We start from the raw sequence: 461,373 nt of genomic DNA, 5'->3' as shown, positions 1-461,373 counted from the left end.
AAACATCAGCTATTGTTTTAATTTTTGATTGAGGTAAATCACGACCACTTTTTTCAATTTTGTTTATTGATGAACGTGATTTATAACCTAATTTAAAAGCTAACTCCTCTTGTGACATGTTAAGATCTTTTCTTCTTTTTTTTATTCTTTCACCTATTTCCATTTAAGAATCTCCTTATATTATAAAAGTTTTGTCATTTGTATTAACCCCCTTTAAGTTTTAAATATGGGTTTATTTTCTTTGTGACTTTATAAACTTTATGTATTCAATAACTTTTTCTTGTTCTTCTTTAGTTAAATCTTCAGTAGCATGAGTAGCAATAGTATTAATTTCATTCTGCTTTGATGTTTCGTTATTTATATTTTCTTCCCAATCCATTAGGTATCCAGGTGAACAATCAAGAGCCGAAGCTAATAATGTAATTTTATCTTTTCTAACATTTTTTATTTCTCCACTCTCATATCTCTGTATTGTAGGAGTACTAACTCCAATTTTTTTAGCTAATTCTTGCATAGTCATATTTAATGCTGTACGTCTTTTTTTGATTTTATCTTTAAATTCCATTTGATGTTTTTGCTCACATATATTAACTGTGGAATGAGCTGCAATAGTTTTAGGTTTTTTATTAACGACATCTTTTTCCCAACCCATTATATATGCAGGTGAAACGCATAAAGCTTTAGCTAATATCTCTAATTTGTCTAATGGGATATTACCAATAGTTCCAGTTTCATAGCGTTGTAATGTAGATTTACTAAGTCCTGTTTTTTTGGCTAAATCCTGATAGGATAAACTAAGTTTAATTCTTCTATTTTTTATCCTTTTAATAATGTCTTTTTGAATTAATTCTTGTGTAACATAAGCTGGTACTATATGAATAGGTGATTCCCAACCCATTAATTTGTTTGGAGTAGTGTCTAGCAATGTACATAATAACTCTATTTTATCAACATCAGGTTTATTATTTCCACGTTCCCAATTAGAGATTACATTTTTAGATTTACCAATAGCTTTTGCAAGTTCTAATTGGCTCATTTTCTTTTTAGTTCTAGCAATTTTGATATTTTTACTCAATTCATTCATATTTATACCTCAGCTTATAATTAAAATTCCCGATAGTTGTACTATATTTATACTGGTAGTTATTTAGCTGTTTGTTGTTTGTAATATATAAAGCTTATTATTATTAATAATAAATTTATTTTCTTTGGGATTTAAGAAACTTAATATATTCAATAACTTTTTCTTGTTCTTCTTCTGTTAGATCTTTTGTTGCATGAGCTGCTAGTGTATTAGGTTTGTCAGTTTTTATGTGTTTAGGAACATCATAACCCATAAGCCATGCAGGATTTAAATTATATTTTAATGATAGTATTTCAATAGTTGTAATTTTAGGAACCATTTCACCGATAGTATATCTAGATATTGTTGCAGCACTTAGATGTAATGAATCACCCAAAGTATAAGTCGTTTCATTATTTTCTTCCATTATTTCTTTTAAACGTTGAGAAAATATTGTTTTATTTATTTGTTTTTTTGTGATTTCACTTGCAAATCCTGTATCATCTGTCCATCCCATTAGGTAAGAAGGAGTTGTTTGCAGCGCTTCTGCAAAATCTTTAATTTTTGACTGTGGAATATCATTTGCACCTGATTCAATTTTAGCTATGGTAGAACGAGATTTATAGCCCATTTTAGTTGCTAGTTCTTCTTGAGTCATTTTTAATTCTTCACGTCGATTTTTTATCCTCTCATATAATCCCATAATTTTACCTCTTTCTAAACTTTTGTTTATATAAAACAATCTAGCATATTGTAGATTAAAAGTCAACAAAAAATTAAAAACATAAAAAAATGTTGACAATTAATCACTAAGCATGTTAATATGTAAATGTGATTTTGAATCAACAAAATACAAGAGGGGTGAGTTAAATGACAAATACTATTGAGTTAGAAATTGCTATTAAAAGAAGTGGATTAACTAAAAGAGAAATAGCAAAACAACTAGGACTTTCAGAAATGGGTTTATATAAGAAGATTAAAAATATAACAGAGTTTAAAGCTAGTGAAATATTTTTATTATCAAAAATACTTGCTATTAATGATAAAGAAAAAATTTTTTTCTCAGAAAAAGTGATTTAAAATCATCAAAATAATGTTAAGCATAGTAGTAATAGGACAAAAATTACCTAACATAAATTATAAAGTAAAAGAAATGTTAATTAAATATTTATTGGAGGTGAGAAGATGGAGAAAGAGCTTAACGGTCAAAAGTATAAAGTAATACACATACTTAGAGATGGTACCGTTTTGGATTCTATTAAAGGGCATATGATAGGGGTTAACGAAAAGACAGAAACATTTTACAGGATGTTAGCAAACTTGGATGATGAAGAATTAGATAGATTAGAAAGATTAGGTAAAGAAAGGGTGAAAAATGAATCATTACAAAGTGTTCCAGAGTAAATTATTAAAATGGGAGGATGAATTAAATTTTCTAAAATACTAATCATTCGCCTCCTATTGTTAGCCTTTAACATGACTGGTACAAGCGATAAAAGAAAGGAGATAAACGATGTTTTTAAACGAAATGCATCAAATAAGGTTTAACCAATTACTAAGAAAAGACCAAACATATACAGGAGATACAGAAAGAAAAGCAGTATTTTTCATAATTGCTGGTAATAATGATCTATTTCTTAAGTCTGATTTTATTTATGACTTTGAAGAAAGAGTCATTTTACCTGAGAACTTAGCTAATGGAAAAGTTGACTTTTCACAAACTTCTAAGAATCTAATACGATTAGCATTCAATCTGTACAACTCATACGAAGGTGTATCTGTTATTGACACATTTTGCGGACTAGATGAAACCAACTTCGCACTTGCTCTTAATGCTATCAAAATGAGGTTCTATCAATATCAGTACCAGTAGGAGGAGATAACAATGATAAATATTAAGTTTTGCGAATACCGACATACTGTTACCAAAGAATTAGGATACATAGCACAATACAATGGACAAGTAGTTGCTGTTATAAATGGTACTAAGAAAATTACTAGAAATATGAGTAAGGCAAGACAGTTCATGGAGAAAAAAGGGTATGTCAAGAAAGCTGGTGCTGATGATGAACAAGCAGGATAAATCTTGTTCTAACTGTGCCAATAATACATCAGATGATAAATGCAAGGCACTTAATAGAAAAATAGAGGATAGCTGCTTTGCATGGGCTGATGAAAAGATTCTTAAGAAGAGACTTGAAGATATTCTTGATTATGGTAAGCATAATGCATCACATTATGAAGTAGACCTCAGGAATAAAGATTCCAAGTACTATAAAGCCAAAAAGGAACTAGAACAGCTTGAACTTAAATTAAAACAGAAAAAAAGCACGTCTTTAATGACGTACTAAATAATTTAACCAAGTTTATTATAATCCATTATTTATAATAAATCAACCAAATAATGAAAGGGTGTGAAAATATGGATAACATAGACTACTTTAATATTTCCAAGATGGCTCATGGTGCTCTTATAGAGCAGTTTGATGCAGAATTTGAGAAAGTGCTAGAAAACATCAGTGACCCAAATACATCTGATAAAGCAGCTAGAACTATACAGATTACTTTTAAGATAAAGCCTAATAAAAAGAGAAATTCTGCATCTATTGATTTTCAAACCAAATCAAAACTGGCTCCTGCAGATCCTCTTACAACAGAAATATTTATAGGTAAGGATTCTAATGGAAGATTAGTAGCAGAAGAATACACTGGTGGAATACCAGGTCAAATGTCAATTGAGGATATTGAAACTGAAACTGACAATGACAAAGTTACAATGTTGAATAAAAATGTTAAATAACAAATGAATCGGAGGAAAGATGAAATGATTAAACAAGCATTAGAATATTTAGTAGGTTTAGGAAAGACAGAGATTAAGGAAATAGATGGATTCAAGTATGCAACCAACAGTTGTACAAAATTAACTGATCCAGTAGTTAAAGAAAGTTTTCAACTGACAACTCTAACTGGTGTCATTGATTATGTGAAAAGTCAAATTGATGGGCATATTGTTGGAGAAGATTTAACCATACATATTAAGTCACCAAGTACTGTAAGGGTATACTCTAAGCTTAATAAAGACAGAAATAGAGAACAGCTGGTAGAAGCTAAGGCAATATTACCTCGTGTTGAGTTTAACAGTTTTTTGGATACAGAGGATTTCAATATCATGTTACAAAGTTGTTTTGAACCTAATACTGATATGCAGACCATGTTGAAAATCGTTGGTAACATAAAAGAAGAAACGGTTCAGAATACTGGTGATGATGGAGTGACACAAACAGTTACAGCAAGGACAGGCATTGCAAGAGTAGCAGACGTAGAATTACCTAATCCAGTGGAACTTGCACCTTTTAGAACATTCCCTGAACTACAACAACCTTATAGCAAATTTGTATTCAGAATGAGAACAGGTCCAGCAGCTGCATTATTTGAAGCAGGAGGAACAGGTTGGAGAGTCAATGCAATGGAAGCTATAAAAGAATACTTGAATGAAGCATTAGAAGATACCAAAGTGAAAATCATACTTTAAATATAAGAGGGCTATCATGCCCTCTATGATGACGTATTAAATAATTTAACTACTACTATATAAAAAAGATATATCTACTGAAAGTATATATGAATATGATATAACAATTTGAAACTATATGATATTCATATATGAAACAGTGAAAAGTATATATGATATTCATATTTATATTTAAACCTATATGAATATCATATACATACTATCAAAACTATATATGAATATCATATAAAAAACTTGATATATATTATATTCATATACTTAGGAGGAATAATTGGATGAAATATATTATATCAGTTGATGCTGGTAAAAGTGCTACCAAGGCATTAGGAAGAAAATTAATTGATTCAACAGATAGAGAAGTATTTTTCTTAACTAAATCCTATGATCTAGCAGATGGAGATATTGATGTTGAAGGTAACTCCTATAAAGTTAGTTATCAGGGTAAAAACTATATAATCGGTGAACAAGGAGAACACTACGATACTGATACAACAAAGACATCCTTAACACATCAATTAGCAATATACACAGCTATATGTAAAATTGCTGGAAGAGACACAACACCTTATGTAACATTAACGGTTGGTTGTCCTACTGCAATATTTAAAAACGTCAAACTCAAAGAGGAATTTAGAGAGTTTATTGCTCCTGAAACACCAGTTGAAATTGAAGTTAATGGAACAGATTATAAAATAACTTTTGAAAGAGTGATAATAAAACATGAAGGTAGTGGAATCACCTACCTTGAACCAGCAGTATTCAGAAATAACAGGGTAGTTGTTATTGACATAGGCAGACGTAACATGAATGTTGGTGTATACGATAATCTAGTACCAATACCAAGTACACTATTTTCTAATAACTACGGAGGTATTTTCCTAGAAACTATGGTAAGGGAAGAACTTAGTACATATTTTGGTGATGACTATGATCTGAAAACAGCAGCTAAAGCCATAGAGAATGGTGGAATAATCATTAATGGTAAACTGCAGGAAGAAAGTGCTGTAATTGTATGCAGTACCATAAACCGTTATATAAAAAATAACGTACTTACCAGTATCAAAGAAAAGAACATTAATCTCTCTATCATGCCAGTAATATGTGTTGGTGGTACAAGTAAGATAATATACGATTACTTCAAGAAGTCAGTTCCACATGTCCAATTACCTCAAACGGATGCTCAATGGGCTAATGCGAAAGGTTTCCAGATTGTTGGACTAGTAAAGGCTGGGGTTCTATGAGTAGACAAAAATTACTTAGCTTCAACAAGGAAAATCAGGACGTATTGGACATGATTAACAGTAAATCTAATGCTTCACAATATATTTGTGAAGCCATTAGGTTTTATGAAAGGAATAAGGACTTCATGAAAGACATGAGCAGAATTGAAGAGAAGATAGATGAAATTAATAATAAACTTGATAATGGTGATGTGAAGATGGATTGTGAAGTTATAGTACCGCCTATAAAACAATCCATAGAGATTGATTCAGACATAAGAAATTCAATACTAGGTGAGGATGATTAGAAGGGGGATAGATCATGGAAAGAGACTTTAAAGGCATATGGATACCAAAAGAAATATGGTTATCACAAAGCCTTACAACACAAGAAAAACTATTCTTAGTTGAAATTGATTCACTGGATAACAATGGAGGGTGTTATGCAATGAATGAACACTTCTCAAACTTTTTCAAGCTATCCAAGAATAGATGTTCAGAAGTGATTAAATCACTAGAGACTAAGGGTTTCATCAAGATAAATTATATCAAAGAGGGTAAGCAGATTATCAAGAGAGTCATAAATGTAATAAATAAGCAGAGATTACTTTCTGAAGATAATGAAGACCCCCTTCGAGATACCGAAGACCCCCTTCGACATGTCGACAGACCCCCTTCGGAAAACTTGGTAGAGAGTAATACAGTATCTAATAATACAGTTAGTAATATATATAGTAAAACCAATGAGCCTAATAAATCATTATCAAACGAAAAAAAGAAGATACCATATCAACAAATAGTTGATAAATACAATGAGATATGTGTTTCTCTACCAAAGGTTCAAAAACTGACAGATAAGCGTAAGAAATTTATTAGAGTATTATATAATTCTAATTTTATTAATAAAGATATCGAACGGATATATCAAATATTTGAACTGGCTGAAAAGAGTGATTTCCTATCAGGAAGAAATGGAAAATGGCTTGCTTGCAATTTTGATTGGTTAATAAAGAGTGACAATCCAGTTAAGATACTAGAGGGTACATATGCTAACAGAGCAAAACCTCAGTCAAAACAAAAGAAAAAGCCTGTCAGTGGTTTTATTAACTATGAGCAGACAGATGGTAAGCAGTACGAGATATTCCAAAAGAAGTTAGACTTAAAGGATTTGTTGGAATTAGGGAAAATAACTCCAGCTGAGTATCTTAAGAAGATACAAGAACTTGAATCTCAAGAGGAGTAGATTTGAACTAAAACTAAGTTTTGTAGAGGTAGGTGGAATATGTTAGAGATTAATAAAATTTACAATATGGATTGTAGAAAGGGTTTAAAACTCATAGATGATAATTCAATAGATTGCTGTATAACTTCACCACCATACTGGGGATTAAGAGATTATGGTGTTGATGGTCAAATAGGATTAGAAGATACCTTGCAAAAATACATAGAAAATATGGTCCAAGTATTTAGAGAAATAAAAAGAGTTCTAAAGAAAGATGGTACAGTTTGGCTTAATCTAGGTGATAGCTATGTTGGTACTGGTGGAGATAGAAAAAAGGCAGTATTAAATCCAGTATTCTATCAACAGCAGCAGCATAACCCCAAAGGTGGTAGGTATGAGAAAATTCAAGAATTAAAGAAGATAAACCTAAAACCTAAAGACTTAATAGGTATACCATGGAGAATTGCTTTTGCACTCCAGGATGATGGATGGTATTTAAGATCTGATATCATATGGAGTAAATCAAATTGCATGCCTGAAAGTGCAAAGGATAGACCAACCAAAGCACATGAGTATATATTTCTTTTATCGAAGTCAAGAAAGTACTATTATGACTATCAATCAATTATGGAACCTATAGCCGCATCTACAATTCAAAGATTATCACAAGACATTGAAAATCAAAAAGGCAGTGACAGAGCTAATGGTGGAAGTAAAAGAAATGGAGCGATGAAAGCTGTAATAGGAAAAGGAAATTCAAAAACATTTAGAGGTGGCGGCAGCTATACTAAGGGACAATCATTTAATAATTCCTCTACTTCAGAAAGAGAAAGCCATGGTAATGCAGTAAATGAAAATGGTGTGCGCAACAAAAGAACTGTATGGACCGTATCAACTAGCCAGTTTAAACAAGCACATTTCGCAACTTTCCCTGAAAAGCTAATTGAACCATGTGTATTCGCTGGATGTCCTAAAAACGGAATAGTATTAGACCCGTTCATGGGATCCGGAACAACTGCGTTAGTTGCATGGGAAAACAATCGTAATTACATAGGATTTGAATTGAATAATGACTATAAAGACATATCACAAAAACGATTAGGAACAGCAATATGTCAATATAAATTGGAAATATAGACTAAATATTAGTTTAGAATACTATATATAGATAATATTATTGCAAGCAAAATTAAGCATATATTAATTACCTTATAAATTTTATTGCATTTTCTATTGGGGTAGATATAAAAGTAATCCATAAAAGAGATAAAAGTAAGCAACCTAATAGAAAATGGATAGGTACTCATAGAAAGAAGTGTTATGTATATCAGTATTAAAATTAATTCAATCTTGTGTGTCTTCATAAAAATAAGCAATGAAACTCCTCCTAATAACTTAAATATTATAACATAGCTTATTTGAAGATTAAAGATATGATTTAGTGAAGGGAGAAAAAAGATGAATAAATTTGTAGAAGGTAAGGAAGTTGTAACTAATGGTGCTTATGGAAGAATCAAAAAAGGTTGCAGAAATATGGAGATTGTACATGGCGAAGTAACACTACAACGTAATATTTCAGATGAAGGAGATACCATTTTGTTTTTATAAGTAAACCAGAAAACCATAAAGATAACATAAATCTTATGCCGGTTTATGTTGTACCCACTAAAGCGTTAAGGGATGTTTTAAGTTAAAGGCAAATAATTAATTTTGTGAAGGGAGAAAGAAATGGAAGAATATAACGAACCAAAAGAAAAATGTAAAAGTTGTATACATTGTCTATGTGAAGGAAATGGAGATCAAGAATACGATGGAAGTTGGAGTAATATTTATTATGAATATTATTGCAGCTATGGATACTATAAGAAATATGAAAAAGGTGGCATTGACTGTAAACGATATGAAAAATTGAGCGTATAATCGGAAATATTGTGTTTAGAGAAGGGCTAAAGAGAAACATATAAGAAAAATCTTGAATGACTGCTAGAGGGAATAATCCTCTAGCGATGTATATATTATTGTTTGATTGTATCCTTTTCAGCTTTTAACTTCTCTTTGTCTGAAAGTACTTTAAGGATACTCAATAAAGCAGCAAATCCACAGAAAATAGCTAGTGATATGTTTGAAGACACAAAGTAATAAATACAACCAATGAAGTTAGCTATACTAACTAGTATAAAAAATATTGTGATAAGGTTCATTAAAATCACCTCCAATAAGATATTATATCACATTGTTTAGGTATGCAAATATAGGCACAAAGGCTTGGTTTAGTAAAGGGATACCTTACTTGATTAAAATAAATACAGGTATTCTAAATGTCATAATAATTAATAAAGCATAGAGGAACATAACCATGTATATAAGAATATTATATTATATTAAAGTTTTAAAGGGGATTAAGAATAATGGTTCGTACTACAGTTTGGGCACCACCTTCTTTAGCTGGCTTTGGAGCTTGGGGACCATGGGCATCTTTGCTTTCATACATAGGTACTGGGTGTTATCGAATTTCATATAGTGAAATAGGAGATGCTTTGGCTAAAGGAAGAGTTCGTTATACAGATTATCATACAAGAAAAACAGTTATCAAGGAGTTTTTAGAAAGTATAGATATTCATACTGCTGATGTTTATGGGATAATTAAAGTTAGCTTTATTTCATTTACTACTGGGGTTAGTGTTGAGGTAATTCTTCAAGCAATTGATTGTGAGCATATACAAAAACCAATAATTCCTGAAGAAGAGAAGTGTAGTGTGGTTCGTGAAGGAACACGAGAAGCCATTACCTATTGTGTCAACATAGGATTAAGTGATAAAGGTATACCTATTAATACTAAGGTTACAAGATTAAACCCTCTTGTAAAGCCTATATGGAAATCAATAAAGATAAAATTACTTTCTATTAATGTATGGTATAGTAAAACAGGTAAAAGATTGATAATAAAGGCACGGGTAAAAATCGAATTAGAGAGATATAGATCTGAATATAAAGAAATGCCTAATAATAAAGTAGAAATAACGGTACGACCCGAAGTATCGGAATGGTCTCTTTTTGAAGATCCCATTTTGGTGAACTTGGAGAATGTTGATCTACCTCTTAAACATGGAAGTAAGAAGTATAACATAAATAGTTTACTTACTTACAATGGAATGGAGATAGATAAAAAAACATCATTTACAGTAAATAAAAACTGGTAACAAAGTGTATGTTGAAGTGCAAAATTTAAAAATATATAACTACCTTAAAGGACTATTTAACAAAGGAAGAAGGCGATAATGTGAACATAATAGATGAATACAGAAGGATAACAGAACGTATAGCTGTACAGGAAAGTCAATTAATAACAGCAAAAAGGGATTTACAAAAGAATATGAAAATATATATTCCCTTAGAAGTAAAAGGTATTGACTATAGCCAAGATAAAATACAAACTTCTCTTTATCAACAAGATATATTTACTACAGCTAATAATATCAAAATATTGACTGGTTTTATAAAAGAATTAGAAGAGGAACTAGAAGAATTATATGGTCAAAGAAAAGGGTTAGAAAAAACAATTAATAGCTTAGCTGATATTAAAAAACAATACATAATGTATAAAATAAAAAATCCAAGAATGCCTAACTGGAAAATTGCAAATAAGATTCATATTTCTTTAAGTTCATTAGAGAAATATATAAAAAAAATAAAGGAAGAAACAGCAATATAAAATTTACGGTATTTTACGGTATTACACATGTTAATATGCTAGTAGTAAGATTTATATACTTTTAAGAAGCCTTGTTATACTACAGGGCTTTTTTCATGCCCAAATGAAGGAGGTGGAATATGAAGTGTCAAAAAAGAAGCCAGCAAAACCTATACCAGAAGAATCATATGATCGGTTCAAGTATAGGCTGGAAGAGAAGAGCAGCAAGTTCAAGGAAAGAAACATAACTCTATTTTTACTAGGAGTAGCTACAGGATATCGAATGCAAGATTTAGTCTGCTTAACAGTTGGCGATATCAGGGTAAGCTTAGAAAATGGTTTCTTTGAAATTCAAGAAAGTAAGCAGATTAAGGCATGGAGGACACATAAATTCAAACATCCTAATTCTACACAAAAAGAACCAAAGCCAAGAAAACATGAAATTGTTCCTTCTTTGGAAGTAATACTTAAGAAATTTGTTCAAGGTAGAAAAGCTTCAGAGTATGCATTCATCAGCAACAAAGGAAAAGGAAGTCAATATATTGGTGAAGATAGTTTTTCTGACATACTCAAAGAGGTTGCAAATGAACCAGATATCAACTTAAAGCAGATTACAGGTCATAGCCTTAGAAAAACATATGCTCGAAGAATATATGATGCTACAGGTTCATTGGAACACGTACGCATAGCATTAGGGCATAAAAGCATTGAAGTAACTAAGATATATTTAGGGCTTGAAGATGAAGCAAAAGAAAGTGCTGCTAAAATTGCTGGCAGTAGATTATAAATTTTACATTGGAATCCGTAAAAATGTCGAGGTTACTTATTTATGATAAGATGGAAAAATAACTTCTATATAATGCAACTTAAAAATATAATCCGTAATCCTATATGTTATTACTGATTTGCAGTTTAGTATAAAAAACGACCATGAAGCCAGTAATAATGGAGGGTTGAGCCATATTTTTATAGTTTATTTATTAATCATGAGATAAAAAGAGTTTTGTGCATTATTTTTTTTATCTCAAAAAAGTAATATTATTACTATTTGTTATTATTAGTTACTGTTCATAAAAAAATGGAATTTCAAATAAAACAACTCAACTAAATATATTTTGTCAATTATATATATAAGAATTACTAAGGTTTTGAGTACAGTATAAAAAGTACAGTTAAAACTTAAGGGGGGATAAAGTGGCAAAAGAAAAGAACCCTAATAGGTTAGCAGCATTTAAAATTTATAAAGAACATCATGGGAAGATAACCATAAAACAAATTGCTAATATACTTAATGAGAAGCCTAGAAATATTACATACTGGAAAAAGATAGACCAATGGAATGTAAAGTATAATCCAAAAGGTGGAGCACCACTAGGTAATCAGAACGCATTAGGTAATTTGGGTGGAGCACCTATACGTAATCAAAATGCTAGGACAGATGGATGGTACTCCAAATATTATCCAACAAAAACTAAGAGTATTGTCCAGGAATTAGAAGATGCTAATGCTGATCCAATAGAAATTATATGGGCACAGATAATTACTTTATGGGCAGCTATCATTAGATCACAAAAAGTAATGTTTGTTAATGATAAAGATGATATGACAAAAGAGTTAAAGAAAACAACTTGTAGTGACAAAATGAATAGTAAGGAATATGAAATACAATTCGCCTGGGATAAACAAGCGAACTTCTTAAATGCTCAAAGCAGAGCTATGACAACATTATCTGGTATGATTAAAAAATATGATGACATGCTTCATGCTAATTGGGAAATGACAACAGAAGAGCAACGATTAAGGGTTGATAAACTTAGAGTACAGATTACTAATCCAGAGTTGCAGCATAGAAAAGAAGTTAGTAAACAAAAGCTAAGAATGGAACAGGAAGTGCTAGATTTAAGAAAGAATTAGAGTTAAAGGAATGGTAACATGTGGAGTACATTAAAGAGCTTCTATGATTCTAAAGAGTGGAAGAAATTCAGAAAGATGATTATATTGCAACGTGGTCCTGTATGTGAAGATTGTGGAAAGATTATTACAGAGCATAAACAAATAGAGGTACATCATGAAGAAATCTTAACACTTAACAATGTCAATGATGCCATGGTATCTCTTAATTCAGATAAAGTTAAGGTGTTATGTAATGGCTGTCACAATAAAAGACATGATAGATTCCAAGGTGGACATAAGAAGAAAGACAAGAATGTTTACATTGTCTATGGACCACCATGTTCAGGTAAAACAACTTATGTACTTGAACATAAATCAGATAATGACATAGTAGTTGATATGGATAGACTATATGAAGCTGTCACTTTATTACCAAGATATGATAAACCTGATAAGTTATTATTTAATATCATCAGTGTTCAAAAGGCTTTGATAGATAATATAAAAACTAGATATGGTAAATGGAATAATGCCTGGGTAATAGGTGGTTATGCAGATAAGTACAAGAGAGACAGACTGGTAAAGGAACTAGGTGCAGAACTTATTTTAATTGATACAGACAAAGATGAATGTCTAAATAGATTAAAGACTAGTATTGATGGTAGAAGCATAAAGGAATATTCATCATACATAGATAAATGGTTTAGGAGTTATAAAGAATAATGAAGAGGTTGTGAGGATGGATAACAAAAAAGATTATTGATCCCCCCCATGAATAGTAATAGGGCAACACCGAAAGACCGTAGGGGGGAAGGTATTTCTCACAGCAACCAAAAAATTTGAAAATCGGTGGAGGTTTTTAGAAAAGTGGAAAAATCACAAGTATATAAAAAGGAGTATGAGAAATTATCCAACATCTTTAAAGATGTAGAAGATAATCAAAGAGAACTGGTGCAGGGTCTTATAGAAGATGCTGCTTTTTTATATGCTGAGAATCATGGGTTGAAAGAGATCATGAAAGAAACTGGTATGGTGAAAGTGCATCCTACCAATAAAAGCTTACAGAAAACATTTGAATCAAGTAAGCAATTCCTTAAAAATGTAAATTGTTATTCTGTAGTTATAAAAGTACTAAATAGTATCTTGAATAGAAATGCTATTGAGGATGATGATGCTTTTGACAAGTGGATAAAAGAAAAGCAGCAAGTGAAGTGATGAAATGGCAAATATAAATTTAAGTCTTAACACCATTGATGATGAACATTCATATTTACTTGAATACTACAATAAAGCCATAAAAGGTTTTGAATCCTTGAATTATGCACCTGTAGATATTAAGAACCTGATAAAAAAGGGTGAAATAGTAATTATAGGTAGGGAGCTGATGACCTGCCTTGAAAACTTAATAAATGACTTGGATAATCCTGATTACTACTATGATATTTCAGTTTCAGAACTAAGGACAGAGTTTATAGAAACATTCTGTAAACATACAAAGTCACCATTCTATGGGAAACCATTCATATTAGAATTATGGGAAAAGGCTTTAATAGAAGTCATATATTCATTCAGATGGTCTGACACAAAGTTGAGACGTTTCAAGAAAGTGATACTTCTCATTGGAAGAAAGAATGGAAAGTCAGCAATATGTGGAGCATTAAGTATGGCTGAATTCATGTGTGGTAATGGTGGTTCTGATTTGATATGTTCATCAAACGATGATAACCAGGCAAGTATCATCTATGATGAGATTAACACCATGAGGGAGATATTTGATCCTAAAGAGAAAAGGACCCATAAAAATCAGAAGGGTATGTTCAACCTGATTAACAGGTCCAGTATTAAAAAACTATCTGACAGGACTAGGAACAAAGAAGGAAGAAATATTGATTTTGCTATATTAGATGAAAGTCATGAGATGAAAGATAATATCATAGCCAAATCAATAGAGCAATCTCAATCAACAAAAGATGAACCATTATTTATTAATATAACCACAGAAGGATTCATTAATGACGGATACCTTGATGAAGAACTGAAATACGGAAGAGAAGTATTAAATGGTGAAAGAGAAGATCCTGATATCTTAGTTTGGTTATATACTCAGGATTCAGAAGAAGAAATATTTCAAGATGAAATAAGTTGGTATAAAGCAAATCCTAATCTTGGTGTATGTAAAAAAGAAGCTTACCTGGTATCACAAATAAGAAGTGCACAAGCTAAAAGATCAGATAGAGTCTTTGTACTAGCAAAAGACTTCAATGTTAAACAGACCAGTGCTGCCAAGTGGCTTGAAGAAGCAGACATAAGTAATGATGCAACATTTGACTATGAAGAGTTTAGAGGTTGCTTTGGTTTCAGCGGTACTGACTTATCAGAAACAACAGACTTAACAAGTTCCAAGGTCCTGATAATGAAACCTAACAGCAACAAGAAATACATAATATCAAAATACTTCATTCCTGAATCAAAATTAAATTCTAAAGAAGCACCTTATAAAGAATGGGTTGAAGCAGGATACATTACAAAAAGTGAAGGAAATGATATTGATTACTCCAAGATTACTCAGTGGCATGAAGAACTTTGGAAGAAATACAAGATAAGGATATTCAAAGCTGGATGTGATAAATGGAATGCTAAATACTGGCGTAAGGAAATGGATGAAAAGCTTGATATAGATGTTGAGAATGTACCAATGGACAAATACACATTATCTAATCCAATGAAGTCTGTAGAAGCTGATTTCAAAGACGGTCTAATAATATATAACAGTAATCCAGTTGATAGATGGTGCTTATTGAATACCTGTCTGAAAGTAGATAAAGAAGGATTGATATATCCCATAAAATCATCAGATGCTACACAAAGAATAGATGGTTCAGTAACATTGATAATCTTATATGTATTACTTAAAAGATATCGAACAGAATACATGAACATCATTTAGGAGGAGGTGAGGAAAGCTGGGACTAATTAATACACTAACAAAATTCAAGAACAAACGAAGGATAACAAGATACGCTAGATTCATGAATGGAAACGTGCCTATATTCTCACAGTTTGGAGAGAACATATATGCATCCGATATTGTACAAGATTGTATCAACTGCATTGCAACAGAGTGTAGTAAGCTGATGCCTAAACACATAAGAAATGATCCAAACGGTATGCAGGTAAGAGTAAATAGTGAACTTAACAGGTTATTCAAGTTTTCACCTAATGAACTAATGACAACAAAAGACTTCTTGGAAAAGATAGTTTGGCAGCTGTATTTAAATTACAACGTTTTCATATATCCTACGTATAAAGATGGAAAGTACACAGGATTTTATCCATTAGATCCTAAAGTGGTTACATTCAAGCAGGATGAAAGCAACAGGATGTTTGTAGAAATGAGATTCGCAAGTGGAGAGAATTACACACTTCCATATGAAAGCCTTATACACCTAAGACTAAGGTATTCAGTAAATGAAGTAATGGGTGGAGGTATGAATGGACAGCCTGACAATGAAGCCTTATTAAAGATACTACAAACTAATGATACCGTAATAGAAGGTTTGGATAAGGCAATAAAAACATCATTACAAATAAGAGGGGTGTATAAATATGGTTCTATGGTAGATGAGGAAAAGCTTATTCAAGAAAAGAATAAATTTGAAAAAAGAATATCTAGTGGAGAATCAGGAATATTACCCTTAGATGTAAAAGGTGAATACATACCATTACAAGTTGACCCTAAGATCATAGATAAAGATACCATGGGATTTTTGGAAATGAAAGTTCTTAAGTGGTTTGGAGTATCACTGCCTATCTTAACAGGAGATTTTACAGATGAACAATACCAGGCTTTTTATGAAAAAACTATTGAACCATTAGTAATCAGTTTGGGGCAGGCATTTTCAAAAACTATATTCAGTAAAGAAAAGCTGAACCATGGGAATGAAATAGTGTTCTATCCTCAAAAACTACTATTTACCAATGTTAAAAACAAAATAGCAGTTGCAGATATTCTAGGGAACAGAGGAGCATTGACAAACAATGCTTTATTAGAGTTATTTGGTTATCCTCCATACATAGGTGGGGATGAAAGATATATGAGCCTTAATTATGTTGATGTTAATATAGCTAATCAATATCAATTAAATAAAGCAAGAATGGAGGGAAAAGAAGATGGATAAAGAACAGATGCCTAAAAAGGACATAGAAGTCATAAGAAGTTTTGGCTTCCCAGACATCAGGGCAAGTGAAGAAGGAACTTACATAGACGGTCATGCAGCAGTATACAATCAAAGAACCAATATTGCCGACTGGTTCTATGAAGTCATTGAAAGAGGGGCATTTGATGATACTGATTTTGATGATGTACTCTTCAGTGCCAATCATGAATGGCATAAGATACCTTTAGCAAGAAGCAGGAAAGAAGAAGGAAACTCAACAATGCAGTTAAAGGTAGATGAAAAAGGCTTGTATGTAAAAGCCGACTTGGATGTAGATAACAACGTTGAAGCAAAAAGTTTATACAGTGCTGTAAAAAGAGGAGACATTAATGGAATGTCTTTTATTTTTTACGTTGAAGAAGAAAGATGGACTGATCTTGATAGTGATATGCCTACAAGATACATTTCAAAGATTGCAAAAGTAAGAGAAGTAAGTGCTGTCAATTACCCAGCTTATGAGGGTACTGATATAAATGCTCGTGACAAAAAAGCATTGGATAACGCTAAAGCCACTTTGGATAATGTAAAGTCAAAAGAGTTGGAGAACTCCAGAGCAGAACAAGAAGCAGAGGTATTGAGATTAAGAAACCAGAATGAAATTGATATCACGATAAGAAAGGTAAAAGGTGAATAATATGAAAGAGAAATTATTAGCATTATTAAAATTGAAAGAAGCTAGAATGCAGGAACTAGAAACAAAGAATAAAGAAGCTAAAGATGTAGTTGAACTAAGAAGCATAAACAATGAAATAAAAGAAATCAACAGAGATATAGCAGAGCTAAGAGGAATGATTGAGGAAATAGAAGAAACTGAATTAAATAATGAAACTAACATCGAAAAAAGAGAGCAGGAGAACATTGAAGAAAAAAGAAATGCATTACCAGTAGGAGGATTCAATCCATTAGCCACATACACAAAACCTGATGAAGAAAGAGCAGAAATAGAAAAGAAATATGAACAAAGAGGGCAAACCTTGAAAGATGGTAAAGCAGTAAAATTCAGTACTGATGAAATGCCAACTTTCAGAGCTGTATCACTAGGAAGTGGTAAGCTTGTCAATGAAGATAAATATAGTAGAGACATAAACAAAACATTCAATGAAGTATCAGGACTAATTGACAAGGTACATGCTGTACCACTACAGGGTGGAGAAAGCTATTCAAAGGCATTTGAGAAATCAAGTGGTGAAGGTGACTATACAACAGAAGATGGTGAGTACCATGATGCAGATCCAGAATTTGATTATGTATCCATAGGAAAAGCTAAAATAACAGCTTATACAGAGATTACAGATGAAGCCAAGAAATTACCTAATATTCAATATCAGACTTTAGTTAGAAATAGTATTGAAAAATCACTTAGAAAGAAAATAACTAAACAGATTGTATTAGGAGCAGGAGGTTCAAATGCAATAACAGGTATTTTCAATGCACCAGCAAAAGTCATTCCAGTAGGTGATGGAGAAGAAGTAGAAATATCTGAAATTGATAAAGATACATTAGATAAAATAGTATTCGGGTATGGTGGAGATGAAGATGTTGAAGGAGATGCTTATTTAATCTTAAATAAATTAGACCTTGCTAAATTTGCAGCTATAAGAGGAACAGACGATAAGAAACTTTATAAGATCGAGTTAAATGGAAACACTGGAACAATATCATCAGACGATAGTTTCAAAGTTCCTTTTATCATTAACAGTGGTTGTCCTGCACTCTCATCTACTAAAACAGCAGCAGATACTTTATGTATGGCATATGGAAAATTAGAAGGTTATGAAATGCCTGTATTCTCAGATATAGAAGTAGAAGAATCAAGAGATTATAAATTTAAAACTGGACAAATAGCTTATCGTGGCTCAGTATGGATAGGTGGTAATGTAGCAATGTATAAAGGTTTCGTAAGAGTCAAGAAGATAACTGCTTAAGGAGGGATGATAAATGCCTAATAAAAAGAAAACTAGTAAAAAGAAGATAGATGATAAAACAACTGAAAAAGAAACTATTACAAAAGATAAATCCGAAGTAGATAATAATGAGGTTGAAGTAATTATCGAAGAGGGCAAAGCAACTGAACAAGAGACTGTAACAAAAGATAAACCTGAAGAAGATAATAATGAGGTTGAAGTAATTATCAAAGAGGATAAAACAACTAAAAAGAAAACTGTTGCAAAAGATAAACCTGATATAGATAATGATGAAGTTGAAGTAATTAAAGAAGAGGGCAATACAATTATAGTAAAAGCTAAAAAAGGTTTGAGTATAGGACAGTTTGAATTATTATCACAAATGCTTAAATCAGAAAATAAAAAGACGGAATATGAAATTGTATTGATGCCATATTCCGTAGATACAGTTGACATTAAATAGAGAAGGTTGATTCCTTCTCTATTTTAGAATGGAGTGATAACCTTGATAGTTTCCCTTGAAGAGGTAAAACAACACCTTAGGATAGAAACAGATGAAGATGATATCAGCATACAAACAATGATTCATGCAGCAGAAAGTTTTATTAGATCATCTACAGATTCAGTTATTGATGATAAGGATAACCGGGCTAAAATGATATGTCTGTTTTTAATAGCTGACATGTATGAGAATAGAGGACTTGCCAGTGAAAAAGGAAACAGTGGTATAAGAGAAATTGCAAAGATGATGTTACTGCAGTTGTAAAGTGAGGGATGATTATGGACCCAGGAGAATTAAAAGATAGAATACCTTTTCTTAAGAAGAAAGACAGTGATGCATTAGATTTTACAGATGATGGATATAAGCAATATAAGACTATATGGGCTAAGGTTAAATATATGAGTACAAAAGAGACATTTAAGTCTGATGCCAGTAATGTACTTAAAGTAGTTAATCTCATAATTAGAGCAAGAAATGACATAACCAATAATATGAGATTCTTACTTGATGGAATGCAATATGAGATAAAAGGTATACGTCCATTTGATAAAAGAAAAATGTATCTTATAGTAACAGGGGAGCTGAATAAGAATGAGCGACCAGGTTAATATTTCTTTCAACTTTGATAATCTTATTAAGGAATTTGAAAACATGGGTAAGGATATAGAAAAGATTGAAAGAAGGACCACTCTTAAAGCAAGTAAAGTTGTTGCAGATAAGTTACAAGATAATGTTGTAAGGTCTGATGTTGAAAAAGAGGATTATATCCATATGAAAGACAATGTGAAGATATCTGGTCTGAAAAAAGATGATGAACTTAATAAAACCAGAAGTATTCACTTTGGTAAGCTTCAATACAAAGCAAAATGGAGAGAGTTTGGAACTAGTAAGCAGGACCCTGATTACTTGTTGAGTAGAACAGTAAAAGAGACAGAAGATGAAGTAAAACAAATAACAGATAATGATATCAAGAAGGCTTTAGGAATGTAGGTGATAATTTGGAGGATATACGAGACATAATAAAAAATGCATTGAATGATATAGCCAAGACTCAGTGGATGATTCGCCCAGGCGGTTTTCCTTCAATATCATTCAGGATAATCAGTGAAAAAGGTTCTGTTTTTACTACCAGTGGAGAAGTAGAAACAGAATTTTTTATTCAAGTGGATATATGGACCAAGAAGGATATAGACCATGTAAATATATCAAAACTAGTTAAACAGAAATTGATGTTCCTGGACTTTAGCAGACCTTCTGAGACAGAGGACTTTGAAAATGACACAAAGATATTTCATAGGATACAAAGATATTATTATCTAAAAGATAATGAAAGTGAGGTCATGACATGAAAAAACATGCAATACAGGATGTAAAAAACATCTATTATGCACTAGTGACAGCAGATGATAATGGTACTATTACATATGCTGTGCCAAAACTTTTATATGAAAGTGAGCAGATAGATATTAGTGTTAATACCAGCACCATTAAAAAATATACAACTGGAGGTACTGACGTAATCAATGATTTTGAAGGTGGACAGATTGTAATAAAAACATATGGTATGGATAATGTCACAGTGGCAGAAGTAGAAGGACATGAAATAGATAGTAATGGTGTAGTTATTGAAAAGAGTGATGATGATCCGCCATATGTTGCTATCGGTTTTGAAGCCATCAAAAGAAATGGAGAAAGTAGATTCGTATGGTTGTTATACTGCAAGAAAAAACATGATAACGAAGAATATGTAAAGAAAGCAGAAAAAACAGATCCAAAAAGTTCTACCCTTACATTTGAAGTAACAGAAAGAGCCGATAAACAATGGAAAAACGTAATTGATAGTGATGATACCAATGCACCAGATGATCTAAGGACTAAATGGTTTGAAAAAGTATATGATGGTACAGCTTGGGCTTAGTATATCTAAGTCCTTTCTTTTACCTTGAAAGGAGTGAGGTTTTTGAAAAAGATAAATGTCAGACCTATAGAAACTCTAGGTCTAGAATTTGAAGATGGAACAATAAAAGAATGTAAATTCAGTGCATATGCAATGATGATTCTTGATGAAGAATATGAGGGTTTCAGTAAAGTATTTGATGATGCAGAGAACAAACCTTTCTTGAGTGGAGCGAAATTATTATATGCAGGTATGAAAGCATGTGGGAATGATGTAACATTTCAAGATGCAAAAAATGTAGTATGCAATATGACAGTGGAAAGTATAATAGATTTATTTTACTTTGCAGCAAGTACTATTGAAATCAAAGATGAAAAAAAGTTGAAAGTCCCACAAGATCACAAAACAAAGAAAAAGACCAAGACCACGAACAAAAAGAAGAATTAGAACTTGATTGGGATTATCTGTATTATATGTATACTGTCAAATTACATAAAAGTGATGAAGAATTCTGGAACAGCTATTTATGCAAGATATTTTCATTAATAGATATTTATACAGAAGAAAAACAACATGATAAAGATATTGCAGAGGGCAGAAATAATATTCAAGGCAGTATAGAAGACATATTATAAGGGGGTGAACTATGAATAAAGAGTTCCAAACCATAATTAAAGTGGGAATGAATAGTACAGAATTCAATAAAAACAGTGCAGAGGTATCAAGGAGAATAAAACTCTTGGATACCTCTTTTCGTGAAGCATCAGCCAGAGCCAAGGCATTTGGCGAAACAACAGATACACTGAAACAGAAATACACTGCTTTATCTGAAAAAATTAATATACAGACATTACGAGTAAAAAACTTGAAAGACCAGTATGAAAAAAGTAAAAAGGAGACTGGTGAAAACAGCAAAGCCACTAGCGTATTAGCCATTAAATACAATAATGCAATAACCAGCCTCAGAAAAATGGAAGGGCAGTTAGAGAAAACAAACAAGGACATAAAAGCACAATCTAAAGCATTTACAGAAGCACAGAAAAAGTTAAAGGAATATGGGGAACGTGCTAAGAAAGTAGGACAGCAAGCTAAAGAGGTATCTAATGGAATGCTTAAGGTTGGTACTGCTGTTACAGCTATTGGAGTAGCAATAACTAAGTTTGGAGTAGACTTTGATACTTCCATGAGAAAAGTCAAGACCATAGCAGATGAAGCACAAGTGAGTAATGAAAAACTTAGTAAAAGTGTCTTGGAGTTAAGTAAAAAATATGGTGAATCCAGTACTGGAATAGCAGAAGCATTATATCAGACATTAAGTGCAGGAGTTGAAACGAGTAAATCCATAACATTCTTGGATGATGCAATAAAAAATAGCATAGGTGGTTTTACAGATGCTACAACCAGTGTCAATACATTAACTAATATACTTAATGCTTATGGATTAGAGACAGAAAAAGTAATGGAAATATCGGATAAACTTCTTGTATTACAGAAACTAGGTAAAACAACCATAGGAGAATTTGGAGATACTATCGGTAGGGTTGCACCTTTGGCAGCACAAGCAAATGTAAGTGTAGATGAATTATTATCCTCTATAACTGCATTGACAAAAGGCTCAATTAAAGACAAAGAAGCCATTACTGCAATGAAAGCCATCATAGCAAGTATAATAAAACCTACAGAAGAAGCCAGTAAAGAAGCTGAAAAATTAGGATTGAATTTTAGTGCCACAGGACTAAAAGCAAAAGGGTTCTCTAAATTCCTGGATTTGGTTATGAAAAGTACAGGTGGTAATACAGAAAGCTTGACGAAGCTGTTTGGTTCTGTAGAAGCCTTGAATGCTGTAATGTTATTAACTAGTTCTAAGGGTAATAAAGACTTTAAGGAAGCTTTAGATGCTATGGCTAATTCAGTAGGTACTACAGATGAAGCTGTACAAGATATGGATGGTACTGGTAGAACTTTAGCTAGGACTATAGAATCTGTAAAAACAAGTGCTATTAAAGCGTTCCAAGCATTAGAGCCAGCAATACAAGGTGTATTAGGATTTATTAAACTTGTATTTGGTAGTTTAGGGAATCTAAATCCTAAAGTATTACAGACCATTGCTATTTTCGGTGCACTTGTCTTTACACTAGGTATATTCGTGAAGATAGGTTCTTCCATAGCAACAATAAGTGGTGCTATATCTGCTGGTCTAGCAGCTGTTGGTGTTGCCAGTGGAGGGGCAAGTGTTGGTATGGGAGCTTTAGGTGCAGTCTCGGCTGCAAGTGTCAGCCCTATTCTTTTAGTAGTAGGAGCATTGGCAGCTTTGGCGGTTGTACTTGCTGTAATAATAGGAAGAAGTGGAGAGGTTACTGATAGCATAAATTCTATTGGTAATATGAAAATGCCACAAATAGAAGTACCTAAATTAGAAACACCTAAAGTTAAATATAATACTTATAGGGTTGATGGAATAAACGGTTACGATACAGGAACAAATCGTTTATCAAAAGATCAGCTGATTTATGCACATAAAGACGAAGCTATTGTTCCAGCAAAAGACAATCCTTTCAATCCTGATGCAACAACCAATGGTTTAGGTGGAGGGGATATATTCAATATCTACATAGATGCAAAAACAACAAAAGAATATAACGATCTAGTTTTATTAGCTAAGAGCATCAGAAGAACAAGAAGAGCGGGGGTGGCGTTTTAATGGCTCAACATAATGTTAATTATACTTTTGAAAAGTCGGCTTATTTATGTTCTTACGATAGTACAAGTAATTATAGTTCACAAGATTATCTGTTAACAGGAAATTATGGAGCTTATCCATCTGTAGAACAACGTATGGCTATTTTTGGCTATAACAGTCAAAGCATAAAGGATATACTTAAATATAAGAAAATTACAGCTGCAGTATTACACGTTTATTTATTAAGCTCTATCCCAAAACCTTCTCACCACTGGATTCAAACCAATGCTTATAACTTGTATAGGGAATGGGGAGAAAAAACAGTAACGTATGCTAATATGGCTTCACAATATGGTTCCATGACTTGGCATAATATAAATAATTCAGTCAGCTCAGGTTGGTTTGATTTTATTCTATATGGCTATGATGGATTAGAAAAGGGTATGGGATTTAAGCTTGAAGTACCTTTTGATACTCAGACAGCTCAGATGGCTTCTACTCGTGCAAGCAGTAATAAACCATATCTGACCATTACATATGAAGATGTTCCACCAGAGACACCTATTGTTAATCTGCCAGATGGAAATTATGTTGATAATTCATCAATAATAAAGTTTGAATGGAAACATAATGATTCAATGGGAGGAATACAGAAAAAGTTTGATTTACAATGGTCCAGTAATAATGGAGGCAGTTGGAATACCATATCACAAACAACATCAAACAACTATTACAATATGCCAGCCAATACATTACCTTCTGGGAATATACTATGGAGAGTCAGGACCTATAATGTATTCGGGGAAACAGGAAACTATTCACCAAGTACAGCATTTTACAGTGTTGGTATGCCAAAGAATCCAACTATACAAGATATTACTGGTAACGTGTCACGACCAACTATCAGCTGGGGTAGTGACGACCAGCAATTATATCAAGTACAGATATTACAAGAGGATAATTTAATCTATGATTCAGGAGTACAGCCATCAACAAGTGTTAAGAATCATATGGTTAATAAATTTTTATTAGATGGTATTTATACTGCACAGGTAAGGACAAAAAATCGGTATGATCTATGGAGTAATTGGACTCAAAGAAGTTTTAATATACAAACTACAAAACCTGTTAAACCTAACGTTACATTAGAATCCAATAATTATGGAGTAGCTATAGCAACGGATAATGAATCAGGTACTATTTATATCTTATATAGAAAAAAGCATAATGAATCATTTTATATACCTGTTTTCAAAGCAGTTGATGGAATAGTGAAAGATAATACTCTAGAAAATAATATAGACTATGATTATTTCATTAGAGCAGTCAAAAATGGTGCATTTAATGATAGTGATATTGTAAGAGGAAAATGCTTATTAAAACATTATCTTTTCAGTTCAATCAAAAATATGGATGATGTGGTTGAAATGAAATACAGTCTTCATAAGAATAACAAAGATTTCTCATTAGATAACTTATGTTCAGAAAACAATTATACTGGTAGGAAATATCCAGTGACGGAGTACTCCCCATTTGTCAAGGAAACATATAACTTGAAATTTTTTGCTAATACTTACATCAAGTTGCAGAAATTCATTGATCTGATAAATGAAAGAACCATTATATTATATAGAGACAAGTTCACCAAGAAATACGGTAACATATGTAATATAAGATGTAAGCAATATAAAAAAGGTTTTTCAATGGAGTTTACATTCAATGTAACAGATCATAGTGAAGAAATAGAGGTGTGACTATGCTTAGTTTAGAAAAGAACGGTTATACAGAACAACAGATTATAAAAGCATTACACTCTAATAGGGAGATTGATATAAGATATAATCTGTTAAACAAATTTGACATAAGAATAGGAGAGTTGACGTCACCTCAAAGCGGTAATAGTATAGAGATGAATAGTTTAGCAGAGATAAAACGTACAGCCACTTTCAATATCAAAGAAAATGAATTAAATGATATAGACTGGCTGAATGATAGGATTCAACCTATATTTTGTTTGAAGATGCCTAATGGATTTGCTGAGTGGTCATTAGGCATCTTCCTTATATCATCACCAACTAGACACGAAGAATATAGCCAGATATGGAGAACCATAGAAGCCTATGATTCAAGCTTAATTCTAAAAGAAGATAAGTTTGACAATAGATACAGGATTGTAGCTGGTACTAATTATGTAAACGCAATAATTGATATTCTTAATAGTGGGTTAATCAGAAAAATAAATATACCAGATAATAATTATTTAATATCCACAGACAAAGAGTTTGAGATTGGTACAACTAAACTAGAAGCTGTAAACAGCTTGTTGAAAGAGATAAACTTCAACTCATTATTTGTAGATGAAAATGGTATTTTTACTTCAGGACCATATATATTACCTACAAACAGACAAGTGGAATATAGTTATAGAGATAATGAGTTAAGTATTATATATCCTGGTGCAGTGGATGAACTTGATTTGTTCAACGTACCAAATAAATGGATAGTTGCATCAAGTAATCCAGAAAGACAGCCACTTATCAGTACTTATACAAATAACTCTCCTGTATCTGTAACAAGCGTATACAATAGGCAAAGAAATATAGTCAAGTACGTACAGCTAAATGATATTTTAGATCAGAACACATTGGATGATTATACAAAAAGATTAGTATTTCAGGATAGCCAAATCTATAAAAAGGCTATTATTGAAACTGCTTTAATGCCACATCATAGTTATGACAATTTATTATTTCTAGATCATTCTACTCTAGGTATAGCAACCAACTATATAGAAACCAGATGGAAAATGGATTTGAAAGTTGGAGGCAGGATGAAACACGAATGCAGGAAGGTGATAAATATATGAGTGAAATAATAACAGCTGAAGAAGTTGTAGAATCAGAAAAAAAAGAACAAGAAGAAATACAGCAGCCTTTTAAGTTAGGTATTGTAAAAGGTTTATTTGATAATAAAACTGCCAAAATACAATTTGATGGTGAAGAGGATGTAAGTGAAAAACAATACTCTTACTTAGCTGATTATAAACCAGCTGTTAATGATAGAGTATTGTTGGCTAGGGTTGCAGATACTTATATAGTAATCAATAAAATCAATTATAAAGTAGAGCCACCTGAACCACCAAAACCATCAAATACTTTTGATCTACTGTATGTTACTGGTACTGCTCGGATACGGACATTAGATGTTAACGGTAATGCTGAACTACAAGGGGCAAAATTTACTGGTGGTGTTGACTTTCACAATGGAGTTGACTTTCATAATAGTACAGTTTGTAAAAGTAGTTTTAGGACAGATGGCAATCTAGGATTTTTTAACAGAACACCAACATACAAACGTTCAGTCAGAAGTCTATATAGTTCTGATAACAGTAGCCTGAAAAATAAAATTAATGAAATGATAAACGTATTGAATCAATATGGTTTATTCTAATAGGGGGGATAATTTGAAACAAGAATACAGTATAAAAGTAGGTACACAAAAGAGATTACATTACATAGAAAACATCAATTTTGTTACTTTGGATACTAACATAATCAACATCAAACTATACGATGAAGAAGATAACATCATTGATCTAACGGATAGTAATATAAAAATAGACTATGAAGATGAACAAGGTAAAAAATATTATCAGGATGAAGATTCAGGATGCATTATTGAAGATGCTGTGAATGGATTGATACAAGTCACTATTGATAATGGTATATTCTTAAACCAAGGAAAAATAAAAGCTGAAATAGTAATCAAAACTGATAAAGATAGAATAACAACTAATCAATTTACATTTAACTCTAGAATACCAATAGACATAGATGGAGAAGCAGTAAAACCACAAGAGATTATACTATGGACAGAAAAGATAGAAGAGATAGAAGAGAACATCAAAGGAATAAAATCAAAGACCGACAAAATCAAGGTTAAAAGTGGCAATAACTATTTCATAGGTAATGTTGCCGGGGAATTTGCTACTGGTGGAATGAACAATATAGGTATTGGCTTTCAATCTTTTGCTTTCAATGAAAGAGGTAGTAATAATACAGCAATGGGAAGTGACTCACTATCAGCTAATAGAACAGGAAGCAATAATATAGCAGTGGGTTATGGTTCTCTCAAAGGTAATATAAGAGGTAATGATAATATCGGATTAGGTTTTCAAGCGTTATGTAGAAATACCTTAGGTTTTAGTAATATAGGTATTGGCTATAAAAGTTTATGGAGTAACACTACTGGTCAAGATAATATATCAATAGGTGCAAGTGCCTTAGAGTATAATACTACAGGCAATAATAATATAGGGATAGGAAGAGACAGTTTAAATTGTGTAGAAGAAACCAGTAGAAATATAGGGATAGGAAAAGAAAGTTTAGGTAGCTGTTATGATGGCAGAGATAATATAGGAATAGGCTATCAGTGTTTATATTATATTGAAGATGGCAGTGATAATATTGCATTAGGTGACTATTCCTCTTTGTATACAATAGAAGGTAATGATGTTATAAGTTACAACAATTCCATTGCAATAGGAACAAAAACATATTTAAGCAGCTCTGATCAAGTACGATTGGGGAATACAAATAATAATGTATATACATATGGAAGTGTTCATAACAGAGCAGATGAAAGGGATATAGCTGATCTAGAAGATACTAAATTAGGATTGGATTTCATACTGGGATTGAAACCAAGACAATTTAAGTTTAATTACAGAGAAGATTATATCCAACTAGCCGAAAATGGTCATATTACTAAATTACAGAAAGATGGTTCTAAGAAAAGGAATAGGATACATCAAGGTTTCAGTGGACAAGAGATAAAACAATTATTGGAAGATAAAAAAATAGATTTTGGTGGATATCAAGATCATAGCATCAATGGTGGAGAGGATGTATTAACAATAGGATATTCAGAATTTATAGCACCTTTAGTTAAAGCAGTACAAGAGCAGCAATGGATAATTGATGGTTTATTTCATAAAATAGAAGCAATAGAAAACAAATTAATTTAGAAGGTGTAGGGTGTGAATAATGAGTGATATAGTAACACAAAAAGAATTTTATGAAGCAATACAGAAAGTTACAAAAGAGACTAACGATCTAACAATAGCAATGACAGAAACTAAGACACTCATAAGAGACTACAACGGGTTAAGGCAGACTATAAATGATGTAGATGATAGAGTACAAAAGCTAGAAAATGACAAAGACAATAAAAAGAATTATAGAGAATACATAGCATGGCTAGTAGCGTTAGTAAATACGTTACTGGCTATTTTTATGGCAATTAATTGATATTAAAACAATTATAAAAAAAGAAATGGAGAGATAAATATGAGTATAGCAGTAGTAGGAAGTAAATTTAAAATTGAAGAACCAAATAATAACAAACCAGAATACATAATAATACACCATGCACTGGCGAAACATTGCACTATAGATGATATTCAAAGATGGCATTTAGAATTAGGTTGGTCTGGGATAGGGTATCATTACTTTATTAGTAAAGAAGGCTATATATTTGAAGGAAGAAAGGAAGAGCAAAGAGGAGGACATTGTAAACAGGGAGATATGAATAGTAGATCTATCGGTATATGTTTAGAGGGGTGCTACCAAGAGTATAAAAACCAAACAGATAAAGATGTACCAGCAAAGCAACTAAAGGCATTGTTTAATCTAACAAAGCACTTACAAAGAAAGTATAATATTCCAGTAAGTAATGTAAAAAGACATCATGATTTTGCACCTTATAAATTGTGTCCAGGTAATTACTTCCCTTGGGAAGAATTTATACTAACGCTTCAAGAAGAAAATATTTTGCCAGATATAGATAAACATTGGGCTAAAGATAATATTTATAAAGTGGTAGCAGCTGGAATAATGGAAGGTTTTCCAGATGGGGAATTTAAACCTAACTTAACAGTTACAAGAGCAGAATTGGCAACAGTAGTAGCGAATTTGTTAGATATAATGTAAGACTAAAGACTTGTTTAGTTAAGATGTAAATAATAATAGAAAAGATTGGAGAGATTAACATGGATTGGAACGCAATAATTAGTTTTGTAAGACCCGAATTATTTGGTTTAATAGTATTCTTATATTGTTTTGGATTATTCCTAAAGAAAGTACCAGCATTTAAAGCTGAATGGCTTATACCTATTATTTTATTAGGTGTAAGCTTATTTATTACTATTATTTATATGGGTGTAGTAGTAGAGGGTAAGTTTACACCAGTAGTAATTGTAACTGCAGTAATACAATCTGTAATTATTGCTGCTATAGCTGTATTTGGTAATGAGATTATAAAGCAATTAACTCAGAAAAAAATACTAGATAAGTAACGTTTTAGCCTACATACTATGAAAAAATAGTTTTGTAGGCTCTTTTTGTTGAATAAACATCAATGTTCTGATATTATAATAATGTAATAAAAAAATGTGTGAAAAATAAATAATGAGGTTAAATTTATGGCACTAGAAGATTTTATCAGTATGCAAGAAAAATTTTATAATTTAAGAAAGAATAAATCATATAATATACCAGAATTAAGAATAAGTGTTAAAAATGTGATAGACTTTAAAAATTTGTCTTTAGTAAATATAAATGGATGGATACTAGAAATATGCAATCTTAGTTATGAAATAAAAGTATGTTTAGCTTCATCTATTGCCTATGATACATTAATGAAACAGGAACCAAATTATGGGGAATTAGAGTTTCAAAGGTTAATCTATCTAAAAATAGTTTTAAACGATTTATTTTCATTTAAAGATAAAATAGGATATCTGTTTTATGAAGCTTTGGACAGAAAAGTAAATAAAAAGTATAAAAAAAAGTATGTTATTGTTGAGTATGATTGGATTAATTTTAAGATAGTATCAAGTTATCTTAAAAGAATAGAATACGAAGAAATTCAAGAACTTAAATACTTAAGTGAAGAAGAATTAAAATGTATAAAAAAATATTTTAAAAATATAGAACAAATTGGGAGTGAAATAAATCGTATTAGAAATAAATTTATTCATGCTTGTAGTGTTCCTATCGATTCATTTGGTACAGGAATATTCAAAAAAACAATTGAACCTAAGAATACTGTAGAAACAGCATATCAAATTATAAATAAATCTGCTAATAAATATTCCAGTTTACAGGATGTAAAAGAAGGACTTGAAAAATATAGAAATGCTAAATGGATGCAAATTGGTGGACTACAGGAAGAATCTTTAAAGTATGAAGACATCGTACAAAAAACTATAAAAATATGGAAAAAATATTGCCGATATACCGAAGAAGTAATAAAAAACATAGAGATATTAAGGAAGTGTACAGTTATAGATTAAACAATAAACAAGTAAGGTTAAAATGTGATTGATCGTATATAAAGATAATATTCAATGATTAAAAAACTAACGATTTTGGATGATTAAAATTAGGAGATGTTGATATGAATTTAGATTTAATATATGGATATAATTTCAATTATTTTAAAAATAGGAGAGAACCATTTAGAAGAATTGAGTGCTTATTAAATAGTGAAAAGATTTCCTCTATAATTGAAAAAGACGAATTGGATTACTTAAATATAAAGATAGAGAATAGTTGCTCAAAGCTTATAATGGCTATACATGCTGGTCAAAAAGCAATTGATAAAGAATTTAATTTTATTCTTTCTCAAAATAAAGAATGTCCAGCACTATTTGGAGAAGAAGAAATAGACATTGTATTTTATGCAGAGTCATTAATTTTATTTTCAAGAGCAGCATTAGACATATTAGCTACTTTTTTAGGGAAAATATTATTGGAACCTATTATGACTGTGAGAGTTGATAGCTTTAATAAGTTTATTAAATCTATTCATAAGATAGATAACAAGGCATTAAATGGATTCAAGAATTTATTTGACAAAGAGGATGAAAATCAATTTAGTTGGCTTAAAGTTCTATGTGGATCATCAAAAGGGCGTGCTGTTAGAGATCAAATTGTACATCAAAAGAATTTAAATGTTTATTATGCAGAATATAGAACAGATTCAGCAAAAGAAAAATGTTTTGTTGAATGTTTAGGGTATAAGCTATCATTGGATTATTTCATTAATTATATGATAGATTCATTACTTAATATAGTATACAGGATGGAAGATTTTATAATTGATGACTTTAAAGTTCTAAAAAAACTAAAAAAAGCAAAGTAAAATTAGTATATATAAAAGTTTGCTTACACGTTGATAATATATTATATGGTTTGTAAATAAAAAAAATGATACCGAATTAAAGTGTTTAAGATGGTGATAAAATGCTGGAGTTACTACTTATGGGTTCAATTATAGTTGGCTCTGTTCATAAGGTTATTAGTGAAAATAAAGAGAGAAAACTTATGAAAAAATTTGGTGTAATAGAGAGATTTGAATATATTAGAGGAAATAAATGTAACCGAACTCCCATGACATATAAAAGGCATTTAATTAAAAATGGTTTTGAAGTGCGCTTTGGTAAAGATAATAATGGTAGTGATGTTGTTAAACTTGCTTCAAGTGATATTATACTGATTAACTCAGAGGGTAAAATTAATAAAATGTTTACAAAAATAGAAGTAAAAAAGGGTAAATTTTATGGAAATTGTAAATCCAAAAAACTACATCGTTATAATTGTGAGTGGTTAATTAAATCAAATAAAATTGGATTTAAAGAATTTGAAACTATACAAGATGCTATTAGAGAAGGATATGAGTTATGTAAAGTCTGTTTGCGGCAGTAGATAATAATTAAAATAATTTTTGAACACTATACTAAAATAAGCTTTAGGACAAATTGTAGATAAAGAGCAGCAATATAATGAATTAATAGTAACAAATTATTAATAACCAACCTATGCCTATGAAAATAGACATAGGCTATTTTTATTGCATAAAATCTTAAAAATTGATGTTATATTATAAGATATTTTAATATCCTAAATAAATATATGTTATAATATATAAAGTTGATAATTACTTCTTATATTTTAATTAACGTTGGATGTGGAGTAGATGGAAAATCTGGTTACGGCAATAAATAATTTGGGGTAATATAACAAGATTAAGTATAATAAAAAATACTATGTTTTGTAATTATGAATGTTGTGTAAAAAATATAAAGTTTGTAAACAGAAAGGGGTAGTATATGAATATTTATAATAATTGGGGATTTAATAATCCACCATTTAATCATAAACCTTTAGGTCGTGATTTTTATGGAGAACGTTTATTGATTGGAAGAGAAAAAGAAATATGTAAGATTATTAGTCGTTTAAAGTATACAAATAAAATTGTTACAGTTGAAGGTGATGTTGGAATTGGCAAAACTAGTCTAGTCAATGTTGCTTTATTTAAAATGTATGATGAAATTAATAAAACTAATGAAGGTATTCAAGTGCCTTGTATAGATATATTTCAATTGTCATCTGATGAAGATATTAATACCTTCAGAAAGTCAGTGCTTTTAAAACTAGCTGAAACGATAGTATGTAATTGTGAGTTTGTTAATAATAAGATGAAACATACTATTGGGAAATTCTTTGATCCTGAGACGGTTACTTCAGTTAATGGTGGGTTATCTATACTTGGTTGTGGACTTGACACTGGCAGAAGTAAAGAATTGAATGATACACAGGTATTTAGTGAAGATGGATTTTATAGCTTAATAGTAAATTTTCTTGAAGACAGCTTTAGGGAGTTTGAGAATAGTGGAATTGTTTGTATTATAGATAATCTTGAGTTGATTAGAAGCGATGAAAAAGCAAGATACCTTTTAGAGCAAATGAGAGATACAGTTTTTAATATACCAGGAACAAAATGGGTTTTATGTGGAGCAAATAACATATTTAGAAGTCTTGTCAGATCTCAACGACTTCAAGGGTATATATACGATCCAATAAATGTAAATCCATTAAGTATTGAAGATATTCCAAAAGTATTAGATATAAGAATTGATGTTTTCTCAACTGACGATTATTATTTGCCATTTGAGGAAGAAGAATTTATTTCTTTATATAGAATACTAAAAGGAAATACTAGAGCAATTTTTGATATGATTGACAAATATTGTAATTGGGTATTTGAAAATGGTGATACACCTGATACAAGTGAAGATAAAGAAAGTCTATTTGGAGAATGGCTTAGAACTATTGCTATTAATGACTTAATGGACATAATTAGCTCGGAACGTAGTAATTACATAGAAATTTATTTTAACATATGTCAAAATGGTGAACGTATATCTAAAAAAGAGTATGAGGAATTAATTGGCATCTCTACAATTGCATTTCCTTCATATGTAGAGTTTTCAGAAAAATATGGGATAATGAAATTAGACGGTGATTATTTGAGACATCAAACAAAGGGTTCTTTTCTAAAGTACTATTTTGAGGAATTTGATAGTTATTCTGAGTTATGCATAGCAACAAAGGAGGAATTTGATATAGATTTAGAGGATGATTTATAGAGGTAAGTTATTAATACTTCACCTATATATAAGAGTTATATCTGTAATCCCTAAAAAACAATTCTAACAAAAAATATATTTAAGACATACATAATCACTGATTAGTAGTATATGAAATAAACAAGTATTATAATAGTTTTATATCTTGATCCCATTTTAATTATGGTACAGAAAAATACAATCAGGTACAAGTTACAGAAGGGACTATATAAGGCATAGAAAAAGCTTTAGGGCAAGTTAAAGGTAAGTTTTTATTATTTTATAATGATTTTCAGTATATAAGAGAGTAATACAAAGAATATAATATTGAGGAACGTAGAAAACACATAATTTACTTAATAAGTTTAAGGATAAAGAGCTGGTAATATACTAAACAAGCACTAGGACAGATTAAAGGTAAACTTTAACAGTATATTAAAAAAATATTTATATAGAGGTGGTATTTTGAAAAAAGAGGTTAAATGGGCAAATCCAGAAAATTTTTTTGCAATGTTTCGCTGCACTACAGTACAATATGCTGAAAGTTTTTTAAACAAAGGACAGATTAAATTCAATACGCCAGATTCTTGGGTTAAATATGCTATTGAAAATAGTGAGGGGCGTGGTGACAAATTTGAAGGTACAATGGCAATGTTTGATATGCTTTATGATTTGGAACATATCAAAGAACTTAATGAAAAATATATGAAATATTCAAAATTAAAACGTATGAAAATTGATAGGAGTATTTACTTAAAAAGTGAAAGGGATATGTTATTACCTTGTTTTTGTTTCTATATATTAAAAAATAAAATGTTTAAATGTCCTGACGTAGGAGGGACACATAGGTTAAGTACAATGGTACCAGCATCATATTTTAGAGATTTTATGGATAATTTAGAACCTTGCAAAGTGAAAAAATTAGATGAAAAAGATAAACCTGCTGTAATAGTTGTTTATAATTACAAAGAATTCGAAAACAGAATAATTAAAGCATTAATGCAATTAGGTTTAAAAAGAGAAGAAATAATTATTGCACGTGTTAGTTACTTGGATTTTAATTATAATACGTGGTGGGATTTTGGACAAATACCACCATTAGAATTAGCTATTAAAGATATAAGATTTAGTTCACAAAGTGAAGGTAGAATAATTATAAACACAGATGATATTAAAATTAAAAATATTCTAGAAGAACCCATTGAAATAGGTTCATTAGAAGATATAGCTTCAATAAGCAAGACATATCTTTATGAAGGAATGAAAATTGATTTAACTGTAGATTTATAATTATAAGTTTTATATTATTATGCTAGACTATGAGTCACTTTAAGTTGTCTAAAAGAAGAAGTAATTATTTTGTTTTTAAATATATAAATAATATTAGGATAATTAATTTAACAGAGGAGGAATTAGTTAAGGTAATTATCTACTTAAATTTACGAGCTAGAAATATGGTAGGAAGAGTATTGCAAGCATGAGAAAGTTATCAAAGCTAGAGATGACGAAAAATAATTATTGATTTTAGGTATATAGATATATAAAATTATACATTTGATTTAGAGTTAAAATGGTAATTTTAGTGGTTAATTACATGATTTGATTTTTTATTTTAGGAGAGGATATCTTATGGCAAAAAGTAATATTATTAAAGAGTTAGTTAATGAAGAAATTAATTTGGACAAAGCCTTCTATAGACTTTATTTAATAGCCAATGATATAGAAGATGATTGGCTTGTACAATGGACTGAAAAGGAGTTGGGAGGTTATAAATCGATAGATGAATTACCAAAATATAGAGTTATTAAGTCAGGGCATATTACATACTCAGGAATTAATGGTAGTTTTCAAGTAACAAATGTTCCACTACCACATCATTACTTGCCTGATGAAGCTAGAGAAAATGCTACGACCACCCATGTTTTAGATGGAGTAAAAACTATTGAATCTTTAGCCTGTACAGATGATAAAATGACAAAAGATATAACAACTTTAGCACCACTTGTTTATAAAAAAACTGGAATTCAATGTATAAGTATGAGAGTAATCTATGATTCAACTTCATATAAGGATATATTAAATGTATTGAAGACTAAAATAATAAAACTATTATTAAAGTTGGAAAAAGAATTTGGTCCTTTAGATGATTTAGATATACCATCACATAAATTAGAGACGATTAATTTAGATAAATTGTATAAAGAAATAAAACTAATTATTACAGATAACTCTATTACAATTGGTGATGGTAATACGATTAAAAGTTCTGATTTAAACACAAGGAGTGACAAAAATGGGGATTAGAATTGGGGATAATAATAAGATATCTAAAAGTGAAATAGTAGAAAGTAATGGTGAGAATTCTGAGAAAAAATCAAGTTCATTTTTATACATCATTATCACCCTTTTAGTGACTATAGTGGGGGGAGTAATTGTAGGATTGATTTTAGGTGGATTAGGTTTATAGATTTGAATGATATAATTTAACTAATTAACATTAAAATATACTAAATAAGTAGGATTATTACGACAATATTCATTTGTTATTGTAATAGCTTATATATTAACAAAATTACAGAACAAGTATATTGGTAATAATTAATACAAAAGCACTGATTAGTATATAGGAGCCTTAAATGGCTCTTTTAATTTGCCTAAAAGCAGAAATATATTATAATAGTACATAGCTATAATATAAATTACAGTGGAGGATATAGGTATGGATAAAAATATTATATGGTTAGCAAAGCGACTAAAAGATATTGCAGCAGACCTTGAGAAACTTACAGAGACAGAAAAAAGAGAAGTTGTTGAAAGACTTGACAGTATATCTTATAAAGCATCAAATCAGTTATATAATGTTTTAAATGAGTACATGAAATAAAACAAGTATTTGTCAAAGTCTATCTTAAGATAGACTTAAACATTATATAAATACCATATACAAGTCTTAACTTCATATCTAAGTTCGCATTCATATTTTTTTATTATTCCATTTAGTTATACAGCCGAATATATGTTGTGGATTACCAGCAATCTTATTGGTTGTATGATATAAAATCTGAATGTGACCATATGGTTTACCTTTAAAGTCAAATCTGATAGGCTCAATATTACCTTCTTTATTACTCCAAGCTAGACAATTGATCTTTTCTAAATACACTTTCAATTTTATCACCTGACATTATAATAACACGAACATATATTCACGTAAAGGGGAACGAAGAAAGCATTAGGGGTAAGGGAATACTATAGTCAATTAATAGGCAAAAATATTAATTAAATACATGTTTAGTGAAGATAGAATCACGAATTAAATGTTAGTTGACAAATTCAGAACATTATTAGTGGAATAAAAGAGATAATTTTAAAAGAGACTTTTGTAATAGAAATTTCTTTCTGTATTAGAAAAAACTCTTTTTTTTGTCGTGGTAATGTCGTAAAGGTAACTAGTAAAATGTAATTGAGGTAGATTAAGATGGAATTAGATACATATGTCAGATGAAGTTTAATTTAAATTCTTAAAGATGACTACTAGAACTATACAGGAGGTGATTACAATGAGAAGTTTTATAAGTTGGATGGGTGGTAAAAATAGCTTGAAGAAAGAAATAGTAAAAAGGTTTCCTGCAACAGAGTTCAATAGATATATAGAGGTTTTTGGGGGTGCTGGGTGGGTATTATTTCATTCAGAAAGACATGCAGAGACAGAGATATATAATGATTTTAATAGTGATCTTGTGAATTTATTTAAGTGTGTAAAATACCATTGTCCAGAAGTGGAAAGGGAACTAAAGTTCTTCTTGAATTCAAGAGAGTTATTTAATGATTTTAAAGATAGTTATAACACTGCAGGTATGACTGATATACAAAGAGCAGCCCGTTTTTTTATGCTGATTAAGACAAGTTATGGTTCTAAATTACATAGTTACGGATGTGTTAAGAAAGATATACCAACAGTGGTTAAATATCTTGAAATAGTACAAGAAAGATTATCTAAGGTGGTAATAGAAAACAGGGACTTTGAAGATGTGATAAAAACATATAATAAGCCTAAGTCATTTTTCTATCTTGATCCACCTTATTATGGAACTGAAAAATATTATCAGGTACAATTTTCAAAAGAGGATCATATAAGGCTTAGAAAAGTGTTAGAGCAGGTTAAAGGTAAATTTTTATTATCTTATAATGATTGTGAGTTTATAAGAGAGTTATATAAAGATTACAATATAGAAGAAGTTAGAAGACCTCATAATTTACATACTAAGTATAAAGATAAAGAGCAGGAATATAAAGAATTAATAGTAACAAATTACTAATATTAAGCCTATGCCTATTAAATAGCGTATAGGTTATTTTTTATTGCATAAAAACAGATAATTTGATATCATATTTTAGGATGGTGCAGTATATTTAGAAGATGGGAGTTTAAAATAAAGATTTTATTATATAAAAGATTTGCATAGTTTGTTTATAATATAAAATTTTAATTATTAGAAAAATGTAAAATGAGGAGATTATCATGAGACAACATAGTAAAAAAAACAAGTATACATATATAAATTATTCAATGCTATTAAAATCTTTTTTTGTTGGGGCTTTAATTTCTGAGCTTTTTATTTTAGTTACTGTAGTTGATAAGGTGTTTTGGGAATTCCCTTTTTTACCTAATAACGAATGTCTAATATGGATCATTAGAGTATTATATTATTTAATAATTATATGTTATCTTTACATGAGAAATTATTGCAAGAAAATGAAAGTACTTATAAAAAGTTTAAGGTTAGATTTGCTAATTTTTTTGGTTTGGGGAGGAATCCTAGTATTTGTTTTTGATGGTTTTGGTACGATTTCTTTTGAAAATTTACTTAGAACATTGGCTTTCCCACAACTTATGGCTTTGGTTTTGTTGCCTATTATTTTTTGCGTCTCATTTTTCTTAAGAAATCAACAAGTTAGTTTAGTAACGAAGCTTAATGAAAACTCACTTTTTATGAGTGACAAAGAAGTTGAAAGTAGAAGTGATGATAAATTTAATTTCTCAGATAAGGCTGATAATTTTTGTGAGAAAGTTTATAATGAAAACTCATCAGAAGGTTTGGTTTTTGGAATTGATGCTCCATGGGGAACAGGAAAATCAACATTTGTTAACCTTTGTAAAGAATATTGGAATAAAAAATACAAGGATGAGATAATAGTTTATACATTCAATCCTTTAAGATACGAAAATAAAGAAAAAATGTTAGATAAATTTATATTTGGGTTAATTAATGAAATCAAAAATCACATTTTTGTTCCTGAGATTGAGTGGCTTATTTCACAATATGCTAAAATAATAAAGGATTCTAAACCATCATTTTCTGTTATGGGATTAGGATTTAAACTTCCATCAGTAAATCAATCAATAGATGATATTTTTGAGAGATTGGAATCAGCGTTAAAAAATATAGATAAGAAAATAATAATAATAATTGATGATTTAGACAGATTAAATTTTTCGGCTATTAAAGAGATGCTTTTTGTAATAAAAAAAGCTTTTACCCTATCTAATATTTCTTATGTACTTTGTTATGATACAGAGAATATTGGTAAACTTGAAAAAACAAATTTTGATACAGAGAATGTAATGGAGTTCTTAGAGAAATTCATTAATGTAAAAACTAGTATTTTTTTAGATAATAAATTATTGCTAAAATATTTTATTGATAAAAAAGATGAAAGTTTATCAGAAAATATTATGGCTGATCCAGTTCTTATATCAAAAGCTATAGAAGGGGTTAAAGATATATTTGAGTCTAATGATTATTACCGTTATTTGCCTTTTATCGGTGATGCTAGAAAGCTTAAGAGACTAATAAATACAATTTTATTACTTAATATTGAAAAAACTGATTTTGATAATTGTGATTTCAACAAAAAAGATCTTACTAATTTATTATTAATTTATATCAATTATCCTAATATATTTAGAACTATTTATAATACTGAAACTGCAGGCAAAAATGGATTTTTTTCAGTTTTGGTTAAGGATAAGGAAAAATATAAAAATTCATCTTTGTACGAAAACTACTTAAGAAATCTTTCAGAAAATCAAAAATTTATTTTAGATGAAGTTTTTAATGTAACTCAAAGAATTAAGGATAAAACTATCAATCAAGAAATATTGACTTCATATGCTTGCTTTAATGGTTCAGAATGGAATGGAAACAATAGAAATTTAGAAAGATATCTGAATCTTATAATCAATACATCTTTTCCTGCTAAGATTGAACAGTATAGATTTTATGTTAATTGTGTACATGAATTATTATTAAATAAAACTATTGAAGATTTATTTAATAGTAAAGAATTTTCTCTTGAAAATGGTGAAGATACTCATGAACAATTCTGGAGAACTTTAGTTAATAATGTGTATGAAATAACTAATTATAAAAAAACAAAAGAGATAATTGGTTACGCTCTTAAGAACTTAAACAAATATTCATTGTTAAAAATTAGAAGTTTTAGAGAAACATTAATTATATTTATCGTTAAATTACTTAATGATATAGGCTGGATTGATAAAAATATAAAGCAGTATGATAATACAGATAAAAATATAGCTAAAATTGCAGAATGGATTTTTGGGGAAGGTGATTTTAAGGAAGAAGGGGTTTTAAACATTTTAGGAGAAGAAGAAAAAGGTGTTTTAGCGCTATATGATATATTGAATTTTCGTATTTCTTGTCATGAAAGTAGAGGATTAGATATATTTAATTTAACAAGGGCTTTAGTTAACCATATAAATCCTAAAATAAGTGTTAAAGATATTAATAAAGATTTTGTTAAAAATGAAATGCGTGAGATATCTCAAAATATTTTTATGACTTTTAAGTCTCGTTATATTGAGCAACAAAAAAATATTTTTGATGAAATAGATAAGCTTACACTGAATGATGTAGGTGGATATAATAGTTCTAATAAGATTAAAGGTGAAGGAATAAATAATGAATTTTCTTTGTTGAAATTTAAAATGAAATCTTTTATTATTTATCAATTAGGAAATACCATAAATGATGATACAGGAATTGGTTGCGGATACTATGATGTTAGTGGAAACAAAGATAGTAAAGGCATAAATAAAGAATTTAATGAGTATTTATTTGAAATTTGTTTTAAAGCAGAGAATAATAGTACAACTAACTATACGCATTTTTTAGATTATTTATTAGCACATTTGTCTAGAGATTATGTACTTGATATAAATTTGATATTAAATGTTTTAGATAAAAATTCACTCATAACTTATTGGAAACACAGAAGAAATGATATTAAAGCACTAAAATTTGAAAGTAAAAATATTCAAATAATAACAGGTAGCTATACTGCATCTTATGATAAACATTTAGTAGATATTTATAAAGTACTTGATGCATTATTACCATCAAATGAGTAGTATTACGGTGATTCATCTTGAGTAAAAGTATGGAAAAACTATTGATTATATTTGATGATATAAATAGATGTTTGAAATCTGAAAATATAAAAAGTGAAGTAATGTATTAAAAGAATTAAGCAGCCAAACATGAAATGAGGTGGAGATTTTGGCTAAGATTATACCTCAATATATTACAACTAATATGACTCCAGGAGAAAAAGAGCTTCTAAATTTCTTGCATAAATTGCCAGATGATTATATAGTCTATTATACAATAAATGTAAATAATAAAGAACCCGATTTTATTGTTGTTGGTAAAAAAATAGGGGTAATGGTGATTGAAGTAAAAGACTGGGACCTTGATTATATTAGAAGATTTGATAAGAAATCAGTCAATTTAAAGAATAGAAGTAATGTAAAAAACCCATTAGTTCAAGCCCAAGAGTACAGCAATGAACTATTAAACATTATTAAAGATAAATATATATATGGTTATCCAGTTAATAAAGTAGTTTGTTTTTGTAATATTACTTATTCTGAATATATGGAATTTAAAGATAATAGAGGTACGAAAATATCTGACATATTAAAACCCGAAGATATTATTTTTAAAGATGAATTGCAATCACTTAAAAGTAATACAAGAAGACGAAGAGATAAACAGGGTAAATATCATATACCTGATGCAAATAATGATTACATAAAATTATTACAAGACAAATTTTATCATACATTTACAAGAGATATGACTGATAAAGATGTTAAAATTTTTAGTAGTGCCATTTATCCTCAATTTATTATAGATGATGATGAACCAATTTTTAAAGCATTAGAATGGGATCAAATACTTATGGCAAAAAGTATTCCCACTGAGCATGAACTTATAAGAGGTAATGCAGGAACAGGTAAATCAATAGTACTTCAAACAAAAGCATTATACATAGCAAGCCATAAGCCTAATGCAAAGATACTTTTAATTTACTTTAACTCATGTATAAAATCTCATATTTATGCTAAAACAAAAGAATTAAAATATAATAAACAAATAGAATTAAACTATTATGAGAGTTGGAAGGAAAAAAAAGGTCAATATGACTATATTTTAGTTGATGAAGGTCAAGATTTTGACAATGGTATGTTGAAGGAACTTAAAGACTCTCTTAAGAAAGATGGAATAATTGTTATTGCTTCTGATGGAGCACAAAATGTATATGGAAGACAACATAATCTAGATCCAGATGGGGAAGATATTGTTATTGATATCAAAAAAAAAGTTGATCTATTAACTAGAAATTATCGTACAACAGAAGAAATCTTTGTATTTGCATATACTTTCCTGAAAAATGAAAAATTAAAAGCACAATTATCTGAGAATAAATATAACAGTAATTATAGTACAAAGATAAAAGAACACTTTAGAAGTGGTGAAATGCCTATATTAAAGGAAGCCAAAGACGATGATGACGAATATAACATAATTAAGGATCATATAGAGTATTTATTAGTGAGAGGAGAACTAGCAAATAATATAGCTATTATTATTAATCAAAATGAAGATATTGAAAAGTATGTAAAAAGATTTCAAGAAGATAAATATTCAAAAGTTAAGTTATATAGCGATAAAAAAGACTGTAAACCTGAGGATAATGAAGCTTTTATATATACAAGGCATAGTGCAAAGGGTTTAGAATTTAAACACGTTATCTTGTGTGGTATAAAAGACGATAAAGCATCCACTTATCATAAGTCTACATTTGTAGCTATGACTAGAGCTAAATATAGTCTGATGATTATATATAAAGAAGAAGCAAAGAAATATGATAATGTAAAAGTTATTAAACAAGTTTATCAGGAACTCAGCCGTGAATATAATATTGAAAAGGATTCGAAAAATCGTTATAAGCTATATGGTGAACAGCTTTTAAATAAGATGAAGACAATAGTTGGGATTAGAAAAATAACAGCTAATATGGATAAATATACTGCTCCTGAAGCGTTAGAAATAATAGATAGGCTAATAGATAACTCATTTAATGATGTTAGCAATTTTCAAAATAAAATTATTGAGAAAACAAATTCCACTAAAAATCAGACAAGAGTTAAAAATCAGCATATCAGATCAAGTGAAATTGTAAAACCAAGTGGAGAATATGAACGAGATATACAAGTGCTTAAAAAGAAGATAGAAGATGAAAAGAAAAAGACAATTGAGAAAGATAGAAAACTTAAAACTATTCAAAAGCAATATAAGAATAAGGTAGATGACCTCGAAAAAGAGCTGATTAAAAAAGACTTTACTATTACAAATTTAGAAACAGCAGCAACAAAACAAGATAATGTGAAAATGTATAATGAAAATATTTCTTATTTAAAAGATGATAGTATTTCTAATACTAGCATATTTAAAAGAGGATTATTAAAGAAAATTGTATTTATTACTATTGGAATATTAATATTCTTATGTTATCGTGATCCTATAAATATATTTAGAGAAGGACATACTATCGGTATAAGTGATGATTCAGCAGTAAAAAACAATAAGAAAACTATTTACTTAAAATCAACAATGATACCAGGTAAAGATGGGAATGGAGCAAAAGTAATCCAAAGCTATATTAATATATATATTGATGATGTCAAAATAGATGAGCTTTCAGGTTTTCATCAGAGTGATTCGATGATAAGTATTGAAGAAAGCGATTCAAGTACAGAATTAGTATTTAATGGTGAAATAAAACAAAATAGTAATAGTAAAAAGAAAAACTATGAAAGCTATAGTTTATCAATAACTAAATCAGTTAAGATTGTTTATTCTAATACCTATAATTCTATTATGATTAATGACAATTCCTTTGAGATGCACCAGTTAAAAGAGTTAAAAAATTGTATCCAGGGTATGGATAAGTTGGAGATAGGAAAGAAGAATAATCAGATTATCATAGAGTATAACAATTAAAAATTTTAGAAACATGGCTGGTAACGTTAATTAATACGTTACTGGCTATTTTTATGAATAATACATTACCGTGGTAGTAAATATATAAAATTATTTAAAAATTTTAACAAAATAAAATTGCAATATGTCGTGGTAATGTCGTAAAAGTATATGCTAATATTATATCAAGCCAATAAACATAGGCTTTACGTACGTATTATAGATAATTTATAAAAATGTTTTAATTTAGCTTTAATCATATATATATTAAATTATCTCTATTATTAATGTACTCGCGATTACAGAATTAAATTAATTAATGAAAGGAAGTTTTAAAATGGCAACAGGAAAAGTAATAAGTAAAACAGCAGTATATTATGGTCCAAGTACCTCTTATCCTTCAGATAACAGTTATGCAGGACCAAATGATTCAGTAACTATTTTATGGTCGGAAGGATCATGGTATTATATTGAATATCCAGCTGGTTCAAAAAGAAAAAGAATGTATATTAGAAAAAGTGCGGTTTCTCAAGTGTCAGGAAGTGTTTCAACGTATTATGTAAATAAACAGACAAGATATTGTAATCATGGAACAGACACTTATTGTGGTCCATCAAGTAGTAGATATGTAAATGCTGGATCAATAAGCAAAGGAGAAAAAGTTTACTATTTGTATTCAAAAAAGGAAAATAACTATGCTCTTATTGAATATAATGTAAGTGGGGGTAAACGAAAACGTGCATGGGTTGATTCCATGAAGTTATGTATTTCACCAGTAGAAATAAAATTCTATGATTACCTATCTAATGGTTGGACACAAACTCTAGCATGGAATGGTGTATCTACACAAGGAAATTATGGGCATTTGGGTAATGATTTAGTGAAATCTACTAAAGATGTAAAAGCAATCTATGATGGTGATGTGGTATTTTCAGGGTATACAACATGGAATGGGAATGTTGTTCAACTCAAGCATACATTAAATAGTAAGGTATTTTATTCATTTTATGCTCATTTAGATTCTAGGTTAGTAAGTAGCGGAAGCGTATCTGCTGGGCAAAGTATTGGTGTTATGGGAGGAACTGGAAACAACGGTAAGGGATATCGAGCCCATTTGCATCTTGGTATATATTTAGCAAAAACAAATGGGGCAGATACTCCAGGATATAATAAAGATAGTAATGGTAATAAACAATATTTTGAGCATGGTGTAGTGTATAAAGATTTCACATCTTTAAGTGGTTTTTCAGCAAGATATTTTGATCCAGAAAAGGTTATTAATTCTGAGGGACAGTGTATCTTAAATAACTATAAAGAGTTCTAGATAAAAGTGTTAAGAGATAAACTCCTTAGTAAACTCAGATGATGTTACTAAGGAGTTTAAATGTTATATTAATACTTTACTCTGTATATATTACCAAAGTCACCTAAAACTTTTTTGGACATATATAAATGAAAGTGCTTATCGTAAAAATCTATATAGCCAATATTAAAACCATCAATTTGTTTTTCTTTGAGTATCATATTATTATCTATTGAAAGTATAGAGATAGAGTTACTATTAGCAATTGCTAAAGTTAAATATTTACCATCTGACCAACAATAATTTCCTGTAAATTCATAAACTATTTTATCATTGATGATATCTAGTAGCACGGATTTGTTTACATAGTTCTTTTCATCAAAATAATTTAAAATAAAGTATTTATTTAGAGGAGAACATGATTCTAATATATAATTATCTTTAAAAATATGTGTTTCTTTAGTAGAAAGGTTATATTTTACAATTCTATTATTTTTGCCAATGTCTGATGTATCAAAATATAAATGATCTTCGTAGTCCCAAAAAATTTGAAAAATACTTGCTCCATATGGGGTGCCAGTTTCCCAATTGTGTGCTTGTTGATAGATTAGGCTCCATTTTTTGTTTGATATATCATAGATATAAACTTCCTCTATATTATCTTTGCCAGATAAAACATATGCTATTTTAGTATTTAATGTATTTATTCTATAGTTATTAATCCACTGATCTTTTTTAAGTATACCTGTAAAGTCAATATGTTCAATAGAATTATTATTAATATTTAATATATCCGTTCCTGAAAGTAGTACTCTACTATTGTCAATCCAAATCACACTTGTTTTATTTTCTTTATGTGTAGAATTCATGTATTCTTCATCTGAAATGTAATTATCTAAACTATTTAAATATAATTTTGTTTTAACGTGTCCGTGGTCAATAATTTCATCTGGATAGAATACTTCAAGAATAAAGTTATTTTTATCTGGAGAAAAAAATTTATATTCTGCATGTGTATTTTCTTTAATCAATTGTATTTGAATATCATCTTTACAATTATCATTATTATTTACATCATTAGCTTGATTGTCATCAGATTCTAATATGTTTGTTTCTGGTAGTTGATTATTTTTTGCATCATCTGTTTTCTTATTTTCATTAGTAATGTTAGTATTTTCTTCCTGTATATTATTTACTTGCTTAGAGCAGGCAGAAAATACTAATAAACATATCAATATTATTAATATTAAATATTTATTCTTCATTTTTCACACAACTTTCTATATAGATTATATTTAATGTTATTATACACAATTAGTAATTAATTGTATAGAAAAAAATATCAACAAAGAACTATATAAAAACAAAGATGTTACCTTAATTGGTAGGCTTAATGCTATACTTAATGCTATAGATCATAAAAAATTATGAATAAATTTTTTTGCAGTTTTAGTATAACCATACACATGGTCAATGCCTGCTTACCATGAGCACAACATTTCTTAAAAAAATAATCCAAATTAAAAGCTATCCTAGGTAGATATCCCAGATCTTCCAATAGAGTAAACAACGGAAAAAATATAGCCATAGGGGGTAGCATAACAGATATTACCCAGCCTAGAGTTCTGAACAATCCCAAAACAAGTACGTCATGGAGCCAAGAAGGAGCATTAATCCAGTTGAAGAACTCTGTCAGTTTTAATTCTGCATTGCAAAACATGTTTGATAGCAATGATGAAGGATAGTTAGCACCTATAATTGTTATCCAGAATATGATTCCAAGTAGTAAAAGCATTATTGGAATTCCAAGTGCTTTGGAAGTAATGACTTTATCAATTTTCCTATCAAAATCTCTATGTTGCTTTTTATGTTCTGTTATCACCTTATCGGCTATTTTCTCAGCTTTTTCAATTATACTAGATACAATTTTCTCTCTAAGATTATTAATATTCATGTGATGAACTACTTCAAGATCTTCTTTAATGGTTTCTATCTTATCCATGATTTCATTATGAGTGGATAAATCAATATCAAGATATTTTACTATGGATTGTATTATTGAATTATCTCCATCTAGTAATCTTAACGAAGTCCATCTCATATCTAAAACATCATCTTTGAGTATAGGAGATATAAGAGGACATATTTCATCAACAGCATCAGTTATCTGCTTATTATAATTAATAGATATAGGGGATAGAGTTTCTTTTGTTCTAATCATACTATGTAAACTATCTTTTAATACATCAAGACCTATACCCCTTCTAGCGTTAGTAGGAACAACTGGAATTCCAAGTTCTTCAGATAATTTTCTACAATCTATATCAATACCTTTTCTCTTGGATTCATCAATTAGGTTAACACATAGAATAACATTACTTGTAATTTCAAGTATCTGGATTACTAGATTGAGATTCCTTTCTAGGCATGTGCTGTCTGCAACCACTACTACAGCATGAGGTTTACCAAAGCATATAAAATCTCTGGCTATTTCTTCTTCAACAGAGTTTGATAAAAGGGAGTACGTACCTGGTAGGTCTACGAGGATATATTTTTGTTCCTTATGAGTAAATGTACCTCTAGCATTAGTGACTGTTTTTCCCGGCCAATTTCCGGTATGCTGTTTTAGTCCTGTTAGGGAGTTGAAAACTGTACTTTTGCCTGTATTAGGATTACCTGCCAAAGCAATGACTATATCATCTGGAGATTGCAGGTCTACATTAAAACTATCTCTTAGAGTTTTTAGACCAGTGGATTGATTAGTAAGTCCCATTAAATAGACTCCTCCTTCTTAGGAATATATTCTACTATTATCTTAGATGCTTCTTCTAAGCGTAATGCTATAACTGACCCTCTAATTTCATATGCTACAGGGTCTCCACAAGGGCTTTTATACAAAGCTTTTATAAAAGTATCTTTTACTAATCCTAAATCAAGTAATCTTCTTCTAGTGATCCCATCAGCTTGTAATCTTAATAACTTACAATTTTTTCCTATCATAAGTTTATCAAGTGACATTATGTTACTATTTATACAAATCACCTCAATCATAATTTTTATAGGGATATATTTATTAATTTGAACATAACTTATAAAGTTAGCCGTAAGAAACTTTTTTAACTCATTTAGAATAATATATTTTAATAAAACCTGTTTGGTGCAAGTACAAAAAAATTTTTTGCAATAATAACTATAACTTAAATTAATCACTAAAAAATAATATTGGAGATTGGAATGTATATATTGAAGAGGAATAAATCTAGTAAAAAAATAATAAATTAGACTTAGGGAGGCGATAACCATCAATTTATCAGAGTTCTATACATTTAGAGGTTATGAGATACTCAATAGAGAAAATAATTATCTAACCCCCAGCATGGAAGATTATCTGGAAATGATATATAGAATATGTAAAGAAGAAAATTATGTAAGAATGAATCAACTTGCTAGTAATCTCAATGTAAGACCTTCGTCATCAACCAAAATTGTTCAGAAACTTAATTCAATAGGATTAGTTAATTATGAAAAATACGGATTAATAAATCTCACTGAAAAAGGGGAGAAGATAGGAGAATTTCTATATCACAGACATATGGTCATAGAAAAATTTCTTAATATTATTGGAGTTGAAGATAGCATATTGAAGGATACAGAATTAATGGAACATTATGTTAGACCAATGGTTCTTAAAAATATTGAACAGTTCATCAAGTTCCTGGATTCTAACCCTGGTATCCTACAAAAATATTATGAATACCTTAAAAATAATAATCAGCAGTTTTAAACATGGACGTTTAATCTGCTGACGTAATATTACTTTTTTTAATTACCTTCAATTACATTCTGCATATCATACATACCTTCAGATTTTTGGCTTAAGAACTTAGCAGCATTCACAGCTCCAACAGCAAAAATGTCTTTTGATAAGGCACTGTGATTAAGTTCTACTATTTCATCTTTTCCAGCAAAAATAATTGAATGCTCACCAACGATTGTACCACCTCTAACAGCATGTATACCTATTTCTTTTGAATCACGTTTAACTCTTTCCTTAGATCTATCATAAGTATAGGAATATTCATTATTGAGAGAAGCATTGATTGAATCAGCAATAGCTAATGCTGTACCACTAGGAGCATCAATCTTTTGATTGTGATGTTTCTCGATGATCTCAATATCAAAATTTGCTGAGGTAAGGGTTTGAGCAGCTTTCTTTACTAAGTTAAGTATCAAATTAACTCCAAGTGACATATTAGCTGATAAAAGGATAGCAATCTCTTTACTAGCTTCATTAACTAAATTGATTTGTTCATCATTCAGACCAGTTGTACATAAAACAACAGGTATTTTTCTAGACTTTGCATAGTCGATTAATGAAGGTACAGCTTTGGCTGTGGAGAAGTCGATTATAACATCTCCTTCAACATCTAGAGTGTTAATATCAGTAAAAACAGGGTAGGGGTTATCAATATGATCAGATATATCAATACCTGCTACTATAGAGGCATCATTATCTTCTTCTACTATTTTAGAAATTACCTGTCCCATTTTCCCATTACAACCATGCATTATAATTCTAGTCATTGTAAAACTCCTTTCATTTTAAAAGCTTTCCACGAAAAAAAGTAGTTTTTTCCATAGTATATAAATAACCACTGAATACTGAATCAAAATGTATTCAGTGGTTTTAATGATTTAGATAGTTATTCCTAATTTTTTAATTGCATTCTCAACTCGTAATCTATTAGCTGGTTCCATATCTGTTAATGGTAAGCGACATGGGCCAGATGGAAGACCTAAATAATTCATAGCAGCTTTTACTGGTATCGGATTGACTTCACAGAAAAGTGATTTAATCAATTCATGTAATTTAAGTTGTAGATCAAGACTTCCTTTTACATCCCCAGTTAAAAACTTGGCTACTATGTCATGAGTTTCTTTTGGTAGAATGTTTGCTACTACGGAGATAACACCTTTACCACCTAGAGAGAGTAGAGGTACTATCTGATCATCATTACCAGAATATAGATCAAGATTACCTTCGCATCTAGCAACTAATTCAGTAATATGACCTATGTTTCCACTAGCTTCCTTTATAGCAACGATATTATCTACTTTTGATAATTCTACTGCAGTATCAACATCAATGTTAAGACCTGTTCTTGATGGTACATTATATAATACAACAGGGATATCAACGCTGTTGGCAATAGAAGAAAAGTGTCTAATCAATCCTTTTTGAGTAGTTTTATTATAATAAGGAGTCACTTGCAATAGACCGTCAGCACCAAGCTTTTCAGCTCTCTTAGATAATTCAATACCATGCTTAGTGTCATTGCTTCCAGTTCCAGCTATGACAGGTACTCTTTTATTAGTCCTGTCTATTGCCACTTTTATACATTCAAGATGTTCCTCATCATTAAGTGTTGATGATTCACCAGTTGTACCACAGATAACAATACAATCAGTTTTATTTTCTATTTGAAAATCAATTAATTTTTCTAACCCTTCAAAGTTAACACTCATATCATCGTTAAATGGTGTTACTATCGCTACACCAGATCCTGTAAAAATAGACATATAACAACCTCCTAAGATTTTATATACAAAATTATTTACCTACATCTATAAACTTTACATTTTATTATTACTTACTATTTTCCTTGAAATCTTTTACGTGACATAGTCACTCATGTTTATCTTATAGAAAAGTCCTATTTCTAAAGCATATGAAATGCTCAAAATAGCTTTTTATTCTACTTTAGTATATCTGTTTTTCACCAAAACATCAATATAAGGTAAGCAAATATTTACGATTTCATGTGGAAATTTATTTTTATGATTATCAGACCTCCTATTTCTATTACTTACTTAATATATTATATTGCTATTAACTAAAATAATTGAAATTTTTGTTTAATATTTCAGTAATTAGTGGAGGATAAGATTTAAATAAAAAACAGTCGGCGTTATGTGCCGACTGTGAAATAATCAAATAAAATGTCACAAGTAGCACCCCATATATAATAATATATATGACAGTTATATAGCTATTGACTATATACCCAGACAGAAAATAAAACAGGTATTTTCTTCTTCGGCACCTTACCCTTTCAATAATTATCACTTTTGCCTGAACAAATCAAATTACTTACTAATGTAAAATGCTCCTCTACCATACTAAACTATTAAATTTTGTATTATAATATCACTAATGTAGATATTTGTCAAATATTATCTACTCAAAATTTCCCACTTAATAATTAAAGGTGGGAAATTTGAGCTGTCTATTAAAGATTAGATTAATTTTTGAAGTATCTTATTACTTCTTTCAATGAATTTAGTCATTGCTTCAGGGGATAACTGCTTATGACTTATCATAGCTAAATCATAAATTTGATTACAGAATATATCAGTATTCTCGTTATCCTTATTATCAATGATATATTTAACTAACTTGTTTTTCTTGTTAAGTAGAAGACTTTCATTACTTGGCATAGCTGCGCTGTCCATTCCAAACATACCGTACATTTTGCTCATATCCTGCATTCTACGAGATTCTTCAGGTAATATTATCATAGCTGATATATCTTCTGATTTTAGATTCTCCATAGTTACAGTAAGATTTTCATTAGCAAGAGCTTTTCTGAATACAGTTTGAACTTCTTCACTAAGTTTTTTGTTGTCTTCTTCACTTGTACTGTCTTCATCTTTTAGACTATCAGTAAGGTCAGCATCTATTCTAGCGAATTTTATATTGTTTTCACTTTCCTTCATCTCAATATGTGAAATATAAGGTTGGTCAATAGTTGTATTCATTATGACAGCTTCCATACCATTATCTTTGAACATCTTGATGTATTGAGATTGAAGAGTTTCATCTGTTACATAATAAACTTTATTTTCATGTTTTTCTTTATTTCTATCTAAATACTCTTCAAGAGTTACATAATCGCCAGTTGTTGTTTTATATAAGATGATTCCCTTTGTTTTATCAAAGAACTTATCGTCTTTTAAGCATCCGAATTTAATGAATGGATGAATATCATCCCAGAATTTTTCATAGGATTCTTTTTCTTTCTTATATAATGAATTAAGTTTGTCAGCAACTTTTTTGGTGATGTAGTTAGAAATTTTCTTAACGAATCCATCATTTTGTAAGAAACTTCTTGATACATTAAGTGGAAGGTCAGGACAATCTAAAACACCTTTTAACAATAATAAGAATTCAGGAATAACCTCTTTGATATTATCAGCAACAAAAACTTGGTTATTATATAATTTGATTTGTCCTTCCATTGTATCAAATTGATTTCCAAGTTTAGGGAAATAGAGGATTCCTTTTAAGTTGAATGGATAGTCCATATTAAGGTGAATCCAGAATAAAGGTTCTTTGAAGTCCATAAAAATCTTTCTATAGAATTCTTTATACTCTTCATCAGTACACTCATTAGGTTTCTTCAAGTATAGAGGTGTAGTATCATTTAATGGTTTTGGTGCTTCTGGTTCTTTAACTTCACCATTTTCCTCTTCATTCTCTACTTTAGGTTCTTCCTTATTAGGATTGATAAGATAGATTTCTATAGGCATTAGAGAACAATATTTTTGGATAGTGCTTTTGACTGTCCATTCATTCAAGAAGTCTTTTCCATCTTCACCAATGCTTAATGTAATTTTGGTTCCTCTTTCAGTTCTATCACTATCGCTCATTTCGTATTCATTACCACCGTCACTTACCCAGCGTACAGCTTTTGCTCCTTCTTTATAAGAAAGAGTATCTATTGTAACTTTTTCTGCTACCATGAATGCAGAATAGAAACCAAGTCCAAAATGACCTATAATCTGATCTTCATTAGCCTTATCCTTATATTTATTAAGAAAATCTTCAGCACCAGAGAAAGCAATCTGGTTAATATATTGTTTAACCTCTTCATCAGTCATACCGATACCATTATCTATAAAAGTTAAAGTTTTCTCTTTGTCATCAACGATAACTTCAATCTTGAACTCATTATCTTCTGGTAGAGAAGTCTCTCCCATTGCATCCAATTTCTTTAATTTAGTTATAGCATCACACCCATTGGAAATAAGCTCTCTTACAAATATATCATGGTCAGAATATAACCATTTCTTAATTATTGGAAAAATATTTTCACTATGGATGGATAAATTCCCTTTTTCAGTACTCATTCTTAACTCCTCCTAACGTTTTTCATATGTGTTATTAAAACTTATATAAAATATAATAAATGTATTTTCAATAGATGTCAAGACAAAATTAGCACTCGTCTAAGAAGAGTGCTAACAAAAAGAAGCTTTAATGTTGTAAACTGTGTATTTTAGCCTTTAAACAGCTATACCATGTTTTTTGAAAAATGTTTTTACAGAGTTATCCCAATAATTTTCTAAGGTTTTATCTAAGGTGAATATGTTCATGGAGCTTCCAGTAGTACACTTTAGAACGTTATCTTCAAATAAGATATTGATGAATAATCCATTTACATTATCAGCTTTAATACTTAATTCATGTTTCTTAACCATGCTTTCTATTTTATCATGGGGTAGGGCAAAGACAATCTTCAGATATGAAGGGGTCTTATTTCCTTTTATCATATAAAAAGCAATATCCTTTATCTCTGACCATTTGACCAGTTTTCTATCTCCAAGTATCTCTATTTCATCTGACGATAGGTATTTTTTATTTAAATCACAGGATATATTAAACTTAGTAAAAGTATTAAGTTCTACACTTGATACTTCAAATTCATCAAACATATTTTCTCTTAATAGATTATTCATAAAAAGTTTTATATCAATTACGTTAAAAGATACCATTTAGCACCATTCCTTCCAAATTACCTATCTATATTATACTCTTAAAGTATATCATACAAAATAGAGGTAGAACTTTCAATACTTTTATTGTAATATTATTAAGTAAGTAGTATACCAATCAAAACACAGCATATTTTTAAAAACATGTATAGAAAGTAGAGTTGTTCACATATGAATAAGTTAAGTAGAGATTTCTATGAAAGAGATACTTTGATAGTTGCAAAAGAATTATTAGGTAAACATCTAGTATATAATGATAGCAATGAAGAGGTTGTAGTAAAAATAACTGAGGTTGAAGCATACAAAGGAATTGACGATAAAGCTTGTCACACTTATGGAGGGAGAAGAACGCCTAGAACCGAAGTGATGTGGGGTGAAGCTGGACATGCGTATATTTATATCATATATGGGATGTATTATTGCCTTAATGTAGTTACAGAAAATATTGATAATCCATGTGCTGTATTGATTAGAGGAGTAGAACCAGTTAAAAACATTACTAAAATGTCTTACAATAGATATAATAAAGCATATGAAGAGCTTAACAGTTATCAAAAGAAAAACTTTTCTAATGGACCTGGTAAGCTGTGCAAAGCCTTGGCACTTGATCGTACTCATAATGGGATGGATTTGCTTTCTGACAATTTATATATATGTGATAACAAAGAAAAAATCCTAGATATAAAAAAATCAAAACGAATCAATATTGATTATGCAGAAGAAGCAGCTGATTACTTATGGAGATTTTATATATAAGTATTTAAGTTGAATTAATCATAAAAAGAAAGGAAAAAGAATAATGAGAACAAGTATGAGTTATGCAAAAGATTTAATGACATTTATTAAAAACAGTCCTTCCCCATATCATGGAGTTATAGAGGGGAAGAAATTACTAGATAGAGCAGGATTCACAGAACTAAAAATGAAAGATGAGTGGCAGATGCAAAGAGGTGGAAAATATTATATTATCCCTTACTCATCAACAATAATAGCTTTTACAGTAGGAGAATTAGTTGATGATATGGGATACAAAATAATATTATCCCATACTGATAGTCCAAGTTTCAAGATAAAACCTATCTCTGAAATCAAAACAGAAAATTATATTACACTTAATACAGAAGTCTATGGAGGACCTATATATTATACATGGTTGGACAGACCTTTATCATTAGCAGGTAAGGTAGCATTGAAATCAGATAATCTCATGAAACCAACAATAAAATATATGGATTTCAAGAAATCTGTACTGACAATACCAAGTTTAGCGATTCATATGAATAGAGATGTCAATGAAGGTGTCAAGTTCAATCCTCAAAAAGATACTTTACCGCTAATTGGACAGATTAATGATGTACTGGAAAAAGATAATTACCTAGTATCACATATCGCAAAAGAACTTGATGTGGAAGTAGATGATATATTGGATTTTGAACTATTCCTTTACTTAATAGGCGAGGGGAATATTATTGGTATTAATGATGAATTTGCTCAATCTTCTAGATTGGATAATCTAGCTATGGTATACTCTAGTCTTTCAGCAATTGCAAGTACAGAAAATGAAAGCGGTATTAATATAGCTGCTTGTTTCGATAATGAAGAAATAGGAAGCAGAACTAAGCAAGGTGCAGATTCAGTTATGTTTGCTAACATATTAGACAGGATATCCTTGGGACTAAGTAGAACGAAAACAAAACACTATAGAATGTTAGATGAATCATTCATGATATCAGCAGATGCTGCCCATGCATTACATCCTAATGCTGTAGAGAAAAATGACCCAACTAACAAACCATTGATTAATGAAGGTATCGTCATAAAACTAAGTGCAAAACAAAGTTATGCTACTGATTGTGAATCAACTGGCGTAATACAGCAGTTATGTGACAATATAAATATTCCTTACCAAAAATACGTTAATAATTCAACTATACCAGGAGGAAAAACATTAGGACCTATTACTACATCTTATGTACCTATAAAAACAGTGGACGTAGGAGTACCTATGCTTGCAATGCATTCAGTCAATGAATTAGTTGGTGTAAAGGATTTATTGGATATGGATAAACTATTTAGTAAGTTCTATAGTTTATAGACATTAAAATATTGATATATTAAATAGAACTAAGTAATTGCTATAGAATCAGCATTTATTTAGTTCTATTTAGCTTATAGAATCCAGGGAAATATATTGAATTTATTGAATGGGCATTTAAATGTTGAAGTGTAATTTATATACATGGTATAAAATGTGAAGTTTTACGTAAAATAATTTATATCAATTAACTAAAAAGCTAAAAGAGCCTTTTAATATTTTTACATTTATGGTAATATTAAGTAGTATTAATAACTACATTGTGCAGTATAGATGTTGAGGAGGCTATTCATTGAATTTTAAAATCGTAGTAGACAGCAGTTGTGATTTAACTAAAGAGATGAAACAAGATATGAACGTAGAGATAACCCCACTTACCATAGAGCTAGAGGGTACAAGATACAGGGATGATGATTCATTTGATGTTGAGGAATTTGTTGCTCAAATGAATGCAAGTGCTAATGTGCCTAAAACTGCATGTCCTTCACCGGCGGACTATATTGATAGATTTGCGGGAGAAGAAGAAAACGTATTCGTTATAACATTATCAAGTAAATTGAGTGGAAGTTATAACAGTGCTGAAATTGCAAAAGACATTTATCTTAGTGAAAATGATAATAAGAATATACATGTTTTCGACTCACTTAGTGCATCAGCGGGTGAAGTACTATTAACATTGAAGATTGACTATCTTGCAAAGCTGGGAAAAACTTATTCACAAATAGTAGAGAGTATAGGTAACTATATCAAAGAAATGAAGACACTATTTGTACTGAATAAACTGGATAATCTTGTAAAAACAGGAAGAATGAGTCTAGTAAAAGCTGCTATAGCTAATGTACTTAATATAAAACCTGTATTAGCTTCTAATGGCAAAGGTGAAATAATTATGATAAACAAAGGTAGAGGTATTAACAAAGCTATCAGCAAAATGGTTGCAGCAATAGGTGAGACTAAAGTCAATCTAGAAGATAAGTTGTTGGTTATAGCACATTGTAATTGTTTCAAAAGGGCTAATACAATAAAAGATAAGGTTAATGATATGTATAATTTTAAGGATATATTTATTGTAGAAATGAAAGGGCTTTCTTCTACTTATGCTAATGATGGAGGAATAGTTATAGCTTTTTAAATATAGACTCTGTTTAGTGGTGTTAGTTACTAAACAGAGTCTTTTAATTATTCATTGAGCTTATTGACTTTTTTTTCTGCAAAAACAATGAGTTCATACAGTCCTGTTGCCAATAAAGCTAATATGATGATGCTCATCATTACCCAATCCATCTTGAGTACTTGACTACCATAAACAATTAACTGACCAAGACCTGCTCTTCCAGCTATGAACTCACCTATGATAACACCGATAAAAGATAGTCCTATATTAACTTTCATGGTACTGATGATATTGGAAAAGTTAGCTGGAATAATAACTTTTTTGAGTACATCTATTTTTTTGCCATTGAAAGTGTAGATAAGTTTAACTTTTTCTTTATCCACATTTACAAAGCCATTGAATACATTTATGATTGTAACTACTATAGCAACTGTTAAAGCAGTTATGATTATTGACCTTTTATTATGACCTAACCAAACAATAAAAATAGGAGCTAGTGCTGTTTTAGGCAGGCTATTGAATACTATGAGATAGGGTTCCAGTATTTTGGATATTTTTTTATTCCACCATAGGATAATAGCTATTATGATACCTAAAACACTTCCTAATGCAAAACTGATAATTGTTTCATATAGAGTTACCCATATGTGATATAACAGGGAGCCATCCATTAACATTTCTATAAAGGTTTTAACAATTCTAGATGGAGAGCTGAATATGAAAGAATCAATTATTCCATATACTGAGCATATTTCCCAGGTAATTATTAGTACTGCCAATATTATTATTTGATATAACAGAATGACTTTTCGTTCTTTATAAACTTTTCTTAAATATTTATTTTGCTCAGGTGACATATTATGATTATTCATTTTTATCTAGCTCCTTCCATATAGCATTGAAATAATCACGAAATTCAGGAGCACTTCTGGAATTAAAAGGTGTCTTATTATCTACAGTAAGTTTGATATCGAATATTTTCTTAATGGTAGCAGGGCGTTTGCTAAGAACCACAACTTTGTCACCCATGCTGATAGCTTCATCTATGTGTAATAAAAAGTTACTATAGATTATTAACGGGAAGAAGTTCGACTTCTAGTTTGTCACCATCCCATAGAATATCTTTAATGATTTTATTTATCAATATCTTTTTTTGTTCATTTGATAATAGATTATGTATACTGCCATTAGTCAAATAATTAAGATTATAATCTTTATCAGTATCGTTGGTAGTGGTAGCAATGAGCATTTTCAACTGTTTATTCAGTGATTGTAGTTTATCATCCATTTGTTCAATTTCATATATTATATATTTTGATGCTGAAGAAGTTTTACTTGATAATATCAGAGTCAATTGATAGATTGCATTCTTGGTTTCACTGATTTCCTTTTCTAATTTGATTATTTCTTCGTCTTTATCAAAATCAGTTTTGGTATTAATGTAGTTTTGTAATTTATCAATAAGCTTATCAACTGATAGATATTGTTCTATTGAGTCAAAAATTATTTCTTCACATAAGTTTCCTTTCAGGTTTTTTACGTGGCAGTCAGTATTATGAGTAGATTCTTTTACACGGCATTTATAATAGAAATGTTTCACATGTTTATCCTCGTATTTACTAATTATTTTTAGTGGTACTCTACAATTTTTACATTTGATAAGAGGTGTCAGAATTGCTGTCTTACTGCCTAAAGAGTAATTTCTATGTAAATTGCTTAACAATATATTTTGGATTTTTATCCAATTGGTTGATGTAACAATGGGGTGGTGAACACCGATGGAAATAATCCAACTGGACAGCTCATTTTTGTGAGGAGCATTCTTTTTCTCATTATTCTTATTGTAAGCCATAATTCCATGGGTTCCATCAAAATCTTGACTACTTAATTCTTTATTGATTAATGAATTATTTTCTAGGAAATAATTATAGGCTTCATTATCAGCAGCCATATAAACTGGATTAGTCAATATGTTCTTTAGAGAGCTGATATTAAAGTCTTTATTGTTTCTAGTCTTCAAGTTGTTTTTTAGCGTATATAGCTGTAATTTGGTAAGAGAGCCGAATTCTAAATACTTATTGAAGATTATTTCAACCAATTTACTTTCTTGGGGTACGTTAGAGAGTATGGATATTGATTTTCCAGTACTTTCATCTACTATTCTTGTTGATTTATAGCCTATAGGTGTTATGCCTCCCAGCCATCTACCTGTTTCAGCTAATTTGTACATGTTATCTTTGATTCTTTCAGCGATTGTTTCACGCTCCAACTGGGCAAAAACGCTTGCTATATACATCATAGCTCGCCCCATAGGGGTAGAAGTATCAAAATGGTCCCTTATACTGACAAATTCAATATTATGGGAGGTCAGCAGCTCTAATATATTGGAGAAATCCAACACATTCCTACTGACTCTATCTAATCTATAACATATGAGAACATCAAATTTTCTCTCTTTTGCGTTACTAAGCATTTCTTGATATTTGGGACGTTTGGTATTACCACCTGAAAAGCCTTCGTCTTCGTATATGTACAGATTGTTAACATTGAAATTATTATAAGCATATTCTTTACATAACTCTATCTGGTTTTTAATGGATTCGCCTGATTCGGTTATCTTGGATTTTCTTGAATAGATTCCTATATTCATTTAACTACTCCTTATATTTATTATATATAAGTATATGAATATAATTAGAGTTTAAGAGCAGAAAATTAATTCTGCTCTTAAGAGAGTGTAGAGTATGATATTATTAAATATCGATAAGGATATTCACATTCATAATTACTGCTTAGTAGGATTAACCTTATTCCGATGCATTTCTTCTGCAATTTCCCTTGCATGGATTAAGGTTTTTAAGATAATACTTCTTGTTTGTTCATCAATAAGTTCTCCATGGAATCTTAGACCATCAACTTCTTCCAATTTCTCGATAAAAGTATCAAGATCAACATCTATGGATTTATTATCGTCTAACTCCCTAATGGGAAGAGAGTTATTACTTCTCCCTAGCAGATAATCAGTGGTAGTATTTAAAGCTAAAGCAATTCTATTAATTATTTCGCCCTTAGGCTCTCGAAGGTTATTCTCATATCTTGACATTGTTGCTTCTGTAACATGAACTTTACCAGCTAATTCTTTTTGAGTAAGCTGCTTTTTTTTTCTAAGATTTAATATTCGATAACCAATAGAATTATTATCCATTATAAACACCACTTTAAATAATTATTTTTGTTATATATATACCCTTTGAGATATTTCATTAATAGTATAATACTTACTTACCAAAATTAAAATTAGTATTACCAAAAATACAAACTATTAGTTGACACTTACCAAATGGTATGGTACGATTTACTTGTTCGAATGGTAAGTGCTGGGAGGTGAATGTATGAATACTTATAGATTAAAATCTGCCAGAGCTTCTATGGGATACACACAGGTAGAAATGGCAAGAAAGCTATCCATAACACAAAAAACTTACAATAGAAAAGAACTTGGAATAGTCGATTTCAATTTACGTGAAGTAACTAAAATTATTGAAATTTTGAAGCTAGATGTTGATAATGTGTATGGTATTTTTTTCAATGATAAACTTACCAATTGTATACCAAATGAAGCTTCTAAAAATGCTTAGTCAGAAAAAAATATCACTATAATACATATATTAAAGCAAATATGTATTAAAAAGCAAATATATATTTATGTTTAATAATATATTCTTGGAAAGAGACACTTAAGCTACTAAACATTAAAGATTGTAATGTACAATAGATTTTTAGTTCATTTCTATTAAATTTAATGCATGATTAATACATTTACTTATAATATTATTGGCTTAATTAGAATAAATTATGTTAGAATTTTAATAAAAAATAATGATTTATGGATAATAGATGTTATAATCAATATTCAAGATCATAATTAAAAATATGTTGTTGATAAAGAAGGTAACCTCATTACATTGGTAGCCTTTTTTATTTTAGACAAAAACACCTTAATTTTACTTAAGGTGTTTTCAAGGAGTCGTATATAAGTAATTACGAGAGAAGGTTTATTGTAATAACTGAGGTAGGAATAACGATATTTGAGGAAAGTTTGTAATCAATAATACAATAATTATTTCCACAACTAGAAAAGCTATTATCTTACGACTTATGGCTTCAACTTTCAAGCCGGATATACCACATGCCACGAATAGATTAACTGCCATAGGAGGTGTAATCATACCCACAGAAGTATTAACAACGATTATAATACCTAATAATATAGGGCTTATACCTAATGAAGCGGTAAGTGGTAACAAAATAGGTGCTACTAACAATATGATTGCTTGTGTTTCTAGGAAGCTTCCTAAGAATAGTAGCATAATATTAATCAAAGTAGTGATAACAATAGGATTTGATGATAAACTCATCATGGCTGTTGTTACCTTTGCTGGTATTTGAGCACTTGTTATAATCCAGGAAAATGAAGCAGAGTTAGCAATAACAAATAGTACAACAGCAGTACTTATTGCACTTTTTAGAATTACTTGCCCTAGATCTTTCATCTTTAATTCCTTGTAAACGAAGACACTGACTATAAAGGAATATATAACAGCAACGGCTGCAGCCTCTGTTGGTGTAAATACTCCACCATATATTCCGCCTAAAATAATTACAGGCATCAATAATGCTAAAATAGCTTCTTTAAAGGTTACTAGAATATTTTTTAAGCTTGTAGGTTCACCTTTTGGGAGATTTAATTTTTTGGAGTAATAGAGAATTACACCTATCAAACTAAGCCCAATAAGAATACCAGGAACAATTCCTGCCGTAAATAATGTGCTGATTGAAACACCTGCTACAACTCCATATGTAATCATTGGGATACTAGGAGGAATGATTACTCCTAATGTACCACCTGCAGCTGCAATCGCAGAAGCAAAATCCTTTGGATATCCCGCCTTTATCATAGCTGGAATCATAATTCCACCAATAGCAGCTACTGTAGCAGGATTAGAACCGGATATAGCTCCAAAGAAAGCAGAAGCAATAATTGTTATAATTCCTAAACCTCCAATAGTATTTCCTACACATGCTTTGGCAAACTTAATTAATCGTACTGAGATTCCGCCTCTTTCCATTAATCCTCCAGCTAACATAAAGAAAGGAATTGCCATAAAAGGAAATGAATCCAGGGATGTAAACATTCTCTGTGCCACAACAAAAGATGGAGTAGGCATATCTCCAAAAGTCAACGCAATAATGGAGGATAATCCCAATGACACAGCAATAGGTATATTAAGTAAAAGTAATATTAACAAGCTTCCGAATAACAAAAGAACCATTAATTTCCATCCTTTCTTACAAGTATTTTTTCTAGTTCACAACTTGTTTATTTTGAAAAATAACCATCTGTATAGAGCGAATTATCATCAACAACGCACCTACTGGAATAGCAAGATATGCATACCATATAGGGATAGCCATTGCAGGTGAGAGTTGTCCCATATTCATTTGATGATTAATGATCTTGTAAGAAAATGAGATGATTAAAGCATTAAACAACAAAATAATGGCTACTCGAAAATATTTAGCAACTGATTTTAGACTTTTAGGTAATTTATTGACTAGGATTTCAACACCTAGATGTGCATTTTTCTTAATTCCCAAACTTGCTCCTATATAAGCAATCCATATCATCAAGTATCTTGCAAGTTCTTCTGACCATGGAATAGCTCCCAATTTAAAATATCTAAAAATGGTTGAGATAAACACAGTTATAGTCATAATTGGGAAAATTACAATTAGAATATATTCTTCTAAGTTATTTAGTATTTTTCTCAAAATATCTACCTCCTAAGATATTTGACGACTCTCATTGATCAAAGAGCCGCCATAATAATAAGATACTACTTGTTAAGTAATTGATTGATTAGATCTTCTCCAATTTCATCTTTGAATTTATCATAAACAGATTGTGTAGCTTCTTGGAAAGCTTTTTTGTCTGGATAAGTGATTTCCATTCCCTTTGATTTTAATGTTTCAACTAATTTTTCTTCTAGGTCAATACAATAATCTCTTTGCCATGTACGAGCTTCACTCTCAGCTTCATTTATGGCATCTTGTAATTCGGGAGCTAATCCATTGAAAAAGTCTTTGTTTATCATGAATACTGCTGGAGAATAGAAATGTCCAGTAATAGCTAGGTTATCTTGTACTTCATAGAATTTACTTGTATCAATAATTACTAATGGATTCTCTTGACCATCTACAGTTTTTTGTTGTAAAGCTGTAAATAACTCTCCAAAAGGCATTGGCACTGGTTGTGCGCCTAGAGCTTTGAAAGTTTCCATATGCACTGGATTTTCCATTAATCTTATCTTTAATCCTTTTACATCTTCAGGAGAATTTACTGGTCGATTACTATTAGTCAACATTCTGAATCCATTTTCCCAGAATCCCAATCCTCTTATACCTTTGCTATCTAATGAAGATAACATATCTGAACCTAATTGCCCGTCTAGAGCTTCAAAAGCAGTAGTTCTATCTTGAATTATGAATGGTAAGTCAAAAAGCATGAATTTCTTGGAGAAGTTAGCTAAAGGTCCAGTAGATGATAGTGTTGCTTCTAATGTTCCCATTGATACACCTTCAATTGCATCTCTTTCACTACCTAGCTGTGCACTATGAAATAATTGTACATCTATTTGATTATTAGTCTTTTCTTCTACTAGTTCTTTGAATTTCTCTAAACCTTTGTGATAATGTGATTCTGGAGATAGAGTATAAGCAATCCTTATAACTGTTGCTTTCTCATTGGACTTATCTTTTTTATCTGTTTGACTTGTATCCTTTTTTGTTGTATCACTATTATCTGTTTTTGTTTCATTACCTTTCCCACACCCTACAAATACAACGATCATTAAAACAATCATAAATAAACTAACTATTTTTTTCATGAAAAACCCTCCTTAAAAGTTTTAGTTATATTTAACATTAGAAAAATAACTCTTATAAGTTGATGATTGATTCAGCGGAATCATTAACTTGAATAATGGGTCACATCTAATGATTAAATCAATCTAGTAAACTGCAGCTGTAAAATTTGGAGCATATAAAGCGGCTAATCTAATAGCTTCTACCATACTGACTTCACTTGCTTTACCTGTTCCCGCAATGTCAAAAGCTGTTCCATGGTCAACAGAAGTTCTTAGAAATGGCATATTATTAGTAATTGATATAGTTCTTTCAAAGTCAACCATTTTGGTTGCAATATGTCCTTGGTCATGATATAGGGATAATACAGCATCATAACTTCCCTTAAGTGCAAAATAAAATACTGAATCAGCTGATACTGGACCTACTACATCAATACCAGTTTCTTGGGCTTTTACTATGGCTGGAGCAATCTCTGTGACTTCTTCATTTCCAAATAGTCCATGTTCACCACTATGTGGATTCAATCCTGCAACAGCCAATTTTCCATTTTTGATTCCTAATCTTGATAGAGCTTCTGAACATCTGATGATATAATCATAAACCCTTTCTTTGGTAGTGATCTCACAAGCTTCTTTAAGTGAAACATGGCGAGATAAAAAGAAAACTCTTAGATCATATACTTGAAACATAGTTAGTGGATCTTTACTATTAGTTAAGTCTTCTAGAACTTCTGTATGACCAATATAATTAATTCCACCAGCTTTAAAGGCTTCTTTATTGATTGGAGTAGTGGCTATGGCATCAACTTCTTGAGCAAGAGCTAATTCAACTGATTTCTTGATATAATCAAAAGCTGCTTTTCCTGCCATACCTTGAACTATTCCCATTTCTAATTGTTCAATCTCTACATTCTCCAGATCAATCAGATTAAGGATACCTTTTTGATAATTACCATTTTTGATGTCTTTTATTACATTAATCTCTAAATGTACATCACAAAATTTCATAGCTTGCTGTAAAGTTTTTTTGTCCCCAATTACAACTGGTTTTGCTGTATTATGTACTTCTTCATTAGCTAATGCTTTTACTACAATCTCAGGTCCAATCCCAGCAGGATCACCCATTGGAATGCCTATATAACTTCTGTGCATTTTCATCGTCCCTTTCTTTTGGTTAATTTGTATTTTTATGATATTCAGTAGATACTTTAGTTAATAAATAATCTACACACTTAGTAATGGCATGAATTTCTCCAATTAGACCACCTTTAGTAATAATAGGCATATTTTCATATTGTCCCTTAATAATTCTTCCGTAGACTGCGAGAGGTAGTACTTCATCTTTGACCTCTATTCCTGCGGATTGCAACTCCTTACACACAGCTACAGTGACATCACCACCACTAGTGAACAAACCTCCAATAACTCCTGAAGTCTTTTCCATAAGACGTCTTGTTATCTGTGCTAATCCACTTGAGATTCTTAATGAAACATCGTCTTCGGATATATCTAGTTCCTTAGCGATATGGTGTAAGTCTAATACTTCTGTTTCATCTGTAGTGGTTACAACACCTATAATATTGTAATCTTCCATTTTATTAATTAGATTTTCTACAATTGTACTTATTTCATTTTCACGGGTATTATCATAGATAAGAGCTTTTGGATTGACTCTTTCAAATAAACAATCATGTTTTACTTTTAGAGCTTCCAATTGTCTTCTTGTAAGGTTGCTTACACTTCCCACGGTAAGCATTACTTTTTGTCCTGGAATGATTCTAGGTTTATCAATAAATACTTTGGTCAATGCAGCAGTAAAGGGACCAGGGTCCACGGCAATAACTTTTAAACCTGTGCTTTTAACAGCTTGTGCTATTATTTCAATATCTTCATTGGTAGTAGCATCCATTACGATTATCTTATTGCCTTTTTCTTTGCTTTGAATGATATTTTTCTGTAAAGCATCTTCATCTTTTAAGATTTGACTTAGGGGAATATAATCTACATTATACTTGCTTTGTTCTTGAATCAATTTTGAAACATAAGAGGTGTAAACAGGAGTTTTAGGATCTTTTGCAACATCTGTATTTTCCAGAGGTACGGAATTGACCATTAGATATCCTCCAATAGTTATTCTACCTGAAGAAGGAAAGGCTGCTACTACTATAGCAATTGTATCGTCATCTAAATGATCTAGGACTGCATCAATTTCACTTCCTACATTTCCACGTAAAGTACTGTCAATACGTTTAGAAAATAGTTTCACATTTTTGTCTTGAAAGAATTCAGTTACCTGAGAGACTTGTTCATAGGCAATATCTTTTGATACACCTCTGCTGTCTGTACTTATGGAAATTATCTTGAAATCTCCATGTAACTGTTCATCATAAGCTTCCAATTTCAAAAATGTAGCTGCTCGATAGCCTGTTCTGGATAATAAAACACTTGTTGCATTAGCTCCTGTTAAATCATCTGCAATAATTACAACTTCGGGCATATTATCCTCCTTTCTGATTAAATTTTCTATATTAAATCTACTACAACTCCTAGTTGATTAAGTTGATCTAATGTGTGTTTATCAATTCCTTTATCAGTGATGATTCTATCTAATTGGTCTAGATAACAGATTTTTGCAAAACTCCTATTACCAAATTTCCAATGGTCTGTTACCAATATTACTTCATCAGCAGAGTTGATTATTTGTTGCTTTATTCTTTGCTTTTCTAGACTAGGAGTAGTAAGACCTTTATCAAAATCAACTGAGCTTGTACCTAAAAAAGCAATATCAACACATATTTTTCCTATAAAATCTATTGCTTCAGAACCTAAACATGATCCTGTAGTTCCTTGAATGAAACCACCTGTACAATATACTTGCATTCCTTGAAATTTTGAAAGGAATAGAGCAATCATGAGATCTGGTGTAATTACCTTAAGGTTTTTAATATGTTTAATACGTTTAGCAATTTCCATGTTGGTTGTTCCAGCATCTAATATAATAGTATGTCCTTCTTTTATTAATTCACTTGCAAATTTTGCGATTTTCTTTTTTTCTTCCAAATGGACAGAGGTTTTTTTATTGTAAGGTACTTCTTCGATGAGCATATCATGTAAAACAGCTCCACCGTGAGTTCTTTTGATGAACTCATTGTCCTCCAAATATTTTAAATCTCTTCTTATGGTCATTGGAGAAATATCTAAAGCCTTTGCTAATTCATCTACTATGACTGTTCCGTTTTCTTTTAAATATTGGATTATGTAATTTCTTCTTTCTGCTTTTAACATATTATTATCACCACTTTGTTATTATTTGTTCATTAATTTGTTTTTATTAGTTTTTATTTGATCGTTTATGTTTGTTTACAGTATACTCCCATTTTAGACCATTGTCAACAATTTTTGCGCTTGCTAATGTAAAAGCCTGTATTATTAAACTAAAATATTAAATAATCCTTTTAAAAGATAGGGATATATGGTAGAATGTAGCTATAATTTGATTTTTGAAAGGAGTGGTGTTACATGTTAAAAATGAATATGGTATTACACGTAACTAAACAATTGAAATTAAACTGCTCCCAGGGAAAAATTAATAATTAGAATGATTATTAGACCTAGAGCAGTGTCATTTATTGCCTAGGTTTTTATATTTATTGTCCAAGGGCTTTTCTTGTGGATTACATAGGGAAGGTCTGTGTATAAATATTATATAATTCTATACTTCTGTGGATAACTATAATCCTAGTGTGATGAATGAACGGTGCACTAGGATTTTTTTCTGGAGAGAAAAAGGAAGGTAATAATATTTATGATGATTGACATGTATGGATGGAATCAAGATTTGGAAGATAGTTTTAAGACTCATTATGAGAAGGGTTTAATACCTGCACGTATACTGGTTGAACATAGAGGATTGTATAAAGTCATAACAGAACATGGTGAACTTGATGGTATTAATTCAGGCAAGTTGTATTACGAGAATGATAAGGAGTCTTTACCTACAGTAGGTGATTGGGTGGCTGTGACACCTATTGACGGAGAAGATAAGGTAGTTATTCAGCACGTTCTACCTAGAAAAAGCAAATTCGTCAGAAAAATAGCTGGTACAACAACAGAAGGGCAAGTAGTTGCTGCTAATTTTGATTATGTATTTATCGTTGCATCCCTTAACAACAACTTTAACATCAATAGATTGGAAAGGTATTTGACTACAGCATGGGAGAGTGGTGCAGAGCCTGTTATAATATTAAGCAAAGCTGATTTGTGTGATAATACGGATGAGCGACTGATAGAAGTAGAGAATATCGCTTTTGGTGTGAGTACTTATGCGATTAGTTCCTTAGAAGGTATAGGTATTTCCGAGATCAAAAAATATTTTCAAGAGGGTAAGACTTCGGTTGTATTAGGTTCGTCTGGAGTAGGTAAGTCAACCCTCATAAATACTTTATGTGGAGAGGAAATATTGAAAGTCAATGAAGCAAGGGAAGGTGACGATAGAGGGAGACATACAACGACTCATAGGCAATTGATAATACTTGAAGATGGGGGTATGGTTATAGATACTCCAGGGATGAGAGAGCTTGGGTTATGGAGTGAAAGTGAAGAAGGGAATGCTCTATCGGATACTTTTACTGATATTGATGAGCTTGCGAAAAAATGTAGGTTTAGAGATTGTACTCATAGTAATGAACCAGGGTGTGCTGTTTTGGAGGCTATTGAATGTGGAGAGTTGGAGAGAGAGAGGCTTGATAATTTTAATAAATTAAAGAGAGAGTTGCGGTTTATTGAAGGTAAGAAGAATGCTAGGGTGAGGTTGGAAGAAAAGAAGAAGATGAAGGCTATGTTTAAAAAATATAGAAGATAGGTTGATTAGTTTTAGGTTGCTACAGTGTTTGATATGTAGTGACCTTTTTGTTTTGTTATGCGAAATTAGGATTAAGGGGTAATATGTTAAATGTGGAAATAGGGAGTAGAGGGTTTAGGTATAAAATGGTGGGTTCTGTGCAGGACGTCCGTGGATGTATAGGTATAGGAAATTCGTTCACGGTTAAATAATGGAAGAAAATCTAAGTTCGTTCCAAGGTATATTCCTAAAGCTTAAAAACTCCCTACGGTCAAACAATTAAGCTTTTTAACGGAATATACCTTTCCACTCACTAAGATTTTCTAACCATTATTTAAAAGTCACTCATTTCCTATACCTATACATCCACTAGAGTAGTGTAAGGGGCTACGGGTATTTCAAGTAAATAAGATATCTAATTATGATAGTGATATAAAAGATCTTAATATAAAGATATTAATATTAAGACTAGCTAATTCTGCATACTAAATATTGGCACGAAAGTAGTAAATGATATCTTTCTAATATTTCAACGTCAATATCAAAGTAAGGTCTTATAGGTGATACGGTGAGCGTGCCAGGACGGCTAAGCGCCTTTCCTCTAAACATGGACGTTTAGCGGAAAGGAATAGTATCACCTATAAGACCTTACAAAAGCCGATAGCCATAAGGAAAATATTAGGAAGATATCATTTACGGATGATACCAAAACGAAGTTTGTTATACAAAATCTGTATTAGCCATTAGTTGTAATGATAAGAAGAAAATGTGTTTTGTACTATATTGACGGGGACTACAAGCAAAATAGTATATGTATATGTGGAGCAGTGAGGCAGGACGCCGAACCCAGCTTTTAATCTGACAGCCCTACTGGACTGTCAGAAATAATAATGGACTCGATGTCCATTGTTATTTATCGAGCTCAGGACGAGCAAGTAGCTGGCGAAACATATACATATACTATTTTGCAAACTCCACGTCATAACAAAACTTTTTTTCTGACCGACTTCTACTGAAATTCAATTCCCGAAAAGTTTTATTGTTGAAGCGATTAATTAAATGGTATATAATTAATAAAAGTAGAATTGAAAATATGATTGAAACATATAAGTGATTAATAATTATGTGAATTGAGAAATAGAATATAATTATAGTAATTTTCATTCATATTTTAGAAGTTACATGGTATAATTACTCTAAGCTATATGGAGTTTTATTGTTGTTACATTGGTGTTAATAAGAGATATAAGGTGATATTATTGAAGATTGGTTTTTTTGATTCAGGTATAGGTGGAATAACAGTTTTAAGTGAAGCCCTTAAAATGTTGCCAAATGAAGAATACATATATTATGCGGATTCAATGAATGCTCCTTATGGGATTAAGCCAAAGGAAGTAGTTAAGAAATACATATATAATGTGGTTGAATTTCTTGTATCTGAGGATATTGATGTTTTAGTAATAGCTTGTAATACAGCTACTAGTATAGCGGTGAAGGAATTAAGGAAAATCTATGATATTCCTATAATTGGTATGGAGCCTGCTGTAAAATATGCTGTAGAACATGATAAAGATATGAGAGTTCTTGTGACAGCAACTGATTTGACTCTGAAGGAGGAGAAATATCAGAAGCTGGTGGAGAGGGTAGATAATGAGTCTAGGGTTGATTCGTTAGCGCTTCCAAAGCTAGTAGAATATGCAGAGGATTTCATATTTGAAAAGGAAGAAGTTGTATCTTATCTAAGAAAACAGTTGGAGCCGTTTGATTGGAGTAAGTATGGTTCTGTTGTGCTTGGGTGTACACATTTTCCTTATTACAAAGAATATTTTAGAGAAATTTTACCGGGGCATGTAGAGATATTGGATGGCAATGTAGGTACTATCAGGCATCTAAAAGATATATTAGATAAAAATAATAGGTCTTATGGTAGCGGCGATAGAAAAATGACATTCTATTATTCAGGTATAAAAGATGAGGATAACAGTATTTTGAAGAAATATCTTAACAAACTATAGAGTTATAGTTACAGTAATTTATTAAGATGAAGATTGGAGTAGAATAAATGGGTAAAAAAATATTAAAAGAAGTAAAAGATATTATTATATTTGCAGTTATAGTTGTTGTTAGTGTAGTAGTGATTCAGAGTTATGCGTTGGCATCAACTAAGGTTCAACAACATTCAATGGAAACGACTTTGATGGAAAATGACTTTTTATTTGCTGAGAAGATATCGTATATTTTTACAGATCCAGAAGTGGGAGATATCATAGTATTCTTGCAAGAGAGACCTGATGGTTTTTGGGGGAATCCAATAGGTATCTGTATTGAAGACACTCTAGGAAAATTCAAGAGGGATGATCCTAGGATGAGATATGTAAAAAGAGTAATAGGTTTATCAGGAGATAAAGTTGACATAAAAGATGGTAAGGTATTTGTTAATGGGGAGCAGTTAGAGGAATCCTATACAAAAGGTATGACAGATGCTAGGAATATTAAATTTCCTTTAGTGGTTCCAGAAGGACAATTATTTGTTCTTGGTGATAACCGAGAATATAGTTGTGACAGTAGAAATTTTGGATGTATAGATAAAGATAATATAGAAGGTAAAGTAGTTTTTAGACTATGGCCTCTTAATAAGATGAGAGCATTTTAAGAATATCAGCTTTATATAAGTAGAATTAAATAATTGCTATAGAGCCAGCAATTGTTTAGTTCTATTCAACTTATACAATCAAGGAAAATATATTGAACTTTTTTATTGGATGTATAGATAATATAGTTCAATATATAGAGTAACTTTTTATTAAATATAGCTTCTGCTATATCATGTGTTACTAATAAAGCTGTTTTATTTTCTTTTTTTATTATAGTACCGATTTCATCTCCAGCAGATAGCCTTGTCTGGTAATCAAGTGCGGCAAAAGGTTCGTCTAATAATAATATTTCAGGCTTTAATGCTAGAGTTCTGATAAGAGCTGCTCTTTGTCTCATTCCCCCTGAAAGTTGCGATGGTTTATAATTCTTGAACTCATGTAAACCATATTGTTTAAGTAAACTATCTATATATTCAAGATTCTCGGCATTTAGTTTATTATTTATTTCTAAGCCAAGCAATACATTTCTATACACTGTTCTCCATTCAAAAAGGTGGTCTTTTTGCAGCATATAACCAATGTAATGAGAATCGTTATTTATTAAAGACTTATCTAGGAAAACTTCTCCGATTGAAGGCTGTATCAGTCCAGATATAACTGATAATAGAGTGGATTTACCACAACCACTTGGACCTACAATACTAATAAATTCTCCTTTATTAATCATAAGGTTAATATTTTCTAAAGTCTTTGTTTCGCCTTTTGGGGTATGATACGTATAGGATAGATTTTGAATCTTAACTAAAGGAGACATATGGACCTCCAACTTATTTTTATATACTATATTGTATTAAAATTTATATTGTTTTGTGTAAGATAAAATATCAAATGGTATTGAACTTTTATATCCAATACCACTTTAATAGATGTTAATCTTCATAAGCTTGAACTGTTGATTTTATTCTATATTTACCTGATGGTATATTGCCAAATAAATATTTACCATCTAAATTAGTTTTGGTTATGTGTATTAGGGTTTCAATACTATCTTCAATAGAATAAAGTGCAACAACTGCATTATTGATTGGTTCTTTTGTATCACTATCACTTATTGTCCCGAATATTACCCCATTGTTAGCTGGATCAGGTATGAGCAATAGATCTATTGGTACATATTCTTTTCCAGCAATAGCTGTTGGTAGAGAATGAGTATCAAAATATCCTATTTTAGTTACTTTTGTAAGATAACTACCATCATCAAGATTGATAAAAAGATATTGTCCAGACTCATTTGTTACCGACATACCCATATAAATTTCTTCAGTTCCTTCAACTTTATATAGTTGAACAAATGCACTTTCTATAGGAGCAATATCTGATTTAATTATTCCAAAAATTATATTTTTATTAGAATCAGGATCAAAATCAATGATAATATCAATATCGGTTTTTTTGTTTTTTCTTACTGTTATTGAAATTGGATTTGATAATGTATAATCTTCTTTAGTTGCTGAAATTAAATAAGAACCTATTGGAATAGATGTTAGAGTAAATTTACCAACAACATTTGTAGTAGCATGAGTATAATCTTTAAAATCTGCAGTGGTTAGTTTAACAGTAGCATTAGAAACTGGTTCTCCAGTAGATGTTAATACTGTCCCAGTTATAACTCCAACATTTATATTGGTGTTTTCTACTAAGAAAATATCAATATGGTTTTCTTGAGCGCCTTCAGAAATAATTTCTTTACTGTGAGCAATTTGATATTTATCATAACTAGTCATAATTTCACTTTCACCTCTTTCTAAACTTGGATTTTATTTCATAGAAAACAATTTCATCATCATACGCTCTAATTATCAAGTTAAAATTGAATTTACAACTTTCTCTAATTTTATTTAACTTAAAGTTAATTTTACTAATGTTTTTTAAGTGCCTACATATTGTTTTTTGTTTATACTTAGGATGAGAAACTGTTATTATAAAATCACTATGTGGAATATTATATATTAGATATTGACCGCTCTTATTGGAACGAGTTGTTGCGATGATTTTACTAGGGTTATCTTTTGGTCTTACAGTGATTTTTGCATTAGAGATACATTTATTATTGTAGTTATTATAAATGGTACCATAGAGTAATACTTTTCTAGTAATTGGATTTTTATATAAATTAAAATCCAATCGTTTTATAGTATCTGGATATATCTTCACTTTTTTAATAGGAGATGTCAAAAAACGATCTTTAGTAGCCATTAATTGATATTTTCCAGGAGCTAATATATTTTTGAAGCTATATATTCCATATTTATTGCTTTGTGTACAGTATAACGGTTTACAATTACTATTCAATATTTGAATAGTAGCATTTCCAATTGGTATGTCTCTATATTTTATAGTTCCAGTCAACAAAGTTTTTGGTATACATAATTTATCTAATTTCAAATTTATTTTTTTCTGCTGAGAAGGAGATAAAATAAAAGTTTTACTTTCCTTAAGTTCATAAATATCTGTAATCCGCAAAATAATGTCTCCTTTACTTTATTTAAAATAATATCTATCTATAATAATATATGTTCCTTTGAAAATAAAAGTGACAGGTTGTCTAAGTAAAAAGTAATTCCTAGTAGAAGTATTTTTTATAATGTGATATCATATATAATAGTTAAACTATTATATATAAAAGTAAAGGTGAATATATGAAAAAATTTAGGCTGGATATCAAACAGAAGAATGTCTTTTTAATGTGTATCGCATTACGGAATATCTTTGAAGCAATAGCTATGCCAGGAAATCTAGTATTAACAAGTTTTATGATTTTTCTAGGGCTGGCTGATTACGAGATGGGATATATTCTAGGATTCATAGCTTTGACGAATGTATTTCAGTTGTTTTCACCAATGATATATGAAAAATTCAGAAGTCCCAAAAAGATGGTATTGGTTACGAGAACTCTAAGATTTGTTATATTTTATTTGATAATGTTATTACCTTTTTTAGAGAGTTCACGGTTTATCATTTTATTATTTATTATATTCACATCAGTGTCTTTTACATCTCTTATGGGAGGAACATTTTTAGCTTGGAATGATAGAATAATACCTATGGACAGGAAAGGAAGATATTACTCTACACGTAATTTGATAGGAAATGGTGTTGGAATAGTTATTCCATTATGTGTTGGTAGGATTCTTGACAGTTATGTACATACTACTAGGTTATTTATGATAATATTCATTGTAAGCATCATATTTGCAGTGGGAGAAATACTTATTATAGCTAAATTGGAAGACTATCCATTAGTAACTAAGGGTAAACTATCTTTGAAACAAACATTGACCTTGCCTTTAAAAGACGCTAAGTACAGACAGTTCATTATATTTTCGTTATTATGGATGTTCGCATGGAATTTCGGTAGACCATTTTTTAATATATATGCAATAAAATATGTGAAGCTTTCCTATGGTTTCATTGCTTTTGTTTCCAGCTTTACTGCTATAATAAAATTACTACTTGCAAAAGTCTGGGGAGCAGGAGTTGACCGTTACGGTTTCAAGAAGATTCTTAAGTATACAGGGTTATGTTTTATGGCAACTCATTTTCTATGGTTTTTTATTTCTGTAGATTGTCATATAATTTACTTTTTATTTTTCTTATTAAATGGTATATTTATGATAGGATTTAATATAGCTAAGTTCAATGTCAACTTAAAATTAACTGATCATGAACATAGACTTTCATATATGGCAGTCAATGCGGCTATAACAGCAGTATTTTCTTTTTTAAGTACTAACATAAGTACAATAGTCATTAGAGTGATTGATCCATCATGGAAAATATTTTCTTTAGATATTTTTCAATTGCTATTCGGCATAGCAGGTATATTATATTTGATTGCTCTGATTTACATAATCAAGAAAGATTTATAATACATAGAAAGGTATGGTGATAAAATGTCCTTAACACCAGCGCCAGCTTTAGAAAAAGGGCTAAAAATATTGGAAATAATAGCAAGGGAAGAACAAGTAAGTTTTAATCAGCTTCAATCCATGACGGGTTATAATGTAAGTAGTTTAAATCGTTATCTGCATACATTACGTTATCTTGACTATATACAGAAAAACTTGAACAACAAATATATAATAGGATTAAAATTTTTTAGTTTGGCAGAGAAGAGCAATAGATGGCATTTCCTTAAGGAAGTAGCTAAGAAGTATTTAGTTGATTTAAGTAACAGGTACGGTATCAGTTTACTGCTTATAGGATATTCTAACGACCAATTCATTGTTTTGACAAAGCAAGCACACAAGGATAACATTACAATGATGAGTGTTGATACTTGCCGTTATTATGAAGAATCTATCACATGGGCTTTGCCGTATATTGTCCATCTGGAAGAAGAAGAGCAAAAGCGTATAGAAGAAATATATGTGAACAAGAATAATAATATATTAGAACATATGAACCAATTAAAATCACATTTCTTGGAGAATGGATATGTTCTTGATAATGGGTTCGTTAATAAGAATATACTACGGATAGGAGTACCATTATATGCTGGTGAATCCAAACCTATTGCTGTGTTGGGAGCAGGAACATTCAAACAGCATCTGGAAGATAATGTAGATGATGTAATTGAAGCTATGAAGGATACAAGTACAAAGATAAGCGAGTTGGTTTTCTAGATACAATAATCTCTATTAATTTCACTTTTTAATATGAAAGGAGACATCATGTTACTAGAGTTGATAAAAAATCTGTTTGAAAAACTTGGGGTAATCATATTAGGTGCATTCATATTATCAAAATCTGAATTAGTTAAGAAGTTTTTGTTGAAAAAGGAATTAACAATATATGATAAGGTGTTCTTTTCTCTGGTATTTGGTGGAGTTGGAATTTTAGGGACATACTTTGGTTTTCCTGTTAGTGGAGCCCTTGCTAATTCACGTTCTATCGGTGTTATTATTGCAGGTTTATTTGGTGGTCCTTTTGTTGGAATAGGTGCAGGATTGATTGCTGGTATTCATAGGATGTTAATTCCTATAGGTGAGTTTACAGCTATAGCTTGTGGTATATCAACTATATTAGGAGGAGTACTAGCAGGATTCGCAAAAAGATTTATAGAAGATAAACCAAGAAAATGGGTTTCGGGAATAATAGTGGCGGCATTCATTGAAAGCTTACAGATGATAATTATTCTACTCATAGCTAAACCTTATAGTGAAGCTCTTCATTTGGTAAAAATAATTTTTATACCTATGACATTCATTAATTCAATGGGTACAGGTGTGTTTTTAGTATTAATAGAACAAATATATGATGAGTACGAGAAAGCTGGAACGGCAAAAGCTCAATTGGCTTTGCGTATCGCATCAAAAACTTTAGCCTACCTTAGACAAGGATTAAACGAATATTCGGCACAGAAGGTGGCGGAATTAATCTACAAAGAGGTTAAGGTAAGTGCTGTTTCATTAACTGATAGAGAATCTATATTAGCTTTTATAGGAGTTGGCAGTGACCATCATAAGAAGGGCGCTCCAATATATACGGAAATAACTAAAAAAGCTATAAGAGAAAAGCAATATATAATGGCACAAGAAAAAAAGGATATTGAGTGTTCTAATAAGAACTGTAAATTAAAAGGAGTAATAGTCGTACCTCTAACAATAAACAATAATGTAATTGGAACATTAAAATTATATAAGACACATGAGAATAGTATTAGTCTCTCTGATAAAGAATTAGCAACGGGACTAGGTCAATTATTTTCTACTCAACTGGAACTAAGCGAAATAGATTATCAGAAGCAATTACTAAATAAAGCAGAACTGAAAGCTTTACAAGCACAGATACAACCTCATTTCCTATTTAATACTCTTAATACAATCGTTTATTTTTGTAGAACAGATCCTGAAAAAGCTAGGGAATTATTGCTGAAATTAAGTTATTATCTAAGAAATAATTTCAAAACAACAGGTGATTTTATAAGCCTTAAAGAAGAAATATTATATGTAGAGTCTTATCTAACAATAGAGCAGGCAAGATTTCCAGAAAGGCTGAAAGTAGAATATGACATAGAAGAAGGTATACAGTGTAAAATACCACCTCTATTAATTCAGCCAATAGTAGAGAATGCAGTAAAGCATGGACTAATGGCAAAAAAAGCAGGAGGGAAGATTGTTATAAGTATCAAGCAGAGAGAAGAATACGTAGTAATAACTGTTTCTGATAACGGAGTCGGAATGACTGAAGAACAGCTTGAAAGATTATTTGATAATAATAAAAAACAAGGCATAGGTGTTAATAATGTTAATAATAGATTAAAGAGTATCTACAATACAAGCTTAAAAATAAAAAGCAAAGAGGGAGAAGGGACTACAATGATTATGGAAATACCTATAAGGGGGAAAAAACATGATTAGAGTTATTATAGTGGATGATGAACAACCAGCCATAGATGAACTTAATTATATATTATCAAAATATGATGAAATAGATGTAGTTGGAAAATTTGACGACCCCATACAAGCTCTTGAATATATTAAAAAACATCAAGTAGAAGTAGTTTTCTTGGATATTTCTATGCCAGAGATGGATGGATTCATGTTTGCACAGCAAATCATTAATTTGAATCTAAATATTAATGTAGTATTTGCAACGGCGTATAACGAATATGCTATAAAAGCCTTTGAAATAAATGCAATAGATTATATCCTTAAACCACTAGATGATGAAAGACTTGAAATGACCGTATTAAAAATAAAAGATAGGGTTGATAACAACCTAAAACAGGATAGTAGAAATATAGAAAAAGTAATTGAATGCCACAAGATAAAGCTGAAAAAATTTCCTGTATGGAAAGGAGAAAGGATCATATTAATGGATCCTGATGAAATATTATTCTGTTATGTTGAAAACAGTGAAACTTATATAGTTACGGAAAACGAATCCTATTATACAGCTGATACATTATGTAAGTTGGAAAAAACATTTGAGGATCACAGCTTTTTTAGATGTCATAGAAGTTATCTGATTAATTTAGAGAAAATAGAGGAAATCATACCTTGGTTTAATAAGACTTATGCAGTGAAATTCAAGAATTGTGAAAAAGAAATACCAATCAGCAGAAGACAATCTTGTCAGTTTAAAAAAATGTTTGATCTATAGATTGAAGTATAGTGAAAGGTGTTATGCTTATACTTTTTACCGTTTATAGTTAGATAATTACCGTTTAAGTTCTAAAATGTGCATTTAACGGCAAAATGCACAATAATAAGTGATGTCAGGTATAATAATTGTATATTATTATACATAGGGAGGCATTTTATATGATATCATTTTTATTATCTATAGTTGCTTTGGTTTTAGGATATGTTTTTTACGGTAAATTTGTAGAAAAAATATTTGGAATGGACGAAAACAGAAAAACTCCAGCTGTAACAATGAAAGATGGGGTGGATTATGTACCAATAGCCTGGAAAAAAGCATTTTTAGTACAATTTTTGAATATTGCAGGATTAGGACCTATATTTGGTGCGGTAGCAGGAGCTTTATGGGGACCTGTAGCATTTCTATGGATTGTACTTGGCTGTATTCTAGCAGGTGCTACACATGACTATTTCGCAGGTATGTTATCAGTTAGACACAACGGGGAAACTGTAGCTGAAATAGTAGGAAGATATTTAGGAACTTCAGCAAAAAATGCTATGCGTATATTCTCGGTAGTATTACTTCTTTTAGTTGGTGTAGTATTCGTTAATGGACCAGCGGGTATATTAGAGAACTTGACAGGAATTAACAAAATGATATGGGTTGGATTAATAATAGTTTATTATCTATGTGCCACAGTATTGCCAGTTGATAAGATTATAGCAAAGATCTATCCTATATTTGGTGCGGCTTTAATAATTATGGGTATTGGGATAATAATTGGGATATTTGTAAAAGGGTATTCTATACCAGAGATACAGCTTACTAACTTACATCCATCAGGTAAAGCAATCTTTCCATTTTTATTTATTACTATTGCTTGTGGTGCTATTAGTGGATTCCATGCTACGCAATCACCAATTATGGCAAGATGTATTACAAATGAAAAAGAGGGAAGAAAGATATTCTACGGTGCAATGATTGCTGAAGGTATAGTAGCCTTGATATGGGCAGCAGCAGCGATAGCATTCTTTGGTAATACACAGGCGTTATCTGAAGCAGGTACAGCAGGTGTTGTCGTTACAACAATATCTGTATCGTTACTTGGTACAGCAGGTGGAGCACTGGCATTGCTTGGAGTTGTGGCATGTCCTATCACATCAGGTGATACAGCTTTCAGAAGTGCAAGACTGGCTATTGCAGATGCTATTAGTCTGAAACAAGATAAATTCAAAAATAGATTTTTTATTGCAATTCCTTTATTTGTAATAGGTGTAGTTTTATGTTTTGTTGATTTTGGTATCATATGGAGATATTTTGCTTGGTCTAATCAAACACTTGCTACAATAATGTTATGGGCGGCAGCAAGTTATTTAGTAAAAGAAAACCGATTCCATTGGATATGTACTTTACCAGCAACATTCATGACGGCAGTAATAACAACTTATATAATAATTGCTCCTGAAGGATTAAAACTTTCAACTTCCATTGGATATCCAGTAGGTATAATAGCAGCTTTAGCATCTATTACATTATTCATATTCAAAGCCAATAAGCTAAGACAATCATAAATAATTAAAAGAGCTGTTTCCTCATAAATTGAACCTTGTTTAAAGGACATTTTATATAGGGACAGCTCTTATTATATACTTTTTACAATTTTATGTAATTTTACATAGTAGGTTTATTTTATCTGAAACCTAAAAAATAATTTGAACCACTGTTGTTATCCCAGTAGGTAACTCCATTTACTTCATAGTATACAGCGAATTGTACATTTTTTGGAGTAGTCTTTGTTTTATAATCATAATGCCAATACTCTATATTACTATTTTCTTGAGAAGAATGATATACAGCATCAATATCTGTATAAGTCTGCCAATTATCTTCAGTAATTCTAACTTTCACATTTTTTTCTGATGATAAATTCTTTAATGCAATATATCCATTGATTGATTGGATTCTATCATAGGTTTGATTAGCTTCATAGTGACTATTCAAATTTAATATTGAATCTTTAGCTAAAATCACATCTCTTGTTACAGTATAATTGTTTCCATTATTATTATCCCAATAAGTTTGACCATTTGCTTCACATTTAACAGCAAAGATACAAGGAGAATAATAATAACAAGGTGTTTCAAAATGCCATATTTCGTATCCATCTGAAGTTGTCTTAACATACTTTGCAGATACATCTTTCCAATTGTTTTGATTATACTCATAACAGTAATGAACAGTTACTTTTTTATTAGGGTCTAGATTTTTAACTGCAATATTTCCTTCATAATTACCTGTTGAACCGTCAGCAGAAAAGATATGGTATCTTGCATGACATAATTGGACTGGGTCTTCTGAGGCTTGTACATTGGTAGAGCCTGTAATTAAAACAGTAGTAGCAGTTATGATAAAACATATCATAAAACATAATGAATTTTTAAATAATTTCATATAATTCCTCCTAAAAATTTTATTTTAACCAAAAAGTATTATAGTTTATCTCAAAAAGATTGTCAATATATAAAGTGAATAAAAATTACATTAATATAATTAATTATAACAATATAGAAAATGGAGTAATGTAATTAGAATTAGTAATATATACCATACTTAATTTTGCTAAAACATTAATATATATATTATACACACAATAACATACGAAACATATATATTGAAGAGAATAATACTTGTATAATTTTTTGTTGGAATTATTTTGGAATAGATTTATTATTATGCATAATTATTTATTAAGATGTGCCAATTTAATTACAGTAGCAAAATGGAACCACCCGTTATACGGGTGGTCATGGTTATTCAATATTTTTAATTGCCTCTTCAGCAAATTCTGTTGTAATAATATTATCATATTCTACTCTTCTATCCAATTCACCAGCTGAATCAAGAATGTTTTGAAGTAGGTCAAGTCCTGTTTTTTCAAAGTAGGGGTCTTTTCTCCAAGTATCTTGGTCTTTATATCTTTGAACGATCTGAACAAGTAATTCCATATCAGTATCTTTGAATTGTGGTTTGATGACTTCAGCAATTTCTTCAGGTGTATGTTCATCAACCCAAAGTTGACTCTTATAGATGGCATTTGTAAACTTTTGTATAGTTTCTGGATTGGCTTTTATATAACTTTTTTCAGCCATGTATGCAGTATAAGGAACTAAACCGCTTTCTATACCTAGAGATGCAACTACATGACCTCTGCCTTCATTTTCGATTTTTGAAGCAGATGGCTCAAATTCTGCTGTATAATCTCCTGTACCGCCAATAAATGAACCAGCTGTAGCGGTGAAATCAATATTAGTAATAATCTCCACGTCTTCAAATGGTTTGATATTATTCTTTTTCAGAATGTATTCCAGAACCATCTGAGGCATTCCACCTGGACGACCTCCAATTATTGTTTTGCCTTTTAAGTCTTCCAGGTTGAATTCTTCATTAGTTCTTCCTATTAAAAAGTTCCCTGCTCTTTGGGTAAGTTGTGCGAAATTGATAACATAGTCCTCTTTGCCTTCATTGAAAACGTATATAGATGCCTCTGGTCCCATGAAAGCTATGTCTGCGTTATTTGATATTAGAGCTGTCATTGATTTATCTGCGCCCCATCCAGAGGAGTAGTTAGCTCAAAGTTTTTTGGGGATTTTATTAACTATTATTAGAGGTGAATTAATATAGATTAAGGACTGCCTATTATTAGACAGCCCTTAGAATGTAATTACATTAGTAGATTTATTCTACTTTGAATTTATCAGTTTTATCTTTTAAAGTATACGCAACGGTTTTTTGCTCTTCAATACTAGCCCCAATCTCTTCAAAGGAGCTTGCTTGTTCTTCAATGACGCTGTTGATCTGTTGAACGGAACTGGCATCCTCTTGGATTGATGATGACATCTGATCCATTGCTTTTGTCATTTCTTCAGCTACCAAGGTTTGCTGATTAGATGAATCTGATATCATTTCAATCTTATCATTTATGTTTTTGATTGAGTTCAATATATTTTTAAAATGGTCATGAATGACATTAGATTTATCAACACTGACTTCAACTAATTCTTGTCCTTGAGAGATAGCTGAACTAGCATTATCAGCCTTTATTTGTATTTCACCTATCAAGTTACTAATGCTTAATGCTGACTCTTTGCTTTCTTCTGCCAGGTTTCTAACTTCATCTGCAACTACTGCGAATCCTTTACCATGCTCACCAGCTCTTGCTGCTTCTATAGCTGCATTTAATGCAAGTAGGTTAGTCTGTTCGGAAATGTTTGTAATTATAGTTACTATTTCACCTATTTTATCAGATGATGCTTTTAAGTTGACAATAGCTTCGTATACTTGATCTGTTGATATTTTCACTTTATTGTTGGCATTAACTACTTGTTGAATATTATCAGCACCTTGATTAGCATATTCTAGAGCTGAATTACTATCTTCAAAAGCACTCTTGACTTCTATTGAAACCATATCAGCAGTACTTGCTAATTCTTGAATGCTTGCTGTTGCTTCTTCGATTACACTAACATTATTCTGAGAACTATCAGATACACTAGCTATACCGTTAGCTATCTCTTCCATACCTTGGTTGGAATGTTCCATCCCTAATGAAATCTCATTAGATGATACTGCTAGATTATCCGCATTAAGTTTTACTTGTGATATAAGATCATGTATATTGTCAACAAATAAATTGAAGTATTTTGCTAATTCGCCTAATTCATCCTTAGTAGATATATTAAGTCTCTTGGTCAAATCACCTTCACCTTCAGATATATCTTTTAACATGTTTATAGATTTTTTAATAGGCTTTCTGATTCCTCTTGATATAAGGATACCTAGAATAATTGCTACTACTACTCCAAAAATAATTGTTCCAAGTACTATTAACTTAGCTGCAGCGTAGGTCTCGATACCTTTGTCATTAGCTTTATCAGCCTCGTTCATATTAAGTACAATGATCTCATCAAGCATACTATCAACTTTTAAGAATAATTCTCTGTTGTTTAATGAGACTTGTCTTGAACGTTTGTCAATGTCTACTATTTTATCATCAGTAGCTGATAATCCTGATGCTATAAGCTTATCTTTTTGTTTGGATAAGTCTATTATTTGTTGATTTAGTTCTTTCCACTTATTCCATTCTGTTGTAAGTTTTTCCCAATTGACAGCTTCTTCTTCTGTCTGTGGGAGTGCTGAGTATACTTCCCATGCTTGATCAGCTCTGTCATAAGCACTTTGAATATAAGCATATTGATCATTTCTGAATTTGGTGTTGGATAAGTCATTATTAATTAATGCACGTTCTCCTGCGATGATTGCTGTGTGGGCTTCATTGATGACTAATATGGATTCTACACTTGGAAGACGTACGTCAGCAATCTCATATTGATCATCCATTATAAGATCCATTGCACGATAACCAACAAATCCTACAACACCCGTAATTAAAGAAACTAATAGGAATCCTGTTAAAATTTTTGTTGCGATTTTCAAATTCTTGAACCAATGCATGTTACTACCTCCGTTAAAAAAATGCTAGTTATATAGATAAGATGCATTATATCATTTTATGTTATATTTTGTCAAAATTATCCAAACGTATTTATGTAAAAATCTATATTATAGATTATATTTGTACAATAACTTTTTCAATAGAATTAATAGGACATATTATAGAAGGCATATTAATAGATATATGTTAATATGGGAGAAATTTAAGTGGAAAACGACAATATAACTAAGATAAAATATGTTAATGGTATTAAGGTTATATGTAATTACAAGGGGGAAGACAAGGAAAAAGAACAAGTGGAGGATAGAGTCTTCAATATATTAGTCGATATAGGTAGGAATGATTAGAGAAAACAATTCAACATATGTATACAGGGGGTGTTACTTATGTATCATAACATAAAGGGATTAAGAACTATAGCATTGTATAGGGTTAGTACAGATAAACAGGATGAAGCTATGCAGAAAAAAAGCTGTAGGGATTTTTGTGAAACCAACGGACTAAAAATAATAGATGAGTATACTGAAATTGATGTTTCAGGGTTCAAAACTCCTCTAAAAGATAGATATGAGTTGATTAAGATTCTTATGCGGGCTGAAAAAAAAGAATTTGATATATTATTAATCTATAATAATGATAGATTGACTAGGCGTTCAGACGAAGCACCTCACATTCTACAGGTTCTGTCTAATAATGAAATAAGAGTGTTTGAAACGTCTACAGATGCTGAAATCAAAACGGATTCCCACATGGACAAGTTAATCAATTTTTTTAATAGCTGGACTGCTGAATTTGAAAGTATCAAGACTTCTATGAGAGTCAAATCCTCTTTTGCAGATAAAAATGAAGAAGGAAAATTTTTGGGAGGGTTACCATTTGGATATAGATTAATTAATACTGATTTTAAAAATAAAAAAGGCAAGTGTATAAATAAGATGATTATTGATGAGAACGAAGCAAATATAGTAAGAAAGATATTTGATTTATACATTAATAAAAATATGGGTACAGTAAGAATAGCTAACTACTTAAATGAAAACAGTTATTTAACTAGAAAAAAGAAAGAGGCATTAGACCATAATATTGATATAAAGGAAAATCAGTATCTATGGAGAGCTTCAACCATAACAAGAATACTGAGAAATCCAGCATATATAGGTCAAAAAGCATATAATAAAACTAAATCAACCAGAGATAAGGTAGTCAAGAACAAAAGAGAAGAATATAAGTTGCAACCATATAACGAAGAGCTTAAGATAATCAGTAACGAAGATTTTTATCAAGCAGGGTTATTGTTGGAAAGACGCAAAAAAAGAAAAGATGTTAAGGTAAGTACGGCAACAATAAGTGATAATGCACTTTGTAGTGGACTGATTTACTGTAGATGTGGAGCAAAACTTAAAACAGGTTATTCTATAAGCAAGTATCACAGAAAGAAAGACAATAAGGATATACAGCTGAAAGTGTATTATTATTATTGCCCTAATTCTAAAGTTAACAAAGTTAAACATAAGGAGATTACAAATAAGAATATATACAGCGTACTAAGATATGATTCTATCATTGATAAAATAATACTATATGAATTAAGGACTTTTAATGATAGAAGATATAAACAAGTCTTTGATGAAAAGATAAGCAGCAATATTCATACAAAACAAAATGAACTCAATAACTTGATAATATTAAGAGATAAGCTTGAAAAATTAATCATAAAATATGAGATAGCAATAGATGAATGTTTTATTAACGGTGAAGAAGATAAAGTTGATATATATATTAATAATATCAATCGTAACAAGGCTAAACTTACAAAAATAGATGCGGAGATACAGAAATTATCGAATCATAATCTTGATGCTGACATAAAAATAAAAACAATAAATACTAAAAATCAGGACTTTAGTAGTTTAGAAGATAGATACAGCAATGCTTCCCTAAATGAGAAGAAAGCAATTCTAAGTAAAATCATTAAGAAGATTATTATTAGTGAAGATGAGATAATAATAGATTTTATGTACTGATGTACTCATTTCCCCATCCTGTAGTTAGTTCAATATCAAGCCCTTCATCTTCAAAGAAACCTTTTTCAATGGCTACATATTGAGGAGCATAGAATATTGAATGAACAACTTCGTTAAGTCTTACAGTTGTAAGATTACTTTTGTTATTACATCCACTGAGCATTGCAGATAATGCAACAATTATAAGTACTACTAAGCTAACCAATTTTCTTCTCACTAATAAACCTCCTTATTTTGTGATATAAACAACTGCTGGTTGGTTGCTTACTTTGGTATTAAATATACTATGCGAATTAGATTGTACCTGTTACATTTATTACCTATAGTAATAATCTTAAAATGATAATAGAATATTATAATTATTTTGGTAGATTTTTTCCTTTAAATATAACTGTTTATATGGTAAAATATGTTGAGTTTTGACGTAATAATTAAAAGGTGATTAATGATGAATAATTTTAAAGAGATTATTAAATATTACTTGGTATTTTTTAAGATAGGGTTATTTACTATCGGTGGAGGTTATGCAATGCTTCCTATAGTGGAAAAAGAGTTAGTAGAGAAATACAAATGGTCCACTGAAGAAGAAGTTCTTGATAGTTATGCATTAGCACAATCCATTCCAGGAGTAATAGCTGTAAATACTTCTGCATTACTTGGTATAAAAGGAAAAGGAGTCTGGGGTGCGGTAGCTGCATCTCTTGGAGTCATATCTCCTTCTATTATTATAATAGTTATTATATCAATATTTTTTAACAGGTTCAGAGAGATTACAGCAGTAGCAAATGCTTTTAAGGGAATAAGGATTGCAGTCTTAGCGTTATTGATACTATCAGTCTACAAAATGGTCAGAAAATCTGTTAAAGATATTTGGGGAGTAGTACTTCTTACGGCATCTTTTGTTTGTGTCTTGATTTTTAATATATCACCAATATATGTAATTGTAGGAGCTGCAATTATAAGTATATTCATTTACTATAGAAAGGAAAAAGATAATGATCCTAGCTAGGTTATTCTATGAGTTTTTTAAAATCGGTCTATTTACTTATGGTGGCGGTTTGGCTATGCTGCCTTTACTTCAAGAAAAAGCGACTGCCTATGGTTGGCTGACTAAAGAACAGTTTACTGATATGATAGCCATATCCCAATCAACACCGGGAGCTATTGCAATCAATATGGCTACTTTTGTAGGTTATGACCAGGCAGGGTTTTTAGGGTCACTAATATCGTCTATAGGAGTTATACTACCTGGATTCATAATTATAATTATTGTAGCAAAGTTTTTGAAGCATTTTAATGAGAAACCTGTTGTCAAGGCAATTTTTGTAGGACTTAGAGCGACTGTTATAGGTCTGATACTTACCGCTGTTATTAATGTAGCTATGGTTTCAGTTGTTAACATTGATTTATACAATGAAACTAAGATTATAGGCAATTTATTTGATGTGAAATCAATAATTCTATTTGCAGTTACTATGTTTGCAGTGATAAAATACAAGAAGCATCCTATTTATTATATTATTTCAGCAGGGATTATAGGGATTATTATATGGTAATAAGTGAAAGGATCTGATCTAATGGATTATATACTAGATGTTCACACTCATACAATAGTTAGTGGACATGCATACAGTACTATGCAAGAAGTGATTGAACAAGCTGCTAAGAAAGGTCTAGAGTTGGTAGCTATTACTGACCATGCACCTGCTATGCCAGGTTCAGCACATATGTTTTATTTTAGTAATCTAGGAGTGTTACCACAATATATTTATGGTGTAGAAGTGCTAAAAGGTATAGAAGCTAATATAATCAATTATAATGGAGATATTGATGTTAGTGAAGTAATACTTAAGCAATTGGATATAGTAATTGCAAGTCTACATCCACCATGTATTGATTTTGGTAACATAGAAGAGAATACAAATGCAATAATAGGAGCCATGAAGAATCCTTATGTCAATATAATCGGACATCCAGATGATGCAAGATATCCTCTTGATTATGATAAAATTGTGAAAGCGGCAAAAGAACATAATGTACTTTTAGAAGTAAACAACAGTTCCATGAATCCTAACGGGTTCAGAAAAGGTGCTGACAAGATAAAGATCATGCTTGAGAAATGCATGAAAGAAAATGTTTCTGTAGTTATTAATAGCGATGCCCATGTATCATTCGATGTTGGAAAATTCGATAGCGCAATTAAGCTAATTGAAGAAATCAATTTCCCGAAAGAACTGATAGTTAATACTTCTAAGGAAAAATTAAAAAGATTTTTGAAAGGATAAATTATTACTTTACTTTAATATTTTATCGTGGTAAAATTTGATTAAGGAGTCGGGCATAATAGTAAATGGGAAAAACCATTTGGTTTTATTATTATACCTTAAGAAAGGGAGAGGGATATAAATGAGCAAGAATATTAAATCGAATGAGTTGGATAAGCTTTTTGAGGCTATATTGAACTTGAAAAACCCTGAAGAGTGTTATTTATTTTTCGAAGATATCTGTACAGTTAATGAATTACAGTCACTTGCCCAGAGATTACAAGTAGCTAAGATGTTGAGGGAGCAACATACATACTTAGAGATTGCAGAAAAAACTGGGGCATCTACTGCAACTATAAGTAGGGTAAACAGGTCATTGAATTATGGCAATGACGGTTATGATATGGTATTTTCACGAATGAAAAGCTAACGTTAAAACGTTAGCTTATTTTATTTCCCTTTATTCTCTTTTGGATCAGAGCTTTGTTTGAAATATCTGTCTATCAATTTTTCTGCCAAGTGTTTCTGGGCTGTTGCTTGTAAAGTCAATAGATATATGATATTAAACAGCTCCAACATATCTTTGTCTTTACCTTCTATATCAGAATCTTTAAATGTATTAACTGCTACTTCAATAGTATTTTCTATATGCTGCTTAAATAATTTAAACTCATCTTTCTGGACATTCAATAATTTATCATAAAATTCTTCCAAAGAAAAATCTGAATTGTTTTCTAACATATCTTTTATAGGTGATAAAAGTTTTTGAATATCAGTTATGGAAAGCACATGTTTAGAATAATAAATGAATATTAGCATAATCATATGATCAGGCGAATATTTTTTCTTTATTGGTGGTGGCAGTATATGGTTTTTACTATAGTTGTTAATCATTGTCTTAGTTAATATTTTATCTTCATCCCTACGTTTTAGGGAGCCTAGATTATCATCCATAAATGTAGTTACTTGATCCATATACAGGCTTATATTAGGTATGTCCTTTGAATAAACATGATCCATGTTCTCCAGTTGGTTTAATAATTTTTTCATATACGTTAAATAATTCATTAATTTATCACCTCATTATATGATGAGTAGCACTTAAAAAAGATAACTAATCAATAATAAAAATGTCTATATATTGTATTTTATGCATTATATTTATTATATAGTATATAAAACTACTTAGCAAGAAGTTTGTTAAATTAAGTGTATTATATTGAGACGCAAATACTTTCGAATAGTCCTATTTTGCTCTAGCGAATTTATGTTCGATATGATATTATATTATGTATATGAAAAACTTTACTATAGGTGGTAATAGATATGGATAAAAGATATGACTCTTTGAATAAGGAACAGAAAAAAGCAGTATTACATACAGAGGGCCCCTTGCTTATATTAGCTGGAGCAGGATCAGGAAAAACAAGAGTATTGACACATAGGATAGCTTATCTCATAGAAGAGAAGAAAGTAGCTCCTTGGAATATTCTTGCAATCACTTTTACCAACAAAGCAGCTAAAGAGATGAGAGAAAGAGTAGACAACCTTGTGGGCTCTGGAAGTGAGGATATATGGGTAAGTACGTTCCACTCCACATGTGTTAAGATACTAAGACGTCATATTGATAAAATAGGATATGACCGATATTTTACTATATATGATACTGATGACCAGAAAAAATTAATCCGTGACTGCATGAAACAGCTTAATGTTGACCCTAAGCAGTTCAAAGAAAATAGTATTCTAAGCAGTATAAGTTCTGCAAAAGATAAATTGCTTACTCCTAAAAAATTTGAAAAACAAGCTTATGAATACAGGGATCAAGTAGTATCAAAAGTATATACAATGTATCAGGATAGGCTTAAGAAGAACAATGCACTTGATTTTGATGACCTGTTAGTAAAGACGGTTGAAGTCTTCAGGCTTTGCCCAGATGTACTATCATATTATCAGGATAAGTTTAAATACATAATGGTGGATGAATATCAAGATACCAACCATGTGCAATATATTTTTGTAGGTCTACTGGCAAGCAGATACAAAAATCTATGTGTTGTTGGTGATGATGACCAGTCTATCTACAGATTCCGTGGTGCTGATATTAGTAACATACTTGATTTTGAAAAAGATTTTAGAAACGCTGAAGTCATAAAACTTGAGCAGAACTATCGTTCTTCAAAAAATATTCTAGAAGCTGCTAATCAAGTAATCAGTAATAACTATGGCAGAAAAAATAAGACCCTCTATACAGATAATGAATCAGGAGATTTGATTAATTATAGATGCCTTCAGAATGAACAAGCTGAAGCAGAGTTCATGGCTGGTGAGATAATAAAAGGCATTGAATCAGAAGGCAGAGATTTCAAGGATTACGCAATCCTATATAGAACCAATGCTCAATCACGTGTTATTGAGGAAAGATTCATACTTAACAATATACCTTATAAAATCGTGGGTGGTACATCTTTCTATCAAAGAAAAGAAATAAAAGATATCTTAGCATATCTTAAAACTATAAATAACAGTACAGATGATATAGCTGTAAAAAGAATAATAAATGTTCCAAGAAGAGGAATTGGTACAACAACAATTAATAAAGTAGAAAATTATGCATATAATAATGATGTGAATTTCTTCGACGCACTTTGTGAAGTGAGCCAGATACCAAATATGACACGTTCTTCTAAGAAAGTGGAAGCATTTACCCATTTTATCAGAACATTAAGAGTTGAGATGGCAACCATGAGTCTAGTTGATTTAACCAATGAAGTTATTGAGAGGACAGGTTATGTCAAAGAGCTTGAAGCGGAAGGTACTGATGAGGCACATGGAAGAATTGACAATATTGGAGAATTGATTTCCAAGTTAACTGAATATGAGAATAACGAAGAGGAACCAACCTTAAATGGTTTCTTGGAGGAAGTAGCCCTTATAGCTGATATAGATAACTATAATGAAGAGACAAATGTTGTTGTTCTTATGACTATGCATAGCGCTAAAGGCTTAGAATTCCCTTGCGTTTTCATTTCTGGTATGGAAGATGGTCTGTTCCCTAGCTATATGAGCATATCTTCAGGACAACAAGAGGATATTGAAGAAGAAAGAAGATTATGCTATGTAGGTATTACAAGAGCTAAACAGAAACTATATCTCTTAGGTGCTAATTCTAGAATGATTAGAGGTATGACTCAATATAATCAAGTATCAAGATTCATTAGAGAGATAAATAATGAGCTATTTGATCTAGAGTACACAAAACCAATACAGGACATGCCTAATGAGAAAACCAGTTTTAGAAAAAATGCTCATAGTTTCTTGAAGTCCAATCCATATGTGGTTAAAAAGAACGCAAATAAGATGCCAGCTCCTGGAGACTTTACCCTTAACTATGAAGTAGGGGATTTAGTCAAACATATGAAATTTGGTATAGGTGAGGTACTTGCTATACAACCAGGAGGAGCAGACTACGAAGTTACAGTTAATTTTCCAAGTGCTGGTGTAAAAAAACTCATGGCTAGACTAGCAAATCTTAAAAAAGCTTAAAATATTAAGAGTTTAATAAAATTTTAATGAAAATAAGAATAAAATTGGTTTAAAAATGCTAAGAATAATGGTATAATTATACAAAATATTCAAAAGAAGGGTTGGTGTAAGTATGATTGAGAAATTTAACAAAGAAGAGTTCCTTAATATGATGCAGGTAAACGACTTGCTAAAGAAGTTTAAAGGTAATGATAAGGAAGACAAGGAACATAAAAGCAAGACATGGGTTTGGGTGGCACTTGGTGTAGTTACAGTTGCCGCAGGAGCTTTTGCATTATACAAGTTGCTAGCCCCAAATGAATTCGAAGATTTTGAAGACGAAGAGGATTTCGAGGAATTTGAGGAATTCGAAGATGAAGATTTTGAAGATATGGATTATGAAGAAAGTGACAATTACAGCTCAGACGAAACAGTAGAAGAGTCACAATCTGAAGAATAGTAAGAATTACAGCGGAGAAAGTATTCTCCGCTATTTTTAAGCAATAAAGAGTTAACGGTATATTAAATACTGTAATTATTATTATAACGGTACTATTGAGGAGACTTATATGAAGAAGAAAGATATTATTGAAGGTATTGTTGAGAAAGTTGAATTTCCTAATAAGGGAATTATAAATATAGATTCAGAGAAAGTTATTGTCAAGAATGTAATACCAGGACAGAAAATAAAAGCTGTAGTAACTAAGAAAAGAAAAAATAAAATAGTTGCTAGAGCATTAGATATATTAGAAAAATCACCTATGGAAGGTGAAGCTCCATGTAAGGTATTTGGCAAATGCGGAGGCTGTTTATATCAGTCTTTACCATATGAAGAGCAATTGAAGTTGAAGGAATCACAGGTTCTAGAGTTATTAGATACATTAGGTACCCATTATGAATATGAAGGTATAACTAAGAGTCCTATGGAGTTTAATTACCGTAATAAGATGGAGTATAGCTTTGGTGATGAGTATAAGGATGGACCTCTTGCATTAGGTATGCATAGAAAAGCGTCATTGTATGATATTGTTACAGTTGATGATTGTAAGATAGTTAGTGATGATTTTAATGTGATACTTAAGACTACTCTTGATTATTTTTCTGAGAGAGATATACCTTATTATTATAAGAGAACACATGAAGGTTATCTTAGATATTTGGTAGTTAGGAAAGCTGTTAATACACAAGAGATTCTTGTTAATCTGGTTACTTCTTCTCAGATGGATTTTGACCTTAGTGAATGGGTTGGTGAGTTGAATAATTGTAATCTGGATGGGAAAATAGTATCTATAATGCATACTATAAATGATAATCTAGCAGATGCAGTTAAGGTGGACGAGATCAGAAAGCTGTATGGCAGGGATTATTTTGTTGAGAAACTCCTTGGATTAGAATTTCGTATTTCATCTTTTTCATTTTTTCAGACTAATTCTCTAGGTGCAGAGAAACTGTATTCTGTAGTAAGGGATTATGTTGGTGAGACTAGGGATAAGGTTATATTTGACCTCTATAGTGGCACGGGGACTATTACTCAGATGTTAGCGCCTGTTGCAAAGAAGGCTGTAGGGGTTGAGATTGTTGAGGAAGCTGTTGAGGCGGCTAAGGAGAATGCTAAGTTGAATGGGCTTGGTAATTGTAAGTTCATAGCTGGGGATGTGTTGAAGGTTATTGATGAGCTTACGGATAAACCGGATATTATTGTATTAGATCCACCAAGAGATGGTATTCATCCTAAGGCTCTTGATAAGATTATTGATTATGGCGTGGAGCAGATTGTTTATGTTAGTTGTAAACCAACTTCTTTGGTTAGGGATTTGGAAGTGTTTTTGAGTAGAGGTTATAAGGTTGAGAGAGTTAGGTGTGTGGATATGTTTCCGCATACTGTTCATGTGGAGACTGTTTGTAAATTGTACCGATAAATGCAGGGTTTATAGTCATTATAGAAATAAAAAAATTAATTTGCCACCTTAATGCCACCGTCAGTACTTAGTCGGTGGCAAATTATTTTATTGTGTTTTCAAATATCTCAACAGTTTATTTTTTCATTTTTTTAGTTACATGTGAATAGGTATCCATAGTAGTAGAGAGTTTAGCATGTCCTAATCTATCTTGAATATCTTTAATATTTGCTCCAGCTTCTAGAAGCATAGTTGCATGTGTATGCCTTAATGAATGAAAATTAAAGTTGATACCTATTTCATAATTAACAACTCTACTAAGATATTTAATACTATCTGAAGTAATTAATTCCAATTAAATCCTTGCTTATAAAAGTTCAATAATACTGCAAAATTTATAAATGCCGCAAAAGTAGCATTTTGTACCAGTCTGTTAAATGATATACATTTTGCATATTAGTTTTTCATTTATTCACATTTTTTACATCTATTGAATTAAGATATAACTTATGATATTATGGTTTATATTTTAAACTGTAGGTGGCCAAAAAAGTATTTTGATTTTTTTATGAATGCAAAAATGAGTATTATGAAAATAATTAATCATCATCAGACTGAGGTTAATGGATTGATTTAGCTGATTTAGTACTATGTAGTAAATTAAAAGTGAATCAGGTAATAAAGGAATTAATTGTGAGTGGGTACGTGGTAATACTTAGAAAACGTGGAAAGTTATACCACAACCAATAAGGCAAAAATGATTTGAAACGTTACAAGGTGATGCACAAAATTGTATTCGGAAGGTGGATGTTTGTGATTCAGAAAAAAGATGCTTTGAATAGAAAAATATTTTCATTATTTTTAGTAACTTTATTTCTCGGAATAGCTTCTATGATAGGATACCTATTTCACAGATTAGAGTTCTCTGAGACCAACATAGTAATTGTGTATATATTATTTGTATTATTATCAGCTAGATTAACTTCAGGATATTCTTACGGAATTATATCATCTATAGCATCAACGTTTACCTATAATTATCTATTTACAGAACCTTATTTTACATTTCAGGTTAATGATCCAGGATATATTATGACATTCATTATTATGACAGTAACAGCTGTTATTACGAGTGCGTTGACATCCAGAGTGAAGCAAAATGCTATTGAATCATCTAGAAAAGAAACAGAAACCAGAGCTTTATACCAACTTACCAATCATTTAACGGATGCAATCGATATGCACGATATTGCAAAAATCACAGCAGAAGCGATAAGTGAAATCTTTTCTTATAAAATAGGATTTCTTTGCTTTGATGAGAATGGAGTACCTGAAAAATCATTTGTTCAGCAAATTTCAAAAGACAAACAAATTTATAGAGAAGTTGATGATGTCATGCAAATTAAATATAGAATTGAAGAATTGCGAACTGCATACTATATGAATGAGGAATTTTGTGATTGGCCAATCTATGGGAGGGAGACGATACTTGGTATTCTTCGGATTCCGAAAGAAATATCTGAAAATCTAAACGATTCACAGATTAAACTATTGCATACTATGTTAGAAAGTACAGCTCTGGCAATGGATCGTTTAATGGAATCGAAACAACGACTCAAATCAAAAGAGGAGATGGTTCAAGAACGTTATCGTGGGAATTTACTTCGAGCAATTTCTCATGACATCAGAACACCATTATCTGGAATTATGGGTACGGCTGAAATACTGATGGATATGACAAAAGAAAAAGAAGAAGAATTTGAATTAGTAACTGCCATATACAAGGATGCTGATTGGCTACGTTCATTAGTAGAGAATATATTGAATTTGACTAAGTTACAAGAAGGTAAATTGATTCTGAACAAACAGTTTGAGGCTTTGGAAGAATTGATTGGAAGTGCAATTGGACATTTTTCACGAAGAACATTAGATTTTGAAATTACAGTGGATCTGCCTGAAAAGATTATCTTGATACCAGTTGATGCAAAATTGATTATGCAAGTATTAATAAATCTTATAGATAATGCTATGAAACATTCAGAAGTAAATAGTGAAATTCGAATTAAAGTAATAGAAATAGAGTCGAAAAAAGAAGTAGAAGTATCTGTCATTGATAGTGGGGAAGGAATTACATACAAAGATTTACCTAATATATTTCAAATGTTTTACACTTCTAATTGCCGAATTACAGACGTGAAACATGGTATAGGTTTAGGTCTTAGTATATGTGAAGCTATTGTTCAGGCACATGGAGGGACTATAAAGGCTGAGAATAGACAAAATAATAATGGAGCAGTTTTTAGTTTCACCTTGCCAATGGAGGAAAAAACAAATGAGTAATTACAATGAAACAATTTTAATTGTAGAGGACGATCCTCAGATTCGTAAATTTATAAAATATACAATTGAGAAAGAAGGATACAAATTATTTAGTGCTGCTAATGCTCAAAATGCATTAAATATCTTTGTAACGGAAAAAATTGATTTAATTATTTTAGATTTAGGACTACCAGATTATGACGGAGTTGAAGTGATTGGAAAGGTTCGAGAATGGTCAGAAGCACCAATTATTGTCGTTTCAGCTAGAGATCAAGATAAAGAAAAGGTGCTAGCTCTTGATTCAGGAGCAGATGACTATATTACTAAACCTTTTTCTGCAATAGAGCTATTAGCGAGAATCAGGGTTGCAATTCGGCATTTGTATAAAAAAGGGATTAAGACAGTACAGACATGTTTTAAGGTAGGCGATTTAATGATAGATTTTGAAAGCCGTCTTGTTTCTATCGGAGGGGAGGAAATTCATTTAACACCAAATGAATATAGTTTGCTATCTTTACTATCAAAAAATGCAGGAAAAGTTATTACAACAGGAAGTATATTAAAGGAAATATGGGGTATGAATTATGGGTCTGATACACAAGTTCTTAGGGCTCTAATGGCTGGACTTAGAAGAAAAATTGAGAAAACACCTGCTAAACCAAGATACATAATTACTGAGGTTGGAGTAGGTTATAGATTAGTTGATGAATGAAAACTGCTTTGGAAACAAGGCAGTTTCTTTATGTTAAAATCTCACACAATTCTCACATGAATAAATGAATCCTCACACAAAACTCACAACTTATCTATTAGAATATAAGTAGATAAGAGGAGGTGTTCATTATGACACAACAAAACAAAAATAAAAGTGAATCCAATCATCAAACTTTATGTAATCAAGTAAGAGATTTAATACAAAGTGGTCAATATGATGATTGTTATAAAGTGATTGTAGAGGAAATGAAAAATTCACCTCATGCGCCAGAGCCTCATAATCTTTTAGGGATGCTCTTAGAAAGAAGAGGAAATCATCTTTTAGCCATGAAGCATTTTAGAGTGGCCTGGAATTTAGATCCGACCTATCTGCCTGCAAGGCTTAATCTCAATGTATTCGGAACATTCTTCTCTAAGGGAACTGGTGCTTATGATGAGAGTGATTGCCCTGTTTTGGAAGAGAAGAATCCATACACAGTGGAATATGACAAAAATAATATTGGGCATATAGTAAGGAGGAATACACATGAAAATGAATAATATAAAAGATGACTATCAGATAGTGATAATTGGTTGTGGTAGACTGGGAGCAAGTATTGCCAATACATTATCAAATAAAAACAGAAATGTAACTATTGTAGATATAAACAAGGATTCTTTTGGGAAGCTGTCACCATCTTTTAGCGGCTTGTTAATGGAAGGTGATGCAACAGATATTAAAGTACTAAAAAAAGCAGAAATAAATAAAGCAGATGTTCTAATAGCAGTTACAGATAATGACAATATAAACATTTTAATTGCACAGATGATGAAAAGTATTTTTAATATAAAGGAAGTAATTGCGAGATTATACGATCCTGAGAAGGAATGTGTTTATAAAGAGAGTCATATTCAGACCGTTTTCCCGGCTTTGCTATCGGCAGGTGAAGTTGGTCGTATTCTAGATAAGGAGGAAGACGATGAAAAATAAAGTATTACTAATAGGTGGATTCCATAAAGCAACAGCTTTAGCAAATTCACTCATTAACAGAGGATATTCCGTAACAATTATAAATGAGAATTATGCAGATTGTATGAGTCTTGCTGAAAACAATCAGTTAAAAGTAATTCATGGGGATGGTTCGAAACCATATGTATTAGATGATGCGGAAGCATATGAAAATGAAATAGCAATAGCACTCACACAGCATGATGAAGATAATCTTGTAATCTGCCAATTATGTAAGAAAAAATTTGGGATTAAGAAAACAGTATCATTAGTGAATGATCCCAAAAAGACAGATTTCTTTCATAAAATGGGGATTGATTCAGTGGTGTGTGCAATTAATACAATTACAGGAATTATTGAACAACAAGCATTTATGGATGAAATGGCTACTGTATTACCTATAGGACAGGGAAATATCAGTATTGCTGAGGTACCAATTTTACAGTCAGCACCAAGTGTAGGAAAGAAAATATGGGAAATTGATTTACCCAAGGAAGTCATTATCGGCTGTATTTTGAGAGGTGAAAGCAGTATGGTTCCAAGAGGAGATACAAGACTTTTATCTGGAGATATTCTCGTTTTAATCTCATCTAAAGAAAATCATATATCAGCAATTAGAGAGTTGACAGGAAGGTGAGTGCTATGAAAAAAATGGTTATTCATTCTGGAGATATTGGTAAGTTAATATTATTAGTTAGTTTATTCCTCATAATACCTTTATTAGTACTACCATTTTATCCGGAAAATGTGAAATATATTCCAGCATTTCTTATACCAGCCTTAATCTCTGCTATTTTCGGGATATTTATTTGTGCAGTGACACAAAGTTCCAATAATGATGAGGCATTTACAACAAAAAGAGGTAGTGTTACTGTCTTGTTTATTTGGCTCTATAGTTTTTTTATTGGAGCATTACCATTTGTATTAGGTGGACAACTGACTTTTGTACAAGCTTTATTTGAATCAGTAAGTGGTTGGACAACAACTGGATTATCTACAATGGATGTTAGAGAAGTACCAAAAATATATTTATTTTACAGAAGCTTTATGCAATATTGTGGTGGTCTTGGATTTGTAATGGTGATGGTAATGTTAATTCAAGGAAAACAGGCAATGAGTTTGTATAGTGCAGAAGGTCATTCAGATCAATTAGTACCTAATCTTGGAAGAACAGCAAGAACTATTTTTTTAATGTATATGACATACCTCTTAATAGGAACCAGTGTCTATGTTATCTTTGGAATGTCAGTATTTGATGCTGTAAATCATGCCATGTGTGCACTGTCCACAGGAGGGTTTTCTACACAATATGATAGCATTGGGGCATATGACAGTATTGCAATCGAAGCTGTTACTATATTTCTAATGATTATTGGAACGACTAATTTTGCAGTATTATTATTACTTTCAAAAAGAAAATTTAAGCGACTGGCAAAGGTAAGTGAAGTTAGATTTTTGTTTGTTCTTCTTTTCATAACAGTTCCGTTTGTTGCAGGGTCACTTGCTTCTGGCCTTTATATTAGTATTGCTAAAGGATTTAGATTATCAGTGTTTAATATTGTATCAGCACTATCAACAAGTGGGTTTTCAACTATGTCTTATGTACAATGGCCTGCATTTAGCATTGGAATGATGATACTGCTTATGATAATTGGTGGAGGAATAGGATCAACAGCAGGTGGTTTGAAATTGACCAGAGTATATTTAATGTACCGTATAACGAGAGAAAACATAAAAAAAAGATTATCAGCATCAAGAACAGTAAGCAACCCATATTTTTATCGAGCTCAAGGAAAGACTTTTATTGATAAATCTTTGGAGTCGGATACGGTTGGATTTATATTTCTTTATATTGTTATATTTGTTATTGGTTCACTATTAATAACTTTGACCGCATCTTGTTCCTTGAGTGATGCAATGTTTGAGTTTGCCTCATCACTCGGTACAGTTGGACTTTCTATTGGATTAACAGGACCTACAACGAACAATATGACACTTTTTATTGAAATGATAGGAATGTTATTAGGTAGATTAGAAATCTTTATAGTAATAATAGGTATTAATTCGAGCATAAAACAAGCATTTAACTTATGTAATAATAAGAATACTTGTTGTAAAAAATAAAATTAATTAAAGTGCTGTATTTGTGCTTAATAAAAACGTATATTTTTGATAAAGGTTTATCGTCATTATAGAAATAAAAAACATTAATTTGCCACCTTATTGCCATCGTCAGTACTTAGTCGGTGGCAAATTTTTGAAGATAGAGCACAAAGGAATAAATTTAAATTAAATGAAGAGATTTATACGATTGTTACAAGAGATTGAGCTAGAAATAGATGAAGATTAAAATTTAAAGACTATCTTTAGTAAAAAACACTAGGAGTATTTTTGCCGACAATACTGTGCATGAAAAGTCGAGTTAATAACCAATAATAATGTTACTCTTTTATTCAAAGGAGGTTAAGCGAATGAAATGGTTAGAAAAAATGAATAATGCAATAGACTATATTGAAGACAATATTACTAGTGATAATGATTATATTCATTTAGCTAGAACTACTGGCTGTTCCTTATATCATTTTCAAAGGATGTTTTCCTTTATTTTAGATAATATATCAGAAGAAGAAGGCCTATGAACTGGAGAATAGTCATATGAAAATAAAGCTGCTATTAAATTTAATTTAGGACTATATGGGTGAAGGAATATTAATTTTAAGGTACTTCTAAGTTCTTTTAGAACATATAGTAATATTTTAGTTGAAAACTCTACTATTTTGGTGTAAAATTTTATTAGTAGAACTTTCAACTAATATTCATATAAGAAAGGGGTTCTTGAATGTATAGTTTTAAAGATGATTACAGTGAAGGCGCACATTATAAAATTTTAGAAGCCTTAGTATCAACTAATCTTGTACAAGAAGACGGATATAGTATGGATTCTCATTGTAAAAGAGCAATAGAACTTTTAAAAGAAGCTACAGATGATTATTCTATTGATGTGCATTTTATTTCAGGTGGGACACAAACCAATCTTTTGACTATAAGCTCTTGTCTTAGACCTCATGAAGCATGCATATCAGCTAAAACTGGTCATATAGCTACTCATGAAGCAGGAGCAATAGAAGCCACTGGACATAAGATAATTACTATAGAAAATTCACAAGGTAAATTATCACCAGATTCAATCCAACATGTATTAAAGAAATATAGTTTCGAATATGCAGTAAAGCCTAGGGTAGTTTATATTTCTAATCCTACTGAGCTTGGAACAATTTATACAAAAGAGGAATTAAAGACGCTTTATAAATTTTGTAAATCAAATGGACTTTTACTTTATTTAGATGGGGCTAGACTTTCTTCTGCATTAGTTGTACCAGAAGCACATCTTTCACTTAAGGATATAAATAAGTACACAGATGCCTTCTTTTTTGGTGGTACAAAAAATGGTGCCCTTTTAGGAGAAGCACTTATATTTTCAAATGATGATTTTAAATTGGATTTTAGATATATGCTTAAGCAAAAAGGTGCTATGCTGGCTAAGGGACGAATACTTGGAATTCAATTTGAAACGCTTTTAGAAGAGAATTTATATTTAGATATAGCAAAACATGGGAGAAACTTAGCTCAAAAAGTGCAATCAAATCTTAAAGCTATAGGATTTAAGTTATTAGTAGAATCACCAACAAATCAGATATTTCCTATATTTTCTAATAATATGATTGAAAATTTGAGAAAAGATTTTGCTTTTCATACTTGGTCTTTTATAGATCAGGAAAATAGTTGTATTCGTTTAGTTTTTTCTTGGGCTACACCTATAGAAAAAGTAGATGAATTCTTAAATAGAGTAAACCAATTAAAGGAGAAAGGCTTATAATGAGTAATCCAAAGCATCTTATACTTAGAAGATTAGGATCTTTAACTAGAACGATACATGCTATAGTAGAGTCAGAATTTAATAAATATGGATTAAAAAGAGGTCAATTCATTTATATCATCAGAATTTGTGAAAATCCAGGTATTAATCAAATGACTCTTTCCAATATATTAAAAGTTGATAAAACAAGAACTGCTAAGAGTATAAAAAAATTAGTAGAGAATGAATTTATTACAAAAGAAAGAGATAAAAATGATGCTAGATCTTTTTTGCTTTATCCAACTGATAAGGGGCAAGAAGTCTATAAAAAAATCATTAAAGAAGAAAATAGGCAGATAGATATTTGTTTTAAGGGATTTAATGATTCGGAAAAAGAAATAATATCTGTTCTTCTTTCTAAAATGACTAATAATCTAGAAGAAGATTGGAAAAATCTTAAAAGGTAGATTAGAGTAAATAATACACATTGTGAAGATGGAGGAATTATATGAATAGGAATGAAGCTTTAGAATTATTAAAAGATCATGTAAAGTCAGAACAACTATACCGTCATAGTTTGGCTGTTGAAGCAGCTATGATTGCTTATGCAAAACATTTTGGAGAAGATGTAGAACTTTGGGGGAATTTAGGGCTTCTTCATGATATTGATTTTGAAAAATATCCAGAAGAACATCCCCAAATGGCTCCTAAACTCCTAGAACCAGCAGGTGTGGATCAAGATTTTATTGATGCTGTATTATCACATGGATTAGATGAAAAGGAGATGCGTACGAATACTATACGTAAGGCGTTAAGTGCTGTTGATCAGATGTCTAGCTTTATTATTGCTATAGCACTTATGCGTCCAACGCGCCTAGAAGGTTTAAAGGCAAAGTCAGTTAAGAAAAAAATGAAGGATAAAGCTTTTGCAAAAGCTATAGATCGTGCGTATCTTGAAGAAACAAGGGAAGATCTGGGAGTTGAATTTGCTGAACATGTAGATATTATAGTTAAGGGTTTAATCAATCAAGAAGAAAGATTAAATGCTGAAGGAGCTAGTTTACTGTGAGCCATACCCATTGTAGAAAGTGTGTTGAGATATGCCCATATGCATAAGATATATTAACAAATTGTGATTATAACAATATCTTTATAAAATACGATATAATATAGAAATTGTTGTGTGATAGTAACTTTTCTTTTATATATTAAGTATAACATTTATTAAATACTATAGAATAGGTGGTGTCGAAATGATTGAAGTTTGTTTTAGTGATTCAGAAAAGGGTTGTTTGAAGGTAGCGCAAAAAGAGGGCAAAGGATTAGGTAATAATTCAAAGGATGTTGTTGCAATTTTTGGTCTTGATATGCTAGAAATTAAATCAGGAGTAGTAAGTAAAAAGCGTAAAAAGTTGCTTTTTGATATGTTTAAATCTCCTTTTGATGATATTAAAAACTTTGATATTTGGTGGGAGAAGTATGTAAAAGATTTAAATATATTAATCGACAGTGCGCAAAGGGGTGAGGATATCCGTATTTGGTACAGTAATGCACCTTGTTCTATCTGTGGATTATACTTTGTGATGGCTCAAATAGAGAATTTTCAATGCAGGGTAACGGGTATTAAACTTCCCGCTATTGTGCAAAATGATAACGGTAAGATTATAGAATATTTGAGTTGGGGAGAATTAAGAGCAGAAAAGTTTTGTGAATTTCTTCATCTCGAATCTGAAATATCACAAATTGAACGTCAATTAATGGTGGCAAAATGGAGAAAATTAGAAGATGAAAATGCTACTCTTAGAGTTGTTATAAACGGAAAACTAACAAGTGTACCGAGTGACTTCTACGATTATTATATCCGTAAAGAAATTCCAGATGATCAGTTTATAATGGGACACCTTATAGGGAATGTACTTGGCAAATATCAATTTGGTATTGGTGATGATTGGATTGCTAAGCGCATAGAAAACATGATTTCAAGAGGAGAGTTACATGTAGTAAAGGATAATGAGCTAGGGTATAGAAGAATTTTAAAAAAGTGATTGAAATTCTCGAGTACTGATTAAAATGAGGAATAAAGAGTTTATACTCTGTGTTAATGATAATAAAAGAATAACGTGTTGTGGTAAAAATTACCACATACGTTATTCTTTTGTTTTCACAATAAAATCCAAATAAGGGATTCAAAAAATGAAAAACATATTAAAAAATTAGAAGAGCTTAATTATTTGATTAAAAAAGAAAGTGAATATAACATTGAACTCCACTATGAGTATTTAAGTGATATTGGATTAGTTTCCCCTTACAGATTACAAATAGAATATGCTAAAGAAATAAATTTAAAAATGTCATTTGTAAATGACCCACAAATGGTTAATGTAGCTGTTTCTCGAGCAATAAATCAGTTAATCCTTATCGCTGATACAGATGCATTCTACAAAAATGGAAATGAACTTGGAGACTTGATAAAGTACATAGAATACCATGATATAAAAAATATAGAGGAAGGACGAGTTATCTCTGTATTTGACTTACTCTACAAAGAGTATTCGCATAAATTATTAGTAAGAAAAGAAGCGCTGTCGCGAGTTAAAAAGAATATAAAATATGATAGTGAGAATAAAATGATTAGTTCTGTAAGAACTCATAGTGTCAAATTATAACTAAATGTATGCTACTCTTATACATGTTGGTTATTATTATATTTAAGTTTATATTAATATTAGTGATGTATCTAGTAGTTCTATATTTTATTAGATCTAAGATTTCCAATAATTAAAGCTTAGTAAATCATAGTTAAGGAAAAAGTATCCTAGAAAGAAAAAGGCTTGCAAATTTGCAAGTCTAAAATATACCTAATTTTCTTCTAACAATCGGTGAATATAACCAAGAACTTGTTTTCGTTGACTGTCAGTTAACTGAAGAAAGTATCTAATTGTTTGCTTATCAATTTCGTCAAGAGAATTTTGCATAGCAAGCTCGTCAATAAGCCTATCAGTTATATCATTAAAAATAATACCTTCACCAGTAGTAAACCAATTTTCGTTTACATTAAATTCTTTAATAATGGTATTCTTAACTCGAGTTGTTAACATAACAGTACCATTCTCAATATTAGCTAGGTTAGAGCGGCTCATATTAATTCTTTTGGCGAAGTCTATTTGATTTAGTTTAAGCAACTTTCTAAGTTCCTTTATACGTGATTGCATAATTAACACCTCCATAATTACATAGAATTTATATGATATTTACATTAACTACTCTTTTCTAAGAGGCGATGCATGTAGCCAAGAACTTGCTTGCGTTTATTATCATTCAAATTAATAAAATTACATATTATGTTTTTATCAATATCATCAAGAGAATTTTCAATGGATAGTCTATTGATGAGTTCTTCGGTAATATCATTAAATGCATTACCTTGTCCTGTTTCAAACCAATCAGGATTTACATTAAATTCTTTGAATATAGTATTTTTAACTCTATCAGTTAACATTATGGTACCATTTTCAATATTGGATAAATTTGATTGACTAATGTTAATTTTCTTAGAAAAAGATTCTTGAGTTAAATTTAACAATTTTCTAAGTTCTTTAATTCGTGAAATAGAGACCACCTCCCATTAGAAATAGTATATAATACCAATAAATGTTTGTCAATAATAAAAAACAGCCATTAAAAGTATTGGAACAAATAAATACTAATGTTAAAATGTTTGTAACAAATAAAAAGGAGTGGTTCGATGGATGGGCAAATAATTAAAGAATTAATAATATGCATGTCAAAACTTGATAAAGAAGAGAAACTAGAAATTCTTAATATGACTAAAGGTTTACTAATAAAAAATAATGATAATAAAAAAGACAACTATAATGTTCTATATAAATAAAAATATGATTAAGCTATGTAGGGAGAATCAAATGGAAGTAAAAAGACGTATGGATATACTTTTAAATCAACTTAATGAAGGAAAGCAGAATGATAGTGTTTTACAAGGATAATGAAATCTGTATTAGTACCTATTGATTATTTAATATAATTGATAGGTATTTTTACACATACAAGACAATCACCAGAACCATCAAACACGATTACAAGAAATACTAAGGAACCAAATAAGACAATAATAATGTAATATATAAGATGTAATACAATAGCAAAAAGCTCTTGTGAGGCAAATGCCCTTACAGGAGCTTTTTCATATTTACTTAACATTGTATTCAGTTATTAAAAAGAAAGAGGTGAAAGTAATGGATTTTTCAAAAGAGAAATTTAAGCATCTAGATCAGTTCTTTGCTAAGAATCCTGATATTTGCTTAAGAACTATGAACTTGTTGGACGAACAAGAGGTTTCTACCTTATGTTTTGACAGACTAAAAAAACATAAAGACCAGCTTATGCTTCTATTAAAAGCTTGGCAACGATTACTAAAGATATTACCTGAAAGTCAAGATGAAGTTACAGTCATTAAGAAGTTACTTAATAATAATCTACATTCAGCAGTGCAGATTGCATCCATACCTAAGAAACACTTTTTAAAAGAGTACGGGCATCTCTTTAATGATTTAGAAGAAGCAAATGCCATGTATCACAATGCCCAAATGGTGAGAAGTCAAATTGCTGTTAAATACATGAGGTTGAAGCAAAACCATGAACCTCATATTGAGGCTGCTAGATTTCGCCAACAATTATAATAAGAGAGGAGTGTAAAAGAATGAGTCAAGATAACAATACTGATTTTTCAAGTTATGAAAAAATATTTGGTGAAATAGATTTCAGAGAAGGCGATGATGCCAGATCTGTTCTATCACCAGCAGCTTATTTAGCTGATTTACTACAATTATATGAAGATGAATTTGATGAAGAAGCCGATAGCAGCTTATGGAATATGAGAAGAGAAGATATTCTTCATATACTTTTAGACGAAGAGAATACTTTTACTATGGTTCCTTATCTAGATATTGTCAATGAAATATTGGAAGGAAGAGTAGAAGGAGATACTTATGAGGTATTAAAAGGAGCTAAACATCCAATTAATCTTTCATTCAATCTAGAACATGAGAAGATAAAAAACTATTTAGCACATATGGAAATTACACAAGAACAATTATATAAACTCTTCTCTATAGATAGTAATGAGGAATTACGTAATAAGAGCAATAATATTATTGCAAGAGAATATTTAGGACTATCAGAGGAAGCTTATAATCATATCTGTAACAACACAACTGAGTTAGTATCACTCTATGGTATTACTCAAGGAGATATTGACGAAGAAGCAGATGTCTTAGAAGGAGACAATATAGATAACCTTTTAAAAGAAGATATTAATACTCTACTTACTAATGTAAAGAGGTTCATGAGAAAGACTAAGATTACATTTAAAGAGTTACTAGAATTACTATATGGAAATCTTAGTGACAATGAGTCGGAATATGCAGGAAGCTTCTACTTGAATAATAATTTATCAGGGTATGCTATATTAGATGAGGAACAAGAAAAAATTATAGGTATTGAAAATAATGATGATATGAGGATATGGTTAAGACGTGCATATCTTTTTATTTATCTAGCTAAGAAGACACAAGTATCATTTGTAGAATTAGATATGATTCTTAGGAGTTGTTGCAATAATATACTTAACGAAGAAGCTATTCTACATATGGCATATATTCTAAAATTACATAAAGATTATGAGTTGCCCATTGATATGACATGTGGACTACTTGTATCCATGAACACTCTAGGAACAGGTAATGAAGAGCAGCCTATTGATTTATTTAATAGAATATACAATGGTGATATTACTGCCATTGATAAAAATTACATCCAAGTGACAGATACTCTTCATCCTGAGTACGAGAACAGTGAATATACTAGAATCCTACCAGTTAATGAAGATGATCTCATGAGTGATGATAATATAGATTTTAGAGAAAGATTGTGTAAAGCCCTTAAGATGACTGAGGAAGATGTGGCAGCTTTTATAACCTGTTTCACTGATAGATCAGGGATTGAAGGCTTAAAAGTAACAAAGGACATGTTATTAACTAATTTAACCCTTCTCTATAGGGTAGCTACAGTAACAGAGTTCCTTGATATATCAGTAAAGGAACTATGCTATATATTAGACGTTATAAGTGATGACCCTATTATTAGAGTTCATAATGTTTTTGACAGGTTAATTGCTTATAATCCTAATATCAGGGATTGTTACACAATCTTTTCAAGTAACGATGTAACAAATAATATTTGGCTTATACAACTCATAGTATCTATCACTAAATGGATGCAGGAGAATGATTTCACTGGTGAAGAATTACGTCAGATAACATTACGTTTTCAAGCTTTTGAAGAGGATGAGCTAGAGGATGACGAAGAAACAGAAGAAATAAAAGCTCTGAAAGAAGAGAAGAAAGCTAAGATTGATTTCTTGAATAATCTTTATACTCAGTTCAAAACCCTACTATTTGAACCACAATTATTAACAACTGATGATTGTGATGATAGAACTTCAAGGGCTATTTATCGCTATATTATAGGGGGCGATAATAAAGTTGTTTCTAATAAGGATAAAGGTATTCTTCTTTGCAGTAAAGATAAGGATAGAGAGAGAGTTTCTGAAGTTGTATATGAAGCTGTTAATCATTTGGATCATCTAAGTATAGAGGATTTTACTAATACTGGATTAGAAGAGAAGATTCTTAATAAACTAAAAAATAATTTGGTTTATAGAGGTTATATTAATACAAAAGGTGATATCAATGAAAATGTTTTTCCAGAGAATGTAGAAGATTTCCAGATAACTACTGATTTTCGCGTAATGAAAGATGATGTTTTTGACATAATAGCTAATATCTATGAAGAAGCTTTAAGTGAAGAGGAATCTAGTGAAGATGTGTTAATGTCTTTATATCCATCTGATTTTGAGGAATTGAATCTATCAGAAGGTGAGCAGCAGGAACTATATGATAATCTATTATTCAACAATTATATAGATGAAGATAGTAATGTGATTGATCCTGAGTTCTTTGGATTCGTGGAGAACAAGGTATTATTTATGGTTAATGCTGATATAGTAGATTATGCTAAAGAAGTATATCAAGTTATTAAAGACAATATGCAGAAGTTTACAGATAAGGATATTGTTCTTGATAGTACTATCTTTTCACATTTACCTATAAGCGAACTTGATACAGAAAAGCTTATGACTAATCTACTATTCAACGATTATATAGATGATGAGCATGTTATTAGGGATAAAGAAGAATTGCTTAATACATCTATTGAGGATTTTAACTTAGCTATTGCTTATTATCCTTATCGTTTTGAAATACTGGATACTATTAAAAAACATATTATAGAAGTAAAAGACTATTTTTATAATGTGGATGATACTATGCTTAGAGGAGTATCAGGTTATATTGTAGCATTAGATATATACAAAAACTTAGAAGGAAGATACTTAAGAAATGGAAAGATGACTTTAGAAGGTTATAATTTCTTCAGTCAGAACTTCAACATTGAAAACTTCGAGCTTGGCGATTATTTCACTAATATCCATGAAGAAATCATTTTCAATCATATGAGTAAAATAGTAGAGGTAATTGACAGATACAGAGTTAAGCCTGCTACTTTAGAAGAATTAGGATTGAATGAGATGGAACGAGAAGAGCTTGTGGAAATGTTGGAAACCTGTGAGTATACCTATGACTATAAGCTTAATAGGGAAGAGATAGATTATTTCTTAAATGTGAATAATGCTCTTGTATTTAAAATAGAAAGATTTGATGATTACAATAAGGATATCTTCTTCTTATTACATGATATAGCTAAGGAAATGAAACAGGAGATTGATGATATTAGTCAGATTCTTATAGACCAGGCAATAATGCAGGAGGAGACATTACTTACTGCTTTACAAGATGTATATGGTATTGGAGCAGATGAGATCAGTGTTGTTATGAATAATATCATTGGAACCCATAATAGCTTAGTGGAACAATTTATGGGTCCTGTAATAGAAGCGGTTAATGTAAATGATAAGCTTATGTTAGAACCTAAGAGTACAAGATTCAACAACCTCTATCGTAGAGCGAAGCAGATTGCTATATTGATAGGAAAATTAGGTCTTACCACAGATCAGATAGAAGTAGCTTTTCATGACCAACAATTAACAGAGAAGTTTCCAGAGCATTTAATTTTACCAGAGGGTATTAAAACATTTGATGTCATCTTAGAAGGGGTAGGTTCTATAATATATCTCTTTACTAAAGATAATTATTACGCATATTCTGCTGATGATTATACCTATGTAAGAGATATGGCTGCTACAGTTAAGGTTATAGAGGAACAGGATGAAGAAGATGAGCTATATCAAGGTTTAACAGATATAGATAGATTCTATTATGAGTATAGTGAGCAAGGTGTGAACCCATTCTGTGTTGATGCTGCTTTTGTAGATTCATCAGGCACGATTCACATCATATCAGGAACTAACTACTATTGTAAAACTACCAATTCTGACCTATGGGAATTAAAAGAGAGACAATGGGGAAAAGTAGAAAATAACTTTTCTGATATTGACAAGATTGATGGAGCTTACGTAGATGAAGAAGGGAAAACTTATTTATTTTCAAAAGGTCAATATATTAGATATATATCCCATGTGAATATTAATGACCAGATTCAATATATGGATGAAGGCTATCCAAAAGATATTAATAAAAATTGGAAGGAAGAGTTTGGTAAAGAAATTCATCCATTTTTCCATAAGTCTATAGATGCTTCAATGGTGGGAATAGACCATAAAAGATATTTATTCAAGGATGATGTATATGTATCTTCAGATGACTATGTGCATCCAAAGATGATTTTAGACCGTTTTGGACATGTTAAAAATAATTTCAATAGAATGAGACATATTGATGCAGCTTTCACTATTGAAGATAAATACTATTTATTTGCTGGTGACCAAGTTATATGCTATAGGAATAATATAGAAAATAATGGAGTATATGTAGAAGAAGGTTATCCTCTTACTATTGATACATGGATGCCAGAATTACCTTATAATTTTAAAAAGAGAATAGATGCAGCTATTAACACAGACGATGGCATCTTCCTATTATCAGATGGTAAATCCATTAATATAACCTGTGATGACAAAGGATTCCATGTATCAGCCAGCGAGGAAGAGACATCTAAACAGTGGGGTATTGTCAAGAATAATATAATTGAAAATAATAAAGTAGATGCAGCATTTGTAGGATTAGATGGTAAGGCTTATGTGTTTAGTGGAGATCAGTATTATCGCTATTCTGGTGAAGATTATAAGGTTGTTGATTCTGGTTATCCAAGATTTATAGAATCTGATTGGGATTCACTATTAGAGGTAACAGCAGCATTTGTACTAGATGGCAAAACCTACTTATGTGGTATGACAGATGGTGAGTCCATGAAGTATGTTAGATATTCTACTAATGATTATACCGTAGTGGATGAAGGTTATCCAAAGACTTTAGATGATAACTGGTGGAATCTACCTTTTGCTTTGACGAAGACTGATATACCAGATACATATTTTGATACTATTGATGCTGTTTTTACTGACCAACAAGGACGTACTTATTTATTCTCTAGTAACAGATATATTTATTTTGACAATCAACATAGATGGTGGTCAGAACCAGCCTTGATGTCAGATACTTGGGGAGATATGCCATTCAAACATGTTGATGCAGCTTTTACAGGTAAGGATGGAAAAGTATATATCTTCTCTAATGAACATTACATAAGTTATAAGACTAATGATTATTCAAAAATAGATAGTAATGTACCAATTAGAATAATGGACTTTTGGGGTAATGTAAAAAATAATATTGCAGATACAGGATTAGTGGATGCTTCTATGACAGTGAGAACACCTGATAATGATGAACTTAAAGAACGTATTTACGTATTCTCCGGTAATCAATATCATAGATATACTCTACCTTTTAATATGAACAGATATGTAGATGAGGGTTATCCTAAAAACATAGCTGAAGAGCTATCTGAAGAACCAGGGTTTGAAAATCTGGATATAGATTTCTCTAATGGAATAGATTGTGCTATGGCTAATGGTAGGAATATGTACTTCTTCAAAGATGGTACTTGTACTATACTTGTAGAATCTGCATCACAAGTTCTGGATAAAACATATTCACTTATGGATGATGAAATACCTACATGTGTATTTACTCATGAAGGAAACATCTATATGCGTACTCAAAAGGATGGTAACTATAAACGCTGCAGTGATTTAGAAAGCTTGGCTGGTATAAAGTTAACTGATATTTTACCACCATTGCTTAGACCATTAGATGAAGATGGTGACGGTAAGCTTATAGAGGATAATAGGAGAATATCTTCCATTCTTGAGGGAACAGATGGTAACACATATGCTTTCTTTGATTTTAATAATCAAGATTCAGAAGATGATACAGGTAATATAGACGAAGATAATATGTATCATACCTGTTACAATTTCTTATCCAAGCAAGAGTACAGTATAGCAGAAGAATGGGGATATGTGGATAATAATATTATAAAGAATAATCATATTGATGCTGGATTAGTGGGTGTTGACGGTAATACCTATCTATTCAGTGGGGATCAACACGTTATGTATAATCATGAATCATCAAAGGAATATGGTTATATTGATAAAGTACCAAAAGTCATAGAAGAACATTTCGGACTAAGAAATGTGAATATTGCTTATGTCATAGAGGATAAAACTTTCCTATTAGAAAAGCCAGACGAACAAGGAAGATTTAGATATGTTCAGTATTCTGGTAACAATTATAGCAAACCTGATACAGGATTCCCTAAAACTGCTGATGAACATTGGTGGAATATACCTATACAGTTTGTTATAGAAGGCTTTGATCAAGTTGATGCAGTATATGTAGAAGATGATAACATCTACCTGATTCATGGGGATAAACAGCTGCAGTATAATTATTTAGAAGGAATATGGTCTTATCCAAAAGATATAAATAAGATGTGGAAGAATATACCTCTAGATAAGATTACTACTTTGTTTAAAGGTATAGACGATGCTATCTATTTCTTTGATGAAGACAAGTATTCTAAATCAGTAGATGGAGCCTTTGTCAATATCAACATAGACCCAGTGGAAGGTGAGAACAGACGGACAGATACATATGTAGAAAGTCTGAACAAGGTCTTTGGTAAGGTAGATAATAACATTGTTGAACTTAACAGAATAGATGCTTCTTTTGTTGATTCACATGGTATTACTTATTTATTCTGCGGTGATCAATATGTGCGTTATTCATCAAGTGATTATAGATATGTTGATTTTGGTTATCCAAAGAAAATCTATGAGAATCTACGTTTTGAAAAAGGTTTTGAAAATCTGGATCATAAGATTGGCAAGACAGATGATAATTATAATAAAGAAGTTATTATACAAGCAATAATAGCTAATCTAGGCACTATTTACATCTTTATAGAAGATAATTGTATAGCTTTGGCACAAGGAGAAATCAGGGAGTTGCCAATAGGTCACTTAGGAAGAATCAGAAATAATCTGCTGGAAGAAGAAAAAATAGATGCTGCTTTTGGAGATGAAAATAGAACATTCATTTTCTGTGGGGACCAATATATCCGCTATTCACAAAAAACATACGAATACGTAGATGAAGGTTATCCAAAATCAATCACAGCTATAGTTGACGAGGATTTGGGTATAGAAGCAGCTACATTCCAAGGAATATTTACTTATGATTTGGATGCAGCTCTATACAAAGATGAGAGATTATATCTTTTCAAGGGGGACAAGTATTTTTATAATAATCAGATAGCAGAAATAGCTACAGCTTGGGGTAAGATTAAGAATACCTTTAACCCAGATGAACATCTAGATGATATGGTTCAAGTAGATGCTGCGTTCTTAGATAGAGAGGGTAAACTATTTGTTTTTAAGGATAATCAGTATATTCGTTATAGTAACTTGGATAATGAATATGTAGATGAAGGCTATCCTAGAGATATTTGCAATAACTGGGGTAACATGCCTATTAAATTTGAAGAATCCATTGATGGCGCATTCATATTTGATAACAAAACTTATATGTTAAAAGGTCAAAATTATATACGATACTCAGACCCTGCTTATAAAAAGATGGATCTTATATATCCTCAATCAATAACTAACAGATGGGGAGAATATGCAGATTATCTATTAGCTGATATTAAGATTATCACTGATTATAAGTATATGGACCACATGTATATAGGAAATAATTATACTCTTACAGATTTTTTGCATCCACAGAAACATATTATAGAAGAATCCTATGAAGTATTAAGTGATATATTTAAGTGGGATGCAGAAGAAATAAAATGGCTCAAGAAAAAACACGCTTTCTTATTCAGTGGGTCACCTTATGAAGTAAATCTTAACATAGAATTACTTATAAAGATGCTATCCATTTTTAAAGTAACACAAGAAATAGACTCTACACCATCTAAGCTTTATAGATACGTATGGTCATATATCTATGGAGACAATAAGGATTTGGATGAGGCAGCTGGGTATCTGTACAAACAATTAGGACTAATGAATAGTCAGAAGGATTGGGCGATACTAAAAGAACAGATTCAAGACGAAGAAAATATTATGAAACGAGATGCATTAGTACCTTATCTCACATACGTAGAAAGTGATGTAAACAACAGTAGAGAATTGTATGAGAAGCTGTTGATTGATGTGGATATGGATAACTGTGCTAGAACCTCTAGAATCAAAGAAGCTTTAGCTTGTATGCAATTATACTTCCATAGATACTTTATGGACTTAGAAAAACCAGCGCTAGAGAATTTTGAAGATATGGATATAGTTAAAGACAAGTTGAAGTCCTATTGGGAGTGGATGAAGAATTATCGTGTTTGGGAAGCTAACCGTAAGGTATTTCTATATCCTGAAAACTATATTCGTCCTGAGCTTAGAGATACTAAGACAGAACAATTCAAGACTCTTGAAGATGAAGTTATGCAAGGAGAACTGACAGATACATTGGTTGAACAGGCTTACAAGAATTATTTGGATTCCTATGATGACGTATCCAGATTAACTGTAGCAGGTGGTTATCGCTATAACGATGATTCTACTAATGATGATAGAATCATTATTTTTGGACGCACAAAGACAGAACCAACAAAATACTATTATCGTACTGCTACATTTATTGATGGGGATACAGAGGCTGTTGAATGGGATTCATGGATTGATACTGAGCTTCAAATTGATTCCCAAAAGGTATACCCAGTATATGCCTTTGGTAAAACATTTGTTTTCTGGCCACAAGTAGAACTGGATAACAAAGAAAAAGAGAGTCAAAATGCAACAGCCAGTGAAAGTGGCGGAAAATATAATTTTAACAAGACCAAGAAAAATAATAAGGTCATAAAGATTAATTTTTCATACCTTAACTTAAATGGTAAGTGGGTTATACCTCAGACACTAGATCAAGAGATTAAGATATCAGATTTAGTAACTAAGTCCAATACAGAGGTTAAGAGTCCTGTAGGTGTAGAACTGTTTGTAAAGAAATCTGACAAATTAGATTCAGATACTCATGACAATATTGTAATCAACTGTAGTTATAGTCTTCTTGATAAGGATTTACTGAATTACAATATTTTCAAATCATTTGAAACAGGATATGAAAGAAAGAATAAGACCTTCCTATTGACACCAGAGCTATATACGGTAGTTAGCAATAACAATCCAGCTTATGAAAATATGGGACAATCAGTATTCAAAACCTTATTTGAGGAAAATATTGCTATGGAAAATGCTGTTGCTTTTAACATAGGAAAAGCACCTTGGTTTGCCTTTGATCATAAGGGTGGTAGTTTCTTATGTAAGCCATCAATGCACAATCTGGATGAAAATGAGTGGCCTAAGACTATAGATTATTCGAATCTAGGTGAAGATGTAACACATATTGATGCATCCTTCCAAGTAGATGGTACTACCTATCTTATAGTTGGGGAAAGCTACTTTGCATTTGATGGAGAGTTCATGGATGAAGAAGGAAATATACTTGATAATTATGTTAAAGGTCTTAACTATGAAAAATGGGGACATGCAGATCCTAATGATGAAAAAGTTAAAGCTGCATTTACCATAAATAATTATACGTATATCCTTAGAAACGATAATTATTTACGTTTTGAAAATGGTGAGTTCAGCCAGACACCAGTTAATTATCCAAAGAGTATTGATTTCTTGGAAACGGATATAAAATCTATCCTTGGTAATCAGGAATTCCATGTTAATTTAAATGAGATCAACATTGATTCAGCTTTTATGAAAGATGGTATTCTATATGTTATTGATGGAAAAGAAATCATAGTTGTTAATAGTGAATTAACAGCAGAAGAGTTATTGACACATGAATTTGTGCTACATCTAAAGACAGGTACAGCAATAGGGGCTGTCTCTTTATCAGATAGTGGTGTAATGGTATATAAACGAAATGATATGGTTGAATATAATTTCTACTTCTGTGAATATAACCTAAATACAAATAACTGGGATTCACATGGATTACTTATTACGGACCAAGATAATAACCCAGTAGATATTGATGCTAGCTTTAGATATAACAACGACCTATATTTGATTAAGGGTAATGAGGTTATGCAGCTTAATGATGCGCCTACATCAGATACTAGTTGGGGGACTACACAAACTATTGCTGTTAGTAGATTCTGTGATATGAGTAGTGTGGAATCAGCCACTGTAGTAGATAATAAATATCTGTATATGTTTAGTAGTGATTTATATATCCGTTATACATTGGTTAACGGCAAATTACCACAATACATGGATATAGGATACCCACAGCCTATTAGTCTAATACCTATACATGCTTCATTTACATTAGATTCAAAGAGTTATATCTTATATAAAGGCTACTATAAGAGATTAGCTATAGACAATGGACAAATTACCAATATCAATCTATATGGTTATAAAAATATGGCTGGAAGTTTATTAAACATACCAAGTGAATTTTTAAACGGTTTTGATGCAGGTGTTAATACAGGTAACTATTTGTATCTATTCAAAGATAATGCTTATGTAAAATATGACATTAATAGTGATATCAGACCTTATGAAGTGGAAGATGTACCTTATGATATCATCAGGCTCACATCAAGTACTTCTTATAAGTTAAGTACTAAGTTGTTTACTGAAGGTTTAGAAGCTTTCTTAGACCTAAGTACCCAGCAAATAGGTGAATTACCTAAGTTTGATGCTAATATAAGTAATACTACTACTATTAAGATAAACGAAGATAGAATCAAGATATATCCAATATCAGAAACTCTTGATTTTGATAGTGCTAATAGTAGTTATTATTGGGAATTATTCTTCCATGTACCATTCTTCTTGGCTCAGACATTAAATACAGCACAGTTGTTTGAAGAGGCTAAAAAGTGGTATGAATTCATATTTGATCCAACAGAGGCAGTTTGGTGGAAGTTCTTACCGTTTATAAATGCATCTACAGATGATCTATATGGAATAGAAGATGATGACGACCAAACTCAGATTAAGAAATATCTAGAAGACCCATTTGACCCTCATGCCATAGCTGCTTTACGTATTATTGCTTATGAAAAGGCTTTGGTAATGAACTATATTGATAATATTATTGATTGGGGAGATTTACTCTTTGGACAATACACAAGAGAATCTATCAATGAGGCACGTATGCTGTATATCCTAGCCTATGATTTGCTTGGTGAAAAACCGGAAATCTTAGGGGAGAGAGTATTAACTGATGATGTAGATTATGAGACACTTACAGAAGAAGTTACTAATAATGAGGATAGATACGAATTTTTATTAGACCTTGAGAATGCAAATAATCTTAGTCGTAATACTTTGATACATTTATTCTCAGGTGGTACAGTTAATGATAGCTTAGTTAATCCATATTTCTTTATACCTGAGAACTGGAATTTCATTAATTATTGGAATACTGTTGAGGATAGATTGTATAAGATTAGACATTGTATGAATATCATGGGAATCAATCAACCGTTACCATTATTCCAGCCACCTATTGACCCTATGGCTCTTGTACAGGCAGTAGCAGGAGGAATGAGTTTATCACAGGCAGTAGCTGTTAGTGATGGAAGTACTCCACACTATCGTTTCAGCTTCATGATAAATAAAGCTAACGAGTTAGCATCTAAGGTTAGCCAATTTGGTAATGACCTATTAGCTACCCTTGAGAAGAAGGATTCCGAAGAGCTTAGTCTTCTACAGCAAAAGCAGGAGAATACTATCTTGACTATGACTCGCAAGATTAAAGAAGATCAGTTACAAGAGGCTATAGAAAATACAAAATCATTAGAGGAGAGCCTAAAGAGTACTGAGAACACTATTAAACATTATAATGATTTAATAAATACAGGATTCATACCAGCAGAGATAGCTCAGATGAGTCTTATGTCTATGGGTGCTGCATTCATGACAACAGCTTCTATCGCCAAATTTGTTAATATGGGTGTTTCACTCATTCCTAAGGCTATAGTAGGAACGTTCACTTATGCAGAAGTTAATACAGATGGATTGCTGGAAAACTTCTCAGAAGCTACAGAAACCTCTGGTGAAAGCATTAATATGCTAGGTGAGATTGTAGGTATGAAAGCTAATCTGGAGCGTATGAAAGAAGATTGGCGATTACAACTTAAGATGGCGAAAAGTGAAAAGATACAATTACAGCATCAGATCAATGGTTCCAAATTATCAGAACGTGTGGCTCAGACAGAGATTGATATTCTAGAAGAAGAAATTAGACAAAACGATTCAGTTAATACATTTATGAAGAACAAGTTTACAAATAAAGAGTTATATAACTGGATGGCAGGCAAATTATCTACATTATATTTCAAGACTTATAAACTTGCACATAAAATGGCAAAATCTGCTCAAAAAGCATTCCAATACGAGAGAGGTATGAAGGAAAGTGAAGTAAATTATATCTCATCCATGTACTGGGATAGCTTAAGAAAAGGTCTGTTGGCAGGAGAGAGTTTGGGCTATGATTTAGACACAATGGAACAGGCATATATAGAAAGTAATAGTCGTGACTTGGAGATAGCCAAACCTATATCTCTACTAGAACTTGACCCATTTGCACTAGTTAGTCTTAAGGAAAAAGGAGTTTGTGAGTTTAATTTGACAGAATCTCTATTTGATTATGATTTCCAAGGACATTATGGTAGACAAGTTAAGACCATATCAGTTGTATTTGATATGGGAGAAGGTAAAGCACCTGTTAATGCTACTTTGACACAGTTAAGCCATAAGACCATTATTGAACCAGATGTGAAAGCCGTTAAGTACATGATTGACCCTAAAGATGTTCAGCCAACTTCTATTCGCTCAGATTGGAGAGTTAATCAGCAGATTGTCTTATCACCAAGAGGTGAGTATGAAGATAATAACGGATTATTCGAGCTTCGCTATGATGATGAACGTTATTTACCATTTGAAGGTACTGGTGCAGTATCAAGATGGCGATTAGAACTTAATGGGAAAAAGGTATCATATAATCCTAAGGACTTAAAAGATGTCATTGTCAACCTTAAGTATACAGCAAAACAAGGCGGACAAAGTTTTGGAGATGCTGTCAGAGGTATGTTAAAGCCATATCATGCTTTACATTTTATAAATATGGCAGAAACATTTGGTGATAGCTGGACTGATTTCCTACAAAGTGATGATGAGCTGGCTGTGACAATAACTAGAGATATGTTACCTAATATGGCAGGAAGCAAGATTGATGGTATCTACATGGTAGGTGACCTTTATGAAGAAGGTAAGTTAGGAATGATACTTGATAGTGGTAAAACATATAATCTGGAAAGTGGTAAGTATGTTGAGACAAGCGGTTTGAGTATCAGTAGTAGAGGTTCACAGTGGAGCTTTACTCTAAAAGGAGATAAGCACAATGTTAAAAATGTAGGACTCATTATAGGATATAAGGCTTCCGTATAATAGTTACTGACAAGAGAGAAAACTATCAAGTTTTTCTCTCTTGTTTTTTATAATAAAAGGAGAGTGAAATTATGCCAAACGAAGTATTTGATAGTTTATTAAGTTGGTTAGAGCAATGGATGCAAGTGGTAGACGGTAAATTTACTACAGAAGACGCTTATGCAAAGTATGATTATCATCGTAAGATTAAGGATATTTATAATCTTTACAAGGTGAATGTACCTGAGTATGATGAACCTAAAACATTGACAGATAGTGAGAAAGAAGCTTTCAAAAATCAAATGATAGCAGTTGAGTCCAAGTTCAAAGGACTTAGAATGTTTGGGCAAAGTTCAAAAACAACAATTAAAAAAGCCCTTAGAGATGGTGAAAAAGATTTTGCTTATTTTGTAAGAGATAAAAGAAGTAAAAAAATAGAACAGGGAAATGCTAGAACTACATTAAGTTTTGACCCTAAGAAAGCGAAAGAGGCATTTGAGTTATTGGCTAATTATATGGAGGATATAAAAAGATCTCCGGAAGCATCATATATTAGTGCCTTCAAAGTTTTAGGTCCTAATTATCAGGGAGAAAGAACTGATAGCGCAATTATGTACTTAACTACTAGTGACAAGAAAATAATAGATAAGATTGTCAAAGAACTAGATGGTAGATTCAAAAAAGCGGGTATAGAAATGTATGACCATGCACCTCTTGGAATGAAAAAATGGTCACCAGGATTTTCATTCTCGCAACAGGGTCCTTTTAGCTCAAGTCATGGCTTTGCTAGGTCAAAGATAATAAATGATGCTACAGATATTTTGGTCAATGATGCTGATTCTGATTTAAGTAAAGAAGCTATGAAAAAAGCGCTCCAAGAATCATTGAAAAAGAATGGCTATGATTCAGATAAACCAGAATTTCTTGATCTCATTAATTTTGTAGAAAATATTGAGACCACTGAAACAGATACTGAGACCAGACGTGATATTCTAAAACGTTATATACTCAATAATAAAGATAAAGGAGTTACTAAAATAATTTCTGCCAATAAAGAAATGTTTAAAAAAGAATTAAAGCAGTTGGATAAGAAATATAAGAAAGACGATAAGAAAAGTAACCCAGCTGAAGCTCATTATTCTGTTAATGACCAAGTTCTTAGTTTAGATGAAGATTTTGGTGATGATGGAGATGAAATTGATGTAAATAGTACTGTAGTTGAAAAAGATATCACAGATGCAATGGTATATGGTAAGATCATGAGATTCAGAGATTTATTTGGTGCCAATAAAGAAGTAGAAGATATATTGGAAAGCCATGTAAGGAATAAATGCGAAGAGCTTGAAAAAGATGATAGATTGTTTATGTTAGCAATGGAAAAAGCTTCTTTGTCTGTAAAAATGAATCGAGCAGCAGATATATGGCCGAAAGAAGAATCCGACAAGACTATAAAGGCATTAGAAAAACAGATGACTGCCATTGAAAAAGAAGTAAAAGAAATTAATGATCGTATGGTTGTTATGAAAAGGGAAAAAGAAGCAATAGATAAGAAGATTAAAAAAGTACGAGAAGACATAACTAAGAAACGACAACAACCAAGAATTCCTGTACAACACCCTCAAGACGATAGGATTAAAGAGGCAAATGCTGCTGATAATAAAAAGGATAGTGGTGATTCAGCTAGTGATGTTGGTGACGCTAATAGTTCTGATAGTGATAAAAAATCTAAGATACATAGACGTAGGAAAAGCAATGGTAAAAAGTAAAATATATCAATAGGAGGAGATTTTTATGAGTATGGAACAAGTATTACAAGTTATTCGTCCTGAATTATTAATAGTTGTGGTGGTATGTTATTGTTTAGGGTTATTCCTTAAGAATATTCCACATATAAAAGATTGGGTTATCCCATTTGCACTGCTAATAAGTTCTATCATCATGTGTGTATTATATATTGGACTAGTGATAGAGAAAACATGGAGTTTTGATATTATATTCATTGGTATCATGCAAGGTATTTTATGTGCTTCTGTATCGGTATTCGGTAATGAAATCTTAAAGCAGATCACCTACAAAAGAGATATTGACAAACGAAGATCATAAGAACTGAATGGAGGTGATTCAGTGAATATCATTGAAGATTTCATACCAAGAGATAGACCAAATAGACCAGGAGTCGCAATAACACCTACTAACATTACTGTACATAATACTGGGAATGCTCGTAGTGGTGCAGATGCAGCTATGCATGCCTCGTATATTAAATCAACCAATGACAAAGTATCTTGGCATTATACAGTAGATGATAATAAGATCATTCAACATATACCTATAGATGAGATGGCATGGCATGCAGGATGTAGAAAAGGTAATGAAAACAGTATAGGAATTGAGATATGCATGAATCAAGGTATCAATATGGAAATGGCAGAAAAAAATGCACAACAGCTTATTGCCTACCTAATGGCAAAAACATCAATTAATGACATAAAAAAACATCAGGACTGGACAGGTAAGTACTGTCCAGCCGTACTTCTTAAGGAAGGAAGATGGGAACAATTTATCCGTGGCTGTTTTTGTCTATTCGAAGAAAAGAAAACTATCAAAAAAGAACATTGGGCTAAGACATATTATCAACAACTTATTGACAGAGGATTGGTTATTCATGAAGAACGATTGGATGATCCAATAACTCGTGGAGAATTATTTGCTATATTATGTAGAATGTTAGAGTTATAACAAAAAGGCGCTATTTGTAATCGTTACAAATAGTGCCCTTTTTTTAGTTGGAATATTAATATTTAATATAGTTCAATTAAATGAATTGTTATCTTATTGTTATAATTATAGATTAAAATAGAATTATGACAGCTCTGGTTAGAAGAAATAATATAGTCTTGATATAAATTGGCTGTAAGTCATTCATTAATTAAGAGCGTGAGAATTTAATGCTTATCTTATCCTGGTAGACAATTATCTACAAATAATGGACAAAAAAAGGACAGATAAGAGAATTAAACAATAAAAATAAATGTTATTATTAAGAAAATAATGTATATTCTAAATAAACTATATACATTGTAATTAAAATGTTAACTAAATAACTAATTACTAAACGTGTACATGATTTGTAGGGTTAAATGAAGCATTAGTTTTTACAGCTTAAAAACAATATTTAGGGAGGTTGTAATTTGAAGTATATAAAATTAATCGAGGATCTACTCAAGAATTATGAGTACAATAAGGTAAGAGTGACATTCTTAAGGAATCAAATACAACGACTATCGAGTGAAGAGGAAAATGAATATATACGGTCAAAGATGCTTAAAGGGGGATATTCAGGTAAAGTTACACGTTTTGTTATTGAAAATGGTAAGGAGGTTGCTACACTAAATAATGTAGAAGCAACTGCTGATAATTATAAAGAAAAGATTGAAGAAGAATATAAAATGGTTCTTCGTGAAATAGAACAAGAGATAAAACAGTTAAGTTACGATATAAGTATTATTGATGACTCCTTGGAACTGATAAAAGGAATAAATGAAAAATATTATATTATACTCAAGCAGAACTATGTTCATAAATGTCCTATGGAGATTGTTGCAGAGAGTATGCATATGAGTAGAAGCAGATGTTACGAACTTAGAAAACAAGCAGTAGAGTTAATTGTAAAAATCGTATACGGTGAAAGATTATTATTACAACAAACAGCAGAAAATTAATACATAGAAATTGATATACTCCTTTTATAGCAGACAGTTGAAACAATAAAACTGTCTACTATAAAGGGAATTACTCCCTATAGTTGCTTATCATAATATTTTAATGAAAAAAATTCAATTGAATTTCTCAAACCGACGAATAATAAGCCGTAAGTTAAAGCTTTATCGAAGGTAAATGTTATTTGAATATCCTTAAATAACGTTACCGCTTCTCCCGCAGCCAAAAATAATATCAAGATATAGTTTGAATAATTGGCTGTATTATTTGCCTTGTTCTGAATTAATTGCCAACGTTCATCTTTTCTGTATTCGATTTCCTTCTTAGCCTTCCACACATAAAGTAAAAGTGTAATGCCAAGACCAAAAATAAGAAAAAGTAATAGAATAGTTTGTTCATTCATCCGTTTAACCCTCCTTGCGTTCAAAAACCTTATTGATTGAAACATTAAATACTTCTGCAATTTTGAAAGCCAATTCTAATGAAGGAGTATATTTATATCTCTCGATTGATATAACTGCTTGACGAGAAATACCTACCTTTTCAGCTAAATCAGCTTGTGTCCAATCACGTTCTGCCCTCAAAACCTTAATTCGATTCTGTACCAAGGTAATACCTCCTTAACAAAATGTAACTTGTTGTTTACATTAATAATGTAACACACTGATTACATTTTGTCAATACATGGTAACTTATTAATTTATTGCGTTCTATATATTTGATATCCAAACATATATAGAATATAATTAAGGCTAGCGATTATTAATAAAACTACTAAAAGGAGATAAACATCTTGAAAATTAAAGAGATAAGACTTGGAAATATCATCTTACCGAATAATGTTTTTATGGCACCATTAGCAGGTTATACTTGTTATCCTTTTAGAAACCTATGTTATGAATTAGGAGCAGGATTATGTTTTACTGAGATGGTGAATGTCAATTCGTTAAGATACAATGATATAGCAACGAAAAGATTACTATTAACAACCCAAAAAGAAAAGTATAAAGCAGTACAGTTGGTAGGTTCAGACCCTAGGGCTATTGAACAGATGGCCAAAAGCGACTATATTGCTGATTTTGATATTATAGATATAAATATGGGATGTCCAGTTCCAAACCTGGTCAAGAGTGGACAGGGAAGTGCATTACTAGGAGATTTGAAAAGGGCTTCACATATTATAAAGAAGTGTAGGAAAAGTGGCAAGACTGTAACAGTAAAAACAAGAATAGGCTTAAAAGAAGATAAATTAATAGCAGCTGAGTTTGCCAAAATGTGTGAGGATTCAGGTGCCAGTATGATTACTATTCATGGCAGAAGCAGAAATATGATGTATAAAGGGACACCTTATTTTGATCAAATAGAACAAGCAGTATCAGTAGTCAATATTCCTGTAATAGCTAATGGTGGTATATATTCAAAAGAAGATGCTGATATTATGATGAATTCAACAGGAGCGGATGGGGTCATGATTGCTAGATATGCTCTAGAGAACCCATTTATTTTTAGTGAGTTAACAAACAAAAAAGTAGATAAGTCATTTAAGAAAATCATAAATGAACAGATCAAAATTACTTCTAAGTACTACGATGAAGTATATACACTTGATTATATAAAAAGATTCATATCATTTTGTATGAGAACTCAAAAGGGAAGTAATAAATTAAAACAGTCATTATACAAATGTGGTAATATAGATGAGATTCAAAACATTATCGGACTAATTTTTAACAAAGAAGGTGAATGAAAATATGACAGAGGGATTAATAATTAATAATGGTATTTTAGAATTATGTAATATCAATATAGAAACAATCATAATACCTGATGCAGTCAAAATTATAGGTGATGATGCATTTAAAGGGTTAACTAATATTAAAAAAGTCGTATTACCAGATACAGTTACACATATTGGTGAGCGAGCATTTAAGGGGTGTAAGAATCTAGCCGAGATAATATTTCCTCAACACCTGGAATCTATAGGAGAGTATGCTTTTCATAGATGCCATTCAATTAAAAGCTTAGTTATACCTGAAACGATTAAAGAGATAAGTAATTGTGCTTTTTTGTACTGTGATTCTTTGGAATACGTTTCAATGGTTGGTGCGACTTATATTGGTAAACAAGCTTTTGTAAATAACTATAATCTTAAGAAAATAGTAGTATCATCAAAGCTTGACATAGACAATATTAGCGACGTTTTTACAGGGTGTAGCAAGATATCTAATATTACATTGACAGATGGTACTGTATGCGAATTGAAAAATATAATAGACGTTTTATCAGGTCAATATATAGAGAATGATATAATAAATGCAATTGCAGAAGATGTATATAGAATGATGTCTATTAAAGATGGTATATTATTGAAGATGTTAGCTAACGCTAAAGAATTAGAAATTCCTGAGGGTATCATCGGAATAGGTAAAAGCTGTTTTTTTGATAAGAAGGGGATTGTATCTATAAAATTACCTATAACATTAAGACATATCGGTAGTAGAGCTTTCAGAAATTGCATTAACCTAGAAAAAGTAGAATTTCAGAATAATGAAGTAAACATTGAGAAAGATGCTTTTAAAAATTGTACAACTCTTAAATATATTAAGTTGCCAAATGATAAAGTTTATAAAATTGAAGGTTGCATCAATAATTCTGATTATAAACCAAGTATCGTAGGGACTATACATAAGCAAATATTAAGTAATTTTAAGATATATGGTACAACATTGTACGAATACAAAGGCAATGAAGAGAGAGTAGTCGTTCCTAACGGTATTACAACCATTGCAGAAAGGGCTTTTGCTTGTAATGATAATATAGGAAGAGTAGTTTTGCCCGATTCAGTTAAAGAAATAGGGCAGGAGTGTTTTAAAGATTGTGTTACATTACAGACAGTAAAGATATCCAATGGATTAATCAGTATAGAAAAATCAGCTTTTGAGAACTGTCTAAAGTTAATCAGTGTAAGTATACCTGAAGGTGTAGAAGTACTTGAGGATTCAGTATTTAAAAGATGTATGAGCTTAAAAGAAGTAATACTTACTGAGGGAACAAGATTTATTGAATGTTGCGCTTTTTACGGATGTAAATCCCTTAAGAAAATAATATTACCTAAACAGTTAGAGTATATCGGGGATATGGCATTTTATAAATGTATGAAAATAAATAAAATTACATTACCAAAATCATTAAGAGAAATAGGTAGTAATGTTTTTACAGGGTCAAAATTACGATATGTGCAAGTAGAATGTGATTTAGAGGACTGTGGTAGTGATGTGTTTTCACAATGTCCTAAGTTAAAGAAAATAACATTCAGTGAGGATATAACATTTATAGGAGATAGATTTGCTTATCAATGTGAATCTCTTGAAGAAGTAGATCTTCCTAAAAATTTAATATATATTGGAAAGAATGCTTTTGATGGTTCAAAGTTTCTTGATAATATTGATCCATCAGGTATTCAAGATAATATTTTATTAGATGGTAGTAATTATGAGGGGGACGTTATTATAGAAGAAGGTATAACCACTATAGCAGGAGGGGCCTTCTATAATAATAATAAGATTACATCTGTTATAATACCACAATCTATTACTTCTATAGGTGCAAGAAGTTTTTGCGGTTGCAGTCAGTTAAAACAATGTGAACTTCCTAGTAAAGTTACTATTATAGAAGAAGGTACGTTTGCTTATTGTAATAATCTAGTTGAGGTTACTACTAATGGACGTATAGATATAGTCAACAATAATGCTTTTTATGGATGTGAGAATCTTATTAAAGTCCCAATAGGTAATGTTCAAACTATAGGAGCTAATGCGTATAATGGCTGTTATCGTTTGGATTTGGATTCAATAAATCCCATCTATGTAGGTTATAGTGCTTTTAGAAATACACATTTTTTGGAGGCAGCTAAAAAGATATCACCCCTTGTGATAGTTTCAAATATAGTTATTGATGGTGGAGAGTGCAAAGGTCAAGTTCATATTCCTGAAGGTGTTATAGGTATTAAGCCATATGCATTTGCTAGAAATACTGATATTACAAATATTAAACTACCTGAAACATTGGTTTACATTGACAAAGGAGCTTTTAGCGGATGTAAAGGATTAACAGAGGTTAATCTACCTAAGAGGACTAAGAACATTGGCAAAAATACATTTGAGAAATGTACAGGGTTAGTGAAGATAGAAGGTTATGCTGCTAAAATAGAGGAAGGAGCCTTCTCATATTGTACACAATTAAAGGAGATAGAACTAGAAGGAACAAGTTATTTAGGTAAAGAGGTTTTCTGCGGCTGTCAATCTCTAGAGAAAATTCAATGTAAGGATGTTAGAATAATAGGAAAAGGGTGCTTTAGTGATTGTCATTCAATAACAGACTTTGATTTTTCTAATATTGTTAGAGTCAAAAAATATGCATTTGATGGATGCAACTCATTAAGCTATATTGATTTGGGGCAAAGTACTTATGTAGAGAATTATGCATTTAAAGATTGTTGTAGAGTAAAATCAATAAAGGTAGATAGTGTTAAAACTGATTATGAATGTTTTGCTTTTTCAGGATGTACTGCAGTACAAAAAATATATATTAATGATGATATTTATAATATTGAGGCATGGGATAAGGTATTTATGAAAGAGATACCTGAGCAAGTTAAAGAAATCTATTTTAATGCTATGAGTTGCTATGATATTGATGACGAATTGTGTTTAGTGAAATACAAGAGTAATGCTATATCAGTTACTATACCTTTAGGGATACAAAAAATAGACCAAGAAGTATTCAAGGACAATCTTCAACTAGAAGATATATCTGTACCAGAAAGCGTGAAGTTTATTGGACAAAGAGCGTTTACTAATACACCATGGCTAGAGAGCAAAGGAGAAGAACAATCTTTAGTAGTAATTAATAATAACTTGATCTATGCAAATAACTGTCCTAAAAAAGTTATTATTCCAAGCTGTGTGAAACGCATATGTGGATGGGCTTTTGCTAATTGTTTTGAAGTAGAACATTTGGTATTTGAACAAGACATTATAATTGAACTATATGCTTTTCGTAACTGTATAAATATTAAAGACGTTGAGATAAAAGGGCAAGTATATAAATTAACCAGTATACAGGATAGGGATAATTCAGATTTACCCGATAATGTAAGACAGATTTTTAGTGATTGCCTTAATTGCTATAAGACTGATGAACAATACCGACTTATAGAGTGTACTGGTAATATAAGAGATATTAATCTTATATCTGGCTTTGGAATTATTGGAGATTCTAGTTTTCAAATGAGCAATTTACTAACAAATATTATATTGCCAGATGATATTAGTGTAATACAAAAGGGTGCTTTTGAACAATGTAAATGGCTTGAAACAGTGAAGAACATGAAAAATGTAAGAGTAATAGAGAAGCAAGCATTTTCAAGATGCTATTCTTTAGAGTCTGTTGATTTACCGGAGGAATTAGAATACTTAGGTGAAAAATCATTTGAATATTGTTCCAAACTAAAGAAAGTAGTTATTGGAGAAGGGGTTACAATAATACCTAAAAGGGCTTTCTATCGTTGTACCAATCTTGAGAGTGTGCAACTACCATCAACAGTACAATCAATTGAAGAAGAGGCTTTTGCATTTTGCTATAAATTAAAAGATATAAATATTACAGGTAGTATTACAAATGTTGGCGATAGAGCCTTTGAATGGTGTAATAATTTGACAGACATTATAGAAGGATAACGATATGAAATATAGAGAACTAGGAAATACAGGACTTACAGTATCAGAGATTTCATTTGGAACAATACCTATTCTGAGTGGGAATGTGAAGGTTTTGCCTGAATATTTTAGCCCAGGTGAAGATATGGCTATAAAACTTATGGAGTATGCATATAAATTAGGTTGTAATTTTTATGATACGGCTATTGTACCAGAGTATGGTGATGCAGAGATTAAGTTAGGCAAATTTGCTGAATACATTGGAAGAAAGAACATTATTATATCAAGTAAGGCAAGATTTTTTAATGGTAATGATATGTACAGAGCAGTAAACGAATCCTACAATAATTTAGGTACCTATGCCGATATTTATTTTGTTCATCAAGTGAATTCTGAAAGTGAAGACTCAACATTTGAGAAATATGGTGCCATTGATGCATTAACTCAATTAAAAAAAGAGGGGAAGATACTTTTCACAGGTATTGCTTCCCATTACTATGATATTCTATTAAGAGGAGCAAAAGATAGTAGAGTAGATGTATTGCAAGGAAGCGGTAATCTATTAGAAAGAGGTATGCTTAATAGAATCAATAAAGAACAAGCATTTAGGAATAAGGGATTTGTTTTAAATAAGGTATACGCAGCTGGTATTTTACCTGAGTTTTTTGATATACATACTCTGATTAATAATGTACTGTCATATTCAATTACAACTGCGTTGATAGGGCTTGGAACTATGGAGCAAGTAAAACAGGCGATGTGTTATGAAACATGTCCCGAACTGTTACCATTTTCACAAGTGATGGCAAGGCTTGAAAAGAGTTTTACTTCTATTAATTGTGATAGGTGTCAAAGATGTTACTGTATATACGGAACGGAGATTCATGTACTTTTCAGGCAGTATAATTATTATCATCTAGGGAAGGATTACTGGGCACTAAGAAAATTAAACCTTAATATTGAAGAGTGTGCTGATAGATGTAAGCAATGTACAGATATGACTTGTATGAATGATTGTCCAAAAGATATAAACATTCCAAAGAAGATTCAAGAGATTAGAGATTTCGTTAAAAGGCATTAATATGCCTACTCATTTTTTAATAGATGTAACTTTCTATAATCAGTCGGTGACATATTCATATGTTCATTAAACACCTTTGAAAAATAACTGGAACTGTTGAAACCAATCATTTCAGCAATTTGAGTCATAGAGTAATTTGTAGTTAATAGTAGTGAAAGACTAACTGAAATACGATATTTCATAAGATATTTTACGGGTGGTGTATGTATGATATTTTGAAAACATCTGGAACATTCTCTGGTACTGATACTAGCGAAATCAGCAATTTCTTTGATAGATAATGGTTCTGAATAGTTATCATGAATAAACTGCATCATGTGCTGAGTACGACTTTCTTGTAATGGGTTGATAGGCACACTCTTTAAATTTTTGTACATTATATCATTCAGGATGAACCGCCAAATACGTGAAAGATTTTCACATATAATCAATTCTTTACAGAATAGTTCTTTATTAAAAGCAGAGTAAATCTCTTTGATAGCTAAAATAATCTCGTTTTTCCATGTGGAGGTATTACAAAAAATATAGGTTGCTAACTCTGCATTGTCAAAAATGAGTGTAGTCATTTGATGATATAGTGAGGTACCTTTACCACCAGTAAAAATAGATGGCGAAAAAAGAATTGTGATTAATTCACAGCCTTCACCCTCTGCAACCTCCATTGAATGCAAAATATTCGAATTAACAAAAGCACCTTCATTTTCGTGGATTATATATTCCTGACTACCTAAAAGCATTCGTAGACAACCTTTTGTCACTACAAAAATTTCTATTTCTTCATGCCAATGCCACGGTACACTACCCAACGCATATTTTGCTATATCAGCAAAGAAAATTGCACAAGGGAAATCTTCAGCAACATATTCTAATATTTCCATACCTTTTTCGTTAATAGGAATAATATCTCTCTGCATAGTTATACACCTCTTTGTCTCAAATTTACAAAATATAGTCTTGAATATGATATAATATAACGCTGTTTGGCTATATAATTATATCATAACAAATTAGTATCAACTATAGGTAGAATGAATGATATAAATAGAAGATAAAAAGAAAGGATTATTTTATTGTGATAAAAGATGTTTTCGGTAAGCCATTTTCAGTCTTTTTTTATTTGGATATATGGTTGAGTATACGTTGCTACTATTAAATATAATTTTACCTAATACAAATATGCTTATCCGAGTTATCTCATTGATGTTGGGATTAATAATTATTAGCGCATCATCTTCGCTATATTTCACTGCCAATATGGGTGTATCAACATATGATGCAATGTCTTTGATTGCAGCAGATAAATCGCCGATTCCATTCCGTATATGCAGGATTGTTTCAGATGTCATTTGCGTCATTATAGGATTCGTTTTTAATGCCACCATTGGGATTGGAACTATTATAACTGCATTTTTCCTTGGTCCAGCAATTGATTTTTTTAACAAATATCTAGCCAAACCGTTACTATATGGAAAGTGTAATTGTGAAACAACAAATCATTTGAATAAAGATATGAAAGAGAACAGGGGGATTATATGAAAACGCAAGGTATTATATTTGATTTTAATGGTACTATGTTCTATGACGGCAAAATACAAGAAGAATCCTGGAAGACATTTTTGTATAAAAAAATAGGTAGAGAAATAACAAATGAAGAATTCCACAAATATGTACATGGATGTCATGCAGAGGTTTCATTTTCATATTTCTTAAAGAACCGATTAAGTAAAGAAGAAATTGACCAACTAGCAGAAGAAAAAGAAGTTGTATACAGGAAATTATGTCTTTCGGATAAGCAACAATATAGATTGGCTGATGGTTTAGTTGAGTTTTTGGATTACTTGAAAAAGCAACAGATACCTTTTACCATTGCAACAGCCTCAGGTCTAAATAATCTTAAATTCTTCTTTGAAAACTTAGATCTGGGAAAATGGGTTAACATGGAACAAGTAGTTTATGATAACGGACTTATACCAAGTAAACCTGAACCTGATATATATTTAAAAGCTGCTCAAAATATAGGTGTTTCGCCTAGTGATTGCATTGTATTTGAAGATGCTATGTCAGGTATTGAAGCTGCCAATAGAGCAGGAGTAAGTAAAATTATAGGAGTTGCATCTTCATTATCCAAGGAACAGCTCCGACAAATACCTGATATCTCTATGGTAATAGAAGATTATAGAGATGTAAAAAACTTGATTAATTTTATAGAATAGATGAATTTGCATTGTCTGTGTACCTAATAAAAGTAGATATGGTATAAATAAAAGGCAGGATTTAATTGTACTGATTAAATCCTGCCTTTTTACATATAATTAAAAATTGTACATTGTACTGACTTGACTTTACCCTTAGGGCAAGGTGTAAGATATAGGTAAACATGCAGGATATGCTGAAAGGAGGATAATCTATGTTATCTATTGGAGAGTTTTCAAATATATGTAAAGTATCTACAAAGACGCTTCGTTATTATGCAGAGATAGGGCTAATTCTACCTGCTGAGATTAACCCTGAGAATGGTTATAGATATTATTCTGTTGAACAATTAGAAACTATGCTATTTATCAATCGCTTAAAATCATACAAGTTTTCGTTGGAGGAAATAAAAACAATCCTAAAATCAGAAGAATTACTGGACGAAAAGCTTTACTTGGCACTTACCAAAAAGAAGAAAGAAATTGAAAAACAAGTACAGGAATCTAAAAAAAGTCTAAACCAATTAAATAATGATATATTGAATTTGAAACAAGGCAAATCAATTATGTCATATCTGGAAAGTATTGATGTTCAACTTGTAGAAGTACCAAAGATGTATCTTCTTTATTATCGAAAAATGGTTCATGAACAGGAATTTGCTGAAGAATATGGTAATAATTTTACGAAATTATTCAATAAAATCCAAGACGAGAAATTAACAATACTTGCTCCACCAATGGTACTTTTTCACAGTGCAGAATTTAGTCCATTCGGTTTAGATACTGAATTTGCTATTCCCATAAAAGAGTATGTTACAGGTACAAGAGATTTTCACCCAGGACTATGTATAAAAACAGTGTTGCATGGTTCTTATTCAAACCTTTCTTCTATATATACTAAGCAGCGTGAATGGGCAGAAAGGGAAGGTTATGAATCTAACAATGCCCTCTACGAAGTATATGTAACCGACCCTTCTCAAGTTCAAAAAGAGAGTGAGCTTATAACTGAAATTTATTATCCTGTCAAAAAGAAAGTGTAAAACTATCATATTAGCATATGAAATAAGAAAAGATCAGTAAGCTAAAAAGACAGTAAATGATAAAGGAGAAATTATATGAATCAAGAAAAAATCACAGAGTTGGAAAATAAAATAAATAATGATTATAGCAATATTACAGGTATGGTTGTATTAAAAGACGGTAAAACAGTATATGAAAATTACTTTAATGAATGTAATGATACTAGTCGAATCCATGTCTATTCAGTAACAAAAAGTATTATTTCCATATTGATAGGTATTGCAGTAGATAAAGGATATATCAAAAGTATCAACCAAAAGGTATTGGATTTTTTCCCAGATTATATAGTCAAGAAAAGAGAAAAAACAATACAGAATGTTACACTTAAGAATTTGCTGACAATGACAGCTCCGTATAAATATAAGGTGGTTGTACCCTACATAAAGTATTTTACCAGTGATGATTGGGTGAAATTTACACTTGATTTATTAGGGGGCAGGGGACAGATAGGAGAATTTAAATACACTCCCCTCATAGGACCAGATATTTTGTCAGGGATACTTGTAAAAGCAACTGGGCAATCTGTGTTAGATTTTGCAAGAGAAAATTTATTCTCACCATTAGGAATTACTGTCGAAAGTAATGTGATTTTTCATAGTAAAGAGGAACAACTGGAATTTAATAAATCTAAAAATATCAGCGGATGGGTTGCGGACGGGGCTGGAGTAAATGCAGGAGGATGGGGGCTTACGCTTTCTGCTATAGACATGGCAAAAATAGGTCAATTATACTTAGCTGGTGGAATGTGGAATGAAAAACAGATTGTATCCACAAGCTGGATAGACGAGAGTATAAAGGAACATAGCCGATGGGGAAAAATCAATCTTGCATATGGATATTTATGGTGGGTTATTGATGAAAAAGAACATACCTGTGCAGCTATAGGAGACGGAGGAAATGTAATTTATTTTAATGCAAAGGAAAAAATAGTAGTTTCTATTGTTGCTTTTTTTAGGCAAAATGTAAAAGATAGGATAGAATTTATAAAGGAATATATTGAGCCAATATTCAAAAAGGCATGACCAGTGTGAGCACTTGAATTTTTATTTAAGTGCTTGTTAGCATTTTCAATACTTAGGAACATAAAAATATTTTAGTAGCTAAAGAATATTGACAAATTTTTATACTCATGATATATTTTAGTTGCTAAAACATTAATGGATAAAACTGTAAGATTTTAAAGTAATGTGATTATCTAAATATCCAAATAGAAAGGGGGAGAAATTATAGAAATAATCAAATTGAAATTAAGTGCAACAATGTGTTATCTAATTCCTGTTAAGAATAAATATTTACTCATAGATACAGGCTATCAAAAAGATAAAGCATTGTTTTACAGGAATTTGTCAAATCTAAATATTAGCATCAAAGATATTGATTATATCTTATTGACCCATCACCATGATGACCATGCAGGTCTAATAAATGAAATTAAGACTTGTAATAAATCTTGTAAAATTATTATGCATGAAAAATGTGTAACTCTTGTTGCAAAGGGAAAAAACGATATGCCTTCTGGCTGCGGATATATTAACCGTAGAGTAAATATGATGATAAAAATATTTAAGAAGTTAAATAAAGAATGGGACTTTGCTTTTCCAGCTTATAGAGTAGACAATAATGATATTATAATTAATGAGGATACTACATTAAGAGAAATTGGAATAGATATTCCCGGTAAAATTATTTATACACCAGGGCATACAGTTGATTCAATTTCACTACTACTGGATGATGGGATTTGTATTGTAGGTGATGCAGCTGCAAATATGATGAATTTTATGGGAACAAGATATTGTGTCATTTTTATTACTGATTTAAAACAATACTATCAAAGCTGGGAGAAGCTTATTAAGGAAAATGTCAAGAATATATATCCAGCACATGGAGAAATTTTTGGAATAGAAAAACTTAAAAAGAACATTTACAAAAATAAAAAAGATAATATGGTAGAAGTGTGAGAAGACGAAGAAATAGGATTTGATTGGATTAATCAGATACCTATTTCTTTTAATACTTAACCAGATAGATTAAACGAAGATTTTTTTATTTACTAAAACTTGAATTTATGATAAAATATGGAAAATTCACAATAACTGGAGGTTTCATATGCTTAAAAAAATTACTAATAAAGTACATAGTAAAGTATCTAAAGGAAATGTATTAGAAATTGAATATAATGTAGAAAGTCAAATCGTTTTCTATTTTTTAATGAGTTTGCTAAGTACCATATTTGCAATTGTTATCATTGTTGGAATCAAAGATAATACTTTAATTGATCCTATTTGGGAAGACATTCGTAAATCTTTATCTACTTTTATTCTTTGTAACTGGGTAATTTTGTTTCTTCATTTTATCCCTATTGTGCGGTATAAGACACAACCATTAGTAGCGATAGGTAGTGGGGTCATGTCCTTTGTGGCGGCTAATATACCTTACCTATTTGTATTATTAGCACTGGACGACAGAGATTGTCAACAATACACTAACTTGGTAATTATAGCTATGGGTTTTAGCATTTTTCTTATATTGATTCATATACTTAGATGTATTGATGGAATTCAACAACGACCCTTCCTAATAAAGCTTAATAAAATATATACACGATTTATAAAATTAGCTACATATATTGCTGCTGTGGCTGTTCTTATAGTATTATTTGGACAATATATTTTGTTGTTGATTACACAGATTACTGTATTACATGGAATCTATCCTATTCTATATGCAATCTATCAAGGATCATTGGTATGTATTGGTATATATCTTAATATTATTTTCTTGGAAATGTCTAAGGTATTTTTAAAATTGGCTTATCAAGTATTCAGGAATCCATCTTATAAAAACTCCTATAAAAAACACCAAAAGGAAGAAAAATCGAACAAGAGGTATAAGAAAAATAATAATAAGAAGAAGATAAAGTCTGCTGACACAATAATTAAAATGTTTTTCCTTAAACCTTTTCAATATTTGCTTTATATGTTTAGTATGTTTTTTCTGGTTACGATTGGTCATTGTTTTGACAATGGTATGCCAATTGGAGCTATTGTAAGCTTAGTAATTTTTCTTGGCTATTCAGCATTGATTTTAAAGTGGCTTTTAAGTTATGAGATAGCTATGATTGGAAAATGGCTCATTGGTTCTTTCTTTGCTTTGGATGTTGATTATATTTTTATGGTAATTACAATGTTAATTTTTGGAGAAGAAAAACTTAGTGCCATGATGAATTCGCTACCGCCAGTAGTGGTTCTTGTAGTTGGGACTATTATACTTTGTTTACCATTTGCTTTCTTTCGCCCTGGGAAAAGGATGGACAAAATTATAGACTACTTAAGGAATTTCTTGAAAGTTGTACATTAAGACTACTAGGAAATATCATTTTGTTAATATATATCGGGAAATATGCTATAATCTAGATTATAGTAAATTTACGCATATATTTAATATAGGATAATATTTTAAGTGATGATGTGGTTTAAGGGGGTTTTAATGTTGAGATTGATTAAATATATTTCTAAAAATAAGATTTCATCTATTGTTATAGTTATTCTAAGTGCATTGGTAATAATATTAAGTTCAAAATATTATAAGTTGAAAAGTTATGTTGATTCTAATATTGTAATTGAATCATGGGGTTTTGCAGTAAATAATTTTGGAATCATTGGATTGTTAGAACAAGACAAAATACAAGAAGATCGGGACAAAAAAATATATAAGCTTAGTTTTGAAATGTATGATCAATACAACGAGATATGTAGAGCATATGGAATGTCAGGTTTTTCAGGTAAGAAAAATACATTTGATAATAGATTAGTTGAAATACTTCATGATGATTTAAAGGACGTTAATTACTCTGAAATTTTGATGATACACAAAATGATAGAAGAAGTATTGATAGAACATAAAATATGCTACAAAGATCTAGAAAATTATATGAATACAAATGAAGTAGACTACAATAGGTTGCTTGTTAAGGAATGGAAGGAAATAATAATTAAGTTGGATTCATTAAGATTCTAAACTCTGGTCACTTTCTTAAGAGTAAGTAACTAAGAAAAAAGTGCGTACTTGTACAGCTTTGCCATTACGCTATAATAAATAATATATTACATATGTAATTAAGTCTATATAATCCAGGGGTAATGTTTTAGTACAATATTGTATTATTTTAGGAGGTAAACTTGATGAAAAAATATCGTTTATATCAAATAGATTCATTTACCAAAGATAAGTTTACAGGTAATCCTGCTGGGGTAATAACTAACGCAGATGGTTTGACTGAAAACGATATGCAGAAAATAGCAAGAGAGTTAAACAATTCTGAAACAGCCTTTGTTTTTTCTTCAGATACAGCAGATTATAATGTTTATATACGTTATTTTACTCCTACTAAGGAGGTTCCAATATGTGGGCATGCTACTATAGCAGCACACTATGCATTGGCTGTTGAAAATAACCTTGATACTACATGAATTAAACAAAAGTCAGGAGCAGGGATTCTACCAGTTGATATAATCAAGAAAAATGATGATTATAAAATAGTTATGACACAGGGAAAAATAGAATTTGGTATGTATATTGAAGATGAAAATAAGAAAACTCTATTATCAGCTTTGGGAATTAATGAAAATGATCTATTGGAAAATTGTCCTATTCAAATTGTTTCAACAGGTCACTCAAAAGTTATGATAGGCATAAAGAGCAACACAATATTAAATCAACTGAAACCCAATTATAATGCACTCTCTCAGTTGAGCGAAATCATAGAATGTAATGGATATTATGTTTTTACCCAAGATTCAAAAGATGAAAATAAAGCAGTTACTGTATTTCAATCAGAATTAATAATATAATCTTAGTATTAAATGAGAAAATATATATTTTAAAGGGTAAGGTGACTCATAGCGGGTCATCTTTTTTTATGGAAAAATGGGTAATTTTTTGCTTTTGAGTATTTTATATAAAAAAATATGGTTGACTTATTGTTTATACTGTATAATAAAAGTATAGGGAAAGACTACACTAATTTACAAGAAAATAGATACACTTCGTGATGCATAGGAGGAATTATGGAATTAAAGCTATTTGGATTTATACATGATGTGACGAATTATTTAGAAGATAAAGCAGATGATTTGGAAATAGCATCAAATGAAATAAAAGTTTTTCTAAAAGAATTATTAGAGGTAAGTACCGATGGTTACTTGAACATCAATAGAAGAGTAAAATCAGTTCCTAGTTTAAAAGAAAAGATTATCAGAAATAATTCCTATAAGGAATATGATTCCCCAGAAGAATTTATATCCAATTTATCTGACTTGATTGGTATAAGAATAGAGTGCAGATTCATTGAAGACGAATATAAAATATATGAAATATTGAAGAGATGTTTTAGTATGTGCCACTCAGATGGATATTACTATAACTCCCTTAACAAAAACATTAGACTGGAACTGGATGGACCACAGCCCCAAAAACAAAAAAATGGTTTTGAAATATATAGGATAGATGGGGTCTATGAATATGATGATGAATTATTTAATTTTGAACTTCAAATAAAATCCCTTGTTAATGTGTTTTGGGGGGAAATAGAACACAAGATAATATATAAAAACAATAATTACACCATATGGGACAGTTTTTTCAAAGATATCATGGGGTCCATAAACGAAAATCTTTCTATGATAGATAAGCAATTACATATTATTGATGATCAATTTAAACAACTAAATACAATCAGTCCATCAGTTAGAAAAAATCAAATTGAAACTACTCTTGCAAAAATGATTTATGATATCTTTTCAATAAAGATAAAGAGTAGCATTGGTTTTATTGTGGATTTTAGAAAATCATGTGATACCATTATGAAATATATCTTCAGGTCCAATCATGCAGAAAACTTGGACGATTATAATAAGACACTGGTAAAAACATTTTCAAGACTCAATGATATAAGTGAGAATGAGATTGATTTTACTCATGAGATAGTATTTGAAAGAGAAATAGAATTAGAAGATGAATTCTCTAGAGTTATGGGAGAAACTATCATTGCTTCAATTAATAGTGATTTTCAATGGAATATCTTCTTTAGAGTATTATTTGAAATAGAGCTTGGTAATAATGTTGAGGATTTTGAAACATTCATCCAATTTATAAAGGAGAGGTTCAGTAAAAATAGAAGTCTATCAAAACTATATGTGTTATTTGAAGATAAACAAGCAGAGGAAATGATAGAGGATTTACTAGAAACCATTGTATATACTTTTAAGAAGATTGATTCCATAAAGTTCATTTACGATACAAGCATAGAGGAGATAAATCATACACTAAGGTATATAGTTGGACTTATATGTAAAAACATTCAAAACTATGAGGATTGGTTAGAATATAAAGAAATATATCTGGAATATTTTCAGGTTAAGATTCTATCCATATTTGATTATAAAATTGAAATGTCAAAAGTAAAGAGATTCTTGAAAAAAGCTAAGACGGAATCAAGTATAATAGGAATTAGTGAAGATATCTTAGGATATACCCATGAATTAGAATCACTATCTTTAATAGAAGCGGATAAAGCCTTGAAACTTTTCAAGTTATAACATGATAGAAATGTATAGTATAACATATTCTTATCTCAATAAAACGCCCTGATGGGCGTTTTTTAATATCTAATAATAAAAATCCACCATTTAGGTAAGTATTACTTATTTTAATATTGAAAATTATTACATATTTAAAATATGTATAATTAAATTATAATATTAAAGTTAGTACTATATTTAACATTAAAATGTATATTAATAATAGTATTTATACTAAAAATATTAAAAATAATACATTATTAACACAAATCTACAAATTATTTAAAAAATTAATTGTATAATGTATTAATGAAAGGGGTGATAGAAGATAAATGTAAAATGACATTTCTAGATACATTCAAGTTACAAGAATCAACATAAATTATGTTCACATATATATTAAGTTGAAATGTAACCGGCAACAAGTAGGTTATATTATAAAGTAATAATTAGAATAGGGAGGAAGAATGAATGAAAAAAATTTTAAGTCTATTATTAGCAGCATGTCTAGTTATATCTACTACAATAGTTAGTAATGCAAGTGATTTGGGTGTATATCTTTTAACTAAGGAGTGCCCTCAGAATATACATAATTATGTTAATAATAATATTAACAATTTCCTAAACTCTAAATCCAATGAAGGTGAAATTAGTTTAGAAGATATTACAATAGGACAGGTATTCAGTATAGAAAAAGAAAATGTATCCGATCTTGATGTGTTTTATTTTCCTGTATTTCAAAAAGGACATCTTAAATATACATTTAGAGTGTATGAAGTAGATGGAAATATTACAGGTATATTATCTCCTTATTTAGTAAAGGAACTTTTAAGTGTTAGTGGTAAAACAACAACAAATAGTCCTGCAAGATTAGCTATGAATAATGGAAATGTAGTAACAGTAATTAACGATAAGATTACTACAATTAAAAAGGACCCTCTAGGTAGAAGGGTTAACAATTACTCAATAAATAATGAAAACTATAGTAATATTACAGTAAACATAAATGAAAAAAATGATAAAAATATTATTAAAGGTTTACATACTTCAAAAAGACAATTATTCTCTTTGGATAGTGTATCTTCTAATAATCTATCTCTTGATTTAGCTGAGACTCAAGGGCAACAATCATGGTGTTCAGCTTTTGCTGGAGCTGCAATAATTAGATACAAGACTCATACTAATGTATTCGCAAAAGATATAATGAAATATTATCATCCAAATAGTGAAAAATTAGAAGACGAGTATATCACTAACTATCAACTTATCAGATATGCACAGAGGAAAGGTCTTTACCCAAGAAGGAGATCATATACATTATCACTTAGTTCAGTTGTATCACAAATAGACAACTCTCAGCCAATGTATATAGGATGCCAAGGAAGAGGAGATTACGAAGGAGCTAGACATGCATTAGTGCTTAGAGGTTATGATAAAACTAACAACACTTATTCAATATGGAATCCTTGGTATAAATACTATGAAACAATGCCAATGGATACAAAAGTATATACAGTAGATCCTTCAGCAAGTTTTAAGTGGGATACTACAATATATGATTGGAGCAAATTATAGATCCTAATGAATAATAAAGTAAAAGGTAAAAGTAAAATTGTTAAAAAACCATATGTAATGTATGACAGCAACCTATATGGTATATCTACAGAATTGCCAAAATCATATCCATATAATAATATGCTGGAATCAATAACATATGTAGGAACAATTAGTGAAACAATTAATAGTTGTGAAATGCCAACACAAAATTTTCAAGCAAATAAAGATGGATATAAGAATGCAAAAGTTTATGTAGATGAAGATGAGAGTAGAATCTATCTAAGATTCAACGAAGGTCTTGAAAATGATGAATTGGTAAGATTTGATAAAGATAATAAAGCAATATAGAATAGATAATTTATTAATAACTATTGTGTTCTTTGATTTTTGAAGGTATAATGTTAGTGACATACAAAGTAAGAAAATTAAAATTGAATATAAATATATTAAGGTGCCTTAGCAATAAGGAGAATAGGAAAGTCAGTTAAAGTCTGACACGGACCCACCACTGTAAGTAGTAATGATGTTATGTTTTATACTACGAGTCAGGAGACCTGCCTTAATATTGTTAGATTAGTCGAAAGGGGATAAAATTCGTACTTATCATTTTAGTTGCTTTTATAAATGGGTTAAAGGCTCTTAACGTTTGTTAAGGGCTTTTTTTATTAAAAGAATTAAATTGTTTTATATCCTCTTTCACCAAATTGTTTTAATGTGGAGTCTCTATATTAGGATAAGGAGTCCCATATAAAATATAAAAATAAGGAAGAGGAGAAAACAATGAAAAAAAGAGCAGTATTAGTAACTTTTTTGGTTCTCATTATGATGATTACAGGATGTAAGAATAATCAAGACATAAAGGCGGACCAAAATCTACAAGAAGAACAAAAATCAGGATCAGCAAATGTAGATAATGGTGCAGAAGATAACACAGATTCAGTGAAGCCGGTGAATGAAGAAGTGTTAATTGACCAATCCAAAGAGATTGTACTAGCAGGAACAAGGAATATTGCACCTGGAGAAAAAGATGCCTATTACTGTAGTTCTGCATTGATGGTATGGGAACCACTTATTACAAAAGGTTCAGATTATGGTCCTAAGCCAAAACTTGCAGCAAGTTATTCTGCAAACGAAGATTATACTGTATGGACATTCAAGTTAAGAGAAGATGTCAAGTTCCATGATGGAGAAGTGTTTAATGCAGATGCTGTCATTGCTAATTTTGATAGAATGAAACTAGGGAAAAAGTCTTCAAGTTTTTATGGGATGGATATTAACAGAACATATCCAGGGCTGCTTGAAGTGAATAAAAAAGATGATTATACAATAGAATTAGTCTTTGAAAATCCTTTGCCAACATTGGATTATTCAATGACTGATTTTGGTAGTGCTATGTTCAGCCCTAATAATTTTGATGAGGAAGGTAATTTCAATGGTTTTCCTATGGGAACTGGACCTTTCAAATTAACTGAAAATGTTCTTGATGAGTATTGTGTAATCGAGAAAAACAATGATTATTATGGTGAAAAAGCATTAGCTGAAAGAATTAAAATAAAAGTTATCCCATCACCTGATACACGATTTGCTGCATTAAAAGCAGAAGAGGTAATGGGTGTTATCGATCTTGGGGCTATTCAGCCTGTGATGGCTATGGAATTAATAAAAGACAATCGATTTGGCATATCACACACACCAAGTACAATTACCCATTACATACTTTTGAATGGTAACAAAGAGCCTTTTAATGATCTAAGGTTAAGACAGGCAGTCAGTTTATTAATTGATAGACAATTGATTATTGATAGTTTTTATGCAGGTTTAGGTGAACCTACAGTAAATGTACTTAATGCATGTACTCCTTTCTATAAAGAATTTGATATTGAACATGATGTTGAAAAGGCAAAAAAATTGGCAAAAGAAGTCCTTGGTGATGAAAGAGTGAAGGTTTCTTTCGTTTTAAGACAAGGTGAGCTGGATAGATACCCAAACAAAGAAGAAGCTCAGTTATTGCAGTCTCAACTTAGTGAACTGGGAATAGATGCTGAGATTACAATTCTTGAAAGTTCAGCATGGAATGATGTGGTTAAGGCTGGTGATTTTGATATCAGCTTAAAGATAAAAGGATTATCCAGTGCTGAGCCAAACACTCTGTTTAAAACTATGATGAAAACTGACAATGGATTAAATAAAAGATGGAATTTTGGCTATTCCAATAAAACAGTAGATACATTAATAACTGATGTTGAAAACGAAACAGATATGGATAAGCGTAAGGAAATATATAAAAAGATTCAAGGGTATTCAGTCAATGAATTTCCAGCTGTTCCATATTTTAATGATGTGAACTTAATTGCTTACAACAAAAAAATTGAAGGCTACGAAGCTATGTATTACGGCGTATCTCTTGAAAAGACAAAATGGGCTGAGTAATGGGTAGCTATATATTAAAGAAGATGCTAAATGTGATTCCTGTACTTATAGGTATCACATTAGCAGCTTTTCTACTAGGTGTATTGTCTCCAGGAGATCCTGCATATATTTCTCTTACAAGGGATGGTATAACAGAACCTAGTGATGAGGAAATAGAAGAGAAACAACATGAGCTTGGTTTGGATTTACCTGTACATAAACAATATTTTAATTGGTTAAAAAAAGTGATTAAACTTGATTTTGGACAAAGTATATATACTGGGGAATCCATTGGAGAAGAATTAGCGAGGAGATTACCTATTACTCTTAAGCTTGCAATGTATGGTTTTATACTTACAAGTATGTTTGGTATATTGATAGGTGTCATCATGACATTATTTAGAGGCAGTTTTATAGATAGTTCTTTAAGATTCTTTTGTACACTTATATCATCTATACCAAATTTTTGGCTTGCAATAATTCTTATTACCATATTTGCTGAGACATTACAAATTTTGCCAACAAGTGGTTATGAATCAGAGAAATCATTGATTTTACCTTCAATTGTTGTATCCCTTACAAGTATTGGTTTTATTGCAAGGCTTACAAGAGCCAGTTTTCTGAAAGTATTATCAAAAGAATTTATTGTACTTGCAAATGCTAAAGGGCTTAGAAGTTATACTATAGGAATCATCCATATATTTAAAAATGGAATTATACCAGTTTCTACTTATCTAGGCTTATATTTTGCAGCTATTCTAGGTGGTTCAAGTATTGTTGAAAGTATTTTTGCCCTTCCAGGAATAGGCAGTTATGCTATTGAATCCATCTATGCAAGGGACTACTATGTTATTCAGGCATATGTCATATTGACAGGAACCACCTATATACTCGTGAACTTAGGTCTTGACTTATTATATTTTGCTATAAATCCTAAAATAAAAGAAAGTGAGTGCTAATATGAAAATAAAAATACCTCTAAGTGTTTTGATACTGATTATTTTATTGAGTATATTAGCACCAATAATTGCTCCATACGACCCCTTGGCAGTAGATATGAAATCAAAATTGGAACCACCAAGCCAGACACATCTGCTGGGTACAGATTCTCTGGGGAGAGATACCTTTAGTAGAGTATTGTATGGTGGAAGACAATCCCTTTTACTGGCATTGATTGCAACCATATTATCTATGTGTCTTGGTATAATCATTGGCGCATTAGCAGGATATTATGGTGGTGCATTAGATTCATTCATTACATCTGTTTCAAATATATTCATGGGATTACCAGGGACAAGTATTATGATTGCTCTAGTAGGTATACTTGGACCATCCATGAGAAGTTTGATTATAGCCATTGTGGTCAATTCATGGGTATCATTTTCAAGGCTTATAAGAGTAGAAGTCATGAATGTTAAGAATGAGTACTTTATTGATAATCTCAAGAATATAGGAGGGTCTGATTCACTGATTATCTTAAAGCACATTTTGCCTAATATATCTGATAGCTTGATTATTGTTTTTGTATCAAAGATAGGCGGGGTTGTGTTAGGGGTTGCCGCTCTTAGCTATTTAGGATTAGGTCTAAGTCCCCCACAACCTGATTGGGCTATTATGATTAATGATGCAAGACCATATTTTAGAAGTCATTTACAACTGGTTTTAGCACCAGGGTTTTGTATTATAGCGTTTGTATGGTCAGTACATAGTATAGGTGACGGCATCAGAGATAGAATGGATGTAGGAGGACTTAGGAATGAAGACTTCTAATATTGATATAACTAATCTTAGTGTTACCTTTGATACTAAATATGGAAAAGTACAAGGTGTTGATGATGTAAGCATCACTTTTCCCAAGGATGTTGTGACAGGAATAATTGGTGAAACAGGAAGTGGCAAATCATTACTAGGTATGTCCATACTACGCTTATTGTCCAATGAGGCAATTGTTACAGGACAGTGTTTTTATAATGGACAAGATCATATGAAACTATCAAAGGCACAAATAAAAAAAATACGAGGTAGTCAGATCGGGTTTATTCCTCAAAATCCAGATTTATCACTAAACCCCATATTGACCATTCAAAGACAGCTCATAGAATCCTTGTTGACCCATACCAACATAAGTAAACAAGAGGCAAAGGAAAAAGTCAGATCATACTTAAAACAATTTGGCTTCAAGGATATTGATAAGATAATGAAATCCTATCCCTTTCAGCTTAGTGGAGGCATGAATCAGAGGATACTATGTATCATAGGTATTATCTGCAATCCTGATTTTGTTATTGCTGATGAACCTACAAAAGGTCTTGATGCCAAACTTAGAAAAATAGTCTATGAAAACCTTATAAAAGTAAAGAAGAATTATACATCAAGTATGATTATCATAACCCATGACTTGTATTTTGCAGGAAAATTTTGTGATGAAATCGTTGTTATGTATAAAGGGCAGGTTGTTGAAATGGGATATAGCAAAGATGTGATTAACAATCCAAGACACCCCTATACAAAAGGATTGATAGGTTCAACAATTAGAAAAGGCATGGTACCAATTAATCCCCCAGATAGCAAGGAAAATACGTCCAAGTGTAAATTTTATACTAGATGTAACCAACGTAATACCAAATGTATAGATTCAACGATTGAGATGAAAAGAATTCCTGGTGGAAAGGTACGATGTTGTGCATATGATTAAAGTAGATAATGTATCCATGAGATTTAAGAAAAGAGAAGTATTAGAAGATATTAATTTTACTGTTGAATCGGGGACTAAGGTTGGAATCGTTGGTGATAGTGGAAGTGGCAAATCTACATTAGCAAGGCTGATTACTGGACTTGCCATACCCAGAAAAGGTCAAATCTACCTTAATGGTGTAAAAACAACAGAATATAGAAGAAAAGAAAAGAGCAAGGTGGTGCAGATGGTTTTTCAGCACCCTCAAAGCAGTTTTGATGAAAAAAGGAAGATAGGTTATCAGTTAGAAGAAGTTGGACGTATTCACCATAGAGATTATAGTAAGGAAATCAAGAGGTTACTTAATGTGTTTTTAGTGGATGCTAAGTTAATGGACCGTTATCCATATCAGATTAGCGGGGGAGAAGCACAGCGGCTTTCAATTATCAGATGTTTGCTACTCAAACCTAAAGTATTGATTATGGATGAACCTACATCAATGCTGGATGTATCTGTTCAAGCAGAGATTATTGATTTTCTCCTAAGGGTTCAAGAAAAAGAGAAAATGACATTTGTTTTTGTATCCCATGATATTGAATTAGTAAGTCATGTGTGCGATAAGATTATTATTATTGACAACAAGCAAATAATAGAAGAAGGCACTATAAAGGAAGTTATTGAGCAACCTAAAAGTACCTATACAAAAAATCTAATCGAGAGTTTTGAATACTTTTACTGATGGAGGTTTTGATGAACAATAGTTTATATATAAGTCAATTGAAGAAGGATACTAATGATATGTGGCGAGAAACACTTGGATGCAGCGGTGAAATTGCTTATAAAAGAGCTCATGATGATAAGATAGAAAAGGAATTTTGGGAAAAGTATTCCCTTATTTACGATACCATTCCATCATTGTATGATTACTGGCCAGAAACTTTTGACAAGTTAGTTGATATCATTGGTACCCAAAAAGACGTTATAGAATTTGGAGCAGGAACAGGCAAATTTACATTACCAATGGCATTAAAGCAAAAACAAGTTACAGCTATTGACTTTTCAAAAGATATGCTACAGAAGTTACAATGCAAAATTGGAGATTTAACCAATATTCATACGGTTCATGGAAAAATAGAAGATATGGAAAACTATAACGTGGATAGTGTATATTCTGTAAATGCTATATATAGGATATCGGATATGAAAGTAGCTATAAAAAAAATACGTTCTTTTGCAAGAGAAAAAGTGGTTTTTGTATGGACAATGCAGCGAAGTAAATATGATGAAATATTGAATAGTACCAACAAAAAAGGTATTCTTCGTCGTCAAGAGTATATCCATATCATGAATATTCTATATGACTTAGGTATTGATGGCAATCTGGAAATAATGGATGTTCATAAAAAGATTAAGATTGATAACATTCAATCCAATTATGAAGAACTGAAAGAAATTGCTGGAAGTTATGATTTGGATGCTGATTATCTGATAGATACCTTTAATCAACGTGTTACCAATGAAAATGGTATTACATACTATCAATGTCCTCAAAAAGTAGCATATATTTATTTTGATGGATGTGCCAATTGTAATTGAAGTTTATTGCCATACTAAATAAACAGTATCATTGCATAAACGATATTGACATTCATTTTCAAATGTGATAATATAGCACCGATATATATCAGTGCTATATTTTGGGAGATTATCAAAGGAGGTTGACATGAACTTAAAAAAGGTTACATTTGGATTAATTATGATATGCATGATGTTCAATTTATTTTATATGGTTGCTAGGGCTTCATATGGTGAATCTAATTTTAATAAAATAGATGAAATAGTTAAAGAACATATAGGAAATGATGTGCCAGGAGCGTGTGTCATAGTCAAGAAGAATGGGGAAACCATGTTTCAAAAGGCTTATGGATATGCAAATCTAGAGGATAAGAAAAGTATTGAGTTGGACAAAACAGTATTTGAATGGGGTTCAATATCAAAGACCTTCATATGGATAAGTTTAATCCAATTGGAAGAGAAGGGTATAATAAAGTTTGATGAGGATGTAAGAGCGTATTTACCAAAAGATTTTTTGAAAAACTTAAAATATGAATCAAAAGTCACAGTACTTGATTTAATGAATCATACAGCTGGATTTGAAGATTATTTTAATGATATTAGAATGACAGATAAGGAAGCATTTCAACCTCTATCAAAGACATTAATGGATAAACAGCCTCTTCAGGTATATGAACCAGGTGAATTAAGTGGATATTCTAATTGGGGTGCGGCATTGGGCGCACTTATAGTAGAAAGAAGCTCAGAAATGGAATATTCGGAATATGTAAGAAAAAACATACTGATTCCTTTAGAATTAGAAGAGGTGAGTATACATCCCTTTGGAAAAGATATATCAGGTTTATATGAGAACAAAGCTACAGGGTACAGTAAAAAGAAAAATGGGTTAGAAGATGCAGGCTGGATGCATCTAAGCGTCTTTCCAGCAGGGTCATTTAATGGTACTGCATTGGATTTGGCAAAATATGCAGATGCTTTAGCTAATCGTTCAGAGTTATTATTCAAAGACAACAAAGTATTTTTAGATGAATTATTATCTAGTGTTACACTAACTGGTCAAGGTGAAGTAAAATATGGCTTTTGGAGATATCCAGGAAAAGACAGCATATATGGTCACGAAGGTGGTACATATGGTTTTAAGACTCAAATTTGGTTCAATCTGAAAACGAAAGAATCCATAACGATCATAGTAAATGCAATGGATTCACTGATATTTTCAGAGATAATGACTTCATTAGAACCTATAGAATTATATGAAGATAAGGGGAGTATTCCTCTAGACAAATACGAGATTAAAAGTATTGTAGGTGATTATATACCAGCAAGATCAGTATATTCAAATCCTACAAAGATATATGGAGACTTGCAGCTTATTAGCATCAGGCAGGTGGATGAAGAGAGAATTAGTCTTAAAATGCCATTCTTCAAGAAAAAAGCTATATATGAGTATAAGGGTGACGGTATTTTTTATAACCCTGATATGCCGTTGCAAGAACGTATAATTCGTTTTAAGAAAAATGATGATAAGATGATTATTAATTATCGAATAGCTCATGATTATGTACCAGCACCTAATAATAGGACGTTTTTTTATATTATATTGAGAATAGTGCTATTGAGTATTAGTATTCTATATTTTGTCATATCATTTATACTTGGAGTCAAAAAATATAGAGGAAACAGAAACCGTAAACAAAAAAGAAAATGCTTGCTTAGAATGGGCATATCTATTACATTTATTATAATGGTATTGCAATCTGGATATTTTTTCTTTGGATGTTTATCCACTTATAATGTTCAATCTATCCACTTGACAATCACTAGGTATAGTAATACTGTGTTAAGTTTGTTAGGATTATTATTTGCAATATTATACATGTACAAAAATCCTGAAATCAAAAAAAATGATGTACTAGCTATGATTTTGTATGTTATATCAATATATATTTTTATTGAATATAAGTTTTTGATAATATAATAATACAAAACTGCTGTGATAATTGATATAATGATATAAATAATAAGTTTGAAATATTATTAAATATAGAGAGGAAGAATACTAATGCAACTAACTGTAATTGGAGTAGGACCTGGAGATAGTGAATTATTAACGATAAAAGCAGTACGTATGATTAAAGAAGCAGATGTTATTCTAGTACCAGTAAAAAAAGAAGGATCAACTAATAGCACGGCTCTTAGTATTGCAAAACCATATATAGAAGATATGGATAAGGTACAGTACTTATATTTTCCAATGATAGATTGTGATGAAAACAAAAACTATGTTGATACTATTTTCAAGGGAAATGGGGAAAAAATTAATCGTCAGTTACAAGAAGGTAAAAAGATGGTTTATCTTACCCTTGGTGATCCTATGATCTACAGTACATTTACATATATCAGTCAGTATTTAGATGGGGTTCAGTATATTCCTGGTATACCATCATTCCTTAATGGAGCAGCGTTAAGTAAAAGTCCCCTTTGCATAGGAAAAGAATCAATGGCTGTTGTAAATATGACAGATGATGAAGATACAATAAAACAAGTATTCAACCTCCACGATAGTATTGTTGTTATGAAGGTATGTACTAATCAAAAATTATTAAAAAATCTAATTGAACAAGGAAAGAGAAATGCTATTTTTATGTCTAATATTGGACTTGATAATGAGCATTTTACCACAGATATCAATTATCTGGATGAAAAAGTTCCATACTTCACAATAGGAATCATTCGATAATGAAAATAGCAATTGTACAGACAAAACCAGTGATTAATGAAATTGAAAATAATATGAGGACAATAATATCATTTATTGATGAAGCCAAAGAACAAGAAGCCCAGCTTATATGTTTTCCAGAAATGGCTTTTAATGGTTATAACTTTGATAACTTGGAATGGCAAGTGAATCAACAGAAAAAATATCTTAATCTCTTACAAGGAAAAGCAAAGATAGATAATATGACTATAGTTATTGGTGGTATTGAAAAAGTGACAGATAGATACTACTTAGCTCAATATATCATAGATGATTCAATAAGAAGTTATAACAAGATTCATATAGGTTCTAAAGAAAGTCGTTTTGTTGCGGCAGGGGAAGAAATCAAAGTGTTCACTAAGAAAGAATTGACTTTTGGAATTATGATGTGCTACGATACACATTTTCCTGAATTATGTACTTATATGGCATTATCAGGTGCAGATTTAATCTTAGCTCCCTCTGCAGTTCCAAATGACCCTAGTAAAAGAATAGAGGCATGGAAAAAATACTTGGTGGCAAGAGCTTATGACAACCGTGTCTATATTGCGGCTAACAATCTTATCTTTTACCAAGGTGGTGGAGGTATGATTTGTTATAATCCAAGTGGAGATATGATTGATTGTAATTCTAGTAATAATGAAGATATGTTGATATTTGAAGTAGAAAAACAAAATTATTCAAAAACCTCAATGAAACAAAGGAATTTTATATTAGATAGAAAACCTGAAGTATACAAGAAATATAATCTCTAATATTTAGAAATGCTCAATATTGAACTATATAAGAAACTAATAGATTAAATTACAAGAGGTAAAAAATGATAAATAATAATCTAGAGCAAGTCATGAATGATCCCATGTTATTTAAATTATATGATATCAAAAATGTAACGGAAGACATAATAGAATGTATAGTAAAAGAACAATATGGTAAAGGTAAAATCCTTTTCATTACTATTGAAGAAGGGATTTTCGTTGAATATTCAGATTGCTATTTCCATTATATTGATAACTCTGATGTGAAGTTTAATAAAGACATAATCACTATGTATCAAATGCTTGAAGGAAATGCCATAATGAATATTAATGACAAGAAGTCAATAATAGTCAAAAAAGGTGATATTTTTAACTTTGCAGGCAATAATCAGTTTTCCAGTTTTGATGGAGACTATAAAAACTTGGTTTCAATAAGTATATTTGGATATTACGAGTGTATTCAAAGGTTCTTCTTAGGCTTTTTTAAGGACGATACAATAGTCAAGGATTACTATTCACATATGAAAAGTATAGATGGAGGACTGGTCTATAAGAATAATTTGATACTTGAAAAGTTATTTTTGGAGTTATTCGAGAGTGTAAAAGATAATAATAACTATCTAATCAAGTTGAAAGCTTTGGAAATAATGTATCATGGTATGACACATCATGCAAAATATGTTGATGTAAAAAGAAAAGAGTACGATCAATACTATATTAAACGAGTATATGAAGTAAAGAATTATCTAGATGAGAACTGGAATAAGAAAATTAGCTTGGAGGAAATTGCTCAACTCCATAATATTAATAAGACATACTTGAAAGAGATATTTAAAGACTCCTTTGATATTTCACCTCATAAATATGTAATAAAAATACGACTTAGCAAGTCAAAGGATTTACTAGACAATAGAAATTTAAAAATAACTGAAATTGCAAGTATGACTGGATTTTCGTCAGCCAGTAGATATTCTGAAAGTTTTAAGAATTTTTTTGGGTATTTGCCTTCTGAATATCGTAAAAATTCTAGTTCAAATAGAGAGCAATAAATACACAAATTAGTTTCGGCTGAAATGTGTATTTTTTTTGCTGTTATGTAGTATAAATGATAATGGATATCATTTATACTTGTTTTATATAGAATAATATAAAAAAATTGGTAAAGATGAATCGTTATTAATAATATTTTTTATGAAAATTATGGGTTGTATTATTGATGACAATTTAAGAATAGGAGGATTATATGAATGCTTTCTTAGTTGAGAAATTTGGAGAAGATAAGGGTAATCATCTGTTTTCTCTTCAACAAGCACGATTAGAGGAGCTTCTGAACAAGACAAGAGGAAAAACCGAGAAACAGATGAAAACACTCAGAAATACGATTATGCCTAGAATAGCACTTTATCAAATACTGCAGGAATCTGGTATTGAGCAACAGAAGTCTTATGATATTGTAAAAGAGTATATGGTAGATGTTGTATGTGCAAGAATGAAAAAGCAATTTAGAAGAATGGAAAAAATACCTTTCTTTTATAGAATATTCAAGAAGAATATTATTAATAGTCTCTTAAAAGGTGGAAATTGGGAATCAGAATTGATCCATGATGATAGCAAGAGTTTCACTGCACATGTCCATAAGTGTTTATGGTATGATGCTACTGTAGAGAACGGATGCCCTGAGTTGTGTAGAGCTTTCTGTGAATGTGATGACATCAATTTTGATGTATTTACAAAGATAGACTTTTATCGTGAAGGTGCTCTTGGTATGGGAGCTGATAAATGCGATTTTACTTTTAAGAAGGCTAAGTAATGATAAGTAAGAATAATAATTAGCTTGTATAAAGATAGGTTAGAATATAAAGTAATAGATTAAGGATAACATTTAATAGTTTGATGAAAATTTGTCAATTATTGAAGGTTATCCTTTTTTATTGAATGTATAATTTGTTATGAAAATTATTAATAAATGTTGACTTAGTAGTAAAAGTATACTATTATAAAGATGGTTAGTATAAATATACTACTAACTACCTTTTAGAAAGGAGAGCCATTTGTATGAATGAAGAAAATCATGAACAAGAATTTTTGAATACTTATAATAAAGAACAGTATGAAAAACCTTCCGTGACAGTTGATTTGTTGATTTTTACAATAGAAGATGATGAGTTGAAGATTGTTTTAATTAGAAGAAATGAGATGCCTTATAAAGATTCCTTAGCATTGCCAGGAGTATTCGTAAGAATTGATGAAACATTGGAGGAAGCAGCATACAGGACAATCAAGGAAGAGATAGGTAGTTGTGACATCTATTTAGAACAGCTATTCACATGGGGGGATATAGAGCGTGACCCTAGGATGAGAATTATATCAATCTCTTATATGGCTATAGTATCACCCCATAAGCTTAAGTTAGTTAAAGGAGAGAGAGTTTCAGAAGTCAAGCTCTATTCAGTTAATAAGCTTATTGATACTAAGGAAAAATTAGCCTTTGACCATATGAAGATGATTAAATACGCTATAGAGAGAATTAAAAACAAAGTAGCATATACCAAGATAGCTTTTGAATTTGTTGAAGAGGAATTTACGTTACCTCAGTTACAGAAGGTATATGAGATACTACTTAACAAAACGTTATATAAGGCTAATTTTCGAAACAAGATAAAGGAATTAGTTGAAGAGACAGATAAGATGACAGAAAAACAACCACATAGACCAAGCAAATATTATAGATTGAGGGAGACAGAATATGAACAGAATAAAGGAATTTTTAAAAGATGAGCTGACAGGATGGAAAAAATGGGAAGTAATATGGATGGTATTAGCAGTTGCAGTAATAGTATCACTATCATTGTATTGGGGGGATAATGCAAGAGGTATTATTGCAGGAGTTACTGGTGTTGTTTGTGTAATACTAACTGGAAAGGGTAAAATGAGTTGTTACATATTTGGGCTAGTGAATACAATTCTCTATGCATGGATTGCTTTTGAAGTAAAATATTATGGCGAAGTTATGTTGAATGGATTATATTACGTACCTATGCAATTTGTAGGATGGTTCATGTGGAAGAAACATATGAACAAAGAAACAAAGGAAGTTGAGAAAACAAAACTAACTGTAAAATGGGAAGTTATTCTACTACTTATATCAGCTGCTTGTATATATGGTTATGGACTTGTATTGAAAAGTTTAGGAGGTAATCTTCCTTTCTTTGATAGTATCTCTACTTGCCTTAGTATAGTTGCTATGATTTTAAGTGTTAGAAGATTAATGGAACAGTGGATAATATGGATTGTTGTAGATTTAGTAACTGTATATATGTGGGTGATTGATTATATTAATGGTGGAACAGATATTGCAACTTTACTCATGTGGATTGTCTATCTTCTTAATGCTGTTTTCATGTTCATTAAATGGTTTAAGGAGAGTAGGAGGATAAATAATGAAATATAATGTTGGAATGTACGGAGGTTCCTTTGATCCATTACATATAGGTCATATTCATGATATTATTAGAGCTGCATCAATGTGTAAGGAATTGTATGTAGTAATCAGTTGGTGTAAAGGAAGAGAATCAACGACTAAAGAGCTTCGTTACAGGTGGATAAATGATTGTTGTAGGCATCTATCCAATATAGAGATTATTTTGATAGAAGATGAAGCTGTTGATAAAGAGGCTTATAATACTGGTTACTATTGGGAGAAAGGTGCCAAAGATATAAAAAGAGCAATAGCTAAACCTATTGATGCAGTATTCTGTGGTACAGATTATCTAGGTACAAATAGATTTGAAAGCCTTTATTCTCCTGAAAGTGATGTAGTATATTTTGATAGAAATGAAGTACCAGTAAGTTCAACAAATATTAGAAAATGGGTATTTGATAACTGGGATTACATACCCAAAGTTTGTAGACCTTATTATACAAGAAAAGTATTGATTGTTGGAGGTGAGAGTACAGGAAAATCAACCTTGGTCCGTAACCTTGCTCTAGCCTATAATACAAATTATGTAGAGGAAGTTGGACGAGATATCTGTGAATTTGCTGGAAGTGAAGAATTAATGATAATGGAAGATTTTCACGAAATACTCTTGCGTCACAAAGTCAAGGAAATGGATGCAATCAAGGATAGCAATAAAATACTCTTTGTTGATACTGACTCAATTACTACATTGTTTTATTCAAGATTTCTCTTGACTGAGAAGGAAGAAATTACTAAATGCACGTCATTGGCAGATGCAATCACTAATATTAATGAATTTGATTTGATACTATTCCTTGAACCAACTGTAGAGTTTGTACAGGATGGAACACGAAGTGAGATTATTGAAGCTGACCGTGAGAAATATAGTAATCAAATAAAGAAATTATTAGATATGCATAGCTTCAGATATAACTGCATTTCAGGGGATTATGTTGAAAGATTCAATGAAGCTAAGAATTTGATAGAAGAGTATTTGGGTATTGATACTAGATGGTAAGGTTGTCAAGAATTAGTGGTAAAAATTAAATTTATATAAGAAGAAGATTTAAGCTGAATAAAATTTATCAGTCTAAATCTTCTTTTTTTATGTTGTAGATAGATTCTGCTTTTTAAAGATAAGCATTTTGTTAATTAAATTAATTATCAAATATGTATCTTAATACAATTCTTAATTAAATTAAAACGTTACAACACATTAGTTTTTGTAATAAATCAATAGCAACATTTTAAATACAAAATATCAGGAATATTTAGGAAAATGCTTGATTAAATGTTTTGTATATTTACCGATAAAGTGTAAAAAAATAGAATATTATAAATTTTGCCATTGACTTGTGTAGCGAAATGTGATTCAATAAACGTGTAAATACTACAAAAAATCAAAATAAATAATAACTTTGGTTGGTTATATGTAGCATTTACTTAAAATATAGTATTGAAAGAAAGGAGGAGCGATTAATAACAGAATGTACTAAATATTGTATTGGTTTTGATATTTACTAAAATTTGACTTGAAAATCAGGAGGTAATTACAATGAAAAAAATATTAATTTTATGTTTTACTATTTTACTAGCAACTTCGTTTATTAATAATAATATGGTCTATGCCTTTTCAACTAATCCCATAGAGGATATTGGAGATTCTATTGGTATAGATGATTCAGGAATAAGTGTTGAGAATCATCCAAAAGAACAAATAGCAGAAAAAACCATTAAGGGAATGTGGAAAGCGGCTAATACTAAATCCGTTGTTAAATTTAGTGCAAAAGGACCAAGCTCTGTATTGAAAGTAGGAGGCAAGTTACTAAAACTACTATTACCTTTAATATCTGCTGCTTGTGAGAAACATGCTATTGAGCATGGTGGGGAGCTGGAGTTTCTAAATTACATAGCACCAAATTTCGATGATGATACATTTGACATTATAGCTTATGACCCTTATTCAACGAAAGGCAGATATATAGGTGATCTTGAATCATCTAATACAGAAACTATTTTTCGTGTGAAAGTATATTCAGAGTTTTCACCTAATAATCCAGTTGAATATTCTTTGAAAAATCTTCAGAAAATAAATATACCTAGTAGATCATCTATGGAAAACATGATTCTTGAATTTTATACGGCGGATAATGATACCCCTTTTGAGAAAGTTCTTCTTCCAGCAAACAAGGATAATAAGAATTATGGGATATGTTTAACGAAAACTAAATCAAAGAATTACACCTATTATTTAGCTAAAGAAACAGAATTGAAATTTAATACTTTTATGGTAGATAACGTATTAGTACCTATTTATACCAAGAAAGGATTTTTATTTGATGAAGATGTAAAAAAATTGTGGAATAGTATGAGCGAAATAGATAGAACTATTTATGGAAAACTTGTTCGTGAACATGCCAAGGTGGTGGATAAAGCTGATATAACCAGATCAAGATTTAATGAAAATTATATCTTAAGCTTGTGGCAAGATCCAAAAAGTCTTTTACGAGGAAATACTATGTTCATCCATGGTAATAATTATTATTCAAATTTCAGCGAAAATACGGAAAAAATACTGGTTGATAAGAATGGGGATGAAAAACCTAATCTAGGATTACATTTTAACGAGAACGGAAAAGCATCTTATCAAATATACATTCCAAAAACAGGAGCTTATGAATTAAGTTATATCTTCAAACATAGTGAGGCAGTTAATTTTACAGTTAAAAACTTACTTGGTGGAGAAATTGTTTACAGTATGGAAGCAGACCGTACAGAAGATGGACAACCTCATATAAAAGTAAGTGTTCCAAGAGAAATCAATATTGATCAAGGGGTACTTTATATAGAGATAGAAGGTAGTAATTTTGATCTTAATTGTATGGTTCTTAAATATGTTGGAAATAAAGATGAAGAAAGACTTAAATATCTTCAAATGTCCTATGAGATAATTGACTTATATGTAGCAAATGCTATTGACTTAATGAATAGAAAGACTGCAAGTCAAGAAGAAATCCAATATGCTATCGACTCAGCCAACTATGTTAAAGAAAATATGATACTAGTAAGAACACAAAGTCTGTTAGATGCAGGTTATTCTTCTGACGAAGATCTTATGAGTCAGATAGGTGTCAGGATGCAAGATTTAGATGATAGAATAAAACAAGCTAATTCCCAATTAGAGAGTTTGAGAAAAGACATTATATTAGTTATAGAAGGAGAAAAACCATTTGAAAACATGACTAGTATGAGAATTGACCAAATAGGAGGAGCTGGAGTTTTCACAAGCAAAGATTTTGATTCTGGAAAATTCACTGTTGCTAGATATAAAGTAACAATTCCAAGGTCAGGATATTACACACCAAATTATTTTATTGCCAACTTCAACAACTTTTCATATATTAACGTTGTAGATGAAAATGGTAGAACTTTTGATTCTTTTGCAGTTAGCAAAACATGTAGCTATTGGAAATGGGAATTTGAAAAGATGGAAGGAACTAGAGAGTATTTTGAAGCTGGAGACACATATATTGGTGTTTGTTGTACCAGTAAAAGCTTTGTGCTAGATAAAATACAATTAGTATATGATAAGAATCAATAATAATAAAAATTAAAGACATATAGAGATGGCAGGTAATACTATCATCTCTATATGTTTTTTTAATTTAAAGCATTAATTATATTTTAATTTTATAAAATTACTAATTTTTGTATATCGTACATAAATATTAAGGAAAATTAAAGAAAATACTTAAATAAACATTATGAAAATAAAGGGAAAATGTATCGAATAATAGAATATTTCAAAAATAAATGTTGACTTACGGATTAGAATATGATTAAATTAATATGTAAAAAATTACAAATACTACAAAAAATGTGAATTTAGTAATAACTTGTAATGGATGGGATTATATGTAGTATTTGTGTATGAGAGGTAGGGTTCTGAAGAAGGGAGGTAGGATAATTTTATACAGTAATAAGTCTGAAAAATTTGAAGAGTATAAAAATATAAATGGAATTTCAGGGAGGTAATTACAATGAAAAAAATAATATTAGTATCGTGTTTAGCTGTTTTGCTAGCAACTTCGAGTTCTATCCCATTTATTAATAATAATATAGTCTATGCTTTTTCAACCAATCCTATAGAGGATATTGGAATTTCCATAGGTATAGATGATGAAGAAATAAGTATTGAAAATCATTCAACAGAACAAATAGCTGAAAAGACCATTAAAGGGGTATGGAAAGCTGCTAATACTCAAGCTACTGTTACTTTTAGTCCAAAAGGACCAAGTTCTGTATTGAAAGTAGCAGCTAATGTACTTGAAACATTGTTGCCTTTAATAGCTGATGCTTGTGAAGGATATAGTATTGAACATGGTGGACAGATCGAGTATCTCAATTACATTTCGCCAGATTTTGATAATAATAAATTTGACATTATCGCTTATGACCCTTATTCAACAGAAGGAAGATATATAGGAGATATCGAATCTACTAACACAGATACGATTTTTCGTGTGAAAATATATCCAGAGTTTTCAGCTAATAATCCTGTAGAGTATTCTTTGAAAAATCTTGAGAAAATAACTATACCAAGTAAAGCAACTATGGAGAACTTGGTTCTTGAATTTTATACACCCGATAATGATACACCTTTTGAAAGAGTTCTTCTTTCAGCAAATAAGGATAATAAGAATTATGGAATATGTTTAACAAAAACTAATTCTGAAAACTATACATATTATTTGACTAAGGAAACAGATAGAAAATTCAATACTTTTATGGTAGATAAAATATTGGCACCATTATATACTAACAATGGTCATCTGTGGAACAATCAAGTAGAAGAATTATGGGATGGTTTTACCCAAGATGAGAGAGAGGATTATGGACCACTTATTCTTGAACATGCCAAGGTGGTAGATAAAACCGCTATAAATAGATTAACAATTAATGAAGATTATGCCTTGTGTCTGTGGCAAGATCCAAAATGGCTTCTACGAGGAAATACGATGTTTATTTTTGGAAATAATTATTATTCAAACTTCAGCGAAAATACGGAAAAGATACTTGTTAATGATAATGGGGAGGAAAAACCTAATCTAGGATTACATTTCAACGAGAACGGAAAAGCCTCTTACCAAATATACATTCCCAAAACAGGAACTTATGAATTAAGTTATATCTTCAAACATAGTGATCCAGTCAATTTTACAGTTAAAAACTTATATGATGGAGAAGTTGTTTACAGTATGGAGGCAGATGGTACAGAAGATGGACAACCTCATGTTAAAGTAAGTGTTCCAAGAGAAATTGACATAGATCATGGGGTACTTAATATTGAGGTAGAGGGAAGTAATTTTGATTATAAGTGTATGATTCTTAGATATATTGGAAATAAAGAAGAAGAAAGAGCGAAATATCTTCAAACAGCTTATGATTCAATAAGCTCATATGTAGCAAATGCTATTGACTTAATGGATAGAAAAACTGCAAGTCAAGAAGAAATTGAGTATGCTATCAACTCAGCTAACTATGTCAAAGAAAATATGATATTAGTTAAAAAACAGAGTCTGTTAGATGCAGGTTACTCCCCAGATGAATCACTTATGCAGGATATAGATGTTAAAATACAAGATTTGGATAATAGAATAGAACAAGCGTATTCTCAGTTAGAGAGTTATGGAAACGATATCATATTAGTTATAGAAGGAGAAGACCCATATGAAAATTTAACTAGTATGAGAATTGACCAAGGAGGAGGAGTTGGAGTTTTCACAAGTGAGGATTTTGATAATGGAAGATTTACCGTTGCTAGATATAAAGTAACAATTCCTGAATCAGGTTATTACATACCAAATTATTTTATTGCCAATTTCAACGATTATTCACTTATTAACGTTGTAGATGAAAATGGTAGGACTTTTGATTCTTTATATGTTCCCAATACATGTGATATATGGACTTGGGAAGTTGAAAAGATGGAAGGAACAAGAGAGTATTTTGAAGCAGGAGACACTTATATTGGTGTTTGTTGTACTAGAAATAGCTTTATGTTAGACAAAATACAATTGGTGTATGATGAAAACCAAGAATAATATAAGTTAAAGACATATAGAGATGACAGGTTGGTACTGTCATCTCTATATTTTCTTTAGAGCTTATCATAATTTATATCAATCATTTCATATTAAAACTTTTCGTGATAAAATGAATACCATGAGTTAAGTACTATAAACAAAAGATTAAAGAGGTAATTGAAATGATACAAGGAATATATGAACAATTAATAAACAAAGAAATTGAGAACAAGATAGCTCATTTAGAAGAATTAAATCAGTATTCGCAGAAAAAGTCCATTGATGAAGCAGAGGCACACTTGATATTATCCAAATATATCGAAGAAGTAGTAAGAAAAGCATTGATATTCATTCGAGAAGATAATCGAAAGGATAGAAAAGATAAAAGAAACTTGGTATATCAAATAGAGTTGTGTAATCGTTTGATTCAACTATTATCTGATAATCTTGATTTGGAGACATTCAACAATTACAAAGTATCTGAAACATCAGAACTACTATTATCAATCTATTCAACATTAAACACTGCATCAACAGTAAATGATAAACTGTTGCCAGTTCGTCCAGCTACGTCTATTGCAACAAGTTCTCTTTTTACAGGGTCAGTAAAAGAGCCAGATCTAGTATCAGAATTAAAAAAAGAGATTCAATCTAGTGACCGTATTGATATGTTGATTTCATTTATTAAATGGAGTGGGTTAAGATTAATATTTGATGAGTTGAAGAAATTTACTAAGGATGGAAATAAAAAGGTACGAATTATTACCACCTGTTACATGGGAGCTACAGATGCAGGAGCTATTGAGAAGTTAGCCAAGTTACCTAATGTGGAGATAAAGATATCCTATGAAACCAAACGTACCAGATTGCACGCCAAGTCATACTTATTCTACCGAGATTCGGGATTCACAACTGCATATATTGGTTCGTCCAATATGTCAAAAGTTGCAATGACAAGTGGACTTGAATGGAATCTCAAGGTAAGTGAAAAGGATTCATTTGATGTTGTGAGGAAGTTTCAAGCAACTTTTGAAAGTTATTGGAACAGCTATGATTTTGAATCATTTATATCAGGTAGTGAAGCTCATAAGGAAAAACTGAAGTCAGCCATTTTAAAAGAACGTAGGGGGGATTATGATAATAATATGACCTCATCCATGACTTTTTTTGATATTAGACCCCATGCCTATCAGCAAGATATTCTTAATACTTTACAAGCTGAACGTGAAATTTTTGGCAAGTACAAGAATCTCGTTGTTGCAGCAACAGGTGTTGGAAAAACTGTTATTGCCGCATTCGATTTCAAGCAATACTATAAAAAAAATCCTAATGCTAAATTGTTGTTCATTGCTCATCGTGAAGAAATATTAAAACAAGCAATGGATACATTTCGAGGCATATTGAAAGAACCTGATTTTGGAGAGTTGTTAACTGGTAACAGTAAACCAGACTCTTTAGATCATTTATTTGTTACAATACAGTCATTCAATAGTCAAAAGTTAATTAGTAAGACCACATCAGATTTTTATAATTTTATTATAATAGATGAATTTCATCATAGTGCTTCCAATTCTTATGGAACCTTACTGAGCTACTATGAGCCAAATATTTTGTTAGGTTTAACTGCTACACCTGAACGTATGGATGGTAAGAATATTTTAGAAATCTTTGATGGTCACATAGCTTCAGAGATGCGACTTCCTGAAGCTATTGACCATAAATTGTTATCACCATTTCATTATTTTTGTGTATCAGATGACATTGATTTATCAGGACTAAAATGGACCAACGGAGGTTATCAGGTCAGTGACCTTACCAATCTCTATAAAATCAATCATGAAAAACGTATTCGTACCGTTTTAAATAGTATGGAGAGATATTTAACGGATTTTGATGATTTAAAAGCGCTTGGATTCTGTGTTAGTGTAGAACATGCAGAGTTCATGACAAAATCATTTAATGATTATGGGATAGAGGCTATTTCAGTTACAGGTAAAACCGATAAAAACCTTCGTAATCAAGCTAAAAACAAGTTGAAATCAGGTCAGATTAAAATAATATTTACAGTTGATGTTTATAATGAAGGTGTGGATATTCAAGAAGTAAATACTGTTTTGTTTCTACGACCTACACAAAGTTTAACTGTTTTCTTACAACAGCTTGGTCGTGGACTTAGACATGCTGAAAATAAAGAATGTTTGACCGTATTGGATTATGTTGGAAGAGCTCATGAAAAATATAACTATGAAGAAAGATTCAGAGCCTTGATTCATAAATCAAAACGTTCTGTTAGAGATTCAATAGGGGACGAGATTCTAAGTCTGCCACGAGGATGTCATATAAAAATGGAAAAGCTAGCTAAGGAGTATATTCTTAGTAATATTCGTAACGCTACTATTAATAAAAATGCTATTATTAGCCGAATCAGAACTTATCAGACAGAAACAAATTGCCCATTGACCCTAAGAAACTTTTTAAAATATCATGATATGAGTTTGATTGATTTTTATGGTAAGTCAGGCAATAGAAGTCTTTATTCATTGGAATGTATTGCGTTGAATAAAACTATGGATTCAAGTTATGATATGACCATGGTTAAGAGATTTAAAAACTTATTCTATATGGATAGTAAACGGTTGTTAAGTATAGGTATCAAGTATTTTTGTGGTGATATGGAAGAAATTATAGATACTAAGGTTAAAGCTATTTTTTACTATAGTTTTTATAATAAAACTCCAGATAATGAAGGGTTTAAATGTATGAATGATGGTTTAAACAAGATTCGTAAAAATAAGATGTTATGCGAAGAGATAATAGAGATTCTAACATATCAATACGTGCATATTAGTTTTGTAGATAACCATCAGCAAATGAATATTGATAGTCCTCTTGACGTGCATTGTACATATACTTCTAATCAAATACTAGCAGGTCTTGGGTATTATAATGAAGTCTTAATGCCTGCTTTTAGAGAAGGAGTATTGCATATTGAAAAAGGTAATACAGACATATTTTTGATTACACTTAATAAAAGTGATAAAGATTTCTCAGAAGTGACTATGTATGAAGATTATCCTATCAATAATAATCTTTTCCACTGGCAAACACAGAATAGAATATCTGAATCAACACCTACAGCACAACGTTATATCAACCATATAAAAAACAATCATGATATTTTATTATTTGTTCGTGAATATAAGAAATGTGATGGTATTGTAAGTCCATTTATTTTTATGGGAAAAGCAAAATATGTTTCTCATAGTGGGTCAAAACCTATGAGTTTCATATGGAAATTAGAAGATGATATGCCAGCTAGATTCTTGGAAGAAAATGTTAATCTAGCAAATTAGAATTGAATAATAATTAGAAACGAAGAACCGTTGAGTTGACAAATCCAAATTAAAGTGATATATTGTGTATACACAACAAGCACAATATTGAAGGGGGTTTGTAGTATGCTAGCGTTAAAAGTTGAGAAATTGAACAAAAAATATGAAAAATTTCACCTTGAAGATATCTCATTCAAGTTAGAAAAAGGCTATATCATGGGATTCATCGGCAGTAATGGGGCTGGAAAAACGACAACACTTAAATCAATCTTAAATATGGTTCATATAGATAGTGGTGAAATATCAATTTTGGGCAAGAACTTTATTGAAAATGAAATTATATTGAAGCAGGATATTGGTTATATCTTTGGCGGTGTAGATTTCTATATGAAAAGTAAAGTCAAGAATGTAACCAATGTTATCAAGAGATTTTATACTAATTGGAATGAGGACATATATACTTATTATCTTAAAAGATTTAAACTAGATCCAGACAAGAAGATATCTGAATTGTCAGAAGGGATGAAGGTAAAGTATTCATTGGCTATTGCCCTATCCCATAATGCCAAATTATTTATACTTGATGAACCGACTAGTGGACTAGATCCTGTAGCGAGGGATAATATACTTGACGTATTTCAAGAATTAGTCGAAGATGGTGAGAGAAGTATACTATTCTCTACTCATATTACATCTGACTTAGAAAAATGTGCAGACTATATTACTTATATTAATAACGGTAAAATTGTTGCCAGTAAGACGAAAGATGATTTCATTGATTCATATAGGATTGTAAATGGCTCTTTGGATCAGTTAGATAATATAAAAAGAGATTTGATTTCTTATAAAATAAATTCTTTTGGCTTTACGGGTTTAATTAAAACTGACAGATTTAGTGAAACTGATGGAGTACGTGTTAAAGCACCTAGTTTAGAAGATATTATGATATATTATGCGAAGAAGGAGGATGATGATGAATAATTTACTGTATAAAGACTTTAAATTGGGAATTAGTCCTTTTTTCTACTTTTTGCCAGTGTTAACAGGTGCGTTGATGCTTATCCCAGGATGGCTGTATTTCATTGTACTTATGTATTTTTGTTTTATAACCATACCTAATATATTTGCAACATATAAGACTCAAAATGATCTCATGCTATCAATTATGATGCCTGTGACTAAAAAGAATATAGTTAAATCTAGAATGCTATCAGTAATTACATTAGAGCTACTCCACATTATAATTGCAGTTTTCTATGCAATCATTAATAAAAATCTATATAATAGCGCAACATATATATTCCTTGAACCTAACATTGCATTCTTTGGGCTTGTATTCATCATGTTTGCATTGTTCAATATAATATTCTTTCCAATGTTCTATAAAACGGCTTATAAATACGGTGCCCCTGCGATTGTATCAAATGCTGCTATTATAATATTTGCATCAGTAGTAGAACTACTTGCTCTGTTTAATCCAAGTATAAATATGTATCTAAAAGGACCTGATGCAAATAGTATATATTTACAAATGGGTATTCTTGGTGGAGGGGTTATAATATTTATCATATCAGCAATAATAGCATATAAAATATCAGTTAAGAGATTTGGTAAGGTAGACATATGATAAATGTTGAGATATCTAATACATCTGAAAAACCTATCTACCAACAGTTGTTTGAACAAATTAGTTCACAGATCATTAAAGGCGATTTGAAAAGTAACTATGGCCTGCCACCAATAAGAACAGCTGCAAAAGAATTACGAATCAGCATAATTACAGTCAAAAAAGCATGGGAAGCACTTGAACGACAGGGATTTATTTATACTATTACTGGGCGTGGATGCTTTGTTGCAGAATTAACAGCTAAAGAAATAGAAGATAAAAGAGATGAGTTAACACATAAGCAAATGGCAAAAGATATTCGGTACTATAAGGAATTAGGTCTTTCGTTATCAGAGATAACTGAATTGGTTAAAAAACACTATTAATATAGAAGATAAAAGACTTCATTATATCTATCCGCTTAATATAGGCGGGTAGTTTTTTGTTTTTGTCTTATCTTTAATACTTGAAACATGAAATAGTGCATGAACAAAATTAACAAAATACTTTTTACTGGTTATATATGAGTACAGAAAATGTTATACTGGAAGAAATAAAAATTAATATGAAACAAGATGAAAAATAATTCAGTAGCACTAAACAACTAAAGGAAGGTAGAATTATGGCAGAGAAAGAGAGATATTTACCATATTTGGCTGGCACAGGAATGGCTTTAATATTTGGATTTTCTTTTTTATTCACGAAAGAAGCACTATCTGAAATTGATCCATTTCATTTACTGGCTTTTAGATTTGGTATAGCAGTAATTTTATTAACAATTATGAGGATAGCTAAAGTAATTAGAGTTGAATATAAAGGAAAAGCGATACATAAACTGATAGCAATTGGATTGACACAACCAGTAGCTTACTTCATATGTGAAATTTTTGGTATTAAGCTAACTAATTCCTCAGAAGCTGGAATGATGATAGCTCTAATACCTATTGTAGTAACAATATTAGCGGTGATATTCTTAAAAGAGTTTCCAAGTAGGATTCAAATAATCTTTGTGGGATTATCCGTTATAGGAGCGATTTTTATTATTGTTATGAAGAGTAGTGAAATTGGTTCTAATATTATGGGGATATTATTACTTTTATTAGCCGTATTATTTGGTTCTATATTTAATGTGTTATCACGAAAATTTTCAACGGACTTCAGACCAGTGGAAATGACTTATACAATGATGTGGATTGGTGCAATAACCTTCAATGGAATTGCTATAATACAACATCTAATGAAAGGTGAAATATCCAATTATTTTGTACCTTTAATGAATGTTAAAGTAGTTATAGCAGTACTGTATTTAGGAATACTATCGTCAGTTATAGCATTCTTTTTAATAAATTATACGTTAGCTAAAATTGAAGCATCTAGAGCTGCTGTTTTCGCAAACCTATCAAGCGTAACATCAATAATTGCTGGAGTGTTAATTAGAAATGAACCATTTTACTGGTATCAGATTGTTGGAGCTGTTATGATTTTATCTGGAGTTTGGGGGACTAATTATTTTGGAAGTAAAAGGAATAGAAAAAGATTATAGTATAACATAGAGGCATTAATAACTAAAATATATAAGGTTGAAAGGAGTTTTACTGAAGGAATGGATACGATTTGGAATTATATAAATGATAATCAAGCTTTGATAAAAATTTTATGGACCATAATAGCTTTTGTGCTTATTATGTTAATCATTCGATTAATTAATCGTATTATTTATTCAACTAATAATGAAAACAATAAATATTATAAAGCTAGAAAAAGAGTTTACTATTTTTTTAGTACAGTTTTTATTATAGTATGTGTATTTCTTTGGTCAGATGATACAGCTAATCTAACAACCTATTTGGGTCTTGTGTCAGCTGGTGTTGCCATAACATTAAAAGATCTATTTGTAAATATGGTAGCTTGGCTTTTCATAATTATTAAAAAACCTATTAAAGCAGGTGATAGGATTAGTATTAATGAACAAAAAGGAGATGTTATTGATATTAGAATGTTCCAATTCAGCCTAATGGAGATATCTTCTTATGAAAATGGTGAGCAAAGTACAGGAAGAATATTGATTATCCCAAATCACTTTATATTTATACATGGAATAGTAAACTATGATAAAGGATTTAAATATATTTGGAATGAAATTAACGTACTTATCACGTTTGAAAGTAATTGGGAAAAAGCTAAAACAATATTGACTGATATCGGCAATAAACATTCATTGCATTTATCAGAAAAAGCGGCTAGAATGGTAGAACAAGCCAAAAAACAATATATGATTCATTATAAGAATCTCACACCAATTGTGTATACAGATGTTAAAGAAAGTGGAGTACAATTAACAATAAGATATTTGTGTGTGCCACGTCTAAGAAGGAATACTATAAACGATATATGGGAAGATATTCTTCATGCTTTTGGTAACGAAATAGATATTGAATTAGCTTATCCAACAATGAGGATTAATTATAATAAATGATTCTAAAAATATCTAGGTACTGGTAAAAGCACTTTTAACATTGAAATACATTTAGTATAAAATAAAATGCAGGAGGAAAACAATATGCCAAACATTAAATATGAAATAAAAGAAACAGTAGGTATTTTATCTGAGAATAACAAAGGATGGGCAAAAGAATTAAATTTAATTAGCTGGAATGATAGAGAACCCAAGTATGATTTAAGAGATTGGGGTCCTGAACATGAAAAGATGGGTAAGGGAGTAACTCTTTCTAGAGATGAATTGAAAAAACTTAAAGAGTTACTTAATGAGTTGGATTTATAAAACTATAGTATATTAAAGCTATGGAATTTTAACAATTCTATAGCTTAGTTATTATTGTGTCGGGAATTATGTTATAATGAAATTAAAGTTGTATTAGTGTAGTATATTTAATCTAGATGCAGAAAATTATAAGATGGGGGCTCATATATATGAATGAAAATAAGTATGTAATTGCAATAAGTGGTATTTCTGGTTCTGGCAAAAGTACGTTAACAAAGAAGATTGCAAAATTATTAGATAACTCTACATTCATTATGTTTGATGATTATCAAGAAAAAACATCTTATCCAAACGAGATGTTTACTGGGAATGGAAAAGAATTAGACCTTAATAAATTGGAGAGCAATTGTTTCTTTAATGATTTAGATGAATTATTGGACGATAAAAATATTATTAATCCTAAAAGTAGAGAGATAAAAACGGCAGAATATATTATTATAGATTGGAATTTTGGAAGGTCTCACGACAGAGTAAGGAAACATGTTGACCAAGTATTCTTTGTTGATGTACCTTTTGATATTGCACTATCGAGAAAAATTTTACGAAATATAGAAGTAGATTTAAAGAACAATAAACCTCATGAGAAAATAGATATAATTAAAAGTAATCTCAATATGTATTTAGATGGTTTTAGATCTGCTAATATTAAGATCTATGAAAAAGTTAAAAGTGAGAGTGATATAATACTTGATGGAAATAAAACAATTAATGAATTAACCGATGAAATAATGGGGAAGTTAGAAAAATTAAAAGGGTGATTAATTATGTGTACAAGTTTTGCTTGTTACAATAAAACACCAATATATGGAATGAATTTTGATTATAATGATGTAAAACTAAAGTTTGATATTGTTAATGAAAATAGTATCAATATTTTTCAATTAATGTTTCAGATAGATGGTGAATATGTACCTACTGCTGGTTTTAATAGCAATGGTGTTTTTGGAGCCGCTCAAGTTATGGTTTCTGATATTAAAATATTTTCTAATAATAGTGATAATTTCATAGAGCCATTTGATGTTTATAAAAAAGCAATGGAAAAGGCAAGTAAGATTGAATATATTATTGAAGACGTAATTGGACAAAAGAAATTAAATTATTGTGGGCAGTTAAAAGGACATCAGTTGTATGCGGACAAGTATGGTCATGCAGTTATTATTGAGCCAAGCTTAGATGGAAATTCATTTTTGATATCAGATGAAAAAGATGTTGTAATGACTAATTTTTCAAATAGTGAATTGCTTAATAGAGATATCAATAGTATTAACGGATTTGGAATTGATAGATATATTACTGCTACAAATATAATTAATAGTGTAGAAGAGGAGTTTGATTACAACCTGGCATTTGAAGTATTGAAAAAAACTCAGTTATCTAAAGGGCAATTTACTACACAATGTTCAATGGTAATTAATCAAGAATCCATGGATATATTCATTTGCATAAGAAGAGATTTTAATAAAATCTGGAGATTATCACTTATGGATAAAACAATTGAAACTTATAGGGGATTCAAAAGGTATAAGAAAGTGTTAATTGACCAAAATGGTGTGACGGAAATAGATTTGGTATAATTCCTTTAAAAACAATTATGAGATGGAAAGGAAGTAAATAATGAAGAACTTGAAATTTCTAGTTATATCAGTAATCATAGTTTTAGTACTTGTAAGTTGTAATCAAAATAAGCCTCAATATTGTGTGCAAGTAAAAGAGAATGAATTAAATATAGTTGACTATAAAGATTCTGAAGGGGTCAAGGCTATATTCTTCTATGATAAAAATAAAATACTATATAAATTCATTGTTTACGGGTCAACTGATTATGGTGAATACGGTGAAGATATTATTGCATCAGCTATATCTGCATTGAGCATTAATACAGTAAATTCTATTTCAGAATATACAAGTGTAAAATTTGAGAATCAAAGTTCTGAATTATATGGTAAACCCTATTTAGATTGTTGTGTTAATACTTTTGAGAGTAATGAAGAAAAAGATCAATACATTTTATTAGTCAAATCTTTGCTTTTGGGATTAACTAGTATTGAAGAGGAATATGGGAGTGAGTATTTAGAGGTTATAGAAGTTTATTAAAGTATTCAAATAAATTACGGCGCAGAACAAGATTAAAGAGATTCTATCTCTTTTTTTAATGTAGTAAAGTAACTTATGTTAAAAATTATATGTATTCATAATAAATTAAATAAATGAATTCATGTAGAGTTAGTTATAATTTTAAGATATAGAATGACAAAGATATAGTTATTATAATTTGAAATAATTAAAAATATGTAAGATAAAAAATATATTATATTATTTTGAAAAATAAAGTATTTTATGGTTAAATGTAAGTTGAAGTAGTGAAATAAAAGTGATAAAATATATAGTTAGTGGTAGATTATGATTTTGTAAACATATATAATAGGAGGCTATACTATGATAAATTCTAAGAAAACATTATTTTATTTCTTTTTTATCTTATGCATAATACTTAACACAGCTTGTTCATCTTCTTACAATCAAAGCAACAAAACAATTAATCAAAATAGTACAGTAAAAGATGTTTCTCAGGTAAATGAGTCAAAGCAAGAAGAAACAGAAATTAAAGTAGAAGAGCAAGTGATATTAGAACAAGGTGATATCATCATAACTTTAAAATCTCTTCAATTAGATGGTATGTTTGGTACAGCACTAAAAGTGCTTGTAGAAAATAACTCACAAAATTCAATTACTGTTCAGATTCGTGATTCTTCTATTAATGGTGTAATGGTAGATACTTTGTTTTCATGTGAAGTAGGTTCAAATAAAAAAGCAAATGATGAAATTATATTTAGTCGAACAGATATTGAACAAGCAGGGATAGACATAATAAAAGATTTTGAATTCAGATTTCATGTATTTGATTCGCAGACTTGGGATGGAATCTTTGACTCTGAAATAGTTACAATAGAAACAAATGCTGATTCGTCATATCTACAAAAGTATAATGATAGTGGAACTGTAGTCCTAGAGGACAAAGGTTTCAAAATTGTTATGAAAAGAGTAGATAGTACAAAAAGTTTTTGGGGTGCAGATGTTCACGTATATATAGAAAATAATAGCGATACAGATGCTACCATCCAAGCTAGAGATGTATCAATTAATGGATTTATGGTTAATCCTATTTTTTCAAGTAAAGTGTTGGCTGGAAAAAAATCTTATGATACCATTACTTTTCTTGAAAGTGAATTACTGGAAAATGATATAGATAGCATAGATGAAATGGAATTAAGTTTTCATATCTTTAATACTAATGGATGGGATGGTATTTTTGATTCGCCTAAAATTTCTGTTACATTTTAATTTCTGTTGATAGTAATAAAACAGCAAATTTTAGGAAGTTAATTGTCGTAGATGGACAATTTAAACTAAGTGATGTTATAAAGATTTTCAAGGGAGAAATAAGAAGATAATTACAAATAATAAAGATTCATAAAGAAGACCATATTAAATAAAAGGTGAAGTCTATACTGAACAAAATTTAAGTGTAAATGATGTGTTGAATTATTCAAAGCATGTTGTTGAAAAATATTCTGATATGAAGAACGAAGTTACATATAAAATAAGGTATTTAAAATGTTAAAAGATTTATTTAGATTAAAATAGTACTTTAATTATTGGCAGACATGAATTATAATAAAATTGTCAGCCAACAAATAAAGGGAGGTGGTTATTATATCTAAAAAAGTTGGTAGACCTTTTTCTGAAAATCCTAAAGATATACGTCTTACTATAAGATTAGATAAAGAACATTATGAAATCTTAGAGGAATATTCAAATGCTAATAAAATTAGTAAAAATGAAGCTGTAAGGAATAGCATTAGGAAGTTAAAGAAAAAGGATTGAAAAAAAGAGGTATGATTGTAATATAATCCACAGTATTTTTTACCTTGACATTTTGGGCTACATATTATATAGTTATTATGGGCTACAAAATAATAGGAGGTGAATACGTGCCTAAAAAAGTGGGCAGACCAACTGATAATCCTAAAGGCAAATCAATACATGTTCGGCTAGATAAAAAAAGTGAAGAAATACTTGAGAAGTATTGTAATGAATATCAAGTGAATAGAGCCGAAAGTATTAGACGAGGAATAGGTAAGTTGGAAAGCGACTTAAAAAACAAATAAAAAGAAGCGGTGAACGCCCGGTAAGCTATACACCACTTCTTACATCCCACTATCAAGAATAGAGGTAAATCTATTATACCCTGTTTACGATAGTAATTCAAGAATGGAGGTATGATTTTATGGTAGATATCACTGAAAAATTTAATTATTTTGCAGTAAAAATGTTAGATGCAACTTATAGAGATTTTATTAATACAGACGTGGAATACCAAGAATTAGATTGCTACCTAGATAATAACAAGCATAGATTTGAAACAATAATTAATTCCTTAATGAGGAAGATAGGAAGTTTGTAAAAGAATACATAACTAAACAATCCGATAAATTAACATGTGCTAATCAATGTTTATACATAGCGAGTTACAAAGATTGCATAGGACTATTAAAACTCCTAGGTGTAATATAAAAAATAATAGTCTAACTATACATTAATTAAGCGAATAAAAAACATGTCACTTATAAATTTAAAGCTGACATGTTTTTTTCTAACTTACTTGCACTATAACCTAAACATAAAACCTAAAATAATATTGACTTACCCCACACAATATCATATCATAATAAAAAGCTATAAATTACACTTCAACAAGGCAGGTGAACTAAAATGGATAAACAAAAGCTATTATCTATGGATCCATACATATTATTAAGTATAATTAATATGAAATTAAGAGATGAATTCAGTTCTTTAGAGGATTTATGCAGTAACTATGGAATGAAGGCTGAAGAACTTGAAAATAAATTAAATAGTATAGAATATAGATACAACCAGCAAACCAACCAATTCACAGGAATCTAGAGTACAAGGGGATTGAAAAAACATTTAAAATAGTTTAATTCAATCAAATCTCTAGTTGAAAAAATAAGAATTTAGGTTTATAATAATTACTGACTAAATTTACCAAAGAGAAAAAATATAGCTAACTTATTCAGCTTATATTTTTTTTGGGAATTAAGTTAGATATATCTAACATTTTATTAAAATAAATTATAATAGGAGGATGAACAACAGTATGGCAAAAAATAAAAAAACATTTATTTTAAAAAGGTTTACACCTTATATGGGCAAGAAAAAAGCTCTATTGCCCTTATCATTAGTATTGTCTGGAGTATCAGCAGGACTTAACATTTTACCTTTTGTTCTTGTATGGTATATAGTACGTGATATACTATCATCGCCACAATCCATTGATATGTCAAATGTAGGCTTTTATGCGTGGATTGCTTTTGCAAGTGCAATAGGAGGAATAGTAGTATATTTTTGCGCACTATTAAGCTCGCATCTTGCTGCATTTCGTGTAGAGGTAGGAATGCAAAAAGTTGGTATGGAAAAGATAATATCTATGCCTCTTGGTTTTTTTGATAATAATTCAAGTGGAAAAATACGAAAGATTGTCAATGATGGAGCAGGAACAACACATTCATTTTTAGCACATCAGCTACCGGATATGGCAGGTAGTATCGTTTCACCAATTATACTTATAGCCTTGATTTTCATAGTGGACTGGAGAATGGGTATTGCTTCTCTAATTCCGATTATTCTAGGTTTTATAACAATGAAGTTCATGTCAACCACTGTAGGTAAAGAATTTCAAAGAAAATATTATGATTCATTGGAGGAAATGAGTTCGGAATCAGTGGAATATATTAGAGGTATTCCAGTTGTAAAAACCTTTGGTCAGAGTATATTTTCTTTCAAACGATTCTATAACAGTATAATTAAATATAAAGAGATGGTTCTTGCATACACTCTTCTTTGGAGAAGACCAATGTCTTTTTACATTGTAATCATGCAAGCAGCAGCATTCTTTTTAGTTCCCATGGCTATCTTTTTGATAGGAAGAGGAGAGAATCTTCCACTTGTACTAGCCGACTTTATTTTTTACATTCTTATATCTCCTATATTCACTATGCTATTGATGAAATCAATGCATTTTCAGCAAAATACGTTGATTGCCCAGCAAGCTATTGATAGACTAGATAATCTCTTAGAATATCCTAACATGAGCTATTCCAGTAATGAAAAAAATATAAAAGATCATAGTTTAGAGTTCAAGGACGTAGTATTTTCTTATGAAGGTAGCGATAAACGTGCTATAGATAAGATCAGCTTCAAATTGAATCAAGGTGAAACTATAGCGCTTGTAGGAGCTTCTGGAGGAGGAAAAACGACTATTGCTAGATTAGCAGCCCGTTTTTGGGATGCAGATGAAGGGGAAATATTAATAGGAGGAATTAATGTTAAAGATATTCCTAAAAAAGAACTTATGGACAATATTTCATTTGTTTTTCAGAGTACCAAGCTTTTTAAAGGTTCATTAAGAGAAAACATAATCTTTGGTAAAGAAAATGTAGGAGAAAAAGAAGTAAATAGAGCAATTGATTTCTCACAATCCAGAGATATCATAGATAATCTAGAAGATGGACTTGACACTGTAATAGGATCAAAAGGAACATATCTCTCAGGAGGAGAACAACAAAGAATTGCACTTGCAAGGGCAATTGTGAAGAATGCCCCTATTGTATTGTTAGATGAGGCTACCGCTTTTGCAGATCCTGAAAATGAACATCTAATACAAAAAGCCTTAAAAGAGGTCAGCCGTGATAAAACTACTTTAATGATTGCTCATCGTCTTACAAGTGTACAGAATGTAGATAGAATATTGGTTATAGAAGATGGTAGAATCATAGAATCAGGAAAACACGGTGAACTTATTAAGAAAAATGGTACATATAAGAAAATGTGGGATGAATACCAGACCTCTATAGCATGGAAGATTAAAACTGAAGAATATGTAAAAGGGGGAAGACAATATGCTTAAATATTTTCAGAATAAATATGCAATGTCTGAAAAAGGTGCAAAAGACCTTCTAAGATCAATAATTTGGACTGTAATAATGGAAATTAGTTTTATGGTTCCTGTAGTCCTTAGTTTCAAGTTTTTAGATGAATATATGAGTATCCTTTTGAACTCTTCAAATAGCCAGAAGAACAGTATTCTTTATTACGTTATTATGTCTGTAGCCTTTTTCATAGTAATGTTTGTTATTGCTTATTTTCAATATGATTCAGCTTACACCAAAATCTATGAAGAGAGTGCAAGAAGACGTATTAGTCTAGCTGAAACACTAAGGAAATTACCATTAGCTTTCTTTGGTAAAAAGGATATTGCTGACCTTAGTTCAACAATAATGGAAGATGCTACACAGGTAGAATTGCTTTTTTCACATTCAGTGCCTCAAATATATGCATCAATATTAACTGTTGTAATTATGGGAATTATGTTGTTTTTTTATAATTGGAGGCTGTCTATTGCAGTATTTTGGGTAGTTCCAGTTGCAGCTTTGGTATTTTATCTGTCCAAGAAGTTTCAAGATAAAATGCATTATAAGCTTTATAATATAAAAAGAGATATATCAGATAAAATTCAAGAAGGACTTGATTCAGCTCATGAAATAAAATCCTACAACAGAGAAGAAGCTTATTCTGATAATCTTAATTCAAAATTGGATAATTATGAAAAACATCTTATTAAAGGAGAACTTTTGATAGGTGCTTTTATCAACTTGTCTTATGTATTATTAAAGCTAGGACTTCCAAGTGTTATACTATATGGAGCTTATCTGTTATCAACAGGGTCTATAAATATTTTTACGTATCTTGTATTTCTTGTAGTTTCTGCACGTATTTATAACCCTATAATGGATGTAATGAATAATTTTGCATTGCTTATCTTTCTAAACGTTCGGATTAAACGTATGAAAGAGATGGATGAAATGCCAAGACAAGAAGGAAAAACTGAGTTTTATCCTAAGAACTATGATATAAAATTTAAAAATGTAGACTTTTCTTATCAAGACGGTGTGCAAACATTGAAGAATGTAAGCTTTATAGCTAAGCAGGGTGAGGTGACAGCGCTAGTAGGACCTTCAGGTGGAGGTAAAAGTACACTAGCAAAGCTGGCTGCAAGATTCTGGGATATAGATAGAGGTACTATTACCTTGGGTGGAGAAGATATATCACAAGTTGATCCAGAGACTCTTCTAGACAATTATTCTATAGTATTTCAGGATGTAACACTTTTTAATTCAAGTGTCATGGATAACATCCGTATTGGTAAGAAAGATGCTACTGATGCTGAAGTAATTGCTGCAGCTAAGCTTGCTAGGTGTCATGAGTTCATTAATAAGCTTCCAGAAGGATATGATACCTTGATAGGTGAAAATGGAGAGAGGTTATCAGGAGGAGAAAGACAGCGTATATCAATAGCTAGAGCAATGTTAAAAGACACTCCTATCATCTTGCTTGATGAGGCTACAGCATCCCTTGATACTGAGAATGAGAGTAAAATTCAAAATGCCTTAAGTGAACTTATAAAAAACAAAACAGTTCTAATTATTGCTCACCGTATGAGAACTGTTTCAGGAGCTGATAAAATCGTGGTTATCAAAGACGGTTCTATAGTGGAAACAGGTACACCTTCACAGTTAGAAGAGCAACAAGGAATATTTGCATCTATGGTAAAAACACAGTATCAAAGTAATTAATTATATAATACTTTATAGAGAATAATAGTATTAATAAAAAATCATAGCTTATCTTATAAAAACCTTGACTTAGAGTTAACTCTAGCAGTTATACTAACTCTTGTAATCATGAGGACATTTTTAAGTTGGCTATGGAAGGAGTTATATATTATGATCTATAAAGAATATGGAAATACTGGGAAAAAAGTGTCAGCAGTTGGTTTTGGAGGTATGAGATTTGACGAATCAAGGTCACTAGAAGAAAATGCAGAGTTGGTTCGTTATGCTAACAGTAAAGGAATCAACTATTTTGATACAGCACCAGGCTATTGCAATGATACCAGTGAATTAATATATGGTGAGGCTTTTAAAGATATGCCAGGGCAATTCTATGTTTCAACAAAAGGGATGCCTACAAAATTAGATACAGCAGAAAAAGCAATTGCGGCGGTAAAACGATCAATTGAACGATTAGGTGTTAAAAAAATAGATTTTTATCATATTTGGTGTATTAGAAAACTTGAACATTATGAGCTTGCAATGAAGCCAGGTGGACAATATGAAGGACTTCTTCAATGTCAAAAAGAAGGTCTCATTGATCACATTGTGTTATCTTCTCATCAAACAGGGAACGAAGTAAGTAAAATCTTGAATGATGGGAAGATAGATGGAATATTATTAGGAGTGAATATACTTAACTTCACTTATCGTTGGGAAGGTGTCCAGACTGCATATGATATGGGGTATGGTGTTGTAGCTATGAATCCATTGGCTGGTGGAGCCATACCCACTCATGAGAAGGAGCTTAGTTTCTTAGCAGAAGGAAATGGCTCAGCAACTGAAGCGGCATTGAGATTCGTAATATCATGTCCCCAGATTTCAGTTGCGTTAAATGGATTTACGAACAAAGAGCATATAGATATGGCATGCAGGATTGCTGATGAGGCAAAACCAATGTCAGATCAAGAATTAGAAAGAATCAGAAAAATGGTAAGTCAATCAATGAATGAAGCCTGTACTGGTTGTGGCTATTGTGATAAATGTCCAAAAGGTATACCTATACCAAGTTTTATGCAATTATATAATGAGAAGCATGTTTTCCATAAATCTGATGAACAGATGAAAAATATCTTGAATGACTCTTTTGAATGGGGTATTCTAGCTGGTAAAAGAGGTTTGGAAAGTGAATGTATAGAATGTGGACTATGTGAAAGAGAATGTACACAACATCTACCTATCATTGAACGATTAAAAGAAATAAGTATGTGGGCTGGTAATCAGGACAGTTAAGCTTTATAATATAATTGGTTTGTTGATATTTAATGCACATAAAATGCAATGCTTCCATAAAGAAAACTTGATATACTGTATCTCGAAGGAGGGGATTACGTGGATTTGCTTGATAGTATGAATAATGCAATGAACTATATTGAAGAACATCTTGCTGAAAATATCAGTTATGAACAGGTAGCCAGAAGAGCTTGTTGTTCTGAATATCATTTTCAACGTATGTTTCCATTTATTGCAGGAATTACTTTAGCTGCATATATCAGACGTAGGAGACTTACAATGGCAGCTTTTGAATTGCAAAATACTGATATAAAAGTTGTAGATGTAGCTATGAAATATGGTTATCAATCAACAGAAGCTTTTTCACGAGCTTTCAAGAATCTACATGGTGTCATGCCTATGTTAGCGCGCAAACAGGGTACAGCACTCAAAGCTTATCCACGGATGACCTTTCATATTTCTATTAAAGGAGATGTGGAGATGGATTATAGAATTGAAAGAAAAGAAGCATTTGAGATGTATGGAATATCAAAAGAAATAAATGCTGTTGATAATCGTCAATATATAGATATTCCAGCATTTTGGCATAAATGCATTGAAAATGGAAAACTTGATGATATGCATAAAGATTTTAATCTGGATCAAGATGAATGTCTTCATGCAGCATTATACAATTTCAGAGAAGGTATATTATCTTATATGATTTGCTATTATCCTCCGGAAAATGTTTCGTTACCTGCTGGTTATACCAAGCTTTCTGTTCCTGCTACAACATGGGCTATATTCTCAACTGCAGAATGTACACAGGAAGGCGGAACAGAAGCAATACAAAACATATGGAAACGTATCTTCCCAGAATGGTTTCCTAATTCTGGATATGAGCATGCAGATGGACCTGAATTTGAAATGTATTATAATAAAGGTGATGGAAAGTTTATTGAAGAAGTTTGGATACCAGTTGTAAAAAAATAGAATAAAAAAGTATATGATAACAAAAGTAGTGAAGAGAAGCAAGTAATATAAAAGGACAACAGTTTAAAACCCATCAATATATAGGGTATTTAAACTGTTGTCTTAAATAAGTTAATAAATAAATGTCTTTACTTATAATAAATTGGCAAGAACAAATCACTTGTTCTTATGATTAAATATGGATATGTAATATTCATAGTAACAATGTCATCTGCACCAGGGCATAATAACTCAGTTGAGATTACAATACGATCTTGGGATTCGTATAATTCATTTACTTGAATACTATATCCTCCTGTTCTTTGTTCGCCGTATCCGACAGCTATATATAAATAATGCCCATCTCTGAAGCTAAGTTTGAATGGGTTGAATTTTAAAATGTCTATATTTTGTTTTATTACATCTTGCACATTATCATCATCTACTACAGTAAATTCCATATCCATTACCTTATTAGCATCTTTTACTGATTCTTCAATATAATTAAAATCAATTTCTGTTGGAGTGTCAAGATAATAGTCTGATGAAGCAAATACAGTAGATGCCCCTAACATTAAAAAAACAGCTGTTAGTACAAATAATTTTTGTACATTAAAAACCTTACTCATAATCTAAATTCCTCCTCATAAAAATGGTTGTATTTCGAAATACCTTACTTATAATAACACTAAGATAAATATAGAACAATATATAATGTGAAAATAATATGAATATTTAGTTTTGGAGCAATATTAATTTATAATATTAATATTATTCAGAAAAAAATATTATTTCTGTTGTTCTATAGAAAATTAATCATATTCTATTTTTTTATAAGGTATATAGATTTAGATTAAAAGCATTATCAAATTATATTTTACTGGATATAAATCTTATGATATTTGTAATGAATGTTACGAAAATACATCCAACAAAAGCTATATTTAAAGTTCCGTAAAGAACATATATTATCTTTTTCTTAAGAGATAACTTTATTCTCATATTAGTTACTGTTGCTTTTCTAAAAAGCTTTCCAAACACTATATAACTAATAAAGGACAACGAGTTCTCTTTTAATTTTTTATCGTTTAATAATTCCGTTAGTATGTAATAACCATCGAATTTTAATAAAAATATTAGATTAAACATTACCAACATGAGATTAAACATAGATAGCCATAGGAAAAAATTATTTGCATTTCCTTCTGTGAAAGCAGTAAGAATAAACCCAATTCCAGCTACTTGTAAATTAAGTAAAATTCCAGCAGCTGAGATTAATATTCTCTTAATTTTACTTTCAATATAAGAGATACCTACAATACTTGAGTAGATACAAGGAACAATTAGTATTAAACGTATTCCAACTTCTGCTATATGAGCTCCATTGTTTTTTGCCACAATGATGTGTGCAAATTCATGAAAGAAAATACTTATCAAAAATGCGGGAATGAATATATACCAAGAGGGAGCTGTCAAGGAATTACTTAATGAAGAAGTACCTATTGAAACAAGTAATCCAATCAAAAATATAGGTAATGACAAATAGATAATAGAAAAATAAAGAATTCTGAAGATCATTTTATCTTTATCTAAACTATTATCAGGATGAAGAATACCTTTTTTCAATGAAAAAATCTTGAATATTTTTTTATCCATTATGGAAAATCGTTTTTTTTGATAGTCTTTAATATCTACAACTTTTTTTTCAATAATATCGGTAGGGGATTGATTGGTGTCCTCTGTCTTTAATAATCCTATTTTTGAAAACTCATTTATTAATTTTTCTATATCATACAATGAATAGTTATTACACTTTTTATGAATTTCTTCCATTGTTTTATTACCATCTAATATACTTAATACTTTATATTCATTACGACCTAGGGAATAGGTCTTTTTTGTAGATTTGTTAAAAATAAATATTCTGCCATCATCTTTTGGCATTAGTTCCAGATTCTGATTTATACATGGACTTTGCATATATACACCACCTATTCGTTCTTTATTTTGCTGTAAGAAAGTTATATTTATAGATTATATATAGTAAAAGCAGTATGTATTACTACAAATCAGAAGTGTTGTAATACAGGTATCGTTCTGATAAGCAATACATACTGTTTTATTTATGGATACTTTATTTTATATGTAACTAATAAGTCGTTAATTAGAAATTTCCAATAGGACTAATTGTTAACTTAAGCTAACGCTTGTCCACCAGGAGCATAAAAAGCTTCTGGAGCAGCAGCAGCAGCTCCGGCACCTTCTGGTCCTGCAGCAGCGGCAGCAATTGGAAGATCATCTGTATCTTCTGATCTAATATCAAAAGATGATGTTAAACTAGATAATTCATTATCCAAAAACAAACCATATTTTTCTTGTTCTTTCATAAATAATGCCTCCTTTCATTAGTTGTTATATTTATCTAACTGATTGTAACAATGACTAGCATATTAAAAACTACTAGATAATTACAATTCAGCTAAATAACGTGAATAAGAGTACAAAACAAATATGTTTCTATATTTATGCAAATAGTTCATAGATATCTTTTTGGTTTATAGGATTTTTTATTTGGGCCGAATGCAATTTATGAATAATTTCTTGACATTGTTTATAAGAATCCTTTACTTCTTGAAGCTTAGGAGAATCAGTTGATTTTGGTACAAATAATTTAACCATTACTTGTTTAGGCACACAGAATAGATTGTCTAGTTTTTTGCATGTATCTTCACTATAGAATACCCTAAGATATTCTAGTACTTTATTATGGTCATGTATCTGAGACATTGCAACAAAATAATTATACATACCTTTATAAAACTTGAATTGATCTTTAGGAATGGATGCTCGCTGTGCCATATTAACAATATATTTCATTTTTTCAGCAGCAATACTGAATTCTTCATTTATTACATGACACATTACTACAAAAAATCTGGTATCACAACCAAAGTTCTCACAAGGCCAATCTTCAGTGAATTTACAATAAGATTCCATAGTATTCTCTAATACACAATTCATAAAGAATTCCATAGTTGCAATAATATATTTTGTATTGGAGCGATTGATTTTAGTGGGATTCGCAACTAACGGTGAAATGAAGAATCTAGTATTATAAGCTCTGAAAATTACGTCTTTATCTTCCCACATTTCAGATAATCCAGGAATCACGATATAATATGATGGAAATCCTAGATTAGAAACATCTCTTATTAATACATCGTATCCATCGTTAATTATATCAGTTACCCAATAATTCAATATTTCCTGATTACTCATTGACGAAACATCTTTTAATGGGACAAATTCATAGGTTGGTTTGTTGCCGAATAGTTGATAAGGATACTGTCCCACACCTAGTTTATAACTATTATAAATGTTCATTGAATTACTAGAATCCAGGTTGCTAAAATCAATATGGCTTCTTTGTGCATATGTAAAAATATCATTTCCTTGAGTTGCTTCTGTAAAAGCTCTTTCCATGGCAACTCCAAAATCAGGATGACATCCTAGTTTTACACCATAATTTCCAGTGTTTTTCTCAACAATGACTAAAGCTGCTACGGGATACTTTCCGCCAAAAGAGCAGTCTTTTAAGGTTACATAGTAATCTTCTTGTTCTTTTAGCTTTGCATACATTTTATCAATATATGGGTATCTTTTTATATAGTCATCTGGAACATCTGGTAGAGTAGGTTTTTCTAAAAATAATTTTTTTTGAACAACCCTTTCAATAATTTCTGACAAGCCTTGTACAAGTGCTTCTGCAGGAGTGTTTCCAGCACACATTCCATTACTTCCATAAAAACGTCTGCATGTACCTCTTGGCAGATAGACTATTTTTTCATCACGCATACTATAGAAGGGTACAACAATATAACGATTTTCAAGATTATGCTTAAGCAAGTCCATCTTTTGTGTGCTTTTAAATGCTTTTGCTTTTTCTTTAATAGAAGTATCTTTTTTTGAACGATTTGAAAAATACAAATTCATGAGTGAATTGTCATAGCTAACGATTTCTTCAGCTGTCACAATTTTTTCATCTGGAGCTTCGTAGAAATCAGAACCACTTTCCTTTTTACTGATAATAATACCTAATAGATTATTTTGATACCTTTCAAATAACTCACCGTATGCACTTGCTAATGCATATTCACGAGTTATCCCTTTTCCATTAGTTCCAATGGTAGTTCCTTTGAATGTCAATCGTAATGAGTAGGTTTCCACAAAACTTTCCTCTGACCAAGTTTCCTCTGTTTCAATACCAAGTTCACTTAAGATGTTTTTTAGTTTAGTAACCGTCTCAGTCGGAGATACTTCTTTAAAATGTTTTTTGTGTTCTAAACTCATCTGTAATCCTCCATTCATTATTTTGATTATACAGAATGTAATACCTTTTTAATAAATATACCATATTTTGCAAACAAATGCAATAAATTATTTATAATTATATAATAATTAAGATAATTATACATTGAGTCAGAAAAAAACATTTATTCTGACTGGGTTCGACTTACAAAAAAATAATATTATCACAGTGCATATTATATGCTATAATTAATTACAATATTGATAAGAAAACATTAGAAAAGCGTAAAGGGGAACAATATGCATAACACGATTCTTGTTGCTGAAGACAACTGTGAAATATCAAAAGTAATAAAATTATATCTTGAAGTTGAAGGTTACGAGGTATTAATTGCAGATAACGGGCTTGACGGTCTTTCATTAGTAAAAGAAAATAAGATTGACCTTGCAATTCTTGATATCATGATGCCAAAAATGGACGGCTATGAGCTTACCCGTGAAATAAGGAAAATCAGTAATATACCTGTTTTAATCTTATCTGCCAAGAATGAGGATATTGATAAAATTCTAGGACTTAACATGGGTGCTGATGATTACATAACCAAGCCATTCAATCCCCTTGAAATAGTTGCAAGGGTAAATGCTGCGTTAAGAAGGCATTACAAATTAAGTGGCAACGAAAAGAACAGTGGTATATTGAATCTAGGAGAGTTAAACCTTGACACAAATAACTGTCGATTGGTTAAGCAGGAACAAGAAATTCAATTGACAGCTACAGAATTCAAAATTCTTGCCTTACTCATGAGGGTACCTGAACGAATCTTTTCAAAAGTACAGATAATAGAACATATAAAAGGTGAATACTTTGAAACCGATGATAATTCCGTTACGGTGCATATATCTCACTTGCGTGAAAAAATCGGTATGAATAAAAATGGTAATCAATATATAAAAACTGTGAAAGGTTTGGGATATAAAATTGAAGATAAGTAAAAAAAGACTCGGTTTCTTTGGAATAATAGTCCGCAATTTTATCATATTTACTGTGAGTGTTTTAGCAGTTCTTATTCTTGCAGGTATTATCGGAATTGCTGTAATATATTTCGATTTTGCTAATTATTATTCTGCCCATTTTGAGGATAGTAAAGAGTTTTTTATTGAGGGTAATTATGATTCTTTTCAGCGGGAAAGATTACTTGGAGAAGACGGTTTTTTTACTGTTTTTGATGATAAGAACAATGTAATCTACAGAAGTGAAGGCGCTGAATCTTTTAATTTAACTAAGAAGCAAGTGGATTTGATACCTGAAAGTGAAGCTGGACTTACAATATCAATAGATGAATATGTAGGTCAAGATGATAACAAATACATTAATGTTGCATATGAAACAGTAGATGAAGAAGATAATACTATCAAATCAAATATAATACTTGATAGTAATTTTAATATATTATTCTCAGATATCCCCAATATAGAAAAACGACTTTCAGAATCTGACTTCAACCTTTTAACAGGAAAATATAAAGATGATATTAATATCTCAAAGTTAAGTTATACTTCTAAAAATGGAAAAATATATAATGTGGTTTTTTGCCGTAACGTTGATTCCGATAACTTGAATACCTCTATGAAGGTTATTAATTATATTGGGATTGCGTATCTAGTATTTTTTGTTGTCGCAGTATTATTTTTTGTAATCAGTCTCAATAAAAAAGTAAAAGAACCTCTTCTGCTTTTAGGTAACGCAATAAAGCACATTGCAGAAGGTAAGACTGATAAGATTATAAAATACAAAGGACCTAGAGAATTTGAAGAGATCTGTAACAGCTTCAATGATATGGCTTTGAAATTACATGAAACAGAGAAGAAACGTATTGGGGTAGAACAGGAAAAACAAAAGATGCTGGCTGACATTTCTCACGACTTAAAAACACCTATAACTGTTATTCAAGGATATGCAAAAGCTGTAGCTGATAAAAAAGTAAACGACAATGAGCGTAGTGAATATCTCAATACCATATACAAAAAGTCCAATTCACTAGCAGAGCTTATTAATACATTCAGTGAATATAGTAAGCTTGAAAGACCAGATTTCAAAATTCAGACTGTAAAAACAAACATCAGTGAATTCGCAAGAAATTATCTCATAGATAAGTATGAGGAACTAGAATTCTTAGGTTTTGAGCTTGATATTCAGATACCAGATGAAGTTATTTATTGTATGCTGGACGAATTTCAGATGAAGCGTGTATTTGAAAATATTATCTCAAATACTGTAAAATATAACGAGAAGGGTACTATCATATCCTTTGTTCTAGAAAGACTAGATGATAAATGTATCATTCGTATCGGCGACAATGGTATTGGAATTACAGATGACCTGAAGAAAACTATATTTAATCCATTTTCAATGGGTGATTCCTCACGTAGCAAACTGAAAGGTTCTGGACTGGGAATGGCTATAGTCAAGAAAATTGTTACTGCTCATAGAGGAACAATTGAACTTATACAAGAAAAGTTGGAGGGGCTATCTGTAGTATATGAAATAACTTTCCCTCTGACAGAAGAGGAATAAGAATATGTTAATAAAAGTTAATGAAGTCACGTTATTTTATCAAAAATATGGTTCAGGAAATCCTTTGATTATGCTTCATGGGAATGGTGAAACACACGAGATTTTTAATAGGTCAATTTCACTTTTACAAGAATATTTTACTGTGTATGCTATTGACTTTCGAGATCATGGGAACAGCTCTAAGGTGTCTGAACTGCATTATGAAGACCATGCTAAGGATATCTATGAATTCATTAATCAGCTTAATATCAAAAATCCTGTATACTATGGTTTTAGTGATGGAGGAATTGTAGGACTTATGCTTGCGTCAGAATATCCAAACTTGTTTTCAAAGCTTATTGTCAGTGGTCCTAACATTAATCCCAAAGGACTGAGAATTTGTTCAAGACTCATGATGAAGTTAATGTATATCATTAATAAATCTCAAAAGGTTAAGATGATGTTACAAGAACCCAATATTTCTTTGTCTGACCTTTCAAAAATTAAGGTACCTACTTACATAACTGGAGGAAGTTTTGACGTTATTACTAAAAAACATCTTTATTTAATTCATGAAAACGTAAAAAATAGTATTTTAAAAATCTTTAAGTATCATACTCATACCAATTATATTGTAGATAGTGAGATTATTGGAAAATACATCATAGAAGTATGTAAATAAGATATTTTGATCAAGATTGCCTAAGAAGCAATCTTTTTTTATTGCTTTTATTAACGTAACATTAAGAAATCTTAATGTAACATTTAAGAAATTTTAATGTTTATTTTGAGATAATTTAATTTTAAGATGATAAACTATGTTCATAGCTTGGAGGTGAGGTTGTGAAAGCATTAGCAATAATTAAAGATATTGATGTAAATAATACAGAACGATTCAATGTATCTTTAATGCCAAAAGAGAGGCAAGAACGTGTAGAACTTTTTACTGATAAGAAAAAAATAAAACGATTTTTAGCTACGGAACAAGCAGCTTCCCAATTCACCGCCATAAGCTTTGGTATTCCAGTTTCAAATTTTAATGGAGGTATCGGTGAAAAACCTTACTTGAAGGATTATCCAGATATCTCAGTAAGTCGTTCATATGCTGGGGAGTATATTGTGATAGCCGCTGAGCGTTCATACAATATTGGTATTGATTGCGAGGCGGTACAAGAATTTAATAATAATATTGTAAAATATTTTTTTACTCATAGAGAAAGTGAATATATTGAATCATCAAAAGATAGAAATACAGCATTTACCTTACTGTGGACTAGAAAAGAAAGTTTTATTAAATGTATTGGAAGAGGAATAGATTATCCTATTAATACAATTGATGTGACACCAAGAGAAAATATAGATAATATTCACAGTGATAGACCAATATTTTCTGAGAATGACAAAGTAAATGATTATTATATTAACAGTTATATTTTTGAAAAACTTGTTATATCAGTTTGCAGTGATAATAATGATGCTTTTCCCATATTAGACCATATTTATAAAGGAGCAGTCAGATGAATAAAACCATACTTGATTTTTTTGATAAAACAGTAAGCTTATATCCAGAAAATGTAGCTGTTGGAGACAGTAAGTCTGAGATAACCTATAAACTGCTACAAGAAAAGGCTAGAGTAATAGGTTCTACAATTGCAGAAAAGGATTTGATGAAAAAACCTGTTGCAATTCTTATGAATCGCAATATTAATGTTACTGCTGCTATGTTAGGGGTTCTGTACAGCGGAAATTTTTATGTAGTTCTTGACTGTGATTCACCATTTGATAGACTAGCAAAGATAATGGATACCCTTACACCAGCAGCAGTCATATATGAATCAGAATTCCATGACATAGTAAATAATTTTCAAGTTGAATGTCATAAGATGGAATTTGGGGAAATCATGAAAAAACAAGTGAAGGATGAGTTACTTGATAAAGTCCGTTCTCAGATTCTTTCTACTGATCCTGCATATTCAATATTTACTTCAGGGTCAACAGGAAGTCCAAAAGGTGCGTTGCTTACTCATCAGAACGTTATAAGTTACATTGATTGGTTTATTACTTGTTTTAAGATAGATGAGAAAATAGTATTTGGTTCTCAGACACCACTTTATTTCAGTATGTCAGTTACTGATATGTTTGCTTCATTTTTTACTGGTAGTGCATATCAGATGATACCTAAGGAGTTTTTTACATTCCCTATCAAGCTTATTGAATTTATGAATAAGCGAAGGATAAATACAATTTATTGGGTACCATCAGCGCTAGGAATTGCAGCCAAATTAGATTTATTCAAATATTGTAAACCTGAATATCTTGAAAAAGTTCTGTTTGCTGGAGAGGTCATGCCATTGAAATATCTTAATTATTGGAAAAAGCATTTCCCCCACTTAATGTATGCTAATCTTTTTGGACCTACTGAAACTACAGATATTTGTGCATATTACATTGTTGACCGAGATTTTTTAGATACACAGACTTTACCTATAGGTATAGCTTGTAGTAACTGCCATTTGTTTGTTGTGGATGAGAATGGCAATGAAGTACCAAGAGGAGCAGAGGGAGAGTTATTTGCTGCTGGACCTTTTATAGCTAAGGGATATTACAAAAATAAAGAAAAGACTGCTGAGGTTTTCGTGCAGAATCCATTACAGAATGATTATCCTGAGATAGTTTATAAAACTGGTGACTTGGTTAGACAAAATGAAAATGGTGAGTTCGAGTATATAGGTAGAAAAGATTTTCAGATAAAACATATGGGCTATCGTATTGAAACTGGAGAGATAGAAGCTGCTTTTGGAGCTGTAGAAGGAATAGAGCTTGCAATTTGTATCTATGATAGTGAAGATGATAAGTTAATATTGGCTTATGAAGGTAAAGAAGAGATTATAAATACTCTTAGATCAACTGCTGAAAAATCATTGCCAGAATACATGCGTCCACATGATTACAAAGCTTTTGACATTTTTCCTAAGAATGCCAATGGTAAGATAGATAGAAAAAAATTAAAAAATAATATATTAAATTAAAAGGAGTAGATTAGAATGGAAAAAATAAACGAGATTCTTTCAACAATAATACCAGGAGTAGATTACAAAAATGCAACTAACCTAGTAGATGGCAAAATACTAACATCCCTTAATATAGCAGGACTTGTAGCTAAGCTTAACTATGAGTTTGATATTGAAATTACACCAATCCATCTTGTACCTGAGAATTTCAATTCTGTAGAGAGTATATATAAGCTAGTAGTATCACTTGATGGAGAATAATTGATATGCCATATCTTATTTTGATACTATTATTAATTTTCACTTTTGTAACCACTATTATTTATGCTGTTTGTCCATACAAACAGCGCTACATTATATTACTAGCCTCAAGTCTTATATTCTATGGGATATTTTGTGGATTTGGAATAATATTTTTGATAACAACTATTTTGATATCGTATTCTGCAGCAATAATAATGGATAGGATTCCCCTAAAATACAGCTTAGAAGGACTTCCAAAAAAAGAAAGAAAACAACTTAGGGCAATAATAAAAAAGAAAAAGCGATTTGTTTTAGCAATATATGTAATTATTAATATAGGTATTTTATTAACACTGAAGTATTTTAATTTCTTTGCATCATCCAGTATAGGGCTACTTGGATGGTTAGGTATTAATGTTTCGGCTCCAGTAATTAAGATTGCTCTGCCTCTTGGAATATCATATTATACTTTGCAGTCAATCAGCTATGTAGTAGATGTTTTAAGGGGGAAGTATAAAGCTGAAAAGAATATCTTTAAGATAGCTCTATTCATAAGTTTCTTCCCACAGATGCATGAAGGACCTTTTGGAAGATATGATGCACTTATGCCTCAGATGACAAGTGGAGAGCAGATTAAGATTAATAACTTATATAACGGTATAGCTCAAATGTTTTGGGGTATGTTCAAGATATTTATGGTTGCAAACAGGGCTGCTATCATATCAGATGCTGTCTTCAAGAATCACGAATCTTATGGAGGATTCACAGTTATCATAGGTGTTATTGCATATACAATTCAATTGTATGCTGAATTCTCTGGATATATAGATGTAGCAGCAGGAGTTTCTAAGATATTTGGTATTGGACTCGCTAAGAATTTTGATATGCCATTCTTGGCATTGAATGTAGGGGATTTCTGGAGAAGATGGCATATTTCTCTAGGAGGTTGGTTCCGTGATTACATATTCTATCCTATATCAACTTCCAGAGCATTAATGAAAATAGTAAAAAATCTACCAGCTTTTTTAGCGAATCTATTGACAATAACCATTCCTTTGTTTTTTGTTTGGTTTTTAACAGGACTTTGGCATGGTGCAAGTTCAAAATATATTGTTTATGGACTTTACTATTTTGTACTAATGATTATATTTAATTTGATTTCTCCTTTGGTAAATAGAGTATTAAGTAAGAATAATATAACTTCTGAAAATAGGCTTATCAAAGGATTAAGATTAACAAAAACTCTTATACTTGTTGGTATTGGAATGCTTATGTTCAGAGCAGAGAATTTATTGGTTTTTCGTCAGATGTTAGGGTCTGTTTTTTCAAGAGGTTCAGAGTTTCAACTCTTTAGTGCCATTGAACCTAATGACTTCATAATATTCATACTTTCATTCATAGTAATATTACTGTCGGTGATTATGAAGTTAAAAGATATTGATATAGAAAGCAGATTTGAAGCGCTTTCATCATATAAGAAATACTGGATTTGTTTTTGTGTGTTTTGTATTGTAGTTATTTTTGGTGCGTATGGGCTAGGCTATATTCCACCTGATCCTATTTATGGAGGTTTCTAATGAAAAGATTAAAAATCATTCTAACCGTTTCTAGTTGTTTTTTAATTACAGCTATTATATATATGTATATATGCCTCATTGTTTCTCCAAAATCAATTCATGATTCTGGTGGTACAAAATATTATAGAGGTATGGGTTTTCTTGCTGAGCCTGAGAATTCAATTGATGTAATGGTATATGGAAATTCCGATGTCTATGCTGGATTCGTACCAGCAAAACTATATGATGAATTTGGTTATACATCTTATGCTTCTGGTACTGTATTACAGACAATTGGTGATATCAATAATTTGCTAAAGAAGACACTTAGGACTCAAGCTCCAAAAGTAGCTATTCTTGAAGTTGACTGCCTTTATGAAAAGAGGAATAAAGCTTTAGATGATTCTAATTTTTTACTTGCTCCTTTTGTGTTTCATGTTAGATGGAAAGAGTTAAAATTCAGAGATTTTTATACAATACCTAATAGGTCTAAGAAATATGATATAACTAAAGGATTTGTTCATTCTGATGAGATTAACAAATATGATGCTGGAGATTATATGGGAAACAAGAATCAAAAACCTCATCCAATACCTAGACGAAACCTAAAACATCTTAAGAACTTTATTAAGATATGTAGAACGAATAATATAAAAATCCTTTTTCTAGAGCTTCCTAGCGCATCTTCATGGAATTATGCAAAACATAATTATATGAACTATTTGTCAAAGGATTTAAACATTCCTTTTATAGACCTTAATGTTAAGGACAGTAATTTTAATATAGATTTTGCCAAGGATTTTAGAGATAAGGGTGACCATATGAACGTTTTTGGTGCTGAAAAGGCTACAACTTATGTTGGAAGATACTTAAAAGAGAAATATAGCTCAATACTATCAGATAGACGTAATGTAAAAGAGTATGCTCATTGGCAGGAGGTTGTAGATCATTTCAAGAAAGTATTATAATAGTTGGATTATGGAATTGAAAATATATAATTAATGAAAATCTAAATAAGATTATAAGAAAAGGTATTATATTAATTAGTTTTAATGTAATACCGTTTTTTATTAACTCCATATTAAGAAATCTTAATATAGGATTTGAGTTATATTAAACACCTGTTGTTATAATGAATACAACAAAAGAGATATAAAAATTATATAAAAAGGAGATTATGAAATGAAATCAATATTATCAAATCCATATTTTAAAAAGGTTTCAAAACAAGATGATGTGAATAGTGGTAAGCCTGCTACATATGGGAGTATAGGAACAAAAATTCTATTTTTTCTATTACTTACTTGTGTAGGCGTATGTTTATCAATATTTTTATCTATACCTGATAACTATATGAATTATGTTAATAAATATGAATGGTCACTTGCTTTTGGCCTTGTTATGACAGTCATTCTGATTTTTGTTCGTGTCCTTAATTTGTTAACGAAAATAATGAGTACAGTGGATAATTAGAATGTTATCTATAGTTATTACATTAATAACTCTTTGTAGTGTAGGTATAGTCCTGTGTTTTATGGGGAAAAAATCCATCTATCCGTTGGTGTGTATTGGATGTTTTATTGGCGGAATATACTTATGTTATTCATTATTTAAAATGGTAATAGCAGCATTAATAGGGGGATTAATGGTAGGAATAGGATCTATTGTGCTTATGAAATTAATTTATAAGGTTTTACTTTCATCAATGGGTAGAGGATTACAATATATAATTGTTTTTTTTATAGTAGGTACATCACTTGTCGGAGCATCATTGTTAGGAACAATAGTTATATTTTTATATCAAAATATTAATGATTTATCCAATTATATATATGTTGATGGATTTATATCCACAGCTTCCCATCTTACTAAATATTTAATTTGTACATATAGTATAGATAATTATGTTGCACATGTTATTGTAAAATTTGTATTATTTATTATTGGAATCATGACTCAATTGAGAAATGAAAAAACCCACGATTAAAGTATCGTGGGATTCTTCTTATTATTCTCCTAAACGTGCATCTTCCTCATTCAATAGTTTTCTTATTTCTTCACCTTTTATATCTCTGAATTTAATATTTTCTTTTATGGATTTATCTGCTGCCAATGCTGCTGCATGACCATAACCGAAACATTGAGAAATAACACGACAGCTTGCTAAGGCATGATGCTCAGCACTAAGGTTTCTACCTGCAACAATGAGGTTTTCACCAACTGCTGGAACTAAAGCACCGTAAGGAACTTCATAATAATCATTAATCAGCCAGAATAGATATGGCTTTTCTCCATTATGTAATTCAATAGGCCATGGACAAGCTACTATACCGTCACTTCTTTTTCTAGCATTTTTAACATCTTCATTCAATAATTTGTCAATTCCAACAATACTTCTAGTTTGTCTTACTCCAACTTCACAAGATAGATCGTTGACAAAGGACGCTTCACAGCCTGGTATGTATTCTTTGAAGAATTTTGCATATTCGTTAACTTGCTTACGGGCAACTTGTTCAGCTTCTGTATGGTCATCTGGGTCACATACATTAAGAAGATGTCCATCTCTGCCAGTAAGTAATGTTACATTCATAAACAATTCATTAGGTCTTGTTGTATGATATACCCAAACCTTGAGTCTAGGAAGCTCAGCTCCTTCTTCAATAGCTTGTTTCATAGCTTCTGTCACTTTATCAGGTGATATTCTGTCTTCACCCCAATAATCAAAGAATTTTTTTACATCAACTCCACCAAGACGGAAAATCATAGTTGGATTTTGGATTACACCATTATCACCCATAGTATATTCATATCCTGCACGATAGATAATATCAGCATCTCCAGTTGCATCAATCATAACTTTTGATCTTATCTGAGCTAGGCCGCTTTTTGTATCAATTACAACACCTTTGAATTCATCAAAATCTTTGATTACACCAACTATTGTTGAATGATATAATATTTTTCCACCAGCTTCTAGAATCATGTCTTCAGCAACTTCCTTGAAGATTTGTGGATTATGGGGTACTAAAAATGTTTTACCATATGGTTGAGGTTCGGTAACACCATTTTTTTCTTTTAATGCTTCATAGAATTTATTAGTCCATCCAAACACTGCTTGTCTTGGTTCTTCTTCTAATGGATTATCACAACCATAGAACATTCCACAGAATGTACCTGAATATCCAGCTACAGATGCTCCACCTAGAAAACCAAGTCTTTCTACAAGTAATGTTTTGTTGTTATGTCTTGCTGCTGTTTCGGCTGCTGCTATTCCAGCTGGACCACCACCTGCAACTAAAACATCTACTTCATCATAAACTGGTAAATCACAATTTGAGTCAAATACAATTAAACTTTTATATTTCTTCATAATAATTCCTCATCAATTTTTATTTTTATTATCAATAATAGCTTTTAAATCTTTAGTTTCTAATACTGCTGCAATAATAATTCCAATCAACAATGCCCAAAACGCTGAACCAATACCTAAAAATGATTTTTGGGATAATGCTATAAAGAAAGCAAAGAAAGCTGATACTTGGAATTTATTAGCTTTGAAAGCTGATTGTAGAGATGATAGGATAACTCCAACCATTGCTAAACCTGCTACCAAGTAGATTAACTTAAGTGGCATAGTACTTAAGAAAGGTACTAATAAACTAGCAAAGATACCAATGATAGAACACCATATACCACATACTACAGATGCAGCATAACGACCATCTTTATTATCTCCTGATTCATCTGATGCAACGATTGCAGTCATAGGACCTGCAATATTGGCATTATGTCCACCGAATAGAGAAGTAACAATACCACCAATACCTGACCATATAGTCATGCTCTTGACTGGTGGTTCGTAATCTTGGCTTTTTAATACACCGATAGCTTGAGCGTTTTCTGCACCAATTACAAGAAGTGCTAATGGAAGAGATACTGATACAAAGACTCCTCCTACATTTTCAAAAGAATATCCTATAAATTTTGGACCATAGAATTTAATACCTTCCAAAGATGAGGCATCATATAATCCAAAAGCAAATACACATATAATTACGACTGCAAAAGCAGCTAGAATTGGAGGTATAACCTTAACTACTGGTCTAAGTTTAGTGAATATCAACCATGCTGCAATGGCAAATAAAGCGATTAATAGATACTTACCATAATTGGGTTCACTCATATTGCTTGACCAATTAAAGATATAGTTGACCATATTCGTTACAAATTTGAATAAACAACCTGCAGTCATCCCCATTACAATAGGCATAGGCAAGAATTTCATTACCTTACTGATTAGTCCTGTTACACCTAATATAAGTACTAATATACCTGCTAACAAAAATCCTGTACATAACTGCTGTAAAGAATAACCTGCTCCGGCTCCTGATACGACAATTGCGGCACCTGATATAGACCAAGCTCCAGGTATAGGTTCTTTGTACTTCAATGATAAAATGATTCCTAAGATAGGTCCGAATACCCAACATGCAAAGATCCAAGAAGAGGTTTCCTGCATACTCCATCCACAAGCATTACCATTAGCAAATAAAATAAGTGCTGTACACCAGCCAAAAATACCTGCAATTACACCTGAGCTGATTGTCTTAGAATTTAGATGTTTTGGTAGATCTTTAATACCTTGAATAATGCTATTATTATTCATATTAATCCTCCTTAAAAAATTATGATAGGGCTTAACAACGCTAAATAGAAATACATTCCATTGTAAATTTTGTTAATAAAATGTATTTTAATATTAAGCGAAGTTTAGTAGATAAAATTTTAGACTATAATATATTAATAATATAGCTGTAATATATTAGTGATATATTATAATGATAATTTATCACTTAATGTCGAAAAAGTCAATATGAAATCTAATATTATAAGTGAGCCAGAAAAAGAAAAATATTTTTTGTATATATGATAAAAATATTAATTATGTTATAATTCAATAGAAGAGGAAGGAGAATCAGAATGGAAAAGTACAAGTTTAAACAGAAAAATGTTGATTTTCTTGTTGACGATGCAAGTAAGAAAATAGAAGAAATGATTGTTACAGCAGAGTTGAAGCCAGGAAGTATTGTTTCTGAAAAAGAAATAAGTGAATATCTAGAGATTGGGCGTACTCCTGTTCGTGAAGCATTGAAGCGATTAGAATCAACACATTTATTTAAGACCATTCCTCGTAAAGGAATTTTAATACGTATAGTTACTGTTGAAGAATTATTATTACAGATGGAACCTAGAAAAGTATTAGAAGAGTTAGTTGTCAAAAGAGCCGCAAAGTATGCATTTCCAGCAGAGAGAGAAAAATTAAGACAATTAGCTAGTGAATATAGAAAAGTTACCGAGGAATGGGCGCCAGCAATAGAAGCTCTAAGAATTGATGATGAATTTAATAGATTATTATGTAAAGCAAGCAAAAATCCATTTATAGGGCAAATGCTATTACCTCAACATGCTTTAGCCAGAAGACAATACTATCTCAACTATTTCATTGACAAGGAATTAACTGCAAGAGTTAATTATAGCCATGCAAAACTTATGGATGCAATTGCTGATGGAGATGCTAAAAAAGCATTATTGGAATTAGACGAGTTATTTAGGAACCTAAAGGAATTTAATAGTATAAGTCTTTCTACTTGGATACAATTAGACGATAATTAATAGTCTAAGAATTAATTATTCATTTATCTATAGACATGTCACTTAATTTTAAGCTGACATGTTTTTTATTTAATATAAATTAATATTTTGCAGTAATTATTTAAGCGAAAAAGTCATATTATTTGAATAATTTAATAGAGAATCAAAGAATAATAATATAAATTAAAACAACTAAAAATATTCTAAATTATATTGACATAAATTTTAAATACTGCTAATATAAATGAAGATAGATGCAGACTAAATACTAAAAATTACTTATTTTATGACCGAAATTATTCTATTATATAATACTAGAAATTGTAGATCCAATGAGTGTAAGTTATATAATTAAGATAAATTGATTAGTTTTAGCTGCAGATAATACTAATCCTTTTATAAATAAAACCCAAAAAGGAGAGTAGTAATAATGAAAAAAATATTAACTGTATTTTTAATGGCAATTATTATCTTAAATACTAGCGCAATTTCTTATGCAAAGGCTCCAATTAATCTTAATGAAATTTATGCAAATGTGGATTCAAATTTAAATCTTACAGTAGAGCAAGTTAAAGATTTATCAGAAGATGAATTAAATCAATATTTTAAAGAGGTATATAGTGTTAATCCAAGTGAATTTACATATGAAGATAAAGTGACTGCTGTTGAAGCTGCTGCACTGTTATCGGGAATCCAAAAATTCAATAGTATGAGCTTCTTTGATTCTAGTTATGAGAGAGTTTATACAACAAGATCAGCTATAAACAATTGTAATTATACTGGTTCAAAAGGTCTTGCTTGGGTTAGAGATACTACTTCAGATGGATCACCTCTTTCATTAGGTGAAATCTTATCAGGAGTATATACTTTAGAAGTTGACTTTTTACCATATACTGCAGCTGCTACTATATATGCTTTAGGTAGTGATTACAATTTCTTTGTTAGCGTAAGAAATGCAGCTGGAACTGCCGCAGCATCAGCATTAATATGTAGTAAATTAAAAATCGAAGCTACAATACCTGCAGCTGTTATAAGTTTTGCTGTAAGTATGGGATGGGATATCTTAAATGCATTGGATAGAGATGCAATGAAAGATGTACTATTAAGTATGGATGCTTCAGATTTAATGAAAGTAGATTTCATAACTGCAAATAAAATAGTTACAAAATGTTATTCAAAATATACTACTGAAGTTGAATGGATTGATTCTGAAAAATGCTTTAAGTACTTAGATATTGAAAATCCAACAGGTAAAAGTGGTAACTGGTATGGAGGACAACCAGGATATCTTTACTCATATTAATTTTAAGTAGATTGTTATAATAATAGCATCTTGATTGTAGGATATTTTCTTATTATCAAGATGCTATAAAGTATTTACAAATTAATTTAGTTGCTATATAAACCTTATTAAATATCATAATTAAAAAAGGAGAAAGACTACTATAATGAAAACTAGAAAACCTGTTTTTATAATAATAATTATTATTTTCGTAGGCTATGTTATATTTGAATTATTAATCCATAAGGATACTTTATTATTCTCATTAAGAAGAGATTCCATAAATGATGATTATCGTATCGAAAATTATATAACCGTAGACAATCAAAACACTCAAACTTTTAAAGATAGTAATAATATGACCATTAAAAATATCGGATTAATTCTTGATATTACAAATGAGTATTTTACAGAAATAAAACAATTAGATGATAGTGTAGATGTAGTTGAATTATATCAGGATGCTTTTACAAAATTAATGTCGCTGGAATTATCTGAAGATTATTCTAAACTAAAGGACCAAGCATTGAGTTTTATAGTTGAGCACAGTAAAAATTTTATAGTTAAGATTAGTGATAAAGATGAAATCAATGAATTCAATATTGATATGGATAAGAAATATCAGTCAATGTTGGATGAAATATTATATATATGCAACGAGAAAAACATCACTGTAACATATGATGAAGATAATAATACTCTTTATTATAAGGAATAAGTAGTAGAATATGTTCCTTATGCAATGTTATGGCATATGCTAAAATAATGTTGATTGAAGAGTAGGATTAGTAATGGTAAAATATGTAGTATATAAACAATTGTAGTTTATATACTACATTTTTTAATAGTAAGCATATTAAAATGGGGAGGTAAATATGAAATCAAAAAGCTCATATATATTGATTTCTATGGTAATCATCACAATGGCTATTCTATTATCCAGCTGTGGAAAAAGCAAGAAAGCATCTGATAAGATAGTAGTCAACGATAATATAATTCAAACAAAAGATTTCAGTGTGAATTCTGATTCAACAGATTTGAATACATCAGCAAATGGAACAGTATTTATAAAAGGAAGTGAAGGAACTCCAGAAGGAATACAGATTGTAGCTCATATAGACGTAGATTCAGATGACTGGGGTGGTGTAGTATTCTATATCCCCAAAAAATGGAATATAGAAAGTATAAATAGCAGTTATCCAGAAAATCAAGATACAGCAAAGCCTGCAGACTACATAGCTACATTTAGCACTGGTGATACTGAGAAATATGAATGGGATAAATTTGTAGAGGTAGGAAGAGACCGAAGTCATATACCAACTGGAGGGGGTACTGGAACAGTTGTAATTGATTTAATCCCTGATAAGGATGGGATACAACAATCAGAAAAATTTAATATTACTGTTGCAGTTGGCTCAGATGAAAAAGATGGAACTAAGATAATGGAAACTGATAGTACTACAATAGAAATACCTTAAAGATGCTAGTTTTTTAATATAGATTGGATATGTTGCATATAAAAACATATCCATTATTTTTTATTTTTTACTAAATGTTATTGACAATCATTATCAATAATGATAATATAGCACTGATATATATCAGTGCTATATTAATGGAGGGGTTATTATGAGAAGTAATACTAAGACACAAGATAAATTATTAGAAATAGGAAAGCAAGAGTTTTTGAAAAACGGTTTTAAAAGTGCTTCGTTAAGAAAAATAGTGAAGGAAGCAGGTTTTACACTAGGCGCTTTTTACGGATATTACAAAGATAAGGAAGCATTATTTGATGGTTTGGTTGGAGAGGTTGCAGAGGATTTGTTTTCTACATTCAGAGCTGCCCAAAACTCACATTTTAATTTGATTGATTGTGATAAAACGATTGATACTAGAGAGTTGACTATGGAGTACTTAAAATATTTTATGAATTATATATATGACAACTTTGATGAATTCAAATTATTGATATGCTGTGCTGATGGCACTAAATATGAAAATTTCATAGATGACCTTGTTATTATTGATGTTGAAAGGACTACAGAATACTATGAAACTCTAAGGAAGCTTGGAAAGGTAGAAGGTAATGTCAGTCAACAATTACATCATATGTTAACTAGTGCTTATTTTACTGCAGTATTTGAAACTGTTGCCCATGATATGCCAAAAGAAGAGGCTGTTTCATATATAGAACAATTGGCACTTTTCTTCAATAATGGATGGGACAGTCTAATAAAGTTTAAATAACGTCAGTGAAATATAAAAGAGAGGAAGATATATTTTGAAAGATAAAAAACAGAGTAGTATCAGCTGGGTTTTAGGTTTTGCAAAACAATGCAAAAATAAGATGATTGCCTCAGTGTTACTTGCAATAGCTGGTGTTGGATTTGGTATAATCCCATACTTGGCAGTTTCTAAGCTTATAACTAGAATATTTGAGAAAAACTATACATGGAGCAATATATTATATATAGCTTTGATTGCCTTGATAGGTTATTTTGGTAAAGTTGTTTTTTCAACCTTATCAACAATTCTATCTCATAGAAGTGCATTTATAATTCTAAAGAGTATAAGACAGGAGATAACAGAAAAACTTTCTAAAGTACCTATGGGGTATATTGAAGATACATCATCAGGAAAATTCAAAACAGTGATAGTGGATACAGTAGAGAAGATAGAATTACCTCTAGCTCACATGATTCCAGAATTGACTTCTAATCTGTTGATACCTATATGTTTGACAATATACTTTTTCATGTTGGACTGGAGATTAGCATTAATAGCTTTAGCCACAATTCCAATAGGACTCATATGTTACATGGGAATGATGATAGATTATGAAACCCGTTATGGAAGAGTTTTAAAAGCTGGAAAAAACATGGATGCTACAATAGTTGAATACATAAATGGTATCGAGGTAATCAAGATGTTCAATCAATCTGCTAGGTCCTATAAAAAATACATAGATTCTGTAGAAGAAAATAGTAAATCCAAGATTGAATGGTTTAAAAAAACTAATGGATTCTACATAATAGCTATAAGTATAATGCCAACATCCCTTGTGGGAGTTTTACCTCTTGGAACATATCTATATATGAATGGTAGTATAAGCATACCTGTACTAATAACATGTATCATTTTATCAATGAGCCTTATAAAACCACTTATTCAAGCATTGGAATATACAGACAGCTTGGCTATGGTTGATAGTACCGTAAAAGAAATAGCGGATATACTACAGGTTGAAGAAATGAAGAGACCTCAATATAGGAAAGATACTAAAAATAATACAATAACATTTGATAATGTATCTTTTGCATATGATGAAGTTCAGGTATTGAAGAATATCAGCTTTTCCACAATTCCATCGGGTATTACTGCTATAGTGGGACCATCAGGCAGTGGTAAATCCACTATCGCCAAACTTATAGCTAGTTTTTGGGAAGCGAACCAAGGAAGTATTAAATTAGGAGACGTAGATGTTAAAGAATTGCCATTAGCTCAGATTATGGATACTACTTCCTATGTTTCTCAGGATAATTTCTTATTTAACTTATCCATAAGAGAAAATATACGTCTAGGAAATAAAAAAGCTACAGATAAAGAAGTTGAGATTGCAGCTAAAAAAGCAAGTGCTCACGAGTTTATCATGACTTTACCTAAAGGATATGATACCAATGTAGGTGATGCAGGGGGGAAATTATCAGGTGGGGAAAGACAAAGGATTGCAATTGCTAGAGCTATTCTGAAAGATGCACCAATAGTGTTGTTAGATGAAGCAACAGCATTTACTGATCCAGAAAATGAAAATAGGATACAGAATTCAATAAATCAATTGATTAAAGATAAAACACTAATAGTAATAGCTCATAGACTATCTACGATTATTAATGCAGACCAGATAATTGTTATGAATAATGGACAAGTTGAAGGAATTGGAGATCATATTAGTCTACTAAAAAGCTGTAAATTGTATAAAGACTTATGGGAAGCCCATATCAGCTATAAAGATAGTATAGAGGAGGCATCATAGGATGATAAAGTTATTTAAACGTCTGCTTAATTTTTCGGGAAAACATCGTAAAGATATTATAGTATCATTGATAACAAGCTTCATTAAATCGAATTTCGAAATTATGTCTTTTATGGCAGTAATAATGCTCATAAATTGGTTACTCTTGTCCGTAGAAGGCAAAAAAGTAATTGACATGACTGACGTTTTTACCATCTTTGGAGTAATGGTAATCAGTATAGTAGGTAAGATTATATTTTCAAATATATCCAATCAAAAACGTGTTATTTCTAGTTTTAAGATGTGTCAGGACAAAAGGTTGGAAATTGGAGAACTCATGAAAAGAGTCAAGATGGGATATTTTAATGAAAATCTTCTAGGTGAGATAACAGCGACTACAACTACTACATTAGGTGATATAGAAACCATATCTGTTACTATATTCGATAAAGTGATAAATGGATTGGTACATGGTGCAGTTATTTCTATATGGATATTAATATACGATTGGCATATTGGATTAATAACTGTTGCTGGAATCATTATAGCCATGATTGTATATGTGCATATACAGAAAAAAAGTAAAATCTTATCACCAAGAAGACAAAAAGCTCAAGCTGGTCTAGTAACCTCAATACTGGAATATATTCAAGGAATGGGTGTGGTCAAAGCATATAACCTTGGGGGCAATTCTAGCAAAGGAGTAAAAGATGCAATAGAAGAAAGTTCACAAGCTAACATAAAACTGGAAAGTGTATTTTCTAGTTTAACAGCTTTATATCAACTGGCATTTAAAATTGCATCATCAATAATAATTGTTGTTGCTCCTTACCTATTAATTGATGGAGAGATAACAATAGTTAAATGCTTTATACTTCTTATTTCCAGTTTCATAATATATGAACAGATGGAAATAGTAGGAAGTGTTTCATCTTTAACTAGAGTTATAGAAGCATCACTAAATAGAATTGATAATCTAAGTAATACACCTATCATGGATGGAGACGGAAAAGATATCAAATTAGATAATTACCACATAGAAATAAAAGATGTGAGTTTTTATTATGAGGATATGGAAGTTATAAAAAACATGAATATAAAAATACCTGAGAATACTACAACAGCCATAGTTGGACCTTCAGGTAGTGGGAAAACAACTATTTGCAGATTGATAACACGTTTCTTTGATGTTGATAAGGGAGAGGTTACCGTAGGTGGACATAATGTAAAAGATTTTACATGTGAAAGTTTATTGAATAATTTTAGTACAGTATTTCAAAAAGTCTATTTATTTGAAGATACGATATTTAATAATATCCGTTTTGGTAAACCTGATGCTACCTTAAAAGAAGTACAAGAAGCAGCTAAAAAAGCCTGTTGTCATAGCTTTATAGAAGCCCTTCCTGATGGCTATGATACATATGTTGGAGAAGGAGGCAGTAGTTTATCTGGTGGAGAAAAGCAGAGAATATCTATTGCCAGAGCTATACTAAAAGATGCACCTATAATCATCTTAGATGAGGCAACTGCAAGTGTAGACCCAGAAAATGAAAAGAATCTCCAGATTGCAATCAGGGAATTGACTAAGAACAAAACAGTAATTATGATAGCACATCGTTTAAGTACAGTGAAGCATGCAGATCAAATACTTGTTATTAATAATGGTCAAGTAGAACAGGCTGGGAAGCATAATGAACTAATTTCACAAGAGGGTATATATAAGAGGTTTATCTCAGCAAGAGAAGAAGCTATTGGATGGCAGTTATAATGGAACATGAAAATAGGTAGTGTAAAGTAGCCTATGAAAAACAAAAACAAAAAATAATTAAGCCTTAAAAGAAAAAAAGGTAACAGAAATAGCTCTTGGTAACTTACGCCACCCTTGACAGCACCATTAAACAATGCTTAAAAATGGTGCCGACGGTGAAAAACTCAAGAGCAGATAGACCTATCCCGTCGTAATCATGGCATTGTAGCATTGTTTAATGATGCTATCAAGGGCATGTCCCTGCGGGATGGCTGTATCAGTGCCTCTGGTTCAAAATCTAAGAACAGATAGATTGTTGCTCTTGTAAATGAAGAATGGTTTTTTGACCAAGGTATATAAGGAGTTGCCATTTTCCAGGCATGTTATCAGCTTTGGAGAGCAAATTAACCCTATTCAAAGGCTTTTTATAGCAAGTAACTTTATGGGGACGTAGGAAATTGTAATAAGCTACCCATAAAGACAAGGCATAATTAGCACCATCATAATTATCGTAACCATTGGTTATACGATAAGAAGCTTTAAAAGTTCGGTTAAGGCGTTCTACAATCTGCTTGAATGGGCGAAACTTTTTAGAAACTTCGTCATCATTGGAAAGACCTATTACCTGAGTGATATCAAACTTAAGAGGATCTTTCTCACGGAGAGCGAATTGTTGAGAAGCTAAAGGATAAGCGCTATAGCCATCAGCAATAAAACGAAATTTATCAGGAAGCTTTTTAAGATTGCGAAAAGCCATACGCATAGCAAGGATACAAGGACCTACGCCACGATTATCAGATACCCTGTAACCAAGGATAGAACGAGAAACAGCATCCATAATGAACCAAACATAACCTTTGATACCACGGACTTTGATATAAGTTTCATCAGCTATCATAGTAGAGAAATGGTTGTAATTATAATTATCAACAAAAGGTTTAATAAGAGTAGCAGCGGAATGAGCATAGTTAGCAACCATAGTATGAGAGATATCAATACAATGAATGTCTTTTAAAGCCTGAGCAGTTTTTCTTAAAGATAGTCCAAGGTTTACATGATAAGACAAACAAAGTCCCATGATATAAGCACTTTTACTACGGAATTTAAAAGAAGAAGCATTTTTAGGAAGAGAATCCAAATCCATAGCAAAAAAATCTACAGAGAATTCACGGTAGATATAGCGTAGTTTATACTTATAGCGATCAGAATGTTTTACGTCATTAGGTAATTTACTCACATTGGATATATAATAAGAGCACTTATTATTAATGCACTTATGTACATTAAAATGTTTCCTATCTTTTTTTGCAACAAGAGAATGATTGCAATAAGGGCATTTAAGAACAAGAGGAGAAGAAACTTGTTCACCCGTAACAAAAGTTTTTTGGCAAACTTTACACTTAAATTGGCCTTTACCACCATTATTATCGTAAATATATTGCTGTGGAGCACCACATAAAGGGCAAATGGTATCGTTAGGAACATTACGGATTTTACCTTTTTGAGTCCTAACAGGTTTTAAAGGTTTACCATAACGAAGAAGATAGTATTCAGTCAAAAATTGCCAATCTTGTTTAACAAAGCGTTTAATAATAGGTAGTTTATCGGTCTTGAATTTCTGATACTTAGGTGAATGAGCATCATCAAAAGCCCATTGCTTAAGAGGAATAAATTTAGAGATGAAAAGAAGTAACCAAGAAATTTGTTGATTTTGGTATTGAATTATATTAAGTAAATAAGTTATAATTGAAGGCATAGCAATGACATCCTTTCAGGAATTTTTGGTGTGTTGGAACTTCAATTATAACTGAAAATAGGGGGTCATTGTTATTTTATTGCAAAAAACTGTGAAACCCTTGATAAATAAAGAATTTAAACAAATAGTGTAGTGTTAAACTTTACACTACCTGAAAATAAGAGGAGGACAAAAGATGAAAAAGACAAATAAGTTTTCAGTAAAAGATATAATAACAATGGTTATCCTAAGTGTTTTGATAGTAATAATACAGGTAGTTATTAATGCTGTTTCTATGGTAAATGAATTCTTCAGTCTAGTATTATCGTCAGGGATAGTATGCTTTTTATCAGCACCAATCTATGTTGTGATGATTAAGAAAGTAAAAAAACCACTGGTAACATTTGTATATAGTATAATTCTTGCACTAGTTTATCTAATGATGGGATATTGGTTCATAAGTATATATTTGATTATAGTGGGAATCATATGTGAATTGATTTTATATAGAAGTCTCAGTGATAAGCAGATAATAAAAACTTGGACATTCTTTAGTGTCGCATTTGTTGGTACATCTATATTACCAATACTTGTAATGTGGGATGATTATGTGAAGGCATCAGTTCAAGGTGGGATGACTATGGAATATATCAACAACTATAAATGCTATTATACTGATCCAAAATGGCTGATAATAATATTTGCTTTTGCGGCAGTAGGAGGATTTTTAGGAAGTTATTATGGTACTAAATTATCTAGAAGACATTTTGACAAGGCAGGAGTACTATAGTGAATACTATTAATAAATGGGAATATTCAATGGCTACAAAACTTATTATATTGATCTTAACTATATTTGGTACATTTTTGGTGGGAAATGTTAATTACATGCCTGTGTTATTTATAGGTCTTTGCTGTAATTTCATGGTTCAGAGGAAGTTTAAAATATTAAAAATGTATATACCCTTTTATTTAGTTCTAAGTATAATTAGGTGGCTAAGTCGTACATATTTGTTTACAATCATTGGTTTCTCCGAGTTCTATGTTTTTATGTTTTGGTGGCTGACACCGATTTTTATGGCTATGCATGATGTTGTAACTACTTCACCAGGGATTATTAGTGTTTTTTTATCTAAGATGCGTGTGCCTAAAACTTTTATATTGGGAGTATTAGTTACCTGTAGATTCATTCCTACAGTCAGGTTTGCTGTAAAAGGAGTAAAGGAATCAATGTATAATCGTGATCTAACAGGAAGTAAAAATTTCATTTTGCATCCTGTCAAAACATATGAGTATGTATTGGTACCAATGTTAATGATGAGTATTAACACAGCAGATCAATTATCAGCATCTGCTGTGGTTAGAGGTATAGAAGCTCCATGTAAGAGAGGAAGTTATTATTGCGATAATAAAGGGTTGAAGGATTTCATTGGAATTACAATAATAATATTTATGTTTTGCTATTTATTGTGTAGGGGAGGACTAAAATGATTAATCTAGAAAATATATCTTTTACATATGGACAATCTCCTTGTTTGAAAAATGTATCCCTGAAGGTGAAAAAAGGGGAGTCTATAGCTATTATAGGACCGTCTGGAAATGGTAAAACTTCAATAATACGTACAATCAATGGATTGATACCTAACTATTTTGAAAACGGTAGTCTTCAAGGAAAGGTATACATAGACGGTAAAAAAGCAGATGAATTTCCTATGTGGAAAAGAGGTAAAAAAGTAGGTAGTGTATTTCAAGACCCAAGAACACAATTCTTTTCTAATAAAGTAGAGGGTGAGATTGCTTTTGCATGTGAAAATTATGGATTGAATCATGATAGGATAATGACTTGTACTAAGGATATTATTAAACAACTTAGATTACAAGAACTAGAAGATAAGAACCTTTCTGAACTATCTAGTGGTGAACGTCAAAAAGTTGCAATAGCTTCTGCTATGGTAACAAAACCTGAGGTTTTGATTTTTGATGAACCATCAGCAAATCTAGATACAGAAGGTGTTGATAATCTGAAACATACCCTTGAAATACTCAAGAACAATGGAGCTACAATGGTATTTGCAGAACATAGAATATATTATCTGTTGGATATTGTTGACCGTTTTTTATATATTGAAGATGGAAAAATCGTTAAAGAATATTCAAAAGAAGAAATTAAGAAGATTAGTTTATTACAACAGCAAAAATTAGGAATACGCTGTCCTTTTAAAACGAGAATCAAGTCTTTGAAAAAGATTTCAAAAAGACAAGATGACCCTGTAATAGAATTAGACAATATTTCTCTAACTATCAAAGGGAAAAATATCATAAAGAATTGTTCATTTACAGGATGTTCTGGTGAGATAATAGCTGTATTAGGTACTAATGGAGCAGGAAAAACTACACTTGCCAAGGTCTTATGCGGTATGTATAAAGAAAGTCAAGGGGACATTTTGATTAACGGTAAAAGAACTAATAGGAAAAAAAGAAACAAAAAAGTCTGGTATAGTGCTAATGAAACCCAAACTCAATTTTTCACCAATAGCATAGAGAAAGAAATATTGATAGGAATAGATAGAACAACTGAAAAATTAGAAAAAGCAAGAGAATTATTAAAGCTATTTAACCTATATGATATAAGGGATAAACATCCATATGCATTATCAGGTGGACAAAAACAAAGGCTGTCAATTCTGTGTGGTCTATTATCAGATAGAGATATATTGATACTGGATGAACCCAGCAGTGGATTGGATTATAGAAATATGGAAATTCTAGCTAAAACCATAAAAAATGCAGCATCAATGAATAAAACTATCTTATTGATTACCCATGATTATGAATTGGTCAATGCTTGTTGCACACATTATTATAATCTATCGGAAGGAAATGTGTATGAATCATAATAAAATATTGAAAAAAAGCTCAATGAATTATATATTATATCAAGGTCAATTATGTGGTAATAAAGAACTCATAAGAAAGACTGAAAGAAGATTGGGAGAACTAATTGAGAAACATGATCTATCAAATAAGAAAATGGCTGTTCACATGAAAAAGGCTATATTGCCATCTATAGCAGTCTACAAGGAAATGCTTGAATTCGGTTATCCAAGAGAAAAAAGTATTGAAGCTATAAAAGAATCGGCAATAATAGCTAACAAAGGTATGGCATCCTTTTTTGGATTTATTGGGAAAATGCCTTTTGGTTATGCCATATTTCGTAAAATGTGTCCTATGGCTATTAAAAATAGTTTCTGCGAACCAGGATGGAATATGAAATGGATAAGCAATAATAGCAAGACCATGGAATTTCATGCGAAAAGCTGTTTATACGTAGATATCATGAAACAAGAAAATTGTCTAGAGTTGGTTCCTATTTTCTGCCAAGTGGATGATTACATGTATGGCAACATGAAAAATATTATTTGGGATAGAAAGAAGACTCTGGGATATGGAGACAAGGTATGTGACTTTAGATTTTTCAAAAGGTCATAGGATATGTGGAATAGTCAAATTAAATTATTTAGAAAGCATAGAATGTTTTATTCTATGCTTTCGTCGTCAAATGGATAATGATCATAATCTAATGGGTCATCGCCATAATAATTTCCATCGTTTTTACCAGGCGCAAAAAGAATATATAATCCAAAAATTCCAGGAATAATTTTTATAACGGGAATTAGTGAAAGAAATTGAATAAGTGCCAGCCATCCAGTTAGATTAAGGTCATGTAAACGTCTTACGGTAAGGCTCAAACCTGATATTGAGCATATTATAAGTATTAAGAAATAAATAGTCATAATAACGTATGTACCGGTTAATGAAGCAGTCTCAAGCTTATTCATGGCTATTAAATAATCCAAACCTACTATTATGGATAAAGGTATACCAAATAAAAAATACCTTAAACGATTCAGGCGACCCTTGAAATTGAAATACATTTTTAAAAATTGTCTCATGTTTTATCTCCTTATTATATGAATGTGAATATATAATAACATAAAATGACAAAAATTTAAATATTAGTATAATATTTTGACTAAAATAGTAGAATATATAGTAAAAAAATGTTATTATATGCATATAAACTTATTGTGAGGTCGATTATATGCAGTTAAATATAGATCAAAAAAGAATAATTGAAACAAAGCCCAATGGACATATGTTAATAAAGGGAGTAGCAGGAAGCGGTAAAACTACTGTAGCTGTTAATAAAATTCCACATTTAATTAAACATTATTGTTCTAATGAGGATAAAGTATTAGTTATCACATATGCAAAAACACTTATAAATTACATAAGATATATATATGAAGATATGGATGATGAAATAACTACTATAGAGTTATTGGATAACAAAACTAGTTCTAAAGTAAAAATAAGTACTGTAGATAGTATTATTTATAAGTTGTTTAACGAATATCAAAAATTTGTAAATAAAAGGTACCACATAATTGGTGATACTGATAGATATAGAATAATTAACAAGGCAATAAGTACTATTGAAAAAAGATACAGCAATCAAAATATAGTAACTACTGATAATGCAAGATTTTTATTAGAAGAATTTGACTGGATTAAATCATGTAAATATCTTAATATAGAAACTTATCAAAGTATTGATAGAAAAGGTAGAACTAATAATAACGAAACTGATGGACCGCAGAGAATATTAAAGAATTCTATTAACAGAAGAGCTATTTATGAATTAATGATTGAATATGAAAAACTTATGGAAAAAGAAGGATTGACAGATTTTAAAACAATGGCAATTAGAGTACTAAAAGGACTAAAATGCAACAAAATTAAATGTGAGAAATATCCACATATACTCATAGATGAAAGTCAAGATTTAACAAGAGTACAACTTGAAATACTATATGAATTATATAATCATAGAAAAATATATTCTAGTATTGTATTTGTGGCTGATACTGCACAGAGTATATATCCTCACTCATGGCTATCATATAATAGTTTTAAAAGTATAGGGTTTGATATGTCAGGAAGGGCTAGAATACTTTCTAAGAACTATAGAACTACAACGGAAATTGCACGGGCAGCATATAGTTTAATAGAAAATGATGAAAATGTAACAAGTAATATAAATTATGTGAAACCATCAGTAATAGATAGACATGGAAAATATCCATTATACAGACATTTTAGTTCAGAAGTAAAAGAACTAGATTATATAAGTAATGAAATCAACAATAAATTATATAAGAAATTTAATCTAAAAGATGTAGCTATAATTGCAAGAAAAAAAGCTCAATTATATAATGCTAAGAATTTTTTAATTAGCAGAGGTATTGATGCTGAAATTATAGATAAAAAAAATCCTAATTTTGATAATGATTCTGTAAAATTAATTACCATGCATTCAATCAAAGGTTTAGAGTTTAATGTAGTAATTATAATAGGACTAAACAAGGATAATATTCCTATTAAAGTACAAGGTGAATTGCAGAATAATAAAGATGTAGAATCAGTTGAAAGAAAGTTGCTTTATGTTGGAATGACAAGAGCAAAAGAAGTATTGTATTTAACTAGTTCATATTTACCTTCAAAGTTTATAGCTGAAATAAATCCTGCATATTTACTATTAGAAGAAGATCAAGAGTTTAAGAGAGTAAGGCATATAGGTATTGAAAATTATAGATATACAGAGAAAATAGCTGATAAATACAGTAATGAGGAAATAGTACGACAGTGGGTTATTAACGAGTTGAATGAAAAATTGGATTATCCATATGAAATGATAGATATGGAATACAAAGTTAAGACCTTTTCAAGAACAGGATATGTAGATATAGTTGTTTTTAACTATAATCAGGGAAAGAAAGAGCCATATATATTTTGTGAAATAAAAAGACCAAATGAAGATATTAATAATGCCATCTTACAACTAAAATCATATTTAGAGACTAATGAAAATGTAAAATATGGTTTAGCCTGTAATGGTAAAGATATATTGATTATAAAACGAGATAAAGGTAAATTTCAATATATGGATAGATTACCAAAGTTCTCAGGGAATATAGGTCAGATTGTAAGTGAGTATAAATATATCGATATAAGGAAAGGAAAAAAATATAAATTATTAAAAAATGTAGAAGACAATGAAGTGATAAATTTATATGACTATGATAGCGATATAGCCTATGATATTGAAAAATATGATAAATTAAATATATACGGTAAAGTAATAGCTGGTAATTTTCAGCTGGCAGTACAAGAAAATTTAGGGTATATTTCGTTGCCTTCTAATTTACTATATGATAGCAATAATTGCTTTTTATTAGAAGTAACTGGAGATAGTATGATAAATGCGGGTATTAATAAAGGAGATTATGTAATAGTACACAAGCAGAATTATGCTGAAAATCTAGATATAATAGTTGGAGTAGTTGGAAATGAAGCAACCCTTAAAAAATATACAACGATGGGAAATAAAGTATTACTTATGCCAGAAAATAAAAAATATGAACCTATAATAGTTGAAGAGATAGAATTACATATTAATGGAAAAGTAATTGGTATATTAAAACGCGACTAAATCCTAAAAAAAATTGACATATATTACAATATAAAGTAAAATTATAATGTTTGTGACATATAATTATGTCTGTAGACAATAAAAAAACTAAATTTACAATGTTTTATGTAACAATTTATAGTTGCCTACGAACAGATGTGTTAAAATTATATCAATGTTATAATCAATAATTCTAGGAGGCAAAGTAATATGGGTATTTTTTATGAAGTAACAAGTTTTTCAGGATGGGCGATTTGGCTTTTCGTTGTTTTTGCTTTAATGGCATTCAATGAACTTGGTCGTTCTACAAAATGGGGTGGAATTACATTATTTTTAGTTGTTCCTATAGTATTGACCATCGCAGTTTGGCCAAAAACCGCAGCTCCAGGAAATGAATATGGTACTGGTAACTGGTTTAACTGGGTAAAAACCTATTCTGCTCTTGCAGGATGTCTTGGTTTTATGGCTATTCGTTTTATTCCTTCCTTAGCGAAGAAGAAATGGGCTTTATGCTTCCCGCCACTTATCCTGGGTCTTAATATACTTGAAGCAGCTTTTCGTGATTTTCAATGTTTCTCATATGGAGCATGGGATGGTGAATTCATAAACAATCTATGGGTAATGTCAGGGTCATGGAATATAATGAATGGAATAGCAGGTATTCTTAATGTTGTTGCCATATGTGGTTGGGTTGGTATTTTCATATCAAAAGATAAAACAAAAGATATGATTTGGCCAGATATGATATGGGCTTGGATCATAGCTTATGATATATGGAATTTCGCTTATACATATAATTGTATTGCAGACCATTCATTCTACTGTGGTTTAGCATTACTGACATCTTGTACAATTCCAGCTTTCTTTATCAAAAGAGGAGCTTGGTTGCAACACCGTGCACAGACACTTGCTTTATGGATTATGTTTGTTATGACTGTACCCTCATTTGCTGACCGTATAGCCCCAGTATCCACTACACACAATCCAACTGCGTTTTTTGTACTAAGTTTGTTGGCTCTAATCACAAATGCTGCACTTGTAATCTATCAATTCAATAAAATACGTAAAAATAAACTGAATCCATTGAAGGATGAGATATATGCAGATACTGAAACATATAAAAAAGTTGTAGCAGAAAATGTATAAGAGTGTACAGCAGATAGAAATTAGATTGACAATTATAAGATAAATATAGAATCATAATATACCACCTATAAGAATATATCCCTCTTGAAGTAGACATTTTTATTATTCCAACTATCTGCTTTAAAGGGAATATAAAGCTAAATAGGTGGTTTTATAATGCTTAATATTGATAATTAGCACATTATAAACAATAGTATTAATGATTTTGAAATGGTATTAGCTGTTTGTATATGCTATAATCAAATGAGTATGATTTATTAGCATTATGTTATTATAAAACCACTTTATAACAGAGAGAGATTAGATAAATGAATTGATGTAGTAATGATACTTGGGAGGGTAAAAGATGAAAATACAAAGTGAAGCTGATTTCACTGTGTTTGAAGCAACAAGTATGATTGTTGGACACAGTATTGGTACAGGTATAATCGCAGTACCTTTTTTAGCGACTAAAAATAATTTGAGAGACGTTGTATTAATGGTTATATTAGCATATTTTATAAACGTTGTCTTACATTTAATTATTGCGGAACTTTCCTATAACAATGGTGGTGTTCAACTAGTTAAGAGTTTTGAAGGAGAATTGTTCAGAGGGAAAGCAAAAAAAATATTCAGTTGGATTATGTTTACGGTCTATGGATTAGCAATAGTTGTTGGTGTCAGTGGTAATATTAATGGTGGTGCTATGATAATCTGGAGCTGGCTTGACATACCATTTTCATTAGCTCAGATCATATATTATGTTCTAGCGGGTATAGTAGTATTTATGGGAATGAAGGCTGTAGGTATTGCTCAGAAGTATACGGTATCCTTATTGATAGTGATAGTGATTGCTATAAGTATTGGAACATTCATGAAACCTATGAATGCTATCGGGTCTTCCAAAGTACATATCAATAATCTTCTAGGATTATATAGCATGGTCGTTTTTGCAACCTCTGCTAACCAAGCGGTAATTCAATCGGTAAAAGGATTGAAAGGAAATGTTAAAAAAATTAGGACTTCAATATTTTTAGGTTTTGCTATATCATCTATTTTTGTTTTGATTGTTACTATAACTGTTTTATTGGGTGTGAATAATTCACTGGATAAAGAATTAGCCTATCTACAACTAGGAGAAAATATTGGACGTTGGGCAGCTATACTTGCAGGTTTGTTTTCATTATTTGCCCTATTAACAACTTTTTGGTCAAATACTTTGAGCCTTCGTGATGTTGTTCATGAACAGATAGGGATAAATAATAAAGTCTGTTGGTTATTGGCTACAATTCCATCATTACTGTTTGCCATTTTTGGTGTAAATAGCTTTATTATCCTAACAAGGATAATGTCAGGTGTAGTAGTGCTGGTGGCTGTAATGCTTGTATTTACTTATAACAGGTCAAGGAAAAAAGCTGGTGCTAGTCCAATCTGCGGTAGATTCGGAAAATTGGTATTTCAAGTCATTATGGTGATATCAACTATAATCTGTGCAGTTGGTGCCATGATACCTTTAACTTGATGAAGAGGAGGGATGATAATGTATGATAATCCTAATTGCTACAAAGATAAAGATAACCATTTTGCTATAAATATTGGTGATGGACCATATAAAATATTGCAATTGACTGATTTACATTTTGGTTTTGGAATATTGTCTAGAAAACAAGATAGATTAGGTATGGATGCAGTGACTAAGTTAGTAGAAAAATCAAAACCAGATTTGATAATACTTACAGGAGATAGTATTTTCCCTTTCATATTCAAATCCGGTACTAGAAATAATATCAAACAAGCTAGAAGATTAGTAGAGTTCATGGATTCATTTGAGATTCCTTATGCCTTCTTATTTGGAAATCATGATATTGAAATGGGTTCAAAAGGGGATAAAGACCAGATATCTGAGATTATCATAAACGGTAAATACAGTGTTTTTGCTAAAGGGAAAAAAGAACTTACTGGTGAAGGTAATTACATAATAAAACTCATAGATAAAAGAGAGAAAGTACTTATGGCACTTGTAGTATTAGACTCAAATATGTATGGGGAAGGATGGTTCTTCAGTGGCTTCGACTGTATACATAAGGAGCAGACAGAATGGTGTATGAACGAATTATCCATACTTAAAAAACAAAATGAAAACCTGAAGGCTTTAGCATTTTTTCATATGCCATTACCTGAATTCAAAGAAGCTTATGAAAAGATGAAGTTAGGAGATAAAAGTGTTGAGTATAATTTTGGTAGTATAGGTGAAAGCAACGATTATTTTGGTATATCAAAGAATAACTATGGTTTTTTTGAAAAAGTAGTAGAGAACGGTGTAATCAAAGGGATTTTCTGTGGACATGACCATCTTAACACACTTTCACTAACTTATCAGGATGTTATGATGACATATGGGATGTCAATTGACTTTTTGGCTTATAAAAATATTAAAAAGAGATATACACAGAGAGGTGGAACTCTAATTACAATAGATAAAGACGGTTTGTTTAAGGTGAAACCAGTACCTCTTACAACTGTTGTATCTGACTTTGTTAGAGGACAAAGCGAGTAACATTAGTATCATGGCTAATTAATGAGAATTTTTATTAAGGCACCTAAATATTTGGGTGCCTTTTAGTATAAATAAATTTTATTTATGATTGGAAAAGTAAATTTACATAATATTAACATAATTTTGTGGTAGATTAAAATGGTTATTAAGCATATAATTACATTAAAGAAATTTTGTGAACTATAATTGCAAAGAAGGAAGATTATTATGAAGAAAAAAATTCAGAAATATCGCTTAAGTATTCAAATTCTATGTTTGGTTTTGTCAATTACTTCATTCTTAATTAACTCAGAAGTGGCTACCTTAGTATTTTTAGGTTTAACTATTTTTTCAGGAGTATTCTACTGTGGTTGGATTTGTCCTTTTGGATTTATACAGGAGATATTCGGTAGGATAGGGAGTTTATTAGGTATTAAAAAAAGAAAAATGCCCATGCTCATACATAAGATTTTGGTATCTATTAGATACATAATTCTTGGACTTGTATTAATAATTGCATGGGATTCAATATTTAATATACTGGCATTTGACCCTAGGGCTAACTTTTTAAGGTTGTTATCACTTAATATGATTACTATTGGTGCAATTGCAGTTATAAGCTTCTTTTTAATAGTAAGTTTATTCTATGAAAGACCATTTTGTAATTACTTTTGTTATCAAGGTGCCAGGTATGGTTTGTTTAGTATCCTTAGACCATTAACAATCAAGAGGAATGAATCTATATGTGTAAACTGTAAGAAATGTGATAATATATGTCCTATGAATATAGAGGTATCAAAATGTGGGAACTTGAGGTCGCCTCAGTGTATCAACTGTTTCAAGTGCATAACAGATTGTTCAGTAGAAGGTGCTCTAAGTTATGGAAAAATGGTTATGACCAAAAATGAGAAGAAAAAATATATTGGTACTCTTACTGCAACAGTCTCAATATTGATTTTAGCTTTTATTGTGCATAGTGTTTTCATTGAACCTAAATCTCAAGAGACTGAAGCAAATAAACAGATAGAAACTCAAACAGTACCTTCTAATTCAGATGAGTCAAAAGTTATTACTGAAGAAGATACTAAAAACTTAGGAGATGCTGCAGGTATAGCAGATGGTGTCTATACAGGTAAAGGTGAGGGCTATAAAGGTACAATAGTAGTTCAAATAACAGTAAAGAGTGAACAGATTATAGTAGTGGAAGTTTTAGAACAGAAGGATGATAAAAAGTGGTTTAATAGAGCATATAGCGTCATACCAGATAAAATTATTGAAAGCCAAAGTACTGAAGTTGATGCTGTAAGTGGAGCATCCTTCTCATCAAAGGGAATTATAGAGGGAGTTAAAGATGCTTTAAATAATGCACATAAAAATAATTAAATAATAACCAAAAAATAATATCAAAATATGTAACTTATGGAGAAAATATCTTGCAAAAACCATAATTATTGACGACAAAATATATCAATGTTATAATTTTAACAAAGGCCATACGTTCTATAATGGTATAACCAAGAGACGCATGACATTTTATAGCCTGCGTTTACTAAATAATAATTAAACGTAGAGATTGATATAAGGAGAAGCGTTAAAATGTTTACATTTAATTTTGAAGGCGGTGCGTCCGTAATTTCTGTTTGGCTTGTCTGGATACTAGTATTTGCTGTATTATTTGCTTTGAACGAGGTAACAAGGAGGTCTAAAGTAGCTGGGTTTACAGCCTTTGTCATTTTGCCTATTGTACTTTCTGCTCTTTGGTTTACGGTATTAAGAGATACTACATATACAGACTGGTTTCATCTTGTTAAGGTATATTCTTCTACTGCAGGTTGTATTGGTTTTTGGTGTATCAGGCATCTACATGGAAAGAGTAAGAAGACTGGTAGACAATGGCATCTGTACAATAATCGGATAGCTCTTTGCTTTCCACCACTTATACTTGCAATCAATATTTGTGAAGCAGTAGCACGAGACATTGAAATTGGTGCCAATTACGTTAATGGGGGTTTTCTTGCTGATGAAGCAATGTATGTAGTTGGGGGAGCATGGAATTATATGAATGGAGCAGCTGGTATTATTAATATAATTACCATAACTGGCTGGTTCGGAATATGTATCCGTAAAATAACCAAGAAAGATAAAAGTCAAGATATGTTATGGCCGGATATGATGTGGTTCTGGATTGTAGCTTATGATATCTGGAATTTCGCTTATACATACAACTGTTTGCCAGGTCATGCTTGGTATTGTGGATTTGCTTTACTATTAGCTCCTACTGTATGTGCTTTTACCATTGGAAAAGGTGCGTGGTTACAGCATCGTGCTCAAACACTAGCATTATGGTGTATGTTTGCACAGACTTTCCCTGCATTTATTGATAAAGGTAGATTTGCGGTTTCATCAACATATAATACTACAGCTTTAACCATATGGAGTTTTGCTGCATTGGTAGCCAATGTTTCTGTACTTGTGTTCATGATTTATAAGATTGTGAAAACAAAGAGAAATCCATATGCTGGAGAACTATATGTGGATATGAAAGGGTACAAAGTAGTAAAAGCTCTTGCTAAAAATTAATACCAATAATAAAGCACTTTCTAATATTTGAATATTTTAAAGTGCTTTTATAATATGGATATGGTTATTTAATGAACTAAATTAGTGAACAAATAAATGATATGAAATATGATGAAATTTTTACTTGCAAATTAGAAAAAAAACACGTATAATGAAGCCAAAATAGCAATAGATATTAATAGTAGAGTATTTGTAAAAAGGAGTTGGTCTTATCGGAAAAATAGTAAAATATAATAACGATGAAGGAAAGCATGACCATTATTAAGCTAATATTTTAGCACTTGAATATATTTGACAGTATGAACTTAAGAACTAGATATTGTTGATGTTTGAGTTCACCATATAGAGGTGATGCTTTTTTTGTCTACAAAAATATCTATAGTACAGCTTTGGGGGAATACAGTAAAAATAAAAAGTGTACTATTTTTTTAGTCACTTCTTAGAATATAAATATAGAAATGAGAAAGGGTAATATGAAGAGAAAAGAAATACTTAATAGATGGGATATAAAGAAATCAGAAGAATTATATGGAGTAAATAATTGGGGAAGAGATTATTTTACCATATCCGAAACTGGTGAACTAATCATTAATCCTTTTACAGAAGAAAAAGGTGGCGTAAGCCTTATAGATATAATTCAAGGAGTAGAAGATAGAGGATTTGATATGCCTGTATTATTGAGATTTGAGAATATACTTGACGAACAAATATCTTATTTGAACAATGCCTTCAATAATGCAATTGAATCCTTGGAGTATAAAGGTTCTTATAGAGGTGTCTATCCAATTAAAGTTAATCAGCAGCAGCAAGTAGTACATGAGATTGCTAAGTTCGGTCAAAGATATCATCATGGATTTGAAGTTGGCAGTAAGGCTGAACTTATAGCGGTGATGACTGAGATGAAGGACAAAGAAGCTAATATTATATGTAACGGTTATAAAGACTCAGAATTCATTGATTTAGGTTTGTATGCTATCAAAATGGGATATAATCTATTTTTTGTAATAGAAATGCCAGGAGAAGTTGAACTAATACTGGATAGAGGAAAACTATTGGGAGTACAACCCAATATTGGTGTTAGGATTAAATTATCAACCAAAGCTGGTGGGCATTGGACTGAATCTGGTGGAGATAGAAGTATTTTTGGACTTAATATGTCCCAAGTCATAGAAATATTAGATTATCTAAAAGAAAAAGGAATGCTCAGCTGCCTAAAATTAATGCACTATCATTTAGGTTCACAGATTCCTAATATTAGAGATATAAGGGTTGCAGTTCTTGAAGCAGCAAGAGTATATGCTGAATTAGTTAAAGAAGGGGCGCCAATGGGTTACTTGGATCTAGGTGGAGGTCTAGCTGTTGATTATGATGGTTCAAACACCAACTTTACAAGTAGCCGTAATTATAATGTAGATGAGTATTGTATTGATGTCATTGAAGCTGTAATGTCAGTTATGGATAATGATGACATCGATCATCCTATCATTATAACCGAATCAGGGCGTGCCATTGTAGCTTATTATTCAGTACTTGTATTCAACGTACTTGATGTAACTAAGTTTGAGCAATACGATATTCCCGAAGAGTTGCCAGAGGAAACACCTGAAAACATTAAGAACTTATTTGAGGTCTATAAGAATGTTAGTGTTAAAAACCTTCAAGAAAGCTATAATGATGCACTTTATTATAGAGACCTGATAAAAGATATGTTCAATCATAGCAATATATCTTTAAGGGAAAGAGCTTTATCAGAGAAGATATATTGGGATTTGATATATAGGGTTTCAGGTGAACTCCATAAATTGAAGTTTATACCTCCAGAGTTAATTGACCTAGATGATGCATTAGCAGATATTTACTACTGTAATTTCTCATTGTTTCAATCGATTCCAGATAGTTGGGCTATAGATCAATTATTTCCTATAGTGCCCATTCACAGATTGAATGAAGAACCTACAAGAAATGCGGTTATAGCTGATATAACCTGTGATTGTGATGGAGAGATTAATAAGTTTATTGACCTGCATGATGTTAAGAAAACCTTGCCTCTACATGAACTAAGAACCTCAGAGGATTATTATATCGGTACTTTCCTTGTAGGAGCATATCAGGAGACTCTAGGAGATTTGCATAATCTATTTGGAGATACTAATGTAGTTAGTATAAGACTTGATGGAAAAGGTTCTTATGAATTTATAAATGAGATTCAAGGTGATACGGTAGAAGATGTTTTATCATATGTAGAATACAATACAAAAGATTTGAGAGCCAGTTTTAGGGAAAATGCAGAAACAGCGGTAAAAGCTGGTCTTATAACAGCGAAAGAACGAAAAAGTATTATGGAGTCTTTTGAAGCAGGACTTAGAGGCTACACATATTACGAAAGATAATATGGAGGATTAAGTATGGTTATGTTAGACAAGAAATCCATCTACGAATACGAAGGTATCAACAGTACATATCATGATGCAGACATTGTGATATGTGGTGTTCCTTTTGATGGGACATGTTCCAATAGACCAGGAACCAGGTTTGGTCCTGATGGGATAAGAGCTGAGATTGATGGACTAGAGACATATAGTCCCTATCAAGATGAAGATATGATAGATTATAATTATGTAGATGTAGGTAATATAGAAATACCCATAGGAAGTACATCAAAAACAATGGGTTGCATTCATGAAAATATAAAGAGTATATTGGAGGATAATAAAAAAATCATAACATTAGGTGGAGAGCATTTAATATCCTATCCAATTGTAAAAGCTTTTGCAGAAAAATATAGCAATCTACATGTTGTACATCTTGATGCTCACGCTGACCTAAGAAGTGATTACCTAGAAGAGAAATTATCTCATGCAACTGTTATGAGGAGAATCTATGAAACTCTTGATAAAGGATATATTTTTCAATATGGAATCCGCTCAGGTACAAAAGAGGAATTTCAGTTTGCAGGAGAATATACAAAATTACAAGCATTCAATTTGAATGGTATAGAAAAAGTAAAATCATTGGTAGGTAATGACCCTGTATACTTATCTATTGATTTGGATGTTTTGGATCCAAGTATTTTTCCTGGTACGGGTACTCCTGAACCAGGTGGTATTGATTTTAATGAATTGATAAATGGTATTATAAGTCTAAAAGACGTTAATATAGTTGGAGCTGATATAGTAGAATTATCGCCTCATTATGATATAAGTGGTGTATCTAATATTGTAGCAGCAAAAATTCTTAGAGAAGTAGCAATAATCATGTCAAGAAGAGAGGAGCATTAATATGAGTAGAGTATTAATAATTGGAGCTGGAGGAGTAGCTAATGTAGTTGTTGCAAAATGCTGTCTGAATCCAGAAGTATTTCAAGAAATAATGATTGCTAGTAGAACAAAATCAAAATGTGATGCATTGAAAGAGAAATTTGATGGTGGTAAAACAGTAATTACTACTTCACAGCTGGATGCTGATAATACAGATGAGATTGTTAAGCTGATTAATGAGTACGAACCAGAGATGGTTATAAATGTGGCATTACCTTATCAAGATTTAACAATTATGGATGCATGTCTTGAAACAGGGGTTCATTATCTTGATACAGCAAACTATGAGCCACCGAATATTCCAAAATTTGAGTATAAATGGCAGTGGGCATACAAAGAGAAATTTGAAAAAGCTGGTTTAACTGCTGTTTTAGGATGTGGATTTGACCCAGGAGTGACTGGAGTATTTAGTGCCTATGCATTAAAACATTATTTTGACGAAATCCACTATATTGATATTCTTGATGCTAACGGTGGTGACCATGGATATCCATTTGCAACGAATTTCAATCCAGAGATCAATATTCGTGAAATTAGTGCTAATGGAAGGTATTGGGAAAAAGGGGATTGGGTTGAGACTGACCCTCTAGAAATAAAAAGAGTCTATGATTTTGACCAGATAGGTGAAAAAGATGCTTATCTCTTATATCATGAGGAATTGGAATCATTAGCAGTTCATATGCCTGGTATTAAGAGAATCAGGTTCTTCATGACATTTTCAGAAAAGTATATTACTCATTTGAATGTATTGAAAAATGTTGGGATGACTAGTATAGAGCCTATTGAGATAGAAGGTGTCAAGATACAGCCCCTTCAATTTTTGAAAGCCGTTTTACCAGACCCAGCAACGCTTGGACCTCGTACAAAAGGAAAAACAAATATTGGCTGTATTTATCAAGGTATCAAAGATGGAAAACCTGTTAGCTATTATGTATATAATGTATGTGACCATCAATCTTGTTATAAGGAAGTTGGTTCACAAGCTATATCCTATACAACAGGAGTACCAGCCATGATTGGAGCAAAATTATTGCTTGAGGGCAAATGGAAAAAACCAGGTGTTTATAATGTAGAAGAATTTGACCCAGATCCATTTATGGAGCAGCTAAACAAACAGGGATTACCATGGAATGAAAGTTTTGAACCTGAATTAGTTGATTAATAGTAAATGTGAAGGTTTGGTGACAAAATGAAAGATAGAGACAAAGAATTGATAAAAGGCATTAAAACACCCTCTTATGTGTTAGACGAACGACTGCTTATAAAGAATCTTGAAGTTTTACAATCAATACAAACAAAAACAGGAGCTAAAATATTACTTGCTTTAAAAGGATTTTCTATGTATTCAGTATTTCCTTTAATAAGCAAGTATCTAGCTGGAATTACTTCCAGTTCTTTATTTGAAGCTAAACTGGGAAAAGAGTATATGAATAAAGAAGTTCATATATATGCTCCAGCCTATAGAGATGATGAGATTGATGAAATTGTATCTATAACAGATCATATCGTATTTAATTCAATCTATCAATATAAGAGATTCAAAGATAAAGTTGATAGATCACGTAGGGAAATTGAGTGTGGTATTCGTATTAATCCTGAATATTCAGAAGTTGAAACAGAGATATATAATCCCTGTGCAATCAATTCAAGGTTAGGTACTAGATTAGAAGATATAGAAGGACATGATTTGAAAGGTATTAGCGGTTTGCATTTCCATACCATGTGTGAACAGAATTCAGATACCTTAGAACGAACCCTAAAGGTTGTTGAAGAGAAATTCGGTAGGTATTTAAAACAAATGAAATGGCTCAATTTTGGTGGAGGACATCATATTACTAGGGATGATTATGATGTGGATAAACTGATTAGTCTAATAATGCATATGAAAAACACTTATGACCTGGAAGTATATTTAGAGCCAGGTGAAGCTGTAGCTCTGAATTGTGGTTTCTTGGTATCAAGTGTATTGGATATCATAAAAAATAATATGGACATAGCTATACTTGATACTTCAGCAGCGTGCCATATGCCAGATGTAATCGAAATGCCTTATAGACCACACATTATTGATTCTAAGTTACAGAATCAAGGAAGACATACATATAGACTAGGTGGCATGACTTGTCTTGCTGGTGATGTAATTGGAGATTATTCGTTCGATGACCCATTGGAAATTGGAGATAAGCTTATATTTACTGATATGGCTCATTATACTATGGTTAAAAATAATATGTTCAACGGTATTAATTTGCCTTCAATATCAATAATGAATGATGATGAAATAAGAGTTATAAAAGAGTTTGAATATGAGGATTATAAATCTAGACTCTAAATTAAAGAAAAAAAATAAAATGGAATTATAATGATTAGATTAAACTGCAACAAAGAACAGTGTATAATGACTTTGTTGCAGTTATTTTTTAGTTAAGTTAATTTAATATTAAGCAAGGCGTACATAGAAAAGAGAGCTATGACAAAGAATATAATACATTCTTTATTGTAGCTTTCTTTTATATATGACAAAAATGAAGAATTATTAGCCTATTCATAAAAATACGTTGACAATATGGTCAAATTATATTAAAATATTATCATAAAACATTCAAAAAAAGAATGTATTCTGAAAGGAGAATAGTATGAAGATTAAACAGAGTATTGAAAAGATTCCTGGTGGTATGATGGTAATCCCACTACTAATTGGTGCCATAATCAACACTTTATTTCCAGCTTCATTAAAAATCGGGGGATTTACAACTGCTATTGCAACAGGAGCTGGACCGATGATTGGAGTATTTCTATTCTGTATGGGTGCCGGATTGAACTTCAAAGCAGCACCAAAAGCTATCGTTAGAGGGTCGGCAATAACTTTTACAAAATTTGCAATTGGTGTTGGAATTGGTTTGTTAGTATCCAAGTTATTACCAGCTAATGGTTTGTTCGGTTTATCGTCATTAGCAATAATTGCAGCTATGACTAATACCAATGGTGGATTGTATGCAGCATTAGTAGGTGAATTTGGAGATGAAACTGATGTAGGGGCCATTTCGGTTATTTCCATCAATGACGGACCATTTCTTACAATGATTGCACTTGGTACTGCTGGAATAGCAAGTATACCCTTCATAACTCTTGTTGGAGTTATTGTTCCAATAGTACTTGGTATGATTATCGGTAATCTTGATCAAGAAATGAGAAAATTCCTAACAAAAGGTGGACCAGTCTTAATTCCATTTTTTGCTTTTGCTCTTGGAGCTGGGCTTAATTTTACAACTATAATCAAAGCAGGATTTGCAGGTATCTTACTTGGTGTTATGACAACAGTTATTGGTGGCATATTCAATGTACTAGCTGACAGAGCTTCTGGAGGTAGTGGAATAGCTGGGGCAGCTGCATCAAGTACAGCTGGTAATGCTGTAGGAACACCAGAAGCTGTAGCTATTGCAGACCCTGCATTAGCAGCTGTTGCAAGTGTTGCAACTGCTCAAGTTGCTGCTTCAACCATAACCACCGCATTGTTGACACCTGTCTTCACCTCATTTATCAGAAAAAGAATGAGGAAAAAAGATAAGGAGGAATAAGATATGAAGTTGGCTATAATTGCAGATGATTTTACTGGTTCTAATGATACAGGAGTTCAATTTGCCAAAAAAGGATTACATACTGTTGTTACAACCAATATTAATCAGTTGATGGGTAATATAAGTGATAATGATGTAGTAGTATTTGATACCGAAAGTAGATTTGATAATAAAGAAACAGCATATAAAAAAGCAATTAAGATATCAAGCAAAATAAAACAATTAGATAATGTATTGGTATACAAGAAGCTGGATTCTACATTTAGAGGTAATATTGGAGCTGAGATTGATGGATGTATGAATGGGATGGGGTATGATTTTGCTGTTGTAATCCCTGCATTGCCATCAAATGGCAGAAAAACTATAGAAGGACATGTAAAATTGAATGATAAATTTTTACATGAAACCGAAATAGCAAAAGATCCTAAAACACCTGTAACCCAATCATATATTCCAGATATAATTGCAAATCAATGTTCAAGGAAAGTTGAAGTCATTAAGAAAGACTGCGATTATACCAAAGAAAAACTCCAAGAAAGACTTATAGACCTAAGAAACAAAGGAACAGAAATCATAGTTTTTGATGCAGAGTCAGATATTGATTTGAAAATGCTTTCTGAAATGATTGCAAAGATAGAAACACATTTTTTGATCGTTGGAACAGCAGGACTAGCTGAATATATGACAGATGCCTTCCACTTGAAGGTTCATAAATCCATATTATCAATAATAGGAAGTGTGAGTGATGTTACAAGAGAACAGATTACTTTTGCTGATGATATTCATGATTTTGATATAATCGATATTTCTATACAAGATTTTTTTGATGACATAAAGAAAGAAATAATACTAAAGACCATACTACAACTGATTTATGATAAGAAAGACATTGTAATACGTACTGCAAAAGATAAAAAAGATATACAAACAGCATGTGAATACGCCAAAGAGCAAGGTCTTGATAAGTATGAAACCAGCGAGTTCATCGCACAAGGGTTAGGTGAAATCACAGGTAAAATACTGAATGAAGCAAGTAATGATTTAGCGGGGTTATTTATTACAGGAGGTGATACGTTAATAAAAATCGCCAAGTACTTAGATATTGAAGGTATGAAGATAATTGACGAAGTTCTACCAGCAATACCTGTAGGAAGATTTGTACATGAAAAGTATTGTGACATAGATGTAGTAACCAAGGCAGGAGCTTTTGGTAATGAAGAAACATTTAGTAATATATTAGATTATTTGAGGTGAGTGTAATGAAAGTTAAACCAATTATTTTAACAATGGGAGACCCTGCTGGTATAGGACCAGAAATTATATTGAACTGTTTTAAGGATAAAGATGTAAGCCAATTACCAGTTATTGTATTTGGTGATATTAAGGTGTTATCTCTGATTAAGGATGGCATTGGAATTACTGGGTACAGATTAAATAAAATAAATGCTGTAGAAGAAGCAATCTATTCAAGTGAAATACTTAATGTCCTGGATTTTGATAATATTGATATGAAGAAATATAAGATTGGACAGTTAAGCAGTATGTGTGGACATGGGGCTTACGAGTATATTATTTCAGCTATACAGCATGTGAAGGATGAAAAAGCTAGAGCTGTAACAACAGCACCAATCAACAAAGAAGCATTACATATGGCTGGACACAATTTCCCTGGACATACAGAAATATTTGCTACACAATGTGGAACTAAAGATTATGCCATGCATCTATATGATGAAAAGCTGTCTATAATCCATGTGTCCACTCATGTATCTCTGGAAGATGCCATAAGAACACTGTCAAAAGATCGTGTCAAGAAAGTTATAGAGCTTGCATACGATAATATGAAAAAAATACTGAACAGAGAACCTAGAATAGCTGTTGCAGGTATTAACCCTCATTCAAGTGAAAATGGTTTGTTTGGAAATCAGGAAAAGAATATCATAATCCCTGCAATCAAGGAAATGAATCATCTTAATGTTGTAGGTCCTATTCCACCAGATACAGTATTCTATAGAGGCATCAAAGGAGAGTTTGATATTGTTGTAGCAATGTATCACGACCAAGGTCATATCCCTTTTAAGATGTATGCTTTTGAATCAGGTGTAAATACTTCAGCAGGACTATCTGTACTACGTACTTCTGTTGACCATGGGACAGCATTTGATATAGCAGGCAGAGGTATCGCTACTTCCATAAGCATGATAAATGCTATAAAACTTGCGGATAAACTGACTAATTAGCGAGATTCGTAAAGCTTGATTGTTAAAACGTTTGGTGATATAATACCACTATGTTTTACATGAATCTCTAAAGGTCAGGGTGTGAGTATTTGGCGAAGAAAATAACCGAAGTAGAAGAATATATATTTAAGAATAAAGAAGTAAAAGTTCAAGAATTGATGGAGGTCTTCAAGCTTTCGGAGAGTACTGTCAGAAGATACATCAATCAATTAATAGCAGATGACAAGATAAAAAAGGACTATGGTTATGTTACAGCAAACATCAATGATAATCTAGTTAATATAAAAGCAAGAATAGACTATCTTTCGGAAAAGAAGATATCAATTGCAGATTTGGCACAGCCTTATATAAAAGATGGGGATACCATATTTGTAGACTCAGGGACAACTCATATGCATCTTGCTGAAGTTATTGAGAAAAAACATGATTTGACTATAGTTACCAATAATCTTTTGTTTGCTATAAAAGTCATAGATACGGATTTGAACGCTAACCTTATCATGATACCAGGTAGCGTTAACAAAAAGACAATATCAGCAACTGGTGATGCTGCTATAAGGTTTATTGACGATTTCTATTTTGACAAATCATTCATTACTGCAAGTGGTGTTTCACTAGAAAATGGATTATCAAATAGAACATTGCCAGAATGTGATATAAAGAGAAAAATTATCAGTCGAAGCAGATTGAACTTCGCTTTGGTTGATGATACAAAGTTCAATCAGATCTATCCCTTCTCATTTGGTGATATTGGTGATTTTGATTATTTATTTACCAATAAGAAACCTGATGATAAGTATATTGATCATATAAAAACTTTGAAAACAAATATTAAGTGGTCAGATTGAAATACTATTCCTATATTTTAATGGAGTTTTATCAGTGAATTTCTTGAATACTATGGAATAATAATTTTGGGTATTGAATCCAACTGATACAGCGATATCAAGGAGTGATAAATTACTATTCTTGAGTAAGTTTTTACTCTTCTCGACTCTATAATTATTCAAGAAGTTGGAAAATGTGAATCCGGTTTCCTTTTTGAATACTTTACAAAAGTAACTTTTATTCACAGATAAGTCAGCACACAGGTCATCCAGATTAATACATTGAGTATAATGTTCATGTATGTATTGGATGGCTTTTTTTACGTGTATGTTGAACTTCAAATTGCTCATACCTTTACTAAAATTATGATCTGCAATATTCAATATTATAGAAGAAAAAAATTCTAGACAGCTCTTTGGTTTGTAGGGGATATATTCATTTTGGGTTTTTTCACATTTGATAGGACCGATTATGAAGTATCCTCTATATTTATTGAATCTGGATATTGGAACTACTATGAAATTAATATCCTTTGCATAGCTCAAATTAAGACTGAGCAAGTTATTAGAATCATGGGGGATATCTCTATAAACATTACAGTTATTATAGATTTGCCTTAAAATAGGATTATATCCAACACTACAAAGCTCATTAAAGTTAATATCTACTGCTATTACAGGTAGATTACAGCAGTTAAAGAAGTCGGAAATTATATTATCTATAAAATTCAATATTTACTCCTCCTTAGAAATGAGTTATATATAGTAATAAAAAAACAAATATAGTTAAGTTTTTTTATGTGTAATGATATATAATAATACATGAAAGTGATAATCAATATCGTTTATAATACATATTATTAAGTATCAAAGTTAATTTGTCAATAAAAATATTATACCACAGGTTGGGAGGGTAAAGTGTGAAAATAGTATATTTAACTGCGGGGTTAATTTTTTTTATCATAGGTCTTATAGGAGTTGTACTCCCCATATTGCCTACAACTCCTTTTATGCTGCTTACATCATATTGTTTATTAAAAAGCAGTGATAAATTGAATGATAGATTCATTAGAACAAAATTTTATAGGGAGCATGTAAAACCATTTAAAGAAAATAAAGGTATGACAATAAAGTCAAAGTTAGTAATAATAATACCTGTAAGTCTGATGTTACTAATTATGGCTGTATTAATAGATAACACTGTAATGAGGATAGTTATCGCAGTTCTTTTGACAGTAAAGATTGTAGTATTTTCTAGAATTAAAACTATAAAGACAGAGGTGTTGAATGATGATGAATAAAAGATTATTATCACTAAATGATAATTCCAAGAAATGGGTAGCACTTACAGTATTTATGAATTGGATAGCAATAATATGTAATATAGCAGTAATAGTATTTATTGGTGATATCATAGATAAGTTGAACAACAATGATTTAGATTATAATCTGACAAAACAGTTTTTATTTGTTATTTTAATTCTAATAATAAAGTTTATTTCTAATAAGTTATCAACTACATTTTCATATTATTCATCAGCTGAAATAAAAAAAACGCTGAGAGAAAGAATTTATAAAAAGCTGTTAGACCTAGGGGTAAATTATAATGATACAATATCTACTTCTTCAATAGTTCAAATATCCGTAGATGGAGTAGAAGCTCTTGAGGTTTATTTCGGAAGATATCTACCCCAGTTGTTTTACAGTTTATTAGCTCCTATTACATTGTTTATAGTAGTATCATTCATTAGTTTAAAAGTAGCAGTGATACTTTTATTATGTGTTCCCTTAATACCTATTTCAATAGTAGCAGTCATGAAGATAGCTAAAAAAATATTGAGTAATTATTGGAATATCTATACTAATCTAGGAGATTCTTTTTTAGAGAACATACAGGGACTTACAACACTAAAAGTATTCAATCAAGATAAAGAAAAAAATATTAAAATGAACGAGGAAGCGGAAAGTTTTAGAAAGATAACCATGAAAGTGTTAGCAATGCAGTTGAATTCCATAACTATAATGGATCTAATAGCATTTGGTGGTTCGGCTGTAGGTATATTAATAGCGCTTAATGAATTCTCAGCAGGCAACATAAGTGTAGGTGGAGTGATTGTTATTATTCTGTTATCTTCAGAGTTTTTTATACCACTTAGATTATTAGGTTCCCTATTTCATGTTTCCATGAATGGAATGGCTGCAAGTGATAAGATATTTGATTTACTTGACCAAGAAAAAGAGAAGGAAGTAGACCTAACAGAAAAAGAGAAAGAATCACTTAAAGATATTAATATAAAATTTGCTGATGTGACATTTAGTTATGATAAAGAAAGAGTAGTCCTTAACCATATAAATCTACATATAAAAAATAAGAAGATGATAGCTTTAGTAGGTGAAAGTGGTTGTGGGAAAAGTACAATAGCTAATTTACTCCTAAAACTAAAAAAAGTGGATGAGGGAGAGATAACATTGAATGGGCTTAATATAAATGATATTCCATTTAATTATTTAAGAAATAAAATAGGAATTATAAGTCATAATTCGTATATATTCAATGGAACAATAGAAGATAATTTGAGAATGGGTAAATATGATGCAAGTAATGAAGAGATAAAAAATGCTCTTGAAAATGCTAATTTATATGATTTTGTCATGGGACTTCCAAGTAGATTAAAGACAAATGTAGGAGAAGGTGGAGCTCTTTTATCTGGTGGACAAAAGCAAAGATTAGCCCTTGCTAGAATCATACTTTCAGATCCAGAAATAATTATTTTTGATGAGGCAACCTCCAATATAGATGTTGAAAGTGAAGAAAAAATATGGAAATCAATTTATGAAATAGCTGAAAACAAAACGGTCATATTGATATCCCATAGGTTAGCGAATGTAAAAAATGCAGATACAATATATGTATTGGATAAAGGAAATATGGTTGAGTGGGGTAGTCATAGTGAACTTATGAATAATAGATCAAAGTATTATAATTTACTAAAACACCAAGAAGAGTTAGAAAGTATATATATGAAGAGTGAATCAAATATCAAAAGTGAGGTGGCTATCAGTGAATAAAAGACAATCAGGTATTAAGATAATGGCTAGACTTATTAAGGTTCTGAAGCCACTAAGTCCAATAATGGTTATTACAATCTTCTTTGGAGTAATAGGATATTTAGCATCTATGTCAATAATGACATTTGGGGCGGTAGCAGTATCAGAGAAATTAGGAATAGATATGGGATTTACTTTATCTCAAGCCATAAGTATAATAATAGCTTGTGCAGTATTAAGGGGTGTTTTAAGATATATTGAGCAATATTCAGGGCATTATATAGCTTTTAGAATCCTTGCCATACTTAGAGATAAGGTATATAAAGCACTAAGAAGATTAGCACCAGCCAAACTGGAGACAAAGGAAAAAGGGAATCTGATATCTATAATAACTAGTGATATAGAGTTATTAGAAGTATTTTATGCTCATACAATAGCACCAATCGCTATAGCGATACTCACTTCAACTATAATAATTATCGTATTATTTAATATTAATGCCCTATTTGGGATATTATCAGCTGTATTCTATATACTGGTAGGATATGTGATACCTGTATTATCATCAAAACTTGGTAATGATGCAGGTTTGGAATATAGAGATGAATTTGGTAAGACAAACAGTTTTTTGCTGGATTCATTAAGAGGTATTAAAGAGATATTGTTTTTTGGTGAAGGAGATAGAAGGCTTGAAGAGATAAATAACAATAGTGACAGATTAAATTCTAAGTCAAAGGTTATAAAATCCCATGAAGGATTAATAAGAGCAATAACCGATTTAACTATAATGATAGCTATACTTACTTTTTTATTTGCTGGTATATTTCTTTACAGAGATAATGATATTAATTTGGGAGAAGTGTTAGTAGCTCTAGTATTACTATCAAGTTCATTTGGTCCCGTAGTAGCTTTGAGTAGCTTATCCAATAATCTAATTCATACTTTTGCATGTGCACAGAGATTATTTGATATATTAGACGAGGTGCCAGCGGTTAATGAGATAGAAGGAGATATGGATCTAAAATCAAATAATATATCTATAGAGGATATGAATTTTAACTATGATTCTAGAGAAAACGAGCTATTGAAAGATGTGAATCTACAGATAAACAAAGGGGATAAGGTAGCTATAATAGGACCTAGTGGTTGTGGTAAAAGTACACTAATAAAGCTTATAATGAGATTTTGGGATGTTACTTCAGGAAGTATAAGTATAGATAATAAAAGAATAGATACTATACCAAGTAAAATCCTTAGAAAAAATCAGTCGTTAGTGAGTCAAGAGACATTTTTATTCAATGATACTATAGAGAACAATATAAAAATAGGTAATAAGGATGCTACACATATAGAAGTGGTAAACGCATGTAAGAAAGCATCTATACATGAATTTATTATGGCACTTCCAAAGGGATATGACACTAATGTAGGGGAGCTTGGTGGAAATTTATCTTCAGGTGAAAGACAAAGACTTGGAATAGCAAGAGCTTTCTTGCATGATGCTCCAGTTATTATCTTAGATGAACCCACTAGTAATTTAGATATCTTGAATGAGGCAGAAATACTTAGAAGTATAAATGATGAATGCAAGGATAAAACGGTAATAATGGTATCTCATAGAAAAAGCAGTGTATCCATTTGTGATAAGAAAAAGGAGATAGTTTTTTAATGACAAGAATAGAGAAAGAAAAGCGTATGATTGCTCAGATGATAAAATTATATTGTAAGAAAAATCACCACAATAAAGAATTATGTAATGAGTGTAAAGAATTACTAGAGTATGCATTAAAGAGACTAGATCATTGCCGTTATGGAGAAAATAAGACATTTTGTAATAAATGTCCCACACATTGCTATAAAAAAGATAAAAGAGAGCAGATGCGAAATGTAATGGGTTTTAGTGGTCCACGTATGATTTTACATAATCCATTAATGGTAATAAAACATTTTATACAAAAAAATTAATATTGATATTAAGAATCCAACATATAATTTGATATGTTGGATTTTTTTACAACTTCTATACAACTAGCATAAACTTTCCATATAGTTTTGAAATATACTGGATTTGCAGTGAGAACATTCATTGATATTGATGAAAACTACAAAAAGATATCATAGGAAAAAATAGAAAGGAAGTTAACAATATGATGAAAAGAATAATAACGGTTTTATTAATTGCATGTCTAAGTATTTCAATAATAGGATGTGGAAAGGAAAAAGATAATAAGAAAAAACAAGATGACAAGATAGAACAACAAGACAATTCAGTAGATGAGAAAGAACAACCAGATGACTCTCAAGAAGAGCTAAATCCTTCAGAAGAAATATTGGAAGGTGTTAATCCAAAAAATTTTAAAATGCAAGAAATGGGTATATTACTAACTTATCCAAAGTTATGGCATGAAAATTTTGATGATATGATGGGATGTGTAAATGGAGGTTTTCAATTAAAGACTGAATCAGGATATAATATGGAAATACAGGGAAGTGTACTGTGGGATTATAATATAAATCAGAAACCACAAAATTTGGCAAATGTATTTATGGTTTCAATAGATGAATGGAATAAAATGATAGAAAATGGTAAGTCAATGAAAGATTTCTTGACTGAAGAAAATTGGTTGCTTTTTGAACATGAACCTAATATAACTACACATGAAGAAAATGATTATATGTATATAATAGTTACTCCTGATAAGAGTAAGATAACTGAAAAAACAGATGAAGAAAAACAGTATAAAAATATGCTGGTGACATCAGAAGAACTGTTAAAATCAATAGAATTCATAGAAATTGTAACACTGGAAGAAAGAGATAAAAGAGCAAGTGAGTCTTTTACAGTTGTCCCTCAATTCAAAGCAAAAGATACAAATGGTAATGATGTAGACAACAGTATTTTTGAAGGCAAAAAACTTACAATGATTAATGTATGGGCAACAACTTGTGGAGCATGTGTTAACGAAATGCCAGAATTACAAGAACTGTATAAGGATATGAAAGAAAAAGATATTAATGTAATAGGAATAGTAACAGATGGCTCAGAGGAGCTAGAATTAACAAAAACAATAATTGAAAAAACAGGAGTAGAATATACAAATATAGTACCAGACGATAGTTTGAATGAATATCTAAAGAATTTGACTGCTACACCTACAACAATATTTGTCAACGAAAAAGGTGAAAAGGTAGGAGATATACAGATAGGAGCACCTAGAGAAAATGCAAAAGAGGCTTATGAAGAAGAAATTATTAAGCGCTTAAAATAGTATAAGGTGGGCTATTAGGTGAAAAAGTATATTAGAATTTTTATAATAACATTAAGTTTCGTTTTTATTGGTGTAGGTTTGTATAGAGGTGAGTTAAATGATGTTTTCAAGAAAGCGATTAATGTATGTTTGGAGTGCATAGGAATTGGGTAGATATTTAAGAAGAATTGTTCAAGTAATGACAGCTATTATCACTAATTTACATCTAAAAGGTTTTTCAACAGGTAAAATATATACTGGTAAGATGAAAAAAATATGTGTTCCAGGACTTAATTGTTATTCTTGTCCTGGAGCCCTAGGAAGTTGTCCTATCGGGTCTCTCCAAGCAGTAATTGGAGGAATAAAATATCAATTTTCATTTTATATGATAGGTCTCTTGATGCTGATAGGAAGTTTAGTAGGACGATTTGTATGTGGTTGGTTATGTCCTTTCGGGCTAATTCAAGAACTTATACATAAGATTCCATTACCAAAATTAAAAGTCAACAAAACCTTTAATAAACTAAAATATTTAAAGTATTTAATTTTAGTGATTTTTGTATTCTTGCTTCCCATGTTCTGGGTCAATATTGTTGGTATGGGAAAACCTACTTTTTGTGAATTCATCTGTCCCGCAGGAACTTTGGAAGGTGGAATACCTCTTGTTCTACTAAACAAACCATTAAGAGCAGTTATTGGATTTTTATACACATGGAAAATAGCATTATTGGTTATTACAGTTATACTATCAATTTTCATATTCAGACCTTTTTGCAGATTCATATGTCCACTTGGAGCCATTTATTCATTATTTAATCCTATAAGTTTATATAGATTGAAGATTGATTCAGACAAATGCACAAGTTGTGGTATTTGCAGTAGAAAATGTAAAATGCAAGTTGATGTTTATAAGAATCCCAATAGTCTAGAATGTATAAGATGTGGGGAATGTATTTCAAGTTGTCCCCAGAATGCAATAGAAATAGTTAAACCTAAGTTACCATTAGTAAAAAATAGCAAAAATAATTTGAGGGAAGTTAAATAATTAATATTATATAGATAAGTGTTACTTAATAAAATACCTTTGTGCAGATGATAGTTATATAAAAGTGACTGTCTCACCATATGCTTTTTCGCAGTCCATAATCTAGGACTCTTAGATGCTATTGTGAGACAGTCCTTTTTAGTGTATATATACACATTATTTTGATTGGCTCTTATATTCATATCCCCAAGAGCACATGAAATCTAACATGGGCATTAGGGTTTTACCTTTTTCTGTAATACTGTATTCTACTTTTGGTGGAATTACTTTATAATCTTTTCTATAAATGAGTTTGTCATTTGTTAATTCTTTCAGTTGTTGGCTAAGCATTTTATTGGTAACAGTTGGTATGAATTTTCTGATCTCACCATATCTTTTAACACCTTTTTTAGCTAAAAACCATAGAATCAATGGTTTCCATTTTCCTCCCATTATTGATAAAGTGAATTCGATTCCACACTCTGAACTTGTTAAAGCTTCAATTTTTTCTGATTTGGTTTCCATCTGTAGTCCTCCATTTCTTAAGGGTTTCGTTGATTTATAGTATCTAAAAAGTTACTAGTAACTTAAAAGTAAGTACTTTTATTTTTGCATATATACATTATAATAAACCCATAAACAAAAAAAATCAACTATCAAAGGAGGACATAATAATGTTTCAAGTAAATAATTTTTCAGTAGCACTAGATTTTTTTAAATTAATTATGGGAGAACTTATTGCATTGTTTATTGGAATAAGTTTTCTAGTGGCATTACTTCAAAGATATATTTCAAAACACACAATAAAAAATATATTGACAAAGCCCCGTAAAGGATTTCAAAATATTTTAGGTGCTTTACTAGGTGCAGTAACTCCATTTTGCTCTTGTTCAACTATACCTATACTAGTTGGGTTGTTTAAAAGCGGAGCACCTTTTGGGGGAACAATCTCATTTTTAATATCTTCACCAATATTAAATCCAATGATTATTATTCTTTTCCTAAAATTTTTTGGTATAAAAGTAACTGTAATCTATGCAGTATTCACATTCATTTTTGCAGTTTTAGCGGGTATATTACTAGAAAAACTAGGAATGGAGAAACAAATAAAAAATGTTGCCATAAAAGGTGGACACGACGATGAAATAACTTATGACATTCTTGAAGGAACAAGGAAAGAAAAACATCTACAAGTAATGAAATTAGCATTAAAGGATACCTTTTCACTATTTATAAAGGTTATACCTTATTTATTGGTTGGTGCAGGAATAGGAGCATTCATATATGGATTTGTTCCAGAAGATCTTATAGCAAAAGTTGCTGGACCAGACAATTTATTTGCAGTTCCTGTAGCTTCTATCATAGGAGTTCCTATGTATGTTAGAACAGAGACTATGATTCCAATAGCAAAAGCACTCAATTCATCAGGTATGAGTATAGGAGCTATAATGGCGTTAATAATCGGTGGAGCAGGAGCAAGTATACCTGAAGTTACATTGCTGAATACAATATTCAAGAAAAAGATGGTTATTGCTTTTGTAGTATCAGTATTTCTAGTAGCTACAATTGCAGGATACATGTTTAATCTATTTGCTATATAAAAATAACTTATTGGTAGAGGAGGTGAAAAATATGAGTAAAGAGAAAAAGTCACTTTTGAATAAGCTATTTAAAAATTCAGGAGGATGCAGCTGTGGAATACAAATAGTTGAAGAAGATAAGAAAACTAAAGAGACTAATGAAAAGTCCAAGCAAAAAAAATAATAATATAGATTAAGGGTAGTTTTATATCATTAAACAAAGCAAACAGCACTTTTATTAATAAGAGTGCTGTTTGCTTTGTTATAACAAAATTTAAAAAAATAGCTACTTGACAATAATTATTAAAAATGAACTAATCTATAATGTAATATAAAACTATTGACTTTTAGTGCCTACAATAATATACTTGTTGTAGGCACTAAAAGGGAGGTGAATACACAATGCCTAAAAAAATGGGGCGTCCGCTATCTGATAATCCTAAGGATAAGGCGATACGAATACGTGTTGATAAAGATACATTGGATAGATTAGATTGGTGTGCTGTAAAGCTTAATTCTAATCGTTCTGATGTCATCCGAAAGGGGATAGATAGGATAGCAGATGAGCTTAAGGACAAATAAAAGAAGTAGTGACTTGTCGCTAAACTAGAACACTACTTCTACACCCTCCACAATAAGCAGAGGTAAATATATTATACATCCGTTTATTGTGGAATTCAATGCATTTTTATTGATTGCACGATTAAAGGAGGATTATATGAAACCAATAATAGAACAATTATTTAACGGAGAAATTGATTCGTTTAAGAATTTCATCGGAACAGATGAATATAATAAATGCAGTTCAGAAGTCATTAAGGAAGAAAATGAATTTTTAAAACAAATTAGCCAAGAGCAAAGACAAATATACGATAAACTATTGGATATAAAATCACAACGTTCTGTAGTAGGGAATAAAATCCACTTTGTCTATGGCTTTAAAACAGGCTTTAAGTTAGCCTATGAACTGTTGTATGACGAAGATAATAACTAGAATACTAATGTTGAAAAATATCTTAATATAATCAAAAAATACATAAATTGATACTAATGTGCTATATATAGCATATTATATAAGTAAGAAAAATGACTCCACTACGCTTGTGAAAGCTGTTGGTGATTTTTATCTCTATAGATGAGAGTATAGGGCATGTAACTGTTAATAATTACATGCCCTCATACTTGGCTTGCTTATTTGATAATTGTATAAAATAGACCGATAAGACAAATAAACCATGTCTTATCGGTTTTTTGTCTGTTATGAAATAAGCTATAGATTAAGACTTATTCACATTTTTTCATTTGTAAGGTTTATTTAAGGTTTAGTTTAATCACGTGAAAGTTTGGGATGCTATAATCTTTCTGTATTCAAAAAAAGGAGGCATACTTAGATGATTTCTTGGGAACTAAAAAAGATATTTAAAGCAAAAATAGGCTTGATAATTATTGCATTATTCGTTTTTCTGTCTGGAATTATATTTTTAATAAAACCCACACTAGAAACAGAACACTCATTCCGGGATGAAAACTATAGATTAGTTATAGATACAAGACCTAAACAAGAGATTGCACAAGAGAAGTATAATAACAAAATAATACAGATGAATCAAATTTTGAACGCATCCCAAAATGATGAAACAGCCAGTGGGTTTTCTAAGAAGATGCGGGAACAACTAAAGAATATTAAATATGAAGAATACAAAGATGTAGATTTCTACAAAGTCATGGATCATAGAATAGATTATCCATTAATGTCAGCTATCATAATTATTATTTTGATTTTAATATTCTCTAATATATATACAGATGAAAAAATATCAGGTGTAGACAATATAATACTATCATCCAAAAACAAATTCAAGGAATTATATTCAAAAGTAGCATTAGCAGTAACATTACCTATAGTATTGTATAGTATCTATTTGTTAGTTACTTTCATAATAACTGTTGTTCAATATGGGTTGCCTGTGAATGGAGAATTGGGAGCATTTCGAATATCTGACATGGGATTTCTTTTTAATAAGGCTTATACCATTAATGAGTATCTACTATTAAAAATTATGACAATGACAGGTGTATTCATCAGTATATCAGTAGCAGCTTGTTTTTTTTCATTGATATCCTCTACTTCTTTGGCATCTATAAGTGCTGTTCTAATATTCATGGGTCTAGGTAGAGTATGTACCCTCATGAAATTTTTACCTTATCCATTGCTTAGTATACTGACAAAAGGAAATTATGAAGAGCTAATACTTTATCCTGATAGATTCATTGGAATGTATGCTGGAGAAATTAGTATATTGGGAAGAGATTTTGGAGTAATCAATGTGTGCAATGTTGTTCTGATAGCGACTATTTTCACAGGAATTTTATTTAGTGTGTTGGCGATCAAGAAAAAATTGAATAGATAATATGAGGAGGAGAGTCATGAATAGATTAGAAATACAAAATATAACTAAAACATATGGTGAAAAAAATGCGAATGATAATATAAATATAACACTTGAAAATGGTGTGTACGGACTTCTAGGACCTAATGACACTTTTAAGGTAATGAAACAGCCTATGACCAATAATGATATAGAGGCAATTATAATTGCATTGAAAGGACTAGAGACTACTCTTGAAAATGAACAGATAACGAAGACTCTAAAAATAAATCCTTGTCATCCGATAATAATGAGATTATAAGTATAGACTTTAGTATAATAAATGAAAATCAATGTATAAGCAAATATATGAGAGTACTGTCAGATGCTATTGTCAACAAAAAAATGGTAACAGTTATATATTGTAATGCAGACCAATTGATTACTAAACGAAATATTGAACCAGTTATGCTTAAATATATGTGGTACACATGGTATGTAGCTGCTTACTGCTTGGATAAACAAGATTACAGAATTTTTAAACTAAACAGGATTCAGGAGATAGTACAATCAAATATAGATTTTGGATGTGATGTGTTTTATGAAGTTTTTGGAGATGAAGTACCTGCAAGGATGACCTTGACAACAGATTTCTTTGATGATAGGTGTTTATGTATGATGGATGCAGTTGCGTATAAAAAGAAATAACAAGTTAATATAATACCAATAGCAAGGGACTGTACATATGAGACAGTCCTTTTTGTATTTGTCAATTGTTGTAGATATATAGCTATAATGGTTGAATTAAGGATAGAAGTTTGTTATACTAAAATACAGACCAGATGGTTTGTTTATCTGGTTGTATAATATTGAAGGAAGGTCATTAGATTGAATAGGGAAGAACAAAACAAAAATAGTAGAAAAAAGATCTTGGAAGCCAGCTTACAGGAATTTGGTGAAAAAGATTATACGTCAGCATCCATCAATAATATATGTAAGAATCATAATATTTCTAAAGGGATGTTATTTCACTATTACAAAAACAAGGATGAGATTTTTCTTCTCTGTGTGGAGAAGCTTTTTATTGATTTAAGTAATTATTTAAAGGATAACTTTAAGATATTACATTCAAACATGGAAGATAATTTTAGAGATTTTATTCAAAAAAGGTTTATTTTTTTTCATCAATATCCTTATTATGAGCAGATATTTTATTCGTCAACCTTTAATCCGCCAAAACATTTGATATATGAAATAAATTTGTTAAGAAAACCCATTGATGAAACTAATAAAGAGTTCTGGTGTGAAATTATAGGACATCTTAATTTAAAACCAGATATAATTATAGATGATGTAATTGATATGATTATAGGTATAGGGAATCATCTGCATATTAAAATTCAGCAGAATAATACTCAATATATGGAGGGTGAATCCTGGGTGGTAGAGAAATATACAACAGAATATGTGAAAATGATAAATATGCTTTTATACGGAATAATAGATTAAGCAGTTGTGGAGGAAATGAACATGGTAAAAGGAATAATATTATTGATAGGTTTTATTTTTATTGCAATGATTGTTGGTAAATTGGTAGCAAAAGCAAAAATGCCTGCTATACTGGGATGGTTATTGACTGGGATGATAATTGGACCATATGCTTTGGGATGGTTAAGTAATAGTATGATGCATAGTACATGGTTCCATATCATTAGCAGTATTTGCGAAGTGACAGTAGGACTTTTTATAGGTACGGAATTGATTTGGAAGGATCTTAAGAAATCAGGTAAGCAGATTATAACAATATGTTTTACAGAAGCTTTTGGGACATTCTTGATTGTCACTATAGCTTTTGGGTGTATCTTTGCATTTATGGATATTCCAATATATTTAGCGTTCATTTTTGGCGCTATTGCATTAGCAACTGCACCAGCACCTTCTTTATCCATAATCAATGAGTATAAAGCGAAAGGACCAGTTACAAGAACGTTGATGCCTTTAGCTATCCTAGATGATGTAATTGCATTGATTGTTTTCTTTTTGGTAGTAGGGATAGTATCTAATGTTTTGGCTGGTGGAGGTATGCCCTTGTACTATGCACCACTTATGATAGTTTTGTCTATTGTAGTAGGTATTGTAACAGGGTTTTTAGCATCAATTGTATTAAAAAAAGAAGTAGGTAGTAAAAGCACGATTATATTAGTATTGGCATGTCTTGTTATGGTAACTGGAATTGGGATGTATATTAATGAATATCTTCTACCAGAACCTATGATGAATCTAATGCTTGTTGGTGTTACTTTTTCAACTGTTTTTGCAAACCTCATACCAAAGGAAAGACTAGAGCAGATAATGAAGGATGTAAATATCGTGGTTATGTTAGCTATGGTTATTCTCATTATTAATCTTGGAGCACCATTAGATTTTCATTTGATTACGGGAGCAGGTATTTTTACAGCAGTTTATATTGTTGCTCGTGCCATTGGTAAATTAGGAGGAGCATATATTGGTGCTGTGATTTCTAAAGCACCAGTAACAGTGAAAAAATATCTAGGGCTTACATTATTGCCTCATTCAGGTGTTTCACTTATTTTTACAGGTATTGCAGTAAGTACTCTTATGCAACCAGCTCCTGAATATGCTAAGATAATTCAAGGGACCATTGCTGCGGCAGCTGTTATTAATGAAGTGATAGCGGTGATTTTGGCTAAGCAAGGATTTAGATTGGCGGGAGAATTAGATGGTGATAAAATGGAACAGAAACATATAGATGAGATGAAAGTAATTGTTGATTAATATCAATTATGTCAGAAAAAGAGTTTTGTTCTGACGTGGCTTTTGCAAAATAGTATATGTATATGTTACGCCAGCTACTTGCTCGTCCTGAGCTCATCAAATAATAATGGACATCGAGTCCATAATTATTTCTGACAGTCCAGTAGGGCTGTCAGATTAAAAGCTGGGTTCGGCGTCCTGCCTCACTACTTCACATATACATATACTATTTTGCTTGTAGTCATCGTCAATATACTTACAAAACTCTTTTTCTTCTAAATAGTAGAACTATTGGCTACTTCAAATTTTATCTATAAAATCAGAGTGACTTATATAGTCACTTTTATATTGACAAATAGAGGTTACAAGAGTAAACTGTATATGTGTAGGTTACGAATGTAACCTGAGAGGAGAAATTGTATATGAGTAAATTGGTTTCCAAAATTTCTGATTCTGAGCTTGAAGTTATGCGTGTTCTATGGGAAGCTGGAACTGAACTTCCTATTGCGGATATTAGGAAGACACTTGAGATAAGAAGTGATTGGGATACATCTACAATAAAAACATTGCTTAGGAGACTTTGTAAGAAAGAAGTTGTTCTAGCAACAAAGAAAGAAGTATTCTACTATAAACCTCAGGTAACAGAAAATGAATATAATGAATATAGTACACAAAAATTAATTGATAAGTTGTATTCAGGTAGTGCCAAGAATCTTATAGCATCCCTTTTGGGGAGTAAGAAACTTGATGATGAAGATATAGAAGAATTACGTACATTATTTAAAGTAGGTGATGATAGTGAATGAGATATTGAAGCTAATACTATCCCTTTCATTATCAGGTAGTATTCTTGCATTATTGTTTTTTGCTATAAAACCATTTGTTAAATATAAACTATCTAAGATTATACAATATATAATATGGATTATAATTCTATTAAGGTTTATTGTCCCTATTTCTTTTGAAGATAGTGTAATGAATAAGGTATTCAATAGTAGTGAAAGTCAGATAGAGATTATTACGCCTAAAAATGCTGCTGAGATTAATGAATCAGATAAGAATTCAATAATGCCCAATGTGGCACAAGAGGTTGAAAAATATAAATCAAAAATTGCTTATATTACTGGTATGGGTGATAAAGGATTGAAAAATATTGCTGACAAATATATCTTGAACATATGGATATTGGGGGTAGTCATAGTTTTTACTAAAAACATATATTCATATATTAGATTCTTGATACATTTGAAGAAGTCTAATAAACTTGTTGGAGATAATGAAAATAGGTTATTAAACAGTTTGCTTGATGGAATCAGTAATGTAAGATTTTTTCGGAATCCAGATGTTGCAACACCTATGTTAATAGGGATTATTAGACCTTGCATTGTAATTCCTGATGAGGAATATACAGAAACACAACTTAAGAATATTCTTCTTCATGAGACTACACATTTAAAACATTTTGATATATGGGTAAAATGGTTAACCATGATTGTTACTTCTATCCATTGGTTCAATCCTATGATGTATTTCATGAAAAAAGAAATCAATAATGCATGTGAATTAGCATGTGATGAAACAGTTATCAAAAATCTAAGTAATGAAGAAAAACAAGCATATGGTGATACCTTGATATATGTTATTGCAGAGCATAAATATTCTAATTCAGTATTACAGGCAACTATGTGCGAGGAGAAAAAGACTTTAAAAGAAAGGTTAATATCTATTATGAAGTATAATAAGAAATCAAAGATTGCGATAATTTTCTCTGCCATTTTAGTAGTAGCAGTTATAGTTGTTTCATTATTGCTGGGTACAGGAGTTATCAAAGGAGATGATTCGCCTCCTAATATCTATGTCAGTGCAGAAAGACAAAAGACTAAAGAAGCAATTAGAGGTAGTTATTCTTGGAAAAAAGGGAATGAACATATACAAGCAGACTCAATCAATCCAACTGATTTTGATTATAGATTTGATAATATAGTATCAGTTGCTAGTGGGGAACAACTAATTATAAGTACACAAAAGTTAAAAAACGATAAGAAGTACGATTTTACTATTGAAGATATATCTATATATAAGGATAATCAATTAATGGAAACGGATATGATTGATCCTAGTTTCATGGATGGGAACTTGTATATTCAATCACCTAATGAAAAAGGCGAATATATTTATGTTTTGACACTAAAATATGATAAAGGAATAGTTACATATGGATTTGTAGTAAGAGTCAATATGCTTACTTATGATTTGGAAAGTTTATCAGAATATAAAACCCCATATGTAGGTGACAGTAGTAAAGTAAGCCATATAGCAGGGTATTTACCATCTCCAGAAAAGACTTTTATGCAGCACTATACATCTATGGAAACAAGTGAAAGACCGTATAGTTTGACCATATTTTATGAATTGGCTCCTGATCTAGAATATAAGGGAGAATGGCCTATAGTAACTCCAAATTCAATTTTCCAGACTAATTCAAGAATTAATGCATTAGTTGTATTTTCCATGATTGATAATCTAGATATAGTAACCTTTGCTTTTCGTAATTCAAGGTCAGATGGAAGTCTAGATCAATCAAAATATAATACTTCTTTTACATTTCCAAGAGAAGCTTTCAAAGAATATGGAGATCTTACAGAACTAGGTAACAATTTAGATTTACTAAAAGAAGTATTGAATGACTTATAAATAAATACTATATTTTACTTCTACTAATAAAATAATATTAAAAGAGTACACATCTTTTGGGGTGTGTATTTTTTTCTTGACAAAATAGTATGCCTGTATTACTATATTTAGTATACCTGTATTACAAAAAGCTTAATGTTAATAACTAATAAATACTTAAATCTATTCAAGAGGTGATTATTTTATGAAAACTATTATTAATGAATTTATGGAAGTTTCTAGTGTTTATATGGAACTTATTAAAAAAACAGAGAAAGTCAAAAGGAATTATAATGGAATTGAGTTGTATCCGTCAGAAATCCACACTTTAGTATTTATCCAAGATAATATCGACAATAATATGACTACAATAGCCAAGAGATTAGGAGTAACAAAAGGTGCAATTTTCAAGATTATACAGAAATTAGAAAAGAAGGAGTTATTGATAAGATATAAAAAGGTTGATAACAATAAAAACACTTATTTTGAGTTAACCAAAAAAGGCATATTGGCATATGAAGGACATGAGAAATTTCATAAGAATTTTTTTGATGAACCATCAAAAGAATTTACACAATTTGTAACTGATAATAAGGAAACCATACAGAAAATGTTCGCTTATTCAAAAGAGTACTTAAAGGAACATATAGAAAAACTAGATAGTGAAGAATAGGAGAGGATCATAATTATGTTAAAAACTAATATAGACAATATAGCAAACCCTTCCAGTGGTTTAATTATAATAGGAATTCTAAAAGGATATTTAAAACATCCAAAATCATTTTTCATAAAAACAATACTTACTTTTAAGAAGTTCAAGAAAAGTATTGAGATGGATTTACCAAAGGAATTTATTAATTCCAGTGGATTGATTGCTTGGTTATACATAAGACTAAAAAAAGAAGTTGGAAAAGATAAAGCTTTTGAGATAATAAGAGCTACTATACTGTGTTCAGGACTTGCAGTTCAACAAGCCAACTTTAGGAACGTAGAAGCAGAGAGAACTTTCGAAAATCTTGTGAAATATCAAAAACGTGTAAAGAATGAAGGTACGACAAAACTTAATAAAATGGAGATTATTGAGGAAACAGAAAGCAAATATGTTTATAAAGTTACTAAATGTATGTTTTATGAGTTTTTCAAATATTTGAAGGTACCAGAACTCACTACTATAATGTGCAGTATTGATAATGCTATTTTTAATACGTATTCCCCAGAAAAAATTACTTTCCATCGTGATGGAATCAATAATAGGATGGTAGATGGTGCTTGTGAATGTATGTTTGTAATTGAAAACAATGTAAAATAAATATAATGTTAATCTAGGTTGGATATCTGAATCCAGCCTTTTTTAGTATATATACTAACCGGTGCATGGTCACTGTAGATTTCTTTACAATCATATAATTATAAGCTAAAATTAATATAGGTATCGCTGATTATGTGTAAATGTAAATAAATCACTACATCATAATCACCCAAAACAAGTTATAAGTGGATTCAGCCCTTGAAGTATTGAACTTGGAAAACAAACATTTTAATTGGTAGTTTTAAAATTTTATTATAAGTAAGGTAGGTGAGTTATATGATTGTTTTTTATGGTATTTGTCTATTTGCAATAATATACTTAGCAGTACGATTGGCAATAAGGCCGTTAATTCCTATTGAAAATAAAGATATGTCTAAAGAAGATGAAATAAGTATTATTGATCTAAAAAATCTAGGATTATTTGACAACGAAGAGATGGAAGAGATATTAATATTATTTCAAACTAAGGGCAAAGATAACAAGAATAAGATTAGGTATGAGAAATATCTTGATATACTCATTCAATTAAATAATCTAGGTTATCTTAATGAAGACCAGTTACAAGATAAAATAGATAAATTAAAAGATTGTAAGTCTAACAATTTCAAATTCAAGGAAGTTAATACTTTCTATAATTAAAATCCTTATAGTGTATCACTAGATACACTTTTTTTAATGAGATTATGATAAAATTACCTCACCAATGAAAATGAATTTCGTTTTCACAAACCATTAGATACAGGAGGTAATAAATTGTACAGCATAGGAATTGATATAGGATATTCAGCAATAAAAATAATATTGATGGATAGTAACTGTAAAATTAAATATAGTAAATATCTGTTACATAAAGGTAAAGTAAAGCAAATCCTAATTAAAACACTTGAAGATGTATTAATACAGTATAATAACGAAGATATAAAATTAGGAGCTGTCACTGGTAACGGGAGTAAGTTTTTATCTAAAGGAAATAAAGCTGAGTTTGTTAATGAAGTTGCATCAATAGTAGAGGGGAGTACTAAAATAGATGGCAACATTAAATCAATCATCGATATTGGTGGAGAGAGTGCTAAATATATTACAGGTTTTGAAGGAATGGATAAATCTAAAATACAGATAGCCATGAACTCCAATTGTTCTGCTGGAACAGGTTCATTTTTAGAAGAACAGATGTCAAGGCTTAATCTGAAGTTAGAAGATTATTCACTATATGCCAACAGAGCTAAATCAATACCTAGAATAGCAGGTAGGTGCAGTGTTTTTGCTAAAACAGACATTACTCATCATCAACAGGAAGGAGTATCCGTTGATGACATTTTACTTGGCTTGGCATATGCGGTGATTAAGAATTATAGGGGAGCTATCATCAAAAAACTGCCACTTACAAAACCAATTCTTTTTTCAGGTGGCGTAGCTCATAATCAAGGTATAATTACCGCTCTAAAAGATGTGCTTAATCTGGAGGATGGAGATTTGATTATACCAGAACACTTTAGCAATATTGGGGCTTATGGAGCAGCAATAATAGCTAAAAACGATGAGCTAAATATTAATCTTATAGATTTACTGAACTATGTAAAATCTAATGAAGATTATAGTAATGAAGATAATGAGGTTAAACTGCCGAAATTAATTGAGTATGGTAATGGTGATAGTTTTAATAAGCATATATATAAATCTATAGAAGATGAAACAAAACGCTTGGATTGCTATTTAGGTATTGATATAGGGTCTACCAGTACTAATCTAGTTCTGATGGATGAGAACAAGGAAATCATTTCCTATAAATATCTAAAAACTCTAGGTAATCCAATAGAAGCCGTTAGATTGGGCTTGAAAGTATTAATGAAAGAATTCGGTGATAAAGTTAATGTTATAGGTGTGGGTACTACTGGTTCTGGTAGATATATGATAGGTAAATTCATAGGAGCAGACGTTGTAAAAGATGAGATTACTGCTCAAGCCAAAGCAGCCGTAACAATAGATAAAAGTGTTGATACCATTTTTGAGATTGGAGGGCAAGACTCAAAGTATATATCTATCAAGGATGGTGTGGTAACTGACTTTCAGATGAATAAGATATGTGCAGCTGGAACAGGGTCTTTTATTGAAGAGCAAGCTAAGAAATTCAATATTCCTATAAATGAATTTGGAGATATGGCTCTTGATGGGGATACCCCTATTAATCTAGGAGAAAGGTGTACTGTTTTCATAGAAACCAGTATTGCTTCCAATATATCAAAAGAAGCTAAAATGGAGAACATTGCTTCTGGACTTTGCTATTCAATTGTCAAAAATTATATTGGAAGAGTAGTAGGACAGAAAAAGATAGGTAATAAGATATTTTTGCAAGGAGGAGTCGCATTCAATCAAGGTATAGTCAATGCTTTTAGAGCATTAACTGGAAAAGATATCGTTGTTCCACCTTTCTTCAGTGTTACAGGAGCATATGGGGCTGCTATATTGGCTAAAGAGGGTATGACAAATAAGAAAACCAAGTTTAAAGGTTTTAATATTGAGAATAAAGAGTTCCTAGAAAGACATAGAGAGGATAAATTAAAGCAAGATAATACTTCAATATTTAATAACAAAGTTACAGAAATAGTATTTGACGGTTATAAAAATAATGTTGATGGTAATAAGAAAACTGTTGGGATACCAAGAGCACTTTTTACATTTGGTATGTTTTCCATGTTTCATGGTATTTTCAAAGACCTGGGATTCAATGTTGTATTATCTGAACCTACCAATGAAGAGACTATTCGTCTAGGGCAACAATATGCACTTGATGAGACCTGCTATCCTGTAAAACTAATAACTGGTCATGTAGCAGAATTAGTAGGAAAAAATGTTGATTATATATTCTTCCCTGATTTATTTTCAGTAGATCATCCAGGTTCCAAGAGCAGAGTTAATTATGGTTGTGCTTTCATGCAGTTAGCTTTTAAGGTTATGAATCAAACTATGGAGTTGGATAAGAAAGGAATACAATTATTATCTCCAACTTTTGCCTTTAATCTAGGAAAGAAATTTATGATGGAGAGTTTTTCTAAGATGGGAAAACAATTGAACAGAAGCAAGGAGCAGATTCAGAAGGCACTAGGCAAAGGTACAGAAGCTTACTATAGATTTGAAGAAAAGATGGAGGAAAATGGTAAGGAAGTTCTTGGGTCAATAAAACCGGAAGAAAAGGTATTCGTTATGATATCAAAGATTTACGGAGTTGCCGATCCAATGTTAAATATGGGAATACCTTCAAAACTTATGGATATGGGATACAAGGTAATTCCATTCTATGATTTACCAGAAGGAGATGTTTCAAAAGAATACCCTAATATGTTCTGGCCTTTTGGTCAACATATATTAGAACCAGCAAAGCTTGTTAAAGAACATCCTAATCTATATGCTATATTGTTGACGCATCATGGCTGTGGACCCGATTCAATCATTTCACACTATTTTAGAGAAGAAATGGATGGTAAACCTTATCTTCACATTGAAGTAGATGAACATTCATCAGGTGTGGGAGTAATAACGAGAGTAGAAGCTTTTATTAACAGTCTCAATTCAATAGGTGTAAAAAAAGCAAATCCAGTAGAGGTCTATCAAAAAAAGATTGTGCATAAAGAGACAAATGTAAAATATTCTTTGAAGGATATAGATGAAGATACAATAGTTTATCTACCTTATTTATATCCCTATTCAGATATTTTCAAGGAGCTTTTGATCAATTACAAAATAGATGCAAGGACATTACCAGAAACAAGCCAAAGTTCTATATATATGGGAAGGAAATTCACAATTACGGAAGAGTACTTTTCTTTGACGGCTTTATTAGGAGATGTTTTTACAGAACTTGCTTCACTAAAAGAAAAAAATAAGAAGATAGCATTCCTGATACCACGTAATGAGGGAACTGAGACAGATGGACAGTATGGTAGATTACTTAGAACTAAACTTGATGAGGAAGGGTATAAGGATGTAGATGTAATCTCTCCTTTTATGGAAGATGTGTTAAATACCCAGGAAGACTATGTAACTTCAATATGTTTAGGCTTGTTAGCTGGTGATATAGTAAGGGCAGCGACGAAAGATTATAGAGATAAATATTTGAAGGATATTCTAAAGGTGATTAAGAGCAATAATCTTACAGTTGATGAATTAATTAAGATAGCTAATGAAGTCCGTGAAGATTCAAAATCCATTAAGTACAATAAAAAGATTTTAGCTGTTGGAGAAGTTTGGATACTATATAACCATATTCTCAATAATGATGTTTTTGACAAATTAGAAGATAAAGGACATAAAATAGTTTATAGCCCTTTAAGTGAAACCATGTGGCTCTTCTGGAAAGACTTCTTGAACCACAATATAAATGAAACCAGTGTTGTTCAGCAGCAAAGATTAGCTAGGTTCAAGGAAAATATTAGATTGATATCAAGAGCTTTATCAAGTCAATCGCCCTTTGAATATGAGATAGACAATCTGGTAGAAACAGCAGATAGGACTATAGGTTATTATTCAGGAGCGAATGGAAGATATAGGGAAGCAAAAGTGTTAGGTCAGCTTAATGGAATAGATGGAAACATAACTGTGGCATCTATGTATGAAAATACAGGTATTGTACTAGGTATATTGCATAAAGGATTTGAACAGGGTAACGAGAAACCTATTCTTAATCTTACTTTTGATGGTAATAAAAATGAGAATCAGGAAACCAAAATTGAATCATTCATGTATTATTTATAAGTTGTATTGTTGAAGAATTATTGAAGGAGGTTGATTAAATGGATAAAAAGAATAGATGTATGAATGAACATCCATACAATCACAAAAAAACACATAGACGTGGTCCTAGCAGTTATCATATGCATAATCCCGATGTGGTGTTTAATGAATTAAATATTAAAAAGGGAGATAGTTTCCTCGATCTAGGTTGTGGGTCAGGAGATTATTCAATACAGGCGGCTGGATTGGTTGGAGAGTTAGGTATGGTCTATGCCCTTGATATATGGGGGGAAGTACTGGAAGGACTTAATGAACGTGCAGGTGAAAATGGAATAACAAATATTAAGACTAAGGTTTGTAATATAAAAGAGAATATTAATCTAGATGATAATAGTATTGATATTTGCTTTATCTCAACAGTTCTTCATACTATTGATTTAAGTATAGATGGAAAAAGGTTGTTTGATGAGATTGATCGTGTATTGAAACCAAGGGGACGAATTGTTATTATTGAATGTAAAAAAGGTGACTATCCAGTTGGACCACCAATGAGTTGTCGTATATCACCAGAAGAATTTAAAGAATTCTTTTTGCCCTATGGTTTTGAAAAAAATAGCTATGTGGACTTAGGATATAATTATATGATTTCTTTTAAAACTAAAATCTTAATATAGGACAGTAATAGGATGTGTAACATATTACCTAAATATTGGTAAAAACTGTATTGGAGCTATTGGAGTCTATAGATGATATGAAATCTATAGACTCCTTTTATACTGCACAAATATAACATTTTCCCACATTCTCAGCTAATTTATTACTAAAACACAAAATATAATTTATAAAAATGTATATAAATGTTGACTTAATGTTGGATAATGTGGTAAAATGTAAATAACAATTTAACAAATGTGGTTAAATGTGATTTGTATTTATTGCTAAGATTATTATTCTACATATTAAAAAGTTGTTTATTATAACATATCAAGAGGAGATGTAAAATGTTAGCTATAGATAGATTGAAAAAGATTGAAGAACTATTAAAAGAAAATGGAAGTATTGTCATAAGTCAACTAAGTGATATGTTGGATGTATCAGAAGAAACCATAAGAAGAGATTTGGAGAAATTAAGTAAAACCATGAAATTCAGACGTGTTCGTGGAGGAGCTTATTTATACGAATCCTCTGATACAGAAGTACCTGTTAAGATAAGAGAACAGATATACATAAAAGAAAAACAGGTCATTGGTGCAAAGAGTGTCAGCTTCATTGATGATGGAGATACCATTATGCTTGATAGCAGCACAACAGCTCTTTATATAGCAAAAAATTTGAATCTAAGCAAGAAAAAAGTGACTGTAATTACTAATTCCATAAAAATAGCAAATGAACTAGCTGACAATTCCTTAATAAAAATCATTAATCTAGGTGGTACCTTAAGACGAAGAACAAAATCTTATGTAGGCTATATGACAACAGATAGTTTAATGGATCTGTCAGCAGATAAAGCTTTTGTAAGCTGTTCTTCCGTAAATGTGAAATTCGGTGTAACAGATAATCATAATTTGGAAGCTAGAGTAAGAAAAGGTATGCTTAATAATTCAGTGAAAAAATTTTTAGTTGTGGATTATACAAAATTTGAAGAACCAGCAGTTAACAAAATATGTGACATAAAGGATATAGATGTAATTATTATAGATAGAAAATTATCTAATGAACAGCTTGATGTCCTTAAAAAACATAAAATAGAAGTTGTATGTTGTGAAGAATAGGAGTGAATCACATGCAAAATTTCGAATGTAAACTAGGAACAAGAGTCGTTTTTGGTGAAGGCAGAGAAAATGAAGTTGGAAAATATGTAGCTGGATATAGCAAAAAAGTCTTGATACATTACGGTGGAGATTACCTGAAAGAATATGGAATACTTGACAGGATTACCAAATCACTGGAAGAAAACAATATAGAATATGTTATTTTTGATGGTGTTGTACCTAACCCAAGATTATCTCTAGTAAATGAGGGAATCAAGATATGCAGGGAACAGGATATTGACTTTATTCTTGCTGTTGGAGGCGGAAGTGCAATAGATTCTTCAAAAGCGATAGCTTTGGGAACTATGTATGATGGAGATGTGTGGGATTTCTATACAGGACAAGCAACTCCAGAAAAAGCTTTGAAAGTGGGAGTAGTGCTGACTATACCAGGTTCTGGTTCAGAAATGTCCGAAAGCAGCATTATCACTAATGAAAAAGAGAACCTGAAATGTGGTATTGATACAGAAGTGATAGTCCCTGAATTTGCAATACTTAATCCAGAGATGTGTTATACCATTCCACCATATTTATTATCCTGTGGAATAGCAGATACATTAACTCATCTATTTGAAAGATATTTTACACCAACTAAAAATGTGGTAATAACTGATTACTTGATTGAAGGAGCAATGAAAGCATTACTGGAAATAGGACCTAAGCTTAAAAAAGATCCTAAAAACTATGATTATTGTGCTGAATTCATGTGGATTGCGACAATAGCCCACAATGGTACTATGGATGTGGGAAGAGCTTCTGACTGGGGTTCTCATAGAATCGAGCATGAAATAAGTGCTCTATACGACATTACTCACGGTGGTGGTATGGCAATAATATACCCTGCATGGATGAAATACGTTAAGAATCAAGATATAGACAGGTTCAATCAGTTAGCAACTAGAGTATTTGGAGTTGATAATACTGATAAAGAAGAAGCAGCAGACCAAGGAATTAATAAAGTGGAAGAATTCTTTAGAACTCTAGGACTGAAAACTACATTGACAGAAGCAGATATTCCTTTGGATAGATTTGAGGAAATGGCTGAAAAAGCAGTTGGCGAAGCTGGATTCGTTGGTAGATTCAAAAGACTTGAAGTAAAAGATATCATAGAAATACTAAACATAGCAAAATAGGCATTCATTATAATAGAATTAATCAGAAATACATATGTGAAAGGGGTTATTAATAAGATGAAGTTTGAAGAAGAAAGAAAATTATTAGTAGAATATGGAAAGAAAATGGTTGATAGAAATCTGACCAAAGGATCTGGTGGAAATCTTAGTATTTTCATTAGAAAGGAAGGATTGATGGCAATTACTCCAAGTGGAATTGATTATTATGAAATGAAGCCTGAAGATATTGTCATAATGGATTTGGAAGATAATGTTGTTGATGGTGACAAAAGACCTTCATCAGAATACTCAATGCATAGAATTTTCTATAAAGAGAGAGATGATATAGATTCAGTTGTTCATCTTCATTCAGTATATTCAACAATACTTGCATGTCTACGACAGGAGCTGCCAGCAACTCACTATCTAATAGGAGTATCAGGAGGTGAAAATGTAAGATGCGCTAAATATGCTACATATAGTACTGAAGAACTCGCCGAGAATGCATTTGAAGCCATGAAAGACAGAAACGCTGTATTCTTAGCTAACCATGGATTATTGGTAGGTGCTAAGAGCTTATCTAGTGCCTTCGGAAAAGCAGAAGAGATTGAGTTATGTGCAGAGGTTTATTATAGAGCAAAATCTATAGGTGAACCTGTAATACTCGATACGCAAGAAGTCAATAAAATGTTAAAGATGTTCCAAGGATATGGACAAAGAGCTTAGGATTGTTACATAGTGTTTTAATTGAGATTTACTATAAAACTACTAAACATTAAGGAGAGGTCAGACATGAACAATAACAAAGATAATAGTAATAGTAATTTTAAAGGATTATTACCATTAATAGTGTTCTTGGTATTATTTATGGGCACAGGCATTATAACAGGAGATTTTAGTAGTATGCCATTGCTGGTAGCATTTATTTTTGCATCAGGATTTGCTTTATTATTGGATAAAAAAGGTGGTAAAACAAGCTTTGGAGAAAAAGTAGCAATATTTACTAGAGCTGGTGGTGAAGAAACAATTATTTTGATGGTAGTCATATTCATATTAGCAGGAGCTTTCTATTCTGTAGCAGATGCTATGGGAGCAGTAAACTCAATAGTTAACCTAGGATTAACAGTATTGCCTGTCAATATGATCTTACCAGGAATATTTATCATTGGATGTATCCTGTCATTTTCAATGGGAACATCAATGGGTACAATCACAGCATTAGCACCAATTGGTGTTGGTATCGCTAATCAAGCGGATATCAGTATGGCTCTAGTATTAGCGACAGTTGTAGGTAGTGCAATGTTCGGTGATAACCTATCATTCATATCTGATACCACAATTGCTGCAACAAGAACTCAAAATGTAGAACTAAGGGATAAGTTCAAGTCTAACATTCTTATTGTTCTACCAGCAGTAATCATAACACTTATAATATTAGCTATGATTCCAGTTGATGTAGTAAGCTTAGAGAGTGTTGATTATTCATTAATTAATATATTACCTTATGTAGCTATAATAGTTAGTGCATTGATAGGACTTAATGTAATGGCTGTATTAGGAATAGGTATTGGTGTTGGTTCAATCATAGGTTTAATCAATAATAGCTTTGATGGCGTTGGATTATTAGGAGTTTTACAAAGAGGTATGGGATGGATGGAAGATCTATCAATGATAGCAATAGTTGTTGCTGGTCTAGTTGGACTAATGAAATATTATGGAGGAATAGATTATCTATTAGAAAAAGTTACTGCCAAAGTAAAAGGTAAAAAAGGTGGACAATTCGGAATTGCAGCCTTAGTTGGATTAATTACAGCAGCTACAACTAATAACACAATCTCAATCCTTACAGCAGGACCATTAGCAAAAGATATATCTGAAGAATATGATATCGACCCAAGAAAAACTGCCAGTCTATTAGATATCTTTTCAGCAGCAGTACAAGGACTTATACCTTATGGGGGACAGCTGTTATTGGCAGCAGGGTTAGGACATATTTCACCTGTTGAAATAGTACCGTATTCAATATATTCAATATTAATGTTAATAATTGGTAGTATATCTATTATTATTGGATTCCCTAGATATAAAAGAGCTAGAAAATAATATATAGATTCATTGAAGAAAATAATTTAATAAGGATAACAACAACAGAATATACCATATATAATGTGGAGAGCATTATATATGGTACATTCATAAGAAATTTTACAGGGTAAACGAACACAGGAGGTAAAAGCAATGATGGAAAGAGTAGATAAAGATCTTGCATTTATGTTAAGATATGAAAATGTTGCTTGGTATGAAGATGGAAAAGTAAAAATATTAGATCGTAGAATTTATCCAACAGAAGTTAGATTTGTTACTTGCGAGTCTCATCAGGAAGTAGCCCAGGCTATAGCTGATATGGTAACCCAGAGTGCAGGACCTTATACAGCAGCAGGAATGGGAATGGCACTTGCAGCTTATGAGTGTAGAGACTTAAAAGAAGAAGAACAGATGAAGTATCTAGAAGATGCGGCATATACATTATCACATGCAAGACCTACGACAGTTCCTAGAATGACTCTAGTTGTCAATGGATGTCTGGAGGTAGTAAAAAAAGCTTTTGCAAATTCGCAGAGAGTGGACGAAGAGATATTCAAACATACTGTTAATTCTATGAATAGAAGATACTCCAAGATAGGTGAAGTAGCTAATTATCTAGTAGATATGTTTCCGCAAAATGGTAACGTTATGACTCAATGTTTTGGAGAAACCATAATAGGTATGATGCTAAAAGAGGCTAAAAAACGAGACAAAGTTGTTAAGTTCTTCTGCCCAGAAACAAGACCTTTCCTTCAAGGTGCAAGACTTACAGCAAGTGTAATAAAAGACCAAGGATTTGATGTAACCGTAATTACAGATAATATGCCAGCTATTACTATGCAGACTAAAAATATAGATTTATTTACATCAGCTGCTGATTCCATATGTATAGATGGACATATCGTCAATAAAGTAGGAACAATGCAGATTGCAATTGCTGCAAAATATTTTGGTATTCCATATTTTGTTACAGGAATTCCAGATAGAGATACAATAGAAAAGGTTAAGATAGAAGAAAGAGACCAGAAGGAAGTATTAGAGTTCAGAGGTATAAAAAATACATTGGACGGGGTTAAGGCTTATTATCCAGCTTTTGATATAACACCACCTCATTTAGTAAGTGGAGTAGTAACAGATAAAGGAATATATAGTCCATATGACTTAAAAAGATATTTTGCTACAGAAGTAGATAATTACTGGTAGAATAATTGGAGATGATTAGATGTCTAGATTTGACAAACATTTTAAAATGAACGAGCAAGATGCTATTGATTATACATTAGAGAAACTTGACTATTTTGACGATAATGCTAAGTTAAATGCAAAAGAGATAGGCGATGGTAATATAAATTATGTATTCAAAGTTTGGGATGAGAATACTAATAAATCAATTATCATTAAACATGCTGATACAGTACTTAGATCATCTGGAAGAGCATTAGATGTAAATAGAAACAAAATAGAAGCTATGGTACTGATGCAGCAAGAAAAATTAGCTCCTAACTTAGTTCCTAAAATATATAAATATGATCCTGTCATGTGTGTATTAGCAATGGAAGACGTATCAGTATATCATAATCTTAGAACAGAGTTATTACAAAGAAAAACTTTTCCAACATTAGCAGAAGATATCACAACTTTCTTAGTAAATACTCTATTACCAACTACAGATTTGGTTATGGATTCAGGAGAGAAAAAAGATCAAGTAAAAGCATATATCAATAAAGATTTATGTAAGATATCAGAAGACCTTGTTTTCACAGAACCTTATATTGACTATAAAGGCAGAAATATAATTCTAGATGAAAATCTAAAATTTGTTGAAGAAATCTTATATAATGATGAAGATTTAATCCTTGAAGTAGGCAAATTGAAAAATAATTTCATGAATAATGCTCAAGCCTTAGTTCATGGAGATTTACACTCAGGTTCAATATTCGCTAATGAAACTGGAATCAAAGTATTGGATCCTGAATTTGCTTTCTATGGACCTATAGGTTATGATGTAGGAAATGTAATAGGTAATCTGTTTTTTGCATGGGCACATGCATATGTAGATGATACAGATGATAATGATTTTCTAGACTGGTTATCCGATACAATCGAGGAAATAGCAGATAAATTCATTGTCAAGTTCAATAAACTTTATAAAGAAATTGTAACTGATGAAATGGCTAAAAAAGATTACTATAAAAAATGGTATCTGGAATCAGTATTAGCTGATTCAGCTGGTAGTGCAGGACTTGAAATAATAAGAAGAGTCGTTGGTGATTCAAAAGTTGCAGATGTGACTACTATTGAAGACACTGATAAACGTATCAAAGCAGAAAGATTGTTAATCAATATTGGAAAAGAAATGATTATGAATCGTGAGAATATCAAGAACGGTAAAGGTTTTACTGATATATTAAAAAAACATATTTAACATAGATGTTGAATTATTACTATAATAGAGACTGTTAAACATTATAAGTGTATTTGAGGGCATTGATATAATTGACGAAATAGATGAAGAGGCTGCAAACATATAAATTGTTGCAGCCTCTAAGTATATTATGAAATGAAATATTATAGTGCTTTTCTGCTGTCAGGATTAATAACCCTGTTGATTATAGCAGAAGCATGTAATTATTTATTCTACTTATTTTATTATGCTAGTATGGATTCAAAAATAAGTGTTTCAACTTGTTTTTTGTGATTGTCAATAAATTCTTGTTCAGTAAAATCTTTATCCATCAACTTTAGAAAAGTATCTTGAGTTATGATAGGTAACCATGCCATTGCCATTGCATTCAACCATAGGGTATTTATATCTATATCTTGCCTTATGATTCCCATTTCTTTTGCATCTGACAAGTATTTATGGCTCCAGGAAATCATGTCAGGGAAGAAGCTAAGTATCCATTCCTGTCTGTTTTTATTTAACGATTCAGTAACTAAGATTTTGGTTAGATTAGGATGTTTGAAAGTATAATCAATGTGACGTGCCAGAATAGTTTTTAATGCCTCAACGGTTACTTTATCTTCAATTACTAATTTATCAACATAATTTTTTTCATCTTCTATAAGATGTTCGATAACTTTTTTATACAGCATCTCTTTATTACCAAAGAAGTAAGAGGGGGTAGTCCGTGATAAACCGCTTAATTCTGCAATCTCTGTCAAAGTTGTTAGATGATAACCTTTTTGAGCAAAAAGTGTTTCAGCGGCATCTAGTATTTTTTTTCTGGACAACTCAGCATCTCTTTTTTTTATATTATCCATAATATGACTCCTTCATCGAATGATTTGTTATATTAGCAATTACAAAAAAAGACTATAATAAACATATCAAGTCTTTTTTTGGAAATATTACTATGTAATTATAACATATCGCTGTAGCATTAAACAATGCTTTTTATAGTTGAGGTTTTATAATAACCTTAACTACTTCGTCCGGTTTGTTTTGAACTAGATCAATAGCACTTTCAATATCATCTAAAGGCATTGTATGACTTATTAAAGGTGTCAAATCAAGATTACCCTCATTGACTTGATTAAGAAGCCCGCTTATATTCTTTAGATCACCCAATCCCATACTGAAAGTAATATTCTTATAAAAATTATTTGATTGAATATTGATAGGTTTCTTTGGAATACCTACAAGGAACATTCTGCCACCAATACCAAGACAATCAATACCTTGATTGATTGTAATATCTAATCCTGCTGCATCAATAACAACGTCAGCCCCTTTGTTGTTAGTGTATTCAGCTATATTTTTTAATACATCCTCATCTGTACTGATGGCGTGAGTAGCTCCAATTTTTAATGCTTTTTTCAATCTTGTTTCGGATTTTTCAACTACTATTATTTTATCTGGATTATGAAGTTTAGCTGTTAGGATTGTTGCCATACCAACAGGACCACAACCAAATATAACAATGGTTTCACCTTCTTTTAAACCAGAATGTTCAATACCTGTATAGCCAGTAGAAGCGATATCAGATACAAAGATAACCTGTTCATCAGTAAGATTATCAGGTACTTTCAACAAGCATGAATCAGCATGAGGAACACATGTATATTCGGCATGAACGCCAGGTATATCGCCTCTAGTTATTCCTGCACCATGAATACCACCATTGGCACAATGAGATACGTATCCGTTTTTACATGGTTCGCATTTACCACAGTAAGGAGCAGGAGGACCGATAACTCTGTCACCAGCTTTGAAATTCTTTACATCTTTTCCCACTGATTCAATTATCCCTACATATTCGTGACCTAGTACAAATCCAGGTTCTGTAGGAATTGCACCTTTGATGATATGAATATCACTACCACATATTGTTGTTGTAGTAACTTTTACAATAACATCAGTAGAGTTTCTTAATACAGGTTTTTCAACATTTTTTAATTCAACTTTATTTATTTCTGGAAAGTATAATGCTTTAATAGTAAACACTCCTTTATGTAATATATAAGTAAGTACTAGTCATCTACAGGTAACTAGCTGAACGTTCATTTAGTTAATCATAGCATTGATTATTTTACTTGTCAAGATGGTAATATAATTACAAATATTAAAGCTGATATTATTGACAGAATATTTATTTAGATTTATAATTTAATTGATATTAAAACTCATTATCATTTAAGTAAATAGCTATTTGAAAAATATAATGAGATAATGCAAGATAAAATTAAGTAAGATATGGAGGTAAATCAATGTCACAAACTAAGGTTTATTGGTTAGTATTTAAGGGGATTTTGAAAAAACAGATATCCAAAAGATATTCTAAAGAATTTACGAAGGATTTGTTGAAAAAAACTAAAACAGAGTACAATGCCATGATTTCAAGAGCTCCTGACATAGGAGGGAAAGAAAATAAGCTAATTATGAATATATATGCAGGAGGAATCTTTATAGCATGTTATAAGGCAGCTGATAAAGCTATCTCACCTGAAATAATGGGTAATATCATATTAGATGGATTAAAGCAATCAAAAATTGTAAAATTTGTATGTAAAGGACAAGATCAAACAACTCAGAAGTTCAAGAATTGGGTTAGCAGCGTATCCAAATGGACGCAAGAAAATGCTGATAAGTATCCCGCAAATTGGATTATGAGGGAAGATAATAGTAAGCATGATACTGGAACATATTTTGAGTTTTCTCGCTGTGGACTTTGTGAATTATGTAAATTAGAAAATTGTACTGAGCTCGCTCCCTATTTGTGTGAAACAGATTATGTAACTGCTAGTTTTGGCAAATCAAAGTTAATAAGAAAATCAACACTAGCAGAGGGAGCTTCTTGTTGTGATTTTTGGTATGTCAATAAGTAAGCTTGTATAAATGAAAAATACTACATAAATCTTTAAATAAGACAAATAGATGTCATATTTATCTGTTATAATATTAATAGGTGGTGATATTATTGCAGATTGACAGATTATTTCAGATAGTATATCTACTATTAGATAAAAAACAAGTAACAGCAAAAGAATTATCTAATATATTAGAGGTATCCACAAGAACAATATACAGAGATGTAGAAACTCTGTCTATAGCTGGAATACCCATATATACTAATAAGGGCAAGGGTGGAGGTATAAGTCTCCTTGATAATTTTATTATAAATAAATCAGTTTTATCAAATGAAGAACAGAATAAGGTACTTATAGGTTTGGAATTATTGAAAGCTACTGAATATGAAAATGTTGATGATGCCATTTTAAAACTGAAATCATTGTTTAATAAAAATAATGAAAACTGGATAGAAGTAGATTTCTCTTATTGGGGAAGCTCAGAGTCGGAAAAGAAGAAATTTGAAGATCTAAAAGATGCTTTAACTCTTTGCAGGAGTATCAGCTTCAAATATTATAATCTGTATGGTGATAAAACGACAAGAGTCGTTAACCCTCTAAAACTAATTTTTAAGCAGAAAGATTGGTACTTGTTAGGGTATTGTCTAATGAGAAAAGATTATAGGATGTTCAAGATCTATAGAATGAAAAACCTTGAAATAACCAATAACGGGTTTGATAGAGATAAATATAATTTAGAAGATGTTAATTTATCGTATCAGTACACAGCTCCATTGATTACTTTAAAGATTCTTTTGGCACCTGAGATTAAATATAGAGCTTATAATGAATTTGATTCTAAGGATATTATACCAAGAGAAGATGGTAACTTTGAAATTACTTTTGAAGCATTGGAAGATGAGTGGTTATACAATTATATAATTTCATTTGGTCCATATATAAAAATTATTGAGCCAAGTTATATTAATGATTTAATCAAAAAGAGATTAGAAGAAATTTTGAAGAGTTATCAATAAGGTATTACTAAATAACAAGCCTCAGTCTGATACATTTCAGATTGAGGCTGCCTTATTTGGTAATCTCATCTTTTCTCCTAATGATAATTCTCGATATTTACTAGGAAGTAATCCTGTACTTTTTCTGAATAATTCTGAAAATCGGCTGGCACTTTGATATCCTACAATACCAGCTATCTGACCTATATTAAGGTCTGTATTTCCCAACAAATGTTCTGCTTGACTCATACGTCTATGTTGTATATATTCCGTAATAGTACATTTGTAAATCTCTTTAAAATTAGATTTTAGTTTAGTAGTTCCCATACAGGCTATTTGTGATAGCTTTTCCAAGTGAAGGTCATAGGCGTAATGGTCATTTATATAGGAAGTAACAGTTTCAAGATTTTCAAGGTCTTGTTTAGTAATCCTTTTAGGAGTTTTGGGTTTCATCTGTTTTGATCTCTCAATAAGAAGAGATATAGCCTCAGTTACTTTGCTTTCAAAGAATAATCTTGCTGCCATACCTGTACTTTTGTAAATTCTGATTTGATGTAATAACAAAACCATTTCAGGAAAGCTGGTATCTTCATCTATACTTAGTACAGCTGAACGAGGACTTATGTACTCTCCTGAATATTTGGATTTTAGATAATCCTCATAATACTCTGGTGTAATCTCAATACCAATTGAGCGAATTGGAATATTCTTATGAAATAATGCTTTATAGATTTCACCGTTGCTCCAATATCCTTTTACGCAGCCTGCATTCAATCGTTTATATGGATTCAATTCTTCTCCTGAGAGAGAATCATAATAAGTGATACTTAGATATTCTGGTAATCTACATTCTAATAAATAATCTTCATAGAAGTAAAAGTCATGAATAGCAATAGCAAACAGATTGCTATGAGCGTATATCCAGTAATGACCTTTTCCAATCTTAGGATCGATCTTATAGCATTGACCCATTGTATTAAATTGTTTATTAGTATTATCTAGTGTGAATCCCTTTTCTAATAAATAAGGTTCATGTATATCTTTAATTATACTTTTGATTTTTAATTCCTCCCCCTAATGCCATGATTAGACGATTTTTTACTAGGATTAGGCGAATGTATTTGAGAATCATTGTCATTTTCTCTAGAGCATTGTATACTTATTGACAGCAATATAGCAATAAATCAGTCTATTGCTATTTTAATTAATCATAATTGCTTTGTCAATAAGGTGATATGAAATAAAGAGATTACTAAAATAGGAGGATTAATATATGTCTAATTTATCAACTGTTTCAAAACAAAAACTTAGTATTAAAGATTTAGTGGTAACAGGAATTTTTTCAGCACTGTTTTTTGTAATGACAATGATTGGGGGAATATTCTTTGCACCTAATCCAGTGTTGACATTTCTATTACCACCTGCTGTAGCACTTCTTACAGGTCCTGTATACCTTCTACTAATAGCTAAAGTTCCTAAACATGGTCCAATACTTATACTTGGTATTTTAATGGGACTACTGATGTTTGTTACAGGAATGTATTGGTTATGGTCTGTTGCATATATAGTGCTTGCAATTGTAGCAGAACTGATTTCAGGAGCAGGGAAATTCAACAATATGAAACTTAATATTATCGGGTTTATGATTTTTTCTCTCAATCCAATAGGGTCTTATATGATGTTATGGATTAATCAAAACAAGTACATAGATTATCTAGTTGGAAAAGGGACAGAACAAAGTTATATGAATACCATGGTTGAAACAGCTAAAGATTGGATGTTGCCAGCAATGATTATTGGAACATTACTATTAGCATTCATTAGTGCGTTATTAGGAAAGAGATTATTAAAGAAACAATTTGAAAAAGCAGGAATAGTAGCATGAACATGATATTTGGAACAAGTACAAAAAAACAAGGACTTGTACATATAGATCCAAGAACAAAATTATTTATACTATTAGTTGGTAATTTATCAATTTTTTTTGCAGGCTCCATAAAATTGGAAGTAATCCTTGCATGTTTTATTATTTTGCTTGGATTAGTTAGTGGTGCTTACCGATTAACTTTTAAAATGTCAGCAATTTATTTTATGATATTGATAATACAAATGTTAGGTTCCGTATATATTGGCGGAACCTTTAAGGTGATTATAGTTAGTTTTTGTATGTTCATAAGAAAGATATTTCCATGTGGTATGCTTGGAGGAATAATCATCTCAACAACCAGAGTCAACGAATTCATGGCAGCAATGAATCGTATACATATGCCCAAAACTGTAGTTATTCCCTTAACGGTTATGCTGAGATATTTTCCTATGGTAGGAGAGGATTGGAGTTTTATAAAAGATGCTATGAAAATGAGAAATGTCACACCATCATTTAGAGGATTGATAACTAGACCTCTTCAAACTATAGAATGTGCCTATGTTCCACTTATGATGTCTGCATCCAAAGTTGCAGATGAACTTTCAGCTGCAGCGGTAACAAGAGGAATTGAGAATCCTAAAATCCGTACATGTGTACAGACAATTCGTTTCTCATATACAGATGTTATTTGTACTATTTGTTTTTCAGGGTTGTTGACAATAGCGATTATGACATAAGGAGGCAATGGTTTGATTGAAATAAAGAATACTTCTTTTACTTATCAAGGTAAAGAAGAGAATGGAATTAAAAATGTTAATATCACTATAAAAAACGGTGAGTGTATTCTTCTATGTGGAAAAAGCGGTTGTGGTAAAACTACAATAACAAGGTTGATCAATGGGTTAATTCCTCATTTTTATTCTGGAGAATTAAAGGGTAGTATAAAGATAGATAATAGAGATATTCTGGAAATGAATATGTATGAGATTGCAGAAAAAGTAGGATCAGTGTTTCAAAATCCCCGTACACAATTTTTTAATGTTGATACAGATAGTGAAATAGCCTTTGGTATAGAAAACCTTTCATATCCACATGAAAAACTGAAGAGATGTGTAAGGAAAACGGAAAAAGATTTAAAATTGACAGAATTAATGGGAAGAAGTATTTTTGAGTTATCTGGAGGAGAAAAACAAAAAATCGCATTTGCTTCAATATATGCCATGTCCCCAGATATATATGTTCTTGATGAACCGTCTTCCAATCTGGATGTAGATGCCATATCCCAGTTACGTGATATTCTTAAAATGTTAAAAGAACAAGGTAAAACAATCATCATAGCAGAACATAGATTGTATTACCTTAGAGATATTATTGACAGGGTTATTCATGTTGAAGAAGGTGAAATCAAAAAAATATATGAAAAAGATGAATTCATAAATATTCCTTTCAATGAAAGAAGAAAATTAGGGTTTAGAACTACTGATTTATCAACCATTGTACCAATCAGTAAAACCAAAAAAGTTAATGAGGATGTTCTGGATATTAATGAGATGGCAGTAGCATACAAGAAAAAAGTGGTTATGAAAGATATTGCTATCAGTGCAAAACATGGAGAAATTATAGGAATCATTGGACATAATGGAGCAGGAAAATCTACTTTTCTAAGAAGTGTATGCGGTTTACACAAAGGGTGTAAAGGCAACTTTTGCTGGAAAGGTAAGAAAGTGAGTAATAAACAGCGATTAAAGCTATCCTATATGGTTATGCAAGATGTAAATTACCAGCTTTTCAGTGAAAATGTAGAGAATGAATGTCATTTTGGCATTAAAAATCCTGATACGGAACTTATACAACAGGTAATGAAAGATCTGAAAATTTATCAATACAAAGATAGGCATCCCAATACATTGTCAGGAGGTCAAAAACAAAGGACGGCTGTGGCAGTAAGTATGATATGTAAAAAAGACATTCTGGTATTTGATGAGCCAACAAGTGGTCTTGACTACGACAGCATGTTGCAAGTTGTAGCTTTAATCAAAAAATTGGCTTGCAAGGGCAAGATAATATTCATTGTAACCCATGATTATGAATTCATATCTTTAGCTTGCAATCGTATTATACATTTTGACGATGGTATGTTAAAAGATGATTTTACTCTTAATGAAAAAAACATAGAAAAACTTCAAGAGTTTTTTATAGTATAAGTGATTCATGAAGGTTATATAAAAGAAGGAGTTAAAGATGAGAAGAGTAGAGGAAAATCAATCATACTACAGATCCATTATTGATAAACAGATTCCTCAGAAAAACTCGGTATTATATAAGGTAGCTTCCTATGCGGGTAAAGGTACTATGCGTAGTTATAATGTTATGCCAGGAGTTGAAGTTATTTATAATGATATGGAACTTTTCAAGCCATTGAATAAAACAATGAAGATTGATGTGGATTCCATAGAGATAAACTATTGTCTAAAAGGACATGTTGAAATTAAGTTCAAAAATCAAAGATATGCTTATATGTCAGATGGAGATATATCTTTATTTAACTGTCAAACAGATGCTCTGTACTGTGATTTTACTACAAAACCGTATGTAGGAATAACTGTAATGCTTTATTTGCCTGATATTATTAAAAGTCTTAATAATATGTTAGGTACCAATGAATTTAGAGAAGAGACTTTTTTTCAAAAAGTATTTGAAACTGATTCGTGCATTATAAGTAATGCCAATGAAAGTGTTGAACATATTTTCAAAGAATTATGGGTTCTACCTGATAAGTTTAAGACTTATCTTATGAAAATCAAGATAACAGAACTTTTATTATACTTATTATCCGATTCGGATTATAAAGATAACCGGGTGATTTATTTTTCAAAGACATCAGTTGATAAAATAAAAGAAGCTAGACGTATTATAGTTACTAGACTTGATGAATGGATTACTGTTGGGACACTTTCTGAGATGGTTGGAATGAATGCAACTGACCTGGAAAAAGGTTTTAAGAGCATATACGATTATCCTGTTTTTTCTTATAGTAGAATACGCAAGATGCAGAGAGCAAAAGAGCTTCTTATTGATTCAAATATGTCAATAATGGACATTTCACTTGCTTGTGGATATTCTAATGGAGGAAAATTCGCAAAAGCATTCAAAAATGAATTTAATATGACACCATCAAAATATAGAAAAAGTGGTGTAATAAGTAAACCATAGGATTCGCAGAAGCGTATGCTGTGGTTTATTTTCAAGTGGGCTATTTACAATCAATTGGAGTAGATAAGAATTAATAAATTATTTATTATTAGTCATGAAAGGAGTGTTATACATGAAGAAAAGTAAAAAAGATTTAGTTTTACAATTATTGAAATGGGCTGGTAAGGATAGATATTATCTATATTTAGCAGTTATATTATCATTAATCAGTGGGTTGAGTACAGCTGTTCCATATTATGCTGTATATAAGATTCTAGAAAATATTTATGCCCGTACATGTACAGAAAATGTTATTATTCACTATTGCTTAGTACTTTTTCTTGGGATTATTTTTAGATTTCTATTGTTTGGTACATCAGGTATATTGTCTCATAAAGGAGCCTATAATACTCTATTTAAAGTGCGTTGTATGGTCATAGACCATATGGCTAAAGCACCTCTTGGGAATCTAAGCGAGCGTAACACTGGTGAAATAAAAACAGTTCTAAATGAGGAAATAGAAAAACTGGAATTGTTTTTAGCTCATCATTTACCTGAACTCATATTTTACATAAGTGGTCCTATAGCCATATTCATATATCTATGTACAGTCAATTGGAAATTGGCTCTTGTATCTTTGATTCCTCTAGTGTTTGCTTTTATAGTTATGGGAATGATGTTCAGAGGAACAGATGAAATGATGGATAATGCATCAAAATCAATTGCTGACCTTAATTCAACCGTGATTGAGTACATCAGTGGGATGAAGCTGATTAAGGCTTATAATATGGGAAGCAGGTCATTTACAAAATATTCTAATGCAGTGGAAGACGAATGTTCGGTTTGGAAAAAGATATCTCGTAAGATGGGACCACCTTATGCCATGTATATAGTGATTGTAGAATGTGGGTTGTTACTTATTGTACCTATAGGTGGTTATTGGTTCATGAAAGGGACATTGACGGCTAGTGCTTTTATATTATTTGCTTTTGTAGGCTCGCTATATTTAACGGAATTACGACCATTACAAGAGCTGGGAACTAACTTTGCACAAGTATTGAATGGAATAAGAAAAGCAGAAGAAATTCTTAATATTCCTGCTTATGTAGGTGGTAGTAAATTTCCTGATAGCCATTCAATTAAACTGAAAGATGTAGAATTCAGTTATGATGGTGACACTAATATATTAAAGGATTGTAATATCAATATAAGAGATGGAGAAAAAATAGCTTTAGTAGGACGTTCTGGTGCTGGTAAGAGTACAGTAGTCCAATTGATGGCTAGGTTTTATGATGTTAATCGTGGAAAAGTAATGATTGGTGATAAGAATGTAAAAGACATAGATTATGAACAATTATTAGAAAATGTATCAATAGTTTTCCAAAAAACATTTCTGACCAGAGGTAGCGTTTTAGAGAACATAAGAATGGGAAGTAATGCTTCATTAGAACAGGTTAGAGAAGCTGCACGACAAGCACAAATTGATGATTTCATTATGACATTGCCTAATGGATATGATACTCTTGTTGGAAGTTATGGTTCTCGTTTTTCAGGAGGAGAAAAACAGCGTATTGCTATTGCTAGAGCTATTCTTAAGAATGCCCCAATACTAATACTGGATGAAGCTACTTCAGCGGCAGACCCAGAAAATCAACTAGAGATAGACAAAGGGATTCAGAATCTTTGTAAAGGGAAAACGGTTATTATAGTTGCCCATCGTTTAAGTGTAGTTCTACAGTGCGATAGAGTAGCAGTAGTAGAAAATAATACAATATCATGTGTAGGTACTCATGAACAAGTAAGGCAGAAAAACGAATATTACAGAAATGCTTGGCGTGATTATGAAGAAGCCAGAAAAACTTCTTATAGCTTGGGAGGAGGTAATAATGATGAAACAAAGTAATATCATGAAAAAGAATAGACATTATTATTTATCTATGGTGTTAAATGTTATTGAGGGTATGTTATCAGGTTGTAATTTTATAGTACTTCTAGATTGTATAAAGGCGTTATGGAATAATAATATGACTTCAAGTTTATTACTTACTTCAACTGGTGCACTTGCACTTGTTTTCCTAGTTCGTATCATAATATACAGTATTGGTTATACACAAGGACAGATTGGAGGGGCTGATATAAGTAAACAAATTCGTTTGTTTTTGGGAGATAAAATAAAGAAAATTCCATTATTCAGGTTCACTAAAGGACAAACAGGTGAATATATCAATGTTGCAACAAATGATGTAAACAACTATGAAAAAATTCTTACACATAAAGCTGGTGATATTGCTAAAAATATCTCTCTTTCAACAATGTTGATTATTTTCATATTTACTATCTATGTTCCAGCTGGTTTGGCAATGTTAATAGGATATTTGCTATTAATACCTACTTTGTGGTTTTCGTTTCGTTCGGTTAAGAGATACGGTAATGAGAAAAACAGGATAATGGCAGATAATGTGAGTAATATAGTTGAATATATAACAGGAATCCAAACCTTCCGTGCTTATGGTATTGGTGGTACAAAAAATAAGACTGTGTCTGATTCTATGTATTCATATAGTAATATCAGTTATGTATATGAAAAAAATGTTATACCTATTGGTATGGTATTCAGTGTTTTATCATGGTGTACTTTACCTATTATGATATTGATTGCTTGGCATGGTCTTAATACTAATGCTTTTGATGCACCTACATTATTTATGTTAAGCATATTACCTATATTCTCGTCTAAACTTGCAGGGGTTATTTTTGTAGATTTGACTTCTTATAAAAATTTAATGATATCTAAATGGCATATTAATAATGTTATCCAGGAAAAAGAAGAGGTAGAAAGAGATATAGCTTTTAGTCCTAGATTTCATAATATTGAATTTGATAATGTAACTTTTTCTTATGATAAAGATAAACCTGTGTTAGCAGGAGTAAATTTGTTAGTTGAAAATCAAAAATTAACGGCTATTGTAGGTGACTCAGGTTCGGGGAAATCAACTATTCTTAATCTTATTTCCAAATATTATCAACCTGATTCAGGTGAAATAAAAATAGGAGGAATTTCAATTAAGGATATTGATGCAGCTAAGGTGCTTAGTCAGATTTCAATGGTTGATCAAGATGTATTTTTGTTTAATGATACTATAAGGAATAATATAAGATATGCTCGTTCTTCTGCTACAGATGAAGAGATAGAAGAAGCTTGTAGACTTGCTAACTGTGAAGAATTTATTGAAAAGCTGGAATTGGGATATGATACACCAGTTGGGGAAAATGGTAATCAATTCTCTGGTGGAGAAAGACAAAGGTTATCCATTGCACGGGCTATCCTTAAAAACAGTCCTATTCTTCTATTGGATGAAGCTACGGCATCATTAGATATTGAGAATGAGCTGGCTGTAAAGAATGCTATCGCTAATTTATTGAAAAATAAGAAGACAGTTATTATGATTGCGCATACACTTTCCATTATTAAAAACGCTGATCAGATACTTGTTGTGGGAGATAGTAAGATAAAAGAGAAGGGGACTCATGATGAACTTCTTAAGAGAAAAGGGAAATATTATGATATGTGGGAGGCAGAAGAAAAATTGAATGTCAATATAGCTGACTAAATTAAAATATTGTTACTAAGTCAGAAAAAACGATTTGTTCTGACTTGGTTTCTGCAAAATAGTATATATATATGTTACGCCAGCTACTTGCTCGTCCTGAGCTCAACGAATAATAATGGACATCGAGTCCATTATTATTCCTGACAGTCCAGTAGGGCTGTCAGATTAAAAGCTGGATTCGACGTCCTGTCTCACTACTTCACATATATATATACTATTTTGCTTGTAGTCCCCTTCAATATAATCACAAAACCCTTTTTCTTCTGAACTTAGGTATTAATGGCTAAGTTACTTTTATATAAGATGTGAAAACCAGAATGATACAATTTCTTAGTTATATGATATTGACAGAGGGATGAAAACTTGATAATATTATTAATAATGATAATTATTATCATTAGCCTAATGTTTGACACCTGAATACATGGATTTATAGTTACAGTATAAACATGATTTGCATTTTATTAAGTAAATTATGTTTATAAGTTTATATGGCGATAATAAAATAAAAATGCCTAAATGGAATAGTTAAGTCGAAATGGAGCAGAAATTATAATGATGCGTTGTTATAATAGGTTGGTATTTGGGCTGTTAGACATTTAGGAAGAATATAGTTATATGCATGTGACTATATAGGATATCAAAATTAGGGAGGAATAATAAAGATATGGCAACAATAAGAACAAGTGGAAGTAAAGCATTGAAAGGGAAAGATCTCATAACTATTGGAATTTTCTCTGCTATTTATTTTATAATTAATTTTATTATTATGATTTCATCTGGATTGTCACCGGTTATTTGGATTTTAATGCCGGGGATTATAGCTCTTTTGACAGGTGTACCTTTTATGATAATGGTTTCTAAGGTTCAAAAAACAGGTGCAGTATTTGTTATGGGAATCATAACGGGACTTTTATACTTTTTAACAGGGCAATTTACTTTGGTAATCCTTATAACTTTTGTAGTATCTTGTTTAATAGCTGAAATAATTCGTTTTGTTACCAATTATAGAAGTTACCTTGGTAATATGTTAGCGTTTGTATTTTTTTCTCTAGGTATGATTGGTTCACCATTACCAATCTGGTTGTTCAGGGATAGTTTCTTTGCGCAGATAAAAGAGCAGGGGATGTCTGCTGATTACGTCGCTAATCTAGAAGCAGTATCTTCTACAGGAATGCTTATTGTGCTCATAGTAGCACCGATCATTGGAGCTGTCATAGGTGGAATAATAACAAAAGTTCTCTTTAATAAGCATTTTCAGAAAGCGGGAATAGTATAAATAATGTTCGAAAATAAAGAAAAGACATTAGTTTTTGATCCTAGAGCAGAAATCATATTCTTAATATTAGCTAATATAGCTGCATTTACTCAGCGGTCAATATACGTTGAGGTTGGTCTGATAGCTTTACTAATAATTATGTTAGTATATGCTAAGTGCTACAAGGCTAGTGTGAAGTGGATTATTTTATTTGGAATTACTTTAATGCTACAATATTATATATTACCTTATGGACCAAAATTCATAAGAGATACATTTTCTTTTTTAGTATTTTATGTTAGAAAGATTTTCCCGTGCTTAATAGTAGGAACTCTAATTGTGAAGACAACAGAAGTTAGATATTTTGTTTTGGCTCTAAGAAAATGGCATTTACCAGAACAGATTATAATTCCTCTTTCGGTGACTATGCGATATTTCCCTTCAATAAAAGAAGAAACAGGTCATATAAGGGATGCAATGAAGCTACGAAAAGTTAAAGGCGTGGCTAAATTAGAGTGTTATCTAGTTCCTCTTATGATTTCTGCTACTAATACAGCAGAAGAATTGAGTGCTGCTGCTGTCACTAGAGGAATAGAAAATCCAGTAAGAAAGACAAGTGTGGTCAATATACATTTCTATATACAAGATTATATATGCCTTGCCTTGATAATTATTTCTGTTATTGGGGCAGTAGTTTTTAAGTAGGAGGAAATAGAATGATTAGAATCAATGATGTATCTTTTGGATATACAGAGGAAAGGGATACACTAAAAAATATTAATTTGCATATAAGAAGTGGAGAATGTGTATTACTATGTGGAAAAAGTGGGTGTGGGAAGACAACTATAACAAAAATGATTAATGGGCTTATTCCTCATTTCACACCAGATTGTCATCTCTCTGGAAGTGTTGAAGTAGCTGGTATGGACGTGCCCAATACTGAGTTGTATCAATTATCTAAAAAAATTGGTTCGGTTTTTCAAAATCCAAAATCACAATTCTTTAATGTGGACTCCGATAGCGAGCTAGCCTTTGGACTGGAAAACGAAGGGGCTAGACCTGAACTTATAGAACAAAGGATCAAAAAGACTGTTAAGGATCTGAAGATCGAAAGACTTAGGCACAGAAATATTTTTAAAATGTCAGGTGGGGAAAAACAGAACCTTGCTTTTGCTTCGGTATATGCTATGGATTCGGATATATACGTTTTAGATGAACCCACTGCTAATCTAGATGCAAGGGCAATAGAAATATTAAAAGAGCAGATAGCACAACTTAAAAAGCTTGGCAAGACTATATTGATAGCGGATCATAGGCTGTACTACCTGACCGATTTGATTGATAAGGCAATCTACATAGATAATGGGGAGATAGTTGATATATACAGTCGTGAAGAATTTCTATCCATTAGTAGAGAGGATAGAGTTAAAATGGGACTTCGGACGTTGTATCAAGATAAGATTGATATAAATAATTGTCAAGGATATTCCAATAAAAATGAACTAATAGTAAAAGACTTAACATGTGCATATAAGAATGAAACTATCTTAAGAGGGATTTCATTCAATGCGTATGAAGGTGAAATTATTGGTATAACAGGTTATAATGGAACTGGGAAAACGACTTTAGTGCGGTGTATCGCTGGACTTATCAAAGAAAAAAGGGGAAAGATAATTCTTGATGGAAAAGTATTGAACATTAAACAACGGAATAAAGCATGTTATATGATAATGCAGGATGTGAATCATCAGCTTTTTGGAGACAGTGTATGGAATGAATGTGAGATTTCAGGTTATAGAGATGAAAATCAAGATATTGATAAAGTATTACTGGATTTTGATTTGCTGGAGTACAAAGACAGTCATCCTATGGCTTTATCAGGTGGACAAAAACAAAGACTTGCTATTGCAACAGGAGTTTTAACAAACAAGAAGATTCTTATATTCGACGAACCAACTAGTGGTCTTGATTATTATCATATGATTGCTGTTAGTAGAACAATCAAAAAACTAAAAGAGGGTCATATAATATTAATTATAACCCATGATATGGAATTTTTGGAAGTTACATGCGACAGGACAATTGATTTAACAAATAAGGAGTGATTTTATATAATCTAAGGAGGTGAGAACAATGATGGAAGATAAAGTTTTTCTCGGGCAAAATGTATCTGTTATCTGTAAGGATAATGATTGTACGGTTTTTCAGATGAAAGATGAAACTGGTGAAGGACTAATGACTACTTATAAGGTTTTTCCAGGTGTTTATTTGATGTACAACGATTATCATATGAAAAGTTGTATTTCAGAATTCAAGCCTCATTGCAATATGTTCAGTATCAACCATTGTAATGAAGGAAGAATGGAATGGGATGTAGGAGATGGTGCATACTTGTATCTTAGGGAAGGTGACCTTAAGATTGATAATTGTAATCATCATACTGGTAATTATTCCTTTCCTTTGACTCATTATCATGGCATTTCAATTTTACTGTGTTTAGAAGAGGCGACTAAATCACTTAATTCTGTATTATACGGTTTTCCAGTTGATCTGATTGAACTTCAGAAGAAATACTGTGACAACAAAAAGTCATATGTCATACGTGGTGAAAAATCCATTGCACATATTTTTTCAGAATTATATGCTGTTCCAAGTAAGATAAAAAAGTATTATTTCAAAATAAAAGTATTGGAGCTTTTATTATATCTCAGTGCTCTAGAATTACAGGATGAAGAGTTGGAACGTCCATATTTCTATAAGACCCAAGTGGAAAAGGTTAAGGCTATGGAAAAATTGATTACATCTGATTTGGAAACTCACTATACACTAGATCAGTTATCTGCTAGATTTGATATCTCACTAACATCAATGAAAACTTGTTTCAAAGGAGTGTATGGGACATCAATCTATGCATATCTACGTACTTACCGTATGAATAGGGCTGCAGTGCTCCTACGTCAAAGTAAAGATAATATTGCTTATATTGCAGGATGTGTAGGTTATGATAGTCCAAGCAAATTTGCTTATGCTTTTAAATCAATCATGGGTAAATCTCCATTAGAGTATAGAAAATCTATAGTTTAAGTAGTTTGTTATAACCAATTAATATTATAATATAAAGCTTATATAAAATGTATTGTTTAGAATTATCTATTCAATACATTTTTTTATTGCAATTAATTCTTGACATGAAAGTATAAAAATGTTACCATACATACATAAATAGATTAACGTTAAACTAACAATAACACCAATGAATATATCATGTTTTACATTAAAAATATACAAAAATGTTAAAAGTAAAAATAAAATGGTATATTTATTATTGCAATAATTGAGATATGTACATTAAAAAAGGAAGGCATGATGGAAAATGTATCAAAAATTATTTAAGTCAAATCACTTATGGAAAAGAATATTTCGAAATCGGGGTCTCTATTTAATATTATTACCGTCTTTAATATTGTTAATTTGCTTTAGTTACATACCAATGTACGGGGTACTAATTTCATTTAAGGACTACAAAGGTTCTCTTGGTATTATGGGTAGTCCATGGGCTGATCCTTGGTACAAATATTTTATTAAGTATTTTAATTCTTATCAGTTTGTTAATACAATAAAAAACACTTTGGTTATAACAGGTTACAGCTTATTGGTCAGCTTTCCTATTCCAATAATCTTTGCATTAGCAATTAATCAAATGAGAACTAACAGATATAAAAAGACATTTCAAACTATTTCATATATGCCACACTTTATTAGTACCGTGGTAATAGTTGGAATACTTAATTTAATTTTTTCACCAGGAGCTGGATTGATTGGACAGATATTCGGATTGTTCGGAGCCGAAGCACCAAACTTATTGGGTAGTCCTTCAGCTTTTAAACATTTGTATGTATGGTCGGATGTATGGCAGCATGTTGGATGGGATTCAATTATTTACATAGCAGCACTATCATCCGTTGACCCTAATCTATATGAAGCCGCTGGTATTGATGGTGCCAGTCAGTTCCAAAAAATATTGTATGTAGATATTCCAATGTTGATACCTACAGCTATGACATTATTGATACTTAGATGTGGTGGACTTATGGCTCTTGGTTTTGAAAAAGTATACCTTATGCAAAATGACCTTAATTTATTAAATAGCGAAGTTATTTCTACATATGTTTACAAAGTGGGTATGATAAGTGCTCAATATAGTTATTCCTCGGCAGTTAACTTATTTAGTACGGTGATTAACTTTATACTTTTAATATCCGTCAACAAGTTCAGCAGAAAAGTATCAGAAAACAGCTTATGGTAGAGGGGAGGCATAATGATGAGTAATCTAAAGAAAAGAAAGAAAATTACCAAGTTTGACATTATATTATATTCTATATCAGTTATTTTATTAATTATTATTCTTTATCCTATTTATTTTGTTGTTACTGCATCTTTTAGTGAACCTGCAGCAGTAGCCAGCGGTAATGTTTGGTTATGGCCAAAAGGTTTTACATTAGAAGGTTATACAGAACTCTTGAAACACAAAGAAATATGGATAGGATATAAAAATACAATTCTATATACAGCAGCAGGAACTGCAATTGGTATTTTTGTTAATATAACTGCTGCCTATACATTATCAAGAAAAGATTTTGTGGGTCGTAAATTTTTTATGCTGTTATTTGTATTCACCATGTTTTTCAATGGTGGTTTGATACCAACATTCTTAACAGTAAAAAGATTTGGATTGTATGATAATTTCTTAGTAATGGTACTTCCTTTTTCAGTATCAGCTTTTAATATAATCGTAGCCAGAACATTTTTCCAAAATTCCATCCCTAGCAGTTTATGGGATCAGGCTCGAATTGATGGATGTGGTAATGTAAGATATTTCGTTCAGATTGTAGTACCTTTATCAAAAGCGATAATATCTGTATTAGGACTTTGGATAGCTGTTGGACAATGGAATTCCTACTTCAATGCTTTGATATATTTGAAGAGCAGCAGCCTACATCCACTTCAGTTGATATTAAGAAATATTTTGATAACTAACAATATGCAGACTGCACTTGGTAGTGGTGAAGCAGCACAGATTGCACTAAGAAGGGCCAATTTGATGAGATATTCCGTAATTGTAGTATCCACTCTTCCAATTATGTGTGTATATCCATTTGTGCAAAAGTATTTTAACAAAGGTGTAATGATAGGTGCAGTAAAAGGATAAAAATAACCATGAATCTATTAAAATTTATATAGATTACTTTTAATTATTATAATTGAGGAGGAAAAGATTATGAAAAATAAAACAACAAGATCATTTTTAAAAAAGACAATAAGTCTTTTGGTTGTAGCAATGTTAATGCTTACATGTGTTACAGGATGTGGATCAAACAATGAAAAGGACAATAATAATGGTGCAAAAGAGACAGCGGGAAATACAGAAAACAGTAACTTCAATAAAGAAGGACTACCTATTGTAAATGAACCTGTTACATTAACAGTATTAACTACTAGATGGGGTAATATGGGAGATAGTTTCACTGACAATCAATTCATAAAAGATTTGGAAACTAAGACAAACGTTAAGATTGAGTGGCAAGTTCAATCTCTAAGTGATTGGGGAGAACAAAAAGGTATCTTGTTAGCTGGAGGAGATCTACCAGACATCATCATCGGTAATAAAACATTTGAAGATACTGATGTAATCAACAATCTAGAAATGTTTTTGCCAGTAAATGATTTAGTGGATAAATATATGCCTAACTACAAAAAAGCATTAACAGACATGCCTGACTTGAAAAAGACAGTTACATATTTAGATGGAAAAATGTATTCAATGGGTAAAAACCTACCTTGTCGTCCAGTTGTATGTAACCAACCAATCATCAACAAAGCTTGGTTAGATAGATTAGGATTAGAAGAACCAACTACTATTGAAGAATTATATACAGTATTAAAAGCATTCAAAGAGCAAGATGCTAATGGAAATGGAGATCCTAATGATGAGGTTCCTATAACTGGAAGTAAAGGTCTTTCAATGGATTTACTTAATCCTTTTGGAATCACTGATATAAATGGAGCTATGATGCTTGTAGATGAAGATGACAGTTTGACATTCTATCCAACAAGTGAACAATACAAAGAAGGTATAAAATGGTTAAATAAATTATATACTGAAGGAATCATCGATCCAGAAACTTTCACACAAGATGATACTATGGCACTTGGTAAGAATCAAGACCCTAATGTATCAAGAGTAGGTTTCTCATACAACTGGATTCCAGATGCAGTTTATGGACAATGGAAAGATGAATACATCGCTTTAGCACCTATTGCTGGACCAGATGGAAAGAGATATGCAGGTGGAGATAAAAACGGTATTTCTGCAATTGAACGTAATGAAGCTTTAATCACAAAGAATTGTAAATACCCTGAAATAGCTGCACGTTGGTTAGATGAATTCTACACAGGTGAAGCAAGTATCCAGAACTTCTGGGGAGCAATTGGAACAGTTATCTCTAAAAATGAAGATGGTACTTATACTTTAAATAATCCACCAGAAGGAACAAGTGCTGATGGTTGGTACTGGGATCAAAGTTTAAGAGATTTTGGACCAAAATATGTAAGTGCTGATTTCCAAGAAAAAATTAAATTATCACCAGAAAGTGGAGACGGATTAAAACTAGAACTTAGTAAATTAGGAGAAGAATACATTACTAGAACATATCCAAAAGTAATGTTAAGTGCAGAAGAAATCGAAGAATTAGCTACATTAGAAACAGATATCAACAAATTCATCGATGTTACTAGAGCTGATTGGGTAATTAACGGTAATGTAGATGAAGGTTGGGATACATATGTTAAAAAATTAAATGAAATGGGATTGGAACGTTTGATTGAAATCCGTACAGATGCAATGGAGCGTTACTCAAAAGGTGAATAGTATTATTATTTAATATAACTTAATATTAATTAATATAGTAATAAGGGGCTGTCCTATATACATTTTACGTTAATATCCTAATGAAGTAGAATCTTCTTAACGGTATAAATTGTAGCAGCCCCTTTATTAATTTAAGTGGATACAACGGGACAGAAATAATTAATTTATATAAAAGAATACAAGGAGTATAAAATGAAAACATATAAGTATAACTTAAATAGTGCTCTTAATATTGATGATTTAGATTATGTTTGCTTGAAAAAAGAAAATGATAAATGCACGATTACTATTGATATAAATTACCAAGCTGCTTATGGTTTGGGTGAAAGATTCAATTGTATTAATCAAAAAGGTCTAACAGTACAATCACATGTATATGAGAAATTTTGTAATCAGGGAGAAATAAGTTATTGCCCAATTCCTTTTTTCTTCACTAATACGGGATTAGGAGTTTATGTAGATTCTTGGGTTATAAATGAATTCGATTTCGGTGATACAATAAAGATTACAATATCAAAAGACAGTTCAGATAAATTCCCAGAAATATATTTCTTTCTTGGCGAGCCAAAAGAAATTATCAGCGAGTATGTATCATTGACAGGGAAACCTTTCATTACACCGAAATGGAGTTTTGGTCCATGGATATCAGCTAACAGATGGAATACAGAAGAATTGGTAGAAGAGCAATTAGAATTACTGGAAAAGCATAAGTTCCCTGCTAATGTAATGGTTCTTGAAGCATGGAGTGACGAAGCTACCTTCTATAGATGGAATGAAAACGGCGAATGGAAAAATCCAAAAGAAATGATTGATAAGCTTCATGATAAAGGTATTAAATTATTATTGTGGCAATGCCCAGTCATAAAGAAAATGGAAGAAGGAAGATTCCATAAAGTCAATGAGGAAGATTGGGAACATGTGAAACAAAAGGGCTTATGTATAAAAAATGCAGATGGAAGTCCTTATACTATTCCAAAAAGACGTTGGTTCAGTGGGTCCATGATACCTGATTTTACTAATGAAGAAACTATAAAATGGTGGTTTGAAAAAAGACAGCATCTATTAGATATAGGAGTAGATGGGTTCAAAACAGATGGTGGAGAATTCGTTTATGATGATGATATAAAAGCTCATAATGGAATGACAGGTATTGAACTAAAGAATGCTTATGCCTCCAGTTATGTACAAGCTTATCATGACTTCATAGGAAAAGACAGAGTACTTTACAGCAGAGCTGGATATAAAGGACAACAAAATTTTCCAATGCAATGGGCTGGAGATCAGCAATCCACTTGGGATGAGTTGCGTCATATTATATTAGCAGGAATTTCATTAGGAATGAGTGGAGTTCCGTACTGGGGATTTGATATTGCTGGATTTGCTGGAGAGCTTCCAACAGTTGAATTATACGAAAGATCAACACAGTTGGCTGTATTCACGCCTGTAATGCAATGGCATTCAGAGCCCATAGGCGGTCAGTTTTCAGAAATATTACCTGGTATAAAAGGCACTAACGATAGAAGCCCATGGAATATGGCTCTATGCTATCAGGATGAAGATTTGATTGATAGATTAAGATATCACCATAATCTAAGAACGAATCTATTACCTTATATTTATGACCAAGCAAAGAAATCCAGTGAAACAGGAATTCCAATGATGAAACATCTAGTATTAGAGTATCCAGAGGATGAGTTGGTATATAATATTGAAGATAGTTTCATGTTTGGAGATATTTTAGTTGCTCCTATAATATTTGAAGGTAAGACAGATAGAGAGGTATATCTACCAGATGGTATGTGGACCAATCTATGGACTGGCGAGACATTCACAGGAAACAAAAGATATCAGATTGATTCTGGAAAAGAACGTATCCCTGTTTTCCTTCGAAACGGTGGAGGTATTGCCTTGAATCTAGGTGAGGACAAAGAATTAGGAAGCTATGTTGGTAATGGCATGGAAGAATATAACAACCTATGCTTCTACCTAGCAGGTGATGTAGGAGAATACTGTTTCAGTGATGATTTGGGAAATAAAATATTAATAACTTGGAAAGATGGTATCAATAAGACACAAGTCTTATCTGGAAATATACAGTTTGATATTATTGATAATATATAATTGATGACTATCATAAGGAGACATAAAATGATTAAGAGATTTATATATGGTAATCCATTTAATACAGAAGCTGTCATTAAGGAATTGCCAATTGAAAATGATACACCTAAGTACGGTAAATTAGATTTGTCAGAAGGCTTCACATATACATATGACATGAAAGATGATATTGTTTTTGGTCTAGGTGAAAACATAAGAGGAATAAACAAGAGAGGATATAGATACGTAAGCAATTGTACAGATGATGCTGTTCATACGGAAGATAAGGTTTCATTATATGGGGCACATAATTTTATTATTATCCTTGGAGAAAAAACATTTGGATTATTCTTTGATACACCTCAAAAAATAGCTTTTGATATTGGGTACACTAGACAAAATGAGTTGAAAGTAACAATGCCAGAGAAAGATGTCAATCTATATTATATTGAAGGAAACAGTCTCAATGATATAGTAAAAGAATTTAGACAGCTTATAGGTAGAAGCTATATTCCTCCATATTGGGCTTTTGGATATCAGCAAAGCAGATGGGGATATAGAAATGAAGAAGATGTAAGAAAAGTATTGGATGAATACAGAAAAAATGAGATTCCTTTGGATGCAATATATCTTGATATTGATTATATGAAGGATTATAAAGATTTTACTGTTGATACTGATAAGTTTCCTGATTTTGAAAAATTAGTTTCTGATATGAAAAAAGAGGGAATACGATTAGTACCTATTATAGATGCAGGTGTAAAAATAGAAGATGGCTATAATGTCTATGAAGAAGGTGTAGCCAAAAACTATTTTTGTAAGAGAGAAGATGGTACTGATTTTGTAGCGGGTGTATGGCCAGGAAGAACACATTTTCCGGATTTTCTGAATGAAGATGCTAGAGAGTGGTTTGGAGAACAATACAAATTCTTATTGGATAAAGGTATTGAGGGCTTTTGGAATGATATGAATGAACCTGCTATATTCTATTCCGATGAAGGATTGAGTGAAGCTTTTTCCAAGATTGAAGAGTATAAAGAGGATAAACTAGATGTAAATTCATATTTTGAGTTCCAGAATCTTGTAAAAGGTCTATTAAACAATCCAGATGATTATAAAAGATTCTACCATAATGTAGACGGAGAGATGATTTGCCACGATAAGCTTCATAATCTATATGGTTATAATATGACTAGAGCAGCAGGGGAAGCATTTGAGAGATTAGTACCTGAAAAAAGGATATTAATGTTTTCTCGTTCTTCTTATATTGGAATGCATAGATATGGAGGGATTTGGACTGGAGACAATAATTCTTGGTGGTCACATTTATTATTGAATATCAAAATGATGCCATCATTGAATATGTGTGGATTCCTTTATTCAGGTGCAGACATAGGAGGATTCGGCTGTAATACAACTAGGGACTTGGTACTTCGTTGGCTTGCTTTCGGAATTTTTACTCCATTGATGAGAAATCATTCATGCTCTATAAGACCACAGGAATGTTATCAGTTTGAACAAACAGTTGATTTTAAAAATATCATCGACCTTAGATATAGGTTGATTCCATATATCTATAGTGAGTATATGAAAGCTGTTTTAAATGACGAAATGTATTTTAGGCCATTAGCATTTGATTATCCTAGTGATTCCTTTGCAATACATGTTGAAGATCAACTAATGGTAGGTGAAGGAATGATGGTCACACCTGTATACGAGCAAAATGCAATAGGCAGATATGTATACCTTCCAGAAGATATGTTGAAGGTTAAGGTCAAAGGCGGAAAACTGACTGAAGAAATTCTACAAAAAGGACATCATCACATAGACATATCTCTAGATGAGGTAGTATTCTTCATTAAAAAGAATCACCTGATACCTATATGTGAACCGGCACTTAATACAGAAAAGTTGGACACTAATAATTTAACGTTGATAGGATATGTTGATGATAGTGTATCATATAAGCTATATCATGACGATGGTATGTCAAAGGACTATGACAGAAAAGACAATATGATTAATATTCAAGTTGAAAATGATACAGTAATTTCTGATTGCGATAATATTAATTTTAATCTAAAAATAAAGAGAGAAATTTAATTGTCCAAATGGTTCATAATAGTCAATGTAGAGCTGAAAAATTAATAGAGACACTCTATAATATGTATTGGTTAAGGAATAGTTTAACCAATACATTTTTTTTTGGAAGGGAGATTATTATGAAACAAAAAAGCTGGGTGAAAACGCTATTTTCTTTTGCATCAAGATGTAAAGGGAAAATTACCATATCTGTTATATGTGCAATAATTAGTGTTGCAGGCGGTATAGTACCTTATTTTGGAGTTTATAAGATTATATGTCTTTTCATTGATGAGACTCCAACCTTGGACAAAATTATATTTTGGTCCATAATTAGTATTGCAGGCTATTTGGTGCAGGTGCTATTTTATGGCATATCAACAACTTTATCACATATCTCTGCATACACTATTTTAGAATCTATCAGATTGAAAATTGCAGATAAATTAATGAAAGCGCCTCTTGGAACTGTGCTGAACGAACAAATTGGTAATCTGAAAAATATTATAGTAGATAGAGTAGAAGCCATAGAAATACCTTTGGCTCATGCTATACCAGAATTGATATCTAATCTATTATTACCAATTGGAGTATTCATTTTCTTATGTATGATTGACTGGCGTATGGCGTTAGCTTCTATGATAACCATACCAATTGCAGGTATTGTACTAAAAAGAATGATGAAGACTTTTAGTAAACAGTATGATGATTATATGAAAGCTAATAATCATATTAATAGTGTTATTGTGGAATATGTAGAAGGAATTGAAGTCATCAAGGCATTCAATCAATCTACATCATCATACGAAAAGTTTACTAAATCAGTTGATTCATTCAAGGGATACACTCTTGGGTGGTTTAGAAGTACATGGAAATCCTTGAATTTTGTAGGTGCAGTTTTACCTTCTACTATGTTAGGAACATTACCTGTTGGTATATTACTGTACCTTAATGGAAGTCTGACACCATCAGAGTTTACTATTTGTCTAATATTATCTATGGGAATAGTTTCTCCACTAATGAAGTTTTCAATCTTTGTAAATGATATAAAATCAATGGAATATTCTGTTAGGGATGCTGATATGTTACTTACGCTACCAGAGTTAAGTATAAAAAAAGAACCAGTGAGCTTTAAGAATTATGCAATTCAACTGGAAAATGTGTCATTTTCTTATGGAAGAGTTGATGATACAGAAGAAAAGATGGCATTATCTAATGTTGATATAAGTATTCCAGAAGGGTCATTTTCTGCTCTTGTTGGTTCTTCAGGTGGAGGTAAATCTACAGTTGCAAGGCTAATTGCAAGATTTTGGGATGTAAATGAAGGATGTATCAAGATAGGAGGTATCAATATAAAGGATATACCTCTTAATCAACTTGGAAATACAATTACCTATGTTGCTCAAGACAACTTTTTATTCAACTGTTCCCTGATGGAAAATATACGATTGGGGAAACCAAAAGCATCAGATGAAGAGGTTTTTGCTGCAGCAAAAGCTGCATGCTGTGATGAATTCATAAGTAAATTGGAAGATGGTTATAACACCAATGCAGGAGCAGCTGGAAAATGTCTTTCAGGTGGGGAAAAACAAAGAATTTCAATTGCTAGAGCTATCCTAAAAGATGCACCTATAGTAATATTGGATGAAGCAACTGCTTTTACCGATCCTGAAAATGAACATAAAATTCAAAAATCCATAGCCGCATTGACAAAAGGCAAAACATTATTAGTTATAGCACATAGACTCTCAACTATTAAAGACGCAGACCAGATAATAGTCATGGAAAAAGGAAATATTGTAAGTAATGGTAAACAAGGCGAGTTACTTAAGTCATGCCCTCTTTATATTAATATGTGGAATGCTCATATTAATTCAAAATCATGGACTGTTTCAACTAAAAGAAAAAAGGAGGCATAAGATAATGTTTAAAACCATAAAACGTATAATTATATGGACAGGCAATTATAAGAAATCTCTTTACATCGGGTTTGTATATTCTTTTTTAGTAACTATTTTTTCAGCTATGCCTATAATGGCAACTGGATATACATTAGATTTAGTATTAAAAGATATGAGAGGTGAGATTACTCTTGAAAAAAATCTTGCTTTTACCATGCTGATATTTATTATCCTAACAGTATTACTTCGTTTTTACTTCTCTTATCTAAGAGCTAAATCTCAAGAAAGTGTTGGATATGAGATAGCTGCAAAACAGAGGATTAAGATTGGTGAAGTACTCAAGAGGGTTTCTCTAGGATATTTTAACAAAAATAATACAGGAGATGTATCTGCTACATTAACAAGTGAGTTGTCAGTTCTTGAATTGCAAGGAATGAAAATGATAGATAAAGTCGTTAATGGTTATATCAATATTATTGCTACAATTTTATGTTTAGCCTTTTTTAATATAGAAATAGCATTAATATCTTTAGCTGGAGCTATATTATCCTTTATATTTGTAAACGGAATAAGTAGAAAGTGTAAAGAGAATGCACCTATACTAGAGAAAGCCCAGATAGATATGACAAGTGATACAATAGAATATATCAGGGGAATGCATATAGTAAAGGCTTTCAAACAAGATGGTGTAGCAATTGACAAAATAAAAAAATCATATAGTGATAGTAAAGGCATCAATATCAAGGTTGAAAAAAATTTTGTGCCTTATAATTGTTTGCATCTATTATCATTAAGATTAGCGTCAGTATTGATTGTTTTGATATCTGGAAGACTTGTATTGGATGGCAAAATGGATTTACCTATAATGTTGATGATTGGTGTATTTTCCTTCACAATATTTAGTAATGTAGAAGGCGTAAATGATGCTGCTCATTTACTTAGGTTGATTGATAACACCCTTAATAAGTTAGAAAAAATGAAAAACGCTGATTTTATAGATAAAGATGGAAAGGATATAGCACTAACCTCATATAATATAAGATTTGACCATGTAAGGTTTGCTTATGATAATAAAGACATTATAAATGATGTTTCGTTTAATATTCCACAAAATACTACAACAGCGATTATCGGTCCATCTGGAAGTGGAAAAACTACATTATGTAGTTTACTAGCCCGTTTCTATGATGTTAATTCAGGAAAGATATCTATTGGTGGAGTTGATATAAGAAAATTGACATGTGACAGCCTTCTATCTAATATGAGTATGGTATTTCAAAATGTCTATCTATTTCATGATACTATAAAAAATAATATAAGATTTGGTAATCCAAGTGCCACAGATGCCGAAATCAAAGAAGCTGCAAAAAAAGCTTGTTGTCATGATTTTATTATGGATTTGTCTAATGGGTATGATACTATGATAGGTGAGGGCGGTTCTTCTCTATCTGGAGGGGAAAAACAAAGGATTTCTATTGCTAGAGCAATTCTGAAAGATGCTCCTATTGTTATCCTTGACGAAGCTACAGCTAGTGTTGATCCAGAGAATGAACACTATATTCAAGAAGCAATAAGTTCATTGACCCATGGAAAGACTATCATCATCATTGCTCATAGACTTGCTACAATACAAAATGCAGACCAGATTCTAGTTGTTGACAATGGAAATATAGCCCAAAAAGGTACTCATGAGCAGTTATATAAACAAGAGGGTATTTACAGGAGATTCTTGACAATACGTGAAAGGGCTGAGAGCTGGAGCATCTGAAAAAGCAGCTTGACTAAATCTATAAAATAATCTATAATACTAGTTAATAAAATATGGTTCGTAATTATTAAGCATAAAATGGGGTACACCACCGCGGGTGTAAATCTCCATTTTATGCTTTTTTTTATGAATTAAACATAAGGGAAGTGAAGAAATGAGAGTTAATGGAACTGATATTAAGCTTGATGAGGATATAAATTTATATGATTTCTTGGTTAACAATAATTATGATATTACCAAGATTGCTGTTGAACATAATAGTAATATTGTTCCTAAGATAGAATATAGAAATATCATGCTCAAGAATAATGATACCTTGGAAATTGTCAGCTTTGTTGGAGGAGGTTGATATATGAAGATAACAGTTAACGGTAAAAGGATTAATACAGATGTAGTTACTGCATTCCAATTACGAAACCAGATTGGAAATGAAGATGATATTGTAATTTTCAACGGTTATCAAATAGAAGAAGATAAAAAGTTAGTAGAGAATGACACACTTAGTATCATAACAAAAGGTGCTATGGTTAATAGTGATGAGCTAGAGAGTATGCTAATGGCTAGACATACTCCTAATGTACATAAAAAGATTAAAAAAGGTAAAGTGGCTATAGCTGGATTAGGAGGATTAGGTTCTAACATTGCAATCATGCTTGCAAGAACGGGCATTGGAGAAGTACTCCTTGTAGATTTTGATATTGTTGAACCAAGTAATCTAAATCGCCAGTGTTATAATATCAGTCATTTAGGTATGCCTAAGACAGAAGCGCTAAAACAGCAGATAAAAGAAATCAATCCTTATATAGAAGTACAGATTAAGACTGTAAAAGTAACTATAGATAATGTTTATGAGCTTTTTAATGGATATGATATTATTTGTGAAGCCTTTGATAAGCCTGAGGCAAAATCAACACTTGTTAACGTAGCTTTGGAAGAGATGGATGACGTGAAGATTGTTGCAGCTTCTGGTATGGCAGGTTATGGCAGTTCCAATATAATCAAGACAATCAATCCTATGAAAAGATTATATGTATGTGGTGATTTACAGAGTGAAGCAAAAATCGGACAAGGGCTAATGGCTCCAAGAGTGAATATATGTGCAGGGCATCAAGCTAATATGATACTAAGATTATTACTAGGAATAAATGATATATAGGAAAGGATGTATAAAATGAATGATAAATTAATAATAGGAGAACACGAATTTGATTCAAGATTTATATTGGGTTCAGGTAAATTTTCTTTGGATATGATAGATGCAGTTATAAATAAGGGAGATGTAGAGATAATAACTCTTGCCTTACGACGCTCTAATGTAGGTGGGCAAGAAAATATATTGGATCATATACCAGAAGGTATAACATTATTGCCTAATACTTCTGGTGCTAGAAATGCTTCTGAAGCAGTAAGGATAGCAAGACTTTCAAGAGAAATTGGATGTGGTAATTTCATAAAGTTAGAGGTAATAAGAGATTCAAAATATCTGATGCCAGATAATTATGAAACCATAAAAGCTACTGAAATTCTTGCAAAGGAAGGTTTTGTTGTAATGCCTTATATGTATCCAGACCTAAATGTAGCAAGAGCATTAGTAGATGCTGGTGCAGCAACTATCATGCCTTTGGGTTCACCTATCGGCAGTAACAAAGGACTTTGCACAAAAGATTTTATAAAGATATTAATTGATGAAATAGATGTACCAATTATCGTAGATGCAGGTATAGGCCGTCCATCACAAGCCTGTGAGGCAATGGAAATGGGGGCTGATGCAGTTATGTGTAATACAGCGATTGCTACCGCTTCTGATATATATACAATGGCAGAAGCATTTAAACTTGCAATAAGGTCAGGACGTAAAGCTTACTTAGCTGGACTTGGAAGAGTTTTGAACAATAAAGCGGAAGCTTCTAGTCCTTTAACTGGATTTTTGGAGGATTGATTATTATGAATAGAGAAAAAGTAAACCACATGGAATATTTAGAAGGAATGGATGTCATAGATTCAGATTTAATGGAAAAAGTATTGGGAATAGTAGATAAATACGATTATCATATGTATACTTCCAAAGACGTTGAGATAGCACTGGAGAAAGACATGATTACAATAGATGATTATGGGGCTTTGTTATCTCCAGCAGCTATGCCCTATTTAGAAGATATGGCAAAAAAAGCTACTATGAATACAAAAAAATATTTCGGTAATTCTGTAACCATGTTTACTCCTTTATATATATCAAACTACTGTGAAAATCATTGTGTTTATTGTGGGTTCAACTGTATGAATAAAATTCAGAGAGGAATGCTTACATTAGAAGAAGTAGAACAAGAACTTAAAAATATTGCATCCACTGGTTTGAAAGAGATTCTGTTATTGACAGGTGAATCCCGTAGTACTTCTAGTGTAGAATATATTGGAGGTGCCGTAGAATTAGCCGCAAAATATTTTTCTGCAGTTGGAATAGAGATATATCCTCTTAATACAGAAGAATATGCTTACTTACATAAACGTGGTGCCGATTTTGTTTCAGTTTACCAAGAAACCTATAATACAGATAAGTACGAACAGGTTCATTTAAGTGGTTCGAAACGAATATTTCCATACAGATTTTATGCACAAGAAAGAGCTTTGTTAGGTGGTATGAGAGGAGTATCATTTGGAGCATTATTAGGTATAGATGATTTTAGAAAAGATGCTTTTGCTACAGGATTACATGCGTATTTTGTACAGAAGAAGTATCCTTATGCAGAAATTTCATTTTCAACCCCTAGGCTAAGACCTTATATCAATAATGCTGATAATAACCCTAATGATGTTCACGAAAAACAGCTTCTACAGGTAATGACAGCTCATCGTATTTTCATGCCATTTGCAGGTATAACCATTTCTACAAGGGAGAGAGCAGGTTTTCGTAACAATGTTATTGGAATGGCAGCAACCAAGATATCTGCAGGTGTAAAGGTTAGTGTTGGAGGTCATGGGGAAGAAGAAAAAGGTGATGAACAATTTGAGATTTCCGACCCACGAGATGTAGAAGAAATCCACAATATGATTCTTGATAGAGGCTTACAGCCAGTATATACTGATTATATCTATGTTTAGGAGAAAGAGTATGCTTATTTGTGTAACTAATAGAAAATTGTGTAGAGATAATTTTATAGAGAGAATAAATAAGATAGCAGAAGGAAAACCCCATGCGATAATGTTAAGGGAAAAGGATATGGATAGATCTGAATATGAATGTCTAGCTTTGAAGATAAAAGAAATATGTAATAATAGTAATGTAGAGTTGATAATCAATAATAATATAGAAACAGCTACGAAACTAGGTATTTCCAATATTCATCTATCAATGTCTGCTCTTAGGACAAATAAGAATCGATTAAGTCAATTTACTAATATAGGTGCTTCTGTTCATTCATTGGCTGAAGCTAAAGAAGCTGGGGAGTTAGGTGCTTCATATATAATTGCGGGACACATATTTCCTACTGATTGCAAACAAGGGGTTCCACCAAGAGGTATATCATTTTTGCAAGAAGTATGTCATATCTCATCTATACCTGTATTTGCAATAGGAGGTATAACTAGTGATAAAAAAAAGGATATAATTAAAACCGGGGCAAAAGGAATGTGCATTATGTCTCAGATTATGAATTGTACTAATCCAATTGAATGTATTGATAGTTTTGAAGTTAATTGAGATTCAATCTAAAAATCACCCCTTATAATGTTTTCTAAATGCACCTGGGGTGACTTTTTCTATTCTTTTAAACCATTTACCATAATAACTTGCATCTTCAAAGCCTACTTGTTTACCTATTTTACTTATACTCAGACTGGTATTCAGCATTAATTCTTTGCTTTTTTGTATCCTGACCCCATTAATGTATTCAAAGGGTCTTTTTTTAGTGCTTTCAATAAAAATTCTGCATAGATATTGAGGTGTTACATCAATAAGTGATGCCAAGGTATCTATAGTAAGAGTGTTAAAATAATTTTCATTGATATATTCAATGACTATAGCCATTTTAGATAATTGAAAAGGGGAAGATTTATGTATGATGTAATCAGGTAATGACATTATAAAATCATAGCTCATTACAGACAGTTGATTATGGTTATTATAAGAATCACCAGTTTCGATACAGTTAATAATTTTTTGCCTTATTAGGTCTATGTCTTTTATATAATAATAGTTAGATTTATAGAACCCCAAGGAATTCAGCAGTTGTTTCACAGCAAATCCATCAAAAGTAATCCAATCAGTAAGCCATGTTTCTGATAAAGGACGATAATGATGAGGTTCATCTTTGTATATAATCATACCCATGTCTTTTTCTAATATAATACTGTCATTACCAATTGTTACCTCGCCTTTCCCCTCATAACATTGAATCCAATGATATGAAGAAAAACCATATCTACGGTCAATGCTATCCTGATGGAATTCACAACCTGCTGATGTTAAGTAAATGGGTAATTTAGCATCTTTATCCAATATCATTGGGAAGAATGTCTGTTGCATAAGAAATCACCTCTTCATAATATAATAATATAGTTTCATATAATTATATATACCATAATATTATTAGATGTACAAGGAAATATATCTTTGCTATATTATTAATATAGTTATATATTTGTATCTTATATATGTAAGAAATTAAAGATCAGCAAGAAATATTATATTTTGGGAGGAGATATTATGCATAAAGATATATCATTCAATAACGACTGGTTATATACTGCAAGGTTTGAGGAAGAATTCATTGAAAGGAACTATGATGATTCCTCTTTCAATAATGTGATGCTGCCACATGCTAATAAGACTATACCGTATAATTATTTTGATGAGAAAGATTACCAATTTGTTTCATGCTATAGAAAACATTTCACTATTGAAGATAAATACATTAAGAATGGATTATTTATTGATTTTGAAGGTGTAATGACTTATGCAAAATGTTTTGTCAACGGAGAATATGTAGGTGAGCATAAAGGTGGGTATACACCTTTTTCAATAGACATCACGGATAAAGTATTATTTAATGAAGATAACGTATTGACAGTAATGGTAGATTCTACAGAAAGAAATGATATACCTCCTTTTGGACATACAATAGATTATCTATGCTACGGGGGAATATATCGAGAAGTTACATTAAGAATAGTTGATGATATACATATTAGTCATTCATTCATTCGTACTGAAGATGTTTTGAGTGATAATAAGACATTAGAAACAGATATTTATATTAGCAGTAAGATATCAGCTGATATAATAGTAGAAATAAAATTGTTGGACGAAGAAAATAATGTATTAGGAACAATAGAAAAGAATATAGAAGTTAGTATAGGTGATACTGTAAAGACAATATCCCTCAATGGATTGACTAATATAAAGTTATGGGATATAGATAGTCCTAATCTATATAATGTGTCAATTTTATTAAAGAAAGACAATGAAGTCATAGATAAACGTGAAGAAAGAATAGGTTTTAGAACAGTAGAGTTTACAGAGAATGGATTCTATCTTAATAATAGACATCTTAATTTAGTTGGGCTTAACCGTCATCAAGCATTTCCTTATGTAGGCTATGCCATGCCAAAAAGAGCACAAGAAAAAGATGCAGAGATACTAAAAGACTTAGGGCTTAATATTGTAAGAACTTCCCACTATCCACAATCAAGACATTTCTTGAACCGTTGTGATGAGATTGGATTATTGGTTCTTGAAGAGATTCCAGGATGGCAGCATATCGGAGATGAAGCTTGGAAAGAGGTTGCTTGTGAGAATGTAAGAGAGATGATTACAAGAGATTATAACCATCCTTCCATTATCATATGGGGGGTTAGAATCAATGAATCAAGGGATGACCATGATTTCTATGTAAAAACTAATGAGATAGCCCATAATCTAGATATTACTAGGCAAACAGGTGGAATAAGATGTATATCTGATAGTGAATTACTGGAAGATGTTTATACTATGAATGATTTTGATATACATCAGAGACGACAGCAAAGTATAACTGGTCTAGATCATCTGGTTCCTTATATGGTCACTGAGAAAATAGGGCATACTTATCCTACTAAAAGATTTGATAAAGAAGAAAGACTTATAAATCATGCAAACAGACATATCAATGCTCATAATGAAACGTATTTAGATAGTACTATCAGTGGCTTGATATGCTGGTGTGCATTTGATTATAATACCCATTACGATTTCGGTTCAGGTGATAGAATATGTTATCATGGCGTAATGGATATGTTCCGTATACCTAAATTGGCTGCTGCCACATATCGTTCACAAAAAGACCCAGAAGTAGAACCTGTGCTTGAGCCTGCAACTATCTGGGCTAATGGTGAAAGAGATGGAGGAGGAATATCTCCAATAATTGTATATACTAATTGTGAGAAAGTAGAAATGTATATAGAAGATAAATATATTGATTGTTATCTACCTGATAAAGAGACTTATAGAGGGTTAGTCCATCCCCCAGTAATAATAGATGCTAATGTAAGTACATGGGGCAGTTCTTGGGGGGATGTAAGATTTGTTGGATATGTAGGTAATAAGGAAGTAATTGAAAAACAATTTTGTAAGAATCCTATTGCCACAGAATTAATAGGTATAGCAGATGATGATACCTTGAAAAGTGGTGATTGGGATACTACTAGGATTGTTTACAAATGTGTTGATCAAAAAGGTAATATATTACCTTTTATTAACGAATTTATTGAGCTTGATGTTGAAGGTCCAGCTGAGATAATAGGACCAGATAAAGTAAGTTTGATAGGTGGATGTATAGGTATTTGGATTAAGACAACAGGAAAAAAAGGTGAAATCATACTCAAGGCTCGATCTTCTCGTTTTAGTGCAAATGATATCAAAATAACAGTGGAATAGAAAAAATATAAAATTTTTTGTAAAAGGTATAAACCTACTTTAGCGAATAAAAAACTAATGTAGGTTTATTTTTGTTAGTTTATATAAATATTACAAAAAAATTACAAATAAATGTTACAAAAGTTTGACGTACAGAATAATAAATGTTATAATTATGTAATATATGAACAGAGACTCATACGAATGTAGAATTTGACAAAATATCGTAAAAATATGACGTTTTTGTAGACAATAGTAAAGAGGGTGTTAAATGGAAACAGCGAAGATGATAAAAAAACAATATAAAAGATAATAGTTGATAATTAAAGATAATTTTAACGATAATAATGAAATAATTATAATATATGGAAATTGATTTAACGAACTTACATACGGAGGATAAAACATGAGCCCCATAAATATGAAAACTGTTGGAAAAAATACGATTGTATTGATTGTTATGTTTTTTTCATTGATATTTGCTACAGTGTTCATACAAGCAAATATGAATGATCAATCTCAAATGGTATATAAAGTTACTTATAAAAATAGTGAAATAGGATTTGTTGAAAATACAGAAAATATTGGTCAGATAATGAAAGATGTAACAATTCGTTTGCAAAATGAATTAGAAACGGTAGTATTAGTAGATGATTTAGTTAGTACTTTTCCAGTTAAGAAAGATAAACAAGTTCTTATGACAGATGAAGAGTTAAAAAATGGGTTGTTTACTACATTATTATATAACAAGAATGATTTTTTTGTAAAAGCAAAAGTATTATCAATTGATGAACAAACCAAGATTGTTTTAAAAGATGATCAAACAGCTGAATCTGTTTTGGAAGATGTTAAAAGTGGTTATATATCACAAGACCATCAAGGAAGTGTTGAGGCTGTTGCATTTGTAGAATCAGTACAGGAAGATACACTTTATGTTAGCCAAGAAAGTATTGTTCAAAAAGATGAAGCAGTTAGTAAGCTAAAGTCAAGTAAAGATGAAAAAGTTACATATACAATAAAATCTGGAGATACATTATCAGAAATAGCAAATGGTAATGGAATGGGATTATCAGAATTATTGAAGATAAACCCACAATTCAAACAAGATAGTGTAATCCAAATTGGACAAGAAGTTAACTTAATGGTTCCAAAACCATTATTATCTGTAAAAGTAAAAGAACAACTTACATATGAAGAAAGTATAGCAAGTCCTGTTGAATATCAAAAAGACAGTAGCAAATATAAGACATACAAGAAAACAATTCAACAAGGTGAGCCAGGAATAAAAGAATTAACAACCAATGTTACTTGCATTAATGGTTTAGAATCAGAAAGAGAAATTGTATCTGAGAAAGTTATAAAAGAACCAATTAAAACAATTATTGTTGTTGGAACAAGAACTCTACCAACTTTTTCAAGACCAGTTTACGGTAGAATTACATCTCCATTCGGTAGAAGATGGGGATCATTCCACACAGGAATTGATATAGGTGTTCCTAGAGGAACTAAAGTAAAAGCTTCAGAATCAGGAACAGTAATTTTTTCTGGATGGAGTGGAGGATATGGCTATTTAGTTAAGATAGACCATGGAGAAGGATATGTAACTTATTATGCACATAATAGTAAGTTGTACGTTAAAAAAGGACAGAAGGTTACAAAAGGTCAATCTATCGCTGCTTCAGGTAGTACAGGAAATAGTACAGGACCTCACGTACACTTTGAAGTTCGTAAAAATGGAGTTCCACAGAATCCTTCAAATTACTTATAGTCAAGTAGATTATACATATAAAAAAATAAAGAAATAGAATAAACCGAGTAAAGTCATTATTTACTCGGTTTTCATGTTATATGATAATTAACATTATAAGTTTTTTATAAGTATTACATGAACAATTCTAGTATTCTAACAAATAGTGAGCTGAAAAGAACTGTAATTATTCCTGCCAATCCTATGGATAATCCGCTCATTGCACCTTGTATTTCTCCCATTTCCATAGCTTTTGAAGTCCCCACTGCATGGGAGGATGTACCGATTGCAATACCAATAGCTACTTCATCATTTATCCTAAAAAACTTCATTACCAATGGGGCAATTATGGCACCTGTAATTCCTGTTAAAACAATTGCAACTACTGTTATTGCTGGGATTCCACCAATAGTACTGGATACTTCTATACCAATAGGAGTAGTTATTGATTTTGGAATAAGTGTATAAAACAATTGATCTTCATAAGCAAATACTTTGCATAACGCAAATACACTGGTTATAGTTGTAAGTACACCCACAACAATCCCAATTAGAATGGGTTTTGTATTTTCTTTGAACAAATGGAATTGTTTATACAAAGGAACAGCCAAAATCACTGTTGCAGGTCCTAAGAAGTATGATATCATATCTCCGCCCTTTGAATATGACTCCAAAGGTATATCAAATATCAGTAATACTCCAATAATCAAACCGATACTAATTAAAAGTGGATGCATAAGAGCTAATTTGGTCTTTTTATTTATGTATAAACCAATTTCAAACATTACAATTGAAATTAATATGCCAAAGCTAGGATTATTAAAAAAATCTTCCATCATTTTCTGCCTCTTTTCATGACTTTTTGAACAGTTAAACCAGTGACACTCATTACTATGATAGTAGTAATGATTACAATGAATAAAAAGCTTATCCATATATTACTTAATGTATCAAGTGATGATATCAAAGCTACGCCAGGGGGAATAAAGAAGAATGCTAAATGATTTAGTAGAAAATCACTTATTTCTTTAATTTTTTCAACCTTGATAATATTAAGACTAAGCAATACAAATAAAATCAGCATACCTAGAATATTACCGGGAACAGGTATATGACAAAGCTTATTAAGTATCTCACCAATTAAAAAAATTCCTATTATAATGCCAAATTGTCTTAGTAACTTCATAGTCTTCCTTCTTTCAGTATTTATATAGTGGTATAATGGTCATACCAATATTAGAAAATATAATATCACGATATCACATAATAATCAAGAGTTCTTAGGGGTTTTATTCACAAATGCCAAATGTTCTCTCATAGCATTTTGAGCTTCTTCAGGATTATGAGATTTTATTGAATCATATATATCTTCATGTTGCTTGATAAGTAAATCCTTTTGTTCTGGATTCTTTAATATCATCTCTCTTGCATCAATAATAGATGCTTCCATTAAATATTGTACAGAAAGCAATATATTCATAATTAAACTGTTGGCTGCTATTTCTGATATTTTATAGTGAAATTCTTTATCAATCTTGGCACATAAATTTTCATCATCAGTTGTTCTAAGCTTGTTAATCAATACTTGTAATTCTTCAATATCTTTTTCTGTGGCTTTCTTAGCAGCTAAAGAAGCAGTTTCTAATTCTAGTAGTCTTCTAAGTTCAAGTATTTCTTGGGTATTGCCTTTACTTAACATAAATTTAACTGATAGTGGTTCAAGAAGAGTATTAGAGACGTTTGAGCTAATAAAATTACCTTCACCTTGTCTGCTTTCAACTAAACCAATAACCTCCAAAGCTCTTATGGCTTCTCTTACTGAGGTTCTACTAACACCTAATAGATCAGTTAATTCTCTTTCAGCAGGTAGACGATCACCTTCTTTTAGTGTACCTTCTAAAATCATCTTTTGGATTTGTTCAATAACATATTCATATATCTTCTTATTCTTTACTGGAGAAAAAATATTAATCACCTCTAAATACAGTTTTTATCCAGAATGGATATTAAATAATATTTTAGTATATTCAATTTAATATGTAAAGTAATTAGAGTTAAAATAATTTGACCAAAGTGGGTAAATCTGCCTTTACATTTAACGCATAATAGAATATAATATTAATAATGATAATTATTATCAATGGCTGCAAATGCAATAAAGCAGTTATTGACGCTAACTATATTGAAAGAGGTGCTTGCTTTGAATGATAATGTCATTGTTAGTAATGCAAATGATTTTTATAAATTTTTTGTTGAGGAATGTAAATTTGAAAGTGAAAAAGCAGGTATGTACATAAGATATTATGTAAGTCCACAGTACGGAGAAGGTTTTATAGAACAGATTAAATTTCCAAACGGACTGGAATTATGTATAACCGATGTATATCTAAAAAAATCTATAGGTTTTGAATATAATCTAATAAACCCACCATATGAAATTAACTACATGATTGATGGTAATCTGTTCCATAATGAAATGGAAGCTAAGGATATGAATATAAGCAGCGGTAATATAAGTGTCTATTTCAGAAAAAAAATGAGTGGATTATTTAAAATCATAAAAGATAGAAGAGTAAGATACATAACTATAGTAGCGGACGAAAGGTTCATCGAAGAGAGTCTGCTAAATGAAGAATACCATAAAGGTCTTAGTAAATTCAAACGTTCAAATAGGGCAATTGAACTTACTAAACCACATAAACCAAGAGCAGAACTAAAAGCTATCTTTAATCAGATGGTATCATGTGATTTTTCCAATGTAGGTAAATTAATGTATCTCCAAAGTAAGTCAATAGAAGCATTATGTTATGTATGGGAAAAAGAAATTACCATGTTAGAAAATCAAGAAAATACATTATTCATTGATAAAGACGCTCTAGAATCAATAGAACTAGCAAGGCAGCTAATTGAAGACAACATGGTAGAACCCTTTACAATTAAAGAATTGGCAAAACAAGTACATATGAATGAATACAAACTAAAAAAAGGTTTCAAACAACTCTATAACACTACCATTTTTGGATACCTAAGACATATAAGAATGGTAAAAGCAAAAGAACTGCTGGAACAACGAGACATGAATATCGGTCAGGTCTCATGCGCAGTAGGTTACACTAACGCAAGCCATTTCTCAAAAAATTTCAAAGAATATTACGGAGAAAATCCTAAGATTTTTCGTTTTGGAGCATAAATACTCCCTCCATAGGCAGAAAAAAGTTAGATAAGACTATATAATCCTATATAAAGATTGTATGGTCTTATTTTTTTATGAGGATTCTTGAAATCAGCTGCTAGACATATTTTCTTAACTAACTACCGAGTGGATGTAGTATAGGGAAATATGGAGCAGTGAGCCATGGACGGCGAACTCAGCCATTTAAACATGGACGTTTAACTGGCTGACGTAATATTTCCCTATACTATATTCACGACCGTAAGCTTAAACATTAATGGAAATACAAGAATCCCAAGGAATAACACCACAAGTAGTCATTATTGAAAGGAGGATTAATAGTTATATTCTGTTAACTATTATACCAATATGATTAATAGCATTAAAGAACTTATTAACATTTGCAGTGGGGAAAAAAGAAAGTATTACTTATCAGTAATTTGTGGATTTCTATCAGTAATCTTTTCTATAGTACCTTATTATTGTACTTATAAGATTATTACAGAATTTCTAGCATCAAATTATCAAGTAGGAACTTACATTTTCATAGCTGTATTAGGTATTATAATGAGATTTGTATGTTTCAGTATATCTTCTTACACTTCTCACAAAGCAACAGCAGATTTGCTTTATAATCTACGTCTAGATGTACTTGGCAAATTAGAAAAACTGTCTCTTGGGGTGGTTATGCAAAACAACAGCGGGTATTACAAAAAATTAATTGTAGAAGATATAGAAAGTCTAGAAAAATTTCTTGCCCATCACATTCCAGAAGTATCATCCAGTCTGGGAGTACCAATAGTAGTTGCGATTCTACTATTCATATTAGATTGGAGGATGGCTTTAGCAACTGTGATCTTAATACCTATTGCCTACAAGATTTTATCTGGAATGATGCAGGGAAGTGAAGAAAAGATGGAAAATTACTCTACATCCTTAATGAATATGAATTTTTCTCTTATAGAGTATATTCAAGGAATGATGGTAATAAAATCTTTTAATAAAACAGATGCTGCAATTAATAAAATAGATTCTTCGGTAGATAGTTTCAAATTCCATGTATTGGATTGGTATAGATCCTGTTGGAAGTATATGTCTGGATTTGCCATTTTGATAAAAGCTAACTTATTGATTCTTTTACCTGTTGGAGGATTATTATATTTATATGGGGAAGCTGATTTAAGTAAAGTTATCTTTTTCTTTCTGATGTCATTTTCATTTTCGGTACCACTGGTAAAATTAGGTGAATTCACTGATACTATGCCAATGATCAGTCAGGCTTATTCACAGATTAAAGAGTTTTTATCACAAGAGGAATTCAATGATAGCAAAGCTAATGTAAAACTAAAGAATAAATCCATAGAGTTTAGAAATGTATCCTATTCTTATACAGATGAAAAACAAGTCATAAAAGATATATCTTTCGTAGCTAATGAAGGTAAACTAACGGCACTTGTTGGTGAATCTGGTTGCGGAAAAAGTACTATTGCCAAACTTGCTGCCCGCTTTTTTGATGTAAATAGCGGTGAAATACTAATAGGAGGTATAAATATTAAGAATATACCTTTTCAACAGCTAATGGATAATATAAGTTTTGTTTTCCAAGATACAATAATCTTTCATGATACCCTTAGAAATAACATTAAAATGGGTAGACCAGATGCTTCGGATAAAGAAATTATGCGAGTGGCAAAACTGGCATCATGTACTGAGCTGATAGAGGAAAAAGGCTTAGATACAATTATAGGAGGAACGGATGTAAAACTATCTGGTGGCGAAAAACAAAGAATAGCTATAGCAAGAGCCATATTAAAAGATGCACCTATAATTATTTTAGACGAAGCTACTGCTTCATCTGATGCAGAGAACCAAATGGAGATTCAGAAGGCTATATCTAATCTTGCAAAAAACAAAACAGTACTTGTTATAGCCCATAGATTATCAACTATAGAAAACGCAGATAAGATAATAGTACTTTCAAACGGACATATAAAAGAGCAGGGAACTCATTCAAAATTATTACTTGAGAATGGATTATACGAAAATATGTATACAAAATATCAAGAATCCCTTAGTTTCAAAATCCGTTCAAAGGAGGTAAGTTAATATGTTTCATTCTATAAAAAGAATCTTGCATTTATCAGGTGAGTATAAATCAAAAGTAAAAAAGGGAATATTGTTAGGAATTCTAGAAAGTATATTCTCTTGTGCACCACTGCTTTTCATGTTGTTTTTTATAAGAGACATGATTAATGATGAGTTGACAGTTTCTAATATATTGATATACACAGTGACCTTCGCAATAAGCATATTAATACAGTTTATACTTCATTACAGAGAAACAGCTGCAATCAGTAGTGTTGGATATGAAGTTATTGCTCAAAAAAGAAAAGATATAGCGGTATTTCTCAAAAAAATTCCAATGGGAGATTTTGTTGGTAAAAGCTTAGGAGAAATTAATGCAATTGTCACAAATGAACTTACACAAATAGAGTTATATGCTATGCAGCTGGTTTCTAAAGTTATAAGCAGTATAACAATACTTGTCATCACAATCGTTTTTCTAGGGATATTGAACATTCCTATGACAATAGCTTTCTTCATAGGATTTCCAATTTCATTTGTGATTAACAAAGTAAGCCATAAGATGTATATAAAATCAGCTAATACAAAAATAGAAGCAGAAAGTTATTTGATAAACAATACTGTGGAGTATACACAGGGAGTTGCAACAGTAAAAGCTTATAATAATGGTAGAAATCATTCGGAACGGATGAAAGGTGTATTTAAAGAATTTGCTAATAAGACTATTAAGGCAGATGCTAAAGTGATTCCATTACTACAAGGATATGCATTATTCATGTACCTTGGCTTTGGTGTCGTTCTATCACTTGGAACTTATTTATTGATGAATAACAAAATTGATTTTAGTGTATTTCTTATGTTTGCAGTTATTGGAGTACATATATATCAACCTTTTGAAATTCTATCTTCTTATTCAGGAACATTAAAAGCTATGGAGGTGAGTCTAGATAGATTGGAATATTTAATGAAATTCAGTCCTCTCAAAGAACCAAAGGAAGATGTTAGGGCAGATAACTTCAGCGTAGAATATCAAGATGTAACTTTTGGTTATACCAAAGAGCCAATAATTAGAAATCTTTCTTTTAAAGCGGGAGAGAATACTACGACAGCTATTGTGGGTGCATCAGGTAGTGGTAAGACCACACTAATACAACTCATGATGAGATTCTGGGACATAGATAAAGGTAATATCAAAATAGGAGGAAGAAATATATATGATTATAAAATAGAAACACTGATGAAATATATTTCTGTGGTATTCCAAGATAATTATCTTTTCAATGATACAGTTTACAACAATATAATATATGGAAATGAAAATGCTAAAAAAGAAGATGTTATAAGAGCTGCAGAATTAGCATGTTGTCATGAATTTATTAATAAACTACCTAATGGTTACGACACGATGGTAGGAGAAGGCGGTTCTACCTTGTCAGGAGGAGAACGTCAGAGAATTGCAATAGCAAGAGCTATTATAAAAGATTCACCTATCATTATCTTAGATGAAGCTACAAGCGGTGTAGACCCTATCAATGAAGTGGAGATACAAAAAGCAATATCTGAGTTGATAAAAGGAAAGACAGTATTCACTATTGCTCATAAATTCTCATCTATAACTGATGCAGACCAGATATTAGTATTAGACCAAGGACAATTGAGAGAAAAAGGTACTCATGAAGAACTAACTAAAAAAGACGGTATATATCGTTCCTTATGGGAACGTCAGTTAGGAGTAAATAAATGGACAATACGAAGCAACTAAAGATTACCAAATTCCTGATAAAAAGAATTGTTTTATTAATATTAGTACTCCTAGCTATTACTATGTTATGTTTTACCTTACTTAATTTATCACCAATAGATGCTACGGATGCATATATCCACAAACATATGATGCCTCCTACAGAAGAAACGGTTCAAAAGATACAGATGAAATTAGGTCTTGATAAATCACTAGGGGTAAGGTACCTGTTATGGTTGAAAAATGCTCTTACACTTAATTTTGGAGAATCATTCGTATCAGGTAAACCTGTTATAGATGAAATAACAATATGCTGTCCAAGGACTTTTAAATTAGTATTAGGTGCAGTGTTGATTATGTTGTTTTTATCTGTATTACTGGGAATATTGTCTGCACTTAAAAAAGATAAGATAGTGGATCAGGTCGTGAGAGTAATTACATTAATGGGTATGTCAATCCCTTCCTATTGGATTGGATTTATGCTGATATACCTTTTCTCTATCAAGTTAGAGATATTACCATTTATATTCAACGATTCTTTCAGCTCATATATTCTACCTAGTTTTACTTTGGCTATACCGTTTATAGCAACGTATACCAGAATGGTCAGAACCAATATATTAGAAAGAGTAGAAGAAGATTTTGTTGTATATGCAAGAGCAAGAGGAATATCTACCTCCAAGATTATGTTAAAGCATATATTAAAAAGTTCAAGTGTATCCTTGATCTCTCTTCTAGGGCAGAATATTGGTAATATCTTAGCAGGTACAGCAGTCATAGAGACAGTATTTTCAATAAAAGGATTAGGCAGATATGGTATAGATGCTATATTTACAAGAGATAATCCAGCCATTAATGCATATGTTGTCATAATTGCTTTTTGTTTTGTATTTGTTAACTTAATATCAGATGTAGTAGCGATGAAATTAGACAAAAGAGTAGGTGAAAATAGTTTATTATGATAAAGAAATTTATAAAAAACAAAAAGTGTAAAGTTGGTCTGATAATCATTTTAGTAATAATCGTTTTCGGTGTCATTTACCCTATTGTTTCACCAAATGACCCATATGCAGTATCATCAGCAGATAAGTACATAGGATTATCAACAAGATTTCCCCTTGGTACAGATAGCTTTGGAAGATGTGTACTGACAAGGATAGCAGTAGGAACTAAATACTCACTCTTGGTATCTTTTGTCATAATAGGAGCAATTTCTGTTATCAGTCTATTAGTAGGAACGATTCCTACTTATTACGGTGGGAAATATGATCGGGCTTTTGTTGCTGTCTGTGATGTGATCATGGCTTTTCCACAAATGATTTTTGTTCTCGTCCTCATTGGTATATTAGGAAAAGGGATTGGTAATCTTATGATTTCTATGATTATATCTCAATGGGCATGGTATGCAAAATTCGTCAGAGGTTATGTGCTAGAAGAGAAAAACAAAGGTTATGTAAAAGCTGCTATAGCCTCTGGTACCAAGAGTTACAAGATAATCTTACGGCATATAATACCTAATATCTTACCTGCTTTTATTGTATATGTAAGTGTTGGGATGGGACGTGTAATATTAGAGCTTTCTGCATTTTCATTCTTAGGTCTTGGAGTAAGTCCAGAGATTCCTGAATGGGGAGCTATGCTCAATGAAAATAGAAAATGTATATTTACCCACCCAGAGTTGATGCTTTATCCTGGACTGTTTATATTTTTTACAGCCATGGCTTTTAATTTATTAGGTGATGGATTGAGAGATATCTTTGACCACAGAAAAGGAGGAGTAAATGAATCAGTTTGTAATTGAAGATTTAATAGTGAAAAATGCAGATAGATCTTTGGTTGATTCCGTTAATCTATCTGTAGAAAAAGGAGAGATTCTTGCAATAACAGGTCAATCAGGTAGTGGAAAAACCTTGACATTCAAAGGAGCTACAGGATTACTGACCTCAGAACAATTAACAGTTGATGGCAGAGTTAGATGGAATGGGGAATATTATTCTCCAAGTGAGATGAAAGCTTTTTTAGGGAAAGAGATATCTTATGTCATGCAGAATCCTATGACTGCTTTTAATCCTGTTATTACTATAGGTTCACATTGCAGAGAAACTCTCAGGGAGCATTTGAAGGTAAGTAAAAAAGAAGCTGACAAGATTGCAATTGATTGGTTTTATAAACTTAATTTAAAAGATGCGAAAAGAGTATATAAAAGCTATTGTTATGAATTGAGTGGTGGTATGTTACAGAGGGTTATGTTAGCTCTGGCAATGGCTGTTGGAAGTAAAATGATAGTGGCAGATGAACCAACAACAGCTCTTGACACCATAACCCAAAAAAAGATTCTGTCAGAATTCATAAGAATCAATAAAGAATATGGAGTAACTATTATTTTCATATCCCATGACTTTGGAATTATCAGTCAAATAGCTAATCATATAGCGGTAATATCAGAGGGTACGCTTATTGAGTATGGAAGCACAGAGAAAATTTTAACTAATCCAGAAAAAGAATTAACTATTAAAATGCTAAAGGAATTAAGTATATGATTAAAATAAAGAATCTTAGCAGGAAGTATGGAAACAACACAGTACTTGATAATGTTAGTTTTCAAATTAAATATAAACAAAGTACAGCGATAGTAGGAGAAAGTGGTAGTGGAAAGTCTACCATAGCTAATATTCTATTAGGTTTTTACAAAGAAAATACAGCTGAGATATCTTACCAAGGAAGGTCATTGAATGAATTCAATAGTAATGACTGGAAGAATTACAGGAAGGATATACAACCTGTTTTTCAGGATGCCAAGAATAGTCTTGACCCTAGAATGAAGGTAAAAGATATTATAGCCGAACCTCTTTGTAACTTTACAAAGCTGAGTAAACAAGAAAGATACAATAAAGTAAAAGAAATATTAGAACTTGTTGATCTTAATAAAGAAGATGGAGAAAAATTTCCCCATGCATTTAGTACTGGTCAGCAAAAAAGAATCAACTTAGCAAGAGCAATCATATGTAATCCTAAAATAGTAATCCTTGATGAATTAACTTCTGGTCTTGATCCGGAAATAAAAAATAATATAATCGATTTGATAAAAAGACTTCAAGAGGATTATAACATTACATTTATTGTCATAACACATGATATTAGTGTCGCTATGAGTTTAACATCTCATATTATTATTCTTAAGGAAGGGATAGTTGTTGAAGATGTAATACATTCCAATGATATTTCCAATCTAAAAACAAGTTACGCTCATGAACTAATAGAGGCAGTACCAAAACTAAAATATATTGAACTTATTAAAAAGAGTGTATAGATGTTTAAGTTCAATTTATTTAAATATGTAAAGGACAAAGAAAGGAAGTAACAAGATGAAGAAAATTATAAGTATTTTACTAATAACAATGTTATTTACATTATCATTAGCAGGTTGTTCAAAATCTGATGATAATGAAAAATCTGTATCAAATGATAATGCTGCTAATGACACAGCTAAAAAAGATAATGCAGACAATAAAGGAAAAGCTACTGATGATGCACAAAAAGATGAATTAGTTATTGCTTGGGCAAGCGATCTAGATAATTTTGGTCCACTTACATCAGAAGATGGATACAGTCATGAAATTTTAGGGCTTGTATATGAATCATTATTAAAATATGATGGTAAAAAAGCAGTACCTAATTTAGCAGAAAGCTATGAAGCTACTCCTGATGGAAAAGAATATACTTTCAAACTAAGGGAAGATGTGAAATTTTCAGATGGGCTTCCATTGAATGCTGAAGCAGTAAAACAAAACATGGATGGAATACTACTAAATGCGGATAGATTCTCATGGATGGGAGCTATTGGAAAATTAGATAAAGTTGAAGTGGTAGACGATTACACAATAAAATTCGTATACAAAGAGCCATATTACGCTGCAACTCTTGATATGTGTTCTCAGTTTCCTATAAGAATGATTAGTCCTAATTCCATGCCAGATGATGGTAATACAGCTGGTATCCTAAAAAGTAGTGTTGGTACAGGACCTTATGTATTAACAGAGGCTATAAAAGATCAGCAATATGTGTTTACTGTAAATGAAAATTATTGGGGAGATAAACCAGCCTATAAAAAAGTTATAGTAAAAGTAATACCTGATCATGATTCAAGAGTTATGGCATTACAAAGTGGTGATGTTGACCTTATATATGGTGCAAAACAATTATCATATGAAGCTTATGCACAGTTTACTGATAACAAAAAGATTGGAACAGCTTGCTCAGAAAGTGAATCAGAAACTAGAAGTATCTTAATGAATACAGCTAATGAAGTATTAAAAGATATGGATGTAAGAAAAGCCATATTATGTGGAGTTAATAAAAAAGTTATTATAGGAACAGTTCTATTAGATATAGAAAACAAAGCGGATACAATATTAAATCCATCATTAACTTACTGTGATGTAGAAGTGGAACCTTACGAATATAATAAAGAAGAAGCTTGTAAGATCTTAGATGAAGCAGGATGGACATTACCAGAAGGTAAAACAATCAGAGAGAAAGATGGTAATAAGCTTTCATTAAATCTTATGTATGTAACAGGTAGAGGTGCAGAAGAAAGTATTGCTCAAGTTTTTGCTTCTCAAATGAAAGAGATAGGTATTGATGTAAAATTAGATGGTGTTGAGTTAATGGTTTGGGGTTCAAGAGGATTTGAAGGTGATTTTGATCTTTCTTTCAATGCAACTTATGCAGCTCCATATGATCCACATACATATATCGGTGGTATGATGAGTTATAGTCTAGACAATCCTGCACAGCAAGGGTTAGATAATAAAAAGGATTTAGATGAAAAAATATTAAAGCTATTCTCTATAAATGATGAAAAAGAAATTAAGAATTGTTATGATAGTATTTTAAAACAATTACATGAAAGTGCAATGTACATACCAATATCATATCAAAAGCAAATAGCATTATATAATAAAGACGTTATATCAACTGTAGAATTTCCTAGTATACCTGGTCAATTGGATATGATGTTAATAAAGTAATGTTAGGTGATAAGTAGAAAATATGAATGTATATAATTCGTACAATGTAATATAAAATAAGGTCATTGGAAATCTAAGTTTTCAATGACCTTATTTTAAGTTATAAACATAATATGGTTTATAAAAATATACTAGAATAGTATATAAATTAATATTTATCTGTTATTTTTTAATAGTTAAAATATATTATAATAACTATTTACATTAATCAAACAAAATGTTACAATGTAGCTGTCGAGAAAGAGAAAATATTATTTTGCTTTTTCTTGGACCTAATAGTATATGTATCAAGTGTACTACTGTAGGTATTTACAAAAAAATTTAATAAAGGCAGTTTGAGAGGAAGGTCACAATAATTAGTTGTGAGTGAATATTAAATATTCTTCGGTGAAAATCCGACACTGTCTCAGCAACCGTAATGTCAACGAAAGGACAATATACCACTGAGAATTCCATTTTAGTTGTGGAATAATCGGGAAGGTGTCTTAGTAGGAAAACCACACTGTAAGTGGCAAATGGCTAAGTCGGGATATTCTCACTCTGTTTGTTAAAATGTAATGCAAATCCCTGAGGTTGGAAGGCATAAATAGGTGGAATCTTTATGTTCTAAACCAAGTATGTCAGGGCGCTCTTAGGAGTGTCCTTTTTAGTGCACGGAACATATGACTAAGTAAACAAAATTCGAGGAGGAAAGAAAATGATTTTATCAAGAAGCAAAAGAAAAAGTTGTGCAATCTTACTTGCAGTGGCAATGATTCTTACAATGATGCCTCTTACTGCAAAAGCAGCAGCACCTACAAATGTAGAAGTTTATTTATCAGGTGCAACAAATCCAAATCCTACAGTAAATACACAAGACGGAGACACAGTAGAAAGTATATATACTCGTATTACAGGTCAAAGCTATCCATGGACAGTATTATATGAGATTAATGGAAAAATGGGAGCTGTAGCACCTGGCAGTTGTATTGTTCCAGACAATGCATATATACAGTATTACACTATTAACAACTATCAGACAGATGTACTAGCTACAATTAGTGATTATAGTTTAATAATTGCAGATGGTAAAATTAAGGTTCTAAATGGTAAAGAATATACTTGGAAAGGACTAGAAAAAAGTATTAACATGTGTGTACCATTTGTTAGAAATGCAAATGTAACAGTTAATCCTAAGAATTTAAGTACTCCATTAACAACACCAGTAAAGCTATCAGATTATGCTGGTATTGAAATGAAAAGTACTGGCGGTATTAGTACATATATGCCTATAGAAGTTGTAGCTGATTATGATGCTTATACAACAGAGCTAAATGAAGGATTAGAAAAAGTCATAGCTATAGCTGATTCCTTTGGTATCAATACAAGTAGCGCAGTAAATGCACTAAATGGTTCAGATAATGCTGTGAAAGCTACTGAAAAAGTAGCTCTGGGAGAAACTATCATTAATGCTTCTATCAATAATGATATTCTTCTTAGTAAAGTAACTTTTAATGAAAGTGTAGCAGTATCTGCTCCTTTTGATCCTTATGTACCAAGCTATACTTTGATATCAACTACAGGTAGTGATATTGTTCCAGCTACTTTCATTATAGAACCTGTTGCTATGGCAAGTGATGCAACAGTAACTTATAGTACTACTGATTCCAATATTTCATTTGCAGGTAATGTAATTTCTGCAAGTACAGCAGGAAATCACAGTTTCTCGATTAAAGTTGCAAAAAATGGTGCAGAGAGAATATACGATTTTGCCTTCACTTGTGATGCTCCTATCGTTGCAGGAGATCCATCTGTTTACGCATTTTTACCTGCTCCTGGTCAGTTTACTAATGAAGGTGTGACTGTTGGTGGATGGGGAGACATCTATCTTTCAGGTACAGATGGTATTAAATTAATGGCAGATAATGTTTCATCTACAGGTGTATCACTAGGATATTTTGGTGGATATACAGTATTTGATATGAAAAATATTGATAACGACCCTAATAATAAATATGGTGTGGATTTTATAGTATATGGTAATGCTTTCTGGAATAACTCTGAACCAGGTTGTATTCAAGTAGCACAAGCTGATAGTCAGGGAAATCCTGATACTTGGTATGATATTGCAGGTTCATTATATTATGAAAATACTACTAAAAAGAACTTTAGTTTAACTTATGAAAATCCTAATCCTAATGATAATACAAAATATACAGAAGCAGGAAATAATCTTGGGAAATTAGATTCTATTAATTATACTGGTAGTGCAACTGGAACAATCACAAAAAATACTTTCCATAATCACAGCTGGTTCCCACTTAATTGTAACTACTTTACAGGAAGAAACGGTAACCCTGCTTTAGACAAGACAAACAAATTGTCATTTGCAGACTATAATGATTCACATAACAAGTTGACATTAACAGGTACAATGCTTGGCAGTATTACATCTACTAACACAACTACTGGTTTTGGTTTCGGTTATTGTGATGTTCACCCTAATGGTAGCGGAGATAAATCAATAGCATATAATCCATATGGAGTAGCTGCAATTACTTCAACTTTTAATTATAATACTTACATTAATGGGACAGGCGGAGGAGACCCTATTGATATCAGCTGGGCAGTAGATGCAAACGGAAACCCTGTTAATCTAGATAATATTCGTTTTGTACGTATTTATACAGGGGCTGCAGCTATGAATGGTATATTCGGTGAAATCTCTACTGAAGTTTGTGGTATTAAAAAAGCTACTGGTACAGGTGATGGAGAAGCGGTAACAGGTTTACCAACAGTTATTGACTACATGACTGATTTAACTGTTACTACAAGTAATATGAGTACTCAGACTGTTACATTAGAAGATGGTATAGTTGAATATGAACTTTATAGTATCGCTGATAATGTATATGTTAATGGAACAAAAGTAACTTGTGATGATACTACACCATATGAGTTATCATTAACTTTAGCTAGAGGAGATATTAAATATGTACAAATCATTACTCAAAATGGTGCAGAATCTCCTTATATTACAGTATTTAAATTCGTTTATCCAGAAGTATAAATAAAAATAATGTTTTAGGGGACTCATTAGAGTCCCTTACTGAATAATAAAACTACTAGTAGGTGAATATTAATGAAATACTATAATAAAATATCTTTCATCTCATTTTTAATTGTATTAATTATATGCTTTAATATGGTAGCTATAAATACCAATGCTGAAGAACTAAATCCAGTATCAGTTACATTATCTCAGGAATCTTCTTTAACATTGACGAAAATTACTGAAACTGGAGATATGCCATCTTCATTAGGAGCATATTTTATTTCTGTACCAAAAGATACACAGTCGATTAATGTAAAATTTAATAGTTTATCAACTGATACACATTTTTTAGCACCTCGTGGTGCAAGAAAACAGATTACAGGTAATAGTGTTAAATCTAATGCAAGAATTTCAAGTGAAAATTTTCTGAAATATAATAATGTAAGTAGCAGACAGTTAAGACGTTATATTACAAACTGTTTTAATGTAGAAACACTAGAATATACAATTAGCTTATCATATACACCTGGATTTCCAATTGATCAAGAGAAATTACAAGAAGAATATACAGATATATGTTTTGACCCTAATTTAAAATATCAAGAAATATGCATTTACGAATATAAAGTACCTGTAAAATTAAAAGCAGTAATTCTTGTTCAGATAGGTGAATCGTCAACTGCAAAAATTGATGATTCTATCTTAAAAGATTGTATTAACAAAGCAAGATTAGTATCCTCCGAGACATACTATACAATTGATGATAGATATAATGGAAATGATTCCAGTACGATAAATTCCAGCGACAAATCAAAAGGCTTTTATAATAATCTACAGCTTGAGTTAGCTAATGTAAGTAAGCTGTTTATTGATAATAATCCTGAAAATGATTTAATAGCGGGTATTACTCAAGAGAATGTCGATACAGCAACTACTAATCTTCAATCTGCAATTAATAGCTTAATTCCAATTACTAATGTTAACCCAACATTACTATACGAAGCTATAAAAAATGCAGAAAATACATATAATGATTCATCCATATATACAGCCAAGTCATGGTCAGCATATCAAAACGTACTGAACAATGCTAAAACAGTACTTACTTCTCTTTACATTCAAGATGGTGAAGATAAAGGTAAGCCAACTGACATTAATAAAAACACTTATCAATCTGAAGTTGATACAAATACTGAAAAAATAAACAAAGCAATTACAGGACTAAAAAAATTAATAAATGCTAATGATCCTTCGGGTAGCGATTTAATTGATGCGGGGGAAAAATATGAGAACCTAAAAGCTTTAATAAATCAATTTAATCCAGAGGAACTTATAGAATCTGATTATACTTCAGACAGCTTTGTAACATTCATACAACAAAGAAACATAGCAACGGATTGGTTAGATAATAATGAAAAGCCTAATGGTACAACAGGAATACCTGTTTATGAAAAACTAAAAGAAGTTTACGACGATTATTGGAAATCATGTTATGGTTTGACATCAACAAAAGAAAAAATAAATGTATCTTTTAAGGTAATAGATACATCTGCTGCTAGAAAAAAAGAAGCTTTTGATACAAAATCAGGTATCTATAATTTAACTCTCTCTAGTGGCGCATCTTTACAAGATGTTTTCAACCAGATTAATGGTATTAACATACATGGGGACTATGGAATTTTTATTAATGGAATTATGATTGATGCACCAAGCCATGATTTAACAGCATTATTTACTTTGAATCTTGGTGATTCAATAGGTACATCCCAATATCCATTAAGCAGTATAAAAGTACAGGATAAGGATGAAGTCGTTGTAGCATATTTAGACGCACCAAGGCATGGTTCTTCAAGTGGAGCTAATCTAGAGGGATATGAAGCATACAAAGTACTTCCATATGTTAGACTGTCAAAAATCACTAATGAAAATATGAATAATAATGTAGTAGAGACAAGAGCCGGACAAGCAATTTCATTTAATGTAAGCTCAGTTGCTGCTAATCTTAGTGATTATACAGGAAAAGATGAGCCTTTTACAGGAGCTACGGTTTTTGTAAGTTCTGCTGTAGAAGAAAAGAATAAAATAACTACTGCAAATAAGGAAACTACTGCTTTTACAGATGATAATGGTAACTGTAATTACACTTTTTACGAGGAAGGTTGGCATTCATTAAGTGTTCATCATAAGGAAGCAAATAATCTTGAAAGTAAAAAGGTTACTGTTACAGGAGTTATAGCAGGAGATACTATACTTGTACATGTAAACCCAGCTACTGAAAATGAAACTAAGATAATTAAAGATAAAATGCTGACTGAACTAGAAGAAGCATATTATTCCTATAGACAAACTAACTATGACGCTAATAAATGGAAAGAGCTTTCTGGATTTTATGAAAACGGTAACACTAAAATTACTAATTCAGTAACACCATACGAAGCAAAAACAGCATTTGATACAGCTGTTAATGGTATGAAAAGCATAGAATCCATAGACCATAAAACAGTTATAACACCTATACGGGAAGTATTAAAATATCTGCCATCTATAGATGAAATGGATCAAAACAGGCTCTGCCAATCAGATATACCTAAATTAGAAGAACTATTTTCTAAATACAATGTTTTGACGGAATATCAGAAGAAGTTATTCACTTTTTTAGAGGACAGACATATTAAATCTCTATTAAAGGCATACGCAGATTCTAATAATGGAAATAATTTACCAGAATCTAAAAAATATAAACTTACTATCATTGATGAAACCAATAAGTTCAATCAATTTAATGAACATTTATATTGTATGGTAGATGGTAATATCATAAGTTCTGCTAGACCAACAAAAATTGTTGGAGAAGTTAAAGCTAATATTAAGGTAGGTTTACGATACAAGGGAAGAAACATTGTAGGAGATACATGTGTAGTAGAGAGTTTTTCAGATGATATAAGTGTTTATAAAATGCATAGTCCCTATAAAAGCATCCTTGGAGAATTTTTAATGCCTCATCACGACGTAACTATAATTGTAAGGTCAATAGGTGGTGACGAACCTACAATTGATGATGAAACAAAGTTAAATAATGCCAAAGAGGCTGCTAGAAATGCTGTAATAGCGACTTATTCAAATTATCACAGTGAAGACTATTTGGATGATGATTTCACTAGACTTACTCAGGCTAAAGATAATGGGATAACAGCAATTAATAATGCTGTTGATGTAGTTGCTGTAGCAACCGCTCGTAGAGCGGCACTTGCGGCAATGGCAGCTATTCCAACGAAAGATGATAATTGTGGTACTAAGTTACCTGACTATGGAAACGTAATTGGAAAGGTAAAGATAACTATAGAAAATGAGACTTTCCCCAGTGGGGATTTTAAAGGAACAATTATAAACGGTTGGTATGATCTATGTGAGAATGATACCATGATGACAGTTGTTCTGAAAGCATTAGCTGTGAATGGATATAGCTGGGAAGGAACAGGTGGTACTAATTACGGTATTACCTATATATCATCCATAAATAAAGGAGATAAAAGTATGGGTGAGTTTTCAGGCGATAGAGGTTCAGGCTGGATGGGTACACTAAATGACTGGTTTGTCAATGAAGGTTTTCAATCTTTTAGAGCAGGAGCTTCCAACAAAGATTATAGTCTGGAAAACGGGGATGAAATTAAAGTAATGTTTACTCAAAACCTTGGTAAAGACTTAGGAGGTACATGGGGAAATTCTGATACATCCTTGAAAACACTTACTATTAGTGGAGGAAAACTATCACCAACCTTCAAGAAAAATACTACTGAATATGGACTGATGATTGATGGTGATTCCAAAAATATAATGATTACACCAACAGCCTATAATAAAAATTATTTGGTTAAGACTTTTTTGAATCAATATAATTCAAGTTCGGCATATTATAAACGTACCGAAACCCTATCTGTAAAAAATGGTGATATCATTTATATAGGTATAGGTGAGAATTCCTGGCCTTCAATGAATAAGCAAGGTGAAGAGGCAAGAGAGTATGATGCAACAAAATATACTATAAGGGTATATAACAGTAAAGCAAATTATGTAAATAAGCTGATTGAAGGATTACCTGTACAAAATAAAATAAAACTATCTAATTATAAGAGTTATGAGGAAGCAGTTAAGGCAGCTAGAAGTAACTATAACAAATTGTCATCAAATGATAAGAAGAAAGTAACGAATCTAAGTAGATTAATTGATGCAGAAAATCAGTTATTATTCTATGGAGAAACCTATAATGTTAAAATACTCCTTAAGAAAATTCCTCTAGCAGGTAGAGTAAAATTAAGGCATAAATCAGAAGTGATGGCAGCTGATTCTGCATACAAGAAACTGTCATCAGAACAAAAACTATACATAACTGTTGCAGATGTAACCAACTATAATGCAGCTATTGAACGATTGAAAGAACTTGGAGCTTTTGATTCAGAAAATGATTCACCTTCTGTAATAATGGGTAACACAGAAGAGCCAGAAGAAGAAAAGGAAGAATTTATCAAATTAAAACCTGAAGTTAGTATTTCAGGTAATACAGCAACATTAACTATAACTGGTAGTCAAGCAAAAAATGCAATAGAGGATATTAAGAAGAATCAAGCTGAAGAATTGATTATTGAACCAGTAATTAAAAAAGATGTAGATAAAGTAGTTGTTAAACTGGCTAAATCAATAATTGATGATTTGGCTAAGAATACAGATGCTGGATTAACTGCTAAATCACATGTTGCTGAAATAAAGATCTCTAATAAAGCTTTAAACTCAATAATAGAATCAAGTGGTTCTAATGTAAGTATAATTGTAGAGCAGACGGATAAAGAACAGTTATCTAATAAAAATAAAGAATTAGTTGGTGATAAGCCTATATATAACTTATACATAAAAGTAGATAATAAGATAATCACTAAGTTTGTAGGTGATGTCACAGTAGCTTTACCTTATATACCAAAGGAAGATGAAGATATTAACAAGCTTTCAGTTTACTATATTAATGATAACAATAAGGTGGCTAAAATGATAGGAGCCTACTATGATGATGAATGTGAAAGTATGATATTCAAGACAGATCATTTTTCAACTTTTGCCATAGTTTATGATAAAGACAAGATAAGCTTTAAAGATGTATTTACCACTGATTGGTATTATGATTCAGTATTATATGTAGTAGAACAAGGGTTATTAGATGATATATCAAACAATATGTTCAGACCTAATGAAAATATGACTCGTGGTATGTTTGTAAATGTAATCTATAAAATGGCAGGTGATCTACAGGTAACAGAGGATAACTTATTCAAGGATATAAAAATAGGTTCAACCTATTATGATTCTGTAGTATGGGCTACTTATAGTAAAATAGTAAATGGTTATTCAAATGATTCATTTGGGACAAATGATAATATTACTCGTGAGCAAATAGCTACTATGATGTATCGTTATGCAAAATTAAAAGGTTATAAAACTACTTCAATTAGCGATATTTCAACTTATCCTGATAATAATATGATATCAGAATGGGCAGTCCATTCAATGAAGTGGGCAGTCAGTAATAAAATTATCAGTGGTTCAACTGAGAATATGCTTGTACCACAAGGTACAGCTACTAGAGGCGAGGTAGCTTCCATGCTTAAGAGATTCATGGAAAACATAGTAGAATAATCATAGTAATAGTTTAGGAATATGGGTGACAGCGTTAATTAATACGTTGTCCCTCTATTTCACTTTGTATATATGTGTATAAGGAGGAATAATAATTATGAAATTACTAAGAAAAGGTATAAGTGCTTTACTAATATTTACTATGTTATTAAGTTTTAATACTTATGTTTTCGCCACAAGTACAATTGAACTTGATGCTGCTATTATAGATACGGGAAAATATATGTACAAAACAGTAAAATCGCCACAAGTAGGTTCAATTGGTGGTGAATGGGCTGTATTAGGACTTGCAAGAAGTGGTTATGATATACCAGATAAATACTATAAGAATTATTATAAGACTGTAGAAAACTACGTGAAAGCATGTAAAGGAGTTTTACATAAGAAAAAATACACTGAATATTCAAGGCTCATTGTTGCCCTTACTTCTATAGGAAAAGATCCTTCAGATGTAGGAGGATATAATCTTTTAAAGGCTCTTGGTGATTATGATAAAACTATATGGCAAGGAATGAACGGACCTATATGGGCACTAATAGCTCTTGATAGTGGCAATTACCCAATGCCTAAAAATAAGAATGCCAAGGTACAAGCAACAAGAGATATGTACATAAATAGAATTCTAGAATGTCAGTTAGCTGATGGTGGCTGGTCACTATTTGGTGGAACTACATCCCAAAGTATTGGTGATAGCTTTTCAGACCCAGATATAACAGGTATGGCACTTCAAGCACTAGCAAAATATCAATACAAATCAGAGGTGAAAAAAGCATGTGAAGAGGCTCTTGCATGTATGTCAAAAATGCAAAATAGCCAAGGAGGTTTTTCAAGCTGGGGTACAGCTAATTCTGAAAGCTGTGTTCAAATGCTGGTTGCTCTATGTGAGTTAGGAATTTCTGTTGATGATAGACGATTTGTCAAGAACGGTAATACAATGCTTGATAACCTTATGACTTTCTATAAAAAAGGTAATGGATTTCTTCATACAAAAAATGGAAGTGGTTCTAACCAAATGGCAACTGAACAAGGGTTTTATGGACTTATTGCAGTACAGAGAGCATTAAAGGGTAGAGAAAGTCTTTATCGTATGAGAAATAAACTTGATATAGGAGAAACAAGTAGCATAGCTAATAGTGTAGGACTTGAAAATAAACATAAAGATATAAAAAAACTTAGGATAACTAAGATGGGGAAGACTTTCAAAGATATCAAAGGACATGAGAATCAATCAGCCATTGAAGCACTTGCATCAAGAGAAATTATTAATGGAAAGACTAAAGATTTATTTGAACCAGATGCAACTATGACACGAGGAGAATTTGCTTCTATCATTGTCAAAGCATTAGGTCTTAAACCAAAAGCAATAGATAACTTTATAGATGTAAAAAAAGATAAGTGGTATGCAGGTTACATAGGTACTGCTAATACATATGGCATAATTTCTGGAAAGTCAACTACAACCTATGCTCCAAATGCCATTATCACTAGAGAAGAAGCTGCAGTGGTAGTAACAAGAGCAGCAAAACTCTGCGGTATGAATACACAATATAATACTATGGCAGCTAGAGATATCTTGTCTCAGTTTATCGACTATGTAAAAGTTAACAAATGGGCGAGACAATCATTAGCTTTTTGCTATGACAAAGAAATATTGGATTCTTCTACCATGGAAATATTGCCTGAAGAACCAATCAAACGTTGTGAAATAGCTAGGATGATATATAACATGTTATATAATGCTAGGCTCCTATAGGGAGGGTATCAAAAATGAAGTTAAATAAAACTAAAGTAATCGTATTTTTTATAATTATTGCTGTACTTGCTGTGGCTTTTTGGTGGGGAGGGAATGCCCCTGGTTTACAAGGATGGAATGTATCCACTGATAATTCCAAAGAGCTGGAATCACGTCCTGGGGGTCTGAAAGGTTCAATGACAGCAGAAGAAAAAATAAGTCTTGCAAAAGAATTGACCAATTGTTCTTCACCAGGAGTTAAAAAAGGTGATACTGATTATTCTGTGTCCTTAGGTATGGAGATTGATGAGGATACAGGCAAAGATAGATATCTTACAGATCCTGTACCTGAAGGAAAACCTATACCTATAGAACCTCAAAACGTAGAAATAACTGATAAAGAGCTTACCTGCGCAATGTCAGTACGTTGTGATACTATATTAGATAATATTAATTGGCTTGATAAAGAAAAAGTTGAGCTAGTACCAGAGGATGGAATAATTTTTAAACAGGATAATGTCACTTTTTATGAAGGAGAAAGTGTTTTCAATGTATTAATCAGAGAGATGAAGAAGAACAAGATACACATGGAATTTGTTAATACTCCTATGTATAATAGTGCTTATGTTGAAGGTATAAACAACCTCTATGAATTTGATTGTGGTGAATTGTCAGGGTGGATGTATAAAGTCAATGATTGGTTTCCCAACTATGGATGTAGTCGCTATCAGATAAAAGAGGGAGATGTAATAGAATGGGTATATACTTGTAATCTAGGAGTAGATGTAGGTGGATATTCAGCATTGGGAGGAGACTTATGAGGAGTGCTTTTGAAGGATATCATCCTATTGTAAATTTTGTCTACTTTACCTTTGTATTCATCTACTCAATGATTTTCATGCATCCTCTTTGTTTAGCTATTTCATTGGTATGCGGATTTTCTTATTCAGTGACACTTAGAGGAAAAAAAGCTATACGTTTTAATCTACTATATCTTTTACCTATGATGATAATAGCTGCACTAGTTAATCCAGCATTCAACCATGAGGGTGTGACTATACTTACTTATCTAGACAGTGGGAATCCTCTTACACTAGAATCAATTACATTTGGTATCGCCGCAGCTGTTATGCTTGCATCTGTAGTTTGCTGGTTCAATTGTTACAATGTAATCATGACATCGGACAAGTTTATATATCTGTTTGGTAGAGTAATACCCGCATTATCTCTTGTTTTATCCATGGTGCTTAGATTTGTGCCTAGATTTAAAGCACAGCTTAAGATAATATCTAACGGACAAAAATGTATAGGAAGAGATATATCAAAAGGTAATATCATAAATAGAGCTAAATATGGAATAAAAATTTTATCAATCATGATTACTTGGGCATTGGAGAATGCTATTGAAACAGCAGACTCCATGAAAACTCGTGGTTATGGGCTAAATGGAAGGACGGCCTTTTCCATCTATTATTTTGATAGGAGAGACAAAAAAGCATTGATTATTATTGGTGGAACAGGGTTATATGTACTTGTAGGTTCTTTGCTCGGTAGAGTCTACTTTCGGTATTTTCCAAGTATGAAGAGTGCAGATATAACACCTTATTCTATAAGTGTTTTTACAGCTTATCTAATACTCTGCATTTCACCAATAGTAATAGAAAGTTGGGAGAATAGAAGATGGAAGCTATTACAATCAAAGATTTAACTTTTACATATCCAAAGGTAAATAAGCCAGCATTAAAAAACATTGATTTATCAATAAAACAAGGTGAATTTATAACTATATGTGGTAAATCAGGATGTGGAAAGACTACTTTGCTTAGACATCTAAGATCTACTCTTATGCCATGTGGTACAAGAGAAGGTGAGATTTACTACGAGAACACACCACTTGATAATCTTTCTCAAAGACAGCAGACAGAGAGAATAGGTTTTGTAAGGCAATCACCAGATAATCAGATTGTTACTGATAAGGTGTGGCATGAACTTGCTTTTGGACTAGAGAGTCTTGGTTATAGAACACCTGAAATACGAGGAAGAGTATCAGAAATGGCATCTTTCTTTGGTATACAGACTTGGTTTCATAAGAAGGTGACAGAGCTCTCAGGCGGACAGAAACAGTTACTTAACTTAGCTTCTGTCATGGTTATGCAGCCGTCTGTCATTATACTGGATGAACCTACTAGCCAGCTTGATCCTATAGCTGCAACAGATTTCTTGGAGACCATAAAAAAGATTAACAGAGAATTAGGAACAACCATAATACTTACAGAACATCGTTTAGAAGATGCACTCCCAGTCTCAGACCGTGTAATAGTCATGGATAATGGTAGTATAATTGTGGACGATACTCCAAGAATGGCAGGGCAGAAACTAAAAGAGTTGAATCATGATATGTTTATTGCTATGCCTACACCTATGAGAATCTATGCAGGGATAAACAATGATTTGGAATGTCCTATTACTGTACGTGATGGACGAAATTGGATTAATGAATATGCCAAGAACAACAAAATAATAGAAAAAATAGCTGATAAAAATATAATCTTCCAAGATAATATTAATAATAATAAAAACTGTATCATAAAAATGGATGAGGTTTGGTTTCGCTATGAAAAAGAACTGCCAGATGTAATAAAAGGGTTGTCCATTAACATTGGCGAAGGCGAACTTTTTGCAATCCTAGGAGGAAATGGTACAGGTAAAACTACTACTCTTTCTATCATAAATGGAATATTAAAGCCTTATAGAGGTACTGTAAAAATATATAAGGATTCAATTATAAATAATAAAAAGGAATTACCTTCAATTAATTTTATAGGAGTTCTTCCCCAAAATCCTCAGTCATTATTCGTCAAGAAAACTGTAGAACTGGATTTATATGAAATGCTCTCAGGAAGAAAAATTCCAAAAGAAGAACAAAAAAATATGGTAGATACAGTATCAAAGTTATGTGAACTGAAAAGTCTTTTACATATGCATCCATATGATCTCTCAGGGGGAGAACAACAAAGAGCAGCTCTAGCAAAAGTACTACTATTAGGACCCAAGATTTTATTGCTTGACGAACCAACCAAAGGTCTTGATGGGTATTTCAAGAAAAAGTTTGCAGATATACTCAAGAAATTACAAGCAGATGGTATAACAATAGTCATGGTATCCCATGATATTGAATTTTGTGCAGCACATGCCAGTCGCTGTGCCATGTTTTTTGATGGACGAATTACAAGTATTGATACACCAAGAGCTTTTTTTTGTGGTAAAAATTTTTACACTACTGCTACTAATCGTATGTCAAGAACGATTTTACCAAAAGCAATTCTTGCAGAAGATGTTATCCTAGCCTGTGGCGGTAAAATACATACTAATGATTCATCAAGCATAAGAGATGAAATTATGTGTTCAAAGGTAAATGATGAAGTATCTAGTCATAATCAAGAAACAAAAATAACTAAATGTGACAAAACTAAATATAAGCCCATATGTAAAATAACACCCACACGTATTACAATAGCCATTGCAGGATTAATAGCATTCATATTAACCACTGTTTTACTATGGAATAAATATAATGATTGGAAAAACTATCTGGTTCAATTCTTATTAGTTACTGAACTTGCAATAACCCTTATAGCTATATTCCCAGGAAAAGACCTAGATGCTCCTGATTTCTCTATACAAGTTCCAAAAGGAAAACGAAAACTTACAAAAAGAACCCTTATAGCTATGGTCATGGTACTTGTAGCAGTACCTCTAACCATATATTGCGGTGTGTTTTTCTTAGGAGACAGAAAATATTACTTTATAAGTCTAATGATATTATTAGAAACAATGCTGCCATTTATATTCGTATTTGAGAGCAAAAAACCTAAGGCAAGAGAAATTATTATCATTGCTGTCCTTTGTGCCATTGGTGTAGCTGGAAGAGCTGCATTCTTCATGCTTCCTCAGTTCAAACCAGTCGTAGCTATAGTTATTATATCTGGAGTATGCTTTGGCGGCGAAACAGGTTTTCTAGTAGGTGCTGTTACAGCATTTACCTCAAATATGATGTTCGGTCAAGGAACATGGACACCTTGGCAGATGTTCGCCTTTGGCATAGCAGGATTCCTCGCAGGAATATTATTTCGCAAAGGACTCCTAATAAAAAGGCGTAATTCACTATGTATATTTGGAGCACTAACTACATTTTTTGTCTGTGGCTTTATACTGGATACCGGTTCAGCACTAATGTGGCAAGCAAAACCCACTATAAAAAGCATGATGACTTACTATACAACAGGTATTCCCTTCAACATTATCCATGCAACAGCAACTTCTTTCTTCCTATGGTTTGCATCAGAACCAATGATTGAGAAACTAGACCGTATAAAAATAAAATATGGACTTATCAATTAAAAATTTAAATAATGGTCTTTATGATTTCAAATAACGACCTCTTAATAGCCAAATAGTAACGCACAACAGAAGAAAAAGTCTTTTGTGATTATATTGAAGGATACTTCCCAGCAAAATAGTATATGTATATGTGGAGTAGTGAGGCAGGACGCCGAACCCAGCTTTTTGCTCAGGACGAGCAAGTAGCTGGCGTAACATATACATATACTATTTTGCAAACACCACGTCAGAACAAAACACTTTTTCTGACTCGCATTAGAAATTCAAGAATATCCTCTTATTTGATATATACTAACTTATATGATAATATGATAATTGCGGAAAAAATTATTGCTAATATTTACAAACTAATAATATTTCGCACGTTTTTGTAGTTGAAGTAAAGGAGGTACTAAAATATGTTTAGTAAATTACATAGCAAAGATAATATTAAAAACTCAGCAATATCATATAAAAATCAAGTCTTTAACAAAAAAAACAGGAATTTTTATATAAAAGCAATCCTACTAATAACTGTTGGTCTAATAAGCTACTTTTTCATAGCTAATAATGAAAATTACTACAATAAAACAATAGGAAAAATTATAGCTGTTGACGAAACACAAGGCAATACCGAATATATTAAAAATCAGCACCTAAATACAATAATAATGAATGGCAAACATAAAGGTGAAAAACTGGAATTTGACAATTTGGCATCTTATTCTAAAATATTTGACATAGACTACAAAATAAACGATAGAATATTCATATCAATCACTGAAGACGAAAAAGGCAGTATAATATCTTCGTACATATTAGGTTATAAACGTGATAAATATCTAGGATATATTGCAATAATATTTGTTGTACTCATACTTTTAATAGGTGGTTCAAAAGGTTTTAAATCATTGACAAGTGTCATTGTAAATATTCTAATTTTCTATAGCGTAATAAAACTATATTCCCATGGCTATAACTTATGGGTTATCACTACTATAATGAGTATCATATTCGTAATAATATCCATATTGATTGTAAGCGGAATCAACAAAAAATCACTATGTGCCATAGTTGGAACCATGGTAAGTATCATCATAACAATGATAATTACAGCTATAGTCATGACTGTTACTAACTCCAAAGGAGTCTACTATGAAGAAATGGAATTTCTGATGACTTCTCCAGAACAGATATTTTTTATCGGGCTTATGATAGGTACTATTGGAGGAATTATGGATATAGCCATAACCATGTCATCTGCAATTAACGAACTATATAATAAAAATCCTAATATAGAAAGAAAGATTCTAATACAATCAAGTATGGAAATAGGTAAAGATGTTATGGCAACTATGGCTAATACCTTAGTTTTTGTATACATTAGCGGAAGCATACCAACCATACTTTTTTGGTTGAGGAATGGGCTTTCCCTTTCATATATAATTGGTATTGGAATCAATCTTGAAATAATACGAGCTCTTATTGGAAGTATTGGTGTTGTAATTAGTATTCCTATCACTATGTACATTTCGGTTATACTTCTTAAAGAACGTAGGATAGGGGTGAATTAGATTATGAGCGTTATAGCAGTATTGTTGATAATATTATTTTTGTTGATGTATGTAGTTGGGAGAGATAGAGGAGTAAGATCATTTTTTACAGTATGTTTCAACTTCCTTATATTTTTTATCATGGTTATATTGATTGCTAACAAGTTAAATCCTCTTATAGTTACTATAGTTATATGTATAGTTATTAGTTCCATAACTCTATTTTATATTAACGGTCTTAATAAGAAAACTATATCATCCTTGATATCTGTTACAATAGTTGTTCTTTTTACAACACTTATAACCTATAAAATGGGAATGGGTGCAAAAATACAAGGATTTGGAAAAGAACAATACGATTCAATATCGTCTCTTTCCTTATATATAAAGCTAAATTTTTCAACTATAGTCATATGCGAAATACTAATAGGATTATTAGGTGCAGTAATTGATGTATCTATCTCAATTTCATCATCCATGAATGAGCTATATAACACAAACTCATCTATTACCAAGAAAAGTTTATTTGATTCAGGTATGAATATAGGTAAAGATATTTTGGGAACAATGACTAATACATTATTTTTTGCATACATAAGCGGATTCATGGCATTAATAATATATTTCAGCTCTCTGCATTATTCCATAGCAGATATCTTGAACAACAAAGTGTTCTGTGCAGAAGTTTTTCAGATTCTATGTAGTGGAGTAGGAATAATACTTATTATACCAGTAACAGCTTTGATAACTTCCCAGATTTTGTGTAACGATAAATAAGTAAGAATGAAAAGAACGAAAGTCTTTGATTCCTAATTAGAATTAAGGACTTTTTTGATATATTAATATAAAGTTATATGAAATTTATTTATTGACAGGTGTAAATTGATACAGTATAATAAAAATATATAAAATAATTATGAATCAGGTGAATAGTCTATGAAAAAATTTAAACGTGTAACTAGTATGGATGTTGCAAAAGAAGCTGGAGTATCAAGAGCAACAGTTTCTTACATCTTAAATGATGTTCAAGGAGTCAGCATAAAAGAGTCAACAAAAAAGAAAGTTATACAGGCAGCAAAAAAACTAGGCTATTATCCTGATTCTATGGCAGTAGCACTAAAAACCAATAAGGCCATGTCTATAGGTATTGTTTCCAAGAGAAATATATCTGAACAAAGGTATATCAAATTTCTGGATGGTGTTAAATCTGCCATAGGTGATAACTATAGCATTATATTATGTTCAGACCATGTAGATAATTTTGGATATCCAGAGTATTATAGTTACTACAAACGTAAAAAAATAGATGGTATCCTTTTCTTATCATTTCAAGAACATCTAGCAGAAGAGAAGATAGATGATTATTTACATATGTCCGTAGAAGAAAATATCCCTATAGTATTTGCTGATTATCATTTGAATAATCAGATGGTGAATTGTGTAGATATCAATTACTATCATGGTGCATATATGGCAGCAAGCTATTTGATAAAAAATGGACATGAAGAGATAATTTACTTAACACCTGATTTTGATACAGAACAAGAGCAACAACGAAGAAAAGGGGTTGAAGATGCTGTTAATGAGCATAAGGGTATTAAATTGATTAAAACTCCTATCTCAACTGATAATGATAAAGAAATTGAGGCAGTCATTGAGATTCTCAGTAAAAAAGATGAGTATTCTGCAATCATAACTTCTTGGAGTAAAATGGCATATACAGTATTGTATCAGGCTCAACAGCTTAATATAAGTATCCCTAATGAAATATCAGTTATTGCACTTGCAGGTTCTAATTTTGATGTGTATACGTATCCAAGACTAACTACATGTAATCTGCCTTTATTTGAATTGGGTCAAAAGAGTGCGGAAAGATTAATGAATATGTTAACAGATACAAATACGTTGCCACTCAATATTACGTTACCTTGTAAACTGAAGGAAAGAGATTCTACTAAAGGCATATAATTTTTTTAGTTAATAACTTACACGTGTAAATGGGTGTAAGTAAAATATAAATGGAGGTATTAATAATGAAAAAAGTTAAAGTAGGTATTGTAGGAACAGGATATACCATTGGTATAGCAAAACAACATGTCAAGGCTTATAATGCAAATGAGAAATGTGAACTTGTAGCTTTGTTTGACAAAGTTGAAGGAAGAGCCGGGGAGTGGGCAAAAAAGCAGGAACTTAAGAATATTACTATATGTAAGACATATGAAGAAATGCTTGATATGGTAGATGCAGTAAGTATTTGTACATCTAACGATGCTCATGGAGAGTTATCCATTAAAGCTTTGGAATCAGGGGTTCATGTGCTTTGCGAGAAGCCAATGAGTTCTGAAATCAACTATGCAAGAGAGATGGTGGAATGTGCTAAAATCCATCCTGAATTGGTAAATATGATAGGTTTCTGTTATAGAGGTATTCCAGCAATAAAATATATGAAATCTATAATAGATCAAGGGAAATTAGGAAAAATATATGGTTTTAGACAATGTCTTGGAGGAGGAAGAATCGCTAATAAGACAGGTGTAATGCTAGAGTGGAGAATGCAAAAAAAATATTCTGGTACAGGAGCTTTAGCTGATTTTGGATCTCATATGATTGACATAGTAGATTATTTATTGAAAGATACAGAAGGTCCAGTGAAAGAGTTAACAGCCATTTCAACAATTTCTATTCCAGAAAGAAAGAAAATTGATGAAGAAGGTATGGGAGCAGTAACCAATGATGATACAACCATTTTTACTGCTAAGCTTAATAATGGTGCAGTAGGAACTTTCTATTCAAGTAGACTAGGTACTAGGGGACATAGCCTTGAGATTATAGGAGAGGGAGGTATGCTCGTCTATGAACACGAAGATAATGAATTGATAGTTAACTTGAAGGAAAAAGATGGAGGTTACAACGGTCAAAAAGAAGAAGTTGTAGCTGTTCCAGATGAATTCTTAGAAGAATCCAAGTTCCATGAAGAGATAAATGAATTTATAGATAATATTATTAATAATAAACAATCTGAAAGAGATTTCGCTAGAGGACTTTATATTCAGGAATTATTAGAAGCATTAAAAGAATCAGCTGATAACAAAAAAACAGTTATCCTTGACTAATAGAAAGGAGAATGATTATGAAAGTAGGATTAATCACTAATAGCTTGGCTTGGGCTGGAATGAAAGATTTAAAAGAAATAAGTAATTGGGCTTGTGATAATGGATTTAAGGATTTGGAAGTTGGACCAACTATTGAACTTGATGAAAAGATCTTTTCAGATATAAAAAAAGAAGGCAAAATTGATATATCAGCCTTAATTTACTGTAGAAATTTTCTTGATGAAGAGAATAATGTAGGTGATGAGCATAAGAAGCAATTGATTAGACGTATAGAATTTGCAGGAAAACTAGGGATTGAGAAAGTAATATGCTCAACAGGGGTTACCAAGGATGCCTATTATGGTGCAAGATTCAATCCTGAAAAAAGTGTAGAAGCAGTTACAGAATGGTTAAAAGAACTAGCAGAATATGCAGAAAGAAATAATGTGAAAATAGCAATAGAGAATTGTCCAATGATGGGTAATATAGCTATATCACCATATATGTGGGATATACTATTTGATAAAGTTGATTCAGATAAAATAGGTCTAGCATTTGATCCATCACATATGATTTGGCAGTTTATGAGCCCTTATGAGAACATAATCAAATATAGAAGTAAGATATTCCATTTCCATGGAAAAGACACAGAAATACTATATGATAATCTTAAAAAAGTTGGTATCCTGCATAATATAACTGAGGAAACCAATTTCTTTGAACATCAGTGGTGGAGACATCGTCTAGTTGGTCTTGGAGATATTGATTGGAATAAAATTGTAGCCAATTTATATGAAATTGGTTATAAAGGTACAATAAGCATTGAACATGAAGACCCAGTATGGGACGGTACTCTTGATAAAGTTGAAAAAGGATTAATACGAGCTAAGAATCATATTGAAAGAATCATTGAAGGTTAATTAAGGAGGAAAGTCATATGAAATTAGGTTGCCATGCTGTATTATTCAAAGAAAGAATAAAAGAAGACACAGAAAATATAATAAAGTTATTATCAAGCACAGGTTTTAAAGGGTCAGAAATCGGATCAAGGTTTTTTGGAACTGACGATAAAGAGTATCTGCTTAATATTTTAGATAGATATAACTACCAAATAACTGGTATGCACATTGGTTCACCATTAGAAGAATGGGATATTAATTGTGAAGAGACAACTAATAAAATACTTAAGGTAGCTGAGTTTGTTAAAGATATGCCTAATAAAAACGTAATCATGTCAACAAAAAGATTTTCAGGTACACAGGAACAGCTTATAAAAGCGGCTAAAAATATCAACAATGCAGCAATAAAATGCCAAGAGATGGGCGTAAAATTAAATCTTCATAATCATATCTGGGAATTTGAAAATGATGGATACATTTTTAATACCCTAGTAGAATATGCTCCTAATCTGAATCTTGGTCTGGACCTAGGATGGGTCTATGCTTCTGGATTTGATCCAATAGAAGTTGTAGAGAATCATGCTGATAGAATAAGTTATGTTCATCTAAGGGATATTAATGAAAACAATGAATTTGTTGATTTGGGAGAAGGAATAATTGATTTCAATAAATTATTGAAAGTACTTAGAAATACATTAGGTGAAGATGGCTGGGCTGTTGTTGAATACGAACATGGGGAACAGGATATTAATAGATATATAAGAGCTTACAATTTCTTGGAAAAACAGATGTAACATAAAATAAGGGGTGAATTTATGGGTAAATTAAAAATTGCAATTATAGGCTGTGGAAGAATATCAGTTGTCTATAAAGAAGCATTCAAAAACTTAAGTGACAGAATTGAAGTCAGATTTGCAATTGATAAAGTATTAGATAGAGCTGAAAGTTTTGCAAAAGAATTTGAACAATGTTCTTTTTCTGATAGAATAGAAGACCTCCTTGAAGAAGATCTTGATGTTGTTCATATATGTACTCCTCATTTCTTGCATAAGGAACAGATAATCAAATGTCTAGATAAAGGAATCCATGTTCTTACAGAAAAACCTTTGGCGATAACACTACAAGATGCAGATGCCATAATAGAAGCTGCAAATAGTTCAGGAAGAAAATTTGGAGTTATATTCCAAAACAGATATATTGAAGGTGTTGTCAAGGCTAAACAGTTAATAGACAACGGGGAAATGGGGAAAGTATTAGGAGCATGGTCATCACTTACATGGTGGCGTCCACCTTCTTACTATGAATGTGATTGGAAAGGAAGCTGGGAAAAAGAAGGCGGCGGTGTTTTGATAGACCAAGCCATTCATAGTATTGATTTAGTGCAACACTTGGTTGGTAGTAAAGTTAAATGGATTAAAGGTCAGATAGATAACAGAGTCTTAAAGAGTGTAGAAGTTGAGGATGTTGCAAGTGCAGCTATAGGTTTTGAAAATGGTTGTATATATTCACTCTTTGCTACTAACTATTATACGAAAAGTTCTCCTATTCAAATTGAGATAATGTGTGAAAACGGAATCATTAATATAAAAGGATTTGATGTCACTATAGAAAAAGATGGTGAAAGAACTACTATAGAGCACAATGATAAAATTGAGTCAGGTGGACAAGGTTATTGGGGTATATATCATTATTATCAAATAAAGGAGTTTTATGATAATGTTATAGAAGATACACCTGTCAAGGTTACAGGATATGAAGGTAAGAAAGCTTTGGAAATTGTATTAGGTGTTTATGAATCTGCTAAAGAGTCTATAAAATTGGAAGTCAGTAATCAAGAATGACAATATACTCAATGAATTATATGAATGGAAAATATCTAAAAAGCTGTATCATATGAGCATACAGCTTTTTATTTTGCATATCATATAAAAATTATTTTTTGCTCATATGATACAAAGTTGATGCATATAGTAATCCAGCAAGAAGGATATCACATATAAACTGTAGAATAAAACTTGGATTAAGGGTCGTAGCTCTAAAGAAGACGATTAATGCCTGCCTAAGAGGAGCAATAGGAGTGAATACACTAATGATTGCAATTAAGATAACATCCGCTACCCAACCAATCCACATATTCTGATATAATACAAGGGTGTGAATAAATACACTTAATAATATGTAAAAGCCAGTTTGGTATACAAAACATGCAAAAACACCAGATTTAGTCCAACCAAATGCAGGTAAGTAAGATATTTCAAGACTGTTACCCCAGATCATTGGTTCAATAGCATAGTAGAATAAGATGTTTATGATTGCCACAATTACTGCAAGTACCACATAGTTAATTATACAGCCCTTGAAAAAATCGAGTTTTTTAGCTCCAATGTTTATTAGTTTTTTATAGTACTTTAAAACAATAAATATGGGAGCAAGTATATTAATTAGTGTAAATAGATTTCCTATGGAAAGACTACCTTGAACTTGACTACCTATTAAAAATTCTATTATAAGATTAACTATTGTTAGAAGTACTACAATAAATGTGATTATAAATGTTTGTTTGCAACCATATTTAAAATTGAATTTAGCCACTTTTATTGCTTTATTCATTGATTTCACCCCCTATAAGGTTAGCAAAAAAATCTTGTAAGCCCTCATTGCTGATTTGGATTCTATCATTTTCTTCTATTCGTGTATCGTATACATTTACAGTTTTGAATTTTCCTATATCATGTACATTAATAATATTTTTACCCATTACAGCTTTGTCAACATCTGAAGCGATTCCAGTTACACTGTAACATTTATCTTGTAAATCAATGATATTTGACCTTAATAATAACTCACCTTTATGTATGATAATTATTTCTTCTGCAATCTTGGCTATTTCATCAATTAGATGAGTAGATACTATTATTATTTTTGGATGTCTAGCTATACTTTCTTCTAATAGTGAGTAGAATTTGTTTCTCATAATAACATCAAAACCTAATACAGGTTCATCAAATAGCACAATCTTATTAGTACTAGCAAGACCAATAATGGTATTTACCATGGTTTTCATACCGAAGGATAGCTTTTTAAACTTTTTATCTGGATTGAGGTTGAATTTTTTTATCATATCATCGGCAAATTCAGTGTCAAAGCCATCTTGAAAATCAGCTGCTAAACTTATTAGATCTTTTATCTTTAGATTGATATGATTCTCTCGTTCTTCTACGAAACAAACAATCTCAGGCATAGATAGTTTATTAACTTTCAAGCCGTTAACTAATACTTCACCTTTTGTGGCTTGGGTTAAACCTGATATGGTTCTTAGAAAAGTAGTTTTGCCAGCCCCATTTTCTCCTAATAAACAATAGATCTTATTTTCATTGATTTCTATATTTATATTACTAAGTGCATTTGCTTTACCATATTTTTTAGTTAAGTTATTTAACTGAATCATTCCAATCCTCCTCAATCATTTTTATGACATCCTCTTTATTGATATTTAACTTTTTGCATTCCTGAATAAGTTTTTTTATAGTATTTGTTTGTAATGAAGCTCTTCTCTTTTCCATAATTATATCTTTTGCCTCCTTAGTGACGTACATCCCCATACCTCTACGTTTATAGATAATACCTTGTTCCGTTAGAATGTTGACACCTTTTATGGCTGTAGCTGGATTGATTTTCAGTAATTTGGATAATTGTGTGGTTGATATAATAGCTGTATCAACCTGGTAAGTTCCATCTAAAATGTAGTCTTCTAACATAGTCGCTATTTGAGCAAAGATAGGTACACTGCTATTTGGATTAATATTAATGGTCATCACCTGCTTTATTTATATGGTTAGTTAGTTAACTAATTAACCATATAATATCATTTGTATTATCTTATGTCAATGTATTTTATAGAAATGATGTTAAAAAATAGTTATAAAATATACATCTATAATAAAATTATGATATTATATGAATATATAAATATGGTGATATGGAGGTTGTTGAAATGAAATATAAAGTTGCATTTGTCTGTGTTCATAATTCATGTAGAAGCCAGATGGCAGAAGGGTGGGCTAAAACATTAGCCAATGATGTATTTGATGTTTACTCAGCGGGAACAGAAGAGTATCCAGAGGTAAAACCTAAAGCTGTACAAGTAATGGAGGAAGTTGGAGTAGATATGAGTTCTCATAAACCCAAACTACTATCTGATATTCCGAGTGAGATAGATATACTAATTAAAATGGGGTGTAATGTCACATGTCCTTATTTACCTAATAAGCATACTGAAGATTGGGGACTTACTGACCCTTCAGGTGGAGAAATAGAGGACTTTAGAAAAACAAGAGATATGATAAAATTAAAAGTAGAAGATTTAAAAAAACGTGTTGCTGATGGAAAATTATCTTTATAGGTAGTGTTTATTTTCATCCCCTAAATATGGATTTATATGACTTATTTAGGGGATGAAATAATATTAAAAAGATTTACTCTGTTGGAGAAATTCAATATATCCAATAATGTGGTGAAGAAATTTAGGGGATTTATCTGATAAAGAATCTAATATTTGTTCTGTTAATGCATTTGAAGTAGGGCTAGATGATGTAATTAATAATTGATTTGGTGTTATTTCTAGAACTAAGCAGATTTTCATAATTGTTTCCAAAGAAGCGGTTGTATTACCTCTTTCAATATTTCCTATATACTGTATAGAAAGACCTGTCAATCCAGCTAGTTTTTCTTGTGTCAACTCTTTTTTTAGTCTATATTGTTTAATATTTTTACCTAAAAGGTTTAAATCTATGATTTTATTCTGCATTAATAAAATGCACCTCCTTCCATAGTTATAGGATATGATAAATTTCAATTTTTAATAAGCAACTATTAAGAGTAATTACTCTTTATAGTTTGCTTTTTTTATGGTATAATAAGTTAATTGCTCTAAATAGTTTATATATTAATCCATATAGTTGCTGTTTTATTTATATCTAAAAGGAATTACTCATGATATGAATATAAAGTGATATATTGATTTATTTATCATGCAATTATTATATTAATATATTGTAATTTTAAAATATAATCAATGGAATATAAAGTAAATGCAATAAGTAATATTACATTCTACTATATAGAAAGGTTTAATAACTTTTTAATATACAACAGAGGAGGAACGAAATTGTTTAAGAGTATAAAATTCAAATTAATGGCTTATTTTACTATAATTATAATAGTAATAAGTGGTGGTGTTGGTATTATGGCATGTGTGTCATCAATAAATGCACTTCACAAAACAGTGGATAATGAATTAATAGAGTTAGCTAAAGGGTATAGCAACTATATTGAATCTGAAATCAGCATAGCAAAAGCAACTATGAATGGAGTAGCCAATAGAAATGTGATGAAATCTTGGGATTGGAATGAACAGAAAAAAGCTATTCTTGCTGAAGTTGATAAAAATAAAATGTTTTCAGGAATGTTTATTGTAGATAAGAATGGTATGGCACATTTTACTAATGGTAAAACTGCAAATGTCAGCGATAGAACATATTTTAAAGAAGCTATGAGAGGCAATACATATTTTAGTGATTTAATATTCAGCGATATAATGGGAGGCATTGAATTTTTTGTAGCTTCTCCTATTAAAAATAATGGGATTGATGGAGTTGTTGTCGGGTTTGTCAGACCGCAATATCTTAGTGATTCCATAAAAGACATAATAGTCAGTACTAGTGGTGGAGCCTTTATTGTTGATGGGAAAGGCAATACAATAGCCCATAACAACATGGATATAGTTTTAAAACAAGATAACGTATTAAATAATCAAGAAGATGGTAATGAACAGCTAGCTAGTGTTGTTGAAACTATGATTAAAGGAGAAGCTGGGACCGACGAATATGTGTATGAAGGAAATACATATTACTGTGGATATCATCCTATAGGTGATTCAGGCTGGAGTATAGCTGTTAAAGCTCTAAAAAGTGATTTGCTTGCTGATGTAATAAAACTTAGAAAGAACCTTATATGTATTACTAGTATTTCATTGATAATTGCTATAGCATTAGTATATTTTATTGGCAAATTATTTACAAAGCCTATTATATTAGCAACTAAACATGCTGTGACCATGTCAAAATTAGATTTGACAGAAGAGGTACCAGAAAAATTTCTGAAAAGAACAGATGAAATAGGGGATTTAGCCAGAGCCATTCATGTTATTGCTGAAAATGTAAAAGATGTTATGAAAGATATTCAAGAGCATGCTTTTGACTTAAAAGATTCTTCAATAAAATTATCTGATGCAATTAATGAAAACACAGCTACTTCAGAAGAAATTTCAAAAGCTGTTGAAGTAATAGCAGATGGAGCAACAACACAGGCTAGGCAGTCGGATAGTGTAGTCCGGGAATTATCCCAACTTGGTGATCTTATAACTGAATCCCAAGAATTAGCACAAGAAGTCAATACAGGAACAAATAAAGTAAAAGATGTAAACCTTAAAGGTAGAGAGATAATCGATAAATTAAAAAAAGAATTCGAGTTGAATATAGATGTAGCTAAAAAAGTCAATAGTAATACCCATGAGCTAGCTGATCAATCAAAACTAATTGAAAACATATTAGTTACAATTTCAAGTATAGCCAATCAAACGAATCTACTTGCATTAAATGCCACTATAGAAGCAGCTAGAGCAGGAGAAGCAGGAAAAGGTTTTGGAGTTGTTGCAGAAGAGATAAGTAAGCTGGCAGATGATACAAAACAAGCTACAGAAGAAATATCTGATATACTTAATAGGATGACTAATGAAATTGAGATTACTAATAACAACATGAATGAAGCAGGAGAGATAGTAGGTAACGTAGACAGATACTTGGATAAGACTGTTTCAACTTATGATATAATTGAAAATTCAACTGGGGATGTGATTGAGTTATTCAAGCAGTTGAACAAAGCCCTAATTCAAATTAGTGAAAATAAGGATAAGACTTTCTCATTTGTTGAGGAAATCTCAGGTGTAACACAAGAGTCAGCAGCATCCACAGAGGAAGTAAATGCGTCTGTTGAAGAACAGACAGCATCTATGGAAGAGATAACCAAATCTAGTGAAAAGCTAGCAGATATTGCAATTACTATGGAAAAACTCTCTGAGAAATTTACCATATAGAATATATAGTAATAAATATAGATATAGTTTTATCATAGTAATTTAACAAATTAAATTTTGTCTTTACCCTTAATTCTTCCTGTTAAGAATTAAGGGTCTTTTTTCAGACTATATCATGGGATAAATAATATTTTAAGTTATGAGAATTGAAAAATAGATTAATAGTTTTATATCTACAGATTCTTAATACCCTAAAGCTTTAAGATAATTTTTGATTATCTCTTCCAAGCAGTGTAGTTCATTACCATTTAGCTTGGACAATAGATTAGATATACTATTGGTATCATTTTCATTAGTAATACCCAATAATAGATAATCTGTACTAACGTTTAGAGCTTTGGCTACTTTGATTATACTTTCTGCACGAAGATTTTTCCTGCCAGTTTCAACTGTCGAAAAAAATTGATGGCTTAGATTTGATTTTTCTGCGGCTTGTTCCTGAGTATATCCAAGTTGTTTTCTTCTAATCATTATACGATGACCTATTGTTTCAGATAGGTTTTCTTCATTCATAACATACACCTCTTTTATATTATAAGCCTATAATAGAATTTTATCCATTATAGGCTTATAATATAATAGCCTTTTGTTGCAAAAATGTCACTAAAGATATAAAATAAAATTAAGAGGTGATAACGATGTATAAAATGAATAAGAAAATCAACATTGAAAAAATGGATAATCTACGTAAAACTTTTAATGATAATAGTAATGAACAGGATAGCGACTTAAAAGAAGTATTAAAGATAAGTAAGGAGTTGGATGATTATATATCAATAATGCAAAAGAGAATGAATGATGATATAATTGACTATGATTAACATTAAAAGGAGACTGCTTACATGATAAATAAGACTATAGAGTTATGGGAAAAACAACAATACAATAGTAGTAATAGTAATTTTGTACCAACTATGGATACATATATACTAGATGGAGATAAGAAAAGAGGCTCAGTTCTCATATGCCCAGGTGGAGGATATGCTTATACATCAGGAAGGGAAGCGGAACCCATAGCAATGAAATTCAATGCAGCAGGTTACCATGCGTTTGTTTTACACTACAGCGTAGCTCCCGCAAAACATCCTCAACCATTACTGGATGTGTCAAAGGCTATGTGCATAATACGAGAGAACTCAGAGAAATGGAACATTAAATCTGATAAAATAGCAGTATGTGGGTTTTCAGCAGGAGGTCATCTAACAGCAAGTCTTGGAGTTCATTGGGACAAAGATTATGTAAATAATGCTGAAGGTATAATAGAAGGATTAAATTATCCCAATGCATTGATATTAAACTATCCTGTTATTACTTCTGGTGAATTAGCTCATAGAGGTTCTTTTGATAATCTACTGGGAAAAGAAGCAAGTGAAGATTTATTGAATGAAATGTCTCTAGAGAAGCAGGTTAATAAAAAAACACCTCCAACATTTTTATGGCATACTGTTGAAGATGCAAGTGTACCTATGGAAAACAGTTTATTATTTGCTGGGGCTTTACGAAAAAATGATATTCCATTTGAACTTCATTTATATCCTCATGGTCCTCACGGTTTATCACTGGCAACGGAAGAGACTAGAAGTGAAGATATGAGCAATTACCCACATGTTGCTACATGGATAAAATTATGTATAGAATGGTTAGGAAATGTTTTTGACAATAAGTAGACTAATATACCAGAAAGTGTATCTGTGGATACACTTTTTATTATGGCATTATGTTATAATATGAAAACGATAATGATAATTAATATCAATTATAGTAAATTATAACATTCACAAGGAGAATCAATAAGATGAAGAGATTTATTGTTTTTTTATTAATGATAGCCATTAATCTAAGTATTATAAGCGGATGCAGCACATCCAAGGTTACTGATAAGGAGGTAGAAAATGATAAGAGTATCAATGAACAAAAAGAGCTTACAGTTAAGATAAGTGGACCTAAATCACCAGCTATTATACCATTACTTAGAATAATAGATACTAATGGGCTAGGTGAAAATGTGAAAATAGAACTTAATCTATACCATAGTATGGAAGAAATGGTTACCCTAGCAACTGATAAAGATAATGCTTTTATGGCACTACCTGCACATACAGCGTCTGTTTTATACAATAAGGATATTGATATTAAACTATTGAATGTAGGAATTTGGGGATGTATGTATTTAACTACAATAGATGCAGAGTGTAAAGGCTGGGAAGACCTAAAGGGTGGTAAATTATATATTCCAGGGAAAAATTCACCACCAGATATGATTACAAAATATTTCTTGAAAAAGAATAACCTAGAACCTGGAAAAGATTTAGAGATTGTATATTCCAACCATACAGAAATTGCTCAATTATTGGAGTTAGGAAATATAAAACATGCTATTGATGCAGAACCGTTCACTACGTTGCATAAAGAAACAATAGATGGATTTAAAGTAATTAGTGATTATTCAGAGGAATGGAAAAAAACTGAAGGTGAAGAATATAAACTTCCAGCTTTTGGGATAGTTGTAAATGGGGAATTTGCAGCTGATAATAAAGAGATAGTTGATAATTTTAATAAAAGCTATGAACAAGCAGTTAAATGGACAAATGAAAATCCAGAACAAGCTGAATTATTAGCCATGGATCAACTAAAAACAAAACCTGATCTAATTAAGAAAGCAATACCTAACATGTCTTTTATATATGAATCAGCTGAAATAGCAAAAAAGAGTCTGGAAAAATATTTTAGTATTTTAGTAAATTATAAACCAGAAACTGTCGGAGGGAAAATTCCAGATGAGACTTTCTATTACAAAAACTAATAAAAAAAATAAGATACAGTGGACTGATATTATTTTAATATTAAGTGTCATTCTTATATTTTGGCAGGGTCTATCTATGTTATACCCCCCACTGATTTTACCTAGCCCATCATTAACTTTCAAATCCCTTTGGAATATTATGCATGGTGATAATTTCTTGCTCAATATAGGGGTTACATTACATAGGTTGATTATTGGATTGATTGGAGCTTTGTTGATAGGTAGTATAATAGGGTTCTTTATTGGTATTAATAAAAGGGTAAAACGTGTATTGGAACCTTATATATATATACTGCAATCAGTACCGCCTATACTATTTATGACACTTGCTATGATATGGTTCGGTCTAGATGGACAGGCAACAATTTTTATTATATTCATTGTAAGTCTGCCTATAATGGCAATAAGTATAAAAGAAGGATTTGACAACATGGATATGAAGTTAATTGAAATGGGTAGAATCTTTCAATTTTCCAGGTTTAAAATTATAAAAGAAATTATAATTCCATCATTAAAAACATATTTCAAGTCTGGGCTTATAATACTTATTGGATTAGGTTGGAAACTAGTGATCATGGGTGAAGTTCTGAGTTCTGGAACAGGTCTTGGTTCGCAGATTACTGAAGGTAGATTGAATTTGGAAACAAACAAAGTATTTGCTTGGAGTATTGTTGTTATTGTTTTATGTTTTTTATCACAGAAAATTATAGATTACGGATATAAATTAATGGATTATAAAGGGAAGATGACATAGATGCTGAAATTTAATAAGATTGAAAAGTGGTTTAATGATTTATGTGTCCTAAAAGATTTTTCTATGGACATCAATAGAGAAGAAATAGTTTGCATTATTGGACCATCAGGATGTGGCAAATCAACACTTCTGAATATTTGTTCTGGGATACTTGAGCCTTCAAAAGGAACAATAGAGAATAATAGTTCCAATATTAGCTATGTATTTCAGGAAGATAGATTATTACCGTGGAAGAATGTGTATAATAATATACATATGGTTAATAGCAGTTCTTTGAAAGAACAATGTATGGAGTTGCTTAAAAATGTTGGGTTGGAAGGCTTTGAAAAGCACTATCCTTCTCAGTTAAGTGGAGGAATGAGGCAAAGATGCTCTATTGCAAGAGCTTTCAATTATGATGCTGACTTATTATTAATGGATGAACCCTTAAAGTCATTAGACTATACATTAAGGCTTAATATGATAAAATATATATTGAACTTATGGAATAATACCAAGAAAAACATAATTTATGTAACTCATGAGATTGATGAGGCTATTCTTCTAGGAGATAGAATATTAGTTTTATCCCAGAGACCATCAAAGGTAATAAAAGAATTCAGAATCAATACATCAAAAGGTGAGAGAAAGCTAAATGATGCAGGTCTAGTAGAAGTACGAAGTCAAATCATTGAATTATTGGAAATGAATACGTTATGACAATAAGTATATAATGGTAGAAGATAGACTTTGTTGATAAGTTATTGAATCAAGCATATGATTCAAATACTTTGAAACAGAGTCTATTGCTTTTAAATATCATCCAGTATATATTCCAATTGTTCTTTTTTCAATACTTGAATTTGCTTATTATTTATTTTAATTGTTCCTTTGTCTATCAAATATTTTAACTCTCTTGATAGAGAAGAACGGGATACGTTTAGATGTTCTGCCCAAGCTTTCTTGGAATAAGGTAAATTGATAATGTTTTCATCAGGTTTGAGATTGCATAATAAAGAATAAGCTATCTTTTGCTTTATTGAAGAATAAGAAAACAATTCAACTTTTTTATTTAGTTTCATTACACTTTTTGCAAAGGTATTCATTATGTTATAAGCTATGATGCTATCTTTGAACAATACATCTAAGACACTTTGTCTGCTGATTAACATGATTTCACAATATGTTTTGGCAATCACATCAAATTGGGAAATAGGAATATCAGAAAAAGCTAAAGCACCTCCAAAAACCTCTCCCCTGTTTTTATATAAAATATTAAAGTATTTCCCGGATTTTAGATTGTTCTGTACTTCAATACTTCCGCTCAAAACGATTCCAATATAGATAGGACTTTCATCAGCTCTAAAAATAAAATCATTCTTATGATAAGTTGTTATCTTATATTTAGTCTTTGACAATATATCAGTTATTTCATTTTTGCTTTTATTCTTGAACAGTGGACAGTATGATAGGATATTTATATGATTTTCCATGATATACCATATATAATAAAAAAATTATTATATTTTCCCTTTCATAATATTTTCTAAATATTTGAATAAATCAATGTAATATATCATTATAACATAATCTACAAGGCTTAGTAAAGATGATTTGATATTTGAATCGATGAATATATGTTTTTCTGTCATAATATGACATAAAAATATCAATATATTGTTGGTTTGCATATACACATAAACACCTGCATTGTTGATAGATACAAATGATTATGGATTGTGAAAGTCTAAAAAAGATAACATTTCATTCTCTTGCAAATAACCCTTTAGACTTGTATAATGACTATCATTATCAATATAATAATGATCAATACTAAAAGCATTACATTATAACACAAAGGGTGAAACATATGATTAAAAGATTTTTAGAATTAATTATTATATTAATTGGTGTAAGTATTTTATCTTTCACTTTTTCCAATATATCTTCAATTGACCCTGCCGAGGCATTTACCAGAAGAAGCATAGTAAATCCTTCAGAAGAGCAGATTAATGAAATAAGGCATAAAATGGGTTATGACAAGCCAATGTATATGCAATATGTACATTGGTTTAAAAATTGTCTAAAAGGAGATTTTGGCACTTCATTAGTAACACAAAATCCAGTTCTAAAAGATATAACTGACAAATTAGTAGCAACACTAACCATAGTAGGAATGGCTTTTATATGGATAGTTTTATTTACTGTGTTGTTAAGTGTATTAACTGCTGTTAATAAAGATAGTATAGCAGACCATATAATTAGAGTAATTACGATTTTTGGGATTTCACTTCCTAGTTTTTGGTTAGGATTTTTGCTGCTTACTTTGTTTGCAATAACATTTCCGATTTTTAAAGTAGTTGATTATGGAGGAATAAGAAGTATTATTCTGCCGTCCATAACTCTTGCAGTACCAATAATCTCATCTTGTGTTAGAGTTCTGAGGGCAACTATACTTAGTAATCTTAGTAAAGATTATGTTCTATATGCAACAGCAAGAGGTATACCAATGAAAAAAATAATAACAAGACATGTGCTTAAAAATGCATTGCCGCCAACGGTAACATTATTTTTCCAGAATATAGGATTTATGATTGGGGGAAGTGCAATTGTAGAGAGTGTATTTTCATGGCCTGGGCTAGGAAATTATTTTGTGAATGCAATATTAGGAAGGGATTTACCTGCTATAAACGGGTGTGTACTTATTATCGCAATGATTTTTGTTATTTGTAACCTTATTGCTGAGGTTATCAACATTATATTAAATCCCCATATGAAAAACAGCAGAAAGGTAGAGAATTATGGCTAAGAAGATAATAAAGAATAGGCAGGCTATGATTGGCATGACTATGATAATGATTGTTGTTCTAATAGGAATACTAGCTCCGTTAATTGCACCTAATGATCCAAATGAAATTAATACAGTAATGAAATTTGCTCCTTCTAGTGGCAAGTATCCTCTAGGTACAGATCAATTGGGCAGATGCTTGTTTTCTAGACTTGTATATGGAGCTAAATACTCATTAGGGATTGCATTTCCAACACTATTGATTTTAGCTACTATAAGTATGATACTTGGTACATTCACTGCATATTTAGGAGGACTATCTGATAGGATTTTTTCAGCCATATGTAATATTTTCATGGCTTTTCCTCCAATAGTTGTTGTTTTATCCCTAGCAGGTCTAATGGGGGAAGGAATCTTCAATATAATTATTTCCGTTGTATTATCCATGTGGGTTTGGCATGTAAAGGTAATCAGAAGTTACGTTCTCATGGAAAAAGCTAAGGATTATGTTATAGCTGCAAAAATTGCTGGCTGCAGCAATCTAAAAATAATATTCAATCATATATTGCCAAATGTGTTACCAGTCATGATTGTTTATTTTAGTACAAGTATAGCTGCTCTTATTCTAATGGTATCTGGATATTCATTTTTAGGTATTGGAATAGGTTCAGATATTCCAGAGTGGGGTTCAATGCTTAGTAGTGCTAAATCTTTTGTTTCAAAACCTAAACTGATATTTTACCCTGGGTTTAGTATCCTATTTACTGCTGCTGGCTTTAATCTTTTTGGAGAGGCGCTTAGAGACATAGTGACGCCAGAAGAGGTGTAATCATGAATAATAATATATTAGAAGTGAAAAATTTGAACATATCATTGAAAGATAATACATCTATTGTAAGAAATATTAATTTTAATGTTAAGACAAATAGAATATTAGGAATAATTGGCGAAAGCGGAAGTGGCAAAACTATGATATCAAAATCAATTATGAGGCTATTGAACACTAAGAAATTTCATATAACAGGTCAGGTGTTGTTTGATGGTGGAGATATCTATAATTTTTCCAGAAAAGATATGGATAAGATTAGAGGCAGGAAATTATCACTTATAATGCAAAATCCTATGACTGCTTTTGATCCTATGAGTAAAATTGGATCCCAATTAATAGAAACATTGAGAGTCCATTTTAATATAACAAAAAATGAAGCATACAATAAAGCCATTGGTACTCTGAGAAAAATGAATATTGGTAGAGAAGAAGAAATAATGGATAATTATCCTTTTACTCTAAGTGGAGGCATGTTACAACGAATAATGATTGCTCTAACTATTATGCTTGAAAGCAGATTAATCATTGCTGATGAAGTTACTACAGCAATTGATGCTTTTAATAAAACAATGATTCTGGAAGAGTTCAAAAAACTAAAAGAAAGTGGTATTACCATGATGGTCATCACTCATGATTTTAGAGTTATATCTGCCTTAGCTGACGATATCATAGTGTTAAGAAAAGGTGAAATCATTGAAAGGGGAAATACATATGATATATTTAATAATCCTAAGCATGAGTATACAAGAAAATTGATAGAAGCAACTAATTTGATTGGAGAACTAGCATGATTAATATCAAGAATATATCAAAACAATATCATATAAAAGATACCAGTACCCTAGAAGTATTAAAAAATATAAATTTTACTTTTGAAGATAATCACATATATTCACTTATAGGTGAAAGTGGTAGCGGAAAAAGTACATTGTCAAGATTACTTACATATATTGAAAAACCTACAACAGGAAAAATCTATATTGACAATAGAGAATTAAGTGGTTTAAGTAAGAAACAATTACGCAGGATGAGATCTAATGTACAGATGGTGTTACAAAATGCTTCAAGCGCTCTGGATCCTAGACAGAAAGTATACCACATAATAGCAGAATCCATAAGAAACTTAACAGATATTACTAGAAATGATGAAAAAAAATATATAGAAAACATGATTGAGAAAGTTGAGCTCCCCAATAAAGTTTTAGATTCTTATCCAAATGAATTAAGTGGAGGGCAGCAAAAGAGAGTCTGTATAGCTAGAGCTATGAGTGTATCACCCCAATTCATTGTTTTTGATGAATCCGTCAGCGGTTTGGATGTAATAGTCAGGAAAAAAGTTTTGGACTTATTATTAAGATTACAAAGAGAGTATAAGAGTACATATTTGTTTATAACACATGACATAGATGTTGCAATCTATATGTCTAGAGATATTTTGGTAATGAAAAATGGAGAAATAGTTGAACATGTACCAAATTTAAAATCATACAAAGATTTCAGACACGATTACTCAAAAATGCTAATAAAGTCCCAATTAACTTAAGATGAATAGAGTATAGAGGGATTTTTAGATAAAAACATCAGGAGGGAAAAAAATGAAATTATTAAAGAAAATGAGTACTGCTGTTTTAAGTATTATTTTATGTATCACATTAATAGCGGGATGCTCATCAACTAAGGAAACTTCTAATAACAGTAAAAAAGACATTACTTTGTGTGAAAGCTGGAACTTCGATACAGGTTTTTTCACTGTACTGTCACCTAACAACATTGGCAGCAATTATGGTCCTCTAAACTATTTGTGTAATTTCTATGAAACTTTAGTACAGTATGAAGATGGAGAAATTGTGCCAGGACTAGCTGATACTTGGGAAATATCCGATGATGGTCTTACGTATACTTTTCATTTGAAAAAGGGCGTTAAGTTCTCAGATGGAGAAGATTTCAATGCTGAAGCTGTTAAACTTAACTTAGATAATATCCCTAAAATGTTAGGTGATTTTAATGGTGCCTATGGTGCAACAACAACATTAATAAAAGAAGTAAAAGCAATAGATGAATATACAGTTGAAGTCAATCTAATGTCACCATATTACGGAGCTTTACAAGACTTCACATTGTTGTTGCCTATGGGTATGATGTCACCAAACGCATATAATGAAGATGGTACTCTAAGCGATATAACCAAGACAAAGACATTAGGTACAGGACCATATATGTATGATGGACAAAAAGATGGTGAGACTTATGTATTCATAAGAAATAAAGAATATAATAGAAAACAACCAGATGTAGACAGCTTCCGTGTTAAGGTCATTCCAGATAATGATGCAAAAATACTAGCTCTAAGAAGTGGTGAAATAGATGCAATAATAGGATCACCTAATATCTCATATGATTCTTTTAATGAACTATCAAGTAATGAGGATTATAAAGTTAAAGTATCAGATGCTATAGTGCAAACAAGATTAATGGGATTCAATCTATCTAAAAAACCATTTGAAGAAAAAGCTGTTCGTTTAGCAATTAATCATGCAATTAATAAAGATGAGATCAGTAAGAATTTATTCTATGGTATTGAAGAAAAAGCTGAGGGAGTGTTGGATAAATCCCTTCCTTATTGTAATGTTTCTGTAGAACAATATGATTATAATAAACAAAAAGCCAATAAAATTCTTGAAGATGCCGGATGGGTTGATACAGATGGTGATGGATTCAGAGAGAAAGATGGAGTAAAATTAGAAGGAGAAATTGTCTATATTAGCGGTATGGCCATGATAGAGGATTTAAGTCTTTCAGTGGCTCATTATTTAAAAGAAATTGGTATGGATGTTAAGGTGAAAGGTATGGAAATGATGGCTCAATTTGGTATTATAGCAAGTGGTGATTTCACTATGGCAATGCAGGTCACCAATCCAATTCCATATGACCCTTATTTATTTATGACTAGGGTTAATCCTGAACCATTAAGAGATAATCTGTTAGCTCAAGGATTAAAGCATATAGATAATGCCAGCGAGATACTTAATAATCTTACTTGTATGACTGATGAAAATAAGATACAGGAAACATATGACTTCGTCTTAAAAGAGATTAATAAAAACGGTGCAATTATTCCACTAACCAATGTTAAGAGTCTAACCGTATTTAATAAAGGTGTCATAGAAGATTACAAGTTTTTTGGACATCCTGATCTACCTAATGTTGCAAATATTAGTTTGAAGTAAGTTTAATACTTGAATATCCAATAACAAATAGTTATAATATCAGCTATAGATAATAAAGTATATCCACTGTAAACTACTATCTTATAATGGAGCCAGCTATACAAAAGTCAAGTAAAAAATGAAATAAAAGAAGAAAATATTGAATAGATAAAAAAGAACATCATAAATAAAGGTACTGCTAAGAATACCTAAATTATATTGTGAGTTATGTAATGTATATAAAATCCTCTTTACTGTTAAGCATAGCGAAAATGGTATTTATCATGTTTTTGGACACATTACAAAGTGCAGAATTATGATGCTTGCCTTGAAGTTTTTTCTTATGATATTTCTGACGGAATTGATTGTTCTTGCCTTTTCCTACACACGCAACACGTGTAGCTGTAAAAATGGAAGTTCTGAGGTATTTAGAGCCACGTTTAGATATGCGACACCGTTTACCTTTGAACTCTCCTGATTCATAGATGGAGGGATCAAGACCGGCAAATGCTAATAGTTGAGAAGGTGAATTAAAGCGTGAGATATCACCGATTTCACCAATGATAGAAGCACCAATAACGTTACCAACACCTGGTATTGTTGTTATAAAATCAAAATCAGCCATCAGAGCATCAAGATGTTTATCGATAATAGCAATCTGTTTGTTGTAGTGATTGATGTCATCGATGATAGACTCTATAAGAAGTGAGTTGGTAATAGAAGTATCACCAATTGTTTTTTTAGCAAGATTTTTGATTAATTGAGCAGCAGAAACACGATCCCCCTTGATTTTGATAATGCTTACAAGTGTGTCAAGATGCATACGAGCAATCTTAGCAGGAGCTGGATAAGAAGAGAAAAGATTCATAGCCCACTGAGAATGCTGTTTGAAGTGTTTGATAAACTCAGGGAAAGTAATCTGGAGCAATCGAGTGAACTCCATTTTGGCCTTTGCAAGGGTATGAAGTTTATCTAGACGTAATCTAGATAATGACTTAAGTTCAGAAGTCGTGTATAGTGTAGATATATAGGGTTTGAGATGCGTGAAATTATGCATGATATATCTACAGATTGCAAGGCAGTCAAGTTTATCAGTTTTTGTGTTTCTTAGTGAATATGCCATTCTACTGTGGTGGGTTAGAACGGGGTTAATCATATACACGTTGAAACCGGCAGAGTGCAAGAAGTCACGGATGTTACTGGAGTAAATACCAGTTTCTTCAAGCCCTATATGGACGTTATCAAAAAGCTCCGTATGGGAAGAAATTTCCGTATGGAGTTTTTTAAATCCAGCAGAAGAGTTTTCGATAGTAAAAGACTCTGAAAGGATTTCACCGTACTCTGAAATAATAATTACATCATGTTTTTTTGAAGCGACATCAATGCCAATAAAAAGCATGTTAAGACCTCCTAGATATATTTAAACATTGTGCGACCACAAACTAAAATTCGGATGACCTTGTAAATGAAACGTCAAGCGTTAACCAGCTAATTTATCCTTTGAATAATAGTTGTGGGTATACCCTCCATTCAACGGTCGAGCCGTAGGTAAAACATGGAATACTCCACAACGTTTATCTAAATATTATATAGGAAAATAATATAAAGCAGAAATAAGAAAGGAGAGTATACTGATGTATCAATCTGATATATTTAGTATACAAGGTAAATATTTATGTATGATATTATAGCACTAGGAGAATTACTAATTGATTTTACACCTATCGGAAAATCTGATAGAGGTAATAATGTATTTGAACAAAATCCAGGAGGAGCTCCAGCTAATTTATTGGCTTATTTATCTAAGTTACATACTAAAACAGCGTTTATAGGTAAAGTAGGTAATGATTCATTTGGTGAATTCTTGAAGAACACCTTAAAAGAAAAAGGTATTGACACAATTGGAATTAAAGTGGATAAAGATATTAATACTACACTAGCATTTGTTCACATAGATGAAACGGGAGATAGAAGTTTCAGTTTTTATAGAAAACCTGGAGCAGACATCAATCTATCAATAGAAGAGCTTGATTATGATTTAATCAAAAATACTAAGATATTTCATTTTGGTTCTTTATCATTTACTGATAGCCCAATTAGAGAAACAACCTTAAAAGCTCTTGAAATCGCTAAAGATAACGGAGTATTCATAACATATGATCCTAACTTAAGAACTAATCTATGGAATGATTTAGATGAAGCGAAAGCTATGATAATAAAAGGCTTGGAATACGCTTCCGTAGTAAAAGTTTCTGAAGAGGAATTGGAATTCATTACAAACGAAAAAGATATCAAAACTGCTTCTACAAAATTGATGAGGGAATTTAGTAATATAAAAATGTTGTGTATCTCTTTGGGTTCAGAAGGCAGTATAATAAAGACTGATAAATATTATGAGTTTGTGAAGGCTTATAAGGTACAAGCTATAGATACCACTGGGGCTGGAGATACGTTCTTTGGTGGTATAATATATAAATTGATAGAAATTAATATGAGAATAGAGGAGCTATCCAAAGAGGATATAATTGATATGTTAGCTTTTGCTAATGCTGGTGCGGCTATTGTGACTACAAGGTATGGGTCAATTAGTATAATGCCCAGTGAGGAAGAAATTAGTGAGTTTAGGGGATTGTTTTAGGACAATGGGGACAACATAATGATAGTAATACCCTATATAGTGATAATCACTCTCGTTACATTTGTTGTTTTATCTGTTTAAGATGTAACAACAACCTGTAAAAGTCGTTCTTATCACTATATAGGGTATCTGTTTTTCGGTGGCGCTCTTGAGCGAGTATAGACCGTAGTTTGGGGATTATAAAATGGTGCTGGATATTGATGAGGAGTTGTATTTTTATAGATTCATTACAATATTCTTTGAATATTAAAATCATCATTACTAGATAGTAAGAAAAAATCATTTTATATGCTACAGCTGAGGTTCTAACACACCCCAGAGTGGCGATATAAAGGAGAAAACATATAGGGTGATAAGAACGACTTTTACAGGTTGCTGCTACATCTTAACCAGATAATAGCAGCAAATGTAACGGGAGTGATTATCACCCTATATGTTTCTCACATACATCCGTTGTCTAATAAAAAAATTCACCTATTCCAATTCTTAACCCTATAACCTTTTTATCAAACAACCCTAGTCTTCAACTCAACTTTATCCTCACTAACAATCTGACGAAATTCCCTCTCTATTTTCACAGCAAAAACAACAGTAACTACACTTGTCAAAATATCCGCTACAGCCTGAGAATATATAATTCCATTAAGACCCAGTAAAGATGGCATAATCAATATTACTGGTATGAAGAATATACCTTGTCTTCCGATATTAAGTATTCCGCCGGATACTGCTCTACCAATAGCCAGATACAATGTTGAATATGTGAACTGAAATCCAAAAGTGAAAAACATTATTGTATTAGCTCTCAAAGCTTTTACACCAATACGTATAACTTCTTCATCTGAACTGAAAATAGATATAATGGGTTTTGCAAAGATAAAACTTATGGCAGTCCATGCAATACAAAATATCGTTGTCCATTTTATAGTAGCTTTTGTAGCATCTTTCAATCTACCAAAATTCTTAGCACCATAATTATATCCTGCAATAGGTTGAAAACCTTTCATGAATCCAAAAACTACATTAGTACCAAGAGTGATTATTCTAAGCACAATCCCTATTGCAGCAATAGCTTGGTCATCATAAGCCTTAGCTGCTCTAGATATTAAGCTCATGGATAAGCTACAAAGGAGTTGTAAAAGCAGCATTGAGATACCAATCTTAATTATCTGTATATAAGTATTTTTTCTAGGTGCAAAATTGGATAATGAAATTTTTAGGAAACTCTTACCGCTTACAAAGAATTTAATATAAATAAGTGATGTCACTATCTGAGAAAGTAAAGTAGCTAATGCGGCTCCTTCAATACCTAGATTGAATGTATATATAAATAATGGGTCTAGGATCATATTAAGGACGGAACCACTAATCATTGCAGTCAATGAAATATTAGCAGCACCTTGGGCAACGGCTAGGTTACCGGTGGCAACATTGACAGTGCTGAATAGCATACTGATTATGAATATTGATGCATAACTCTTGGCAAAAGGTAATATTGTTTCTGTAGCTCCCATAAATAACAGTACGGGACCTAAGAAAATAAAAATTGAAATAACTATTATTATGCCTATTATTAAAGCGCTAAATAATGCAGTTGATGCTACTTCATTAGCTTTTTTCGTATCTTTGGAGCCAAGTAGCCTAGATATATATGAACCTCCCCCTGTTCCAAATGTAAGTCCAATACCTGAGAAAATCAAAGATATTGGAAAGGCTACTGTGACAGCTCCTACTTGACTTATGCCAAGTTCTGATACAAAATAAGTGTCTACTACGTTGTATAATGCAATGACAAGCATACTGACAACCATCGGTATACCTAGTTTAAATAAAGATTCAGTAATATTACCTTCACTCATTAGAAGGATTCTATTATTTTTGTTACTCATATATAGCATCTCCTTTCACAATCCATTCACTTGCAGCTTCTTGTTCTTTAACCATTCTGTAATAATGACCCTTCTGTTTCATCAGGTATTTATGATTGCCTATTTCTTCAACTTTTCCATCATTCAATAGGATTATCTGATGAGCGTTGCGTATTGTATTTAGTCTATGAGCTATAACAAATACAGTTTTATCTTTCATCAATCTGTCTAAGGCATTATTTATTTTAGCTTCATTATCTGGATCAAGGGAAGCAGTTGATTCATCTAATAACAGGATTGGTGCTTTTTTAAGGATAGCCCTTGCAATAGCTATACGCTGTTTTTCTCCACCTGATAGAGAAGCTCCACCTTGAGCTACCATAGTATCATAGCCGTCTGGTAACTTCGTGATAAAGCCATGACAATTGGCAAGTTTAGCTGCTTCGATGATTTCTTTGTATGTAGCATCAGGTTTACCGATTTTGATATTATTAAGGATTGTATCATTAAGTAATACATTTTCTTGGAAGACCGCACTGATGTAACGGAGAAGCTGGTCTGGATTCAGGTCTTTTATATCTCTACCACCAATTTCTATTGAACCTTTTGTAGGATCCCAAAAACGTGCTATAAGATTAGCTATGGTTGATTTCCCTGCTCCTGATGGTCCTACTAGAGCGGTTATGCTTTTTTCTTTTGCTTCAAAGTTAATATTGTGTAGTACTTCTTTTCCAGATTCATATGAGAAATCTACATTTATAAAAGAAACTTTATAATTATCTAATGTAAAATCGCTATCAGTATATGAAAGAGGTTTATAATCGAATGTAGTCTTTAGATTACTAGTAGCAAGTTTTAAATCATTTAACATTATATAATAGTGTTCGAAAGATATAAGAAGAGCTGAAAGGGCTAGACTCATTATCATGAATGCAACAAAGGATTCAGCTGTCAGTTCATTTCCTGATACCATATAGCTACCTAATAATAGTATCAATGGAGTCAAAAAACTAACGATGATTACATACATACAATTAGGTATTGCCATCTTATATTCTGTCTTGATACTTAATTTTCTTGTATCTTCTAGAGTATCAATCAATCGTTCAAAGTGTGTATCTGTCAAGTTATGAGATTTGAATACTTTGAATCCTTTTATATACTCGATTACAACTGAAATCATACGTGAACCGAGACTGCGCTTTTCTTTTCCGTATTTTTTTACTAGTCTATTGCTCCAATGGAGTATAGGGAAAGAAATCACTATTACTAAACATTGTGACAAGGCTAGTTGCCAGTTGATGAAAAATGTACCTATGATAATTAGCACAACTAATGTGAGTGTTTTTATGCAAAAAGGTAAAGCATGGGATAGAACCCCTTCAAAACTAGCGATATCATTAGTAAGAGTATTCATCAAATGCCCTATACTGTTTTTATTAAAATATCCAAGGTTAAGATTACATATATGTTCACCTAGATCAACACGAACATCATGAGCCACATCAAAACCTCTTGTAAAACATAATAAATAACCTTTGCGATATATAATAATTCGATAGATTACGCTTGCTGCACATATTGCTGTGTATATTATGATTTTAGATTCAGTTAGAGTATCATTAAGTAATTCTACAACTGTCAAGTACAAAATGAAATATAATGCCATACTGCCTATAGCATCTATGATAGTTAGAAAAATAGGAAGATAAAGCTTTTTCTTATTGTCTTTTAACAGCCAACTTATTGTTTTTAACATCTAGACAGCCTCCTTTTCTGATGAGTGTATATAAGCATTCCACATAGTACTATAGATTCCGTTTGAATTTACTAAATCATCATGTGTGCCTTGTTGGGCAATCTTACCTTCATTAAATACAACAATGTTATCAGCATTAACTATTGTATGAAGTCTATGAGCTATCATTATCGTTGTCTTGCCTTTCAATAGATTAGCTAGAGCAAGTTGGATTTTATGTTCATTCTCTATATCTGAAAATGAAGTAGCTTCATCAAAAATAACTATTGGGGAGTCTTTTAAAATAGCACGTGCTATAGCAATTCGCTGCTTTTGACCTCCAGAGAGTTTTATTCCTTCTGAATCTCCTAGTCGAGTCTTATATCCTTTGGGTAGACTCATGATAAAATCATGGATCATAGCTCCTTTGGCGGCTTCTATGACTTTGGAAGAATCAGCGTTACTGCCCATTGCGATATTTTCAAATATGGTATCATCCATTATGAATATATCTTGGAATACAAAAGCAGTAGTGTCCATCAGGGAATTGGTAGTCAAATCTTTTATATTAACATCATTAATTTTTATTTCGCCTTGATTAACATCAAAGTATCTTCCAATCAATTGTGCAGCTGTGGTTTTACCAGCGCCTGATGCACCTACAAATGCTGTAAAGCTACCAGCGGGTATGTTAAGGTTAACATCTTTAAGTACAGATGTATCAGAGTAGGAAAAAGATACATTATCAAAGCTGACACTATAACTTTCCTTCTTTGGAAGAACTATGGTTCCTTCAGATATAGGCTCAAGGTTAAGTATTTTTTGAACATGGGTCAATCCGCTTTTTAACTCCATAATTCCCATTCTTATATTTATAAGATTGAAGAAAGCACTAAAGAAACACATTGACAACAATATAAATAGAAGGTAATTACCAAGTGAAAGCATTTCATTAATATACAAAAATCCACCTACAGGCAATGTAAATAAAATAGCAGAATCTAGTATTACAACGGTAACTGCTATAGGAGCACAAGATTTATGTGCCATTTTTTTGAGACATGTTGTATATAGTGATAATGAATTAGTATATTTCTTGAAATGTTTTGCAGATAGATGATACATTTTAAGTACCTGCATACCCGATACCATTTCGTTGACTGATGTGTTGACAGAAGATATGGTATTAGCAAATTCTGTTGTTAGTTCTGGATATCCTTTCATAATCTTCATTGGGATAAAGATTCCAAGAACAGCTGGTATCAATATGCATATTGCCATTATAGGCTGGATAATGAGCAGTATTACAAATAATATGATAGGTACAACAAAGGATTGTGCCAGTTCAATAAGATTATGACCTATAAAATTTTCTAATCTTCCAATATCGTCAAATAGAGCTGTTTTAATTTCACCTTGAGAGTTATCATTAAAAAAACCTAGATTCAACTTTGACATATACCTGATTACCTTGATTCTTAATTTATGCATTGTGTTAAATGCTGATAAGTGGGTACAAAGGCTGGCAATTGATAATAGTAAAGATTTTAATATAACTGAAGCAATACTAATGATTGCCCAATATATGATAAATGAAAAATTAAATCCACTTTGACTATACTCATATATTATTTTGTATATTGCCAGATATGGTACAAATGATAATGCAGAACATATTATCGCAAGTATCAATCCTACAAAAAGTTTAATACGTTCGCCTTTTAATAGAGAAAACAAATTATTTAATAAAGATTGTTTTTTATTCATTTTTAGGCTCCTTTCCTAATTGAGAGTTATTATCATAATCTGTTGATGCTCTATATTATAGCTTTTTTTATAGTAATTACAATATACTAGTATTCAATTAATTAGTTTTTGAATAAACTGGGTAAAAGCCCTTAAAATCAATGTTATGTGATTGTCTCTAAGATAGAAAAATGGTAATATTATGATATAATTAAGGTGTTGTATGATATAAATTTATGATAGAATGACAGTATACATTTCCAGGAGGTAAAATTAGATGATAGAGACAATACATGAATACTATTCTGTTTTAACTGAGCAGTATCCATTTACAATGGTGTACGAATATTCCCAGGAGGGAGACCACTTTTATAGGATGGAACCAGAATATGGGGATGGGAGTTTGAGGCTTATATCATTTAATGATATGTTTATGGTAATTATTGCAGACTATACACCAAAACACGATTTTGAAAAGGTATCAGAAATCACTCAGAGTTATGTTGAGATAAGTCAATTTGAAACTAGTTCAAGTTCTTTTAAAGTAGGCGATCAAAAAGTTAAACCTGTCAAAAAGGGGATATGCTGTTATATCAACAATAGTAAAAAAATATATGTTTATTGCAAAAAGAAAGAACCGGTACGTTTCACAAAAGTTATAATATCAAAAGAGTATTATGATGATTTTCTACAGAAAAGATATGGAGATAGTTATCAAGGGGCTAAAAATGCGGTAAGATTCTTATCTAAGAGTCCTAATCAACCAGAACTTAATTTTATATTCCAGCAAATAAAAAGCTCCAGGGCAAAAGGTTCTTCTATGAATATATACCTAGAAGGTAAGATACTAGAATTATTAGCTCTTGCTACATATAACTATGAGCAGGCTATTAAGACTGAGCCAATTCATGTAAAACTCAGTAATAAGGATGTAAGGTCATTAAAAAAGGTTATAGAGTACATGAATAAAAATCTATCCAAGTATCCTTCCATTGAAGAACTGTCCAAGATGGCAAGTATGAGTACAACTCGTTTTCAATTAGCTTTTAAAAAAACATATGGTACGACTGTATATGAATACTTGAAATCACTAAGGATGAATCAAGCTTTAATTCTCTTACAAGATTCGGGTTATAGTATACAAAACATAGCAAAAGAAGTAGGGTATAATAATGCTGGACATTTCGCGGGTATATTCAAGAAGATATATGGTGTTACACCAAAAAAATATAGAGACATGCAAGATATTTTGTAATTATAAAAAAATGTCTTGACATTTTAAATCTACAAGTGTAAACTAATTAATAGATTTACACGTGTAGATTTAAAAATAGGAGGATTTATCATATGAAGAAGAATATTCCTAGTATCTCTGATTCAGAATTAGAAGTGATGAAATTAATATGGAAGAAAAATCCTATTACTTCTGACGAGATAATAAATAGTTTATCTGAAAAAATGAATTGGAATCCACAAACTATTAAAACTTTTATTACTAGACTTGTTAAAAAGAAAGCAATATCCTATAACAGGTTAGGGCGCAACTATTTATATTATCCTGTTATTACTCAAAAAGAATATGTAAAAGTTGAGAACAAGAGTTTTCTTCAAAAAATTTATGATGGTGCTGTTGATAGGCTGGTTTATAACTTCATTGAACAAGAAGATTTGTCAGAAGAAGATATTGATAAGCTTCAAAAAATGTTGGATAACAAGAAAAAAGATAGCACTAAGAATAAGTAGTATATAAGGAGTAATAGCTATGGATATTTTAAATACGGTTTTCATGAATGTACTTTTAGTTACGTTCACCTCAAGTATAATAGCAGTAATAATACTCTTAATCAGATATCTATTCAAAGCAAAAATAAGTATCCGATTTAATCAGATACTATTAAGTTTTATTTTATTAAGATTCTGTATGCTTATAGTGCCAGAAAGTTCTATGAGTATACTAAATCTACTGCCACAATATGGAGCAGAAAATACTATATCAGAGAGTTTGTCCACTATACATCCCAATATAGAAAATCGACAAACTCCAAGAAATAGTATAGGAAAAATAACACAAGTTGATTATATCAAAAATAATGATAAACGTCTAGAATTGCCTACTGTCAGTACAACACATGTTGAAAATAAAATTAGTTTTACTAACATACTATCAATAATATGGTTAGCTGGATTATTAATAATCCTGATTGGTGCAATTTTAATACAGGGGAGATTCACTTATAAATTAAAATCATGTGAACGAATAGATGATAGTGAGTTACTAATTATTATGGAGAAATGTAAAAAGATATTAGGTATAAAAAGAAATGTAAATATATATATGGGAGATAATTTCAAAAGCCCATTCATAATAGGTATATTTAGACCTAGTGTATACATTCCTAAGCAGATGATTAAAGTGGATAAAGAGCATTTTCAACATGTGATTTTGCATGAACTTGCTCATTATAAGAGAAAGGACCTAATTTACAACATATTTAGCGTTATAGCTATAGGTATTCACTGGTTTAATCCTATAATATGGAAAATAACTTCTATTATTAGATCAGATATAGAATTAGCCTGTGATACTTACGTCCTTGATAGATTAGGCGAGGACAATGCAATATCATATGGGGAAAGTATATTGGTTGTAACACGATTGTTTCTATCAAGGCGTAATCAGATAGGATTAGCTTGTTATCTTAACAATACCAAGAAGCAGTTGGAGAGGAGAATAATAATGATTAATAAGTTTAAAAAAAATACATATAAATTTACAGCATTATCTATAATGTCAGCATTATTGATTGGAGGCATAGTGCTAACTAATCCTGTAAGTGCTAGACAAAAAAATGATGAGTTGAAAGATTCTATAGATAATCTAGAAATAGATGAGAATAAGGACATGATGGATGATATCTTAGTTAAATTATATTGTAACAGGTATAACAATTTAGATAGTTTTATTGATAATGTAGAATTTGATTTTATGGTGCCAGACTATGTACCACAAAACAATTATTATTTGGGCGAATTAGCTTGGTTTCCACATGATGAAAGAGCTAGATTGTTTTATGATAATGATAATGGATTCTTTGTTGATATTATGATGTTTCAAAAAGATCCAGATGAATATTTTGGTAATAGGACAGTAAAAATAGATAGATATCCAAGTAGTATTGAAGGTATAGAGGGCGAAATATTAGTTACTAAGTTTGGTTCTGAGACTACTAAACATTTTATATATAAGAAAAATGATATATATTATGTCATAGATTATCAAAAAGTTAATGGAGACAATAGTATTAAAGGTGAAATACCATTATCAGAAGTTGCTGAAATAATTAAATCTCTAAAAAATCCAGAAGATGTTGATAAAAGTATCTTTGATCTACCTAATATAGATTTTTGTGTGTATAGTATGGAAGATATGGAAACAGCTAGAGAAATTGTAGGATTTGATTTTAAACTACCTATTGATGATTTTTTAGGTAAATATACTAGAATTCAAGCTTCAGAAGATAGAAAAGATATAAATCTGAATTTTGAAGGTGGCTTCAATCTAGTACAAACACAGGAAATTCCTTATTATTATAATCAATTTACTAAACTTGGTAAATTAGAGATAGCTGATTCTGAAAAGGTTTGGTTTGAAAAGATGGAAGGTAATTGGGAATATATCAATAATAGAAAAGTGTTGAAAATAATCTATACATGTGAGTTATTCGGAAATCAGACAGAACCAGATAGAGACATTGAGTATGTCTGGTGTGATAATGATATATATTATTGTATTTCATATAATGGTTATACTAGTCCAATAGATATTGAAAAGGCAATGAAACATATTATGGATTCAAATAGTTTTGATGAGATAATTAAAGAAAATAGTATGAATTAGATAATATCTTACTTGGGGTGAAATTTTTTGAATTTCACCCCATTTACTTTCTACTTTTCTATGTAGCTTGCAATATCATTAACTCTAATGTATCATATTAAAATAGAGTTCAAAAGTCATTAATATGGGAGGATGTTATCCTATGATAGATAATACATTTATTGAAGAAATCAAGAAAAAAGATTTGGACATAGCTGCAATAGCAGATAAAATAATAGATGATAAAGAATATAGAGATAGAGTAGTGTTGTATTTGATGACTTACAAAGAAATCATGGTTTATTATAATAGTTATTATGTTCTAGCACATGCAAGTGAAATAAAACCAGAATTGTTCTATGAATATTGGGATGAATTTGCATCGTTGCTTAATCATAAAAATTCTTATCATCGTGACATAGGAATGACACTAATTGCTAATCTTACAGTAGTTGATGTTAATTACAGGTTTGATATTATTTTTGATGAATATGTTAAATGTATTGATGATGAAAAATTCATGACAGCGCAATGCTGTGTAAGAAATCTAAAGAAAGTACTTAAGCATAGAGAAGACCTAATTGCGAAAATAATTGAAATGGTACTTAATATAGAGCATATAACATCATATTCAGAAAAACAGATAGAATTATTGAAATACGATATTCTAGAGATTTTTGATTCAATATATAATAAAGTAGCAGTAGACCATAAAAGTAGAATTGATATATTTATTAATGATTGTATGGAAAGCATTAGTCCTAAGACAAAGAAAATGGCTAAAAGATTAAAGAAGAAATATGAACTCTAATATATAGATTGTTGAAGATGATAAAGCTGAAAAAGCTAAGTTATAGATAGGGATGATGAAATGGAAATAAAAATACTAAATTTATTAGAAGGAGCAAAACATGCAGAAGGGCTTACGGTCATTATTGATGTATTTAGAGCTTTTAGTGTAGAGTGTTACCTATACCAACAGGGGGTAAAAAATATTTATACTGTTGGAACAATAGAAAAAGCTCAACAACTTAAATTAGAGCATCCAGAGTATATTTTAGTAGGTGAAAGGGATGGACTCTTATTAGATGGTTTTGAATATGGAAATTCCCCATATTTTATAAATGAAGCTGAGGATATAAAAGGAAGTACAGTAGTTCATACAACTAGTGCGGGTACTAGGGGAATTGTGAATGCAAAAAATGCTACAGAAATTATAACAGGCAGTTTTGTTAATGCTAAAGCTATAGCAAAATACATTTTACATGAACAGCCAGAAAAAGTATCTCTTGTAGCAATGGGTAATGGGGGTTCTTATGAAGCGAAAGAAGATGTCCTATGTGCTGACTACATAAAAAGCTTGTTGCTAAATAAAGATTTTGATTTATCTAGTTTAAAAGATAAGTTATTAAACAATGGTGGAGAGAGATTCCATCAAGTAGATACACAGGATAGTCAGCCAAAAGAAGATTTTCATCTTTGCTTGGACTATGATAAATTTGATTTTGTAATAAGGGCTGATAAAGTTGAAGATGATTTGTATAAAATGATACTAATCAACCAGTAAATATTATTTAAAAGGATATACATAATTATAAGAGTTTTATTTCTCTAAGGAGAATAAAGCTCTTTTTTAGTGTTAATTACTATAAATAATGATTTAAATGTGTTGAATAAGATTCAAGGGAAATATATTGAACTTAATGAAATGTATATATAGATGCTCAAGTAATTTGTACAAAGTGAACAAAGTTGGACAATTTTGTACAAAAGTACTTGAAAATCATTTTCAATATGATATAATGTATTTATTAAAATACTAGAAAGGTGATGCTCATGGAAGAAAAATATTACACTATTGATGAAGTTGCTAGCAAATTAGAAGTTCATACCAAGACCATAAGAAGATATATATATAGTGGTAAAATACAGGCTTTGAAGGTAGGTGGACAATGGAGAATATATGAAAGTGCATTGGACAAATACTACGAAGACTCAAAATGCGCATGTGGAAATGGTGATGTTAGCCAAGATGATTTCTGTGTATTTATGGATGGACAAAACAGGACAACAGAAGACAAGCTTCAAGTGTGTAGTATAATAGACTATTACGTTAATGAACAAGAAGAAGCTAAACCCATTGCCCATGAAATAACAGATGTAATAATGTCTATGGAAGGGCAAAACCAATACAAATTCAATTATATATATGATTCAGCAGAAAAACGAGCTAGATTTGTTTTATGGGGGAACGCTACTTTTCTAGAAGAAGTAGCCAACCGTCTTAAAAAATTTCAATAATAAATGTAAATAACAAGATTGGAGGTTTGATGTTATGAAAACAAAAAAAACGTATAAAGTAGAAGGAATGCATTGTGCAGCTTGTTCATCAGCGGTGGAACGAGTAACTAAAAAAATAGATGGTGTTTCTTCAGTTAGTGTTAATATAAACACTAAAAAAATGCAAATAGAGTATGACGAAGATGTAGTTGACAAAGGCAAAATCTTTGAAGCAGTTGAAAAAGCTGGATTTGTGCCTTCAGAAGATTCAGAAGAAAAAAAGGTTGTAATACCAATAGAAGGAATGCATTGTGCTGCTTGTGCCAAAACAATTGAAACAGGTGTTAATAAATTAGATGGTATTTTAGAAGTATCAATAAATGTTCTAGTGGGCAAAGCATATATAAAATATGATGTTAAGAAAGTAAGATTATCAGAAATTAAAAAAGCAATAATTAAAGCAGGATTTACCCCTAAGGAAATAGAACGGAATAATGATGCTGAAGAAGATAATTCTAATAATATAGAACAGAAGAAAATGTGGTTTAGATTAAAGATCGCCATAGGATTTGTTATTCCTCTTCTATATATATCCATGGGACATATGATAGGATTACCAATTCCTAAATTCATCAATCCTATGTATGAGCCACTTAATTTTGCACTTGCACAATTTATATTGCTTATACCTATAGTTGTAGTTGGTAGATATTTTTATAGTAGAGGGTTCAAAGCTCTATTCACTGGGCATCCCAATATGGATTCACTTATTGCAGTAGGTACATCTGCGGCGATAATATATGGTATAGTTGCAACATACCAAATAAGTATTGGACAAGTTCAATATGTAAAAGACTTATATATTGAATCAGCAGGAACTATCATAGCATTAATAATGCTTGGTAAATCCTTAGAGAATCGTTCCAAGGGTAAAGCATCTGAAGCCATCAAAAAATTAATAGGACTCAGACCGAAAGAAGCCTTAGTATTACATGGAACCGAAGAAATACGTATGCCTATAGATGAAGTAGAAGTAGGGGATATCGTACTAGTAAAACCGGGTGAAAAAATACCTGTTGATGGACGTGTGACAGAGGGTAGAAGTTCAGTTGATGAATCAATGATAAGCGGTGAGAGTATACCTGTAGAAAAAAAAGTTGGAAGTAGTGTAATAGGAGCAAGCATTAATAAAAATGGGTTGTTGAAGATTGAAACTACCAAAGTTGGTGATGATACAGCACTGGCAAAGATTATTGATCTAGTTGAACAGGCTCAAGGGTCAAAGGCACCAATTGCAAAATTGGCAGATATCATAGCTGGTTATTTTGTACCTATTGTAATATCAATAGCTGTATTAGCTGGAATCGCATGGTATATAGGAACTGGTGATCTAGAACTTACTCTTAAGGTATTCATTTCTGTTCTTGTTATAGCTTGCCCTTGTGCACTTGGCTTAGCTACACCAACAGCCATTATGGTTGGAACTGGAAAAGGTGCAGATGAAGGAGTTTTGATTAAAAGCGGAGTAGCACTTGAGACAGCACATAAAATTGATGTTGTTGTTTTTGATAAGACGGGTACAATTACAGAAGGTAAGCCAGTAGTTACTGATCTGATAACTAAAGATTATGACAAAAAAGAGATATTAAGATTAATTGCTTCGGCAGAAAAAGGTTCAGAGCATCCTCTAGGTGAAGCCATAGTTCATAAAGCTGAATTAGATAATATAGAATTAGTTAGTGCTATTACAGATTTTAAAACCATTTCTGGTCAAGGTATAAAAGCTGTAATAGAAGGTAAAGAGCTTTTATTAGGTAATGAAAAGATGATGAAAGAGTTTAATATCAAAGAGTGTGATATTAGTAAAGGTGAGGATTTGGCTTCTGAGGGTAAAACACCAATGTTTATCGCTATTAATGGAAAATATGTTGGTATAGTAGCTGTAGCAGATACAGTTAAGCCAGATAGTAAAAAAGCTATTGACCATCTACAAGATATGGGTATAAAAGTAGCTATGATAACTGGTGATCATAAGAAAACAGCTGAAGCTATAGCTAAAGAAGTTGGAATAAGCTTAACTATAGCAGAAGTTTTACCGGAAGATAAATCTAGAGAAGTCAAAGCTCTGCAAGATAAAGGATATAGAGTTGCAATGGTCGGTGATGGAATCAACGATGCCCCAGCATTAGCACAGGCAGATATAGGGATAGCTATAGGTTCAGGAACTGATGTCGCTATGGAATCAGCAGATATAGTATTGATGAAAGACAGCATTGTAGATGTTATAAAAGCAATAGAGCTCAGCAAAGGGACTATTAGAAACATCAAACAAAACTTATTCTGGGCATTTGGATATAATACATTGGGTATACCAATAGCAGCAGGATTACTTCATATATTTGGCGGACCTTTACTTAATCCGATGATTGGAGCTGCCGCAATGTCATTTAGTTCTGTATCAGTGGTTACTAATGCTCTTAGATTAAGAAATATCAAGTTGTATGATATATAAATTAGTAGAGTAGCATTTCAGAGAGTTTTAAATTATATTTCTCTTTAATTAAGGATGAGGCTTCACAATAATACATTTCTTTTATATTAATGCATTAGGTGAGCCTCATTTTTATTGATTATATGTCTTAACTATTGGTTGCTGCATGATTCAAGAATTTTTTATGGGTATAATCAATACCTATAGCTCCAAGGGGAGCGGTTATTATAATGGCTAGAACAGCTACAGTGAGAATCGTGTTCCCAGATTCGACTCCTTTTTGTAAAGGTATAGCGCCAATAGCTGCTTGTACAGTTGCTTTTGGCAGATAGGCTATTGAACAAAATAGTCTTTCTTTTTTATTCAAGCTTGATTTTAATAAACAAATGTTTACACCACAAATTCTGAATACTAACGCACATAAAACAAGTAGTATAGAGATTAAACCTGCACCAGCCAGATATCTAATATCCACAGCTGCACCAACTAATACAAATAATAGTATCTCTGCGCCTACCCATATCTTAGAAAACTTAGTCATCAATCTTCTAGCCAGTACATTATAGGATTCAGATATGGTTCCACCTAGAGCCATAACAGCGAGCAAACCAGATATTGATACTGTAGGTTTTACATAACTCTCAAGAGTCAAAAATAAAAATGAAATACTGAGTATTATAAGCACTTTGACAGTATCTCTCATATGAAGCCTTTTTACTACCCAGATAAAGACAATACCTGTTAGTATACCAAGTAGTAATCCAAGTACTATTGATAATGGTACAGATAATAAGCTTGAAGTCTCGAAGCCTTTTCCACTATACATTCCTAAAAAAGCGGTGAATAAAACAATAACATAGATATCGTCAACAGATGAACTTGCCATTATCAATTGAGGTATGCTTTTGTCATTTCCATAACCACGTTCCATTAGGTTAATCATCCTTGGCACAACTACTGCTGGTGAAACAGCGGCTAATACAGTCCCCATGATAGCTGCTTCAATATAACTTATATGAAAAAATATTGGAGCCAGTATAATTACTGCTGTTAATTCGAGAGTTGCAGGGATAAAACACATTAGTACGGCTTGTTTACCAACTTTCTTCAAATCTCTTATATCAAGAGATAGACCAGCCCTAATTAGAATTACTATCAAGGCAATTTCTCTAAGGTCGCCAGAAATATTAAGAATTTCTGGTGAAATAAGGTTAAGTACAAATGGACCAAGTATCACTCCGGTTAAGATCATACCTAATAGACCAGGTAGATTTAACTTGTTAAGAATTCCACTTAGTGCAAATCCTAAAATCAAAATTAATGCTAAACTAAATAACATCTAATAATCCTCCTTTGGCAGAACACAACAAAAGTTTTTTATCTATTCAATAAAAAAGCTGATGGTTCTGCGATATAATCACAGAAGTCATCAGCGTATAAGCGGTTCTAGCTTTTGCTAAGGGAGAACTTCATTCCCTGCACAAAATATATTATCATAATATGTCATAATAAGCAATACCCATTTATCCAGTTTTATACTGGTTGTATTCATAAAACTTATTCTGCTTGATAAAATTATTAAAATTAAAGGTTGACAAAAACGTATAGCTAGTATACGATGATAGTATGAAGAAGAATATGGAAGAAGCAATTGAAAAATTTATGACTATGACAGAAAAAATATCTAATTGTGGTAAAAATCCTCGTAATTATGGAACAGATGTAGACATATATAGAAGTGAAATCCATATAATTAAATTAATAGGAGATTATGCTAATCTACATGTTTCAGAAATAGCGAGAAAATTTGGAGTTACTAAGGGAGCAGTCTCACAGTCTCTTAAAAAGCTAGAAAGAAAGGGGTTAGTTGAAAAGTACCTTGACGAGACAAATAATACAAGGTTGTTAGTAAAATTAACAGATAAAGGTCAGAAAGCGTATTTAAGCCATGAAGAACATCACAAAGTATCTGATAAAGATATATTACAATATCTAGACGAATTAAGTGACCATGAATTAGAAATAGTGGTAACTTTTATTGAAAAAACCAGTGAGATGGCAGAAAGGCATCTATAATATTTTTTTTTATCTAAACGTATACATACTATACGTATGATTATTTATAAATATAAGATTATAAGGAGGCAAGTATGAAAGAAGATAGTAGCGTTTCAGTAAATCAGTACAAAAGGAGAAGTTTACCATCAAGAATATTGATAGCTGTAAGTGTAACAATTGGTATAATCCCAATAATTATAGTTATGAGGATGGTAAGTCTACTTTCAAATAACGAAATCACAACAAAGATGATTATTATACTTGGTGGAATTATATGTTGTTGTCAAGTTATGAAAGCAGTTTTTTATGGGTTATCCATGTGGAAAGCCCATGATTTCGCATTTTCAGTATTATCAGAAATCAGAATAAACATGATTGGACATTTGAAAAAATTATCTTTCAGTTTTTTTCAGAAAAGAAAAATTGGAGATTTGACAAATATTATAAATCATGATGTTGATCAGACAGAATTATATTTGGCACATGGATTGCCAGAAATAACTATAGCTATGCTAATACCTTTTGTCATAGCGGTCAGTTTGCTTATTATGGATGTGCGTCTGGGATTGGCTTTGATATCAACTGTACCACTAGTGTTTTTGTACCAAAAAATACTCAACAAACTTATTGCAGGTAAATTTATGCATTATGCTAAAAGTACTAAAAAGATGTCAGAAGATCTAATAGAGTATATAGCTACCATTCCAGTTATAAAAGCATTTAGTAAGGAAGAGAAAAGAACCAAAAAATTACTGGATGGTATGGATGATTATATCTCATGGGTAAAGAAAATGACTGTTAGTATCTCTTTTCCTATGACTTTTTCAACAATGCTTATGGAAGGTGGTCTTGTAGTATTGGCAATTGTGGGTTCCATATTGTTGAAAGATAATAAGATAGATGTTAATACTTTTGTTTTAGCAATAATCCTAGGTGGAATCTTTAGTAATACTTTTGCTAAACTTCCTATATTCCATCATATGAGTATTATTTTTAAAAACGCCCTAAGAGAAATCAACTCTGTAATGGGAGTAAAACCAAATAATACTAATGAGATAAATAGTAATATAAAATCTGGTGACATAGAATTTAAGAATGTTGAATTTAGTTATGATGAGGACAAAAAAATACTTAAAGATATTAATTTAGTTTTCAAAAAACATTCAATTAATGCAATTGTAGGAGCGTCTGGTTCAGGGAAAACAACTATCGCTAATCTAATAATGGGATTTTGGAAGCCAAGTGGTGGAATGATAAATATTGATGGTAAAGATATCAGCAAGATCAGTGAACATGATTTGTCTAGACTAGTATCAATTGTCCAGCAGGAAGCTTTTTTATTTAACATGAGTATAGAAGAAAACCTTAGGATAGGAAAGAAAGAGGCTACCAAAAAAGAAATCATAGAAGCAGCTAAAAAAGCTCAGATTCACAATATGATTATGAGTCTTCCAAAAGGTTATAATACAATAGTTGGTGAATCAGGAGCTAAGCTGTCAGGAGGAGAAAAACAAAGATTATCTATAGCAAGAATGATACTCAAAAACTCTCCTGTCATTATATTAGATGAGGCAACTTCAGCTATTGACTCAGCCAATGAACATCTGATTAAGAAAGCATTAGATAACTTAGGTAAAAATAAAACAATCATTACGATTGCTCATCATCTTAATACTGTAATAAATGCAGATCAAATCTTTGTTATGGAAGATGGTAGGATTGTGGGTAATGGTAGTCATGAAGAACTACTTCAAGATAGTAAGTTATATAAGAAGATGATTGAAGAACAAGCCTGTGTAGACAACTGGGCAATTAAGGAGGTAGTAAATTCATGATATCAACTATTTTTAGATATATGACTAGAAAAGGTAAAAGTATGCTTATATTATCAATAATATCCTTTACAGTGAAATCTCTATTAGGTGCATCTATGATGTTGGTCATTTTGGATATGCTTAATAAAATAATAGATGGTAGGACAGACAATCTTCATATGTATTGGATAGCTCTTGCAGTTATAATATTATTAAACGGATTGTTTAATACAATAGCAGACCTTGCAAAACATTTCAGTGGTTTTGAAATTGCTGCAAAAATAAGAACTAAGGTAACATTAAGATTAAAACAATTTTCTCTAGGATTCTATTCTAAGGAAAGGCTGGGAGAGATTAGTACGGTTATCCATAAAGATGTGGATAATATTGAAAGCATTACAGCTCATATGTGGTCAAGAATGTTCAGCGATTTTATTACAGCTATCATTATTGGAGGCTTGCTTTTTGCTATTAATTGGAAGATGGGATTGGCAATGATTTCATTTTTGCCTATAGGTCTATTGCTATTGATAAAAGGAATAAAATCAACTAGTAAATTAGAAGAAGATACTCAGGATAATCTTGCTGATATGGTTAGCTTATTTGTAGAGTATACTAAAGGAATTCCTCTATTAAAAGCTTTCAATGAAAGTGAAACATTTGAAAACAAACTAAAAGACAGTACTAATAGGTTTGGTGAAAGCAGTAAGAGATTATCTAAATCCATAGCAAAATATATAGGAAAATATTTTTTGTTTTTAGAACTATCATTTGGGGTATTAGCGATTGTAGGAGCATTTATGGTATTCTATGGGCAGCTGGATGTATCTAACTATATAATTTTTATAATTTTCAGCAAAGAATTCTATAAGCCATTTACAAATATTGAATCTCATTGGCTTAATTATATTAAAGTCAAAGATAGTTATAGTAGAGTAATGGCAATAATGGATGCTAAAGTTATTGAGGAAGTGGATCAACCTAAGAAAATGGATGGGTTTGATATAAGGTTTAATAATGTCTATTTCAATTATGAAAAAGACGAATTTCAATTAAGTAACGTTAATCTAAGCATTGATGAAGGTAATATGGTTGCACTAGTAGGACCTTCTGGTTCAGGAAAGACAACTATCACTAATTTATTATTAAGATTTTGGGATCCTCAACAAGGAGAAATAAGAATAGGTGGAAATGATACAAGAGAGATTGACTATGATGAGCTACTATCAAATATAAGTATTGTAATGCAGAACGTAATATTATTCTCAGATTCAATATATGAGAACATTAAAGTTGGTAAAAATGATGCAACAAGAGAAGAGATCATAGAAGCGGCTAAAAAAGCTGAGATACATGATTTCATTAAATCTCTGCCAGAGGGATATGGTACAAGATTAGGAGAAAATGGTGTAGGTTTATCGGGAGGTCAGAAACAGAGACTTTCTATAGCTAGAGCCTTTCTAAAAGATGCTCCTATTGTAATCCTTGATGAAATGACAAGTAATGTTGACCCTATAAATGAAAGAAAAATACAAAAGGCCATAAGCAATCTGGCGGCTGATAGGACGGTTATAGTAATAGCCCACCATCTAAAAACTATTAGAAGTGCAGATAAAATAGTGGTATTCAATAAAGGTAAAATAGTTGAAACGGGTAGTCATGATGAACTACTTAACAGTAATGGATTATATAGGAAATTATGGGATGCACAGAAAAGTGCTGAAACTAGAAATTTGTGTAGTGCATAGAATTTTTTTGATGGTAACGTATAGTGTATATACGTTGCTTTTCAAATTATGGGAATAAACTCTTTATATTTTATAACTTGACATTCCAGTAGCTGGAACATATACACTTAGGTTATAATTATAAGGAGGTCATAATGATGAGTAGAAATATTATGGAATTATGTTGGACACAAATTGAGGAGTTGGATAAAGAAAAAACGGTAATGATGATTGGAATTGCACCAATAGAAGAGCATGGTAGGCATCTTCCAACAGGTGTAGATGTATATGAAACAAAACATTGGATAGAAAGTTCAATAACCAAATTAGAGAACTCATTTCCAGAGTATACTTTTTTAACAATGCCAATGCTCCCTTTTGGACATGGTGATATAAGAGGATTTGTTGGAAACATTCATTTATCTCAAAAACTGATTTATCAAATAGTATTAGAAATGTTAGGTGGAATAGCTGAGTGGGGTATTAAAAATATAGTTATAATATCTGGACATGCAGATCCAAAACATCTTATAGCAATAGAGCAAGCATGTGATGAAATAAATAAAATATATCAAGATGTATCCTTTGCTCCCATGGGGGCGATATTCAGTCAAGATAACATCACTCTTGATTTTAAGGATGATTCAAATCAATTGGTAAAAGAAAAGTTAGGTAAGTATCCAAATGATTTCCATGGAGGATGGATAGAAACATCAAATATGCTAGATATATGTCCAGGTCTAGTTAATGACAACTATGGAAATCTTCCAGATATATCAATAAATGAAATGGAAATGATACAACCAGAAATAGTAAGCAGTAAAATAAAGGGACAAGGTCATATAGGATATCCAAAAGAGTCAACTATGGAACTGGGTCAAGTATTAAATGAAAATATGGCGGAAAGAATCAAGATATGTGTTGAAGCATATTTAATAAGAAAAGATTATAAAAAATATTTACATCATAAATTGTATAATATACCTGCATTAAAAGTACAAGGAGGAAAGTAGACATGTATACCATAGGTGAATTTGCTATCATAGTTAAGCTGAATAAAAAAACTATAAGATATTACGATGAAATAGGTTTGTTTCAACCAGCTTATATAGACCCTAATAATCAATATCGTTATTATAAAAGAGAACAAATCAATGATTTAAATAGAATTATAAAATTAAAGGAAACTGGTATCTCCCTAGAACAAATAAAACATATAACCACAGATTCAGAAGATGTATCAATCAAAGATATATACAATAAAAGATTATCAGAAATAGAATTTGAAATTGAAAAACTAAAAAAGCAGCAAGACAATATTAAAACTCTCTTATCAACTTCTCATGCAGAAAGGAATGTTAATAAAGAATTTGATATTTCTAAAGAATATTACATTGAAAAAGGATTAATAGTATACCAAAAAACAGAAAAGCAAGAAGATATTCATGACATCATCAACAATTTCTATAATTATGTAGGTAATAAAGTAACACTTAGTTCAGGACATTTCTTCAAGAGGTCTCTGGATGATAATGCAGATGGCATCAGTGAAATATTCGCCTATACAACTAATGTATCAGAAGAATTAGATATCAAAACACAAACAAAAGAACTTTGCTTAAGAACATTGTGTGATTCAATCGAAAATAGAGATCTAGCATATGCCTCTTTATTTGATTATGCGAAAAATAATAATATTGTAATAGGCTCCATATATGAAAGATATAAAATCAATGCTGGCAAGATGCAGATAGAAATAATGTTTGAGATTGTATAAAGCGTGGAATGAAAGTGTGACATATGTTAAAATAGATATATAATTTGATACACAGAAAGGGGTATACTATGTATTTATGCACATATGAATATGAAGGTAAAGAAAATGTAGGTATAATGATAAAAGATAATGTATCCATTATTCCAATTAATAAGCTTATTGATGAATCCATCAATGATATGAATGAATTCATAAGTATTTATAGTGATAAGATGGTATTCTTGAAAAAGAAGGTTAATGAATACTCAGGTAATCTAATATCATTAAACGATGTAAAGGTCAGTTCACCTATTAGATACCCCAGAAGAGATATTCTGTGCTTAGGAAAGAATTATAAAGACCATGCTTTGGAAATAAAGGATTTTGTTAAGAACAAAGAACTCATTCCTAAGTATCCTATATATTTTACAAAAAGAGCTGATAGAACTATAGGTACAGAAGATACAATTCTTAGGCATGAGCAGATAACTAATGAAATAGATTATGAAGTTGAATTAGCTGTAATAATAGGTAAAGACGGTATTAATATAGATAAAAAAGATGTTGATGAGTATATTTTTGGATATACAATTGTTAATGATGTATCAGCTAGAGATATTCAGAGAAAACATGAACAGTGGTTTAGAGGTAAAAGTCTACAAACTTTCTGCCCTATGGGTCCATATATAGTAACTAAAGATGAGATACCTTCCCCTGTTGCACTAGATATTACCTGCAAAGTAAATGATGAACTTCGTCAATCATCTAATACAAAAAATATGATATTTGATATACCACACATCATATCTGAATTGTCAAAAGGAATAGAGTTAAAGACTGGTGATATCATAATAACAGGAACACCTTCGGGGGTAGGATTAGGGTTTAATCCTCCTAGATACTTAAAATCAGGAGATAAGATTGAATGTACAATAGAAAAAATAGGTACGTTAGTAAACTATATGGAATAATTATATACTTTTGATTATAAAAGCATAGTTATGAAAGAAGTGTTTAATAACTATGCTTTTATTTTTCAAATATCATCACGATATTTTTTGTAATATTGACTTGGTGTCATTTTTAGATGTTTTTTGAACACAGTCGAAAAATAATTAGTTGACTCAAATCCAACTTTTAACGCTATTTCAGTCAGGTTATAATTTGAATTCTTAATCAGTATGGTAGCTTGATTGATACGATACTGATTCAAATACTGTTTTAATGATATATGATATTCTTGCTTGAATTGAGCTGATAGGTAGCTTTCGTTCATGGGAATACTCTTTGCTATATCACCTAATTTTATATTATTCATATAATTTGTATGTATATACTTTAATACTTGAAGTATGTTCGGAGATAATTCTATTGAATCATAATTTTTTATCACACCAAAGAATTCTTTTATTATCAACTCTCCAATTTGAAACAAGGTACTATAATCATAATGCTGGTCAATATTTAAAATACAAGTATTGGAAATCTTATGTAATTGGGTTTTCAGCTCTTTAAAATGAATGCACAGATGATACTGTATAACTGTAGTAAATGCTACTAATTGATATTTTAGCATTTTTATATTACATTTATTTTGGTAAGGTAGCTCTAAAAATATCTGTATAGTATTATATGATTTCAGTGCGTTCTCAATATCTTTTATGACCAAGTAATCACATATCTGCTTGACAGATGGAAAATTAATAAAACCATTTGTATAATTGTAAGAATCAAGAGGTAGGGCTTTACCCCATTTCGTACTATTCATAGTTTCCATAGGTCTAAAATGCTGACATCCTATATAGATGCTTTTAGACATCAAATGATAGAATAATTGTCCTAGATAATTAAGTCTGTTATTATGTATATAATTAAAGTTTTTGAAAGTAGAGTAGGTAATAGGTATTTTTGTAGCCTTACAATACTTTTCAAAATAACATTTTTTATCTATTGTAGAAAGATTTATAATTGTAAAAGGTTCCATCATTAAGAAAGCTATAAGCATATTATCTCTTAAAACAGGAGCTATTATAGTGTATGTATTTTTATATAATTCATATATTAATGAATCTCGTGGTGATAAAGAAGTATTATGTAAATAGTTGGCAATTACACTCCCAGCTAAGTTGTCCATATAATTATTTACGTCTGCATAATCATCCTTAGTTATTTTATCTATTATTTTTCCAGTATCATTATATGCGTAAACACTATATCCAGTAGTATAATAATAACTTTTCAGTACATGATTGAGATGCGGATAGATAATGTTATTGTTATTAGATAAAAAAATATTCATAACTTCCTCCTAGTATTGATAATGATAATTAATATCATAACATAATTTTGATATAATAACAAAAGAAATTGAAGAAATTCTAAAAATATTAAATGTAATTGATAATGATAATTGATATCATTAAGCGGAAAGAGATGGTGAGTTTATGAAAAAAATAGCAATCTATGGAAAAGGCGGTATTGGAAAATCTACTACAGTATCAAATTTGTCCAGAGCATTAGCTGCGACAGGAAAAACAGTAATGCAGATAGGATGTGATCCAAAAGCTGATTCTACGAAGAGTCTTGTAGGAGGAAAGAGAATTCCTACGATTCTACATACATTGAAAGAGAAGAAAAGAGCGACTAAGTTAGAGGATATTATGGTTATTGGTGACGGTGGAGTTTTATGTCTAGAAGCAGGAGGTCCAACACCAGGTATAGGCTGTGCTGGGAGAGGAATAATATCAGCATTTGAATTATTGGAAGAGCTTAATGCTTATGAAATCTATAAGCCTGACATAGTAATCTATGATGTTCTAGGGGATGTAGTTTGTGGTGGATTTGCCATGCCTCTTAGAAAAGGATATTCAGATGAAGTATTTATCGTAACAAGTGGTGAAATGATGAGTATGTATGCAGCCAGCAATATTGCCAAAGCAGTAAGGCAGTTCTCTAATCGTGAATATGCTTCTCTTGGCGGATTGATATTAAATGCTAAGAACATTGAAAACGAAGGTGAACTAGTTAAGAAATTAAGTACAGAACTGGATACATCAATTATTCAGCATATACCAAGGAATCCAATAGTACAAAAAGCAGAAAATCTGGGTAAGACTGTTGTAGAAGCTTTTCCAGAGGATGAAATGTCTAAAATATATATGGATTTAGCACAAAAGATTATTAAGGAGGAAAATGATAATGAGAAATAAAGGTTTAATATGTTTGATATTAATAGTGGTGATGATGGCTGTAGGGTGTAGTTCTAAGGACACTCAAGTTGAAACGAGTAAAGATGGGACAAAGGTACAGGACAATAAGGGACAAGAAAAAGATAGTGATGTAGATGAAAAAGAAGGTAAAGAAAACGTACATAGTGATGAAGATAATAAAAAAGAAGAGATTGATGATATGACCAGCGCATCAAAAAAAGAAGATAGTAAACTGGAATTTGATTCAATACCTGAAAAAGTTGCAGTAGGAACAATAGGATTAACAGAAATATTTGATGCACTAACAATAGATTTAGTAGGGGTACCATCATCAAAATCTCATAATATACCAGAGCGTTACGCAGACCTTCCAGCTATTGGAATGAGTATGCAACCAGATATGGAAAAGCTGAAAAGTCTGGAACTTGATGTATTTATTACTGATAGTGCTTTACAAGATAGTTTAGAAGAAAGTCTAAAAGATAAGAAAATAAAAGCTGAATTTGTAAAAACTAGTGGATACAACGATATCATTGCTTCAATTGAATCTATTGGGAAAGCTTTTGACAAAGAAGATAAAGCAAATGAGATTATAGGTAACATGAAAAAAGTTGAAAAGGAAGTAATGGATAAGATAGAAGGTAAAGACAGTAAGAAAGTCATGATAATATTTGGAACACCTGAAAGTTTCATGTTAGCTACAGACATGTCATACATAGGAGATTTAGCCAATCGTATGAATCTGGAAAACATAACTGATGATATGGATATCAAAAGTCCTTATTTACCTTTTAGTATTGAATCAGTTGTTGCAATGAATCCAGATGTAATACTTAGATTCACTCATGCAGACCCAGAAACAAGTAAAAAAATGTTCGAAAAAGAGTTTGCAGAAAACCCAGTATGGAATGCTCTAGACGCAGTAAAAAATGAGCAGGTGTTTGACCTTGACCCACATTATTTTGGTGTAGTTGCCAATATAAGATGTGCGGAGGCTTTAGAAAAATTAGCTGACATGATTTATGGTGAATAGTATATGGTAAAAAATTGGCTAAAATCAAAATTGATAATTATTATTGGTGTGCTTATTTTATCAATTTTACTTGGTATATGTTTAGGAAGTGTAAGGATATCTTTAGATGATATTATTAAGAGCCTTTTCAGTGACGAATATACTGTAAAAAAAGCTATTATTAGTGACATAAGACTTCCGAGAGTATGGATAGCTGTTTTTGTCGGTGCTAATTTATCAGCTAGTGGAGCACTTCTACAAGCTGTTATGAGGAACCCATTGGCTGACCCTGGTATTACTGGGGTTTCAGCTGGTGCTAGTCTATTTGCAATTATAATCTTGTTGCTATTTCCAAGTTATGTGTCACTAGTTCCAATAGCTGCTTTTGTTGGTGGTGTTATAGCTTGTGGGATTGTTTATGGGTTGGCATGGAAAGGTGGAGGAATTGAACCTATTAGAATTGTATTAGCTGGTGTAGCCGTCAATGCTATTCTAGGTGGGGCAACTGGTCTCCTTTCACTCCTTAATTCAGACAAAATACAAGGTGTCATGTTATGGACCAATGGCTCATTATCTAGAGTATCATGGATGGATGTAAAGCTTCTTGGCATTTATTCGATTGTTGGTATCATATTAGCGCTGATATGTATCAGAGCAGCTAATGTATTACAGCTTGGCGATGATGTAGCTAAGAATCTAGGATATAACGTAAATTTAACAAGAATACTTATCTCTCTTGTAGCTGTTTATCTAGCAGGTATAAGCGTTGCTTTTGTTGGGATAATTGGATTTGTAGGATTAGTTGTACCTCATATAAGCAGGTTGCTATTTGGTTCTGACTATAAATGGTTGTTGCCTGTAAGTATGCTCATGGGAGGAGCGGTTCTAGTTATTGCAGATACATTGGCTAGAATGATAGCGGCACCTATTGAATTGCCTGTTGGAACAATGATGGCAATGTTAGGTGGTCCATTCTTTTTATATTTACTAAGAAGGGGTGCTAAAAGGTGATTGAATTAAATAATATATCATTTTCATATAATGAAATGCCCTTTATAAATGATCTGAACCTAGTAATCAATAAGGGAGAAATATTATCAATAGTAGGACCTAATGGTTCTGGAAAATCAACTATACTGAAAAATATTACAAAAAAACTTGAATACCAAAAAGGAAATATATTAATAGAGAAAGATGATATAAAAAAACTATCAGCTAAAAAAATAGCTAAGAGATTAGCGGCGTTAAGTCAACATCATGGTTCTACTACTGATTTTACTGTAAAACAGTTGGTACTATACGGTAGAATGCCTCACAAAAAATGGTATGAGCCTATGAGTGATTATGACAAGGAACAAATCAACTGGGCTATGGAAAAAACAGGTGTCATGTATCTAGCGGATAAACCCGTGAATTCATTATCAGGTGGTGAAAGGCAGAGAGTATGGATAGCTATGACTTTAGCTAGAAATCCTAAAATACTCCTTCTTGATGAGCCTACAACATATTTGGATATATGTCATCAATTGGAAGTACTTGATTTGATAAAAGAATTGAACAAAGAACTGAATATGACTATTGTCATGGTTCTACATGATCTAAATCAAGCGTGCAGGTATTCTCACAGAGTATGTGTCATGAAGAGAGGAAGGATTGAAAAGATTGGAGAACCCGATAAGATTTTCAGTTCAGCATTAATTAGGGATGTATATAAAGTAGAGGCAATTGTAGCCCACGATGAAGATGGGAAAGTACATATAAGACCTATAAAAGTTTTTAAAGGAGGCAAGAATAATGTTAAATGAAAAGTATCGTTTGACTAATATTAGAGAAGATAAAGATATCAAGAGCTTAAGCAAAGCTCAATTTCCTGGTCCTCACTGTCCTCTTTTTGGAGCAGTAATGACAGCGTCTTATATTGAAGATCTAACACTTCTAATAATAGGAACTGAAGAATGTACATATTATGGAAAAGATTTTGCCATGATACGTCAAAATGGAAAAGACCGTGTTTATTCTGCTGTATTGGAACAGCATGATATCACTTTTGGATGTGAAGAAGACCTTAAGGATATTATAATTAAGATAGATAGAGAAGAGAAACCAAAAGCACTTATGGTAATAACAACTTGTGTTGTAGAACTTATAGGTGAAGACACTACTAGTATTTTGCGTAGTCTAAAGGATGAAGTGGATACTAAACTGCTTATAGTGAAGACCGAACATTTTAAATGCAATAGTCATATAGAAGGTGTTGAGAAGGCACTAGAACAATTGGCATCACTTATGACTCCTATGGAGAAAAAGGAAAAGACAGTTAACATACTAGGATTCAAATATCTTGGTGTAGAAAATACTGAACTATATAAGGAACTTAAGAAAAACGGTGTGAACATATCAATGACCATACCTACTAAAGTAAATATGGAAACTATACAAAAAGCTGCTGAGAGTTCTTTGAATATAGTGGTTGAACATACAGCTTTATCACTTGCTAAGGAGATGGAAAAGTCATTGGGTATTCCATATGTGATTTTTCCTAAGGCACTGGATTTAGATAAAATAGTAGAAGCTTACGAACAAATTGGAGATATCTTAGATATAAAATTTGATTCTCTTATTAATGAAAAGTATAAGTCAGTTACATCTGATTTAATTGCTGCAGAACAATTACTAAAAAATAAAAGTTTCATTTACGGTAACACGCCTTTCAGTTGCTTTGAATTTTCTGATTTCTTGGTTGGGTTAGGTATGGTTCCAATAGTAATTCAATGTAGAGAACTGGTAAAAAGTGATAGGGAAGTAATGGATAGGTTAATTGATAAAGGCGTAAATCCTTATATAGTACGTATGGCAAACATTGCACCTCTAAGGCGAATATATGGTGAGTTAAGTCCAGATTATTATTTTGGACATGAAAGTCCAATGATTCTTGCTGAACATAATATTGTACAGATAGTAACAGATAATTGTGCTAAGAAAATTGGATTTGAAAAAATAACTGAGGTTCTAGGTACTATTTTAGAGGAAAAAGGTATCTTCAGCCTTTTAGATGAAAAAAAGAGTACTATGGAGGACGAAGTTAGAGATAAAATAAAAAATCTTAAGAATATGCCCGCACCCATGAAAAAAGTTCTACTTAATATGAAAGAGATTCCAGACGGAATGAAGGAAGCATTATTAACTTTGGACGACAATGATTCTATGGTAGAAATGATGAAAAATCATAGAGCGAGTATGTAGAGGAGGCCCTAATATGAAATTATATAAAAATAATCCTATAGCTTCTGATAGAATGGGTATCCTATGGACATTAAATGGTATTAATGATGCTGTTATCATAGAATTTGGTCCTGCTGGTACAACACATTTTTCTATTGAAGGACTTATGCAATTTGGTGCGGATACATCTGCTAAGACTTTTACAACACATATGGATGAACATGATGTAACTTTTGGCAATGAAGACAGAATCATAGATGCTATTCTAGAAATAGATGAAATTGAGAAACCAGAATACATTTTCGTTATAGGATCGTCCATAACATCAATCATTGGAATTGATCTAGAAAGTGTTAGATTTCAAGTAGAGGATAGAGTAGATAGTAAAATAATATTACTGCCAGATTGTGATTTTCAGAATGATTTTACACATGGTGTTGATGAGACATTACAAATATTGGTTAATGAGATTACCAAGAAAAGTCCCAAGATGGAGAAATTACCTTTTTATAATATACTTGGTCTAGGTATATATAATTATAATCAGAGTAGTGATTTCAAGGAAATCAAAAGGCTCATGAAAGAGAATTTTTCATTGGAGCTTGGTACAACTTTCATGTTAGATACTAATATTAAGGATATAGAACAAGCTTCAAAAGCATTAATAAATATAGTACTTCATAAGGAAGGGTTAGAAGCGGCAAAATTATTAGAAGAAGCATATGACCAACCGTATATATATTTAACACCTTATGGTATAGAAGGTACTAAGAAATGGTTGAATAGTATTAGTGAGTTATTGAATATGGAAATTACTCCGACAGAAGATAATAGTGAAATCAATAGAGTAGTTTATAAAGAAAATATGCTTAAAAGAAGAGTAGCAAGGTTGGATAATAATAAATTATGTTTTAACAACAATAATATATCTTACAAGTATTTAGAAGAATATTTATATAAACTTGGCTTCAAAAAAACAGTAGATGAAAGAGAAGCTATCATTCGTTTCTCTGATGGGATAGAAGCATTGCATAATCAAAACGTAATACAGATAAGTCCCCCAAGCTTTCGACAAGACAACGAGTATCCATATTTGCCTATCATGGGTTATAGAGGAGCTTATTATCTTGTACAACAGATCAATAATACTTTAACAAAAGCTGAGTTGTCACAGTGAGGTTGAAGTTTAAAGCTTAGGTTTCTTCATAAAAAAGGGGCTGTTTATTAGCCCCTTCCTTAACATATAAGGTATTAAAGAGATTTGTAACAGAACCACCAATCTTTGCATTCAATCTCTCCGTTGTTAACACTTTCTTCACGAGCTTTTATTTCTGCTTCTGAGCTAGCTGGAGGAATAATGACTTTATCACCAATAAAACCATTATTTGGCCAATTTTCTGGCGTTGCTACTTTATTAGCATCAGATGCTTGTAGAGCTCTTACAGCACGAAGTACTTCATCTACGCTTCTACCTACTTCTTGAGGATAATACATCATGAGACGTAAAATACCACTAGCATCAACTATAAATACTGCTCTAACAGTATTAGTGCCTTTTTTCTCATGAAGCATGCCAAGTTCAGTTGATACACGACCCAATTCATCTGCTATAACTGGGAAAGGTAATATATTTTGCCACACAAACATTTGTTTTATAACTTTATTTTGTATATACTTTTTTATAGAAGACTATTGTTTTTTAGCTTTGGCTCTTTCATAAGGTGCTTTTTCATTTGTAAGACCTAATAAGTAATCAGTGCTGGTGTTATAGAATAAAGCGAGTTCAATTAGTAATTCTAATGGAATTCTTCTGACTCCTAATTCATAGTTACCATAAGTTCTTTCTGGAATCTTTAACTCATCAGCTACTTGTTTTTGTAATAAATCATTGTCTTCTCTAAGATTTTTAAGACGTTCTAATATCATATGATTCACCTCAATGTTATTATACAAAGTTCATAATGAGATATTGACAAATATCCCAAAATGAGAGATAATAATATCTAGTCTACAATATATATACTAAAATAGGAGGTAATATTATGAATCAGTTTTACACAGAATCATTTAATAAATTAATTTATGATATATTAGACCTAAAAATAAAAGAAGTATCATTGTATAATAAAGAAATAAAAGATCAAAATTTCAAAATCAATAATTTTGAAAAAAAATTTAATAATTTATTAAGCAAATTACCAAAAGATGATGTTAGTATAATTGATAATTATTTAACTATGAATAATGATTTAAATAGTATAATGCTTAGTGAAATTTATAAGAGCGGTTTTTATGATTGTGTTAAATTATTAAAGCATATTAATATTATATAAAGATATAAATATTAAGTATTTAAAAAGGATCATTAAAAGCTTAGATAATAATAGGTTGATTATATGTTTTATTGACGAAATTTTAAAAGGAACTAATACAGAAGAACTAATCGCTGCTTCTGCATCGATATTAAAATATTTAGATAAGAAAAATTGTATAGTTGTTGTAGCTTCACATGATATTGAACTTACAAAAATTCTAAATAGACAATATGATAATTATCAGTTTCTGGTATGAAGATGGACTTATAGTGAAAGACCAATTAGATGATGCTTCCAAACGTGATATTGAGATTATAAGTAGTCAGATGAATAATCAAATAATTGAACTAGGTAAAGTGTATAAGCATGCGCCATTAGGAATAGCAGAGGATATTCATAGTTCAGAATTTATTCTAGTAGTAGACAACACATATGGAGTGTTTGTTTTTGAGAACCAAGAGAGTAAGAGAGAGGGCTACTATACTTATAACAAAGGTGTAATAAGAATCTTGAATAATTATATACTACATGATATCTATATGAATAAGATGCTGACTGATTTTGGAGAAGAGATATTCGAGAAATACGGAAATGATCTAGAAGGTCTATTGAAATTGTAAAGGATATTTGTAAAACTTTACGGGTAACTAGTTGAATAAGGTTACGTTATATGTTAAAATAAAGTAAATATTCCGTAATTAGAAGGTTATAAGTAATTATCAGAAAGGGCTTTGAATATGTTCAAGCCTATTATTTATAAACATTAAGTGATAATGACTATCATTATTAAAGAAACAATAAGTTTAATTAGCCATTTATAGTTAATACTAATAATATAAATGTGAAAAATAATAGCAAAGTTAAGGAAAGCTATTAATAAAGAATCAACGACTAGCTAACTTATTGATTATTCATAAATTAATAGAAACTAAAGAAAGAGGTGATATAAAATGAGTTTACTTAAGATTGATAATCTAGAAGTTGAGGTGGATGGGAAAAAAGTTTTGGATAAGCTTAATTTAGAAATGGGAAAAGGAGAAACCCATGTATTATTAGGTCCTAATGCTTCAGGTAAGTCAACATTACTTTGTACATTATTAGGATTTTCCAAATATAAAATAAAAGGTGGCAAGATTCTTTTTAAAGATGAAGATATATCGGATATTGAGATTGAAGAAAGAGCGCAAAGAGGTATGGCAGCAGTCTACCAGAATCCACCTGCAATCAACGTGAAATTATCAAAACTCTTGGACAAAATAAGAAAAAAGAACGTTAAGATAGAAGGAATAGAATCTTTGATGCAGAGAGATGTGAATATAGGTTTCTCTGGTGGAGAAAGAAAATTCTCAGAAGTAATACAAGTTATAAGTTTGGACCCAGATTTAATAATATTGGATGAATTAGATGCTGGATTGGACGTAGAGAATCTAGAAAGATTATGTTTGTTGATAAAAGAACAATTAAATGATAAAACGATACTATTGATTACTCATAGAGGTAAAGCACTTAACTATTTTAAACCTGATTATGCACATGTGATGCTAGATGGCAAAATCACTTGCTCATCAAAAGATTGGGAAAAAATATGGAGGTTGATTGAGGAGAATGGCTATGAAAAATGTAAAACATGTAAGTTATCTTCAGCTAGATAATGATGTTCAGATACATGAAGAAAAAGATTTAATTATTCTGCCTATAACTAAAGCTTTCGATACCTATGACTGGGTAAGAGGATTCTATTGCAAGAAACCGGAGAATGGATATTTTATATGGGTAAAGAAATCTGTTGATAAACCTATAATAACTAATATTCTTATGTGTTCTATGTATGTTGTCCAAAATACCAACAATCTAGTCGTAGTAGAGAAAAATGTAGAGGCTAAGTTACAAAGTGTTTGTGCAGCGAGAAAGAAATATTTATATGGTAAACACAGTGGTGAGACCAAAATAGTTGCTAAAGAAAATGCGATGATTGAAATCAATAATTTTCATTCATGGGGTAAATATGACACTGTTGAATCAAGTATGGAACTTATATTAAAAGAAAATGCACAAGTTTCATATAATAACAAATGCCATGAAGTTCCTATGCAGATGAATATAAGGAATTCCAACTATCTAGATAAAAAAGCCTCTCTCAACTTTGTAACTACTGTTTTAGCTGAACGTGGAAAAGTGGATATGTATGATGATACTTATCTTAATGGAAAAGATGCTAACGGTATTTCAAGAGTAAGAATGATTTCAAGATACAAATCACAGATTAATGCTTACAGTAATATGATTGGTAATGAGGCAGGAATAGGGCATCTGGATTGTATGGGATTGCTTTTATCTGATTCAGGTAGCATTGTGGCGGAACCAAAACTAGTCAACAGAAACAAGGATGCATCTCTGACACATGAAGCGTCAGTTGGGAAAATATCAGAAGATATTCTTAACTATCTAAGAAGTAGAGGATTAACAGAAGATCAAGCTATAGATTTAGTTGTAACAGGCTTCTTAGGTGAGGAAGAAGAAATAGTTATTGATGGAAGTAATATTCAATCAAAACAGTATATGTAATGGATTAATGAATAAGTTAACAAATATTTGTCAGTAATCTAGTTTGGATATTTAAGTAAATAATATGTTGGATTATAACCATATATAAGGCTGATTTAACATAAAATTAAATAGTGAAGAAAATGGAGGGGTTTATATGAGTACGGAAGTAAATCCTATTATGAATAATTTAATAGAAAAAATGGATATAAGATTGACATATCAGAGAAAAATAATATTGAATACTCTGATTGAGAATGTAGGAAAACATCTTTCTGCAAATGAAATCTATACTTTAATAAAAGATAAAGAAAACATAATAGGAATGGCTACAATATATAGGACTATTGATATGTTATTAAAAAAAGGCGTTGTAATAAAACACGATTTTGGAGATAGTGCGGCTAAATACGAAATAGAGATAGAGAATACTAGAAATCATCATCATCTCATATGTAAAAAATGCGGTAAAGTCATTGAAGCTTCAGGATTGATAAAGGATGACTTCTATGAGAGGTTATTGGAAGAGAAGGGTTTCCAGTGTACAGATTACAAATTGAAAATATTTGGCTATTGTGATAAATGCAGAGTTAGTGCAAAAGCTAATTAATAATATCTAGGAGATTATTCATTGATAGAATTATCTCCCTTTTTTTATCTTGATTTCTTGTATTAATTTTTATGCAGTTATATTAAAAGCCAATGTAAAAATGTCGATATATTCCATATAAATACTTATTGAGGGGAGTGTTATGTAATGGGTGTAGAGGCTATCAATGGAATAAAAGACAGAAAGTTTGCAAAAGCAGGTTATGAGCGTAAAATACAAGCCATAAAAAGGGTAAATAGAGTATGCAATGAGAAATTTAAAAAAACTGTGGAAAATGAAATAAAGAGAATAATTCCTAATGTTAATATTCATATTGGTAATATACCATATGGTAATAAAGCTCTAAAATGTTTTGCTCTTGGATGTGTGGCACAAGGTAATATAAAAAATATATCAGTTGAACAATGTGTATTAGATAAGATGGAGAATAATAAGGAGTTCAAGTATAGAGTTTTCAAGAACCTAACTAAGCAGTTCAATGAATTTGTACCTAGTGCTGGGGATATAAAAGTATTAGCCCAGGGGACGATAATAAACGAAGATGGGAGTGTTGATGGCTGGATATTAGGTAGCCCTAACATATTATATGTAAATTTATTGACGTAATACATAATAAAATATATAATAACAAAAGACCCAGATTTTGTTAGTGAGAATTATTTTTTATGTTTGACGGAAAGGTTATCTAGATATGATGAAAATAGGTTCACGCAATATAAAAACTGCCATATCGGTTTTTATATGCATTTGTATCTTTCAATTATTAAACAGGCCATATCCATTTTATGCGTGTATAGCTGCGGTTATATGTATGAAAAATTCTATTCAGAATTCTTTTGTTGTAGGGAAGAATAGAATGATTGGTACTACTATTGGTGGAGTCATTGGGCTTATTCTGGCTCTTGTTTTTGGAAACTATTCAATAGTAGTTGGTCTGGGAATTGTACTCGTCATTTACCTATGTAATCTTTGTAAGCAAAGTGATTCTATAGTTATCGCTTGTATAGTATTTATAGCGATTATGACTAATCTAAAAGGTACTCCATCTCATATATATGCAGTTAATAGAGTGATTGATACCTTCATAGGTATAATAGTATCCATAATCGTAAATGTATTTCCCAAAATAAAAGATGTCAGGAAAAAGGCATAGACTTGTGTCAAATAATTATCAAAATTGACAGTAAATATTCTCTGTGATATTATTAAGGTATAAATTAGAAATATCTAATTATATCTTTTTTTGCTTTTCATATACATATTTCTATACTGAATATTTCTGAATTAATATTCTATAATATCCCAATTAATCACATTTTATCATTAAAACTATATACTTGCTTTAACATCTACGGACATACTATCTTTAGTAAATAACAGAATGAATACTATATGTTTATAACTAAGGAGGTTATTTGATGATGAAAAAAAGTATCAGACTATTGCTTATATTGGTATTGACTATGCCACTTTTTCTGTTCAATACCAATAATTATGCTGCAACAGGTGGAGAGGTAGTCATTAATGAAATCTGCTGGATGGGAACAACAACCAGTGCTTACGATGAATGGATTGAACTCTATAACAATACAAACACAAACATTAATCTCAATGGATGGACTCTAAATGCAGTTGATGGAACTCCTTCCATTAACTTAACAGGTACTATTCCTGCAAAATCCTATTATCTATTAGAAAGGACAGACAATACTTCAGTTCCTAATATCAATGCTGATTTAATCTATACTGGTTCATTAGAAAACTCAAGTGAAATTCTACAATTAAAAGATAATAACGGAAATGTAATTGATAGTGTCAACAGCTGGCATGCAGGTAATAATGGTACAAAAGCTACAATGGAGAGAATAAACTCCAATATAGGTGGTACTGTCTCAACGAATTGGAATAGTTCAACTCTTACATATCAATGTGGATACGGCACTCCAAAAGCTTTGAATTCCAATTCTTCTAGTGGTTCAGGTTCTTGGACTCCTGGCAACTTGGAAATACATCACATAAATATAGGGCAAGGAAATGCAACCCTGATAGTAGGACCTACTGGAAGGTCAATGTTAGTTGATGTAGGGGAATCCTATTGGAATAGCAATGCGGATGCTTCAGTTGTAGGTCCATATGTAGAGAGTGTGTTAGGTACAAAATACATAGACTATGTGTTGATAACTCATTTTCATTGTGATCATATAGGTTATATTGGTTACGGTGGATTATGGAATCTAGTAGAACAGCAGGATTTTGTTATTGGTCAAATGATACATAGAGACTATAATAATTATCTAGGTCAAACAAGCAGTACATTCAGAAATTGGAAAACTTATTTAGAAGGAACAGGCAATAACAAATTAAATCCTGTTATAGCAGTTGAAGGAACCAATCTAATTGATTTGGGTAGTGGAGTAACAGTTGATATAATAACATGTGATGGTAATGGAGCAATACTGCAAGGAGACTTCAGTAATGATGCATATCCACCTTCTGAGAATGACTATAGTATTGGACTTAAACTAAGCTATGGAGATTTTGATGAATGGATAGGTGGAGATTTAGACGGAGAGTTCTGCACCAGTAATTACGGATACTCATATCATGACATTGAACTGAGTGTGGCAAAAGAAGTAGGGGATGTTGATGTATATTTGGTTAATCATCATGGTAGTGATCATTCAAGCAATGCTACTTTTGTTAATCAGCTTGACCCAGAGGTTTCTGTTGTTTCGGTAGGGGATAGTAATACATATGGTCATCCTAGACAATGTGTCATGGACCTTATATTAGCAACCAGTGATGTTTATTTAACAGAAAGAGGAGATATCAATACTAATATAGGAAATGGTATCGTAAGTGGAAATGTAGTCATCAAGACTTCAGACGGTATTAATTATACAGTTAACAATAATAATTATGTAGCAACTAATCCTAATAGAGTGGATAGTGATGGAGATGGATACTATAATGAAGTTGACCCTGATGATGGCGATAATACAATAATGCCACATCCAAAGGGAGGATTAGATCCATTATACCAACCATAGTTTAAGTAAAATTACCTGTATGATAAGACGTTTTATAAGGTAATATAAAGGAAGATAGACTAGGTTTAGCTATAAGCGCCTAGTCTATCTTCTAAAAGTTGTAGTCATCACCAAAATGTATTATCCAGATTCCTTTAGAATTAATTATCTTGATTATTATCTTGGAAATGTCTATGGCAGTGACCTTTTCCACCTGGGTGGTCAAAATCTTCAGTTTCAATAATTAGACGTTTTCCATTAACAATACTATCAGCTATTTTACCTCTAGCTTCTTTGTATATTCTCTGAAAAGTTGAACGTCCAATACCCATTAGTTCTGCACATGCAGATTGATCAAGATTTTTTAGATCCATCAATCTAATACTTTCATATTCTTCAATTTTAAGATTGATGATTTCCTTATTGCAGTTAGGACCATGAGGTCCAAAATTCTGAAACTGTGGTCTACAGCCTATTCTTCTTCTTTTTCTTGGTCTAGGAATATTAATCACCACCTAATAAGTTATTTCTAGAAAACATAGACTACTAATTATTATCGTTATCTGTTGAATTGTTAAAGAAACGTCCTCTGTTTCTTCTTCTTAAGAATAGTCTATCACATCTTTTTCTATTAAAACCTATTCCGTTACCACCAACATTCTTACTTTTACCATCGTTGCATCTTCCTAAACCTCTTCCAGTTAGTGGTCCATTACCTTGTGGACCTGTTCCATCCATTCTTGGCATAATTATCGCTCCTTTCATTATTTAATGGGCATATGCTCATAATCAAATTATAACACGTTTTGGGCATATGTCAATAACTAAATTAAAATAATTATAAAAATAGCAAATACTTAATAGAAATATTTCTCCATAGAAACTATAATTAATTAATAACCTTAAAAGCAGAGGAGGATAATATATTGGCAAATGTAAAAGTAAAACCAGGAATATGTGGCTTTGATACAACTATCCACATCAAATCAGAAGATATGCAGAATGTAAATATTATTATTGAAACGGAATGTCCTAATTATAAAAATATGAGTGAAGAGCTTATAGGAGTAGATGGTTTTGGTGAAGTTTTTGGAACATTTGGTGAATCTAAGGTATTTGATTTGTCTAAAAAATACTGCAAGCATCCATCATGCCCAATACCAACTGCAATATTAAAAGGTATTGAAGTTGAATGTGGGCTAGCTTTGCCACAAAAAGTAGAAATGGATATTACTAAGGAGTAAGCATATGACTAGGGGACGTTTCTTTTGACACATTACCATAAATATGATATATTTGTTATGGTGATGTCAAATGGCGAGACAAAGAAGAGAAAGAAGCAAGTCAGGTATATATCACATTATGTTACGTGGAATAGACAAGCGTAATATTTTTTTAGATGATGAAGACAGAGAGAAATTCTTATATACTTTACTGAAAGCCAAACAATCAGGAGGATTTTCTTTATACGCTTATTGTCTTATGGATAATCATATACATCTATTAATCAAAGAGAATGAAGAGATAGGGAATAGTATCAAAAGAATAACAGTAAGTTATGTTCAGTGGCATAACAATAAGTATGGTAGATCAGGACATCTATTTGAAAACAGGTATAAAAGTGAAGTAGTAGAAAGTGAAAATTATCTCTTGAAGGTTGCTAGATACATACATCAAAACCCTGTGAAAGCAGATATTATAAAATCACCATCTGTATATGTTTGGAGCAGTTACAATAAATATATAGATAAGTATTACGGTGATAATGTACAATTAGATACTGACAACATACTTAATTACTTTAATAACATAGAAAAATTTGAAGAATATATGATGAAACCTAATGCTGACCAATGTCTTGAGTATTATAACAAAACAAAATTGACTGATAATGAATTAAAGGATCAGTTAGAAGCAAAATATGATATAAAAGACATTAATAATATATCCAAGAGTAATCGGGATAGGATGATACTACAGATTAGAAAAGAAACAGGTGCCAGTATCAGACAGTTAAGCAGAGTATTAGGATTAGGTAGAGGAATAATTGAAAATGCGACAAAAATAGGATAATTAAAAGGACTAGCACAAGATAGCTGAAGCTATTAGGTGTAAGTCCTTTATTTTTTTACATAGGCTAGCTTAATCCTTATTATTTGCTATCTATAGCTATTGTTTCACCATAGACGGTCTTACTGAATTGCTGCTCAGCACTAACTAAATCCAAGCCAGTCATATTCATTTGTTTTAAATCAGTCACTCCGATTTTTAGTCTATCACATTTATCCAAGTACTGAACTGCCTCTGTTTTGAAACCTAAGAATCTAGCACCGATAGTATCTACAGAAACAGGATCTGTTCCACAGATAACAAGCTCAGTATGTCTAGGAACTCCGCCAGTTGGACCTGTTCCAATCATCGTAGGATTACAGCTCACGATTGATATATCTATAGGAATCGCTTCTGCCATGGCTGTTATGAAGCTGTGAAGATTATCATGTATTCCAAGAGCTTTTTTAGGGTAACCATGGATTTCTGCCGGAGGCCATGCTAGTGCAATGTTTTTTATACATGCTGACATGGTAGCTGATTCATGATGTTTTAACTGTGTGAAAGATATAAGAACTGTAGCTTCATTTATTATCTGATTAATCTTTGTTGAGGAAGGTCTTTCGTTATTAAGACTTAAAGTAGTGTATGGACCATAATTCAAGTCAACAAACTCTACACCTTCACTTTGGATTATTTGATCATACCCAACCTTTTTCATAACATCACCAGTGGCTTGACCACCTGAGCCGGTCGCAATAATTATTTTCTTGGGATTGGAACCTTTGACGTATTGTATAATAGTTCTAAGACTTTCGTCGCCAACAACAACTCCTGATGAAGGATTAGGTTTATCTAGATTAACCCAATTAGGTGTTATGACAACGACATCATTGTTATTAATCAATTGATTGGCAGTAATATTATTAAGTCCTTCTGTTATAGCCTGACTTTCATTTGCATTACGAGTTATTGAAATATCTGAAGACATTCTTTTTCTTTGACGCATATAATCACCCTTTTACATAAAGTTTTAGATTATTATTTGCGCCTTTAATGGTAATTATTCACTCGTATATAGGTTATTGTAAAAAAATACATTTTAAAATAATAAAATAGATACACCTAGTCTATTTTAAGTTCTAACAGTTTTTTAGCAATTCCAATATATCTTTCGAGTACATATTAATTATTATCTCTGATACTTCTCCTATAGAATATTTATGCATATTATTAATCCAAAAACGAATGACGCCTATAAGCCCCGTTGCCATGTATTCAACGTAGATTTTTCTATTGTCTATATTTCTCACCCCAGTTTTTAATTGTTTAGACTTATCTAATCCTTCACTCATATGATTCTTGATTACATTTGTGAATTTTATGGATAAATACGGTATACTCTCATCTCCTAGTATTATTTTATAAAAATCAATATCTTTTTCAATAGTCTCAAAAACCTTTTTAATCAATTCATAGAAATCATCATACCCTAAAGCGTCAATTGTATCAATATTACTATTAGCATTCATACTTTCTTTTAACTTGATTAAACACTCCGATGTAAGCTGATCTAGTAAATCATCTTTATCTAAATAATGTAGGTAGAAAGTATTGCGATTAATCATTGCTTCTTGTGCTATATCTTGAATAGTGATTTTATTATAGTTTTTCTCCTTAAGCAAATCTAAAAATGCTCTTTTTATAGATTTTTTCGTTCGTACTATCCTTAAATCTATCTTGTTACCCATAATTTTCCTCCTATTTAATAGTCATTAATTATATATATGTCTATTATATATCACTTTGACTTATATTAACCATTGTATATCATATCTATATTCTATACAATAATTAATATAATTACAGATTTAAGTATGTAATTTATGATTACTTTGAGCGTAAAAAAATATGAATTGTACAAGATGCATTGTCACGTTTAAGAAAGTGAAAATATAATTAGAAAAAAACCAAAAAATAAAAAAGGAGATTAATATTATGAGTAAAGAATTAAATTTTATTAAGGAAAACCCTATGGGATTCTTAGCAACAGTAGATGAAAATGGAAAGCCTAGAGTAAGAGGCTTTGGAATTATGATTACCGAGGATAATAGAATACTTTTCGGTACATCAAACAAGAGAAGGACTATTAAGCAGCTAAAAGTTAATCCTTATGCAGAATGGATAACAAAGTCTAAAAATTCATCAACACTGAGAATAAGTGGCGATGTGGTTATTGAAGAGGACATGCAAATTAAATTAAACACTATTGAAAACAATCCAGTGATAAAAAAACTTTATGTTGGAAGAGAAGATGAATTTGAAATGTTTTATCTTGACAACGTTGAATATGACTGGTTTGAAATGATAATACCAACTAAATAGAATCTTTAAATATATTTAAGGATTTTAGTAAGTGTAATGAAAGAAACTGGGCAGTTGTAAAATAGACAGCCCCAACAAAAGTCAGTATAATTCGTAAGAGTTATGCTGGCTTTTCAATATAAATGTAATTTTAAATATAGTTTATAATGATTAATTAAATATTTTATAGTGTCAAGTGTTATTTTATTTTATAAAGTTTGTAAATTCGACAGAAATTACTTTTGTTCGACATGCAAAATAGTATATACTAAGTAAGATAAAACAATAGCTTTATTCGTATATAAACTATATGGAGGTAAAAAAATGAAAAAATTTAGAATTATGTTAGTGGTAGTAATATTACTATTCGTTTGTAATATTAATCTATATGCTGCATCTTTAGGAAGTAAGTTATTAACACCTACAGAGGGATGGAAAAGGGTTAATGATTCAGATTCAAGAATAAGTTATATTGGAGAATTGTATTATACAAATTGGAGTCATGGTACAGTATATGATGGAGATATTCATGGACAGACAAGTCCTGACCAACAGCAAATTTGTTTTAACTTCACAGGAACTAAAATAAGAACTTATGGAGTTGGATATTCTGGGATGAATAATGGTAATATGATAATTATTGATGGTGTAGAATATGAAATGGCAAATTGGAGTCAGTTACCAAATAATGATATGGGGCTTACATTTGAAAAAACTGACCTTGAAGATAAAGAACATTATGTAAAAATAGTAGGTAACGGTAGTGAAAGGATGTATTTTGATTGTGTAGATATTGATGAAAATGCACAGTTAAAATCGTATAATGAAAATGTTATTATTGAACCTTCACTAGATATAGAATCAGTTAGCAAAATTAAAGAAGGACAAGAACTTGTTGCAGATATTGTTATACATAATGTATCAGATATTTATGCAGAAGATATAAAAATTAAATATGATGCAAATTTATTCCAGTATGTTGGATATGAGAATGTAGAAGGTCTTGAAGTTTATAATAGTCCAGAAGATAAAAATGGAGAGCTACGCTTTATTATCGCTAGCAAAGGTAAAGAAAATGTAGCAAAAGATAATACAATTATTATAAAGTTAAATTTCAAAGCAACAAAAGCTGGGGAAGGATTAATTGATATTACGCAAGGGCATATTGCAAATATTAATGAAGAATTTGATATTGAAGAAAAAAAATGTGGAGAAAAGAATATTATTATTGAGGAAGTAAAAGATGTGAATTTAAATGGAGAATTTACATTGATTGATTTAGCAATTGATGGGTATTATTATGGTATGAGTGCTGCTGATACAAATACAACAAAATATCATGCTGATGTAGATGATAATGGAGATATCCAAGATGTTGACTTGAAATTAATTGTATGTGAATTATTATCAAATTCAAATTATGAACCAAACAATTAAACTATAATAATGTAAAAAGAATAAAGCTATAATAAGCATTGATTCAATGATATAAATTAAAGATAATCTAGTTAAGGAACTGGACTTGTTTCAGTTTTTTTATAGATGGTAGTGTCACACTAAGTGTGTAAAAATCCATCCTAGCTATGTACGGCTGGGGTGGTTATTTTTATATTTATTAATAATATTCCCATAATTTAGCTGTATTATGACAATACTATAATAGTATCATTTTTGGGGTGCAAAATCTCTAGAATTAACACTGTTTAGTGAACGTTTTTACATGCTAAACTCTTTATATGATGGGAAATTAATATATTCTGTTTCATTTTTGGGTCCCATCAGCACTTACTAAATGCATGTAAAATTTACGAAGTAAAGGTGGAGATTTATACTACCTTTACTTCGTAAAAGTGAACGGTAGTTAGCCAATATAAGGTGTTATACGTTCATTATATAAAATGGTTAATTGATTGAGTATTTTATCCCAACCTCGATACCTTTGTGTCCATTTTTTGGTAGCTTTATCTGTAGCTAAAAAAAGCATTTTTTGTAAGGATGTATCTGTTGGAAAAATACATTTGCTCTTTGTTACTTTACGATATTGCCTATTAAGATTTTCAATAACATTTGTTGTATACATAATACGCCTGATGTCATCTGGGAATTTAAAAAATGGACACAATACATCCCAATTTTTTCTCCAACTCGTTAACGCATGAGGATATTTAGCTCCCCATTTATCTTCTAATTCATCAAGCTTTAATAAAGCTAAATCTTCTGATGAAGCACGATAAACCTCTTTGAAATCTCTTGTAAATTCTTTGTAATCTTTATAGGATACAAACTTGAATGAATTTCTTAATTGATGTATGATACAACGCTGTATTTCTGCTCGTGGATAAACTGTTTGGATAGCTTCTTTCATACCAGAAAGCCCATCTACAGAGAAGATAAGGACATCTTTAACTCCTCGTGAAGATAATTGATTAAGAATGTTTAACCAGAATTTAGAGCTCTCGTTTTCACCTATCCAGATACCTAATACATCCTTCATACCATCTAGGTTAACACCAATGATCACATAAGCTGCTCGATTGATAACGCGTCCTTCGGTTCTTACTTTAAAGTGAATTGCATCCATAAAAACAAAAGGGTATATAGGTTCTAAGGGTCTTCCTTGCCATTCTTTAATTGTTGGTATTAGCTTATCCGTTATTCTACTTACCATATCTGCCGAAACATTTATTCCATAGAGTTCATTCATTTGTTCATGAATATCTCTTGTGGACATACCACGAGCATAGAGACTTATGATTTGTTTCTCAATATCTGAAATATCTTTTTTCCGTTTAGGAACAATCTTAGGTTCAAAATCAGCATTTCGGTCTCTAGGCACATCAATATCTATTTCACCTAGAGAAGAACGAACTTTCTTTTGAGAATAACCATTTCGATAGTTGGATTTAGGTTGGTCATGATCGTAACGTTCGTAGCCTAGAGTTTCATCCATCTCGTTTTCAAGCATTTCTTGAATAACATCCCTAAACATATTTTTTAGAGCACCCATAATATCTTGTGGAGTTTTGATATCATTGTTTTCAATTATTGATTGTGCTTGTTCTTTAGTAATAAGATTATTTGCCATAATAAAATCTCCTTCCTGGCATTTTTATTTAGATTTTAGCCAGGTTGGAGATATTTTACACACTTTTTAGGACATTCTCTTATAGATTATTCTTTGGCTAGGATAAGTCTCTTTATGTATTTTTTATAAAATATTATAAAATTAACTAGAGGGGTATTTTTTTTGAAAATTTATCGAGTAGGAGGAATATCATTAATTGATATTCCGACCTCTCACACCACCGTACGTACCGTTCGGTATACGGCGGTTCTCTAGTTTTCACATATTTTCAAGTAATAATGAGTCATGGTCATATAACCTAGATTTACTATTTCTTTGTTTGTAAGCACACTATTTAGCATCATTGTTGAACGCCATGTCCCTTTCCTACAATTAGCCATTTCATGTACTTTCCATAAGGGTAAGTTATATTTTCTTATCATTCTATATCTAGTTTTTACTCTCTTCCATTGTTTCCAGTAGATTGCTCGGATTCTTCTCCTTAGCCATTCATCTGTTCTTTTGAGGATTCCTTTCATATCTGCTAGTCTATAGTAATTCAACCAACCAATTATATATTGTTTTAATTTTAGGATTCTGTACTCATTTCCCCAACCATTACTTTTCTTTGTCAGTTCTTTGAGTCTATGCTTCATTTTATTTATGCTTTTCTTGTGTACTCTTAACCTACACTTCCCTTTGTATCTATAAAATGTATATCCTAAAAATTTTACTTTGCTCACATGTGCTACTACTGTTTTATCTGTATTTACTTTCAAGAATAGCTTCTTTTCTATAAATACTATTATCGATTTTAGTACTCTCGTAGCTCCTCGTTTGCTTTTACAAAATATCATTAGGTCATCTGCATATCTTACGTATCGATGCCCTCTTTTAGTTAATTCTTTATCCAACTCATTTAGCATTATATTACTTAATAATGGACTGAGTGGTCCACCTTGTGGTACTCCTTTTTCTGTTTTCTCAAACATTCCATTATTTATTACTCCTGCATTTAGATATTTATGTATAATCGATATTATCTTATTATCTTTTATTGTTCTTGATAATATTTCAATTAGTTTACTTTGGCATACCATGTCAAAAAATTTCTCTAAGTCCATGTCTACCACGTATATGTATCCCTCGTCTACATTTTTACAGCATTTCTTTAGTGCTCCATGAGCACTTTTATTAGGTCTGAATCCATAGCTATTTTCTGAAAACTGCTTTTCATAGATTGGTGATAATACCCCTGTTATTGCTTGTTGTATTACTCTATCTACTACTGTTGGTATTCCTAGTTTTCTTACTTTACCCTTTTCTTCTTTTGGTATTTCTACTCTACGGACTGGATTAGGCTTATATTTACCTTCTCTTATTTGCTTGATTAAGGCTGTTTTGTTATCTTTAAGAAACGTTAGAAGTTCATCTACGCTCATCTTATCAATTCCTCCACTACCTTTATTTGATTTTACTTTCTTATATGCCTTATTTAGGTTATTTCGTTCTAAAATCTTCTCTAGCAATTCCGCCTCTTGAAAATCTGTGATAAGATGGTTGTTTTCAGCAATCTTCTCATGAATCAACACTTCTACATACTCTTTCGATTCCGTCGATACCATTTGTAGATAGTCTTTCTTATGAAGTTTTCTGTTTTTAGCTCCATGATTAGTTACTTTCATTTACTCATCTCTCCTAAAGTTCCATCCTTCCTCTAACATTTGCAACTGTTAAAGTACTATGATTTCTGCTGACTTCTTACGGTAAATCTTGTTTCAACCATAACTACGAATGTTATATCGTTTGTGTTATGTCCGTAAGATCTCCCCAGGTAAGTACACAATCTTCCTCTCCATATATCTGCCATATATACAGTTACTATTTCCGAGTAGTTATTGGACTTTGACTTGTTTGGCAGCCTTATCCATAGCAACTGCCTGATATGATTTCTGTTCGTCAGACCAGAGATTTGCCCTCCGACTTCCTTCAGATTCCTTGTCACCAAGGACACCCTTGTCATTGGCTATACGCTTACCACTACTAGGTCGCGTTAGGGACTCTAACCCTTAAGATTGTGCCCATGCTGGGCACACCAAAAAAATACTGTAATCTATTAATAAAGATTACAGCATTTCTATAAGTGCGCCCAGCATGGGCGCAATCTTAAGGGTTAAAGTCCCTAGCATGTCCTAGTAGTGGAAAGTGCATAGCCTAAGACAAGGGTGTCGTGAGTGATTGCGAATCTGAAGGAAGTCTGAGGGCAAATCTCTGGTCTGACGAACAGAAATCACATAAAAGGCATCTTTTGTGGATAAGACTGCTTAACAAGTCGAAGTCCAATAACTACTCAAAAACAAAAGATGTAAATGTGGCAGATAGATGGAGAGGAAGATTGCGCTCTTACCTGGGGAGATCTGATAGATAAGTTGTGGAAATGAATGTTGAAATAACAACCCATACAGTGATGTATGGCTGAACTATCAGAAGTCAGCAGAGGTCATAGTACTAAGTCATGCTATAGAATGACTAGGAAGGACCGAACGATAGGAGGTTTTGAAGAATTGAAAGAAACAGAGAAATACGTTAAAAGCAGACAACTTCATAAAGAAGACTATTCTCTAGAGAGTAAAGTGGAACTGGATGGTAAAGAGAAAGTGCATAGTATTTCACTGACGTCTGATAGGAAGCAAAACGACGAAAATGTATATACTAGTGCGTTATTAGAAAGAATTCTTGACAAAGACAACATGAACGAAGCCTTTAAAAGAGTCAAGAAAAATAAAGGAAGCCATGGAATTGATAAATTAACAGTAGATGAACTTCTAACTTATTTACAAGAACATGGTGCTGACTTGAAGGAATCGATACTAGAGGGGAAGTATATTCCCCAACCTGTTAGAAGGGTAGAAATACCAAAAGACAATGGGAAGAAAAGGCAATTAGGCATACCAACAGTAGTAGACCGAGTTATCCAACAAGCAATAGCCCAAGTGTTAAGTCCAATATTTGAAGAAATATTTTCAGAATATAGCTATGGATTTAGACCTAATAGAGGCTGTCATGATGCTTTGAAACAATGTAAAACATATATTAATGATGGTTATAGATATGCAATAGATTTAGATTTAGAGGCATATTTTGACACAGTTAACCATGATAAGTTAATAGGATTAATCTATAAACAAGTCAAGGATGTTAGAGTTATAAGTTTGATAAGGAAATATCTACAAGCAGGTGTTATGAAAGATGGTGTCATCAGTAAACCACCAAAAGGTGTGCCTCAGGGCGGAAATTTATCGCCATTATTGAGTAATATCATGCTAAATGAGTTAGATGTGGAATTAGAAACAAGAGGTTTGCGATTCGTAAGATATGCAGATGACTGTAATATTTATGTGAAAAGTTTGAAAGCAGCACATCGTGTCATGGCAAGTATCACAAAGTTTATTGAAGGAAGACTCAAGTTGAAAGTGAATCAAGAAAAAAGTAAAGTTGGTAGACCATGGAAACTGAAATTTTTAGGCTATTCATTCTACTGCGTAAAAGGTGGAGTGGATTTTAGAGTACATGAAAAGTCAATACGAAAGTTGAAGGAGAAAATAAAGTATCTGACAGGCAGAAGTAGAATAGGAAATATAAAAGCAACCTATATAAAAATTAAACAAGTGATAGTAGGTTGGATTAACTATTTTAAACTGGCAAAAATGAAAGATAAAATGCGACAATTGGACGAATGGTTAAGAAGTAGACTTCGCATGTGCTATTGGAAACAATGGAAGAAAATCAAAACCAAGTATAAGAATCTTAGAAAACTAGGTATTGATGAAGGAAAAGCATGGGAGTTTGCAAATACAAGAAAAGGTTATTGGCGAACAGCCCATAGCCCAATCTTATCAAAAACCATAACTAATGCAAAGCTAAAGAAATCAGGATTAGTGTCTTTAACTGAAATATATGCACAAGTATGTTAATTCTTATTGAACCGCCAAGTACCGAACGGTATGCTTGGTGGTGTGAGAGGTCGGTCATTCAATTAATGAATGACCCCCTACTCAATTAGACATTATTATACTTTTATTGAAACAAGTACCTCTTCTATATTCTATAGAATTATAGCAATTGCTTTCTTAATTCTTCACCAGATTTAGGTGATAAGTAAGCTAGTGGAATATCAAAAACAGTTTTTGCTCCAGTAGCCCCTTCGTTACTCAATCTATGGATAGCACGTGCATAAGCAACTAAAACGCTTCCAGTAAGTTCAGGATTACTATCTAATTTTAATGAGAATTCAATGATTTGATTATGTTTGTTATCTTCTCCAGTTTTACCACTGCGGATTACAAATCCACCATGAGGCATTTCTGAATGGTTAGCTTTCAATTCCTCTTCACTGATGAAAGTAACATTAGTATCGTAATCAGAGAAATAGTTAGGCATTGTTTTAATCTCATTTTCTATCTTAGCTTTGTCTGCACCTTCTTTTGCTACAACATAACAATCTCTAATGTGTTTTTCACGAGTAGTAAGTTCAGGATTCTCACCAGATCTAACTTTTTCTAAAGCGCTGTCAATAGGAATAGTGTATTGAACTGCACCTTGTACACCTTCTATTCTTCTGATTGCATCAGAATGACCTTGGCTTACACCACGACCCCAGAAAGTATAATCATTACCTTCAGGTAGAACACATTGGGATAATAATCTATTCATTGAGAATAAACCTGGGTCCCATCCAACTGAAATAATACTTAGATTATTATTTGATTTTGCTGCTTCGTCAACTGCTTCAAAGTATTCAGGAATCTTAGCGTGAGTGTCGAAACTATCAACTGTATTGAACATTTTTGCAAACTGAGGACCTTGTACAGGAAGATCTGTAGCTGAACCACCACAGAGAATTAATACGTCAATATCATCTTTATATTGCTCTGCATCAGCAATAGATAATACTTTTACACTGTTATCAGCAACTACTAAAGTTTTTGGGTCTCTTCTTGTAAAGATAGCAGCCAATTGCATATCAGGATTCTGCTTAATTGCAAATTCAACGCCTCTTCCTAGGTTTCCGTATCCAACAATACCAATTTTAATTATGTTTTTCATATGTACCTCCTTGATTTATGTTAAATTATTTATATAAACGTAGCTGACTTTATTGCTTGTGACATATGATGCTTCACTATAAAAATGCAACATAGTCATTTTTCTTCTATAAAAAATTATACAATGATAAACTATAAAAGTAAATAAAAAATTTTATTTCCTGCAATTATTTCAATTATCAAATTAGTACAATTTAAATAATGACATCCAATATCAATTATTAATTGGTATTATTTAACTAGTAAATCTACTGAAAAATATAATAAAATTTTAACTAATATAACGAAGTTAAATGGATATCTACCTATTTGAATAAATCTAGCTTATATAATATGAGAAATTATGGATAAAATACAAATTGACAATAAATATCTTAAGGAGTAACATTATAGTTAAAGTAAAATAATATTTACTCATTTTAATTAGAAAAGGAGTTATTATAATATGAACAAAAAACAATTCGTAACAAAATCCAGTTTACAACCTGCACCTAAGGTATTAGTATCTTGTAGAGATAAAGATGGTAAGGATAATGCTCTTGCTGTTGGTTATTGTGGTAACTGCAGCTATGATCCACCAATGGTTATGGTTGGAATCGTTCCATCAAGACACTCATACCAAATGGTAAAAGATACTAAATGTTTTGTTGTAAACTTACCAACAAAAGATTATCAAAAAGAATTTGATTATTTAGGTAGCGTAAGTGCAAGAGACGAAGATAAATTAGCTAAGATGAATATAAAAACAGCTGATGCTAGCAAAGTTAATGCACCTATATTAGTAGATTGTCCAGTAAATATTGAATGTACTGTTGTTGATTCAATAATGACAGGTTCACATGAAATGTTTATAGGAAAGATTGAAAATATTAATGCAGATGAAAATATTGTGAATGAAGATGGAAGTATAGATTATTCTAAGTTGGATTTAATTTAATACATATTTTATAAAAAAGCACCTATAAGTTTGGATAAGATTATTATGATATTTTACCAAATTGGTGCTTTTTTATTTTAGGTGTAAACATCGTCAAACTACCACAAAATATGCTTACAATTGAAAAATAATGTTAAAGTATGATATGATTAGAATGGTTTTAAATGGAATTGTCTTAATTAAGTATTTCTAGAGAAATAGAGGTATATTTGATGAGAATAGGTATGTTTGCAAAATTAAATAATCAAAGTATAGACACAATTAGATATTATATAGGACTAAATCTAATTCATCCATTTCGTAAGGGAAGATACTATTATTTCGGTAAAGAACAACAAAAAGAATTGGATGAGTTATTATATTTAAAAAAAATGAGATTTACATTACAAGAGATTAAGAAAATTACTTTAATCAAGCAATTAAACAAAATAAAAACAGTGACGAAGAGTAATTATATAAAAGATATATTGTTACAGAAAAGAGAGTCAATAGAATTAGAAATAAATGATTTGAATAGGATTATCCAAGCACTTGATGATGAAATTAAAACAATAGATGAAAAACAAAATATAAACCTGAAACAAAAGGGGGTAGCATTTAAAAATTTAGAATATATATGCTGCCCTAAGTGTGGTAAACCCATTGAAATAAGTAAAGGTGTGTTAAAAAATAATTCTATTTATGAAGGATTAAGTGTATGTGATTGTGGTTATTCTATTTCTATCAGAGAAGGTATTATTATAACAAAACATGATGATGATAATATTATTGAACCGTTTATTAAGTATAATAATCCAATAGATACAACTATTAATGATTTACCCCAATCATATATTGATTTTATGATGAGCTCTACCAAAGAGATTGTGCAGATACTTATTGAAAAGAATTTATCTGATAAAATACTTTGTTTCATGAAATCAGGTTTAGGATTATTGGAGATAAATTTACTAGAACGAACGCAGAATATAAAATTAATGATGTTAATTGATGATGATTTTAATAAACTTAAAATTGCTAAAACATCGATAGAGTCTAAGTTTCCTAATGCCAATATTATCTATGTTTGTAGTGAGCTTTTTGATTTGCCATTTAAGAAGAAATCTGTGGATATAGGTATAGACTTTTATGCTTCATTTGTTAACGGTTTTAGATGGGAATATAATATATATGAATATATAATTCCAATTTTAAAAGACAGAAGTAGTATTATAGGTTTATATCTATATTTTAAATCCTTTAATATGTTGACAAGGTTGGATTGTGCTAGAAGAAAGTTGTTTGATAGTATTACAATATCAGATATCATTGAGGGGAATAATTATAAACAAAATAAAATCTATGATGAAACCATACTTTTAGAAGGGGAGAATATAAATGGGTTTTTCATTGAAGGAGATAAAGTTAATTCAAGAATTATGGTTTTTGAAAGAGATTAAAATTAGTATGGAGATGACTCAATACTAATTTTTTTATAATACTAATTTAGTTAAAAATGGTATTTGTATGGAGTAGCCTTAACATTTTATAATTAATTTATTAATAAAGACGAGGTGAAATATGAAAACAGTAGTAATAAGAGAATGTAGCAATATTAAATTAGACTCTAGTTATGAGTTGAATTTGGATACGTTTAATCCAAAAGATTGTACAGGATGTTGGAGTTGTTGGTTAAAACTCCTGGAAAGTGTATTTTTAGAGATTTAGATCAATTTCATAGAAAATATCTTGAAGCAGATAAGGTTATAATCTTTTCTCAAATAAAAAAAGGTTTCATAAGCGGTAAGATGAAGACGATAATAGATAGATTAATATGCCATTATCTACCTTATATAGAAATATCTAAAGAAGGGTCTAACCACCTAGCTAGATATAATAAATATCCCGATATAGAATTTTACTATGAAGGTAATTTTTCCATGAAAAATGGTAAACAAATCCTTGAAGATTATATTATAAGGACATTCACTCAATATCGTTCTAAAAACATCATGGTTAAGGATATTAATACTTGGGGGGCAACAAAATGAAAACTATAATTATTAACGGATCACCTAAGGGTAAGAATGGCAATACAGAAATATTCATTGAGAATTTTACTAAGAAAATACATAGTGATGTAGTTGTAAAACGAATTATTGAAGAGGATTATAAGATATTGTCTAATCAGGTTATGAAATATGATACAGTCATAATAGCATTACCATTATACATTCATGGTATGCCAGGGATAGTGATGAAATTTATTGAACATTTACATGTAAATGATACTAATAATCCTAAAAAAATTGGTTTTATACTTCAGTTTGGATTTTCTGAAGGATTTCAAGGAGAATATATTGAGAGATATTTTGAATCTATGTCAGAGGAATTAAATATGATCTATCTAGGTACGTTAATCAAACCTGAAGCAGCAGCAATTTATATGTTACCTAAAATATTTACATATAAATTATTTAAGCGATTGCAGAAGTTTGGCAAGATATATGATGAGACCAATACATTTGATAAAAGACTGATAACTAAAATAAAGCAACCTTATAAGATAAAAGGATTAAAACTAATTTTCTTTAAGGTATTAACAAATCTAGGATTAACTAACAAGATGTGGAACAAATTTCTAAAAGACAATAAAGCATATGAAAAAAGATTTGATAGACCCTATTCTATATAATAGTGAGTCTGTAAATAATTTTGTGTAAATAGCAATCCTTCTAGATTAATGATAAAATAAATATAATCTAGGAGGATTTTTTATGGCAAGAAAAAAACGATCACCAGAACGAGAAGCATTAATCAAACAACTTATTGCAGAGTACCAACCTAAAACAGCCCAGGATGCACATGATACGGTCAAAGACTTACTTGGGGATATGATTCAAGGTCTGCTTGAAGGAGAACTTGAAGATGAACTAGGTTACAGTAAGTATGACTACCACGAAAAGGAAACCAATAATAGTCGGAATGGCTATAGTAAGAAAACTGTTCGTTCATCTTCAGGAAATATTGAACTCGATATTCCTAGAGATCGAAACGGAGAGTTTGAACCTCAAGTCGTAAAGAAGTACCAAAGGGATGTCTCAAACATTGAAGATCAAGTCTTATCTATGTATGCCAAAGGCATGACTACGAGAGATATATCAACTCATCTTAAATCTGTTTACGGTGTTGATGCATCTGCGGAAATGATTTCTAGAATGACTAATAAAGTGCTACCAATAGCTAAAGAATGGCAAAACAGACCTCTTACTGAAAAATATGCCATCGTATTTATGGATGCGATTCACTACAATGTTCGAGAAAATAACGCCATTGTCAAGAAGGCTGTTTATATCGCTATCGGTATCAAGTTAGATGGCAAAAAAGAGGTTCTAGGGATGTGGATTGGTGGTAATGAAAGTGCTAAATACTGGTTAGGTGTACTTAACGAAATTAAGAATCGAGGTGTAAAAGATATTCTTATTATGTCTGTCGATGGGTTAAGTGGATTCGGTGATGCTATTCATGCAGTCTATCCCCAAACGGAAATACAAAGATGTATTGTACACCAGATTCGCTATTCAACAAGGTTTATTTCCTACAAGGATATCAAATCTTATATGAAGGATTTAAAGCTTGTTTATCAAGCTTCTACAGAAGATATTGCCTTACAACAGTTAGATGCATTAGAAGATAAATGGGGTAAGAAATATTCCAGTTCCATCAGCTCTTGGAGAAACAACTGGCCATCATTGTCCACGTATTTCAAGTATCCACTAGAACTCAGAAAGATAATCTATACGACAAATGCGATCGAAAATTTCAATAGGCAGTTACGAAAAGTAACCAAGACAAAATCAATCTTTCCAACAGATGATTCCTTGTTTAAATCCCTTTACTTAGCAATGATGGATATCACAGCTAAGTGGAAAGGAAAGCCACGTGAATGGCCTAAAATCATGGAGCAACTCTTCATCTATTTTGAGGATAGAATATCAACGGCGGATTTAGATTAATAATAATGGGGCTGTTGCATTAGCCAATAAAATTGGCTAATGCAAGCCTTTTTTTGTGCATTGATTAACTTCTTTGACAGCATATCTAATACTAATTTTCAAAAATGGGGTAATTTAATAGACGTTCCAATAAACGTATAAAATATATTGATTCTGTAAAATTTAAATACTAAAAACTATGCACTTTTCTTGACTGAATGTAGATATTTCCCTAGGCGACCATTTTGTATTTTTCGATGTAGTTTATTCATGTTATTTCCTAAGGCGAGAAAGATACTCTCAGCTAAAACATTCTGTGTACCACGGGTTAAATATCTTCTGAATCCCATATCCTGTTTGATTTGTGCAAAGGAGCCTTCTGCTTGAATACTTCTATTTATCCGCAACTCAATACCTTCATCACTAACTATCCGTACCAAATCCTCTTTTCGATATTTCATGAATTCTTTAGAAATCTCTAAGCGTTTGGTTCTTTCTTCTAACGGTGTTTTACAGTTGCGTCCTTTAATGCACTGGGCTTTATAATTACAATCTTTGCAATCTTCGCATTGATACTGGGTCTTTACCATCTGGTATCCTGTTCTACTTTTTCTGTTAATTGTACCTGTTACTTCTAGGCGTTTGCCATTCTTACAAATATAGGTATCTGTATCCTTTTCATAATCCATATTTTCTACACGGCTAATATCATTTTTGTATTTTCGCTTCTTTGATATTTCGTAGTTTGCAGGTTTTATAAAAGCTATCTGTCCATTTTTCTCTATAAATCCATAATTTTCTTCGCTTTCATATCCTGCATCAGCCACTATTTTTTTATATTTAAAATTTAGATGTTCTTCCATTTCTTTAAGGAAAGGCTTCAATGTTGTTGTATCTGTAGGCTGAGGACCTACTGTTACCCATGTAATATATTCCGCATCTACACCATGTTGTAGATTATACGCAGGTTTTAATTGCCCATTTTTCATGGCATCTTCTTTCATTCTCATAAAAGTTGCATCTTGATCCGTTTTTGAATAGCTATTTCTGCTACCTGAGATATATAGTTTTTTTGTATACTCTTTGATTTTATCAAGATAGTGTTCAACTTCCTCTATGGCTTTTTGCAATGGTGTCTTTCGTCTACCAGGACCATGAACAAACTCAATCTTCTCAATCTTTTTTATCACATACAGCTTCTTTCTAAGCTGTTTCAAGTGTTTGATTCTCACTTCATTTGAGTAGATGAGATTGATACCAAAGAGTTCTTCACAAGTAGCAACAAAGTCGGCTGCTTGTTGTAGTTTTCTAGCCATATGCCTTTTGACTGCCTTTTTCCATACAAAAGTATATTTGTTGGCATTGGCTTCAAGTTTGGTTCCATCAATAAAAATAGCTTCACCTGAAATTTCACCAAGGTCATATAAGAAATCTGTCACTTTAGCCATAATTGATTTGCTAACTGGGCAAAATGTAAGGTTTTAAATCTTGAAAGTGTAGTGTGATCTGGAGCACTTTTACCTTCCAAAAGAAACATAAAATTTATATCTCTTTGGCAGGCACGCTCCAATGGTCTAGAGGAATAAATGTTATTCATATAGCCATAAATCACAAGTTTTAGAAGTTGAGTTGGTGTCGCCTGATTTTCTCGTATCCGAGAATAAGTCTCATATAAATCTGATAAATCCAATTCCTCCACAAAATGACTTAGCAACCTAACCGAATCGTCTTCTGGTATTACGTATTCAATATTTAATGGGAGTTTTAATTGATATAATGTCCCATTCGTTGTATAATTTTTATGTAAGATTTTTTTACTAGTCATAATTAAATTTTACACTAAATCTTGGACTTTTTGTAGCCCAAGATTTTTTAAAATGGACAAAAATGGAGCTGTGCACTAATTATTTAGTGCAACAGCCCCTTTTCAGATTAGCTGGCATAATGTATCATATTATTATAAACAATCTTAAAAGGAAGATGAAAAGTTTTAAAAATATCATTTATATTGTTTGAGGAGAATCATATCATGAAACCTTACAAAGAAAACTTGATTTCACCAGAATTACCTTTTCCAGTAGAAATATTTATCCAAGACAATGAAAAATCAAATATTATTGTTAAGCCTCATTGGCATGATTGTATTGAAATATTATACATGATTCAAGGTACAGCATTGCAACAGATAAATGATAGGGTTTTAAAAGTTAATGTTAATGATATTATTCTATTAAACAATGGGGATATTCATGGTACATGGTGTGCTGCGGAGGATAAGACTAAAATATTAGTTGTAAAGTTCTTACCTGAAATGATAAGCAACATATCGAATATTTATGAATCCAAATATATAATTACCTTTTTACAGAGCGCGAATAAATATAAAGATGATTCTCCAAGAGTATTTCAAAGTACAGATGAACTAATTGATTTATTTATGGGGGCATATAATGAGTTCATTAATAAAAAAATGGGATATGAGATCTTTATAAAGGGATATATTTATCAAATGATTGCTATATTGATAAGAAATGATAATATAAGATTATTCCAACCAACTATCAAAGAAAATGAATTGATAGAAATCAATCCTTTGCTGAAATATATTGAACTCCATTACAAAGAGAATATAACTTTGGAAGAAGCCGCATCTATGGTTAATAAAAGCTATTATCATTTCTCTCGATTCTTCAAAAAAGCTACTGGGAGGAATTATAAAGAGTACATTGATTTTGTTAGGGTATGTGAGGCAGAGAAGCTTTTGATTTCAAAAGATATGAATATATCTCAAATCGCTTATGAAGTAGGGTATAATAATGTATCTAGTTTCAATCGTGTATATAAACGGATAAGAGGATATTCACCTAGTAAGATAAAAAAAGCAAAAACTGCAAAGAATTAAGCAAAAAGTAGATATATTTTAATCGCCTGTTGAGTTAATCTATAATTAGGAACTATAGATTAAAATAGGAGGTAATCAATATGAGTAAATTCGTTCCAGATTATAATAATATCTTGAATGCAGCAAATAATGTTAAGCCTGCAAGAATGCCATTGTATGAGCATATTATTTCAGATGAAAGAATGGAAAAGATTCTTAATAAAGAATTTGTTGAATTATTAAATGGAAATATAGCCGATAAAAGAGAATATATGAGAAACTATACAAATTTCTTCAAAGAAATGGGATATGATACAGTATCCATGGAAAGATGTATAGGACAGATAATGCCTGGTAGTGGTGCATTAGGAAACCACCAGCCTGGTGTTATTAAGACAAGAGAAGATTTTAATAAATATCCTTGGGCAGAGATACCAGATCTATTTTTTGATGCTTTTTCAGATGATTTTAAGTTATTAAGAGAAGAAATGCCACAAGGTATGAAAGCAATAGGGGGACCAGGTAACGGAGTTTTTGAATGTGTTCAAGACCTAGTAGGATATACTGAATTATGTTATATCTCAATTGATGACCCTGAACTCTATAAGGACTTGTTTAGTACAGTTGGTAAGACTATGTTTGCCATATGGGAAAGATTTTTGAAAGAGTTTGGAGATATTTATGCTGTATGTAGATTTGGTGATGATTTAGGATTCAAAAGTCAAACTTTAATATCTGCAGATGATATCAGAAATAATATAATACCTCAATATCAAAAGATAATTGCAGCAGTTCATTCTTATAATAAACCTTTTCTACTACATTCATGTGGACAAATCTTTGACGTTATGGATGACCTTATTAATGTAGCAAAAATCAATGCTAAACATTCTAATGAAGACCAGATAGCTCCATTCTCTGTTTGGGTAGAGAAATATGGAGATATAATTGGTAATTTTGGCGGAGTAGATACAGATGTCTTATGCCGCTGTAGTGAACAAGAAATAAGAGAGTATGTTAAAAACGTCATAAATTATTCTGTAGACCATAAAGGATTTGCTCTAGGTTCTGGAAACTCAATTCCAAGCTATGTACCAATTGAAGGGTATTTAGCAATGGTAGAGACTGCAAGAGTGTGCAGAGGAGAATAAGATTAATGTAAATAGACTCTGTTTAGCTGTAAGTGAAGTTTAGCTAAACAGAGTCTATTTTATTCTAAATCAATTTTCTTACAAGATTCCCCAATCACAATTGAAACATCAATTATATCATGAACTGGAGTATGTGTTTTTGAAGTTATAGCTTTGAATAATGATTTAGCTATTTTTTTTATGTTTTGTTCAATGGTTGTAATTCTTGGATAGAAATATGGTGAAACAATCCCGTCAAAACCTACAACTGATAAATCATCTGGAACAGAAATATTAAGTTTATAGGCTTCCATAATAAGTCCTTTTGCTATCTGGTCGTTAGCACATACAATCGCGGTTGGTTTCTCATTAAGTGACCAAAAATAATTAAGTGCTTTAACTCCAGTTTCATAATTGAAGTGACCAGTAAAGATATAATCTTCATTAATATGTATATCATGAGACTCTAAAGACTTAATATAGCTGTCTTTACGTTCTTTTGCTGTCTGAAATTCATCCATAGCACCAGCAAAAGCAATTTTTCTATGGTTAAGATTATATAGATAATCAATTAACATCCTAATCCCCTTCATGTTATCTGAACGTACAGTTGAGAATTTGGTATCTGCTGATCTATCCAAACAGGCAATAGTCTGGCTGTCAGATGAATAAAGATTATAATTAACTCCTTCAGTAAGTATTATTCCTGAAGTACGTATGCTTTTACAATAATTCAGATACTCCCGTTCTTTGTCAATGTTATTCTCCGTATCACAGATTAATAGAGTATATTTGTTTTTGAAAGCAATATTATTAAGTTTCTTTACTAAAGATGTAAAAAATGGATTTTCCATATCATAAACAAATATGGCTATTGAATTCGAAGTCTTGGAAAATAAATTTTTTGCCATCTGGTTTGGAACATAATTATATTCTTCAATAACAGCCATAACTTTTTTTCTAACCGCTTCAGATGTTGAATCAGATGAATTGATAACCCTTGAAACGGTGGCTGTTGAAACACCTGCTATCTTTGCTATATCTCTAATACCAAAATATTTTTTTTCACTACTACTCAATTTAATCATCATCCCTATTTAATTTCTTATTATGTAACAAGTTTACTATAAAAATAGTGATAATGCAAGTCAATTTGGCTAATTATGAATTATTGCTAATAATTACATTTAAAACAGAATCCTCCAGCATATCATTAGTCTGAATGCATAAAATAACTGGGGAGTAGTGAAATAATATGGAATAATAAACATTAAAGTGTTGACAATATATATAAATAAGCATATAATAATAATTGTAACAAGTTACATTAACGCAAAATACATATTAAGGTGCTGATAGATATGAATGATAGAATAACAAAATTAAGAAAAAGATTATTTGAGACTCAGCCAAAGATTTGTTCCGAAAGATGCGTTATTTTTACTGAATCTATGAAACAATCTGAAGGATTACCTATTGCCATAAGAAGAGCAGAAGGATTCTATGAGGTATTGGATAAAATGTCAATTGTTATATCAGATGATGAAATAATTGTAGGTAATCAAGCCAAATGTCCCAAATCATCACCAATCTATCCTGAATATTCATATGAATGGTTGATAGAAGAGTTTGATGGTAATCCATATTATTTTGATGAAAGACCTGGAGACAAATTCTATTATGATGAGAAAACAAAACAAGAGATTCTAGCATGTATTGATTATTGGAAAGGTAAATCATTATATGAGAATTTCAGGAAAACTCTTTCTACAGAGATAAATGAAGCTTGGGATGCAGGTATAATTGATGATACTTGGGTATCGGCGGCAGGATTAGGTAATGTCATAGTAGATTATAATTTGGTTTTGAAAAAAGGTCTAAAAGATGTTATTACAAGGATAGAGAAAAGGATATCAGAACTTGATTTGAAAGAACCTGGCAATGTAAAGAAAAAGTGGTTTTTGGAAGGTGCTTTAAAAGGAAATCAAGCAGTAGTTAATTTTTCTAATCGAATTGCGTATCAATGTGAGATAAAAGCCAATGAGATAGAAGACGAAAATCGAAAAAAAGAATTATTAGACTTAGCAAACATATGTAGAAATGTTCCATTAAATCCAGCAAAAACTTTTCATGAAGCAGTTCAAAGTATTTATTTAATATTATTGGCAGTGCATCTAGAATCAAATGGTCATGCTATTTCACTAGGCAGATTCGACCAATATGTTTATCCGTTTTATAGAAATGATATAGAAAAAGGTATATTGACAAGAGAACAAGGATTAGAGATTATTGAAGCATTTTTTATTAAATGTAATGAGCTCAATAAACTTCGTTCATGGCCTGACTCAGAATTTTTCCTAGGATATCAAATGTTCATTAATTTAGCTATTGGAGGTCAGACAGTAGATGGCAAAGATGCAGTAAACGATGTTTCATATCTATGTATTGAGGCATGTCAAGATGTGAAATTATTTACACCTTCTATCTCAGTGAAATGGTTTGATAAGACCAGTGACGAATTCATGCTAAAAGCTTTGGAAGCTGTTATGGTACATCAAGGAGGCCAGCCGGCATTTTACAATGATAAGGCATTTATGAGGACATTAGAAAATATGGGTATAGCAAAAGAAGACTTGGTAGATTGGTCTCCAGATGGTTGTATTGAAGCTTCAATACCTGGCAAATGGGATTTTGCTGCAAAAGGACCTTGGTTGAATGTTGAAAAAATATTAGAAATAACATTGAACAATGGTGTTGATCCAAAAACAGGAATGCTGTTTAAGAAAACAACCAAGGACATTAGAAAATGTGAATCTACAGAGGAAATATTTAATGAATATAAACAATTGCTTAAGTTTTTTATGGACCTTCAAGTAATTACTGAACATATCAACGATGAGATTCACGTTCTTAATGATATTAACGCTTTTAGGGCTTCGCTAGTTGAAGATTGTATCGGAAGAGGCTTAGATCTTGTTGAAGGTGGTTCCTTGTATTCAGCCGATGGAGGACCTACAGCAGGAACTATTAGTGCAGGTAATGCATTAGCTGCTATTGATACCGTTGTTTTTGATAAAAAAATTATAACCATTGAACAGTTATTATATGCACTAGAAACTAATTTTGAAGACAATGATACTACACCAAAAGGAGAAGAAATTAGATTAATATTAAAAAATAAAGCTCCAAAATTTGGTAATGATAATGATATCGTTGATGGTTGGGTAGTGAAATTGGAAGATTTCATAGGTTCTTCATATAGACATGATTACAAAAGTTCTAAATATGGAAAAGGACCTATACCATGCTGTTACTCGTATAGTCAGAGCCCTGTTACTGGAAATATTGCTTTTGGAAGGTGTATAGGAGCAACTCCTGATGGAAGAAAAAGTGGAGAACCAGTGAATAATGGTATATCTCCTGCTAATGGTACAGAAAAAAATGGAGCAACAGCAACATGTAATTCAATAGCTAAATTGCCTAGTATATGGTTCCAAAAAGGTGCAATATTCAATATGAGACTTATTAAACCAGCACTTGCTACCAAAGAAAATAGAAAGCGAATTATTGATATGGTTAAAGTATTATTTAATAACTATGGTCAGCAGATTCAATTTAATGTTGTTGATGGTGAGATATATAAAGAAGCCATGAAAAATCCACAAAATTATAATGATCTGATGGTAAGGGTATCTGGTTATAGTGCATTATTTACTACATTAGTACCGGAAGTCCAGTTAGATGTTATTAATAGAACGGAATTAGAAATATAATGTTGAGTTATGGAGCTGAAATATATGGAGACCGCAAGAGTTTTTAATATTGAAAGATTTGCAACAGAAGATGGTGAAGGTATTAGGACAGTAGTCTTTCTAAAAGGTTGTGAGTTAAGGTGCAAATGGTGTGCTAATCCTGAATCACAAGAATTTAGAAGAGAAATTTTGTTCAAAAAAGCTCCATGTACTAATTGTGGCAGATGCATAGAAATATGTAATCAAAAAGCTATAGATTTAAGAGAAGAGTTTGGTTTCATAACTAATGCTAGTCTATGCAATTACTGTGAAAGATGCGTTGATTATTGTGTGAATAATGCAAGATGTGTAGTTGGTATGGATATGAGTGTTGATGAATTAATCAAAGAAGTTCTAAAAGATATAGAGTACTATAAGATGTCAGGTGGTGGTATTACTTTTAGCGGAGGAGAACCATTATTCTATAGCAGATTCATAAAAGAGTGTAGTAAAAAATTAAAAGAATATAATATCACCACTTTAGTAGAAACTTGTGGATATATAGATAACAAGAATATGAAAGAAATATGTGATTATTCTGATTACATTTTCTATGATATCAAACATATGAATAGTGAGAAACATAAGGAATTAACAGGTAAAGATAATAAGCTTATCATAGATAATCTAATATGGCTATCAAATAATTATAAAGGCAAATTATCTGTAAGATATCCTTATATTCCGGGATGCAATGATGATACTGATTCAATAAAACAATTTTTAGATTTCATCCAGACATTAGATAATATTAGAGAAGTTGTTTTCTTACCCTATCACAGACTGGGAATGCCAAAGTATGAAGGCTTAGGAAGAAAATACGAGATGGGTGATATGAAGTCATTAACCACAAGTGATCTACAGTGTATTAGTCATATGTTCAAAGATTATGATTTTCATTTTAAAATCTTATAACATAAAAAATACAAGGGAGGTTAATATGAATACTATCAAAAATATTATTTCGTTAGATTGTGGTAATTCTTCTTACAGAGTTGTTCTTGGTAAGTACGATGGTAATAAAATTACAACGGAAGTTATTGCACAAGAATCTAATGGTATGACCAAAGTACAAGATTATTATTACTGGGATTTGTATAAGATATTCGATTTTTTTATAAAAAGTCTGAAAGAAGTGCTGGGGAAAGTGGATAAAATTGATTCTATTGGCGTTTGTACCTGGGGTGTGGATTTTGCATTATACGATAAAGACAAAAATATGCTAAGTAATCCATTAAGTTATAGAAATACAATCGGTGAAAAATCATTGAACAATCTTTCAAAAGATGAAAAAGATAAAATGTTTTATGACACTGGTATACTATGTGACAAAATTAATTCCGTGTTCATGCTCAATGGAATAAAGGAAAAAATGCCTGATATTTTTGAGAAAGCAGATAAACTGCTTATGATACCCGATATTCTTAATTATATGTTGACAGGAGTAATGATAAATGAACCTAGCGAGTTAAGTACAACACAATTGTTAAGTTCTATTACAAAAGATATCAGCTTAGAAATATGTAACAAATTTGGTATCCCAAAAGAGTTGTTTAGTGAAATAGGTGTACATGGTGATACTATAGATAATCTACTTCCTTCAATAAAAGATGAATTAGGTATTGATTATGATATTCCAGTTATTCTTGTACCTTCCCATGATACTGCTTCTGCAGTTGTTGCAATACCGTCAATGGATGATAATTTTGCATTCATAAGTTCAGGTACTTGGTCATTGATAGGTGCAGAATTAGATGAACCTGTAGTTACAAAAGAAGTGTTGGAAAGTAATTTGACCAATGAATTAGGTGCATTCAATAAGATAACCATATTAAAGAATAGTGCAGGAATGTTCATTATTCAGAGAATAAAAAAAGAATATGATGAAATTACAAAAAGAGATAATTCATGGGAAGAAATAAATAATATTGCGGATATGTACCAAGGGGAAGTGCCACTTATTAATATTAATAATATCAGATTTTTTAATCCAGAGCATATGGGTAATGAGATACATAATTATTTGGTAGAGACGAATCAGCATAAAGGTAAATTTGATTGGAGTATTGTAATAAAAGCAGTTCAGGAATCAATGGCTTGTTGTTACGCTCAAACAATAAATAGTCTTGAAAAAGTAATAGGGAAAGAGTTCAAAGAGATATTTATTGTTGGTGGCGGCTCAAAAAATATTGTAGTAAATGAATTGACTGCAAAAAGAACTGGAAAAAAAATTATTGCTTGTAGTAAAGAAAGTACATCTCTTGGCAATATTGTCGTTCAAATTAAGCATTTTAAAAAAGAAATATCTCTAAAAGAGATGAGAGAGATTATTAAAAAATCTATTGATCTAGAAGAGTATCATGTTGAAGTAGAAGAAAACGGTATAGTAGATAGGTATTCAAGATTAATATAGCATTGTTAACAAAATAACTTGTTAATATAAATGAACAATCAAAAATGATAGGTGAAAGGATGAAAGAAATGGACTATAAAAAACTAATTATCGAATCAGGAAAAAAATTAATTGATTCAGGATTTACAATTGAAACATGGGGGAATATAAGTGCTAAAGATGAAGAAACAGGACTTGTATATTTGACACCAAGTGGAATGGATTATTGTAATTGTACTACAGATGATGTTGTTGTGTGCAATCTGGATGGTGAGATTGTTGAAGGACATAGAAAACCAACAATCGAGACAGAATTACATCTTAGCGTTTACAGAAATAGACCAGAAGTAAAAGCTGTTGTACATACCCATCCTATATATTCAACTGTATTTTCTTGTATGGGAGAAGGTATACCATTGTTGATTGATGAAGCGGCACAAGCATTAGGAGCTCCAGTTAAAACTGCTAATTATGCGTTACCTGGTACTAAAGAACTTGCAGAAGAATGTATAAAAGCCTTAGGAAAAGAAGCGAATGCTTGTTTGCTTCAATCTCATGGAGCGGTATGCGTAGGTGAAAGTATGGAAGCAGCTTTCAAAGTTGCAAATGTTTTAGAAGTGACTGCACAGATATATCAGTTGATAAAATCAACTGGAAAAGATTTTGTGCCTTTGTCAGAAGAAAATATCAAGGCAATGGCAGAATTTGCAAAATATAAATATGGACAAGGCAAATAAATAAAAGAAAAAAACTGATGAACTTAATTAGGTTCATCAGTTTTTTTAAGATAATCTTCTAAAACAACACGATGTTTAGTTTCTTCTTCAACGAGAGTTTTTAATATATTTACTACTTTTTCATCTGATGTCTTAGGTATAAGTCCTTGATAAAATTCTGTAGTGATTTTTTCAGTTTCTATAGCTACTTCAAGAACTTCTTTTATGCTTGTCAATTTTTGGTTTCTGCGATTAAAAGCAATATGGTTAGCATAAGAACGGAAATATTCATCAACTTCTTCAGAAAAATAATAATTGTCAGCACTTACTTTATCTAGCATTTTACGAAATTCATCTGCATGACTTTCTTCATCAGAAGCTAGTTTTAGTAATAAATCCTTGATTTCTCCTTTGGCTAACTTACTATATTCATTGTAGAATTTTATTCCTTCTTCTTCTATAGATATAGCGAAATTAATTATTTCAAGAGCATTAGCTTTTTCCATGATATATACCTCCTTTTTTCTTACAGTATATCAAATATAGTTATGTTTTGAAATAGAAAAAGTTGATAAATAATAATATCGAACATTAGAATTAAAATCAAAAAATATGTTCACATTTTACTTGATAGATGTTATAATATCATTGACCTAGATTGAGAAAGAGAGGAAATATCATGTTAAACGATGTGAAGGAAGTACTTGTATCAGAAGAAAATTTGGAAAAGAAAGTTACTGAACTTGCTGATAAAATTACTAAGGATTTCGCTGGAAAGAACTTAGTTGTAATAGGTGTATTAAAGGGAGCAAATGTATTTGTTGCAGATTTGATTAGAAAGATTAACATCCCTATAGCATTAGATTTTATGGCTATATCCAGTTACGGAAGTTCTACAGAAAGCTCCGGAGTTGTTAAGATATTAAAAGATTTAGATGAAGATATTGAAGGCAGACATGTTTTAGTAGTAGAGGATATAATTGATACAGGACTTACATTAAGTTATTTAACTGAAAATCTAAAATCAAGAGGTGCCAAAAGCATAGATATCTGTACTTTATTAGATAAGCCAGATAGAAGAAAGGCACATATTGATGTAAAATATAAAGGTTTTGACATACCAGATGAATTTGTAGTAGGATACGGTATTGATTTCAATGAAAAATATAGGAATCTACCTTTTGTAGGAATTTTAAAAAGAGAAGCATATGAATAAGAACAAAGAGGGCTATCATAATTGATAGTCTTTTTTAATACCAAATTAAAGAAATAGTAGAAATCCAAACTTGGGTTTTTATTGAAGCAAATACATTTAAATGGTAAGATATTCTAAGACAGATTATAAAAAATATCGTATGAGGGGGATAAAAAAATGAAGTATTATGTGTATGATATGAATCGTAAATATGCTGAGCTTATATCTAACTGGACTTATGAACAACCATATAATATCTACAGTGGAGATGGAAGCAATGAATATATGGATGAATTATTAAATGGTTCTTACTATACAGTATTAGATGAGAAAGATGATATCATTGGATTCTATTGTTTTGGTAAAGCAGCACAAGTACCCGCAGGAAACGAATATGGCGCTTATGAAAAGACTAATTTTCTGGATGTAGGATTGGGTATAAGACCTGATTTGTGTGGTAAAGGAATAGGGTATGATTTTATGGTTAAGCAATTAGAATACGCACAATCCAAATTAACATCAGAGAATTTTAGGCTTACAGTAGCTGATTTTAACAAAAGAGCAATTAAATTATATGAAAAATTAGGATTCGTAAAAAAGATGACCTTTAAAAGAAAAGGGCAAAAAGGGGAAATGGAATTTTTAATTATGGAAAAAAGAAATGACCTTAATAAATAAATATATATTAATAATAACAATTATCTATAGATAAATTGTTTTATTTAATCTATAATGAAGATATAAAAGATAATATAAGGTGAAAGGAGTCAAATAATGAGTACACATTGGGATTTGACATCTCTATATGCATCTTTTGATGATCCTAAGATGGATAAGGATCTACAAGATGTAAGAAATGAGATACAATCATTAAAAAAATGGTTTAATGAAGAATTAACTGACAATAAACTGAATGATACTGATAAAATAACATATATACTTAAACAAATGACATCAATAGATTATAAGATGGATAGATATGCTGCATATGCACGTTTGCAATCTGCTACAGATACAACTAACCAGATAGCATTGGAGAAACTTAATATAATAGAAGCATTATATCCTGATTATACACAATTAGAAGTTATGTTTGGTGATTATATAAGTGAAATTGATGAATTTGATAAGGTGATATCTTCATCACCATATCTACAAGAACATGGATACATATTGCAAGAAATGGTAGAAATAAATAAACATAGCTTGGATAGTGATACAGAGAGCATTATAGCAAAAATGAAGAATACAGGTTCCACGTCTTGGACTAAGCTGCATCAACAGTTACTATCTACGCTACAAGTTAAACTCCCAGCTAAATATGGTCTGGAGGAAGAAATAAAACCTATCAGTACTGTAAGGAATATGGCTTATTCACAAGATAAAAATGTACGTAAACGTGCTTATGAAAGTGAGTTGGAAGCATACAAGAAGATTACACTTCCTATGTCAGCGTGTCTAAATGGTATCAAAGGTGAGGCTATTACACAAACAGAGCTTAGAGGTTTTTCATCACCACTAGATATGACACTCTTTTATTCTAGGATGGATAGTAAAATATTGGATGCTTTATTAAAAGCTATAGAAGAAGGATTACCTCTAGTCCGTAAATATCTTAAGAAAAAAGCTGAGGTTCTAGGATATGATAACGGACTTCCATGGTATGAATTATTTGCACCATTAGGAGATGAGATTTCCAAGGTTGCATATGAGGAAGCTAAACATATTGTATATGACAATTTTAAATCCTTTAATCCTAATCTTGCTGATTTTGCACAAATGGCATTTGATAAGAACTGGATTGATGTAGAGCCTAGAGCTGGTAAAAGAGGGGGAGCATTCTGTTCTAATCTTCCAATAGGTGAGAGTAGAGTATTGCTAAACTTCAATGGTGTTCTTACTAATGTTATTACTCTTGCTCATGAACTTGGACATGGTTATCATGGACATTGTTTGAAAGACGAAGAGTTATTGAATAGAAGTTATACTATGCCAATAGCTGAAACAGCATCAACTTTCTGTGAAACAATCATCATAAAATCTGCCTTAGCTAATTGGGATGACAAGAAGCGATTTGAAATACTTAATGATCAGGTTATAAGATATGTCGGTATCATTATGGATATCTATAGCAGATTCATATTTGAAAAAGCGTTATTTGAAAAACGTGATAATACTACATTATCAGTTGAACAAATATGTGACCTTATGGCTGATGCTCAGGAAAAAGCATATGGTGATGCTTTGGACAGTAGGTTTAATCATCCTTATATGTGGGTAAATAAAATTCATTATTATTATGCAAGCAGGAACTACTATAACTTCCCTTATGCATTTGGACTATTATTGGCAAAAGGGCTATATGCTATGTATGAAAATGAAGGAGACAGTTTCTTGTCAAAATATGATACATTGCTTAGAGAAACAGGTAAAAATTCAATCTATGGTATAGGTCAGAGTGTTGGAATTGACTTGACTGATGTTCAGTTCTTTAGAGGCGGTCTGAGAATGATTGAAGAGGATATTGATATGTTGATAGATTTAATTGATAGAAATGATTAGATAATATGGCTAGTCCTAATAATATAATTAGGACTAGCTAAAATTTTAATATAATTACAGGTAATAAACAAAGTTAGAAGGAGGAAATATATGAGATTATTAATTACTAATGACGATGGAGTTCACGCAAAAGGGATTCATGCACTGTGCAAAGAATTGGAAAAATATCATGATATTATTATTGTGGCACCTGATGATCAGAGAAGTGCTACAAGCCATTCTATAACAATAGCAAAACCGTTGATTGTTAAAGAAGTAGAACTGCCTGATATAAAATCGAAAGCATATTCTGTTAGTGGTACACCTGCGGATTGTGTTCGTGTTGCTACAGACCAGATTATTAAAGATAAAGTTGATATGGTTGTTTCGGGTATAAATATAGGATATAACTTGGGAACTGATATATTGTATTCAGGGACGGTATCAGCTGCTGTTGAAGCTACGCTGTGTAGTGTACCGGCTATAGCGGTTTCAACGGAGTCTAGTGCAGAAGATTATGTGTATGAAAATGCGGCTAAGTATATTAAAAAAGTGATAGAGGTTGCAGTAAGTAATAAATTACATGAGGATATAGTTTTGAATGTTAATGTACCGCCGATTAAAGATGAAGATATAAAAGGGATAAAGGTTTGTAAGATAGGTAAGTTGCAGTTTCATCATTATTATAAGGAAACTGGAAAAGAACAAGAAAATCTGGTTTATAAATTAGAGGGAGAGAGAGTAGTAAATCATGTGGAGGAGACGGATTCATATTATGTGGATAATGGCTATGTGACTGTTACGCCTTTGCATTATGATTTGACTAATTTTAATATATTGAAGGATGTTGGTAAGTGGTTTTGAATGTAATTGATAGGATTAATTAGAGGTAGTTATTTAGAGAGATAGATTGTGGACAACGTAAGTTAGTGTAGTGTTATATGGTTCGTTTTACTTGCCTTACTCCAAGGAACGGTCTGCGTAAAACGAACCATATAACACTTTTTTTATTTTTGTGCCGCGTTATTGTGGGTGAGATAATAGATGGTGATTCACTATTTTAGGAGTTGGTTGTGTCTTCTTTTAAATTTTCGGGGTTCGTAGGAGGTTATGAAGGAGTCGGGTTCATAGGTTTTGACTAATTTCCATAATTCGTCTTCTAGATGTCTGTCTATGAGGATTTCTAATTTGTAGCGTTTGCATTCTTTTCCTATACCTTCAAAGATGGTGACTCTGAATCCTTGTTCTCGGAGTTTGTCAATGAATAGTTGGTTTTCGTGTTTTAGGCTTATATTGTAGGTGATATGTCCGATTGCCAGTTTCTTTTCTATTAGGTTACCGATGAATATTCCAACGCCAAAACTAAGGGCATAAATGAACATGGTTAAAAAAGTTTGATTGCCGCTGATAACTAGGGATAGACCAAAGATATATACAGCGGCTTCAAAGAAACCAAAGGCTGAGGCTATAAAACTATTGTTTTTGACCATAAAAATAGTTCTCATAGTAAGTAGGGGAACGTATAGCAGTTGTAAAATAATAATAAGTATAATTGTTTTCATGAAATCTTCCTTAGGTATGATTAATTATCAATATTATTATTTAATATGTGTAAATGGACTTTTTTTATTCTAATAATCCTTGCTATGTGATTCAAAATATGTAAAGAATTTTAATAGTAGTTCACAGATTAATTTCCAAAGGATTAGGATTACAATAAAGTATATTATGAATCCAAGTACCGCTAACGGTGCATTATTCACAGTCCTAGAAGTGTATGAATACATATTCCTGCCTTCAATATGACGAACCATTTTTTCATATGTACATGTCATATAAATCACTTTTGCAAACATATAGGATTTATAGGCAGCTATTACCATTCCTATATAAAAAATTTTATGGATTACATTAGAGACTGTCATTTTCCCCAATGACAAAAAATCTTGTAGATATTTCATTATTTATCACCCCTATTAATTGTAACTTTTTGATGGGATAAAAGCAAGGGATTTAGCAAGCCAATAGTTATGATAACTTAGAAGAAAAAGTGTTTTGTGATTATATTGAAGGGATACTTCTAGCAAAATAGTATATGTATATGTGAAGTAGTGAGGCAGGACGCCGAACCCAGCTTTTTGCTCAGGACGAGCAAGTAGCTGGCGAAACATATACATATACTATTTTGCAAAAAACACGTCGTAACAAAACATTTTTTCTGACTTACTTGCACAAAAAAATTAAGATTGACTTTTGGTAGCCATTAGTGTAAGGTTATATTATGGTAGCCAAAAATATAGGAGGTGAAAAAGTGGCTAATAAAAAAATGGGTCGTCCTACTGATAATCCAAAACGTCATAGAATAGCTGTCAGGCTAGATGATGAGAGTAAGGATATTTTAGATAAATACTGCGAACAAGAAAATGTTAATCAAATGGAAGCGGCTAGACGGGGGATTAAGAAGTTAAAAGATGAACTAAAATAGAAAAGTGGTGACGCTCCAACCAAGCAAAACACCACTTTCTAGTAACCACTATCCTAGAATAGAGGTAAATCTATTATACCCTGTTTAAGATAGTAATTCAATAATAGGAGGTATAATTTTATGGAAGAATTTGAAGAACATTTCAGTGATTTTGTATCACATATGCAAATATCAGCGTATAGGAATTCTAAGAAAATTAATGTAGAGTATCAAGAAATAGAAAATTACTTAAATAAACGTGAGGAAAAGTTTAAGGAAATAATAAATTCTCTAGATGAAGATGATAAAGAATTCATCTGGGATTATATTGATAAACAATCATGTGAAGCAACATGTTTATATGATAATTTGTACATATCAGGTTATAGGGATTGTATTAGGTTGTTGAAGGAAATAGGTATAATATAATAATAAAAAATAACTACTTCAAATATAAGAACTTATAAATGGAGTAGTTATTCTATATAGCTCTATTTTTTTAGCCAATGTGTCATAGGGACAGGATTAGCGGCTTTACCTTTAAATCCAATATAGTTGACTGATGTTGTCATACCTCCTAGAGGAAGTTGTAGATTATTGGATACATGATGAGCAAAGTGACAATGAAGAGGCCATAATCCAGGGTTATTACAATTGAAAACAATATCCCAAGTTTCTCCTGAACCTATTGTTAAAGTATTTTTAAGAATCCTAGCTTCTTGAGGAATTGGGTTACCGTCGGATGCTGTCACAGAGAATTGGTGTCCATGAAAATGTATAGGGTGGTTGTTAAGACTGATATTGCCAAATCTAATACGGCAATTGTCACCTTTTTTAACTAAAAGAGGTGAGGTATAAGGGAAACAGCGTCCGTTCATAAAAAAGAAGTTATTATCCATTGTAAAAGGGTTAATATTAAAAAAACCTCTTCTGACAACAAATTTTGGTAAGCTTCTTAATTTGTTTTCGCCTAACATAATAAAGTAATCACTCTGTATGTTTTCCTTTTTTTCACTTTCAATGATAAAAGCACCTACTAAACCCATTGTATCCTGTTTAACTGTATGATAATGGGAATGATACATATGTGTTCCAGGAGGATTAGTTATTAAGAATTCATAGTCAAAGAAGCTGCCTGGGTCAATTCGTGGTGAGGGTTCTACAGCGGGTACCCCATCCATATTATTGGGTATGTTAAGTCCGTGCCAGTGTACGCTTGTTGGTTCGGGTAATTTATTATAGACTCTTATTTTTACATAGTCACCAGGGTAAACGATTATAGTGGGACCAGGTGAAGAACCATTATATCCCCAGGCGTTCATGAAAACACCGGGAAGTATTTCCTGCTTAACTGGTTCTGCTACTAATTCAAAGCATTTGACTCCATACTTTACAGAGTAGCTTAGATTCTGCAAATCAGGTGTTATAACCATTATCTATCTCCCAAGACCTTATTTATATAAGTATATTATAAATTCATATAAATATGTATGTAGTTCATTAAGGGAATAGATTAATTGAATTCTAATTATTTTAACATTTACAAAGGAACATTCATACTTTATACTAATAAAGAAATATAACAGTTTATTTGTTAAGGGGGAGGACTTGGATGAGCTTTCTTGGTAACTTGATATGGATAGTATTTGGCGGATTAATCAGTTCTGTTTTATGGTTTATAGCTGGATTGATATTATGCATTACCATTGTTTTTATACCATTCGGCAGGCAATGCTTCAAGGTTTCTAATTTTGTATTATGGCCTTTTGGATCAGATGTGAACATAGGTAATTTTGGTATATTTGGTCTTGCTGGTAATATAATATGGATTATGTTGTTTGGATGGGAATTATGTATTCTACATTTGATTGTGGGATTGATTTTTTGTATTACTGTTGTTGGTATTCCATTTGGTTTACAGCATTTTAAGTTCGCTAAACTTGCACTTGTTCCATTTGGAGCAAAAATAAATAGATAAATAACTTTATTTAATGGCAAATGTTGATTATAATAAATAATAGCATTTGCTTTTCATTGCGTTATAGGGTGAAAAGGGATATGACATACTATGATAAAGGAGCACAAAAATGCTAAAGAAGATTAAACATTACTTGATTATTATTATTGGACAACTAATTTCGGCTATAGCCTTTCATCAGATATTATTGCCTAATGATTTGATAGGTGGAGGATTTGGTGGTTTAGCCACTGTAATTAATAAATTGACAAATGTAAATCTGCAATTGATATTAGTAGGATTATGTTGTCCTGTTATCATCTGGGCTTTTTTTAAGTATAATAGGAAGTTAGTATTCTATGCAGCTTTTTGTTTTGGATTATTTACATTCTTTATAGGGATAGTTGGAAATTTTGTTCCAGAGTTTTTCACAGACCCTATTGTAGCAGCTATCGTATCTGGAGTACTGTTCGGGGTTTCTGGAGGTATGATAATCAGGGAAGGTGCAGCAAATGGTCCAGAGGCAATAGTGGGTATGTATCTAAAAGAGAAAAAAGGTATTACTATAGGAACTTTCTTTACTGTGCTGAACTTTTGCATTTTGACTTCATCACTTACTTATGGTGATATTACATGTATCATCTATTCACTGATAAGTATTTATATTGCAGGTAAAGTTACTGATTATATTATTCTTGGTACAAGACGAGAATATTGTGTAAACATAATATCAGATAATTTTATTGAAATAACAGAATTCATACATAAAAAACTCAATAGAGGAGTTACTTTTGTACCTTGCGTAGGAACATACAAAGTTAGAAAGAAAATGATGATTAAGGCAGTAGTGACTAATCAGGAATTGATAACTCTTAAGAATTACGTTTCTCAACTGGATGATAATAGTTTTGTTTATGTGACTGAGAGTATTGAGGTATTCGGTGGAGGATTCACTGATTAGTGCATATGGTTACTCTCAGCCTTTTATGTCTAATTCAAACCAAAATGTAATTCCGTTAGTGGTAGTTCTAACACCATAATCATTATTACTGGCTTCCTGGATAGCTTTAACTATGGATAGTCCTAATCCATGACTTCCAGGTTGTCTGGTTCTTGCTTTATCTCTCTTATAAAAACTCAACCATAATTTATCTAACTCATCTGCATCTATTTTTTCGCATGAATTGTATATCTCAATACGTACATGATTATCCTTGGTCAATAGTGTAACCCTAATATCCTTATGATTATCAACATATTGAATAGCGTTATTCAAATAGTTAGTCAGCACCTGTTCTGCTTTCAATATATCTGCATAAACGCTGATAGGTTCTATAGGGTTAAACTGAAGATTAATATTTTTTTCGCTAAATATATGGTCATATTTTTTTAGTATATATTCTATGAAATCTACAATTTCAAAAGTTGTATTGTTAGGTGTAGTGTCCCCAAATTCAATTTGATTGATATTCAGTAGATTTTGTACCAGTTGGTTCATTTTCTTGACTTCGTCAACAATGACATCACAATAAAAGTCTGTTCTATTGTGTTTTTGGGCAACGTTAAGTTTCAGACCTTCTGCATAACCCTGCATTAGAGATAGAGGTGTTTTGAGTTCATGGGAAACATTGTTAAGAAGTTGTTTTCTTCTTTCATCAATTTTGGTTTTTTCGGCTATTTCTTGTTGAAGATTTATGTTGCTTGTATTCAATGATTTTATTGTTTTTTCTAGTTCTATGGACATATCATTGATACTACTTGCCAATTGCCCTATCTCATCATTGGATAAGACCGTACATTTAGTAGAGAAATCAAGTTGTTTCATGCTATTGGTCGCTTTGTTCATCTGTAAAATCGGTTTCGTAAATGATTTTGATAAAAAGTAAGCTGAAATAATACCTATCAAAAATAAAGGTATACCAGTAAACAGCAAAAATCTGTTAGATAATGATATGCTTTTTTTGATAGACATAAGGGGTAATCTTAGATCTATGTTATAGTCATTATCCAATTGTCCAGTTAGAACAAGGCTTTTTCCCCCTGACATGAGATCATCTACCCATATATATCTTACTTTATCATTAATAGGTTCTTCATGATTGATTTTAACAGGAGGACCCGGAGGCTTTAGTCCTTTTTTATTTGGTAAGGATCCTAAGAATTCTAGTAAATGTTTATCTTTCATATATGATTTAGAGGCATATAGAATATCACCTTTGGAATTATAAATTAAAATATCTATATTGGAGGCATCTTCAATAGAGATTAAATCTGATAAAGAATCAGTATAATCTGCTGAAGAAAAATTGTTTATTTTTTTGTAATACGTATATAGCTGTTTTTTCTCTTTATTTATATAGTATGGTTGTAGTAAATAGGTATTAGCCAAAACCATGAATCCAATAAGTATAATGGCTAAAGATCCAATTTGAAAGAAGAGTTTCTTTTTTATAGAATTCATAGGTTCACCTCAAATTTATAACCATATCCTCTGATGGTTTGAATATAATTTCCACAATTCTTTAACTTGATACGTAATCTATTAATGTGAGTGTCAATAGTTCTATCCGTGCCTTGATAATCATAACCCCAGACATTGTTAAGCAACTGATTTCTATTAAATACCTGACCTTCATTCTGAATCATATATAAAAGTAAGTTGTATTCTGTTTGGCTTAAGTCAACAGGTATTTTATTGGCAGTTACTTTATGTTGGTTGACGTTTATTGATAGATTGCCTTTGATAATCTCATCTTGCTCAAGGGTACAATAGGTACGTTTTATCAAGGCATTCACACGAGCCACAAAAATCGATGGGCTAAAAGGTTTGGTTATATATTCATCGGCACCATACTTGAATCCATTCAATTCATCAGGTTCAGTGTTTTTAGCAGTAAGCATGATTATAGGAACATTACTCATTTTTCTTATTTCTTCACAAACTTCCCAACCATTATAATAAGGCATCATCACATCGAGTATAACCAGATGTACATTGGGATTCTTCATGAAAATATCTATGGCTTGTCTTCCGTCCTTGGCTTCTAATATATTATAATCTTCCATAGTCAAAAAATCAGATACAAGTATTCGCATTCTGCTTTCATCTTCGGCAATCAAAATAGTTTTATTCATAATTACATCACCTATCTCATGTCTTAGTTATATCCTTCATAGTATTGCTATATTCTTCGCTCATTTAGTATCTCATTTTAATGTTACAGTTATATCACAAATAATACAAGTAATTTTTTTGCAGCTGTGATATAGCTGTGACATTGTTCATGTAAAGTTAATGTAAATTCAAAGTTAACAAATGCTGCTAAGGAAGGAGTGAATAGAACATGACTGGAAGGCATGAACTCAAGTATATGATGGATGAAATAGAAGATTTGGTTTTGGTCAAACGTATAGAAAAAGTCTTGAAAAGAGATGAAAACAGTTGTGGAAAAGGTTATTCCATCACAAGTCTTTATTTTGACAATTGCTATAATCGAGCTTATAAAGAAAAGATGAATGGTGAAGCTATCAGGCATAAATATAGGATACGCTATTACAATGATGATTTGTCTTATATCAAGCTTGAGAGAAAATCAAAGATCAATCAAATAACAACAAAAGTTTCTGTACCTTTGATAATAGAAGAAGTAGAAAAAATCTATAATAGGGAACTGGACTTTTTGTTGACAAAGAAAGAAAAACTTTATCATGAGTTCTACAAGGAATTGAAACATGGATTGTTGAAGCCCAAGGTTATAGTCAAGTATGATAGGGAAGCATTCATGCATCCTGTTGGGAATTTGAGAATTACCTTTGATAGAAAGATCAAGACAGCCAATATGCATACTAACATATTGGGTGATAATCAGTATTTTGTTGATGCATTGGACAAAGGTAAATCTATTCTTGAAATCAAATTCAATGGAGTCTTACCTGATTTTATTAGAAGTCTTATTCAATCAGGGCATGTTATGCAGGCGTCTTCATCTAAATATGTTTTTTCAAGAAAATATAATGTTAGTTTTTAGGATAATATAGGAGGGAATAATTATGACAACATTTCAAGATATTCTAAAAGATGGAATATTCGAAAACACAACAAGTATATCAGCATTATCAATTGGAGTTACATTATTTTTAGCTTTCGCTATTGGTATTTTTATTTTTCAAGTATATAAGAAGACTTATCAAAGTGTGGTATATACGAAGAGTTTTAACATCTCACTAGTAATGATGACAATGGTTACAGCTCTAGTTATTTTAGCAGTAACAGCTAATGTGGTATTATCATTAGGTATGGTTGGTGCCCTTAGTATTGTCCGTTTTAGAAGTGCAATAAAAGATCCTATGGATATCGTTTTTATGTTCTGGGCTATAGCTGCAGGTATTATAACAGGCGCAGGTTTTTATTTATTGGCTATCGTAGGTTCTTTGGTGGTTGGTATAGTCATCTATATGCTTACTAAGAGCGTTAAGCAAGAGAGTCCTTATTTGCTTCTTATTAATTTTTCAGAAACAATGGCTGAACAACAAATTATAGATAAGATTAAAGCTACTGTAACTAAGTACTTCATAAAATCAAAAACAATTGATGGTGATGGTACAGAGCTTACTGTAGAATTAAGAATAAAAGATGGAGAAACAGATTTGATCAATGAATTACAAAGAGTAGAATCTGTCTCCAATGCTATACTTGTCAGCAATAATGAATTTTCCAGCTAGGAGGGTGATTGAATGAGATGGATAAAAATGATTGCTGTTCTCATTGGTGTTTTTATCCTTCTAATAGCCGTGGACAGCTTATTATTGAGTAATACAACCCAAGCTGATAATGAGAGTAAAAGCATAGTAGATGAAACAGTATTTCCTCACGACGAGGTTATTGATGTGTATATTGACTTTGATGAGGATACCTATACGGATATGATTGAGAATGCAATGGCAGAAGAGATGGTAATGGCAGATATTGTTTATAATGGTATCAGCTTCAGTGATGTAGGTATTAGAACAAAGGGAAATTCAAGTCTAAGAGATGTAGCTAACAAAAATGGTATACGTTATAGCTTGAAAGTAGATTTTGATTACTATATTGACGATCAAAGCCTCTATGGAATTAATAAATTGAATTTAAACAATATCTATAATGATAGTACCATGATGGTAGAATACATTGGTTATGAATTGATGGCTGAATTAGATGCTGTTGCTCCAAGAACAACTTATGTGGCACTTCATATTAACGGAGAGTATTTTGGTCTTTACCTGTGTGTAGAGCAGGTAAATGAAACTTTTTTGAAAGACCATTATGGAAATGCCAATGGCGAATTATACAAACCAGATATGGGTGTTGGAAGTGACTTAAAATACATTTCAGATAATAGTGATGACTATACAGGTATGTTCCCTGAGAATCTTTCTAACTATAGTAATAAGGATTTGATTGAGCTTATGAAAGTTATAGAAGAGGGTGGGAATCTAGAGAGTGTGCTGAATGTAGATTCTTTTCTCAAATATCTAGCTATGAGTACAGTGACTATACATCTTGATAACTACCAATCAGGAATGTTTCATAACTATTATCTATATAACAATAATGATGTTTTTGAGTGGATTACATGGGACCTTAATCTGATTTATAATGGATTTCCTATGGCTGGTCTAACTGATGAAGAGGCAACTGAGTTCTTAATAGATGAACCAGTAATAGGTGAAATGGATAATTATCCTTTGATAAATGCCATATTTGAAAATGATGAATATGTAGAGCGCTATCATGAATATATAAATATCTTAATCAACGGATACTTGTCAGAAGAAAATATAGAAAATAAAGTCTTGTCTATTTATGAGATGATAAAAGATTACGTAAAAACAGATCCAACTGCTTTCTTTACTTATGAACAATTTGAAGAAGCCCTATTCATGGATAATGATACTAATTTGGGTCTGCTTAATTTTATAGATAAGAGAAATGATAATATACAAAAACAGCTTGAAGGTACTATTCCTAGTACCAATAATGGTTTAGGAAATAGTGGTACATCTAAGAAAGGTGGAATGCCCCCCAATGGTATGGGAGGTAAAAATGATCAGCCTCAGGGAAATGGTGAGGGCGAAGCACCACCTCCTAATAAACAAGACGGTATGGTTAATAGGAAAGAGGGAAAAGAAGGAAATGGCATGATGGGAGGTTTGCCTCCTGGCATGAATATGGAGGATATACCTGATGAATTAAGAAGTTATTTTGAAAATGGTGAAATGCCTCCTATGGATAAAATGAAAGAATTAATGAAAAATATGCCTGAAGGTATGAGACCTATGGGTATGGAGCAACAGGGAATGACTATTAATATGGATATATTAATTCCTAACCTAATAATGTTACTTATTGGAACTATAGTTATATTTGGCTGTACGTTGTATCTACGAAAGCAATAAATTATAAAATGAATTATTTTTGTTCTAACTATAAATAAACCTTATCGGTAAAATTTCTACTGATAAGGTTTTTTATATTGTTTTAGTGTATCAACGTAATTTTGTTAAGAGTTACAGAGTTATAATAATAAATATAAATTTTATATTGAAAAAAATACAAATATATCATATAATGACTTTTAGAACATTAAATTGCAATTTCCTAAAAATGTTCGGAAATAAATAACATTATAATATTAGATGAAGACATTATGAAGGAGACAAAAAATATGGATTTTATTAAAGATTTATTAGCCGTTTTTAGTGTTATTTTAAATGGATTGCCTCAAGGACTTTTAGCGTTAACGTTCGGTTTTGCGTCAATACCAACTGCTTTTGCATTTTTAACAGGGGCAGTAGGTAATAGTATAGTTGGTTCTGTAGCTCCAATATCTTTTCAAGCTGAGACAATAACAATAGCTGGTACTATGGGTAAGAATATGAGAGAAAGATTATCCATGATATTCTATGGTGGTGTCATTATGGCACTTATTGGAGTTTTTGGATTCCTAGGAACTATTGTAGATTTTATCGGACCAGTAATTACTAGTGGTATGATGGCTGGTGTTGGTATTATGTTAGCTCGTGTTTCAATTGATATGTGTAGAAAAAATAGAATAATTGGTAGTGTTTCTATAGCTTCTGCATTTCTTACATATTTATTTACAAAAGATTTAGTTTACACCATTTCTATTTCAGTAATTTTATCAAGTGTAGTATCTAGAGTGATGAAACAGGATACTGGAATAATGGCTAATGGCAATGACAAAATTAAGTTTCAAAAACCAATATTGAATACTTCCATCATAAGAGGAGCGCTATCAATGGTTTGTCTTAATATTGGTGCTAATATAGCTTTTGGTAATATTACTGGAAGTATTGCTGGAAAAAGTGTTAATCTGGACCATCTAGCAGTTATAAGCAGTTTAGCTGATATGTCATCTTCGCTTTTTGGAGGAGGTCCAGTTGAGTCAATAATCTCTGCCACAGCTAGTGCACCTCACGCTGTTTGGGCAGGAGTTGGAATGATGATACTTATGGCTGTAATATTATTATCAGGTCTATTACCTAAAATCGGAAAATATGTACCAAGTGAATCCATTGCAGGTTTCCTTTTTGTACTAGGTGCTTGGGTAACAGTTCCAGTCAACGCTGCCGTATCTCTAGGACAAGATTCACTGGTAGGTGGTATCACAATGACAGTAACTGCAATAACTGACCCATTCTTTGGTATGGTTGCAGGATTGATTATGAAAATGTTATCAGGTATTATAGGATTATAATACCTAAGAATTATAAAATATAAATTACAGTATTTTAATCAATGTTTTGTGGAAAGGGTGTACGATAATATGGAAAATACATATACATTAGAAGTATGTGGTCTAAAAAGAGATTTACCAATTATGCAGATCAACGAAAACTTGAAAATAGCAAGTTTTGTAATACTTGGTGATACTGAAATGGTAGAGACAGCAGGAAAACATTTAGCAACAAAGCTGCCTGAAGCAGATATTTTAATTACTGCAGAAGCTAAAGGGATTCCTTTGATATATGAAATAGCTAAACAAAAGAACATGAAAAAATACATTGTAGCAAGAAAAAGCTTGAAACCTTATATGAAAGATCCTCTAGTAACGAAAGTAGTATCAATAACAACTCAGAAAGAACAATTATTATATCTTGACAAAGATGAAGTTAAGTTATTAAAAGATAAGAAAGTTGTAATCATAGACGATGTAATAAGTACTGGAGAATCCATTATGGCTATAGAAGATTTGGTCAATAAAGCAGGAGGACAAGTAGTTGGAAAAGCTGCAATATTGGCTGAAGGTGATGCCGCTAACCGTGATGACATAATTTTCTTAGGAAAATTACCATTATTTAAGAATGGTGAAACTCAATAAATGAATAATAAATGCATTATAATTATTATGCTTATTAATTAAAATGAATATGCTGTATTCTAAAAACTGCAAGTTGGAAATTCAACTTGCAGTTTTTTATTGTATTAATGAATACCACAGGCTATGCCTGTGGTTCTAAAAAGCTTATAGCTATGAGTAGAAAAAAATAACCTCCAATGCTAAGATAGAAGCAGGTTTGCCGACCGCATCTATAATAGACAAAGGAGGAAGTCCAAATGGACAACAAAAGTTTAGCACATACCAAATGGAATTGCAAATATCATATAGTATTTGCACCAAAATACAGACGTCAAATAATTTATGGAAAGATAAAAAAAGATATTGGGCAGATAATTCGTAAATTATGTGAGTATAAAGGCGTAGAAATAATAGAAGCAAATGCATGTAAAGATCACATACATATGTTAGTAAGTGTACCACCTAAATTAAGTGTATCACAGTTTGTAGGATATCTAAAAGGAAAAAGTTCGCTGATGATATTTGACAGACATGCTAATTTAAAATATAAATATGGGAATAGAAAATTTTGGTGTAAAGGATATTTTGTAGATACAGTAGGAAGGAACAAGAAGGCAATAGAACAGTATATAAGAAATCAATTACAAGAAGATATAGCCTCAGATCAATTAAGTCTGAAGGAATATATTGACCCGTTTACGGGTAAGCCGATAATAAAAGGCTAATGAAAACACCTTTAGGTGTAACTTGAGAATAGATGCAGTTGGCAGACTATTCAATGAGTCTTGAGACTCAGCTAGTAATATACCCTTATAGGGTAAGTGCAAACCACCCGTTTTACGGGTGGTGGTGATTTGTAGGTAATTTAGCCTTAATTACCATATTCTTATAATAAAATATGAAGTAGCCATAGGTAAACTAACTAAGAAGAAAAAGTGTTTTGTGATTATATTGACGGGGACTCCAAGCAAAATAGTATATGTATATGTGAAGTAGTGAGGCAGGACGCCGAACCCAGCTTTTAATCTGACAGCCCTACTGGACTGTCAGAAATAATTATGGACTCGATGTCCATAATTGTTTGTTTGGCTCAGGACGAGCAAGTAGCTGGCGAAACATATACATATACTATTTTGCAAAAGCCAAGTCAGAACAAATCACTTTTACTGACTTACTAGCAATATAATTATATTTCAATAAAATGTGTAACTTAAAGTCCTTGACTACACATTAATTAATAGATAACATAAGTACAAGATAGAAATCCTAATAGTCAAAGGAGCATTAACCAATATGTTATTAAATCACGAGTTAGCACAAAAATTAGTAGATAACATCATGAAGAATCTTGGATATAACATAAATATTATGAATGAATCAGGTGTCATCATTGCAAGTGGGAACAAAGAAAGGATTGGCACTTTTCATAAGATAGCTAAAGAAGTGATAAATAAAAAGTTGAGAATAGACATATATGAAAATGATGAAAACAAATATGAAGGTGTCAAACAAGGAATTAACATGCCTTTTTATTATAATAATGAAGTTGCTGGTGTAATAGGTATAACAGGAGCACCGAAAGAAATAGAGAATGCGGCAGAAATAGTAAGAATGTCAACAGAATTGATGCTTGAACAACAAGCTTTGAAAGAAAGAGTATACTTTCATCAAAGCCAAAAGACCTTTTTCATAAATAAACTGTTGACCATGAATACAGATGAAGAATGGTCATCTACTGTTCATTGGGGTTCTAAATTAGGTTATGACTTGAATATACCTAGAGTTGTATGTCTAATCCAAATTCAGAATTTGGATTCTATTGTTAAAAAGAATCCATTACTTAATAAGGAAAAAGTTAAAGAGTATGTGTTGAATAATATTAAAGGTACAAAAAAACACAATAAGCAGGATATATCATCCTATGTAACCATTAATAAGATTATAATATTTAAAACCCTTAACAAAACAGATTCTGAAAATGTGAAAAAAGAACTTAGGGAGTATATAGATAACATAAAATCAAGTTTTGGGAATATAGAAGTTGAATTATTATTTGGGGTGGGTACGTATCATCCTTCTATGTATGGATATAATAAAAGTTATGAAGAAGCAAAAGCAATGATTAATTATGGTAACTTGATGAATAAAAGAAATGAAACCATGTTTGCTAGAGATCATGTATTTGAACTTCTTTTTGCTAGTATAGATAAAGAGAAAATGGATTATTTTTTAGGACCTTTTGTTAAGAAGGTCAATAACAATGATGAAATGCTTCTGACAATGCAGGCTCTAATAAAAAACAATATGAATCTGATAAAAGCATCTCAGGATCTATTTGTCCATAGGAATACAATTGTATTCAGATTGAATAAATTGAAAGAAATGTTTAATATCAATCCTCTGCATAATGAATCAGATAGGTTATTGCTGCATTTAATATATCTATATACAAAATACTATCAAACAAAAGATATGGATAATGTATGATGATAAAACATAAATAGTAAAGATAGATAAAATTTGTACCCAAGAAACAAATTTTGTGTGCTTTTTTATAATGGGGGCATAAAGAGGTATTGGTAAAAATGTATTATAATATTAGAGAGCAAAGGACAGTTTTGTTAATTATTTTTACGAAACTATAATCAAGCAAAGGAGGTGCAAAATGGATATTCTTATTGCTCCTGATTCATTTAAAGGTAGTTTGTCAGCAGAAAAATATTGTGACGTAGCTAAAAAAGCAGTTACCAATGTTTTTCCTAATGCCAATGTTGTTACCTGTCCTATGGCAGATGGTGGTGAAGGTACAGTTGAAGCACTGGTCTATAATACAAAAGGAAGTATATTATACGAAACAGTTACTGACCCCATTGGAAAGCCAGTAAAAGCTAAATACGGATTATTAGGCGATGATAAAACGGCAGTTATAGAAATGGCAAGTGCTTCGGGTTTGCCACTTGTACCTGTTGACAAAAAGAATCCATTATACACAACTACTTATGGAACAGGAGAATTAGTTAAAAAGGTTATTGATAAAGGTTGTACTACAATAATATTAGGTATCGGTGGTAGTGCTACTAATGATGGCGGAGCAGGAATGATGGAAGCTCTTGGCTTCAAGCTATTGGACGAAGAAGGTAATATGATTCAAAGAGGTGCTATAGGTTTAAAGGATTTACATCATATTGATACAAGTAATAAGGATAAGAGACTTGATGATGTCAATTTTCTTGTGGCTTGTGATGTTAATAATCCTTTGTGTGGACCTAATGGAGCAAGTTACATCTATGGACCTCAAAAAGGTGCAACTAAGGAGCAATTACCATTACTAGATGATGCATTGGCTAATTTTGCTTCAATTATCAAAAAGGATTTCGGTAAAGATGTAAAGGATATTGAAGGTTCAGGAGCAGCTGGTGGATTAGGTGCGGGACTTCTAGCTTTCTTTGATGCAACATTAAAACCAGGATTTGAAATAATTAAGGATATAATCAATCTAGAAAAGTATTTCAATGATTTTAAATTTGATTTAGTTATTACAGGTGAAGGTGAAATCAATTATCAGACTGTGAATGGTAAATTACCTGTTGGTGTTGCAAAAACAGCAAAAAAATATGATGTACCAGTTATTGCTGTAGTAGGTTCAATTGGTAAAGATGCAGATAGAGTCTATGAATATGGTATTGATTCTATTTTTACAATTATGGACGGACCACATAATCTGGATTATGCAATAAAAAATGCAGATATATTATTATTTCAAGCAATAGAACGAATAATGAAGGTGATAAAGTTATATAATTGATTAAACAAACTTTACGACTTTAATTTATTACAGTATATATAATGTATAAGAATGAGTTTAATTGTATATTATCTAAATAAAAATATATTAATAATTAGGAGGGTTTTGAATGGTTCAAGGACCAGTATTAATTCTAATCTTATTACTAGGTATTGCTTTTATTGTATTAGCTACATCTAAGCTTAAAATTCACCCATTTATCGCATTATTAATTACTTCATATGGTATTGCTTTAGCAGCAGGAATGCCGGTGTTGGAAATTGGTTCCACAATTAGAAGCGGATTTGGCGGAATACTTAATTATATTGGTATTGTTATTATATTAGGAACTATCATTGGTACAATATTAGAAAAATCTGGAGCTGCTATAACTATGGCAGATACAGTTCTAAAAGTGGTTGGTGAAAAACGACCTGGACTTGCAATGAGTATCATAGGATATATTGTATCTATTCCAGTATTCTGTGACTCAGGTTTCGTAATTCTATCATCTCTTAAGAAATCACTTGCAAAAAGAACAAAGGCATCATCAGTTATGATGACTGTTGCATTGGCGACAGGATTATATGCTACACATACATTTGTGCCTCCAACTCCTGGACCAATAGCAGCCGCAGGTAATTTAGGTCTTGAAGATAAACTTGGTATAGTTATTCTAGTAGGTATTTTTGTAGCGTTGATAGGTATGCTTGCAGGTTATTTCTGGGCTAAGATTGCTGGTAAAAAATATCGTTCAAAAGAAGATGATGAAAAATTACAGTTTTCATATGAAGAAATCAAAGAAAAGTATGGTAAATTACCAAGTGCATGGAAAGCTTTTGCACCTATTGTAATTCCTATTATCTTAATAACTCTTGGTTCAATAGCTAATTTCCCAACACAGCCATTTGGTCAAGGTTCAGCATATACTTTCTTTGCTTTTCTTGGTAAACCAATAAATGCATTAGTTATAGGATTCTTCTTCTCATTACTATTATTACCTAAGTTGAATGAAGAGACTTTGACAGGATGGGTTGGAGAAGGTCTTAAAAGTGCTGCAATAATTATTATGGTAACTGGAGCAGGTGGAGCACTAGGAGCTGTTCTTAAAGCTACTCCTATTGGAAGTTATTTAGGCGAAACATTAGCAACATACAATCTAGGAATTCTATTGCCATTTGTAATAGCAGCTGCATTAAAGACAGCACAAGGTTCTTCGACTGTTGCACTTGTAACTACATCAGCTCTTGTAGCACCCTTATTGGGGGCATTAGGTCTTCAGTCAACAATGGGAAGTGTATTAACAGTTATGGCTATTGGTGCTGGTGCTATGACAGTATCTCATGCCAATGACAGTTTCTTCTGGGTTGTAACAGAATTCAGCGGTATGGATGTATCTACAGCATATAAATCCCATACTATGGCTACATTGATTCAAGGGCTTGTAACATTTGCTGTAGTAGTTATATTATCATTTATATTAATTTAAGTGTTAAGTTTCCCATTTTTAGAGATAATTTGTATTGCAAGTAAGTCAGAAAAAGAGTTTTGTTCTGTCGTGGCTTTTGCAAAATAGTATATGTATATGTTACGCCAGCAACTTGCTCGTCCTGAGCAAAAAGCTGGATTCGGCGTCCTGCCTCACTACTTCACATATACATACACTATTTTGCTTTTTAGTAATCGTTGTATAATCACAAAACACTTTTTCTTCTAATTGGTATAATTATTGGCTATTTCAAGTTTTATTTTATATAAAATGGAAAACTTTAAAATCCAAAGTATTGACAAATTAACTATAGGTTGATAATATAATAATAATTAAAAGAATCAAAAGGAGACAAAAATGAATATTATGTTTTTAGCTAGATAAGAAATAATTTAATAGATGTGTAAGAAGATTTGTTTAGATTTATAGACGATTTGAATCTATGGAATACAATATCTTTGTGCATTTTTAGCTAAGAACTAGTTTGAAATTATATATTAATAGCGTGACTATTATATGACTGCTTTACATTCTAATAAGCTGTATACTGATCTCTATGACGTATTTTAGAGATTATAGGTATGATATAGAATTATTGCTGTAAGTTGAACTAATTCAACTTACAGCTTTTTATATTGTTTGGAAAGTTTTTGTTTAAATGCTAGAAATAAATAAGATATTAGATTTCCTGTAGAGCAAAGTTAGACAGGAGGAAATTATATGTCGTTGTTATTAAAATGTATTAATATAAAAAAAGAATTCAAAGATAGAATCATATTAGGGAATATTAATTTTCATGTTGAAATGGGTGATAGAATAGCAGTTGTAGGTAATAATGGAGCAGGAAAGACTACCCTTGCTAATATCATTACTGGCAACTTGAATCAAGATAGTGGACAATTAATATGGCATAAGAAGAATATGAAAATAGGGTATTTGCATCAATCCACCTATTATACCCAAAGTGAATTTAATCATATGGTTATGACTAGTGATAAAATACGCATCAGTGATTTTTTTCATACATCAAAAGAATTAGGTGTAGATAATATAGAAGATTATAATACCTTAAGATTAGAAAATCTAAGTGGTGGAGAAAAAACAAAATTGGCTCTTGCAAAAATATGGGCACAAAAGCCAGAACTTCTAATATTAGATGAACCTACTAATCATATGGATTATGAAGGTGTTAGGTGGTTAATAACTAATATAAAAAAATATGAAGGAACTATAATAATTATATCCCATGATAGATATTTTATGGATCAAGTTTGCAATAGAGTAATAGAAATTGAAGGTGGCATAGCTAATTGTTATAAAGGTAATTATTCAGCATATTACACTGAAAAGAAAAAAAGATATGAAAGTCAATTACATCAATATCAAGTTCAAGAAAAAAACAAAGAAGCTATTAAGAAAGAAATAATCAGGTTAAAACAATGGTCTTCAAAAGGGCATAGAGATTCAACTAAAAAAGATGGCTATAAAGAAAAGTATAGAGTCAGAGCTAAGAAAAAGGATAAACAAGTTAAGTCTAAGATAAAGAAGATTGAAAAACTAAGCTACGAAGGAATAGAGAAGCCACAAGAAGAACAAAAGATAACATTTCAGTTCAATAACAATTCAAAAAGCAACAAGGTACTTGAAGCTAATAATATAAGAAAGAGATTTGATGATAAGTCTTTGTTTGAAAACAGTTCATTTTACATTAAATCCAAAGAGAAAATTGGATTATATGGTAGAAATGGTTGTGGTAAAACCACTCTCATAAAAGCTATACTCAATGAAATAAAATTAGACGATGGAGAGATTTATCTTAGCCCTTCAACAAAAATAGCTTATCTAAGTCAAGATGTAGGCGAAATGGATATAGATAAAACAGTGATACAGTTCTTTGACATAGATGATTATCAAGTGAGAGGTACTCTTCAAACATTATTAGCCAATATGGGTTTCACAAAAAAGATGGTTAATACTAAAATTAAGAATCTTAGCGTAGGGGAGAAAACAAGAGTTAAAATAGCTTATATGATAATGATGGAAAACAATGTTCTTATATTAGATGAACCTACCAACCATTTAGATCTCCATAGTCGTGAGATGTTGGAAAAAACTCTAGGAGATTATCAAGGATCAATAATCATTGTTTCACATGACAGATACCTGTTAGAGAAGTTATGTGATAAAGTATTAATTTTTGAAAATGGTAAGATTTACAGGAAAGAAGATTCATTCAAGGAGTATATGCTAAAACTAGAAAATAGAGATATAAGGTGTAATGAAAAAGTTACTGAAGAAAGATTAATCATTGTTGAAAATCGTATTGCCAAGATACTAGGAGAGCTTAGTTTATTAAATGTACAAGATGAACGCTATACAATTCTTGATGAGGAATTTAAATTACTGATTCAAGAAAAGAAGGAGTTGATGCAATTAATAAACAAATAAATTAATAATTATGCATAAATTCCTCTCAAAATCTTGACAAATATAATTCATCCATTATTATATATATTGTTACAATGTATACAGTAAAATGACAGTATTTTAATTAGTGGGTGAGAAAACTGAAAGATTATGCAGCAACAAGACAGTATAATGAGATACGCAACAAAGACGTAACGGATAATGAATTTTATAGTGGATTGAAAAAGGGAATGCCTATAGCGTTAGGTTATATACCTGTTTCATTTACATTCGGATTGATGGCAGTAACTGGTGGAATACCTATATGGCTGACTATTTTTATATCCTTATCGAATCTTACTTCAGCTGGACAATTTGCTGGAACTGGATTAATAATAGCAGGAGCATCATATTTGGAAATCGGAGTGACAACATTAGTTATAAATATACGTTATATGCTTATGTCGTTAGCTCTATCTCAAAAGATTAAGAAACCTATGAATATTTTTAGAAGGTGTTTAATAGCTTTTGGAATTACAGATGAAACATTTACTTTAGCAGCTATGGAAGATGGAGAAATTTCTTTTCTCTATATGTTAGGTTTGATTACAGGTCCTTTTTTGGGATGGGGACTAGGAACGGCATTAGGAGCTTTATCATGTTCTGTATTATCAGAAAATGTTCAAAACTCTATGGGGATAGCACTATATGCTATGTTTATTGCATTGATAGTCCCTGCTTCCAAAAAATCCAAGTCAGCCTTGATAGTAGTTGTCATAGCTGTAGCAATTAATTGTATTTTGACATGGCTTCCTGTATTTAATCATATATCATCTGGTTGGAGAATAATTATAGCAACTATAATCGCATCATCTATTGGTGCTCTTCTGTTTCCAAAGGAGGATGATTAGATGACGGTTACCAAACAATTCATAGCAGTAATGGTTATGGCTTTTGTTACATACATACCAAGGGTAGCACCTTTAGTAATCTTCAAACGTAAGATAAAATCAAGATTCATTCGTTCATTTTTAAGTTATGTGCCTTATGCAGTATTGGGAGCTATGACATTCCCAAGCATTCTGTACTCAACACAACATTTGTATTCTGCCATTGCAGGGTTGATAGTAGCGTTGGTAGTAGCTTATTTTGACAAAAGCTTAATAAAGGTGGCTGTAAGTGCTATTTTAACGGTATATATATTTGAATTACTAGTATGATATGTATTAATATTAAAGATAGCCTCTATGGATATGGGTACAAAGATATAAATTAAAACTTGCAATTTATATTAATCTATGGTATAATGCAGAAAGTTATTAAGGTTATGTAAATGTCAAATTGCAACAAGATGTATTTGTTTTATATAAAATTTTAATATGTAATTATTAAAGACTAATAGCGATATTAGTCTTTTTATATTAGAAGAAACTTAACTTGTAAACTATGTGCTTCAATTTATAGAATCCGCGGCTGGTATAATACTTACATATTTTTGCAATAAGCATTTAAGAATCTAATAACCCAAAATCTCATTTGATGAGAAAATATATAAGGAGGTGGCAATATGACAAAAGAACTCATATTGACTTTAGTTGGATTATTCATAATCACCTCTCTTACTAATATTTTAGCTACACTTAAAACAATATTGATTTCAAAGAAAATCATGAACCCAGTATACATTCTAGTATTTATAGATGCAATAATATTCGCATCAGTACTTACGAAAGTTACTAGTTCAGGTGGATTTCATTATACAATAGCATATGCATGTGGTAGAACATTTGGTGTGTTTATAGGTGGAAAGATTGAAGAGCGTTTAGCTCTAGGAATTATTGAAGTGGATTTATTTTTAAGTAACAGAGAAAAAATGATTAAAATCGCAGAAAAACTTAGAAGAGAAGGTTATACAGTCAACAATTTCCTTGCTCGTGGTATGAATGGCGACAGAAGACATAAAGTTGAAATAGTAATGAAGAGAAACGAATTCAAGATTTTAGAAAAGATCTTAGATGATTATGAAGTTAAAAATCCTACATTAAAGATTAAGAACTTAAGTAAAGTAGAAGGTAAAATTACAACTACAAGTGTTCACGCTTAGGATAAGGATATAAACATTTTGTAGTTGGAACGTATTGAAAATGTTAATTTCAATTAAATATATTAAAAAAAAGGCAGTTAATCATATGTATTAACTGCTATTTTTTTTGTATAATATTTAGAAGTACATTAGAGTTAATAATATAAATGGTATTCTAGTTAATTGATAAACAGGGAGGAACAGGTATGAGTAAAGATTTTTTTAAGCAGTCTAATCCGGTATGGGTAAATGGATTAGAAAAAGAAAAAAATATGACTTTGGGTCTTAGGGGGACATTTAATGCTGTTAGTAAGGATAAAGTATACATAAATATAGCTACATCAGGGATTTATAGAATATTTTTAAATGGAGAATTTATTAATTATGGTCCAGCCAGAGGACCCCATGATTTATATCGTGTAGACCAAATAGATGTGAGCAGGCATATTAACCAAGGGTTGAATGTTATTGCTGTAGAAGTAGCTTGTTACAACATTAATAGCTTCTATATATTAGACCAGCCTTCATTTATACAACTTGAAGTATTTATTAATGGTGATACGGTATTAGGGACTTCATTGGACAAAGATAAGAAAATGGATATTAAAATTCTTAAAGATAGACTTCAAAAGGTACAGCGGTATAGCTATCAAAGAACATTTGTTGAAATCTATGATTTGGATGAGAATTATTCTTCTTGGAGAACTGATTTAACAGTAACAATGGGAGAGATAGAATGTTGTATAACAGATAGTAAAAGATTCCTTGAAAGAAGAGTATCCTATCCAAACTTCAACATAATACGTCCACAAAGGTTAATCTCTGTAGGAAAGATTGATAAATGTAAAAAGACCAGTTACTGGAATGACAGATCTATGCAAGTCTGTGAAACAATAAAAGGATACAGGATAGAAGAACTAGAAGAATTTTTATCCCATGAAGTAGAAGAATTGAACTGTGTCAATAAAAAAGTGATTCATAAGAGTATAAAAGATTGTATGCTGATTAATTTGGATGATAACTCTTATTGTATATGTAAGTTAGAACATAATAATACTGGATTCATTGGCTTGAAAGTTGTATGTACCCAAGATACTGTACTATATTTGACATTTGATGAGATAATATCAGATACAGATATTGATTTTAAAAGAATGGGGTGTGTAAATGCTATTAAATATCATCTTAAAAAAGGTATTTATGAGTTGGAGACCATAGAACCATATACGCTACAATATCTTAAAATCATAGCACTTACAGAATGTAGAATTACTGACATCTACTTGAGAGAATACGTAAATCCAGATATAGATTCTACAAACTTCAAATGTGACAATCTATCAATAAATAAAATCTATAGAGCAGGAAAAAGGACGTATAAACAAAACGCACTCGATATTTTTATGGACTGTCCATCTAGAGAAAGAACAGGTTTCTTATGCGATAGTTTTTTTACTGGCAGAGTAGAATATGACCTTACAGGTCGTAACAGGATTGAAAAGAACTTTTTAGAGAATTTTATATTACCAAAATCTTTCAAATTCTTACCAGAGGGTATGATACCTATGTGTTATCCAGCTGACCATAATGCTGGGGAATTTATTCCTAACTGGTCCTTATGGTTTATTATTGAACTGCAAGAATATCTTAAAAGAAATAATGATACTAGATTAATAGTAGGGGCCAAGGAAACTGTTTATAATATATTGAAATATTTTAAGGCATTCAAAAATGAAGATGGATTATTAGAGAAATTAGAAAGCTGGATTTTTGTTGAATGGTCCAAGTGTAATGATTTTGTCCAGGATGTCAACTATCCCACTAATATGTTGTATTCAGCAGCTCTCATAGCAGCAGGAACCTTATATCAAGATAAGAGATTAATACAAGAAGGAAACAATGTTAAGGAAATAATTAGACACCAAGCCTATAATGGAGAATTTTTTGTAGACAATGCTATTCGGGACAATGGTGAACTGTGTGTATCAAATAATATTACTGAGACCTGCCAATACTATGCTTTCTTTTTTGGGGTCGCTAACAAAAAACTATATCCAAAGCTATATGATATCATTATAAATGAATTAGGACCTAATAGAAAAGGCGAAGAATTAAGTTATGTATATCCTTCAAATGCTTTTATAGGCAACTATCTAAGATTGGAAGTATTGTCAATGAATGGAGAGCATGGACGAGTGATTAATGAGTTGAAAGATTACTTTTTATATATGGCAGAGAAAACAGGAACACTATGGGAGTTTGTTGGAACTACTGCAAGCTGCAATCATGGTTTTGCTTCCTATGTTATTAGATTCATATATCGGGATGGAGCAGGAATCAATAAAATAGATAAGGTAAATAAAGACATTATTATTGATACAGATAATATTACCCTTAACAGTTATGATATGAATTTAATGGTTGAAGATGATACAATACATATTAAATACAAAAACGGTGAATTTATGATTGATAGTGATATTGAATATAAATTAAAAGATATGAAAGGAGATATTTTAAGTAAATAATATTATGATTTTAAAAATTAGTGTACAATAAGTGATTTTTTGCTGTTTGGGAATATATATATATTATAAGATAAAAATACTTTACTAAAATACAGAGATAAATTATTAAAAGGCTTGATTTTTTATTAAAATCGTGATAAAATCTACGCATAGCAAAAACAAATGTTTACGTCAGAAAGACAAATGATTATTTATGTTTATTTATTATATAAGATATATTTAATTAATTCAATAAAAACATTAAAAAAGTGAGGTATAAAAATATGGAAAGTAAATTACGTGTTGGTATAATCGGAGCTACTGGTATGGTAGGTCAAAGATTCATTTCATTATTGCATGATCATCCTTGGTATGATGTAGTATGTCTAGCTGCAAGTCCAAGATCAGCTGGAAAATCATATAATGAAGCAGTAAAAGGTCGTTGGGCACAATCAATAGAAATACCAGAAAAAATCGGTAACATGACTATGATGGATGCATCAAATGTTGAAGAGATAAGTGCAATGGTTGATTTCGTTTTCTGCGCTGTAGATATGGATAAGAAGACTATTCGTGAATTAGAGGAAGCTTATGCAAAAGCTGAAGTACCTGTTGTATCCAACAACTCAGCTAATCGTTGGACTGAAGATGTACCTATGGTAATACCAGAGATCAATGATGAACATTTAAAAATAATTGATGCTCAAAGAAAAAGACTTGGAACAAAAAGAGGATTTATCGCAGTAAAACCTAACTGTTCAATTCAAAGTTATGTTCCAGTTGTCAATGCATTAAAGAAATATAGACCTACAAAAGTTAATGTGTGTACTTATCAAGCAATATCTGGAGCCGGTAAAACATTTGACAGCTGGCCAGAAATGGTTGACAATGTAATACCATATATTGGTGGAGAAGAAGAAAAAAGTGAACAAGAGCCAATGAAAATATGGGGAAAAATCGAAAATGATAAGATTGTTTCAGCTACAGAGCCTGTAATTTCTGCACAATGTATTAGAGTTCCAGCAGCTGATGGTCATTTAGCAGCAGTTTCTATAAGTTTTGAGGAAAAACCTGAAGTTAATGAAGTTATCAGTATATTGAATAGTTATTCAGGTAAACCACAAGAATTGAAACTTCCATCAGCACCAAAACAATTTATGAAATACATGGAAGAAGATAATCGTCCACAAACAAAGATTGACCGTAATTATGAAAATGGAATGGGCGTAACAGTTGGTAGATTTAGAGAAGATAACTTATATGATTACAAATTCGTATGTCTATCTCATAACACTCTAAGAGGTGCAGCTGGTGGAGCAGTTTTAATCGCTGAATTATTAACAGCGGAAGGATATATTACAGCAAAATAAAATACTCATATGGAAGGTTGCCTAATGGCAATCTTTTATATTGCCAAAATACATAAATAGATAAGTACATTTCATAACCACATAACATACTATATATAAGAATAATATTATCGAGGAGAAAATATGGTACCAAATATGTGTTACGATAGATATCCTCCCACCTATCAAGAAAAGGTAAACTGTGAAGATAAGAGATTGATAACTGTAGTAGGTATAGGTAAGGTTGAAGTGGAACCAGATACTGCAATTCTCAAATTAGGTGTTATAACAAAAAATGAAGATGTAGTGATGGCACAAGATGAAAATAAAAATATCATGGATCAAGTAATCAAAGGGCTTGTAGATGATGGTGTTAGTAAAACAGAGATTAAGACCATCCAATACACAGTTGTACCACAATATGATTATATAGAGGGTAAACAAGATTTTAGAGGTTATGAAGTAAGGCATGTAATTGAAATAACAGTTACTGATATTAATACAGTCGGTATGATTATACAAAATGCAGTTAAGAATGGTGTGAATTATCAACAAGGATTAAATTTTACAGTGGATGAACCAGATAAATACTATGAAGATGCATTGGAATTATCAATAATAAATGCTAGGGATAAAGCTGAAAATATAGGAATGACACTTAGAACAAGAATTAATCCACGACCTATAAAAGTCATAGAAAAGACAAAGCGTGATCAAATAAAACCTTATGAAACAGCTATTTATAGAGATGGTGGAATACCTGTTCAATCAGGCAAATTAAGTATAGTAGCTATGGTAGAAGCTACATTTGAATATTAGAGGAGAGTTGTATCATAGATATTTTTATGGATATACCATGAAGTTATTATTTGTGATACAATCTCCTTTTTTGTTTTGTATAAACGACTTAATCAACATATAAATTCATTAGTATAAGCTAAACATAGCCTCTTTTGATGGTATAAAAAGTTAAAATGACTATAAAGTGGTTAGATTTTTAGAAAAAAGTATTGACTTTTTACAAAATATGTATTACTATGATTACAGAAAACCGGTTTACTGAATAACTAATTCATATATCTTGCAAGATATGAATAACTAACTTCATTGTATACTAATCTTAAATTCATAATGAAACAAACAACTGAATACAGGAAATATAATAGAATTTAGGAGGAATTTTTGTGAAAAAAAAGGTGTTAAGTTTTTTATTGAGTCTATGCATAATTTTTACATTGACGACTTTTAATGCTAATAATGTCCATGCTTATTCTAATGGTTCATATTATACAAAACCAGCATATACGGCTACTGATCTATATGTTATAGATATTCAGAATATGACCCATGCAGAAAGAACGATGATAGCAACTTTACAAGGAATAGTTTCCAATAAGACATCATCACAAATATACATAATTGATTCAGACCCATACTTTACAGAAGATGCATACTCAAAGTATCTTAATGATCTGGTAAGCAAAAAAGGGATAACTTATCAACAAGTCAATAGTGCATGGGATTTAATTAATACATTCAGTCAGTATATTGATGGATACATATTGTATCAAGGGGGTACTGATTCTATGAATGCAGCTAATTCATTAGCAGGAGTATTGGATGCTGTTGCAGTAGAAACAAGTATTGAAACAACAGCACAAAATAATGGATTAACTCTAGTGCAGGATGTTACTGGTAAAAACGAATCATGGGTAGTAGATAACTACTGGAACCAGTTGAATCACAGCATTGTCATAGAAGCAAAAGAAGATGATGAACATTCAACCCACTTAAGAGATTTTGCAGCAATGAACAAGGCTCTTGTCTTTTATGATGGCAATTCAAGTTTTAGAACATCAATAATGCAAAAATTAGATCCTGATTCAGTTGTTTTTGGATGGGGAGATACCAGTGGTGGTTCAGAAGAAGCCTTTATATCAAACAGCTCCTATAATGGTGTAATGAGCATTCCTTCTGATTGGGCACTTAATTTATCAGTTCTAAGCGGATTTTCAGCAGGAACATATTCTCAAAATACTGCACAAGCTACTAATGAGGAAAATGTCCATTATGTAACATTCTATGTATCAGATGGAGATAACCTACAATGGACTCTTAACAGAGGAAATGAAGATGATTGGTGGGGAAGTCAATCAAGAGGTAATTTTGCATTAGGGTGGACAATGCCTCCTGGAATGATAGATCTATCACCATCTGTATTAGACTGGTACTATGAATCAGCGACTCCAAATGATAACTTTATAGTAGGACCTTCTGGAAGTGGATTCATTTATCCAGAATCTTATCCAGCAAGTGAGCTTGATTTACATACTCAGAGATTAAATGATTATATGGGTAAATTGGATATGGGTATTGTAGCTGTAATTGGTAGAAATTCATTTAATAATACTTCAATATGGGATAAATATACTATGCAGTCTAACATCGACGGTTTATTCTACTATGAGTGGACATCATATTTTGGTAGTCCTTACAATGGAGATATTTTATGGTCCAATGGAAAACCTGTAATATCAACTAGTATGAAATTGGCTGATGGACTTTCATATGCTTACAAAAAAGATCAAGTAGTGAATTACCTTAATAGCCAACCTACAGACACTCACAGTGAAAGTGGATATTCAATGATAGCAATTGATGCATGGAACAATTATGACCTACCAGCAACTATACAATATATTGTTGATAGATTAGATTCTGATGTGAGAGTAGTTGCTCCTGATGAATTTGTTAGATTGATAAAAGAAAACATCAACCAGACTGCTGAAACTTTTAAATTACTGACTCCTTCAAATAATAGTAGTTGGGTTTCTAAAACAAATACAGCTTTTGATTGGGAAGATTCTGTAGGAGCAGACAGCTATAGAATCATTGTAGATAACAATAGTGATTTTTCCAGTCCTGAGATAGATGTTCCAGGCATTACAACTAGCAATTATACTTCAACCATCACACTAGAAAGATGGACAAATTATTATTGGAAAGTAATTGCGGTAGATGATAATATTACAACTCAATGCAATGATATATTTACTTTTACAACAAGTTTCTTTTAGTCAAGTTAATGCATAACACCTTTTACCATTATAGATATTATAATTGTTAATTACCATTTACATATATTGATAATTATGATATTATGGAGTAGAAAACCGGTTCACTATTACGGTCTGAAGCAGTATTTCAAGGTAAAAAGGTGGTTAAAGAATGAGTACAATTAATGATGTATCAAAATTAGCTGGAGTTTCAAAATCGACTGTATCCAACGTGTTTAATAATACTAAATATGTAAGTGAAGAAATTACTGACAGAGTTTTGAAGGCTGCACAAGAGTTGAATTATTATCCTAATAAACTAGCTACAGGTCTAGCCAATAAAAAAACTTATATGATAGGTTTGTTTTTAGAAAATCTAGGTGAGTTTCGAAGTATGCATCATCAGATCATTGAAGGTGTTGCTATGAAATTGAATGAGTTCAATTATAACGTTATCCTATATATTGATAGAGATAATGAAAAGATACCTAAAGGTGCTAAGTTAAGGATAGAACCAATAGATGGAGCGATTATCTTGGACCCGGAAATCGAAGATATACGTATCAAAGACTTCGTTAGCTCGGGTACGCCCATCGTATTGGTTGGAAAAGCACCAAAATCATATGAGAACTTAAGCAGTCTAGATGTGGATAATATTGAAATAGCTTATAGTGCAACAAAAATGCTCATAAAGAACGGTCATGAAAAGATTGCATTCATAAACAGCAAACCTAATCTAACTATAACTTCTGACCGTTTAAAAGGATATATAAAAGCTCTATCAGAGAACCAGATTGATTTTGAACCTTCTTATATATATAACTGTGATAATACAATAATAAAGGCAAAGAAATTAGCAGGCAGTATTTTGGAAAAGGGAGAATTCAGTGCGATTATTACTGAATCAGATGTAGTGGCACTTGGGGTATATGAAGAAGCAAAATCTAAAGGTATTAACATACCAGGTGACATTTCCGTTTTCGCATTAGGTGGTATGGATTATTTCTTGACTCCTGAAGTCAGCAGGGTAGTAGTAGATTATAAAAAATTGGGTGAGGCTGCTGCGAAACAGATAACCATGATTATAGATAATAACCAGCAATCATCAAATCTCATCCTAAATGAATACAAAATTATTAAAACAGGTTCTGTAGGACAAGTGTCAATAAGATAAACAAAAAAATATCATAAGTATAAGGTTCTAGGGAGGATATAATATGTTTAACACTAAAAAAATGTTTACTATTGTTATGAGTATATTAATGGTAATGAGTTTATTTACTGGATGCGGCTCAAAAGAAACAGTCTCCAATGGAGATTCACAAAACACTGATGGCAAAGTGAACGAGCAGCATGGAGATAGTAAGAAACAAGTTAAACTCAGTATTTGGTGGGCGAGTCAAGATGAATTCAAACAACCACTGTTAGATGCCATAGCAGAATATGAGGCTGAACATCCTAACGTTAAGATTGAACCAGAATGGTTAGCTAATTTTGATTACTATGATAATTATAAAGTTGCTCTAGCAGGAAAGACAGCTCCTGATATTGTAAAGATAGATCATGTATTTGTTCAAACTTTAGGTTATAATGACCAGATTTTAGAGTTAAGTGAATTTGGAGCAAATGACATTAAAGACAAATTTGTGGAATCAGCATGGAAAGCAAATATGTATCAAGATAATGTTTATGCATTACCATTTGACGCTAATACATTAGCATTGATGTATAATGAAGATTTATTGGCTAAAGCAGGCAAAGAAGTACCTACTACATACGAAGAATTAAAAGATGTTGCGTTAGCAATAAATGATTTAGGAGAAGAAGGTGTATATGGATATACTGTTCCAGTTAACCCAAAGGGAAGTGGATTCCTATCTTTCCAATTTAGTTCATGGGTTGCTAGAAACGGTGGTTCTATCCTAAATGACGATTGGAGTGCAAGTACATTAGACAGTAAAGAAGCTGTTAATGCATTAAAGCAAGTAGATGATTTACTTAGCTGTGGAGCCATACCACCAAATGTATATCTTGAAAATGAATTCTATGAAGGTAAAATCGGGTTATTAGAAATGGGATGTTGGAATATAAATAGACTTACTGCTGATGAAACAGCAAGTTTGAATGTTGCACCATTAGTATCGTTGAAAGACGGTGTTACAGGATATGCACCATTAGGATTATATAGTCTTGCGATAACAAAAGCAACAAAACATCAACAAGAAGCATATGATTTCTGTAAGTTCCTAGCAACCAATAAAGATCTACAGTTATCCTACGCTAAACAAACTCATCTAATGCCTTCATTAAAAGATTCATTAGAGGATGAAATGTTTAATACTCCAGAGTGGAAAGTATTTGTTGAACAATTCAAAAATACTGTATCAAGACCAGGAAGTCCAGCATGGCCTTCAATTGACAAGCATCTTTCAAATGCAATTCAAAAAGTTCTTACTGGTGTTGCAGAGCCAGAAGAAGCGTTAAAGGAAGCAAAAGAATTATGTGACGAAGAGATAAAAAATATCAAATAGAATCCTAGTCAACAATTGCATAAATAAAATAGGGCATCTAATAATATAGGCTAAATAATCTATTAGCTGTTAGTATTATTAGACAGCCCTTATTTTGAAAGAAGGTTAATGATGAAAAGTAAGGCTGTTAAAGAAAACAAGAAAAGTTATAAGAGGATTAGAGTCAAATATAAAAATGAAATAATAGCATATAGAATGCTTGCAATACCATTAATTCTTTGGGGAATATTTTTTCTGTTTGCATTGTTTAGAGTAATATATCTTAGTTTTACGGATTGGAATATATTCAAAGCTCCTGATTTTGTTGGATTAGATAATTATATTCGTATATTTACTAATGATGGAGGTCTATGGAAAGCCTTTAACAATACTTTCATATGGACTATATTTACTGTAATAGGACATAATCTAATTGGGCTTGGCACAGCTTACATGATTACTTGTATTTCAAAAGGAGAAAAGTTCTTCAGGGCGGCACTATTCTGGCCTATACTAGTTTCACAGGTTGTAGGAGCTACAATGATAGAATGGATTTTTGATCCAAGTCCTTATGGTTTCTTGAATACAATATTAGGTCATTTCGGAATCAAATCCGTTGCTTGGTTGTCAGACCCAGACATGGCGTTGATATCATTAATGCTTTATCCACTGTTTTTAGGTTTTGGAATAAGAATGCTTATTTATCTAGCTGGATTAAAACAAATCCCTAAGACATTCTATGAAGCTGCTAAGATTGATGGGGCAAGTAATTGGACTATCTTCAAAAAAGTTACAATCCCTCTATTAAAACCAATCATCTTATTAAATATAGTATACACTACAATTGAAAGTTTTAAGGTAATAGGTCCAATGCAGCTTGTCACTAAAGGGGGACCTATCGGAAGTACTATGTCAGTGGTTCTTAGAATATATCAAGACGGTTTTGTTGAGAATAAAATGGGATATGCATCGTCTATTGCAGTTATGTTTTTCATATTTATTCTTATTGTTACTATTATACAATTCAGATTTGAAGGGGAGAAGGTAACTTATGAATAAGGGTAAAAATAAAATCAGGAACACAATATTTTATATCATCTTGAGTATCTTTGCATTTGTTCAACTATTCCCTTTTTATCTGAGGATAGTGTACTCACTGCAACCAAAAGATTTCTTGCCTGAAATGGGTAAAATATATTTATTGCCAAAAGGATTCCATTTTGAGAATTATGTTCAGGCATGGAAAATGTCAAATTTAGGAATAGGATACAAAAACAGTTTGATTTATGTTACAATATTTACTTTGGTAAGTGCATTCATTGCAATTTTAGTAGGTTATGTAATTGCAAAGAAGAAGTTTAGAGGCAGAAAAATAATATTTGTCATGTTACTATCAACATTGATGGTACCCGCAGAAGTATTATTGATACCTAACTATATCCTAGTCAGAGATTTAAAGATTCTAAATACTTTGGCTGCACTTATTATACCAGGATTAGTCAATATTGTAGGGATATTTCTTGCAAAGCAGTTTTTAGAAACCCTTCCTGATTCAATAATCGAATCTGCATACATAGATGGTGCTAGTGAAATGAAGATTTTCTTTAAGGTTGTATTGCCATTATCAGGACCTGTGATAGCTACATATTTCATAATCACATATACTCAGATGTGGAATGATTATCTATGGCCTATGATAGTTACCAACAAAGCAGAAGTATTTACAGTTCAGCTTAGTTTAATGGGATTTCAGACTAATTTCCAGACTGGGTACGATATGATTCTTGAATCGGCGGCATTGATTACGACTTTAGCACCAATAGTAATTGTATTTTTAATATTCCAGAAAAAATTCGTTGAAGGAATCAGTATGACAGGAATTAAATAATTGTTTTAGTGAGAAAATATTAGCAAAAGTTAAGCAAAGTTAGATAAGATGGGAGTAAGTATAATTATGCCATATAATAAAAAAAAGATGTATGTCTATATTCAAAACGTGATTGATAAAGTTAATAAAGCTATGTATGAAAAAGTGGCAGAATTAGATGCTGTTGCATGGATTACCAAAGAACCAATTCCATTCCATGAACGATGTAATGGAGAGGAAAAACAAGTTCGCATAGGAGAAACTTGGGGACAATTATGGGATTGTGGATGGTTTAATTTCACAGGAGAAGTTCCTAAGACACAAAAAGGGCAAAAAATCGTTCTGTTGATCGACGTTAATGGTGAGGGTTGTGTTTTTGATAAAGAAGGTTGTCCTATTAGAGGATTAACAAATATAAGCTCTTCCTTTGATTTTTCATTAGGAAAACCTGGCAAAAAGGTTGTACAGTTCCTTGAAAACGCTGAAGGTGGAGAAAAAATTGATATATGGATAGAAACAGGTTGTAATGACCTATTTGGCAGATATAGTAAAGAGGGTACTCTGGAAGAGGCTTGTGTTGCTGTATGCAACCAAGAGATGAGAGCTTTATATTATGATTTTCAAGTATTATATGAATTGATGTCGCAGTTACCTGATAGTGAATCAAGGCATATGAGTATACTTTATAAATTAGATGAAGCTACAAAAGTCTTGAAAGACTATACAGAAGAAGAGGCAGTCAAGGCAAGAAAAATATTGATGAGTGAGTTGAATAAAAAAGGCGGGGACCCATCTTTAACAGTAAGTGCTATTGGTCATGCTCATATTGACCTAGCATGGCTATGGCCTATTAGAGAAACTATTAGAAAAGGAGCTAGAACCTTTTCAACAGTACTAGAGATGATGGAACGTTATCCAGATTATATTTTTGGAGCTAGTCAACCTCAACTCTACGCATGGATGAAGGAACGTTATCCTAGTCTATATAAAAAAATTGAACAAAGAATCAAGGAAGAACGATGGGAAGTACAAGGTGCCATGTGGGTAGAGCCTGATACCAATATTTCTGGTGGAGAAGCATTGATTAGACAAGTGGTATATGGTAAAAGATTTTTTAGAGAAGAATTCGGTAAAGATATGAAGATACTATGGCTCCCAGATGTCTTTGGATATACTGGTTCATTGCCTCAGATACTAAAAAAATCAGGTGTTGATTATTTTATGACCATAAAATTGTCATGGAGTGAAATTAATCAATTCCCTCATCATACATTCAATTGGCAAGGTATAGACGGTACAAAAATATTATGCCATATGCCTCCAGAAGGAACCTATAATAGTTCAGCCAGTCCTCAAGCAGTTAAAAAGACAGAGGCACAATACTTGGATAAAGGAGTCTCCGACAACTGTCTAATGCTATTTGGAATAGGTGATGGTGGTGGAGGACCTGGAGCAGAACATTTAGAAAGACTTGAAAGAGTTAAAAATCTGAATGGATTATCACCTGTAGTTCAAGAGTCTTCACTTGATTTCTTCAAAAGGATAGATAAAGATTCTCATAAGTATAAAACTTGGAATGGTGAGTTATATCTTGAAAAGCACCAAGGTACTTTTACGTCACAGGCAAAAAATAAAAAGTACAATAGAAAAATGGAAATAATGTTGAGAGAATTAGAACTTTCATCTATGTTAGCACAGATAAATGCTCAGATGGTATATCCACAACAAGAAATTGAAGAAATATGGAAAGAAGTTTTACTATATCAATTTCATGATATTCTACCTGGTTCATCTATTAAACGTGTATACGATGAAAGTCTTAATAGATACCAAGTATTAATGAACAAAACGCAAGAAATGATTCAAAAATCTCTTGAAGCAGTAGCTGATAATATTGATACTCATGGAATAGATAATCCTCATATGGTATTTAATTCACTCTCATGGGAACGTAAAGAGTGGTTAAAAGTAAAAGATGATTGGCAATATTTATCAGTACCACCAATGGGATATTCAGTGGTAGACGAAAAAGAAAAAGATGATATTAGTGATAAACTAGTAGTAAAAGAAGATTGTTTGGAAAATGAACTAATCAAACTACAGTTCAATGATGATGGAACAATAAAATCAATATATGATAAAGAATACCAACGAGAGGTTATACAAGATGGTGTAGAAGCTAATGTATTAGCTGTTTATGATGATCAGGGAGATGCATGGGATTTTGATATAAATTATGACGAAAGACCATTTGACAGTTTTCAACTTAGATCAAGAGAAAACTATATAGATGGACCAAAAGCAATTATGAAACAAGTATATAACTTGGGAGAATCAAAGCTTATACAAAAAGTTATTCTAACAAAAGATAGTAGAAGAATTGATTTCAAAACCGAAGTTCAGTGGCAAGAAAGTAATAAAATGTTACGAACTTCTTTCCCAGTGGACGTATATGCTACAGACGCAACATGTGATATCCAATTCGGTACTATAAAACGCCCACTTAACAGAAACACAAGCTGGGAATCTGCCAAATACGAGATATGTGCTCATAAATGGGTAGATATTTCCCAAAGGGATTATGGTGTAGCATTGATGAATGATTGCAAATATGGATATAAGGTTCTAGAAAATACTATAGATTTGAATTTGTTGAGAAGCACTAATTATCCTGGTGTCAATGCTGATAAGGGCAAACATGAATTTACTTACTCTCTATATCCTCATAATGGAGATTATGTAACAGGTGAAGTTGCTAAAAGAGCAGATGAACTTAATATTCCACTGAATTGTATAGAAGTCAATTCAAGTAAAGATCAATTACCAAAAACTAAAGCGTTCATTGAAATATTAGACGGAGATGTAGTAATTGAATCAGTTAAAAGAGCAGAAGATGATAATGATATTATAGTCAGATTATATGAAAATAATAGTTCAAGTGTTAATGCTCAGATATTCTTCAACTTTGATGTAAAATCCGTCCAATTGGTTGATATGATGGAGGAAAACTCCAGTGATATACCAATTGAGAAAGGTATAGTTAATCTAAGATTCAAACCTTTTGAGATACACACATTGAAGGTTAATATCTAATTAGATAGAGCTTATAATGTATAATTAAATAAATTATTTATTAAAAATATAATAAAAAAATTTGGTTAAGTCAGATATTAACCAAATTTTTTTATTGCCTTTAGTGAAACAAACTATCAGACAAATAAATATTAATTAATATCTGAGTAAGAAAAAATTAATATTGTCTTAATAACATTTAATTGTTATGAAATACTATAAAAGAATAATTATTGTATAATAAATAAGTTGAGACATATTAATAATGCTATTAGGAGGAGATATTGTGTTTGGTAAACAGAAAAATGGGATGAAATTTCTTAGGACAAGGTTATTCTTGGATAACTTGAAAAGTTTTATAAAAGGCTGGTTGCTTAAGTTTACTAATATGAAAATCGGGAACCAAGAAAGTATTAGTGAATGGCATCTTATATCTGAATACAAAATAGATATTAATTGGAGAGAGGAATTAGGAGAGGTAAATCATAGCAGAATACATAACATGAGCCTAGGGGCAGATACAATCAATGGAACACTGCTTAAGCCTGGTAAGGTATTTTCCTTAAGAAAGATTCTAGGAGAGGCGACTATACAGAAAGGATATGCACAGGGACCTGTTTTCAGAAATGGTAAAACTACTTATACTACAGGTGGGGGGCTTTGTCTAGATAGTTCAGTTTTGTTTAATGCTGTATTATATGGTAATCTGAAAATATTAGAAAAATATAATCATAGTACCGACTTATGGGGAGAAGATAGATTTGTAGATCTTGGCAGAGATGCAACCTATGTTTACGGAAGAAAAGATTTGAAATTTCAAAATAACACTAATTCAGATATAGTAATTAACATGGGTGTATCAAAAGAAGACTTGTATATATGGTGTAAGATACTATCTAGAGATCAAGTGGTAACCAAGGTCAGGGTTGAAAAGAATATATTGAATGAATTGTTGCCTGAGGATAGCGAGAATATAGAATTTGTTAAAGGGTGGGAAGTTATAACTAATAGATATAGTCAATTAGATGATGGAGAAATGCTTACTTATTCTAAGAAAGAGATATATAAACCTTTTGTGAAGGGTATAAGTTAATAAGTGTTGTGAAGATACATGTAGAATTTTAATAGTTCTGGTGTATCTTTTTTATGTGTTGGAGGTGAGTCAGAAAAAAGAGTTTTGTTCTGACGTGGCATTTGCAAAATAGTATATGTATATGTTACGCCAGCTACTTGCTCGTCCATGAGCTCAATAAATAATAATGGACATCGAGTCCATTATTATTTCTGACAGTCCAGTAGGGCTGTCAGATTAAAAGCTGGGTTCGGCGTCCTGCCTCACTACTCCACATATACATATACTATTTTGCTTTAAGTGTCTTGGTTTTAGTTCACAAAACTCTTTTTTCTTCTGACGTGGTTTACTTATAGCTATCAGATGTTTAAACATGTTAAGATAACAAAAAAAATTAGTATTGACAACACAATAATGTCAGATTATAATATAATCACAATACGATATCGAAAACCGATAACAATAAACGATATAGGAGTTAATAATATGAAAAATAGTATAAGTAAAAGATTATTTCAAGGTTTTATATGCCTGCACATTTTACATCACGCAAGTAAAGAACCTATATATGGGAGCTGGATGCTGGAGGAATTATCAGAACATGGGTATAAACTTAGTCCAGGAACTCTGTATCCTATATTACACAATCTTGAAAAAGAGGGATTCATTAATCATTATAATGAAAAGGTAAAAGGGAAGATCAGGAAATATTACTCCATTACAGAAGAAGGAAAAAAAGAGTTAAAGGAATCAAAGAGATATTTGGCAGAACTTATAGGTGAAATAGGAGTTGAAGAGGAGGAATAAAAATGTTTGAATTACAAGGTGTGAAATTTAAACACATAATAGATTTACCATCATTAAAAATTCAAAAAAATAAAATTACAACATTAGTAGGGGAAAGTGGAGGAGGAAAAACAACAATACTCAAATTGTTAAACAAAATGATTTCACCTACAGAAGGTAAGATATTATTTCAAGGTAAACCACTTGATGAAATAGATTCAATTACACATCGCAGACAAGTAACAATGCTATCCCAAACCCCAATTGTATTTGAAGGCAATATCAAAGATAATCTTCTAGCTGGATTGAAATTCCAAGATAAAGAATTCCCGGATGATGATTGTCTAAAAGAGATATTAAGAAAAGTCCAATTGAATAAAAATCTTGATGATGATGCAGAACTTCTGTCAGGTGGAGAAAAACAAAGACTATCCTTAGGAAGAATCCTTCTCCTTGATTCACCTGTGTATCTATTAGACGAACCATCATCAGCCTTAGATGACAGTACAGAAGACCTAATAATACAGATGATCACCAAATTTGTAAAAGAAAACAACAAAACCCTCATAATGGTAACTCATTCCAAAGAAATAGCAAACAAATATTCTGATACAATAATAAAAATAAATAAAGGAAAACATAAAATGGAGGGAGACATATGAATGGAATTATAGACTTAACAGTCATACAAGTAGCACTAGCCTATATTTTTGTGCTTTTTGTACTTGTCATAGTGAGGCTCAGAGGAATCAACAGAGAAAAAGAAATAATAATATCATCAATAAGAATGACCCTACAACTTATCCTTACCGGTCACGTACTACTATTTGTATTTAACAACCCAAATCCCTATATCACCATAGCCATAATAATAATAATGGAGATTTTTGCAATATACACCATATTCAAAAAATTCAAAACAAAACTATCACCACAGCTAAAAAAAGTCATAGCACTATCAATGAGCATCGGCACATTAATATGCCTGACCTACTTTTTATTTGTAGTCATCCGTATTCCAAAATGGTATGAACCCCAATACTTTATCCCCATAGCCGGAATGCTCATAGGAAACTCAATGACAGGCATCTCTCTAGGAATAAACTCACTAATAGAAGGAATGACAACCAATAAAGCTACAATAGAAGAAGCGCTAATCCTAGGCGCAACCCCACAACTAGCTTCCAAAAATGTAATAAATAAAGCCTTCGACTCCGCAATACTCCCAACAATCAATTCAATGCTGGGAATGGGAATAATCTTTCTCCCAGGTATGATGACCGGTCAAATACTAGCAGGAGTAATACCAACAACCGCCATAACATACCAAATAGCCATCATGCTAGGCATCTTCGGCTCAGTATCATTAACCGTAATAATAATGCTCCACCTAGGATACAAAACATTCTTCAACAAACAAAACCAACTACAAAACTAAAACCTATCAAAATTCAAATAATAATCTAATAATATTTTACACTAATACACTTACCAACTTGTAAATTACAAACCTCATACATCTGACTATTACAACTAAACAACGCAAAAAACAAAAAGTGGTATATGGTTCGTTTTACGAAGACCGTTCCTTCAGGAGTAAGGCGAAGTAAAACGAACCATATACCACTCACATACTACACGTTAGTCCACAATAATCTATACATTCAATTAAACACATACTAACCTTATCCACACCAAAACTAAATTTTAGTAATTATTACATATTTATTTGACAACCACCTTCAAATACTTCTTCTTACCCCTCTTCAAAACAATCTCACCATTCTCAACCCTATCTTCACCAACAACTAAATCAACATCTTCCACCTTAACTCCATTAATACTAATACCACCCTGCTTAATTAATCGTCTGCCTTCTGACTTAGTACTCACAAATTCACACTCAAACAATAAATCAATAACAGAAATACCATCTTTTATCAATTTCTCTTCAACCTCAATAGCAGGCATATCACTAGAAATCTTATTCTTATCAAATAACTCAGTAATAGTCTTAAGAACCTTATCAGCCTCTTCCTTACCATGAACCAACTTAGTTATTTCATAAGCCATCAACCTCTTAGCACCACGAATATCTTCTTTACATAAATCTACAATCTCATCCATAGGTACTCTAGTAAACAAACGCAATAACATCTCAGTATCATCATCATTCACATTGTAAAAGTATTGGTAAAAATCAAAAACAGTAGTTTTATCTCTAGCCACCCATAACGTACCAGATTCAGTTTTACCCATTTTTTTACCTTCTCTTGTCATAAGTAGAGGACAAGTAAGTCCAAACATAATATCTCTTTCATCATTATTAGCTATATTAAGTTTTCTTCCAAGATTAGTTCCAGCAACAATATTTCCCCATTGGTCACTGCCACCGATTTGCAAAGTACAACCGTACTTTTTATTCAAGTAAACAAAATCATAGGACTGCATAAGCATATATCCCATCTCTAAGAATGTAAGTCCGCCTTCTTCTAATCTCTTAGAATAAGCATCAGCTGAAAGCATAGTATTAACATTAAAATGAACACCTATATCTCTCATGAAATCAATAAAATTATAAGGATTAATCCACTCTGCATTACTAAGGATTAAAGCTGGATTATCACCATCAGTCTTGATGAATCTACTTGCAAGACGTTTAACTTCTTCCACATTATATGCTACTTGTTCTTTCGTAAGCATTTTTCTCATATCACTCTTACCACTAGGATCACCAATAAGTGCAGTTGCACCACCGATAACTAGAATACCTCTGTGTCCAGCATCCTGTAAATATCTAAACATCATTAACGCAAAAAAGTGTCCTATATGCAAGCTGTCAGCAGTAGGGTCAATACCCAAGTAAAATGTAACAGGTGAACCGCTGTTCAGTGATTCTCTAATATCTTCTTCGTGTGTGGATTGGTATACATAACCTCTCTCTAGTAAAGTTTCAAAAACATTTCTATCCATTTTTCTTACCTCCATAAAATAAAATATTTATAAATAATCTTTAGGCCTTAAGATATATTCTCGTTAACATCAACTTTGATTAAAACATATAAAAAAATGCAAATAAAAAACTCTCATCCTAATAAAAGGACGAGAGTATAATTCTCACGTGGTACCACCTTGATTCATTGTCATATTACTATAACAATCTTAATAAGCACGCTGTTTGGTAATTCCAAAAGGATGCCCTGGTATTATAACGTATACCTAACGTCACTAGTCTACTTGATAACTTTCGATAGGAAACTCAAAGATGTATTCAAATCAGCTTGTTTGATGCCTCTCACCAACCGGCAACTCTCTTGAAAACGCTACTGATCCTACTAATTCTTATCACAGTTTTTAAATATATTTAACAATCAAATTGAATTAACTAAGATTA

At 31.2% G+C, this 461,373-nt stretch carries 423 protein-coding genes, 2 pseudogenes, 4 riboswitches and 1 other annotated feature (1 of these 430 cut by a window edge); of the genes and pseudogenes, 342 read left to right on the top strand and 83 right to left on the bottom strand.

The genetic code is table 11. The features are described 5' to 3' along the window. The 3 genes from HYG85_RS04715 to HYG85_RS04705 all read right to left on the bottom strand — a co-directional run. Window positions 1–163: the 5' portion of a helix-turn-helix domain-containing protein gene (locus tag HYG85_RS04715; RefSeq protein ID WP_212692510.1), read on the bottom strand. Its footprint begins 161 nt before the window's first position; 163 of the gene's 324 nt are visible here — the first part of the coding sequence; the start codon lies at window positions 161–163; its stop codon lies off the left edge, out of view. Window positions 164–232: 69 nt separating this feature from the next. Next, window positions 233–1,084 (bottom strand): helix-turn-helix domain-containing protein, encoded by an 852-nt coding sequence (locus HYG85_RS04710; protein WP_212692509.1) that lies wholly within the window; start codon window positions 1,082–1,084, stop codon window positions 233–235. A gap of 115 nt (window positions 1,085–1,199) precedes the next feature. After that, window positions 1,200–1,766, bottom strand: a complete 567-nt coding sequence (locus HYG85_RS04705; RefSeq protein ID WP_212692508.1) for a helix-turn-helix domain-containing protein — start codon at window positions 1,764–1,766, stop codon at window positions 1,200–1,202. Between the two features lie 167 nt (window positions 1,767–1,933). On the opposite strand from HYG85_RS04705, the gene HYG85_RS04700 reads away from it, so the two are divergent. The 13 genes from HYG85_RS04700 (at window position 1,934) to HYG85_RS04640 (ending at window position 8,957) form a co-directional block, all read left to right on the top strand. Next, a complete protein-coding gene (locus tag HYG85_RS04700) occupies window positions 1,934–2,143 on the top strand; it encodes a hypothetical protein (protein ID WP_212692507.1) in 210 nt (69 codons plus the stop codon). A gap of 105 nt (window positions 2,144–2,248) precedes the next feature. Continuing rightward, window positions 2,249–2,467 carry a BOW99_gp33 family protein gene (locus HYG85_RS04695; RefSeq protein WP_212692506.1) on the top strand — a complete coding sequence of 73 codons (219 nt, stop codon included), beginning with the start codon at window positions 2,249–2,251 and terminating at the stop codon, window positions 2,465–2,467. A 109-nt stretch (window positions 2,468–2,576) separates the two neighbouring features. After that, window positions 2,577–2,936 carry a DUF6075 family protein gene (locus HYG85_RS04690; protein ID WP_212692505.1) on the top strand — a complete coding sequence of 120 codons (360 nt, stop codon included), beginning with the start codon at window positions 2,577–2,579 and terminating at the stop codon, window positions 2,934–2,936. Between the two features lie 12 nt (window positions 2,937–2,948). Further along, window positions 2,949–3,146, top strand: coding sequence for a hypothetical protein (locus HYG85_RS04685; protein ID WP_212692504.1), 198 nt, complete (start codon window positions 2,949–2,951; stop codon window positions 3,144–3,146). Then, window positions 3,106–3,414, top strand: coding sequence for a hypothetical protein (locus HYG85_RS04680; protein WP_212692503.1), 309 nt, complete (start codon window positions 3,106–3,108; stop codon window positions 3,412–3,414). The genes HYG85_RS04685 and HYG85_RS04680 overlap by 41 nt, the downstream gene beginning before the upstream one ends. A gap of 71 nt (window positions 3,415–3,485) precedes the next feature. Continuing rightward, entirely contained in the window at window positions 3,486–3,863 is a 378-nt protein-coding gene (locus HYG85_RS04675) for a hypothetical protein (RefSeq protein ID WP_212692502.1), read from the top strand. A 24-nt stretch (window positions 3,864–3,887) separates the two neighbouring features. Then, complete coding sequence (locus HYG85_RS04670; RefSeq protein ID WP_212692501.1) at window positions 3,888–4,595, top strand: hypothetical protein; 708 nt, start codon at window positions 3,888–3,890, stop codon at window positions 4,593–4,595. Between the two features lie 275 nt (window positions 4,596–4,870). Then, window positions 4,871–5,836: a ParM/StbA family protein gene (locus HYG85_RS04665; protein WP_212692500.1), complete on the top strand. Its 966-nt coding sequence runs from the start codon at window positions 4,871–4,873 to the stop codon at window positions 5,834–5,836. Further along, window positions 5,833–6,123: a hypothetical protein gene (locus HYG85_RS04660; RefSeq protein WP_212692499.1), complete on the top strand. Its 291-nt coding sequence runs from the start codon at window positions 5,833–5,835 to the stop codon at window positions 6,121–6,123. The genes HYG85_RS04665 and HYG85_RS04660 overlap by 4 nt, the downstream gene beginning before the upstream one ends. Before the next feature lie 14 nt (window positions 6,124–6,137). Next, window positions 6,138–7,058, top strand: a complete 921-nt coding sequence (locus HYG85_RS04655; RefSeq protein WP_212692498.1) for a helix-turn-helix domain-containing protein — start codon at window positions 6,138–6,140, stop codon at window positions 7,056–7,058. A gap of 39 nt (window positions 7,059–7,097) precedes the next feature. After that, window positions 7,098–8,174 carry a DNA-methyltransferase gene (locus HYG85_RS04650; RefSeq protein ID WP_212692497.1) on the top strand — a complete coding sequence of 359 codons (1,077 nt, stop codon included), beginning with the start codon at window positions 7,098–7,100 and terminating at the stop codon, window positions 8,172–8,174. 321 nt (window positions 8,175–8,495) lie between these two features. Beyond that, on the top strand, window positions 8,496–8,645 hold the full coding sequence (locus HYG85_RS04645; protein WP_212692496.1) for a hypothetical protein: 150 nt from the start codon (window positions 8,496–8,498) through the stop codon (window positions 8,643–8,645). 120 nt (window positions 8,646–8,765) lie between these two features. After that, on the top strand, window positions 8,766–8,957 hold the full coding sequence (locus HYG85_RS04640; protein WP_212692495.1) for a hypothetical protein: 192 nt from the start codon (window positions 8,766–8,768) through the stop codon (window positions 8,955–8,957). 95 nt (window positions 8,958–9,052) lie between these two features. Here the strand turns inward: HYG85_RS04640 and HYG85_RS04635 are convergent, their stop codons facing one another. Beyond that, window positions 9,053–9,238 carry a hypothetical protein gene (locus tag HYG85_RS04635; protein WP_212692494.1) on the bottom strand — a complete coding sequence of 62 codons (186 nt, stop codon included), beginning with the start codon at window positions 9,236–9,238 and terminating at the stop codon, window positions 9,053–9,055. A 207-nt stretch (window positions 9,239–9,445) separates the two neighbouring features. Here HYG85_RS04635 and HYG85_RS04630 point away from each other — a divergent pair, with 207 nt between their 5' ends. The 34 genes from HYG85_RS04630 to HYG85_RS04465 all read left to right on the top strand — a co-directional run bounded on the left by HYG85_RS04630 (window position 9,446) and on the right by HYG85_RS04465 (window position 37,176). Further along, window positions 9,446–10,237 (top strand): hypothetical protein, encoded by a 792-nt coding sequence (locus tag HYG85_RS04630; protein ID WP_212692493.1) that lies wholly within the window; start codon window positions 9,446–9,448, stop codon window positions 10,235–10,237. 80 nt (window positions 10,238–10,317) lie between these two features. Continuing rightward, window positions 10,318–10,749 (top strand): hypothetical protein, encoded by a 432-nt coding sequence (locus tag HYG85_RS04625; protein ID WP_212692492.1) that lies wholly within the window; start codon window positions 10,318–10,320, stop codon window positions 10,747–10,749. Between the two features lie 124 nt (window positions 10,750–10,873). Next, window positions 10,874–11,515, top strand: a complete 642-nt coding sequence (locus tag HYG85_RS04620; RefSeq protein ID WP_244971278.1) for a tyrosine-type recombinase/integrase — start codon at window positions 10,874–10,876, stop codon at window positions 11,513–11,515. 407 nt (window positions 11,516–11,922) lie between these two features. Next, complete coding sequence (gene terS / locus HYG85_RS04615) at window positions 11,923–12,642, top strand: phage terminase small subunit (RefSeq protein ID WP_212692490.1); 720 nt, start codon at window positions 11,923–11,925, stop codon at window positions 12,640–12,642. An 18-nt stretch (window positions 12,643–12,660) separates the two neighbouring features. Further along, a complete protein-coding gene (locus HYG85_RS04610) occupies window positions 12,661–13,344 on the top strand; it encodes an HNH endonuclease (protein ID WP_212692489.1) in 684 nt (227 codons plus the stop codon). Window positions 13,345–13,488: 144 nt separating this feature from the next. After that, window positions 13,489–13,836: a hypothetical protein gene (locus HYG85_RS04605; protein ID WP_212692488.1), complete on the top strand. Its 348-nt coding sequence runs from the start codon at window positions 13,489–13,491 to the stop codon at window positions 13,834–13,836. Window positions 13,837–13,840: 4 nt separating this feature from the next. Continuing rightward, a complete protein-coding gene (locus tag HYG85_RS04600; RefSeq protein ID WP_212692487.1) occupies window positions 13,841–15,568 on the top strand; it encodes a terminase large subunit in 1,728 nt (575 codons plus the stop codon). Between the two features lie 82 nt (window positions 15,569–15,650). After that, on the top strand, window positions 15,651–16,799 hold the full coding sequence (locus tag HYG85_RS04595; protein ID WP_212692486.1) for a phage portal protein: 1,149 nt from the start codon (window positions 15,651–15,653) through the stop codon (window positions 16,797–16,799). After that, window positions 16,792–17,472 (top strand): HK97 family phage prohead protease, encoded by a 681-nt coding sequence (locus HYG85_RS04590; RefSeq protein ID WP_212692485.1) that lies wholly within the window; start codon window positions 16,792–16,794, stop codon window positions 17,470–17,472. Before HYG85_RS04595 ends, HYG85_RS04590 begins: the two co-directional genes overlap by 8 nt. 1 nt (window position 17,473) lies before the next feature. Next, on the top strand, window positions 17,474–18,763 hold the full coding sequence (locus HYG85_RS04585; RefSeq protein ID WP_212692484.1) for a phage major capsid protein: 1,290 nt from the start codon (window positions 17,474–17,476) through the stop codon (window positions 18,761–18,763). Between the two features lie 13 nt (window positions 18,764–18,776). After that, window positions 18,777–19,205, top strand: a complete 429-nt coding sequence (locus HYG85_RS04580; protein ID WP_212692483.1) for a hypothetical protein — start codon at window positions 18,777–18,779, stop codon at window positions 19,203–19,205. Window positions 19,206–19,247: 42 nt separating this feature from the next. Next, entirely contained in the window at window positions 19,248–19,508 is a 261-nt protein-coding gene (locus tag HYG85_RS04575; RefSeq protein WP_212692482.1) for a head-tail connector protein, read from the top strand. Between the two features lie 14 nt (window positions 19,509–19,522). Next, a complete protein-coding gene (locus tag HYG85_RS04570; protein WP_212692481.1) occupies window positions 19,523–19,852 on the top strand; it encodes a phage head closure protein in 330 nt (109 codons plus the stop codon). Continuing rightward, a complete protein-coding gene (locus HYG85_RS04565) occupies window positions 19,836–20,234 on the top strand; it encodes an HK97-gp10 family putative phage morphogenesis protein (protein WP_212692480.1) in 399 nt (132 codons plus the stop codon). Before HYG85_RS04570 ends, HYG85_RS04565 begins: the two co-directional genes overlap by 17 nt. An 8-nt stretch (window positions 20,235–20,242) precedes the next feature. Continuing rightward, window positions 20,243–20,593, top strand: a complete 351-nt coding sequence (locus tag HYG85_RS04560) for a hypothetical protein (RefSeq protein WP_212692479.1) — start codon at window positions 20,243–20,245, stop codon at window positions 20,591–20,593. Continuing rightward, the gene (locus tag HYG85_RS04555; protein ID WP_212692478.1) at window positions 20,590–21,162 is read left to right on the top strand and encodes a major tail protein; all 573 of its coding nucleotides are present in this window, start codon (window positions 20,590–20,592) and stop codon (window positions 21,160–21,162) included. The genes HYG85_RS04560 and HYG85_RS04555 overlap by 4 nt, the downstream gene beginning before the upstream one ends. Before the next feature lie 42 nt (window positions 21,163–21,204). Then, complete coding sequence (locus HYG85_RS04550) at window positions 21,205–21,588, top strand: hypothetical protein (RefSeq protein WP_212692477.1); 384 nt, start codon at window positions 21,205–21,207, stop codon at window positions 21,586–21,588. A gap of 26 nt (window positions 21,589–21,614) precedes the next feature. Continuing rightward, window positions 21,615–21,776 (top strand): hypothetical protein, encoded by a 162-nt coding sequence (locus HYG85_RS04545; protein ID WP_212692476.1) that lies wholly within the window; start codon window positions 21,615–21,617, stop codon window positions 21,774–21,776. Window positions 21,777–21,787: 11 nt separating this feature from the next. Then, window positions 21,788–23,842: a phage tail tape measure protein gene (locus tag HYG85_RS04540; RefSeq protein ID WP_212692475.1), complete on the top strand. Its 2,055-nt coding sequence runs from the start codon at window positions 21,788–21,790 to the stop codon at window positions 23,840–23,842. After that, the gene (locus HYG85_RS04535; protein WP_212692474.1) at window positions 23,842–25,575 is read left to right on the top strand and encodes a DNRLRE domain-containing protein; all 1,734 of its coding nucleotides are present in this window, start codon (window positions 23,842–23,844) and stop codon (window positions 25,573–25,575) included. Before HYG85_RS04540 ends, HYG85_RS04535 begins: the two co-directional genes overlap by 1 nt. 2 nt (window positions 25,576–25,577) lie before the next feature. Beyond that, complete coding sequence (locus tag HYG85_RS04530; RefSeq protein ID WP_212692473.1) at window positions 25,578–26,687, top strand: hypothetical protein; 1,110 nt, start codon at window positions 25,578–25,580, stop codon at window positions 26,685–26,687. Then, on the top strand, window positions 26,684–27,271 hold the full coding sequence (locus HYG85_RS04525; RefSeq protein WP_212692472.1) for a hypothetical protein: 588 nt from the start codon (window positions 26,684–26,686) through the stop codon (window positions 27,269–27,271). The genes HYG85_RS04530 and HYG85_RS04525 overlap by 4 nt, the downstream gene beginning before the upstream one ends. Before the next feature lie 13 nt (window positions 27,272–27,284). After that, on the top strand, window positions 27,285–28,847 hold the full coding sequence (locus HYG85_RS04520; protein WP_212692471.1) for a BppU family phage baseplate upper protein: 1,563 nt from the start codon (window positions 27,285–27,287) through the stop codon (window positions 28,845–28,847). 19 nt (window positions 28,848–28,866) lie between these two features. Further along, a complete protein-coding gene (locus HYG85_RS04515; protein WP_212692470.1) occupies window positions 28,867–29,130 on the top strand; it encodes a hypothetical protein in 264 nt (87 codons plus the stop codon). A gap of 39 nt (window positions 29,131–29,169) precedes the next feature. After that, entirely contained in the window at window positions 29,170–29,811 is a 642-nt protein-coding gene (locus tag HYG85_RS04510; protein WP_212692469.1) for an N-acetylmuramoyl-L-alanine amidase, read from the top strand. A 59-nt stretch (window positions 29,812–29,870) separates the two neighbouring features. Continuing rightward, window positions 29,871–30,176 (top strand): phage holin family protein, encoded by a 306-nt coding sequence (locus tag HYG85_RS04505; RefSeq protein WP_212692468.1) that lies wholly within the window; start codon window positions 29,871–29,873, stop codon window positions 30,174–30,176. A gap of 126 nt (window positions 30,177–30,302) precedes the next feature. Continuing rightward, the gene (locus tag HYG85_RS04500) at window positions 30,303–31,175 is read left to right on the top strand and encodes a hypothetical protein (RefSeq protein ID WP_212692467.1); all 873 of its coding nucleotides are present in this window, start codon (window positions 30,303–30,305) and stop codon (window positions 31,173–31,175) included. Window positions 31,176–31,279: 104 nt separating this feature from the next. Further along, complete coding sequence (locus HYG85_RS04495) at window positions 31,280–32,026, top strand: hypothetical protein (protein WP_212692466.1); 747 nt, start codon at window positions 31,280–31,282, stop codon at window positions 32,024–32,026. Window positions 32,027–32,145: 119 nt separating this feature from the next. Then, window positions 32,146–32,589 (top strand): hypothetical protein, encoded by a 444-nt coding sequence (locus HYG85_RS04490; RefSeq protein WP_212692465.1) that lies wholly within the window; start codon window positions 32,146–32,148, stop codon window positions 32,587–32,589. A 404-nt stretch (window positions 32,590–32,993) separates the two neighbouring features. Continuing rightward, complete coding sequence (locus HYG85_RS04485; RefSeq protein ID WP_212692464.1) at window positions 32,994–34,313, top strand: hypothetical protein; 1,320 nt, start codon at window positions 32,994–32,996, stop codon at window positions 34,311–34,313. Window positions 34,314–34,757: 444 nt separating this feature from the next. Next, window positions 34,758–35,582: a hypothetical protein gene (locus HYG85_RS04480; RefSeq protein ID WP_212692463.1), complete on the top strand. Its 825-nt coding sequence runs from the start codon at window positions 34,758–34,760 to the stop codon at window positions 35,580–35,582. 339 nt (window positions 35,583–35,921) lie between these two features. Further along, window positions 35,922–36,596, top strand: a complete 675-nt coding sequence (locus tag HYG85_RS04475) for an AbiTii domain-containing protein (protein ID WP_212692462.1) — start codon at window positions 35,922–35,924, stop codon at window positions 36,594–36,596. Further along, complete coding sequence (locus HYG85_RS04470) at window positions 36,586–36,759, top strand: hypothetical protein (protein WP_212692461.1); 174 nt, start codon at window positions 36,586–36,588, stop codon at window positions 36,757–36,759. Before HYG85_RS04475 ends, HYG85_RS04470 begins: the two co-directional genes overlap by 11 nt. Before the next feature lie 252 nt (window positions 36,760–37,011). Continuing rightward, a complete protein-coding gene (locus HYG85_RS04465) occupies window positions 37,012–37,176 on the top strand; it encodes a hypothetical protein (RefSeq protein WP_212692460.1) in 165 nt (54 codons plus the stop codon). Window positions 37,177–37,266: 90 nt separating this feature from the next. Here the strand turns inward: HYG85_RS04465 and HYG85_RS04460 are convergent, their stop codons facing one another. After that, a complete protein-coding gene (locus HYG85_RS04460) occupies window positions 37,267–37,461 on the bottom strand; it encodes a hypothetical protein (protein ID WP_212692459.1) in 195 nt (64 codons plus the stop codon). A 391-nt stretch (window positions 37,462–37,852) separates the two neighbouring features. Between HYG85_RS04460 and HYG85_RS04455 the strand changes: the two genes are divergently transcribed. The 4 genes from HYG85_RS04455 (at window position 37,853) to HYG85_RS04440 (ending at window position 45,968) form a co-directional block, all read left to right on the top strand. Further along, a complete protein-coding gene (locus HYG85_RS04455) occupies window positions 37,853–38,611 on the top strand; it encodes a DNA adenine methylase (RefSeq protein ID WP_212692458.1) in 759 nt (252 codons plus the stop codon). Window positions 38,612–38,814: 203 nt separating this feature from the next. Next, complete coding sequence (locus tag HYG85_RS04450) at window positions 38,815–41,727, top strand: KAP family P-loop NTPase fold protein (protein ID WP_212692457.1); 2,913 nt, start codon at window positions 38,815–38,817, stop codon at window positions 41,725–41,727. Between the two features lie 148 nt (window positions 41,728–41,875). Further along, complete coding sequence (locus HYG85_RS04445) at window positions 41,876–44,665, top strand: 3'-5' exonuclease (RefSeq protein ID WP_212692456.1); 2,790 nt, start codon at window positions 41,876–41,878, stop codon at window positions 44,663–44,665. Between the two features lie 316 nt (window positions 44,666–44,981). After that, window positions 44,982–45,968, top strand: a complete 987-nt coding sequence (locus HYG85_RS04440; protein ID WP_212692455.1) for a M23 family metallopeptidase — start codon at window positions 44,982–44,984, stop codon at window positions 45,966–45,968. A gap of 68 nt (window positions 45,969–46,036) precedes the next feature. Here HYG85_RS04440 and HYG85_RS04435 read toward each other — a convergent pair whose 3' ends face one another. The 3 genes from HYG85_RS04435 to HYG85_RS04425 all read right to left on the bottom strand — a co-directional run bounded on the left by HYG85_RS04435 (window position 46,037) and on the right by HYG85_RS04425 (window position 48,965). Then, entirely contained in the window at window positions 46,037–47,212 is a 1,176-nt protein-coding gene (locus tag HYG85_RS04435; protein WP_212692454.1) for a hypothetical protein, read from the bottom strand. A 143-nt stretch (window positions 47,213–47,355) separates the two neighbouring features. After that, window positions 47,356–48,720, bottom strand: a complete 1,365-nt coding sequence (locus HYG85_RS04430) for a ferrous iron transporter B (protein ID WP_212692453.1) — start codon at window positions 48,718–48,720, stop codon at window positions 47,356–47,358. Then, complete coding sequence (locus tag HYG85_RS04425) at window positions 48,720–48,965, bottom strand: FeoA family protein (RefSeq protein ID WP_244971277.1); 246 nt, start codon at window positions 48,963–48,965, stop codon at window positions 48,720–48,722. Before HYG85_RS04425 ends, HYG85_RS04430 begins: the two co-directional genes overlap by 1 nt. 358 nt (window positions 48,966–49,323) lie before the next feature. Between HYG85_RS04425 and HYG85_RS04420 the strand changes: the two genes are divergently transcribed. Further along, window positions 49,324–49,731: a metal-dependent transcriptional regulator gene (locus HYG85_RS04420; RefSeq protein WP_193774385.1), complete on the top strand. Its 408-nt coding sequence runs from the start codon at window positions 49,324–49,326 to the stop codon at window positions 49,729–49,731. Window positions 49,732–49,769: 38 nt separating this feature from the next. On the opposite strand, the gene dapB is transcribed toward HYG85_RS04420, so the two are convergent. The 4 genes from dapB to HYG85_RS04400 all read right to left on the bottom strand — a co-directional run bounded on the left by dapB (window position 49,770) and on the right by HYG85_RS04400 (window position 54,782). Then, the gene (gene dapB, locus HYG85_RS04415) at window positions 49,770–50,531 is read right to left on the bottom strand and encodes a 4-hydroxy-tetrahydrodipicolinate reductase (RefSeq protein ID WP_113671877.1); all 762 of its coding nucleotides are present in this window, start codon (window positions 50,529–50,531) and stop codon (window positions 49,770–49,772) included. A gap of 111 nt (window positions 50,532–50,642) precedes the next feature. Beyond that, the gene (gene dapA / locus HYG85_RS04410; protein WP_212692451.1) at window positions 50,643–51,527 is read right to left on the bottom strand and encodes a 4-hydroxy-tetrahydrodipicolinate synthase; all 885 of its coding nucleotides are present in this window, start codon (window positions 51,525–51,527) and stop codon (window positions 50,643–50,645) included. Window positions 51,528–51,949: 422 nt separating this feature from the next. After that, a riboswitch (Lysine riboswitch) is annotated at window positions 51,950–52,130 on the bottom strand. 114 nt (window positions 52,131–52,244) lie between these two features. Further along, on the bottom strand, window positions 52,245–54,137 hold the full coding sequence (htpG, locus tag HYG85_RS04405) for a molecular chaperone HtpG (protein WP_212692450.1): 1,893 nt from the start codon (window positions 54,135–54,137) through the stop codon (window positions 52,245–52,247). 156 nt (window positions 54,138–54,293) lie between these two features. Beyond that, window positions 54,294–54,782 (bottom strand): DUF5721 family protein, encoded by a 489-nt coding sequence (locus tag HYG85_RS04400; RefSeq protein ID WP_212692449.1) that lies wholly within the window; start codon window positions 54,780–54,782, stop codon window positions 54,294–54,296. Between the two features lie 171 nt (window positions 54,783–54,953). Here HYG85_RS04400 and HYG85_RS04395 point away from each other — a divergent pair, with 171 nt between their 5' ends. From HYG85_RS04395 to HYG85_RS04385, 3 genes are all read left to right on the top strand, one after another. Beyond that, window positions 54,954–55,538, top strand: a complete 585-nt coding sequence (locus tag HYG85_RS04395) for a DNA-3-methyladenine glycosylase (protein WP_212692448.1) — start codon at window positions 54,954–54,956, stop codon at window positions 55,536–55,538. 43 nt (window positions 55,539–55,581) lie between these two features. Further along, window positions 55,582–56,877, top strand: coding sequence for a M18 family aminopeptidase (locus tag HYG85_RS04390; RefSeq protein WP_212692447.1), 1,296 nt, complete (start codon window positions 55,582–55,584; stop codon window positions 56,875–56,877). 292 nt (window positions 56,878–57,169) lie between these two features. Then, entirely contained in the window at window positions 57,170–58,009 is an 840-nt protein-coding gene (locus tag HYG85_RS04385) for a DegV family protein (protein WP_212692446.1), read from the top strand. A gap of 47 nt (window positions 58,010–58,056) precedes the next feature. On the opposite strand, the gene HYG85_RS04380 is transcribed toward HYG85_RS04385, so the two are convergent. The 4 genes from HYG85_RS04380 to HYG85_RS04365 form a co-directional block, all read right to left on the bottom strand. Then, on the bottom strand, window positions 58,057–58,863 hold the full coding sequence (locus tag HYG85_RS04380; RefSeq protein WP_113671870.1) for an ABC transporter permease: 807 nt from the start codon (window positions 58,861–58,863) through the stop codon (window positions 58,057–58,059). Beyond that, complete coding sequence (locus HYG85_RS04375; protein WP_330619222.1) at window positions 58,856–59,020, bottom strand: hypothetical protein; 165 nt, start codon at window positions 59,018–59,020, stop codon at window positions 58,856–58,858. The genes HYG85_RS04380 and HYG85_RS04375 overlap by 8 nt, the downstream gene beginning before the upstream one ends. Window positions 59,021–59,054: 34 nt before the next feature. Beyond that, entirely contained in the window at window positions 59,055–60,641 is a 1,587-nt protein-coding gene (locus HYG85_RS04370) for a recombinase family protein (protein ID WP_212692445.1), read from the bottom strand. A gap of 135 nt (window positions 60,642–60,776) precedes the next feature. Beyond that, window positions 60,777–61,196, bottom strand: coding sequence for a helix-turn-helix domain-containing protein (locus HYG85_RS04365; RefSeq protein ID WP_113671868.1), 420 nt, complete (start codon window positions 61,194–61,196; stop codon window positions 60,777–60,779). A gap of 187 nt (window positions 61,197–61,383) precedes the next feature. Between HYG85_RS04365 and HYG85_RS04360 the strand changes: the two genes are divergently transcribed. Further along, window positions 61,384–61,629 carry a helix-turn-helix transcriptional regulator gene (locus HYG85_RS04360; RefSeq protein ID WP_113671867.1) on the top strand — a complete coding sequence of 82 codons (246 nt, stop codon included), beginning with the start codon at window positions 61,384–61,386 and terminating at the stop codon, window positions 61,627–61,629. A 417-nt stretch (window positions 61,630–62,046) separates the two neighbouring features. Here the strand turns inward: HYG85_RS04360 and HYG85_RS04355 are convergent, their stop codons facing one another. From HYG85_RS04355 to HYG85_RS04330, 6 genes are all read right to left on the bottom strand, one after another. Continuing rightward, complete coding sequence (locus HYG85_RS04355) at window positions 62,047–63,324, bottom strand: TRAP transporter large permease (RefSeq protein ID WP_113671866.1); 1,278 nt, start codon at window positions 63,322–63,324, stop codon at window positions 62,047–62,049. A 31-nt stretch (window positions 63,325–63,355) separates the two neighbouring features. Next, window positions 63,356–63,823, bottom strand: a complete 468-nt coding sequence (locus HYG85_RS04350) for a TRAP transporter small permease (protein WP_113671865.1) — start codon at window positions 63,821–63,823, stop codon at window positions 63,356–63,358. 65 nt (window positions 63,824–63,888) lie between these two features. After that, entirely contained in the window at window positions 63,889–64,938 is a 1,050-nt protein-coding gene (locus HYG85_RS04345; protein ID WP_212692444.1) for a TRAP transporter substrate-binding protein, read from the bottom strand. Between the two features lie 123 nt (window positions 64,939–65,061). Further along, window positions 65,062–66,069, bottom strand: coding sequence for a 4-hydroxythreonine-4-phosphate dehydrogenase PdxA (gene pdxA / locus HYG85_RS04340; RefSeq protein ID WP_330619221.1), 1,008 nt, complete (start codon window positions 66,067–66,069; stop codon window positions 65,062–65,064). A gap of 22 nt (window positions 66,070–66,091) precedes the next feature. Then, on the bottom strand, window positions 66,092–67,414 hold the full coding sequence (locus HYG85_RS04335; protein WP_212692442.1) for a four-carbon acid sugar kinase family protein: 1,323 nt from the start codon (window positions 67,412–67,414) through the stop codon (window positions 66,092–66,094). A 26-nt stretch (window positions 67,415–67,440) separates the two neighbouring features. Further along, window positions 67,441–68,202 (bottom strand): DeoR/GlpR family DNA-binding transcription regulator, encoded by a 762-nt coding sequence (locus tag HYG85_RS04330; RefSeq protein WP_113671861.1) that lies wholly within the window; start codon window positions 68,200–68,202, stop codon window positions 67,441–67,443. 520 nt (window positions 68,203–68,722) lie between these two features. Here HYG85_RS04330 and rsgA point away from each other — a divergent pair. From rsgA to lepB, 3 genes are all read left to right on the top strand, one after another. After that, window positions 68,723–69,778 (top strand): ribosome small subunit-dependent GTPase A, encoded by a 1,056-nt coding sequence (gene rsgA / locus HYG85_RS04325; protein ID WP_212692441.1) that lies wholly within the window; start codon window positions 68,723–68,725, stop codon window positions 69,776–69,778. A 1,238-nt stretch (window positions 69,779–71,016) separates the two neighbouring features. Beyond that, entirely contained in the window at window positions 71,017–71,772 is a 756-nt protein-coding gene (gene murI, locus HYG85_RS04320) for a glutamate racemase (protein ID WP_212692440.1), read from the top strand. Window positions 71,773–71,819: 47 nt separating this feature from the next. After that, entirely contained in the window at window positions 71,820–72,410 is a 591-nt protein-coding gene (gene lepB / locus HYG85_RS04315) for a signal peptidase I (protein ID WP_212692439.1), read from the top strand. Between the two features lie 65 nt (window positions 72,411–72,475). On the opposite strand, the gene HYG85_RS04310 is transcribed toward lepB, so the two are convergent. The 3 genes from HYG85_RS04310 to HYG85_RS04300 all read right to left on the bottom strand — a co-directional run bounded on the left by HYG85_RS04310 (window position 72,476) and on the right by HYG85_RS04300 (window position 74,874). Further along, on the bottom strand, window positions 72,476–73,165 hold the full coding sequence (locus HYG85_RS04310) for an ABC transporter ATP-binding protein (protein ID WP_113671857.1): 690 nt from the start codon (window positions 73,163–73,165) through the stop codon (window positions 72,476–72,478). A gap of 115 nt (window positions 73,166–73,280) precedes the next feature. Further along, the gene (locus HYG85_RS04305) at window positions 73,281–74,135 is read right to left on the bottom strand and encodes a carboxypeptidase regulatory-like domain-containing protein (protein WP_212692438.1); all 855 of its coding nucleotides are present in this window, start codon (window positions 74,133–74,135) and stop codon (window positions 73,281–73,283) included. Between the two features lie 10 nt (window positions 74,136–74,145). Further along, on the bottom strand, window positions 74,146–74,874 hold the full coding sequence (locus HYG85_RS04300) for a carboxypeptidase-like regulatory domain-containing protein (RefSeq protein WP_212692437.1): 729 nt from the start codon (window positions 74,872–74,874) through the stop codon (window positions 74,146–74,148). A 176-nt stretch (window positions 74,875–75,050) separates the two neighbouring features. Between HYG85_RS04300 and HYG85_RS04295 the strand changes: the two genes are divergently transcribed. From HYG85_RS04295 to HYG85_RS04275, 5 genes are all read left to right on the top strand, one after another. Next, a complete protein-coding gene (locus HYG85_RS04295) occupies window positions 75,051–76,280 on the top strand; it encodes an MFS transporter (RefSeq protein ID WP_212692436.1) in 1,230 nt (409 codons plus the stop codon). Between the two features lie 24 nt (window positions 76,281–76,304). Next, entirely contained in the window at window positions 76,305–77,036 is a 732-nt protein-coding gene (locus HYG85_RS04290) for a helix-turn-helix domain-containing protein (protein ID WP_212692435.1), read from the top strand. 48 nt (window positions 77,037–77,084) lie between these two features. Beyond that, window positions 77,085–78,773, top strand: coding sequence for a sensor histidine kinase (locus HYG85_RS04285; protein ID WP_212692434.1), 1,689 nt, complete (start codon window positions 77,085–77,087; stop codon window positions 78,771–78,773). Further along, complete coding sequence (locus HYG85_RS04280; protein WP_212692433.1) at window positions 78,766–79,518, top strand: LytR/AlgR family response regulator transcription factor; 753 nt, start codon at window positions 78,766–78,768, stop codon at window positions 79,516–79,518. The genes HYG85_RS04285 and HYG85_RS04280 overlap by 8 nt, the downstream gene beginning before the upstream one ends. Before the next feature lie 161 nt (window positions 79,519–79,679). Then, window positions 79,680–81,071, top strand: coding sequence for a carbon starvation CstA family protein (locus HYG85_RS04275; RefSeq protein ID WP_212692432.1), 1,392 nt, complete (start codon window positions 79,680–79,682; stop codon window positions 81,069–81,071). 118 nt (window positions 81,072–81,189) lie between these two features. Here the strand turns inward: HYG85_RS04275 and HYG85_RS04270 are convergent, their stop codons facing one another. From HYG85_RS04270 to HYG85_RS04260, 3 genes are all read right to left on the bottom strand, one after another. After that, on the bottom strand, window positions 81,190–81,951 hold the full coding sequence (locus HYG85_RS04270) for a carbohydrate-binding protein (protein ID WP_212692431.1): 762 nt from the start codon (window positions 81,949–81,951) through the stop codon (window positions 81,190–81,192). A 359-nt stretch (window positions 81,952–82,310) separates the two neighbouring features. Next, window positions 82,311–83,093: an ABC transporter substrate-binding protein gene (locus HYG85_RS04265; RefSeq protein ID WP_212692430.1), complete on the bottom strand. Its 783-nt coding sequence runs from the start codon at window positions 83,091–83,093 to the stop codon at window positions 82,311–82,313. Window positions 83,094–83,235: 142 nt separating this feature from the next. After that, window positions 83,236–85,011, bottom strand: coding sequence for a methyl-accepting chemotaxis protein (locus tag HYG85_RS04260; protein WP_212692429.1), 1,776 nt, complete (start codon window positions 85,009–85,011; stop codon window positions 83,236–83,238). Window positions 85,012–85,218: 207 nt separating this feature from the next. Here HYG85_RS04260 and HYG85_RS04255 point away from each other — a divergent pair, with 207 nt between their 5' ends. Both HYG85_RS04255 and HYG85_RS04250 read left to right on the top strand, forming a co-directional pair. Further along, window positions 85,219–85,359 carry a hypothetical protein gene (locus tag HYG85_RS04255; protein ID WP_193774383.1) on the top strand — a complete coding sequence of 47 codons (141 nt, stop codon included), beginning with the start codon at window positions 85,219–85,221 and terminating at the stop codon, window positions 85,357–85,359. Between the two features lie 39 nt (window positions 85,360–85,398). Beyond that, entirely contained in the window at window positions 85,399–87,036 is a 1,638-nt protein-coding gene (locus tag HYG85_RS04250) for a recombinase family protein (protein ID WP_212692428.1), read from the top strand. Here HYG85_RS04250 and HYG85_RS04245 read toward each other — a convergent pair. After that, window positions 87,026–87,253 carry an ABC transporter substrate-binding protein gene (locus tag HYG85_RS04245; RefSeq protein WP_244971276.1) on the bottom strand — a complete coding sequence of 76 codons (228 nt, stop codon included), beginning with the start codon at window positions 87,251–87,253 and terminating at the stop codon, window positions 87,026–87,028. The genes HYG85_RS04250 and HYG85_RS04245 overlap by 11 nt on opposite strands. A gap of 231 nt (window positions 87,254–87,484) precedes the next feature. On the opposite strand from HYG85_RS04245, the gene HYG85_RS04240 reads away from it, so the two are divergent. From HYG85_RS04240 to HYG85_RS04225, 4 genes are all read left to right on the top strand, one after another. Continuing rightward, on the top strand, window positions 87,485–88,045 hold the full coding sequence (locus tag HYG85_RS04240; RefSeq protein ID WP_113671845.1) for a chromate transporter: 561 nt from the start codon (window positions 87,485–87,487) through the stop codon (window positions 88,043–88,045). After that, on the top strand, window positions 88,032–88,592 hold the full coding sequence (locus HYG85_RS04235; protein WP_212692427.1) for a chromate transporter: 561 nt from the start codon (window positions 88,032–88,034) through the stop codon (window positions 88,590–88,592). Before HYG85_RS04240 ends, HYG85_RS04235 begins: the two co-directional genes overlap by 14 nt. Window positions 88,593–88,613: 21 nt before the next feature. After that, a complete protein-coding gene (locus HYG85_RS04230; protein ID WP_212692426.1) occupies window positions 88,614–89,321 on the top strand; it encodes a phosphatase in 708 nt (235 codons plus the stop codon). 121 nt (window positions 89,322–89,442) lie between these two features. Next, window positions 89,443–89,730, top strand: coding sequence for a YerC/YecD family TrpR-related protein (locus HYG85_RS04225; RefSeq protein WP_113671842.1), 288 nt, complete (start codon window positions 89,443–89,445; stop codon window positions 89,728–89,730). A gap of 20 nt (window positions 89,731–89,750) precedes the next feature. Here the strand turns inward: HYG85_RS04225 and HYG85_RS04220 are convergent, their stop codons facing one another. Continuing rightward, window positions 89,751–90,368: a DUF1836 domain-containing protein gene (locus HYG85_RS04220; protein ID WP_212692425.1), complete on the bottom strand. Its 618-nt coding sequence runs from the start codon at window positions 90,366–90,368 to the stop codon at window positions 89,751–89,753. Between the two features lie 258 nt (window positions 90,369–90,626). Here HYG85_RS04220 and pcrA point away from each other — a divergent pair, with 258 nt between their 5' ends. The 3 genes from pcrA to rlmD all read left to right on the top strand — a co-directional run bounded on the left by pcrA (window position 90,627) and on the right by rlmD (window position 94,744). Further along, window positions 90,627–92,846: a DNA helicase PcrA gene (gene pcrA, locus HYG85_RS04215; protein WP_212692424.1), complete on the top strand. Its 2,220-nt coding sequence runs from the start codon at window positions 90,627–90,629 to the stop codon at window positions 92,844–92,846. 112 nt (window positions 92,847–92,958) lie between these two features. Further along, window positions 92,959–93,285: a hypothetical protein gene (locus HYG85_RS04210; protein WP_212692423.1), complete on the top strand. Its 327-nt coding sequence runs from the start codon at window positions 92,959–92,961 to the stop codon at window positions 93,283–93,285. Window positions 93,286–93,394: 109 nt separating this feature from the next. Beyond that, window positions 93,395–94,744, top strand: coding sequence for a 23S rRNA (uracil(1939)-C(5))-methyltransferase RlmD (rlmD, locus tag HYG85_RS04205; RefSeq protein WP_212692422.1), 1,350 nt, complete (start codon window positions 93,395–93,397; stop codon window positions 94,742–94,744). Between the two features lie 115 nt (window positions 94,745–94,859). Here rlmD and HYG85_RS04200 read toward each other — a convergent pair whose 3' ends face one another. Then, window positions 94,860–95,078: a tyrosine-type recombinase/integrase gene (locus HYG85_RS04200; protein ID WP_330619220.1), complete on the bottom strand. Its 219-nt coding sequence runs from the start codon at window positions 95,076–95,078 to the stop codon at window positions 94,860–94,862. A gap of 458 nt (window positions 95,079–95,536) precedes the next feature. On the opposite strand from HYG85_RS04200, the gene HYG85_RS04195 reads away from it, so the two are divergent. From HYG85_RS04195 to HYG85_RS04140, 12 genes are all read left to right on the top strand, one after another. Beyond that, a complete protein-coding gene (locus tag HYG85_RS04195) occupies window positions 95,537–97,063 on the top strand; it encodes a sensor histidine kinase (protein WP_244971275.1) in 1,527 nt (508 codons plus the stop codon). After that, window positions 97,056–97,754: a response regulator gene (locus HYG85_RS04190; RefSeq protein WP_212692420.1), complete on the top strand. Its 699-nt coding sequence runs from the start codon at window positions 97,056–97,058 to the stop codon at window positions 97,752–97,754. Before HYG85_RS04195 ends, HYG85_RS04190 begins: the two co-directional genes overlap by 8 nt. A 131-nt stretch (window positions 97,755–97,885) precedes the next feature. Next, window positions 97,886–98,296: a tetratricopeptide repeat protein gene (locus HYG85_RS04185; protein WP_212692419.1), complete on the top strand. Its 411-nt coding sequence runs from the start codon at window positions 97,886–97,888 to the stop codon at window positions 98,294–98,296. Further along, window positions 98,283–98,726 (top strand): potassium channel family protein, encoded by a 444-nt coding sequence (locus tag HYG85_RS04180; RefSeq protein WP_212692418.1) that lies wholly within the window; start codon window positions 98,283–98,285, stop codon window positions 98,724–98,726. Before HYG85_RS04185 ends, HYG85_RS04180 begins: the two co-directional genes overlap by 14 nt. After that, window positions 98,716–99,381, top strand: a complete 666-nt coding sequence (locus HYG85_RS04175) for a potassium channel family protein (protein WP_212692417.1) — start codon at window positions 98,716–98,718, stop codon at window positions 99,379–99,381. Before HYG85_RS04180 ends, HYG85_RS04175 begins: the two co-directional genes overlap by 11 nt. 5 nt (window positions 99,382–99,386) lie before the next feature. After that, window positions 99,387–100,868 carry a TrkH family potassium uptake protein gene (locus tag HYG85_RS04170; RefSeq protein ID WP_212692416.1) on the top strand — a complete coding sequence of 494 codons (1,482 nt, stop codon included), beginning with the start codon at window positions 99,387–99,389 and terminating at the stop codon, window positions 100,866–100,868. 347 nt (window positions 100,869–101,215) lie between these two features. After that, window positions 101,216–101,383 carry a helix-turn-helix transcriptional regulator gene (locus HYG85_RS04165; protein ID WP_212692415.1) on the top strand — a complete coding sequence of 56 codons (168 nt, stop codon included), beginning with the start codon at window positions 101,216–101,218 and terminating at the stop codon, window positions 101,381–101,383. 200 nt (window positions 101,384–101,583) lie between these two features. Beyond that, window positions 101,584–102,621: a threonine aldolase family protein gene (locus HYG85_RS04160; RefSeq protein WP_212692414.1), complete on the top strand. Its 1,038-nt coding sequence runs from the start codon at window positions 101,584–101,586 to the stop codon at window positions 102,619–102,621. Beyond that, on the top strand, window positions 102,621–103,067 hold the full coding sequence (locus tag HYG85_RS04155; protein WP_212692413.1) for a MarR family winged helix-turn-helix transcriptional regulator: 447 nt from the start codon (window positions 102,621–102,623) through the stop codon (window positions 103,065–103,067). The genes HYG85_RS04160 and HYG85_RS04155 overlap by 1 nt, the downstream gene beginning before the upstream one ends. 41 nt (window positions 103,068–103,108) lie before the next feature. Further along, window positions 103,109–103,669 (top strand): HDIG domain-containing metalloprotein, encoded by a 561-nt coding sequence (locus tag HYG85_RS04150; protein WP_212692412.1) that lies wholly within the window; start codon window positions 103,109–103,111, stop codon window positions 103,667–103,669. Window positions 103,670–103,853: 184 nt separating this feature from the next. Beyond that, the gene (locus HYG85_RS04145) at window positions 103,854–104,645 is read left to right on the top strand and encodes a DUF3658 domain-containing protein (protein WP_212692411.1); all 792 of its coding nucleotides are present in this window, start codon (window positions 103,854–103,856) and stop codon (window positions 104,643–104,645) included. Window positions 104,646–104,831: 186 nt separating this feature from the next. Further along, window positions 104,832–105,266, top strand: coding sequence for a hypothetical protein (locus HYG85_RS04140; protein WP_212692410.1), 435 nt, complete (start codon window positions 104,832–104,834; stop codon window positions 105,264–105,266). A gap of 192 nt (window positions 105,267–105,458) precedes the next feature. Here HYG85_RS04140 and HYG85_RS04135 read toward each other — a convergent pair whose 3' ends face one another. Continuing rightward, on the bottom strand, window positions 105,459–105,812 hold the full coding sequence (locus HYG85_RS04135) for a helix-turn-helix domain-containing protein (RefSeq protein WP_244971274.1): 354 nt from the start codon (window positions 105,810–105,812) through the stop codon (window positions 105,459–105,461). A gap of 44 nt (window positions 105,813–105,856) precedes the next feature. Then, window positions 105,857–106,219, bottom strand: coding sequence for a helix-turn-helix domain-containing protein (locus HYG85_RS04130; protein WP_276515020.1), 363 nt, complete (start codon window positions 106,217–106,219; stop codon window positions 105,857–105,859). A gap of 126 nt (window positions 106,220–106,345) precedes the next feature. Here HYG85_RS04130 and HYG85_RS04125 point away from each other — a divergent pair, with 126 nt between their 5' ends. From HYG85_RS04125 to HYG85_RS04095, 7 genes are all read left to right on the top strand, one after another. Further along, entirely contained in the window at window positions 106,346–106,492 is a 147-nt protein-coding gene (locus HYG85_RS04125; RefSeq protein ID WP_212692407.1) for a hypothetical protein, read from the top strand. 361 nt (window positions 106,493–106,853) lie between these two features. After that, on the top strand, window positions 106,854–107,297 hold the full coding sequence (locus HYG85_RS04120; RefSeq protein ID WP_212692406.1) for a hypothetical protein: 444 nt from the start codon (window positions 106,854–106,856) through the stop codon (window positions 107,295–107,297). Window positions 107,298–107,317: 20 nt separating this feature from the next. After that, window positions 107,318–120,700: a Tc toxin subunit A-related protein gene (locus tag HYG85_RS04115; RefSeq protein WP_212692405.1), complete on the top strand. Its 13,383-nt coding sequence runs from the start codon at window positions 107,318–107,320 to the stop codon at window positions 120,698–120,700. A gap of 71 nt (window positions 120,701–120,771) precedes the next feature. Further along, a complete protein-coding gene (locus HYG85_RS04110) occupies window positions 120,772–122,445 on the top strand; it encodes a T3SS effector HopA1 family protein (RefSeq protein WP_212692404.1) in 1,674 nt (557 codons plus the stop codon). A gap of 25 nt (window positions 122,446–122,470) precedes the next feature. Next, window positions 122,471–122,782 (top strand): phage holin family protein, encoded by a 312-nt coding sequence (locus tag HYG85_RS04105; protein WP_113671824.1) that lies wholly within the window; start codon window positions 122,471–122,473, stop codon window positions 122,780–122,782. A 21-nt stretch (window positions 122,783–122,803) separates the two neighbouring features. After that, window positions 122,804–123,418 (top strand): peptidoglycan recognition protein family protein, encoded by a 615-nt coding sequence (locus tag HYG85_RS04100; protein WP_212692403.1) that lies wholly within the window; start codon window positions 122,804–122,806, stop codon window positions 123,416–123,418. Window positions 123,419–123,870: 452 nt separating this feature from the next. Beyond that, on the top strand, window positions 123,871–124,401 hold the full coding sequence (locus HYG85_RS04095; RefSeq protein ID WP_212692402.1) for a hypothetical protein: 531 nt from the start codon (window positions 123,871–123,873) through the stop codon (window positions 124,399–124,401). Window positions 124,402–124,478: 77 nt separating this feature from the next. On the opposite strand, the gene HYG85_RS04090 is transcribed toward HYG85_RS04095, so the two are convergent. Next, window positions 124,479–124,802, bottom strand: coding sequence for a hypothetical protein (locus HYG85_RS04090; RefSeq protein WP_212692401.1), 324 nt, complete (start codon window positions 124,800–124,802; stop codon window positions 124,479–124,481). A gap of 4 nt (window positions 124,803–124,806) precedes the next feature. Then, window positions 124,807–125,007, bottom strand: a complete 201-nt coding sequence (locus tag HYG85_RS04085) for a helix-turn-helix transcriptional regulator (protein WP_113671820.1) — start codon at window positions 125,005–125,007, stop codon at window positions 124,807–124,809. A gap of 185 nt (window positions 125,008–125,192) precedes the next feature. Here HYG85_RS04085 and HYG85_RS04080 point away from each other — a divergent pair, with 185 nt between their 5' ends. Genes HYG85_RS04080 through HYG85_RS04070 form a run of 3 tightly spaced genes read left to right on the top strand, consistent with a single transcriptional unit; the run spans window position 125,193 to window position 131,197 of the window. Then, complete coding sequence (locus HYG85_RS04080; RefSeq protein WP_244971273.1) at window positions 125,193–126,146, top strand: tRNA dihydrouridine synthase; 954 nt, start codon at window positions 125,193–125,195, stop codon at window positions 126,144–126,146. 4 nt (window positions 126,147–126,150) lie between these two features. Then, window positions 126,151–130,137 carry a leucine-rich repeat domain-containing protein gene (locus HYG85_RS04075; RefSeq protein WP_212692400.1) on the top strand — a complete coding sequence of 1,329 codons (3,987 nt, stop codon included), beginning with the start codon at window positions 126,151–126,153 and terminating at the stop codon, window positions 130,135–130,137. Window positions 130,138–130,141: 4 nt separating this feature from the next. Beyond that, window positions 130,142–131,197 carry an aldo/keto reductase gene (locus tag HYG85_RS04070; RefSeq protein ID WP_212692399.1) on the top strand — a complete coding sequence of 352 codons (1,056 nt, stop codon included), beginning with the start codon at window positions 130,142–130,144 and terminating at the stop codon, window positions 131,195–131,197. A gap of 5 nt (window positions 131,198–131,202) precedes the next feature. Here the strand turns inward: HYG85_RS04070 and HYG85_RS04065 are convergent, their stop codons facing one another. Further along, entirely contained in the window at window positions 131,203–132,111 is a 909-nt protein-coding gene (locus tag HYG85_RS04065; protein ID WP_212692398.1) for an AraC family transcriptional regulator, read from the bottom strand. A gap of 226 nt (window positions 132,112–132,337) precedes the next feature. Here HYG85_RS04065 and HYG85_RS04060 point away from each other — a divergent pair, with 226 nt between their 5' ends. The 46 genes and pseudogenes from HYG85_RS04060 to HYG85_RS03835 all read left to right on the top strand — a co-directional run bounded on the left by HYG85_RS04060 (window position 132,338) and on the right by HYG85_RS03835 (window position 181,005). Further along, on the top strand, window positions 132,338–132,733 hold the full coding sequence (locus tag HYG85_RS04060) for a hypothetical protein (protein ID WP_212692397.1): 396 nt from the start codon (window positions 132,338–132,340) through the stop codon (window positions 132,731–132,733). Continuing rightward, window positions 132,730–133,410 carry an HAD family hydrolase gene (locus tag HYG85_RS04055; RefSeq protein ID WP_212692396.1) on the top strand — a complete coding sequence of 227 codons (681 nt, stop codon included), beginning with the start codon at window positions 132,730–132,732 and terminating at the stop codon, window positions 133,408–133,410. Before HYG85_RS04060 ends, HYG85_RS04055 begins: the two co-directional genes overlap by 4 nt. Window positions 133,411–133,604: 194 nt before the next feature. After that, complete coding sequence (locus tag HYG85_RS04050) at window positions 133,605–134,429, top strand: MerR family transcriptional regulator (RefSeq protein WP_212692395.1); 825 nt, start codon at window positions 133,605–133,607, stop codon at window positions 134,427–134,429. 75 nt (window positions 134,430–134,504) lie between these two features. Beyond that, a complete protein-coding gene (locus HYG85_RS04045; protein ID WP_212692394.1) occupies window positions 134,505–135,491 on the top strand; it encodes a serine hydrolase domain-containing protein in 987 nt (328 codons plus the stop codon). Window positions 135,492–135,710: 219 nt separating this feature from the next. Further along, window positions 135,711–136,430, top strand: coding sequence for an MBL fold metallo-hydrolase (locus HYG85_RS04040; protein WP_244971272.1), 720 nt, complete (start codon window positions 135,711–135,713; stop codon window positions 136,428–136,430). A gap of 148 nt (window positions 136,431–136,578) precedes the next feature. Then, window positions 136,579–137,829: a hypothetical protein gene (locus HYG85_RS04035; protein WP_212692393.1), complete on the top strand. Its 1,251-nt coding sequence runs from the start codon at window positions 136,579–136,581 to the stop codon at window positions 137,827–137,829. A 129-nt stretch (window positions 137,830–137,958) separates the two neighbouring features. Continuing rightward, on the top strand, window positions 137,959–138,489 hold the full coding sequence (locus HYG85_RS04030) for a hypothetical protein (RefSeq protein ID WP_212692392.1): 531 nt from the start codon (window positions 137,959–137,961) through the stop codon (window positions 138,487–138,489). A 164-nt stretch (window positions 138,490–138,653) separates the two neighbouring features. Then, window positions 138,654–139,322: pseudogene (locus tag HYG85_RS04025) on the top strand (PhzF family phenazine biosynthesis isomerase). Between the two features lie 216 nt (window positions 139,323–139,538). Further along, window positions 139,539–141,068, top strand: coding sequence for a GTP pyrophosphokinase (locus HYG85_RS04020; protein ID WP_113671802.1), 1,530 nt, complete (start codon window positions 139,539–139,541; stop codon window positions 141,066–141,068). 453 nt (window positions 141,069–141,521) lie between these two features. Continuing rightward, window positions 141,522–142,625: a C47 family peptidase gene (locus tag HYG85_RS04015; protein WP_212692391.1), complete on the top strand. Its 1,104-nt coding sequence runs from the start codon at window positions 141,522–141,524 to the stop codon at window positions 142,623–142,625. Between the two features lie 6 nt (window positions 142,626–142,631). Beyond that, a complete protein-coding gene (locus HYG85_RS04010) occupies window positions 142,632–142,955 on the top strand; it encodes a hypothetical protein (protein ID WP_212692390.1) in 324 nt (107 codons plus the stop codon). Window positions 142,956–143,039: 84 nt separating this feature from the next. Next, window positions 143,040–143,183, top strand: a riboswitch (cobalamin riboswitch). A gap of 204 nt (window positions 143,184–143,387) precedes the next feature. Next, the gene (locus HYG85_RS04005; protein ID WP_212692389.1) at window positions 143,388–145,037 is read left to right on the top strand and encodes an ABC transporter substrate-binding protein; all 1,650 of its coding nucleotides are present in this window, start codon (window positions 143,388–143,390) and stop codon (window positions 145,035–145,037) included. Further along, complete coding sequence (locus HYG85_RS04000; protein ID WP_212692388.1) at window positions 145,037–145,975, top strand: ABC transporter permease; 939 nt, start codon at window positions 145,037–145,039, stop codon at window positions 145,973–145,975. Before HYG85_RS04005 ends, HYG85_RS04000 begins: the two co-directional genes overlap by 1 nt. Before the next feature lies 1 nt (window position 145,976). Further along, complete coding sequence (locus HYG85_RS03995) at window positions 145,977–146,786, top strand: ABC transporter permease (protein ID WP_212692387.1); 810 nt, start codon at window positions 145,977–145,979, stop codon at window positions 146,784–146,786. Continuing rightward, on the top strand, window positions 146,773–147,711 hold the full coding sequence (locus HYG85_RS03990) for an ABC transporter ATP-binding protein (RefSeq protein WP_212692386.1): 939 nt from the start codon (window positions 146,773–146,775) through the stop codon (window positions 147,709–147,711). Before HYG85_RS03995 ends, HYG85_RS03990 begins: the two co-directional genes overlap by 14 nt. Next, on the top strand, window positions 147,704–148,429 hold the full coding sequence (locus tag HYG85_RS03985; RefSeq protein ID WP_212692385.1) for an ABC transporter ATP-binding protein: 726 nt from the start codon (window positions 147,704–147,706) through the stop codon (window positions 148,427–148,429). Before HYG85_RS03990 ends, HYG85_RS03985 begins: the two co-directional genes overlap by 8 nt. Before the next feature lie 11 nt (window positions 148,430–148,440). Then, window positions 148,441–149,286: a class I SAM-dependent methyltransferase gene (locus HYG85_RS03980; protein WP_212692384.1), complete on the top strand. Its 846-nt coding sequence runs from the start codon at window positions 148,441–148,443 to the stop codon at window positions 149,284–149,286. A 127-nt stretch (window positions 149,287–149,413) separates the two neighbouring features. Next, window positions 149,414–151,243: a serine hydrolase gene (locus HYG85_RS03975; RefSeq protein WP_212692383.1), complete on the top strand. Its 1,830-nt coding sequence runs from the start codon at window positions 149,414–149,416 to the stop codon at window positions 151,241–151,243. An 84-nt stretch (window positions 151,244–151,327) separates the two neighbouring features. Next, entirely contained in the window at window positions 151,328–152,005 is a 678-nt protein-coding gene (gene cobI / locus HYG85_RS03970; RefSeq protein WP_212692382.1) for a precorrin-2 C(20)-methyltransferase, read from the top strand. Then, a complete protein-coding gene (locus HYG85_RS03965) occupies window positions 152,005–152,778 on the top strand; it encodes a carbon-nitrogen hydrolase family protein (protein WP_212692381.1) in 774 nt (257 codons plus the stop codon). Before cobI ends, HYG85_RS03965 begins: the two co-directional genes overlap by 1 nt. Before the next feature lie 65 nt (window positions 152,779–152,843). After that, window positions 152,844–153,830, top strand: coding sequence for a helix-turn-helix transcriptional regulator (locus HYG85_RS03960; protein ID WP_212692380.1), 987 nt, complete (start codon window positions 152,844–152,846; stop codon window positions 153,828–153,830). A gap of 194 nt (window positions 153,831–154,024) precedes the next feature. Beyond that, on the top strand, window positions 154,025–154,591 hold the full coding sequence (locus HYG85_RS03955) for an L-2-amino-thiazoline-4-carboxylic acid hydrolase (protein ID WP_212692379.1): 567 nt from the start codon (window positions 154,025–154,027) through the stop codon (window positions 154,589–154,591). 245 nt (window positions 154,592–154,836) lie between these two features. Beyond that, entirely contained in the window at window positions 154,837–155,559 is a 723-nt protein-coding gene (locus HYG85_RS03950) for an NUDIX hydrolase (protein WP_212692378.1), read from the top strand. Beyond that, window positions 155,537–156,232, top strand: coding sequence for a nicotinamide riboside transporter PnuC (gene pnuC, locus HYG85_RS03945; protein WP_212693695.1), 696 nt, complete (start codon window positions 155,537–155,539; stop codon window positions 156,230–156,232). The genes HYG85_RS03950 and pnuC overlap by 23 nt, the downstream gene beginning before the upstream one ends. Continuing rightward, window positions 156,222–157,259 carry a multifunctional transcriptional regulator/nicotinamide-nucleotide adenylyltransferase/ribosylnicotinamide kinase NadR gene (nadR, locus tag HYG85_RS03940; RefSeq protein ID WP_212692377.1) on the top strand — a complete coding sequence of 346 codons (1,038 nt, stop codon included), beginning with the start codon at window positions 156,222–156,224 and terminating at the stop codon, window positions 157,257–157,259. Before pnuC ends, nadR begins: the two co-directional genes overlap by 11 nt. A 537-nt stretch (window positions 157,260–157,796) precedes the next feature. Further along, window positions 157,797–159,842 carry a hypothetical protein gene (locus HYG85_RS03935; RefSeq protein WP_212692376.1) on the top strand — a complete coding sequence of 682 codons (2,046 nt, stop codon included), beginning with the start codon at window positions 157,797–157,799 and terminating at the stop codon, window positions 159,840–159,842. A 439-nt stretch (window positions 159,843–160,281) separates the two neighbouring features. After that, window positions 160,282–162,345 (top strand): hypothetical protein, encoded by a 2,064-nt coding sequence (locus HYG85_RS03930; RefSeq protein WP_212692375.1) that lies wholly within the window; start codon window positions 160,282–160,284, stop codon window positions 162,343–162,345. A gap of 164 nt (window positions 162,346–162,509) precedes the next feature. Then, window positions 162,510–165,680 (top strand): DEAD/DEAH box helicase, encoded by a 3,171-nt coding sequence (locus HYG85_RS03925; RefSeq protein ID WP_212692374.1) that lies wholly within the window; start codon window positions 162,510–162,512, stop codon window positions 165,678–165,680. Between the two features lie 105 nt (window positions 165,681–165,785). Beyond that, entirely contained in the window at window positions 165,786–166,640 is an 855-nt protein-coding gene (locus tag HYG85_RS03920; RefSeq protein ID WP_212692373.1) for an ABC transporter ATP-binding protein, read from the top strand. Next, the gene (locus tag HYG85_RS03915; RefSeq protein WP_212692372.1) at window positions 166,633–167,286 is read left to right on the top strand and encodes an ABC-2 transporter permease; all 654 of its coding nucleotides are present in this window, start codon (window positions 166,633–166,635) and stop codon (window positions 167,284–167,286) included. Before HYG85_RS03920 ends, HYG85_RS03915 begins: the two co-directional genes overlap by 8 nt. Continuing rightward, window positions 167,283–167,651 carry a GntR family transcriptional regulator gene (locus HYG85_RS03910; RefSeq protein ID WP_202975164.1) on the top strand — a complete coding sequence of 123 codons (369 nt, stop codon included), beginning with the start codon at window positions 167,283–167,285 and terminating at the stop codon, window positions 167,649–167,651. Before HYG85_RS03915 ends, HYG85_RS03910 begins: the two co-directional genes overlap by 4 nt. A gap of 236 nt (window positions 167,652–167,887) precedes the next feature. Then, window positions 167,888–168,808 carry a DMT family transporter gene (locus tag HYG85_RS03905; RefSeq protein WP_212692371.1) on the top strand — a complete coding sequence of 307 codons (921 nt, stop codon included), beginning with the start codon at window positions 167,888–167,890 and terminating at the stop codon, window positions 168,806–168,808. A gap of 60 nt (window positions 168,809–168,868) precedes the next feature. Further along, window positions 168,869–169,741 (top strand): mechanosensitive ion channel family protein, encoded by an 873-nt coding sequence (locus HYG85_RS03900; RefSeq protein WP_212692370.1) that lies wholly within the window; start codon window positions 168,869–168,871, stop codon window positions 169,739–169,741. Window positions 169,742–169,825: 84 nt separating this feature from the next. Beyond that, entirely contained in the window at window positions 169,826–170,047 is a 222-nt protein-coding gene (locus tag HYG85_RS03895) for a YdbC family protein (protein ID WP_113671777.1), read from the top strand. A 149-nt stretch (window positions 170,048–170,196) separates the two neighbouring features. Then, window positions 170,197–170,805 (top strand): nucleoside/nucleotide kinase family protein, encoded by a 609-nt coding sequence (locus tag HYG85_RS03890; protein ID WP_212692369.1) that lies wholly within the window; start codon window positions 170,197–170,199, stop codon window positions 170,803–170,805. Window positions 170,806–170,811: 6 nt separating this feature from the next. Continuing rightward, entirely contained in the window at window positions 170,812–171,621 is an 810-nt protein-coding gene (locus tag HYG85_RS03885) for a hypothetical protein (RefSeq protein ID WP_212692368.1), read from the top strand. A 40-nt stretch (window positions 171,622–171,661) separates the two neighbouring features. Beyond that, window positions 171,662–172,141: a ribosomal-processing cysteine protease Prp gene (locus HYG85_RS03880; protein ID WP_212692367.1), complete on the top strand. Its 480-nt coding sequence runs from the start codon at window positions 171,662–171,664 to the stop codon at window positions 172,139–172,141. 342 nt (window positions 172,142–172,483) lie between these two features. After that, on the top strand, window positions 172,484–173,389 hold the full coding sequence (locus tag HYG85_RS03875; RefSeq protein WP_212692366.1) for a hypothetical protein: 906 nt from the start codon (window positions 172,484–172,486) through the stop codon (window positions 173,387–173,389). 363 nt (window positions 173,390–173,752) lie between these two features. Next, a complete protein-coding gene (locus HYG85_RS03870) occupies window positions 173,753–173,932 on the top strand; it encodes a ribbon-helix-helix protein, CopG family (RefSeq protein WP_244971271.1) in 180 nt (59 codons plus the stop codon). Between the two features lie 107 nt (window positions 173,933–174,039). After that, window positions 174,040–174,216, top strand: coding sequence for a ribbon-helix-helix domain-containing protein (locus HYG85_RS03865; protein ID WP_244971270.1), 177 nt, complete (start codon window positions 174,040–174,042; stop codon window positions 174,214–174,216). 119 nt (window positions 174,217–174,335) lie between these two features. Beyond that, window positions 174,336–174,512, top strand: coding sequence for a hypothetical protein (locus HYG85_RS03860; protein WP_212692364.1), 177 nt, complete (start codon window positions 174,336–174,338; stop codon window positions 174,510–174,512). A 308-nt stretch (window positions 174,513–174,820) separates the two neighbouring features. Continuing rightward, a complete protein-coding gene (locus HYG85_RS03855) occupies window positions 174,821–175,015 on the top strand; it encodes a DUF4250 domain-containing protein (RefSeq protein WP_212692363.1) in 195 nt (64 codons plus the stop codon). A gap of 214 nt (window positions 175,016–175,229) precedes the next feature. Then, complete coding sequence (locus HYG85_RS03850; protein WP_212692362.1) at window positions 175,230–177,038, top strand: ABC transporter ATP-binding protein; 1,809 nt, start codon at window positions 175,230–175,232, stop codon at window positions 177,036–177,038. Next, window positions 177,031–178,764: an ABC transporter ATP-binding protein gene (locus HYG85_RS03845; protein WP_212692361.1), complete on the top strand. Its 1,734-nt coding sequence runs from the start codon at window positions 177,031–177,033 to the stop codon at window positions 178,762–178,764. Before HYG85_RS03850 ends, HYG85_RS03845 begins: the two co-directional genes overlap by 8 nt. 150 nt (window positions 178,765–178,914) lie before the next feature. Continuing rightward, complete coding sequence (locus HYG85_RS03840; RefSeq protein WP_212692360.1) at window positions 178,915–180,033, top strand: aldo/keto reductase; 1,119 nt, start codon at window positions 178,915–178,917, stop codon at window positions 180,031–180,033. 99 nt (window positions 180,034–180,132) lie between these two features. Then, window positions 180,133–181,005: an AraC family transcriptional regulator gene (locus HYG85_RS03835; RefSeq protein ID WP_212692359.1), complete on the top strand. Its 873-nt coding sequence runs from the start codon at window positions 180,133–180,135 to the stop codon at window positions 181,003–181,005. Window positions 181,006–181,133: 128 nt separating this feature from the next. Here HYG85_RS03835 and HYG85_RS03830 read toward each other — a convergent pair whose 3' ends face one another. The 4 genes from HYG85_RS03830 to HYG85_RS03815 form a co-directional block, all read right to left on the bottom strand. Beyond that, window positions 181,134–181,613 carry a protease complex subunit PrcB family protein gene (locus tag HYG85_RS03830; protein WP_113671767.1) on the bottom strand — a complete coding sequence of 160 codons (480 nt, stop codon included), beginning with the start codon at window positions 181,611–181,613 and terminating at the stop codon, window positions 181,134–181,136. A gap of 241 nt (window positions 181,614–181,854) precedes the next feature. Further along, window positions 181,855–182,964: a metalloprotease gene (locus tag HYG85_RS03825; protein WP_212692358.1), complete on the bottom strand. Its 1,110-nt coding sequence runs from the start codon at window positions 182,962–182,964 to the stop codon at window positions 181,855–181,857. Window positions 182,965–183,179: 215 nt separating this feature from the next. Then, complete coding sequence (locus HYG85_RS03820; protein WP_113671765.1) at window positions 183,180–183,371, bottom strand: hypothetical protein; 192 nt, start codon at window positions 183,369–183,371, stop codon at window positions 183,180–183,182. A 136-nt stretch (window positions 183,372–183,507) separates the two neighbouring features. Continuing rightward, window positions 183,508–185,334 carry a YcaO-like family protein gene (locus HYG85_RS03815; RefSeq protein ID WP_212692357.1) on the bottom strand — a complete coding sequence of 609 codons (1,827 nt, stop codon included), beginning with the start codon at window positions 185,332–185,334 and terminating at the stop codon, window positions 183,508–183,510. Window positions 185,335–185,592: 258 nt separating this feature from the next. On the opposite strand from HYG85_RS03815, the gene HYG85_RS03810 reads away from it, so the two are divergent. The 10 genes from HYG85_RS03810 (at window position 185,593) to HYG85_RS03765 (ending at window position 194,643) form a co-directional block, all read left to right on the top strand. Then, window positions 185,593–186,285, top strand: a complete 693-nt coding sequence (locus HYG85_RS03810; RefSeq protein WP_212692356.1) for a response regulator transcription factor — start codon at window positions 185,593–185,595, stop codon at window positions 186,283–186,285. Continuing rightward, window positions 186,272–187,867, top strand: a complete 1,596-nt coding sequence (locus HYG85_RS03805) for a sensor histidine kinase (protein ID WP_212692355.1) — start codon at window positions 186,272–186,274, stop codon at window positions 187,865–187,867. The genes HYG85_RS03810 and HYG85_RS03805 overlap by 14 nt, the downstream gene beginning before the upstream one ends. 4 nt (window positions 187,868–187,871) lie before the next feature. Then, a complete protein-coding gene (locus tag HYG85_RS03800; protein WP_212692354.1) occupies window positions 187,872–188,528 on the top strand; it encodes an alpha/beta fold hydrolase in 657 nt (218 codons plus the stop codon). A 161-nt stretch (window positions 188,529–188,689) separates the two neighbouring features. After that, complete coding sequence (locus HYG85_RS03795; protein ID WP_212692353.1) at window positions 188,690–189,367, top strand: 4'-phosphopantetheinyl transferase family protein; 678 nt, start codon at window positions 188,690–188,692, stop codon at window positions 189,365–189,367. After that, complete coding sequence (locus HYG85_RS03790; protein WP_212692352.1) at window positions 189,364–190,875, top strand: amino acid adenylation domain-containing protein; 1,512 nt, start codon at window positions 189,364–189,366, stop codon at window positions 190,873–190,875. The genes HYG85_RS03795 and HYG85_RS03790 overlap by 4 nt, the downstream gene beginning before the upstream one ends. A gap of 15 nt (window positions 190,876–190,890) precedes the next feature. After that, window positions 190,891–191,118 (top strand): acyl carrier protein, encoded by a 228-nt coding sequence (locus tag HYG85_RS03785; protein WP_212692351.1) that lies wholly within the window; start codon window positions 190,891–190,893, stop codon window positions 191,116–191,118. A gap of 155 nt (window positions 191,119–191,273) precedes the next feature. Further along, window positions 191,274–192,677: an MBOAT family O-acyltransferase gene (locus tag HYG85_RS03780; protein ID WP_212692350.1), complete on the top strand. Its 1,404-nt coding sequence runs from the start codon at window positions 191,274–191,276 to the stop codon at window positions 192,675–192,677. Then, entirely contained in the window at window positions 192,677–193,624 is a 948-nt protein-coding gene (locus tag HYG85_RS03775) for a hypothetical protein (protein ID WP_212692349.1), read from the top strand. Before HYG85_RS03780 ends, HYG85_RS03775 begins: the two co-directional genes overlap by 1 nt. A gap of 214 nt (window positions 193,625–193,838) precedes the next feature. Beyond that, the gene (locus tag HYG85_RS03770; protein ID WP_212692348.1) at window positions 193,839–194,129 is read left to right on the top strand and encodes a Bax inhibitor-1/YccA family membrane protein; all 291 of its coding nucleotides are present in this window, start codon (window positions 193,839–193,841) and stop codon (window positions 194,127–194,129) included. 172 nt (window positions 194,130–194,301) lie between these two features. Next, window positions 194,302–194,643, top strand: a complete 342-nt coding sequence (locus HYG85_RS03765; RefSeq protein ID WP_212692347.1) for a hypothetical protein — start codon at window positions 194,302–194,304, stop codon at window positions 194,641–194,643. Window positions 194,644–194,664: 21 nt separating this feature from the next. Here HYG85_RS03765 and HYG85_RS03760 read toward each other — a convergent pair whose 3' ends face one another. Both HYG85_RS03760 and HYG85_RS03755 read right to left on the bottom strand, forming a co-directional pair. After that, complete coding sequence (locus HYG85_RS03760) at window positions 194,665–196,026, bottom strand: FAD-dependent oxidoreductase (protein ID WP_212692346.1); 1,362 nt, start codon at window positions 196,024–196,026, stop codon at window positions 194,665–194,667. Window positions 196,027–196,038: 12 nt separating this feature from the next. Further along, window positions 196,039–197,322: a benzoate/H(+) symporter BenE family transporter gene (locus HYG85_RS03755; protein WP_212692345.1), complete on the bottom strand. Its 1,284-nt coding sequence runs from the start codon at window positions 197,320–197,322 to the stop codon at window positions 196,039–196,041. Window positions 197,323–197,636: 314 nt separating this feature from the next. Here HYG85_RS03755 and HYG85_RS03750 point away from each other — a divergent pair, with 314 nt between their 5' ends. From HYG85_RS03750 to HYG85_RS03720, 7 genes are all read left to right on the top strand, one after another. Continuing rightward, window positions 197,637–198,329, top strand: coding sequence for a GntR family transcriptional regulator (locus HYG85_RS03750; RefSeq protein WP_113671751.1), 693 nt, complete (start codon window positions 197,637–197,639; stop codon window positions 198,327–198,329). A 409-nt stretch (window positions 198,330–198,738) separates the two neighbouring features. Further along, entirely contained in the window at window positions 198,739–199,611 is an 873-nt protein-coding gene (locus HYG85_RS03745) for a hypothetical protein (protein ID WP_212692344.1), read from the top strand. A gap of 145 nt (window positions 199,612–199,756) precedes the next feature. Further along, window positions 199,757–200,308: a hypothetical protein gene (locus HYG85_RS03740; protein WP_212692343.1), complete on the top strand. Its 552-nt coding sequence runs from the start codon at window positions 199,757–199,759 to the stop codon at window positions 200,306–200,308. A gap of 157 nt (window positions 200,309–200,465) precedes the next feature. Continuing rightward, the gene (locus HYG85_RS03735) at window positions 200,466–201,068 is read left to right on the top strand and encodes a hypothetical protein (protein ID WP_212692342.1); all 603 of its coding nucleotides are present in this window, start codon (window positions 200,466–200,468) and stop codon (window positions 201,066–201,068) included. A gap of 151 nt (window positions 201,069–201,219) precedes the next feature. Beyond that, window positions 201,220–201,837, top strand: coding sequence for a TetR/AcrR family transcriptional regulator (locus HYG85_RS03730; protein WP_212692341.1), 618 nt, complete (start codon window positions 201,220–201,222; stop codon window positions 201,835–201,837). A 34-nt stretch (window positions 201,838–201,871) separates the two neighbouring features. Continuing rightward, window positions 201,872–203,623, top strand: coding sequence for an ABC transporter ATP-binding protein (locus HYG85_RS03725; RefSeq protein WP_212692340.1), 1,752 nt, complete (start codon window positions 201,872–201,874; stop codon window positions 203,621–203,623). Between the two features lies 1 nt (window position 203,624). Then, the gene (locus HYG85_RS03720) at window positions 203,625–205,370 is read left to right on the top strand and encodes an ABC transporter ATP-binding protein (protein ID WP_212692339.1); all 1,746 of its coding nucleotides are present in this window, start codon (window positions 203,625–203,627) and stop codon (window positions 205,368–205,370) included. 277 nt (window positions 205,371–205,647) lie between these two features. Here HYG85_RS03720 and HYG85_RS03715 read toward each other — a convergent pair whose 3' ends face one another. Continuing rightward, a complete protein-coding gene (locus HYG85_RS03715) occupies window positions 205,648–207,105 on the bottom strand; it encodes a DDE-type integrase/transposase/recombinase (RefSeq protein ID WP_212690144.1) in 1,458 nt (485 codons plus the stop codon). Between the two features lie 175 nt (window positions 207,106–207,280). On the opposite strand from HYG85_RS03715, the gene HYG85_RS03710 reads away from it, so the two are divergent. The 4 genes from HYG85_RS03710 to HYG85_RS03695 are packed head-to-tail and all read left to right on the top strand — an operon-like array spanning window position 207,281 to window position 210,573. Further along, window positions 207,281–207,874, top strand: coding sequence for an MptD family putative ECF transporter S component (locus HYG85_RS03710; RefSeq protein ID WP_212692338.1), 594 nt, complete (start codon window positions 207,281–207,283; stop codon window positions 207,872–207,874). Next, the gene (locus HYG85_RS03705) at window positions 207,874–208,575 is read left to right on the top strand and encodes an energy-coupling factor transporter transmembrane component T family protein (RefSeq protein WP_212692337.1); all 702 of its coding nucleotides are present in this window, start codon (window positions 207,874–207,876) and stop codon (window positions 208,573–208,575) included. Before HYG85_RS03710 ends, HYG85_RS03705 begins: the two co-directional genes overlap by 1 nt. After that, window positions 208,572–209,981, top strand: coding sequence for an ABC transporter ATP-binding protein (locus HYG85_RS03700; RefSeq protein WP_212692336.1), 1,410 nt, complete (start codon window positions 208,572–208,574; stop codon window positions 209,979–209,981). The genes HYG85_RS03705 and HYG85_RS03700 overlap by 4 nt, the downstream gene beginning before the upstream one ends. Beyond that, the gene (locus HYG85_RS03695) at window positions 209,971–210,573 is read left to right on the top strand and encodes an L-2-amino-thiazoline-4-carboxylic acid hydrolase (RefSeq protein WP_212692335.1); all 603 of its coding nucleotides are present in this window, start codon (window positions 209,971–209,973) and stop codon (window positions 210,571–210,573) included. Before HYG85_RS03700 ends, HYG85_RS03695 begins: the two co-directional genes overlap by 11 nt. A gap of 47 nt (window positions 210,574–210,620) precedes the next feature. Here HYG85_RS03695 and HYG85_RS03690 read toward each other — a convergent pair whose 3' ends face one another. Beyond that, window positions 210,621–211,037 (bottom strand): DUF805 domain-containing protein, encoded by a 417-nt coding sequence (locus HYG85_RS03690; RefSeq protein ID WP_212692334.1) that lies wholly within the window; start codon window positions 211,035–211,037, stop codon window positions 210,621–210,623. 149 nt (window positions 211,038–211,186) lie between these two features. Here HYG85_RS03690 and HYG85_RS03685 point away from each other — a divergent pair, with 149 nt between their 5' ends. The 14 genes from HYG85_RS03685 (at window position 211,187) to HYG85_RS03620 (ending at window position 229,840) form a co-directional block, all read left to right on the top strand. After that, on the top strand, window positions 211,187–213,637 hold the full coding sequence (locus tag HYG85_RS03685; protein ID WP_212692333.1) for a UvrD-helicase domain-containing protein: 2,451 nt from the start codon (window positions 211,187–211,189) through the stop codon (window positions 213,635–213,637). 189 nt (window positions 213,638–213,826) lie between these two features. Beyond that, a complete protein-coding gene (locus HYG85_RS03680) occupies window positions 213,827–214,762 on the top strand; it encodes a DUF5692 family protein (protein ID WP_113671740.1) in 936 nt (311 codons plus the stop codon). A 346-nt stretch (window positions 214,763–215,108) separates the two neighbouring features. Beyond that, entirely contained in the window at window positions 215,109–216,263 is a 1,155-nt protein-coding gene (locus HYG85_RS03675) for an aromatic amino acid transport family protein (RefSeq protein ID WP_113671739.1), read from the top strand. Between the two features lie 18 nt (window positions 216,264–216,281). Beyond that, window positions 216,282–217,298, top strand: coding sequence for a metallophosphoesterase (locus tag HYG85_RS03670; protein ID WP_212692332.1), 1,017 nt, complete (start codon window positions 216,282–216,284; stop codon window positions 217,296–217,298). 207 nt (window positions 217,299–217,505) lie between these two features. After that, entirely contained in the window at window positions 217,506–218,660 is a 1,155-nt protein-coding gene (locus HYG85_RS03665) for an FMN-binding protein (RefSeq protein WP_212692331.1), read from the top strand. Between the two features lie 213 nt (window positions 218,661–218,873). Beyond that, window positions 218,874–219,857, top strand: a complete 984-nt coding sequence (locus HYG85_RS03660; protein WP_212692330.1) for a DUF5692 family protein — start codon at window positions 218,874–218,876, stop codon at window positions 219,855–219,857. Between the two features lie 473 nt (window positions 219,858–220,330). Further along, complete coding sequence (gene speA / locus HYG85_RS03655) at window positions 220,331–222,247, top strand: biosynthetic arginine decarboxylase (protein ID WP_212692329.1); 1,917 nt, start codon at window positions 220,331–220,333, stop codon at window positions 222,245–222,247. A 15-nt stretch (window positions 222,248–222,262) separates the two neighbouring features. Then, complete coding sequence (speB, locus tag HYG85_RS03650; protein WP_330619218.1) at window positions 222,263–223,135, top strand: agmatinase; 873 nt, start codon at window positions 222,263–222,265, stop codon at window positions 223,133–223,135. 1 nt (window position 223,136) lies between these two features. Next, window positions 223,137–224,336, top strand: a complete 1,200-nt coding sequence (locus tag HYG85_RS03645) for a saccharopine dehydrogenase family protein (protein ID WP_212692328.1) — start codon at window positions 223,137–223,139, stop codon at window positions 224,334–224,336. A 27-nt stretch (window positions 224,337–224,363) separates the two neighbouring features. Further along, the gene (gene nspC / locus HYG85_RS03640; RefSeq protein WP_212692327.1) at window positions 224,364–225,506 is read left to right on the top strand and encodes a carboxynorspermidine decarboxylase; all 1,143 of its coding nucleotides are present in this window, start codon (window positions 224,364–224,366) and stop codon (window positions 225,504–225,506) included. A 304-nt stretch (window positions 225,507–225,810) separates the two neighbouring features. Then, a complete protein-coding gene (locus tag HYG85_RS03635; protein WP_113671733.1) occupies window positions 225,811–226,752 on the top strand; it encodes a 2-keto-3-deoxygluconate permease in 942 nt (313 codons plus the stop codon). Between the two features lie 3 nt (window positions 226,753–226,755). Beyond that, window positions 226,756–228,006 carry a four-carbon acid sugar kinase family protein gene (locus HYG85_RS03630; protein WP_212692326.1) on the top strand — a complete coding sequence of 417 codons (1,251 nt, stop codon included), beginning with the start codon at window positions 226,756–226,758 and terminating at the stop codon, window positions 228,004–228,006. A 5-nt stretch (window positions 228,007–228,011) separates the two neighbouring features. Next, window positions 228,012–228,992, top strand: coding sequence for a 4-hydroxythreonine-4-phosphate dehydrogenase PdxA (gene pdxA / locus HYG85_RS03625; protein WP_212692325.1), 981 nt, complete (start codon window positions 228,012–228,014; stop codon window positions 228,990–228,992). 89 nt (window positions 228,993–229,081) lie between these two features. Further along, complete coding sequence (locus HYG85_RS03620) at window positions 229,082–229,840, top strand: DeoR/GlpR family DNA-binding transcription regulator (RefSeq protein WP_212692324.1); 759 nt, start codon at window positions 229,082–229,084, stop codon at window positions 229,838–229,840. Here the strand turns inward: HYG85_RS03620 and HYG85_RS03615 are convergent. Then, entirely contained in the window at window positions 229,832–230,551 is a 720-nt protein-coding gene (locus tag HYG85_RS03615; RefSeq protein WP_212692323.1) for a helix-turn-helix transcriptional regulator, read from the bottom strand. The two genes, HYG85_RS03620 and HYG85_RS03615, sit on opposite strands and share 9 nt — an antisense overlap. Window positions 230,552–230,739: 188 nt before the next feature. Between HYG85_RS03615 and HYG85_RS03610 the strand changes: the two genes are divergently transcribed. The 7 genes from HYG85_RS03610 (at window position 230,740) to HYG85_RS03585 (ending at window position 237,160) form a co-directional block, all read left to right on the top strand. Further along, window positions 230,740–231,120 carry a YbaN family protein gene (locus tag HYG85_RS03610; RefSeq protein WP_212692322.1) on the top strand — a complete coding sequence of 127 codons (381 nt, stop codon included), beginning with the start codon at window positions 230,740–230,742 and terminating at the stop codon, window positions 231,118–231,120. Next, complete coding sequence (locus HYG85_RS03605; RefSeq protein WP_330619217.1) at window positions 231,113–232,888, top strand: ABC transporter ATP-binding protein/permease; 1,776 nt, start codon at window positions 231,113–231,115, stop codon at window positions 232,886–232,888. Before HYG85_RS03610 ends, HYG85_RS03605 begins: the two co-directional genes overlap by 8 nt. Then, a complete protein-coding gene (cydC, locus tag HYG85_RS03600; RefSeq protein ID WP_330619216.1) occupies window positions 232,881–234,536 on the top strand; it encodes a thiol reductant ABC exporter subunit CydC in 1,656 nt (551 codons plus the stop codon). The genes HYG85_RS03605 and cydC overlap by 8 nt, the downstream gene beginning before the upstream one ends. After that, a complete protein-coding gene (locus HYG85_RS03595; RefSeq protein WP_212692320.1) occupies window positions 234,536–234,832 on the top strand; it encodes a nitrous oxide-stimulated promoter family protein in 297 nt (98 codons plus the stop codon). The genes cydC and HYG85_RS03595 overlap by 1 nt, the downstream gene beginning before the upstream one ends. 182 nt (window positions 234,833–235,014) lie before the next feature. Next, a complete protein-coding gene (locus HYG85_RS03590) occupies window positions 235,015–236,136 on the top strand; it encodes a TlpA disulfide reductase family protein (protein ID WP_212692319.1) in 1,122 nt (373 codons plus the stop codon). Window positions 236,137–236,154: 18 nt separating this feature from the next. After that, window positions 236,155–236,289, top strand: a complete 135-nt coding sequence (locus HYG85_RS24485; RefSeq protein ID WP_273327089.1) for a CD1871A family CXXC motif-containing protein — start codon at window positions 236,155–236,157, stop codon at window positions 236,287–236,289. A gap of 25 nt (window positions 236,290–236,314) precedes the next feature. Beyond that, complete coding sequence (locus HYG85_RS03585; RefSeq protein WP_212693691.1) at window positions 236,315–237,160, top strand: 4Fe-4S binding protein; 846 nt, start codon at window positions 236,315–236,317, stop codon at window positions 237,158–237,160. A gap of 156 nt (window positions 237,161–237,316) precedes the next feature. Here HYG85_RS03585 and HYG85_RS03580 read toward each other — a convergent pair whose 3' ends face one another. Then, window positions 237,317–237,664 (bottom strand): winged helix-turn-helix transcriptional regulator, encoded by a 348-nt coding sequence (locus HYG85_RS03580; protein ID WP_113671725.1) that lies wholly within the window; start codon window positions 237,662–237,664, stop codon window positions 237,317–237,319. A 149-nt stretch (window positions 237,665–237,813) separates the two neighbouring features. Between HYG85_RS03580 and HYG85_RS03575 the strand changes: the two genes are divergently transcribed. The 22 genes from HYG85_RS03575 to mtnK all read left to right on the top strand — a co-directional run bounded on the left by HYG85_RS03575 (window position 237,814) and on the right by mtnK (window position 260,006). Beyond that, window positions 237,814–238,740, top strand: coding sequence for a permease (locus tag HYG85_RS03575; RefSeq protein WP_113671724.1), 927 nt, complete (start codon window positions 237,814–237,816; stop codon window positions 238,738–238,740). Between the two features lie 31 nt (window positions 238,741–238,771). Further along, complete coding sequence (locus HYG85_RS24480) at window positions 238,772–238,903, top strand: hypothetical protein (protein ID WP_275540576.1); 132 nt, start codon at window positions 238,772–238,774, stop codon at window positions 238,901–238,903. Window positions 238,904–239,121: 218 nt separating this feature from the next. After that, on the top strand, window positions 239,122–239,301 hold the full coding sequence (locus HYG85_RS03570; RefSeq protein ID WP_212692318.1) for a CopG family transcriptional regulator: 180 nt from the start codon (window positions 239,122–239,124) through the stop codon (window positions 239,299–239,301). A gap of 136 nt (window positions 239,302–239,437) precedes the next feature. Then, complete coding sequence (locus HYG85_RS03565) at window positions 239,438–239,713, top strand: DUF6809 family protein (RefSeq protein WP_212692317.1); 276 nt, start codon at window positions 239,438–239,440, stop codon at window positions 239,711–239,713. 397 nt (window positions 239,714–240,110) lie between these two features. Beyond that, on the top strand, window positions 240,111–241,130 hold the full coding sequence (locus tag HYG85_RS03560; protein ID WP_212692316.1) for a hypothetical protein: 1,020 nt from the start codon (window positions 240,111–240,113) through the stop codon (window positions 241,128–241,130). A 16-nt stretch (window positions 241,131–241,146) separates the two neighbouring features. Next, entirely contained in the window at window positions 241,147–241,410 is a 264-nt protein-coding gene (locus HYG85_RS03555; protein WP_212692315.1) for a hypothetical protein, read from the top strand. A 47-nt stretch (window positions 241,411–241,457) separates the two neighbouring features. Beyond that, window positions 241,458–241,796 (top strand): helix-turn-helix transcriptional regulator, encoded by a 339-nt coding sequence (locus HYG85_RS03550; protein WP_212692314.1) that lies wholly within the window; start codon window positions 241,458–241,460, stop codon window positions 241,794–241,796. A gap of 180 nt (window positions 241,797–241,976) precedes the next feature. After that, entirely contained in the window at window positions 241,977–242,597 is a 621-nt protein-coding gene (locus tag HYG85_RS03545) for a TetR/AcrR family transcriptional regulator (RefSeq protein WP_212692313.1), read from the top strand. 21 nt (window positions 242,598–242,618) lie between these two features. Further along, on the top strand, window positions 242,619–243,884 hold the full coding sequence (locus HYG85_RS03540) for a cation:proton antiporter (protein ID WP_212692312.1): 1,266 nt from the start codon (window positions 242,619–242,621) through the stop codon (window positions 243,882–243,884). A 401-nt stretch (window positions 243,885–244,285) separates the two neighbouring features. Further along, complete coding sequence (locus tag HYG85_RS03535) at window positions 244,286–244,669, top strand: BlaI/MecI/CopY family transcriptional regulator (protein ID WP_212692311.1); 384 nt, start codon at window positions 244,286–244,288, stop codon at window positions 244,667–244,669. After that, complete coding sequence (locus HYG85_RS03530; protein WP_212692310.1) at window positions 244,662–246,557, top strand: M56 family metallopeptidase; 1,896 nt, start codon at window positions 244,662–244,664, stop codon at window positions 246,555–246,557. Before HYG85_RS03535 ends, HYG85_RS03530 begins: the two co-directional genes overlap by 8 nt. Before the next feature lie 184 nt (window positions 246,558–246,741). Beyond that, window positions 246,742–247,209: a MarR family transcriptional regulator gene (locus HYG85_RS03525; RefSeq protein ID WP_212692309.1), complete on the top strand. Its 468-nt coding sequence runs from the start codon at window positions 246,742–246,744 to the stop codon at window positions 247,207–247,209. Window positions 247,210–247,224: 15 nt separating this feature from the next. Then, the gene (locus HYG85_RS03520; protein ID WP_212692308.1) at window positions 247,225–247,845 is read left to right on the top strand and encodes an L-2-amino-thiazoline-4-carboxylic acid hydrolase; all 621 of its coding nucleotides are present in this window, start codon (window positions 247,225–247,227) and stop codon (window positions 247,843–247,845) included. A 276-nt stretch (window positions 247,846–248,121) separates the two neighbouring features. Then, window positions 248,122–248,484, top strand: coding sequence for a hypothetical protein (locus tag HYG85_RS03515; protein WP_212692307.1), 363 nt, complete (start codon window positions 248,122–248,124; stop codon window positions 248,482–248,484). A 114-nt stretch (window positions 248,485–248,598) separates the two neighbouring features. Beyond that, window positions 248,599–252,594 carry an acyl-CoA dehydratase activase gene (locus tag HYG85_RS03510; protein ID WP_212692306.1) on the top strand — a complete coding sequence of 1,332 codons (3,996 nt, stop codon included), beginning with the start codon at window positions 248,599–248,601 and terminating at the stop codon, window positions 252,592–252,594. A 38-nt stretch (window positions 252,595–252,632) separates the two neighbouring features. Next, the gene (locus HYG85_RS03505; RefSeq protein ID WP_212692305.1) at window positions 252,633–253,247 is read left to right on the top strand and encodes a class I SAM-dependent methyltransferase; all 615 of its coding nucleotides are present in this window, start codon (window positions 252,633–252,635) and stop codon (window positions 253,245–253,247) included. A 327-nt stretch (window positions 253,248–253,574) separates the two neighbouring features. After that, the gene (locus HYG85_RS03500) at window positions 253,575–254,345 is read left to right on the top strand and encodes a DeoR/GlpR family DNA-binding transcription regulator (RefSeq protein ID WP_113671708.1); all 771 of its coding nucleotides are present in this window, start codon (window positions 253,575–253,577) and stop codon (window positions 254,343–254,345) included. Between the two features lie 11 nt (window positions 254,346–254,356). Further along, the gene (locus tag HYG85_RS03495) at window positions 254,357–255,517 is read left to right on the top strand and encodes an iron-containing alcohol dehydrogenase (RefSeq protein WP_212692304.1); all 1,161 of its coding nucleotides are present in this window, start codon (window positions 254,357–254,359) and stop codon (window positions 255,515–255,517) included. A 57-nt stretch (window positions 255,518–255,574) separates the two neighbouring features. Then, complete coding sequence (locus HYG85_RS03490) at window positions 255,575–256,222, top strand: L-fuculose-phosphate aldolase (protein WP_212692303.1); 648 nt, start codon at window positions 255,575–255,577, stop codon at window positions 256,220–256,222. A 66-nt stretch (window positions 256,223–256,288) separates the two neighbouring features. Then, window positions 256,289–257,599, top strand: a complete 1,311-nt coding sequence (locus HYG85_RS03485) for a Na+/H+ antiporter NhaC family protein (protein ID WP_113671705.1) — start codon at window positions 256,289–256,291, stop codon at window positions 257,597–257,599. Window positions 257,600–257,734: 135 nt separating this feature from the next. Then, a complete protein-coding gene (locus HYG85_RS03480) occupies window positions 257,735–258,784 on the top strand; it encodes an S-methyl-5-thioribose-1-phosphate isomerase (protein ID WP_330619213.1) in 1,050 nt (349 codons plus the stop codon). A gap of 19 nt (window positions 258,785–258,803) precedes the next feature. Further along, window positions 258,804–260,006: an S-methyl-5-thioribose kinase gene (gene mtnK, locus HYG85_RS03475; protein ID WP_212692302.1), complete on the top strand. Its 1,203-nt coding sequence runs from the start codon at window positions 258,804–258,806 to the stop codon at window positions 260,004–260,006. Window positions 260,007–260,230: 224 nt separating this feature from the next. Here the strand turns inward: mtnK and HYG85_RS03470 are convergent, their stop codons facing one another. Continuing rightward, complete coding sequence (locus HYG85_RS03470) at window positions 260,231–260,845, bottom strand: TetR/AcrR family transcriptional regulator (RefSeq protein WP_212692301.1); 615 nt, start codon at window positions 260,843–260,845, stop codon at window positions 260,231–260,233. A gap of 133 nt (window positions 260,846–260,978) precedes the next feature. Further along, entirely contained in the window at window positions 260,979–262,028 is a 1,050-nt protein-coding gene (locus HYG85_RS03465) for a zinc-dependent alcohol dehydrogenase (protein ID WP_212692300.1), read from the bottom strand. Between the two features lie 263 nt (window positions 262,029–262,291). On the opposite strand from HYG85_RS03465, the gene HYG85_RS03460 reads away from it, so the two are divergent. Both HYG85_RS03460 and HYG85_RS03455 read left to right on the top strand, forming a co-directional pair. Continuing rightward, on the top strand, window positions 262,292–262,909 hold the full coding sequence (locus tag HYG85_RS03460; protein ID WP_212692299.1) for an L-2-amino-thiazoline-4-carboxylic acid hydrolase: 618 nt from the start codon (window positions 262,292–262,294) through the stop codon (window positions 262,907–262,909). A 92-nt stretch (window positions 262,910–263,001) separates the two neighbouring features. After that, window positions 263,002–263,907, top strand: coding sequence for a helix-turn-helix transcriptional regulator (locus HYG85_RS03455; RefSeq protein WP_212692298.1), 906 nt, complete (start codon window positions 263,002–263,004; stop codon window positions 263,905–263,907). Window positions 263,908–263,943: 36 nt separating this feature from the next. Here the strand turns inward: HYG85_RS03455 and HYG85_RS03450 are convergent, their stop codons facing one another. Next, a complete protein-coding gene (locus HYG85_RS03450; protein WP_212692297.1) occupies window positions 263,944–264,858 on the bottom strand; it encodes an AraC family transcriptional regulator in 915 nt (304 codons plus the stop codon). A 301-nt stretch (window positions 264,859–265,159) separates the two neighbouring features. On the opposite strand from HYG85_RS03450, the gene HYG85_RS03445 reads away from it, so the two are divergent. The 22 genes from HYG85_RS03445 (at window position 265,160) to HYG85_RS03340 (ending at window position 292,290) form a co-directional block, all read left to right on the top strand. Continuing rightward, the gene (locus HYG85_RS03445; protein WP_212692296.1) at window positions 265,160–265,771 is read left to right on the top strand and encodes an MptD family putative ECF transporter S component; all 612 of its coding nucleotides are present in this window, start codon (window positions 265,160–265,162) and stop codon (window positions 265,769–265,771) included. After that, window positions 265,768–266,490, top strand: coding sequence for an energy-coupling factor transporter transmembrane component T (locus HYG85_RS03440; RefSeq protein ID WP_242986385.1), 723 nt, complete (start codon window positions 265,768–265,770; stop codon window positions 266,488–266,490). Before HYG85_RS03445 ends, HYG85_RS03440 begins: the two co-directional genes overlap by 4 nt. A gap of 12 nt (window positions 266,491–266,502) precedes the next feature. After that, a complete protein-coding gene (locus tag HYG85_RS03435; RefSeq protein ID WP_212692295.1) occupies window positions 266,503–267,957 on the top strand; it encodes an ABC transporter ATP-binding protein in 1,455 nt (484 codons plus the stop codon). A 37-nt stretch (window positions 267,958–267,994) separates the two neighbouring features. Further along, entirely contained in the window at window positions 267,995–268,966 is a 972-nt protein-coding gene (locus HYG85_RS03430; protein ID WP_212692294.1) for a helix-turn-helix domain-containing protein, read from the top strand. Window positions 268,967–269,078: 112 nt separating this feature from the next. Beyond that, window positions 269,079–270,848 (top strand): ABC transporter ATP-binding protein, encoded by a 1,770-nt coding sequence (locus HYG85_RS03425; protein WP_212692293.1) that lies wholly within the window; start codon window positions 269,079–269,081, stop codon window positions 270,846–270,848. Beyond that, window positions 270,835–272,556, top strand: coding sequence for an ABC transporter ATP-binding protein (locus HYG85_RS03420; protein ID WP_212693689.1), 1,722 nt, complete (start codon window positions 270,835–270,837; stop codon window positions 272,554–272,556). Before HYG85_RS03425 ends, HYG85_RS03420 begins: the two co-directional genes overlap by 14 nt. 667 nt (window positions 272,557–273,223) lie before the next feature. Beyond that, window positions 273,224–273,835 (top strand): MptD family putative ECF transporter S component, encoded by a 612-nt coding sequence (locus HYG85_RS03415; protein WP_212692292.1) that lies wholly within the window; start codon window positions 273,224–273,226, stop codon window positions 273,833–273,835. 3 nt (window positions 273,836–273,838) lie between these two features. After that, a complete protein-coding gene (locus HYG85_RS03410) occupies window positions 273,839–274,519 on the top strand; it encodes an energy-coupling factor transporter transmembrane component T (RefSeq protein ID WP_212692291.1) in 681 nt (226 codons plus the stop codon). An 11-nt stretch (window positions 274,520–274,530) separates the two neighbouring features. Continuing rightward, window positions 274,531–275,919: an ABC transporter ATP-binding protein gene (locus tag HYG85_RS03405; protein WP_212692290.1), complete on the top strand. Its 1,389-nt coding sequence runs from the start codon at window positions 274,531–274,533 to the stop codon at window positions 275,917–275,919. 28 nt (window positions 275,920–275,947) lie between these two features. After that, a complete protein-coding gene (locus HYG85_RS03400) occupies window positions 275,948–276,898 on the top strand; it encodes a helix-turn-helix domain-containing protein (RefSeq protein ID WP_212692289.1) in 951 nt (316 codons plus the stop codon). A 457-nt stretch (window positions 276,899–277,355) separates the two neighbouring features. After that, on the top strand, window positions 277,356–278,120 hold the full coding sequence (locus tag HYG85_RS03395; protein WP_244971269.1) for an ABC transporter permease: 765 nt from the start codon (window positions 277,356–277,358) through the stop codon (window positions 278,118–278,120). A 15-nt stretch (window positions 278,121–278,135) separates the two neighbouring features. Next, on the top strand, window positions 278,136–279,023 hold the full coding sequence (locus HYG85_RS03390; protein WP_244971268.1) for a carbohydrate ABC transporter permease: 888 nt from the start codon (window positions 278,136–278,138) through the stop codon (window positions 279,021–279,023). A gap of 69 nt (window positions 279,024–279,092) precedes the next feature. Then, window positions 279,093–280,742 (top strand): extracellular solute-binding protein, encoded by a 1,650-nt coding sequence (locus HYG85_RS03385; RefSeq protein WP_113671689.1) that lies wholly within the window; start codon window positions 279,093–279,095, stop codon window positions 280,740–280,742. Between the two features lie 192 nt (window positions 280,743–280,934). Beyond that, complete coding sequence (locus tag HYG85_RS03380; RefSeq protein ID WP_212692287.1) at window positions 280,935–282,863, top strand: glycoside hydrolase family 31 protein; 1,929 nt, start codon at window positions 280,935–280,937, stop codon at window positions 282,861–282,863. Between the two features lie 27 nt (window positions 282,864–282,890). Next, entirely contained in the window at window positions 282,891–284,945 is a 2,055-nt protein-coding gene (locus HYG85_RS03375) for a glycoside hydrolase family 31 protein (RefSeq protein ID WP_212692286.1), read from the top strand. Window positions 284,946–285,064: 119 nt separating this feature from the next. Then, the gene (locus HYG85_RS03370) at window positions 285,065–286,843 is read left to right on the top strand and encodes an ABC transporter ATP-binding protein (protein ID WP_212692285.1); all 1,779 of its coding nucleotides are present in this window, start codon (window positions 285,065–285,067) and stop codon (window positions 286,841–286,843) included. Between the two features lie 4 nt (window positions 286,844–286,847). After that, on the top strand, window positions 286,848–288,593 hold the full coding sequence (locus HYG85_RS03365) for an ABC transporter ATP-binding protein (protein ID WP_212692284.1): 1,746 nt from the start codon (window positions 286,848–286,850) through the stop codon (window positions 288,591–288,593). A gap of 154 nt (window positions 288,594–288,747) precedes the next feature. Continuing rightward, entirely contained in the window at window positions 288,748–288,942 is a 195-nt protein-coding gene (gene thiS, locus HYG85_RS03360) for a sulfur carrier protein ThiS (RefSeq protein ID WP_212692283.1), read from the top strand. Window positions 288,943–288,945: 3 nt separating this feature from the next. After that, window positions 288,946–289,749: a sulfur carrier protein ThiS adenylyltransferase ThiF gene (gene thiF / locus HYG85_RS03355; RefSeq protein WP_212692282.1), complete on the top strand. Its 804-nt coding sequence runs from the start codon at window positions 288,946–288,948 to the stop codon at window positions 289,747–289,749. 6 nt (window positions 289,750–289,755) lie between these two features. After that, window positions 289,756–290,532: a thiazole synthase gene (locus HYG85_RS03350; protein WP_334300179.1), complete on the top strand. Its 777-nt coding sequence runs from the start codon at window positions 289,756–289,758 to the stop codon at window positions 290,530–290,532. 5 nt (window positions 290,533–290,537) lie between these two features. Further along, a complete protein-coding gene (gene thiH, locus HYG85_RS03345; RefSeq protein WP_212692280.1) occupies window positions 290,538–291,692 on the top strand; it encodes a 2-iminoacetate synthase ThiH in 1,155 nt (384 codons plus the stop codon). 10 nt (window positions 291,693–291,702) lie between these two features. Next, a complete protein-coding gene (locus HYG85_RS03340; RefSeq protein WP_212692279.1) occupies window positions 291,703–292,290 on the top strand; it encodes a thiamine phosphate synthase in 588 nt (195 codons plus the stop codon). A 15-nt stretch (window positions 292,291–292,305) separates the two neighbouring features. Here the strand turns inward: HYG85_RS03340 and HYG85_RS03335 are convergent, their stop codons facing one another. Next, window positions 292,306–293,115 carry an AraC family transcriptional regulator gene (locus HYG85_RS03335; RefSeq protein WP_212692278.1) on the bottom strand — a complete coding sequence of 270 codons (810 nt, stop codon included), beginning with the start codon at window positions 293,113–293,115 and terminating at the stop codon, window positions 292,306–292,308. A 180-nt stretch (window positions 293,116–293,295) separates the two neighbouring features. On the opposite strand from HYG85_RS03335, the gene HYG85_RS03330 reads away from it, so the two are divergent. Further along, a complete protein-coding gene (locus HYG85_RS03330; RefSeq protein WP_212692277.1) occupies window positions 293,296–295,503 on the top strand; it encodes a glycoside hydrolase family 2 protein in 2,208 nt (735 codons plus the stop codon). A 385-nt stretch (window positions 295,504–295,888) separates the two neighbouring features. Further along, complete coding sequence (locus HYG85_RS24475) at window positions 295,889–297,250, top strand: peptidoglycan DD-metalloendopeptidase family protein (RefSeq protein ID WP_212692276.1); 1,362 nt, start codon at window positions 295,889–295,891, stop codon at window positions 297,248–297,250. 113 nt (window positions 297,251–297,363) lie between these two features. On the opposite strand, the gene HYG85_RS03320 is transcribed toward HYG85_RS24475, so the two are convergent. The 3 genes from HYG85_RS03320 to HYG85_RS03310 all read right to left on the bottom strand — a co-directional run bounded on the left by HYG85_RS03320 (window position 297,364) and on the right by HYG85_RS03310 (window position 299,204). Continuing rightward, the gene (locus HYG85_RS03320) at window positions 297,364–298,068 is read right to left on the bottom strand and encodes an LrgB family protein (protein WP_212692275.1); all 705 of its coding nucleotides are present in this window, start codon (window positions 298,066–298,068) and stop codon (window positions 297,364–297,366) included. Continuing rightward, window positions 298,065–298,415 (bottom strand): CidA/LrgA family protein, encoded by a 351-nt coding sequence (locus HYG85_RS03315; RefSeq protein ID WP_113671675.1) that lies wholly within the window; start codon window positions 298,413–298,415, stop codon window positions 298,065–298,067. The genes HYG85_RS03320 and HYG85_RS03315 overlap by 4 nt, the downstream gene beginning before the upstream one ends. 84 nt (window positions 298,416–298,499) lie before the next feature. After that, complete coding sequence (locus HYG85_RS03310) at window positions 298,500–299,204, bottom strand: FadR/GntR family transcriptional regulator (RefSeq protein WP_330619211.1); 705 nt, start codon at window positions 299,202–299,204, stop codon at window positions 298,500–298,502. A gap of 225 nt (window positions 299,205–299,429) precedes the next feature. Between HYG85_RS03310 and HYG85_RS03305 the strand changes: the two genes are divergently transcribed. The 21 genes from HYG85_RS03305 (at window position 299,430) to HYG85_RS03205 (ending at window position 331,470) form a co-directional block, all read left to right on the top strand. Continuing rightward, a complete protein-coding gene (locus HYG85_RS03305; RefSeq protein WP_212692274.1) occupies window positions 299,430–300,419 on the top strand; it encodes a helix-turn-helix transcriptional regulator in 990 nt (329 codons plus the stop codon). Window positions 300,420–300,770: 351 nt separating this feature from the next. Then, on the top strand, window positions 300,771–302,507 hold the full coding sequence (locus tag HYG85_RS03300; RefSeq protein ID WP_212692273.1) for an ABC transporter ATP-binding protein: 1,737 nt from the start codon (window positions 300,771–300,773) through the stop codon (window positions 302,505–302,507). 1 nt (window position 302,508) lies between these two features. After that, window positions 302,509–304,248 (top strand): ABC transporter ATP-binding protein, encoded by a 1,740-nt coding sequence (locus tag HYG85_RS03295; RefSeq protein ID WP_212692272.1) that lies wholly within the window; start codon window positions 302,509–302,511, stop codon window positions 304,246–304,248. Further along, a complete protein-coding gene (locus tag HYG85_RS03290; RefSeq protein ID WP_212692271.1) occupies window positions 304,227–305,189 on the top strand; it encodes an ABC transporter permease in 963 nt (320 codons plus the stop codon). Before HYG85_RS03295 ends, HYG85_RS03290 begins: the two co-directional genes overlap by 22 nt. Continuing rightward, on the top strand, window positions 305,186–306,028 hold the full coding sequence (locus HYG85_RS03285; protein ID WP_212693687.1) for an ABC transporter permease: 843 nt from the start codon (window positions 305,186–305,188) through the stop codon (window positions 306,026–306,028). Before HYG85_RS03290 ends, HYG85_RS03285 begins: the two co-directional genes overlap by 4 nt. Continuing rightward, complete coding sequence (locus tag HYG85_RS03280) at window positions 306,009–306,767, top strand: ATP-binding cassette domain-containing protein (protein WP_212692270.1); 759 nt, start codon at window positions 306,009–306,011, stop codon at window positions 306,765–306,767. The genes HYG85_RS03285 and HYG85_RS03280 overlap by 20 nt, the downstream gene beginning before the upstream one ends. Then, window positions 306,764–307,537, top strand: coding sequence for an ABC transporter ATP-binding protein (locus HYG85_RS03275; RefSeq protein ID WP_212692269.1), 774 nt, complete (start codon window positions 306,764–306,766; stop codon window positions 307,535–307,537). Before HYG85_RS03280 ends, HYG85_RS03275 begins: the two co-directional genes overlap by 4 nt. 55 nt (window positions 307,538–307,592) lie before the next feature. Further along, complete coding sequence (gene nikA, locus HYG85_RS03270; RefSeq protein WP_212692268.1) at window positions 307,593–309,257, top strand: nickel ABC transporter substrate-binding protein; 1,665 nt, start codon at window positions 307,593–307,595, stop codon at window positions 309,255–309,257. A gap of 383 nt (window positions 309,258–309,640) precedes the next feature. After that, a riboswitch (cobalamin riboswitch) is annotated at window positions 309,641–309,789 on the top strand. Window positions 309,790–309,954: 165 nt separating this feature from the next. Further along, window positions 309,955–312,306 (top strand): hypothetical protein, encoded by a 2,352-nt coding sequence (locus HYG85_RS03265; protein ID WP_212692267.1) that lies wholly within the window; start codon window positions 309,955–309,957, stop codon window positions 312,304–312,306. A gap of 72 nt (window positions 312,307–312,378) precedes the next feature. Next, complete coding sequence (locus tag HYG85_RS03260) at window positions 312,379–317,973, top strand: S-layer homology domain-containing protein (protein WP_212692266.1); 5,595 nt, start codon at window positions 312,379–312,381, stop codon at window positions 317,971–317,973. A gap of 97 nt (window positions 317,974–318,070) precedes the next feature. Continuing rightward, the gene (locus HYG85_RS03255; protein ID WP_212692265.1) at window positions 318,071–319,726 is read left to right on the top strand and encodes an S-layer homology domain-containing protein; all 1,656 of its coding nucleotides are present in this window, start codon (window positions 318,071–318,073) and stop codon (window positions 319,724–319,726) included. Window positions 319,727–319,740: 14 nt separating this feature from the next. Continuing rightward, on the top strand, window positions 319,741–320,526 hold the full coding sequence (locus HYG85_RS03250) for a DUF4430 domain-containing protein (protein WP_212692264.1): 786 nt from the start codon (window positions 319,741–319,743) through the stop codon (window positions 320,524–320,526). Next, window positions 320,523–321,413, top strand: coding sequence for an energy-coupling factor transporter transmembrane component T (locus HYG85_RS03245; RefSeq protein WP_212692263.1), 891 nt, complete (start codon window positions 320,523–320,525; stop codon window positions 321,411–321,413). Before HYG85_RS03250 ends, HYG85_RS03245 begins: the two co-directional genes overlap by 4 nt. Beyond that, complete coding sequence (locus tag HYG85_RS03240) at window positions 321,386–324,106, top strand: energy-coupling factor transporter ATPase (protein ID WP_212692262.1); 2,721 nt, start codon at window positions 321,386–321,388, stop codon at window positions 324,104–324,106. The genes HYG85_RS03245 and HYG85_RS03240 overlap by 28 nt, the downstream gene beginning before the upstream one ends. A 398-nt stretch (window positions 324,107–324,504) precedes the next feature. Then, the gene (locus HYG85_RS03235; protein ID WP_212692261.1) at window positions 324,505–325,659 is read left to right on the top strand and encodes a YibE/F family protein; all 1,155 of its coding nucleotides are present in this window, start codon (window positions 324,505–324,507) and stop codon (window positions 325,657–325,659) included. A gap of 3 nt (window positions 325,660–325,662) precedes the next feature. Continuing rightward, window positions 325,663–326,415: a YibE/F family protein gene (locus HYG85_RS03230; RefSeq protein ID WP_113671659.1), complete on the top strand. Its 753-nt coding sequence runs from the start codon at window positions 325,663–325,665 to the stop codon at window positions 326,413–326,415. Between the two features lie 159 nt (window positions 326,416–326,574). Continuing rightward, window positions 326,575–327,606 (top strand): LacI family DNA-binding transcriptional regulator, encoded by a 1,032-nt coding sequence (locus tag HYG85_RS03225; protein ID WP_212692260.1) that lies wholly within the window; start codon window positions 326,575–326,577, stop codon window positions 327,604–327,606. 65 nt (window positions 327,607–327,671) lie between these two features. Next, the gene (locus HYG85_RS03220) at window positions 327,672–328,751 is read left to right on the top strand and encodes a Gfo/Idh/MocA family protein (protein ID WP_212692259.1); all 1,080 of its coding nucleotides are present in this window, start codon (window positions 327,672–327,674) and stop codon (window positions 328,749–328,751) included. Window positions 328,752–328,768: 17 nt separating this feature from the next. Further along, window positions 328,769–329,650, top strand: coding sequence for a sugar phosphate isomerase/epimerase family protein (locus tag HYG85_RS03215; protein WP_212692258.1), 882 nt, complete (start codon window positions 328,769–328,771; stop codon window positions 329,648–329,650). Between the two features lie 17 nt (window positions 329,651–329,667). Beyond that, a complete protein-coding gene (locus HYG85_RS03210; protein WP_212692257.1) occupies window positions 329,668–330,423 on the top strand; it encodes a sugar phosphate isomerase/epimerase family protein in 756 nt (251 codons plus the stop codon). Window positions 330,424–330,444: 21 nt separating this feature from the next. Further along, window positions 330,445–331,470: a Gfo/Idh/MocA family protein gene (locus tag HYG85_RS03205; protein ID WP_212692256.1), complete on the top strand. Its 1,026-nt coding sequence runs from the start codon at window positions 330,445–330,447 to the stop codon at window positions 331,468–331,470. A gap of 91 nt (window positions 331,471–331,561) precedes the next feature. Here HYG85_RS03205 and HYG85_RS03200 read toward each other — a convergent pair whose 3' ends face one another. The 3 genes from HYG85_RS03200 to HYG85_RS03190 are packed head-to-tail and all read right to left on the bottom strand — an operon-like array spanning window position 331,562 to window position 333,444. Next, window positions 331,562–332,239 (bottom strand): hypothetical protein, encoded by a 678-nt coding sequence (locus HYG85_RS03200; RefSeq protein ID WP_212692255.1) that lies wholly within the window; start codon window positions 332,237–332,239, stop codon window positions 331,562–331,564. Beyond that, on the bottom strand, window positions 332,232–333,077 hold the full coding sequence (locus HYG85_RS03195) for an ATP-binding cassette domain-containing protein (RefSeq protein WP_212692254.1): 846 nt from the start codon (window positions 333,075–333,077) through the stop codon (window positions 332,232–332,234). Before HYG85_RS03195 ends, HYG85_RS03200 begins: the two co-directional genes overlap by 8 nt. Further along, window positions 333,061–333,444: a GntR family transcriptional regulator gene (locus tag HYG85_RS03190; RefSeq protein WP_244971267.1), complete on the bottom strand. Its 384-nt coding sequence runs from the start codon at window positions 333,442–333,444 to the stop codon at window positions 333,061–333,063. Before HYG85_RS03190 ends, HYG85_RS03195 begins: the two co-directional genes overlap by 17 nt. A 179-nt stretch (window positions 333,445–333,623) precedes the next feature. Here HYG85_RS03190 and HYG85_RS03185 point away from each other — a divergent pair, with 179 nt between their 5' ends. Then, window positions 333,624–334,031 (top strand): arsenate reductase ArsC, encoded by a 408-nt coding sequence (locus HYG85_RS03185; RefSeq protein ID WP_212692253.1) that lies wholly within the window; start codon window positions 333,624–333,626, stop codon window positions 334,029–334,031. A gap of 63 nt (window positions 334,032–334,094) precedes the next feature. On the opposite strand, the gene HYG85_RS03180 is transcribed toward HYG85_RS03185, so the two are convergent. Continuing rightward, window positions 334,095–334,436 carry a helix-turn-helix domain-containing protein gene (locus HYG85_RS03180; RefSeq protein WP_113671639.1) on the bottom strand — a complete coding sequence of 114 codons (342 nt, stop codon included), beginning with the start codon at window positions 334,434–334,436 and terminating at the stop codon, window positions 334,095–334,097. 360 nt (window positions 334,437–334,796) lie between these two features. Here HYG85_RS03180 and HYG85_RS03175 point away from each other — a divergent pair, with 360 nt between their 5' ends. Next, window positions 334,797–336,782, top strand: a complete 1,986-nt coding sequence (locus HYG85_RS03175; protein ID WP_212692252.1) for a methyl-accepting chemotaxis protein — start codon at window positions 334,797–334,799, stop codon at window positions 336,780–336,782. A 183-nt stretch (window positions 336,783–336,965) separates the two neighbouring features. On the opposite strand, the gene HYG85_RS03170 is transcribed toward HYG85_RS03175, so the two are convergent. Then, complete coding sequence (locus HYG85_RS03170) at window positions 336,966–337,295, bottom strand: helix-turn-helix domain-containing protein (RefSeq protein WP_113671637.1); 330 nt, start codon at window positions 337,293–337,295, stop codon at window positions 336,966–336,968. 125 nt (window positions 337,296–337,420) lie between these two features. Between HYG85_RS03170 and HYG85_RS03165 the strand changes: the two genes are divergently transcribed. The 5 genes from HYG85_RS03165 (at window position 337,421) to HYG85_RS03145 (ending at window position 341,038) form a co-directional block, all read left to right on the top strand. Beyond that, window positions 337,421–337,603: a hypothetical protein gene (locus HYG85_RS03165; RefSeq protein ID WP_212692251.1), complete on the top strand. Its 183-nt coding sequence runs from the start codon at window positions 337,421–337,423 to the stop codon at window positions 337,601–337,603. A 21-nt stretch (window positions 337,604–337,624) separates the two neighbouring features. Continuing rightward, on the top strand, window positions 337,625–338,449 hold the full coding sequence (locus HYG85_RS03160) for an alpha/beta hydrolase (protein WP_212692250.1): 825 nt from the start codon (window positions 337,625–337,627) through the stop codon (window positions 338,447–338,449). 128 nt (window positions 338,450–338,577) lie between these two features. After that, window positions 338,578–339,585 carry an ABC transporter substrate-binding protein gene (locus tag HYG85_RS03155; RefSeq protein ID WP_212692249.1) on the top strand — a complete coding sequence of 336 codons (1,008 nt, stop codon included), beginning with the start codon at window positions 338,578–338,580 and terminating at the stop codon, window positions 339,583–339,585. 76 nt (window positions 339,586–339,661) lie between these two features. Further along, the gene (locus HYG85_RS03150) at window positions 339,662–340,339 is read left to right on the top strand and encodes an ABC transporter permease (protein ID WP_212692248.1); all 678 of its coding nucleotides are present in this window, start codon (window positions 339,662–339,664) and stop codon (window positions 340,337–340,339) included. Next, window positions 340,340–341,038, top strand: a complete 699-nt coding sequence (locus tag HYG85_RS03145) for an ABC transporter ATP-binding protein (RefSeq protein ID WP_212692247.1) — start codon at window positions 340,340–340,342, stop codon at window positions 341,036–341,038. It abuts the gene before it with no gap. 92 nt (window positions 341,039–341,130) lie between these two features. On the opposite strand, the gene HYG85_RS03140 is transcribed toward HYG85_RS03145, so the two are convergent. Next, window positions 341,131–341,811 carry a Crp/Fnr family transcriptional regulator gene (locus HYG85_RS03140; protein ID WP_212692246.1) on the bottom strand — a complete coding sequence of 227 codons (681 nt, stop codon included), beginning with the start codon at window positions 341,809–341,811 and terminating at the stop codon, window positions 341,131–341,133. Window positions 341,812–342,188: 377 nt separating this feature from the next. Here HYG85_RS03140 and HYG85_RS03135 point away from each other — a divergent pair, with 377 nt between their 5' ends. Genes HYG85_RS03135 through HYG85_RS03115 form a run of 5 tightly spaced genes read left to right on the top strand, consistent with a single transcriptional unit; the run spans window position 342,189 to window position 347,162 of the window. Then, window positions 342,189–343,127 carry an ABC transporter permease gene (locus tag HYG85_RS03135; RefSeq protein WP_113671630.1) on the top strand — a complete coding sequence of 313 codons (939 nt, stop codon included), beginning with the start codon at window positions 342,189–342,191 and terminating at the stop codon, window positions 343,125–343,127. Then, window positions 343,120–343,935 carry an ABC transporter permease gene (locus HYG85_RS03130; protein WP_212692245.1) on the top strand — a complete coding sequence of 272 codons (816 nt, stop codon included), beginning with the start codon at window positions 343,120–343,122 and terminating at the stop codon, window positions 343,933–343,935. The genes HYG85_RS03135 and HYG85_RS03130 overlap by 8 nt, the downstream gene beginning before the upstream one ends. 2 nt (window positions 343,936–343,937) lie before the next feature. After that, window positions 343,938–344,726, top strand: coding sequence for an ABC transporter ATP-binding protein (locus HYG85_RS03125; protein ID WP_212692244.1), 789 nt, complete (start codon window positions 343,938–343,940; stop codon window positions 344,724–344,726). After that, complete coding sequence (locus tag HYG85_RS03120) at window positions 344,723–345,478, top strand: ABC transporter ATP-binding protein (protein ID WP_212692243.1); 756 nt, start codon at window positions 344,723–344,725, stop codon at window positions 345,476–345,478. The genes HYG85_RS03125 and HYG85_RS03120 overlap by 4 nt, the downstream gene beginning before the upstream one ends. Before the next feature lie 52 nt (window positions 345,479–345,530). Next, window positions 345,531–347,162: an ABC transporter substrate-binding protein gene (locus tag HYG85_RS03115; protein ID WP_212692242.1), complete on the top strand. Its 1,632-nt coding sequence runs from the start codon at window positions 345,531–345,533 to the stop codon at window positions 347,160–347,162. A 205-nt stretch (window positions 347,163–347,367) separates the two neighbouring features. Here HYG85_RS03115 and HYG85_RS03110 read toward each other — a convergent pair whose 3' ends face one another. Continuing rightward, window positions 347,368–348,540: an IS110 family RNA-guided transposase gene (locus HYG85_RS03110; protein WP_113671495.1), complete on the bottom strand. Its 1,173-nt coding sequence runs from the start codon at window positions 348,538–348,540 to the stop codon at window positions 347,368–347,370. A 276-nt stretch (window positions 348,541–348,816) separates the two neighbouring features. Here HYG85_RS03110 and HYG85_RS03105 point away from each other — a divergent pair, with 276 nt between their 5' ends. After that, window positions 348,817–349,779: a carbohydrate kinase family protein gene (locus HYG85_RS03105; protein ID WP_212692241.1), complete on the top strand. Its 963-nt coding sequence runs from the start codon at window positions 348,817–348,819 to the stop codon at window positions 349,777–349,779. Window positions 349,780–350,285: 506 nt separating this feature from the next. Here the strand turns inward: HYG85_RS03105 and HYG85_RS03100 are convergent. The 3 genes from HYG85_RS03100 to HYG85_RS03090 are packed head-to-tail and all read right to left on the bottom strand — an operon-like array spanning window position 350,286 to window position 355,152. After that, window positions 350,286–351,668 carry an MATE family efflux transporter gene (locus tag HYG85_RS03100; RefSeq protein ID WP_212692240.1) on the bottom strand — a complete coding sequence of 461 codons (1,383 nt, stop codon included), beginning with the start codon at window positions 351,666–351,668 and terminating at the stop codon, window positions 350,286–350,288. Beyond that, complete coding sequence (locus tag HYG85_RS03095; protein ID WP_212692239.1) at window positions 351,661–353,406, bottom strand: ABC transporter ATP-binding protein; 1,746 nt, start codon at window positions 353,404–353,406, stop codon at window positions 351,661–351,663. Before HYG85_RS03095 ends, HYG85_RS03100 begins: the two co-directional genes overlap by 8 nt. Beyond that, window positions 353,407–355,152, bottom strand: a complete 1,746-nt coding sequence (locus tag HYG85_RS03090) for an ABC transporter ATP-binding protein (RefSeq protein WP_212692238.1) — start codon at window positions 355,150–355,152, stop codon at window positions 353,407–353,409. 256 nt (window positions 355,153–355,408) lie between these two features. Here HYG85_RS03090 and HYG85_RS03085 point away from each other — a divergent pair, with 256 nt between their 5' ends. The 7 genes from HYG85_RS03085 (at window position 355,409) to HYG85_RS03055 (ending at window position 363,800) form a co-directional block, all read left to right on the top strand. Then, a complete protein-coding gene (locus HYG85_RS03085) occupies window positions 355,409–356,386 on the top strand; it encodes a helix-turn-helix domain-containing protein (protein ID WP_113671621.1) in 978 nt (325 codons plus the stop codon). 92 nt (window positions 356,387–356,478) lie between these two features. Continuing rightward, window positions 356,479–356,874 carry a BlaI/MecI/CopY family transcriptional regulator gene (locus HYG85_RS03080; RefSeq protein ID WP_113671620.1) on the top strand — a complete coding sequence of 132 codons (396 nt, stop codon included), beginning with the start codon at window positions 356,479–356,481 and terminating at the stop codon, window positions 356,872–356,874. A gap of 19 nt (window positions 356,875–356,893) precedes the next feature. Then, window positions 356,894–359,029 (top strand): M56 family metallopeptidase, encoded by a 2,136-nt coding sequence (locus HYG85_RS03075; RefSeq protein WP_212692237.1) that lies wholly within the window; start codon window positions 356,894–356,896, stop codon window positions 359,027–359,029. Window positions 359,030–359,171: 142 nt separating this feature from the next. Beyond that, on the top strand, window positions 359,172–359,819 hold the full coding sequence (locus tag HYG85_RS03070) for a hypothetical protein (RefSeq protein ID WP_212692236.1): 648 nt from the start codon (window positions 359,172–359,174) through the stop codon (window positions 359,817–359,819). Window positions 359,820–359,879: 60 nt separating this feature from the next. After that, window positions 359,880–360,575 (top strand): 2-phosphosulfolactate phosphatase, encoded by a 696-nt coding sequence (locus HYG85_RS03065; RefSeq protein ID WP_212692235.1) that lies wholly within the window; start codon window positions 359,880–359,882, stop codon window positions 360,573–360,575. 269 nt (window positions 360,576–360,844) lie between these two features. Further along, window positions 360,845–361,309, top strand: coding sequence for a helix-turn-helix domain-containing protein (locus HYG85_RS03060; protein ID WP_193774364.1), 465 nt, complete (start codon window positions 360,845–360,847; stop codon window positions 361,307–361,309). Window positions 361,310–361,343: 34 nt separating this feature from the next. Next, window positions 361,344–363,800: a heavy metal translocating P-type ATPase gene (locus HYG85_RS03055; RefSeq protein ID WP_212692234.1), complete on the top strand. Its 2,457-nt coding sequence runs from the start codon at window positions 361,344–361,346 to the stop codon at window positions 363,798–363,800. 127 nt (window positions 363,801–363,927) lie between these two features. Here HYG85_RS03055 and HYG85_RS03050 read toward each other — a convergent pair whose 3' ends face one another. Further along, window positions 363,928–365,118, bottom strand: coding sequence for a cation:proton antiporter (locus HYG85_RS03050; protein ID WP_212692233.1), 1,191 nt, complete (start codon window positions 365,116–365,118; stop codon window positions 363,928–363,930). 74 nt (window positions 365,119–365,192) lie between these two features. After that, a riboswitch (Fluoride riboswitch) is annotated at window positions 365,193–365,265 on the bottom strand. A 140-nt stretch (window positions 365,266–365,405) separates the two neighbouring features. Here HYG85_RS03050 and HYG85_RS03045 point away from each other — a divergent pair. The 6 genes from HYG85_RS03045 (at window position 365,406) to HYG85_RS03020 (ending at window position 372,105) form a co-directional block, all read left to right on the top strand. After that, window positions 365,406–365,855: a MarR family winged helix-turn-helix transcriptional regulator gene (locus tag HYG85_RS03045; protein ID WP_212692232.1), complete on the top strand. Its 450-nt coding sequence runs from the start codon at window positions 365,406–365,408 to the stop codon at window positions 365,853–365,855. Window positions 365,856–365,929: 74 nt separating this feature from the next. After that, window positions 365,930–367,672, top strand: a complete 1,743-nt coding sequence (locus HYG85_RS03040) for an ABC transporter ATP-binding protein (protein ID WP_212692231.1) — start codon at window positions 365,930–365,932, stop codon at window positions 367,670–367,672. Next, window positions 367,669–369,399: an ABC transporter ATP-binding protein gene (locus tag HYG85_RS03035; protein ID WP_212692230.1), complete on the top strand. Its 1,731-nt coding sequence runs from the start codon at window positions 367,669–367,671 to the stop codon at window positions 369,397–369,399. The genes HYG85_RS03040 and HYG85_RS03035 overlap by 4 nt, the downstream gene beginning before the upstream one ends. A 137-nt stretch (window positions 369,400–369,536) precedes the next feature. Next, a complete protein-coding gene (locus HYG85_RS03030; RefSeq protein WP_212692229.1) occupies window positions 369,537–370,391 on the top strand; it encodes a creatininase family protein in 855 nt (284 codons plus the stop codon). A gap of 2 nt (window positions 370,392–370,393) precedes the next feature. Continuing rightward, window positions 370,394–371,155 carry a MerR family transcriptional regulator gene (locus HYG85_RS03025; protein WP_212692228.1) on the top strand — a complete coding sequence of 254 codons (762 nt, stop codon included), beginning with the start codon at window positions 370,394–370,396 and terminating at the stop codon, window positions 371,153–371,155. 68 nt (window positions 371,156–371,223) lie between these two features. Beyond that, window positions 371,224–372,105, top strand: a complete 882-nt coding sequence (locus tag HYG85_RS03020; protein ID WP_212692227.1) for a fumarylacetoacetate hydrolase family protein — start codon at window positions 371,224–371,226, stop codon at window positions 372,103–372,105. A gap of 65 nt (window positions 372,106–372,170) precedes the next feature. Here the strand turns inward: HYG85_RS03020 and HYG85_RS03015 are convergent, their stop codons facing one another. Then, window positions 372,171–373,433, bottom strand: a complete 1,263-nt coding sequence (locus tag HYG85_RS03015) for a helix-turn-helix transcriptional regulator (RefSeq protein WP_212692226.1) — start codon at window positions 373,431–373,433, stop codon at window positions 372,171–372,173. A gap of 145 nt (window positions 373,434–373,578) precedes the next feature. On the opposite strand from HYG85_RS03015, the gene HYG85_RS03010 reads away from it, so the two are divergent. Genes HYG85_RS03010 through HYG85_RS02985 form a run of 6 tightly spaced genes read left to right on the top strand, consistent with a single transcriptional unit; the run spans window position 373,579 to window position 379,754 of the window. Next, entirely contained in the window at window positions 373,579–374,343 is a 765-nt protein-coding gene (locus tag HYG85_RS03010; protein WP_212692225.1) for a nucleotide-binding protein, read from the top strand. Then, window positions 374,333–375,376, top strand: coding sequence for an ABC transporter substrate-binding protein (locus HYG85_RS03005; RefSeq protein WP_212692224.1), 1,044 nt, complete (start codon window positions 374,333–374,335; stop codon window positions 375,374–375,376). The genes HYG85_RS03010 and HYG85_RS03005 overlap by 11 nt, the downstream gene beginning before the upstream one ends. Before the next feature lie 3 nt (window positions 375,377–375,379). After that, window positions 375,380–376,366 carry a FecCD family ABC transporter permease gene (locus tag HYG85_RS03000; protein WP_212692223.1) on the top strand — a complete coding sequence of 329 codons (987 nt, stop codon included), beginning with the start codon at window positions 375,380–375,382 and terminating at the stop codon, window positions 376,364–376,366. Next, on the top strand, window positions 376,363–377,160 hold the full coding sequence (locus HYG85_RS02995) for an ABC transporter ATP-binding protein (protein ID WP_212692222.1): 798 nt from the start codon (window positions 376,363–376,365) through the stop codon (window positions 377,158–377,160). Before HYG85_RS03000 ends, HYG85_RS02995 begins: the two co-directional genes overlap by 4 nt. After that, window positions 377,150–378,598, top strand: coding sequence for a nitrogenase component 1 (locus HYG85_RS02990; protein ID WP_212692221.1), 1,449 nt, complete (start codon window positions 377,150–377,152; stop codon window positions 378,596–378,598). The genes HYG85_RS02995 and HYG85_RS02990 overlap by 11 nt, the downstream gene beginning before the upstream one ends. A gap of 13 nt (window positions 378,599–378,611) precedes the next feature. Beyond that, window positions 378,612–379,754: a nitrogenase component 1 gene (locus tag HYG85_RS02985; protein WP_212692220.1), complete on the top strand. Its 1,143-nt coding sequence runs from the start codon at window positions 378,612–378,614 to the stop codon at window positions 379,752–379,754. A gap of 74 nt (window positions 379,755–379,828) precedes the next feature. On the opposite strand, the gene HYG85_RS02980 is transcribed toward HYG85_RS02985, so the two are convergent. Together HYG85_RS02980 and HYG85_RS02975 are read right to left on the bottom strand one after the other, a co-directional pair. Then, complete coding sequence (locus HYG85_RS02980; protein ID WP_212692219.1) at window positions 379,829–380,224, bottom strand: redoxin domain-containing protein; 396 nt, start codon at window positions 380,222–380,224, stop codon at window positions 379,829–379,831. Between the two features lie 42 nt (window positions 380,225–380,266). After that, a complete protein-coding gene (locus HYG85_RS02975; RefSeq protein WP_212692218.1) occupies window positions 380,267–380,503 on the bottom strand; it encodes a helix-turn-helix domain-containing protein in 237 nt (78 codons plus the stop codon). A 116-nt stretch (window positions 380,504–380,619) separates the two neighbouring features. Between HYG85_RS02975 and HYG85_RS02970 the strand changes: the two genes are divergently transcribed. The 8 genes from HYG85_RS02970 (at window position 380,620) to HYG85_RS02930 (ending at window position 387,096) form a co-directional block, all read left to right on the top strand. Further along, a complete protein-coding gene (locus HYG85_RS02970; RefSeq protein WP_212692217.1) occupies window positions 380,620–380,910 on the top strand; it encodes a hypothetical protein in 291 nt (96 codons plus the stop codon). Window positions 380,911–381,161: 251 nt separating this feature from the next. Beyond that, window positions 381,162–381,512 (top strand): phospholipase D-like domain-containing protein, encoded by a 351-nt coding sequence (locus tag HYG85_RS02960; RefSeq protein WP_212692216.1) that lies wholly within the window; start codon window positions 381,162–381,164, stop codon window positions 381,510–381,512. A gap of 330 nt (window positions 381,513–381,842) precedes the next feature. Then, on the top strand, window positions 381,843–382,544 hold the full coding sequence (locus HYG85_RS02955) for an ABC transporter ATP-binding protein (RefSeq protein ID WP_113671593.1): 702 nt from the start codon (window positions 381,843–381,845) through the stop codon (window positions 382,542–382,544). Then, window positions 382,504–383,457, top strand: a complete 954-nt coding sequence (locus HYG85_RS02950) for a SufB/SufD family protein (RefSeq protein WP_212692215.1) — start codon at window positions 382,504–382,506, stop codon at window positions 383,455–383,457. Before HYG85_RS02955 ends, HYG85_RS02950 begins: the two co-directional genes overlap by 41 nt. A 136-nt stretch (window positions 383,458–383,593) precedes the next feature. Next, window positions 383,594–384,046 carry a Fur family transcriptional regulator gene (locus HYG85_RS02945; protein ID WP_212692214.1) on the top strand — a complete coding sequence of 151 codons (453 nt, stop codon included), beginning with the start codon at window positions 383,594–383,596 and terminating at the stop codon, window positions 384,044–384,046. Between the two features lie 147 nt (window positions 384,047–384,193). Beyond that, window positions 384,194–384,652, top strand: a complete 459-nt coding sequence (locus tag HYG85_RS02940; RefSeq protein WP_212692213.1) for a hypothetical protein — start codon at window positions 384,194–384,196, stop codon at window positions 384,650–384,652. Between the two features lie 85 nt (window positions 384,653–384,737). Further along, complete coding sequence (locus tag HYG85_RS02935; RefSeq protein WP_212692212.1) at window positions 384,738–385,199, top strand: FUSC family protein; 462 nt, start codon at window positions 384,738–384,740, stop codon at window positions 385,197–385,199. A 265-nt stretch (window positions 385,200–385,464) separates the two neighbouring features. Continuing rightward, window positions 385,465–387,096: a lamin tail domain-containing protein gene (locus HYG85_RS02930; protein WP_212692211.1), complete on the top strand. Its 1,632-nt coding sequence runs from the start codon at window positions 385,465–385,467 to the stop codon at window positions 387,094–387,096. Window positions 387,097–387,236: 140 nt separating this feature from the next. Here HYG85_RS02930 and HYG85_RS02925 read toward each other — a convergent pair whose 3' ends face one another. Next, entirely contained in the window at window positions 387,237–387,590 is a 354-nt protein-coding gene (locus HYG85_RS02925) for a DUF134 domain-containing protein (RefSeq protein WP_212692210.1), read from the bottom strand. A gap of 31 nt (window positions 387,591–387,621) precedes the next feature. Continuing rightward, entirely contained in the window at window positions 387,622–387,822 is a 201-nt protein-coding gene (locus HYG85_RS02920) for a DUF5320 domain-containing protein (RefSeq protein ID WP_113671586.1), read from the bottom strand. Between the two features lie 179 nt (window positions 387,823–388,001). Here HYG85_RS02920 and HYG85_RS02915 point away from each other — a divergent pair, with 179 nt between their 5' ends. Together HYG85_RS02915 and HYG85_RS02910 are read left to right on the top strand one after the other, a co-directional pair. Beyond that, window positions 388,002–388,319 carry a DUF6951 family protein gene (locus HYG85_RS02915; protein WP_212692209.1) on the top strand — a complete coding sequence of 106 codons (318 nt, stop codon included), beginning with the start codon at window positions 388,002–388,004 and terminating at the stop codon, window positions 388,317–388,319. A gap of 70 nt (window positions 388,320–388,389) precedes the next feature. After that, window positions 388,390–389,148, top strand: coding sequence for a transposase (locus HYG85_RS02910; protein WP_212692208.1), 759 nt, complete (start codon window positions 388,390–388,392; stop codon window positions 389,146–389,148). A 79-nt stretch (window positions 389,149–389,227) separates the two neighbouring features. On the opposite strand, the gene HYG85_RS02905 is transcribed toward HYG85_RS02910, so the two are convergent. Together HYG85_RS02905 and HYG85_RS02900 are read right to left on the bottom strand one after the other, a co-directional pair. Next, complete coding sequence (locus HYG85_RS02905; RefSeq protein WP_212692207.1) at window positions 389,228–390,133, bottom strand: DUF362 domain-containing protein; 906 nt, start codon at window positions 390,131–390,133, stop codon at window positions 389,228–389,230. 133 nt (window positions 390,134–390,266) lie between these two features. Further along, a complete protein-coding gene (locus HYG85_RS02900; protein WP_212692206.1) occupies window positions 390,267–390,875 on the bottom strand; it encodes a TetR/AcrR family transcriptional regulator in 609 nt (202 codons plus the stop codon). Between the two features lie 247 nt (window positions 390,876–391,122). Here HYG85_RS02900 and HYG85_RS02895 point away from each other — a divergent pair, with 247 nt between their 5' ends. Together HYG85_RS02895 and HYG85_RS02890 are read left to right on the top strand one after the other, a co-directional pair. After that, window positions 391,123–391,509, top strand: coding sequence for a pyridoxamine 5'-phosphate oxidase family protein (locus tag HYG85_RS02895; RefSeq protein ID WP_212692205.1), 387 nt, complete (start codon window positions 391,123–391,125; stop codon window positions 391,507–391,509). A 303-nt stretch (window positions 391,510–391,812) separates the two neighbouring features. Further along, window positions 391,813–392,925, top strand: a complete 1,113-nt coding sequence (locus HYG85_RS02890) for a cohesin domain-containing protein (protein ID WP_212692204.1) — start codon at window positions 391,813–391,815, stop codon at window positions 392,923–392,925. Window positions 392,926–393,349: 424 nt separating this feature from the next. Here the strand turns inward: HYG85_RS02890 and HYG85_RS02885 are convergent, their stop codons facing one another. Beyond that, window positions 393,350–394,573, bottom strand: coding sequence for an IS256 family transposase (locus tag HYG85_RS02885; RefSeq protein WP_212691844.1), 1,224 nt, complete (start codon window positions 394,571–394,573; stop codon window positions 393,350–393,352). A gap of 251 nt (window positions 394,574–394,824) precedes the next feature. Continuing rightward, window positions 394,825–396,237 carry a group II intron reverse transcriptase/maturase gene (ltrA, locus tag HYG85_RS02880; RefSeq protein ID WP_212692203.1) on the bottom strand — a complete coding sequence of 471 codons (1,413 nt, stop codon included), beginning with the start codon at window positions 396,235–396,237 and terminating at the stop codon, window positions 394,825–394,827. Between the two features lie 786 nt (window positions 396,238–397,023). On the opposite strand from ltrA (HYG85_RS02880), the gene ltrA (HYG85_RS02875) reads away from it, so the two are divergent. Further along, entirely contained in the window at window positions 397,024–398,526 is a 1,503-nt protein-coding gene (gene ltrA / locus HYG85_RS02875) for a group II intron reverse transcriptase/maturase (protein WP_244971266.1), read from the top strand. A gap of 139 nt (window positions 398,527–398,665) precedes the next feature. Here ltrA (HYG85_RS02875) and HYG85_RS02870 read toward each other — a convergent pair whose 3' ends face one another. After that, on the bottom strand, window positions 398,666–399,658 hold the full coding sequence (locus HYG85_RS02870; protein ID WP_212692202.1) for a diaminopimelate dehydrogenase: 993 nt from the start codon (window positions 399,656–399,658) through the stop codon (window positions 398,666–398,668). Between the two features lie 444 nt (window positions 399,659–400,102). Between HYG85_RS02870 and HYG85_RS02865 the strand changes: the two genes are divergently transcribed. The 5 genes from HYG85_RS02865 to HYG85_RS02845 all read left to right on the top strand — a co-directional run bounded on the left by HYG85_RS02865 (window position 400,103) and on the right by HYG85_RS02845 (window position 404,589). Further along, window positions 400,103–400,594 carry a flavin reductase family protein gene (locus HYG85_RS02865; protein WP_212692201.1) on the top strand — a complete coding sequence of 164 codons (492 nt, stop codon included), beginning with the start codon at window positions 400,103–400,105 and terminating at the stop codon, window positions 400,592–400,594. Between the two features lie 212 nt (window positions 400,595–400,806). Further along, on the top strand, window positions 400,807–402,033 hold the full coding sequence (locus HYG85_RS02860) for a MerR family transcriptional regulator (protein WP_212692200.1): 1,227 nt from the start codon (window positions 400,807–400,809) through the stop codon (window positions 402,031–402,033). Window positions 402,034–402,258: 225 nt separating this feature from the next. Further along, window positions 402,259–402,624, top strand: coding sequence for a flavodoxin family protein (locus tag HYG85_RS02855; RefSeq protein WP_212692199.1), 366 nt, complete (start codon window positions 402,259–402,261; stop codon window positions 402,622–402,624). Beyond that, window positions 402,621–403,268, top strand: coding sequence for an NAD(P)H-dependent oxidoreductase (locus HYG85_RS02850; protein ID WP_212692198.1), 648 nt, complete (start codon window positions 402,621–402,623; stop codon window positions 403,266–403,268). The genes HYG85_RS02855 and HYG85_RS02850 overlap by 4 nt, the downstream gene beginning before the upstream one ends. An 82-nt stretch (window positions 403,269–403,350) precedes the next feature. Beyond that, window positions 403,351–404,589, top strand: coding sequence for an IS256 family transposase (locus tag HYG85_RS02845; protein ID WP_212692197.1), 1,239 nt, complete (start codon window positions 403,351–403,353; stop codon window positions 404,587–404,589). Window positions 404,590–404,765: 176 nt separating this feature from the next. On the opposite strand, the pseudogene HYG85_RS02840 reads toward HYG85_RS02845, so the two are convergent. After that, window positions 404,766–406,393, bottom strand: a pseudogene (locus HYG85_RS02840) (IS1182 family transposase). 204 nt (window positions 406,394–406,597) lie between these two features. Here HYG85_RS02840 and HYG85_RS02835 point away from each other — a divergent pair. Both HYG85_RS02835 and HYG85_RS02830 read left to right on the top strand, forming a co-directional pair. After that, window positions 406,598–407,470, top strand: a complete 873-nt coding sequence (locus HYG85_RS02835; RefSeq protein ID WP_113671579.1) for an AraC family transcriptional regulator — start codon at window positions 406,598–406,600, stop codon at window positions 407,468–407,470. 80 nt (window positions 407,471–407,550) lie between these two features. Then, window positions 407,551–408,600: a uroporphyrinogen decarboxylase family protein gene (locus HYG85_RS02830; RefSeq protein WP_212692196.1), complete on the top strand. Its 1,050-nt coding sequence runs from the start codon at window positions 407,551–407,553 to the stop codon at window positions 408,598–408,600. A gap of 59 nt (window positions 408,601–408,659) precedes the next feature. Here HYG85_RS02830 and HYG85_RS02825 read toward each other — a convergent pair whose 3' ends face one another. Further along, window positions 408,660–409,658: a LacI family DNA-binding transcriptional regulator gene (locus HYG85_RS02825; RefSeq protein WP_212692195.1), complete on the bottom strand. Its 999-nt coding sequence runs from the start codon at window positions 409,656–409,658 to the stop codon at window positions 408,660–408,662. Between the two features lie 282 nt (window positions 409,659–409,940). Here HYG85_RS02825 and HYG85_RS02820 point away from each other — a divergent pair, with 282 nt between their 5' ends. The 4 genes from HYG85_RS02820 (at window position 409,941) to HYG85_RS02805 (ending at window position 415,499) form a co-directional block, all read left to right on the top strand. Then, a complete protein-coding gene (locus HYG85_RS02820) occupies window positions 409,941–412,352 on the top strand; it encodes a glycyl radical protein (RefSeq protein WP_212692194.1) in 2,412 nt (803 codons plus the stop codon). Window positions 412,353–412,376: 24 nt separating this feature from the next. Continuing rightward, window positions 412,377–413,285 (top strand): glycyl-radical enzyme activating protein, encoded by a 909-nt coding sequence (locus tag HYG85_RS02815; protein WP_212692193.1) that lies wholly within the window; start codon window positions 412,377–412,379, stop codon window positions 413,283–413,285. Window positions 413,286–413,310: 25 nt separating this feature from the next. Beyond that, entirely contained in the window at window positions 413,311–414,783 is a 1,473-nt protein-coding gene (locus tag HYG85_RS02810) for a rhamnulokinase (RefSeq protein WP_212692192.1), read from the top strand. A 68-nt stretch (window positions 414,784–414,851) separates the two neighbouring features. After that, window positions 414,852–415,499 (top strand): class II aldolase/adducin family protein, encoded by a 648-nt coding sequence (locus HYG85_RS02805; protein WP_212692191.1) that lies wholly within the window; start codon window positions 414,852–414,854, stop codon window positions 415,497–415,499. Between the two features lie 23 nt (window positions 415,500–415,522). On the opposite strand, the gene HYG85_RS02800 is transcribed toward HYG85_RS02805, so the two are convergent. Beyond that, window positions 415,523–415,984, bottom strand: a complete 462-nt coding sequence (locus HYG85_RS02800) for a ferritin family protein (protein WP_212692190.1) — start codon at window positions 415,982–415,984, stop codon at window positions 415,523–415,525. Between the two features lie 173 nt (window positions 415,985–416,157). On the opposite strand from HYG85_RS02800, the gene hpt reads away from it, so the two are divergent. The 4 genes from hpt to surE all read left to right on the top strand — a co-directional run bounded on the left by hpt (window position 416,158) and on the right by surE (window position 420,078). Beyond that, window positions 416,158–416,694, top strand: coding sequence for a hypoxanthine phosphoribosyltransferase (hpt, locus tag HYG85_RS02795; protein WP_113671568.1), 537 nt, complete (start codon window positions 416,158–416,160; stop codon window positions 416,692–416,694). 156 nt (window positions 416,695–416,850) lie between these two features. Continuing rightward, the gene (locus HYG85_RS02790) at window positions 416,851–417,351 is read left to right on the top strand and encodes a GNAT family N-acetyltransferase (RefSeq protein ID WP_212692189.1); all 501 of its coding nucleotides are present in this window, start codon (window positions 416,851–416,853) and stop codon (window positions 417,349–417,351) included. Window positions 417,352–417,447: 96 nt separating this feature from the next. Continuing rightward, window positions 417,448–419,235 carry a M3 family oligoendopeptidase gene (locus HYG85_RS02785; protein WP_212692188.1) on the top strand — a complete coding sequence of 596 codons (1,788 nt, stop codon included), beginning with the start codon at window positions 417,448–417,450 and terminating at the stop codon, window positions 419,233–419,235. Between the two features lie 90 nt (window positions 419,236–419,325). Beyond that, complete coding sequence (gene surE / locus HYG85_RS02780) at window positions 419,326–420,078, top strand: 5'/3'-nucleotidase SurE (protein ID WP_212692187.1); 753 nt, start codon at window positions 419,326–419,328, stop codon at window positions 420,076–420,078. Window positions 420,079–420,269: 191 nt separating this feature from the next. Here surE and HYG85_RS02775 read toward each other — a convergent pair whose 3' ends face one another. Then, window positions 420,270–420,776 (bottom strand): DUF5698 domain-containing protein, encoded by a 507-nt coding sequence (locus HYG85_RS02775; RefSeq protein ID WP_212692186.1) that lies wholly within the window; start codon window positions 420,774–420,776, stop codon window positions 420,270–420,272. A gap of 69 nt (window positions 420,777–420,845) precedes the next feature. Further along, window positions 420,846–421,175, bottom strand: a complete 330-nt coding sequence (locus HYG85_RS02770; RefSeq protein ID WP_212692185.1) for a hypothetical protein — start codon at window positions 421,173–421,175, stop codon at window positions 420,846–420,848. Window positions 421,176–421,525: 350 nt separating this feature from the next. On the opposite strand from HYG85_RS02770, the gene HYG85_RS02765 reads away from it, so the two are divergent. After that, the gene (locus HYG85_RS02765) at window positions 421,526–421,699 is read left to right on the top strand and encodes a ribbon-helix-helix domain-containing protein (RefSeq protein ID WP_193774666.1); all 174 of its coding nucleotides are present in this window, start codon (window positions 421,526–421,528) and stop codon (window positions 421,697–421,699) included. Between the two features lie 120 nt (window positions 421,700–421,819). After that, the gene (locus HYG85_RS02760; protein WP_212692184.1) at window positions 421,820–422,107 is read left to right on the top strand and encodes a hypothetical protein; all 288 of its coding nucleotides are present in this window, start codon (window positions 421,820–421,822) and stop codon (window positions 422,105–422,107) included. Window positions 422,108–422,169: 62 nt separating this feature from the next. Here the strand turns inward: HYG85_RS02760 and HYG85_RS02755 are convergent, their stop codons facing one another. Beyond that, entirely contained in the window at window positions 422,170–423,111 is a 942-nt protein-coding gene (locus tag HYG85_RS02755) for a multicopper oxidase family protein (protein ID WP_212692183.1), read from the bottom strand. A 179-nt stretch (window positions 423,112–423,290) separates the two neighbouring features. Between HYG85_RS02755 and HYG85_RS02750 the strand changes: the two genes are divergently transcribed. Beyond that, complete coding sequence (locus HYG85_RS02750; RefSeq protein ID WP_212692182.1) at window positions 423,291–423,656, top strand: YccF domain-containing protein; 366 nt, start codon at window positions 423,291–423,293, stop codon at window positions 423,654–423,656. Window positions 423,657–423,765: 109 nt separating this feature from the next. Further along, window positions 423,766–424,596 (top strand): YitT family protein, encoded by an 831-nt coding sequence (locus tag HYG85_RS02745; protein WP_212692181.1) that lies wholly within the window; start codon window positions 423,766–423,768, stop codon window positions 424,594–424,596. Between the two features lie 15 nt (window positions 424,597–424,611). Here the strand turns inward: HYG85_RS02745 and HYG85_RS02740 are convergent, their stop codons facing one another. Both HYG85_RS02740 and HYG85_RS02735 read right to left on the bottom strand, forming a co-directional pair. After that, a complete protein-coding gene (locus HYG85_RS02740; RefSeq protein WP_212692180.1) occupies window positions 424,612–426,096 on the bottom strand; it encodes a sensor histidine kinase in 1,485 nt (494 codons plus the stop codon). Continuing rightward, entirely contained in the window at window positions 426,093–426,770 is a 678-nt protein-coding gene (locus tag HYG85_RS02735) for a response regulator transcription factor (RefSeq protein WP_212692179.1), read from the bottom strand. The genes HYG85_RS02740 and HYG85_RS02735 overlap by 4 nt, the downstream gene beginning before the upstream one ends. Window positions 426,771–426,979: 209 nt before the next feature. Here HYG85_RS02735 and HYG85_RS02730 point away from each other — a divergent pair, with 209 nt between their 5' ends. From HYG85_RS02730 to HYG85_RS02605, 26 genes are all read left to right on the top strand, one after another. Further along, window positions 426,980–427,663: a polyphosphate polymerase domain-containing protein gene (locus HYG85_RS02730; protein WP_212692178.1), complete on the top strand. Its 684-nt coding sequence runs from the start codon at window positions 426,980–426,982 to the stop codon at window positions 427,661–427,663. A 22-nt stretch (window positions 427,664–427,685) separates the two neighbouring features. Beyond that, complete coding sequence (locus tag HYG85_RS02725; protein ID WP_113671556.1) at window positions 427,686–428,357, top strand: DUF4956 domain-containing protein; 672 nt, start codon at window positions 427,686–427,688, stop codon at window positions 428,355–428,357. Window positions 428,358–428,369: 12 nt separating this feature from the next. Further along, a complete protein-coding gene (locus tag HYG85_RS02720; RefSeq protein ID WP_212692177.1) occupies window positions 428,370–430,073 on the top strand; it encodes a CotH kinase family protein in 1,704 nt (567 codons plus the stop codon). A gap of 269 nt (window positions 430,074–430,342) precedes the next feature. Next, on the top strand, window positions 430,343–431,395 hold the full coding sequence (locus HYG85_RS02715) for an NCS2 family permease (protein ID WP_113671554.1): 1,053 nt from the start codon (window positions 430,343–430,345) through the stop codon (window positions 431,393–431,395). Window positions 431,396–431,464: 69 nt separating this feature from the next. Then, window positions 431,465–432,019: a phosphoribosyltransferase family protein gene (locus tag HYG85_RS02710; RefSeq protein ID WP_212692176.1), complete on the top strand. Its 555-nt coding sequence runs from the start codon at window positions 431,465–431,467 to the stop codon at window positions 432,017–432,019. Between the two features lie 236 nt (window positions 432,020–432,255). Beyond that, window positions 432,256–432,723: an IS200/IS605 family transposase gene (gene tnpA / locus HYG85_RS02705; RefSeq protein ID WP_212691167.1), complete on the top strand. Its 468-nt coding sequence runs from the start codon at window positions 432,256–432,258 to the stop codon at window positions 432,721–432,723. A gap of 568 nt (window positions 432,724–433,291) precedes the next feature. Continuing rightward, entirely contained in the window at window positions 433,292–434,485 is a 1,194-nt protein-coding gene (locus HYG85_RS02700) for a CdaR family transcriptional regulator (protein ID WP_212692175.1), read from the top strand. Between the two features lie 178 nt (window positions 434,486–434,663). Beyond that, window positions 434,664–435,803, top strand: coding sequence for a glycerate kinase family protein (locus HYG85_RS02695; RefSeq protein WP_212692174.1), 1,140 nt, complete (start codon window positions 434,664–434,666; stop codon window positions 435,801–435,803). 109 nt (window positions 435,804–435,912) lie between these two features. Continuing rightward, window positions 435,913–437,271 (top strand): GntP family permease, encoded by a 1,359-nt coding sequence (locus HYG85_RS02690; RefSeq protein ID WP_113671550.1) that lies wholly within the window; start codon window positions 435,913–435,915, stop codon window positions 437,269–437,271. Between the two features lie 720 nt (window positions 437,272–437,991). Next, window positions 437,992–439,719: a ribosomal protection-like ABC-F family protein gene (gene abc-f / locus HYG85_RS02685; RefSeq protein ID WP_212692173.1), complete on the top strand. Its 1,728-nt coding sequence runs from the start codon at window positions 437,992–437,994 to the stop codon at window positions 439,717–439,719. A 110-nt stretch (window positions 439,720–439,829) separates the two neighbouring features. Continuing rightward, window positions 439,830–440,588 (top strand): AzlC family ABC transporter permease, encoded by a 759-nt coding sequence (locus tag HYG85_RS02680; RefSeq protein WP_330619207.1) that lies wholly within the window; start codon window positions 439,830–439,832, stop codon window positions 440,586–440,588. Beyond that, window positions 440,589–440,897 carry an AzlD domain-containing protein gene (locus tag HYG85_RS02675; protein ID WP_212692172.1) on the top strand — a complete coding sequence of 103 codons (309 nt, stop codon included), beginning with the start codon at window positions 440,589–440,591 and terminating at the stop codon, window positions 440,895–440,897. Between the two features lie 347 nt (window positions 440,898–441,244). Beyond that, window positions 441,245–441,781, top strand: coding sequence for a DUF5698 domain-containing protein (locus HYG85_RS02670; RefSeq protein ID WP_113671547.1), 537 nt, complete (start codon window positions 441,245–441,247; stop codon window positions 441,779–441,781). Window positions 441,782–441,966: 185 nt separating this feature from the next. Then, the gene (locus HYG85_RS02665) at window positions 441,967–444,288 is read left to right on the top strand and encodes an alpha-L-rhamnosidase-related protein (RefSeq protein WP_212692171.1); all 2,322 of its coding nucleotides are present in this window, start codon (window positions 441,967–441,969) and stop codon (window positions 444,286–444,288) included. 263 nt (window positions 444,289–444,551) lie between these two features. After that, window positions 444,552–445,637, top strand: a complete 1,086-nt coding sequence (gene asd / locus HYG85_RS02660) for an aspartate-semialdehyde dehydrogenase (RefSeq protein WP_113671545.1) — start codon at window positions 444,552–444,554, stop codon at window positions 445,635–445,637. Window positions 445,638–445,760: 123 nt separating this feature from the next. Continuing rightward, window positions 445,761–446,435, top strand: a complete 675-nt coding sequence (locus tag HYG85_RS02655) for an SIMPL domain-containing protein (RefSeq protein WP_113671544.1) — start codon at window positions 445,761–445,763, stop codon at window positions 446,433–446,435. Between the two features lie 365 nt (window positions 446,436–446,800). Next, window positions 446,801–448,693, top strand: coding sequence for a GxGYxYP domain-containing protein (locus HYG85_RS02650; protein ID WP_212692170.1), 1,893 nt, complete (start codon window positions 446,801–446,803; stop codon window positions 448,691–448,693). A 151-nt stretch (window positions 448,694–448,844) separates the two neighbouring features. Continuing rightward, window positions 448,845–449,846, top strand: coding sequence for a LacI family DNA-binding transcriptional regulator (locus tag HYG85_RS02645; RefSeq protein WP_212692169.1), 1,002 nt, complete (start codon window positions 448,845–448,847; stop codon window positions 449,844–449,846). A 43-nt stretch (window positions 449,847–449,889) separates the two neighbouring features. Next, the gene (locus tag HYG85_RS02640; protein WP_212692168.1) at window positions 449,890–451,203 is read left to right on the top strand and encodes a sugar ABC transporter substrate-binding protein; all 1,314 of its coding nucleotides are present in this window, start codon (window positions 449,890–449,892) and stop codon (window positions 451,201–451,203) included. A gap of 111 nt (window positions 451,204–451,314) precedes the next feature. Continuing rightward, a complete protein-coding gene (locus HYG85_RS02635) occupies window positions 451,315–452,241 on the top strand; it encodes a carbohydrate ABC transporter permease (protein WP_212692167.1) in 927 nt (308 codons plus the stop codon). Then, window positions 452,234–453,070 carry a carbohydrate ABC transporter permease gene (locus tag HYG85_RS02630; RefSeq protein WP_113671539.1) on the top strand — a complete coding sequence of 279 codons (837 nt, stop codon included), beginning with the start codon at window positions 452,234–452,236 and terminating at the stop codon, window positions 453,068–453,070. Before HYG85_RS02635 ends, HYG85_RS02630 begins: the two co-directional genes overlap by 8 nt. A gap of 66 nt (window positions 453,071–453,136) precedes the next feature. Further along, the gene (locus HYG85_RS02625) at window positions 453,137–456,142 is read left to right on the top strand and encodes an alpha-mannosidase (protein ID WP_212692166.1); all 3,006 of its coding nucleotides are present in this window, start codon (window positions 453,137–453,139) and stop codon (window positions 456,140–456,142) included. Between the two features lie 265 nt (window positions 456,143–456,407). Beyond that, on the top strand, window positions 456,408–457,214 hold the full coding sequence (locus tag HYG85_RS02620) for a VanW family protein (RefSeq protein WP_212692165.1): 807 nt from the start codon (window positions 456,408–456,410) through the stop codon (window positions 457,212–457,214). A 465-nt stretch (window positions 457,215–457,679) separates the two neighbouring features. Next, window positions 457,680–458,000, top strand: a complete 321-nt coding sequence (locus tag HYG85_RS02615; RefSeq protein ID WP_212692164.1) for a PadR family transcriptional regulator — start codon at window positions 457,680–457,682, stop codon at window positions 457,998–458,000. 2 nt (window positions 458,001–458,002) lie between these two features. After that, entirely contained in the window at window positions 458,003–458,641 is a 639-nt protein-coding gene (locus HYG85_RS02610) for an ABC transporter ATP-binding protein (protein WP_212692163.1), read from the top strand. Continuing rightward, window positions 458,638–459,417, top strand: a complete 780-nt coding sequence (locus HYG85_RS02605; RefSeq protein WP_113671534.1) for an ABC transporter permease — start codon at window positions 458,638–458,640, stop codon at window positions 459,415–459,417. Before HYG85_RS02610 ends, HYG85_RS02605 begins: the two co-directional genes overlap by 4 nt. A gap of 287 nt (window positions 459,418–459,704) precedes the next feature. On the opposite strand, the gene tyrS is transcribed toward HYG85_RS02605, so the two are convergent. Beyond that, window positions 459,705–460,952 carry a tyrosine--tRNA ligase gene (gene tyrS / locus HYG85_RS02600; RefSeq protein ID WP_212692162.1) on the bottom strand — a complete coding sequence of 416 codons (1,248 nt, stop codon included), beginning with the start codon at window positions 460,950–460,952 and terminating at the stop codon, window positions 459,705–459,707. Window positions 460,953–461,074: 122 nt separating this feature from the next. Further along, window positions 461,075–461,337, bottom strand: a binding site (T-box leader). Window positions 461,338–461,373 lie beyond the last annotated feature (36 nt).

It is taken from the genome of Vallitalea guaymasensis, from assembly GCF_018141425.1.
GTDB classification, from domain to species: domain Bacteria; phylum Bacillota; class Clostridia; order Lachnospirales; family Vallitaleaceae; genus Vallitalea; species Vallitalea guaymasensis.
The sequence above is the reverse complement of the archived record's forward strand: the minus strand, read 5'-3'. Positions and strand labels throughout refer to the sequence as shown.

What these genes read in the sequence shown, in the direction of transcription:
- HYG85_RS03080 (WP_113671620.1), top strand. Translation starts at nt 356,479, where the DNA reads ATGAAGAAGAATATTCCTAGTATCTCTGATTCAGAATTAGAAGTGATG.
- HYG85_RS03335 (WP_212692278.1), bottom strand. Translation starts at nt 293,115, where the DNA reads ATGCAACAGACATTCTTCCCAATGATATTGGATAAAGATGCTAAATTA.
- HYG85_RS03855 (WP_212692363.1), top strand. Translation starts at nt 174,821, where the DNA reads ATGGATAAACAAAAGCTATTATCTATGGATCCATACATATTATTAAGT.
- HYG85_RS04510 (WP_212692469.1), top strand. Translation starts at nt 29,170, where the DNA reads ATGAGTATAGCAGTAGTAGGAAGTAAATTTAAAATTGAAGAACCAAAT.
- HYG85_RS02695 (WP_212692174.1), top strand. Translation starts at nt 434,664, where the DNA reads ATGGATATTCTTATTGCTCCTGATTCATTTAAAGGTAGTTTGTCAGCA.
- abc-f (WP_212692173.1), top strand. Translation starts at nt 437,992, where the DNA reads ATGTCGTTGTTATTAAAATGTATTAATATAAAAAAAGAATTCAAAGAT.
- ltrA (WP_244971266.1), top strand. Translation starts at nt 397,024, where the DNA reads ATGGCTGAACTATCAGAAGTCAGCAGAGGTCATAGTACTAAGTCATGC.
- HYG85_RS03285 (WP_212693687.1), top strand. Translation starts at nt 305,186, where the DNA reads ATGATAAAGAAATTTATAAAAAACAAAAAGTGTAAAGTTGGTCTGATA.
- HYG85_RS03095 (WP_212692239.1), bottom strand. Translation starts at nt 353,406, where the DNA reads ATGTTAAAAACAATAAGTTGGCTGTTAAAAGACAATAAGAAAAAGCTT.
- HYG85_RS03845 (WP_212692361.1), top strand. Translation starts at nt 177,031, where the DNA reads ATGCTTAAATATTTTCAGAATAAATATGCAATGTCTGAAAAAGGTGCA.
- dapB (WP_113671877.1), bottom strand. Translation starts at nt 50,531, where the DNA reads ATGACTAGAATTATAATGCATGGTTGTAATGGGAAAATGGGACAGGTA.
- HYG85_RS02920 (WP_113671586.1), bottom strand. Translation starts at nt 387,822, where the DNA reads ATGCCAAGAATGGATGGAACAGGTCCACAAGGTAATGGACCACTAACT.
- HYG85_RS03875 (WP_212692366.1), top strand. Translation starts at nt 172,484, where the DNA reads ATGATAAATTCTAAGAAAACATTATTTTATTTCTTTTTTATCTTATGC.
- HYG85_RS03975 (WP_212692383.1), top strand. Translation starts at nt 149,414, where the DNA reads ATGAACTTAAAAAAGGTTACATTTGGATTAATTATGATATGCATGATG.
- rlmD (WP_212692422.1), top strand. Translation starts at nt 93,395, where the DNA reads ATGAAGAAGAAAGATATTATTGAAGGTATTGTTGAGAAAGTTGAATTT.
- HYG85_RS03445 (WP_212692296.1), top strand. Translation starts at nt 265,160, where the DNA reads ATGTCTAATTTATCAACTGTTTCAAAACAAAAACTTAGTATTAAAGAT.
- HYG85_RS03300 (WP_212692273.1), top strand. Translation starts at nt 300,771, where the DNA reads ATGATTAATAGCATTAAAGAACTTATTAACATTTGCAGTGGGGAAAAA.
- lepB (WP_212692439.1), top strand. Translation starts at nt 71,820, where the DNA reads ATGGGTAAAAAAATATTAAAAGAAGTAAAAGATATTATTATATTTGCA.
- HYG85_RS03235 (WP_212692261.1), top strand. Translation starts at nt 324,505, where the DNA reads ATGTTTAGTAAATTACATAGCAAAGATAATATTAAAAACTCAGCAATA.
- HYG85_RS04010 (WP_212692390.1), top strand. Translation starts at nt 142,632, where the DNA reads ATGAATAATAAAGTAAAAGGTAAAAGTAAAATTGTTAAAAAACCATAT.
- HYG85_RS03670 (WP_212692332.1), top strand. Translation starts at nt 216,282, where the DNA reads ATGTATGATAATCCTAATTGCTACAAAGATAAAGATAACCATTTTGCT.
- HYG85_RS02710 (WP_212692176.1), top strand. Translation starts at nt 431,465, where the DNA reads ATGGAAAATACATATACATTAGAAGTATGTGGTCTAAAAAGAGATTTA.
- HYG85_RS03520 (WP_212692308.1), top strand. Translation starts at nt 247,225, where the DNA reads ATGTTAAAAACTAATATAGACAATATAGCAAACCCTTCCAGTGGTTTA.
- nikA (WP_212692268.1), top strand. Translation starts at nt 307,593, where the DNA reads ATGAAGAAAATTATAAGTATTTTACTAATAACAATGTTATTTACATTA.
- HYG85_RS04570 (WP_212692481.1), top strand. Translation starts at nt 19,523, where the DNA reads ATGGACCCAGGAGAATTAAAAGATAGAATACCTTTTCTTAAGAAGAAA.
- HYG85_RS03400 (WP_212692289.1), top strand. Translation starts at nt 275,948, where the DNA reads ATGATGGAAGATAAAGTTTTTCTCGGGCAAAATGTATCTGTTATCTGT.
- HYG85_RS03365 (WP_212692284.1), top strand. Translation starts at nt 286,848, where the DNA reads ATGTTTAAAACCATAAAACGTATAATTATATGGACAGGCAATTATAAG.
- HYG85_RS03395 (WP_244971269.1), top strand. Translation starts at nt 277,356, where the DNA reads ATGGGTAGTCCATGGGCTGATCCTTGGTACAAATATTTTATTAAGTAT.
- HYG85_RS02730 (WP_212692178.1), top strand. Translation starts at nt 426,980, where the DNA reads ATGACTGGAAGGCATGAACTCAAGTATATGATGGATGAAATAGAAGAT.
- HYG85_RS02905 (WP_212692207.1), bottom strand. Translation starts at nt 390,133, where the DNA reads ATGCGTCAAAGAAAAAGAATGTCTTCAGATATTTCAATAACTCGTAAT.
- HYG85_RS03330 (WP_212692277.1), top strand. Translation starts at nt 293,296, where the DNA reads ATGCATAAAGATATATCATTCAATAACGACTGGTTATATACTGCAAGG.
- HYG85_RS02890 (WP_212692204.1), top strand. Translation starts at nt 391,813, where the DNA reads ATGAAAAAATTTAGAATTATGTTAGTGGTAGTAATATTACTATTCGTT.
- HYG85_RS03690 (WP_212692334.1), bottom strand. Translation starts at nt 211,037, where the DNA reads ATGAGACAATTTTTAAAAATGTATTTCAATTTCAAGGGTCGCCTGAAT.
- HYG85_RS02720 (WP_212692177.1), top strand. Translation starts at nt 428,370, where the DNA reads ATGAGATGGATAAAAATGATTGCTGTTCTCATTGGTGTTTTTATCCTT.
- HYG85_RS02740 (WP_212692180.1), bottom strand. Translation starts at nt 426,096, where the DNA reads ATGAATTCTATAAAAAAGAAACTCTTCTTTCAAATTGGATCTTTAGCC.
- HYG85_RS04400 (WP_212692449.1), bottom strand. Translation starts at nt 54,782, where the DNA reads ATGGTATCTTTTAACGTAATTGATATAAAACTTTTTATGAATAATCTA.
- HYG85_RS03440 (WP_242986385.1), top strand. Translation starts at nt 265,768, where the DNA reads ATGAACATGATATTTGGAACAAGTACAAAAAAACAAGGACTTGTACAT.
- HYG85_RS03065 (WP_212692235.1), top strand. Translation starts at nt 359,880, where the DNA reads ATGGAAATAAAAATACTAAATTTATTAGAAGGAGCAAAACATGCAGAA.
- tnpA (WP_212691167.1), top strand. Translation starts at nt 432,256, where the DNA reads ATGGACAACAAAAGTTTAGCACATACCAAATGGAATTGCAAATATCAT.
- HYG85_RS03180 (WP_113671639.1), bottom strand. Translation starts at nt 334,436, where the DNA reads ATGCAGAATAAAATCATAGATTTAAACCTTTTAGGTAAAAATATTAAA.
- HYG85_RS03930 (WP_212692375.1), top strand. Translation starts at nt 160,282, where the DNA reads ATGAAAAAAATAATATTAGTATCGTGTTTAGCTGTTTTGCTAGCAACT.
- HYG85_RS04685 (WP_212692504.1), top strand. Translation starts at nt 2,949, where the DNA reads ATGATAAATATTAAGTTTTGCGAATACCGACATACTGTTACCAAAGAA.
- HYG85_RS03785 (WP_212692351.1), top strand. Translation starts at nt 190,891, where the DNA reads ATGGAAAAAATAAACGAGATTCTTTCAACAATAATACCAGGAGTAGAT.
- thiS (WP_212692283.1), top strand. Translation starts at nt 288,748, where the DNA reads ATGAGAGTTAATGGAACTGATATTAAGCTTGATGAGGATATAAATTTA.
- HYG85_RS04420 (WP_193774385.1), top strand. Translation starts at nt 49,324, where the DNA reads ATGGAAGATTATCTGGAAATGATATATAGAATATGTAAAGAAGAAAAT.
- HYG85_RS02735 (WP_212692179.1), bottom strand. Translation starts at nt 426,770, where the DNA reads ATGAATAAAACTATTTTGATTGCCGAAGATGAAAGCAGAATGCGAATA.
- HYG85_RS03770 (WP_212692348.1), top strand. Translation starts at nt 193,839, where the DNA reads ATGAAATCAATATTATCAAATCCATATTTTAAAAAGGTTTCAAAACAA.
- HYG85_RS04430 (WP_212692453.1), bottom strand. Translation starts at nt 48,720, where the DNA reads ATGGGACTTACTAATCAATCCACTGGTCTAAAAACTCTAAGAGATAGT.
- HYG85_RS03635 (WP_113671733.1), top strand. Translation starts at nt 225,811, where the DNA reads ATGAAGATTAAACAGAGTATTGAAAAGATTCCTGGTGGTATGATGGTA.
- HYG85_RS04535 (WP_212692474.1), top strand. Translation starts at nt 23,842, where the DNA reads ATGGCTCAACATAATGTTAATTATACTTTTGAAAAGTCGGCTTATTTA.
- HYG85_RS02640 (WP_212692168.1), top strand. Translation starts at nt 449,890, where the DNA reads ATGTTTAACACTAAAAAAATGTTTACTATTGTTATGAGTATATTAATG.
- HYG85_RS04635 (WP_212692494.1), bottom strand. Translation starts at nt 9,238, where the DNA reads ATGAACCTTATCACAATATTTTTTATACTAGTTAGTATAGCTAACTTC.
- HYG85_RS02790 (WP_212692189.1), top strand. Translation starts at nt 416,851, where the DNA reads ATGAAGTATTATGTGTATGATATGAATCGTAAATATGCTGAGCTTATA.
- HYG85_RS03850 (WP_212692362.1), top strand. Translation starts at nt 175,230, where the DNA reads ATGGCAAAAAATAAAAAAACATTTATTTTAAAAAGGTTTACACCTTAT.
- HYG85_RS02980 (WP_212692219.1), bottom strand. Translation starts at nt 380,224, where the DNA reads ATGTTTGTGTGGCAAAATATATTACCTTTCCCAGTTATAGCAGATGAA.
- HYG85_RS02815 (WP_212692193.1), top strand. Translation starts at nt 412,377, where the DNA reads ATGGAGACCGCAAGAGTTTTTAATATTGAAAGATTTGCAACAGAAGAT.
- HYG85_RS03165 (WP_212692251.1), top strand. Translation starts at nt 337,421, where the DNA reads ATGTATAAAATGAATAAGAAAATCAACATTGAAAAAATGGATAATCTA.
- HYG85_RS03860 (WP_212692364.1), top strand. Translation starts at nt 174,336, where the DNA reads ATGGTAGATATCACTGAAAAATTTAATTATTTTGCAGTAAAAATGTTA.
- HYG85_RS03255 (WP_212692265.1), top strand. Translation starts at nt 318,071, where the DNA reads ATGAAATTACTAAGAAAAGGTATAAGTGCTTTACTAATATTTACTATG.
- HYG85_RS04450 (WP_212692457.1), top strand. Translation starts at nt 38,815, where the DNA reads ATGAGACAACATAGTAAAAAAAACAAGTATACATATATAAATTATTCA.
- HYG85_RS03890 (WP_212692369.1), top strand. Translation starts at nt 170,197, where the DNA reads ATGAATGAAAATAAGTATGTAATTGCAATAAGTGGTATTTCTGGTTCT.
- HYG85_RS03245 (WP_212692263.1), top strand. Translation starts at nt 320,523, where the DNA reads ATGAGGAGTGCTTTTGAAGGATATCATCCTATTGTAAATTTTGTCTAC.
- HYG85_RS04220 (WP_212692425.1), bottom strand. Translation starts at nt 90,368, where the DNA reads ATGAATTATTTAACGTATATGAAAAAATTATTAAACCAACTGGAGAAC.
- HYG85_RS03525 (WP_212692309.1), top strand. Translation starts at nt 246,742, where the DNA reads ATGAAAACTATTATTAATGAATTTATGGAAGTTTCTAGTGTTTATATG.
- HYG85_RS02725 (WP_113671556.1), top strand. Translation starts at nt 427,686, where the DNA reads ATGACAACATTTCAAGATATTCTAAAAGATGGAATATTCGAAAACACA.
- HYG85_RS04500 (WP_212692467.1), top strand. Translation starts at nt 30,303, where the DNA reads ATGGCACTAGAAGATTTTATCAGTATGCAAGAAAAATTTTATAATTTA.
- HYG85_RS04230 (WP_212692426.1), top strand. Translation starts at nt 88,614, where the DNA reads ATGGATTATATACTAGATGTTCACACTCATACAATAGTTAGTGGACAT.
- HYG85_RS02930 (WP_212692211.1), top strand. Translation starts at nt 385,465, where the DNA reads ATGATGAAAAAAAGTATCAGACTATTGCTTATATTGGTATTGACTATG.
- HYG85_RS03150 (WP_212692248.1), top strand. Translation starts at nt 339,662, where the DNA reads ATGTTATACCCCCCACTGATTTTACCTAGCCCATCATTAACTTTCAAA.
- HYG85_RS04120 (WP_212692406.1), top strand. Translation starts at nt 106,854, where the DNA reads ATGGATTTTTCAAAAGAGAAATTTAAGCATCTAGATCAGTTCTTTGCT.
- HYG85_RS04670 (WP_212692501.1), top strand. Translation starts at nt 3,888, where the DNA reads ATGATTAAACAAGCATTAGAATATTTAGTAGGTTTAGGAAAGACAGAG.
- HYG85_RS03585 (WP_212693691.1), top strand. Translation starts at nt 236,315, where the DNA reads ATGACAGCTATTATCACTAATTTACATCTAAAAGGTTTTTCAACAGGT.
- HYG85_RS03800 (WP_212692354.1), top strand. Translation starts at nt 187,872, where the DNA reads ATGTTAATAAAAGTTAATGAAGTCACGTTATTTTATCAAAAATATGGT.
- HYG85_RS03880 (WP_212692367.1), top strand. Translation starts at nt 171,662, where the DNA reads ATGAAGAACTTGAAATTTCTAGTTATATCAGTAATCATAGTTTTAGTA.
- HYG85_RS03405 (WP_212692290.1), top strand. Translation starts at nt 274,531, where the DNA reads ATGATTAGAATCAATGATGTATCTTTTGGATATACAGAGGAAAGGGAT.
- HYG85_RS04170 (WP_212692416.1), top strand. Translation starts at nt 99,387, where the DNA reads ATGAAAAAAATGGTTATTCATTCTGGAGATATTGGTAAGTTAATATTA.
- HYG85_RS04695 (WP_212692506.1), top strand. Translation starts at nt 2,249, where the DNA reads ATGGAGAAAGAGCTTAACGGTCAAAAGTATAAAGTAATACACATACTT.
- HYG85_RS02625 (WP_212692166.1), top strand. Translation starts at nt 453,137, where the DNA reads ATGCCATATAATAAAAAAAAGATGTATGTCTATATTCAAAACGTGATT.
- HYG85_RS04490 (WP_212692465.1), top strand. Translation starts at nt 32,146, where the DNA reads ATGGGTTCAATTATAGTTGGCTCTGTTCATAAGGTTATTAGTGAAAAT.
- HYG85_RS03295 (WP_212692272.1), top strand. Translation starts at nt 302,509, where the DNA reads ATGTTTCATTCTATAAAAAGAATCTTGCATTTATCAGGTGAGTATAAA.
- HYG85_RS03315 (WP_113671675.1), bottom strand. Translation starts at nt 298,415, where the DNA reads ATGAAGTTACTAAGACAATTTGGCATTATAATAGGAATTTTTTTAATT.
- HYG85_RS03200 (WP_212692255.1), bottom strand. Translation starts at nt 332,239, where the DNA reads ATGAATAAAGCAATAAAAGTGGCTAAATTCAATTTTAAATATGGTTGC.
- HYG85_RS03195 (WP_212692254.1), bottom strand. Translation starts at nt 333,077, where the DNA reads ATGATTCAGTTAAATAACTTAACTAAAAAATATGGTAAAGCAAATGCA.
- HYG85_RS03120 (WP_212692243.1), top strand. Translation starts at nt 344,723, where the DNA reads ATGATTAATATCAAGAATATATCAAAACAATATCATATAAAAGATACC.
- HYG85_RS03905 (WP_212692371.1), top strand. Translation starts at nt 167,888, where the DNA reads ATGGCAGAGAAAGAGAGATATTTACCATATTTGGCTGGCACAGGAATG.
- HYG85_RS03695 (WP_212692335.1), top strand. Translation starts at nt 209,971, where the DNA reads ATGAATCATAATAAAATATTGAAAAAAAGCTCAATGAATTATATATTA.
- HYG85_RS03430 (WP_212692294.1), top strand. Translation starts at nt 267,995, where the DNA reads ATGAGAAGAGTAGAGGAAAATCAATCATACTACAGATCCATTATTGAT.
- HYG85_RS04465 (WP_212692460.1), top strand. Translation starts at nt 37,012, where the DNA reads ATGGATAAAAATATTATATGGTTAGCAAAGCGACTAAAAGATATTGCA.
- HYG85_RS04345 (WP_212692444.1), bottom strand. Translation starts at nt 64,938, where the DNA reads ATGAAAAAAATAGTTAGTTTATTTATGATTGTTTTAATGATCGTTGTA.
- HYG85_RS04610 (WP_212692489.1), top strand. Translation starts at nt 12,661, where the DNA reads ATGTGGAGTACATTAAAGAGCTTCTATGATTCTAAAGAGTGGAAGAAA.
- HYG85_RS04485 (WP_212692464.1), top strand. Translation starts at nt 32,994, where the DNA reads ATGAATATTTATAATAATTGGGGATTTAATAATCCACCATTTAATCAT.
- HYG85_RS03580 (WP_113671725.1), bottom strand. Translation starts at nt 237,664, where the DNA reads ATGGAAACCAAATCAGAAAAAATTGAAGCTTTAACAAGTTCAGAGTGT.
- HYG85_RS02940 (WP_212692213.1), top strand. Translation starts at nt 384,194, where the DNA reads ATGGGTGTAGAGGCTATCAATGGAATAAAAGACAGAAAGTTTGCAAAA.
- HYG85_RS02645 (WP_212692169.1), top strand. Translation starts at nt 448,845, where the DNA reads ATGAGTACAATTAATGATGTATCAAAATTAGCTGGAGTTTCAAAATCG.
- HYG85_RS04240 (WP_113671845.1), top strand. Translation starts at nt 87,485, where the DNA reads ATGAATAATTTTAAAGAGATTATTAAATATTACTTGGTATTTTTTAAG.
- HYG85_RS02990 (WP_212692221.1), top strand. Translation starts at nt 377,150, where the DNA reads ATGTTAAATGAAAAGTATCGTTTGACTAATATTAGAGAAGATAAAGAT.
- HYG85_RS04070 (WP_212692399.1), top strand. Translation starts at nt 130,142, where the DNA reads ATGAAATATAGAGAACTAGGAAATACAGGACTTACAGTATCAGAGATT.
- HYG85_RS04145 (WP_212692411.1), top strand. Translation starts at nt 103,854, where the DNA reads ATGATTGAAGTTTGTTTTAGTGATTCAGAAAAGGGTTGTTTGAAGGTA.
- HYG85_RS02755 (WP_212692183.1), bottom strand. Translation starts at nt 423,111, where the DNA reads ATGGTTATAACACCTGATTTGCAGAATCTAAGCTACTCTGTAAAGTAT.
- HYG85_RS03485 (WP_113671705.1), top strand. Translation starts at nt 256,289, where the DNA reads ATGAACAATAACAAAGATAATAGTAATAGTAATTTTAAAGGATTATTA.
- HYG85_RS04105 (WP_113671824.1), top strand. Translation starts at nt 122,471, where the DNA reads ATGAGTATGGAACAAGTATTACAAGTTATTCGTCCTGAATTATTAATA.
- HYG85_RS03790 (WP_212692352.1), top strand. Translation starts at nt 189,364, where the DNA reads ATGAATAAAACCATACTTGATTTTTTTGATAAAACAGTAAGCTTATAT.
- HYG85_RS03155 (WP_212692249.1), top strand. Translation starts at nt 338,578, where the DNA reads ATGAAGAGATTTATTGTTTTTTTATTAATGATAGCCATTAATCTAAGT.
- cobI (WP_212692382.1), top strand. Translation starts at nt 151,328, where the DNA reads ATGCAACTAACTGTAATTGGAGTAGGACCTGGAGATAGTGAATTATTA.
- HYG85_RS04160 (WP_212692414.1), top strand. Translation starts at nt 101,584, where the DNA reads ATGTATAGTTTTAAAGATGATTACAGTGAAGGCGCACATTATAAAATT.
- HYG85_RS02805 (WP_212692191.1), top strand. Translation starts at nt 414,852, where the DNA reads ATGGACTATAAAAAACTAATTATCGAATCAGGAAAAAAATTAATTGAT.
- HYG85_RS02605 (WP_113671534.1), top strand. Translation starts at nt 458,638, where the DNA reads ATGAATGGAATTATAGACTTAACAGTCATACAAGTAGCACTAGCCTAT.
- HYG85_RS02935 (WP_212692212.1), top strand. Translation starts at nt 384,738, where the DNA reads ATGATGAAAATAGGTTCACGCAATATAAAAACTGCCATATCGGTTTTT.
- HYG85_RS03565 (WP_212692317.1), top strand. Translation starts at nt 239,438, where the DNA reads ATGAAACCAATAATAGAACAATTATTTAACGGAGAAATTGATTCGTTT.
- HYG85_RS03895 (WP_113671777.1), top strand. Translation starts at nt 169,826, where the DNA reads ATGCCAAACATTAAATATGAAATAAAAGAAACAGTAGGTATTTTATCT.
- HYG85_RS03340 (WP_212692279.1), top strand. Translation starts at nt 291,703, where the DNA reads ATGCTTATTTGTGTAACTAATAGAAAATTGTGTAGAGATAATTTTATA.
- HYG85_RS04665 (WP_212692500.1), top strand. Translation starts at nt 4,871, where the DNA reads ATGAAATATATTATATCAGTTGATGCTGGTAAAAGTGCTACCAAGGCA.
- HYG85_RS04365 (WP_113671868.1), bottom strand. Translation starts at nt 61,196, where the DNA reads ATGGATAATAATTCTATTGGTTATCGAATATTAAATCTTAGAAAAAAA.
- HYG85_RS03380 (WP_212692287.1), top strand. Translation starts at nt 280,935, where the DNA reads ATGAAAACATATAAGTATAACTTAAATAGTGCTCTTAATATTGATGAT.
- nspC (WP_212692327.1), top strand. Translation starts at nt 224,364, where the DNA reads ATGAAAGATAGAGACAAAGAATTGATAAAAGGCATTAAAACACCCTCT.
- HYG85_RS03735 (WP_212692342.1), top strand. Translation starts at nt 200,466, where the DNA reads ATGAAATCAAAAAGCTCATATATATTGATTTCTATGGTAATCATCACA.
- HYG85_RS03760 (WP_212692346.1), bottom strand. Translation starts at nt 196,026, where the DNA reads ATGAAGAAATATAAAAGTTTAATTGTATTTGACTCAAATTGTGATTTA.
- HYG85_RS04310 (WP_113671857.1), bottom strand. Translation starts at nt 73,165, where the DNA reads ATGTCTCCTTTAGTTAAGATTCAAAATCTATCCTATACGTATCATACC.
- HYG85_RS03000 (WP_212692223.1), top strand. Translation starts at nt 375,380, where the DNA reads ATGGTAAAAAATTGGCTAAAATCAAAATTGATAATTATTATTGGTGTG.
- HYG85_RS04150 (WP_212692412.1), top strand. Translation starts at nt 103,109, where the DNA reads ATGAATAGGAATGAAGCTTTAGAATTATTAAAAGATCATGTAAAGTCA.
- HYG85_RS04525 (WP_212692472.1), top strand. Translation starts at nt 26,684, where the DNA reads ATGAGTGAAATAATAACAGCTGAAGAAGTTGTAGAATCAGAAAAAAAA.
- HYG85_RS04035 (WP_212692393.1), top strand. Translation starts at nt 136,579, where the DNA reads ATGCTTAAAAAAATTACTAATAAAGTACATAGTAAAGTATCTAAAGGA.
- HYG85_RS03720 (WP_212692339.1), top strand. Translation starts at nt 203,625, where the DNA reads ATGATAAAGTTATTTAAACGTCTGCTTAATTTTTCGGGAAAACATCGT.
- HYG85_RS02785 (WP_212692188.1), top strand. Translation starts at nt 417,448, where the DNA reads ATGAGTACACATTGGGATTTGACATCTCTATATGCATCTTTTGATGAT.
- HYG85_RS02670 (WP_113671547.1), top strand. Translation starts at nt 441,245, where the DNA reads ATGACAAAAGAACTCATATTGACTTTAGTTGGATTATTCATAATCACC.
- HYG85_RS02945 (WP_212692214.1), top strand. Translation starts at nt 383,594, where the DNA reads ATGAGTACGGAAGTAAATCCTATTATGAATAATTTAATAGAAAAAATG.
- HYG85_RS03090 (WP_212692238.1), bottom strand. Translation starts at nt 355,152, where the DNA reads ATGAATAAAAAACAATCTTTATTAAATAATTTGTTTTCTCTATTAAAA.
- HYG85_RS03040 (WP_212692231.1), top strand. Translation starts at nt 365,930, where the DNA reads ATGAAAGAAGATAGTAGCGTTTCAGTAAATCAGTACAAAAGGAGAAGT.
- HYG85_RS03505 (WP_212692305.1), top strand. Translation starts at nt 252,633, where the DNA reads ATGGATAAAAAGAATAGATGTATGAATGAACATCCATACAATCACAAA.
- HYG85_RS03410 (WP_212692291.1), top strand. Translation starts at nt 273,839, where the DNA reads ATGTTCGAAAATAAAGAAAAGACATTAGTTTTTGATCCTAGAGCAGAA.
- asd (WP_113671545.1), top strand. Translation starts at nt 444,552, where the DNA reads ATGGAAAGTAAATTACGTGTTGGTATAATCGGAGCTACTGGTATGGTA.
- ltrA (WP_212692203.1), bottom strand. Translation starts at nt 396,237, where the DNA reads ATGAAAGTAACTAATCATGGAGCTAAAAACAGAAAACTTCATAAGAAA.
- HYG85_RS03105 (WP_212692241.1), top strand. Translation starts at nt 348,817, where the DNA reads ATGTATGATATTATAGCACTAGGAGAATTACTAATTGATTTTACACCT.
- HYG85_RS04030 (WP_212692392.1), top strand. Translation starts at nt 137,959, where the DNA reads ATGTTGAGATTGATTAAATATATTTCTAAAAATAAGATTTCATCTATT.
- HYG85_RS03550 (WP_212692314.1), top strand. Translation starts at nt 241,458, where the DNA reads ATGAGAGTACTGTCAGATGCTATTGTCAACAAAAAAATGGTAACAGTT.
- HYG85_RS03480 (WP_330619213.1), top strand. Translation starts at nt 257,735, where the DNA reads ATGATGGAAAGAGTAGATAAAGATCTTGCATTTATGTTAAGATATGAA.
- HYG85_RS03415 (WP_212692292.1), top strand. Translation starts at nt 273,224, where the DNA reads ATGGCAACAATAAGAACAAGTGGAAGTAAAGCATTGAAAGGGAAAGAT.
- HYG85_RS03070 (WP_212692236.1), top strand. Translation starts at nt 359,172, where the DNA reads ATGATAGATAATACATTTATTGAAGAAATCAAGAAAAAAGATTTGGAC.
- HYG85_RS03775 (WP_212692349.1), top strand. Translation starts at nt 192,677, where the DNA reads ATGAAAAGATTAAAAATCATTCTAACCGTTTCTAGTTGTTTTTTAATT.
- HYG85_RS02865 (WP_212692201.1), top strand. Translation starts at nt 400,103, where the DNA reads ATGAACAAAAAACAATTCGTAACAAAATCCAGTTTACAACCTGCACCT.
- HYG85_RS03750 (WP_113671751.1), top strand. Translation starts at nt 197,637, where the DNA reads ATGGAAAAGTACAAGTTTAAACAGAAAAATGTTGATTTTCTTGTTGAC.
- HYG85_RS02955 (WP_113671593.1), top strand. Translation starts at nt 381,843, where the DNA reads ATGAGTTTACTTAAGATTGATAATCTAGAAGTTGAGGTGGATGGGAAA.
- HYG85_RS03950 (WP_212692378.1), top strand. Translation starts at nt 154,837, where the DNA reads ATGAATGAAGAAAATCATGAACAAGAATTTTTGAATACTTATAATAAA.
- HYG85_RS03010 (WP_212692225.1), top strand. Translation starts at nt 373,579, where the DNA reads ATGAAAAAAATAGCAATCTATGGAAAAGGCGGTATTGGAAAATCTACT.
- HYG85_RS04630 (WP_212692493.1), top strand. Translation starts at nt 9,446, where the DNA reads ATGGTTCGTACTACAGTTTGGGCACCACCTTCTTTAGCTGGCTTTGGA.
- HYG85_RS04395 (WP_212692448.1), top strand. Translation starts at nt 54,954, where the DNA reads ATGAATAAGTTAAGTAGAGATTTCTATGAAAGAGATACTTTGATAGTT.
- HYG85_RS03765 (WP_212692347.1), top strand. Translation starts at nt 194,302, where the DNA reads ATGGTAGGAATAGGATCTATTGTGCTTATGAAATTAATTTATAAGGTT.
- HYG85_RS03100 (WP_212692240.1), bottom strand. Translation starts at nt 351,668, where the DNA reads ATGAGTAACAAAAATAATAGAATCCTTCTAATGAGTGAAGGTAATATT.
- HYG85_RS03955 (WP_212692379.1), top strand. Translation starts at nt 154,025, where the DNA reads ATGAATGCTTTCTTAGTTGAGAAATTTGGAGAAGATAAGGGTAATCAT.
- HYG85_RS02820 (WP_212692194.1), top strand. Translation starts at nt 409,941, where the DNA reads ATGAATGATAGAATAACAAAATTAAGAAAAAGATTATTTGAGACTCAG.
- HYG85_RS04305 (WP_212692438.1), bottom strand. Translation starts at nt 74,135, where the DNA reads ATGACTAGTTATGATAAATATCAAATTGCTCACAGTAAAGAAATTATT.
- HYG85_RS04185 (WP_212692419.1), top strand. Translation starts at nt 97,886, where the DNA reads ATGACACAACAAAACAAAAATAAAAGTGAATCCAATCATCAAACTTTA.
- HYG85_RS03675 (WP_113671739.1), top strand. Translation starts at nt 215,109, where the DNA reads ATGAAAATACAAAGTGAAGCTGATTTCACTGTGTTTGAAGCAACAAGT.
- HYG85_RS03265 (WP_212692267.1), top strand. Translation starts at nt 309,955, where the DNA reads ATGATTTTATCAAGAAGCAAAAGAAAAAGTTGTGCAATCTTACTTGCA.
- HYG85_RS04015 (WP_212692391.1), top strand. Translation starts at nt 141,522, where the DNA reads ATGAAAAAAATTTTAAGTCTATTATTAGCAGCATGTCTAGTTATATCT.
- HYG85_RS04475 (WP_212692462.1), top strand. Translation starts at nt 35,922, where the DNA reads ATGGCAAAAAGTAATATTATTAAAGAGTTAGTTAATGAAGAAATTAAT.
- surE (WP_212692187.1), top strand. Translation starts at nt 419,326, where the DNA reads ATGAGATTATTAATTACTAATGACGATGGAGTTCACGCAAAAGGGATT.
- HYG85_RS03830 (WP_113671767.1), bottom strand. Translation starts at nt 181,613, where the DNA reads ATGAGTAAGGTTTTTAATGTACAAAAATTATTTGTACTAACAGCTGTT.
- HYG85_RS04260 (WP_212692429.1), bottom strand. Translation starts at nt 85,011, where the DNA reads ATGCATTGGTTCAAGAATTTGAAAATCGCAACAAAAATTTTAACAGGA.
- HYG85_RS03925 (WP_212692374.1), top strand. Translation starts at nt 162,510, where the DNA reads ATGATACAAGGAATATATGAACAATTAATAAACAAAGAAATTGAGAAC.
- HYG85_RS04595 (WP_212692486.1), top strand. Translation starts at nt 15,651, where the DNA reads ATGAATGGAAACGTGCCTATATTCTCACAGTTTGGAGAGAACATATAT.
- HYG85_RS03630 (WP_212692326.1), top strand. Translation starts at nt 226,756, where the DNA reads ATGAAGTTGGCTATAATTGCAGATGATTTTACTGGTTCTAATGATACA.
- HYG85_RS03190 (WP_244971267.1), bottom strand. Translation starts at nt 333,444, where the DNA reads ATGACCATTAATATTAATCCAAATAGCAGTGTACCTATCTTTGCTCAA.
- HYG85_RS04020 (WP_113671802.1), top strand. Translation starts at nt 139,539, where the DNA reads ATGGAATTAAAGCTATTTGGATTTATACATGATGTGACGAATTATTTA.
- HYG85_RS03060 (WP_193774364.1), top strand. Translation starts at nt 360,845, where the DNA reads ATGGAAGAAAAATATTACACTATTGATGAAGTTGCTAGCAAATTAGAA.
- HYG85_RS04135 (WP_244971274.1), bottom strand. Translation starts at nt 105,812, where the DNA reads ATGCAATCACGTATAAAGGAACTTAGAAAGTTGCTTAAACTAAATCAA.
- HYG85_RS03590 (WP_212692319.1), top strand. Translation starts at nt 235,015, where the DNA reads ATGATGAAAAGAATAATAACGGTTTTATTAATTGCATGTCTAAGTATT.
- HYG85_RS03575 (WP_113671724.1), top strand. Translation starts at nt 237,814, where the DNA reads ATGTTTCAAGTAAATAATTTTTCAGTAGCACTAGATTTTTTTAAATTA.
- HYG85_RS03050 (WP_212692233.1), bottom strand. Translation starts at nt 365,118, where the DNA reads ATGTTATTTAGTTTAGCATTAATTTTGATTTTAGGATTTGCACTAAGT.
- HYG85_RS03275 (WP_212692269.1), top strand. Translation starts at nt 306,764, where the DNA reads ATGATTAAAATAAAGAATCTTAGCAGGAAGTATGGAAACAACACAGTA.
- HYG85_RS04640 (WP_212692495.1), top strand. Translation starts at nt 8,766, where the DNA reads ATGGAAGAATATAACGAACCAAAAGAAAAATGTAAAAGTTGTATACAT.
- HYG85_RS03555 (WP_212692315.1), top strand. Translation starts at nt 241,147, where the DNA reads ATGAATAGATTAGAAATACAAAATATAACTAAAACATATGGTGAAAAA.
- HYG85_RS04660 (WP_212692499.1), top strand. Translation starts at nt 5,833, where the DNA reads ATGAGTAGACAAAAATTACTTAGCTTCAACAAGGAAAATCAGGACGTA.
- HYG85_RS02675 (WP_212692172.1), top strand. Translation starts at nt 440,589, where the DNA reads ATGACGGTTACCAAACAATTCATAGCAGTAATGGTTATGGCTTTTGTT.
- HYG85_RS03470 (WP_212692301.1), bottom strand. Translation starts at nt 260,845, where the DNA reads ATGGATAATATAAAAAAAAGAGATGCTGAGTTGTCCAGAAAAAAAATA.
- HYG85_RS03910 (WP_202975164.1), top strand. Translation starts at nt 167,283, where the DNA reads ATGATAAATGTTGAGATATCTAATACATCTGAAAAACCTATCTACCAA.
- HYG85_RS03605 (WP_330619217.1), top strand. Translation starts at nt 231,113, where the DNA reads ATGAATAAAAGATTATTATCACTAAATGATAATTCCAAGAAATGGGTA.
- HYG85_RS04065 (WP_212692398.1), bottom strand. Translation starts at nt 132,111, where the DNA reads ATGCAGAGAGATATTATTCCTATTAACGAAAAAGGTATGGAAATATTA.
- HYG85_RS03965 (WP_212692381.1), top strand. Translation starts at nt 152,005, where the DNA reads ATGAAAATAGCAATTGTACAGACAAAACCAGTGATTAATGAAATTGAA.
- HYG85_RS04390 (WP_212692447.1), top strand. Translation starts at nt 55,582, where the DNA reads ATGAGAACAAGTATGAGTTATGCAAAAGATTTAATGACATTTATTAAA.
- HYG85_RS04155 (WP_212692413.1), top strand. Translation starts at nt 102,621, where the DNA reads ATGAGTAATCCAAAGCATCTTATACTTAGAAGATTAGGATCTTTAACT.
- HYG85_RS03230 (WP_113671659.1), top strand. Translation starts at nt 325,663, where the DNA reads ATGAGCGTTATAGCAGTATTGTTGATAATATTATTTTTGTTGATGTAT.
- HYG85_RS03715 (WP_212690144.1), bottom strand. Translation starts at nt 207,105, where the DNA reads ATGCCTTCAATTATAACTTATTTACTTAATATAATTCAATACCAAAAT.
- HYG85_RS04125 (WP_212692407.1), top strand. Translation starts at nt 106,346, where the DNA reads ATGGATGGGCAAATAATTAAAGAATTAATAATATGCATGTCAAAACTT.
- HYG85_RS03745 (WP_212692344.1), top strand. Translation starts at nt 198,739, where the DNA reads ATGAAAAAAATATTAACTGTATTTTTAATGGCAATTATTATCTTAAAT.
- HYG85_RS03260 (WP_212692266.1), top strand. Translation starts at nt 312,379, where the DNA reads ATGAAATACTATAATAAAATATCTTTCATCTCATTTTTAATTGTATTA.
- speA (WP_212692329.1), top strand. Translation starts at nt 220,331, where the DNA reads ATGAAGAGAAAAGAAATACTTAATAGATGGGATATAAAGAAATCAGAA.
- HYG85_RS03515 (WP_212692307.1), top strand. Translation starts at nt 248,122, where the DNA reads ATGATTGTTTTTTATGGTATTTGTCTATTTGCAATAATATACTTAGCA.
- pdxA (WP_330619221.1), bottom strand. Translation starts at nt 66,069, where the DNA reads ATGCACAGAAGTTATATAGGCATTCCAATGGGTGATCCTGCTGGGATT.
- HYG85_RS03210 (WP_212692257.1), top strand. Translation starts at nt 329,668, where the DNA reads ATGAAATTAGGTTGCCATGCTGTATTATTCAAAGAAAGAATAAAAGAA.
- HYG85_RS03125 (WP_212692244.1), top strand. Translation starts at nt 343,938, where the DNA reads ATGAATAATAATATATTAGAAGTGAAAAATTTGAACATATCATTGAAA.
- HYG85_RS03015 (WP_212692226.1), bottom strand. Translation starts at nt 373,433, where the DNA reads ATGAATATTTTTTTATCTAATAACAATAACATTATCTATCCGCATCTC.
- HYG85_RS02665 (WP_212692171.1), top strand. Translation starts at nt 441,967, where the DNA reads ATGAGTAAAGATTTTTTTAAGCAGTCTAATCCGGTATGGGTAAATGGA.
- HYG85_RS02800 (WP_212692190.1), bottom strand. Translation starts at nt 415,984, where the DNA reads ATGGAAAAAGCTAATGCTCTTGAAATAATTAATTTCGCTATATCTATA.
- HYG85_RS03645 (WP_212692328.1), top strand. Translation starts at nt 223,137, where the DNA reads ATGAGTAGAGTATTAATAATTGGAGCTGGAGGAGTAGCTAATGTAGTT.
- HYG85_RS03035 (WP_212692230.1), top strand. Translation starts at nt 367,669, where the DNA reads ATGATATCAACTATTTTTAGATATATGACTAGAAAAGGTAAAAGTATG.
- HYG85_RS02950 (WP_212692215.1), top strand. Translation starts at nt 382,504, where the DNA reads ATGAAAAATGTAAAACATGTAAGTTATCTTCAGCTAGATAATGATGTT.
- HYG85_RS03170 (WP_113671637.1), bottom strand. Translation starts at nt 337,295, where the DNA reads ATGAATGAAGAAAACCTATCTGAAACAATAGGTCATCGTATAATGATT.
- HYG85_RS02850 (WP_212692198.1), top strand. Translation starts at nt 402,621, where the DNA reads ATGAAAACTATAATTATTAACGGATCACCTAAGGGTAAGAATGGCAAT.
- HYG85_RS02775 (WP_212692186.1), bottom strand. Translation starts at nt 420,776, where the DNA reads ATGAAAACAATTATACTTATTATTATTTTACAACTGCTATACGTTCCC.
- HYG85_RS04000 (WP_212692388.1), top strand. Translation starts at nt 145,037, where the DNA reads ATGGGTAGCTATATATTAAAGAAGATGCTAAATGTGATTCCTGTACTT.
- HYG85_RS03700 (WP_212692336.1), top strand. Translation starts at nt 208,572, where the DNA reads ATGATTAATCTAGAAAATATATCTTTTACATATGGACAATCTCCTTGT.
- HYG85_RS03840 (WP_212692360.1), top strand. Translation starts at nt 178,915, where the DNA reads ATGATCTATAAAGAATATGGAAATACTGGGAAAAAAGTGTCAGCAGTT.
- HYG85_RS02870 (WP_212692202.1), bottom strand. Translation starts at nt 399,658, where the DNA reads ATGAAAAACATAATTAAAATTGGTATTGTTGGATACGGAAACCTAGGA.
- HYG85_RS03045 (WP_212692232.1), top strand. Translation starts at nt 365,406, where the DNA reads ATGAAGAAGAATATGGAAGAAGCAATTGAAAAATTTATGACTATGACA.
- HYG85_RS04655 (WP_212692498.1), top strand. Translation starts at nt 6,138, where the DNA reads ATGGAAAGAGACTTTAAAGGCATATGGATACCAAAAGAAATATGGTTA.
- HYG85_RS03370 (WP_212692285.1), top strand. Translation starts at nt 285,065, where the DNA reads ATGAAACAAAAAAGCTGGGTGAAAACGCTATTTTCTTTTGCATCAAGA.
- HYG85_RS04075 (WP_212692400.1), top strand. Translation starts at nt 126,151, where the DNA reads ATGACAGAGGGATTAATAATTAATAATGGTATTTTAGAATTATGTAAT.
- HYG85_RS04285 (WP_212692434.1), top strand. Translation starts at nt 77,085, where the DNA reads ATGTTACTAGAGTTGATAAAAAATCTGTTTGAAAAACTTGGGGTAATC.
- HYG85_RS02985 (WP_212692220.1), top strand. Translation starts at nt 378,612, where the DNA reads ATGAAATTATATAAAAATAATCCTATAGCTTCTGATAGAATGGGTATC.
- HYG85_RS03115 (WP_212692242.1), top strand. Translation starts at nt 345,531, where the DNA reads ATGAAATTATTAAAGAAAATGAGTACTGCTGTTTTAAGTATTATTTTA.
- dapA (WP_212692451.1), bottom strand. Translation starts at nt 51,527, where the DNA reads ATGTCTATTTTTACAGGATCTGGTGTAGCGATAGTAACACCATTTAAC.
- HYG85_RS03375 (WP_212692286.1), top strand. Translation starts at nt 282,891, where the DNA reads ATGATTAAGAGATTTATATATGGTAATCCATTTAATACAGAAGCTGTC.
- hpt (WP_113671568.1), top strand. Translation starts at nt 416,158, where the DNA reads ATGTTAAACGATGTGAAGGAAGTACTTGTATCAGAAGAAAATTTGGAA.
- HYG85_RS03135 (WP_113671630.1), top strand. Translation starts at nt 342,189, where the DNA reads ATGATTAAAAGATTTTTAGAATTAATTATTATATTAATTGGTGTAAGT.
- HYG85_RS04165 (WP_212692415.1), top strand. Translation starts at nt 101,216, where the DNA reads ATGAAATGGTTAGAAAAAATGAATAATGCAATAGACTATATTGAAGAC.
- HYG85_RS04650 (WP_212692497.1), top strand. Translation starts at nt 7,098, where the DNA reads ATGTTAGAGATTAATAAAATTTACAATATGGATTGTAGAAAGGGTTTA.
- HYG85_RS04590 (WP_212692485.1), top strand. Translation starts at nt 16,792, where the DNA reads ATGGATAAAGAACAGATGCCTAAAAAGGACATAGAAGTCATAAGAAGT.
- HYG85_RS03825 (WP_212692358.1), bottom strand. Translation starts at nt 182,964, where the DNA reads ATGCAAAGTCCATGTATAAATCAGAATCTGGAACTAATGCCAAAAGAT.
- HYG85_RS03220 (WP_212692259.1), top strand. Translation starts at nt 327,672, where the DNA reads ATGAAAAAAGTTAAAGTAGGTATTGTAGGAACAGGATATACCATTGGT.
- HYG85_RS02615 (WP_212692164.1), top strand. Translation starts at nt 457,680, where the DNA reads ATGAAAAATAGTATAAGTAAAAGATTATTTCAAGGTTTTATATGCCTG.
- HYG85_RS04645 (WP_212692496.1), top strand. Translation starts at nt 8,496, where the DNA reads ATGAATAAATTTGTAGAAGGTAAGGAAGTTGTAACTAATGGTGCTTAT.
- HYG85_RS03215 (WP_212692258.1), top strand. Translation starts at nt 328,769, where the DNA reads ATGAAAGTAGGATTAATCACTAATAGCTTGGCTTGGGCTGGAATGAAA.
- HYG85_RS03740 (WP_212692343.1), top strand. Translation starts at nt 199,757, where the DNA reads ATGAAAACTAGAAAACCTGTTTTTATAATAATAATTATTATTTTCGTA.
- nadR (WP_212692377.1), top strand. Translation starts at nt 156,222, where the DNA reads ATGAAATATAATGTTGGAATGTACGGAGGTTCCTTTGATCCATTACAT.
- HYG85_RS02750 (WP_212692182.1), top strand. Translation starts at nt 423,291, where the DNA reads ATGAGCTTTCTTGGTAACTTGATATGGATAGTATTTGGCGGATTAATC.
- HYG85_RS03425 (WP_212692293.1), top strand. Translation starts at nt 269,079, where the DNA reads ATGAAGAAAAGTAAAAAAGATTTAGTTTTACAATTATTGAAATGGGCT.
- htpG (WP_212692450.1), bottom strand. Translation starts at nt 54,137, where the DNA reads ATGAGTACTGAAAAAGGGAATTTATCCATCCATAGTGAAAATATTTTT.
- tyrS (WP_212692162.1), bottom strand. Translation starts at nt 460,952, where the DNA reads ATGGATAGAAATGTTTTTGAAACTTTACTAGAGAGAGGTTATGTATAC.
- HYG85_RS03810 (WP_212692356.1), top strand. Translation starts at nt 185,593, where the DNA reads ATGCATAACACGATTCTTGTTGCTGAAGACAACTGTGAAATATCAAAA.
- HYG85_RS03290 (WP_212692271.1), top strand. Translation starts at nt 304,227, where the DNA reads ATGGACAATACGAAGCAACTAAAGATTACCAAATTCCTGATAAAAAGA.
- HYG85_RS04355 (WP_113671866.1), bottom strand. Translation starts at nt 63,324, where the DNA reads ATGGTTCTTTTGTTATTCGGAAGCTTGTTAATATTACTTTTACTTAAT.
- speB (WP_330619218.1), top strand. Translation starts at nt 222,263, where the DNA reads ATGGTTATGTTAGACAAGAAATCCATCTACGAATACGAAGGTATCAAC.
- HYG85_RS04455 (WP_212692458.1), top strand. Translation starts at nt 37,853, where the DNA reads ATGAGAAGTTTTATAAGTTGGATGGGTGGTAAAAATAGCTTGAAGAAA.
- HYG85_RS04675 (WP_212692502.1), top strand. Translation starts at nt 3,486, where the DNA reads ATGGATAACATAGACTACTTTAATATTTCCAAGATGGCTCATGGTGCT.
- HYG85_RS04045 (WP_212692394.1), top strand. Translation starts at nt 134,505, where the DNA reads ATGAATCAAGAAAAAATCACAGAGTTGGAAAATAAAATAAATAATGAT.
- HYG85_RS04210 (WP_212692423.1), top strand. Translation starts at nt 92,959, where the DNA reads ATGATTGAGAAATTTAACAAAGAAGAGTTCCTTAATATGATGCAGGTA.
- HYG85_RS02610 (WP_212692163.1), top strand. Translation starts at nt 458,003, where the DNA reads ATGTTTGAATTACAAGGTGTGAAATTTAAACACATAATAGATTTACCA.
- HYG85_RS04425 (WP_244971277.1), bottom strand. Translation starts at nt 48,965, where the DNA reads ATGTCACTTGATAAACTTATGATAGGAAAAAATTGTAAGTTATTAAGA.
- HYG85_RS02910 (WP_212692208.1), top strand. Translation starts at nt 388,390, where the DNA reads ATGGCGAGACAAAGAAGAGAAAGAAGCAAGTCAGGTATATATCACATT.
- HYG85_RS03995 (WP_212692387.1), top strand. Translation starts at nt 145,977, where the DNA reads ATGAAAATAAAAATACCTCTAAGTGTTTTGATACTGATTATTTTATTG.
- HYG85_RS04335 (WP_212692442.1), bottom strand. Translation starts at nt 67,414, where the DNA reads ATGCCCGAAGTTGTAATTATTGCAGATGATTTAACAGGAGCTAATGCA.
- HYG85_RS03450 (WP_212692297.1), bottom strand. Translation starts at nt 264,858, where the DNA reads ATGGGTCAATGCTATAAGATCGATCCTAAGATTGGAAAAGGTCATTAC.
- HYG85_RS02835 (WP_113671579.1), top strand. Translation starts at nt 406,598, where the DNA reads ATGAAACCTTACAAAGAAAACTTGATTTCACCAGAATTACCTTTTCCA.
- HYG85_RS02895 (WP_212692205.1), top strand. Translation starts at nt 391,123, where the DNA reads ATGAGTAAAGAATTAAATTTTATTAAGGAAAACCCTATGGGATTCTTA.
- HYG85_RS03665 (WP_212692331.1), top strand. Translation starts at nt 217,506, where the DNA reads ATGAAGAAAAAAATTCAGAAATATCGCTTAAGTATTCAAATTCTATGT.
- HYG85_RS03885 (WP_212692368.1), top strand. Translation starts at nt 170,812, where the DNA reads ATGTGTACAAGTTTTGCTTGTTACAATAAAACACCAATATATGGAATG.
- HYG85_RS04470 (WP_212692461.1), top strand. Translation starts at nt 36,586, where the DNA reads ATGGGGATTAGAATTGGGGATAATAATAAGATATCTAAAAGTGAAATA.
- HYG85_RS03535 (WP_212692311.1), top strand. Translation starts at nt 244,286, where the DNA reads ATGAGTAAATTGGTTTCCAAAATTTCTGATTCTGAGCTTGAAGTTATG.
- HYG85_RS03025 (WP_212692228.1), top strand. Translation starts at nt 370,394, where the DNA reads ATGTATACCATAGGTGAATTTGCTATCATAGTTAAGCTGAATAAAAAA.
- HYG85_RS04330 (WP_113671861.1), bottom strand. Translation starts at nt 68,202, where the DNA reads ATGTTAAAAGCAGAAAGAAGAAATTACATAATCCAATATTTAAAAGAA.
- HYG85_RS03225 (WP_212692260.1), top strand. Translation starts at nt 326,575, where the DNA reads ATGAAAAAATTTAAACGTGTAACTAGTATGGATGTTGCAAAAGAAGCT.
- HYG85_RS03280 (WP_212692270.1), top strand. Translation starts at nt 306,009, where the DNA reads ATGAATCAGTTTGTAATTGAAGATTTAATAGTGAAAAATGCAGATAGA.
- HYG85_RS04600 (WP_212692487.1), top strand. Translation starts at nt 13,841, where the DNA reads ATGGCAAATATAAATTTAAGTCTTAACACCATTGATGATGAACATTCA.
- HYG85_RS03960 (WP_212692380.1), top strand. Translation starts at nt 152,844, where the DNA reads ATGATAAATAATAATCTAGAGCAAGTCATGAATGATCCCATGTTATTT.
- HYG85_RS04290 (WP_212692435.1), top strand. Translation starts at nt 76,305, where the DNA reads ATGTCCTTAACACCAGCGCCAGCTTTAGAAAAAGGGCTAAAAATATTG.
- HYG85_RS02745 (WP_212692181.1), top strand. Translation starts at nt 423,766, where the DNA reads ATGCTAAAGAAGATTAAACATTACTTGATTATTATTATTGGACAACTA.
- HYG85_RS04565 (WP_212692480.1), top strand. Translation starts at nt 19,836, where the DNA reads ATGAGCGACCAGGTTAATATTTCTTTCAACTTTGATAATCTTATTAAG.
- HYG85_RS04180 (WP_212692418.1), top strand. Translation starts at nt 98,283, where the DNA reads ATGAAAATGAATAATATAAAAGATGACTATCAGATAGTGATAATTGGT.
- HYG85_RS02900 (WP_212692206.1), bottom strand. Translation starts at nt 390,875, where the DNA reads ATGGGTAACAAGATAGATTTAAGGATAGTACGAACGAAAAAATCTATA.
- HYG85_RS03540 (WP_212692312.1), top strand. Translation starts at nt 242,619, where the DNA reads ATGGTAAAAGGAATAATATTATTGATAGGTTTTATTTTTATTGCAATG.
- HYG85_RS04505 (WP_212692468.1), top strand. Translation starts at nt 29,871, where the DNA reads ATGGATTGGAACGCAATAATTAGTTTTGTAAGACCCGAATTATTTGGT.
- pcrA (WP_212692424.1), top strand. Translation starts at nt 90,627, where the DNA reads ATGGATAAAAGATATGACTCTTTGAATAAGGAACAGAAAAAAGCAGTA.
- HYG85_RS03985 (WP_212692385.1), top strand. Translation starts at nt 147,704, where the DNA reads ATGATTAAAGTAGATAATGTATCCATGAGATTTAAGAAAAGAGAAGTA.
- HYG85_RS03055 (WP_212692234.1), top strand. Translation starts at nt 361,344, where the DNA reads ATGAAAACAAAAAAAACGTATAAAGTAGAAGGAATGCATTGTGCAGCT.
- HYG85_RS04370 (WP_212692445.1), bottom strand. Translation starts at nt 60,641, where the DNA reads ATGAATATAGGAATCTATTCAAGAAAATCCAAGATAACCGAATCAGGC.
- HYG85_RS03980 (WP_212692384.1), top strand. Translation starts at nt 148,441, where the DNA reads ATGAACAATAGTTTATATATAAGTCAATTGAAGAAGGATACTAATGAT.
- HYG85_RS04530 (WP_212692473.1), top strand. Translation starts at nt 25,578, where the DNA reads ATGCTTAGTTTAGAAAAGAACGGTTATACAGAACAACAGATTATAAAA.
- HYG85_RS04055 (WP_212692396.1), top strand. Translation starts at nt 132,730, where the DNA reads ATGAAAACGCAAGGTATTATATTTGATTTTAATGGTACTATGTTCTAT.
- rsgA (WP_212692441.1), top strand. Translation starts at nt 68,723, where the DNA reads ATGATGATTGACATGTATGGATGGAATCAAGATTTGGAAGATAGTTTT.
- HYG85_RS03020 (WP_212692227.1), top strand. Translation starts at nt 371,224, where the DNA reads ATGTATTTATGCACATATGAATATGAAGGTAAAGAAAATGTAGGTATA.
- HYG85_RS03075 (WP_212692237.1), top strand. Translation starts at nt 356,894, where the DNA reads ATGGATATTTTAAATACGGTTTTCATGAATGTACTTTTAGTTACGTTC.
- HYG85_RS03560 (WP_212692316.1), top strand. Translation starts at nt 240,111, where the DNA reads ATGATTTCTTGGGAACTAAAAAAGATATTTAAAGCAAAAATAGGCTTG.
- HYG85_RS03145 (WP_212692247.1), top strand. Translation starts at nt 340,340, where the DNA reads ATGCTGAAATTTAATAAGATTGAAAAGTGGTTTAATGATTTATGTGTC.
- HYG85_RS04360 (WP_113671867.1), top strand. Translation starts at nt 61,384, where the DNA reads ATGAATACTTATAGATTAAAATCTGCCAGAGCTTCTATGGGATACACA.
- HYG85_RS04005 (WP_212692389.1), top strand. Translation starts at nt 143,388, where the DNA reads ATGAAAAAAAGAGCAGTATTAGTAACTTTTTTGGTTCTCATTATGATG.
- HYG85_RS24475 (WP_212692276.1), top strand. Translation starts at nt 295,889, where the DNA reads ATGAGCCCCATAAATATGAAAACTGTTGGAAAAAATACGATTGTATTG.
- HYG85_RS02970 (WP_212692217.1), top strand. Translation starts at nt 380,620, where the DNA reads ATGAATCAGTTTTACACAGAATCATTTAATAAATTAATTTATGATATA.
- HYG85_RS03460 (WP_212692299.1), top strand. Translation starts at nt 262,292, where the DNA reads ATGTCACAAACTAAGGTTTATTGGTTAGTATTTAAGGGGATTTTGAAA.
- thiH (WP_212692280.1), top strand. Translation starts at nt 290,538, where the DNA reads ATGAATAGAGAAAAAGTAAACCACATGGAATATTTAGAAGGAATGGAT.
- HYG85_RS02655 (WP_113671544.1), top strand. Translation starts at nt 445,761, where the DNA reads ATGGTACCAAATATGTGTTACGATAGATATCCTCCCACCTATCAAGAA.
- HYG85_RS03250 (WP_212692264.1), top strand. Translation starts at nt 319,741, where the DNA reads ATGAAGTTAAATAAAACTAAAGTAATCGTATTTTTTATAATTATTGCT.
- HYG85_RS03595 (WP_212692320.1), top strand. Translation starts at nt 234,536, where the DNA reads ATGACAAGAATAGAGAAAGAAAAGCGTATGATTGCTCAGATGATAAAA.
- HYG85_RS04265 (WP_212692430.1), bottom strand. Translation starts at nt 83,093, where the DNA reads ATGACAGCTCTAATATCAAATAACGCAGACATAGCTTTCATGGGACCA.
- HYG85_RS02885 (WP_212691844.1), bottom strand. Translation starts at nt 394,573, where the DNA reads ATGGCAAATAATCTTATTACTAAAGAACAAGCACAATCAATAATTGAA.
- HYG85_RS04555 (WP_212692478.1), top strand. Translation starts at nt 20,590, where the DNA reads ATGAAAAAACATGCAATACAGGATGTAAAAAACATCTATTATGCACTA.
- HYG85_RS04585 (WP_212692484.1), top strand. Translation starts at nt 17,474, where the DNA reads ATGAAAGAGAAATTATTAGCATTATTAAAATTGAAAGAAGCTAGAATG.
- HYG85_RS04705 (WP_212692508.1), bottom strand. Translation starts at nt 1,766, where the DNA reads ATGGGATTATATGAGAGGATAAAAAATCGACGTGAAGAATTAAAAATG.
- HYG85_RS02630 (WP_113671539.1), top strand. Translation starts at nt 452,234, where the DNA reads ATGAATAAGGGTAAAAATAAAATCAGGAACACAATATTTTATATCATC.
- HYG85_RS04295 (WP_212692436.1), top strand. Translation starts at nt 75,051, where the DNA reads ATGAAAAAATTTAGGCTGGATATCAAACAGAAGAATGTCTTTTTAATG.
- HYG85_RS03240 (WP_212692262.1), top strand. Translation starts at nt 321,386, where the DNA reads ATGGAAGCTATTACAATCAAAGATTTAACTTTTACATATCCAAAGGTA.
- HYG85_RS03130 (WP_212692245.1), top strand. Translation starts at nt 343,120, where the DNA reads ATGGCTAAGAAGATAATAAAGAATAGGCAGGCTATGATTGGCATGACT.
- HYG85_RS04380 (WP_113671870.1), bottom strand. Translation starts at nt 58,863, where the DNA reads ATGAATAATCATAATATGTCACCTGAGCAAAATAAATATTTAAGAAAA.
- HYG85_RS04540 (WP_212692475.1), top strand. Translation starts at nt 21,788, where the DNA reads ATGAATAAAGAGTTCCAAACCATAATTAAAGTGGGAATGAATAGTACA.
- HYG85_RS03900 (WP_212692370.1), top strand. Translation starts at nt 168,869, where the DNA reads ATGGATACGATTTGGAATTATATAAATGATAATCAAGCTTTGATAAAA.
- HYG85_RS02845 (WP_212692197.1), top strand. Translation starts at nt 403,351, where the DNA reads ATGGCAAGAAAAAAACGATCACCAGAACGAGAAGCATTAATCAAACAA.
- HYG85_RS02700 (WP_212692175.1), top strand. Translation starts at nt 433,292, where the DNA reads ATGTTATTAAATCACGAGTTAGCACAAAAATTAGTAGATAACATCATG.
- HYG85_RS02810 (WP_212692192.1), top strand. Translation starts at nt 413,311, where the DNA reads ATGAATACTATCAAAAATATTATTTCGTTAGATTGTGGTAATTCTTCT.
- HYG85_RS03730 (WP_212692341.1), top strand. Translation starts at nt 201,220, where the DNA reads ATGAGAAGTAATACTAAGACACAAGATAAATTATTAGAAATAGGAAAG.
- HYG85_RS03680 (WP_113671740.1), top strand. Translation starts at nt 213,827, where the DNA reads ATGGGTATTTTTTATGAAGTAACAAGTTTTTCAGGATGGGCGATTTGG.
- HYG85_RS03920 (WP_212692373.1), top strand. Translation starts at nt 165,786, where the DNA reads ATGCTAGCGTTAAAAGTTGAGAAATTGAACAAAAAATATGAAAAATTT.
- HYG85_RS04580 (WP_212692483.1), top strand. Translation starts at nt 18,777, where the DNA reads ATGCCTAATAAAAAGAAAACTAGTAAAAAGAAGATAGATGATAAAACA.
- HYG85_RS02635 (WP_212692167.1), top strand. Translation starts at nt 451,315, where the DNA reads ATGAAAAGTAAGGCTGTTAAAGAAAACAAGAAAAGTTATAAGAGGATT.
- HYG85_RS02715 (WP_113671554.1), top strand. Translation starts at nt 430,343, where the DNA reads ATGGATTTTATTAAAGATTTATTAGCCGTTTTTAGTGTTATTTTAAAT.
- HYG85_RS03205 (WP_212692256.1), top strand. Translation starts at nt 330,445, where the DNA reads ATGGGTAAATTAAAAATTGCAATTATAGGCTGTGGAAGAATATCAGTT.
- HYG85_RS04440 (WP_212692455.1), top strand. Translation starts at nt 44,982, where the DNA reads ATGGCAACAGGAAAAGTAATAAGTAAAACAGCAGTATATTATGGTCCA.
- mtnK (WP_212692302.1), top strand. Translation starts at nt 258,804, where the DNA reads ATGTCTAGATTTGACAAACATTTTAAAATGAACGAGCAAGATGCTATT.
- HYG85_RS02760 (WP_212692184.1), top strand. Translation starts at nt 421,820, where the DNA reads ATGGAAGAATTTGAAGAACATTTCAGTGATTTTGTATCACATATGCAA.
- HYG85_RS03160 (WP_212692250.1), top strand. Translation starts at nt 337,625, where the DNA reads ATGATAAATAAGACTATAGAGTTATGGGAAAAACAACAATACAATAGT.
- HYG85_RS03990 (WP_212692386.1), top strand. Translation starts at nt 146,773, where the DNA reads ATGAAGACTTCTAATATTGATATAACTAATCTTAGTGTTACCTTTGAT.
- HYG85_RS04250 (WP_212692428.1), top strand. Translation starts at nt 85,399, where the DNA reads ATGTATCATAACATAAAGGGATTAAGAACTATAGCATTGTATAGGGTT.
- HYG85_RS02830 (WP_212692196.1), top strand. Translation starts at nt 407,551, where the DNA reads ATGAGTAAATTCGTTCCAGATTATAATAATATCTTGAATGCAGCAAAT.
- HYG85_RS03660 (WP_212692330.1), top strand. Translation starts at nt 218,874, where the DNA reads ATGTTTACATTTAATTTTGAAGGCGGTGCGTCCGTAATTTCTGTTTGG.
- HYG85_RS03085 (WP_113671621.1), top strand. Translation starts at nt 355,409, where the DNA reads ATGATAGAGACAATACATGAATACTATTCTGTTTTAACTGAGCAGTAT.
- HYG85_RS04270 (WP_212692431.1), bottom strand. Translation starts at nt 81,951, where the DNA reads ATGAAATTATTTAAAAATTCATTATGTTTTATGATATGTTTTATCATA.
- HYG85_RS04495 (WP_212692466.1), top strand. Translation starts at nt 31,280, where the DNA reads ATGAATTTAGATTTAATATATGGATATAATTTCAATTATTTTAAAAAT.
- HYG85_RS03820 (WP_113671765.1), bottom strand. Translation starts at nt 183,371, where the DNA reads ATGAAAGAACAAGAAAAATATGGTTTGTTTTTGGATAATGAATTATCT.
- HYG85_RS04235 (WP_212692427.1), top strand. Translation starts at nt 88,032, where the DNA reads ATGATCCTAGCTAGGTTATTCTATGAGTTTTTTAAAATCGGTCTATTT.
- HYG85_RS04700 (WP_212692507.1), top strand. Translation starts at nt 1,934, where the DNA reads ATGACAAATACTATTGAGTTAGAAATTGCTATTAAAAGAAGTGGATTA.
- HYG85_RS04115 (WP_212692405.1), top strand. Translation starts at nt 107,318, where the DNA reads ATGAGTCAAGATAACAATACTGATTTTTCAAGTTATGAAAAAATATTT.
- HYG85_RS04275 (WP_212692432.1), top strand. Translation starts at nt 79,680, where the DNA reads ATGATATCATTTTTATTATCTATAGTTGCTTTGGTTTTAGGATATGTT.
- HYG85_RS04050 (WP_212692395.1), top strand. Translation starts at nt 133,605, where the DNA reads ATGTTATCTATTGGAGAGTTTTCAAATATATGTAAAGTATCTACAAAG.
- HYG85_RS03110 (WP_113671495.1), bottom strand. Translation starts at nt 348,540, where the DNA reads ATGCTTTTTATTGGCATTGATGTCGCTTCAAAAAAACATGATGTAATT.
- HYG85_RS04690 (WP_212692505.1), top strand. Translation starts at nt 2,577, where the DNA reads ATGTTTTTAAACGAAATGCATCAAATAAGGTTTAACCAATTACTAAGA.
- HYG85_RS04680 (WP_212692503.1), top strand. Translation starts at nt 3,106, where the DNA reads ATGTCAAGAAAGCTGGTGCTGATGATGAACAAGCAGGATAAATCTTGT.
- HYG85_RS04435 (WP_212692454.1), bottom strand. Translation starts at nt 47,212, where the DNA reads ATGAAGAATAAATATTTAATATTAATAATATTGATATGTTTATTAGTA.
- HYG85_RS03685 (WP_212692333.1), top strand. Translation starts at nt 211,187, where the DNA reads ATGCAGTTAAATATAGATCAAAAAAGAATAATTGAAACAAAGCCCAAT.
- HYG85_RS03420 (WP_212693689.1), top strand. Translation starts at nt 270,835, where the DNA reads ATGAAACAAAGTAATATCATGAAAAAGAATAGACATTATTATTTATCT.
- HYG85_RS03710 (WP_212692338.1), top strand. Translation starts at nt 207,281, where the DNA reads ATGAAAAAGACAAATAAGTTTTCAGTAAAAGATATAATAACAATGGTT.
- thiF (WP_212692282.1), top strand. Translation starts at nt 288,946, where the DNA reads ATGAAGATAACAGTTAACGGTAAAAGGATTAATACAGATGTAGTTACT.
- HYG85_RS03385 (WP_113671689.1), top strand. Translation starts at nt 279,093, where the DNA reads ATGAAAAATAAAACAACAAGATCATTTTTAAAAAAGACAATAAGTCTT.
- HYG85_RS04110 (WP_212692404.1), top strand. Translation starts at nt 120,772, where the DNA reads ATGCCAAACGAAGTATTTGATAGTTTATTAAGTTGGTTAGAGCAATGG.
- HYG85_RS03935 (WP_212692376.1), top strand. Translation starts at nt 157,797, where the DNA reads ATGAAAAAAATATTAATTTTATGTTTTACTATTTTACTAGCAACTTCG.
- HYG85_RS04090 (WP_212692401.1), bottom strand. Translation starts at nt 124,802, where the DNA reads ATGAATGAACAAACTATTCTATTACTTTTTCTTATTTTTGGTCTTGGC.
- HYG85_RS03815 (WP_212692357.1), bottom strand. Translation starts at nt 185,334, where the DNA reads ATGAGTTTAGAACACAAAAAACATTTTAAAGAAGTATCTCCGACTGAG.
- HYG85_RS04175 (WP_212692417.1), top strand. Translation starts at nt 98,716, where the DNA reads ATGAAAAATAAAGTATTACTAATAGGTGGATTCCATAAAGCAACAGCT.
- HYG85_RS03500 (WP_113671708.1), top strand. Translation starts at nt 253,575, where the DNA reads ATGTTAGCTATAGATAGATTGAAAAAGATTGAAGAACTATTAAAAGAA.
- HYG85_RS03185 (WP_212692253.1), top strand. Translation starts at nt 333,624, where the DNA reads ATGAAATATAAAGTTGCATTTGTCTGTGTTCATAATTCATGTAGAAGC.
- HYG85_RS04710 (WP_212692509.1), bottom strand. Translation starts at nt 1,084, where the DNA reads ATGAATGAATTGAGTAAAAATATCAAAATTGCTAGAACTAAAAAGAAA.
- pdxA (WP_212692325.1), top strand. Translation starts at nt 228,012, where the DNA reads ATGAAAGTTAAACCAATTATTTTAACAATGGGAGACCCTGCTGGTATA.
- HYG85_RS03350 (WP_334300179.1), top strand. Translation starts at nt 289,756, where the DNA reads ATGTATAAAATGAATGATAAATTAATAATAGGAGAACACGAATTTGAT.
- HYG85_RS02770 (WP_212692185.1), bottom strand. Translation starts at nt 421,175, where the DNA reads ATGAAATATCTACAAGATTTTTTGTCATTGGGGAAAATGACAGTCTCT.
- HYG85_RS04225 (WP_113671842.1), top strand. Translation starts at nt 89,443, where the DNA reads ATGAGCAAGAATATTAAATCGAATGAGTTGGATAAGCTTTTTGAGGCT.
- HYG85_RS03390 (WP_244971268.1), top strand. Translation starts at nt 278,136, where the DNA reads ATGAGTAATCTAAAGAAAAGAAAGAAAATTACCAAGTTTGACATTATA.
- HYG85_RS03755 (WP_212692345.1), bottom strand. Translation starts at nt 197,322, where the DNA reads ATGAATAATAATAGCATTATTCAAGGTATTAAAGATCTACCAAAACAT.
- HYG85_RS04190 (WP_212692420.1), top strand. Translation starts at nt 97,056, where the DNA reads ATGAGTAATTACAATGAAACAATTTTAATTGTAGAGGACGATCCTCAG.
- HYG85_RS03915 (WP_212692372.1), top strand. Translation starts at nt 166,633, where the DNA reads ATGAATAATTTACTGTATAAAGACTTTAAATTGGGAATTAGTCCTTTT.
- HYG85_RS02860 (WP_212692200.1), top strand. Translation starts at nt 400,807, where the DNA reads ATGAGAATAGGTATGTTTGCAAAATTAAATAATCAAAGTATAGACACA.
- HYG85_RS02975 (WP_212692218.1), bottom strand. Translation starts at nt 380,503, where the DNA reads ATGATATTAGAACGTCTTAAAAATCTTAGAGAAGACAATGATTTATTA.
- HYG85_RS03490 (WP_212692303.1), top strand. Translation starts at nt 255,575, where the DNA reads ATGAAGTTTGAAGAAGAAAGAAAATTATTAGTAGAATATGGAAAGAAA.
- HYG85_RS04515 (WP_212692470.1), top strand. Translation starts at nt 28,867, where the DNA reads ATGAGTGATATAGTAACACAAAAAGAATTTTATGAAGCAATACAGAAA.
- HYG85_RS04545 (WP_212692476.1), top strand. Translation starts at nt 21,615, where the DNA reads ATGTATACTGTCAAATTACATAAAAGTGATGAAGAATTCTGGAACAGC.
- HYG85_RS02690 (WP_113671550.1), top strand. Translation starts at nt 435,913, where the DNA reads ATGGTTCAAGGACCAGTATTAATTCTAATCTTATTACTAGGTATTGCT.
- HYG85_RS03570 (WP_212692318.1), top strand. Translation starts at nt 239,122, where the DNA reads ATGCCTAAAAAAATGGGGCGTCCGCTATCTGATAATCCTAAGGATAAG.
- HYG85_RS03140 (WP_212692246.1), bottom strand. Translation starts at nt 341,811, where the DNA reads ATGGAAAATCATATAAATATCCTATCATACTGTCCACTGTTCAAGAAT.
- HYG85_RS03030 (WP_212692229.1), top strand. Translation starts at nt 369,537, where the DNA reads ATGAGTAGAAATATTATGGAATTATGTTGGACACAAATTGAGGAGTTG.
- HYG85_RS04375 (WP_330619222.1), bottom strand. Translation starts at nt 59,020, where the DNA reads ATGGGTGACAAAGTTGTGGTTCTTAGCAAACGCCCTGCTACCATTAAG.
- HYG85_RS04280 (WP_212692433.1), top strand. Translation starts at nt 78,766, where the DNA reads ATGATTAGAGTTATTATAGTGGATGATGAACAACCAGCCATAGATGAA.
- HYG85_RS03495 (WP_212692304.1), top strand. Translation starts at nt 254,357, where the DNA reads ATGCAAAATTTCGAATGTAAACTAGGAACAAGAGTCGTTTTTGGTGAA.
- HYG85_RS24480 (WP_275540576.1), top strand. Translation starts at nt 238,772, where the DNA reads ATGAGTAAAGAGAAAAAGTCACTTTTGAATAAGCTATTTAAAAATTCA.
- HYG85_RS03005 (WP_212692224.1), top strand. Translation starts at nt 374,333, where the DNA reads ATGAGAAATAAAGGTTTAATATGTTTGATATTAATAGTGGTGATGATG.
- HYG85_RS03320 (WP_212692275.1), bottom strand. Translation starts at nt 298,068, where the DNA reads ATGATGGAAGATTTTTTTAATAATCCTAGCTTTGGCATATTAATTTCA.